Here is a 458,613-nt window from a genome sequence, read left to right on the forward strand (position 1 = left end):
TGATCCGGAAGAACGTCTTGACCCGGGAGGCGCCGTCCAGGAGGGCCGCCTCGTAGATCTCCGCCGGAATGGAGGCCATGCCGGCGGAGAACAGGACCACGTAGAAGCCGACGTTCGCCCAGACCATCACGACCATGATGCAGATCAGCGCGATACTGGAATCGCCGAGCCAGGACTGCTGGAGCGAACTCAGACCGACGTCCGCCAAAAGGGAGTTGAGCATCCCGTTCTGGGGGTCGGGGTTGTAGATCTGCTGCCACAGGATCGCGATGATCGTGATCGAGAGGACCTGCGGGAAGAAGAAGATCACCTTGTAGAGGCCGGAGCCCCGCACGCCGGCGACCCCCGCAGAACCCCTGCGGCGACCGCCGACATTCAGCATGAAGGCGAAGAAGAGACCGAGAGCCAACGTGACGACCGGCACGCACAGGAGCAGAAGGACGTTGTGCCACAACGCCTTCCAGAAGAGGTCGTTGTGGATCAGCTTCTGATAGTTGTCAAGACCGATGAAGTTCTTCTCGGGGGTCAGTCCGCTCCAGCTCGTCATCGAAATCTGGAAGTCCTGGAGGAACGGCGAGATCACGAGGACCCCGTACAGCGCCAGGGGAATTGCCAGGAATCCGATGATGAACCGGTACTTGCCGTGTCGCATGTCGCCGGTCGCTCTCGTCTCAGCCAGTAGTGGTAAGCGGCCTCGTCAGAGGTGCTTGAACTTCGGGACGGAGGAGTCCTTCTTGGTGTCGTCCGACGCCTTCTGGGCCTTGTCGATCCACTCGGCCGCCTTGATCTTGCCGGTGAGCAGGTCGAGGGTCAGGTTGCCGAGGGTCTCGTTGTTGAGCTTCTTGTACCAGTCCTGCAGCCGGGAGTTGAGGACATTCGACCCGGCCGTCTTCAGGGCGGCGTTGGCCGAGGTCAGGCCCGGAGTGAGGGACAGCCCGTCGGCGGCGCCCTGGACGCAGGTCAGCGACTTGATGGCGTTGGTGAAGTTGGTGGTCTGCTTCTTGCTGAGCATGATGCGAAGGAGTTCCATGCCGCCGACCGGGTTCTTGCCGTCCTTGGCGACGATGAAGGGCTCGCCGGCCGCCGCGTACAGGGCGCCGAAGGGCAGCTTGTCGCTGGGGCCCGAGCCGATGAGGGAGCCGACCGCGAGGTCGAAGTCCTTCGGCATGGTGGGCGCCGCCTCGTTCTCCACCCAGGAACCGTCGGCCACCATCGCGGCGCGGCCCTGCGTCCAGGCGGTCTGCATCTGGATGTGCGTCATGCCCTCGGAGCCCTGCAGGAAGTAGCCCTGCCCGGCCAGCTCCTCGTAGTACGTGATGACTTCCTTGACCGCGTCGGTCTTGAAGGCGCCGTCGTCGAGGTTGTCGATCGCGTTGAGGGCTTCCTTGCCGCCGACCTTGCCGATCTGGTGCAGCAGGTCGAAGTGCACGTAGTAGGGGTACTTGCCCGGGTAGGTGAAGGGGGCGATGCCCGCGGCCTTGATCTTCTTGCAGAGCGCCAGCATGTCCGAGAAGGTCTGCGGGTACGTCCAGCCCTTCTCCTTGAACAGCTTGTTGGAGTAGAAGGTGCCGTAGACGGTGAACGCGTAGTTGAACGCGTACACCTCCTTGGTGCCGAACTGGCCCTGCTCGACGGTGCCGGCGATCAGGACGTCGCGGACCTTCTTCGACGGGTCGTCGATGGTCGGCGCATCCAGGAGCGGGGTGAGGTCCTGGAGCTTGCCGGTCTTGGCGAGGGCGGCGGTGTCGAGGCTGTCGGCGCCGGAGTTGTCCATGAAGTCCGGCGGGGTGCTGCTCGCGAAACGCGGCTGGAGCTTGGGGCCGATGGCCTGCGTTCCGGTGTGCTTGATGGTGATGCCGTATTTGGCGTTGTAGTCGGCCTCGGCGGACTTGATGTAGTCGTCGCCGAATCCGCCCTTGAAAACGAACGCCTCAAGGGCGGTGCCCTTGTTGACGCCGAGCGGATTGTCCGCCGACTTGGTGCCCTGGGAACTCGGCTTCTTGGTGCTGTCTCCGCCGTCGGAACTGGCACACGCGCTCAGCAGTGACGTCGCCGGCACCGCCAGCAGGCCGATTGCCATGGCCCGCTTGAGTGCGTCACGGCGGTTGATCTCGGATCCCATGCTCAAGTCCTCGCCTTCTCCAGGACTCATGCGGTGCAGCGGAATCCGCCGACGCCCGCGAACAGTTGAAGCGTGAGTGATGCCGTACATCCGTCGCGGAGGCTGCCCGGTCCCGGGCCGACCGGCCCGCACGCGGTTCCCCCGCCCGCGTTCAGCGGGTTGCCCGGACGCCGACAGGTATAGTCCACTTCCCGTCAACTGAGCAAGATCGAAAGCAGGGTTGGCCGACAGTCTTTCCCGAGTTGAGACCTCGCGGATATATCCATTGGTACGTACCAATGTGGATGAGGCTGCTCCTTTTGACGCGCATTACACACCTTGACGTCCGCATTGCTCCTGATGATTCAGGCCATCCATTCCTTCCCAACGCCCTTGACACCAACCGGCGCTTGCCGCGCTACTGGATCCTGCGTTCCCACTCTGACAACGTTGTCCACCTCGCACATGCCGGACGAAACCGGCTTGCACCGAAGGAAAGGGCCCGCATGCTGCCCAGATCCCGGTACCGACGAGGACCGGCGGCCGCCCTGGTGGCGGCCTCGTTCCTGCTCGTCGTCACGGCGCAGTCCGCCGTCGGAGCGCCGCCCGCCACCGCCCAACCGCCGCAGAACGGGGGCCGGTTCAGCACCTCGTTCGAAACGGGACAGCCCCAGCCGGACTGGACCGATACCGTCGATACGGACCGCGCGGGGCACCGGCGGGCCTCGGGCGTCGACGGCGGCTTCACCAGCGGCATACCGGGCAATGTGACGGACAAGGTCACCGACGTCCGGGCCAGCGCCGAGAACACCGACGGCGGCGAGGTGAAGGAGAATCTCGTCGACGGACAGCCCAGCACGAAATGGCTGGCCTTCCAGCCGACGGCTTGGCTCGAATTCGATCTGTCCGAACCGGTGAAGACGGTCACCTACGCGTTGACGTCAGCCAACGACGCCCCCGAGCGGGACCCCAAGGACTGGACCCTGAAGGGCTCGGCGGACGGCAAGGACTGGAAGACCCTGGACAGCCGCACCGGCGAGAGCTTCAAGGACCGCTTCCAGACCAAGACGTACGACTTCGCGAACACCACGGCGTACGCGCACTACCGCCTGGAGATCACCGCGAACGGCGGCGCCCCCATCACCCAGCTCGCCGATGTCCAGTTCTCCAACGGCGACACCAGCACCCCGATCCCGCCGGACATGCGGACCGCGGCGGACCGCGGCCCCGGCGGCTCCCCCACCGCCAAGGCCAACGCGGGCTTCACCGGGAAGCGGGCGCTGCGCTACGCGGGCACCCACAAGGCGGACGGCCGGGCCTACTCGTACAACAAGGTCTTCGACGTCGATCTCCCCGTCGGCCGGGACACCGAACTCGACTACAAGATCTTTCCGTCGATGACGGAGACCGACCTCACCTACCCGGCCACCAACGTGTCCGTGGACCTGGCCTTCACCGACGGCACCTATCTGAGTGACCTGAAGGCACTCGACTCGCACGGCGGGCTGCTCAGTCCGCAGGGCCAGGGCGCCGCCAAGACGCTCTACGTCAACCAGTGGAACCACGTGTCCTCGGTGATCGGCACGGTCGCCGCCGGCAGGACGGTGGACCGGATCCTGGTGGCGTACGACTCCCCCAAGGGGCCGGCCAAGTTCCAGGGCTGGATCGACGACCTCTCGATCGCGCCGAAGCAGCCCGAGAAGCCGCTAGCGCACCTCTCGGACTACGCGCTGACCACCCGCGGCACCAATTCGAGCGGCTCGTTCTCGCGCGGCAACAACTTCCCCGCGACCGCGGTCCCGGGCGGCTTCAACTTCTGGACCCCGGTCACCAACGCCGGTTCGCAGGACTGGCTGTACGACTACGCGCGGCGCAACAACGCCGACAACCTGCCCACCCTCCAGGCCTTCAGCGCCAGTCACGAGCCGAGCCCGTGGATGGGCGACCGGCAGACGTTCCAGGTGATGCCCTCGGCAGCGGCCGGCACCCCCGACGCCTCCCGGACGGCCCGCGCGCTGCCCTTCAAGCACGAGAACGAGACCGCGAAGCCGTACTACTACGGCGTCACCTTCGAGAACGGCCTCAGGACCGAGATCACGCCGACCGACCACGCCGCGATGATGCGGTTCACCTATCCCGGTGACGACGCGAGCCTGATCCTGGACAACGTCACCAACCAGGGCGGGCTCACCCTCGACCCGGCGACGCGTTCCTTCACCGGCTACTCGGACGTCAAGAGTGGCCTGTCCACGGGCGCCGGACGGCTCTTCGTGTACGGCGTCTTCGACACGCCCGTGACCGCGAGCGGCAAGCTGCCGGGCGGCGGGGGCGCCGACGTCACCGGCTACGCGCGCTTCAAACCCGGCAAGAACCGCACGGTGACCCTGCGCCTGGCGACCTCACTCATCAGTGTGGACCAGGCGAAGGCCAATCTGGCTGCCGAGATCCCCGCGACGGCCGGCTTCGACCAGATCAAGGACCGGGCGCGGCAGGCCTGGGACGACATTCTGGGCCGCATCGAGGTCGAGGGCGCCTCGCACGACCAGCTGACCACCCTGTACTCCTCGCTCTACCGCCTCTACCTGTACCCCAACTCCGGCTTCGAGAAGGTCGGTTCGAAGAACCGGTACGCCAGCCCCTTCTCGCCGAAGACCGGCGCGGACACCCCCACGCACACCGGCTCGAAGGTCGTCGACGGCACGGTGTACGTCAACAACGGGTTCTGGGACACCTACCGGACGACCTGGCCCGCCTACTCCCTCTTCACCCCGAAGAAGGCCGGCGCGATGGTCGACGGCTTCGTGCAGCAGTACAAGGACGGCGGCTGGATCTCCCGCTGGTCCTCGCCCGGCTACGCGGACCTGATGACCGGCACCAGTTCGGACGTGGCCTTCGCGGACGCCTATGTGAAGGGCGTGAAGTTCGACGCCGAGGCGGCGTACGAGGCCGCCCTGAAGAACGCCACCGTCGTACCGCCCTCCTCCGGGGTGGGCCGCAAGGGCATGGACACCGCCCCCTTCCTCGGCTACGCCCCGACCTCCACGCCCGAGGGCCTGTCCTGGTCGATGGAGGGCTATGTCAACGACTACGGCCTCGCGAAGATGGGCCAGGCGCTGTACGAGAAGACGAAGAAGCCCCGCTACCAGGAGGAGTCGGCGTACTTCATGGGCCGCGCCCAGAACTACGTGAAGCTCTTCGACGCCAAGGCGGGCTTCTTCCAGGGCAAGGACGCGAACGGGCAGTGGCGCGTGGACAGCGCGAAGTTCGACCCGCGCGTGTGGGGCTACGACTACACCGAGACCAACGGCTGGGGCTACGCCTTCACCGCGCCGCAGGACTCGCGCGGCCTCGCCAACCTGTACGGCGGCCAGGCGGGACTCGCCAAGAAGCTGGACGCCTACTTCTCGACGCCGGAGACCGCATCGCCCGAGTTCGCCGGTTCGTACGGCAGCGTCATCCATGAGATGACCGAGGCGCGGGATGTACGGATGGGCCAGTACGGCCACTCCAACCAGGTCGCGCACCACGTCACGTACATGTACGACGCGGCGGGCCGGCCCTACAAGGCGCAGGAGAAGATCCGCGAGGTGCTGCGGCGCCTGTACAACGGCAGCGAGATCGGGCAGGGCTACCACGGCGACGAGGACAACGGCGAGCAGTCGGCCTGGTACGTGTTCTCGGCGCTCGGCTTCTACCCGCTGGTGATGGGCAGCGGTGAGTACGCGATCGGCTCGCCCCTGTTCACCAAGGCGACCGTCCATCTGGAGAACGGCCGCGACCTGGTCGTGAAGGCGCCGGAGAACAGCGAGCGGAACGTGTATGTGCAGTCCCTGAAGGTCGACGGCAAGCCGTGGAACTCGACGGCGCTCCCGCACGCCCTGCTCGCGCGCGGCGGCACGCTCGACTTCGCCATGGGCGCGCACCCCTCGTCGTGGGGCACCGGCAAGAACGCGGCGCCGGTGTCCATCACCAAGGGCGCCTTGGTGCCCGCCCCGGCGAGCGACGCGATCACCGGCTCCGGCCCGCTGTTCGACAACTCCTCGGCGACATCGGCCGAATTCGGGCCGACGGACCTCCCGGTGACCAAGGCCACGAAGGCCACGCAGTACACGCTGACCTCGGCAACAGCCGGAAAGGCACCGTCCGGTTGGGTCCTCGAAGGATCACAAGACGGAACGAAATGGACAGAGTTGGACAGGCGATCCGGAGAATCCTTCACCTGGGACCGACAGACCCGGGTGTTCTCCATCCATTCGCCCGGTTCCTATTCCCATTACCGACTTGTCCCCACAACGACCGCTTCGCTAGCTGAAATAGAGCTACTCACGCCGTCCACAAACTAGTTGACACGCAAAGATCGCGTGAAAGGATCCAGAAGATCTCGCGTTGAGCCTCGATCAGGCGCAGCGCGTCTCTTCCTCGACATGGAGAAATACGTGGCCATACTTTCCGGCCGTAAGGGCGGTCGCGCCCTGTCCCGCATCGCCGTCGCGGCGATCGCCGCCGCCCTGGTGGGCACGACCGCGGGTGCGGCTTCCGCCGACAGCGCGCCGTCCGCCAACGCGGCGAGGGCTGCGCAGCAGTTCGCCCAGACCCAGGCCAAGCTGAAGGCCAAGCAGTCCGGCTCCGACTCGAAGCGCGCCTTCGCCGCAGGCGACGAGGTTCCGGCTGCCGAAACGTTCCCGCTGTTCGCGGTGGACGGCTCGGGCAAGGGCTACTTCTACCCGCCGAACGGCACGGGCGGGTTCGTTGACCGCGTCGCCGTGGAAAACTCCGACTTCAGCGCGGTCAGCCAGGGCACCCAGGTGGACAACAACAAGGACGGCGTCGCCGAAGCCGTGTACCTCCTGGGCACCAACGGCCACCTGTACTACTCCGCGGACGCCGTCAAGGACCTGGGTGCGGGCTGGAACGCCTACGACCGTGTCTTCTCGCCGGGCAACCTCGGCGGGGCTCCGGCCGACGACCTGATCGCGCGCGACAAGGCCGGCGTGCTGTGGCTCTACACCGCCAAGGGCGACGGCTCGTTCACCCCGCCCGTCAAGCTCGGCGGCGGCTGGGGCGCCATGACGAAGATCGCCGGTCGTGGCGACCTGAACGGTGACGGCAAGGCCGACATCGTCGCCGTCGACAACGCGGGCACCGGCTGGCTGTACCCGGGCACCGGCAACTGGGCCGCCCCGTTCGGCAACCGCGTCAAGCTCGGCGGTGGCTGGAACACGTACAACACGCTCGTCGGCATCGGCGACCTGGACTTCGACGGCAAGGCCGACCTCTACGGCCGCGACGCCTCCGGCGGTCTGTGGTTCTACGCGGGCACCGGCACCACCGCCGGCGCCCCCTTCAAGGACCGCGTCAAGGTCGGCACCGGCTGGAACGGCATGCGCCTGATGTTCTGATCCGTCTGATACGGAACACGGCGCACAAGTAAGGCCCGCACCCCCAACCGGGGTGCGGGCCTTGCTCGTTGGGGTGCTTAGTTGCGGATCAGGTTCCGCAGCACGTACTGCATGATGCCGCCGTTGCGGTAGTAGTCCGCCTCACCGGGGGTGTCGATGCGGACGACCGCGTCGAACTCGACGCCCGTGTCGGTGGTGACCTTGACCGTGCGCGGGGTGCTGCCGTCGTTCAGGACGGTCACGCCGGTGAAGGAGAAGGTCTCCTCGCCGGTGAGGCCGAGCGAGGCGGCGGTCGCGCCCTCCGGGAACTGGAGCGGCAGGACGCCCATGCCGATGAGGTTCGAGCGGTGGATGCGCTCGTACGACTCGGCGATGACGGCCTTGACGCCGAGCAGCGCGGTGCCCTTGGCGGCCCAGTCGCGGGACGAGCCCGAGCCGTACTCCTTGCCCGCCAGGATGACCAGCGGGATGCCGGCGGCCTGGTAGTTCTGCGAGGCGTCGTAGATAAAGGAGACCGGGGCGCCGTCGACGGTGAAGTCACGGGTGAAGCCGCCCTCGGTGCCCGGCGCGATCTGGTTGCGCAGGCGGATGTTCGCGAAGGTGCCGCGAATCATGACCTCGTGGTTGCCACGGCGCGAGCCGTAGGAGTTGAAGTCGCGGCGCTCGACGCCGTGCTCCGTGAGGTACTTGCCGGCCGGGGTGTCGGCCTTGATCGCACCGGCCGGGGAGATGTGGTCGGTGGTGACCGAGTCGCCCAGCTTCGCCAGGACGCGGGCGCCGGCGATGTCGGAGACCGGGGTGGTCTCCATCGTCATGCCCTCGAAGTAGGGGGGCTTGCGGACGTAGGTCGACTCGGCGTCCCACTCGAAGGTGTTGCCGGTCGGGATCGGCAGCGACTGCCACTGCGCGTCACCCGCGAAGACGTCCTGGTAGGACTTGTTGAACATGTCCTCGCCGATGGCGTTGGCCACGACGTCGTTGACCTCGGCCTCGGTGGGCCAGATGTCCTTGAGGAAGACCGGGTTGCCCTCGGTGTCGGTGCCGATCGCCTCGGTGGTGATGTCGACCTTCATCGAACCGGCGATGGCGTACGCGACGACCAGCGGCGGAGACGCCAGGTAGTTCATCTTGACGTCGGGGTTGATCCGGCCCTCGAAGTTGCGGTTGCCGGAGAGCACCGAGGTGACCGCGAGGTCGTGCTCGTTGATCGCCTTCGAGATCTCCTCGTCCAGCGGACCGGAGTTGCCGATGCAGGTGGTGCAGCCGTACCCGACGAGGTTGAAGCCCATCTTGTCGAGGTACGGGGTGAGGCCGGCCTTGTCGAAGTAGTCGGTGACGACCTTCGAGCCCGGGGCCAGCGTGGTCTTGACCCACGGCTTGCGGGTCAGGCCCTTGTCCACGGCCTTCTTCGCGACGAGGGCCGCGGCGACCATGACGTACGGGTTCGAGGTGTTGGTGCACGAGGTGATCGCGGCGACGGTGACGGCGCCGTGGTCGATCTCGAACGAGGAGCCGTCGGCCAGGGTGACCAGCGTCGGGCGGGTCGGCACGCCGTTGGCGGAGGCCGGGGAGTCGGAGGCCGGGAAGGACTCCTTGCCCGCCTCGTCGTCCTCGTCGACGTAGTTGCGCACGTCGAGCGCGAACTGCTGGGCGGCGTTCGCGAGCACGATGCGGTCCTGCGGACGCTTCGGGCCGGCGATGGAGGGGACGACCGTGGAGAGGTCGAGCTCCAGCTTCTCGGAGAAGTCGGGCTCGGCGGCCGGGTCCAGCCAGAGGCCCTGCTCCTTGGCGTACGCCTCGACGAGCGCGACCTGCTGGGCATCGCGGCCGGTCAGGCGCAGGTACTTCAGTGTCTCGTCGTCGATCGGGAAGATCGCGGCGGTGGAGCCGAACTCCGGCGACATGTTGCCGATGGTGGCGCGGTTGGCCAGCGACGTGGCGGCCACACCCTCGCCGTAGAACTCGACGAACTTGCCGACGACGCCGTGCTTGCGCAGCATCTCGGTGATCGTGAGGACCAGGTCGGTGGCGGTGGTGCCCGGGTTCAGCTCGCCGGTCAGCTTGAAGCCGACGACGCGCGGGATGAGCATCGAGACCGGCTGGCCCAGCATCGCGGCCTCGGCCTCGATGCCGCCGACGCCCCAGCCGAGCACACCGAGGCCGTTGACCATGGTGGTGTGCGAGTCGGTGCCGACCAGGGTGTCCGGGTAGGCCTGGCCGCCGCGGACCATGACCGTACGGGCAAGGTGCTCGATGTTGACCTGGTGGACGATGCCGGTGCCCGGCGGGACGACCTTGAAGTCGTCGAAGGCGGTCTGGCCCCAGCGCAGGAACTGGTAGCGCTCCTTGTTGCGGCCGTACTCCAGCTCCACGTTCTGCGAGAACGCGTCCTTGGTGCCGAACTTGTCGGCGATGACGGAGTGGTCGATGACCAGCTCGGCCGGGGAGAGCGGGTTGACCTTCGCCGGGTCGCCGCCGAGCTCCTTGACGGCCTCACGCATGGTGGCGAGGTCCACGACACAGGGCACACCGGTGAAGTCCTGCATGATCACGCGGGCCGGCGTGAACTGGATCTCCTGGCTCGGCTGAGCCTGCGAGTCCCAGCCGCCGAGCGCACGGATGTGGTCGGCGGTGATGTTCGCGCCGTCCTCGGTGCGGAGCAGGTTCTCCAGGAGAACCTTCAGGCTGTAAGGGAGGCGCGCGGAGCCCTCGACCTTGTCCAGCTTGAAGATCTCGTACGACTCGTCGCCCACACGCAGCGTGCTGCGGGCGTCGAAGCTGTTCGCCGACACGACAGTCTCCTTCATATATGTGCGCGTTCCACCACAATCCTGCCGCCACGACGTGTTGTCGATCCGCTAAGGTAAGGCTAAGTTAGGTAATCCTTACCGAGCGTCGGCTGCGGTGCGCCTCGGTAGATATCTCGATGTCGAGATAACTCTAGTACATGGCCGCCAGTAGGTCATGCGCGGGCGAGGCCATTCGGCCGCCGAGGTGTCGACGTCGGGTCCCGCCACACCCTCGACCTCGGGTTACGCGGCTACACGACTCCGGGTTCCACGCGCATGGCGTACGACACGGCCGACATTTACACAAACGCCCCACCCCCGGACGGATCCATTCCGCTTGCCGCCCCCGCACGGGGACCGCAGTATCGGAATTGACGGTTCCTCACCCCGTTGGCCCACCCCAGCGCGAGCGGCATCTCATATCTGAGATAACCTGCCCCTATGGCAGACGACTACCTCGTACGCATCGGCAAGCTCATCCGCGACGCCCGGCAGCACCGGGGCTGGACGCAGACGCAGTTGGCCGAGGCTCTGGGCACCAGCCAGAGCGCCGTGAACCGCATTGAGCGCGGGAACCAGAACATCAGCCTTGAGATGATCGCGCGCATTGGTGAAGCGCTCGACAGTGAAATCGTCTCCCTTGGGTACGCGGGCCCCATGCACCTCCGTGTCGTGGGCGGCCGCCGCCTCTCGGGCTCGATCGACGTCAAGACGAGCAAGAACGCCTGTGTCGCGCTGCTCTGCGGCTCGCTGCTCAACAAGGGCCGCACCGTGCTGCGCCGGGTGGCCCGCATCGAAGAGGTCTACCGGCTCCTCGAAGTCCTCAACTCCATTGGCGTGCGCACCCGTTGGATCAACGACGGGACCGACCTGGAGATCGTGCCGCCGGCCACGCTCGACCTCGACGCGATGGACGCGGACGCCGCCCGCCGGACCCGCTCCATCATCATGTTCCTCGGCCCGCTCCTGCACCGCATGGACCAGTTCCGCCTGCCGTACGCCGGCGGCTGCGACCTCGGCACCCGCACCATCGAGCCGCACATGATCGCGCTGCGCCGGTTCGGCCTGGACATCACGGCCACCGAGGGCATCTACCACGCCGTGGTGGAACGCACCGCGCCCGACCGCCCGATCGTGCTGACCGAACGCGGCGACACCGTCACCGAGAACGCGCTGCTCGCGGCCGCCCGCAACGACGGCGTCACCGTCATCCGCAACGCCTCCTCCAACTACATGGTCCAGGACCTGTGCTTCTTCCTGGAGGCGCTCGGCGTCCGGGTCGACGGCATCGGCACCACCACGCTGACCGTGCACGGCATGGCCGACATCGACGTCGACGTCGACTACTCGCCCTCCGAGGACCCGGTCGAGGCGATGAGCCTGCTGGCCGCGGCCGTCGTCACCGAGTCCGAGCTGACGATCCGTCGGGTCCCGGTGGAGTTCCTGGAGATCGAGCTCGCCGTCCTCGAAGAGATGGGCCTCGACCACGACCGCACCGCCGAGTACGCCGCCGACAACGGGCGCACCCGGCTGATCGACCTCACCGTGCGCCCCTCCAAACTGGAGGCGCCCATCGACAAGATCCACCCGATGCCGTTCCCCGGCCTCAACATCGACAACGTGCCGTTCTTCGCGGCGATCGCGGCGGTGGCCCAGGGCAAGACGCTGATCCACGACTGGGTCTACGACAACCGCGCGATCTACCTCACGGACCTCAACCGCCTCGGCGGCCGCCTCCAGCTCCTCGACCCGCACCGGGTCCTGGTGGAGGGCCCGACCCGCTGGCGCGCCGCCGAAATGATGTGCCCCCCGGCGCTGCGCCCGGCCGTGGTCGTGCTGCTCGCCATGATGGCGGCGGAAGGCACGTCCGTGCTGCGCAACGTGTACGTCATCAACCGCGGCTACGAGGACCTGGCCGAGCGGCTCAACTCGGTGGGCGCGCAGATCGAGATCTTCCGGGACATCTAGGGAGCCGGGGACCGGGGCGGGCTTGTTTCCGGGGCCCGCCCCTCCACCCCGCCTCTAGCCGTTCCCCTCCCGGGCCCACAACGACCGTACGTGGCCCAGGTGGCGGGCCATGCAGGCCTCGGCGGCCGGGCGGTCGCCGGACCGCATGAGGTCCAGGAGCTCGACGTGTTCCTGGGCGGAGGAGATGAGTTCGCCGCGCTCGTCGAGCCGGGTGAGCCCGTACAGTCGGGAGCGTTTGCGCAGGTCGCCGACCGTTTCGACGAGGCGCTCGTTTCCCGCAAGGCCGAGCAGCCGGAGATGGAAGCGCCGGTCGGCGTCGAGGTAGCCGATCAGGTCGTGGGCGCGGGCCCGGTCCACTATCTCCTCGGCCACCGGCCGCAGCGCCTCCAGCTGCTCCGCGCTCGCGGTGTCGGTGACGCTGCCGACGGTCGGCACCTCGATGAGCGCGCGCAGTTCGGTGTACTGGTCCAGGTCGCGCTCGCTGACCTCGGTGATCCGGAAGCCCTTGTTGCGTACCGGCTCGACCAGGCCTTCGCGGGCCAGGTCGAGCATGGCCTCGCGCACTGGCGTCGCGGAGATCCCGAAGTCGGCGGCGAGGCCGGGGGCGGAGTAGACGGCGCCGGGACGCAGCTCGCCCGCGACCAGGGCCGCGCGCAGTGCGTGGGCGACCTGGTCGCGCAGGCGTTCCTGGGCGACGATGAGATGACGCTGTTTCAGGTCGCCCATGGCGCTTCCTCCGTGTTCCGCGGAGGCCCAGCGTACAATCTCACCTTCCGCCGTCGGGCGGTTCGGGGCCGCGCACTTCTGCCCCAACCGGCACTGCCCGCAGGGGACTTGACGCCCGGTGCACTGCGGCCGCCACCGCGAGGTCCTCCCAGGCCATGCCCACGCTCTTGAAGAACCGCGGCCGGTCCGACGGCGCCTCGGCTTCGCCCCGCACCAGATCGGCCAGGGTCCCCGCGATGTGGTCCTCGCCGATCACCCCCTCGGCCAGCGGGATCAGCAGATCACCGGCCTCGCGCAGGGCGGCCGTCCGCGCCTCCACCCACACCGAGGACCGCCGCACGAGCTCCGAGCCGGTCTCGCGCACGGCCGGCCGGTGCGAGCCGACCGCGACGACGGTGGCGTGTTCGGGAATCCGCCGCCCGTCGAAGAGCGGCTCGTGCGCGGTGGTGCAGCAGATGACGAGGTCGGCACAGGACACGTCGGACGGCTCCCCGGCGCGCGCCTCCAGGCCGAGTTCGCGGGCGTACGTCACCAGCCGTTCGGCCGCCCCGCCCGTCCGCGACACGACGGTCACATGGGTCAACTCCCTTGTGTTCAGGGCCGATTCGAGATGGGCGTGGGCCTGAGGGCCCGCGCCGAACAGGACCAGGCGGGCCGCGTCCGGTTCGGCGAGCGCGTCGAGGGCGAGGGCCGAGACGGCGGCAGTGCGGACCGTGGTCAGCGCGGCGGCGTCGAGCAGAGCGAGGGGCAGCAGTGTCGGCCCGTCCAGGAGGAGGAAGCTGCCGGTGATGCGGGGCAGCCCGCGGCCCGGGTTGGCGGGCACGACCCCCGCGATCTTCACGCCGGCGTATGTGGCGGAAGCGGCCGGCATGACGAGCAACTCCCCCGCCGGAACAGGAACGTTGGAGCGTTCCGGGCACTGCTCCGGGTCGAGTCCCTCCTCCAGGACCGCGGCCAGCGCGTCGGCCGCCGCTGCGGGGGTGAGCAGCGCCGCGAGGTCGTCCGCGCCGAGGTGGATCACAGCAGGAAGCCTTCCGGGAACGGGTCGGAGGGATCCAGGAAGTACTGGGCGGTTCCGGTGATCCAGGCCCGGCCGGTGACGGTGGGCACGACCGCGGGGAGCGGGCCGACCGTGGTCTCGCCGACCAGGCGGCCGGTGAACTCCGTTCCGATGAACGACTCGTTGGTGAAGTCGCGGTGCAGCGGCAGCTCGCCGCGGGCGTGCAGCTGGGCCATCCGTGCGGACGTCCCGGTGCCGCACGGCGAGCGGTCGAACCAGCCGGGGTGGATCGCCATGGCGTGCCGCGAGCGGGTCGCGTCGGAGCCCGGGGCCGCAAGGTAGACGTGCTTCACCCCGGCGATTTCCGGGTTCTCCGGGTGCACGGGCCGGTCCGTCGCGTTGATGGCGGCCATGATGTCGAGACCGGCGGCGAGCAGCGCGTCCTTGTGGTCCCGCGCGAAGGGCAGGCCGAGCGCGTCGAGTTCGACGAAGGCGTAGAAGTTGCCGCCGTAGGCAAGGTCGTAGGTGACCGTGCCGAGGCCCGGGACCTGCACCTTTCGGTCGAGCGCGAGGCAGAACGCGGGGACGTTGGTCAGTGTGACGGAGCGCGCCTCGCCGTCCTCGACCCGTACGTCCACGCTCACCAGTCCGGCCGGGGTGTCGAGCCGGACGGTGGTGACGGGCTCGGTGACCGGGACCATTCCGGTCTCCACCAGCACGGTGGCCACGCCGATCGTGCCGTGTCCGCACATCGGCAGCAGGCCGGAGACCTCGATGTAGAGGACGCCGTAGTCCGCGTCGGGCCGGGTCGGCGGCTGGAGGATCGCTCCGCTCATCGAGGCGTGGCCGCGCGGCTCGTACATCAGGAGCGTACGGATGTGGTCGAGGTGCTCCATGAAGTACAGGCGCCGCTCGGCCATGGTGGCGCCGGGGATGACGCCGAGCCCGCCGGTGACGACGCGGGTCGGCATGCCTTCGGTGTGCGAGTCGACGGCGTGGTAGACGTGTCGGGTCCGCATGGATTCGCCTCCCTGTAGGGCTACTTGTGGCCTTCGGCGAGCGCCTTCTCGGTGGCGGCGCGCACCAGGGCGTCCTGTTCCGCGGTGAGCGGCTGGCGGGGCGGCCGGACGGGTCCGCCGGGGCGGCCGGCCAGGTCCATGGAGAGCTTGATGGCCTGGATGAACTCGGTCTTGGAGTCCCAGCGCAGCAGGGGGTGCAGCGCCCGGTAGAGGGGACGGGCGGTGGCGAGGTCGCCCGCGACGGCCGCGTGGTAGAGCTCGGCGCAGGCGGCGGGCAGCGCGTTGGGGTAGCCGGCGATCCAGCCGACCGCTCCGGCCAGGGCGAGTTCGAGCAGTACGTCGTCGGCGCCCGCCAACAGGTCCAGTTCCGGGGCGAGTTCGGCGATCTCGTAGGCCCTGCGCACATCGCCGCTGAACTCCTTGACGGCGACGATGCTGCCGTCGGCGTACAGCTGGGCGAGCAGCGCGGGCGTCAGGTCGACCTTGGTGTCGTACGGGTTGTTGTAGGCGACGACGGGCAGGCCCGCCTTGGCGACCTCGGCGTAGTGGGCCCGTACCGAGCGCTCGTCGGCGCGGTAGGCGTTGGGCGGGAGCAGCAGCACGGAGCCCGCGCCGGCCTCCGCGGCCTGCTCCGCCCAGCGGCGGGATTCGGTGCTGCCGTACGCGGCGACGCCGACCATGACGCGGTCGCCGTCGCCCGCCGCCTCGACGGCGGTGTGCACGACGCGGGCCCGCTCCTCGTCGGTCAGGGTCTGGTATTCGCCGAGCGAGCCGTTCGGCACGACGCCGTCGCTGCCGCTGTCGATGAGCCAGCGCACGTGCTGGGCATAGGAGGTGAAGTCGACGGAAAGGTCGGAGCGCAGGGGAAGCGCGGTCGCGACGAGGATTCCGTGCCAGGGCCGGATGCGCTGGGGTGCTGCAGACGTCATGGTCGAACTCCCTAGTGTGGTGTGTGACATTTTACTGATGGATGACAGGCGCCCACAAGGGTCCGGACCAAGTCCCGATCCGGCCCGGACCTCAAGCGGCCTTGCCCGGGCGCGCACTTGGGAAGCCCATGGGTGGCCCATGCCCTGTGACATAGTAATGTGAAATTGCACTGCGCGCCCAGTGCCCCCCGTTCGTCCGCGCACCCCGGCGCGCCCACCCCTGCCCGTCCCCTCACCCCGGGAGACCCGATGGCCGAGCGCCCCGCACACCTCAACACCGGCAGCCACGACCTTCCCGTCGGCCCTGAACTCGCCGCGTTCATGAGCGGCGGCTGGGCCCCGACTCCGCTGCCCCGGGACGCCCGGGTGCCCGGATTCGACGTCATGCCGGGCCGCCGGGCGCGGCTCTCGGCCCGCTTCCCCGGCGAGCGGCTGATCGTGCCCGCCGGGGAGTTGAAGGTCCGCACCAACGACTGCGACCACCGCTTCCGCCCGCACAGCGCGTACGCCTGGCTGACCGGTCTCACCGGCGAGGACCAGCCGGGCCACGTCCTGGTCCTGGAGCCGTCCGGGTCCCGGCACGAGGCCGTGCTCTATCTGCGGCCCCGCTCGCCGCGCGCCGAGGGCGACGACGAGTTCTACCGCGACCGCAGGTACGGCGAGTTCTGGGTGGGCCGCCGCCCCGACCTCGCCGAGACCGAGCGCCTGACCGGCATCCGCTGCGCCCACGTGGACGAGCTGGACGCGGCGGCGCCCGGCCGCAACGCCGCCACTGACCCGGAACTCGCCGCAGCGCTCTCCGAGTTGAGGCTGATCAAGGACGCCTGGGAGGTGGCCCAGCTCCAGCTCGCCGTCGACCACACCACCACCGGATTCGAGGACGTCGTACGCTCCCTGCCGCGCGCGCTGGCCCACCCGCGCGGCGAGCGGCTGCTCGAAGGAGTCTTCGGGACGCGGGCTCGTGCCGAGGGCAACGGCACGGGGTACGAGACGATCGCCGCGTCCGGGGCGCACGCCTGTGTACTGCACTGGATCCGCAACGACGGACGCCTCGACGCCCAGGATCTGCTGCTGCTCGACGCGGGCGTGGAGACAGACACCCTGTACACCGCCGACATCACCCGCACCCTGCCGCTCTCCGGCCGCTTCTCCCCCGTCCAGCGCCAGGTGTACGAACTCGTCCTGGCCGCGCAGGACGCGGGCATCGCGGCGCTGCGGCCCGGCGCCGCCTTCCGCGACTTCCACCGGGCCGCGATGGGAGTCATTGCGGAGGGCCTCGCGGAGTGGGGCGTCCTGAAGAGCGCCTCGGGCGAGCTGCACCGCCGCTACACGCTGTGCGGCAGCGGGCACATGCTGGGCCTGGACGTCCACGACTGCGCGAAGGCCCGCGGCGAGACCTACCTGGACGGCGTCCTGGAACCCGGCCAGGTCCTCACGGTGGAGCCCGGCCTCTACCTCCAGCCGGACGACGAAACCCTGCCGCCCGAACTGCGCGGCATTGGCGTCCGCATCGAGGACGACCTGGTCGTCACCGAGCATGGCGCCCACTTGATGTCGAACGCCCTGCCGAGGTCGGTGGCGGGGGTGGAGGAGTGGATGGGGGCGTTCCTGGAGGGGTGAGCCGGTTGCGCGAGTCGTTTACTCCAGGACAGCGAACCCGTCCAGCTCGACCAGGGCCTCGCTGTCCCACAGCCGGACCACCCCGATCACCGCCATCGCCGGATAGTCCCGCCCCGCCAACTCCCGCCAGATGGAACCCAGTTCACGCGCCTGCTCCCGGTAGGCCGCGACATCCGTCGCGTACACGGTGACCCGCGCGAGGTCCCCCGGCGAACCCCCCGCCGCGGCCAGCGCCGCGAGCAGGTTGGTCAGCGCGGTACGGAACTGCTCGGGCAGCGTCGCGCCCACCACCTTGCCGTCGGCATCCAGCGCGGTCTGCCCCGCGAGGAAGACCACCCGGGACCCGGTGGCGACGACGGCGTGGCTGAACCCCGTCGCCGGGGACAGCGCGGCGGGGTTCACCCGATCGAGGCTCACCGGTACAGCTCCTTCGCGATGATCGTGCGCTGCACTTCGCTCGCCCCCTCGTAGATGCGGGGCGCGCGGACCTCACGGTAGAGGTGTTCGAGCAGGTGCCCGCGTTGCAGCGCGCGGGCGCCGTGGAGCTGGACCGCCGCGTCGACGACGTACTGCGCGGTCTCGGTGGCGAACAGCTTCGCCATGGCGGAGCCGCGCGCGATGCCCGCATCGCCCCGGTCGTAGGCGGCGGCCGCCGCGTACACCAAGAGCCTGGCGGCCTCGGTCCGCGTCGCCATGTCGGCGACCCGGTGCGCGACGGCCTGGAGATCCTTGAGCGGGCCTCCGAACGCGGTGCGCCGGGCGGTGTGCGCGAGCGTCGCATCGAGCGCCGCCTGCGCCATGCCGACGGCGAACGCCCCGACGCTCGGCCGGAACAGGTTGAGCGTGTTCATCGCGACCCGGAAGCCCCGGTCCGGCTCGCCCAGGATGTCGTCGGCGCTCACGGGCACGCCGTCGAAGCCGAGGCTGCCGATGGCGTGCGGGGAGAGCATGTCGAGCGCGGCGCCGGTCAGCCCGGGCCGGTCGGCGGGCACCAGGAAGGCCGTCACTCCGCGCGCGCCGGCGTCGGCGGTCGTACGGGCGAAGACGGTGTAGAAGTCGGCCTCGGGGGCGTTGGAGATCCAGCACTTCTCACCCGTGAGGCGCCAACCCCCTTTGTCCTCAACGGCGTTGAGGCTGAGCGCGCCCGCGTCCGAGCCCGCGTCCGGCTCGCTCAGCGCGAAGGCGGCGACCGCGCGGCCCGCCGTCACCTCGGGCAGCCAGCGCCCGCGCTGCGCGGCCGTCCCGTACGCGGCGACCGGGTGCGCGCCGAGGCCCTGGAGGGCGAGCGCGGTCTCCGCCTCGGTGCACGCGTACGCCAGCGATTCCCGCATCAGGCACAGATCGAGCGCGCCGGAGCCGAAGAGCCGGGCGAGCAGCCCGTGCTCGCCGAGCGCCTCGACGAGTGGCCGGTTGACCCGGCCTGGCTCACCCTTGTCGGCAAGGGGGCGCAGCCGCGCCCCGGCGAGCACCCGCAGTTCCCCGCACCATTCCAGCTGGTCCGGCTCCAGCGCGAATCCGGGCATGGCCGCCCCTTTCCCACTCGGGTTCCGACTGTCCCACTCGGCTCCGACAACGACAGGGAACGCCCTATCGCGAACTGTTGACTGTCGTCATCCAAACGATACGCTCCAGAGGCGACAAGGGGGCGATCCCGTATGGAGCTGAAGAACTCAGCGCACGCCGACACCTTTCCCCGCGACCATCTGCCGCCCGCCGACCAGTGGCCGGACCTGGTCCTCGGCCCGCCGGGGCCGTACTACCCCGAGCGGCTCAACTGCGGCGCCGAACTCCTCGACGCCACCATCGAGCGCTTCGGACCGGACCGCCCCGTCTTCCGCACCGGCCAGGGCGAGGTCTGGACGTACCGGGAACTGCGCGACCGCGTCGACCGGATCGCCCACGTCCTGACCGGCGAACTCGGCGTGGTGCCCGGGAACCGGGTGCTGCTTCGCGGGCCGACCACGCCGTGGCTGGCCGCGTGCTGGCTGGCGGTGATGAAGGCGGGCGCGGTCGCCGTCACCGTACTGGCCCAGCAGCGCGCCCACGAGCTGGGCGTGATGTGCTCCATCGCGCGGATCAGCCACGCCCTGTGCGACGCCCGCGCCCTGGCCGATCTGGAGCGGGCCGAGGCGCCGGGCCTGCGCATCACTGCGTACGGGGGCGACGGGCCCGGCGATCTCCTGAACCTGGTCAAGCGGGCGCCGGCCGGGCGGTTCACCGCCGTGGACACCTCGGCGGACGACGTCGCCCTGATCGCCTTCACCTCGGGCACGACCGGACGTCCCAAGGGCTGTATGCACTTCCACCGCGATGTGCTTGCCATAGCCGACACGTTCGCCCGGCACGTCCTGAAGCCGACCCCCGACGACGTGTTCGCGGGCAGCCCGCCGCTCGGCTTCACCTTCGGGCTCGGCGGGCTGGTGATCTTCCCGATGCGGGCCGGCGCCTCGGCCCTGCTGCTCGAACAGGCAGGCCCCCGCCAGCTGTTGCCCGCCCTCGCCGAGCACCGCGTATCGGTCCTGTTCACCGCGCCGACCGCGTACCGGACCATGCTCGACGAACTCGACGCGCACGACCTCGGCGCACTGCGGCGCTGCGTCTCGGCCGGCGAGAACCTTCCGGCGGCGACCTGGCGCGCCTGGGAGCAGCGCACCGGGCTGCGCATCATCAACGGCATCGGCGCCACCGAACTCCTCCACATCTTCATCTCCGCGGCGGACGAGGACATCCGGCCCGGCACCACCGGCCTGCCCGTCCCCGGCTGGCAGGCCCGCATCGTCGACGGGCAGGGGCAGCCCGTCCCCGACGGCGAGCCCGGGCTGCTCGCCGTGCGCGGCCCGGTCGGCTGCCGCTACCTCGCGGACGAGAGGCAGCGCGCGTACGTACGGGACGGCTGGAACGTCACCGGCGACACCTATGTGCGCGGGAGCGACGGCTGGTTCCGGTATGTGGCCCGCGCCGACGACATGATCATCTCGGCGGGGTTCAACATCGCGGGCCCCGAGGTCGAGGACGCGCTCCTGCGCCACCCCGACGTCACGGAGGCCGCGGTGGTGGGACGGCCCGACGAACGGCGCGGCCATGTCGTCGTCGCGTACTGCGTGCTGCGGCCGGGGGTGGCGCGCGGCGAGGACACGGTGGCCCTGCTGCGCGACTTCGTGAAGGCCGAGCTCGTCCCGTACAAGTGCCCGCGCGAGATCGTCTTCCTGGACGCGCTCCCCCGTACACCCACCGGCAAGCTCCAGCGCTTCCGGCTGCGGGAACTAGAGTGATCACGTGGCCGAGCTGCACACTCCCCGATCCCTGATCGTGACTCTCTACGGCGCCTACGGGCGCGAAACCTCCGGCTCCCTCGCGGTCGCCGAACTGATCCGGCTGCTCGCGGCGGTCGGTGTCGACGCGCCCTCCGTGCGCTCGTCGGTGTCCCGGCTCAAACGGCGCGGGCTGCTCGTGGCGCAGCCCACCACCGCGGGCGCGGCCGGCTACGCCCTGTCGCCCGACGCACGCCAGCTCCTGGACGACGGCGACCGGCGCATCTACGCCCACCCCTCGCCGCAGGCCTCGGACGGCTGGGTGCTCGCGGTGTTCTCCGTCCCCGAGTCGGAGCGCAGCAAGCGGCACGTACTGCGCTCGCGCCTGGCAGGCCTCGGCTTCGGCACGGCCGCGCCGGGCGTGTGGCTCGCTCCGGCCCGGCTGTACGACGAGACCCGGCACACCCTGGAACGCCTCCAACTCGCCCCGTACGTCGACCTGTTCAGGGGCGAGCATCTCGGTTTCGCCCCCACCGCGGAGGCCGTCGCCCGCTGGTGGGACCTGCCGGCCATCGCCAAGCAGCACGAGGACTTCCTCGACCGGCACGAGCCGGTCCTTCGCGCCTGGGAGTCGCGGGCCCACGCCCGGACCGACGCCGCCGCCGATACCGACGCCGAGGCCGCCTACCGCGACTACCTCCTCGCGCTCGACTCCTGGCGGCGGCTGCCGTACGCCGACCCGGGGCTGCCCGCCGAACTCCTGCCCGACGGCTGGCCGGGCGGGCGCTCCGCCGAGGTGTTCGGCCGGCTTCATGAGCTGCTGCGGGAGTCGGGCGCCGCGTTCGTACGGGGTGCGCTGCCGGGCCGGGGGCCGCGGCGGCCTCGTACGATGACGACGTGACGGAGCAGATGAGGCGCCCCCGCCGGGGGCAGGGGGAACTGGAGGCGCGGGTGCTCGCGGCGCTGCGGGAGGCGCCGGGCCCGGTGACCGCGGGCTGGGTGCAGGAGTGGCTCGGCGAACCGCTCGCCTATACGACCGTCGTGACGATCCTGACCCGGCTGCACACCAAGCAGGCGGTGGCCCGCGAGCGCGCGGGCCGCTCCTTCGTGTGGATTCCGGCCGACGAGGCGGGGCTCGCGGCCCGCCGGATGCGCAAGGTGCTCGACGCCGAGCGGGACCGGGGCGCGGTGCTCGCCAGCTTCGTCACGGACCTCTCGCCGGACGACGAACAGTTGCTGCGCGAACTGCTCGGCGGGGCCGGGGACTGATCCGGTGGGTGTGTTCGTCGTCCTGCCGCTCGTGCTGCCGCTGACCGCCTGGCCGATCGCCCGGCTCGCCGGCCCGAGGCTGCATCCGCGCACGGCGACGCGGGTCCTGTCCCTGGTGGGCGGGGTGCTCGCGGTGTGCAGCACGCTGTGTCTCCTCCTTCTCATGGTGGCCGGAACCGCGCAGTTGCCCGGCAATCCGCTGCCGGACGCCTGGGCCGATCCCGAGGTCCGGGCGGTGGTGCCGTACGACGAGGCGGTCGGGCAGGCCGCACTCCTGGTCCTGGCCGCCGTCGCCCTGGCCTGCGGTCAACTCCTGTGGCGCCATGGGCGGGTGCGGGCCGGGGCCGCCCGGGCGCTGGCCGGGCTTGCGCCGTCGCGGCGGGCGGTGCTGCCGGACGAGCGCCCTTATGCGTACGCGCTGCCCGGCGGACTTCGCGGGCGCGGGCGCGTCGTGATGTCCAGCGGGATGCTGGACCTCCTCGACGCCCGCGAGCGCGAAGCCCTGATCGCGCACGAGGAAGCTCACCTGACGGGCCGTCATCATCGGTTCCTCCTGGTGGCCGGTCTTGCCGCGCGCGCCAATCCGTTCCTGCGCCCGCTGCGCTCCGCCGTGGCCTTCACGGCGGAACGCTGGGCGGACGAGGACGCGGCGCGCACGGTGGGCGACCGCACGGTGGTGGCGCGCGCCATTGGCAAGGCGGCGCTGGCCTCGGGCCCCGGCCGCGACCTGCGCGGGGTGCCGCCGCTGCCCGCCTTCGCGGCGGCCGGGCCGGCGCCGGGGCCCGTGCCGCGCAGGGTGGCGGCGCTGCTGCGGCCGGTGCCGCCGGCTCGCGCCTGGCCGCCCGCGGGCACGGCGGCGGGGCTCGCCCTGTGGACCGCCACGGCGGGCGCGGCGGCCTCGGCCCTGTCCTCGGCGAACGCGACGCTGGTCCTGGTCACGGTTCTGCGGGGCGCGACTTCGGCGTTGTAGCCGGGCCGTCCGGAGAAGGCGCGGGCACGGCACCCTCTCGCGGGCCCGCGACCGGCTCCCTGCCTGCGGCGGCGACTACAGGTCGAACTCCGCCGGTGACAGGCCGAGCGCGTAGCAGGCCTCGCGGACGACGGCCTGCTCGGTCTTGTCGAAGTCGCCGTCCGCGCCGCCGATGACGATGCCTATCTGGATGACGGCGCGCGCCTCGGCGGGCTTCTTCTTCGCCTTGGCGACCTCCTGCAACAGGCCCACCTTGCCGAAGTCGAAGTCGGCGGCCAGCTTGTCGAGCCCCTCGTCGAAGCGGCGCTGCAGATCGGCGGCCGAGAAATTCTGCAACACCTCGTTGGATGCGATGAGTTGGGCCACCCGACGCCGCTCGGCCGCGTCGATGGTGCCGTCGGCGGCGGCGACCAGGGCACACATCGCCATGCTCGCGTCGCGGAAGGCGCCGCTCTTCAGGTCGTTCTTCTTGGCCACGAGCTGCGTCTGCATCGTCGTGGCGGATTCCTTGAGGCGGTCCCAGAGGGCCATGGTGCTTCTCCATGCATGTCGTCAAACTTCTACAGCAATGTAGAAACTGACGAGCCTCGCGAATGGTTCCCGGGGGTCCTGAGTGATTTCGGCGCGGGCGTGCGGCGGCCGGGCCGGGCGTTTCGGCACGGGCCCGCCCGGCCTGTACCTGCGGGTGCGTCAGTTCAGGCTGAGCCGTGGCCTCGGGGCGTCCGTACGGCCGGTCGGCGGCTTGCGGCTGCCCGCGCGATAGGGCCGCGGCCAGCTCGCGCCCGGGCCCGCATAGCCCTGCTCGGCCGCGGCGTGCAGCGTCCAGTGGGGGTCGTACAGATGCGGCCGGGCCAGTGCGCACAGGTCGGCGCGGCCCGCCAGGAGCAGGGAGTTGACGTCGTCCCAGGACGAGATGGCGCCGACCGCGACGACCGGGATGCCGAGCGCGTTGCGGATCCGGTCGGCGTACGGGGTCTGGTAGGAGCGCCCGTATTCGGGGCGTTCGTCGGGGACGACCTGCCCGGTGGAGACGTCGATGGCGTCGGCGCCGTGCGCGGCGAAGGCCCGCGCGATCTCGACGGCGCCCTCGGCGGTGGTGCCGCCCTCGGCCCAGTCGGTGGCGGAGATACGGACCGTCATGGGCTTGTCGGCGGGCCACATCGCGCGCACCGCGTCGAAGACTTCGAGGGGGAAGCGGAGCCGGCCCGCGAGGGAACCGCCGTAGCGGTCCGTCCGTTGGTTGGTGAGAGGGGAGAGGAATCCGGAGAGCAGGTAGCCGTGTGCGCAGTGCAGTTCGAGGAGGTCGAATCCGCAGGTGGCGGCCAGCCGGGCCGCAGCCGAGAACTGTTCGCGGATCGCGGTGAGCCCCGCTCGGTCCAACGCGTGCGGGACCTGGTTGACGCCCGCCCGGTACGGGAGCGGGGAAGCGGCGGCGACGGGCCAGTTGCCGGTGTCCAGCGGCTCGTCCATGCCGTCCCACATCAGCTTGGTCGAGCCCTTGCGCCCGGAGTGGCCGAGCTGGATGCCGAAGGCGGCGCCCGGCGCCTGCTGGTGGACGAAGTCGGCGATCCGCCGCCAGGCCGCGGCCTGTTCGGGGGTGTAGAGGCCGGCGCAGCCGGGGGTGATGCGGCCTTCGGGGCTGACGCACACCATCTCGGTCATGACCAGTCCCGCGCCGCCCAGCGCGCGGGCGCCGAGGTGGACGAGGTGGAAGTCGCCGGGCACGCCGTCCACGGCGGAGTACACGTCCATGGGCGAGACGACCACGCGGTTCTTCAGTTCCAGGCCGCGCAGCCGGAAGGGGGTGAACATGGGCGGGGTGCCCGGCGGGCAGCCGAATTCCCGCTCGACGGTGTCGGTGAAGCCGGGGTCGCGCAGCCGCAGGTTGTCGTGGGTGACGCGGCGGCTGCGGGTGAGGAGGTTGAAGGCGAACTGCCGGGCGGGCTGATCGAGACAGCGCTCAAGATCCTCGAACCAGCGCAGGCTGGCGGCGGCCGCGCGCTGCGTCGACTCGACGACGGGCCGGCGCTCGCTCTCGTACGCCCCGAGGGCCGCGGGCAGATCGGGCTGCTCCTCGATGCACGCGGCAAGCGCCAGGGCGTCCTCGACGGCGAGCTTGGTGCCGGAGCCGATGGAGAAGTGCGCGGTGTGCGCCGCATCGCCGAGCAGCACCGTATTGCCGTACGACCAGCGCTTGTTGACGACGGTCCGGAAGGCGGTCCATGAGGAGTTGTTGCCACGCAGCGGCCGTCCGCCGAGGGCGTCGGTGAAGATCTTGGCGCAGTAGTCGGCGGAGGCACCCTCGTCGAGCGCGTCGAACCCGGCGGCCGCCCACACCTCTTCGCGCATCTCGACGATCACGGTGGAGGAGCCTGCGGAGTAGGGGTAGCCGTGCAGCTGCATCACGCCGTGTTCGGTCTCGGCGATCTCGAAGCGGAAGGCGTCGAAGGCGAAGTCGGCGGCGAGCCAGATGTAGCGGCAGCGGTGTGTGGTGACGCGCGGCGCGAAGTGATCGGCGTGCGCCTCGCGGGTGAGGCTGTGCACCCCGTCCGCGGCAACCACCAGGTCGTAGGCGGTGGCGAGTTCGGCGGCGGGCGGCGCCTCGGCGCGGAAGCGCAGCTCGACGCCAAGGGCTTTGCAGCGCTCGTGCAGGATCTCCAGAAGCCTGCGCCGTCCGAGCGCGGCGAAGCCGTGCCCGCCCGAGGTGAGTGTGCGCCCCCGGTGCACGATGTCGATGTCGTCCCACCGGACGAACTCGGCGCGCAGCGCCCGGTAGACGGCCGGGTCGGCGTGCTCGATCCCGCCGAGGGTCTCGTCCGAGAGCACGACACCGAAGCCGAAGGTGTCGTCCGGGGCGTTGCGCTCCCACAGGGTGATCTCGCGGTCGGGGCCGAGGCGCTTGAGCAGGGCCGCGGCGTAGAGCCCGCCGGGGCCGCCGCCGATGACGGCGATCCGCAGCGGGGCGCCCTCGGTGTGCGGGGCCGGCATCGCTAGCGTCCCTGCCACTTCGGAGGCCGCTTCTCGCTGAAGGCCGCATGGAATTCGGCGTAGTCCTCGCCATTCATCAGCAGAGCCTGGGTCGCCGCGTCCATTTCCACCGAGGCGGCGAGCGGCATGTCGAGCTCCGCGGTGAGCAGCGCCTTGGTCTGGGCGTACGCGAGGGCGGGTCCGTCGGCGAGGCGGCGGGCGAGCTCGGCGGCGCGTTCGTCCGCGCGGCCCTCGTCGGTCAACTCGCTGAGCAGGCCGATCCGTTCGGCCTCCTGGGCACGTACAGGATCGCCCAGCATGAGCAGCCGGGTGGCGTGGCCGAGGCCGACGACGCGGGGCAGCAGATAGGCCGCGCCCATGTCGCCGCCCGACAGGCCCACCTTGGTGAAGAGGAAGGCGAACCGCGCCGAGGGGTCGGCGATGCGGAAGTCGGCGGCAAGCGCGAGCACCGCGCCCGCGCCGGCCGCGACGCCGTGCAGCGCCGCGATCACCGGGAAGGGGCATTCGCGGATCGCCCGGACGACCTGGCCGGTCATGCGGTTGAAGTCGAGGAGCTCGGCGGTGTTCATCGACAGGGTGGCGCCGATGATGTCGTCGACGTCGCCGCCCGAGCAGAAGCCGCGCCCTTCGCCGGACAGGACCAGGGCACGCACGGACCGCTCCCGGGACAGTTCGGCGAGCAGGTCGCGCAGGTCCGCGTAGGCGCCGAAGGTCAGCGCGTTGAGTTTCTCCGGCCGGGCCAGGGTGACGGTCGCGACCCCGTCGGCCACCGTGAGCCGCAGATGGCGCCAGTCCTCGGTGGGCGATGCGGAGCTGGGAAAGGGGCTCATCCGGACGGCCTCCTTCGGCGGGACGGCAGCTGCCGCCACCTCTTCTGCCTGCCCGACGAAGGTATCACTCATACGTGACTGTCGTCACGAGTGCGCGATACGTCCCCGAGCAGGACCAGAGGCCAAGGTCCTTCGCCCCGATGCCGCAGGACCCCGGCCGCCCCGGCCGGGGTCCTCTACTGGACCGCACCCCGGCTTCGTAAGGTTGAAAGCAGGACGACCCCTCACTACCGGACGCCCCTTCACAACCCGACGTCGCTCGGAATGCCGCCCCACCCCCACGGCGGCACGCCACTCGACGTCCCCACACGAACCCCACGCCCCCGCGCACCCCGAACGGAACATTCCGCCTTGCCCGAGCCCTCCGGCCCCGACCGCGACGCCACGCCGTCCGCGTGGCGCATAGCGCTCCCCCACTCCACGGCCGCCGTGCCGATCGCCCGCGCCCTGGTGCGTACTGCGCTCGCGGACATCGACGCGCCCGCCGACAGCGACACGGCCGAGCTGCTCACCGCGGAGCTCGTCGCCAACGCCGTCGAGCACACCGTGGGCGAGGCGCCGATCGAGCTGGTGGTGGAGCTGCTCGCGTCCGGCTGTCAGGTCGAGGTGCACGACGGCTCACCGCTGCCGCCGGGCGATCTCTCCGCGCCGGGGGCGGGCGATCACCCGGACCCATGGCAGGAGCACGGCCGCGGCCTGCTGCTCATCCGGACGCTGAGTTCGGCCTGCGGCCACCGCCCCACCGCGCACGGCAAGGCGGTCTGGTTCACGCTGCCGAGTCGCCCGAGCTGACCAGGCGCGAGCGGCTGCGCCCGTAGAAGGCGTACACCAGCGCGCCGGCCAGCAGGAACACGGCGAACTGCACCCACGTGGCCCAGCCGGTCCCGTACATCAGATAGAGGCAGAAGCCGACGCCCAGGATCGGGCTGACCGGGTAGAGCGGCACCCGGAACGAGCGCTTCAGGTCAGGCTCGCTGCGGCGCAGCGCTATGACGGCGATGTTCACGACGGCCATGACGGCGAGGGTGCCGATCGTGGTCAGGTTGACCACCGCGTCCAGGGACGCGAACGCCGCCGGGACCGCGAAGACCAGCGCGACGATCCACGTGTTGGCCACCGGCGTCGCGGTCTTCGCCGAGACCCGCTCGAAGACCCGCGGGACGAGGCCGTCGCGGGACATCGACATCAGGATGCGGGTCTGCCCGTACATCACGGCGAGCACGACGGACGCGATGGCGACGACCGCGCCGAACGCGATGACGCCGCCGCCGAACGTCGAGTCGGTGACGTGGTTGACGATCAGCGAGAGCGCGGCGGGCTTGTCGCCGACCGCGTCCGCGCCGAGCCCGCCGATCGCGGCCAAAGCGACCGCGCAGTAGAGCAGCGTGACCAGGCCGATGCAGATCATGATCGCTATCGGCACGTTCTTGCGCGGATTCTTCACTTCCTCACCGGCGGTGGTGATCGCGTCGAATCCGATGTACGAGAAAAAGGCCAGCGAGGCGCCCGCGGTGACCCCGCCGGGGCCGTGCGTCGCGAACGGCGAGAGGTTGCCCGCCTTGAACGCGGTGAACGCGATCGCCAGGAACAGCAGCAGGATCCCGATCTTGAGCACGGCCATCGCGGCGGTGGCCCGCGCGCTCTCCCTGACGCCGCGCACCAGGAGCGTCGCGGCGAGCACGATGACCACGACGGCCGGAAGGTTGATCACCCCGCCGTCGCCGGGCCCCGCAGAGAGCGCAGCCGGCAGCTGCCACCCGACGAGGCTGTTCAGGAGCTCGTTGAGGTACTGACTCCAGCCGACGGCGACCGCGGACACCGAGACGCCGTACTCGAGCAGCAGACACCAGCCGACCAGGAACGCGGTGCGCTCGCCGAGCGTCGCGTACGCGAAGGAGTACGAGGAGCCGGAGACCGGGATCGCACCGCCGAGTTCGGCGAAGGAGAACGCGGTGAAGACGCAGGTCACCGCCGCGAGCACGAAGGAGAGGACCACGGCGGGGCCCGCCTTGGCGACGCTGTCGGAGAGCCCGACGAAGATACCGGTGCCCACGATGGCGCCGACGCCGAAGCACACGAGCTGGAAGAGCCCCATGGTGCGGCGCAGGCCGTGTCCTTCGAGGTCGGCGCCGGATTCGGCGATCAGCCGGCGCGGCGGTTTGATGCGCCGTGCGGGGGCGGGGGGAGCGAGGTGGGGGCGCCGCATGGGGTGGTTCTCATTCCTGGTCTACACAACGGCCTGGCAGGGGCCGTACACAAAGAAAGCGGGGCCCGAGCGTGCGAGCTCGGACCCCACCAAGAAGCGACATAGTAGCCACCCCGGCGCATGTTCACCCAATCGGGCGCATTCCTATTCGGCGCCCTTGATTTACTGCCGGTCCCCCAGCGTGGCGACCATGACCGCCTTGATGGTGTGCATCCGGTTCTCGGCCTCGTCGAAGACGACCGAATGGGGCGATTCGAAGACCTCGTCGGTGACTTCGAGTTCGGTCAGCCCGTACTGCTCGTGGATGTCGCGGCCGACCTGGGTGCCGAGGTCGTGGAAGGCGGGCAGGCAGTGCAGGAACTTGACGCGCGGATTGCCGGTGGCGCGCAGCACGTCCATGGTCACGGCATACGGCGCGAGGGCCTTGATCCGCTCGGCCCAGATCTCCTTGGGCTCGCCCATCGACACCCACACGTCGGTGGCCACGAAGTCCGCACCGGCGACGCCCTCCTCGACGGACTCGGTGAGGGTGATCCGGGCGCCGCTCGCCGCGGCCGCCTCGCGCGCCTGCGCGACGATCTCCTCGGCCGGCCAGTACGCCTTGGGCGCCACGATGCGGACGTCCATGCCGAGCAGCGCGCCGGTGACCAGATAGGAATTGCCCATGTTGAAGCGGGCGTCACCCAGATAGGCGAAAGCGACCTCGCCCAGCGGCTTGTCGGTGTGCTCGGTGACGGTGAGGACGTCGGCGAGCATCTGGGTCGGGTGCCAGTCGTCGGTCAGACCGTTGTAGACGGGCACGCCTGCGTTCGCGGCGAGGGTCTCGACGGTCTCCTGCGCATCGCCCCGGAACTCGATCGCGTCGAACATCCGGCCAAGGACGCGGGCGGTGTCCCGCGCGGACTCCTTCTTGCCGATGTGCGAACCGGCCGGGTCGATGTATGTCGTCGACGCACCCTGGTCGGCGGCGGCGACCTCGAAGGAGCAGCGGGTGCGCGTCGAGGACTTCTCGAAGATCAGCGCGACATTGCGGCCGCGCAGCCGCTGGACCTCGGTGCCCGCCTTCTTGGCGGCCTTGAGTTCGGCGGCGAGCGCGACGAGCCCGAGGAACTCCTCGGCCGTGAAGTCCAGCTCCTTGAGGAAGTGGCGGCCTGCGAGATCTGTCGCCATGGTGGCTGCTCCTGGGGCGGGTAGGGGGACGGCTGGGCTACGAACGGGATGCAACACTGAAAGTATATACGTAAGAGCGCATCACTATACGGCATCGCGTTCGACGGGACAGCTCATACAGCGCGGGCCTCCCCTCCCCCGCCCCAGCTCACTGCCGCGGATCTCGATCACCTCGATGCCCTCCTTGCGCAGATGCGTGTTGGTCGTGACATTGCGCTCGTACGCGACGACCACGCCCGGCTCGACCGCGAGCACATTGCAGCCGTCGTCCCACTGCTCGCGCTCCGCGGAGTGCACGTCCTGGGTGGCGGTGAGCACCCGGATCCGGTCGAGGCCGAGCGCCGCAGCGATCGCGCGGTGCATGTGCTCCGGCGGATGGTCGGTGACCTTGAGCTCCTGCTCGCCCGCACCCGGCTCGATCGTGTACGAGCGGAGCATGCCCAGGCCCGCGTACTGGGTGAAGGTTTCTCCGTCGACCATCGTCATCACCGTGTCGAGGTGCATGAACGCCCGCCGCTTCGGCATGTCGAGCGCCACGATGGTCTGCGCCGAGCCCGCCGCGAACAGGCCGCGAGCCAGCATCTCCACGGCCTGCGGGGTGGTCCGCTCGCTCATCCCGATCAGCACGGCGCCGTTCCCGATCACCAGGACGTCACCACCCTCGATGGTGGAGGGATAGTCGCTCTGGCCCCGCGACCAGATGTTGAACGGGCCCGCCTCGGGGCCCTTGAACAGCGGGTGGTGGCGGTAGATCACCTCGAAGTGGACGGTCTCGCGCTGCCGGGCCGGCCAGCGCATCGCGTTGATCGAGACACCGTCGTAGATCCAGGCCGAGGTGTCGCGCGTGAAGAGGTGGTTCGGCAGCGGGCCGAGCAGGAAGTCGTCCAGCTCCATCGCGTGGAAACGCACCGACGTCGGCTCCGGATGCCCCTCCAGGAACTCCCGCTTCGTCATCCCGCCGACCAGCGCCTCCGCGAGATCGGCGGCGGGCAGTTCGTCGAAGGCCGCCCGCAGATGCCCGGTCGCGAGCGGCCCGTACTCCTTCTCGTCGAAGACCCGGTCGAGGACGAGCGCGCGGGCCGCCGGGATCTCCAGCGACTCGCGCAGCAGATCACCGAAGAGATGCACCTGGACGCCCCGGTCGCGGAGCACGTCCGCGAAACCGTCGTGCTCCTGTCTGGCCCGGCGCACCCACAGCACGTCGTCGAAGAGCAGCGCGTCCTTGTTGCTGGGCGTGAGCCGCTTCAGCTCAAGATCTGGCCGGTGGAGTATGACGCGGCGCAGCCGCCCGGTCTCGGAATCGACATGAAATCCCATGCCCCCATCCTGTCCCGCGGCGGGGCCACTCACCCGGCGAAGCTCCAGGCACCGGGTCGGCGTCGGCAAGGACGGCCCGGTCGGCCCGGTCGGCCCGGTCGGCCCGCGGAAGGCTTGACGACGATGTCTGCTCGTCATCAACTCACACAGTGCATGCCGCCGAACCGAGGACGTGCCGACACTGCACGGCCGACGGATCCTGCTCGTGCGCCGCTGCACCTGCGCCCACCATGCCTACGGCGGCGAGACCCGGGCCCAAGCCGTCGTGAATCTCCGTCGCTCCTCCCGGGCGTGAGGCCGCCCCGCCCGGCGCGTACCGGCGGGGGCTCCGTGCGCTCTGCCAGCCGGCCATGGGCTCTACGCCGGGACCACCCCGCTCCGGGAGCCGCCCGTCCGGCGCGGTGCGAGTTCCTTACCCTGACCGCCCCCTCACCCGGGCCGCCAACCGCGCGATCTCCGCCGGCCCGACCCGGCAGCATCCGCCGACGAGCCGTGCCCCGGACGCCACCCAGTCCCCCACCCGCCCGGCGTCGAACGTAGTGCCGCCCGCCCAGCCGCGCCGCTCCGCGTCCCAGCGCTCGCCGCTGTTCGGATAGACCACCACCGGCTTGCCCGTGACCGACGCCGCGAGCGGCACCGCCCGGTCGGCGTCGGCCGGGGTACAGCAGTTCACCCCGACCGCGATCACCTGGTCATGGCCCGCCACAAGACCGAACGCCGCGGCCAGATCCTGACCGGCCCGGGTGCGCCCGCCCGCGATGCTGTACGAGAGCCACACCGGCACCCCGCAACCCTCGACCGCCCGCAGCAGCGCCTCCGCCTCGTCGGCGTCCGGCACCGTCTCCAGCGCGAGGACATCGGGCCCGGCCGCCACCAGCGCCTCGATCCGCGGCCGGTGGAACCGCTCCAGCTCGCGCACGCTCAGCCCGTAACGCCCTCGGTACTCACTGCCGTCGGCGAGGAACGCGCCGTAGGGGCCGATGGAGGCGGCTACCCAGAATTCGAGGGGCTGGGCGGGGCTTCGGGGGGCCTCCCCCACCCCCCTCCCCCTCCCCCACCCCTCCCCGCCCCCGCTCAATTCCCCAGCCTCGCGCGCCAGTTGCACGCTCCCCGCCAGCAGTCGCTCCGCCTCGCTTCGGCTCAGGCCTCGGCGGGCGAAGCCTTCGAAAGTGGCCTGGTAGCTGGCGGTGGTCACGACCTGGGCGCCCGCCCGTACGTATGCCGTGTGCGCGGCCTGGATCTGCCGCGGGTCGTCGGCGAGCAGCCGGGCCGACCACAGCTCGTCGCTCAAGTCGCAGCCCTGTGCCTCCAGTTGGTTGGAGAGGCCGCCGTCGAGGACGACTGGTCCCTGCGCGAGGGCCGCGGCGAGTGTCCGGGCGGGCCGCACGGTCAGGCTCCGGCCAGCTGCGGCAGCACCTGCGAGGAGATCAGTTCGAGGTGGTCGAGGTCGTCGAGGTCGAGCAGCTGGAGGTAGCTGCGGGACGAGCCGGTCGCTTCGTACTTGCCGATCTTCTCGACGACTTCGGCGGGCGAGCCCGCGAGTCCGTTGGCCTTGAGTTCCTCCACCTCCCGTCCGATCGCGGCGGCCCGGCGGGCCACCTCTGCGTCGTCCTTGCCCACGCAGACGACCAGCGCGTTGGAGTACACGAGGTCGTCCGCCCTGCGTCCGGCGGCCTCGGCGGCCGCCTTCACCCTGGTGAACTGCCGCTCACTGTCCTCGATGGAGGCGAACGGGATGTTGAATTCATCGGCGTACTGGGCGGCGAGCCGCGGTGTGCGGGTCGCCCCGTGCCCGCCGATCAGGACGGGCACCTTGGCCTGCGCGGGCTTGGGCAGCGCAGGCGAGTCGCTGAGCTGGTAGTAGGTGCCGTGGTAGTCGAAGGTGTGGCCCACTTCGGTGGACCAGAGTCCGGTGACGATGGCCAGCTGTTCCTCCAGCCTGGCGAATTTCTCCTTCGGGAACGGAATGCCGTAAGCCTTGTGCTCGTCCTCGAACCACCCGGCGCCCAGGCCCAGTTCGACCCGGCCGCCCGACATCTGGTCGACCTGGGCGACCTGGATGGCGAGGACGCCCGGCAGCCGGAAGGTGCCGGCCGTCATCAGGGTGCCGAGCCGGATCCTCTTGGTCTCGCGGGCGAGTCCGGCCAGGGTGATCCAGGCGTCGGTCGGGCCCGGGAGTCCGTCGGCGGACCCCATCCGGAGGTAGTGGTCGGAGCGGAAGAAGGCGTCGAAGCCGAGGTCTTCGGTGGCCTTGGCCACGGTCAGGAGAGTGTCATAGCCGGCGCCCTGCTGGGGCTCGGTGAAGATGCGAAGATCCATGCCTCCATCCTGCACCGTCGGGCCGCCGTCAACCTCGCCTCCACCACTCGCCCCATGGCAGCTCGGTCGGGTGAATATTCGTCGATCCGGCAGGTCGCGCCCCCTCTGATCAGTGACGTTGACGTCAAGCAGTCGTTGGCTCGGCGGGAGCCGGACCGCCCGGCCCGCGTGTCGGCGGCCCTGTCCGGTGCGTCGACCGATTCTCCGCCCTGTCCGCCCCGCGGGAGGGCTTGGGCCGAGGAGGCCGCCATGTCCCAGGAAGCCGTGCCCGAAGAGGCCGTGCCGCAGCAGTCGGCGCCGCAGGCCGCCGCCGGGCGGAAGGGTGCACCGAAGGGGCTGCTCCAGCAGATGGAAGAGCTGATGGCGGCGCTGAATGCCGATCTGACGCAGCTCGACGCGGACCTTCAGTCCACCACCGATCGCACCCCGCCCGTCGATGGCTCGGGCGAAGCACAGCAGGCGTAGTCCCCCGCCGCCCCCTCACGGCGGCCCCGTAGCCGTGTCCCGCAGTACTTCACCCGATCTCTCCTGCTCTCGCAGGGTGAGTCGGCGCAGCATTCCGCGGATGCGGTCGCTGGATTCGTCGGCGGCGTCGATGGCCTCTATGCACTGCCAGTACAGGCCCTCCTCGTCGGTGGCGCAGGCCACGGAGACGAGGGCCATCGAGACGTCGCCGAGCAGTGCGCCCAGGGACGTCAACGCACGCGCAGGGTCGGCCACTTCGGTCAGTTGGGCGGCCCGGATGCCGCCGCGGCGCATGCCGGGGTGGTCGAGGACGGCGCAGCCCCGGCCGCCGGCTTCGCTGAGGCCGCGGGCTTCGCTCCTCAGTTCCGGCGGGCCGGTGGCCGCGAGGTGGCCGCCGATCGCCTGGGCGAGGGCTTGTGCCTGCCAGGCCTCGCCGGCGATGTCGAGCACTGCCCGGCTCTGGGCCAGGGTGTGTTGGCTGAGTTTGACGAGCCGTACCGCATCCATCCGATTTCCCCGTTCGTGCGACGGACCCGAGCTTCGCGTCCACTACCTAGCGTGAGCGTGAGTGGCTCGGAAAGCCAGAGGAAATCGGAAATCTGTGCACAGCAAGCCGATTGTGAGTATCTCGGTCACTCAGATGAGTGACTCTCCGTGTCCGTCGGCGAGTTGTTCGGGGGCTTCGGCGATTCCGGGACGGGGAAGCGGAGTTCATTGCGGTCGATCTTGGCATCGAGGGCCGCGAGGGCGTCGATGCCGAGTACTTCGCAGAGCTGGAGGAGATAGGCGAGGACGTCGGCGACCTCGTCGGTGACACAGTGGGCCTTGTCCGGGTCGGCCATCACCCGGTCCGACTGCTCGGGGGTGAGCCACTGGAAGATTTCGAGCAGTTCGGAGGCCTCGACGCTGAGGGCTGCGGCGAGGTTTTTCGGGGTGTGGTACGGCTGCCAGTCGCGGGCGGCGGCGAAGGCGGCGAGCCTGCGCTGCAGGGCCGGTACGTCGAGTTGGTTCACGGTTCCAGGTCTACCACCGTCGCCCCGTGGGCCTCGCGGGCGCCCGCTCCGTCCCCGACGGCGGCGAGCAGCCGGATGTGGCCGCGGGCGCACATCTCGGCGGCCAGCGCGATGAGTTCGCGGCTCTGGCGGGGGTCGAGTGCGCGGTCGAGTCCGTCGGCGAGGACGGCGAGGGTCTGCATGGCCGGGGGTACTTCGGCGACGGTGTCGACGGCGAGGACGCCGGGTCCGGTGAGCAGGACGAGGGCGAGGGCCAGGTAGCGGAGTTCGCCTTCGCCGAGCCGGCCGACGGGGGTGGCGTGCCGGGTCGCGCCGCGGGCGAGGACGGCTCGTAACGTGCCGTCGGCGAGCTGCTCGGTGGTGAGGCCGGTGACGGGGCCTGCGCAGCCCGCGCGGGCTGCGGTGACGAGGCGTCCGTGGCGGATGCCGCATTCGGTGCGGGTGCGGAAGAGGACTTCGGCGAGGTTGTCGCAGCCGCGCCTCAGCCGTCCTGCGCCGCTTCCCTGGGCGGGGGCGACGGGTTCGCGCATGCGCTGGGGCTGGGGGTCGCAGGCGAATACGGAGCGCAGGGCGACGACGACTTGTTCTGCGGCGGCCAGGACGCGCAGTTGTCCCTCTGTCTTGCCCGCGACGCGCAGCGGCAGCAGCGCGGTGCCGAGCCGGTCGTCGGGGAGCGGTGCGCGCGTGACGGGGACCGCGCCCGCGGTGTGCCAGGCCGCCTGGACGGTGGAGCGGCTCGGGTCGCGCAGGGCGGTGCTGAGGAGGGTCTGTCCTTCGCTGGTCAAACGCTCGCCGACGACGCGGAGTTCCGGTTCGGCCTGGATCGCGAGGTCGAGGCGGACGGGTCCGGCGGGTCCGTCCACGGTGCAGCCGATGCGGAAGCCGCGGCGGCCCTGGGCGTCGGCGTCGGCGCGTTCGGGCACGCAGCCCGCGGGGTCGCGGAACACGGATCCCAGCGATGCGCCCGAGCCGAGTCTGGCGAGGGCTTCGAATGCTTCGAGGACGCTGGTCTTGCCGCTGCCGCTCGGCCCGGTGACCAGGGTGAGCGGGCCGAGTGGGATGGCCGCGCCGCGGTGTGCCCGGAAGGAGGACAGCCTGAGTTCGGTGACGGTGGGTCGATCGGGACGGGCGGTCCGGTCACTGTTGGTGGTCGTCGTGGTCATGGCTGGGACCGTACGCAGCCGTAAAACTGACGAACCGTTCCGCCTCGGTGACCTTCCTACTAATGAGGGACGGCACAGCGCTGCGGGACGGTCCTGGGCGGGGCGGTGGGGCTATGGGGGGCGGGTCAGGGGTGCGGGACGGCTGCCGCGGCGATGCCTTCCACTTCGGTGCCGGCCGGGGCGAGCAGGAAGACGTTGCGGTCGACGCGGTGCATTCCGCTGCCCAGGCCGAAGACGACGCCGGTGCTGAAGTCGAGGATGCGCTTGGCGACTTCGGGGTCGGCGCCGGTCAGGTCGAGGAGGACGGGGATCTGCGCGATGAGGTACTCGGCGACTTCGCGGGCGTCCGCGAAGATCTGCACCCTGAGGACGACGAAGCGCCGCTGTTCGACGGTCGCGTAGTCGCCGGGGATGGTCTGGTGGTCGACCCTGGACGGCCATTCGTTGCGGCCGCGCAGCGGAACGACCTGGGCGAGCCCCTCCCACTGTTCGTCGGTGACGTCGTACCTGCTCACCGGACCACCTCGCCCACGTGCTGTATCTGCATCCGGCCATGATGACGCCGCTCACCCGTTCAGCCCAACTTCGACACGGCCCAAGAGGTGTCGGCTATGACTCATCTCATGGGCTACGACTCGCCTCTTGGGGCGGTGCGCGTACTCGCGTCCCTATAGGACGCCGAGCGGGGTCGCGTCTAGGAGCAGGACGGGCACAGTCCGCGGTAGGTGACCTCGGCGCGGGACAGGGTGAAGCCGAAGCGTTCGTCGGCCGGGAGGTCGGCCAGTGGGTCGCCGGTGGGGTGGACGTCGCGGATGGTGCCGCAGTTGGAGCACACCAGGTGCTGGTGGGGGTGGTGGGCGTTGGGGTCGTAGCGCTTGGCGCGGCCGTCGGTGGAGACCTCCAGGACCTCGCCGAGGGAGACGAGTTCGCCCAGGGTGTTGTAGACGGTCGCGCGGGAGATCTCGGGCAGCCTCTCGGCCGCCTTCACGTGCACTTCGTCGGCCGTCAGATGGACGTGGTCGCCACCGTCCAGGACCTCCGCGACGACGCGCCGCTGGGACGTCATCCGCCAGCCGCGCCCTCGCAGCCGTTCGAGCAGGTCACTCATACCGGTTCACCTGTCCACGCTTCAGGGGTCGGGGGTCGGGATTTCGGCGGAACACGCGCAGTGTGCCAGGGCGCGGTCGCGTTCCGAAGGGATACGGTTTTGGTGTACTTCTTGACTTGGATTTGGTCCATCGTAGGATCGATGCCGCCGATAGCCTAGGGACAGGAAGACTTCCGTCCCACCCGCAACGGCCGTGTCCCCCAGACCCTCGCGGCGACGGCTCCGACCCGGCCCCCGTCCGCAGGCCCCGGCTTCAGAACGCAACAAGGCCGAGGCCGTCGGCCGGTGCCCGTGCCCCGGTCGTTTCACCGCCCGCAGTTCCTGAGCACTGTGATCCACCGAGTGAAGAAGGATTGCCATGTCCGAGAACCCCGATGCAATCGTCACCGACGCCAAGACGGAGGGCACAGGCGGCTGCCCGGTCGCGCACGAGCGCGCCCCGCACCCGACGCAGGGCGGCGGAAACCGCCAGTGGTGGCCGGAACGGCTGAACCTGAAGATCCTCGCGAAGAACCCGGCCGTGGCGAACCCGCTCGGCGAGGAGTTCGACTACGCGGAGGCGTTCAACGCCCTCGACCTCCCGGCCGTGAAGCGGGACATCGCGGAGCTGCTCACGACCTCGCAGGACTGGTGGCCGGCCGACTTCGGCAACTACGGCCCGCTCATGATCCGTATGGCGTGGCACAGCGCGGGCACGTACCGCATCAGCGACGGCCGCGGCGGCGCAGGGGCCGGCCAGCAGCGGTTCGCTCCGCTCAACAGCTGGCCGGACAACGCGAGCCTCGACAAGGCCCGCCGCCTGCTGTGGCCGGTGAAGAAGAAGTACGGCAAGAGCCTTTCGTGGGCCGACCTCCTGATCCTCACCGGCAATGTGGCCCTGGAGACGATGGGCTTCAAGACCTTCGGCTTCGGCGGCGGCCGCGCCGACGTCTGGGAGCCCGACGAGGACGTGTACTGGGGCCCGGAGACCAACTGGCTCGACGACGAGCGCTACACCGGCGACCGCGAGCTGGAGAACCCGCTCGGAGCGGTCCAGATGGGCCTCATCTACGTCAACCCGGAGGGCCCCAACGGCAACCCGGACCCCCTCTCCGCCGCACGGGACATCCGCGAGACGTTCCGCCGGATGGCGATGAACGACGAGGAGACCGTCGCCCTGATCGCGGGCGGCCACACCTTCGGCAAGACCCACGGCGCGGGCCCGGCGGATGCCGTGGGCAACGACCCCGAGGCCGCTCCCCTGGAGCAGCAGGGCCTCGGCTGGAAGAGCAGCCACGGCACCGGTGTGGGCGCCGACGCGATCACCAGCGGTCTCGAAGGCATCTGGACGAACACGCCGACCGCCTGGGACAACAGCTTCTTCGAGATCCTCTTCGGCTACGAGTGGGAGCTGTTCAAGAGCCCCGCGGGCGCCCATCAGTGGCGGCCGAAGGACGGCGCCGGTGCGGACACCGTGCCGGACGCCTTCGACGCGTCGAAGAAGCACGCCCCGACGATGCTGACGACCGACCTGTCGCTCCGCTTCGACCCGGCCTACGAGCAGATCTCGCGGCGCTTCCTGGCGGACCCGGAGGCGTTCGCGGACGCCTTCGCCCGCGCCTGGTTCAAGCTGACCCACCGCGACATGGGCCCCGTCGTGCGCTACCTCGGCCCGGAGGTCCCCTCCGAGGAGCTGCTGTGGCAGGACCCGCTGCCGGCGCGTTCGTACGAGCTCGTCGACGCGGGGGACATCGCCTCGCTCAAGGAGCAGGTCCTCGCCTCGGGCCTCTCGGTGTCGCAGCTCGTGTCGACGGCGTGGGCGGCTGCCTCGTCGTTCCGCGGCAGTGACAAGCGCGGAGGCGCCAACGGCGCGCGCATCCGTCTGCAGCCGCAGAGTGGCTGGGAGGTGAACGAGCCCGACGAGCTGGCGACGGTTCTGCGCACCCTCGAAGGCGTCCGTACGTCCTTCAACGCGGCGCAGTCCGGTGGCAAGCAGATCTCGCTCGCGGACCTGATCGTGCTGGCCGGCGCGGCGGGTGTGGAGAAGGCCGCCAAGGACGGCGGCGTCGCCGTCGAGGTGCCGTTCGCGGCGGGCCGGGTGGACGCCTTGCAGGAGCAGACGGACGTGGAGTCGTTCTCCGCTCTGGAGCCGACGGCGGACGGGTTCCGCAACTACCTGGGCAAGGGCAACCGCCTCCCGGCCGAGTACCTGCTGCTCGACAGGGCGAACCTGCTGACCCTGAGCGCCCCCGAGCTCACCGTCCTGGTGGGCGGCCTGCGCGTGCTCGGCGCCAACCACCAGCAGTCCTCGCACGGCGTGTTCACGGACAGGCCGGGGACGCTCACCAACGACTTCTTCGTCAACCTGCTCGACCTGGGGACGACGTGGAAGGCGACGTCCGCGGACCAGAACACCTTCGAGGGCAGTGACGGCGCCACGGGCCACGTCAAGTGGACCGGCACCCGCGCCGACCTGGTCTTCGGCTCCAACTCGGAGCTGCGCGCGGTCGCGGAGGTGTACGCGAGCGACGACGCGAAGGAGAAGTTCGTGAAGGACTTCGTCGCGGCGTGGACCAAGGTCATGAACCTGGACCGGTTCGACCTCGTCTGATCATAGGGGCCCAGGCCGGCACGGGCCGGCCTGGGCCTTCCGCGTGCGGGTCAGACCTCCCCGGGTTCCGCCGGGATGAGCCCCCGCGCGGTCAGCTCGGCGTGTACTTCGGCGAGGTGGGAGAGGGTGCCGGCAGCCGGGTTCGGCCCGGCGGAGGCAGGTACGACCACCCCGTCCAAGGGGTCGTCGGTACGCGGTCGGGTCCGCGTCAGTACGCCGCCGAAGTCGGGGGCCGCCGCGTCGCGCAGGGTCAGCGGGGGCAGGGCCCAGCGGCGCTGAACGGTCCGCAGGATCGAGGTGTGGTCCAGCGCGCCGGCCGGGGCGCGGAAGACCGTGCCGGGTTCGATCAGCGGTGACACGAGGACGGCGGGCACCCGCGGCCCGAGCCGCGTGAAGTCGAAGCCGAACTGGCCGGTGCTGCTGTCGGGCGCGACGGCGTCGATGGGCGGGGCCACATGGTCGTAGCAGCCGCCGTGCTCGTCGTAGGTGATGACCAGGAGCGTACGTTCCCAAGCGGCGCCGGTGCGGACGGCCCGGTAGGTGTCGTGGATGAGCTGCTCGCCCAACGCCACGTCGTAGTTGGGGTGCTGGCTGTTGCCGGTCGACGACCAGGACGGCTCCAGGAACGTGAACGCGGGCAGTGTCCCGGCAGCGGCGGCCGTCGTGAAGTCGGCGAACCGTCCGAAGTGGCCCGGATCGGCGGACGAGGTGTCGGGGAAGTTGCCGCGGGTGAGCGGCTGGGCGGTGTATCCGTGGATGCGCCAAGGGATCTGATGCTGCGTCAGCAGTCCGAAGACGCTGGTGACGGCGAACGTGTGGGTGCGGTCGTCCATGTGTCCCTGGCTGGTCGCGGCGCAGGCGAAGGCCCGGTTGGGGAGCGTCTCGGTGGGCGCCGAGCAGAACCAGCGGTCGCACACCGCGTACCCCCGGGCGAGTCCGGAAAGGACGGGCAGCGTGTCGGGGGCGTAGCACCCCATGATGTCGCCGGGGACGGTGCCGGGCACGACCGGCCGGCCCGGGCGGGGGTGGGCGAGCACGGTGGCGAAGTCCTTGACGAACCCCTCGTTGTGCGCGATCGGCGGCACGGGCGCGGAGGGCGAGCCGAACAGCTGGTCGTTGGTGGCCGCGTACCCCTCCGCCGGGTCGGCGCCCGGCATGAAGTAGGCGTGCGGATGGTCGGGGTGGATGGGGAAGACGGTGACGGGGGTGCCGTCCGGGCCCGGGTTGGACTCCTTGCCGGTGAGGCCGTCGTAGGGCTGGCCGGCGGGCGAGAGGTTGTCGTGGTCGGTGTACAGGAATCCCAGCATGTGGTCGAAGGACCGGTTCTCCAGCATGAGCACCACGAGGTGCTCGATGGACGGCAGTTGATCGGTCACGGCAGCCCCTCCCGGATCCGGGGCCGACGGCGCCCCGCCCCCCTGTGGCGTACCACCGTTCGCGGGTGATCGCCACAATCCGGGGGCGGGCGCGGGTGCTCCGGCCCCGGCGAACCGGCCTCACTGCGTGGCGGCGGCGGTGGTCCGGTACGGCGCCGCCGCGTGCTGGGCGGCGTACAGGAGGGCGGGTTTCATCTTGGGCCAGAAGTAGGTGTCCTGGCAGGAGTAGGGCGGGGTGAATCCGTCGCAGCCGCGGCCGTCGCTGTCGCCGACCTCGATGGTGAAGCTGGCGAGGCCGAGCTTGTCGAAGGCCCAGTCGTCGGTGCCGCCGGACGCGTCGTACAGGATCTCGCCGGCCTGCCCGGACTTGTAGCCGGTGAGCGAGCCCATCTCGGTGGCCAGGGCGCGCAGCGCGGAGTCGCTCCCGGTGTGCGCGGTGTGGTCGAAGCCCCAGGGCAGCAGCACCATGTTCGCGTCGCCGTGGAGGCTGATCATCAGGCCCCGGGCCTCGGCCGGCGCCGGGTCGTCGTTCTCGGTGCCGGTGCGCACGGCCGGGTACAGCTGCCGGAACAGGCCTTCCAGGGCGGCGTTCTCCGGCTCGGAGTCGGCGGCCGGGCCGAGGTACTCCTGGCCGCACGGCTTCCGCGAGGTGCCGAGGCCGCCCCAGTGGGTGCCGGCGTTGCGGTTGAGGTCGATGCCGATCTGGCCGCTGCGGCCGCAGGACGCGCCGTGGGAGTCGTTGGCGTTCTTGCGGTGGAGTACGGGGTTGTCGCCGCCGGAGGCGACGATGTCGACGCCGTCCGGGTTGGCGAGGGGCACGACCCACATCTCGGTGGTGTCCATCAGCTTGGTGATGTCGGCGTCCTTGCCGTACTGGGTCGTCAGCTCGTCGATCCACCGCAGGGCGACCTCGCCGGTGGTGATCTCGCGGGCGTGGATCTGCCCCATGAGGAAGAAGCGGGGCTTGCTGGAGTTCGGGACGAGCGCGCAGTCCCCCGGCTGCATCTTGGTGACGCAGACGGCCTTGAGATCCCGTCCACTGGCGCTGTCCCGCTTCTTCCGCCAGGACTGCCCGTACGTCACGACGGTGGCCAGGTCCGGGTGCTGGGTGGCCACGTGGTCGAGGTGGGCGTAGCTCCCGTCGACGGTGCGGTAGCCGCCGTGGTAGGTGTCGCCGACGGCGGGCCGGGCGGTGCCGGGGGCCGGCCGCGGCTGAGTCCTGACGGCGGTCGGGCTGAATCCGATGTGCTGCAGGGAGGCCGCGGTCGTCGGATCGCCGAGGACGAACAGGTCGTTGCCCTCCCGGCGCTCCAGGAGGTCGAACCCGGCGGCGGCGAGAGTCTGCGCGTCCTGGGGGTGCCGGATCGGTACGCGGTAGGTGACGAGGGTGTCGGCATGCGGGGCGGGGGTGTCGGCGGTGGCCGCCGGGGGAAGCACGGCGGCAGCCAGGACGAGGCCTCCGGCGGCCATGAGCGCGAGCCGTCTGTCGGACATGAGCGGGCCTTCCGTGGGGGTACGGGGGCGCGCGGGGCCGACGAAGAAGCCCGGCGGCGGGCCTCGTGGGCGCCCCGAGCCGTCGCCTTGAGCCTTGTGGCGCGAGGCTAACGGCTGCCGGCGGGCTCGCGCCTGGGCGGCGGGCGAGGCGGGTGACGTCGGGGGGCATTCGGGTGAGAACCTGTGGGGGATCGGCAGCGGGCACCCCCTGCGATCACGGCATACCGTGTTGCCCATGACGCAAGGTGACGGCGATCTCGACGGCCTCGTACGCAAGCGGATTCGTGCTCTGCGGCTGGCGCAGGGCTGGTCGTTGGAGGAGCTGGCCGGGCGGGCCAGGCTCAGTCAGTCCACGCTCAGCCGGATCGAGAACGGGCAGCGCCGGCTCGCCCTGGACGGTCTCGTCACGCTGGCCCGGGCTCTGGACACGACGCTCGATCAGCTCGTGGGGATCTTCGACCGCGACGCCCGCCGCAGCCACCGGCGTCCCGACAGCGGTGGCGACAAGGGGGGGCCGGGCCTGGGGGCTCCCGACGACCGGCCCCCGGTGGCATGTGCGCGTTCGGCAACCCGGCCGGGCATCGCCTTGCGCATCCCGAAAGGCGTCGTGCCGTACGCGCACGACCCACCTGGCGTCGGCGGCATGACCCACGCATCCCCGCACACAGCACACGACCACCGGCACGAGACCGACGGCGCCGGCCGGGCGGAGATTCTCGACCTGGACGCGGAGGTGCTCGCCGAGCACACCGCGTCCATCACCGCGTCGCTGCCCTGAAGTCCGGCCCGCGTCACATCGTGGACCTGGGCTGCGGCACAGGGGCAGGCACCTTCGCCCTCCTCGCCCGCTTCCCCGAGGCCGAGGTGACCGCCGTGGACTCCTCGGCCGACCACCTGCGGCGCCTGCGCGAGAAGGCCGAGGCGAGCGGCGCGGGCGGCAGAGTGCGTACGGTGCGAGCCGATCTCGACGCCGCGTGGCCCGGCCTCGGAGCGCCCGGACTCGTCTGGGCGTCGGCGTCGATGCACCACGTGGCCGACCCCGCCCGCACGTTGCGCAAGGTCCATGAACTGCTCATGCCCGGTGGCCTTTTCGCCGTCGTCGAGCTGGCCGGCTTCCCCCGCTTCCTGCCCGAGGGCGGTCCCGAGGAGCGGCCCGGCCTGGAGGAGCGCATCCACGCCGCGAGCGACCGTCACCACGCCGCGCTCATGCCGCACCGCGGCGCCGACTGGGACCCGAAGCTGACCGCCGCCGGGTTCTGCCTGGGCGGCGCGCCGCGGCTGATGCCCGTCTGAAAACCCCAGCCCGGACGTCCGGAATCGGCACGCGCTCCAGAGAGCGCTTTACGCGCTCGCGGAACTCCAACTGGCAGCAGATCTAAGGGAGTTCGGTGGCAGAGGCCCTCTGCCCGTTCCTCGATCCGGCCCGGTGCGCACCTGCTCGGCGCATCTGGGCAAGCAGACAGCCCGTGTTGGAGAACAAGCCGCCGACGGTGTCAACAGCCGCCCGTCCCGGCGGACTTGGCCGTTCGGCGCGGCATTCACGATGCACGGCACCCCAGGCGTTCAAGTAACCACGGGCAGGCCGTAACAAGGAATTCACCCTCAACGGTGTGACTGGCATCTCAAGGGCCGCCGCTCGCCGCGGTGACCTGCGGGCATGCAGAGGATGCATCAGAGATGCAGGCGGCCGGTTTGCGGGGAGAGTGCCCGCTGTATGTAATTCCCTCGTTTACAGATCGCGTGCGACCAACGGCGCATGCTGGTTACAGGGGGACGCTAAATGTACGAGCTTTTTCTGTCGGAAAAAATTAACAAGCTGAGACGCGACGGCCAGTACCGGTCTTTCGTGGAAATCAATCGTCACGCGAACGCGTATCCAAAGGCGACGCACCGCACGCCCGACGGGCGCGAGCAGCAGGTAACCGTATGGTGCAGCAACGACTATCTGGGGATGTCACAGCACCCCAAGGTGGTCGAGGCCATGCACCGGGCGATCGACGAGTACGGGGCCGGCTCCGGCGGTTCGCGGAACATCGGCGGAACGCACGCCCACTACGCCGCCCTTGAGGCCTCACTCGCCGAGTGGCACGGAAAAGAAGCCGCCCTGGTGTTTCCCACGGGATACGGCTCGAACGATGCGACCCTGCAGTGCCTGCTGCGCCTGCTGCCCGATCCCATCGTGCTGTCGGACGAGCTGAACCACGCCTCGATCATCAACGGCATCTGCAGCACCAAGGCGGAGCGCCGGGTGTTCCGCCACAACGACGTGGACCATCTGGAAGAGATACTCGCCGGCCAGCCTCTGGACCGTCCGAAGATTGTCGTTTTCGAGTCCGTCTACTCCATGGACGGCGACGTCGCCCCCATTGAACGGATCGTCAAGGTCGCGCACGAGTACAACGCGCTGACCTTCCTCGACGAAGTACATGCGATCGGAATGTACGGGCCGCGCGGCGCGGGGATCGCCGCGGAACTGAACGTCGACCATTTCGTCGACATCATCCAGGGCACGATGGCCAAGGGCATCGGTGTCATCGGTGGGTACATCGCCGGTTCGACCACTCTGGTCGACACGATTCGCAGCTTCGCCTCGGGCTTCATCTTCACCACCTCGCTGCCGCCCGCGATCGTGGCGGCCTGCCACGCCAGCGTGGAACACCTGAAGACCTCCACCGCCGAACGGGACGCGCTGCAGCGCAAGACCGCTCACCTGCGTGCGGCTCTGGAAGGAGCCGGTATCGAGGTGATGCCGCAGAGCACGACGCACGTCCTGCCGGTCCTGATCGGGAACTCCGAGCTGTGCAAGCAGTCGGCCGCACGCCTCCTCGACGTGCACGGCGTCTACCTCCAGCCGATCAACTCGCCCACGGTGCCGGTCGGCACCGAGCGCTTCCGCGTCAACGTCACGCCGAACCACTCCGACGAGGACATCGCCCACCTGGTCGGCGCCCTCGACGAGGTCTTCACCCACTTCGGCCTGCACGGGAGAACGGCGTGACGACAGCGGCCACCCCGGTGATCCGGCGCGCGGAGCCGGCGGACGTCGACGAACTCATCCGCCTGCGCGCCTACCTGCTGGAAAACGACGACAGCGACTCGGCGGCACTCCCCTACACCGCGTCGACCGACGAGGCGCGCACCGCTTGGCGGACCGGCTACCGGGCCTGGCTGGCCAAGACGCTGACCCATGACGCGGACGTGTGCGTCGCGGTGGCTCCGGGCCCCGGCCGGCTGAGTGCCTGCGCCATCGCCGTCATCGACCAGCGCCCCCCTTCGCCCGCCTACCCCAGCGGCCGGGTGGCCTGGATGCAGTCCCTCGTCACCGATCCGCGTGACCGGGGCCAGGGCCTCGGCACTGCGGTGATCGACGAGCTCTTCGACTGGGCGCTCACGCGCGGTGCGGACGTCGCCGTGATGCAAAGCGCCAGCGGGGCCGTGGACTTCCACCGCCGGGCCGGCTGGCTGCCCACCGGCGAGGGCCTCTACCACCAACCGGTCACCACGAGGCGGAAGGGATGATCCCCATGGACACCGTGAAAGTACTGATCGCCGGCATGGGCTACGCCGGTACGCGATTCCTGACCGCACTGCGCAGCCTCTCCGGCCCGCGGGAACTCGGTCTCGACATCGAGATCGCCTACCACGCCCGGCACCGCAGCATCGAAGACGTCCCGTACTTCGAAACGATCGAAGGCGCCCTCGACGCGTTCTCGCCCGATCTCGTCATCGTCGCGGTGACGGACTCGGCGCACGCAGAAATCCTGACGCGCCTGGGGGGCTACCGGGGCTTCGTCCTGGCCGAGAAGCCCCTCACCTCCGCGCATGACGACCTGGACGCCGTGGCCTCGGCCCTGAGCGATGTCTCCGGGTTCGCCATGGACCTGGTGGGGCGGTACTCGGAAGCGAGCATGGCCCTCCAGGAGTACGTGCACCGCAACCGGCTGAACCTGGTGCGGGCCCACGCCACTTGGGGCAAGAACCGCATCAACGACCACCGGCCCACGGTCGGAGTCACGAGCGAAGTGATCCATTCCCTGGACCTGGTTCAGCGGCTCGCCCTCGACGGCTCGCGGCTCCAGCTCCGCAACGCCGTCGGCGTCTGCTCCGACTACTCCATCTCCGGACCCGACGTCCTGGACAGCGTGGCCCTGACGGCCCAGCTGGGCGATGCCGTGGTGAGCGTCTACAGCAGCTTCGTCAACGTCACCCGCCAACGCACGATCGACTGCACCTTCCGGGACCCCGAGGGCGGCCTGGTCTACGCGGCCGCGGAGTACTCCAACCCCACCTGGGACGCGGACCAGTTGCGGATCTGGCGGGTCGTCGACGGCCGGGAGGAGACGCTCTGCGAGGTGGACACCCGCCACGACCCCGTTCCCGAAGGGTTCGACACCATCGTCGGGCTGCGGCGCATCGTCGCGGACGCCGTACGTTTCGCGCACGACCGGCAGCGGCCCGTCGTGCCGTTCGCCGGTATCGAGGAGTCCGTACGGCTGCAGCGCCTGCTCAACGAGATCGAAAGGACGGCCGAGTTGACCGGACCGGTCGGCTACTTCCCCGACGGCCGTCAGGTCAGCACCGAAACGGACTTGGAGCGCCTCGGATGAGCGCCACACAGACAACAGCCCCTCCCAAGACGCAGGACGGCCGCAGCAGGTTCATCCCGCTCCTCGCGCTGGGCACGTTCGCGCTCGGCGTGGACGCCTACGTGATGGCCGGACTGCTGCCCCACGTGTCGGAGGACCTGAGCATCTCGGCGTCGTCGGCCGGGCAGATGGTCACGGTCTTCACGCTCTGCTACGCGCTGGGCGGGCCGGTCTTCGCCACCCTGCTGGCCAAGCGGTCGGCGAAGGTGGTGCTCGGCGTGGCGTTGGTGGTCTTCACGATCGGCAACGCGCTGACCGCCGTCGCCCCCACGCTGCCGGTCCTCCTGATCGCGCGCGCGGTGGCGGGCATCGGCGCGGGCGTGTACTCGCCGATAGCCGCCGCCACGGCAGCCGGCCTCACCACTCCGGAACGGCGTGGCCGCGCACTCGCCACCGTCATGGGCGGGCTGAGCATCGGCACCGTCATCGGCGTCCCGGTCGGCATGCTCCTCGCCTCGCACATCGGGTGGCGCGGCACGCTGTGGCTGATCACCGCGCTGGGCGTGGTCGCGCTGATCGGCATCGTGCGGCTGCCGAAGATCGAGGTGAGCCCTCCGCCGCCGCTGGGCCGTCGAGTCCGTGCCCTGGCCAGCGGCCGGGTCGCCGGCATCGTGTCCGTCTCGCTGCTCGGCGGCATCGCCAGCCTCGGTCTGTACACCTACCTCGCCGAGTTCCTGCTCGACGCCGCCCACACTCACCAGACGGTCTGGGCCATGTGGGCCTGGGGCGCGGGCGGCATCATCGGCAGCCTCCTCATCGGCCGCATCGTGGACCGGACCAAGCGTCCCTTCGCCGCGGTCACCTGGATCCTGGTCCTCATCGTGGCCAGCCAGTTCGTGCTGCCCGCCGCCGCTCACGCCGCCGCGGCCCTGGCGGTCGTCCCGCTCGTGATCTGGGGCGCGGCCGGCTGGGCCGTGCAGGTGCCTCAGCAGCACCAGCTCATCGCGGCCCAGCCCGAACAGGCCACGGTCGCCGTCTCGCTGAACAGTTCCGCCGTCTATCTCGGCAGCGGCATCGGGTCGGCGCTCGGCGGCCTCGTCCTGGGCCTCGGCGCCGCCCCGGGCCAGCTTCCGTACTACACGGGCGCGCTCACCGTGGTCGCCCTCTTGCTGCACCTGACCGTGGTACGTGGTGCCATCCGGCGCGGGGAGAATGCGGCCACAACACCCTGACCTGGGGAAATGGCCAGGGTTGGCTAGCATGGCGCCCATGGATATCGGGCTCCGTCACTTGCAATGCTTTCTGACCCTGGCTGAGGAACAGCACTTCACCTGGGCCGCCGACCGTCTCGGTATCTCCCAGCCCACCCTCAGCCGGCACATCCAGCGTCTGGAGGGTGTGCTGGGCCGGACGCTGGTGGACCGCAGCACCCGCCACCCGCGCCTCACCCCGGAGGGGCACCGCCTGCGGGCCGATCTCCAAGTCCTGCTGCCCCAGCTGGAAACGGCGCTCCAGCCCCCCGAGCCGCAGTCCTCACTGCGGCTCGGCTACGCCTGGGGCTACCCCCTCCAGCGTGGCCGCCAGGCGCAGGCCGCGCTGGAGGAGCGTCATCTCGTCCTCGTCCAGACGGTGCGCCGGGACGACCGCACCGCCGGACTGCGCGAGGGCTCCGTGGATGCGGCCCTCCTCTGGGGGACCGTCCGCGATCCGCGTCTGATCACCACCGAAATCCTGCGGGAGCCGCACATCGCGGCGGTCGCCCGGACCTCCACCCTGGCCGTGCGCGAGCGGGTCACCTGGCGCGACCTCGGGCGCCGCTGCCTCATCGTCAACACCGTCAGCGGCACGCTCTCGGCACAGGACTGGCCGGCCGACGCCACCCCCGAGATCGGCGCGGAGACCTCCAACATCGAGGAGTACCTGCACGCCGTCGCCGGCCGGCGCGGCGTCGGCGTGCTCCCCGTGTCGGTGGCAGCGCAGTATCCGGATCCGGACATCCTGTACCTGCCCCTCACGGGCGCCCCACCCGCCGTCCTCACCTACGCCTACCCGCGCACCAACCCACACCCGTACGCGGCGACGTTCGGCCGCGCCCTGTGCCAGGGGCAGACCGGCGAGCGATCCTCCTTCGTACCGGACCAGAGCCGGAAGGCTTCGGCGGACACGTAGGGTGTCGGATGCCGCGTGCTGCCCGGGGCAGTGCGTTGGTACGCCGAAGATCAACGCTCGTCGCCGGTGCGGCGCCCACACTCCGAATCCCGGCCACCGTCCCCAACTCGCCCTGAATGCCCTGGACATGGGCCTGCGGCAGCGTGGCCGAGACGGACGTCCGCCCGCCTCTCGCGGGTCGGTGCATCCGCCGCGCCCGTCGGCCACCAGAACGAGCACCGAATGAGCGTCACGAGCGTCATCCCAGCGTCGAGATTTCGCCCTTAACGCCCGCACCGCGCATAACGCACAGGCACAAAGCCGCAGGTATCAGGCGTCCTTCGCGATCGGTTCGAGGATCGCCACGCACTCCACGTGATGCGTCATCGGGAAGATGTGAATCAGAAACATGTGGAAGAAAACCACAGGTCAGCAGCACACCAGGAACAATTCGGACCAGGGTTCAGTGTGCGTTACGGGCGCTACGTGCGATCTCTTGACGCACGCCGCACCCAGCGCGGACGCCCTCCGACTCGCCTCCACGGGGCTCGGGCAGATACCCGGGCCATTGCCTAGATCACCAAGGCCCGTGCACTGCACCGAGATACCCGCCGATTCTCGGGACAGCCCTGTACCGAATGGATAACCTGCCTGCACCACGCACAACTCAGCGAGGCCCCATGCAGGAGTCCTGGAACAGTGACCGTCGGCGTACAGCAATCGGTCGCGCCACGCTCTCCATCCCCGCCCGTCAGGCTCTGGCCGACCAGCAACTTGCCCCTGGCCGCACCATCCTCGATTACGGCTGCGGCCGCGGCGGTGACGTCCGGTCTCTGGAACGACTCGACTGCCGTATCACCGGCTGGGACCCGTACTACAGCCCCGACTCCCCCACTGCTCCGGCCGACGTCGTCCTACTCACCTACGTTCTCAACGTCATCGAGGACCCGGAAGAGCGCCGCCAGACGTTGCTACACGCCTGGGAGCTGGCGACCACCGTTCTGATCGTCTCCACTCGCCTCACCTGGGAGAAGTCCAAGGTTCGAGGTGAAGAGTTCGGGGACGGCTTGCTCACCAGCCGCCGGACCTTCCAGCACCTCTTCGGCTCAAGCGAGATCCGTAACTACGTCGAAGAGACCACAGGCACACGCTGTGTCTCTGCTGCCCCCGGCATCGTCTACGCGTTCAAGAATGACAGCGCTCGCCTGAGCTACCTGGCCCACCGCGTCGTGCCGGACGCGGAATGGCTCACCTCCGAGGACACCACCACGGCCATCGCGTCGCTCATCGATTACCACGAGCGGCGTGGCCGGCCACCCCACGTCGAGGAGATGCCGCGGCCGATGGCCGAGCTGCTGGCCCACCTCAAACCCGGCGAGCTCAAACGCCTCACCCGCGACACTGCTGACGCGGACAAGGTGGGCGAAGGCGGAAAACGCTCCACCCTCAACACCTTGCTGTTCCTGGCCGTTGAACTCTTCAACGGGCGCGGCCCCTTCAACGGCCTGCCTCTCAGCGTCCAGCTCGACGTCCGCGCGTTCTTCTCCTCCTACAAAGAGGCGTGTCAGCGGGCAGACCGCCTCCTACTGAAGCTCCGCGACGACGGCTACGTACGCAGTGCGATGCACGCATCCGCAGTCGGCAAGCTCACCCAGACCGCGCTCTACGTGCACCGCCGCGCGGTCGATCACATGCCTACCGTCCTGCGGCTGTACGAGCACTGCGCGTCGATCGCCGCTGGCCGCCCGCAGCAGTGGGCCGTTACCAAGCTCAAGCATCAAGGTCGCGCAGTGAGCTGGCTCGACTACCCGGAGTTCGATACCGATCCTCACCCGCGGATCACGTCGTCTTACCTCGTAGACCTGAAGACTCTTGAGACCTCACACATCTCGTACTCCGACTCCGCCAACCGCCCTCTGCTACACAGGAAGCACGAGTTCTTGGCGCCCGACGACCCGGACGCCCAGAAGTACCGCCGTCTCACCGACTCAGAAATCAAGGCTGGACTGTACGAGCACCCTCACCTCATCGGTACCGAGAGTGGTTGGGAAGCAGAGCTGATCCGCTGCAGACGCGAGCTGCGCGGCCACCGCCTGGTGCACCGCGCAGCCGACTGATCCCGGTGAGACATACGGGCTTCAGGGTGCGTCCGGCTGCATCCGTGCCACTGTCTCCGCAAGCTCCTCTGGATCGAAGTCGAGAACCTGGCTGGGGAACCAGGAGAAGCGCAGCCCGTTCGCAGCGACGTCCTCGGGAAGCCCCATCGCGGTTAGAACATGACTCGGCGTGTACGAGGCGCTAGTGCACGCCGACCCTGTAGCGACCGCGACCTGGTTTTTCAGCCGCACGATCAACGCTTCCGCGTTCAGACCGTCGAAGGTCACGTTCAGGATGTGTGGCACCGAATGATCCACATCGCCGTTGACCTTGAACCGAGTCTTACCGAGCGCCTTCAAGATGCGCTCGCGCATATCGCGTGCCTCCCGCTCCCAGTTCCCTCGCGACTCCTGGAAGATCTTGGCCGCCTCGTAGAACCCCATGATCAACGGTACGGGCAGCGTCCCCGGGCGAAGTTTCCGCTCCTGCCCGCCGCCAAACATGATCGGCTCCAGTGGCACCTTGTCCCAGCCACGCCGTCGCGTGATCAGCGCTCCCACGCCCTTCGGCGCCCCTACCTTGTGGCCGCTGATGCTGATCAAGTCGATGGGCGCCTTCAAATCCTCGGGAAGTTTTCCGTACCCCTGGGCGGCATCGACATGGAAGTACGTCGGTGTCGCCCTCAGCTTCTCCGCGAGCTCAGCCACGGGCTGGATCACGCCGGTCTCGTTGTTCACGTGCATCAGTGACACCAGGAGGGTGTCCGGGCGCAGCTTCTCCAACACGGCCTCCGTCGTGATCCGGCCTGAAGGTCCGGGCTCCAGAAAGTCGACTTCGAACCCCTTGCCCTGGAGGTGCAGCAGGGGCTCGACGACTGCTTTGTGCTCGATGGCGGACGTGATGATGTGGCGGCGCTGATACTTCTCCCCGTACGGGGCGATACCCAGGAGCGCAATGTTGTTGGACTCGGTGGCTCCGCTGGTGAAGATGACCTCTTCGACCTTGGCGCCGACCGTTCCCGCCAGGAATGTCCGCGCCTCCTTGACCGCCTTCTTTGCCCTGGTCCCGTACTCGTGGGTGCGGCTGCCAGCGTTCCCGAAGTCTTCGGTCATCCAGTGGAGCACCACGTTGGCGACCCGAGGGTCGACCCGCGTCGTTGCTGCCACATCCAGATACGCCACCAAAACAGCCACCCACTTCTTGGTCATTCACCTGTCGTCGCGTACGTCAATCCATTAACGTACACGCGTCACCCGCTAACGCACAGCAGGGCACGTCTAGGTACGTCAACAACAAAAGCAGCTCACGGCATCCTCTCAGGTGGCAGTACATCAAGACGGGCAACTCGCCCCTCACCGATCGCTCCCACTGCTCCGACTGCTCCCTGGGCACAGAAGGATGCCTTGGTACGTCAGGCGATGGACGCCGGTGACCGTCAGTACGTTAAAGTTGCCGAAGTGGAGAACGAAGCCGTGGCACCTACGACCCGAGTCGTCGCCCCGCGCACATCAACCGGGTTCGAGTACACTTTCCCGGCAATTCGGGGCATCCAGGCAGGTCGCGAGTTCTACGTCTCGATGTGCCCGCTACGCCTGATCCCCAAGATCTTCATCTTCGACGAGGAAGAGCTGTCTCCCGCGCTGCGCGCTCAGCGCATCCTCAACAAAGGACGCCTCCCCGCCCTGTCCAAGTACATCCTGGACAACCCGGACGACTACATCTTCAGCGCCCTCACTGCTTCCGTCGACGGTGACATGGATTTCGAGAGCCACAGCCCTGACGGCACTGGCTTCCGTACGGGGCAGCTCCGGATCCCCATGGACGCCCGGTTCCTGATCAACGATGGTCAGCACCGACGTGCCGCTATCGAGCTCGCCCTCAAGGAGAATCCCGACCTCGGCGAGGAGACCATCGCGGTCGTCTTCTTCCAGGACTCCGGGCTCGCCCGCTCCCAACAGATGTTCGCCGACCTCAACCGGCACGCGGTGCGACCGGCACGCTCCATCGGCGTCCTCTACGACCACCGGGACACGTCGTCCCAGGTGGTCCGCTCGATGATCAGCCAGTCGGGCATCTTCAAGGGCTATGTCGAGATGGAGAAGAGCAACCTCTCGGCCCGATCCCGGATGATGTTCACGCTCAGCGCCCTGTACTTCGGGACCCAGGCGCTGCTGCAGGGGCTGGAGATCGAAGCCGACAAGGCCACCGACCTCGCGCAGTCGTACTGGGAGGCGATCGATAAGTCGCTCCCCGAGTGGGCCCAGGTCCGCAACAAAGAACTCTCCGCGACCGAGATGCGCCGCGACTTCATCCACAGCCACGGCATCGCCCTCCACGCCCTGGGGCGGATCGGCAACTCCCTGTTCCGGGAGTCCACCGCACCCTCCAAGTGGAAGAAGCAACTGGGGCCGTTGAAGACGGTGAACTGGACCCGGGCGAACCCTCACTGGGAAGGACGCGCGATCGTGGGAGGCCGCGTCTCCAAGAGCCACCAGAACGTAACCCTGACCGTGAACTACCTGCGTACCCACCTTGGCCTGGACCTCAGCCCGGAGGAACAGCGTGTGGAAGACGCCTATCTGCGAGGCGAAGCATGAGCACTCCGCTACCTCTTGGTATCCCCGCCGTACGCCGGCTGCCGTTCGATGGGCGGTCGCTCGACGAGGTCACCACCGAACTGACCGAGGAGGTCCGTGAGCTCTACACCGCGGACGAGGTTCCCTGGGTAATCGGCTACAGCGGCGGCAAGGACTCCACTGCTGTCCTGCAACTGGTCTGGACTGCTCTCAAGGAACTCCCAGCTGAGAAGCGGACCAAGACTGTTCACGTCATCAGCACGGACACTCTGGTCGAGAATCCGGTCGTGGCGGCTTGGGTCACTACGTCGCTAGAGACCATGGAGAAGGCCGCTGCTGAACAGGGCCTCCCCATCGAGCCGCACAAGCTGACCCCGGAGATCAAGGACACCTTCTGGGTCAACCTCATCGGCCGCGGCTACCCGGCTCCGCGTCCGAAGTTCCGGTGGTGTACCGAGCGTCTCAAGATCAAGCCGTCGAACTCTTTCATCCGTAACGTCGTGGCGGCGCACGGCGAGGCCATCATGGTCCTCGGTATCCGCAAGACGGAGAGCCAGGCCCGCGCCCGCGCGATGGAGAAGCACGAGAAGCGGCGCGTCCGCGACCGCCTCTCCCCCAACGCGAACCTTCCCAATTCGCTCGTCTACAGCCCGGTCGAGGACTGGACCAACGACGATGTCTGGGAATACCTGATGCAGAAGCCCAATCCCTGGGGCTACAACAATCACGACCTGTTGACCATGTACCAGGGCGCTTCTGAAGACGGCGAGTGCCCGCTGGTCGTGGACTCGACCACGCCGTCCTGCGGCTCCAGCCGCTTCGGCTGCTGGACCTGCACTCTGGTCGAGCAGGACAAGTCCATGACGGCCATGATCAGCAACGACGAGGAGAAGGAGTGGATGCAGCCGCTCCTGGACCTCCGGGACAAGCTCGACTCCCCCTTCGGATTCGTCGAGGACAAGGACGACCCCGACTACAACCCGGTCAAGAAGCTGCCCCACGCCCGGCCCGACCGACTGGCCCGCGACTTCCGCCGAATGAACGGCCAGGTGAACCTCTTCACCCGTCGCAGCGACGGTGAAGACGTGGTCGTCCACGGCCCGTACCTCCAGAACTTCCGGGAGAAGTGGCTCAAGGACCTCCTCGACGCCCAGACTTGGATCAGGGCCCACGCGCCCGAGCACGTCCGCAACATCGAGCTGATCACTCCTGCCGAACTCCACGAGATCCGCCGCATCTGGGTCTTCGACAAGCACGAGGTCGAGGACAGCGTGCCGAGGATCTACAAGGAGGCAACGGGCGAGAACTTCCCCGGCGGCGCGCTCGACGAGCAGCTCGTGATGGGCGCCGACGAGATGGAACTCCTCAAGGAGGTCTGCGAGGGCGACGAGCTGCACTACGACATGGTGCGTGAGCTGCTCTCCGTGGAGCGCAAGTACCGAACCATGTCCCGGCGCTCCGGTCTCTTCCAAGCCCTCGAGTCGGCTGTCCAGAAGGGCTTTTACGAGGACCGCGACGACGCATTCGCCTTCGCTCAGCGCAAGAAGCAGTGGCGCAAGGACGCGGAGACCAACCCGACCTTCGACGAAGAAACCGGCATCGATGCTCCTGCGTAAGATCACCCTCGAAGAGTTCGGGGCGTACCGAGGTAAGCAGTCTCTTGACCTCACCGTGAAGAAGAACAAGCCGATCATCCTGATCGGCGGTCTCAACGGCTGCGGTAAGACGACGCTTCTCGACGCCATCCAACTCGTGCTCTACGGTCCCCGGGCCCGCTGCAGCAGCCGTGGCAGCAAGTCGTACGAGACCTTCCTCCGCGAGAGCATCAACCGGCAGCATGACCCGACCCGCGGCGCATCGATCACCTTGGAGTTCACCGTCACGGTGGACGCCACGGAGCACTACTACAAGGTCGATCGGAGCTGGCACACCAGCGGCAAGACGTTGAAGGAGTTCCTCAACGTCCAAGTGGACGAGAACTATGGCGACAAGGGCCAGGCCATGCACCGTGCGCAGCCCGAGCTCAAGTACAGCCGCCATCTCAGCCAGGGATGGGCCGATCACGTCGAGGACCTGCTTCCGTTGGAAGTTGCCTCGCTGTCCTTCTTCGACGGGGAGAAGATCGAGTCGCTCGCCGATCCCGAGCGCGCGGCAACAGTCATCGAGTCGGCCGTGCACTCACTGCTCGGCGTGAGCACGGTGGAGCAGCTCCGCACCGACCTTCTCGCACTCCAGCGCCGTCAGAAGCTCTCCGGCGAAGAGCAGCACCTGATGGACAACATTCAGGCCCAGGAGCAAGAGCTGGCCTCTGTACAGGAGGAGCTGGACGTAGCGGCACAAGAACGTGCCGACCGCGCGAAGACCCTTCGTAAGGCTGAGCGTGACCTCGGCTCCCTCGATGACGAGTTCAAGAAGGAGGGCGGCGGGCTCTTCGAGCGCCGCGTTGAGTTGGACACCGAGCGCAAGCGTGCAGGCAACCAACTGGCCGACCTTCGTGCTTCGCTCGTCCAGCTCGCAGCCGGCCCGCTCCCCTTCCTGCTCATGAGTAAGCAGCTCAAGGAACTGCGTAAGCAGGCCAAGCAAGAGCACTCTGCGGCAGAGGCCGAGCAGGTGCTCGATGTCCTCACCGAACGCGATGAGTGGTTGCTCCAGCTCCTGCCTGAGAGCGCCCGCAACGAAGTGATGGAGAAGCTGGACCAGGACAGAGAGAAACGCTCGAAGTCCACTGCTCTCAAGGTCAGCCTTGGTCTTCCGCACGACGCGCTGGCGCAGATCTCCGTACTGGACGAGGGACTGGTCCGAGACAAGGCCAGGGCAGCTGAACTTCTGGAACAGGCCGCCATCGCCTCCGAAGAAGTGGATCAGCTGGATCGTCAGTTGGCCGGTGTCCCTGAGCAGAGCAAGGTGGAGGCTCTCCAGGACGCCCGCGACGAGCAGGCTCAGAAAGTCGCACGGATCCAGGAAGGTATGGCCCGCGACGACCAGCGGATCCTTGAGCTGAAGCGGCGACGAGAGAATGTCAGGGCTGCTCTGGAGCGAGCCCACAAGAGCTTCGTTCAGACCAAGGTCAAGGCCGAAGAGGTCGAGCGAATCATCAAGTACTCGGAGAAGGCTCGCAGCACTCTGGAACGCTTCGGCGAGGCGCTGCTCCAGCGTCACATCAACCGCCTGGAAGTCGCAGTCCTGCAGAGCTTCAAGGAGCTCATGCGGAAGCAGGGCCTGGTCCATGACCTGAGGATCGACACCGTCAAGTTCACGCTCACCCTGTCCGACGCGGAGGGCGAGTCCCTCGACCCCGGGCGACTCAGTGCCGGCGAGCGGCAGCTCCTGGCGGTCTCCCTCCTGTGGGGGCTCATGAAGGTGGCCGGCAACCGCCTGCCCAGCGTCATCGACACGCCTCTCGGCCGCCTCGACAGCCGTCACCGGGAACACCTGGTCGACCGCTACTTCCCGTACGCCAGCGAACAGGTCCTCCTACTCTCCACGGACGAGGAGATCGATGAATATCTCCTGGGCCGCCTGAAGAAGTCCGTCGCCCACACGTACACCCTGGTCCACGACGACACGAACTTCACCACCAGCGTCGTCGAGGGCTACTGGTGGAACGTAGGAGCCCAGAATGTCGCTTGAGAACATCCGCCTCGCTACACCGAGCAAGGACCGCCTGGTGCGCCTCAAGCGCACCACCGGCATCACACATTGGAACGTCCTGTGCCGCTGGGCCCTCGCCCTCTCCCTGGCAGATGCCTCCACGCCGCTGGTCAAGGATGTCGTCACCGACTCCAACGTCGAGATGTCCTGGAAGACCTTTGCCGGCCAGCACGGAGACCTCTACTTGGCTCTCTTGAAGCAGCGCTGCGTCGCTGACGGCCTGGAGCCGACGGACGAGAATGTCTCCAAGACGCTCACGATCCACCTGGCTCGGGGTATCGGGTATCTCGGTGCCCACAAGGAGATGACCACGGTCGAAGGGCTCATCTCGTCGACGGCAAGGTAACAAAACCTCTACCAGATCACCGACTTCACGCCGGGCTGCGGCTCCCCCCTGCACGACACAAGCCAGACGCACGTGACGTGCGACACGTGTAAGATCGCGCGAGTTGAGCCGATTCGTGAGCAGGGGGAGCGGGCATGACCGAGGAGATCTTCGAGTACCCGGTGTATGTCTCAAGGGAGTCAGGCACCAGTAAGCCCCTCCTACTCTTCTCCGCCAAAGCCACGGACATCGACCGCTGGGTCGGAGTTCCCCAACGGCGCCGCCTCAGCGATAGCGAAACTGTGGGCTGGCAACGCGAAGAGAGCCGTGCACGACTTCGTGAGCTGGCCCATTTCTTCAGCGATGAACGCAATGTCGTTCAGAACCCGCTACTCGGCGCCCTCCAGGACCCGCTCGCAGTTACTTTCGTAGAAGATCCGCAGCATCCCAACTTCGGACATCTGACCATCCGAAGTCGATCCGTTGATGGCCTCACGCTTCTTGACGCCCTGGAGCGGGTGTGCCACCGGCTGGAAGAGCGTGTCCCTGCACTCCGAGAGCACCCCCTCGATCCAGATCGCCGCCGAGCTATCTTGGATCAAGCGCGCGACCAAAATGAAGGCTGGCATACCCAGTTTTCCGATGAGGAAGATACAGATCAAGAAGAGTTGGCGCCTGAAGACCTTTCATCAGACTCCGAAACAGTCGAGCAGTCAGTCGATCTGACTTCGGTTCTCTTGGTAGAAGAAACTCAGATCTTGGACTTCTATCAGGAGTTGAAGATCCGGGCATCGATCCTTCGAGAGATGATCCCGGAACAACGCCCAGATACTCTGGCAGGATTCAGTATCGATGCAATGCTGAGCTACTTGCGCCCCATCGTCTTGGTAGATGGACAGCATCGCCTCCACGGTGCGGTTTACGCCGCTCAGAATTTCACAGGAACTCAGGAGGGAATGGAACTCGCCGCCGAAGGGATCAATCGCGGGGAGGACCCGGATCTCACAAATAGGAAAGTCCTAGAGCTGAAGGCTCGCTCGCTCCCCATCTCACTCCTGCTCGATCCCAGCCCTTCGGAACATGTATTCCAGTTCGTGGTGGTTAACCAAAAAGCCACTCCGATGCAACCAGCACTCCTTGGCACTATCGTCTCCACTTCTCTCTCCAAAGAAGAAACAGAGCCGGTAGCGGATCGCCTGCGGCGCGCAGGGATTCCATTTGATGATTCCCAGGCCGTCGCATACATGACCAGGTCTAGCGACAGTCCGTTCAAGGGTCTCGTGCAGACAGGGATTGGTGGCGACGCAAGCGGACTGTTAAAGTGGACGGTGCTCAAATCCCTGACCGCTATATTTCGCGAACTCAAGGGAGGTAAACTTTTCGGCCAGAGTGTCGACTTTGCCGACCTTTGGCGCAGGAAGCTCCTCGAAGATTCAGAATTCGTTTCAGCCGGCCAAACACTTGAAAGTAAACAGATCATCTGGCAAGCCGCTGATGGGCCTTGGCGCGATGTGGCTATTAAATTCTTCTGGGAAATCAGAACTCGCTTCGGCGACGATGACCCAAACTCCCATAATGCATGGGGGAACACCAACTCGAACCTGTACAACAAGATTCACCTCACCATCCTAAGCGCCGACTATTTTCAGTTCCTGACAGATCGCGACCTCACCTTGAGCTCTGTCGCCGACGTGACCCAAACTATGGACTCATGGCTCCAAGGCGTAAATCTTCAGTACTTCAATCGAGATTGGCGCGTCGGTCTGAAGAAGGACCAAAAGGCTGTCCGGGAGAGGTGGGCCAAGGTGTGGGTCGAATATCGTAAGGACCCTGAACGTCTTCCTCGCGTAGAAAACTACAAGCCCTGACTGAGGCGCCACCATGGACACTAAGAGCTTGGCCTCCTGGGTAAAGGTGGCCCAAGATACCTTCAGCTCCCCGTGGGAGACGGATCCGATCCATGCACTTGCGCGAGAAGTGGTTCCGCCTTTCGCCCATGGCCCATTGGGGTGGCTACTCAAGTCCGATATCAATTCGACCTGGGCCATCTGGTACATAAGTGGAATCGTTGACACGGCTTCCTTCGAAAGAGATGCAAGTCTCAGCTACGCGCACTTCTATAACGAAGTCAGAGAATCGCTACGCAGAGACCATGCATCAACTCCGATAGACGAAGTATCTCACTTGGCCAGGGTCATCTCCATGACGGCTTGGAGCGAGATTGAATTTCGCCGCATAATTGCCCGTCAGCGCATTTCCAAGCGCGTACGGGAAGAGATTTGGTACAGCGAATCAAAACCTAGATGCTATCTTTGCGGCTATCTATTTTCCCCAACGGCCAGAGATCTTTTCCTCAAAGTCGACAACAGTCCGGCGATGCAGCCAGCTGTGGCGGTCGATTTCGTCCGCCCCCGCGGCCTAAAATCAGTCGACCTCCTCCCGCAAGTTGACCACGTTAGACCTGTCGCAATTGGCGGAGAAACTGCAGTCGAAAACTTGCGGCTGGCTTGCGGCTGGTGCAACCGTAAGAAGTCGTCACATATCGAGATCTATGGGGCGCCATCAGCCTACGCCGGAATATTCATTCATCCAACGCTGGGAACTATCAGCATCCCCCGTCCACTATGGGTAGTCCGGCTAACTAAAATGCGTGGCCGGTGCGAAGACCCGTCCGGCTGTAATGCACGACTCCAAAATTCGGAGCTTTTTGTGGCGCCTCGCCGTCTATCTGGGGCAATCAACCCGACGAACTGTGCCGTCTACTGCAGGGAGCATGACCCGTGGAAACGGGAGCGCTTCATAGGGGCTGGCACGTATGCGCAAAGGTTCCAAAAGAGCAACTTGTGATCACGGGGCGTTCCTCTACTGTAAAAAGAGAAACGCCCCGCCTCTACGGCTACCAGTCCAGGGAAGCGCTGGCCAAGATCTCGCCGACGTCGTCCTTCTTCTCCTCCGGAGGGTTCCGGAGCCCCTCGAGGACCAAGTTAGAGATGATGACCTCGAGTTCCTGGTGTGGCTGGCGATTTATCAGCGTCTGCAAGTGCGCAAGGCCACCGTTCGCGTACTCCTCGAAGATGAGGACTCGTTCATCCTGCCGGTCATTGCCGAGGATCTTCGGGTCGTCCTCATGCTCGACCGCTGCGAGCATATCGAGAAGGATGTCACCGTAGAGTCGGCCCTCCATCAGTGCCAGGCGAATCGGTTCGTCGGACTTCTCAAACGCGATGCGCTCGCCCTTGCGGTGCCCAAGTACGGCAGCGAACATCATCGCCTCGACCATGGTCGCGAATGGTCCGGTCTTCTTGTCTGCGAGCTTATCCAGCAGGGCCTCATGGGAGTGCGGGCGACGGAAGCGATCCGTAGTAGCCATCAGACGGTCACCTCCTCCAGGACGGTGTACTCGAAGGCGCCGTAGGAAACGTACGGCACTGCACGGTTGTTGATCTCAATGGTCTCTTCTTCAGCTGCCCTGTTCGGCGTGAAGGATCGCAGCACATACATGCGGTTGGCCGCATGCTGCAAATTCTCCATAACGTTGCCACGGGCCTGCGACTGCGACAGCAGGGTCACGATCTGCGACGTCAACGCCGGAAGTGCCTTCGAGATCTCTTCCTGATAGGTGAGATCAAGGCTACCGAAGGGCGCATCCATCACGACTGGGTAGACACCACTGCCACTGCTTTCAATCGTCGCCTCATCTGCGTGGCTCTTTCGTGCATTGATACTCCGGGCCACTTCAGAAACAGCGCCTACGAAACTCAGCCCGAGAATCTGGTTCTCGCCGGTGGAGCGGATGGCTACACCGCTCGGCGCACGCAATTCCAACTCGAAGGAATCATTGAGCTCGGGGATGTAGCTCTTGATGAAGATCCGGGAGAAGACTTCCTTGACCTTCTTGTCGAGCTGATCCCGGACTTCTTCCGTCTTGATCGCCAGAATCTCGATCAGCGCGTTTCGAACCGACTCGACCAAACCGACCTGAGTCTGAATCCTGCGAGACTCCTCGTTCTTGGCCGCCGCAGACTTGTACTGGCGAGCAACACTCACCAATTCCTGCTCGATCAAGGCGATCCGGTTCTCGGATTCCCTGTGCGCAACGCGGGACTCGGTCTCCTTATCGCCACACTCCTTGCGGCGCTCGACCAGACGTTTCACGTCCTGGATGTTTACACCTTCCAGCTGGCGGTCCACCTCGGACCGCTCCGCTTCCAGCCGGCTGATGGCAGCGTCTGCCTTCTGGATGTCAGAAGCGTTCAGAGTGAGCTGCTCCAGAAGTTCCTGCCGTTTGTCGCTCATGCTGCGCATCTCGCCGCTGACGTGCATCCAGCGGTGCTGGACATCCTCAAGGCCAGCGTTGTACTTCCGCTTGTTGAGCTCCTCGTACTCGGGAGTCCCCTCCTCGACAGAGCGGCCGCACATGCACAACTGTTCTTCGAGGATGTCCTCGATGAAGCTGCGCTGGATTCCGGCTGGCAGCTGCCTGCGCTCACGCATCCGATCCGCAAGTTCGACTACCTTGTCGTCGAGCCCGGCGGTGAGGGCCAGGAACCCATGTTTGGAGAGCAGCTCACGCTTGCGGCTCTTATGGTCCGCAAGACGTTCCTTCTCCTGGTTGATACGGCGGGTGAGTCGCTCGCGTTCTTTCTGCAATGGCTCGGCCTGCTCGTTTTGACGCAGAGCACGACCAATCGACTCGACTTCCTTCTGGAAGGTGCTGATTGCTGCAGAATGGCGGAGTTTTTCCTCTTCCTCCGCCTTTGCTCGCGCTGCCAGTTCCTCCTGGCGATCCGTGAGCTGCTTCAGCCGGGTATCGCCCTTGGAGTCGATCGCACGGGCAAGGAGACGAGAAGCCTTGGGGAGATCGGCGATGGCCCGCTCAATGGTCTCCAAGTTGAGAAGCGTCTTGATGGCCTTCTTCACTTCTTCGTTGTTGTCGTCGCCGGAGAACATCTTCTCCATACGCTCGCCGTTGAAGAAGAAGAACTGTCGCAGCCCCCTGGGAAGGATCTTCTCGATCCGGTCCTGGCCATTCGGTACAGACTTGGCTTCGCCGTCGGGCCCAACCTCGGTGACTGTCAGAGACGGGCTGACCGTCTGCTGTTCTTCCGTCTGCTTGTTCACCGTGACGCCCCGAGTCGCGGAGAAGCGGATGCCCTCGTGCTCGAAGTCGAGTCGGACCGAGGACGTCGCCTCCTCCCCGAAGGAGGTCTCTTCCCACTTCTTGTCGTGGATCACCCGGTGCTGCTGTTCGACGTCGTCCGAGAAGGTGCCGTAAAGCACCCATCCGAACGCGTTGAGCAGCGTGGTCTTGCCCGCGCCGTTGTTGCCGAAGATGAGAACGGCCGGTTTGTCCTCCCTGACGGAGAGGTCGAGGACCTGCTCACCGTAGAAGGCACGGAAGTCCTTGAGGGTCAGCTTGAGCAGCTTCACTTGGTCAACTCCCTCACGGCGTCCACAATGCTGGGGACCACCTTCGTCGATTCCCTGATGTGGATGTTCTCGTTCTCCAGGTCGATGACCTTTTGCACGAGGGTCCTAGCAGTCGGCGACAGCTCGCTCAGTACCTCGCGCACTGTCCGCGCGGAGGGTGAGCCGGCTGTTTCGTCGCTCACGGGATACTCCTGATTCGAGTCGAGGATGCGGGATAGATGAGGGGATCTTGGTGTGGGTCTCAGGTGTCGAACAGGCCGTAGCGCTCGCGCACGGGGCGCAGGACGTCCAAGGTGACTGCTTCGTTCTCGGCGAGGTAGGCGAACTCTTCGACCCGAGCGAACTCGCGGCGGAGCAAGTTGCGTTCGGTCTCGTACTGAATCGCTTCGCCTCCCACGGGCGGTACGACGACGAAGTCGACGATGTCTGCCCGGTCCTTTCCAGGGGCCTTCCGTAGTACACGACCGCGGCGCTGGATGAACTGGCGGGGGTTGGACGAACTCGCCATGAGGTAGGCAGTGCGCGACTCAGGAACGTCCACGCCCTCGTCAAGGCAGCGCATGGACGAGATGATCTGCAGCTCGTTTCTTTCGAAGCGGCGAAGGATGTCCTGCCGCGCGGGTCGTTTCGTTTCGGAGGTGTAGCGGGCGGCAGCCAACTGAAGTTCATTGCCCACCATATCCATCACCTGGTCGATCTGGCGTGGCCCTTCGGTGCCCTGCTCGTAGAGGAGCGGGTGCTTGCCCTCCGCGCAGTAGATCAGCTGGTGGCTGGTCTCCCGGCGCTTCTCGAGCTCCGTACGCAGGACCTCCAGCTTGCCCCGGGCGTGGCCGATGATGTCCGCGCGCTTCTTCAGGAGCCGGCCAAGCGGGCTGTCGCGATCGGCTGTCTCCCTCAAGTCCGTACCTGACGCGATGAGCCGGGCGATTTTCGCGCTGGTCTCGGCATAGAGCTCAGCTTCTTCGTCGTCCAGCTCCACAAGGACAGGCGTATAGGTGTAACGACACAGGGCTCCGCAACGGATGGCCTCGCCAATGCCCATCTCGAAGACGATCTCGCCGAAGTAGCCGGTGAGGGCGTCAGTTCCCTCATCGTCGAACCAGCGTTCCGGCGTCGCTGACAGGCCGAGTCGGTACTGAGCCTTCTCTGGGAGCTGAGTGCGAAGGTGCCGAGCGCCGAGATTGTGTGCCTCGTCCGCGATAACGAGAAGCTGGCCCCCGTAGGCAACGAGAAAGTTCTGGAAGGTGTCGCCGCCGAAGGTGGCGTTGGTGGTCACGATGACTCCGCCGCTCATGCCGCCCAGGGCGAGGTTCTGCAGGAGGGCATGGGCACGTGGAGACCACTTGCTGGACGACTCGTACGCACGAAGCGGGGTCACGCCGAACCATTCGATGTCCTTGGCCCACTGATCGACCAGGTGCTGGAACGGGGCCACGACAATGACGAGCAGCGAGGCGTTGTCATCGTTCTTCCGCAAGAACGATCCGAGTTGAGCTGCAGCAGAGAGCGCGGTCAGGGTCTTCCCCGTACCAGTGGCCATGCGCAGGATGCCGCGGCACTGGTTGCGGAACCAGTTCTGCACCGCCTCCTTCTGGTAGTCGCGCACCACCAGGCTCTGCGGGATCGTTAGCGCTCCGGCCGGCGGCTGCGGAGACATCACGATGGGCGCCCCGCCAGTCGGAAGATCGTCCAGCTCGTAGCGGCCAGTAGTCGCCAGTGCGCTGCGCTCGACAGCCGCCTTGGCTGCTTCAGTGAACGGCACGACGCGCAGCGTCGGAGTCCGGTCGTGCCACAGGTCTTCGAAGTCTTTGCTTATCCGTGCAGCACGATCGGTGTCCCGAGGGTCCCAGCTGCGGTAGACCTCGATCGCTTCGAAGTTGCCGACGAGACCCGAGCGGGTCTCGTTCGCGCTCCCCTTGAAGGCGACGATGTCGCGCCCGTCCCGGAAGACACCGATCTTCTCGTGGTACATCCCGACACGGCCGCGCTCTTCGACGTACGCCAGCTTGAAATCGATGCGTCCTTCGGCGACCAGACGCCCAAGTTTGCCAAGTCCTCGCGCAGCGCGCTGGTCTTCCACTGCCTGTTCAAGATCCCGTACGGCGGCTCGGTGAAGGACTTCGCGCAGCTCGTAGCCCTCTTCGATGTCCTTGATATCTGCTGGCTCAAGGTAAGGAGACGCGATGATCCGCATGGTGCCGCCGCGCTCGGTGAAGTCGTCGATGCCTTGTCCGAGCGTGGCAATCACTGAAGCCGCGAAGTAGCCCACGGCCCGGTCGTACGTGGTGGAGGCCGCCAGGGCGGGCAGATAGAAGTCTTCGACCAGGTGACTGCGATCGCTGCGGTAGTCAGACTCCAGGCTGCACCCACGCAGTCGAGGTTCCTCAGCCATCAGATCAGTCCCATCTTGCCCATGAGGTCGTCTACGTCAGGCGCTTCATCGTCCGGCCGTCCGGATTCCTCGGGCGACGCAGACCGGCCAGCCGGAATAGACACCTCGCTCTCACCAATGTCCTCCCCGAGACGACGGACCGTTCCACCGCGGGTAGCGAAGGGAGGTGAGGACATGGTCTGCCTCAGGCTCGACTCCTTGATCTCAAAGTCACGCCGGAGGAGCCGGATGACCTCGTCGGCAGCGATCGCACCGCCGTGGGCGTCGACCAGGTCCGAGACCAACTCCTTGATCGGCTTGTAGACAGGCATACCCCACTCGGTCAGAGCCCACATCGTCTTCTGGCTCCGACTGAAGCGCGGATCCGCCTCGATCTGCTGTCTCAGATAGGGGTTGCCAAGCGTGATGCCCGTCTGCGCCTTCAGCTCATCGATGCTCAGTGGACGGTCTACCTCACGAAGCGCCGCTTCGATCTTGTCGAGCCTGTCGTTTCCGTGCTGTGCGACACCGCCCGCGCTGGCCCCCCCAGCCGCAGCCCGGAACCCAACAGCTGTTCCACTGGCCGAGGGAGCGGCGTCGACAGGTTCTTCAGCGAAGGTGAAGAGGGGATGCTCAGGGGCATCAGCAGACGGGGAAGACATCCCGAATAAACTCTGCAGGTACCACGCTCCTTGATGCGTGATAGCGAAGCGGTCATCTCCAAAGAGCGCCTTTATCACCTGTTCCTGAGAAACTGCCCCGCCAAGAGCATGCCTGATGAGCGAGCTACTCAAGCCCTCAGGCTTGTCTTCGAGCAGGTTCGCGATGCGATCTGCGGGAGCCGCAGATCGATCAAAGTCGCTACGGAGCGGTTTCTGGCGCCGAGCGCCCTGGCCCACCGGCTCTTGCCCCTCTGGGACGTGCGAGCCGTCAGCAAGAGAAGGAATGTCACTCTCCGCAATGATCTCGCCGTGCTCACTCATGCTGGAACTTACAGTCCGACCACTCCCCTCGTCAGCGGACGGTCGCAGATCATCGGCCGACTCTCCCGCTCGTTCGACCCTCCGGACAGCTTTTTTCCCGGGAATGACCCACAATCCATCACCCAAGAACATCGCATCCCGAAGCTGGCATACAACCTCACCCAGCTCGCCATCAAGTGCGCCCGCCCTCTGCAATACTTCACCGAGAGTGAGATTGGCGACGGGATTTTCGTTTACTTGGAGGAGCTGAGTCAGCCGCTGCACGAGCTCGGGCAGGTCCTCGGGCTCCTCGACGACCGACTCAGCCAGAGCGTCGGGGTCGTCTGGGAGAGACTGCGAGATCTGATCTCCATCGCGCGCGAACCCGCAGTGGACCAGCCAAGCGTCCAGGTCATCAGGATCTTCGGGTACCGGGGCTCCACTCGCTTCGAAAAGACGGGTCGCTGTCGACAGGCTCATGACCTCGTCGGAGCAGAGATCGAGCACTCGCACCGTCTCAGCCGCGCATTCTCGCAGATCAGAACCGTAGATCCACTGCCCGCTCGCGTCAGTGCTTGCGCCCTGCCAGTACATACCGGTGAGAAAGCGCAGGGTCGTGAGCCCGCCCCCAACGTTCTCGCCAAGCCAGGGGTAGCGGTAGAGGAGTCCGCTGACTACACGCGGCTGCTGAAGCTCAAGTTCAACCTGGGCTATCCAGCCATTCGGGACCGAACTGTCCGACAAGCACTGCTTGAAGCTGTAACTGAGATAGCTACAGCGCTGCCCTATTACCTCCCGGGAGAGGACATGCTTTTGAGCCAGTTGCTCCAGCGGCACTGGAACATCTGCGCAGAGATGTTCCAAGACGATGTCCCGGCTGAGGCTGCTGAGCTCCTCGTACCAGCTGCGGAATGCGTTCATGGTCCTCAGAAAGATCGGTGTGAGTCCGGTGATCTCCATACCGGAGGCAACCGCCAACAGCATGCGACAGGGAATACCTGATGCCACACGCCGAAGACGTCACTACGTTCTGCCCCGCGCGCCCCCTGAAGCTGTGTTCCCTCCCAGTACCCCAGCGACAGCGCGGTCGCATCAACGGTACAGGGGGACGTCGACGGAGCACGGTCCTATCGGCGCCCGATCTCACGGTCTCCGACTCCTTGTGACCTGAGGCGGGCTGTCCCCGCAAGCGGGGCAGGATCGGCCGACGGCACGCCCCACGCTGCCGGTCACCAGGTACCAGCACCGGGAACGCACCCTCGAGACCGGCAGCCACCTCAATGCAACGGATGCGGACGGGCATTCTCTCTGCAGCACGAGCGGAGAACCACGGAGGGACTACATGCGCCCGGCTCTCAACGAGCGGCAGCAGGCGGTGCTCGACTGGGTGGGCCGGGGGTGCCCCAACGGATTCTGGACGGACAGCACTTACAAGACCAGCGCCCAGGCCCTACAGAGTCGAGGGCTCATCAAAATCACCAAGCGTCGCGGGCATTGGAACGCCCAGCTCACCGACAAAGGGCGGCAGCATCTCACCGCCCGGGACAACTGTCCGGTGGAGCAGAGCGCTGAACCACCTGAGAGGCCCGGCCGTAATCGGACACCAGCAGCACGTCCCAGAACTGTGCCGCAGGCTCGTACGAACTACGCGGACCAGCTCCTCTCAGAACTGGCCGCGAACGATGGCTGTCTCGTCAAGCCCCTCGAATCCGGCCCGCACGCAGTGAATTGGGCGTCACGGGTCAGCGCCGCCCGCAAGTCCGGCAAGATCCCTCACACGCAGGAGCTCTACGGATACCGCACGCACCGCGGCTACGAAATCAAGCTCGTAGACATCCCCGCCTGGCGCCTCGACGAACTCACCCCACTCCCCGTTCCGGCCAGACTCACCAAACCCCACTCCATCGTGGCTGCCCTTCAAAAGCTGCCACAGCCCATGGGTCTGACCAAACTCGTCCAAGGCCGAGCCCTGCGCATCATCCAGGCCCTCGTCACCGCGACCGAAACACATGGCCACAAGGCAGCACTCGGAACCACCCAGGGCGCTCCCCCACCCCATCGGCGCCGCAAAGCACCACCGCACTTCACCATCACCGCCCAAGGCGCAAGCGTCGGATTCCTCGTCCTGCAGGAACAGGACCGCAGCGAACACATCCCCACCGACAAGGAACTCGCCGACGCCAAGAAGTACTCATGGATGCGCATCGCCCGCTTCGACTACACCCCCTCAAACCGCCTGCGCTTCATCCTCAGCGGCGGCAACCCGCACCGCGCCAGCGAATGGGCCGACCTCCCCGACCGGCCGCTGGAAGACCAACTCGCCGAAATCGCGCAGGAAGTCGACCTCCGTGGCGAGGCCGCCGAACGCGAACGCCGCGCAGATCAGCAAGCCCGAGAGGAGCAGCAGCAGCGCTGGGAAGCCGCGATGCAGGAAGCCCGCGCCGCGTACGCCCACGCCTATCTCGTCAAACACCTCGGAGAACAGGCAGACGCCTGGCACCGGGCCAAGCGGCTGACCGAATACGTCACAGCAGTACGTGACCGCGCCACATCACTGCCACCTGGGCAAGAAAAGACCGAGATCGAGGCGTGGCTCGCCTTCGCGGATGCCCGCCTCCAACACCTCGCCGAGTCCGCCGCAGCGCCGAAGCTGCCCTCCCCACCGAAGCCCAGTGGCGACGACCTCAAGCCTTTCCTCGGCGACTGGAGCCCGTACGGACCCCGCTCCTACTGAGCCCCAAACCAGGCCATAACCGACGGCCCTTGGCCCAAGAGATAGCAAAGAAGGAACCCGACAGGCCCCACCCGACGCACAGCCACCCGCAAGAACGGCCGCCTGACGCCTCATCAGAACGTGCGTCAAACGTGCGTCAGGAGGGCCTCACGTGCGTCGAATATGCGTCAAGATATCGCACATAACGCACATAACGCACACTGAAAGAAACCGCAGGTCAGCTGGCCTTTTCGGCAGGCTCCAAAATCGCCACGCACTCCACATGATGCGTCATCGGAAACAGATCGAACGCCCGCAGCGTCCGCGGCTTGTAGCCCGCCGCCGCGAAGTACGCCAGGTCGCGGGCCAGGGCCGCCGGGTCGCAGGCCACGTAGGCGATGCGGCGGGCGCCCAGGGCTGCCAGGTGCTTGACCGTCTGCTTGCCGGCGCCCGCGCGGGGCGGGTCCAGGACGATCAGGTCCGCTTCGGTGATCTTCGTGCGGGGCAGGACCTGCTCGACCTTGCCCTGCTCGATGCGGACCCGGGGCAGGTCGGCCAGGTTGTGGCGGGCGTCCTCCACTGCTCGCTTGGAGGACTCGATGCCGAGGACGGCTCCGGTCTCGCCGACGCGCTCCGCGATCGCGCCCGCGAACAGTCCGACGCCGCAGTACAGGTCGAGCGCCATCTCGCCCTTGCGCGGCATCAGGCCCTGCATCACGGCCTTCACCAGGGTGTCCGGGGCCTGGGGGTGGACCTGCCAGAAACCGCCCATGCCGACGCGGTAGGTGCGGCCGTCCGCACGCTCGCGGACGAAGGCCCGGCCGTGGACGCGGTGGACTCCGCCGTCCTTCTCCTCGACCCGGAGGACGGAGACCGGCTTGTCGAGTTCCACCAGGGGGAGGCGGCCGCCGGGGTTCGGGGTGAGGACCACCTGGCGGTCGTGCGAGCCCGAGGACGCGATCGCCTCGACCGATGCCAGCTGCGGCCACTCCCGCTTCTCGATGCCGAGTTCCGAGACGCCCGGCGAGGCGATCATGCAGTGGTCGACCGGCTCCACGTCGTGCGAGCGGTGCTTGCGCAGGCCCGCGCGGCCCTCGTCGTCGATCGCGTACTGGACGCGGGTGCGCCACGCCGGGACCTGGCCCGCGGGCAGCTTGTCGCCCTCGGCGGGCACGACCGTGCCGTCCCAGCCGGCCTCCTCCGGGGTCAGGCCCGCGAGCCGGCGGAGCTGCTCGGCGATGACCTCGCCCTTGAGGCGGCGCTGGGCGCCGGGCTTGGCGTGCTGCCAGTCGCAGCCGCCGCACTTGCCGGGGCCGGCGAAGGGGCAGGGGGCTTCGACCCGGTCCTTGGAGGGCTCCAGGATCTGGACGGCGTCCGCGCGCAGGAAGCGCGAGTCCTCCTCACCCTCGGTGACCCGGGCGACGATCTTCTCGCCGGGCAGGGCGTGGCGTACGAACAGGACGCGGCCCTCGGCGGTGCGGGCGATGCAGTGGCCGCCGTGCGCGACGGGGCCGACCTCGACCTCGTACTCCTCCCCGACCAGCGACGACAGCGACGGCTCGGGTGCGTTCTGCTGCATGGGTGGGTGACTCCAGAAGGGAAGAGAAGGGAAGGGGGGAAAACGGCGGGCGGCCGGGGGACAGCCCACCAGTCTACGTGGGTGTCGCCCGGCCGCCCGCCACAGGCACGGCTCAGCTCTTGTTGCTCGGCTCCTTGGGCCGGGACACCGGGCCCCGTCGCACCGAGCCCGGCGCGTTCCAGTCCGCCCGCCTGCGGGCCCGCTTCTTGGCGGCCTCGGAGGACTCCAGCTGGTAGGGGACGGAGGTCACCATGACGCCGGGGGTGAAAAGGAGGCGGCCCTTGAGCCGCAGCGCGCTCTGGTTGTGCAGCAGGTGCTCGTACCAGTGGCCCACCACGTACTCGGGGATGTACACGCTGACCGCGTCGCGCGGACTGTCCCGGCGCAGGCCCTTGACGTACTCGATGACCGGCCGGGTCACCTCGCGGTACGGCGAGTCGATGATCTTCAGCGGTACGTCGATGCCGCGCCGCTCCCATTCGTCCTTGAGCGCCTTCGTCTCGGCCGCGTCCACGCTGACGCTGAGCGCCTCCAGCTGGCTGGAGTGCAGCAGCTTGGCGTAGGCGAGGGCTCGCAGGGTCGGCTTGTGGATCTTGGAAACCAGGACGACGGAGTGCACACGCGAGGGACGTACGTACTCGTCGGGGCGCTCCTCGGCGGCGGAGATCTCTTCCGCGACCTTGTCGTAGTGCTTGCGGATCGCGGTCATCGTTCCGTAGAAGATCACCATGCCGAGCAGCGCGACCCAGGCGCCGTGGGTGAACTTCGTGGCCAGGACGACCACGAGCACCAGGCCGGTGAAGAACGCACCGAACGCGTTGATCGCGCGCGAGCGGATCATGCGGCGGCGCTTGGCCGGGTCCCGCTCGGTGGCCAGGTGGCGGTTCCAGTGGCGGACCATGCCGGTCTGGCTGAGCGTGAAGGACACGAAGACGCCGACGATGTACAGCTGGATCAGCCGGGTCGAGTCCGCCCCGTAGATCACGACGAGCAGGACCGCCGCGCCGGCCAGCAGCACGATGCCGTTGGAGAACGCGAGGCGGTCGCCGCGGGTGTGCAGCTGGCGGGGCAGGTAGCGGTCCTGGGCGAGGATCGAGCCGAGCAGCGGGAAGCCGTTGTACGCGGTGTTCGCGGCAAGGAACAGGACGAGCGCGGTGGCCGCGGCGAGCACGATGAACAGGAAGCTGCCGTTGCCGAAGACCGCCTCGGCCACCTGGGAGATCACCGGGTTCTGGACGTATCCGGAGCCGAGCGGGGTCCCGTTGTGCAGCAGGTCCTCGCCGGGCTTCTCGGCCATCCGTACGTGGGTGCTCATGGCCAGCGCGATGATGCCGCAGAACATGGTGACGGCCAGCGCGCCCATCAGGGCCAGGGTGCTGGCGGCGTTCTTCGACTTGGGCTTGCGGAAGGCGGGGACGCCGTTGCTGATGGCCTCGACGCCGGTGAGCGCCGCGCAGCCGGAGGAGAAGGCGCGCAGGAGCAGGAAGACGAGGGCGAAGCCGGCCAGGCCCTGGTGCTCGGCCCTGATCGTGTAGTCGGCGGTGGGCGCCTTCATGGTGTCGCCCATGACCAGGCCCCGGTACGCACCCCAGGCGATCATGATGAAGACGCCGGCGACGAAGACGTACGTCGGGATCGCGAAGAGCTTGCCCGACTCCTTCACGCCGCGCAGGTTCATCAGCGTGAGCAGCACGATCACGGCGACGGCGCACAGCACCTTGTGCTCGACGACGAAGGGGATCGCGGAGCCGAGGTTCTCGATGCCGGAGGCGATCGAGACGGCGACGGTCAGCACGTAGTCGACGAGCAGGGCGGAGGCGACGGTGAGTCCGGCCTTGGGACCGAGGTTGGTGGTGGCGACCTCGTAGTCGCCGCCGCCGCTCGGGTAGGCGTGCACGTTCTGCCGGTAGGAGGCGGCCACGGTGAACATCAGCACCACGACCGCGACCGCGATCCAGGGGCTGAAGTGGTACGCCGACACACCCGCCACGGAGAGCACCAGGAGTACTTCTCCGGGAGCGTACGCAACGGACGAGAGCGGGTCGGAGGCAAAGACGGGGAGTGCGATGCGCTTGGGGAGGAGCGTTTCTCCCAGCTTGTCGCTGCGCAGCGCCCGGCCGATCAGGATCCGTTTGGGCACGTCGGTCAGTTTGGACACGCAGAGGATCGTAAGCGTTGCGTATGAATAAGGCCCACCCGGCTCCCGTCGACGGGTTTGCGTGATGGGGGCACTGAGTGAGTGCATCGCCGGGCGGGCCGCATAAGCTCATCAGGCGGCAACGTGGATTTCTGTTGCCACGCTGTTGCCCGGCTAGCCGAGAAGGAAGTAGTGAGCAGGGTGTTTGCGCAGGTCATCGGGGCGACCAGGAGTGCGGGGTAAGGGGACGTGCACATCGTCATCATGGGCTGCGGGCGAGTGGGAGCCGCTCTCGCGCAGACCCTGGAACAGCAGGGGCACACGGTCGCGGTGATCGACCAGGACCCCACGGCCTTCCGTCGGCTGGGTTCGGGCTTCGGCGGGCGCCGGGTCACCGGTGTCGGCTTCGACCAGGACACCCTGCGCGAGGCGGGCATCGAGGAGGCCGGGGCGTTCGCCGCGGTCTCCAGCGGCGACAACTCCAACATCATCGCGGCCCGGGTGGCGCGCGAGATGTTCGGCATCGAGAACGTGGCGGCGCGGATCTACGACCCGCGCCGTGCCGAGGTCTACCAGCGGCTCGGCATCCCGACGGTCGCCACGGTCAGCTGGACCGCCGACCAGATGCTGCGGCGGCTGCTGCCGTCCGGCGCGGAGCCCTTGTGGCGCGACCCGAGCGGTGGCGTGCAGCTGGCCGAGGTGCACACCTCGACGGCCTGGATCGGTCACAAGATCAGCAAGCTGCAGGAGGAGACCGGCGTCCGTGTCGCGTTCCTCACCCGGTTGGGCGAAGCGGTGCTTCCGACGTCCCAGACGGTGCTGCAGGAGGGCGACCTGGTGCACGTCATGATGCGTACCGACGAGGTCGAAAAGGTCGAGGCGGCCTTCGCCCAGGGTCCCGAGGAGGGCGGTCACTGATGCGGGTTGCGATTGCCGGGGCCGGCGCGGTGGGCCGTTCCATCGCGGGCGAGCTCCTGGAGAACGGGCACGAGGTGCTCCTCGTCGACAAGGCGCCCACCGCCATCTCGGTGGAGCGGGTGCCGCTGGCGGAGTGGCTGCTCGCGGACGCCTGCGAGATCACCTCGCTCGACGAGGCGGCGCTGCAGCGCTGCAACGTGGTCATCGCGGCCACCGGTGACGACAAGGTGAACCTGGTCGTCTCGCTGCTCGCGAAGACCGAGTACGGGGTGCCGCGGGTGGTGGCCCGGGTCAACAACCCGAAGAACGAGTGGCTGTTCAACGAGTCGTGGGGCGTGGACGTCGCCGTCTCGACGCCGCGTCTGATGTCGGCGCTGGTCGAGGAGGCGGTGAGCGTCGGCGATCTCGTACGCCTGCTGCGCTTCAGCCACGGCGACGCCAACCTGGTCGAGCTGACGCTGCCGCCGGAGTCGGCGATCGCGGGCACGCAGGTCGGGGACGTGGCCTGGCCGGAGGACACCTCGCTCGTCACGATCATCCGGGGTACGCGGGTGCTCACGCCGAGCCGGGAGGAGACCCTGGAGGCCGGCGACGAGCTGCTGTTCGTGGCCGCCCAGGCCCGCGAGGAGCAGCTGGAGGACCTGCTCTCGGTCCGCCGCGAGGACTGATCTCCGCACAGGGCGAAGGGCCCGGAACCGCATCGGTTCCGGGCCCTTCGTCCGCGCTGGGGGTTACGCCTGGCCGGCCGCGGCCTTGCGGGCCTTCTCGGCCGCCTCCTCCGCCTCCATCTCGGCGAAGACGTCGATCGGCGCCGGGGCCTTCGCGAGGAAGACCCAGGTGAGCCAGACCGCGAGCAGGAACGGCGGGATCTTCAGGGCGATCAGGACCCAGCCGAGCTGCGAGGTGTTGGCCCACCAGTACAGCGGGAAGAGGATCGCGCACTTGGCGAGCAGGATGAGCCCCCAGGCCCAGCTCGCCTTCGCGTAGGCCCTCTTGCGGCCCGGGTTGCGGGTGCGCCAGGACAGGTTCTCCTTGAAGACCGGGCCGAGGATCAGCCCGATCAGCGGCACCCCGCACACGGTGGTCACGATGTACGCGAGGGCCAGGCCGAGGGTGTAGAGCATGCCCGGCAGGTAGAAGTCCTTGGCGTTGCCCGTCATCATCGCGAAGACCACGCCGAAGGCCACGCCGAAGACGCCGCTGAAGGCGTGCTTCATGGTGTCCTTGCGGACCAGGCGGACCACGACGAGCAGCAGCGACACCGCGAGGGCGGCGATCGCCGAGGTGTGCAGGTCCTTGTTGACCGTGAAGATCGTGACGAAGAGCAGTCCCGGCAGGACCGTCTCCACCATGCCGCGCACCCCGCCGAAGGCCTCGAAGAGCGCGGCCTCGGTCACGGCTTTGGCGTCGTCGGCGGCCTTGGCGGGCGTGGGGGCGGTGGTCGGCTTGTCGACTGACGTCACCGGCTACTCCTGTCCGAGCGGTCGGAGTTCGTATTTGGGATTGAACAGGACCCGCCGGCCGTGGCTCATGGAGATCCGGCCCGAAGCGATGAGCTTGCGGCCCGGCTCGATGCCCACGATCGAGCGCCGTCCCAGCCACACCACGTCCAGCGGGGCGGTGCCGTCGAAGAGTTCTGCCTCAAGGGCCGGCACACCCGCCCGCGGTCGCAGGGTGACGGTCCGCAAGGTACCAGTCACTTTGACGATCTGGCGGTCACTGCACTCGGAGATGCGGGTGCACCCCGTGGCCTGCGTGTCCTCCTGCAGTTCCGCGGAGTGCAGGTCCTCCTGCGAGGTGGACAGCCGGTCGAGCATCCGGCGGAAGCGCCCCGCGGGCTTCTCGGTACGAAGGTCAGCACTCATACAGAAAGCGTACCGGGGGACACCCCCACGGGATCAAAGCGTGTGGTCAGCACCGATCTCGGCACCGCTCGGGCCGTCAGCGTTCGAAGCGGTAGCCCATGCCCGGCTCGGTGATGAAGTGGCGCGGGTGCGAGGGGTCGAGCTCCAGCTTGCGGCGCAGCTGCGCCATGTAGACCCGCAGATAGTTGGTCTCGGTGCCGTAGGAGGGCCCCCAGACCTCCTGCAGCAGTTGCTTCTGGCTGACCAGGCGGCCGGTGTTGCGCACGAGGACTTCGAGCAGATGCCACTCGGTCGGCGTCAGGCGTACGTCGCGGCCGTCGCGGTTGACCTTCTTGGCGGCCAGGTCGACGGTGAAGCCCTCGGTCTCGACGATCACCACGTCGTCGGCGCCGTCCGCGCCGCCGACCGGTTCGGCGCGGCGTACGGCGGCGCGAAGGCGGGCGAGCAGTTCGTCCATGCCGAAGGGCTTGGTGACGTAGTCGTCGGCGCCGGCGTCGAGCGCCTCGACCTTCTCGTCGGAGGTGTGGCGGGCGGAGAGCACCAGAATCGGGACCCGGGTCCAGCCGCGCAGCCCCCGGATGACCTCGACGCCGTCCATGTCGGGCAGGCCGAGGTCGAGCACGACCACGTCGGGGTGGCGGGCGGCGGCGAGCTGGAGGGCGGTCGCGCCGTCGGGGGCCGCGTCCACCTCGTACTTCCGTGCCTTGAGGTTGATCACGAGCGCGCGCACGATCTGCGGCTCGTCCTCGACCACGAGCACCCGGGTCATCTGGGATACCTGCCTTCTGCGTGTACTGGCTGAGCGGTTCGGTTCATGAGGTGACCTGGGCGGAGAGGTCGGCGGGGGCGCGGCCCGGGCCGGGGGCGGCGCGGACGGTGAGGACCATGGTGAGGCCGCCGCCGGGGGTGTCCTCGGCGGCGAGGGTGCCGCCCATGGCTTCGGCGAAGCCCCGGGCGACGGCGAGGCCGAGGCCGACCCCGGCGCCGCGCGGGGCGTCGCCGTAGCGCTGGAAGGGCGCGAAGATGCGGTCCTTGGCGGCGTCGGGGACGCCGGGGCCGCGGTCGGTGACCCGTATCTCGACGCGCTCGGCCATGCCGCTGGCGGCGACGGTGACGGGGCTCTCCAGCGGGCTGTACTTGACGGCGTTCTCGACGATGTTCGCCACCGCCCGCTCCAGGAGGCCGGGGTCGACCTCGACCATGGGCAGGGTTTCGGGGATGTCGAGGACGACGCTGTCCTCGGGGACGCCGCCGAGCGCCATGGGCACGACTTCGTCGAGGTCGATCTCGCGGATGAGCGGGGTGACGGTGCCGGTCTGGAGCCGGGACATGTCGAGGAGGTTGCCGACGAGGTGGTCGAGCCGGTCGGCGCCGCCCTCGATGCCTTCGAGGAGCTCGGCCCGGTCCTGTTCGGACCATTCGACGTCGTCGGAGCGCAGGGACGTCACTGCTGCCTTGATGGAGGCGAGCGGGGTGCGCAGGTCGTGGCTGACGGCGGCGAGCAGCGCGGTGCGGATGCGGTTGCCCTCGGCCAGCTTGCGGGCCTCCTCGGCCTCCCCCACCAGGCGCTGGCGGTCCAGGACCACGGCGGCCTGCGCGGCGAAGGCGCCGAGCACGCGGCGGTCCTCGGCGGGCAGCACCCGGCCGGACAGGGCGAGCGCCATGTGGTCGCCGACCGGCATGTCGACGTCGGCGTCCTCGGGCCGGGCGACCGGGTGCGGTCCGACGCTGCCCGCACGCGTCCAGGGCTCGACGTCGCTCACGCGCTCCAGGAGGGCGACCGACTCCATGGCGAAGGTCTCGCGGACCCGCTCAAGCAGGGCGTCCAGGCTGGTCTCGCCGCGCAGGACACTGCCCGCAAGGAACGAGAGGATCTCGGACTCGGCGCGCAGGCGGGCGGCCTGGTGGGTGCGGCGGGCCGCGACGTCGACGACGGAGGCCACCGACACGGCCACCAGGACGAAGATGACGATCGCGACGATGTTCTTGGGATCGGCGATCGTGATCTTGTGGATGGGCGGGGTGAAGTAGTAGTTCAGGAGGAACGAGCCGACCGCGGCCGAGGCGAGCGCCGGGACGAGCCCGCCGAGCAGGGCCGCGGCGACCGTCAGCGTCAGGAACATCAGCATGTCGTTGGCGAGCCCGAGGTCCGCGTCGACATTGGTGAGCAGGACGGTCAGCAGGGCCGGGCCGATCACGCCGGCCGCCCAGCCCCACACGATGCGGGCCCGCCCGAGCCGGGCGCCGCGCGCCACGGGCAGGCCGCGGCCCTTGGCGACCTCGTCGTGGGTGACGATGTGGACGTCGAGGTCGGGCCCCGAGTCGCGGGCCACGGTCTGCCCGACGCCGGGTCCGAGGATGTACTGCCAGGCCTTGCGGCGGCTGGAGCCGAGGACGATCTGGGTGGCGTTGACGCCGCGCGCGAAGGCGAGCAGCGAGGCCGGGATGTCGTCGCCTATGACGTGGTGGAAGCTGCCGCCGAGGTCCTCGACGAGGGTGCGCTGGACGGCGAGTTCCTTGGGCGAGGCGGAGGTGAGGCCGTCGCTCCTGGCCACGTACACCGCGAGGATCTCGCTGCCGGAGCCCTTGGCGGCCATCCGGGCGGCGCGGCGGATGAGGGTGCGGCCCTCGGGTCCGCCGGTGAGGCCGACGACGATGCGCTCGCGGGCCTGCCAGGTGGACTTGATGTCGTGCTCGCCGCGGTACTGCTGGAGGTATTCGTCGACCCGGTCGGCGACCCAGAGCAGCGCGAGTTCGCGCAGTGCGGTGAGGTTGCCGGGCCGGAAGTAGTTGGACAGGGCCGCGTCGACCTTGTCGGGCTTGTAGATGTTGCCGTGCGCCATGCGGCGGCGCAGCGCCTGGGGCGACATGTCGACGAGCTCGATCTGGTCGGCCCGCCGCACCACCTCGTCCGGCACGGTCTCGCGCTGGCGTACGCCGGTGATCGACTCGACGACGTCGCCGAGGGACTCCAGGTGCTGGATGTTGACGGTGGACACGACGTCGATCCCTGCCGCGAGCAGCTCCTCGACGTCCTGCCAGCGCTTGGTGTTGCGGGCGCCCGGCACATTGGTGTGGGCCAGTTCGTCCACCAGGGCGACGGCGGGCCTGCGCTCCAGGACGGCGTCGACGTCCATCTCGGTGAATACGGTGCCGCGGTACTCGATCTCGCGCCGCTGGATCTGCTCCAGGCCGTGGAGCATCACCTCGGTGCGCGGCCGGCCGTGGTGCTCGACGAACGCCACGACGCAGTCCGTGCCGCGCTCCACCCTGCGGTGGGCCTCGGACAGCATCGCGTAGGTCTTGCCGACGCCCGGTGCCGCGCCGAGGTAGATCCGAAGCTTGCCGCGTGCCATGGCCCCATTGTCTTTCAGAATTCAGCTGCGTACGCTGCGTCGACCTTACGGCCAATAATTCCGGCAAATGGGGTGGGGGTAGGACGGGGGTCGCGTATTGACGCGATTCTGATGCTCCGCCCCGCTGGTCACACGCGGTTCAGCTGTGGGCCGTGGTCGACGAGCTCCCCGTCGTTCAGTTCCAGCACCCGGTCGGCGAGGCCGAGGAGCTGGCTGTCGTGGGTGGCGACCAGGGCGGTGACGCCCTCGCTGCGGACCACGGCGCGAATCAGGTCCATCACCGCGAGGCCGGTGTCGGCGTCGAGCTGGCCGGTGGGCTCGTCGGCGATCAGCAGGGCCGGCCGGTTGGCGAGCGCGCGGGCGATGGCGACGCGCTGCTGCTGGCCGCCGGAGAGCTCGCCGGGGCGCTGCCCCGCGTGGTCGCCGAGGCCGACGAGGGAGAGCAGCAGGGCGACGCGCTCCTCGCGCTCGCGCGGGTCGGCCTTCTTGAGCCGCATCGGGACGCCCACGTTCTCGGCGGCGCTGAGGATGGGGATGAGGCCGAAGGACTGGAAGATGAAGCCGATCCGGTCGCGGCGCAGCTCCAGGAGGTCCTGTTCGCCCAGGCCCACGACATCGGTGCCGTCGACGGTGATGGTGCCCTCGTCGGGCTCGTCGAGTCCGCCGAGGAGGTTGAGCAGGGTGGTCTTGCCGGAGCCGGAGCGTCCCTTGAGGGCGACGAGCTCGCCGCGCGGCACCTCGAAGGAGATCCCGCGCAGCGCGTGCACGGCGGCGGCGCCGCTCCCGTACGAGCGGTGGAGGTTGTCGACGCGGACCATCGGCCCGGCCGGGCGCTCCCCCGCGACGGCCGTCCCGCCGCCCTGTGCGCTGGCGCTCTGCGTCATGCCCGACTCCCCCGTACGTACGTGTGCGCGGCCGGGCGCCAGTATGTGCAGGTTGCACCCGGCCGGGCAATGCATCGCGGGGATTCAGCCCGAATTGCCTGCGTGGGTAAGGGTTTCCCAGGCCACGAAGAGGTTGTTCGAGCCCGCCGGGCGGTTCCGCTCGGTCAGCGTCTGGGTGTCGGCCATCGGGTAACCGAGCCTGTTGTGCAGGGCGTTGAAGCCGACCTCGGTCACCGGGCCGAGCCCCAGCTTGAGTTTGCCGCCGCAGAGCCAGCCGGGCGGCACCGCACCGAGCTGGTAGGTGGACTGGAACCCGAGCGCCCGGCGCAGCCGTTCGCCGACCTGGGGGTAGAGGTCCTGGCCCTGGATGCGGCTGGTCTCGGCGACATGGGAGATCGCCGAGAGACCGTACCCGGTGTGCGTGAAGTCGCGGCAGGTCTCCTGGGTGAGCCCGTCGGTGAACGTGCTCTGCCCCTGCCAGTACTTGACGATCTGGTCGCGCGTGCTGAGCCCGCTGCCAGGCGCGGTCTTCGGCAGGGCGCCGTCGCTCGCGAGGTAGATGTAGGCGGGGACGCGGCCGAGGAATTTCGTGACGGCCTTGTCGTAGGAGGCCCTGTCGTCGAGGAAGACGGAGATGCCGACGGCCGCCTCCATCATCGTCAGCTCCCAATTCCCGTTGGAATTGGACCCGTTGATGACCTGGGGCAGATAGACGGTGCGCAGCATGGCGGCGAACCGGCCCGCGTTGGCCCAGCCGCCGTCGTACGTGTACTTGACGATCTCGGCGGCGCGCGGCCAGGAGGAGCCCGCCCAGCCGGTCTGGAGCGGGGCGTTGGAGTTGGTGTGCTTCTTGATCACGGCCGACCAGGCGTCCATGATCTCGATCGCCTTCCTGGCGTACCGGCTGTCCTCGGTGACGTACCAGGCCAGCGCGAGCGTGTACGCGGCGATCGCGTCCTCGCGCTCGTCCGTGCAGCCGCGGTCGGGGTCGGAGTAGGGCCCGCACTCGACGGTGGCGCGCGGCTTGGCCGTGCGGCTCAGCGAGGCGTACGGGCTCGCCGCCAGCTGTTCGTACGCGCCCTTCCAGGGCTGGGCGCCGGCCCGCACCTTCGCACGGGTGAAGTCGAGCTGGCCGCGCGAGACGAGCACGCCGGGATGCGTGAAGGCGGCGGGGGCAGCCTCGGCCCGGCCGGTCGGGGTGGCGAACTGGGCGAGGAGGGTGGCCAGCAGCGCGGCCACGGCCATCAGGGCGGTGCGTCTGGTATGGAGGGGCATGTGGGGGCCATCCGTTCTCATACCTGAATGAGAGGCGCTCTCGTGAACATCGAGTGATGGCCGCTGAACCTAGGGGGCGCCGGGGTGCCCGTCAAGTCCCGCGCATCGATGGGCAGTTGGGGCCGGGCAGGCCTTCAGGAGCCGATGGCCCCGCCCGATACCCCCGGACGATGCCCCCCGGACAAGCCGATGGGCCGCATCCCCTGTCCGGGAGTGCGGCCCATCGGGCACCTCTGTGTGCGGTACGGCGGTGAGGTCAGCGGATCTCGCTGATCTCGGGGCCGCGCTGGAGCTGGCCCATGCCGCCGGAGAAGCGCGAGCCCTCCTGGTCCTCCTGCTGCACGCCGTCGGGCACCATCTGCGCGTCGTTGGGGAGCTTCAGGACGATCGGGTCGCGGGGCGCCATCGGGCCCTCGCCGCGCACCACCACGGTGTCGCGGAAGATCGTCTCCAGCAGCCCGGCGGCCTGCGGCTGCACCGCGCCCTGGCCGGAGATGACACCGCGCAGGAACCAGCGCGGGCCGTCCACACCCACGAAGCGGACCAGCTGGACACCGTTGGTGCCGTCGGGCAGCTGCACCGGCACCTGCGCGCGCAGCTCCCAGCCCAGCGGGCCCTCGACCTCGTCGATAATGCCGCCCTGCTGGGTGATGCCGGAGGCGATCTCCTCGCGGACCTCACCCCAGATGCCTTCCTTCTTCGGGGCCGCGAAGGCCTGCAGCTGGACCGCGCTGTCGTTCAGCACGACCGTGGCCGCCACGATCGCGTCGCCCGCGACCTCGACCCGCAGCTCCATGCCCTCGACCCCGGGGACGAAGAGTCCGCCGAGGTCCACCCGGCCCTCGCCGGGCTCGGTGACCTCGGCGAGGTCCCACGGCCCGTCCGGACGGGGCGCGGGCGGCAGGTTCACCCTGCGCACCTCGCCGGCTCCGTCGGCGTCGGTTCCGTCGGACGCAGTGCCCTCGACAGCCTGCTCGGCCTCGCCCGCCGAGTCCTCGGCGTTACCGCTCTTCTTGCGACGTCCGAACACGTCACTGTCCTTCCCGGTCGGATACGACCGAAGCGTATCGATTCCCACCCGTAGTGCCGCCACTGGCGGCCGAACCGTCCACGGCGGAATGACCGCCGGTGGACCCGAAGCCCCCCTCGGCCCGCGCCGAGCCGGGAAGCTCCGCCACCTCGTGGAAGCGCACCTTCTCGACCTGCTGGACGACCAGTTGGGCAATGCGGTCGAAACGCTCGAACCGAACGCTCTCGCGAGGGTCGAGGTTGACCACGATCACCTTGATCTCCCCACGGTACCCGGCATCCACCGTCCCCGGGGCATTCACCAGGGCGACACCGCAGCGGGCGGCGAGACCCGAGCGGGGATGCACGAAGGCCGCGTACCCGTCGGGCAGGGCGATGGAGACGCCGGTCGCCAGGACCGCCCGCTCGCCGGGGGCGAGCTCGGCGGCCTCGGTGGTCACCAGATCGGCTCCGGCGTCGCCCGGGTGCCCGTACGCCGGGATCGGCACCTCCGGGTCGACACGGCGGATGAGGACATCTACGGGTTCACGGGTCACGGGTTCACCTCGAAGGCGCGGGCGCGCCTGACCTGGTCGGGGTCGGACATCGCGGCCTGGATCTCGGCCGGACGTCCGTTGTCGATGAAGTGGTCCACCTTCACCTCGATGAAGAGGGCCTGGGCACGGACCGCCACGGGTCCCTCGGGGCCGCCGATGCGGCCGGTGGCCCGGGAGTAGATCTTGCGGCCGGCCACGGCGGTGACCTCGGCCCGGAGATGCAGCACCGTGCCGACCGGCACCGGGCGGGCGAAGTCCGTCTCCAGACGGCCGGTCACCGCGATCACCCGCAGCAGCCAGTTCAGCGAGCCGAGCGTCTCGTCCAGCGCGGTGGCGAGCACCCCGCCGTGGGCGAGGCCCGGGGCGCCCTGGTGGGCTTCGCGCACGGTGAACTCGGCGGTGACCCGCACGCCCTCTTCGGCGCGGGCGGCCAGGTGCAGTCCGTGGGGCTGTCCGTCGCCGCAGCCGAAGCAGTGCCCGTAGTGCGCACCGAGCAGCTCGCCGGGTGCGGGCGCCTCGGGGTGCCGCACCGGCGCTATGGCGTCGGCCGGGGGCGTCAGGGACGCAGATGTAGCAGTCACAGCCGCAGACCTTACCCGCGGTCAAGGCGCAGGTCGCGCCGTGCCAAGCTAGCTTTCATGCAGCCCCATGCCCCGCAGTACGCAGAACGCCTCACCGCGCCCCGGTCCTGGTGGTTCATCTCCGTCCTCGTCGGCGTCGCGTGCGCGCTGATGCTGTTGCCGGTGGGCACCCTGCCGATGCTGGCCGGCTTCGTCGGCGGCACCGCGGCGTCCTGGGTGGTCGTGAGTTCGTACGGGTCGGTGCGGATCCGGGTGCTCCCGGACACCCTGGTCGCCGGCGAGGCCCGGATCCCGACGAAGGCGCTGGGCGAGCCCGAGATCCTGGACGCCGAGGAGGCGCGGGCCTGGCGGCTGCACAAGGCCGATCCGCGCGCGTTCATGCTGCTGAGGGCCTACATCCCGACGGCGGTGAAGGTGGAGATCACGGACCCGGCGGACCCGACCCCGTACGCCTACCTCTCGACCCGGGACCCCGAGGCGCTCAAGGCGGCGATCGACGCGGTCCGCACCGCCTGAGACCGGCCCTTCAGCGGCCGATCTCCCTGGGGGTCTTCCCCTGCGGCAGCGGGTTGTCCGGCTGTTCCAAGGCGGGCAGCTCCAGCAGCGCGTCCCAGGGCACCTGGCGCTCGCGCAGGTCCTTGCGGATGTGCCCGGCGAGCTTCTTGGTGTCCCGCCGGTTCATCACGGCGCCGACGGCCGCGCCGACCATGAACGGCGTCAGGTTCGGCAGATTGCGGACCATGCGCTTCATGATCTGCTGGCGCAGCTCGCGCTTCATCTGGCCGCCGAGCGCGAAGTTGAGCGACGTCGGCTTGGTGACATCGATGCCGCGCTCCTCGGTCCACGACGTCAGATAGGCCATGGAACGCTCCTTGAGCGTGCCGGGCGGCCGCATTCCGTAGACCTCGTGCAGCTCGGCGATGAGCTTCAGCTCGATGGCGGCGACGCCGGTGATCTCCGCGGCCAGCTCGGCGGGCATCGCGGGCGGTACGGGCAGCATCGCGGCCGCGCCGATTCCCGCGCCGACCGTGGAGGTGCCGTTGGCGGCGCCCGAGATCAGTTTGTCGGCGATCTCCTCCGGGCCGAGACCCGGGAAATGGGCGCGCAGGGTCGCCAGGTCCCGCACGGGAATGCGGGGGGCGACTTCGACAATCCGGTCGGCAAGGTGGCCGAGCGAGGCCTTCACGCCCTCGCCGCTCTTGCGTACGCCCTTCTTGAGCGCCGGAACGCTCTTCCTCAGGGCGGGAACGCCCTTGTCGAGAGCGCCCTTGCGCAGGGCGTCCAGGCGTCGGGCCCCGGCCGCGGGCCCCGCCTTGTGCTTGGTGTCCGGTGCCGTGACGGCTGCTTCGAGCGAGGCCTGGTGGCCCCGCTCGGCGTCACGTGCACCGTTGGCAGCGCTCGCCGCAGGGAGGCGGACCGGCTCGGCGGGGTCTTCCACGCCTTCAGCCGGGCCTGTGCCGCCCTGTGGCGCCTCGGTGGAACCCGGGGCACCCTTCCTCCGGAACGGTCGCTTCCGGGGCGGTTTCGCGCCTGCCACAGCCGGCCTGCTCAGTCGCAGTCGCGGCAGATCGGCTGACCGTTCTTCTCCCGGGCCAGCTGGCTGCGGTGGTGCACGAGGAAGCAGCTCATGCAGGTGAACTCGTCGGCCTGCTTGGGCAGGACGCGGACGGCGAGTTCTTCGTTGGACAGGTCCGCGCCGGGCAGTTCCATGCCTTCGGCGGCCTCGTACTCGTCGACGTCGACAGTCGAGGTGGACTTGTCGTTGCGCCGGGCCTTCAGCTCTTCAAGGCTGTCGGAATCGACGTCGTCGTCGGTCTTGCGTGGGGTGTCGTAGTCCGTTGCCATGTCGCTCTCCCCCTCTGGGTGGTTGCGGTGTCTCAGCGCACGTAACGCGTGAGAGGCCGGACTTGTGCCCGACCTGAGGCGGAGATTTTGCCTCACATCAAGGTCTGTTACTCAATCGACACCCAACCGCACTCCTCAAGAGTGATCGTCTTGGATGGCGATCGGGACCGTACACGGTCCTAATGTCGCACTTCACCAGCGCCACCCCGTGTACTTCCCGTGATCTCACCCCCTGGAAACCCGGACTTTTCCCGGGATTCCAGCGGATTCGACGATCACGGAGAGTAGGTGGCCGGATGTTTGCCTTTGTGACTGATCACACACGGAACTCACAGGAACAGGTCCCGAAAATTCCGCGCAAAGCGAACTGTCAAAACGGCTTCGAGCAGCGTCTCAGACCGGCAGGGTGACACGCATCACGAGGCCGCCGCCTTCGCGGGGCTCCGCGATGATACGGCCTCCGTGCGCCCTCGCGACCGACCGGGCGATGGACAGGCCGAGGCCGACGCCCTTGTCGCTGCCGGTGCGCTCGGTGCGCAGCCGCCGGAACGGCTCGAAGATGTTGTCGATCTCGTACGCCGGAACCACCGGCCCGGTGTTGGTCACCAGCAGCGTCGCGTGGCCGTCCCTGAGCTCGGTGATGACCTCGACCCAGCCGCCTTCGGGGATGTTGTACCGGACGGCGTTCTGGACCAGGTTCAGGGCGATGCGCTCCAGAAGGACGCCGTTTCCCTGGACGACCGCGAGGCCGCGTTCGCCGCGGACCTCCACGCCCTTGGCGTCGGCCTCGTTCCGGGCCTGGTCGATGGCGCGGGAGGCGACCTCGGCGAGGTCGACCGGCTTGCGGTCGACGATCTCGTTGTCGCTGCGGGCGAGCAGCAGCAGGCCCTCGACGAGCTGCTCGCTGCGCTCGTTGGTGGCGAGCAGCGTCTTGCCGAGCTGCTGGAGCTCCACCGGGGCGCCGGGGTCGGAGAGGTGCACTTCGAGCAGCGTGCGGTTGATCGCGAGCGGGGTGCGCAGCTCGTGCGAGGCGTTCGCGACGAACCGCTGCTGCGCGGTGAAGGCCCGCTCCAGGCGGTCCAGCATCTCGTCGAAGGTGTCGGAGAGCTCCTTGAGCTCGTCGTCGGGGCCGTCCAGCTCGATCCGCCGGCTCAGGTCCGTGCCGGCCACCCTGCGGGCGGTCCGGGTGATCCGGCCGAGCGGTGACAGGACGCGGCCGGCCATCGCGTACCCGAAGGCGAAGGCGATGACGCTGAGGCCGACGAGGGCGAGCAGGGAACGGCTCAGGAGGTTGTCGAGGGCGTGCTGGCGCTGCTGGGCCATGCAGGTGCTGATGGCGTCGTTGAAGGCCCCGGGGGTGCCTCGCTCCGGGAGCTGGCAGCTGCCGCTGGAGACCAGGATGTTCTGGCCGTCCACGATCTTGAACGGGGTACTGCCCGCGTGCAGGGCCTGGGCGGCCAGCAGATAGATGATCGAGAGGAGCAGTATCCCCGCGATCATGAACATGCCGCCGTAGAGCAGCGTGAGGCGTATGCGGATGGTGGGGCGGAGCCACGGGAAGGGCGGCTCTGCGGACTTCGGGGCCCAGGTGGGCTTCGGGGGCGCCGTCGGCGGCGCGGGACTGGCGGCCATCGCCGTCAGATCCGGTAACCCGAGCCCGGCACGGTGACGATCACCGGGGGCTCGCCGAGCTTGCGGCGCAGCGTCATGACGGTCACCCGCACGACGTTGGTGAACGGGTCGGTGTTCTCGTCCCAGGCCTTCTCCAGGAGCTGCTCGGCCGAGACGACCGCGCCTTCGCTGCGCATGAGGACCTCCAGGACCGCGAACTCCTTGGGCGCGAGCTGGATCTCCCGGCCCTCGCGGAAGACCTCGCGGCGGTTGGGGTCCAGCTTGATGCCGGCCCGCTCCAGGATGGGCGGCAGCGGCACGGTGGTGCGCCGGCCCAGCGCGCGCACGCGGGCGGTCAGCTCGGTGAAGGCGAAGGGCTTGGGCAGATAGTCGTCCGCGCCGATCTCCAGGCCCTCCACTCGGTCGCTGACGTCTCCGGCGGCCGTCAGCATCAGGACACGCGTGGGCATGCCCAGCTCGACGATCTTGCGGCAGACGTCGTCGCCGTGGACGAGCGGGAGGTCCCGGTCGAGCACGACCACGTCGTAGTCGTTCACACCGATGCGCTCCAGGGCCGCGGCGCCGTCGTACACGACGTCGACGGCCATGGCCTCCCGGCGCAGTCCGGTGGCCACCGCATCGGCGAGCAGTTGCTCGTCCTCGACGACGAGTACGCGCACGGCGCATTTCCTTCCCTAGGGACCCGCGTCGTTCGCGGGCAAATCTGTGCACTGAACCAGTGACTGTGCGCTTCCATCCTGCCCCTTACGCCCATAAACCGGCGGTAAGACGGTGCCGGACCGGAGCCCGCCCACCACCTGCGGCTTTCGGCCAGACGAGGTGGGTGCCGCGGGAATGGACAGGATTGGCGCGGCAGTTGAGGTTTCTTTGAGAGTGGGCTTGGGGAGGACGACTGCACACCCCGCGATCACGCCCTGTATGTGGCATGCCACATCCTCATGTCGTGGTCGCGACCCACCGTCGGCACACCCCCGTGCCACCGACCCACGACGAGGGGGCGCACCATGGACGCTTTCACCGCAGGACTTCTGCAGCGCATCAGGACCACGGAAACCGACCTCACACGGGCGCGCGAAACCGGCGACGACTTCCTCGCCGACGTCGAGCAGGCCGAGCTGGACGATCTGCGTCGTCTGGCCGCCGAGCACGGCGTCGAGGTAGCCGCAGCGCTCTGACCCCACCCACCAGGAAACCCCGGCGCCACGGGACGGCGCCGGGGTTTCGTCATGCCCGGGGGCCGCGGTGGGACGCTCAGTCGTGCCAGGCCCCGTACTCCTCCAGGAGCGACTGGAGCGGAGCGAAGAGCTCCGGGGATGCGGCGATCGCCAGCTCGCGGGAGGGGGGTGTGCCGGGGCGGCCGCCGGTGAGCGCGCCCGCCTCGCGGGCGATCAGGTCGCCGGCCGCCAGGTCCCAGGGGTTGAGGCCGCGCTCGTAGTACGCGTCGAGCCGGCCGGCCGCCACGTCGCAGAGGTCGATCGCCGCCGAGCCGCCGCGGCGGATGTCGCGGAACTGCGGGATCAGCCGATGGGCCACCTCGGCCTGGTGGGCACGTACGGACTGCACATAGGCGAAGCCCGTCCCCACCAGGGACTGGGACAGCGGGGCCGGCGCGCGGCAGCGCAGCGGGCGCTCGCCCTCGAAGGCCCCGCCGCCGAGCACGGCGTGGTAGGTCTCGCCGCGCATTGGGGCGGCGACCACGCCCGCGACCCGCTCGCCGTCCTGTTCGGCGGCGATGGAGACGGCCCAAGTGGGCAGCCCGTAAAGGTAGTTGACGGTTCCGTCGAGCGGGTCGATGACCCAGCGGACGCCGCTGGTGCCCTCGCTGGAGGCGCCCTCCTCCCCGAGGAAGCCGTCGTGGGGGCGGTGCTCGGAGAGGTAGCCGGTGATCAGCTTCTCGGCGGCGATGTCCATCTCGGTCACCACGTCGATGGGGCTGGACTTGGTGGCGGCGACGGCGAGGTCGGCCGGGCGGCCGTCGCGCAGCAGCTCGCCGGCCCGCCGGGCGGCCTCCAGGGCGAGGCCGAGCAGTTCGCGGTGCAGAGGGTCGGTCATCGGTGCTCCTTACGCGTACGGGCTGTCGGCGCCGGCGGCCGCGGGCTTGGCGCCACCGCGGGCGGCCGGGCAGCAGCCGACCGCGCAGAGGTCGTGCGAGGGGCCGAGCGCGCCCAGGGCGCAGCGCTCGGCGGGCAGCCCGCACTCGGTGGCGGCCCGCTCGACGACGAGCTCGCGCACGGCCGCGGCGAAGCGCGGATCGGCGCCGACGGTCGCGGAGCGGGCCACGGGCAGGCCGAGCTCGGCGGCCTTGGCGGTGGCCTCCGTGTCGAGGTCGTACAGGACCTCCATGTGGTCGGAGACGAAGCCGATGGGGACCATGACGACGGCCGGGGCGCCCTCCCCGTGCAGCGTCTCCAGGTGGTCGCAGATGTCGGGCTCCAGCCAGGGGATGTGCGGGGCGCCGGAGCGGGACTGGTAGACGAGCTGCCAGGGCCGCTCGACGCCGGTCGCGACCTGGACCGCGTCGGCGATGATCCCCGCCACGTCGAGGTGTTCGCGGACGTAGGCGCCGCCGTCGCCGTGCTCCTCGACGGGCCCCGAGGTGTCGGCCGCGGCCGTGGGGATGGAGTGCGTGGTGAAGGCGAGGTGGGCGCCGGCGCGGACGTCCTCGGGCAGCTCGGCGAGCGACGTCAGAACGCCGTCGATCATGGGGCGGACGAAGCCGGGGTGGTTGAAGTAGTGCCGCAGCTTGTCGACCCGCGGCACCGCGAGCCCCTCGGCCTCCAGCGTCGCGAGCGCTTCCGCGAGGTTCTCGCGGTACTGCCTGCAGCCCGAGTACGAGGCGTACGCGCTGGTGGTGAGGACCGCGATGCGGCGGCGGCCGTCGGCCACCATCTCGCGCAGGGTGTCGGTGAGATAGGGCGCCCAGTTCCGATTGCCCCAGTACACCGGCAGGTCCAGGCTGTTCTCGGCGAAGTCCTTGCGCAGCGCGTCGAGCAGCGCGCGGTTCTGCTCGTTGATGGGGCTCACCCCGCCGAACAGGAAGTAGTGCTGCCCCACCTCCTTGAGCCGCTCCTTGGGGATGCCGCGGCCGCGCGTCACGTTCTCCAGGAACGGGACCACGTCGTCGGGGCCTTCGGGGCCGCCGAAGGAGAGCAGCAGCAGGGCGTCGTACGGGGCGGCGGCCGCGGCCGCTCCGGGAGCTGGATCGCGCAGTTCGGACATGACTCGATCCTGCCATCCGCCTCTGACAGCGGCTGAACCGAGCCGGAGAATGCCGGGAGATGCCCGGGACCTTCGAGGAACGCGAGCCGGAAAAAGCGGTGCGCCGATCGAATTCAGCATCGTAAGCTTTAGGAATTAATTACACGCGTCACGCCGGATCCCGGAGCCCCCGTTGCCCAGTCCCTACCGCGCGATATTCGCCGCCCCCGGCACCAAGGGGTTCTCCGCCGCCGGCCTGCTCGGGCGGATGCCGCTGTCGATGATGGGCATCGGCGTCGTGACCATGGTGTCCCAGCTGACCGGCCGTTACGGCCTGGCCGGCGCGCTCTCGGCGACGCTCGCCATGTCGGCCGCCGTGGTCGGCCCCCAGATATCCCGGCTCGTGGACCGGCACGGCCAGCGGCGGGTGCTCCGCCCGGCCACCCTGGTCGCGGTCGCCGCCGTCGCCGGGCTGCTCCTCTGCGCCCAGCAGGGCGCGCCGGACTGGACCCTGTTCGTCTTCGCGGCGGGCGCCGGGTGCGTGCCGAGCGTCGGCTCGATGGTGCGGGCCCGCTGGGCCGCGATCTACCGCGGCGACGCCCAGAACCTGCACACGGCGTACTCGTGGGAGTCGATCGTCGACGAGCTGTGCTTCATCCTCGGGCCGATCCTGTCCATCGGGCTCTCCACCGCCTGGTTCGCCGAGGCGGGCCCGCTGATCGCCGCCTGCTTCCTGGTGGCCGGGGTCTTCGCGCTGACCGCCCAGCGTTCCACCGAACCCGTACCGCATCCGCACGAGCACCACAGCGGCCGTTCCGCGCTGAGCTCGCGCGGACTGAAGGTCCTGGTCGCCACGTTCGTCGCCACCGGCGCCGTCTTCGGCTCGGTCGACGTGGTCACCGTGGCCTTCGCGGACGAGCGCGGCCACAAGGCGATGGCGAGCCTGGTGCTCGCCGTGTACGCCCTCGGCTCGTGCCTCGCGGGAGCCGTGTTCGGGCTGCTGCGCCTCAAGGGTGCGGCGTCGAGCAGGTGGCTGGTGGGTGTCTGTGCGATGGCGGTGAGTATGATCCCGCTCCAACTGGCCAGGAACCTGCCGTTCCTTGCCGTGGCGCTCTTTGTCGCGGGCCTGTCCATCGCACCGACGATGGTGACGACGATGGCCCTCGTCGAACAGCACGTACCGCGCAGCAAGCTCACCGAGGGCATGACCTGGACCAGTACCGGGCTCGCGGTCGGTGTGGCCCTCGGCTCCTCCGCCGCAGGTTGGGTGGTGGACGCGGCGGGAGCGCAGGCGGGGTACCTGGTGTCCGGCGTGTCGGGAACGCTCGCGGTGGTGGTGGCGTTCCTGGGGTACCGCCGGCTTCGCAGGCCGGTGACGCATCGGGAGGGGCTCGAAGCAGATGAGCGGAGCGAACGGCAGCAGCACCTGGCGTAACTGGGCGGGGAACATCACCGCGCGGCCGGCGCGGGACGTGTCCCCGGCCTCCGCGGCCGAACTCGCCGAGGCCGTGCGCCGGGCCGCCGAGGACGGTCTGACGGTGAAGGCGGTCGGCACCGGCCACTCCTTCACCGCGGCCGCCGCCACCGACGGCGTGCTGATACGTCCCGACCTGCTGACCGGCATCCGCGAGATCGACCGCGCCGCGATGACCGTCACGGTGGAGGCCGGCACCCCCCTGAAGCGGCTGAACGCGGCGCTCGCCAGGGAGGGCCTGTCGCTCACGAACATGGGCGACATCATGGAGCAGACGGTGGCGGGTGCGACGAGCACCGGAACGCACGGCACCGGGCGGGACTCCGCCTCGATCGCCGCCCAGATCAAGGGACTTGAGCTGGTCACGGCCGACGGCTCGCTGCTCACCTGCTCCGAGAAGGAGAATCCGGACGTCTTCGCGGCGGCCCGGATCGGGCTCGGCGCGCTCGGCGTCGTCACCGCGATCACCTTCGCCGTGGAGCCGGTCTTCCTGCTCACGGCCCGCGAGGAGCCGATGGCCTTCGACAAGGTCACCGCCGAGTTCGACGCGCTCTTCGCGGAGAACGAGCACTTCGAGTTCTACTGGTTCCCGCACACCGGCAACTGCAACACCAAGCGCAACAACCGCAGCGCGGGTCCCGCCGCCCCGCCCGGCAGGCTGAGCGGCTGGATGGAGGACGAGTTCATGTCCAACGGGCTCTTCCAGGTGGTGTGTTCGCTCGGCCGGGCCGTGCCCGCCACGATCCCGTCGATCGCCAAGGTCTCCAGCCGGGCGCTGTCCGCCCGCACGTACACCGACATTCCGTACAAGGTCTTCACAAGCCCGCGCCGGGTGCGGTTCGTGGAGATGGAGTACGCACTGCCGCGCGAGGCCGTGGTCGGGGCGCTGCGTGAGGTGAAGGCCCTGGTGGAGCGCTCGCCGCTGCGGATCAGCTTCCCGGTGGAGGTCCGCACCGCACCCGCCGACGACATCGCGCTCTCCACGGCGTCGGGGCGCGAGACCGCCTACATAGCCGTGCACATGTACAAGGGCACGCCCTACCAGGCGTACTTCACCGCGGTCGAGCGGATCATGACCGCGCACGCGGGCCGGCCGCACTGGGGCAAGGTGCACACGCGTGACGCGGCCTACTTCGCGGAGGCCTACCCGCGCTTCGCCGAGTTCACCGCGCTGCGCGACCGGCTCGACCCGGAGCGCCGCTTCGCCAACGCCTATCTGCGGCGCGTGCTCGGCGAGTGAGCCTCCTACGGGGTGGGGCTGCCGCCGGTCCGCGCCTCCGGGGTGCTCTGCCCACCGGAACCGCTCCCGGATCCGGAGCTCTGGGACGTGGACGGCGTGGGTGTCGGGGCCGGCGTCGTACCGCCCGAGCCGGAACCGGATCCGGACCCCGAACCCGAGCCCGAATCCGTGGACTTGGAGGGGGAGGGCGTCGGCGAGGGGCCGGTCGTCGACGAGTCCCCTCCGGTCGTGCCACTGCCGCCGGTGCGCGGAGTCGACGAACCGCCGGTGCCGGGCGAGTGCTTGTGGTCGTCGCCGGTGTCCGAGGGCGCGGGCGGCTTCTCCTGCTTCTTGGAGCCGCCGGTGAGCACGGACGTGAGCGTGGTCCCGGTGCCGTTGCCGCCGACCTCACCGCCGGAGATCAGTTCGTACGCGGTGATGCCGCCCATCGACACCCCGAAGACGACGGCGGCCGCGAGCAGCGGCCGCTTCCATCCGCGCAGCCGGGTGCCGTGGACGGTCGCCTCGTTGAACTCCTTCGCGGGGCGGGCCGCGGACGACAGCAGCCGGGTCTCGTCGACGGACTTGAGCAGCTGGGTGCGGTCGGCGTCCGCCTGCGGCAGCATCGTCGTCCCGTCGAGCGACTTCAGCAGCTGGGTGCGGTCCGCGTCGGCCTGCGGCAGGACCGTGGTCTCGTCCTGCGCCCCCTTGCAGGGGGAGACCATGGGCACCTGGCGCGAGCCGGACTTGACCTGGACGGTGACCTCGCGCAGCTGCTCGCCGGTCCGCTTGAAGAAGTGCTGGAAGACGGTGCCGCCACAGGTGGCGACCACGCTCACGACACCGGCGCCGACGAACGTGCCGTACACGCCCAACTGGGAGGCGAGCACCGCGGCGGTGACCGCGGCGAGCGCGCTGCCCGCGACTTGAGGCACGCTCAGGTCGATGCGCTTCTTCTCTTCGGTTCCGGTGTCCGGCTTGTCGCCCATCGCCAGCCTCTGTTCGCCCTTCTGGTCCGTCTTGCACAGAGAAAGGACATTTGAGCGAAAGGAATAGTTCCGTTTCCGTGGATTGTGTGAAGCAGGACACGTACGGATCACTCGCCAAGGCTTTACAACGGGTCCAACTCCCGTAGCCCGCGAGAAGTTCGGCGGCGCGCCGGTCCACCCCGGTGGCCCGAATGGAGTACTGTGGCGAGCCCTGGGCCCCGGGTCCCACACGGGTATCCGGGACTTACGGGAGGGGGCCGAACGCGGCACTCGAACCGGCGGCGCCGCGGCACCGCACGGACGCCTGCTGCACAGAGTGACCATCCCGGTCACTCTGCGTTGCGAAAAGGTAACCGTGCCATAACGGCGTTCCAGGGCCCATGCCCGACACGCCGGGCAACTCGGCAATGTTGTGGCAGGCTGCACCCGGGCAGGCCACACTCGACTAGCGGAAGCAGCGACGCACGTGACGTCGGCAGGCACCACCCGGGAGGTCCCCATGCCCGAACTGCGTGTCGTGGCCGTCTCCAACGACGGCACACGACTGGTGCTCAAGGCTGCGGACAGCACGGAGTACACGCTTCCGATCGACGAGCGGCTCCGGGCCGCTGTGCGCAACGACCGAGCCCGCCTCGGACAGATCGAGATCGAGGTGGAGAGCCATCTCCGCCCGCGCGACATCCAGGCGCGTATACGAGCCGGTGCCTCCGCCGAGGAGGTCGCCCAGCTCGCCGGCATTCCGGTCGACCGCGTACGCCGTTTCGAGGGCCCCGTCCTCGCCGAGCGCGCCTTCATGGCGGAGCGGGCGCGGAAGACTCCTGTGCGGCGCCCGGGCGAGAACACCGGTCCCCAGCTCGGCGAGGCCGTCCAGGAGCGGCTGCTGCTGCGCGGCGCCGACAAGGACAGCGTCCAGTGGGACTCCTGGCGCAGGGACGACGGCACCTGGGAAGTCCTGCTCGTGTACCTGGTCGCGGGCGAGCCGCACTCAGCGAGCTGGACCTATGACCCGCCGCGTCGGCTCGTGCAGGCCGTCGACGACGAGGCCCGCTCGCTCATCGGCGAGTCCGACGACACCATCACGACGGTTCCCGAGCCGAGCTTCCCGTTCGTGCCCCGGATCGCCCGGCTGCCCCGGGACCGGCCTCTGGACCGAGCCCTGGACCGGCAGTTGGAGCGTCCGACGCCGCCGCCCGAGCCGGTGGCGGACGAGAGCGACTCGCTGACCAGTCTGCTCGAAGCCGTGCCGAGCTTCCGCGGCGACATGGTCGTGCCCGAGCGTCCGACGGCTCCGCCCGAGCCGCCCGAGACCGAACCGGCCGCCGAGCCGGAGGTCGAGGAGCCGCCCGCGCCGGCCGCTTCGGCGGGTGCGGGTTCCGCTTACGCGGATGTTCTGATGCCGCGCACTGTGGCCGGCCACCGGGACCGGCTCACCGGGACCACCGATCGGCAGGCCGAGGCGGACGGGGTTCGGCCGGGGCGGCGGGCGGCTGTCCCGAGCTGGGACGAGATCGTGTTCGGGACGCGGCGGAAGAAGCAGGACTAAACGTTCTGCTGGGTTCGGCTTGCACGGCTCGTTGTTCGACTGCGGGCCGTTCGCGGCTGGTCGCTCCCCCAAGTTCTCGGCTTCTCCCCCAAGGCCTAAAGGGCCAGGGGGGACCCCCATGAACAGGGGGGGACCCCCATCGCGGCGGAGCCGCACATGTCACAGCCCCGCGCCCGTGAAGGCATGAAGGGGGCCCGCGCCATGCGTGCGGCCCCCGTTGAGGAACGCTCGGGCCCGCACCATGCGTGCGGGCCCCTTCTCCTACCTCCTACTGCGGGTCCGGGCCCACGGCCACCGGCCTCGACTCGTCCGCCGACCACTCCGACCATGAACCCGCGTACAACGCTGCCGGGATGCCCGCCACTGCCAGGGCCAGGACCTCGTGGGCGCCCGAGACTCCGGAGCCGCAGTACACGCCCACCTCGGTACCCGAGGCGCCCAGGGACTTGAAGCGGGCGGCCAGTTCGTCGGCGGGCAGGAAGCGGCCGTCCGGGGCCACGTTCTCGGTGGTGGGCGCCGAGTGGGCGCCCGGGATGTGTCCGCCGACCCGGTCGATGGGCTCCACTTCGCCGCGGTACCGCTCCCCCGCACGCGCGTCGAGCAGCAGTCCGGTACGGGCAAGGGCCGCCGCCGCGTCCGCGTCGAGGAGCTTGACGGCGCCCGGCTCCGGCCGGAAGTCGCCCTCGGCGGGGGCCGGGATCTCGGTGGAGAGCTCGCCCGTCCAGGCGGCCAGGCCGCCGTCCAGGACGCGGACGTCCTGGTGGCCCGTCCAGCGCAGCAGCCACCAGGCGCGGGCGGAGGCCCAGCCCTGCCCGCCGTCGTACACGACGACCGGCGTCCCGGCCGACACGCCCGCACGCCGCATGACCCGACCGAATTCGGCCACGTCCGGCAGCGGGTGGCGGCCGCCGGACCCGGGCGGACCGGCCAGTTCCGCGTCGAGGTCGACGAACACGGCGCCGGGCAGGTGCCCCGACTCGTACTCGGCCCGGCCGTCGAACGCGGGTGCGCCGGCCGCCTTCGCCGTGCTCAGCTGCCAGCGGATGTCGAGCAGCACCGGCGGTCGCGGCCCGGCCGTCTCGGCCGCGAGTTCGGGTGCGGAGATGATGGCATTCATGGACTCATCCTTGCGCAGAGTCCACCGGGAACGTAACGCCCAGGAATACGGATGAGCGACCCCAAAACGGGCATCCTCCTGCGGGAACGCGCCAAAAGCGGCGCGGCCGGGGCGCGCTGCGGCGCTGGTGGTGGAAGCATCGGCCCGGGTGCGCGGGTTCCCGAACCGCACCACCGAGCAGCAGTTTGGCGAGGCCGAGGAGAGAGTGACGATGACGCAGTCCGAGACCCGGCGCACACCTGGCACGCCTTGCTGGGTGAGTCTCATGGTGCACGGTCTGGCCGAGACCCAGGAGTTCTACCGGGCACTGTTCGGCTGGGAGTTCCGGCCGGGACCGAACCAGCTCGGCCCGTACGTCCGCGCGCTGCTCGACGGCAAGGAGGTCGCAGGAATCGGCCAGCTGCCGCCCGACCGGCATCTGCCGATCGCCTGGACGACCTATCTGGCGACCGACGACGCGGACGCGACGGCCGAGACGATCCGGCACTGCGGCGGCACCGTCGGCGTCGGCCCGCTGGACGCGGGCGAGGCGGGCCGGATGGCGATCGCCTCGGACCCGGTGGGCGCGGTGTTCGGCATCTGGCAGGCCGGTGCGCACGTCGGCTCCGCCGTCGCGGGCGCGCCCGGCACCCCCGCCTGGAACGAGCTGGTCACGCGCGAGACCTCGACGGTCGGCAAGTTCTACCAGGTGCTGTTCGGCTACGACGTGGAAGCCGTCGTGTCGGCCGACTTCGACTATGTGACGCTCCATCTGGAGGGCCGCCCGGTCGCCTCGCTGCACGGCGTGGGCAACGCCCTGCCGCGCGACAAGGGCGCGCACTGGATGACGTACTTCGAGGTCGCCGATGTCGACGAGGCCTCCGTGCGGGTCGCCGACCTGGGCGGGCACGTCCTTCAGCAACCGCACGAGGGCGCGAGCGGACGCCTCGCCACGGTCGCCGATCCCGAGGGGGCGGTGTTCACCCTCGTACGATCGAACGGATGAGTCCGACTCCCTTGTCCCGTACGTGAGTTGTAGCTGACCGAGCCGGGGCACGCACGCGGTCCACCTCGGCGTACACCAGACGTACCCATCGCTTCCTCGCGCCCTGTTCCGGCCTGCTCGGCCGACGTGCGCCTGCGGGACACTGGCCGCCGGGGGTAACGCATGGGGGATGCAGGACACTCGGGAGCCCGCAGCGTGCTGGAAGGCACCTTCGCGCTCCTCGCCGCGATGGAACAGCTCGGCCAGGCCGGCGTGACCCGGCTTGCCGCGGAGAGCGGACTGCCGAAGGCCACCGCCCACCGGCTGCTCCAGCAGCTGGCGGATCTCGGCGCGGTGGAGCGTCAGCAGCAGGGCCAGTACCGGATGGGCCCAAGGATGTTCCGGCTCGGGCAGGCCTGGCAGCCGTACCCCGGGCTCGGGGCGGCGGCGCGCGCCCCGCTGCGGCGGCTCGCGTCGGCGACCGGGGCGACGGTGACGGTCGCGGTGCTCTCGGAGGGCAGAACCCTGATCGCGCACGCCTCGCCCGGCGAGCTCGACGAACGGATGCCGGTGCGGGCGGGCGCGGTCTTTCCGTGGGCCACGGCCGCGGGCAAGCTCCTGGTGGCCGAGGCCCGGCCCAACGGCCTTTTCGGGCCGCTGCCGTCGGGCTGGCGGTGGGAGGCGGCCGCGATCCAGGAGCGGGGCCTCGCCTTCGACCGGCAGGAGCTCATCGAGGGGGTGAGCTGTGTGGCCGCCCCCGTCTTCGGGCCGCGGGGGCACCCCGTGGCGGCGGTGTGCGCGCTGGTCGATCCCGACGGCCCGCTCGAACGGTTCTCGGACGCGGTGCGGCACGCGGGGTGCGCCATCAGCGCCGGATTGCGGGCGGCGCGTTCCGCTGAGCGGAACCGGGCGTGACAGCGACAGGGCCCCGGGGCCAGGCTTCCAATCCGGCGGACCAGCCGCGAGACGAAGAGAGCCGAAGGGGGAAAGTGATGAGCGGGGGAAGCAAGTCACGGCGGTGGAACTTCCATGTTCTGGCGACCGTGGTGGTGTGGGTCGTGGCGCCCGAGGTGTGGGGCGGCCGCGACCGGTCGGGCAGGGGCGGCGCATGACGGCCGCGTCCGGTCCGGGTGGTCCGGCGGCGGGCGAACTGGCCCGGCTGCTGCGCCGCAAAAGGATCGAGACCGGACAGTCGATGCGGGTCCTGGCCCGCCGGATCGGCCTGTCCGCGCACAGCCCGATCTCCGACTACGAGCAGGGCAGGCGGCTGCCGCCGCCGGATCTGGAGAGGGCGCTGGAGGCGGCTCTCGAAATTCCCGGCGGCACGCTCGCCCGGCTGCGCCGCGAGGCGCTCGCCGAGCGGGCGGCGGCGATGCTGGACGGCGACTCGGGCGAGTCGGCGGAGCCCGGTGAGACGTACGCTCCGGCCGGGCCGGGTGAGGCGTCTGTGCGGGGCCACCGGAGGCCGCGGGCGCTTCTGCCGGTGGCGCCGGATGCCGGGCCCGGCGGCGGCACGGCACCGGGGCTCGGCTTCGCGCTGGGCGTCCCGGCCGCGCTCGCCGTGGTCATCCTGTGGGGAGCGGCGCGCCGCGCGGCGCGCTGAGTGCCTCGTGCGCGGCTGCCGGGGCGAGGGACCGGTAGCCGCGCGCGTGGTACACCAACGGAGCGTCGGCGGGCTGACTCTCCGACAGCACCAACGAGCCCTTCCCTGACGGGAGTTGAGCCTCCAGCACGCGTCCGACCACCATGCTGTGGTCGCCCGCCGGAATGATGTGTTCGTTCGCGCACAGCAGCCGGGCGAGCGAGCCCCGCACCGCCGGAAGGCCGCCGAAGGCGTCGAGCCCGGGTCCGGCGAACCGGTTCTCGCCCTTGGCGGCGAACCGGCGCGCCACGTCCTCCTGCCCGGCCGCGAGGACGCTCACGCACCACCGGCGGGCCGTGCGGAGCACCGGGTGGCAGGAGGCGGTGGCCGCCACGCAGAACAGCACGAGCGGCGGACGCAGCGAGAGCGAGCAGAGCGAGCTCACCGTCATTCCGTACGGCGCACCGTCCGGGTCCCGTACGGTGACGACGGCGACCGGGCCCGCGATCCGCGCCATGGCCGCCCGGAACGTGTCAGCGTCCATCGCGCCCACCCCCCACGCCCGCCGCGGTGAGCTCCTCCAGCATCTCCAGCGCCTCGGCCGGTTCCGCGTCCGGCGGGAGCAGGCCCTGGTCATGCAGGTGGAGAAGGCCGTTGAGGTCGTCGACCGCCCGCCGGGTCTCGCCGAGCCGGGTCAAGCACTCCGCGCGGCGGCACAGCAGCCCCGCGAGGTCCGCGCCGGGGAGCGCGAGCGCCCGGGTGAAGTCGGCCAGGGCCTGCTCCGTCTCCCCCGCGGCCAGCAGGGCGAAACCCCGGTTGTAGAGCACGTCCGGGTGCTCGCCGCCCAGCGCGAGGGCCGCCGTCAGATCGGCCACCGCGCCGTGCGGGTCGCCCTGCTCGAAGGTGAGCACCGCGCGGTCGGTCAGCGCCGGGACGCTCGTCGGGTCCCCGGCAAGGGCTCGGTCGTAGGCGTCGCGGGCCGACTCCGGCCGCCCCAGGGCCTGTTCGGCGAGTCCGGCCAGGCACAGCAGCCGGGAGTCGTCGCCGTGCAGGCCAAGACCGGCGTGCACGTCGGCGAGCGCTTCGCCCGGCCGGTCCGCCTCGATCAGCAGGGCGACGCGCGCGAGCCGGGTTCCCAGCTCGTCCGGCTCCAGTTCGAGAGCGCGGGCGAAATCGGCGAGCGCCCCCTCGACGTCCCCCACTTCGGCCCGTACGTCGCCCCGGTTGTGGAAGAGCTCGGGCATCGGCGCCGACACCTCGACGGCCCGGTCGTATCCGGCGAGCGCCCCCGCCAGATCGCCGCGCCTGCGGCAGAGGTTGGCGCGGTCCACGTGGTACTCGACGTAGTACGGGTCCCATGCGATGAGCTCGGTGAAGTCCGCGTACGCCTCATCCAGTCGGCCGAGCGCGTACCGCACCCGGGCGCGGTTGTGCAGGAGCTGGGAGCGGTGCACGACGTAACGGTCGGGCGGCAGTTCGCGCTCCAGGCGCTCGATGCCGCGCGCGGTGAGTTCGTGCGAGCGCTCCAGATCGCCCCGGTGCATCTCGACGAGGGCCAGCCCGTTGTCCTGGAAGACCTGGTAATAGGCGCCGAGCACCGGGTCGGGCTCCAGGGCGGCCAACGCCCTCGCGTTGTTCATGTGCTCCAGGGCCAGGTCGTGGTCCCTCGGCTCCAGGAAGCGGGTGTGCAGGACGGCGAGCGCGTAGCTGGTCGACATCTGCACCCGGGGTGTGGCGTACCTGCGGCGCAGCTCCCGGTAGAGGGCGACGCACTCGTCGAGGCGGCCGAGCGGCACCAGGGCGCTCGCGGCCTTGGCCGTGAAGTGGCAGTAGTCCTGGGCGTCGGCGTCCGGGTCGCACAGGGCGCGGCCGCGCATGCCGAGGTCGGCGGTCGCCTCCGAGTAGCCGATCGCCACGCAGAGTTCGAGGGCGGTGCGCAGGGCCCGGCGGCCCGCGCCGTGCGGATCGGCGCCCCGCTCGCGGTGGTTGGGGATCGCGCCGAGCAGCAGGCCGCGGTCGGGGCGGGCCTCCAGTTCGGCGGCGCGCTCGTCGTGCAGCGCGGCCCGCGCCGCGTCGGGGAGCGCGCGATAGGCCGCGTACGCCGCCGGGTCGTCACTGGTGCAGTCCGTCCAGACGTAGCCGCGGGCGTCCAGGGGCGGGCCGCCGGGAGACTGCCGCACCGGGACACGATCGGTGAACTCCCCCACCATAGAAGCGAGTTCATCGGTCAGCGGCCCCTCGGCTCCCGCGACCGCGACCCTCAGAACGCTCGGGTCGGCGCGCCTCACGAGCAGCGCCAGGAACTCCTGCTCGGTGGCGGAGGCCGCGTGCACGTCGTCGAACGCGAGGGTGAGCGGCGGCCCCTGGCGGTGGCGGGCGTGGGCGAGCAGGAAGTCGATGATCCCGTGGTGGGTGGCCCGGATCATGCGCTCGGCGAAGTACCGGGTGCGCTCCTCGTGCGGGGTGTCGTCGACCAGCGAGGGCGGCGGCGGGCCGACGCGGCCGGCCAGTTCGGGGACGATGTAGAGCAGGGTGGCCCGGTGCTCCTCGACCAGTTCCGGCCCCGCCTCCCAGGCCTCGGGCACGTAGCGGTGCAACAGCGCGGTGAGCGCCGTGCACGGGCCGCGCAGCCACTGGTGGCAGGTGGTGGTGAACTCGAAGGGGCCGGCGGCTTCCAGCGCGGCCCGGCGGTCGGCACTGCGGGCGCCGGTGATCCAAAGGTGGCGAGTGGTCATGACGGGACTCCACGGGAGGTACGGCGACGACGGAGGTGGACCCGCACGGTCAGCCAGGCCCAGAAGGCGATCTGCACGATGTTGAGCGCGGCGAACACCAGGCTGTCCCAGAACGGCAGTCCGCTGCCCGCCGAGGAGATCCCGTCCGCGAGCAGCCGTACGGTCTGCACGAAGAGCGGCACGAACACCAGCGGCGCCATGGCAAGGAGCACGGCCACCCCGACGGTGAAGAACGGGGCGTACCAGCGGGCGACGGCGAGATCGCGCTCGGTCCACTGGGACAGGTCGATGCGCGCCGGGCGCCCGATGACACGGCGCAGCCGGTTCAGGACGAGGGCGCGGGTGGCGGCATGCAGGTCGTGGCAGCCGAGCGCGGTGGCGAAGACGTAGTAGACGTCCGTCTCCAGGAACAGGAAGAGCTGGTAGCCGCAGCGGATCAGGATCGGGAACGCCATCGCGAGCAGCAGCCGCCCCGCCACCGGCTCCGCACCGTCGGACGCGCGCAGCGCGAAGGCGACGAGGCCGAGGGCGCTCACCACCACCAGGTCGACCAGCATTCCGGCGAGGAAGGGCAGATACCGCTTGCGGCGCTCGACGGTGAGCAGGCCGTTCATCCGGGTCTCGAAGACCACGATGTAGAGCCGCGTGCCCATGCCGAGTTCGCTGGGCAGCCCGAGCCGGCGTCCGGCCAGGACGTGGAACGCCTCGTGCAGGCCGACGAACGGCAACTGGCCGAAGACCACGACGAGTTGGACCAGGAGCAGCGAGTCGGTGTAGAAGACCTGGCCGGGGTGGGGCGCGAGATCGGGCGTGGTGGCGATGACGGCGAGCCAGGCGGCGACGAGCAGGGCGTAGCAGCAGAGCGCGGGGCGCGAGAACAGGACCTGGGCCAGGCGCTGGAAGCGGACGGGCCCGCCGGGCGCGGCCTCCTGGGCGTCGCCCTCCCCCCGCAGGAATCCGAGTTCGCCGAGGGTGTCGAGGAAGTCGGCCATGTCCAGCTGTTCCCCGTAGTGCTCGGCGTACCAGGTGGCGGCTTGCGCGGGCGTCTGGCCCTCGGTCATCCGCCGCAGGGCGGCGGCCCCGTCGGGCGGCAGTACGGCGAACGCGTCGGTGTCGGGCCGCCCCACCAGGACGCCTTCGCCGTCGGGAACGAAACTCAGGCGGTGGAAGGAGACAGGACTGTCGAGGAGCACGGGACGCCTCCCGGTAGGTGTACGGGATGGGGACGGGGCCCGCGCCCCCTGGTGAAGGCGCGGGCCCCGCTGCGCACACGTCGCTGGAGCGTGCCGGTCAGAAGGCGAAGATGTTGTAGTGCGTCTGGCACGGCGCGGTCAGGCGGATGGAACCGGTCTTGCGCACGACGATCTTCTTCATGGTGTCCTCCTTGAAGGGAGCCGTCCGCTGTGGCGGCGACAACCCAAGGAGTACACGGGCTTCGGTGGTCGTGGTGTTCGGGCGAACCCATGCCGAACACTTCCGTGCCGGGCGCCGGACGCCTGCCGAACACGCCCTGCGGCCGAAGCCCACCCGCCCCCGGAGGGTTTCGGGAAGGGGCGGGGTCTCCCGGGGTGTTGAGGGGAGCACACGCTCACCGCGCACCCCGCACCCCGCCAGCGCGGAAGCCATCCGCCCGGAGCGCGGCCACAGTTCCCGGTAGGTGAGCGAGGCCCCGGCCGGATCCCGGACCGCGCAGGCCTCGGGGCACTGCGCCACCCGCTCGGCGACGACGAGGGCCGGTCCCCGCCAAGGACCCGCCCTTTGCGGTGAATCGACCTCAGACCAGATGCCGTCCGCCGTCCACCATCAGCACGGATCCGGTGGTGTACGCGGCGTGCGCGAGGCCGAAGACCGCCTCGGCGACGTCCTCGGGCGAACCGACCCTGCGCAGCGGGGTGTTGGCGGTGATCCAGTCCCGCGAGCCCTCCCACACCTCGGGGGCCTCGTCGTACCACGGCGTGTCCACGAGCCCGGGCGCGACCGCGTTCACCCGGATCTCGGGGCCGAACGTCGCCCCGCACAGCCGGGTGAGGTGGTCGACGGCCGCCTTGCTGACGGCGTACGGGATCGAGCTGCCCATGGCCCGACTGCCCGACACGGACGAGATGTTGACGATCGAGCCGGACCCGGTGGCCTTGAGGTGCGGCTGGGCCGCCTTCATCATGTGCCAGGTTCCGATGACGTTGACGTCGAAGATCTCCCGCCAGACCGACTCGTCGACCGCCTCGGTGTCGTCGAGCGGGATGAACCGGGTGAGCCCGGCGTTGTTCACCAGGACGTCGAGCCGGCCGAACTCCTCGACGGTCGCCTCGACCAGGCGCCGGGCGTCCGCCGGGGCGGAGACGTCGCCCTGCACATAGACGGCCCGGGGCAGTTCGGCGGCCAGCGCTTCGCCGGCCTTGACGGACGTCGTCGAGTTGATGACCACGGACATTCCGGCATCGGCCATACGGCGGGCGACCGCGGCACCGATGCCCGATGACGAGCCGGTGATCAGGGCGACACGGGCGTCGTTCACGCATACCTCCACAGGACGAAAGCGGGGACAAGCGGGATGTTCCAAGCCAACCCGTCCGCATACGAAAGGGCCTTGACGCCCCCGCGACGTGATCCACAGGGTACCATCAAGCGGAATTCACTTTCCGCATTATGGAATTCAAGGTGATGGCGTCATCATCCCGGTCCAGCGGCCGAGCCGGTCCGGCAGCCGCGGACTGCTCGACGACGACCAGCAGGCCCTGATAGAAGCGCTGCGCTCACTCACCGCGCGCCGGCGGCAGACGATCGTCCTGAAGTACTGGCTCGACCTCAAGGAGACCGAGGTCGCCGACACGATGAGGATTTCCGTCGGTGCGGTGAAATCACACACCGCCCGCGGAATTGCCAAGCTGACGGAAGCGATGACGGGGGGTCTCCGGTGCGTGCTCACATGGAGGAGTTGCTGCGGGACGCACTCGAAAACGTCGCCTCCGCCGGGCCCGACGGATCACGGCAGTCCTACCGCAAGGAGCAGGCTCGTTGGCGGCGGCGCGAATACCGCCGCAGATGCGTCGTCGCTCTGCTGGTGTTCCTGATCGTCGGCGCCGTCCGCACCATCGGCCTGCTGGAACTCTCCGGGGCCTCGCCGGACAACCACGTCATCTTCTACAACGGCGACACCGGCACCACGGGCGGCGGCTCGCGGCCGCTCGGCCGATAGGTCCCGCGACGGGGAGAGCCGCGCGGCGCCCGTTTCGATGCGTCCCGTTGCAAGGGGCGCGGGCCGTCAGGCCGCCGCCCCGACGGTCTCACCGACCGCCAGTGCGAAGGCTTGTGCCGGGGCGGAGGGCCGCAGGCGGTGGCGGACGAGGCCCAGCTCGGAGTCGGGCAGGCCCCGCACCGGGACGAAGGCGAGGGAGTCGCGGCGCCCGTGGTAGTCGGCCGTGGACCGGCACAGCAGCATGGCGCCGCGGTCGGCCGCGGCCAGACTCAGCCCTTCCTGGAGCGTGTTGACGCTGGGGCCGGCCGGTACGGGGAGGCCACCGGGGGTCAGGCCGGGAGCCTGGGCCCGGCGCCAGTACTCCGGGGCGCTGCCGGCGATGCCGATGAGCCGGCAGTCGGCGAGTTCCTCGGCGGACAGCGAGTCCCGGGCGGCGAAGGGGTGCCGGACGGACACGGCGAGGGTCTGCGGATGCCGGGAGAAGACCGGGCCGAGGACGAGGTCGTCCTCGGCCACCGGCAGCAGCACCACCGCGCAGTCCACCTCCCGGCGGCGCAGCGGCCCGAAGGGGTCGCAGAGCGGGACCTCGACGAGGTGGATCGCGCAGTCCGGACACCGGTCCCCGAACCGTGCGATCGCCCGGTTGAGGCCGTCGTCGACGGTGCCCTGGAAGCCGATGCGCAACTCCCCTCCCATGCCTCGCGCGGCGGCCCGGGCCTCGTCGACCGCGGCGCGCAGGGCGTTGTACGCGGGGCGCAGGTCCGCGAGGAACTTCTCGCCCAGCGGGGTCAGGCGCACCCGGCGGCTGGTGCGTTCGACGAGCGGGGCGCCGATACGGCTCTCCAGGGAGCGCAGCAGCTGGCTGACCCGGCTCTGGGAGACGTACAGCCGCTCACCCGCCCGTCCGAAGTGCAACTCCTGGGCGAGCGCGAGGAACGACTCCAGCTCACGTATCTCGACACCGCTCATGGTTCCCTTTCCGCGCCGCCGCTCCGCGCGGCCGATCGAGTAGTCCCGCTTGTCGAAGGATGAGGGATCGGCCGTTGTTCCCGCAGGCCGGGACGGATTGGCTGATCACATGGCACAGACTGAGGAAACTGCGGGCACCACCGGGGTGCCGAAGCAGTCAACAACCCGCGGCCGGCTGGGCGTCGCGGCGGTCGCGAGCGCGACCTTCACGGTGGTGACGTCCGAGATGCTGCCCGTCGGCCTGCTGACGCCCATCGGGGACACGCTGAAGGTGACCGAGGGCACTGCCGGACTGACCCTGACCGTCACAGGCCTGGTCGGCGCGGTGTCGGCGCCGCTGCTGACACCGCTGTTGGGGCGGTTCGACCGGCGGACGGTGCTGTGTGCGCTGATGGCGGTCCTGACGGCAGGCAACCTGTGCGCCGCGTGGTCGCCGCACTTCGCGGTGATGGTGGCCGCCCGCGTGCTGGTCGGCGTCGGCATGGGCGGCGTCTGGACGATCGCGGCGGGCCTGGCGATACGTCTGGTGCCGCCGAAGTCGGTCGGCCCCGCAACGTCGTTGATCTTCAGCGGGATCGCGGTGGCCTCGGTGCTGGGCGTCCCGGCCGGTACCTACATCGGCGAACTGGCCGACTGGCGTACGGCGTTCGTGACCGTGGGCGCGCTGGCACTGGTCGTAATGATCGCCCTGGCAGTCCTGCTGCCGCGGCTGCCGGCCGAGCAGGATGTGCGGCTCGGCGGCGTGATGCGGCTCTTCGGCGAGGCGCGGGTGCGGACCGGACTGGCCGTGGTGGCACTGCTGGTCACCGGACACTTCGCCGCCTACACCTACGTACGCCCCGTGTTGGAGGAGGTCTCGGGGGCGGGCGCCGGGACGATCGGAACGCTGCTCCTTGTGTACGGAGTCGCGGGCGTGGCGGGCAACTTCGCGGCCGGTGCGGGCGCCGGGCGGGCGCCGCGCTCCACCTTGCTGGTGATCAGCGCGGTGCTCGCGGCCACGGTCGCGCTGGTGCCGATGCTCGGCGGCTCCGCCCTGACCGCCGGGGTGCTGCTCGCCGTCTGGGGACTGTCCTACGGCGGCGTGTCGGTCAGCACCCAGACCTGGCTGCTGGCTTCGGCTCCCCAGACGCGCGAGGCCGTCTCCGCGTTGTTCGTCGGCGTCTTCAACGGGGCGATCGCCCTGGGCGCGCTGACGGGAGGGCTGGCCTCGGACGGCGCCGGGGTCACCGCGGTGATGTGGCTGGGCGGCGGGCTCGCTGTCGCGGCCCTCGCGGTGACGGCGCTCGGCCAGGCCCCCTCGTCGGGGCGCCTCTGAGACCGGGCCGGCGTCGACGTCCGTTCAGGGCGCCGCGACGGGCAGCACGTCCGGGGACAGGGCCGCCGCGCGCGCCGAGGCGCTGGTCATCCGGCGGCGGTGGTGGCGCCGGCACAGGACCTCGTAGCCGATCTCGTCCTGCGACTGGTTGACGTCGCCGACGACGACCTGGGCACCCTCGACGACCATCTGGCCGCCTATCGTGCGGGCGTTGTGGGTGGCGCGGGCGCCGCACCAGCACAGCGCCTCGACCTGAAGCACCTCGACCCGGTCGGCGAGTTCGACGAGGCGCTGCGAGCCGGGGAACAGCTTGGAGCGGAAGTCGGTGGTGATGCCGAAGGCGAAGACGTCGAGTTCGAGGTCGTCGACGACCCGGGCGAGCTGGTCGATCTGCTCGGGCGCCAGGAACTGGGCTTCGTCCGCGATGACGTAGTCGCAGCGGCCGCCCTTGGAGAGGTGGGCGACGAGGTAGGCGTAGAAGTCGAAGCCGTCGGCGGCCTCGACCGCGTCGGTCACCAGGCCGAGCCGGGACGACAGCTTGCCCGAGCCGGCCCGGTCGTCGCGGGTGAAGATCATGCCCTGGAGGCCGCGCGCGGAGCGGTTGTGCTCGATCTGAAGAGCGAGGGTGCTCTTTCCGCAGTCCATCGTTCCGGAGAAGAACACCAGCTCGGGCATGGGAAGGTGACGGCCTTTCAGATCTGTGGAGGGAGGGTGGTTACGAGCGTACTTCGAGGAGCGGTACGAGCTGTTCCACCGGGGTCATCGAGCCGTGGTTGCCGACCATGAGGGACTCGTGGGGCTCGCGCTGCGAGGCGGTGATGACGACGTCGTCGTGGGCCGCGGCGACCACGTCGCCGATCCGCCCGTAGACCCGCTCGTCGATGCCCGGGCCGAACCAGCCCGCCTCGATCGCCTCGTCGCGGCTCGCGACCCAGAACTGCTCGCCGAGCACCTCGCGCCAGCAGGTCAGCACGTCCGAGGCGGCGCCCGGCACGGCGTACACATGGCGGGCCCGGCCCTCGCCGCCGAGCAGGGCGACGCCCGCGCGCAGCTCCCAGTCCTCGTCGAAGTCGATACGGGACTGCTCGTCGAAGGGGATGTCGATCATGCCGTGGTCGGCGGTGATGTACAGGGCCGCGCGCGGCGGGAGCTGTTCGGCCAGGCGCTGGGCGAGCCGGTCGACGTACATCAGCTGGCCGCGCCAGGCGTCCGAGTCGACACCGAAGCGGTGGCCCTTGCCGTCGACCTCGGAGTAGTACGTGTAGACCAACGACCGGTCCCCTGCGGCGAGTTGGGCCGCCGCGAGGTCCATGCGCTCCTCGCCGGAGAGCCGGCCGCGGAAGGTGCCGCCGCTGAGCGCGATCTTGGTGAGCGGAGTGTGCTCGAAGTCCGGCGAGGACACCTGCGCGGTGTGCACGCCGTCCTGGTCGGCGAGCTGGAAGACGGTGGGGTACGGCTGCCAGACGTGCGGGTCGGTCCACGGCTTCCAGCGGAGCTGGTTCATCAGCTCGCCGCTGTCGGGGTTGCGTGCGGTGTAGCCGGGCAGGCCGTGCTCGCCTGGGGCCAGGCCCGTGCCGACCGAGGCGAGCGAGGTCGCGGTGGTGGCGGGGAACCCTGCGGTCATGGGCCGGCCGGTGCCACCGCGCGAGGTGCCGAGCAGGGAGTGCAGATACGGGGCCTCGTCCGGGTGGGCCTTGATCTGCTCCCAGCCGAGGCCGTCGATCAGGAAGACGCAGTTGCGGTCGGCGGGGGTGAGCTCCGCGATCCGCTGCTCGAATCCGGGTACGCCCTGCCCGGCCACGAGGGTGGGCAGCAGATCGGCGAGCGATCCGGTGCCGTACTCGGGCACGGGGGCACTGGAGAGCGGCAGGATCTCGGGGTCGTCCGGCCAGGCGGGCAGCGCCATCAGCGGCCGGTCGCCGCGGTCGCCTCGGACAGCGCCTGGGCGAAGGCCAGCGTCTGGCGCACCGTGTCCGGGCCGTCACCGGCTTCGCTGACCCTGAGGCTCAGGTCGTCGGCGGTGGAGTTGCCGGTGTAGCCGTGGTCGGCGTCACAGTTGGGGTCGCCGCAGGCGGCGGGCTCCAGGTCGATCCGGGCGACCGCGCCCCAGCCGATGGTCAGGACGACCTCGCGGGGCAGGGTGCCGGGCGTGTACGACTCGGGGTTGGCCACGACGCGGCTCACCACGACCGACGAGATCCGGCCGAGCTTCACGGACTCCGTGGAGGTCGTCGCGTACGGCGTCGGGGAGCTGGTGTCGGCGTTCTGCTCGTCGGTGTGGCTGACGATGAAACGGTTGTCCGTGAGCACGAGGACCGTCACATGGCGGCGTACCTCATTGGCGTCGAACGTGGTCTCCTGGTGCACCAGGTACGACGCGATCGGCTCCCCGCCGACCGCGGCCTCCACCGCCTCGGCCACAAGGGCCGGGTAGTAGCCGCTGCGCTCGATCGCCGCGCGGAGCCCCTGGGTCGTCGTACCGGTCTTCGCCATGGGGTCCATCTTAAGCTGCCGCACGGGGCGGACGGCCCTCAGTAGCTGGGCAGGCGTCTGGGGCCGAGGTCCGTGCGGGGCGGGGCGGGCGCGAGACGGACCGTCGCGCCGAGCACCGACAGGCCGTGCTGGGCGACGATGACGGGCTCCAGGCCCACCGCGACCACCTCGGGATGGTCGTCGACCAGCCGCGACACCCGCAGCAGCAGCTCTTCGAGCGCCGCGGTGTCGACGGGCGCGGAACCCCGCCAGCCGAACAGGAGCGGCGCCGTCCGGATGGATCGCAGCAGCTCGGCGGCGTCGCGGTCGGTGGCCGGAATCAGCCGGTGCGAGGTGTCGGCGAGCAGTTCGGAGGCGGCGCCCGCGAGTCCGAAGGAGAGCACCGCGCCGACCGCCGAGTCGATCGAGGCGCGTACGACGGTGTCCACGCCGCGCGGGACCATGGCCTGCACGACGGGCGCCAGCTCCTCCGGTTTGCCGAGCGTGGCCGTCAATTCGGCATATGCGCGGGCGAGTTGGCGCTCGTCCGCCAGATCCAGGCGTACGCCGCCGAGGTCGGGGCGGTGGCGCAGATGCGGGGCGGTGGTCTTCAGGGCCACGGGGTAGCCGAGGCGGCGGGCGGCCTCGACGGCACGGTCCGGGTCGGGCGCGGGCAGCGTCGGGCGCACGGGGATGCCGTAGCGGCCGAGCAGTTCCCCGGCGTCCGGCGCGGTCAGGGTCAGGCCGCGGGGGTCCGGCGCGGGGCCGAGCAGCCGCTCGATCAGGGCGGCGGCGCCCGCCTCGTCGATGTCGTCGTACTCCCCCACCTTGCCGGGGTCGGCCGCCTCCCGCCGCCAGCGGGCGTAGCGGACGGCTTCGGCCAGCGCCCGTACGGCCCGCTCCGCGGCGGGGTAGGCGGGGATCCGGGTTGCCTCGCGGGGTTCGGGGAGGTCGCTCTTCGGCTGCCCGCCGGTGGGGGTGCTGGGGCTCTGCCCCAGACCCCGCTCCTCACGCTCCCCCAAGGACTTCGTCCAGGGGGGACCCCCAGAGACTGGATTTGTGCCGGGCGGGACCGGATCGATGCTGGCCGGCACCGGATTCGGCAGGGTTTGGGGTACCCCTCTGTTCACCGTTCGGGCTGCCGCCGACAGCGCCTCCGCCAGGCCGCCGATCTCCACATGGACCACCGCCACCGGCTTCGCCGGTGCCGCGGCGGCCGCCTCGCGCAGGGCGTCGGCGAGGACCTGCCCATCGCCGGATTCCATCGCTCCGTTCTCGCCGACCCACGGGATGGCCGTCACCACGACCGCGTCGCAGGCATCGTCGGCGAGGGCCGCCGCAAGGGCCGTGCGGAAGTCGGCCGGGGTCGCCCCCGTCGTCAGGTCGAGGGGCCTGAGCGGCCGCAGCCCCTCGGTCAGGCAGGCGTCGTACGTCAGGAGGCCGAGCGATTCGGAGTTGCCGAGGATCGCCACGCGCGGGCCCGCGGGCAGCGGCTGGCCCGCGAGCAGCAGGCCCGCGTCGACGAGTTCGGTGACCGTGCCGACCAGGATGACGCCCGCCTGGCGCAGCAGCGCCGAGACCGTGGCGTCCGGCACCCGGGTCACCGGAACGGCGTGGCCCGGCGGGGTCGCACCGCTGTGCCGGGCGCCCTTGACCACGACGACGGGCTTCGCGGCGGCCGTGCGGCGGGCGAGCCGGGTGAACTTCCGCGGGTTCCCGATGGACTCCAGGTAGAGCAGGACCACATCGGTGGCGGGGTCCTCGTACCAGTACTGGAGGAAGTCGTTGCCGGAGAGGTCCGCGCGGTTGCCGGAGGAGATGAAGGTCGACAGGCCCGCGCCGCGCCGGTAGAGGCCCGACAGGAGGGCGATGCCGATCGCGCCGGACTGGGTGAACAGGCCGATCCGGCCCGGGGCGGGCGGCTCGGGGGCCAGCGAGGCATTCAGCCGCACCCCGGCCGCGGTGTTGATGATCCCGAACGCGTTGGGGCCGATCAGCCGCATCCCGTACGAGCGGGCCTGACGGACCAGGGCGCGCTGGCGCTCCCTGCCGTCCGGGCCGCTCTCCGCGTAGTCGGCGGCGAGGACGACGAGGCTCTGGACGCCGTGCTCCCCGCAGTCGGCAACCGCTTCCGGCACTCGTTCGGCAGGCACCGCGACGATCGCCAGGTCGACCGGTTCGCCGATCGCGGCCACGGAGGGGAAGGCGGGGACCCCGTCGAGTTCGCGCTGCTCCGGGCCGAGCGCCTTGTTCACGGCGTACGTACGTCCGGTGAATCCGGCGCCCAGGAGGTTGCGCAGGACCGTGCGGCCGACGCCGCCGGGCGCGCGGCCGGTGCCGATGACCGCGACCGAGCCGGGCGTAAGGAGGCGCTGCACGGATCTCGCCTCGGCTCGGTGTTCGCGGGCGCGCTGCACGGCGAGGGACTCGGCGGTGGGCTCCAGGTCGAGGGTGAGGTGGACCGAGCCGTCCTCGAAGGACCGCTTCTGCTGGTAGCCGGCGTCCGTGAACACCTTGATCATCTTGCTGTTGGCCGGCAGAACCTCGGCCGCGAACCGCCGGATGCCCCGCTCGCGGGCGACCGCCGCGATGTGTTCGAGCAGCGTGGAGGCGACGCCCCGGCCCTGGTGCGCGTCCTGGACGAGGAAGGCGACCTCGGCCTCGTCGGCGGGGGCCGCAGGAGGGGCGGGCGCGAAGCGCCCTCCCGCAAGGGCGGTGGTGGGAGACGGGCGGGCGGGGCGGCCCTGGGCGTTGATGCGGTCGTAGCGGACGGTCGCGATGAACTCGCCGCCGACGGTGGCGGCCAGGCCGACCCGGTCGACGTAGTCGTGATGGGTGAAGCGGTGGACGTCCTTCGCGGAGAGCCGGGGGTAGGGGGCGAAGAAGCGGTAGTACTTCGACTCGTCCGAGACCAGCTCGTAGAAGGAGACGAGCCGCTCGGCGTCCTCGGTGGTGATGGGCCTGATGCGCGCGGTGCCGCCGTCGCGGAGCACCACGTCGGCCTCCCAGTGAGCCGGGTACGCGGGGTCGGACGCCGTCGTCATACCGAAAGCGTACGGGTCGCGGGGCCGTACGGGGCGGGGCAAGGTGGACAGGGCCGATCGGCGGCGCGCCCGGGCCCAAGGTCGGTACGAGCACCGCGCACCACATGAGAGACTGGTCTAGACAACCGTCAGAGATTTCGAAGGGCAACACCATGGCTGAGCGCCGCGTCAACGTCGGCTGGGCCGAGGGCCTGCACGCCCGCCCCGCGTCCATCTTCGTCCGTGCCGCCACGGCTGCCGGAGTCCCCATGACGATCGCCAAGGCCGACGGCAACCCGGTCAACGCCGCGTCCATGCTCGCGGTGCTCGGTCTGGGTGCGCAGGGCGGCGAGGAGATCGTGCTGGCCTCCGACGCCGAGGGCGCGGACGTCGCACTCGACCGGCTGGCCAAGCTGGTCGCCGAGGGTCTTGAGGAGCTCCCCGAGACCGTCTGATCCGGTCGGCGCGACACCGCGTCACACCGAAGGACCGCTGATCCCGAATTCGGGCCCGGCGGTCCTTTCGCTTTCCCCCGGCATGGGGCGTGCGCGATGCATTGAGTTCTCGCGGGCATGGGGTGCGCGGAAAATCCTGATTCCGGGCAGCACAATGCGGTGCGCTTTATTTCCTTTCTTTGTATACGGCCGTGCTGTTAAGTGCGGGCGCTCGCGGTGTTTACGGCATGTTGCGAAGTTCTCACGGGTGCGGGCCCGCGCAGCCGATGGGCGGAAAATGATCGCTCGGCGTGCAGGGCGGTGAGCGAGCGGGCGCGTTCGGTATCCCCGCGGGCCACCGCGTCGGTGATCGCGCCGAGTTCGGCCCAGGCCTCGGCCGGGCGGGCCGGCACCTCGACCGCGTACATCCAGGCGACCTTGTGCCTCAACTGCGTGAGCAGCGCGATCAGTCCGGGGCTCGCGGAGGCCTGGGCGAGCGTCTCGTGGAACCAGCCGCCGAGCGGGCGCAGATCCTCGCCCTGGCCGCGCCTGGCCCGGTCCTGACCCAGCCTCACCAGGCCGCGCAGCACCTTGAGATGGGCCTCGCTGCGGCGGCCCGCAGCACGGGCGGCGGCCAACGGCTCAAGGACCAGGCGCAGTTCGAGGAGGTCGGCGGCCTCCAGCTCGGTGGGCTCGGCCACGCAGGCGCCGGCGTGTCTGCGGGTGGTGACGAACCCCTCGGACTCCAGGGTGCGCAGGGCCTCGCGGACCGGGACGCGCGATACCCCGTAACGGCGTGCGAGGACTTCCTCGGTGAGCCGGCTGCCCCGCTCGAAGACACCCGAGACGATGTCGTCGCGGATTGCCGTGCATACCGAATGCGCCGGAATACGCATGGCCGAACCTCCGCCTCAATCCCCGCGAAACGCGATCGCGCAACGCCTGTTCAGCGACTCTATGGCAGGCCTTGTTAATTCCCGGTGACGAGCCGGAATCAATGGATTTCTTTTGGCCAATGCCGAAGGCCCCCGGCGGCGTGCCGGGGGCCTTCGGTGTGCGCGGGGGCGCTTCGGACGTCCTGGACGTCTCGTACGCCTCGGATGTCTCAGACGGAGACGCCGTGCGAGCGCAGGTAGGCGATGGGGTCGATGTCCGAGCCGTACTCCGGGCCGGTGCGGGCCTCGAAGTGGAGGTGCGGGCCGGTGGTGTTGCCGGTGTTGCCCGACAGGGCGATCTGCTGGCCCGGCTCGACGGTCTGGCCGACGGAGACCTGGATGACCGAGAGGTGGCCGTACTGGGTGTACGTGCCGTCGTGCATCTTGACCACGACGTTGTTGCCGTACGCGCCGCCGTTGCCGGCCTCGACGACGGTGCCCAGACCCACGGCGTGCACCGAAGTGCCGATCCCCGCATGGAAGTCGATGCCGGTGTGGCTGCCGGAGGACCACAGGGATCCGCCGGTCTTGTAGCCGGTGGACACATAACTGTCGGATATGGGGGCCACGAAGGTGTTGAGGCGCTTGCGCTCGGCCTCGCGCGCGGCACGCTCCTTGGCCTCGCGTGCCTCCTTGGCCCGCTGCTCGGCCTTCGCCTTGGCGGCGGCCTCGGCCTCGGCCTTCGCCTTGGCCTTCGCGGCGGCCTGCTTCTGCGCGTCGGCCTGGGCGCCCACCTGGTCGGCGATGCTGTCACCGATGACGATGGCCTGGGTCAGGCCCGTGTCGGCGGTGGTGGTGCTCGGGGCCGCCATGGCCGGGGAGGCGAGGGTGCCTACGACTCCGGCGGTGGCGAGGGTGGCGATGCCCGCGATGTTCGCGCTGCGGCGCGTCATACGGCTGGGCGCGCGATGCTTCCCGGTGGCACGGGTGAACGCCATGGAGTGGCGGTGTCCTTTCCTTCCATCTCGCCTACCGGGTTAGCTGACGGGTTCGGAGCAGGAAGGTCTCCTACGGGCTCCTCCGCGGGCGGAGGCGTCCGATTCACCCCAGGGACTGAGTGGGTCCCCGGCTCCCCAGGCTCGCGCCTTCGGGGACTCGGCGATCGCTGTCCGGTGCCGCGGCTGCGACGGGTGGTGACGGACAGCGGGACCGACGCTAGACGGCTGATCTTTCAATCACCAAACAGACACCGGTTTTTGTAGCGCACGCCACATGACAGACAGGCAACCTCCCCTACAAAACGGACATTAAGGAGGACCCCGGCGGCGCATCCGCCACCGGGGTCCCGCAACCCTCCGTCGTCCGCGTGCCTCGGTCGGCCCGGACGATGCCTCAATCAGCCTGCTACGACGGTCACTTCGCCGATTCCGAGCGCCCTGACCGGCTCCTCGATCTGTGCCGCGTCCCCCACGAGGACCGTGACGAGCCGGTCGGCGGGGAAGGCGTTGACGACGGCCGCCGTCGCCTCCACGGTGCCGGTCTCCGCGAGCAGCGCGTACAACTGCGCCTGGTAGTCGTCCGGGAGGTGCTGCTCGACCTGGTCGGCCAGCGTCCCCGCGACGGCCGCCGCGGTCTCGTACTTGAGCGGCGCGACGCCCACCAGGTTCTGCACGGCCGTCTCGCGCTCGGCGTCCGTGAGGCCTTCGGCGGCCAGCGTGCGCAGCACCTTCCACAGGTCGTCGAGGGCCGGGCCGGTGTGCGGGGTGTCGACCGAGCCGCTGATGGCGAGCATGGCCGCGCCGCCGTCCGGCCCCGAGCGCAGCACCTGGCCGAACGCGCGGACACCGTAGGTGTAGCCCTTCTCCTCGCGCAGCACGCGGTCCAGGCGCGAGGTGAGGGTGCCGCCCAGGCAGTACGTGCCGAGGACCTGGGCCGGCCAGACCCGGTCGTGCCGGTCGGCGCCGACGCGGCCGATGAGCAGCTGGGTCTGGACGGCGCCGGGGCGGTCCACGATGACGACCCGGCCGGTGTCGTCGGCGGTGATCGGCGGCATGGGGCGCGGCTCGGCCGTATTGCCGGTCCAGTCGCCCAGGGTGTCCGCGAGGATCGCGTCGAGGTCGGTGCCCGACAGGTCGCCGACGACGACGGTGACGGTCGTCGCGGGGCGCACATACGCCTCGTAGAAGGCGCGCACCGCGGCCGCGTCGATGGCGGCGACGGTCTCCTCGGTGCCCTGGCGGGGCCGGGACATGCGCGCGGAGGCCGGGAACAGCTCCTTGGAGAGCTGCTTGGCGGCCCGCCGGGACGGGTTGGCCTGCTCGTGCGGGATCTCGTCGAGCCGGTTGCGTACGAGCCGCTCGACCTCGGAGTCGGCGAACGCGGGGGCCCGCAGCGCCTCGGCGAGCAGCGAGAGCGCCTTGGGCAGCCGGGAGACCGGCACTTCGAGGGAGACCCGGACGCCGGGGTGGTCGGCGTGCGCGTCGATGGTGGCGCCGCACCGCTCCAGCTCGGCGGCGAACTCCTCGGCCGAGTGCTTGTCGGTGCCCTCGGTCAGGGCGCGCGCCATGATCGTGGCGACGCCGTCGAGGCCCTCGGGCTCGGCGTCCAGCGGGGCCGCGAGGAAGATCTCCACGGCGACGACCTGCTGGCCGGGGCGGTGGCAGCGCAGCACGGTCAGGCCGTTGGCGAGCGTGCCGCGCTCGGGGGCCGGGAAGGCCCACGGCGTGGCGGTGCCGGCGACCGGCTGCGGGTGGAATTCCATGGTCACGACAGCGTCCGTCACTGGCCCGCCTCTTCCTCTTCGTTGCCTGCCTCGGGTGCCGCGGTGGGCTCGTACACCAGGACGGCCCGGTTGTCGGGGCGCAGGGTCGCGGCGGCGACCGCCTTGACCTCTTCCGCGGTGATGTCCAGAACGCGGTCGACGGCCGTCAGGGCGAGCTGCGGGTCGCCGAACAGCACGGCGTACCGGCACAGTTCGTCGGCGCGGCCGGCCACGGTGCCGAGCCGGTCGAGCCACTCGCGCTCCAACTGGGCCTGGGCGCGCTCCATCTCCTCCTCGGTCGGGCCCTCCTCGGCGAACCGGGCGAGCTCCTCGTCGACCGCGGCCTCGATGTCGGGGACCTCGACGCCGGCCGACGTCTTGACGTCCAGCCAGCCGAGCGAGGGGGCGCCGGCGAGCCGCAGCAGACCGAACCCGGCCGCCACGGCGCTCTGGTCGCGGCGGACCAGGCGGTTGTGCAGCCGGGAGGACTCGCCGCCGCCGAGGACGGTCAGCGCCAGGTCGGCGGCGTCCGCCTCGCGGGTGCCGTCGTGGGGCAGCCGGTAGGCGGCCATCAGGGCGCGCGCCGGGACGTCCTCCTCGACGACCTCGCGCAGCTGCCCGCCCATGGTGTCGGGCAGCGCGCCGTCGCGCGGCGGCTGCTTGCCGTCGTGGGTGGGGATGGAGCCGAAGTACTTCTCGACCCAGGCCAGCGTCTGCTCGGGGTCGATGTCGCCGACCACCGCGAGCACCGCGTTGTTGGGCGCGTAGTACGTACGGAAGAAGTTCCGGGCGTCTTCGAGGGTCGCCGCGTCCAGGTCGGCCATCGAGCCGATCGGCGTGTGGTGGTAGGGGTGGCCCTCCGGGTAGGCGAGGGCGGTCAGCTTCTCGAAGGCGGTGCCGTAGGGCACGTTGTCGTAGCGCTGGCGGCGCTCGTTCTTGACGACGTCGCGCTGGTTCTCCATCGACTGCTCGTCGAGGGCTGCGAGCAGCGAGCCCATGCGGTCGGCCTCCAGCCAGAGCGCGAGCTCGACCTGGTGGGCGGGCATGGTCTCGAAATAGTTGGTGCGCTCGAAGCTGGTGGTGCCGTTCAGCGAGCCGCCGGCCCCCTGCACCAGCTCGAAGTGGCCGTTGCCGTGCACCTGGTGGGAGCCCTGGAACATGAGGTGCTCGAAGAGGTGGGCGAGGCCGGTGCGGCCCTTGACCTCGTGGCGCGAGCCCACGTCGTACCAGAGGCACACCGCGGCGACCGGGGTCAGGTGGTCCTCGGAGAGCACCACGCGCAGGCCGTTGGCCAGTCGGTGCTCAGTGGCTGTCAGACCGCCGGAGCCGGCCTGCGCTGTGGCCGTGTGACCCATGGGCATGTACGTCCCTTCGTTCGCGATGTGCAGTACTGCGAGGTGAAGTACTGGCGGGGGAAGTCCTCAAGTGGAGAAGTCCTGCCACTGTATGCAAGCGCGCGGGCACCTGGCGAAGTTCCCGGGTCGCGGTCGGCGTTGTCAGTGGGACGGTCCACAATGGTCGGCATCAGATCCGTTCCGGTACGTGAAGGAGCAGCAGCCGCGATGGCCCGCCGCAGCACGAAGACCCCGCCGCCGCCCGACGACTTCGAGGAGCGGATCCTCGACATCGACGTCGTCGACGAGATGCAGGGCTCCTTCCTCGAGTACGCGTACTCCGTGATCTACTCGCGGGCCCTGCCGGACGCCCGGGACGGCATGAAGCCCGTCCAGCGCCGCATCGTCTACCAGATGAACGAGATGGGCCTGCGCCCCGACCGGGGCTATGTGAAGTGCGCCCGCGTCGTCGGCGAGGTGATGGGCAAGCTGCACCCGCACGGCGACGCCTCGATCTACGACGCCCTGGTGCGCATGGCGCAGCCGTTCTCGATGCGGCTGCCGCTGGTGAACGGCCACGGCAACTTCGGCTCGCTCGGCAACGACGACCCGCCGGCCGCCATGCGGTACACCGAGTGCAAGATGGCGGACGCCACGTCGCTGATGACGGAGTCGATCGACGAGGACACCGTCGACTTCGCGTCGAACTACGACGGCCAGGAGCAGGAGCCGGTCGCCCTTCCGGCCGCCTATCCGAACCTGCTGGTCAACGGCTCGTCCGGAATCGCGGTCGGCATGGCGACCAACATGCCGCCGCACAACCTGGGCGAGGTCATCGCGGCCGCCCGCCATCTGATCCGGCACCCGGACGCGGACCTGGAGGCGCTGATGCGCTTCGTACCGGGTCCCGACCTGCCGACCGGCGGGCGGATCGTGGGCCTGGGCGGCATCAAGGACGCGTACGAGTCGGGCCGCGGCACCTTCAAGATCCGCGCGACGGCGTCGGTGGAGAACGTCACGGCGCGCCGCAAGGGCCTGGTCGTCACCGAGCTGCCGTTCACGGTCGGCCCGGAGAAGGTGATCTCCAAGATCAAGGACCTGGTCGGCTCGAAGAAGCTCCAGGGCATCGCCGATGTGAAGGACCTCACCGACCGTTCGCACGGCCTGCGCCTGGTCATCGAGATCAAGAACGGCTTCGTCCCGGAGGCCGTCCTGGAGCAGCTCTACAAGCTGACGCCGATGGAGGAGTCCTTCGGCATCAACAACGTGGCGCTGGTCGACGGCCAGCCGCTCACCCTGGGGCTCAAGGAGCTTCTGGAGGTCTACCTCGACCACCGCTTCGACGTGGTGCGGCGCCGCAGCGAGTTCCGCCGCACCAAGCGCCGCGACCGGCTGCACCTGGTCGAGGGTCTGCTGGTGGCCCTGGTCGACATCGACGAGGTCATCAGGATCATCCGGTCGAGTGACAACTCGGCGCAGGCGAAGGAGCGGCTCATCGAACGCTTCTCGCTGAGCGAGATCCAGACGCAGTACATCCTGGACACGCCGCTGCGCCGGCTCACCAGGTTCGACCGGATCGAGCTGGAGAGCGAGCGCGACCGGCTGACCGGCGAGATCGACGAGCTGACCGGGATCCTGGACTCGGACAACGAGCTGCGCAAGCTGGTATCGGCCGAACTGGCCGCGGTGGCCAAGAAGTTCAGCACCGACCGGCGCACCGTGCTCCTGGAGTCGGCGGGCGCCCCGGTCGCGGCCGTCGCCCTCGAAGTCGCGGACGACCCGTGCCGGGTGCTGCTCTCCTCGACGGGCCTGCTGGCCCGCACCGCCACCGGCGAGCAGTTCGTGGCCGGCGAGGACGACAAGCGCGTCAAGCACGACGTGATCGTCTCGGCGGTGCCCGCCACCCAGCGCGGCGACGTGGGCGTGGTGACGTCCAGCGGGCGCCTGTTGCGGCTCGCGGTGATCGACCTGCCGCAGCTCCCGGACACGGCGTCCGCGCCGAACCTGTCGGGCGGCGCCCCGATCTCGGAGTTCCTGTCCTCCCTGGAGCCGGACGAGACGGTGGTGTGTCTCACCACGCTCGACGAGTCCTCGCCCGGTCTCGCGATCGGCACCGAGCAGGGCGTCGTCAAGCGCGTGGTGCCCGACTACCCGGCGAACAAGGACGAGTTGGAGGTCATCACCCTCAAGGACGGTGACCGGATCGTGGGCGCGGCCGAGCTGCGCACCGGCGAGGAGGACCTGGTCTTCATCACCGACGACGCCCAGCTCCTGCGCTACCAGGCGAGTCAGGTGCGCCCGCAGGGGCGGCCCGCGGGCGGCATGGCCGGCATCAAGCTGACCGACGGCGCCAAGGTCATCTCGTTCACGGCGGTCGACCCGGCCGGGGACTCGGTGGTGTTCTCGGTGGCGGGCTCGGGGGCCACCCTGCTCGGCGACACGGCGGTGTCCGCGAAGCTGACGCCGTTCGACCAGTACCCGCGCAAGGGCCGGGCCACCGGCGGGGTGCGCTGTCAGCGGTTCCTGAAGGGCGAGGACAAGCTGGTGCTCGCCTGGGCGGGCCCGGCCCCGGCCCGCGCGGCCCAGGCGGGCGGCGCCCCGGCGCAGCTCCCGGAGCTCGACCCGCGCCGCGACGGCTCGGGCACACCGCTGCCCTCCCCGGTAACGGTCCTGGCGGGCCCGGCCTCGTAACGAGGGGGAGGCGACGTGCCCCGAAAGGGGCGCGGGGCTGTTACATGGTGCGGCTCCGCCGCGATGGGGGTCCCCCCTGTTCGAGCGAAGCCGAGAACTTGGGGGAGCGACCGGCCCCCACCAGCCCGCAGGCGAAGCACTCCACCTCCTGCTTCCTGCCGAGCGCTCAGCCGAAGGGGCTGGGGAGTCAGTCGAACTCCCCGGCCCCTTCCGGCTCCCGGGGCTCCGGCTCCGGCTCCGGTACGTACCGCAGGACGCCCCACATCGCGTGCTCGGGCGGGGTCTCCCCCGGGTCCGCCACGCATTCGGCCAGCTGCTTGTCCAGCGCGGGCGCGTCGATGCCGGCGCCGATGAGGACGAGCTCGGTACGGCGCTCCTGCCCGCGCTCCCACGGCTCGGGGTAGAAGCGCAGGAACCGGCCCACCGAGTGCAGGCTGTACCGGTTGCGGGTGTCGGCGGCGCCGAAGTCGACGAATCCCTTGATCCGGTAGAGGCCCTCGGGCCGGGTGTCGAGGAAGGCCATCAGACGGCGCGGGTCCATGGGCACGTCCGAGGTGAAGGCCACGGATTCGTACCCGGCGTGCAGATGGGGGTGGCCGTGCCCGGCGCAGGCGCTGTGGTCGTGACCGGCCTCGCCGCAGCTTCCCGCTTCGGCGACGTCGTCGAGGAGGTCGTCGAAGGCGAGCTGGCCGACGCGTTCGGTCGGGGGCCTGCGGTCGAAGAAGAGCTCCGGGTCGACCCGGCCGTACGCGGACTCGACCACCGCGGCCGCTCCTGCGAGCGTGCCGCGCAGCCGGGCCAGGTCCGCCGCGTCGACCCGGTCCGTCTTGTTGAGCACCACCAGGTCGGCGACGCCCAGGTGCCGCTCGATCTCGGGGTGCTTCTCACGCGTGGCGTCGTACTCGGCCGCGTCCACGACCTCGACCAGGCCCCCGTACACGATCCGCGGGTTCTCGCTGGCGAGCAGCATCTTCACGAGTTCCTGGGGTTCGGCGAGACCGCTCGCCTCGATGACGATGACGTCGAGACGGGCGGCGGGCCGGGTCAGCCTGTCCAGGTAGAGGTCGAGCTCGCTCGCGTCCACGGCGCAGCACAGGCAGCCGTTGCCGAGCGAGACGGTGGAGTCACCGAGCTGGCCCGCCACCGTCATGGCGTCGATCTCGATGGAGCCGAAGTCGTTGACGACGGCTCCGATGCGGGTGCCGCGGCAGGCCCTGAGCAGATGGTTGAGCAGGGTGGTCTTGCCCGAGCCGAGGAAGCCCGCGAGGACGATGACGGGGATCTGTTTGCTCGGGCTGTTCACCTGGGGCCTTTCAGACTGCGGGTACGGGCTGCGGCGGGGGCGGGCCCACATAGCGGGCCGCCGGGCGAATGATCTTCGAGTCCGCCGACTGCTCCAGGATATTGGCGCTCCAGCCGACCACCCGGGCCGCGCAGAAGGTGGGCGTGAACATCTCGCGCGGCAGCCCGCACAGCTCCATGACCACCCCGGCGTAGAACTCCACGTTGGTGTGCAGCTCGCGGCCCGGCTTGAGCTCGGCCAGTATCGCCTCGACCCGGCGCTCCACCTCGACGGCGAACTCGACGAGCTCTCCGCCGAAGCCCTCCGCGATCCCGCGCAGCATGCGCGAGCGGGGGTCCTCGGTGCGGTAGACGGGGTGCCCGAAGCCCATGATCCGGTCGCCGGCCAGGACGCGTTCGCGGATCCATCCGTCGATGCGGTCGGGGGTGCCGATCGCGTCGAGGGTGTCGAGGGCGCGGCTGGGGGCGCCGCCGTGCAGCGGCCCGGAGAGCGCGCCGACCGCGGCCACCAGGCTCGCCGCGACGTCGGCCCCGGTGGAGGCGACGACGCGGCCGGTGAATGTGGAGGCGTTGAAGCCGTGGTCGATGGTGGAGATGAGGTACTGCTCGACGGCGCGGACCCGCTCGGGCCCGGCCTCCGAACCGGTCAGCATGTAGAGGTAGTTGGCGGCGTACGGCAGGTCGTCGCGGGGCTCGACCGGTTGGAGCCCCCGGCCGAGCCGGTGCAGCGCGGTCAGCAGGGTGGGCACGGCGGCGCAGGCGGCGAGCGCGTCCTCGGCGCGCTGCGCCGCGTCCAGGTCGTACACCGGCCGGAAGCCCTTGGCCGCGCCGAGCAGGGAGAGCGCGGTGCGCAGTCCGGCGAGCGGTCCCGACAGGGCGCCGGTGCGGGCGATGCCGGGCAGCGCCTCGCGTACGCCGTCGGGCAGGTGGCGGAGTTCCGCGGTGCGGGCGGTGAAGGCGGCGCGGGCCGCGGCATCGGGCAGCTCGCCGTGGAACATCAGGTGCCAGACGTCCTCGAAGGTGCGGCTCCGGGCGAGCTCGACGGCCGAGTACTGGCGGTAGTGGTAGAAGCCCTCGCGGCCGCGGACGTCCCCGAGTTCGGTGTCCGTGACGACGACGCCCGCGAGCCCGCGGGGTACCGCGGCGGGGGCGGTGATGGTGCTGGCCATGTGGCTGCCTCCTTCAGTTCTTCATGTTGACTTGACTGTCTATGATTGACTCTGAAGCTGTCAACATTGATTGAATCAATATGGATACGGTGACCCCATGAGTGATCAGGCACGGCTCACCACCCGCGAGGCGGCCGAGCGGCTCGGCGTGAAGCCCGAGACGGTCTACGCGTACGTCAGCCGCGGGCAGCTGAGCAGTGAGCGCGCCCCGGGCGAGCGGGGCTCGACCTTCGACGCGAAGGAGGTCGACGCGCTGGCCCGGCGCAGCGGCCGCCGCGAGCCGGGCACGGGGGCTCCGAGCGGAGAGTTCACGTTCCGCACCGGCATCACCCTGATCGACAAGGACCGCTACTACTTCCGCGGCGTCGACGCCGTCGAGCTCGCCACCGCGTACGGCTTCGAGGAGGTCGCGGAGTGGGTGTGGACCGGGGAGCCGGCGCACGGCCCCCGGTTCACCGCGCCACAGCCGTTCCTGGACGCGGCCCGGCTCGCCGTCGACGCACTGCCCGTGCACAGCAGCACCATGGACCGGCTGCGCGTCGCGGCGGTCGCGGTCTCGGCGGCCGACCCGCTGCGCTTCGACCTCGACCCCTCGGCGGTACTCGGCTGCGGCCGCATGCTCATCCCCACCCTGGTCGGCGCGCTGCCGACGGCGGGCAAGCGGCACCGCGGCGAGGGCCGGATGGCCTGGCAGCTGTGGCAGCGCCTCACCCCCCGGCTCCCCGACGAGCAGTCGATTCGCCTCCTCGACACGGCGCTTGCGCTGCTCATCGACCACGACCTGGCCGCCTCCACGCTCGCCGCCCGGGTCGCGGCCTCGGCCCGCGCGCATCCGTACGCCGTGGTCTCGGCGGGGCTCGGCGCCCTGGAGGGGCCGCTGCACGGCGCCGCGAGCGGGCTCGCGCACCGCACCCTGGCCGAGGTGCTCGAACGCGGGAGCGCGGCCCCGGTCGTCGCCGACCATCTGCGCTCGGGGCGGCGCGTGCCCGGGCTCGGCCACCGGCTCTATCCGGGTGAGGACCCGCGCGCCCGGGCCCTGTTCGCGCTCCTCGAAGCGATCCCGCAGGCCTCGGACGCGCTGGCCGCGGCGCGCGACGTGGTCGACACGACGGCCCGGCACACCGCGCTGCACGCCAATGTCGATCTGGCCCTGGCCGTCATGAGCGTGGCGTTCGGCATGCCCGCCGAGGCCGGCGAGACGGTGTTCGCGGTGGCCCGCACGGCCGGCTGGATCGCGCACGCCCTGGAGGAGTACGCGGAACGCCCGCTCCGGATGCGCCCGAGCGGCCACTACACCGGGCCCCGGCCGCCGCGCCCGCTGCCCGCCTGAACGGATTCGGGCGCGTCCTGAACTCGCCTGTCTTCAGGCCCACTTGGCCCGACCGGGGGCGGACCGCCAGACTTGCCCCATGGAACTCACAGTGCCGGTCAAGGACGGCGAGGTCTGGGCCGAGGACACGGGCGGGGAAGGCCTGCCCCTGGTTCTGCTGCACCCGGGGGTCGGCGACTCCCGGATCTGGGACACGATCATGCCGAGGCTCACCGAGCGGCACCGGGTGATCCGCTACGACACGCGCGGCTTCGGACGGTCCGCCCCGCCCACCGCGCAGTTCTCTCAGGCCGCCGACCTGCTCGCGGTCCTCGACCACTTCGACGTGGACCGGGCGGTGCTCGTCGCCTCCAGCATGGGCGGCGCCACCGCGCTGAACCTCGCGGTCGACGTGCCCGCACGCGTGGCCGGGCTCGCCCTGTTCTGCCCCGGCGTCACCGGCGCCCGCGAGCTGGAGTCCCCCGAACTGATCGCCCAGGTCGGTGAGTTGGGCCAGGCCGGCGACCTCGAAGGGCTCGTCGCGCTGGGCCTGCGGACCTGGGGCGCGGCCGGTACCGGCGACGACGCCGAGGCCGCCGCCCAGCTGCGCGCGGCGGTCCCCGGTTGGCTCACCACCTTCGGCAAGCAGGTCCCGGACGCGGACGCCTACGACCGCCTGGGCCAGGTCGCGGCGCCCTGCCTGCTGGCGCTCGGCGAACTCGACCAGGCCGAGGTGGTCCGGGTCAACGAGGCGATGGCCGAGCGCATCCCGGGCTGCCGGCTCGTCCGGCTGCCCGGCGTCGACCACTTCCCCTCTCTGCGGGCCCCGGACCGGGTGGCGGAGCTGACGCTTGAGCTGTACGACAGCGTCCGCTGAGCACCCGGCTGCGCGGCTGCGCCGTCAGGAGCCGTACGCCTCGAACCCGCCGAACCGGGCCACCGGCCGGCCGGTGACGGCGGTGACGGGCAGGCGCAGCCCGCGGGCGCCGGTGCCCGCGGGCGGGGTGACGGTGGCGCGCACGATGTCCGCAAGCAACGCAGGCGACATTCGTCGATGCCAGCAGCATTCAGGGTGATCGCACCGTGACCACACGGGGATTTCGGGATGCGCCCCGGGCCGTCTAACGTGCCTGTCCATGACCGCCCCGCCCACCAGGACCACCCCGCGCCGGCGACGGCTCGGCTGGCCGCGGCGCGTCTTCTCCCAGGTGCTGCTCATGCAGCTGACCATCGCCGCCGGGGTCGCCGTGCTCGCGACCGGGCTCTTCCTGGCCCCGCTCAGCGCCCAACTCGACGACCAGGCCATGCGGCGCGCGCTCGCCATCGCCGCGACCACCGCCGCCGAGCCCCGGGTCGCCGACGACCTCCTCGCCTCGCGGCCGTCCGCCCAGGGACCGGTGCAGGCGGACGCGGAGCGGATCAGGCGGGCGACCGGCGCCGAATACGTGGTGATCATGGACACCCGCGGGGTGCGCTGGTCGCACACCGACCCCGCCGAGATCGGCCGGGTCGTCTCCACCGACCCGACCGACGTCCTCTCGGGCCGTGACGTCATGGAGATCGACAGCGGCACCCTGGGCCGCTCGGCCCGGGGCAAGGTGCCGCTGCGGGACGCCGGCGGCCGGATCGTCGGCGCCGTCTCGGTCGGCATCGAGTACGACAGCGTCCGGGCCCGGCTCCTGAACGCGATCCCCGGCCTGCTCGCCTACGCTGGCGGCGCGCTCGCGGTGGGCGCGCTCGCCGCGTATCTGATCGCCCGACGCATCCACAAGCAGACCCGTGACCTGGCCTTCTCTGATATTTCGGGGCTGCTCGCCGAGCGCGAGGCCATGCTGCACTCCATCCGCGAAGGCGTGGTCGCGCTCGATGGCGACGGCCGGATCCGGCTGCTCAACGACGAGGCGCAGCGCCTCCTCGGCGTCGGTCCCGAGGCCGGGGGCCGGGCGCTGGACGAGGTGCTCGGTGCGGGGCGTACGACCGATGTGCTCGCCGGCCGGGTCGAGGGCACCGACCTGTTGACCGTGCGCGGTCACCGCGTTCTCGTCGCCAACCGGATGCCGACCGACGACGGGGGCGCCGTCGCCACCCTCCGCGACCGCACCGAGCTGGAGCGCCTGGGCCGTGAGCTCGACTCGACGCGCGGCCTGATCGACGCCCTGCGCGCCCAGGACCACGAGCACGCCAACCGGCTGCACACCCTGCTCGGCCTGCTCGAACTGGAGCTGTACGAGGAGGCCGTCGAGTTCATCACCGAGGTCGTCGGGGTGCACCGGGCCACCGCGGAGCAGGTCACCGAGAAGGTCAGGGACCCGCTGCTCGCCGCGGTCCTGGTCGGCAAGGCGACGGTCGCCGCCGAGCGCGCGGTCGCCCTGAGCCTGTCCCCCGCCACCTCGCTGCCGGACCGGCTCGTCGATCCGCGCGGCCTGGTCACGGTCACCGGCAACCTCCTCGACAACGCCCTGGACGCGACGGCCGGGGCGCCCGGCGCCGCGGTCGAGGTGGAGCTGCGCGCCGAGGGCCGCACCGTCGTCCTACGGGTCCGCGACAACGGGCCCGGCATCCCCGCCGAGCACCGTGAGCTGGTCTTCACCGAGGGCTGGACGACCAAGGAGCCGCCCGCCCACGGCAAGCGGGGGCTCGGCCTCGCGCTGGTCGGCCGGTTCGCGGAACGCATGGGCGGCAGTGCCCGGGTCGGCGCGGGCCCGGACGGCGGGGCGGAGTTCACCGTCGTCCTGCCGGACGCGCTGAGCGAGGCCCTGGAGCAGGAGCTCACCGACGACGGGCATCGGCGCGAGGCCGTGGAGGAGGCGCGATGATCGACGTACTGGTCGTGGACGACGATCCCCGGGTCGCCGACATCAATGCCGCGTACACCGCGAAAGTTCCCGGATTCCGGGTGGTCGCCCAGGCGCATTCGGCCGCCGAGGCGCTCGCCCGGATCGTCGAGCAACCGGTCGACCTGGTGCTGCTCGACCACTATCTGCCGGACGAGAACGGGCTCGCGTTCGTACGGGAGCTGCGCCGGCTCGGCCACCACACCGACGTGATCATGGTGACGGCGGCCCGCGACGTCGCCACCGTGCAGGCGGCGATGCGCCAGGGCGCCCTCCAGTACCTGGTCAAGCCGTTCAACTTCGCGGGGCTCCGCACCAAGCTGGAGGCGTACGCCGTGCTGCGCCGTACCCTGGACGGCGGCGGCGAGGCCGAACAGGCGGAGGTGGACCGGATCTTCGGCGCGCTGTCCGTCCCCGCCGAGCCCGACCTCCCCAAGGGCCACTCCCCCACCACCGCCGACCTGCTGCGCAGGGTGCTGAAGGAGGCCGAGGGCCCGCTCTCGGCGCAGGAGATCGCGGAGCGGGCCGGAGTGAGCCGCCAGACGGCCCAGCGTTATCTGAAACTCCTGGAGCGGGCGGGCCGGGTGCGGCTCGGCCTGCGCTACGGCGAGACCGGCCGCCCCGAGCACCGCTACGCGTGGGCGGCGTCGCTGTAAGCGCCCCGGACAGGGGGTTTCAGCTCTGCGGTGCCTTCTTCACGAACTCCGTCGTGAAGGTCTGGGACAGATCGACCTTGGCGGACTTGAGATTGGGGTTGAACGCCTTCAGCACCTTCTCGACCGTTTCCGGCCCGTTCTCGGGCATGACACCGTCCTTGGTGAACATCGGCAGCGTGCTCTTGATCGACTGCGCGTAGAGGGCCTTGCCGCCCTGCGCGTAGTCCGCGGGCATCTTCGCCGCGATCTCGTCGGCGCTGTGCGTGGACATCCAACGCAGCGTCTTCACCAGGGCGTTGACCAGTTTCTGCACCGTCTGCTTGTGACCGTTCACCCACTGCGTGTTCATGTACAGACTGGACGAGGGGTAGGGCCCGCCGAGCGCCTGCTGGGAGCCTTCGGGCGTGCGCATGTCGATCAGGACCCTGCCCAGCTTCTGGTCGACGAGGGTGGCGACCGTCGGGTCGGTGGTCATGCCGCCCTGGATGGAGCCCTGCTTCAGGGCGGCGATGAAGGTCTGCCCCGCGCCCACCGCGACGGGCGTGAACTCGCTCGTCTTCACCCCGTCGCGCACGGCGAGGTACTTGGTGAGGAAGTCCGTCGAGGAACCGAGGCCGGTGACGCCGAGCTTCTTGCCCTTGAAGTCCTTGGGCGAACCGATGCTCCCAGCCGCCTGGTTGGAGACCACCTCCACCTCGCCGGGCGCGTGCGAGAACTGCACCACGGACTCCACCTTCTTGCCCTTGACCTGGAGATCCAGCGTGTGGTCGTAGAAGCCGACGGCGCCCTGGACGTCACCGGATATCAGCGCGGTCTCGGCCTGCACACCGGCGGGCTCGGTCAGCAGCTCCACGTTCAGGCCCTCGGCCTTGAAGTAGCCGAGCTGCTGGGTCAGCATCGCCGGCAGATAGATGACCTTGTCGAGACCGCCGACCATCACCTTGACCTTGGCCTGGCCGGACGCGCTCCTGGCATCCGAGGCGGAGTCGCCACCGCATCCGGAGAGCGCCATCAGCAGAGCGACACACAGCCCTCCGGCCAGGACGGCCGAGGTCGCCCTGCGCGGGTCGTGGGTGGCGGGTCGCCGGAAAGCAGGGGTGTTTGAACTGGCGGCGTCCATAAAGGCGTTGGGATTGCTCGGCATGATCATCACGTCCCTGTGATCAATGTTCTGGTACGTACGGGAATGGGGGCACTGAGGCCCGTCGGCGCCCGGTGCCGGCCGGCTCTCGGGCCGGTCAGCGCTCGGTGCCGGCCTCGGCCGGGCGCCACCGGAACAGCCGTCGTTCGGCGAAGGTGAGCAGTCCCTCGGTGAGCAGCGCGACGACCGCGAGGATGGCCATCGCCGCGTACACCCCGGCGGCGTTGAAGGTCCCCTGCGAGGCGGCCACGAGGAGGCCGAGCCCCTTGGTCGCGCCGATGTACTCGCCGACGATCGCGCCGATCAGCGCGAAGCCGAAGCTGACATGGAGGCTGGTGAAGATCCAGGAAGTGGCGGAGGGGATGACCACCTGGAGGGTGACCCGGCGGTTGCTCGCGCCCAGGATGCGGGCGTTGTTCACCAGGTTCCGGTCGACCTCGCGCGCCCCCTGGAAGGCGTTGAAGAACACCGGGAAGAAGACGAGCACGACGGCGGAGGCGACCTTCGAGGCCGGTCCGAGGCCGAACCAGATCAGGAAGATCGGCGCGAGCACGATGCGCGGGATGGCGTTGAGCACCTTGATGTACGGGCCGAGGACATCGGCGAGGAAACGGATCCGGCCCAGCGTGATGCCGCATACGACACCCGCCGTGACCCCGAGGACCCAGCCGAGCAGCGCCTCGTAGAGGGTGTACCAGATCTGTTCCCAGAGCGATCCCTGCGCGGTGCCGTGCACGGCCCACTCCCGGATCTGGTCCCAGATCGCCGACGGCATCGAGAAGTTGAACGGGTCGATGATCTCGGCGCGGGCCAGGATCTCCCAGAGCGCGACGACCGCCGCCAGGAGCAGGACGCGGCTGCCGTGCACGAGGAGCCGGCGGTTGCGGGCGGCCCGGGCGCGGGCCTGGGTGCGGGTGCCGGGCTCGACCCCGGGGGCGGCGACGGTGTCAGGCGACATCGGCGGCACCCCGCTCGCGGGTGATGCGGACCTCTTCACCGAGCGATTCCCAGATCTCCCGGTAGATCTCGATGAACCGGGGTTCCAGGCGTACCGACTCGACCTTGCGGGGGCGCGGCAGGTCGATGTCGAAGATCCGCTTCACGGTGGCGGGGCCCGCCGTCATCACGACGACCCGGTCGGCGAGCGCGATGGACTCCTCCAGGTCGTGCGTGACGAACACGACGGAGGCTCCGGTGCCGGACCACAGGTCGAGGAGTTCGTCCGACATCAGGGCCCTGGTCTGCACGTCGAGGGCCGAGAACGGCTCGTCCATCAGCAGGATCCGGGGGTCGTTGACGAAGGTCGCGGCCAGCGCGACGCGCTTGCGCTGGCCGCCCGAGAGCTGGTGCGGATAGCGGTCCTCGAACGCCGAGAGGCCGACCCTGGCCAGCCAGGCCCGCGCCATCTCCTTCGCCTCGGCCTTCGGTACGCCGCGGAAGCGCGGGCCCGCCATGACGTTGGAGAGCACGGTGCGCCAGGGGAAGACGGCGTCCTGCTGGAAGACGAAGCCGACCTTGTCGCCGATGCCCCGGACCGGCTCCCCGGCCACCAGGACCTCGCCCTCGGTGGGCTCCTCCAGGCCGCTGACCAGGGTCAGCGTGGTCGACTTCCCGCAGCCGGTGGGGCCGACGACGGCCACGAACTCGCCCTGCCCCACGGTCAGATCGAGCTCCCGCACGGCGGTGTGCAGCGTCCCCGACGGCGTACGGAACGCTTTGCCGGCGCCCCTCAGCTCGATGGCGGGGCTGGTGTCTGTGTTCATGGAGCGGGACCGTAGATGCGGCCCGCGCGACGGCGTCAGCCTTGTGGTCTCAAGACACACTTCTGCTCGCAAACCCCTGTTGTGCTCGTTTTGCGCGCGATACAACTGCGGGGTTCGAGGAGCGGGCATGGAGGAGGAGAGCGTCTTGATCGACGTCCTGGTCGTGGACGACGACTTCCGTGTCGCAGAGATCAACGCGGCGTACGTCGGGAAGGTTCCCGGGTTCCAAGTCGCGGCGCGTGCGCACAGCGCCGCCCAGGCCCTCGCCACGCTGGAGCGCCGCCGGATCGATCTTGTGCTGCTCGACCACTTCCTGCCCGACGAGACCGGGCTCAGCCTGGTCCGCCGGATGCGTCAGCAGGGCCACCACACCGACGTGATCATGGTGACGTCGGCGAGCGACGTGGCCACCGTCCAGGCCGCGATGCGCCACGGCGCGCTGCACTACCTGGTCAAACCGTTCACCTTCGCCGGGCTCCGGGCCAAACTCGACTCGTACGCGACCTTGCGGCGCACGGTGGACCGGGCGGCGGGGACGGCCGGCGACGGGCCCGCCGCCCAGGACCAGGAGCAGGTCGACCGGATCTTCGCGGCCCTGCGCACCGGGCTGCCCACCCGCCATTCGGTACCGACCGCGGAGCTCATCCGCGACGTCCTGCACACCGCGGACCACCCGCTCTCCGCCCACGAGGTCGCCGACCGGACCGGCCTGAGCCGTTCCACGGCCCAGCGCTACCTCCGCCTCCTGGAACAGTCCGGCCGCCTCCGCCTGACCCTGCGGTACGGAGAGACGGGCCGCCCGGAACATCGGTACGCGTGGGCCGTGTGAGTCACAACTGTCAGCTCCCTGAGGAGAGTTGGCTCGATTCGGACCCGCCCGGGGGGCGAGGGCTACACCGCACCCGCCCCCGTCAGGGCCCGTACCTCCGCCTCCGCGTTCTTCGCCTCGTCCGGCATTTCGCCGGAGGTCACCGTGCCGAGCCAGCCCGCGAGGAATCCCAGCGGGATGGAGACGAGCCCCGGGTTCTGCAGCGGGAAGAACTGGAGGTCCACGCCGGGGAAGAGGGATTCGGGGCTGCCCGAGACCACGGGCGAGACCAGCACCAGGACCAGCGCCGGTACCAGGCCCCCGTACACCGACCACACGGCGCCCCGCGTCGTGAAGTTCCGCCAGAACAGGGAGTAGAGCAGCACCGGAAGGTTCGCGGAGGCGGCCACCGCGAAGGCCAGGCCGACCAGGAAGGCCACGTTGAGGTCCCGGGCGAGGAGGCCGAGGGCGATGGCCACCGCCCCGATCCCCACCGCCGCGACCCGCGCGACCGCCACCTCGCTGCGCTGCCTGGCATGCCGGCGCCGGAGCGAGGCGTACAGGTCGTGGGCGACGGACGCCGAGGAGGCGAGGGTGATGCCCGCGACCACCGCGAGGATCGTGGCGAAGGCGACGGCGGCGACCACGGCGAAGAGAACCGTTCCGCCTGTGGAACCGGCACCACCGCCCAGGTTGTAGGCGAGCAGCGCAACGGCCGTGTTCCCGGCGGGATTCGACGCCTTGACCTCGGCCGAGCCGACCAGCGCGGCCGCGCCGAAGCCGAGCACGATCGTCATCAGGTAGAAGCCGCCGATGAGGCCGATGGACCAGACGACCGAGCGGCGTGCGGCCCGCGCGGTCGGCACGGTGTAGAAGCGCGAGAGGATGTGCGGCAGTCCGGCCGTGCCGAGGACCAGGGCGAGCCCCAGGCTGATGAAGTCGCACCGCGCCGTCCAGTCCCCGCCGTACTTGAGGCCGGGTGAGAGGAACTCCTTTCCGTGGCCGCTGTGTTCGGCCGCCGAGTTCAGCAGCAGATTGATGTCGCCGTGGAAGCGCAGCAGCACCAGCACGGTGAGGGTGATCGTGCCGGCCATGAGCAGCATGGCCTTCACGATCTGGATCCAGGTGGTGGCCCGCATCCCGCCGAGCGACACATAGACCACCATCAGGGCGCCGACCCCGATGACCGTCCAGCTCCGCGCGGCATCGCTGGTGCCGCCGAGCAGCAGGGCGACCAGGCTCCCCGCGCCGACCATCTGCGCCACCAGATAGAGAACGGACACGGTGACCGAAGAAGTTCCCGCCGCGATCCTCACCGGACGCTCGCTCATCCGGGCCGCGACCACGTCGGCCAGGGTGAACCTGCCGCAGTTGCGGACCAGTTCGGCGACCAGGAGCAGCACCACGAGCCAGGCGACGAGGAAGCCCACGGAGTAGAGCATTCCGTCGTAGCCGAAGAGCGCGATCAGTCCGGAGATGCCGAGGAAGGAGGCAGCCGACATGTAGTCGCCCGCGATGGCAAAACCATTCTCCATGGGCGAGAAGAGACGCCCGCCGGTGTAGAACTCCTCGGCCGAGCCACGCCGGTTGCGGCTCACCCACGTGGTGATGGCGAGCGTCGCCGCCACGAACGCGCTGAAGAGCAGCAGCGCCAGAGTCTGATGGTCCCCGCCGACGATCACCTGTCGGTCCCCCGTGTCGTTCCCTGTCCGCCGGTCCACCGTGCCCCGCGGCCCTGTTCTGCCCGCTGGTTCGGTCCGTCGTGCGGTGGGCTGTTCTGCTGGTTCTGCTCGAACACGACCCAGCGCAGCTCCAGCGCGGCCCGGTCCCGGCGCAGCCGCGCATGGCGCGCGTACGCCCAGGTCAGCAGGAAGGTGGTGAGGAACTGGGCCAGCCCGGCGACCATCGCCACGTTCACCGCGCCGGCCACCGGGCGGGCCATGAGACCGGGGGCGCCGACCGCGGTGATCACATAGGCGAGGTACCAGGCGAAGAAGGCGAGGGCGGCCGGGACCACGAAGCGGCGGTAGCGGCGGCGCACCTCCTGGAAGGCGGCGCTGCGGTGCACTTCGAGATAGATCTCGGCCGGGCTGAGCCGTTCGTCGCCGCTGCTGTCATGCTCTGCGGGCACGGTCGCGGCCACCGTCTCACCGTCCAGTTCGCCCCACCCGGAGGCGAGGGCGTCATACCAGGGGTCGTCGATCCGCGCCGCCGCGGGATCACGCCCTTCCTGCTCGTCCACCGCACAACTCTCCTTGCCCACAGCCCCGTTCGGCCGCGTGGCCCAAGGATGGGCAGAGGGGGCGAGCCCTGAGCTCTCCTATGCCCCCGCTTCACCCCATTAGGTGATGGAGCCGCCTCGGGACAACCCGCTAGCCGCGCGGTGGCTGGGCGAGGCCGTGCAGGTAGGCGTACCGCATGGCCTGCGCCCGGTCGCGCACCCCGGTCTTGCCGAAGATGTTGTTGATGTGCGTCTTCACGGTGGCCGTCGAGATGTGCAGGGCCCGCGAGATCTCGGGGTTGGACAACCCCTCGGCAACCAGCCCCAGCACTTCGCCCTCGCGCACGGTGAGCCCGTCGGGCAGCTCGGCCGGTGCGGCGGGGACAGGCGGCGGCGCGGTCACCCGTTCCAGGAGACGGCGCTGCACGGCGGGGGCGAGCCCGGCCTGCCCGGCCAGCACGTCCTCTATCGACTTGACGATCTCCTCACCCCCGGCGTCCTTGGTGAGATAGCCCCGCGCGCCGGCCTGCAGGGCAGGGAAGAGCGAGTCGTCGTCCGCGTACGTCGTCAGGATCACCACCTCGGTGCCGGGGTGCCCGGCCCGGATGCGGCGGGTCGCCTCGACCCCGTCGCAGCGCGGCATGCGCAGGTCCATCAGGACGATGTCCGGAGCCAGTTCGCCCGTGAGGGCGACCGCCTCCTCGCCGTCCCGCGCCGATCCGACGACCTCGATGCCGGGCAGCAGACCGAGCAGCATCACGATTCCCTCGCGCACCACGGACTGGTCGTCGGCCACGACCACCCTGATCGTCCCCCGTGCCCCGGGCCCGCTCCCGGTCATGCGGGCACCCTCAGTCTCACCACGAAGCCCTCCTCGTCCGGCCCGGCCTCCAAGGTCCCGCCGAGCAGTTCGGCGCGTTCCCTCATCCCCAGCAGACCGTATCCGGAACCACTGACAGCCAGCTCCCCCGCCCGCTTGCGCCCGCCCGAGTCCCGTACTTCCAGGGCCACTTCGTCCGGCAGATATTCCAGCCGTACGGCGACGACCGCGCCCGGCGCGTGCTTGCGCACATTCGTCAGAGCCTCCTGGGCCACTCTGCGCACGGCCTGCGAGGCCTCCGCGGGCAGCGCCCGGCGCTCCCCCTTCACCTGCACCCCGGCGCCCGGAGCGAGTCCGGTCCCGGCTCCCGATCCCTCGATCAGGGTCTGCAGAAAGTCCTCCACGGGGGTCATCTCGCCGCGCAGCGCGGAGAGCGCCTGGCGGGTCTCGGCCAGGCCCTCTCTCGCCATGCCCCGGGCGGCCACCACCCGTTCGAGGATCTTCTCCCGGAACTCTCCGGGCGGCTCCCGCTCGATCAGCAGCCGCGCCGCCTCCAGGTGCACCAGCTGCGCGGAGAGGCTGTGCGCCAGTACGTCGTGGATCTCGCGGGCGATCCTGGCCCGCTCGCCCAGCGCGGCGGACTGCGCCTCGGCGGCCCGCGCGGCCCGTTCCTGGGCGAGCAGCCGCTGGGCGTTGCCCCGGGCCTCGGCATCGAGGCGCAGCACATATCCGGCGAGCCCGAGCCCGGCCGCGGTCACCACCGTGGTCAGCCAGTTGTCGTTGTTGACCAGGCTGTACGCGGCCAGTGCCACCACCGTGCACGGCACGGCGGCGCCCAGCGGCAGCCGTTCCAGGGCGGTCACCGCGCAGCCGCACCACAGAACCAGCGCGAGCACCGGCCAGCCCGCCGCCCCGGCACCGGCGGCGGCGCCCATCACCAGCAGGAGGGTGGCCAGCGAGGGCCAGAGCCGATGGTCCAGGGTGAATCGGAAGAACAGGCGGGCCAGCAGGACGCAGCCCAGCACGAGGGCCACGCCCGCCACCCAGGCCCACGCCCGGTTCCCCGGGCCCTGCCTGCTGCTGAACGTGGACCAGAGCAGCCCGCCGAACACCACGGCCCTGATGCCCCGGGCGAGATTGCGTCTGGCCCGGGTCAGGCCCTCGCGGGAGAGTGCTTCCCGCGAAGGCCAGCTGCACCAGGTCTCCAGGGTCACACGCGTTCCTTCCACACCTGCTGGGCGGGGCTTGCGGCAGCAACACCGTACGACGGGAGGGCCGGGCGGGCCCGCCACATCAGGATGGCGCCGCGGACGAGCAGGGAGGCGGCCAGCGCGACCAGGATGGCGCCGGTGCCCAGGTGGATCCCGGCCAGCGCGCCGAGCCCCGCGAGCCCCACGCGCAGGGCGATGCCCAGGACCCAGATTCCGGCGGTGGCCTTGGTACCGCGTGACCACACCGTGCCGTCCGGCTCGGTCCATATCTTCGAGGTCCACGCCCAGCCGACGCCCATGAGCACTCCGGTCACGAGCTCGGCGCCGAGCAGGGCGATCGAGCCGGCCTGGTGGTGCTGGTCGACGAGCCCGCCGTCCTTCACCGCGAAGAACACCAGGACGGCGGGAATGACCCACCACTTCCTCCCGTCGCCGCCCAGCTGCTGCGGCTTGAACTGGCGGACGAGGATCAGCGCCACCACCGCGACTGCCACGAGCACGTTGAAGAGCGCGGACATCGGAGCCTCCGGACTACGAGAAGACGAAGAAGACGAGACGCCGGGAAACGGAATCTCTGTACGTCTACGAAGTTACGGAAACGACCTGGTCAGAGGCATCGGAGCAGGGGTGGACCGCGGGTGGAGGTTTCGTCTCCACCCGCGGGTGGAGACGGCGAACGCCGGCCCGGGGAATCCCCTGGACCGGCGTTCGCCGGGCCCGGATCACGCGTCGATGCGCGAGCGGTCCAGCGTGGCCGCGGAGCTGGTGATGAACTCCTTGCGCGGCGCCACCTCGTTGCCCATCAGCAGGTCGAAGACCTGCTCGGAGGCCTCCAGGTCGCCGATGTTGATCCGGCGCAGGGTGCGGAACCGCGGGTCCATCGTGGTCTCGGCCAGCTGGTCGGCGTCCATCTCACCGAGGCCCTTGTAGCGCTGGATGGTGTCCTTGTAGCGGACGCCCTTGCGCTGGAACTCGAGCAGCGTGGTGCGCAGCTCGTTGTCCGAGTACGTGTAGACGTACTTGTCCTGGCCCTTCTTGGGCTGGACCAGCTCGATCCGGTGCAGCGGCGGCACCGCGGCGAAGACCCGGCCCGCCTCGACCATCGGGCGCATGTAGCGCTGGAAGAGTGTCAGCAGCAGGATCCGGATGTGCGCGCCGTCGACATCGGCGTCGACGAGCAGCACGATCTTGCCGTACCGCGCCGCGTCGATGTCGAAGGTCCGGCCCGAGCCCGCCCCTATGACCTGGATGATCGCGCCGCACTCCGCGTTCTTCAGCATGTCGGAGACCGACGCCTTCTGAACGTTGAGGATCTTGCCGCGGATCGGCAGCAGCGCCTGGAACTCGGAGTTCCGGGCGAGCTTGGCGGTGCCCAGCGCCGAGTCTCCCTCGACGATGAACAGCTCGCTGCGCTCCACGTCGTCGCTGCGGCAGTCGGCCAGCTTGGCCGGCAGCGAGGACGACTCCAGCGCCGTCTTGCGGCGCTGCGCCTCCTTGTGCTGGCGGGCCGCGATGCGGGTGCGGGCGGCCGCGACGATCTTTTCGAGGACGGCCCTGGCCTGCGCCTTCGCGTCACGCTTGGTGGAGGTCAGGAACTCCTTGAGCTCCTTGGCGACCACATTGGCGACGATCCGGTTGGCCGCGGACGTACCCAGGACCTCCTTGGTCTGGCCCTCGAACTGCGGCTCGGCGAGCCGGACGGTGACGACCGCGGTGAGCCCCTCCAGAGCGTCGTCCTTGACGACGTCGTCCTCGGCGACCCGCAGCATCTTGGCGGAGCGGAGCACTTCGTTGACGGTCTTGGTGACCGAGCGCTCGAAGCCGGTGACGTGGGTGCCGCCCTTGGGGGTGGCGATGATGTTCACGAACGACTTGAGGTTGGTGTCGTACCCGGTGCCCCAGCGCAGCGCGATGTCCACGCCCAGCTCCCGGGTGACCTCGGTGGGCGTCATGTGGCCGCGGTCGTCGAGGACCGGGACGGTCTCCTTGAAGGTGCCCGAGCCGGACAGGCGCAGCACGTCGTTGACGGCCTTGTCCTGGGCCAGGTACTCGCAGAACTCACTGATCCCGCCGTCGAAGCGGAACGTCTCCTCGGTCTTGCCCTCGCCGTCCAGACCCCGCTCGTCGCGCACCACGATGGTCAGGCCCGGCACCAGGAACGCCGTCTGGCGGGCCCGCTGGTAGAGCGTGTCCAGGGAGAGCTTGGCGTCCTTGAGGAAGATCTGGCGGTCGGCCCAGTAGCGGACGCGGGTGCCGGTGCGGTTCTTGGGCACGCGCTTGCCCTTGAGCAGCCCGTTGCCCGGGTCGAAGGGGGAGTCGGGGCCCTGCTCGGTGAAGATGCCGGGCACTCCGCGCCGGAAGCTGATCGCATGCGTGGCGCTGTTGCGGTCGACCTCGACGTCGAGGCGGGCCGAGAGCGCGTTCACCACGGAGGCGCCCACGCCGTGCAGGCCGCCGGAGGCGGCGTAGGAGCCACCGCCGAACTTGCCGCCGGCGTGCAGCTTGGTCATGACGACCTCGACGCCCGAGAGCCCGGTCTTGGGCTCGACGTCGACAGGGATGCCCCGGCCGTTGTCACGCACCTCTACGGAGGCGTCGTCGTGCAGGATCACTTCGATGTGGTCGCAGTAGCCGCCCAGGGCCTCGTCGACGGAGTTGTCGATGATTTCCCAGAGGCAGTGCATCAGACCGCGGCTGTCCGTGGACCCGATGTACATGCCGGGTCGCTTACGGACCGCTTCGAGGCCTTCGAGTACGAGCAGATGCCGAGCGGTGTAGTTGGAGCCGTCGCGGTCTGCCCCGCTCAGCAGCGCAGTGGACGGAACGGACGTCTCGGCGGTCACGCAGTTCGCTCCTCGCTGAATTTCAATTGCGCCCCTGGTGGGTAAGGGGTCGGCGTCGGTCGCCGGTCAGAGGGTACCGAGGCCTGGTAGAGCCGTTGTAACGCCACCCTCGCGAATCCTCATGCTAGTCCAGCGTCGCAAACATGTTCGATCCCTCGTGGGGGTGATGCGGATATCACGTTCCCATTCAGGCATGAACCATTTAGGCTCCGGGCACGTCCTCATGAACAACCGGCAACCCCGCCGGGAGGGCCAAACGAGACAAGCAACGCGAAACCCGTAAAGCTCCGCAATACGGCTCATTCGCCGCCAACCGGCAGCAGACAGCCACCTTGACCAAGAACTTTCGAGGAAAAGCCACGAGCGGGAACGTTTTCGGCCTGGTTGGATGTTGACCCTGGTACGACAGCTCGTCGAGCTAGAGAAGAGGCGACGTGACTACTGTTCTGACCCCCGCGAGCCCCCTGACGGCCGCCGACCGTTGCGACCGCTGCGGCGCACAGGCCTACCTTCGCGTAGTCCTGACCAGCGGCGGCGAGCTGCTCTTCTGCGCTCATCACGGACGTAAGTTCGAGCCGGAACTGAAGAAGATCGCCGCTGACATACAGGACGAGACGGACCGCCTCACGGCGGTGCCCGAGTCCGCAGGCGACGAGGATCGCTGAGACCTCGCATCACGACGAGCCAGGGCCGGTCCAGGACCGGCGACGGGCGGTCGCTCCCCGTGCAGGGGGAGCGACCGCCCGTTCTCATGTCCGGACGGCTCTCCCGTCCGCTCAACCGGCCGCGCCGGGCCTCGCCACGGCCGACACCCGCGTGTACACCCCGGGGCTGTCGGCCCGCCCGCAGCCGTTGCCCCAGGAGACCAGGCCGATGAGCCGCCCCTGGGCCACCAGCGGGCCACCGCTGTCGCCCTGGCAAGCGTCGTGGCCGCCCCTGGGATCGCCTGCGCACAGCATGGTGGACGCCTCGTACGTCCCGTCCGAGTTCGGCGGGTAGGCGCGCTCACAGGCCGCGTCCGACAGCACCGTGACGGCAGCCGCGCGCAGCGCCGTCGGGTACCTGCCGCCGCCCGTCGTGTCCCCCCAGCCGTAGACCGTGGCCCGCGTGCCCGCCGTGTACCCCGCGTCTCCCGCCGGGGCCGTGGCGATCACGTACGAGGCGGGCAGCGGGGTGGCCAGGGTCAGCACCGCCATGTCGCCCGCGTTGGTCCCCGCGTCGTACCCGGGGTTGACCCACGTGGCGCTCACCGGGATCTCCTGGCCGGCGCTGGAACGCAGCTCGGTGCGGCCGACGATCACCTTCAGGTCCTGCACCTGGGACACGTCCACGCCCAGCACGTCGTGGCGCAGGCAGTGCGCGGCCGTCAGGACCGTGGTGGGCGAGATCACCGCTCCCCCGCAGAACTGGCCCGCCCGCGTACCTCCGAACCGGTCACGGCTGGACAGCGCCACCACCCAGGGGCTGTCCGAGATCTCGACCTTCTGCCCGCCGATGACGACCTCGTCGGCCGCAGCGGGCGGCGGTGCCCCCAGTGCGGTGACCGCAAGGGCGGCCGCCCCTGTCACGGCTCGGGCGATGCAGCGGCGCATAGGGTCTCCTGACTCTCGGTGACACAGGCACACTCAGCGTCATTCAGTGAGCCGTGCACCGCACCCGCGGATACGCCCGAGGGCCCGGCCTCCCCAAGGAGACCGGGCCCTCGACGACGTGCTACCGCGACCTAGTCGAGGTAGTCGCGCAGGACCTGCGAACGCGACGGGTGGCGCAGCTTCGACATGGTCTTGGACTCGATCTGGCGGATCCGCTCACGGGTCACGCCGTAGACCTTGCCGATCTCGTCCAGCGTCTTCGGCTGGCCGTCGGTGAGGCCGAAGCGCATGGAGACCACGCCCGCCTCACGCTCGGAGAGGGTGTCGAGCACCGAGTGCAGCTGCTCCTGGAGGAGCGTGAAGCTGACGGCGTCGGCCGGGACGACCGCCTCGGAGTCCTCGATGAGGTCACCGAATTCGCTGTCACCGTCCTCACCGAGGGGGGTGTGCAGCGAGATGGGCTCACGGCCGTACTTCTGGACCTCGATGACCTTCTCAGGGGTCATGTCGAGCTCCTTGGCCAGCTCCTCCGGGGTGGGCTCGCGGCCCAGGTCCTGGAGCATCTGGCGCTGGACGCGCGCGAGCTTGTTGATGACCTCGACCATGTGCACCGGGATACGGATGGTGCGGGCCTGGTCGGCCATGGCGCGGGTGATCGCCTGACGGATCCACCAGGTGGCGTACGTGGAGAACTTGTAGCCCTTGGTGTAGTCGAACTTCTCGACCGCGCGGATCAGACCGAGGTTGCCCTCCTGGATGAGGTCCAGGAAGAGCATGCCGCGGCCGGTGTAGCGCTTGGCCAGCGAGACCACCAGACGGAGGTTGGCCTCCAGGAGGTGGTTCTTGGCGCGGCGGCCGTCCTCGGCGATGATCTCCAGCTCGCGCTTGAGCTTCGGCGCCAGCTTGTCGGCGTTCGCCAGCTTGTCCTCGGCGAACAGGCCGGCCTCGATGCGCTTGGCGAGCTCGACCTCCTGCTCGGCGTTGAGGAGCGGGACCTTGCCGATCTGCTTCAGGTAGTCCTTGACCGGGTCGGCGGTGGCTCCGGCGACCGCGACCTGCTGGGCGGGAGCGTCGTCCTCGTCCTCGTCGGACAGGACGAAGCCCTTGCTCTCGCCCTCGGGCTCCTCGTCGTCACCCTTGCCGGGCGCCGCGTCCTCAAGGAGCTCGTCGCCCTCGACGACCTCTTCGTCGTCGCCCTTCTTGGCCGCGGTCTTCTTCGCCGCGGTCTTCTTGGCCACCGTCTTCTTGGCGGCGGTCTTCTTGACGGCCGCCTTCTTGGCGACAGCCCTCTTGGGGGCGTCCTCGGCCTCGTCGGCCGACACGTCCACGGTCTCGGCCGGGGCCGCGGAGGCGGCGACGGTCCTGGTGGTGGTCACGGTCGTCTTGGCCGCGACCGTCTTGGTGGCGGTGCGCTTCGCCGGGCTCTTCGCTGCGACGCTCTTGCGTGTGCGCTTCGGTGATTCCGCGGCACTGACCATCAGCGTCACACCCTCTTCCTCGAGGATCTGGTTGAGGCTGCGCAGAACATTCTTCCACTGGGTCGGCGGAATCTGGTCGGCTTCGAAGGCCCGACGCACGTCATCGCCGGCGATCTGTCCATCAGCCTTTCCCCGCTCGATGAGCGCCATCACAGACTCGGACTCGGCGATCTCCGGCGGGAGCGTACGGGATGTGCTGGCCGACACGAACAACCTCTCGAAACGATGGAAAACGGCTTCCGGCCCCGCCCAGGATCGGGCCGGAGCCGACGACCACCGGCTGGGAATGTGCCGGGGGCGCGGGCTGAACCTCGGAGCTGCACAGCGCCACGCATGGCCGCTGTATTCCCTCCTCGGCTGTTACCTCTTAAGTCATCGCATGGTTCCGAGGAGTGTTACGCGCAATCTTCGTGGCCCGAGTCACACTCCAAAGGCGACCAAGGGGTCACAAGGGGCATATACCCCGTAATTGAGTGCGCCGGACCCCCTCCAGGATCCGGCGGCACAGTATGTCCGGCGGGGTTCCGGTCAGTGCTCGCGCGGCGCGGGGACGACCCGCTCCACCTCCGGGTGGACGGTGAGCAGTTGACGTACGGCCGTCTCGGCCGCCAGGGCGTCGCCGTTGGCGAGGGCGTCCACGATCCGCCCGTGGTGCGCGAGGGAGCCGTCGGAGGGGCGGTCACAACCGGTGACCGGGGAGCCGGAGACCTGGAGCGCGGCCGAGACGATGCCGGAGAGATGCTCCAGCATCCGGTTGCCGGCGAGCTGGATCAGTAGGGAATGGAACTCGGCGTCGGCCCGCGAGAAGGTGATCGCGTCCCCTTGGGTGAGCGCGTGGCCCATGATCTCCACCATGTCGCCGAGGCGCTGCTGGATGTCCTCGCGGCCGTGGCCCGCGGCCAGGCGGGCGGCGAGCGGCTCGATGGTCCAGCGCAGCTCGGCGAGCTCGCGGCGCTGGTCGTCGCGCTGGGGGCCGAAGGCGCGCCACTCGATGATGTCGGGGTCCAGCAGGTTCCAGTCGCTGACGGGCCGGACCCGGGTGCCGACGTTGGGCCGGGCGCTGACCAGGCCCTTGGCCTCGAGCACGCGCAGGGACTCGCGGACGACCGTGCGGGAGACCTCGAACCGCTGGCCGATCTCCTCGGGGACGAGCGGGCGGTCCGCGCCGAGGTCGCCGGAGACGATCATCTGGCCGAGCTGCTGGACGAGTTGACCGTGCAGGCCGCGGCCGCGGCTGCCCGCCGCGCGTCGGCCCACCCGGCCGAGTTCCGCGTCGCCGCTGTCCCAGGAGGGGGTGCCGATCCGGTCGGAGGGGCGCGCCTCCCCGTAGGGGTAGCGGTCGAGTTCGCCCGGGGCCGAGAGGCCGGCGTCGGCGGTGCGGGCGGTCATCATGGTGTGCGCAAGGGTGCTCATGCACCCTTTGTCGGCGGGACCGCGGTGGCCCTTGAGGTCTTTGGTGAAAAGCACACGAAAGGGTGATCACCGCCCGCCCCGCAATTGACGCTTTATCGGAAAGAAGCGGGCATTCCCAAGGGAGTTCTGGGCAGATGGTCGCTCTCTGGTCCCCGGCGGCTCACCAACGGGCCCTGGCACGCAGGCCAGTGACCAGATATGCGCAGACCAGAACGGTGAGCGACAGCGCGAGTGCGGCTCCGACCGGTTCGGCGACCAGGTGCAGAACGACGATGAGCCAGTGGTCGAGGGCATGCGGCCACCGCACCCACGCCAGGTCGCGCAGCCGGTCGGGGAGCCCGGCGACGGAACGCGCCGAGTGCCCGTCGACAGCCTTCTTGAGGAGCGGTACGACGACGACGGGCACGGCAAGGACCGCGGCGAGACCCGCGACGGTGGCCCGGAAGATCCCGGCGGCGAGCAGCCCGGCCCAGGCACAGCCGACGGTGAGACCGGCCCAACTGGCGCCCGGTGCAAGCCATTCGTGCCATGCGTGCGGCGGCCCTGCCATGGTGCCGCCGTACACCAGGCGCAGCATCTGGTAGTCGACCGCGGCCACGAGTGCGGCGAGCAGGAGAGCCACCGCGGCGGTCACGGCGAGTTTGGCGCCGAGCAGGCCGAGTCGGCGCGGGACGGTGCCCCGGTCGGCGGCGAGCGCCGGGTAGCGGTACTCGTCGCCGAAGGCGAGCGCGCCGAGCAGGCCCGCGCCGAGCGCGGCGGGCGGCAGCGGGAGCAGGCCGGGCCAGGCCGCGAGGAGCCGCGGCAACGGGGCGTGCCCGGCCCTGGCGAGCAGTACGGAGAGGACGGCCGAGAGCGCCAGAACGCCCGCCGCCAGCAGGAACGTTGTCCGTACGCCGAGGAGCCTGCGCAGTTCGTAGCGCAGGGGGCGCAGTGGGGTACGGGCGGGTCTGCGGGTGATGGGCAGGGGGTGGGAACCCCGGGGCGGTCCGGTCCGTTCCTGGGGTGGGACGGTGACGCTCGGGCCGGCGTCGCCGACCTCGTCGGCAAGTCGGTGAAGCAGCACGCCGTTGCGGAAGGCCGTCTCCCCGACCTCCGCGCAACTGCTGCCGTACACGGACAGGTGGTTGCCGTCCTCGGCGACCACCTCGACGGAGCGCTGGGCGGCTCGCGCCTCTCGGCTGACCAGGGCGCCGAGGCGGGCGGCGTGCGGGGTGGCGACGGCGACGCGGGGCCGCAGCCGGGTGCGGGCGAACTCGGTGGCGTACTGGTCGGCGACGAGGCGGCCGCCGTCGATGGTGACGACCCGGTCGGCGACCCGGGCCGCCTCCTTGGGGTCGGCGAAGGTGCACAGGACGGTGCCGCCGTGGTCGGCGTGGCCGCGCAGGAGCCCGTAGAGCCAGGCGTTCTCGCGGGGGGAGAGCCCCTCCGCGGGCTCGTCGAGAAGGAGGGTGTGCGGGTCGCCGAGGAGGGCGGCGGCGAGGCCGAGACGGCGGTCCATGCCGAGCGAGAGGGCGCCCAGGCGCTGGTCGGCGAGACCGGAGAGGCCGACGACTTCGAGCATCTCGTCGGCGCGCGAGACCGGAACCCCGGCTACGGTGCACATCAGCTTGAGCTGCCCCCTGGTGGTGCGTACGGGGTGGCCGGGGACATCGCCGAGGAGGGTGCCCACTTCGCGAGCGGGGTGGGCGATTTCGTGCAAGGGGCGGCCGCGGAAGTAGGTGACGCCCCGGCCCGGTTCGAGTTCGAGCATCAGGCGCAGGGCCGTCGTCCGCCCCGAGCCCGGGGCGCCGAGGAGGGCCGTGAGCTGCCCGGGTCTCGCCTCGAAGGTGAGGTCGTCCACGGCGGGCGGAAGGTCTCGGCGGGGGGCACTGGTGAGTCCGATTGCCTGGAGCATCGCTTCTCCCGCGGTAGATGAGACCGCTCGGCGGCAGGCCGGGGTACCGCAGCAAGATAACGCGACATTTCGGACTTTTGGCGCAGGGTTGGGGCGATGTGGCCCCGGATGTCAGGCCTTTGGAGGCCACGGCGGGGCGAGCGGACGCCCACCGGCCCGGCCCGGATGCCGGGGACGGGATCGGGAGGCCTCTGCTGCCGGGAGCCGGGTCGGCACCGGGGCCGCCGCGGACCCTGCCGGATCCCTCGGCCCTCATGTCCCCCCCCGGCCCTCGTGTCCCTTCGGGCCGGACCTCAGACCTCGGGGCGCAGCATCGGCGGGTTGAGCAGCGTCGCGCCGCCGGCCCGGAACAGCTGGGCGGGGCGGCCGCCCTGCCGGGTCGTGGTGCCGCCGGCCGGGACCAGGAAGCCCGGGGTGCCGGTCACCTTGCGGTGGAAGTTGCGCGGGTCCAGAGCCACGCCCCACACCGCCTCGTACACCCGGCGCAGCTCGCCGACGGTGAACTCGGCCGGGCAGAAGGCGGTGGCCAGCGAGGAGTACTCGATCTTCGACCGGGCGCGCTCCACCCCGTCCGCCAGGATCCGGGCGTGGTCGAAGGCGAGCGGCGCGGGCTGCTCGCCGTCACGGCCGAAGCCGCCTTCCTGACCGAGCAGGTCCTCGACGGGGGCCCAGCGCGCACTGTGGGCGTCGCCGCCCGCGCGCGGTGCGGGCAGGTCGGGTGCGAGGGCGAGATGGGCCACGCTGACCACCCGCATCCGGGGGTCGCGCCGGGGGTCGCCGTAGGTGGCGAGCTGTTCGAGGTGGGCGCCGTTGGCGAGGGCCGGGGCCGACGGGTCCGAGGCACACAGGCCCGTTTCCTCGCCGAGTTCCCTGGCCGCCGCGGTGGACAGATCCTCGTCGTCGCGGACGAATCCGCCGGGCAGCGCCCAGCGCCCCTGGAACGGTGGCTCCCCGCGGCGCACCACGAGCGCGCAGAGCGCGTGGCGGCGCACGGTCAGCACGACCAGGTCGACGGTCACGGCGAAGGGCGGAAAGGCCGACGGGTCGTAGGGCGACATGCCGCGATCATAGTCGTCTGCCTGACGATAAACACTCCCCTCGACACCCTCCGGCACTTCTTCTCCCCTGGCACCTTCCGCGGCGCCCATCCCGCTCATCCTCCCAACTGGAGCCATTCGGCGGCCTGCTCGACCATGCCGACCCCGAGCCTGCTGATCCGTACGGTGAACGGCTCCCCCGCGACGCTCAGGCCGGCGAGCCGGACCGCCCCCAGCGGGGCCGACCGCATCGGGTCCAGCGCGACCGATCCGGCCGGGGCGTCCGGGCGGATCCCGGCCAGCGCGGTGAGCAGCTGGATGCCTGCCGCGGCCGCCACCGCCGCCGGACGACAGGCCGCCGGATGCGGCACGGGCACGCTGCCGGCGGCGCGCTGCTCCCCCGCGTACATCTCGGGCAGCCGGTGGCCGAAGGCTTCCGAGGCGGCCAGGACGCCCCGCAGCAGGGCGGCGGCTTCCTTCTCGTAGCCGGCTGCCGCCAGGCCCGCGACGGCGACAGCGCTCTCGTGGACGCGCACCGCCCCGGCCCGGTGCCCGAACGGGTTGTACCCGGGCTCCTTGACGGCGAGCCCGCGCAGCCCCCACCCCGAGTCCATCACGGGGCCGCCGAGCAGCCGGGCCAGCTGCTCGGTCTGCACCTTGTCGAGCAGCCCGGGCGCGAGGCGGCCGCCGCCCAGCAGCCCCGTGTCCAACAGGTGGGCGGCGCCCGCGCCGAGCAGCGGGACCGGGCTCCCGTCGGCGGTGCGGGCGGCGGCGGGACGGCCGCCGCCGAGGTCGTCCAGCCAGAACTCCGCCCGGAACCGCTCCCTGAGCGCCCCGGCCCGCGCGAGCCAGGCGTCGGCGCCGGGACGGCCGCACTCCCGGAGCAGTTCCGCGCCGAGCAGCGCGGCCCGGTGGACGTGGGCCTGGGTCTCGGCGCGTACGAGTCCGGCGGCCCCGGGGCCGGTCTCGGCGAGGTAGCCGTTGTCGTCCAGGGCGGCGGCCAGCCAGTGCAGGCAGCGCTCGGCGGCGGGCAGCAGCTCGGTCACCTCGGGCTCGGGCAGTCCCCAGCGCCGCGCCTCCGCGAGCACCACCGGAAAAGCGAGGGTGGCTTCCACTCCCGTACAGCCAGGCGGAAGGTAGGGGCCCCCGTCCCTGAACGGGCCTGGAATGCGCCCCAACTCCAGCCCGGGCCCGGCGAGTTGAGTCCTGGCGAGAGCGCGGAGGGTGGCCGCCGCGAGCCGGGTGGACAGCGGCAGCACCATCCGGGCCGCCCAGAGCGCCTCCGCCGGTGCGGCCCCGCACCGCCAGGGGACTCCGGCCGCCGCGTACAGGTCGGCCGGGCGGGCCGGGTCGCGGATCAGGAGCGCCCGCAGATCGTCGATGCTGTGGTGGAGCAGCGCCGCGACGCGCGGGTCGTCGCCCTCGGCCCTGGCTTCCTGGGGCGAGGGCAGCGGGCTCGCGGTGTGACCGGGCGGCCGCACCGGTCGGCCGGTCCTGATGTTCAGCCGGATCGTGCACGAGCCGCCCGGAGGCAGTTCCACGGCCCAGCGGAGCACCCCGGCGGAGGCGAGCGCGTCGGTCGGCGGAGGCTGGGCTGTCACCGCCGAGTGGGCGCTGCCGGAGGTCCAGCGCATGCCCGAGTCGTGGACGCTGGCGGGCAGTTCGGGTCCGGCGCGGCCCGCGGCGACCGCGCCCAGCTCCGCCAGGTCGGTGCCGAGCGCGATCTCCACCGGCAGCCGCAGCGGCCGGGCCGCCGAGCTGCTCAGGGTGATGCGTTCGATTCCGTCTGCCTGGCGGAGGCGCTCGACGGTGATCTCGGGGTCGGGCCCGCCGTCCGCGGCGGTGCGGACCACCGCGAGGAATCGGGCGCGGTCGGCCGATATCGCCCTGCCCTGTACGGCGATCGGGTCCCGGCCCGCCACCCTCAACTGGCAGCGGGAGAGCAGCCGTCGGCCGTGCTGGTAGAAACCTTCGAGGCCCTGCCCGGTCAGCTGTCCGTGCTCCGGCGACACCGCGAGGCCGGGCAGGGCCACGCAGATCACGGCCGCGTGCACGGCAGGCAGCTCGCCGAGCGGCCCGGCGGCTCTCGGCAGGACCGGCCCCGGCGTGCCCCCGGTGCCGGTACGGGGAGGGGCGGTGAACACCATACGTACCCTTTTCTGAGCGTTCCGGGCACCGACGACCAAGGGAGCGGAGCCTGCCGCCCGTGCGACGCGGTGCCCGGTGCCGCGCCGCCACACGGGTGAACGCCGCGAGCCTCGACCGGGTCACGGACGGATCGCCGTGCGGTCCGGATGTCCCGAGCCTCCCCTTCCCCCGCCTCCTTCCACCGCCCCTGGCCCGCACCTCCGGAACGAGCGGCCGAGGCCTCTGCTCACCCCTCCCGATTCACCCGCTCCCCGCCCCGGCGGCGCACCCGGCCACGTGCCTTCTCCGGCTTGGGGCGGGCAGGCTCCGGGCGTCCCGAACTGTCCCGCCGGTAGGTGGAGTTGGCGCTCTTCCGCGAGGCCGGCGTGGACTTGCGGCGCGGCTTGGGGCGGGACGTTCGGCGCGCGGGCGGGTCCGCGGACTCCTCGGCATCTCCGGGGACGGGAGCAACCGAGTCCTCCAGCGCGGTCGGCTCCGCAGCGACCTCGGCCGAGCCGGCAGCGTCCATCTCGACAGCGGCATCCGGCTTCGCCAGCCTCGCGGCGCGTTCCTCGCGCAGGCAGACGCGCAGCTCTTCCGGGTCGAGGCCCCCGTTGCAGGCCCGGTGAAGCAGTTGGGCGAAGCGGTAGTCGGGGTCGGCCCGCAGGGCGAGGCCGAACGCCACCCGGGCATTCGGGTCGTCGCCGGTTGACCAGGAGACCCAGCCCGCCAGAGCGAGCAGCGCGGCGGCATGGTCGCCGTACGGGCCTACGCAGCGACGGGCCAGCGCCCGCCACAGGCGCAAGGCGGGCCCGGCTTCCGCCCCCTCCATCCACTCCGCGGCCCAGTCCCGCGTCGTGCGGTCCTGGAGGCCGAGGATCACCGCCGCCGCCTCGTCGTGGGCGATGAGCCCGTCGTCCAGGTCGTCCGACGCGTTCCCGCCGAGGAGCAGGGTGCCGGATCCCAGGCCGCCTGCCGGGAGGACGTCCGTGCCGCGGGCCGGGGCGGGCGCCTCCGCGATCCGGCGCATGAGCCGGGCCGCCAGGTCGAGCGTCTCGTCGGCCACGGTGCGCCGGTCGCCCTCGCTCAGGATGCGGGGGAACATCTCGGCGGCCGCGGCATCCAGCGCCCGTTCCTGGTCGGCCGCCGCCCCGGTCCGCCACGGCGCGAGCCGTTCCTCCATCTCCCGTAGCGATCCCCGCACTTGGATGCCCGCATAGGTGGCCGCGGCCGCCATGACGGAGGTGCCCGGCAGGGCGAGCACAGTGCCCTCCGGCGGACAGCAGCGGGCGTCCGGGCAGCAGTACGACCAGTAGCGGCCGTCGGAAATGCAGAGCGCTTCGAGTACGGGGACGTCGAGGCCGCCGCACGCGATGCGCAGCCGTTGGGCCAACGGCCGCAGCCGCTCCATCACTTCGCGCCCACTGCCACCCGACGACGGGTCCTGGCAGAGGAAGACGACGATTCCGTCGGGCCGGGGCCCGCGCCGCTCGCTTCCCGTGATCAGGCAGTCGGCGAGCTGGTCGGCGATGTCGGGCCACTCCTGCGGAGAGGCGGGCAGCCCCACCCTGACCCGGCCGCCGAACCGGCCGCTCTCGCCGTGCAGCGCGACCAGCACGGCCGAGTCGGTCGGGTGGAAGCCCATCAAGTACGGCAGCGCATCGGCCAGTTCGGCCGGGCCGCGCAGGGTGATCCTCGGCTCGCCCGCCGAGGCGCGGGATTCGGATTCGCGGAAGTCAGGCTCATGGGATTCGGATTCGTGGGATTCGCTCGTGTCTCGCATGACGTGAGGGTTTCGCGATCGCCGATCTCCTACCACCCCTGTGGATAACCTTGTCCACAGGGCGAAGGCGCTGGTCATACAAATGGCACGGACGGAAGACCGCAGCCCAACGGCCGCCGCAGCAGGCCTAGTTCAGCCCTGCCAGGAGTGAGGCGCGCGGTGTCCCGGGGTGCGCCATCCCGCCCCGGAGCGGCCGCGCCTGGCGGCCGGGATGTTGGCCTGGGCGGTGGCGCGGGCCAGGAGCACAGCACTGATCGCGGCGAGCTCCTCGGGGCCGGCCTCGCCCCGTTCGATGCGTACGACCGTGTTGCGCAGGACTTCATCGTGGACGCCCTCATCGCGTACGACGCCGCCCGGTGCGCCAGCATTGGCGCTCACAGCTGGAACTCCCTTGCCGCTGAGGGGGGTTACCGTGTTTACGGGACGTCAGGTCGGCGTGCTTGGTCTTGAGCATCGCCGACGAGGCGATCAGAACGGCCAGGGTCTCGGTCGGGTCGATGACGACTCGGCGAAGAGCTGGGGCAGCCGGGCCCCGGCCGGGCCCGCCGCCGCCATCAGCGCCTCGCCCTCGCGGGCGGCTGAGAAGTCGTAGGCGGACCGGGCGAGGCTGCCGTCCCGGCGCCGCGCGTTCAGCGGAATCAGCTCTTCCGCGCTCTCTCGCAGCAGCCGCGGCACCAGGTGTACGCAGACGGGGGACAGGGCCCGGGGCTCGGTTCCGGCGCGCAGTGCGTCGGCGAAGGCCCCGGTGAGCGCCCCGACCGCGGACAGGTCGTCACGGGTGCGTAGTGCTCCTGGTAGGCCCGCACCGCGGTGCGCAGCCGGGTGTCGGCGGCGGCCACGAGCCAGCCGGGGAGCACGATGCGCGGGAACGCCACCGTCAGCTCCGGGTCGCAGCGGCAGTCCGTTGCGTGGTCGGCTGCGGCGCAGCTCGGGACGGTGAGCCAGACCCGGTGTCCGCACCTGCGTCCACCGCGTGGGACTGCCCTGCACTGATCATGGTGTCGAGATCCGCGCCGTCCGCGTACGGCCGGCGTGTGCCGATCCGGGTGTCCATCGGATCCCTACCGACTTCGTATTCGTACGGCTGCCGATCGCTGTCCGGGCCGGGAACGACCAGGACCAGTCGTCCGTTCTCCTTGAAGGAGGCGGCCAGTTGGGCGGCCGTCGGCGGATGCGGCGCCGGGGACGGCGGCCAGCAGCGCTCCATGGTGGGTACCCCGTGGGAGCGGATGACCGCCCGCACCCTGTGGATGGTCTCGTCGCTGCGGTCTGGATCGCCCCGCAGGACGGGCGGGGAGCCCGCGCCGTTGCTGCCCCGGGGCAGCCCGGCGCCATTGAACCGGCTCGCCCGCCGCTCGCTCACTGGGCGGTGCGCCGGCCGATGTACCCGACGGCGAGCAGGGCGCCCACCGCGAGGGCCGCCGCGGCGACCGACAGGGCGACCTTGGTGCCGCTGTCGCCGGGAGATGCCTGGAGTACGGAGCCGAGTACGGCGACGCCGACCACGGCCCCGGTCTGGCGGGCCGAGTTGAGGGCGCCGGACGCGATGCCCGCCTGCTCCTTGGGCACCGACGAGACCAGTGTGGTGACCAGGGACGGGATGGCGAAGGAGACACCGAACCCGAAGATCAGCAGGCCGACCGCGGTCAGTGCGTACTGGCCCGCGCCGTCGCCGCCCACGAAGAGCAGCTGGATGAGCGCGCCCACCGTCATCAGCGAGAAGCCGAGGATCGAGGGGATGCGCGGGCCCTTCCTGGCGACCAGGCGCCCGGTGTAGATCGGGTTGAACGCGGTGGGCAGGGTCAGCGGCAGGAAGGCGAGGCCGGCGGCCATGGCGGTGTAGCCGAGGCCCTGCTGGAAGTGGAGCGACATGACGAACAGGACGCCGGAGAGGCCGAAGTTGACGAGCAGACCGTTGATCAGGCCGACCGAGAAGGTGGCCTTGCGGAAGAGCTGGAGCGGCAGCATCGGGCCGCGCACGCCGGGCTCGCGGCGCTCCACCATGATGAAGCCGATCGCGGCAGCGACGCCGACGGCCAGCGCGATGAGCACCGGCGCGGACGTCCAGCCTTCGGGCTCGCTCTGGATGACGCCGAACGTCAGGCCCGCCAGGGCGAGTACGGCGAACAGCTGGCCGGGCAGGTCGACGGCGCGGTCCGGGTTGCGGGGCACCTGCGGCGCGAAGGCGCGGGTGATCAGCACGCTGAGCAGGGCGACGGGCACGTTGATGACGAAGATGAAGCGCCAGCCCAGCGTGTCCGTGAGGACGCCGCCGACGACCGGGCCCGCGGCGAGCGCGACACCCGTGATGGCCGCCCACGAACCGAGGGCGCGGGCCCGCTGGGCGGGGTCGGTGTAGGCGGTCGCGATGACGGCCATCGAGGCCGGAAGGAGGGCGGCGCCCGCGATGCCGAGGACACCGCGAATGCCGATCAGAACGCCCAGGTTCGGGGACGCGGCGGTGAGTCCGGAGGCGATGAGGAAGGCCCAGGTGCCGGTGAGGAAGACCTTGCGGGCGCCGAAGCGGTCCGCGAGCGCACCCATGGTGAGCAGCAGCGCGGCGAAGGTGAGGGTGTATCCGTTGACCACCCACTGGAGCCCGGAGAGGCCGCCGCCAATATCATCGCGGATGGCGGGCAGTGCCACGTTCACCACGCTGGTGTCGAGCAGCACCATGAAATAGCCGAGCGAAAGCCCCAGAAGCAGCAGCCCCTTGCGCCGGACTCCGGCCTCGGGCTTGACGCCCGCCGTAGTGCTCCCTCCTTGTGCGGCCGTCACCGTCGATGACTGCGAGGACATAGTTGTTCCCTTCTCCATTACTGATGCGGAAAGGTGAATTCGAGGCGGCCGGGGTCGAGAACCTGCGGCTGTTACAGCCTGGCGGGGACCCGGGCGAAAAAGAAACGGGAAATTCCGATTGCACCATCGGAAGCGCCGATGGATCGGGGGAGGCCGAGAGATGCAGCTCCGTCAGCTGAACACGTTCCGAACCGTTGCCGAAACCCTCAACATCACACGGGCGGCGGAGCGCCTGAATTATGCCCAGTCGAGTGTCACCGAGCAGATACAGTCGCTCGAAGCGGATCTGGGGGTGGCGCTCTTCGACCGTTCGGGCCGCCGGATACGGCTCACCGACGCGGGCAACCGCCTGGTCGAATACGCCGAGCGAATGCTCCAGCTCGCCGAGGAGGCGAGGGCCGCGGTGTCCAAAAGGGCGGACCCGGCCGGCGAACTCACCATCGGCGCACCGGAAACACTCTGCGTCTACCGATTGCCTTCTTTGCTGACCCGGTTCCGGGAAACCCATCCGAAGGTCCGGGTCGTACTGCGCCCGGGCAACCGGTCGGAGTCCCGCGGCGGGGTGCGCGAGGGAACCCTGGATCTGTGCTTCACGTTCGGACCGCCGCCCACGGAGCCGGAGTTCGAGAGCATGGCGCTGGCTCCCGAGACCGTCGTCGTGGTGGCGCCCCCCGGGCACCCGCTGACAAAGATGAACGAAGTGACCACGGCCGAACTCGCCGGTGTGGACTTCCTGGTGACCGAGCCCGGTTGCAGCTACCGCCGGATGTACGACGAGATGCTGGGCTCCGTGCGGGGCCCCCGGCCGAACGTGGTGGCCGAGCTGACGAGCATCGGAGCCCTGCGCAGCTGCGTCGCCGAGGGGATGGGCTGCGCGCTGCTCCCGGGGATCGCGGTGGCGGCCGACCTGGCGCGGGGCGCCCTGGAGACGGTGCCGTGGACCAACGCACGCCGGGAGACGGAGGTGCAGGTCTCCTGGCGTGCGCAGGGCACCGCGTCGCCGGGCCTTCGCCCGTTCCTGGACACCGCGCGCGAACTGCTCGGCAGCCCGGCCGTGTAGCTGCCCTCCCCGGTGCGGCGACGCCTGCCGCACCGGGGACCCCTCAGCCCTGGTCCAGGCAGAGTTCGTCCTCGTCGAGGCGGACGAGCCGGCCGCCGTAGCCGCCGGTCAGCGCGGCGAACCAGATCGCGGGGCGGGCGCCGACCGCGCCCCGGGCGAGCACCAGGGGCGTCCGGGGACCGGCCGCGGCCGGGTCCCGGCGATCTCGGCGATCTCGGCGGCGAGCGTCTCGTGGTCGAAGTCCCGGCAGGTGTCGGGGACGGCGACCGCCGCGACGTCGGCGAGTTCGGCGAGGTACTCCAGCTCGTGCTCGCGGTGCGGCATGAGGGCGAGGAGCGGTGCCACGCCGATGCGCTGGCAGGCCAGGAACAGCGCCACGAACTCCCAGCGCTTGGGAAGCTGGACCAGCAGGTTGTCCCCGTCGCCGAGGGCCGGCGACACGAGCCGCTCCGCCAACGCGTCGGCGCGGACGGCCGGTTCGCGATAGCCGATCCTTCTCGCTCCGTCCACCAGTGCCGTACGCGATCCGTAGCTGTCGCTCCGGCTCAAGGCGGCTCCAAGCCTGCCGCGCCCGGCTGTGGCGGGCTGCCGCGCACCTTGAGGACCAGCGGGAATGGCCGATCAGGAACGGTTCATTCCGCGAATGTCAGAGGTGTCCTGTTGTATGGGGGCATGGAGCACACGAGCAACGCGGAACTGCGCACCGAGGCCGACACGGTCCTCGCCCGTCTCGTCGGGGACGCCTCCGGCACCGCGCGGCTGCGCGAGGACCAGTGGCGCGCGATCGAGGCACTGGTCGCCGACAAGCGGCGGGCGCTCGTCGTGCAGCGCACGGGCTGGGGCAAGTCCGCGGTGTACTTCGTGGCGACTGCGCTGCTGCGGGCCCAGGGCGCGGGCCCCACAGTGATCGTCTCCCCGCTGCTCGCCCTCATGCGCAACCAGGTGGAGGCCGCGGCCCGGGCGGGCATCACCGCCCGGACGATCAACTCGGCCAATCCCGAGGAGTGGGACACCATCCAGGAGGAGGTCGCAGCGGGCGCGGTGGACGTGTTGCTCGTATCGCCCGAGCGCCTGAACAATCCCGACTTCCGGGACAATGTACTGCCGAAGCTGTCCGCGGCCACGGGCCTGCTCGTGGTGGACGAGGCACACTGCATCTCCGACTGGGGCCACGACTTCCGGCCCGACTACCGCCGGCTGCGCACCATGCTGGCCGAACTGCCGCCCGGCGTCCCGGTGTTGGCCACCACCGCCACTGCGAACGCCCGGGTGACGGCGGACGTGGCCGAGCAGCTCGGCACCGGCGGCGGCTCGGACGCTCTGGTGCTGCGCGGCCCCCTGGACCGCGAGAGCCTCAGCCTCAACGTGCTGGCGCTGCCGGACGCGGCCCACCGGCTCGGCTGGCTCGCCGACCACCTCGACGAGCTGCCGGGCTCGGGGATCATCTACACGCTGACCGTCGCGGCGGCCGAGGAGATCACCACATATCTGCGCCGGCGCGGGCACACGGTCGCCTCCTACACCGGCAAGACGGAGAACGCGGACCGCCAGCAGGCCGAGGACGACCTCCTCGCCAACCGGGTCAAGGCCCTGGTGGCCACCTCGGCGCTCGGCATGGGCTTCGACAAGCCGGACCTGGGATTCGTGGTCCACCTGGGCTCACCCTCCTCCCCCATCGCCTACTACCAGCAGGTCGGCCGCGCGGGCCGCGGCGTGGCCCACGCGGAGGTGTTGCTGCTCCCGGGCCGCGAGGACGAGGCGATCTGGAAGTACTTCGCGTCGGTGGCCTTCCCGCCCGAGGAGCAGGTCAGGCGCACCCTCGACGTCCTCGCGCAGGCCGGCCGCCCGCTGTCGCTGCCCGCCCTGGAACCCCTGGTGGAGCTGCGCCGCACACGCCTGGAGACGATGCTCAAGGTGCTCGACGTGGACGGCGCGGTGCACCGGGTCAAGGGCGGCTGGACGAGCACGGGCGAGCCCTGGGCGTACGACACCGAGCGCTACGCATGGGTTGCCCGGCAGCGCTCCGCCGAGCAGCAGGCTATGCGCGACTACGCCTCGACGACGGGCTGCCGCATGGAGTTCCTGCGCCGCCAGCTCGACGACGAGCAGGCGGCGCCGTGCGGGCGCTGCGACAACTGCGCGGGCGCCCGCTTCACCGCGGACGTGTCGGGCACGGCCCTGGACGAGGCGCGCGGCGAGCTGACCAGGCCCGGTGTGGAGGTGGAGCCCCGCAAGATGTGGCCCACGGGTCTCGCCGCGATCGGCATCGACCTGAAGGGACGCATCCCGGCGGGCGAACTTGCCTTCCCCGGAAGGGCGTTGGGGCGACTTTCGGACATCGGCTGGGGCAACCGGCTGCGCCCGATGCTCGCGCCGGGCACCCCGGACGGGCCGGTGCCGGACGATGTGGTGCAGGCGGTGGTGAGCGTGCTCGCCGACTGGGCGAAGGGCCCGGGCGGCTGGGCCTCGGGCCGTCCGGACGCACCGCAGCGGCCGGCCGGCGTGGTGACGGTGCCCTCGCGCACCCGGCCCGCGCTCGTCGGGTCGCTGGGCGCACGGATCTCCGAGATCGGCCGGATGCCCCTGCTCGGCTCGCTGGAGTACGCCGAGGGCCCGGCGGGCGAGCGGATCGCCCAGTCCAACAGCGCCCAGCGGGTGCGCGCGCTGCACCACGCGTTCGTGGTTCCGGACGCGCTGGCGGCCGCGCTCGCCGAGGCCCGGGGCCCGGTGCTGCTGATCGACGACGCGTCCGACACGGGCTGGACGCTGGCGGTGGCGGCCCGGCTGCTGCGCCGCTCCGGAGCCAAGGGGGTGTTCCCGCTGGTCCTCGCGGTCCAGTCGTGACGGCAGGGGTGACCGGGGGTGCCGCTGGGCAGGGATATGAGTGCCATACCCGTCGATTCAGGTCAGCGGCATCAATTGCTCGTTGCCGCCCGACCTCGCGACGGCAAGAATTGGAGCCGCCCCCGCACGGTCCCCCTGTGGTCCGGAAGGGCTGTGCCGTGGTGCGCCCTCACCCGACCCTGCCCGCACTGTGGGCGCGTATCCGGAAGGGAGGACCGTGACCTTCGGATTCGCTCCGTCCGCAGCCTCGGCAACAGCGTCCGCCCCGATGTCGGCCGACTCCGCGAACCGCTTCGGCCGGATCCTGGAGCCCGCCGAGTGGGCCGCCGCCGGAATTCCTCTGCTGCGCAATCCCCGTGAGGTCGTCAGCGGGCTGCACGCCCGGCACCGGCCGACGCCCACGACCGCCGTCGTCGCGGTCCTCGACCATGAGGAACGTCTCGCGGCCAGCGCGTCGTTCACCCGCCGCGCGGCTCCGGCCGACGGCTGGGAGTTCCGCAACGCGCTGCTCGCGCACCTGCGCAGAGTGATCCCGCACGACCTGCGCCGTCGGGTCCCGGTGCGCACCGCCGTGCTGCTCTACTGCCGCGACGGCGACGAGCGCTGGACGGAGGAGGACGGCGCCTGGATGTGGGGCCTGCGCGACGCCTGCACCCTGCACGGGCTGCGCTGCGGCGCGTACATCACGCTGACGCGCGGCGGCTGGCAGGTGCTCGGCGAGGGCCGCGGCGGCCGCCGCCCGAGCTCCAAATCCGGGCCGGGTTCGCTGGCCGACGCCGAGAGCGAGCTGGCAGCGCCGATGCCACTGCGTTCCGGCACCGGCGCGGTGGAGATGCTGCGGCGCACCGCCGCACGCTGAACGGCCCCGGCACGGCCGGAGGCACAGGCGTGGCCCAGTGGCGGTCCGGCCGCCGCCCCGCCGGAGGGATCCGGCCAGGGGCATGGCGGCACGGCCTCTGGGCCTCGGGCTCCGGAGCGCTCGCCCCGGATTCCCGACTCGGGCCCGCGGCGCCCGAACGATCGCGCGCGAGGGCCGGAGCGCCTGAGCTGGAGCTCAGACTCCGGCGCCCAGCGCAGCATTGATCCGCTGCGGGTCGCCGCACACGATGAGCAGCGCCTCGGCACGGGCCAGGGCGAGCGGCAGCGCGCGGGCGGCGGTGTCGTCGGCCGCGTTGACGGCGACCACGACCACGGGCCGGGCCGAGGCCCGTTCCACGGCGGCCGCACCGGCGTAGAAGACGTCGTCGCGGGCGTCGTGCTGGGCCCAGTAGGCGTCCTCGCCGAAGGACAGCTCGTGCGCCGCCCACGGGTGCGCCTCACCGGTGGTGAGGACCAGGATGTCGCCCGGCGCGCGGCCGGTGTCGAGCAGCAAGTCCACCGCTTCGCCCGCGGCGTCGAGCGCGCCGTCGGCCGGAGCCGGGATCAGCTGGATCTGCGGGCCGGCAGGGCTCGGTGGCCGGGTCGGCGGGGTCTGCGCGACGGCGCTGTGCGACCGCTGCGCGGGAGGCGTGGGCCGGGCCGGTCCGGGGCCCGGACGTCCGGGACGCGGTGCGGCCGCGGGACGCGGACCGGGTACGGGGCGAGGGGTCTGCGCGGTGCGGCCGGCGGCCGGGGTGACGCGGGGACCCTGGGCACTCTCGTGAATCTGAGGCTCCTCGGGGCTGAGAGGCATGAGTTGATGTCTATCAAATGCCGGTGAAGGCGTCACCGGCGGGTGGGCACAAAGGTGCGATCGGGGCGGAGTCTCCCCGCAACTGGGCGGGAAAGTCCAGGGATTTCGGGATGCGGACCCGGACTGTCCCATGTCCGCGAAGCGGACCGGAAGACTCCGGGAACGGGGTCGCACCGTACGGAATACGGACCGAAAACCTCCGAAAATCGTCCGGAATCCGGGGCACTCCGGGTCAGAAGTCGAAGCCGAGCTGTCCCCCGCTTTCGAGTGCGGCCGCCTCCGGGGACAGCCGCGTCTTCTTGAGGTGCCGCCACTGGGGCAGCGCGTCCAGGTACGACCAGGACAGCCGGTGGTAGGGCGTCGGCCCGAGTTCCTCAAGGGCCGCCTTGTGCACGGGCGAGGGGTAGCCGGCGTTCTCGGCGAAGCCGAATCCGGCGTACTGGCCCTGGGCGCCCGCGAGTTGGGCCATCATCGCGTCCCTGCGCACCTTGGCGATCACCGAGGCGGCCGAGACCGCGATGCAGGACTGGTCGCCCTTGATCACCGTACGGACCCGCCAGGGCAGGCCGAGGTAGTCGTGCTTCCCGTCCAGGATCACCGCGTCCGGCCGCACCGGCAGCGCCTCCAGGGCGCGCACCGCGGCAAGCCGCAGAGCGGCGGTCATGCCCAGCTCGTCGATCTCCTCGGGCGAGGCGTCGCCGAGCGCGTACGCGGTGACCCAGCCTTCGAGGACCGCGGCGAGCTCGGTGCGGCGCTTGGGGGTGATCAGCTTGGAGTCGGTGAGCCCGGCGGGCGGGCGGCGCAGCCCGGTGACGGCGGCGCACACCGTGACGGGACCGGCCCACGCCCCGCGTCCGACTTCGTCGACACCGGCGACGATCTTGGCCCCTGTCGTGGCGCGAATCGAGCGCTCGACGGTGTGGGTGGGTGGTTCGTACGGCATGTCGCTTGCAAGGTTACGCCGCCGGGGACCGCCCGCGACACCCAGGTCCGCGCCGATCGCCCGAAGGCTTCGGTCAGCCCCTGTGGGGACGCAGCAGCGGCACCATGACCTGGTCGATCATCGCGGCGATGTCCTCGTCGCTCCATTCGCTTCCGCACACCTTCTGCCGGTACATCATCAGCCCCGGGATCACATCGAAGACGAGCTCACCGGTGGCGTCGGGGCGCACGTCCCCTCGCTCGATTCCGCGGCGCACCACCTCGCGGAAGAGCCGGTTGGCGGGCTCGATCACCCGGTGCAGGATCAGCTCGTGGAACCGGTCGGCCGAGGCACTGTCGCATTCGTAAAGGACCGAACGCAGCGCGTAGCCGGACCGCGAATACATCGTCCCGCGGACCCTTCGGCACAGCTGGTAGAGGTCCTCGCGTACGGAACCGTGGTCCGGCGCGTCGTCGAGGCCGGGGAAGCCGGACCGCAGCGCGTCCGCGACCAGCTCCGCCTTGGAGGGCCAGCGGCGGTAGACCGCGGCCTTCCCGGTCTGCGCCCCGGCGGCCACCCCCTCCATGGTGAGCCCGCTCCAGCCGACCGTGCTGAGCTGTTCAAGCGCGGCATCCAGGATCGCCCGCTCCAGGACGGGGCCCCGGCGGCGCAGCGAGACGGGCTGCGCCCCGGCGTCGGTCCAGCGCGAAGTAGCCATCTTCTTCTCTCCGTTGGGGATGCTCCGCGGGGACGGATATCCCCTGTTGGGGACGGGTGTTCCACCGATGGGGACGGGGTGTTGAAGCGTACGCGGGCGGCGGCGCCCCGCCCTCCATGGTGACCCCGCGTCACCGGATGTTCCAGACGCCGCCCGGCCCCGTAGGCACCCAGACCGGTCCCGCCCCCGGCCGATTCGGGCCCAACTCCCAAGGAGGGGGCTTGCGTTCGTTCCCGGCCACTCACTATCGTCAGCCAATAGTGAACGGAAGCGTTCACTACAGTGTTCAGGGGGACCCCAGTGACGCCCGATCGAATAAGCACTGCCCAGCCCACAGAAGCCCGCCCCGGCCCCAAGGACCGGCCGGCCCGGCCCGGCATAGCCCTGACCGTCATCGCGGCGTGCCAGCTGATGGTGGTGCTCGACGCCACCATCGTGAACATCGCTCTGCCCCACATCCAGACCGCTCTCGGCTTCTCCACCAACGACCTCACCTGGGTCATCAACGCCTACGCGCTCACCTTCGGCGGGCTGCTGCTGCTCGGCGGCCGGGCCGGTGACCTGCTCGGCCGGCGCCGGATGTTCATCACCGGGATCCTGGCCTTCACGCTCGCCTCGCTGCTCGGCGGATTCGCCCAGGAGCCCTGGCAGTTGCTCGCGGCGCGCGCCCTTCAGGGCATCGGCGGCGCCATCGCCTCACCGACCTCGCTGGCACTGATCGCGACGACGTTCCCCGAAGGCCCCGAACGCAACCGCGCGTTCGGCGTGTTCGCCGCCGTCTCGGCCGGTGGCGGCGCCATCGGTCTGCTCGCCGGCGGCATGCTCACCGACTGGCTGAACTGGCGCTGGGTGCTGTTCGTCAACGTACCCATCGGTGTCTTCATCGCCTTCCTCGCGCCCCGCTTCATCAAGGAGTCGGAGCGCCATCCGGGCCGCTTCGACCTCACGGGCGCGCTCACGTCCACGCTGGGCATGGCGGCGCTGGTCTACGGATTCATCCGGGCGTCCACGGACGGCTGGAGCGACTCGCTCGCGCTGGGCTCGTTCGCCGCGGCCGCGCTGCTGCTCTTCGCGTTCATCGCGGTGGAGCGCCGCTCGGCCCAGCCCATCACGCCCCTGCGGATGTTCGCCGACCGCAACCGTTCCGGTACGTACGTGATGATGCTCAGCCTGGCCGCCGCGATGTTCGGCATGTTCTTCTTCATCGTGCTCTTCGTGCAGAACGTGCTGCACTACAGCCCGATCAAGGCGGGTCTGGCCTTCCTTCCGGTGACGGTCGCGATCGTCACGGGCGCCGGGATCTCCTCCAACCTTCTGCCGAAGCTCGGCCCCAAACCCTTCATGGTGACCGGAACCACGCTGACCGGCCTCGGCATGGCCTGGCTGACCCAGATCGACCCGGACAGCTCGTACGCGGGCGGGATCCTCGGCCCGATGCTGATGTTCGGCTTCGGCATGGGGCTCAACTTCGTCACGCTGACCCTGACCGCCGTCTCCGGTGTCGCGGACAAGGAATCGGGCGCCGCCTCGGGCCTGTTGAACACCACCCAGCAGGTCGGCGGCGCGCTCGGCCTGTCCATCCTGACCACCGTGTTCGGCACCGCGAGCCGCCACGAGGCCACCGCCCAGGTCAAGGACTTCCTGGCGAACGGCTCGCCCGAGCAGAAGGCCGCGTTCCTCAAGTCCCGTCAGCTGCCCGCCCCTTGGAGCGACGCGGTCCTCGCGCACGGCATCGGCATCGCGTTCATCGCGGCCGTCGCGCTGGTCGCCCTGGCGATCCTGACCGCCGTCTTCGTCATCCAGGTCCGCAAGAGCGACCTGGAGGCCCTGAGCGGCAAGAGTGCCGGCGCCGCGCTCTGACCTTGAAGGAGCCGCCCCGTCCGCAGCGAGCGGGCGGGGCGGCTCCTGTACGAGATGGGCTCGTCAGCCGGCCGTGGCGGCCGGGACCCAGTCCGGCAGCTGCTCGGTGTGCTCCAGCCACTCGGCCGGCGGCGCCCCGGCCGGGGCAGCCGCGACCAGCCCGCCCACGATCGCGCAGGTCGTGTCGACGTCGCCGCCCACCTGCGCGGTCGTCCAGAACGCCGACGCGTAGTCGCCGAGCCCGCGCGCCGCCGACCAGAGGGCGAACGGCACGGTGTCGTGCGCGCTGGTGCGCCGCCCGGAGCCGAGCACCGCGGCCACGGTCGCCGCGTCGCCGTAGTCGAGCATGTCCCGCGCCCGCCGCAGCCCGGCGCCGACCGCGCTGCGCGGCACGAGCGCGATCACCGCATCGAGCAGCTCACCCGGCCCGGGGGGACCTGCGGGCGCGGCGACCAGGGCCGCGGCCGCCGCGACGGCCATGGCGCCGACGACGGCCTCGCGGTGCTGGTGGGTGGTGTACGAGGAGATCTCTGCCTGGTGGGTGGCCTGCTCGGGATCGTCGGCGTACCAGGCGCCGAGCGGCGCGATCCGCATGGCGGAGCCGTTGCCCCAGGAGCCCTGGCCCTTGAACAGCGCGGAGGCCAGCTCGCGCCAGTCCCCGCCCTCCCGGACCAGGCGGAGCATCCGGTTGACGGCGGGGCCGTAGCCCCGGTCGAAGTCGTGGTGGCGCGCGAAGGAGTGCGCGAGCGCGTCCTGGTCGATGCGGCCGTGCGAGGCGAGCACGGCGAGGACCGAGCAGGCCATCTCGGTGTCGTCGGTCCACTGCCAGGGGCCATCGGGCAGTTCCCGGCGCTTGAGGCGGGGAAGGTTGGCGGGGACGAAGAACTGGGAGCCCAGTGCGTCGCCGACGGACAGCCCGCGCAGGCTGCCCAGCGCGCGTACGAAACGCGGGTCGAGTGATTCGGTGGAGGAGTCAGCGGTCATCTCAGGCCCACTCTATCCGGTGATCCCGTACGGTTCCGGGGCACGCCACCGCTGAAATGGCCGGTCCAGCGAGTACCGCCCGTCGGCGCCCAGCAGCAGCGTCCTGGTCTCGGCGTTCCCCGGATTGGACAGCGACTCGAAGTCGGCCACGCTCCAGTGGAACCAGCGCATGCAGAACAGCCTCATGGTGAGCCCGTGCGTCACGAGCAGCACGTTGGGCGGATGGTCGGGCGCCTCGAAGCTCCGGTAGAGGCTCTCCAGGAACGCCCCCACCCGGTCGTAGACGTCGGCCCCGGACTCGCCCTGCGCGAACCGGTAGAAGAAGTGCCCGTACGCGTCCCGGTACGCCTTCTGCAGCTTGACGTCGTCCCGGTCCTGCCAGTTCCCCCAGTCCTGCTCGCGCAGCCGGGGCTCCTCCCGGATCCGCACCTGCTCCGGGTCGAGGCCGAACGCCCGGAACGTCTCGTGGGTCCGCCGGTAGGGCGAGACGTAGACGCTGACCTTCTCGTGCCCGAACATCGCACGCAGCCGCTCCCCCGTCGCCTCGGCCTGGCGCAGGCCGGCCTCGGTGAGCCTCAGCGCATGGTCGGGCTCGCGCTCGTACACGGTGTCGTCGGCGTTGCCCTCCGACTCGCCGTGCCGGACGAGGACGATGCGTCGCGGTCTTGCCATGCCCAAACCCTAGATCGCCAGCGCGGCGATCGAGCACTTGTCCGGCCTCCATCCGGCGTAGGCGCTCCGGGAGCCGCCTCAAACCGTCCAGTCCGCGTCGAGCTGGACCACATCGCCGGTCAGGGCTGCGACATCGGTCTCGGTCTGCGCGCGCAGCGAGAGCCGCTCCACCCGGTCGGCCCGGTACTTGCCGTGCTCGGCGGCCGACTGCCACATGGAAAGGACCAGGAACTCGTGGCCGGGCGCCTCGGCGAACACCCCGCGCAGCATGCCCGGGGACCCTGCCATCGCCGGGTTCCAGACCTTCTCCTGCATCAGCGCGAAGTGCTCGACCCGGTCCTCGTGCACCCGGCAGTGCGCGACGCGGACCACGTCCGCGTCGGTGAAGCGCGGCTCGAAGCCGGTCTTCACATCGAAGCGGTGATCGAAGAGCTTCACCTCGATGTCCTTGTACGTGCCGGACTGCGCGACGGCGAGCCGGTCGTGCGCCCGCGCCATGAAGGAGTCGTAGAACGCGCGGCTCTCCCAGAAGCCGAAGACATGGGCCACTTCCGGCCGCCTCCGGCTCCAGCCGCCGCCCTGCCCCCGGAAACCGGGCTCACCCAGCAACCCCACCCATTTCCGCTGCCCCCGCTCGAAACCGCGGCGGTCCACCACGGTGCAGCGAATCCACTTGACCAGCACCGCGCCATCGTACGGCGCACCACCATGCCCCGGTCAGGCTCCGGCGGAGTACTTCCGCGGGAATATGACGCGCGCCCCGAATCCCAGTTCACCACCGAACATCGGGCCGAAATCACCGGCCATTCAACCCACCCCCCAATGCACCCAGTTGTGCGAGTTCTTCACGCTCCATCACGATATCGAAGACCTCTGACAACACCACTCCGAGCTCGTCGGCGGGCACCCTGATCCGCTCCTCGGTGCCATCCGTACGAACGGTGGTGAGCTCGTCCCGGACCAGCGCCCGGCGGACTCCGGGCGCCGTGCGCTGCGCCACGACCTGGCCCACGAAGCGGGATTGGGGGTGCGAGGAGCTGTAGTGGTTCATGACCGTGAAGTCGGCCGGGTAGAGCGTCTGCGGCGCGAAGGCGTAGAGGTCCAGCCATCCCCCGGGGCGCAGCGACCGCAGTACGTGGGTGCCGTCGTCCTCGATGCCGATGCCGAAGGTCCACCCGCCCTGCTCCACGACCGCGCCGTCCCTCAACGGCACCGGTTCCAGCGGCCCTTGCCCCCCGAACCCCGTGTCGCACAGCCAGAGTTGGCCTTCGGCGCTGACCGCGAGCAGCGCGTGGGTGACCGGCGGAAGCCACGTCCCCCGGGTCCGGTTGCGGGCCCCGCGCCCGCCGAACTCGAAGCCCAGGCGCTCAAGGACGGCGGCGAACAGCGAGTTCTGCTCGTAGCAGTAGCCTCCGCGCGCCTGCCCGACGAGCTTGCCGACGAGGCTCTTCACATCCAGCGGGACGGGCCGCCCGAGGGCCACGTCCAGGTTCTCGAAGGGGATCGCCGCCACGTGTGCCCGGTGCAGTTCCCGCAAGGTCCTGAGCGTGGGCGACGCATCACCGTCGTAGCCGATCCGCGCGAAGTAGGCGTCCAGATCGACGTCTTGGCCGTTCCACATCATGATCCCCCCGAAAAACCCGAGGACCCCCGCGGCCCCCGCCGCACACAATGATCACCGCCCGGGCGCCGCGCACCAAACCATTCGTCGCACCACTTCGCAAGGACGGGCGTGACAGCATGAGAAGCACGCGGGGGCGGCAGGTCAGGCACGGGGAGGGGTTTGAATGAGCGGCATCGGCAAAGGGCTCGGCACGGTCGAGGTGGCACTGCGGTGGGACCCCGCCCCGCTCGGCTCGCCCGCCCACGACCTGGATGTGGTCGCGGGGGTCTATCCGGCGGCCGCCCCGTACGGACCACCCACCTACTGGGTGCACTTCGACAGCCGCTCCCCCGACGGCACGATCAACCTGAACCGCGACAGCCGCACCGGCCAGGGCCTCGGCTACGACGAGGTCATGACCCTGGAACTCGGCCGCCTGCCCCCGGAACACGCCCGCGTAGTGGTCGGCGTGGTCATCCAACAGCGGGCGGGGCGCCTCGTCTTCGGCGATGTGGCGAACGCCGGCATCCGTATCCGGGACGGCTACACCGAGCTGTCGAACCACGGCTTCGCGCAGGTGGCGGGCTCCAGGGCGGCTACGGTCGCGGAGTTCACCCGCGCCGAGTCCGGCGCGTGGGCCTTCCGCGAGGACATCCGCGGCTTCGCCCTTGACCCGGACGCGTTCATCGCCGCCATGGGGACGGCCTGACTCCCGCGCACGACTGAGGGGACCGGCGATTGCCGGTCCCCTCAGTGCACTTCTTCTCAGCTAAACCTGCGAGCTACGTCGGACGATCGCCCCACGTAGTGCGCCCGTTGTCAGCTGCAACCGCTGGTCGAGCCGCAGCCCTCGCAGATGTAGCAGGAGCCGGCTCGCTGCATCTTCGTACCGCAGGAGAAGCAGAGCGGGGCGTCCGCGCTGACGCCGAGCTGCATCTCGACGAGCTCGGCCGAGTTGTGCGCGACCTTGGGGGCCTCGACCGCGACCGGCTTCGGTGCGGCGACGGCCTTCAGGGTCTCGGTCTGGCGCGGGGCCGACTGGGCCAGGCTCTCGACGTCCAGCTCCTCGTCCTCCAGGGTCGGCTCGTACGAGCCGGTGTCCAGGTGACGCTGACGCTCCTCGGCGGAGTGGATGCCGAGGGCGGAGCGGGTCTCGAACGGCAGGAAGTCGAGCGCCAGGCGGCGGAAGATGTAGTCGACGATCGACTGCGCCATCCGCACGTCCGGGTCGTCCGTCATGCCGGCCGGCTCGAAGCGCATGTTGGTGAACTTCGAGACGTAGGTCTCCAGCGGCACGCCGTACTGGAGGCCGACCGAGACGGCGATGGAGAAGGCGTCCATCATGCCCGCGAGGGTCGAGCCCTGCTTGGACATCTTCAGGAAGACCTCGCCGAGACCGTCGTCCGGGTAGGAGTTGGCGGTCATGTAGCCCTCGGCGCCACCGACCGTGAAGGAGGTGGTGATGCCCGGGCGGCCCTTCGGGAGGCGCTTGCGGACCGGGCGGTACTCGACGACCTTCTCGACCGCGGTGCGGATGGTCTCCTCGGCCTTGGCGGTGACCGCCTCCTTCTCCTTCTCCTTGGTCTTGGCGGAGAGGGGCTGGCCGACCTTGCAGTTGTCGCGGTAGATGGCGAGCGCCTTGACGCCCATCTTCCACGCCTCGAAGTAGACCTCTTCGACGTCCTCGACGGTGGCGGTCTCCGGCAGGTTGACCGTCTTGGAGAGGGCGCCCGAGATCCACGGCTGGATGGCCGCCATCATGCGGACGTGGCCCATCGCGGAGATGGAACGCTCGCCCATGGCGCAGTCGAAGACCTCGTAGTGCTCGGTCTTCAGGCCCGGGGCGTCGATGACGTTCCCGTGCTCGGCGATGTGGGCGACGATCGCCTCGATCGCCTCCTCCTGGTAGCCGAGGCGGCGCAGCGCCTGCGGCACCGTGCCGTTGACGATCTGCATCGAGCCGCCGCCGACCAGCTTCTTGAACTTGACCAGGGCGAGGTCGGGCTCCAGGCCGGTGGTGTCGCACGACATGGCGAGACCGATGGTGCCGGTCGGCGCGATGACCGAGGCCTGCGCGTTGCGGAAACCGTTCTTCGCGCCGAGCCGGACCACGTCCTGCCAGGCCTCCGTGGCGGCGGCCCAGATCGGGTTGTCCAGGTCGTCCACGTGGACGGCCGCGGCGTTGGCGTCGGCGTGCTGCTTCATGACGCGCTGGTGCGGCTCGGCGTTGCGGGCGTAGCCGTCGTACGCGCCGACGACCGCGGCGAGCTCGGCGGAGCGCTTGTACGAGGTGCCGGTCATCAGGGAAGTGATGGCGCCGGCGAGCGCGCGGCCGCCGTCGGAGTCGTACGCGTGGCCCGTGGCCATCAGCAGGGCGCCGAGGTTGGCGTAGCCGATGCCCAGCTGGCGGTAGGCGCGGGTGTTCTCGCCGATCTTCTGGGTCGGGAAGTCCGCGAAGCAGATGGAGATGTCCATCGCGGTGATGACGAGCTCGACGACCTTGGCGAAGCGCTCGACCTCGAAGGACTGGTTGCCCTTGCCGTCGTCCTTGAGGAACTTCATCAGGTTCAGGGACGCGAGGTTGCAGGACGTGTTGTCCAGGTGCATGTACTCGCTGCACGGGTTCGAGCCGTTGATGCGGCCGGACTCGGGGCAGGTGTGCCAGTGGTTGATGGTGTCGTCGTACTGGATGCCCGGGTCGGCGCAGGCCCAGGCGGCCTCGGCCATCTTGCGGAAGAGCGACTTGGCGTCGACCTCTTCGATGACGTCACCGGTCATGCGGGCCCTCAGGCCGAACTTGCCGCCGGTCTCGACGGCCTTCATGAACTCGTCGTTCACGCGGACCGAGTTGTTGGCGTTCTGGTACTGGACGGACGTGATGTCGTCGCCGCCCAGGTCCATGTCGAAGCCCGCGTCGCGCAGCGCGCGGATCTTCTCCTCTTCCTTCACCTTGGTCTCGATGAAGTTCTCGATGTCGGGGTGGTCGACGTCGAGGATGACCATCTTGGCCGCGCGGCGGGTCGCGCCGCCGGACTTGATGGTTCCGGCCGAGGCGTCGGCACCGCGCATGAAGGAGACCGGGCCGGACGCGTTGCCGCCGGAGGAAAGGAGCTCCTTGGAGGAGCGGATGCGGGAGAGGTTCAGGCCGGCGCCGGAGCCGCCCTTGAAGATCATGCCCTCTTCCTTGTACCAGTCGAGGATCGACTCCATGGAGTCGTCGACGGCCAGGATGAAGCAGGCCGAGACCTGCTGCGGCTGAGGCGTGCCGACGTTGAACCACACCGGCGAGTTGAAGCTGAAGATCTGGTGCAGGAGTGCGTACGCCAGCTCGTGCTCGAAGATCTCGGCGTCGGCGGGAGAGGCGAAGTAGCCGTAGTCCTCGCCGGCCTTCGTGTAGGTCTTCACGATCCGGTCGATGAGCTGCTTGAGACCGGTCTCGCGCTGCGGGGTGCCGACGGCCCCGCGGAAGTACTTGCTGGTGACGATGTTGACCGCGTTCACCGACCAGAAGTCGGGGAACTCGACGCCACGCTGCTCGAAGTTGACCGAGCCGTCGCGCCAGTTGGTCATGACGACGTCACGGCGCTCCCAGGCCACCTCGTCGTACGGATGCACGCCGGGGGTGGTGTGGATGCGCTCGATGCGCAGCCCCTTGGTGGCCTTGGATCCCTTGGCTCGGGAGCCTCGTGCCGGGCCGCTCGCCGTCTCTGTCATTGCCGCCTCCCATACGCGGGCAAAAACGCCCAAAAGTGCCTGAATGTTCCCAAGGCACGGTGTTTGTCTGTTGCCACGGGCGCAGCGGAAGCTCACCCCTGGCAGGTTCTGGATGCCGCCGATCGGCGACCGCGGGCCCGTCCGGGCCCCCTCGGTCAGTCGGCAGCGGTGGCGGGCACGGGGACCTGGGAGGTCACGCCGGCCACGCACTCGTCTGATTGGTCTGCGGGAGGCCGCCGCTCGCGGAGTTCCACGATGGCGGCCTCGAAGTCTTCGAGCGTGTCGAAAGCCCGGTAGACGGACGCGAAGCGCAGGTACGCGACGAGGTCGAGCTCCTGCAGCGGGCCGAGTATGGCAAGCCCCACGTCGTGGGTGGTCAGCTCGGCGCTGCCGGTGGCGCGCACCGCCTCTTCGACCCGCTGGCCGAGCTTGGCGAGGGCGTCCTCGGTGACGGGCCGCCCCTGGCATGCCTTGCGGACGCCGGAGATGACCTTGGTGCGGCTGAAGGGCTCGGTCACGCCGGAACGCTTGATGACCATCAGTGAGGCCGTCTCCACCGTCGTGAAGCGACGGGAGCAGTCGGGGCACTGGCGGCGCCGGCGGATCGACGTGCCGTCGTCGGTCGTACGACTGTCGACGACACGGCTGTCGGGGTGCCTGCAGAAGGGGCAGTGCATGGTTCCCAACCCTCCTTCACAGCACGACTGAATAGCCTCGGCGGGCTCGGAAACCTCCCGCGAAGCGACCACAAGCATAGGCGATGGCCAGGGTCTTGAAGGACCACGGACCACAACTTCTGGGTGGCTGCACCAATCCAACCACTAGATCTAGGGTTTCTTCGGTTACCCAGCCCTACCGCGTGTCGCGAAACCCCGACTGCGGCCCGGCGTTTTCCGGCCGCCCAAGAGATTACGGGAAGCGCGTCGCAGCGCCGGATTGCGGGGTGCCGGATGACAGACTGTGCGCCGGTACGCCGTCGTCGTGAGCGACACGCGGCGGCCGCCGGAACGGTCCCCGAGGGGGTGGTCGCCAAGCGTCCGTCCCCGGCGGTGAAGGGTACCGTAATGGACCGAATTGCCGTTCGACGGGCCCTCAATCGGGACTCGCACATACACCCACCCGCAGGACCGTGCAGCGCGTTCTGCGATTTTTCACTCGAACGTGTGTTTGGCGCAACCTTTCGAAAGCAACTACCGTTGTCCAGCTAGGGAGACCATTTCGAGAGGGGCCGACGTGACCACCACCGCAGACAGTGCCACCATCACTGCCCAGGACCGCTCCCAGACCCGACTTGAGCCGGTGCATGCCATGAATGACGCAGTCACGAACCAGGGGGCGGACGCCGGGCGTGCCCGCTCGCTGCCCGGCCGACCTCCAGGGATCAGGGCGGACAGCTCGGGGCTGACCGACCGGCAGCGGCGAGTCATCGAAGTGATCCGGGACTCCGTGCAGCGGCGTGGCTACCCGCCGTCGATGCGGGAGATCGGCCAAGCCGTCGGCCTCTCCAGCACCTCGTCCGTCGCCCACCAGCTGATGGCCCTGGAGCGCAAGGGCTTCCTGCGCCGCGACCCGCACCGGCCCCGCGCATACGAGGTCCGCGGCTCCGACCAGCCGAGCAGCCAGCCCACCGACACCGCGGGCAAGCCCGCCGCCTCCTATGTGCCGCTGGTGGGCCGGATCGCCGCCGGTGGCCCGATCCTCGCCGAGGAATCGGTCGAGGACGTCTTCCCTCTCCCCCGCCAGCTCGTCGGCGACGGCGAACTGTTCGTCCTGAAGGTCGTCGGCGACTCGATGATCGAAGCCGCGATCTGTGACGGCGACTGGGTCACGGTGCGCCGCCAGCCCGTCGCCGAGAACGGCGACATCGTCGCCGCGATGCTGGACGGCGAGGCCACCGTCAAGCGCTTCAAGCGCGAGGACAACCACATCTGGCTGCTCCCGCACAACGCCGCCTACCAGCCGATTCCCGGCGACGACGCGACCATTCTGGGCAAGGTCGTGGCGGTGCTCCGGCGGGTCTGACCCCTCCGCCGGCTCTGACCGGGCCCCGGGACCCCCTGCGCCGGTCCCGGGGCCCTGCTGTGTCCGCAGCGCCCCGCCCCGCGCGGTGTGGGCGGGGCAGCACCGCCCTACTTGCCGTCGGCCTTGGCCGCCGCGTCGATGGCTGCGAGCGAGCGACGCGCCTGGTTACGGTCCGTGGTGTACCAGAAGTCGGGCAGCGAGGCCCGCAGATAACTGCCGTAGCGGGCGTTGGCCAGCCGCGGATCGAGCACCGCCACCACGCCCCGGTCACCCGTCGCCCGTACGAGACGGCCCGCGCCCTGGGCCATCAGAAGCGCGGCGTGCGTCGCCGCCACGGCCATGAAGCCGTTGCCGCCGCCCTCCTCCACCGCCTTCTGGCGGGCGCTCATCAGCGGGTCGTCGGGACGCGGGAACGGGATCCGGTCCATGACCACCAGCTGGCAGCTCGGGCCGGGCACGTCCACGCCCTGCCACAGAGACAGCGTGCCGAACAGACAGGTCTTCGGGTCGGCCGCGAACGACTTGATCAGCTCGCCCAGCGTCTCCTCACCCTGGAGCAGGATCGGATTCTCCAGGCGGCCGCGCAGCTCCTCGGCGGCGGCCTGGGCGGCCCGCATCGAGGAGAACAGGCCGAGGGTGCGGCCGCCGGCCGCCTCCACCAGCTCGGCCAGCTCGTCCATCATGTCGCCGCGCGAACCCTCCCTGCCCGGGGTGGCCAGGTGTTTCGCGACGTAGAGGATGCCCTGCTTGGGGTAGTCGAAGGGCGAGCCGACATCGAGGCCCTTCCACTGCGGGACGTCCTCGCCGCCGGTGCCCTCCGGGGAGAGGCCGAGCGAGGCGCCCACCCCGTTGAAGTCCCCGCCCAGCTTGAGCGTCGCGGAGGTCAGTACCACCGAGCGGTCCGTGAAGAGCTTCTCCCTGAGCAGGCCCGACACCGAGAGCGGGGCGACCCGCAGCGAGGCGCCGAAGCGGTCGTGGCGCTCGTACCAGACGACGTCCCACTCGGAGCCGTTGGTGATGCGCTCCGCCACGCCGTGCACCGTCTCCAGCATGGCGACGGCCTGCTTGCGCACGGCGTCCTCGTCCTGGACGGACTTGTCACGGGTGGAGCCGAGCGCCGAGATCACCTCGCGGGCGGCGTCGCGCAGCGCCATCAGCGCATAGCCGAGGTCCTCCGGGACCTCCTCCAGGCGGCCCGGCAGCGCCAGCTCCATCACCCGCTCGAAACCCTCGGCAGCGGTCTGGAGGCTGTCGGCCACCTTCTCGTTGACCAGCTTGGCGCTGCGCCGCACGGCCCGGTTGACCTGGCCGGGGGTGAGCTCGCCGGTCGCGACGCCGGTGACCCGGGAGACCAGCTCATGGGCCTCGTCGACGATCAGCACCTCGTGCTGCGGGAGCACCGGGGCGCCTTCGATCGCGTCGATGGCGAGCAGGGCGTGGTTGGTGACGACGACATCGGAGAGCTTGGCGCGCTCCCGCGCCATCTCCGCGAAGCACTCCGCCCCATAGGCGCACTTCGTGGCGCCCAAACACTCGCGGGAGGAAACGGAGACCTGCCCCCACGCCTTGTCCGAGACACCCGGCGTCAGGTCGTCACGGTCGCCGGTCTCGGTCTCGTCCGCCCAGTCCCGCATCCTGAGCAGGTCCTGACCCAGCTTGCTGGTGGGCGCGGCCGACTCGAACTGGTCGAAGAGCCCCTCGTCCTCGTCCTGCGGCGCGCCCTCATGGAGGCGGTGCAGACACAGGTAATTGGAGCGGCCCTTCAGCATCGCGAACTGCGGACGGCGCCGCAGCAGCGGGTGCAGCGCGTCCACGGTGCGCGGCAGGTCGCGCTCCACGAGCTGGCGCTGGAGCGCCAGGGTGGCCGTGGCGATCACGACGCGCTCCCCGTGCGCGAGGGCCGGCACCAGGTAGCCGAGGGACTTTCCGGTGCCCGTCCCGGCCTGGACCAGCAGGTGGGAGCTGTCGTCGACGGCATCGGCGACAGCCGTGGCCATGGTGACCTGGCCAGGCCGCTCCACGCCGCCGACGGCGGTGACGGCGGCGTGCAGGAGCTCGGGGAGTGAAGGCTTTGTCATAGCCAGACCACCCTACGGCTCGCCACTGACAATCCGATCACTCAGCCGCTGCGAGAGGGTTCGCCACGGTGCCGTGCACGGTGGCGTGCGGCCGCTCGGGGCGGTCCCGGTAGCCGTCCGTGTGCAGCCGGTTCCGGTTGAGGCAGAGCCGGTCGATCCGGGGCGTGAGCAGGTCGAACGTTTCGTGGCGGTCCTTCTCGTGGGGGAAACGCGCCTGGTGGCGCAGGATCTCGTCGCGCACCAGGGCCCAGAAGTCGGCCTCGGGGACGCCCAGTTGGGCCTCGCAGAGCGGGGCCAGGAACCGGAAGACGCCGACGAAGAGCCCCGAATGAATGAATTGCGTGAGGAAGGAGGGCACCTCCGTAAGGAGGATGTTCCGCACGTCCTCGGGCATCGAGTCGTGCTCGGGAAGGTGCTCGGCGCTCACATTGATGTCATCGACGAAGTCCTTGATCGCCAGGCGTACGGGCACGTCCTGGTCGTCGAAGACGACGATGGCGTTCTCCCCGTGCGGCGAGAAGACGGTTCCATAGCGGTAGAGGAAGTGCAGCAGCGGCGGCAGCAGGGCACTGAACAGCCGGCGCAGCCACACCTGGGGCGCGAGCCCCGAACGGGCGACGAGCTCGGCCGTGAAGGCGCGCCCTTCGGGGTCGGTGTGGAGCAGCGCGGCGAGGGTGCGGGCCCGTTCGCCCGCCGCGAGCCGCTGCGGCAGGGGCTCGCGCCAGATCGCCCCGAGCAACTCCTTGTACTGGTAGGGGACTTCGGCGATGCGGTCGTACAGCGGGTGCTCCACGGCCACCGAGGCCACCTCGCCGAGCAGGATCACCCGGCATTCGTCCCGCAGGAAGGCGTCCCGCTCGCACAGGCCCTGCACCCAGGCAGTGACGGCGGGCGCGGCCACGGTGCGCTCGGTCGGCAGGCCCCGCCAGACCAGGGTGTTGAGGATGGACAGCGGCAGTTTCACCGTGTGGCGCTCGGGCCGCGACAGGTTCAGGAAGGTGCGGATGGACTGCTGCGGCAGCCGTACGTCGCCGTCGGTGGGCAGCGGCACGATGGCGTTGTCGGCGACGGCCGGGCCGAACAGCGGAAGGATCATCTCCGTCCACTGCCAGGGGTGGACGGGCAGGTAGAGATAGGCCGCCGGGTCGAGGCCCCGGGCCCGGAGCGCGGCGGCGAACGCCTCGCGGACAGGGGCGTCGAGCTCGCGGTCGTAGAGCCGGTCCGGCGTAGCCAGCGGCTCGACGCCCCGGTAGCTCGCGAGGTCCGTGCGGACCGCGATCCAGGGCAGCCTGGCCGGAGTGCGGGCTTCCGGGCTCCAACGCGCGGCGTCGTCGGCGGAGAACCCGAGCCGGCCCTTGTTGAGCACGAGCCAGGGATGGCCGGTCTGGTGGCCCTCCAGCTCGGCGTAGCCCAGGTCGGCGAGCTCGGCCGCGGGCAGCGCGGTGGAGTACAGGCGGGCGTCCGCGGCCAGGGTGGCGGTGAGCTCCCGCACGAGGTGTCCGAAGGTGGCCCCGTCGACGCCGAGGGTCCGACGGGCGAGCCCGAGGAAGCGGATGGGATCGCCGAAGGCCTCGGCGGACGGGAGCGGGTGTCCTGGGGTGCTCCGGCCGCCCGGCCCCCCCGCACTCGGGGCGCCCCGCTCGGTGCGGCGGACGGAGTCGGGGTCCACCTGCCAGCCGCCGTACGCGCCGCGCCGCGCCACGAAGGTCAAAGTGCTGCCGTCGTCCAGCGAGAACCCGTACTGACCTGTGCTTTTTCCGTCGGGCCCGGCATTGTCAGTGGTGGGTTCTACCGTTGGTTGCACGATTTCCTCGTAGGCGAAGGCACCGATCATCTTCGCCAGGAGGAGGCGTCCCGCACGGTCCCAGGCCTCGCGGTTCAGCTCGGGAGGGGCCAGCAGCCCGGGCGGGGCTTCGGGGTCGAGGAGGCCGCGGGATTCATCGGGGGAAGGAGGGTTCGGCATGGGGACTCCTCGGGGTCGAACCGATTCGGGGCCAGAGGTGTATGCGGAGCGGCGGGGCGTTCACAGCAGGTTCCTGAGCGCGCGGTCGCGGACCATCAGGGCGGCTCGCTTGTCGGGCAGGTCGACCTCCGCGTGGAAACGGAAGCCGGCGCTGAGGAACGCGGAGACGGAGGGGGTGTTGCGCAGATCGGGTTCGGCGATCACACGGGGGCAGTGCGGACGGTTGTCGATGACCAGGTCGGCGACGGCCCTGAGCAGGGTGGTCCCGACGCCCCGGCCTCGGTCGGCGACGCCGCCGATGAGCAGATGGAGACCGGTGTCGTGCGGGCGGGCCGGATAGTGGCGGGCCAGCGGGTCCAGGTCCGCGCGGTAGATCTCCCAGTAGCTCATGGGAGTTCCGTCGAGGACGCCCACGCAGGGCACGCTGCGGCCGTCGCCGTCGAGCTGGTTGCGCAGATGGGCGGCGGTGACGTACGCGGGTCCCGCCAGGTCCCAGAAGGCCGCGACGGCGGGGTCGTTCATCCACTGGGCGAGGAGGGCGAGGTCGCGTTCGAGACGTACGGGTACGAGCTGGAGCACGCCGAGCGGGGTGCTGGCCGGCGCCCAGTGGCCGGGGGAATCGAGCAGGTCCTCGACGACGGGGTACGCAAGCCGGGCAGCACTGTCTGACGGCGGCAGCAGGTCGCTGCCAGGCCACTGCTGGGCCACGTCGCCGGTGAGAGGTTGCGCGCTCGCGGTCCCCGTGCCCGGGGGAGCGGAAGCGACGCCCGGCCCGCAGAGCTCGGACCCGACGGGCCCACCGGCCCCGGGCCTGTCCGGGCCCGAACCGTCCGGCCCGGCAGCGCTGTCGCCGAACAGGGCGATCAGTTCGCCGGGCAGCTCCAGGTCCAGGGTGTCGTCGGCCGCCGCCCCCTGATGGGGGGCCGGGTCGGCGTCGGCGTCGGTGCTCGCATCGGTGGGAGGCACGGCGACGTTCCTCTCGCAGTTCGTACGGGTCAAGTTCCGTTGGTGTGAAGGGGGTTGGTGATGGTGACGTAGACGGACTGGGTGTCGACCGGGCCGACGAGTTCGTCGAGGCCGTGCAGCCGGGTCAGCAGGTTGGCCTTGCAGCGCAGCGTCGCGCTGTCCAGCAACTGGGCGGGCAGGGGCGAGCCGAGGCCGGTGGCCTTGGCGAGGAACTGGCGCAGGGCGGCGAGCAGGACGCGTTCGTCGGCGAGGTGCTGGGCGCCGAAGGCCCCGATGAGGCCGAGGACGTTGTTGATGCCGAGGTAGTAGGCGAAGCGCTCGTCGGTCACGGCGTCGGGGACGAAGGTGTCGCTGGTGGCGCCGATGCCGGGCAGCCGCCGCTCCAGGGCGGCGCGGTGCGACTCGCGGAAGTAGTAGCCCTGGTTGTCGCGGTAACGGCCGCCCACGGGCCAGCCGTCGAGGTCGAGCAGGACCAGCGTGTTCTGCTGGTGGGCCTCCAGGGCGATGCCTGCCGTGCCGTCCAGCCAGAGCAGCGGGCGCACGACCTGGTCGAGGTAGCGCAGGAACCACTCGGCGGAGACGGCCGCGGTGGGCCGGCCGGTGCGGGCGGCGAGCCGGCCCACCAGGTCGGCGAGGCGCGAGTGCATCCCGGCACGGCCCGGCATGGGGCGCGGGGCGGTGAGTGCGGCGATGCAGACGGCGTCGTCCCCGGGCGCGAACGGGTTGTGGCGGACCATGACGTCGAGGCCCGGCAGAGGTTCGCCGTCCGGGGCGTCGACGGCGAGCCAGGCGGGGTCGCGGACGATGTCGAAGCAGGGGTGGGCCGACTGCCACTCCTCGCCGAGGCCCGCCCGCAGCAGGCGGTGGACCTCCACGCCCCGGTGGAGTTCCTTGCGGAGGTTCTCACGGCGGGAGTTGGTGATGCGTACGCCGAGCGACAGCTTGAGCATGGCGTCGGCGCCGGGGCGGTGGACGGTGCGGACGGAGGACGTGGGGTGCCAGTGGTCGCCGTGCGGGCCGAGATCGTGCAGGAGTCCGGCGTCGAGCAGCGCGGCGACGGCGGGGCGCTGGGCGACGTCGCGCGCCTGCCAGGGGTGCAGGGGCAACGGGACGGCGCCGGGCGGGAGTGGGAGGTCGCCCGCGAGCCGGTGCGCCAGCTGGGGGGCGTCGATGGTGCGGCCGCCCTCGGTCCATGCCGAGTCGGCGGCGAGGACGGAGGGGTCGACGGCCATCCAGTGCAGGGGGAAGGAGCCGTACAACTCGGGTGAATAGCGGCGTACTTCCGTCTCGGAGAGGCCCTCGCGGCTCTTCGGGGTGGGGTGCAGCGGGTGGCCCAGGAGGAGGGACTGTTCGGCGGTGAGGAAGAGATCGGCTGTTTCGCGGGGGCCGGGGCTGGTGCGCCGGTCGGCGATGAAGTCCGCGGTGCGGCGCACGGAGTCGGCGACGCGGCCCACCAGGTCGGCGCCTTCGCTCTGGCCCGCCTCGCGGCCGAGCAGGGCGGCGACCGTGACGGCGTCGGCGGGCGGGGCGCCGGCGGAGCCGCCTTCCAGGGTGGGCCTGGCGAACCGGTGCCAGCCGGTGGCCGACCAGTACGGCACGGGCACGAGCAGGGCGGTGCCGCTGGCCGGGAGCGGGATGCGCAGGGCCGGACCGTCGGGCGCGGCCAGGTCGTTCTCGCGTACCCAGCAGCGCAGCAGGTTCTCGACGGCGGCCGCTTCTGCGGCGGCCTCGGGGTCGGCGGCGTCGAGCGGGTCCGGTTCACTGCGGGCGGTCAGTCGTTCGCCGTGGATCCCGGCCTTCTGGCGCGGCACCGTCGTCGGCTCGGCCACCAGCGGGCCGCGGTGGGCGGTGACAGGGCCTTCGGCCTCAGGCGCGTCAGGTGCGGGAGTGGGATTCACGGAGGTCTTCCTTGGGAGCTCGTGGGGTGGTCCGGGATCAGTGGGACGGTCCGGTCTCGGCCCGGTGGTGCACGCCGGCCCCCGAGTCGGTGCGCGGGTGCGGGGAGCGTGCGGCGGCGGCCAGGGCGTCGGCGAGCCGGTCGAGGACGGCGACGGCCTGTTCGTCGGTGAGGGTGAGCGGGGGCAGCAGCCGTACGACGCTGGAGTGGCGGCCGCCGAGCTCGACGATGAGCCCGCGCCGCAGGCACTCCTGCTGCACGGCGGCGGCCAGCGCGGGCGCGGGCGGCGGCGGGTTGCCGGAGCTGAGGTCCTCGCGCTCCGGGTCGACGAGTTCGACGCCGATCATCAGGCCCCGGCCGCGCACGTCGCCGATGCAGGGGTGGTCGGCGGCGAGGCCCTGCAGCTGGCCGAGCATGCGGGCGCCGAGGACGGCCGCCCGGTCGGCGAGCCGGTTCTCGCGGACGTACGCGAGGGTGGCCGCGCCGGCCGCCATGGCGAGCTGGTTGCCGCGGAAGGTACCGGCGTGCGCGCCCGGCTCCCAGGCGTCGAGGCCGTCCCGGTACACGATCACGGCCAGCGGCAGCGAGCCGCCGATGGCCTTGGAGAGCACCATCACGTCGGGCACCACCCCGCTGTGCTCGACGGCCCAGAACGTGCCGGTGCGGCCGACCCCCGTCTGCACCTCGTCGGCGATCAGCGGGATGGAGCGGCTCGCGGTGATGTCGCGCATCCGGCGCATCCAGGCGTCGGGCGCCGGGATCACGCCGCCTTCTCCCTGGACGGGTTCGAGGATCATCCCGGCCGGGGCGGGGATGCCGCCCTTGGGGTCGTCGAGGAGGTTCTCGGTCCAGCGGGCAGCGGTCTCGGCCCCGCGTTCGCCGCCGATTCCGTACGGGCAGCGGTAGTTCTGCGGGTAGGGCAGCCTGATCACCCCGGCGTCCCGGGCGCCGCCGGAGACGGCGAGGGCGCCCGCGGTCATGCCGTGGTAGGCGCCGGTGAAGGCGAGCATTCCGGTGCGTCCGGTGGCGGTGCGGACCAGCTTCAGCGCGGCCTCGACCGCGTCCGTGCCGGCCGGCCCGCAGAACTGGATCCGCCCGTGCTCGGCGAGTTGGCGCGGCAGGGTGGCGAACAGCTCCGTGGTGAAGGCGTCCTTGACCGGCGTCGCGAGGTCCAGGATGTGCAGCGGCGCCCCCGAGTCGAGGACCTTGCGGATCGCTTCGAGCACGACGGGGTGGTTGTGCCCGAGCGCCAGTGTCCCCGCCCCCGAGAGGCAGTCCAGATAGCGCCGCCCGTCCGCGCCCTCGATCGTCAGCCCGCGTGCCCGCACGGGCACGATGGGCAGCGAACGGGCGTAGGTGCGGGCAGCCGACTCCCTCAGGGACTGCCGTCGCAGGATGCCCTCATGAGTGCTGAGCAGCGCCGTAGGAGCTGGTTCGGTCACGGCCACGACTGCTGGTCCTCCCGCTGTGACGGTTCCGTATCGCGTCCGTTGCGCGGCGCGTACTCCCACGCTGAACGCTGTCCTGATGTCCCCCGTACGTACCAACGACGCCGGCACCGCGGGAGCACGGCCTGACCGGAACTTCCTTGCCTCCAGGAAAGGTTCGCCTTACCGGCGTGGCCGTACGGTCCTGGCGGGCGGGAACCGTGGCCCTGCCGCGTGCCGTCCCCATCGGCACCGGCATAGTGGGGGCCGCACTCGGGCACCGGCTCGCGGTGCCGCTGTTCACGCGTTTGTTCACGAGTTCAGAAGACGAAGAAGACGAAGACGCTTTGATGACGAAGTTCCAGGGGGAATCCGACATGCGACCCATACGCCCGTCCAGCGCCGAGCGCACGGGGAGGAGAGCTCGTCGCGGGGTCTCCCCCGTGCTGGCAGCCCTCGGCCTCACGGCCGCACTGGCGCTGACCGCCACCGCCTGTGGGCCCGGCGATTCCAAGGCCGACAGCAAGCCGACGGCGTCGGCGGCCGCGGGCGACGCCGACAAGCTCCAGATCCCGGACGACGTCAAGAACCAGCTCAAGAAGCACGGCATCGACCTGGACAAGTGGAAGAACGGCGAGTGGAAGAACTGGGACAAGGCCACGTGGCTGCGTGAGGCCAAGGACTACGTCAACCCGATCATCCAGGACCTGTGGGACCCGGACCGGATGCGCAAGGCGGACAAGCCCCCGGAGAAGGCCGTTCCCAACGACATCTCCGGCGACAAGGGCGTCACGGACCCGACGCCGGCACCCGTGAAGGCCGCCGCGGTGAAGGCTCCGTACCACCAGAGCCTGCCGGAGCTGGGCAAGCTGTTCTTCGACAGCCCCGAGGGTTCGATGGTGTGCTCCGCGACGGTCGTGAAGGACCCGGCGCACCCCGGCAAGTCCAACATGGTGTGGACCGCGGGCCACTGTGTGCACGCGGGCGCCAAGGGCGGCTGGTACCGCAACGTCGCCTTCGTCCCCTCGTACAACAACTCCAACCTGCCGACGGCCCAGCTGCAGAAGGCCACCAAGGCGCAGATCGCTCCGTACGGCGTCTACTGGGCCGACTGGGCGCAGACGTCGCAGCAGTGGATCGAGGGCGGCGGCCCGACCGGCGGCACCGGCGCCCCGTACGACTTCGCGGTGCTGCATGTGACGCCGGAGAAGGGCTCGAACGGCAAGTCCCTGGAGGAGACCGTCGGCGGAGCGCTTCCGGTGGACTTCAACGCGCCGGCCGTGCCGAAGATCAGTGCCATGACGGCCAACGGCTACCCGGCCGCGCCTCCTTACGACGGCCAGAAGCTGTACCAGTGCAAGGACAAGCCGGGCCGGCTGTCCCTCGAAGCGAACCTGCCGACGATGTACCGCATCGGCTGCACCATGACCGGTGGTTCCTCCGGCGGCGGCTGGATCGCCACGGGCTCGGACGGCAAGCCGTCGCTCGTGTCCAACACCTCCATCGGCCCGGTCACGGCGGGCTGGCTGGCCGGTCCGCGGCTCGGCAAGGAGGCCAAGGGTGTTTACGACTCGGTGAGCACCAAGTACGCGGGCCAGTAAGCGCTTTGCGGGGGTCCTGTGAACGCCGGGGCCCCCGTTCGTACCCCCCGTGCCGAGCAGGCATAGTAGGGGGCTGCACGGTGGGCGGAGGTGCATACGTCCGCCCACCACACTGACAAGTACATGGCAACACCTGCTCTCGACGGGCAGGCTCATCAGGGGGAATCGTTTTCATGCGATCCATACGTCCGTTGCTGGCCGCTTCCGGCCTCGCCGCGGCTCTCGCGCTGACCGCCACCGCGTGCGGCCCGGGCGGCAGTGACGCGGACAGCAAGCCGTCGGCCTCCGGCTCCGCCCAGGCCAAGGGCGACTCCGCCGGTCCCGCCGACCTGGCCGACACCCTCAAGAAGCACGGGGTCGACCTCGACAAGTGGAAGAACGGCGGATGGAAGAACTGGGACAAGGACAAGTGGCTGCGTGACGCCAAGGACTTCGTCAACCCGGTGATCGACGGCTTGTGGAAGCCGGACCGGATGAAGTCCGCCAAGGACCCGCAGAAGACCATGGCGGCCGGTGACGTCAACGGCGGTACGGGCATCTCGGACCCCGAGCCCGCGCCGGTCAAGGCCGTCCAGGAGAAGCTGCCGTACCACAACTTCGCGGCCCCGGTCGGCAAGGTGTTCTTCGACTCCCCCGAGGGCGCCATGGTCTGCTCGGGCACCGTCGTGAAGGACCCGGCCCACCCCGGCAAGTCCAACATGGTGTGGACCGCGGGCCACTGCGTCCACCAGGGCGGCTCCGGCGGCTGGTACCGCAACATCGCCTTCGTCCCGTCGTACAACGACAAGGGCAAGTCGGAGGCGGCGCTGAACAACGCGCAGCCGCAGGAGATCGCGCCCTACGGCGTGTACTGGGCCGACTGGGCCTCGACCTCCGGCGAGTGGATCAAGGACGGCGGCCCGACCGGCGGCACCGGCGCCCCGTACGACTACGCGGTGCTCCACGTGAAGCCGGAGAACGGCGGCAAGTCCCTGGAAGAGACGGTCGGCAACGCGCTGACGGTCAACTTCTCAGCCCCGCAGGCCAAGTCCGTCGCCACGATGGGCGCCTGGGGCTACCCGGCGGCGCCGCCGTACGACGGTCTGCAGATGTTCAAGTGCCTCGACCGTCCCGGCCAGCTCTCCATCAGCCCCGGCACGCCTCCGATGTACCGCATCGGCTGCACCATGACGGGCGGCTCCTCCGGCGGCGGCTGGTTCATGAACGGCCCCGACGGCAAGGCGCAGCTGGTCTCCAACACCTCGATCGGCCCGGTCACTTCGGGCTGGCTGGCCGGCCCGCAGCTCGGCGCCGGCGCGAAGGCCCTCTTCGACTCGATGAGCGCGAAGTACGGCGGCCAGTAACCCCGGAACACCGGAACGCCTGAGCACCGGATACGACGCAGGGCCCGCCCCCTCGCAGGAGGGGGCGGGCCCTGCGTCTTTCAGCCTCCCGAACTACCGCCTGCCGAGTGGCAGTTCGGCGTCCGTACGCTCAGTGCGCGGCCGGCACATACGGAGCCAGCTCGGCGGCGAGCACCTCGTGCACCCGCGCCTTGAGCACGGTGCCCTCCGCCACGTGCTCCTCGGAGATCACCTCGCCCTCGGCATGCGCCCGGGCGACCAGCTGCCCGTGCGTGTAGGGCACCAGCGCCTCGATCTCGATCGAGGGGCGCGGCAGTTCGGTGTCGATGAGCGCGAGCAGCTCCTCGATGCCCTCGCCGGTGCGGGCCGAGACCGCGATGGAGTGCCGCTCGATCCGCAGCAGCCGCTGCAGCACGAGCGGGTCCGCCGCGTCCGCCTTGTTGATCACCACGATCTCGGGCACGTCGACCGCGCCCACATCACGGATGACCTCGCGCACAGCGGCGAGCTGCTCCTCCGGCGCGGGGTGCGACCCGTCCACCACGTGCAGGATGAGGTCGGAGTCGCCGACCTCCTCCATGGTGGAGCGGAACGCCTCGACGAGGTGGTGCGGCAGATGCCGTACGAAACCGACGGTGTCGGCCAGCGTGTACAGCCGCCCGGTGGGCGTCTCGGCCCGGCGCACGGTCGGGTCGAGGGTGGCGAACAGCGAGTTCTCCACCAGCACGCCCGCGCCCGTGAGGCGGTTGAGCAGCGAGGACTTTCCGGCGTTGGTGTAACCCGCGATGGCGACCGAAGGCACCTTGTTGCGGCGCCGCTCCTGGCGCTTGATCTCGCGGCCGGTCTTCATCTCCGCGATCTCACGGCGCATCTTCGCCATCTTCTCGCGGATCCGCCGCCGGTCCGTCTCGATCTTGGTCTCACCAGGACCACGGGTGGCCATGCCGCCGCCACCGCTGGACCCGCCGCCGCCCATCTGACGCGACAGCGACTGACCCCAGCCGCGCAGGCGCGGCAGCATGTACTGCATCTGCGCCAGCGAGACCTGGGCCTTGCCCTCACGGGACTTGGCGTGCTGGGCGAAGATGTCGAGGATCAGCGCGGTCCGGTCGACCACCTTGACCTTCACGACGTCTTCGAGATGGATCAGCTGGCCCGGGCTGAGCTCACCGTCGCAGACCACCGTGTCCGCGCCGGTTTCAAGAACGATGTCCCGCAGCTCCTGCGCCTTGCCGGAGCCGATGTAGGTGGCCGGGTCGGGCTTGTCACGGCGCTGGTAGACGCCGTCGAGCACCAGGGCGCCCGCCGTCTCGGCGAGGGCCGCGAGCTCCGCAAGCGAGTTCTCCGCGTCCAGAAGCGTTCCCGTGGTCCATACGCCGACCAGCACCACGCGCTCCAGGCGCAGCTGCCGGTACTCGACCTCGGTGACGTCCTCGAGCTCGGTGGAGAGGCCCGCCACGCGCCGCAGCGCGGCACGCTCGGAGCGGTCCAGCTGGTCGCCGTCCCGCGCTCCGTCGATCTCGTGGCTCCAGGCGACGTCCTCTTCCATCAGGGCATCGGCCCGAAGGCTCTCGGTGCGGTGCGTGTCCGCGAAGCTCTGCTCGTCCTGGGAAGGGGATGAAGAGGAGGTCATTGGATCCTTTACGTCGTTGGAATTCCGGACCGGAGTCCCCGAGGGAATTCCGGCTGTGTCGGTCACAACGCGTAATGGGTCCGAATGATTCCCGGACGGAATCCGGCCCCGGCAGCGCCGCCGACGTGAACGATGGTCGCACGGTGCCTCCACGGCCGTCACCCCGGTTTTCCGGCCCTGGGCCGGCCCTGCCCCGATGGCCCGGGCCGGAGCCGGGGCCCGGGTCGCCGGTCAGGCGTGCTTCGGCTTCTGGGTGTGCCAGTCCGGGTGGCCGGGCATCGGCGGCGTCTTCTCCCCGTACAGCCACGCCTTGAAGAAGCCGGACAGGTCACGCCTCGCGATCCGGGAGGCCAGTGCGGAGAAGTCGGCGGTCGTGGCGGTGGAGTCCCGGTGGTCCCGCACCCAGCGTCGCTCCAGGCGGTCGAAGGCCCGCGGGCCGATCTCCTCGCGGAGGGCGTACAGGACGAGGGCACTGCCGTCGTAGACGATCGGCCGGAAGATCCCGATCTTCTGTCCGGGAGCGGACGCCCTGGGCGCGGCGGGCGGCCCGCCGGCTGCGCGCCAGCCGTCGGACAGGGCGTAGGCGGCCTTCATCCGCTGCTCCATGGACCGCTTCTTGCCCACTTCGTCGGCGTACTTCGCCTCGTACCAGGTGGCGTGCCCCTCGTTCAGCCAGAGGTCCGCCCAGCCTCGGGGCGAGACGCTGTCGCCGAACCAGTGGTGCGCCAGCTCGTGCACCATGACCGAGTCCACGTACCACTCGGTGAACTCCGGCCGCACGAACAGCTGCCGCTCGAACAGGGTCAGGGTCTGCGTCTCCAGCTCGAAGCCGGTGTCGGCGCTCGCGATCAGCACCCCGTACGTCTCGAACGGATACCGCCCGACCTGCCGCTCCATCCACGCGATGTGCTCGGGCGTCTTCTTCAGCCAGGGCTCCAGCTTGGCCTTGTCGGCGGCCGGGACCACATCACGGATCGGCAACCCGTGCGGCCCCTCCCGGTGCAGCACCGCGGAGTGCCCGATGGACACCTGGGCCAGCTCGGTCGCCATGGGGTGCCTGCTGCGGTACGTGGAGACGATGCTGCCGCCGTGGCGCTCCCGCGCGGTCGGCAGCCCGTTGGCGACCACCGTCACATCCGCCGGGGCGTCCACATGGAAGGTGAAGAACGCCTTGTCGGAGGGGTGGTCGTTGCAGGGGAACACCCGGTGGGCGGCGTCGGCCTGGTTGGCCATCACCAGGCCGTCGGCGGTGCGCACCCAGCCGCCGTCGAGCGCCGCCTTCGGGTCGCTGGTGTGCCGCACGGTGATCCGCACGGGCTCACCGGCGTGGACGGGGCTCTGCGGAGTGATCACCAGGTCCTCGTCGGCGGTGGCGAACTCCGCCGGCCGCCCGTTGACCTCGACCGCGTGCACCGTGCCCCGGGCGAAGTCGAGATTGATCCGGTCCAGACCGTCGGTGGCCATGGCGTCGATGGTGGTGACGGCCTCCATCGGCTTGCTGTTGTCACCCAGATAGGTAAACCCGATGTCGTACGAGAGCACGTCGTACCCGGGATTCCCCAGATGCGGGAACAGCGGATCCCCGATCCCCAGCGGTACCGGGGCGGGCAGGGCCGCGGCGACCACGGATGCCGCGGCCGCGGCAAGCAGCACGGCACGCAGCCGGCGGGAACGGGGGCGGGGGGTGAGCGGCATGCCCTACGGCTACCAGCGCGATGGGCTCCGGGTCAGCCGACTCGCATGGGCGCCACTCGAACGAGGGTGTGTTGCTCACCCCGCGGCGGCCGGATGCTGCGCCCGGCTCACGTCGTACACCCCCGCCACGTCGCGCATGGCCCGCATGAGGGCGGGCAGCCCGGCGGCGTCCGGGAGTTGGAGGGTGTAGGTGTGGCGGACACGTTGTTCGCTGGGGGGTTCCACCGTGGCCGAGACGATGGCCGCGTCGGCGGTGGCGATGGCTTCCGTGAGGTCGGCGAGCAGGCGGGGCCGGCCGAAGGCCTCGGCGACCAGGGTGACCCTGCACTCCGCCGCGTCCCCCCAGCGCACCTCCACCGGTGCGCGCCCCACGGCCTTCATGCGGGCGACGGCCGGACACTCCTGGCGGTGCACGGTCACCGCCGCCCCCCGCACCGAGAACCCGGTGACCACATCGGGCGGCACGGGCGTGCAGCAGCCGGCGAGACGTACCGTCACGTCGGGCAGGTCGGTCACCGCGTTGGCGGCGGCCCGCCGGTCGGCCGGGACGTTGACCTGCGGCCGGGGCGCCGCGGCCGGCACCTTGACGCCCTCCGGGTTGACCGCGAGCCAGCCGCTGATCGCGATCCGTGCGGCCGGGGTCCTGGCGTGGTCGAGCCAGTCGGAGGCGGGGCCGGAGGTGGCGTCCTGGGCCAGCAGGGGCTGCACAGTGTCGCCGTCGTTCAGCACCGTACTGAGCGTCGCCAGGCGGCCGTTGACGCGTGCGCCGATGCAGCTGTGGGCGTCGTCGCCGTACTGCGCGTACGCGGCGTCCACACAGCTCGCACCGGCCGGCAGGACCAGGGTGTGGCCGTCGGCGCAGAAGACCGTGATCTCGCTGTCCCCCGCCAGTTCCTCGCGCAGGGAGGACCAGAAGGTGTCGGGGTCGGGGGCGTTCTGCTGCCAGTCGAGGAGCCGGGAGAGCCAGCCGGGCCTCGTGGGGTCCTCGCGTTCGTCGCCCGCCTGCTGCGCCCCTTCGCCGGGGCCGCCTGCATAGGGGTTGCCCAGAGCGACGACCCCGGCCTCGGCGACCTTGTGCATCTGGTGCGTACGGATGAGGACTTCGGCGACCTCGCCGCCCGGGCCGACGACCGCCGTGTGGAGCGACTGGTACAGATTGAACTTGGGCGAGGCGATGAAGTCCTTGAACTCGGAGACGACCGGCGTGAAACAGGTGTGCAGTTCCCCCAGGACCGCATAGCAGTCGGCGTCCTCGGCGACCAGGACGAGCAGCCGGCCGAAGTCGCTTCCGCGCAGTTCGCCGCGCTTGAGCTGCACCCGGTGCACGGAGACGAAGTGGCGCGGCCGGATGAGGACTTCGGCGCTGATCCCGGCCTCGCGCAGCACCCCGCGCACGCCGTCGGCGATGCCGGTGAGCGGGTCGACGGTGCCGGAGTTGGCCGCGATGAGGATCCGGGTGCACTCGTACTCCTCGGGGTGCAGGATCGCGAAGACCAGGTCCTCCAGTTCGGACTTGAGGGCCTGCACGCCGAGGCGTTCGGCGAGGGGGATCAGAACGTCCCTGGTGACCTTGGCGATCCGGGCCTGTTTCTCGGGCCGCATCACGCCGAGGGTGCGCATGTTGTGCAGCCGGTCGGCCAGTTTGATCGACATCACGCGTACGTCGTCGCCGGTGGCGACCAGCATCTTGCGGAAGGTCTCCGGCTCGGCCGCGGCTCCGTAGTCGACCTTCTCCAATTTGGTGACGCCGTCCACCAGATAGGTGACTTCCTCGCCGAACTCGGCCCGCACCTGATCGAGCGTCACTTCGGTGTCCTCGACGGTGTCGTGGAGGAGGGACGCGGTCAAGGTGGTGGTCTCGGCGCCCAGTTCGGCGAGGATCAGCGTCACGGCGAGCGGATGCGTGATGTAGGGCTCACCGCTCTTGCGGAACTGGCCGCGGTGGGACGTTTCGGCGAGGACGTACGCCCGGTGCAGCACGGCCAGATCGGCGTCGGGATGGTGGGCCCGGTGCGCGTCGGCCACATGGCCGATGGCGTCGGGCAGCCGGTCCCGGGAGACCGGGCCGAGCAGTGCCGCGCGGCCGAGCCGACGGAGGTCGATCCGGGGGCGGCCGCGTCGGCGGCTCTGAGCACCAGGATTTGTGGCCTCTGCACTCATGGGGCACCTCCGGCAGCATCGACCGGTGGTGGAGGGACCGGCGTGCCCCTCCGGACCGGTGCTTGATGCTACCGACCCCACCACGTGGCGCAGTCCCGCTCTCGCTCAGCGTGAAACGGATCACCCATTCGAGCGAAGGTTCAGGACACAGCTGTTTCGAGCCCCACCGGGCCGATCATGGTCGGCGGACCGCTTCGGAGAGCGGGTCAGACGGTCAGCAGCGCGGGGTCGATGACGCCTTCGGCGACGATCACCGCGGACCCGGTCATCTCGATCTCACCGTCCGGGTACTCGGTGATGACCAGGGTGCCGCCGGGAAGGTCGACGGTGTACGTCGCCGGGGTGCCGGTGACCGCCGGATCCACCCCGTCCCTGCGTGCGGCGGCGACGGCGACCGCGCAGGCGCCGGTGCCACAGGACCGGGTCTCGCCCGCGCCCCGCTCGTGGACCCGCATCGCGACATGCGCGGGGCCGCGGTCCACGACGAACTCGATGTTCACACCGTCCGGGTAGACCTCTGCCGGGCTGAACGGGGGCACCGAGCGCAGCTCGCCCGCGTGCTCCAGATCGGCCACGAAGGCGACCGCGTGCGGGTTGCCCATGTTCACGTTGCGCGCGGGCCAGCTGCGGCCGTCCACGCTGACCGTGACTCCGGCCTCGGGGAGCAGGGCGCGCCCCATGGAGACGGTGATCTCACCGCCCTTGGCGATGTGCACCTTCTTGATCCCGCCGCGGGTGGCGACGGCCAGGTCGCCCTCGTCGACGAGCCCGGCGCGCTCCAGGTAGCCGGCGAAGACGCGCACTCCGTTGCCGCACATCTCGGCGATCGAGCCATCGCCGTTGCGGTAGTCCATGAACCATTCGGCTTCGCCGGCCATCGCCCTGGCCTCCGGGTGGGCCGCGCTGCGCACCACGTGGAGCAGGCCGTCGCCGCCGATTCCGGCCCGGCGGTCGCAGAGCCTGGCGACGGCGGACGCGGACAGGTCGAGGGCGTTGTCCGGGTCGGGGACGATCACGAAGTCGTTCTCGGTCCCGTGGCCCTTGAGGAATGCGATCGGCGAAGTGTTCACGCGTCAATCGTACGGGGACGCGCTGACAGCGGCCCGGGGCGGCGGTCCTGAACTGCGGTTCCTGATCTGAGGCGGGCTCAGCGGAGCCGGGCCACGCGCCAGACCGCGAGCGCGACGAGTATCCCGGCGGCACCGACGTACAGGGCGACGACTCGCCAGTCCGGGCGCTCCTTGGAGCCCCTGGCGGGAAGCCCCGGCCAGGTGTGGCCGACGCGGCGCGCGGCCATCATGCCCCAGCCCGCGGCACAGCAGCTGATGAGGAGTCCGAGCATGGCCACGACCGGGCCGCCGTCGCCGAACTCGAAGGCCAGGGGAAAGGCGAACATGAGCGAGCCGAGCGCCGCGAGCATCACGATGGGGGCGAGCTGCCAGATCCTCAACCGGCGCTGGGGGCGCAGCTCGACCTCGACCTCACCGCCGTCGGAGACCGCTCCTACGGAACCGTCCTCCGGCCCGTCGGGGCTCAGTCCCGAGGCGCCGAGCACCGCGGAACCCAGCGCGGACGGTGTCGCTTCAGCGGCGCGCGCGGTGTCGTCCGCGCCTTCGGCGGATTCCGCTTGCGCGCTGTTCGGTGCCGCTGAACCGTGATCCGTCGGGCCCTGGCTCGCGGTGTCCTCCCGCGATCCCTGCTCTCTGTCTCGAGGGCCGGCCTCCATCGCCACGCGCCCTCCCAACTCGGACTCCACTGGTCGATCGACGATTGATGATGGCACGCGCAAGAGTCCCGCAATGACCGGCGGAGCGTCCCGATGCCATCACGTGATCAGGCTGTAACCGCTCGTTCGACCAACGCCAGCGCCTGGTGCGGGAGTTCCGCACGGTGCTCCATGGCGCCGCTCAGCCAGTGGACGCGCGGGTCGCGTCGAAACCAGGAGTCCTGGCGGCGCGCGAAGCGCTTGGTGGCGCGCACGGTTTCGGCACGCGCCTCGTCCTCGGTGCACTCGCCGGCGAACGCCGCGAGAACCTGCTGGTAGCCGAGCGCCCGTGAGGCCGTACGCCCCTCACGCAGTCCGCTTTCCTCCAGGGCCCGCACTTCATCGATCAGCCCCGCTTCCCACATCCGGTCGACGCGCAGGGTGATCCGCTCGTCGAGCTCGGGGCGGCCGACGTCGACGCCGATCTGGACGGTGTCGTACACCGACTCATGGGTGGGGAGATTGGCCGTGAACGGCCGGCCGGTGATCTCGATCACTTCGAGGGCGCGGACGATCCGGCGGCCGTTGCTGGGCAGGATCACGCGGGCCGCCTCGGGGTCGGCGGCCGCGAGGCGGACGTGCAGGGCGCCGGGGCCCTGCGCCTCCAGCTCGCTCTCCAGCCGGGCCCGCACCTCGGGGTCGGTGCCCGGGAAGTCGAGCACGTCGATCGCTCCGCGCACATAGAGTCCGGATCCGCCGACGAGGACGGGGGTGCGTCCTTCGGCGAGCAGCCGGTCGATCTCGGCCCTGGCGAGCTTCTGGTACGTGGCGACGTTGGCCGGTTCTGTCACGTCCCAGATGTCCAGGAGGTGGTGCGGGATGCCGCCGCGCTCGTCGAGCGTCAGCTTGGCGGTACCGATGTCCATCCCCCGGTAGAGCTGCATGGAGTCGGCGTTGACGACCTCGCCGCCCAGTTGCTGGGCGAGAAAGACGCCCAGATCGGACTTTCCGGCCGCTGTCGGGCCGACGACGGCGATGACCCGCGGTGCGGGAGCTGCACTTCTCACGGTCACAGTCTCGCAAACCTCCTCGGCCCTCCTCGAACGAGCTACGTGACGGGGCGGGGCTGGGTTCGTTGCCTGTTGCGAGGTTCCGAGCGCCGGTTTGTTGACCGGCGCCGCCGGGCGACGCAATGAGGCGCTCCGCTTGGCGCGGGATTTCGCCCACACGAGTACGCTATGGAGTAGATATGGGCGTTTTTTCAAGGTTTCGCCGTAAGGCCGATGTGGCTGTCGCGGAGTCGACCGAGGAAGTGAAGGCGGCCACGCCGACGGCGGAGCCGGAGGCCGAGGGTGACACCGGTACCTCGGCGGACTGCCCCGCCGCCGAGGCTTCCGAGGTATCCGAGGCCGCCGAGGAGACGGACGCGGCGGAGTCCGCCGAGTCCGCTGCCGCCGATGGGGTCGAGATCCCCAAGCAGCAGTCGGCGGAGGAAGCGGCGGACAGCGAAGCCGGCGAAAGCGCCCGCAAGTAGTCCCCCGAGGGAAGGTGCCCCATGGGTTTCCTGGACACTTTGAAAGCCAAGCTGGCCCCGGCCAAGGACAAGGTCTCGGACCTCGCGCAGCAGCACGGGGACAAGATCGACCACGGCCTGGACAAGGCCGCCAAGCTGGTCGACGAAAAGACCAAGGGCAAGTACAGCGACAAGATCGAGTCGGGTACGGGAAAGGCCAAGGAAGCCCTCGACCGCATCTCCCACAAGGACGGTGGCGGCACGCCGCCCGCGTCCACTTCCTGAACCACGCGCGGCGGAGGGCCGTGGAGCTGCCTGCTCCACGGCCCTCCGCCGTGCCTCCTTCGCATTTGGGTTTTTTGAACTCCGGGTTTCAGGACCAGACGCCGACGAAGTAGCCGACTCCGTAAGGCGCGTCCTCATAGAGGAGCCGCCCTGCCAGACCGGCGTCGCTGCCAGCGCCCGCGAGCACCTGCCAGGGCGCGCGTCCCGCCACTTTCAGCTCGTATGCCAGCCGGTCGTCGAGGCCCATCAGGGTGGCGGTGTCGGCGGCGCCCAGGGCTGCGGACGCGACCTCGTCGAAGCTCGCGGCGCGCTCGTCCAGGTAGCCGGGAGCCTTGAGGGTGCGACACGCGCTGCCGTCGCCCATGACGAGCAGGGCGACCCGGGCGGCCCTGGCCGCGAGGTCCTCTCCGGTGCCGACGCAGGCCCCCGGTTCCAGCTGCTCGGCGACGGCGAGCCCCTCGACGGCGGCGTCCGCCCAGCCGGCCCGCTCCAGGAGCCAGGCGCCGACGGTGAGGGACAACGGGAGCTGTTGTCCCCCGGGTTCGCCCGGCCCGAGGCGTACGGAGACATCCACGCCGTACCCGGCGAACGAGCCGACTGCCCCTTGCTGGAAGGTGCCCCCGTGCTCCGCCGGGCCGACCACGACGAGGAGGTCGGGCCGGGACGCGGCGAGGACACCGACGGCGTCGGCACAGGCGTCGCGTGCCGCGTCCAGTTCCGGCGCGGCACCGGCGGCGACCTCGGGTACCAGGAGGGGCGGGCAGGGGCAGACAGCGGCGGCTACGAGCATGATCCGCAGCCTAGTCCGGTTCCGGCGGCCCGGCCCTGCCGCCGGGACTCGGCGGCAGGGACCGTGCGGGCTCAGAGGACCGAGCAGCCGCCCGTGGGCTCCGGGAGCGGTGCCGGGGCGCCGATCGACGGCAGGCCGAGCATCACGCCGGCCGGCTTCTCGGCGGGCGCCGCGTGGCGCTTCTCCCAGGCGTCACCCGCGCGGGTGCGGCGTACCGAGGTCGTCGGGCCCTCGGCGAGCAGGTGGTGCGGGGCCGCGTAGGTGATCTCGACGGTCACCACGTCGCCCGGGCGCACGTCCTCGTCCGGCTTGGTGAAGTGGACCAGGCGGTTGTCGGGGGCGCGGCCGGACAGGCGCTGGGTGGAGCCGTCCTTGCGGCCCTCGCCCTCGGCGACCATGACCTCCAGAACACGGCCGACCTGCTTCTTGTTCTCCTCCCAGGAGATTTCCTCCTGAAGGGCGGACAGGCGCATGTAGCGATCCTGAACGACGTCCTTGGGAATCTGTCCGTCCATGGTCGCCGCCGGAGTTCCGGGGCGCTTGGAGTACTGGAAGGTGAACGCGTTCGCGAAGCGGGCCTCGCGGACCGTGTGCATGGTCTGCTCGAAGTCCTCCTCGGTCTCGCCGGGGAAGCCCACGATGATGTCGGTGGAGATGGCGGCGTGCGGAATGGCGGCGCGCACCTTCTCGATGATCCCGAGGAAACGCTCCTGCCGGTACGAGCGGCGCATCGCCTTGAGCACCGTGTCCGAGCCGGACTGGAGCGGCATGTGGAGCTGCGGCATCACGTTCGGGGTCTCGGCCATGGCGGCGATCACGTCGTCCGTGAAGTCACGCGGGTGCGGCGAGGTGAAGCGGACCCGCTCCAGGCCCTCGATGTTCCCGCAGGCCCGCAGCAGCTTGCTGAAGGCCTCGCGGTCGCCGATGTCCGAGCCGTAGGCGTTGACGTTCTGCCCGAGCAGCGTGATCTCGGAGACGCCCTCGCCGACCAGCGCCTCGATCTCGGCCAGGATGTCGCCGGGACGGCGGTCCTTCTCTTTGCCGCGCAGCGCCGGGACGATGCAGAAGGTGCACGTGTTGTTGCAGCCCACCGAGATGGACACCCAGGCCGCGTACGCGGACTCGCGGCGGGTCGGCAGCGTGGACGGGAACGCCTCCAGGGATTCGGCGATCTCGACCTGCGCCTCCTCCTGGATGCGGGCGCGCTCCAGGAGCACCGGCAGCTTGCCGATGTTGTGCGTGCCGAAGACGACATCGACCCAGGGGGCGCGCTGCACGATGGTGTCGCGGTCCTTCTGGGCGAGGCAGCCACCCACGGCGATCTGCATGCCGGGCCGCTTCGTCTTCATCGGGGCGAGCCTGCCGAGATTGCCGTACAGCTTGTTGTCGGCGTTCTCCCGCACCGCGCAGGTGTTGAAGACGACGACATCGGCATCACCGTCGGCGCCCTCGGGCGCGCGGACATAACCGGCCCCCTCAAGGAGGCCGGACAGCCGCTCGGAGTCGTGGACGTTCATCTGGCACCCGTAGGTGCGCACCTCGTAGGTCTTCGCACTCATCTCGTACACCAGGGTACGGGGCCCGCCGCCCCCTGGTCCTCGCGGGCGATGAACTGGCAGGATCCAGCCATGCTCCCCGCACTGTCCCGGCCCGGCCGCCGCCGTGTCCTGCAAGGGTCCGCGGCCTCCGTCGTGGCCGTCGGGCTGCTCCTGTGGTGGCTGGTGCCGTTCGGCAGCCGGTCACCCGCGGGAAACATCGACTTCAGTACGGGCGTACGCACCGGGGTCTACCAGCGCTACGGCGAGCTGCTCCAGCAGGCGCTGACCAGTGATCTGCCGGACGTCCATGTCAATCTCCGCACCAGCCAGGGGTCGCAGCAGAACCTCCAGCGCCTGGCCGACGGGATCTCCGACTTCACCATCGCCACGGCGGACTCCGTCGACAAGTTCCGCAAGGACAACAGGCCCGGCGCGGACCGGCTGCGCGGCTGCGCGCGGCTGTACGACGACTACGTGCAGCTGGTGGTGCCCCAGGACTCGCCCGTGCGCTCGGTCGCGGATCTGCGCGGCAAGCGGGTCGCCGTCGGGCAGGACGGTTCCGGGGTACGGCTGCTCGCCGACCGGCTCCTGCCGGCCGCCGGACTGGACCCGCAGAAGGACATCACACCCATCCCCGCGGGCATCGACACCATGCCCGACCTGCTGCGGAACAAGCAGATCGACGCGTTCTTCTGGTCCGGAGGGCTGCCGACCAACGCCGTCCTCAAGCTGTCCGAGGCGTACCCGATCCGTCTGGTCCCGCTCGCCGACCTGGCGTCGGCCCTGCACAGGGCGGACGGCAGCACCGGCTACTACCGGGCGGCGACCATGCCGGCCGACGCCTACCCCAAGGCGCAGCGGGGCGTCCCGGTGCCGACGATCGCCGTGGCGAACCTGCTGGTCACCACGGACCGCACGAACGCGGCACTGACCGAGGGCTTCACCCGCACGGTGATAAACAGCCGCGACCGCATCGGCCGTGAGGTGCACGCGGCGCAGCTGGTGGATCTGCGGACGGCGATCTATACGGATCCGCTGCCGTTGCACGACGGGGCGCGGAACTACTACCGGTCGGTCAAGCCCTGACGGCCGGCCGCGGTCAGAATCTGACTGCTGACCTTTGAAAGCCGAAAACCAAAAGCTGAAATCTGTCAGCCGTCAGCCGCCCGTCCCCCGCCCTCATGCCCCAGGTTGCGTACGCGGCACCGTCACCGTCACGCGCAGGCCGTGCGGGTCGTGGTGGGCGTAGGCGATGGTTCCGCCGCCTGCCGCGAGCAGGGCGCGGGAGATCGAGAGGCCGAGGCCGGAGCCCTTGATGTTCTGGTGGCGGCCAGCGCGCCAGAAGCGGTCGCCGATGCGGCCGAGTTCCTCGTCGGTGAGGCCCGGGCCCCGGTCGGTCACCGTCACGGTGGCCCGGGGGCCGTCGACGGCGACGGTGACCCGCACGTCCTCGCCCTCGGGGGTGAACTTCAGCGCGTTGTCGATCACGGCATCCAGCGCGCTGGACAGCGCCACCGGGTCCGCCCAGCCGGTCGCGGCGGCCGAGCCGTCCGCGATCAGCCGTACGCCCTTGTCCTCGGCGAGCGGCCGCCACGCGGCGACCCGCTCCCCCACGAGCGCCCCCACGTCGGTGAGCTGGAGGTCGGCCGCGGCATGCTCGGCCAGTGCCAGGCCCAGCAGGTCGTCGAGCACTTGGGCGAGGCGCTTGCCCTCGGTGCGTACCGAGGCGATCTCCTCATTCCCTTCGGGGAGTTCGAGCGCGAGGAGCTCGATGCGCAGCAGCAGGGCGGACAGCGGGTTGCGCAGTTGGTGCGAGGCGTCGGCGACGAAGGCGCGCTGCTGCTCGAGCACCTCTTCGACGTTGTCGGCCATCTCGTTGAACGAGTGGGCCAGCCTTCTGAGTTCCGGGGGCCCGCCGGCGGCCGCGACGCGTGACTTCATGCGGCCGGTCGCGATGTCGTGGGTGACGGCGTCCAGGACGCGTACGGGCCTGAGCACCCAGCCGGTCAGCCGGAACGCGGCGCCGACCGCGAGCAGCATGGCCGCCAGTTCGCCGGCCGCGATGAGGAGCCATCCGTGCAGGGTGTCCGAACGCATGCTCCCGGTGGGCGAGTCGGTGACCACGACCGCGATCACGTCGCCCTCGCGTACGACCGGTGAGGCCACCACCAGGCGGCCGCGCTGCCACGGCCACACCTGGGCCGGGTCGTGGCTGCGGCGCCCGGCGAGGGCCTCGTGGAAGGCCATGTGCCCCTCGCCCTTGGCGGGCACGGTCCAGCCCGTGGGGGCGCTGGCCATGGCGGTGCCGTTGCGGAAGAAGACGCCCGCCCTGATCCCGTACAGAGTGGAATAGCGGGTGAGTTCCTCCTCCAGGGTGGTCAGCCGTTCCGCGCTGTTGGTGTCGTTGCCGTCGGTGGCCGTGACGAACTGGGCCAGCGCCGCGAAGCGCGCGGTGTCGTCGATGCGGTCGACGACCACCCGCTGCTGCTGGGCGTGGGCCACGCTCAGCGCGAGCGGGAAGCCGAACGCGACCAGGACGAGCGCGAGCAGGAAGATGAGCAGCGGGAGAAGTCGGGTGCGCACCGGGCTTCTCGGGTCTCAGAGGGCGGCCGGCGCGACGAGCCGGTAGCCGACGCCGCGCACGGTCTCGATCAGTGCCGGCATGCGCAGTTTGGAGCGCAGGGAGGCGACGTGCACTTCGAGAGTGCGGCCGGTCCCTTCCCAACTGGTGCGCCACACCTCGCTGATGATCTGTTCCCGGCGGAAGACGACGCCCGGACGCTGGGCCAGGAGCGCGAGCAGGTCGAACTCCTTGCGGGTCAGCTGCACGCTCTCGCCGTCGACGCTGACCCGGCGGGTGGGAAGTTCGATCTGCACGCGGCCCAGGCACAGTTCGGGCTCGGCCGACTCGGGCCGCGCGCCCGGCGGCGGGCGGCGGATGACCGCGTGGATACGGGCGATGAGTTCGCCGGTGTCGTACGGCTTGACCACGTAGTCGTCGGCGCCCAGGTTCAGCCCGTGGATGCGCGAACGCACGTCGGCGCGCGCCGTCACCATGATCACCGGGATGGAGGTGCGCTTGCGGATCTTGCCGCAGACCTCGTAGCCGTCCTGGTCGGGCAGTCCGAGGTCGAGCAGGACCACACCGAAGGGTGGTTTGGCACAGCGGTCGTCAGGAAGAAGCGCCTGCAGCGCCTCTTCACCATTGCGCGCGTGCTTCACCTCGAAACCGTGCTTGGACAGCACGGCGGACAGGGCGGCGGCGACATGGTCGTCGTCCTCGACGAGCAGCAGTCTCATGGCCCCCCTCCCTGGATTTTCCCGGGCCTTTCGGGCCCATGGGGCCTTTCGGCCCGAACGTTCATCGGCCGCTTCACGGCATGTACCCCCGAATCCACGCCCATGGTCGCCACTCCGGTCAAGGGGGCGCCCGCCCGTGCGCACCATCCGTTACGGAGCCGGTATTCCGCCGGGGTGCGCGCTCACCCAGAGTGCTTCCACGCAACCGGATCGTTATGCTCAAGTTCCGCTCAGATGTAATGACGCTGGTCACGACTCACCACTACGGTCCTCCCCAACCGAGGAGGACGGAGCAAGAAGCCGATGAGCGGAGTATCAGTGGCCAAGGGGACCGAGGACGCCGTACCCGCGTCGGGTGACCTGGTCGTGCTGAACAACGTCAACAAGCACTTCGGCGCGCTGCATGTGCTCCAGGACATCGACCTGACCATCGCCCGTGGCGAGGTCGTCGTCGTCATCGGGCCCTCAGGGTCCGGGAAGTCCACGCTGTGCCGCACCATCAACCGCCTGGAGACGATCGATTCCGGGGCGATCTCGATCGACGGCAGGCCGCTGCCCCAGGAGGGCAGGGAGCTGGCGCGGCTGCGTGCCGATGTCGGCATGGTCTTCCAGTCGTTCAACCTCTTCGCGCACAAGACGGTGCTCGAGAACGTCATGCTGGGCCAGGTGAAGGTCCGCAAGACCGACAAGCAGGCCGCCGAGCAGAAGGCCCGCGCCCTGCTCGACCGGGTCGGCGTGGGCACCCAGGCCGACAAGTACCCGGCGCAGCTCTCGGGCGGGCAGCAGCAACGCGTCGCGATCGCACGGGCGTTGGCGATGGACCCGAAGGTGATGCTCTTCGACGAGCCCACTTCGGCGCTCGACCCGGAGATGATCAACGAGGTTCTCGAAGTCATGCAGCAGCTGGCGCGGGACGGGATGACGATGGTCGTCGTCACCCATGAGATGGGCTTCGCCCGCTCCGCCGCGAACCGGGTCGTCTTCATGGCCGACGGCAGGATCGTCGAGGAGGCCACGCCGGACCAGTTCTTCAGCAACCCGCGCAGCGACCGGGCCAAGGACTTCCTGTCGAAGATCCTGCACCACTGACGAGAGCCGCCGCCCGGCACTCAACTGGCCTGTCCCGCACGATGGTTGGCATCGGGCGGTGGCACGGGTCGGCCGACCGATGACGACCAACGACCAACGACGCAAGGAATGTTCGCCATGATGCTCCGCAAGTCCGCCGCCGTCGCGGCGATCGCCGCGCTCGCCCTGACCGCGACCGCCTGTGGCGGCAAGTCCGGCTCCGCCGGTGACAAGCAGTCCGCCCAGCCGGGCTCCAGCGGCGCGCCGCAGCTGCCGACGTACACCGTCGCCTCGAACGTCACCCTTGACTCGCCGACCTTCAAGGCGGCCAAGGAGCGCGGCAAGCTGGTCATCGGTTCCAAGGCCGACCAGCCCTACCTCGGCTTCGAGGACCAGTCGACCAAGGAGCGCTCCGGCTTCGACGTCGAGATCGCCAAGATGGTCGCCGCCGACCTGGGCTTCAAGCCCGACCAGATCGAGTGGAAGACCGTCGACTCCGGTGTCCGCGAGACCGCGATCTCCAAGGGCCAGGTCGACTACTACGTCGGCACCTACACGATCAACGACAAGCGCAAGAAGCAGGTCGGCTTCGCGGGCCCGTACTACAAGGCCGGCGCCGACCTGCTCGTCCGCAAGGACGACACCTCGATCAACGGCAAGGACTCCGTCAAGGGCAAGAAGGTCTGCTCGATCGTCGGCTCCACGCCGCTCCAGGAGATCAAGAAGCCCGAGTACGGCGCGTCCGTCGTCGAGCTGGCCAAGTACTCGGACTGCGTGCAGCAGCTCCTGTCCAAGCAGGTCGACGCCGTCACCACCGACGACGCGATCCTCAAGGGCTACGCCGCCAAGAACTCCGGCAAGCTCCGCGTCGTCGGCAAGCCGTTCACCGAGGAGCCGTACGGCATCGGCATGAACAAGGACGACAAGACGCTGCGCGAGTTCATCGACGCCTCGCTCGAGAAGCACGAGCAGGACGGCACCTACAAGAAGATCTACGACGCCACGCTCGGCCTGTCCGGCTCCAACTACCAGGCTCCGCCGGCCGTCGTCCGCTACTGATCGACACCGCTCGAAGCGCCCCGTACGCAGTACGGGGCGCCACGGCCCGCCCCGCCCGATCCCCCAGCCGCTGCCCGCCGACGCGGAGACCTCATGAACGTACTGCTCGACCATTTCGCGGAGTTCCGCGACGGCTTCATAGGCACTGTGGAGATCACCGCCGTCAGTTCGGTCATCGCCCTGGTCCTCGGACTGCTGCTCGCCGGTTTCCGGGTCTCCCCCGTGCCGCCGCTGCGCTTCTTCGGCACCGCCTGGGTGACGCTGCTGCGCAACACCCCGCTGACGCTGCTCTTCCTGGTCTTCTTCTTCGTCGTGCCGGAGATCCTCTACCCCGGCATGAGCCCGTTCCTGCTCGGTTCGCTCGCGCTCGGCTTCTACACCGCGTCGTTCGTCTGCGAGGCCGTGCGGTCCGGCATCAGCACGGTGCCGCTGGGGCAGGCCGAGGCGGCCCGCTCGATCGGCATGAGCTTCACACAGACGCTGCGCATGATCGTGCTGCCGCAGGCCACCCGGACAGTCATCCCGCCGCTCAGCTCGATCTTCATCGCGCTCACCAAGAACTCGGCGATCGCCGGCGCCTTCAGCGTCACCGAGCTGTTCGGCTGGCAGAAGCTGATGAGTGACCAGGGGTACGACATCGTTCCCGTCTTCCTCTGGGTCGCCCTCGGCTATCTGATCGTCACCTTCGCGATGAGCGGTCTCTTCCGCCTTCTTGAGCGCCGCATGGAGGTCGCCCGATGAGTGCCAGCGTTCTCTACGACGCCCCCGGCCCCAAGGCCGTCGTACGCAACCGGATCTACGCCGTCGTCGGTTCCCTCGCGCTGATCGCTCTGATCGCCCTCGCGATCGTCCGCCTCGCGGACAAGGGCCACCTCGACTACGCGATGTGGGACATCTTCAACTACGCGGGCATCCGGCAGAACATCGCCGACGCGGTGCTCGCCACCCTCAAGGCGTTCGGCCTCGCCGCCGTCGGCTCGCTGGTGCTCGGTGTGGTGCTCGCCGTGGCCCGGCTCTCCGACCACAAGCCGGTGCGCTGGGCGGCCACCGCTTTCATCGAGCTGTTCCGTTCCATCCCGCTGCTCATCACGATCTACGCGGTCTGGGTCGGCTTCCTCACCGACTACTCGATGTGGGCGCTGGCCCTCGGCCTGTCGATCTACAACGGCTGTGTGCAGGCGGAGGTGCTCCGCGCGGGCGTCAACTCCGTGCCCAGGGGGCAGCGCGAGGCGGCGTACGCGCTGGGCATGAGCAAGTCGCAGGTCATGCTGAGCGTGCTCATGCCGCAGGCCGTCCGGGCGATGCTGCCGACGATCATCAGCCAGCTCGTCGTCACCCTCAAGGACACGTCGCTCGGCTTCATCATCCTGTACCCGGAGCTGCTCCAGACGGCGCGTCTGATCGCGAGCAACACCCAGGTCAACGGCCAGTACCCGTACGTCTCGACCATTGTTGTCATCGGCTCCATCTATGTGGCGATGTGTCTGGTGCTCTCGGCGCTCGCGACGTGGATCGAGAAGCGTGGGCGCCGGGCGAAGACCGGCATCACCATGGGGGCGGCTGCCGCTCCGATCACGGCCGGCGGCCCGGGCGCCGTCCTCGGTGTCGAAGGGACCGATGGTTCCGACGTGGCGCCTGCTACGACGAACTGACGGCACAGGAGGCGGTGACGTTCGCGTCGCTGCCTCCGTCACTTGACGCAAGCACGCGCAGTGGGTTGCATACGTTCTGTGATCGTGCACCGGGTTCCCCGCGCCACCTGCAAGCCGTCCCGACCCGCCTCGGGAGCCGCGCCGTGGACCCGGTGATCGTCGTCGGCGCCGGTCCGGTGGGACTGGCGCTGGCCCTCTCGCTCGCCGCCCAGGGCGTACCGTCCGTCGTCCTCGACGAGGGCTCGGGCAAGGACGAGCCCCGCCCGGTCCGCACGGTCGTACTGCGCCCGGACATCGCCTCGTTCGTGACGGGCCTGGGCTGTACGACGGTGCGCGACGAGGGCGCCCGCTGGGTGGCCTGGCGGTCCATGAGGCGCGGTCAGCTGGTGCGCCGTGTCGGGTTCGGCGAGTCCCTGGCCGACGTCCCCTCGCCGGTGCACATCCCGCAGCACGCCCTGGCCCGAGGGCTGCGCGACGCCCTTGCCGCGTCCGGTCTCGTGCGGGTGGTACCGGACAGCCGCCTGGACGCGCTGGAACAGGACGCGGAGGGGGTCTCCGTCCACACCTCGGGGCCCGGCGGGACCTGGTGGCGCGGCAGCTATGTGGTGGGCTGCGACGGCGCCCGCTCCACCGTCCGCAAGCTCCTCGACATCCGTTTCGCCGGCCGTACGGCGGTGGAGCGCCAGGCGGTTGTGGCCCTGCGTACCGAACTCCCGTGGCCGGGCGAGGCGTTGCTGCACCGGCTGCCGCCCTGGCGGGCCAGCGGCGACGAGGCGACGGCCCGCCCCCTCCAGGACGGCGTCTGGCGGCTCGACTGGCTGCTTCCGCCGCGCGCCGAACTGGTCACCCCCGACGCCCTGTTGGGCCGCGTCCGGGACACGCTCGCGGGCTGGTGCGGGTCGACACCGCCGTACGAACTCCTCGACACCGGCGTCCACACCGTGCATCACCGCCTCGCCCGGCGCTGGCGGGTGCGCCGCGCGTTCCTCGCGGGGGACGCCGCGCATCTGCTCGGCGTGCTCGGCACACAGGCCCTGGACGAGGGCCTGCGGGACGCCCAGAACCTCGCCTGGAAGCTGGCCCAGGCCTGGCACCACGGGGCCTCAGAGGTACTCCTGGACAGCTACCAGACGGAACGCCGGTCGGCGGTCGCGGCCCGGCTGCGCACGGCCGACCAGTCGTTGCCCATCCTTCGCGGCGGTGCGGGGCTGCGCGGCTGGATCCCGGGGACCGCCCGCGGCCACGACGCCCTGGTGACCGACGGCCACGTGGGGCGGGGCCCGCTCGGCGCGCCCCCCTCCTACCCGCACTCCCCCCTCACACCCCCGTACACCGAGTCGCACATCCCGGTGGGCACGGGGCTGGGCGCACCGGCCGCCGACATCTGCGTCACGGCCCCGGACGGCGCGACCGTGTCCCTGCGGGACCGGCTCGGCAGGGGCAGGCTCCTGGTCGTGCTTGTCGCCCCGGGCACCGGGGTCTGGGACCGCCGCCACTGGCTCACGGCCGGGGTCATGCCCCGCCTGGCCGCCGCGGTGTCGGCGCTGCCGCTGGACGCGGAACTCCTGGTCGCCGAGGACTATCCCGGTGCGCCGGCCCACGCCGTCCTCCTCGTACGCCCCGACGGGCACCTGGCCGCCGCGTTCAACGGGGTGCAGCCCGCGCAGTTGTACGCCGCGGCCGAGGCGGTGCGGGGAGAGGCCGGCGGGGGCGAACCGGGTGTGGGGGCTGCTGGGGCGGGTGCCGGGGGCTCGGGTGCAAGGGTCGCGGGGGCGGGTGCTGCGGCGAGGGTTGCGGGGGCGGAGGGGCGGACGGCTGACATCAAGTGATGTCTGTCAGCTGTTGCCCGGCGTTGGCCATCCGGAATCCGTCAGCTGACATCTGACGTCTGACAGCCGTGATCCGTCGACCGACGGCTGACGGCTGACGGCTGACGGCTGACGGCTGACGTCGAATGTCCAGCGTCGCCGGTGACCTACCGGCCGCCATCCGTTATCCGTTATCTGCCATCTGCCATCTGCCATCCGAACAGCGATTGACCGACGCAGGCGCACATGGTCTACTCCGGAACGTGACCGACACCGATGTGCGCCTGTGGCGGAGGGTCCATATGGACCTCGTCCGCTATGCGGGCTGCGTGTGTCGTCCGTCCTGCTGATTCGCCTTCCCTTCGCGCCGTACCGCCGCGCCCTTGAGGCGCCGTCTGCCGTACGCGCGCATCCGCGAACTTTCTCAGGACGGTCCCCCGTGTCGCTCTCTGTCAGCACATCTGTCCCTACATCCGTGCCCGCTCCCGCCTCCACACCCGGATCCGGCTCCGCGCCGACCGAGGCGGACCTGCTCGACTTCGCCCTCCGCACCGCTGCGGACGCCGCGCTGGTGGCCTCGCTGCCCCTCGACGACGAGGGGCGCACCTGGATTCGGCTCGACGGCCCGGGCGGCAGCGAGGCCTGGCTGATCGGCTGGCCGCCCGGCACTGGTACGGGCTGGCACGATCACGGCGGTTCCCACGGCGCCTTCGCCACCGCGGCCGGCGCGCTGCGTGAGGACTCGCTGGCAGCCCGCCTGCCCACCGAGGGCTGGCGCACCCTGGAACTCGCCGAAGGCATCGACCGTTCAAGGCAGTTGGGTTCGGGAAGCGGCCGGGCCTTCGGGCCGCACCATGTGCACGAGGTGCGGAACGAGTCCGGGGCCGAGCACGCGATCTCGGTGCATGCCTACTATCCGCCGCTGCCTCTGATCCGGCGCTACAGCCGGACGGGCGCGGTGCTCCGTATCGAGCAGGTCGAGCGTCCGGAGGACTGGCAGTGAGTGCGGAACGTACGCGACCGGTGGGGATCGACGACCTCCTCGACCGGGTCAGGGCCGGTCTGGACCGGGTCACCGCCGAGGAGGCCTTCGCCGAGGCCACCGAGGGGGCGCTCCTGGTGGACATCCGGTATGCGGCGCTGCGCGAGAGGGACGGGCTGATTCCTGGCGCCCTGGTCGTCGAGCGCAACGAACTGGAGTGGCGGCTGGATCCGCAGGGCAGCCATCGCGCCGCCGAGGCGACCGGCCACGATCTGCGGGTGGTGGTGATCTGCAATGAGGGGTACGCCTCGTCGCTCGCGGCAGTGTCACTGCGGCAGTTGGGGCTGCACCGGGCGACCGACCTGATCGGCGGCTTCCAGGCGTGGCGCACGGCGGGGCTGCCGGTCACGGCCCCCGCCGGCTGACCGGCGGCTCACATCTCGTACAGGTCGTCCGCGTTTTCGCCCTCCTGCTCCAGTGCCTGGCGGACCACTCTGAGGGCCATGCCCTCCGGGTAGCCCTTGCGGGCGAGCATGCCGGCGAGGCGGCGGATCCGGCGGTCGCGGTCGAGGCCGCGGGTTGAGCGGAGTTTGCGCGCCACCAGGTCGCGCGCGGTCTCCTCCTCCTGGTCGGAGTCGAGCTGGCCGACGGCCTCATCGATGACCGTGGAGTCCACGCCCTTGGTGCGCAGTTCGCGTGCCAGCGCGCGGCGGGCAAGCCCGCGCCCGTGGTGGCGGGACTCCACCCATGCGTCGGCGAACGCCGCGTCGTTGATCAGTCCGACTTCCTCGAAGCGGGAGAGGACCTCTTCGGAGACCTCGTCGGGGATCTCCCGCTTCTTGAGGGCGTCGGCGAGCTGTTTGCGGGTCCGGGGGGTCCCGGTGAGCAGGCGCAGGCAGATGGCCCGCGCCCGCTCAGCCGGGTCCTGCGGCGGCGGCTCCTTCTCGGCCCTCGACAAGTCGGTGCCGTCGCCCGCTCCATTCGGGCCGCCCCGCCGGGAGCGGGCCCGCTCGGGGCCCGGCTCCTCGGGGTCGGCCCATTCGGTCCTGCGGGTCACCGCTAGCTCTTGGCAGCGGCGGCCTTGGCCGTCTTGGCCTTGGTGGCCGGGGCCGGAACCGCGGCCGCGTCAGCCGCCGGGGCGGTCTCGGCGGCGTCCTTGCCGGGCTCGGCCGTCGGCTCCTCCGGACGGACACCGACGCCCAGCTTCTCCTTGATCTTCTTCTCGATCTCGTTGGCGAGGTCGGGGTTGTCCTTCAGGAAGTTACGGGCGTTCTCCTTGCCCTGGCCCAGCTGGTCGCCCTCGTACGTGTACCAGGCGCCCGCCTTGCGGACGAAGCCGTGCTCGACGCCCATGTCGATCAGGCCGCCCTCGCGGCTGATGCCCTGGCCGTACAGGATGTCGAACTCGGCCTGCTTGAAGGGCGGCGCGACCTTGTTCTTGACGACCTTGACGCGGGTGCGGTTGCCGACCGCGTCCGTGCCGTCCTTGAGCGTCTCGATCCGGCGGATGTCGAGACGTACCGAGGCGTAGAACTTCAGCGCCCGGCCACCGGTCGTGGTCTCCGGCGAGCCGAACATCACGCCGATCTTCTCGCGGAGCTGGTTGATGAAGATCGCGGTGGTCTTCGACTGGTTGAGGGCGCTGGTGATCTTCCGGAGCGCCTGGCTCATCAGGCGGGCCTGCAGACCCACGTGCGAGTCACCCATCTCGCCCTCGATTTCCGCGCGCGGCACCAGGGCCGCCACGGAGTCGATGACGATCAGGTCGAGCGCGCCGGAGCGGACCAGCATGTCGACGATCTCCAGCGCCTGCTCGCCGTTGTCCGGCTGCGACAGGATCAGGTTGTCGATGTCGACGCCGAGCTTCTTCGCGTACTCGGGGTCGAGGGCGTGCTCGGCGTCCACGAAGGCCACCGCGCCGCCGGCCTTCTGGGCGTTGGCCACCGCGTGCAGCGTCAGGGTCGTCTTGCCGGAGGACTCCGGGCCGTACACCTCCACCACGCGGCCGCGCGGCAGGCCGCCGACGCCGAGCGCCACGTCGAGCGCGGTCGACCCGGTGGGGATGACCTCGATGGGCTCATTCGGCCGCTCGCCCAGGCGCATCACCGCGCCCTTGCCGAATTGCCGTTCAATCTGTGCGAGCGCGGCGTCGAGCGCCTTCTCGCGGTCAGTTCCTGCCATGGGTTCCACCCGATTTGCTTGAGTCGATCGCTTCACGTCAAAGACGCTAACCCCTGCCACTGACAATGGGCCCCGACGTCCTTCCAGCCTGTGGATAACTCCACCGGAAACGCGATGGAACCCGTGCAAACACAGGGCCGGACTCCCATGAGAATGGATGTTCGATTTTGCTGTCAAGCACACCACGCACGGCGGAGCACTGCACCCACACCCGCCCATCAATCCCGACAAATAGGAAATTCCAGCCTACGGCGTCGCCTCGGGCGCCGCCGCGGAGCCCTGGCCGCGCGGCCGGTGCCTGCCGTGCACGCGCGGGTCGTCCGTCACGTCGTACCGCTTCACATAGGCGCCGAGGAACGCCTGCAGGGTCGCGACCGCCGGGATGGCGATGAGGGCGCCGACCGCGCCCATGAGGGCGGTGCCCGCGATCACCGAGCCGAAGGCGACGGCGGGATGGATGTCCACGGTCCTCGCGGTGAGCTTGGGCTGCAGCATGTAGTTCTCGAACTGCTGGTAGATCACCACGAATCCGAGCACCCACACCGCGTACCAGGGGTCCACGGTGAAGGCGATCAGCATGGGGAGAGCGCCCGCCAGATAGGTGCCGATGGTGGGGATGAACTGGGAGACCAGCCCCACCCAGACCGCCAGCGCCGGGGCGTACGGAACGCCGAGGATCTGCAGCAGGATGTAGTGCGCGATGCCGGAGATGAGCGCCATGAGGCCGCGCGAGTAGAGGTAGCCGCCGGTCTTGTCGACCGCGATCTCCCAGGCCCGCAGCACCTCCGCCTGCCGGGCCGGCGGCAGCACGGAGCAGATCGCCCGGCGCAGCCTGGGCCCGTCGGCGGCGAAGTAGAACGAGAACAGGAAGATCGTCAGCAGCCGGAAGAGGCCGCCGAGAACGGTCGCGGAGACATCGAGCACGCCGGTCGCGCTGTTCTGGACGTACTTCTGCAGCCAGTCGGAGTGCAGCAGGCTGTCGCGCACCTCGACCCGCGAGAGCTCCGTGTGGAACGTGTGGTTGACCCAGTTGATCAACGAGTCGAGGTACTTGGGGAACTGCTCGACCATGTCGACGATCTGCCCCGCCAGCATCGAGCCGAGCAGCACGACGAAGCCGATCGTCGCGATCGTCAGGGCGAGGAAGACCAGGAACGTGGCCATGCCCCGGCGCATTCCGCGGGCCGCCATCCGGCCGACTGCAGGCTCCATGGCGAGCGCGATGAAGAACGCGATCAGGATGTTGATCAGCAGACCGATGAGCTGGTGGAAGGCCCAGCTGCCCAGCTGGAAACAGGCGTACAGGGCGAGCACGAGCACCACGGCGCGCGGCAGCCAGCGGGGCATGCGTGCGGCGGCGGCGAGCCCCAGGGTGCTCGCCGGGGGTCCGCCGGAGGCGGGCGATTCGCCGCGCGGGCCGCCCGCGGGGCCGGCTTCGCGGTCGCCCGCCCGGTCGGCTGCGCGGGGGTCGGTGTTGATCTCATCAGTCGGTGCCACGGAGCAAGTGTCGCCCACATGTCCGACAGCGAGCCGCCAAAGCTGTTCCGGCTGCCTGGCGGGGCCGCCCCGTCATCCGGAACCTCGCCCTTCACTCGAAGGCGGCCACCCGTGCGCCCCCTGAGGGGCCTCCGTCACCGTCTGTCCGCGGGCACGTCCATGGCGGCGCAGACCGCCCGCCAGACGTCCTTCGCCTCCCAGCCCGCGTCGAGGGCCTCGTGCACGGTGCGCCCGCCCAGTTCCGTCATCACATGGTCACGCGCGAAGGAGTCCGCGTACCCGGCGCCGAAGTGGTCGGCCATCCGCTCCCAGAAAATCGTCAACCGCATGACTCGAGTATCCCGCCCCTGAGAGTGCAGCCCCGGCGGTCGGGCCTACCCACGGCTCTGCGGGCCCTACCGTCTGAAACATGGCTGGTTCCGGAGCATCCCCCCACTCCCCCGACTCACCACTGGCGCGCGCCGCGCACTTCATCTGGCTGACAGCCAGGGTGCTCGAACAGCGCCGGTTCGCCTACCACTTCCTCGGCAAGGACGCCGACGCCGTCGAGGCGGCACTCTCCGCCTATCAGGGTGACGACGGCGGCTACGGCCACGCCCTCGAACCCGATCTGCGCGGCCCCGTCAGCCAGCCCCTGCACACCGCGCACGCGCTGCGGGTCCTGGACTCGGTCGGCCGGCTCGGCGGTCAGCGCGTGGAGCGGATGTGCCGCTACCTCACGGACATCTCCACCAAGGACGGCGCGCTGCCCGCACTGCACCCCTCGCAGCGCGGCTATCCGGCGGCGCCGTTCGTCCCGATCGTCGACGACCCGCCCAGCGCCCTGCTGACCACCGGCCCCGTGGTCGGGCTGCTGCACCGCAACCAGGTGTGGCACGCGTGGCTCTTCCGGGCGACCGACTTCTGCTGGGCCACGGTCGACTCGCTGGAGACGTCGCATCCGTACGAGGTCGAGGCGGCGGTCGCCTTCCTGGACGGCGCCCCCGACCGTTCCCGGGCCGAGGCGGCCGCCGACCGGCTGGGCCGGCTCGTCAGGGAACAGGGCCTCGCGGTGCTCGATCCGGCGCGGATCGCCGACTACCCGGTCTCCGAGGGATACGCCCCCGGCGAGCGCCACTTTCCGCACCACTACGCGGCCGTGCCGGAGTCGCTGGCCCGCCGGTGGTTCACCGACGAGGAGATGAAGCGCTCGCTCGATCATCTGGAGGCGGAGCAGCAGGAGGACGGCGGCTGGCCGATCCACTGGCGTGCGTGGGCGCCGGGCACGGCCCTGGAGTGCCGCCCCATGGTGACGATCGAGGCGCTGCGCACATTGCGCGCCCACGGCCGCACCATCGGGTAACCCTGGCGACTTCCTGCCGGACGAGCCTGGCGGCGTCTCCGGGTCGACCGGGCAGACGAGGCGGTCGCGCTGGGGTACCGGTCCGGCGGGCCGCCCCGGCGCCTGTGCTCAGCCGCCCAGGGCCCGTACGCCCGCCGTGACGAGTACGGCGGCGCCGACGATCACGAGGAACGGGGCGCGCAGCACCAGCGCGACGGCTGCCGCCGCGAGTCCGGCCGCCCGGGCGTCGAGCAGCACCTGGTGGCCGGTGCTGAAGGTCTGCTGGGCGGTGAGCGCGGCGAGCAGTGCCACCGGCAGCAGTGCGGCAAGGCGCTTGACCAGCGGTCGCTCCAGGGCGCCTGCCGGGACCAGCAGGCCGAGGAGCTTGACGAGGTAGCAGCCGACGGCGGTGGCTGCGATGGCGATCCAGACGTTCAACGCGCTTGTCCCTTCGCGGAGTTCCCCGTTCCTTCGGACGGCCTCGGGGTGGCGTCCTGGGTGCGGGATCCCTCGCCCGCCCCTGTATCCCCCGGCGCACTCCGCCCCTTCAGGAAGAGCACGACGGGCGCGGCGAGTGCCGCGACCAGGACGGGCGCGCCCGCGGGCAGCACCGGCAGCATGGCCAGGACGAGTACGACCGCGAGGGCGGCCGTGATGCGCTCGGTGGAGGTCTTGAGCATCGGCGCGAGGAGCGCGAGGAAGACGGCGGGGCTCGCGGCGTCGAGCCCCCAGGCGTCGGTGTCGCCCAGGGCCTGCGCGCCAAGGGCTCCGGCGAGCGTGGTCAGGTTCCACAGCACGTAGAGGGTGAGGCCGGTGACGGTGAAGCCGATCCGCGCGGCCCGCCGGGTGGGCTGGGCGAGGGTGACCGCGGTGGTCTCGTCGATCACCCACTGGGCGGCCAGCGGGCGCAACGCCCTGGGCAGCGCGAGCAGTTGGGACAGGCGCAGCCCATAGAAGGCGTTACGAGTACCGAGGAAGAAGGCGCCGGCCGCCGCGGTGAACGGGTTGCCGCCGGCCGCGAGCGCGCCGACGAGCGCGAACTGCGAGGCTCCGGTGAAGACGAGCAGGCTGAGCGCGCACGTCTGCAGGAGGTCGAGTCCCGATCCGGCCGAGGTCACTCCGAAGGCGAAGCCGGAGAGGCCGACGGCGACGCCGACGCCCAGGGCGTCGCGGACGACGGCCGCATCGGGTTTGCCCCCGGCCTCGGGGCGTATCTCTGGGGGTGCTGTCTGTTCTGCTGCCACACAGTGGACGTTAGAAGAAGGCGGCGCTTCGGTTCTTGTACGTTCTTGCACGCCCGGCGTTCTTGCACGCCCGGCGTTCTTGCACGCCCGGCGTTCTTGCACGCCGAGGGTCTCGCCGCACGTCTGCCTTCACATACGCTCACGCCTGCCTTGACGTACGCCCGCGCCTACGTCCTGGCGCGCTCGCGGCGATATGCGCCCGGCGTGACGCCGACGATCCGGGTGAAGTGGCGGTTGAGGTGCGGCTGGTCGGTGAAGCCGACGGCAACGGCGGCCTCGGCGGGCGGGGTTCCGCCGTCCAGGAGGCGGGCGGCCCGGCGTACGCGCTCGCCCGTCAGCCAGGAGTGCGGCGGCAGGCCGTATTCCGCCTTGAAGGCGCGCAGCAGCGCGAACGGGCTGGTGTCGAGCTCCTTGGCCAGCTGTTCCAGAGACGGCGGGGCGGCGAGCCGCTCCACCAGGAGGAACTTGGCCGCGGCTGCGGCGCGCGCTCCCGCCGAGCGGGCCGTCCGCTCGGGCAGGGCGTGGCCGTGCCGGCGCAGCAGCCGGGCGACGGCGATACGGAACACGCTGTCGGCGGCGAGCGCGTTGGCCTGCTCCGCCGCCCGGTGCACGTCCTGGATGAGCAGTGCGGTGTCCGGGTCCTCGACGATGGTCTCGGCGAATCCGGCGGTGCCGCGCAGCGTGGTGGTTTCCGCCGCGATATCGGCGACCAGCTGGGCCGAGGGGTAGAGCGTGGCGTACGTCCAGCCCTCGGGGACTCCGGCGTGGGCGGCGTGCGGCACCTCCGGGTTGATCATGACGACGGTGCCGGGGTGGGCCGGGATCGTCCCGCCGGGCATGATCACGTTCTCGATGCCGCTGCGTACCGCTCCGAAGACGAACCCCTCATGTGCATGGCGCGGAAAGGAGTGGCTCACATAGCGGGCCCGGAGCAGATCGAGGCCGGGCAGCTCGGAGTACTGCCAGTGCCGCGCCCATTCCTCGACCCCGTCCACATCTTCATTCTCGCAGGTCCGGGCCGTTGTCAGTGGGTGGGTGCACGATGGGGACCATGGCAAGGACAGCGCTGGACTCCTTCTCCCCCGCGACGCGCGGCTGGTTCACAGGGGCCTTCACCGCGCCCACCGCGGCGCAGGAGGGCGCCTGGCGGGCGATCGCGGAGGGTTCGGACGTCCTGGTCGTCGCCCCGACCGGGTCCGGCAAGACCCTTGCCGCGTTCCTCGCCGCGCTCGACCGGCTGGCGGCCACGCCCGCTCCCGCCGAGCCGAAGAAGCGCTGCCGGGTGCTGTACGTGTCTCCCCTCAAGGCCCTCGCGGTCGACGTGGAGCGCAATCTGCGCTCGCCGCTGACCGGGATCCGCCAGGAGTCGGTGCGGCTCGGGCTGCCGGAGCCGGAGGTGCGGGTCGGCATCCGGTCCGGGGACACCCCGCCCGCCGAGCGCCGGGCCCTGACCACCCGGCCGCCGGACATCCTGATCACCACGCCCGAGTCGCTGTTCCTGATGCTCACGTCCGCCGCGCGCGAGGCGCTCGCAGGCATCGAGACGGTGATCCTGGACGAGGTGCACGCGGTCGCGGGCACCAAACGGGGTGCCCATCTGGCGCTGTCCCTGGAGCGGTTGGACGAGCTGCTCCCGAAGCCGGCCCGCCGGATCGGCCTGTCGGCGACGGTGCGCCCGGTGGACGAGGTGGCGCGCTATCTGTCCCCGCAGCGCAAGGTCGAGATCGTTCAGCCGCCCTCCGCCAAGGAGTTCGACCTGTCGGTGGTCGTGCCGGTGGAGGACCTGGGCGAGCTGGCCGGCTCCCCGGCGGCCGATGCCCAGGAGGGTGCCGAGAAGCCGTCCATCTGGCCCCATGTCGAGGAGCGCATCGTCGATCTGGTGCAGGCGCACCGCTCGACCATCGTGTTCGCCAACTCCCGCCGCCTGGCGGAGCGGTTGTGCAACCGGCTCAACGAGATCGCCTACGAGCGCGCCATGGGCGCACCGCTTCCCGAGGCGCACTCCCCGGCGGATCTGATGGGCGGTTCGGGCGCCGCCGCGGGCGCCCCCGCACTGCTCGCCAAGGCGCACCACGGCTCGGTCTCCAAGGAGCAGCGGGCGCTCGTGGAGGAGGACCTGAAGGCGGGCCGCCTTCCGGCGGTGGTGGCCACGTCCAGTCTTGAACTGGGCATCGACATGGGCGCGGTGGACCTGGTGGTCCAGGTCGAGTCGCCGCCGTCGGTGGCCTCCGGGCTGCAGCGCGTGGGCCGGGCGGGCCACCAGGTGGGCGCGGTCTCCACGGGGGTGGTCTTCCCCAAGTACCGCGGCGATCTGGTCCAGTCGGCGGTGGTCACCGAGCGGATGCGCGCAGGGGCGATCGAGTCGCTGCGCATTCCCTCCAACCCGCTGGACGTGCTGGCCCAGCAGCTGGTCGCGATGACCGCGCTCGACACCTGGCAGGTGGACGACCTGATGGCGCTGGTGCGCCGGGCCGCGCCCTTCGCCGCGCTTCCCGAGTCGGCGTTCACGGCGGTCCTGGACATGCTGGCGGGCCGCTATCCGTCCGACGCCTTCGCGGAGCTGCGGCCGCGCGTGGTGTGGGACCGGGTGGCGGGCACGGTCACCGGCCGCCCCGGCGCCCAACGGCTCGCGGTCACTTCGGGTGGCACCATCCCCGACCGCGGCCTGTTCGGCGTCTTCCTGGCCGGGGCCGACCCCAAGAAGGGCGGCGGCCGGGTCGGCGAGCTCGACGAGGAGATGGTGTACGAGTCACGGGTGGGCGATGTGTTCACCCTGGGCACCACCTCCTGGCGGATCGAGGACATCACGCGCGACCGGGTCCTGGTCTCGCCCGCGCCCGGGGTGCCCGGCCGGCTGCCGTTCTGGAAGGGCGACCAGCTGGGCCGTCCGCTCGAACTGGGCCGCGCGCTCGGCGCGTTCCTGCGCGAGGTCGGCTCGCTCACGCCCGACGACGCCCGGCTGCGCCTGCTGAGCGCGGGTCTCGACGCCTGGGCCGCGGACAGTGTGATCGGCTATCTCGACGAGCAGCGCCGCGCCTGCGGCCACATCCCGGACGACCGGACGATCCTGGTCGAGCGTTTCCGGGACGAGCTCGGCGACTGGCGCGTGGTCATCCACTCCCCCTTCGGCGCCCAGGTGCACGCCCCCTGGGCACTCGCGCTCGGCGCTCGCCTGGCCGAGCGGTACGGTATGGACGCCCAGGTCATGCATGCCGATGACGGCATCGTGCTGCGGCTGCCCGACGCCGACCTGATGGGCCTCGACCTCCTCGACCAGGACCCGGGGCACCTCGACTCGACGTACGACAGCGAACGGGCCCCCGTGGGGGCCGCGGACACGGTGTTCGACAAGGGCGAGATCGAGCAGATCGTCACCGACCAGGTCGGCAGTTCCGCGCTGTTCGCCTCCCGCTTCCGCGAGTGCGCCGCCCGCGCCCTGCTGCTGCCCCGGCGCAACCCCGGCAAGCGCACCCCGCTGTGGCAGCAGCGCCAGAGGGCTGCTCAACTGCTGCAGGTGGCAAGCGAGTTCGGATCGTTCCCGATCGTCCTCGAAGCTGTCCGCGAATGCCTCCAGGACGTCTTCGACGTCCCCGGCCTGACCGAGCTGATGGGAGATCTCGAAGCCCGCAGGGTGCGTCTGGTCGAGGTCACCACACCGGAGCCGTCCCCGTTCGCCCGCTCCCTCCTGTTCGGCTATGTCGCGCAGTTCCTGTACGAGGGCGACTCCCCGCTCGCCGAGCGGCGGGCGGCCGCGCTCTCCCTCGACTCGCGCCTGCTCGCCGAGCTCCTCGGCCAGGCGGAGCTGCGTGAGCTGCTCGACGCCGAGGTCCTGACCGAGCTGGAGCAGGAGCTCCAGTGGCTCACCGAGGACCGCCGCATCAAGGATGCCGAGGGCGTCGCCGACCTGTTGCGGGTCCTCGGGCCGCTCACCGACGCCGAGTTGGCGGCCCGGGGCGCCGCGCCCGGCTGGGCCCGGGAGCTGGGCGGCGCACGCCGCGCCATCCGGGTCCGTATCGCCGGCACCGACCACTGGGCGGCGATCGAGGACGCGGGACGGCTGCGGGACGCGCTCGGTACAGCGCTGCCGGTCGGCGTTCCCGAAGCCTTCACCGAGCCGGTGAAGGACCCCCTCGGCGACCTGCTGTCCCGGTACGCGCGCACGCACGGCCCGTTCACCTCGGCCACCGCAGCGGCCCGGTTCGGCCTCGGTGCCGCGGTCACGGACGGCGCGCTGCAACGCCTCGTGGCCTCGGGCCGGGTCGTCCAGGGCGAGTTCCATCCGGCGGGCATCGGCCAGGAGTGGTGCGACGCGACGATCCTGCGCAGGCTGCGCCGCCGCTCCCTGGCCGCCCTGCGCCAGGAGTTGGAGCCGGTGCCGCCCGCCGCACTCGCCGCCTTCCTCCCCCAGTGGCAGCATCTGGGCAGCAACGGCCTGCGCGGCATCGACGGACTGGCGCGCGCCGTGGAGCAGTTGCAGGGCGCCGCCGTCCCGGCGTCCGCCCTGGAGAAGCTGATCCTGCCGTCCCGGGTCGCCGACTACAGCACGGGCCTCCTCGACGAGCTCACCACGACCGGCGAGGTCGTCTGGGCCGGGGCGGGCGCACTGCCCGGCAAGGACGGCTGGATCTCCCTGTACGTGGCCGACGCGGCCCCGCTGCTCCTGCCGCCCCCGCACCCGCTCGAACTGACCGCGCTCCACGAGTCGGTGCTCACCGCGCTGGCCCCCGGCTACGGCCTGTTCTTCCGCCAGCTCGCCGACCAGGTCCGCGCCACCACCCACCCGGAGGCGACCGACCCCCAACTCGCCGACGCGGTATGGGACTTGACCTGGTCCGGGCGGCTCACCAACGACACCCTGGCGCCGCTGCGTTCCCTGCTCGGCTCCGGGCGCACCGCGGGTTCCACCGCCCACCGCGCCAAGCGGCCCGTCCCGCGCGGCCGCTACGGCACCCTGACCGCCGCGGCCCGCCCGGCCTCGCGCACCGGGCCGCCGACCGTCTCGGGCCGCTGGTCCCTGCTCCCGCCCCGCGAGCCCGACTCGACCCACCGCGCCCACGCCCTGGCCCGCACCCTCCTGGACCGGCACGGCGTGGTCACCCGGGGGGCGGTGCAGGCCGAGGGCGTCGAGGGCGGCTTCTCGGCGACGTACCGGATCCTGGCGGCGTTCGAGGACAGCGGGCAGGCCCGGCGCGGCTATGTGGTCGAGGGGCTCGGCGCGGCCCAGTTCGCGATGGACGGCGCGGTGGACCGGCTGCGGGCGGCCGCCACCGCCCGGGACCGGGGCGCCGACGCGCACACCGCCCCGCAGGCGGTCGTCCTGGCGGCCGCCGACCCGGCGAATGCGTACGGTGCGGCGCTGCCGTGGCCCGAGGCGCCGGGCGGAGCCGGCCACAAGCCGGGCCGCAAAGCGGGCTCCATGGTCGTCCTGGTCGACGGCGAGCTCGTGCTGTATCTGGAGCGCGGCGGCAAGTCCCTGCTCGCCTGGGCGACCGAGCCGGACGATCCGGCGCTGACCGCGGCCTCCGGGGCCCTGGCGGGTGCGGCGCGGGCGGGCCGGCTCGGCACGATCACCGTGGAGCGGGCCAACGGCGACCCCGCCCTGACGTCCCCGCTGGCCCGCCCCCTGGAGGCAGCCGGCTTCGTGCCGACCCCGAGGGGGCTGCGCCTGAGACCCTGACGCGGCACCTCCGGGCGAAGGCAGGGCAGCCGTCATGCCCGCGCCGCCCGGGCGAGGCCAACCGTCCCCACCCCCGGCAGAATGGACTCATGCCCGAAGGTGACACCGTCTACCAGGCCGCGCGGCGGCTGCACGCGGCGCTGGCCGGGCAGGTCCTGACCCGGTCCGATCTGCGGGTGCCGCGGTTCGCCACGGCGGATCTCACCGGGCGGTCCGTCCTCGATGTGACCCCGCGCGGCAAGCATCTGCTGACCCGGATCGAGGGTGGGCTCACCCTGCACTCCCACCTCCGGATGGACGGGTCCTGGCGGGTCTACGGGTCCGGCGAGCGCTGGGGCGGCGGGCCCGCCCACCAGATCCGGGCGATCCTCGGGAACGCCGGGCACACGGCCGTCGGCTACCGGCTGCCCGTGCTCGAACTGCTCCGCACCCAGGACGAGTCCAAGGCGGTCGGCCACCTGGGCCCCGATCTCCTCGGCCCCGGCTGGGACGCCGATTCAGCCCTGCGCAACCTCCTCCAGGACCCGGCTCGCACCATCGGCGACGCCCTGCTCGACCAGCGCAACCTCGCCGGGGTGGGCAACGTGTACAAGTCGGAGATCTGCTTCGCGATCCGGGCCGTCCCCTGGCTGCCGATCGGCGAACTCCCCTCCCCCGAGCGCCTCGTGGCCGTCGCGAAGCAACTCCTGGAAGCCAACAAGGACCGCCCGGTCCGCCAGGCATACGTCTACGGCCGGGCCGGCCGGCCGTGCCCGCGCTGCCGGACACCCATCCGTACCGCCACCCAGTGCGACCCCTCGGGCCGTGAGCGCCCCACCTACTGGTGCCCCAAGTGCCAGCCCGCGCCCGCCATTTGACGCATCACCAAACACCTCCCAAACTTATTGACGACCCGTCAGATCCAGTCGTACCGTCCCGGCATGCCCCTCACGGCGTACGACCTCAGCGAGCGCACGGCCTTCGTCACCGGCGCGGCGAGCGGCATCGGCCGCGCCAGTGCCGTGATGCTCGCGGAGGCCGGTGCCGTGGTGCACTGCGCGGACCGCGACGAGGTGGGCCTGGCCGAGACCCGGGCGCTGATCACCAAGGCGGGCGGCACCGCTCATGTCCACCCGCTGGACGTGACGGACCGCGCGCAGGTCAAGGCAGCTCTGGAGGCCGCCGGACCGGTCCACATCGTGGCGGCGATCGCGGGCATCATGCACACCAGCTCGGTCCTGGACACCGAGGACGCCGACCTCGACCGGGTGCTCTCCGTCAACTTCCGGGGCGTTCTCCACGCCTGCCAGGAGGCCGCCCGCACGATGATCGCGCACGGCATCCGGGGCTCCATCGTCACCATGGCCTCGGGCGCCGTGGACTCCTCGCGGCCCGGCCTGTTCTGCTACAGCGTCTCGAAGGTCGCGGTCGTCCAGCTCACCAGGACGCTCGCCGCCGAGCTGGGCCCGCACGGGATCCGTGTGAACGCCATCGCCCCCGGCTGGGTCCGCACCCCCATGACCGACCAGCACGCCGCCGAGCAGCAGGAGCAGATCGAGTCGATGATGCTGCGGCTCTCCCCGCTCGCCCGGCTCGGCGAACCCGAGGACGTCGCGCACGCCGTACTGCATCTCGCCTCGGACGCCTCGGCGTTCACGACGGGCCAGATCCTCCGTCCGAACGGCGGCGTCTCGATGCCCTGGTAGAGCCGGACCGCGCACCCGGCCCGGATGCCACATGGACCGGCAGCAGGCTCAGCCCCCAGCCGCCGGCGACCATCGCGCCCTCGACGAACCCCGTCTGACCGGGCACCAGCACCATGCGCAGCACGGACCACCACCACAGCGCCCCAACGACCAGCGCGGGCACCCAACGCACCGCCACCGCCATGGGCCGCCTCCTCGGGCCGACGCTAGACCGTCGGAAATCCCCTCGGGAGGGCGCACGGGCGCAGGCCGGGCGCGCTCCGGGCCCCCCGCGGTTCACCGCGTACGACCCGGTCCGTTCATGGTGTATCCGTGCGCGGCGGCGCATGGTCGCGTACGGCGGTTCAGACGGTCTCCGCCTGGAACATCCACGCGTGCTTCTCGAGGTCGGCCGTGAGCCCGATGAGGATGTCCTGGCTGATCGGGTCCGGGTCGGCGGTCGCCTCGATGCGTTCGCGCATCCGGCCGATCACGATGCCGAGCGCTGCGACCAGGACCTTCACGGCCTCGGTGTCCTTGATCCAGCCGTCCGGAACGGTGTCGATCGCGCTCGACTTCGCCACCGTGGCGGAGCGCCCGTCCGGGCTGACGCCGATGGCGGAGGCCCGCTCGGCCACTGTGTCCGAGTGCAGCCGTGCGGTGTCGACGACCTCGTCGAGCTGGAGGTGCACGGACCGGAACCGCGGCCCGACGACGTTCCAGTGCACCTGCTTGGACACCAGCGAGAGGTCCACGAGATCCACCAGCGCACCCTGCAGCGCGTCGCCGACCACCTTGAGGTCGGCGTCGGACAGCGGGCTCTTGATGTAGGACATGCGTTTCCTCCACTCCGGACGGAACGTCCGCGCAAGCACGAGGGAACGCTCGTACGGACCATGCGGACGTTTGCGCGATCTCCTACCACCCTGCCACAGAAGCCCCAAAACGGTCGCGGCGGAAAAGGGCTGAGCCCCGGCCGGTCACCTAATGACCAACCGGGGCTCAGTACAAGCCTGGGCGCGAGCCTGACAATCAGGCCGCGACGACGTCCACCGCTTCCGCGGGCGCCTTGATCGTCACCCGCTCCGTCGGCACACCAGTCACCGACGTCACGGAGATCGAATTGAGCATCGGACGTACCGGCGCACGCACCGGCACCGGGTCACTCGCTGCCGCAGAGGCAGCGAGCTCGGCGAGTGCCAGCTCGTCGCTCACTTCCCGCATGAGCTCGGACATCCGTACGTCAAGCGCGTCGCAGATCGCGGAAAGCAGCTCGGAGGAAGCCTCCTTCTGCCCCCGCTCCACCTCGGAGAGATAGCCGAGTGAGACTCGGGCGGACGAGGAGACTTCGCGCAGAGTACGGCCCTGGCGCTGGCGCTGCCGACGCAGCACGTCACCCAGCAGGCGACGGAGCAGAATCATCGGTGGCTCCCTCCTCGGACCGCGTAGCCGCATCCTTCACGCCCCACCGTACCGCCTCGCGCCGCGGCCGTGCGGGGAGCGATGTCGTGTTCACTCAGGGCTGCAAACATCAAATCCCCCCGTTCTGTTCCGTATCCTGTGCCCGCCCATCCTTGCGGAGTTCACTGGAGAGCAGTTCGAGCACGCTGCGTACACTCTCCATACGAATTTCCGCCCGGTCGCCGTTCAACCGCAATGCGACGGTTTTCTTGGCTCCCGCCGGACCAACGGCCGAAACGTATACCGTCCCGACCGGTTGACCGTCCTGCGGTTCGGGTCCCGCGACGCCCGTGGTCGCGATCCCCCAGCTCGACCCGAGCACCTCGCGCACCCCTGCCGCCATCTGCAGCGCGACGTCGGGATCGACCGCCCCGCGCTCGGCCAGAAGGGTCCCGTCCACACCCAGGACGTCCCGCTTCAGCTCGGTCGCGTACGCCGTTACCGAACCGCGGAAAACGTGCGAGGCACCGGGCACCGACGTCAGCTCGGCGGCCACCAGGCCGCCCGTCAGCGACTCCGCCACCGCAAGCGTCTGGTCACGCTCCGTGAGCAGACGCAGAACCCGGGCCGCTTCGCTCACAACGCGGATCCCCCGGCGACGCGCTGGGCGGCAAGTCCCTTGCGCCTCAGCACAATCGCCTGACGCACATAGTCGAGCCCCGTGACGACCGTGAGCACCACCGCGACGGCCATCACCCAGAAGCGCAGGGTGGCCAGCGGACCCGTCAGCGCCAGGACGTACATTCCGGTCGCGGTGCCCTGGGCGAGGGTCTTGAGCTTTCCACCGCGGCTGGCCGGAATCACTCCGTGCCTGATGACCCAGAAACGCATGAGCGTGATCCCGAGTTCCCGGAACAGGATGACTCCGGTGACCCACCACGGCAGATCACCGAGCAGCGAGAGGCAGATCAGCGCGGCACCCATGATCGCCTTGTCGGCGATCGGGTCGGCGATCTTCCCGAAGTCGGTGACCAGGTTGTACGTGCGCGCCAGGTGCCCGTCGAAGATGTCGGTGATCATGGCGACAGCGAAGGCCGCCCAGGCCCACGCCCGCATCGCCGGGTCGTACCCGCCGTCCGCGAGCAGCAGCATGACGAAGCCCGGCACGAGCACGAGCCGGATCATCGTGAGGATGTTGGCGATGTTCCAGAGGCTGGCCTGGTTGACGGCCGCAGCACCCAGCTTGCCGCCGGGCGCCGGCGCCCGGCCGGTACCGCCCGCCGCCGATGCCGGGACTCCGGTCATCTGCCCGCCTCCTCAACCCCGTCAAGCAGCTCGACCACCAGGTCGACACCTTCGGTACCGACCACCTTGGCCTCGACGATACGGCCGGGCGCAAGACCGGCGCTCTCCGTGAAGATCACCTGGCCGTCGGTCTCGGGCGCCTGGTGCTCGGCGCGGCCGACGGCGCCGTCCTCCTCGTCGACGGTCTCGACCAGAACGCGCACGGTGTCGCCGATACGCTCCTCGGCGCGCTGCGCGGTGAGCTCCTCGGCGAGCCTTGACAGGTGCGCGAGCCGCTCGGCGATGGTGTCGGCGTCCAGCTTGCCCTCGTAACCGACCGCTTCGGTGCCCTCCTCGTCGGAGTAGCCGAAGACGCCGATGGCGTCGAGGCGGGCGGCCGTGAGGAAGCGTTCCAGCTCCTTGAAGTCCTCCTCGGTCTCGCCGGGGAAGCCGACGATGAAGTTGGACCGCACACCGGCAGCCGGCGCCTTGGCGCGGATCGTGTCGAGCAGTTCGAGGAACCGCTCGGTGTCACCGAAGCGCCGCATCGCGCGCAGCACGCCGGGCGCCGAGTGCTGGAAGGAGAGGTCGAAATACGGCACGACGTTCTCGGTCGACGTCAGGACGTCGATGAGGCCCGGCCGCATCTCGGCGGGCTGCAGGTAGCTGACCCGCACCCGCTCGATGCCGTCGACCGCGGCGAGCTCCGGGAGCAGCGTCTCGAGCAGCCGGATGTCGCCGAGGTCCTTGCCGTACGAGGTGTTGTTCTCGGAGACCAGCATGACCTCCTTGACGCCCTGCTCGGCCAGCCAGCGGGTCTCGCCGAGCACGTCGCTGGGGCGGCGGGAGATGAACGAGCCGCGGAAGGACGGGATGGCGCAGAACGAGCAGCGCCGGTCGCAGCCGGAGGCCAGCTTCACGGAGGCGACCGGGCTGGTGTCGAGCCGGCGGCGCAGCGGGGCGCGCGGTCCGGAGGCGGGCGCGAGACCGTCGGGAAGGTCCTCGGGGGCGGTGTCCTGCGCGTGCCCGGGCAGCGCCACGTCGGGGGCCGCCTGCCGCTCGGCCGGGCTGATCGGCAGCAGCTTGCGCCGGTCGCGCGGGGTGTGCGAGGCGTGGATGCCGCCGTTGAGGATGGTCTGGAGGCGGTCGGAGATGTCGGCGTAGTCGTCGAATCCGAGCACTCCGTCGGCCTCGGGCAGCGCCTCGGCGAGGTCCTTGCCGTACCGCTCGGCCATGCAGCCGACCGCGACCACGGCCTGGGTCTTGCCGTGATCCTTGAGATCGTTGGCTTCGAGGAGGGCGTCGACGGAGTCCTTCTTGGCGGCTTCGACGAATCCGCAGGTGTTGACGACGGCGACGTCCGCGTCCGATGCGTCCTCGACGAGCTCCCAGCCGTCCGCTGCCAAGCGGCCTGCGAGCTCCTCCGAGTCCACCTCGTTACGGGCGCAGCCAAGAGTGACAAGGGCGACGGTGCGGCGTTCGGGCATGGACTCAAGACTACTTTGTCCTGGCCCACGCCCCCGCCGCGAGGGTCGTGGGCCCGGCCGTCAGCCGGCCTGAGGGTCGCCCTTGGTGTAGCTCAGGCGCTCGACCTGGCCGTCCTCGAACTTGCTGTCGATCTTCTTGCCGTTGACGTAGAGCTCGATCGCCCCGGCGTTGCCGAGGACCAGGTCGACCTGCTGGCCGTCCTGGAACGTCTGGGCCTCGCCCTTCTGGAGCAGGCCGTCGAAGAGCATCTTGCCGTTGTGGTCCTTGGCCGAGATCCAGCTCTTGTCGTTGGTCGCGGTGACCTTGACGGTGACCTTGTCGGCCGGGACCGCGGCGATGGCGCTGTCGGAGGGGGTCGGGGTCGGCTTGGGGGCGGGAGGCTTGGGCGGGAGTGCGCTGGCCGACGGCGGCTTCTGCTGTGCGGGGCCCTCGGCGACGGAGGTGCCGCCCTTGCCCTTGTCGCCGCCGCTGAACATCGTGAATCCGACGAAGCCGACGACCACGACGATCGCGGCGACCATGGCGGCGGTCCAGTTGGGCCGGCGCGGCTCGGGCCGGATCCGCTCCGCCTCGAACAGGGGGGCCGCGGGGGTGGGCGCGGGACGGCCGCCGTGAGCGGCGTCGTACCGCGCGACCAGCGGAGTGGGGTCGAGGTGGACGGCCTGGGCCAACGTGCGGATGTGGCCGCGCGCGTACACATCACCGCCGCACCGGGAGAAGTCGTCCTGCTCGATCGCGTGCACGATGGGGATGCGCACCCGCGTGGTGGAACTGACCTCGTCGACCGTCAGTCCGGCGGCGATACGGGCCTGCTGAAGTGCGCGGCCGATCGAAGGCCCGTCGTCTTCGATCGGAGGCCGGTCGTCTTCGGGAGAGTTGCCGATGGACACGGGGGCGCCTTTCGAGCGTGAGCCACCTGCTGGGTGTTCAAGTCTAGGGGGGGTACGAAAGAGTGGGGCAACCGGGAGAGCGGAGTTTGTACGCCATCGGTATGGCCACGCCCCTGACTGCGGAACACTGACCACACTTGCTTCCCCGTCCCCCTCAACTTGACGTACGGCCAAGGGAAACGGTTGCTCGGCCATCCCGTACGAGTGCTGTTTGGGCCGGTCGGCTGTCAGCCGACCGGTTGCATCCGCTGATAGCCCACCTATCTACCCCAATTCGCCCCTCGGCAAACTCAGGGAGCCTCTCCCCGGATCACCGCCAGCACACCGTCGAGTTCGTCCGGCTTGACCAGAACGTCCCGCGCCTTGGAGCCCTCACTGGGCCCGACGATGTTGCGCGACTCCATCAGGTCCATCAGCCGGCCCGCCTTGGCGAAGCCGACGCGCAGCTTGCGCTGGAGCATCGACGTCGAGCCGAACTGGGTGGAGACCACGAGTTCGGCCGCCTGGCAGAGCAGGTCCAGGTCGTCGCCGATCTCCTCGTCGATCTCCTTCTTCTGCTTGGTGCCGACGGTGACGTCGTCCCGGAAGACCGGGGCCATCTGGTCCTTGCAGTGCTGGACGACGGCCGCGATCTCGTCCTCGGTGACGAAGGCGCCCTGGAGCCGGGTCGGCTTGTTCGCGCCCATCGGCAGGAACAGGCCGTCGCCCTTGCCGATCAGCTTCTCGGCGCCCGGCTGATCGAGGATGACCCGGCTGTCGGCGAGCGAGGAGGTCGCGAACGCGAGCCGCGAGGGCACGTTCGCCTTGATCAGGCCGGTGACGACGTCGACCGAGGGCCGCTGGGTGGCGAGCACGAGGTGGATGCCGGCGGCGCGGGCCAGCTGCGTGATGCGGACGATCGCGTCCTCCACGTCCCGCGGCGCGACCATCATCAGGTCGGCGAGCTCGTCGACGATCACCAGGAGGTACGGATACGGCGTCAGCTCGCGCTCGCTGCCCTCGGGCAGCTTGACCTTGCCGTTGCGGATCGCCTCGTTGAAGTCGTCGATGTGGCGGAAACCGAACGCCGCGAGGTCGTCGTAGCGCAGGTCCATCTCGCGCACGACCCACTGGAGCGCCTCGGCGGCCCGCTTCGGGTTGGTGATGATCGGCGTGATCAGGTGCGGAATGCCTTCGTACGCCGTCAGCTCCACGCGCTTGGGGTCGACGAGCACCATGCGGACGTCCTCGGGCGTGGCCCGCACCATCACCGAGGTGATGAGGCAGTTGATGCAGGAGGACTTTCCGGAACCGGTGGCTCCGGCGACCAGGACGTGCGGCATCTTGGCGAGGTTGGCCATGACATAGCCGCCCTCGACGTCCTTGCCGAGCGCCACCAGCATCGGATGGTCGTCCTCGGCCGCGTCAGCCAGGCGCAGCACATCGCCGAGGTTGACCATCTCGCGGTCGGTATTGGGAATTTCGATACCGACGGCCGACTTGCCCGGAATCGGCGAGATGATCCGCACGTCCGGGCTGGCGACGGCGTACGCGATGTTCTTGGCGAGGGCGGTGATCCGCTCGACCTTCACGGCCGGCCCGAGCTCGACCTCGTACCGCGTGACCGTCGGGCCGCGTGTGAACCCGGTGACGGTGGCGTCGACCTTGAACTCCATGAAGACGTTCTGCAGCGAGGCGACGACCGCGTCGTTGGCGGCGCTGCGGGTCTTGCCGGGCCCGCCCTTCTCCAGGAGGTCCAGGGAGGGCAGCGCGTAGGTGATGTCCCCGGCGAGCTGGAGCTGCTCGGCGCGCGGCGGCAGCGGCTCGGTGGCCGAGGGAGCGGACTTCGTGAGATCCGGTACGACGGGCAGCGCGCCCGGCGTGGCCTTCGGCGCCGTGGGCTCGGCCGGGGCGTCGGGCTCGGCGGGCCGGGCGGTCGGCAGCGGGGTGGCCTGCTCGCGCTCCCGCTCGACGGAGACGCCCTGCGTGAGGTCGGCGACGACGGGCGAGGGGGGAAGGCCGTTCAGCACGGCGCCGTCCAGCGCCGCGGCCGCGGCGGCGGCCACGTCGACCGGGTCGAGGCCGTTCTCGAACGCCGGTTGCACCGAGGCGCGCCGGGGCTTGCGGCGCCGCGAGAGCGCCTCCTCCTCGGCCCGCTCCGGGGCCTTCTCGACGGGGGCGGCGGAGCGGCGCCGGGTGCGCGGCGCGGGCTCGGCCTCGCGCCACTCGTCGTCGTACAGCTCCTCGTCGCCCTCCTCGTCCGGGAGCGGCTCGACGACGCCCAGCTTGACGCCGAGGAGCCGCAGCCGCTGCGGGATGGCGTTGACCGGGGTCGCGGTGACCACGAGCAGTCCGAAGACGGTGAGCAGCACGAGCATCGGCACGGCGAGCACGTCGCCCAGCGTGAATTCGAGCGGTTTGGACGAGGCCCAGCCGATCAGGCCGCCCGCGTCCTGCATGGCGTCGGTGCCGTCGTTGCGGCCGGGTGAGCCGCACGCGATGTGGACCTGGCCGAGGACGCCGAGGACGAGCGCGGACAGGCCGATGACGATCCGCCCGTTGGCCTCGGGCTTCTCGGGGTAGAGGATGAGTCGGATCGCGATGGCGCCGAGCAGCAGCGGCACCACGACGTCGAGCCGGCCGAACGCGCCGGTCACCAGCATCTGTACGAGGTCGCCGACCGGGCCGCGCAGGTTCGACCAGGTGCCGGCGGCGACGATCAGCGCGAGGCCGAGGAGCAGCAGGGCGACGCCGTCCTTGCGGTGGGCCGGGTCGAGTCCCTTGGCGCCGCGTCCTATTCCGCGGAACATCGCGCCGACGGCGTGGGCGGCGCCGAGCCAGACGGCGCGCACGAGCTTGTACACGCCGCCCGTCGGGGAGGGCGCCGCTTTGGGGGCGAGCTTGGGTGCCGCCGCTTTCTTCGCGGGTGCCTTCTTGGGTGCGGTCTTCTTCACCGGCGCTTTGGGGGCCGCGGCTTTCTTCGCGGGCGCAGCCTTCTTCGCCGGGGTACGGCCGGTGCGCTTCGCGGTGCCCGCCGTGCCCTGGGAACCCTTGCCGGACGTACGTGAGGCCATGGGCTTGAGGTTACCTGGGTCGGCGGCGGTGGACACGTGTGCCTACGGCTTCACCCGTCCGTGTCGTACGCCCCAAGGAATCTGACGCCATGTCAGCCAGACGCGGCGTCAGATCGCCGGCCGTCAGTTCTGCGAAGGGAGCGTGGGCGTGCCGCCGGTGCCGGGCTCCAGCGCGTCCAACGCCCGCCGCAGACCAGTGAGCTTGCGTTCCAGGTGGGCGGCCGTGGCGACCGCCGCGGCGTCGGCGGAGTCGTCGTCGAGCTGCTTGGAGAGCGCCTCGGCCTGCTCCTCAACTGCCGCGAGCCGCGCGGACAGTTCGGCGAGCAGGCCCGCCGACTCCTTGGCCGCGCCGCCATGGGCGCCACCCTCCAACTGGAGCCGCAGCAGGGCCGCCTGCTCGCGCAGCTGGCAGTTCTTCATGTACAGCTCGACGAACACCGACACCTTGGCGCGCAGCACCCAGGGGTCGAACGGCTTCGAGATGTAGTCCACGGCGCCCGCCGCGTACCCGCGGAAGGTGTGGTGGGGGCCGTGGTTGATGGCTGTGAGGAAGATGATCGGGATGTCCCGTGTCCGCTCACGCCTCTTGATGTGCGCGGCGGTTTCGAACCCGTCCATTCCGGGCATTTGGACGTCCAGCAGAATGACCGCGAAATCGTCCGTAAGCAGCGCTTTGAGCGCTTCCTCCCCTGACGATGCCCGCACCAGTGTCTGATCGAGCGCAGAGAGGATGGCCTCCAGCGCCAGCAGATTCTCCGGCCGGTCATCGACCAGGAGGATCTTGGCCTTCTGCACCATGGCCCGTCCTCCTCGCCCCGGCAGTGCACCGGGCGCCGCCCCAGGGGACGACTCCCTTGCGTCGCCCGTCCTTGTGCCGGTCATGGTAGCCGCACCCCGCCTGTCGCCACACCCTGTCACCGCGATGTCACTGTGCACGTAGCAGAAACGCAGTGGGAGACCAGAAGGTTCCCCGAATACCGCCGCCTCACACGCCTTCGGCCACAGTCAGTCAGCAACGCCCGGTCATTCGTACAGCGGACGATCACTTCCCTCGCATCCACTGCTCCATGACGGAGAGCAGATGGTCCGGATCGACCGGCTTCGTCACATAGTCGGAGGCGCCGGACTCGATGGCCTTCTCGCGGTCGCCCTTCATCGCCTTCGCGGTGAGCGCGACGATCGGCAGACCGGCGAACTGCGGCATCCGGCGAATCGCCGAGGTCGTCGCATAGCCGTCCATCTCGGGCATCATGATGTCCATCAGGACGACCGCGGTGTCCTCGTGCTGTTCGAGGACCTCGATGCCCTCCCGCCCGTTCTCCGCGTACAGCACCGAAAGTCCGTGCTGCTCAAGGACGCTGGTCAGCGCGAAGACGTTGCGTACGTCGTCGTCGACGATCAGGACCTTCTCGCCGGCGAACTGGAACGTCCGCGCGGGCGCCCGCTCCGGCTCGGCCGCCTCCCAGCTCTCGCCGGTGGCGACGGACTGCCCGGGCATCGCGGCCTTCTGCCCCTCCGCGCCGAGCACCTTGCGGCGCCGCCGGAAGAGACCGGCCGTGCCCGGCTGGGAGACTCCCTGCCCGGGCTGCGCCCCGCCGTTGTGCTGCGCGAGCTCGGGGCGGGCTGCCTCGATGGCGAGGCCGGCCGCGCCCTCCATGCCGCCGGGGGCAAGCTGCGGGTAGCCCTGCGGGGGCAACTCGCTCAGATGCAGCGGGAGATAGAGCGTGAAGGTGGAGCCGCGGCCCGGCTCGCTCGCCGCGTGGATCTCGCCGCCGAGCAGCCGCGCGATCTCGCGGCTGATGGAGAGACCGAGGCCGGTGCCGCCGTACTTGCGGCTGGTCGTGCCGTCCGCCTGCTTGAACGCCTCGAAGATGACCCGCATCTTGCTGGCCGCGATCCCGATGCCGGTGTCGGTGACCGAGAACGCGATCAGGTCGGCGTCGGCGTCGCGCAGCGAACCCGCCTCCAGGAGCTGCTCCCGGATGGCGTGCGGCACATCGGAGCCGGCCGGGCGGATGACGAGCTCGACGGCGCCGCTGTCGGTGAACTTCACCGCATTGGACAGCAGGTTGCGCAGCACCTGCAGCAGCCGCTGCTCGTCGGTGTGGAGCGTCGCGGGCAGCTCGGGCGAGACCCGTACCGAGAAGTCGAGACCCTTCTCCGCGGTGAGCGGGCGGAACGTCGCCTCCACGTAGTCGACCAGCTGGACCAGCGCGATCCGGGTCGGCGAGACGTCCATCTTGCCCGCCTCGACCTTGGAGAGGTCGAGGATGTCGTTGATCAGCTGGAGCAGGTCGGAGCCTGCCCCGTGGATCGTCTCGGCGAACTCGACCTGCTTCGGCGAGAGGTTGCCCTCCGCGTTGTCCGCGAGCAACTTGGCGAGGATGAGCAGCGAGTTGAGCGGCGTACGCAGCTCGTGCGACATGTTCGCGAGGAACTCGGACTTGTAGCGCATGGAGACGGCGAGCTGTTCGGCGCGCTCCTCCAGGACCTGCCGGGCCTCCTCGATCTCGGTGTTCTTCACCTCGATGTCGCGGTTCTGCTGGGCGAGCAGCTCGGCCTTCTCCTCCAGTTCGGCATTGGAGGCCTGAAGGGCCCGCTGCCGGTTCTCCAACTCGGCCGACCGCTCCCGGAGTTGCTCGGTGAGCTCCTGCGACTGCTTGAGCAGCACCTCGGTCTTGGAGTTGACCGAGATGGTGTTGACGCTGGTCGCGATCATCTCGGCGATCTGATTGAGGAAGTCCTTCTGGATGTGCGTGAACGGCTGGAACGAGGCCAGCTCGATCACCCCGAGGACCTTCCCCTCGAAGAGCACCGGCAGCACGATCACATGCGCGGGCGGTGCCTCGCCGAGCCCGGAGGAGATCTTGAGATAGCCCGGCGGCACGTTCTCCACCAGGATCGTCCGCTTCTCCTCGGCGGCCGTGCCGATCAGCGTCTCACCGGGCCGGAAGGAGGTCGGCATGGAGCCGGCCGAGTACCCGTAACTCCCGCGCATCCGCAGCTCGTACGAGCCGTCGCCCTCCGCACTGACCTCCGGGGCGCCTCCCGTGGGCATCGCCAGGAAGAACGCGCCGTGCTGCGCGGAGACGACCGGCGTCAGCTCGGTCATGATCAGCGAGGCCACGTCGTCGAGGTCGCGGCGGCCCTGCATCAGACCGGAGATGCGGGCCAGGTTGCCCTTGAGCCAGTCCTGCTCCTTGTTGGCGACGGTGGTGTCGCGCAGGTTGGCGATCATGGTGTTGATGTTGTCCTGGAGGGCCTGGATCTCGCCCGCCGCGTCCACATCGATCTTCAGGTTGAGGTCGCCGCGGGTCACCGCGGTCGCCACGGCCGCGATCGCGCGGACCTGCCGGGTCAGGTTCCCGGCCATCTCGTTCACCGATTCGGTCAGATCGCGCCAGGTCCCGTCGACGTCGCGCACCCGGGCGTGACCGCCCAACTGGCCCTCGGTGCCCACCTCGCGGGCGACCCGGGTGACCTCCTGGCCGAACGAGGACAGCTGGTCGACCATCGTGTTGATGGTGTTCTTGAGCTCCTGGATCTCGCCGCGCGCATCGATGTCGATCTTCTTGGTGAGATCGCCCTGGGCGATGGCGGTGGTGACGGTGGCGATCTGCCGCACCTGTCCGGTGAGGTTGTCGGCCATGGAGTTCACCGACTCGGTGAGGTCCTTCCACGTACCGGAGACACCGGGCACCCGGGCCTGGCCGCCCAGGATGCCGTCCGTGCCCACCTCACGGGCCACCTTGGTGACCTGCTCGGCGAACGAGGAAAGGGTCGTCACCATCGTGTTGACGGTGTCGGCGAGTTCGGCGACCTCGCCGCGCGCCTCGACCGTCACCTTCTTGGTGAGGTCTCCGTTGGCGACCGCCGCCGAGACCCGGGAGATGTTGCGCACCTGGGTCGTCAGGTTCGCGGCCATCAGGTTGACGTTCTCGCTGAGGTCCTTCCAGATGCCGGTGACCCCGCGCACCCGGGCCTGACCTCCCAGGATGCCCTCCGTGCCCACCTCGCGGGCCACTCGCGTGACCTCGTCGGCGAAGTTGGACAGCTGGTCGACCATCGTGTTGACGGTCGTCACCAGCTCCAGGATCTCGCCCTTGGAGTCGACGGTGATCTTCTTGGAGAGGTCGCCCTCGGCGACCGCCGTCGTCACCTCGGCGATGTTGCGCACCTGTGAAGTCAGGTTGTTGGCCATGAAGTTGACGGACTGGGTGAGGTCCTTCCAGGTGCCGGACACGCCCTGCACCTCGGCCTGACCGCCCAGGATGCCCTCGGTGCCCACCTCGCGAGCCACCCTGGTGACCTGCTCGGCGAAGTTGGACAGCTGGTCGACCATCGTGTTGAGGGTGTTCTTCAGCTCCAGGATCTCGCCGCGGGCATCCACGTCGATCTTCTGCGACAGGTCACCCCGGGCGACCGCCGTGGCGACCTGGGCGATGTTGCGCACCTGGGCCGTGAGGTTGCCGGCCATGCCGTTCACGGAGTCGGTCAGGTCGCGCCACACCCCGGCGACACCGGGCACCTGGGCCTGGCCGCCGAGGCGGCCGTCGGTGCCGACCTCGCGGGCGACGCGGGTGACCTGCTCGGCGAAGGCGGAGAGCTGGTCGACCATCGTGTTGATGGTGTTCTTCAGCTCCAGCATCTCGCCGCGGGCATCCACGTCGATCTTCTGCGACAGGTCACCCCGGGCGACCGCCGTCGTCACCTGGGCGATCTGACGCACCTGTGAAGTCAGGTTTCCCGCCATGAAGTTGACGGAGTCGGTGAGCTCCTTCCAGGTGCCCGAGACACCGTCGACGCGCGCCTGGCCGCCGAGCCGGCCCTCGGTGCCCACGTCCCGCGCCATCCGCGTGACCTGGTCGGCGAACGACGACAGCTGCGCCACCATCGTGTTGACGGTGTTCTTCAACTCCAGCATCTCGCCCGCGACATCGACGGTGACCTTCTGCGACAGGTCACCGTTGGCGACCGCCGTCGTCACCTGCGCGATGTCCCGCACCTGCCCGGTGAGGTTGCGGAACGCCGTGTTGACGGAGTCCGTCAGGTCCTTCCACGTCCCCGCGGCACCGGGCACTTCCGCCTGCCCGCCGAGCCGGCCCTCGATGCCGACCTCGCGCGCGACCCGGGTCACCTCGGAACCGAACGACTGGAGCTGGTCGACCATCGTGTTGACGGTGTTCTTCAACTCCAGCATCTCGCCGGCCACGTCGACGGTGACCTTCTGGGTCATGTCACCACTGGCGACCGCCGTCGTCACCTGCGCGATGTCCCGCACCTGGGTCGTCAGGTTGCGGAACACGGTGTTGACGGAGTCCGTCAGGTCCTTCCAGGTTCCAGCGGCCCCCGGCACCTGAGCCTGCCCGCCGAGGAGTCCTTCGGCACCGACCTCGTTGGCGACGCGGGTGACCTCGTCCGCGAACGTACGCAGCGTCTCGGTCATCTGGTTGATGGTCTCGGCGAGCTGCGCGACCTCGCCGCGTGCGTTGACCGTGACCTTCTGCGACAGGTCGCCGCTCGCCACGGCCGTGGTCACCTGGGCGATGCCGCGCACCTGGGCGGTCAGGTTCGTCGCCATCACGTTGACGGAGTCGGTGAGGTCCTTCCACACCCCGGCCACGCCCGGCACCTGCGCCTGCCCGCCGAGCTCGCCCTCGGTACCCACCTCGCGCGCGACGCGGGTCACCTCCGAAGAGAAGGAGGACAGCTGGTCGACCATCGTGTTGACGGTGTTCTTCAGCTGGAGCATCTCGCCGGCCACATGCACGGTGACCTTGCGCGACAGATCGCCCTTGGCGACAGCGGTGGTGACGAGAGCAATGTCACGCACCTGTGCCGTCAGCCGGTACGCCATCGTATTGACGGAATCCGTCAGATCCTTCCAGGAACCGGACATACCACGCACCTGGGCCTGGCCGCCGAGCTTGCCCTCCGTGCCGACCTCAAGGGCGACGCGCGTCACCTCATCGGTAAAGGCGGACAGCTGGTCGACCAGGTTGTTGACGGTCCGCCCGACCTTGAGGAACTCCCCGCGCAGCGGCCGCTCCGCACCGTCACTGCCGTGCGACCGCAGATCCATCCGCTGTTCCAGATCGCCCTCGGCCACCGCCGAGAGCACCCGCCCGACCTCCGAGACCGGTCGCGCGAGATCGTCCACCAGCGCGTTGGAAGCATCGATCGCGGCCGCCCAGGAGCCCTCACAGGCCCCGTTCTCCAGCCGCTCGGTCAGCTTTCCCTCGCGCCCGACCATCCTGCGCACCCGGGCGATCTCGCCCGTCAGATGCAGATTGCGGTCCGCGACCTCGTTGAAGACGGCCGCGATCTCCGTCATCACCCCCTCGCCGGACACCGTCAGGCGCTTGCGGAAATTCCCGTCCCGCATCGACGCGAGGGCCGCGAGCAGCCGCTGCAGCGCCGCCGTGTCCACCTCGGTCGTACCGTTGCTCCCACGCTTATGACTCCGGGCCTGTTGAGTCCGGGACTGATCGTCTTTCGCGCGCGTGCTTACGCCCCGCGCTGCTGCGCCAGACTCCACCGTGTCCCTCCCGCAAGGGTTGACCGCACTGCCCGGGCTGTCTCCGGAAGCATGCCCAGTGTTTCACCATGGCCGAACCAGGCCATAACAGTTCGGCAGCTTCGCATATCCGTCCCCGCCCACGGAGGGCGGAAACACTGGTGACCGGCATCCGCTCGGACAGCGAAGGTAAGTAACCTGGCTTCCGGCTGTCCAACCGCCCCGGTCCGCCCGGCATGGGGGCGGTTCGTACCCTTCTGCTCGGTAAAGCTTGGGGGAGGGCGGCACAAAGGACGACCACGGGACACCGGAGGGGGCGGGCCGACATGGGACTGTTGATTCCCGGAGAGCACGTTCCGGAGCCCCGGCAAGGAAATCCGGGCGACGAGACGCGTACGAGGAGTTCTGTGATCACCGCGCGGGCGGCAGCCAGCTTCGACCCTGTCGGGCGGTCGGTCGCGACCGCCCGCGCCTTCGTCCGGGACACCCTCCAGGGGTGGGGCTACGCGGATGTCGTGGACGACGCCGTTGTCCTGACCAGCGAGCTCGTCACCAACGCGGTCGTCCACGCCGGCACCAAGGCGGACGTCCTGTGCCTGCGCTCCGACGACGGCGTACGCGTCGAAGTCGCCGACCGCTACCCCGAACGTGAGGTTCCGCTCCTCGGCTCCCCCGCCGACATCGCCGGACCCGACCGCGAGAACGGCCGCGGCCTGCTGCTCTGCGCCGCCCTCGCCTCCCGCTGGGGCGTCGAGTACACGCCAACGAGAAAAAACGTCTGGTTCCAACTCGACCTCCCCAACCGCCCCGTGGGCACCCGCTCCGCCGGCCCGGCCGTGCCGACCGCGCTGCTCCCCGTCACCGACGGCAGAGTCCGCGTCGCGGTCGTCCAGATCGACCGCGCCGGCGCCGTCCGCGCCTGGAACGAGGACGCCGAGGAACTCTTCGGCTACCCCGCCGAGCAGGTCACCGGAAAGGCGCTCACCGACTTCGCGGCCTGGCCGCACACCCCCGGCACCTCCACCGGCATCGTCGAGGCCCTCCAACTCTCGCGCTGGGAAGGCACATACGGGATAAGGGGCGCCGACGGCCGCGTCGTCCCGGTGTACGCCTCGCACCTCAGGGTCCGCGACACCGAGGGCGAGCCGTCCACGGTCTGCCTGCTCGTACGCGACGACGAGCGCGCGGTCCTGCAGACCCCGGTCCGCCAGCCCGCGACCGACCCGGCCACGCTGGGCGAGAGCCGCAACGTCGACCCGTTCGAGGTCTTCATCGGCTCCCCCGCCCCCGACGACCTCGACGGCCTGCTCCAGCGCACCGTGGAGCGCGCCCGCGACATGCTGGACGGCGACTCCGCCTTCCTGCTGCTCGCCACCGACGACGAGACCGAGCTGGAGGTACGGGCCACCACCGGCCTCCCCTCGGCCCGCCAGCGCTTCGCCCGGGTCCCCGTCGAGGCCGGCACCGGACGGTACGGCTCGGCCCGGATGCCCGCCGTCCACGAGGACCTCGCGGCCGTGCCCGGCGCCGTACCGCTGCTCGAAAGCACCGGCATGCGCTCGGTCGTCACCGTCCCGCTCAAGGTCGAGGGCCGCCTCACCGGCTCGCTCGGCGTCGCCGCCGAATCCCCCGGCCGCTACTCCAACGAGGAGGCCCTGCGCCTCCAGTTCGCCGCCGACCGCATCGCGCTCGCCGTCGAATCGGCCCGCCTCGGCGAGCTGGAACGGCTGCGCAGAGGCTCGCTGAGCTTCCTCGTCGAGGCCTCCGACCTCCTGGCCGGCACTCTGGACCGCGACCAGACGCTGGCCCTCATGGCCCAGATGACCGTCCCCACCCTGGCCACCTGGTGCGCCGTCTACACGATCGCCGACCAGGCCTCGGACCCGTACCTCTCCTACGTGCTCCACGAGGACGAGGAGCGCATCGACGGCCTCAAGGCCCTCCTCTCCAAGATCAACCCGCCGGAGCCGGTGCCCACGCCCGGCGCCCGCGTCTGGACCGCCCCCGGCGAAGCCGCCCACCAGGCCGCGCTGCGCGTCTCCATGCGCGACCTCGGCCGCTCCGGCAGCCCCCACACAGGCGGCGGCCTCGGCACCACCCTGTCGACGGCGGCCGCGGTCGGCGGCGAGACCGTCGTGCTGCCGCTCGTCGCCCGCAACCGCGTCATCGGCATGCTGACACTCGGCAAACCGTCGGACGACCACTTCCGTCAGGAGATTCTCGAACTTGCCGAGGACCTCTCCCGCCGGGCCGCGCTCGCCCTCGACAACGCGCGCCTGTACTCCGAGCGCATGGCCATCAGCCGCTCCCTCCAGCGCTCCCTGCTGCCGCCCGGCCTGCCGCAGATCCCGGGCGTCGAAGTCGAGGTGATCTACCGCGCGGCCGGCGAGGGCAACGAGGTCGGCGGCGACTTCTACGACCTCTTCCCCATCCGGGACGGCGCGTACGGCTTCGCCATCGGCGACGTCTGCGGTACGGGCCCGGAGGCCGCCGCGGTCACCGGCCTCGCCCGGCACGCCCTGCGTCTGCTCGCCCGCGAGGGCTTCGGCGGCCCGGCGGTCCTGGAGCGCCTCAACGCGGCGATCCTGGACGAGGGCGCCCGCAGCCGCTTCCTGACGCTCCTCTATGGGGAGTTGTGGCCCCAGGAGGACGGCAGCGCCATCCTGAAGATCGTCTGCGCCGGCCACCCGCTCCCGCTGCGCCTGCGCCAGGACGGCTCGGTCGAACCAGCCGCGGACCCGCAGCCCCTGCTCGGCGTGATGGAGGACCTGGAGCTGTACGAGCAGACGATCACCCTCGACCCGGGAGACGTCCTGCTCTGCGTGACGGACGGCATCACCGAGCGCCGCGAGGGCACCCGCATGCTCGGCGACGACGGCCTCACCGACGTCCTCGCCTCGTGCACGGGCCTGACGGCGGGCGCGGTCGCTGCCCGTGTGCTGCGTGCGGTCGAGCGCTTCGCCGCCGAACCGGCCTCCGACGACATGGCGATCCTGTCCATGCGCATCCCGGAGCAGGCCAAGCGATAACCGCGAGAGGGTACGCGAAAGGCCCCGCCCATTGGGCGGGGCCTTTCGGATTACTGAGCCCCCATGCGGAATCGAACCGCAGACCTTCTCCTTACCATGGAGACGCTCTACCGACTGAGCTATAGGGGCCGGTTGTTGTTTCGGGGTTTCCCCCTCACCAACGAGATAAAGCATACCCCGAATCAGACGGTGTTCCGAACCACGGTCACCGGTTCCGGCTATGCGGGTTGCAGCAGCCCGCCGAGCGCGTTGCAGACGGACACCAACCGCCGCAATTCCGCCTCGGAAAGCCCGTCGAGCGCAGGCAGCGCGAGCGTCTCGTCGGCAGCCCGCTCGGTCTCGCCAAGCATCCCCCCGTCCCGCCGGAACTCCCGCATCCGGTGTACGGGAATGGGCACGGGCACCTCGCACTCGACCCCGCGCCGCCGCAGCAGCCGCGCGAAGGCATCCCGGTCGGGACGCCCGTTGCCGGGCACGCGCACGACGTACCGCTGATAGCGATGCCCCTCGGCGGGCGCGGGCGTCTCCACACCGGCGAGCCGCCGCCCCAAGTACCCAGCCCGCTCCCGCCGTTGGGCCACATCCCCGCCGAGCCCCTCGCGGTCCTCCTCCTCAAGGAGCAACACCCCGCGCCCAGCGGCCAGTTGAGCGAACCGCGGGACACCGGCCGGATGCCCGAAGCGGTGTACGAGTATGACAGCGGCGGTCCTGGGCGTGACAGCCTGGCCCACGGCGTCCGGGGCCAGGCAGTAGGTCAGCGGATCGATGTCGGCGAACACCGGCACGGCCCCGGCAGCGACGACGGCCCGGGCCAGCTCGCCGGTGTCGTAGGCCGGCACGATCACCTCGTCGCCGGTCGCAACACCGGCAGACTTGAGCGCTCCTGTGATCCTCATGACAGCGGATCGTCCTCTTGCCACATGAACGGCAGGTGAGCGGGCACAAAAAAACGCTGGCCCCCGAACCGAAGTTCAGAGACCAGCGTTGAAGATTTGTTCGGCGGCGTCCTACTCTCCCACAGGGTCCCCCCTGCAGTACCATCGGCGCTGAAAGGCTTAGCTTCCGGGTTCGGAATGTAACCGGGCGTTTCCCTAACGCTATGACCACCGAAACACTATGAAGTTGAACACCGGAACCCACCGAAACCAGGGGTTCTCACGGCTGTTCATTGCTTCAGAACAAACACAGTGGACGCGAGCAACTGAGGACAAGCCCTCGGCCTATTAGTACCAGTCAGCTCCACCCGTTACCGGGCTTCCACATCTGGCCTATCAACCCAGTCGTCTACTGGGAGCCTTACCCCATCAAGTGGGTGGGAACACTCATCTCGAAGCAGGCTTCCCGCTTAGATGCTTTCAGCGGTTATCCTTTCCGAACGTAGCCAACCAGCCATGCCCTTGGCAGGACAACTGGCACACCAGAGGTTCGTCCGTCCCGGTCCTCTCGTACTAGGGACAGCCCTTCTCAATATTCCTGCGCGCGCAGCGGATAGGGACCGAACTGTCTCACGACGTTCTAAACCCAGCTCGCGTACCGCTTTAATGGGCGAACAGCCCAACCCTTGGGACCGACTCCAGCCCCAGGATGCGACGAGCCGACATCGAGGTGCCAAACCATCCCGTCGATATGGACTCTTGGGGAAGATCAGCCTGTTATCCCCGGGGTACCTTTTATCCGTTGAGCGACGGCGCTTCCACAAGCCACCGCCGGATCACTAGTCCCGACTTTCGTCCCTGCTCGACCCGTCGGTCTCACAGTCAAGCTCCCTTGTGCACTTACACTCAACACCTGATTGCCAACCAGGCTGAGGGAACCTTTGGGCGCCTCCGTTACTCTTTAGGAGGCAACCGCCCCAGTTAAACTACCCATCAGACACTGTCCCTGATCCGGATCACGGACCGAGGTTAGACATCCAGCACGACCAGAGTGGTATTTCAACGACGACTCCACCATGACTGGCGTCACGGCTTCACAGTCTCCCACCTATCCTACACAAGCCGAACCGAACACCAATATCAAACTGTAGTAAAGGTCCCGGGGTCTTTCCGTCCTGCTGCGCGAAACGAGCATCTTTACTCGTAGTGCAATTTCACCGGGCCTATGGTTGAGACAGTCGAGAAGTCGTTACGCCATTCGTGCAGGTCGGAACTTACCCGACAAGGAATTTCGCTACCTTAGGATGGTTATAGTTACCACCGCCGTTTACTGGCGCTTAAGTTCTCAGCTTCGCCACACCGAAATGTGACTAACCGGTCCCCTTAACGTTCCAGCACCGGGCAGGCGTCAGTCCGTATACATCGCCTTACGGCTTCGCACGGACCTGTGTTTTTAGTAAACAGTCGCTTCTCGCTGGTCTCTGCGGCCACCCCCAGCTCAGAGTGCAAGACTCATCACCAGTTGTGGCCCCCCTTCTCCCGAAGTTACGGGGGCATTTTGCCGAGTTCCTTAACCATAGTTCACCCGAACGCCTCGGTATTCTCTACCTGACCACCTGAGTCGGTTTAGGGTACGGGCCGCCATGAAACTCGCTAGAGGCTTTTCTCGACAGCATAGGATCATCCACTTCACCACAATCGGCTCGGCATCAGGTCTCAGCCTCAACGTGCGACGGATTTGCCTACCGCACGGCCTACACCCTTACCCCGGGACAACCACCGCCCGGGCTGGACTACCTTCCTGCGTCACCCCATCGCTTACCTACTACCACCTTGGGTCGACGGCTCCACCACTTTCCATTCCCCGAAGGGTCCGGAACGGCTTCACGGCCTTAGCATTAATGGGCTCGATACTGGGCGTTTCAAAGCGGGTACCGGAATATCAACCGGTTGTCCATCGACTACGCCTGTCGGCCTCGCCTTAGGTCCCGACTTACCCTGGGCAGATCAGCTTGACCCAGGAACCCTTAGTCAATCGGCGCACACGTTTCTCACGTGTGTATCGCTACTCATGCCTGCATTCTCACTCGTGAACCGTCCACCACTAGCTTCCGCTGCAGCTTCACCCGGCACACGACGCTCCCCTACCCAACCCAACAGGCGTTGGCCCTATTGCTGGATTGACACGACTTCGGCGGTACGCTTGAGCCCCGCTACATTGTCGGCGCGGAATCACTTGACCAGTGAGCTATTACGCACTCTTTCAAGGGTGGCTGCTTCTAAGCCAACCTCCTGGTTGTCTCTGCGACTCCACATCCTTTCCCACTTAGCGTACGCTTAGGGGCCTTAGTCGATGCTCTGGGCTGTTTCCCTCTCGACCATGGAGCTTATCCCCCACAGTCTCACTGCCGCGCTCTCACTTACCGGCATTCGGAGTTTGGCTAAGGTCAGTAACCCGGTAGGGCCCATCGCCTATCCAGTGCTCTACCTCCGGCAAGAAACACACGACGCTGCACCTAAATGCATTTCGGGGAGAACCAGCTATCACGGAGTTTGATTGGCCTTTCACCCCTAACCACAGGTCATCCCCCAGGTTTTCAACCCTGGTGGGTTCGGTCCTCCACGACCTCTTACAGCCGCTTCAACCTGCCCATGGCTAGATCACTCCGCTTCGGGTCTAGAGCGTGCAACTCAAACGCCCTGTTCGGACTCGCTTTCGCTACGGCTTCCCCACACGGGTTAACCTCGCTACACACCGCTAACTCGCAGGCTCATTCTTCAAAAGGCACGCAGTCACGACGTTGAGTACAAGTACTCAACGCGACGCTCCCACGGCTTGTAGGCACACGGTTTCAGGTACTATTTCACTCCGCTCCCGCGGTACTTTTCACCATTCCCTCACGGTACTATCCGCTATCGGTCACCAGGGAATATTTAGGCTTAGCGGGTGGTCCCGCCAGATTCACACGGGATTTCTCGGGCCCCGTGCTACTTGGGTGTCTCTCAAACGAGCCGCATGAATTTCAGCTACGGGGGTCTTACCCTCTACGCCGGACCTTTCGCATGTCCTTCGCCTATCCATACGGTTTCTGACTCGCCCTGTCGCCGGCAGACGACAGAAGAGAGATCCCACAACCCCGCATGCGCAACCCCTGCCGGGTATCACACGCATACGGTTTGGCCTCATCCGGTTTCGCTCGCCACTACTCCCGGAATCACGGTTGTTTTCTCTTCCTGAGGGTACTGAGATGTTTCACTTCCCCTCGTTCCCTCCACATACCCTATGTGTTCAGGTACGGGTGACAGCCCATGACGACTGCCGGGTTTCCCCATTCGGAAACCCCCGGATCAAAGCCTGGTTGACGGCTCCCCGGGGACTATCGTGGCCTCCCACGTCCTTCATCGGTTCCTGGTGCCAAGGCATCCACCGTGCGCCCTTAAAAACTTGGCCACAGATGCTCGCGTCCACTGTGCAGTTCTCAAACAACGACCAGCCACCCATCACCCCCACCTTGCAGTGGAGTGCACTGGGGCCGGCAACCGAAGACACAACCTTCACGGCCGCACCTTCAGACACCCAACAGCGTGCCCGGCCCTCCCGTCCGTACCCGACCCGCGTTCCACGCTCCGAAGAGCAGTACTTGCGGCCCGAACCGGCCGAGAGCGCCGAATAGTCAACGTTCCACCCATGAGCTGACCGTGCAGGACACTTGCCTGCAGACGGTGCTGTGCTCCTTAGAAAGGAGGTGATCCAGCCGCACCTTCCGGTACGGCTACCTTGTTACGACTTCGTCCCAATCGCCAGTCCCACCTTCGACAGCTCCCTCCCACAAGGGGTTGGGCCACCGGCTTCGGGTGTTACCGACTTTCGTGACGTGACGGGCGGTGTGTACAAGGCCCGGGAACGTATTCACCGCAGCAATGCTGATCTGCGATTACTAGCAACTCCGACTTCATGGGGTCGAGTTGCAGACCCCAATCCGAACTGAGACCGGCTTTTTGAGATTCGCTCCGCCTCACGGCATCGCAGCTCTTTGTACCGGCCATTGTAGCACGTGTGCAGCCCAAGACATAAGGGGCATGATGACTTGACGTCGTCCCCACCTTCCTCCGAGTTGACCCCGGCAGTCTCCTGTGAGTCCCCATCACCCCGAAGGGCATGCTGGCAACACAGAACAAGGGTTGCGCTCGTTGCGGGACTTAACCCAACATCTCACGACACGAGCTGACGACAGCCATGCACCACCTGTATACCGACCACAAGGGGGACACCATCTCTGATGTTTTCCGGTATATGTCAAGCCTTGGTAAGGTTCTTCGCGTTGCGTCGAATTAAGCCACATGCTCCGCTGCTTGTGCGGGCCCCCGTCAATTCCTTTGAGTTTTAGCCTTGCGGCCGTACTCCCCAGGCGGGGAACTTAATGCGTTAGCTGCGGCACCGACGACGTGGAATGTCGCCAACACCTAGTTCCCAACGTTTACGGCGTGGACTACCAGGGTATCTAATCCTGTTCGCTCCCCACGCTTTCGCTCCTCAGCGTCAGTAATGGCCCAGAGATCCGCCTTCGCCACCGGTGTTCCTCCTGATATCTGCGCATTTCACCGCTACACCAGGAATTCCGATCTCCCCTACCACACTCTAGCCAGCCCGTATCGAATGCAGACCCGGGGTTAAGCCCCGGGCTTTCACATCCGACGCGACTGGCCGCCTACGAGCTCTTTACGCCCAATAATTCCGGACAACGCTTGCGCCCTACGTATTACCGCGGCTGCTGGCACGTAGTTAGCCGGCGCTTCTTCTGCAGGTACCGTCACTTGCGCTTCTTCCCTGCTGAAAGAGGTTTACAACCCGAAGGCCGTCATCCCTCACGCGGCGTCGCTGCATCAGGCTTTCGCCCATTGTGCAATATTCCCCACTGCTGCCTCCCGTAGGAGTCTGGGCCGTGTCTCAGTCCCAGTGTGGCCGGTCGCCCTCTCAGGCCGGCTACCCGTCGTCGCCTTGGTAGGCCATCACCCCACCAACAAGCTGATAGGCCGCGGGCTCATCCTTCACCGCCGGAGCTTTCAACCCCCCACCATGCGGTGGAAGGTATTATCCGGTATTAGACCCCGTTTCCAGGGCTTGTCCCAGAGTGAAGGGCAGATTGCCCACGTGTTACTCACCCGTTCGCCACTAATCCACCCCGAAGGGCTTCATCGTTCGACTTGCATGTGTTAAGCACGCCGCCAGCGTTCGTCCTGAGCCAGGATCAAACTCTCCATGAATGTTTACCCGTCATCGGGTGCACACATCACGTAAGAGCGGGACGGAACCACCGGAATAAGGCGGCCCGTCCACAGCGTCCTCGCTGTGTTTGTCGCCACCCACACCCCAAAAGGGGGCGGGTGGACTTTTCAAAGGAACCTCGATCCGCCGGAGCGGATACGGGGTTGTCAATCTGGCGTTGACTTTTGGCACGCTGTTGAGTTCTCAAGGAACGGACGCTTCCTTCGTACTCACCCTCTCGGGCTTTCCTCCGGGCGCTTCCCTTCGGTATTTCGTGTTCCCGACTCTATCAGACTCTTTCGTGTCCGATTCCCCGTCGGAATTGGGGTTGCTTTCAGGTTTTCGCTTTCGCGTTTCCCTTTCGGCGTGATCCGACTTTATCAGAGATTCTGAAGCCGGATTCCCGCCCCGATCGGGTCTCCCGTGCGACACGGCGAGTGTGCCGGGTTCCCCTCAGGCGGAGACGTAAACCTACTGGAGCGGGGCGCCTCGATGCAAATCGAGGCGCCCCGCTCCGGGTGTACGACCTGTGGGCGTCAGACCTCGACGACCACGGGAAGGATCATCGGACGCCTGCGGTAGGTGTCCGAGACCCACTTGCCGACCGAGCGGCGGATCAGCTGCTGGAGCTGGTGGGGCTCGACGACGCCGTCCTGGGCGGACCGGTTCAGCGCTTCCTCGATCTTCGAGACCACCGGAGTGAACGCCGAGTCGTCAATGCCGGAACCGCGCGCCTGGATGTGCGGGCCGCTGGTGATCTTGCCGCTGCTGGAGTCCACCACCACGTACACCGAGATGATGCCCTCGTCGCCGAGGATGCGGCGGTCCTTCAGGGAGGACTCCGTCACGTCTCCGACCGAGAGGCCGTCCACGTAGACGTAGCCCGCCTGGACCTTGCCGACAATGCGCGCCGTGCCGTCGACCAGATCGACGACCACGCCGTCCTCGGCGATGACGATGTGGTTCTTCGGGACGCCCGTGAGGGCTCCGAGCTCCGCGTTCGCCCGCAGGTGGCGCCATTCGCCGTGGACCGGCATCAGGTTCTTCGGCTTGCAGATGTTGTAGAAGTACAACAGCTCGCCGGCCGAGGCATGGCCCGAGACGTGCACCTTGGCGTTGCCCTTGTGGACGACGTTGGCACCCCAGCGGGTCAGGCCGTTGATGACGCGGTAGACCGCGTTCTCGTTGCCGGGGATGAGCGACGACGCGAGGATCACGGTGTCGCCCTGGACGATCCGGATCTGGTGGTCGCGGTTGGCCATGCGGGACAGCGCGGCCATCGGCTCGCCCTGCGAGCCCGTGCAGACCAGCACGACCTCGTCGTCCGGCAGGTCGTCCAGCGTCTTGACGTCGACGACGAGGCCGGCCGGGACCTTCAGGTAGCCGAGGTCGCGCGCGATGCCCATGTTGCGGACCATGGAGCGCCCGACGAAGGCGACCCGGCGGCCGTACTCGTGGGCCGCGTCCAGGATCTGCTGGATGCGGTGCACATGGCTGGCGAAGCTGGCCACGATGATGCGCTTGTCGGCGTTGGCGAAGACGGTGCGCAGGACGTTGGAGATGTCCCGCTCCGGCGGCACGAACCCGGGGACCTCGGCGTTCGTCGAGTCGGAGAGGAGGAGGTCGATGCCTTCCTCGCTCAGCCGGGCGAAGGCGTGCAGGTCGGTGAGGCGGCCGTCCAGCGGGAGCTGGTCCATCTTGAAGTCGCCGGTGGCGACGGCCATGCCCGCGGGGGTGCGGATGGCGACCGCGAGGGCGTCCGGGATGGAGTGGTTGACCGCGACGAACTCGCAGTCGAAGGGGCCCAGGCGCTCGCGGTCGCCCTCGGCGACCTCCAGCGTGTACGGGCGGATGCGGTGCTCCTGGAGCTTGGCCTCGATCAGGGCGAGGGTCAGCTTGGAGCCGATCAGCGGGATGTCCGGCTTCTCGCGAAGCAGGTACGGCACACCGCCGATGTGGTCCTCGTGGCCGTGCGTCAGGACGATGCCCTCGATGTCGTCGAGGCGGTCCCGGATCGAGCTGAAGTCCGGCAGGATCAGGTCGATGCCGGGCTGCTCCTCCTCCGGGAACAGGACGCCGCAGTCGACGATGAGCAGGCGGCCGCCGAACTCGAAGACGGTCATGTTCCGGCCGATTTCGCCGAGACCGCCGAGCGGTGTGACGCGCAGGCCGTTCTTGGGAAGCTTCGGCGGGGTGCCGAGTTCAGGATGCGGATGACTCAAAAGACTCTCCTCACCACACGCGCCACGTACCTGTAGGGCACGTGGCGCGTATGTCATTCGTGCACTTGCTGTTGTGTATGGGTTTTCGCGCGTTTGTCCGGCGCGTATTCAGTTGTGAAGTCTGTGGTTAGAGCTGTACCCCACCGGCTGCCAGATCGAGCGCCAGCTGGCTGGATTCTTCCGCCGTGAGCTCGACCAGGGGCAGGCGCAGCGGGCCTGCGGGGAGGCCCTTGAGGGCCAGGGCCGCCTTGGTGGTGATGACGCCCTGGGTGCGGAACATGCCCGTGTAGACGGGCAGCAGCTGCTGGTGGATCTCGGTGGCCTTGCGTACCTCACCGGCGAGGTAGGCGTCCAGGAGGGCGCGCAGCTCGGGAGTGACGAGGTGGCCGACCACGGAGACGAAGCCGCAGGCGCCGACGGAGAGCAGCGGCAGGTTGAGCATGTCGTCGCCGGAGTACCAGGCGAGGCCGGAGCGGGCGATGGCCCAGCTGGCGCGGCCGAGGTCGCCCTTGGCGTCCTTGTTGGCGACGATCCGGGGGTGCTCGGCGAGCCGGACGAGGGTCTCGGTGTCGATCGGAACGCCGCTGCGGCCGGGGATGTCGTACAGCATCACCGGGAGTTCGGTGGCATCGGCGATGGCCGAGAAGTGCCGGTACAGGCCCTCTTGTGGGGGCTTGTTGTAGTAGGGCGTCACGGCGAGCAGGCCGTGTGCGCCGGAGCGTTCGGCCGTACGGGCGAGTTCGAGGGTGTGGCGCGTGTCGTTGGTGCCGATTCCGGCCACGACGTGGGCCCGGTCTCCGACGGCCTCCAGTACGGCCCGTACGAGCTGGTCTTTCTCCGCGTCGCTGGTGGTCGGGGACTCGCCGGTGGTGCCGTTGACGATCAGTCCGTCGTTGCCTGCGTCGACCAGATGGGCCGCCAGTCGCTGGGCGCCGTCGAGGTCGAGTGCGCCGTCCGCCGTGAAGGGCGTGATCATGGCGGTGAGGACCCGCCCGAAGGGGGTCTGCGGAGTGGAGATCGGAGCCATGGGTAACACGCTACTCGCTGCTCAGCGCCGGGTGCCCCCTCGGGGGCCGGTGGCTGAGGGAGCCCGGCACTGCCTGCTCGGGGGTTCAGGCAGTGCCGGGTCCGTTTGATCAGCCTAGATGAACTTCACGAAACGCCGCAATACGGACACTTTGCGCGGCCTATCCGCACATCTGTGCCGGTATGGACGAGGAGCTCGGCCGGTCGATGCGGTTACGGGGCCACCCTGCCGTTGGCGTTGAAGGCCGCGTAGGTGAGCGGCATCAGGCGGGCCCACTCCTCTTCCATCTTCTCGCCGACCATCTCGATCTCCCGCTGCGGGAAGGACGGGACCTTCGCCAGCTCGTGCTGGGTGCGCAGGCCGAGGAAGTGCATCAGCGAACGTGCGTTGCACGTCGCGTACATCGAGGAGAACAGGCCGACCGGGAGCGTGGCGCGGGCGACTTCGCGGGCGACGCCGGCCGCCAGCATCTCCTGGTACGCCTCGTAGGAGCGGCGGTAGGAGTCCTCCATGACGCGGGAGGTCAGCTCCTGCTGCTCGGCCGAGCCGTCGACGAACTCGTACTTGCCGGGGCGGCCCTGCTGAACCAGCTTGCGCTCGGCGCCCGGGACGTAGAAGACCGGCTGGAGCTCCCTGTACCGGCCCGACTCCTCGTTGTACGACCAGCCCACGCGGTGCCGCATGAACTCGCGGAAGACGAAGATCGGGGCGCTGATGAAGAAGGTCATCGAGTTGTGCTCGAAGGGGCTGCCGTGCCGGTCCCGCATCAGGTAGTTGATCAGGCCCTTGGAGCGCTCGGGGTCCTTCTGGAGCTCCTCGAGGGACTGCTCGCCCGCCGTGGAGACGCGGGCTGCCCACAGCACGTCCGAGTCGGACGCCGAGTGCTTCACGAGCTCGACAGTGACGTCGCTGCGGAAGCTGGGCTTGAGGTCTGGGGCGGGGGTGTCGGTCACCGGCGGGTCCTTCCAAATTGCGTCGCTCGGGCGGCGCCCACTCTACGGCCCGGCACTGACAACTCCATCTCTGACGGGTCGTCACCATATTCTTGGGCCAATTCGGGGAATTCGGGCACCAATCGGCACGGCTGTGCGTCTGTACCAGTAAGCAGCCATCAGTTCGACAGCCCCTCGAGTTCCCAGGAGATGTGCCCCCATGTTCCGCCGGCGTGAGCCCGTTCCGTTCGCATTCGTCGCCGAGGCCGACCGCTACCGCAGCAATGTCGAGCCGCCGCCTCGCGAGCGAGCGAGCGCAGGTCAGCTCGTCGGGCGGACACTGGTCGGGCTCACCGTCATAGCCGGGCTCACCGGTGCGCTGCTCTTCGGGCTGCCCGCCATGGAGAGCCCCCAGTCCCCCGCGCACAGCCAGCAGTCCGAGGCCTCCAACGGCCGCTGACCCGCGCCGAACGCGGCGACGCGCGCCCGGACCCCCGGATGTGGCCGCGCGGTGACCTCCTGGGTAGCCTCACCCCGCACAGCCCAATCGAGCGTGCATGTGAGTGAGGATCAGTCGTGCCCCTGCCCTTCCTGACGGCCGACCGTGCCATCGACGCATCCGGTGAGTTCTCCGACGAGGTCGCGCTGCCCTTCGACGACCACGACCGCTGGCGGCGGCCCTACCGGCCGGGCCCGTGGCGGGTCGGGGCCGCGGCCGTGCTGCTGCTCCTCGCCTCGTTCGTGCTGCTGGCAGCCTTGATCATCGCCGCTGCCGGGGAACCCACGGGCGCGCTCGTCGTCCTGTTCATCGCCGTACTCGTGATCTCCTCGTCGCTGCGGCTGCTGCGGGTCGGCGTCTGGGTCAGCCGGGACGGGCTGCGCCGGGTCGCGTTCTTCACCACCACCACCGTGGCGTGGCCGCGGATCCGCGGCGTACGGACGGTTCAGCAGCCGGTGCGCTGGCTCGGGCTGCCGCGGACCGTCCAGGGACAGGCTCTGATCGCCGAACCGCAGGGCGGCCAGGCGCTGCCCGCGCTGCTCACCGACCACAACGCGGACTTCCTGGGGCGCGGCGAGGCCTTCGACCGGGCCGCCGACCTGGTGGAGGCCTGGGGCAACGAGTACCGCCGCGGCTGACCCGCATCACCCCCGTCGCGCTGGACGCCGTTGCGCTAGACCCCGGCGGGCTTGTTCCCGTGCAGGGCGATCGCGCGCTGCATCGCCTTGCGGGCCCGCGGGGTGTCGCGGGCGTCCTGGTAGGCGATGGCGAGGCGGAACCAGCAGCGCCAGTCGTCCGGCGCGTCCTCCGTCTCCTCCTTGCGGCGGGCGAAGACGGCGTCGGCCGAGGCGCGGTCGATGCGGCCGCCCGCACCGCGGACCAACTCGTCGACGGGCAGGCCGCCTTCGGCGTCCAGCTCGGCCGCCAGCTTGTTGGCCTTGGTCACGAAGCGGGTGTTCGCCCACAGGAACCAGATGCCGATCAACGGCAGGATCAGCACGGCCACGCCCATCGTGACGGTGATCCAGGTGCCCTGTTCGAGCAGGAGCACGCCGCGGCTGCCGGCCAGGACGAAGTAGAAGACCAGGACGGCGGCCGTGACGAGATAGGTGATTTTTGCGCGCATGAGGCCGACGGTGCCGCTCAGTTGAGGTCGAGGAAGTGTTCCAGGCCGAAGGTGAGGCCCGGAGTGGTCACCACGCGGCGGGCGCCGAGCAGGATGCCCGGCATGAAGCTGCTGTGGTGCAGGGAGTCGTGGCGCACGGTCAGGGTCTCGCCCTCCGCGCCGAGCAGCACTTCCTGGTGGGCCAGGAGGCCGCGCAGCCGGACGGCGTGCACCGGGATGCCGTCCACGTCGGCGCCGCGGGCACCGTCGAGGGCCGTGGTCGTGGCGTCCGGCGCGGGCCCGACGCCCGCCTCGGCGCGGGCGGCCGCGATCAGCTGGGCAGTGCGGGTCGCGGTGCCCGAAGGGGCGTCGACCTTGTTGGGGTGGTGCAGCTCGACGACCTCGACCGACTCGAAGTACGGGGCCGCGAGCTGCGCGAACTTCATGGTCAGGACGGCGCCGATGGAGAAGTTCGGGGCGATGAGCACGCCGGTCTCCGGTGATGCGGAAAGCCAGCCGTTCAGCTGCGCGAGGCGGTCCTCGGTCCAGCCCGTGGTGCCGACGACGGCGTGGATTCCGTGCCGTACACAGAACTCCAGGTTGTCCATCACCGAGGCGGGGGTGGTCAGTTCGACCGCGACCTGGGCGCCCGTCTCGGCGAGCGTCTCCAGTTTGTCGCCGCGGCCCAGGGCCGCGACCAGCTCCATGTCCTCGGCCGCTTCCACGGCTCGTACCGCTTCGGAGCCGATCCGGCCCTTGGCACCGAGGACCGCCACGCGCAGCTTGCTCATTCGCTTGATTCCTTAGGGTTACGAGACCGCTTCGTGGAGGCGGTCGGCCTGCTTGTCCTTCAGCGGGCCGATGACGGACAGCGAGGGACGCTGCCCCAGGACATCACGTGCCACCTCGCGGACGTCGTCCGGGGTGACCTCGGCTATCCGGGTCAGCATGTCGTCGACCGACATCTGCTCGCCCCAGCACAGCTCGCTCTTGCCGATGCGGTTCATCAGCGCGCCGGTGTCCTCCAGGCCCAGGACCGTGGAGCCGGAGAGCTGGCCCACCGCGCGGCCGATCTCGTCGTCCGAGAGGCCCTCGTTCGCGACCCGGTCCAGTTCGTCCCGGCAGATCTTGAGGACGTCGTGGACCTGGCTCGGGCGGCAGCCCGCGTACACGCCGAACAGACCGCAGTCGGCGAAGCCCGAGGTGTACGAGTACACGCTGTAGGCCAGGCCGCGCTTCTCGCGGACCTCCTGGAACAGCCGGGACGACATGCCGCCGCCCAGTGCCGTGTTCAGGACGCCCAGCGCCCAGCGGCGCTCGTCGGTGCGGGCCAGGCCCGGCATGCCGAGGACCACATGGGCCTGTTCCGTGCGGCGGCCCAGCAATTCCATCCGGCCGGCAGCCTTCAGGGTGCGGGTTCCGCGGCGCGGGGTGAGAGGGACGGCGTCCGTGCGGGACAGCGCGCCGGCCTTCTCGAAGGCCTTGCGGACCTGGCGTACGACGGTGGCGTGATCCACGTTTCCGGCGGCCGCGACGACCAGGTGGCGCGGGTCGTAGTGCTTCTTGTAGAAGCGCGAGATCTGTGCCTGGGTCAGGGAGTTGATCGTGTCCACGGTGCCCAGGACCGGGCGGCCGAGGGGGGTGTCGCCGAGCATGGTGTGCGCGAACAGGTCGTGCACGCAGTCGCCCGGGTCGTCCTCGGTCATCGCGATCTCTTCGAGGATCACGCCGCGCTCGGCGTCGACGTCCTCGGCGAGGATCAGCGAGTCCGTCAGCATGTCGCACACGACGTCGATCGCCAGCGGCAGATCGGTGTCGAGCACCCGCGCGTAGTAGCAGGTGTACTCCTTCGCCGTGAAGGCGTTCATCTCCCCGCCGACCGCGTCGAGCGCGGAGGAGATGTCGAGGGCACTGCGCTTCTTGGTGCCCTTGAAGAGGAGGTGCTCCAGGTAGTGCGTCGCGCCGTTCAGCGTCGGCGTCTCGTCGCGCGAACCCACCTGGACCCAGATGCCGAAGGTCGCGGACCGTACGGAGGGAAGGGTTTCGGTGACGACCCTGAGGCCGCCGGGGAGGGTCGTACGGCGGACGGTGCCGATGCCGTTCTGACCCTTCAGAAGCGTTTGGGTACGGGCGACGGCCCGCCCCTCCGAAGAGGGGCGGGCCGTCGTCGCGGAACTACGGGACGTCACTTGGCAGCGTCGTCCTTGTCACCCTCGGCGGCCTCTTCGCCCTCGATCACGGGGATCAGGGAGAGCTTGCCGCGGGAGTCGATCTCGGCGATCTCGACCTGGACCTTGGAGCCCACGGCCAGGACGTCCTCGACGTTCTCCACCCGCTTGCCACCGGCGAGCTTGCGGATCTGCGAGATGTGCAGCAGACCGTCCTTGCCCGGGAGCAGCGACACGAACGCACCGAAGGTGGTGGTCTTGACGACCGTACCCAGGTAGCGCTCACCGACCTCCGGCATGGTCGGGTTGGCGATGCCGTTGATCGTGGCGCGGGCGGCCTCGGCGGCCGGGCCGTCGGCGGCACCGATGTAGATGGTGCCGTCGTCCTCGATCGTGATCTCGGCGCCGGTGTCCTCCTGGATCTGGTTGATCATCTTGCCCTTGGGGCCGATGACCTCGCCGATCTTGTCCACGGGGATCTTGACGGTGATGATCCGCGGGGCGTTGGGGGACATCTCGTCCGGCGTGTCGATCGCTTCCATCATCACGTCGAGGATGTGGAGGCGGGCGTCGCGGGCCTGCTTGAGGGCGGCGGCCAGGACGGAGGCCGGGATGCCGTCGAGCTTGGTGTCGAGCTGGAGCGCGGTGACAAACTCCTTCGTACCGGCGACCTTGAAGTCCATGTCGCCGAACGCGTCCTCGGCACCGAGGATGTCGGTGAGGGCGACGTAGTGCGTCTTGCCGTCGATCTCCTGGGAGATCAGACCCATGGCGATACCGGCGACGGGGGCCTTGAGCGGCACACCGGCGTTCAGGAGCGACATGGTCGAGGCGCAGACCGAGCCCATGGACGTCGAGCCGTTGGAGCCGAGGGCCTCGGACACCTGACGGATCGCGTAGGGGAACTCCTCGCGCGTCGGCAGGACCGGCACGATGGCGCGCTCGGCGAGCGCGCCGTGGCCGATCTCGCGGCGCTTGGGCGAGCCCACGCGGCCGGTCTCGCCGACCGAGTACGGCGGGAAGTTGTAGTTGTGCATGTAGCGCTTGCGGGTCACCGGGGAAAGGGTGTCCAGCTGCTGCTCCATGCGGAGCATGTTGAGGGTGGTGACGCCCAGGATCTGGGTCTCGCCACGCTCGAACAGCGCCGAGCCGTGTACGCGCGGGATGGCCTCGACCTCGGCGGCCAGCGTACGGATGTCCGTGATGCCACGGCCGTCGATGCGGACCTTGTCCGTGATGACGCGCTCGCGGACCAGCTTCTTGGTCAGCGCGCGGTACGCGGCGGAGATCTCCTTCTCGCGGCCCTCGAACTGCGGGAGCAGCTTCTCGGCGGCCAGACCCTTGACGCGGTCCAGCTCGGCCTCGCGGTCCTGCTTGCCGGCGATCGTCAGCGCCTGGGCGAGCTCGCCCTTGACGGCGGCGGTGAGCGCCTCCAGGACGTCGTCCTGGTAGTCGAGGAAGATCGGGAACTCGCCGGTCGGCTTGGCAGCCTTGGCGGCCAGGTCGGACTGGGCCTTGCAGAGCACCTTGATGAAGGGCTTCGCGGCGTCCAGACCGGCGGCGACGACCTCCTCGGTCGGCGCCTCGGCGCCGCCCTTGACCAGCTGGATGGTCTTCTCGGTGGCCTCGGCCTCGACCATCATGATCGCGACGTCGCCGTCCTCCAGGACGCGGCCGGCGACGACCATGTCGAAGACGGCGTCCTCAAGCTCGGTGTGCGTCGGGAACGCGACCCACTGGTTGTTGATCAGCGCGACGCGGACGCCGCCGATCGGGCCGGAGAAGGGCAGGCCTGCCAGCTGGGTGGACGCGGACGCGGCGTTGATCGCGACGACGTCGTACAGGTGGTCGGGGTTGAGCGCCATGATCGTCGCGACGACCTGGATCTCGTTGCGCAGGCCCTTCTTGAAGGACGGGCGCAGCGGGCGGTCGATGAGGCGGCAGGTGAGGATCGCGTCCTCGGAGGGCCGGCCCTCGCGGCGGAAGAAGGAGCCGGGGATCTTGCCGGCCGCGTACATCCGCTCCTCGACGTCCACCGTGAGGGGGAAGAAGTCGAGCTGGTCCTTGGGGTTCTTGGACGCGGACGTGGCCGAGAGGACCATCGTGTCGTCGTCCAGGTACGCCACGGCGGAGCCGGCGGCCTGCTTGGCGAGGCGGCCCGTCTCGAAGCGGATGGTGCGGGTGCCGAAGGAGCCGTTGTCGATGACGGCCTCGGCGTAGTGGGTCTCGTTCTCCACTAGCGTTTTCTCCATTTGCTTGTCGTCTTTTCGCCTCCGGGCCCGTGTGGCGCGGGGGCGGTGGGGTGCGGCGGAGAAGCGCTCCTGAGGGCGGGCCGGTCTTCGATCGAAGCACCCGGTCTTCCTTGCGTTCCGGGGGCCACTACCGAGGACCGGCGGCGGGGAGGAGGGCTTCTGCTCGCTCGTCGCGGTGAAGCGTCTTCGGTGAAGCTTGTTCTGTTGTGCGTACCAGACTACTGAGCGTTCGGTACGTCTCGCATGTACAGCAAAGGGAGCGGCCCCCTAATAGGTGGGAACCGCTCCCTCGACAGCATGCTTACTTGGCGCCGCCGGCCGCACCGCGGCGGATGCCCAGGCGGTCGACCAGCGTACGGAAGCGCTGGATGTCCTTCTTGGCCAGGTACTGCAGAAGGCGGCGGCGCTGGCCGACGAGGATCAGCAGACCACGGCGGGAGTGGTGGTCGTGCTTGTGCGTCTTGAGGTGCTCGGTCAGGTCCGAGATGCGGCGGGAGAGCATGGCGACCTGAACCTCGGGGGAGCCGGTGTCGCCCTCCTTGGTGCCGAACTCGGCCATGATCTGCTTCTTCGTAGCGGCGTCGAGAGACACTCGGTACTCCTCAGTGGTGTTCGTGCGCCCACGAGTGCCCCTGGTCTTGATCTCAGGGGAGCTTCCGTGACTCGGAGGCGAAGGTCCGATGAGCGCAGCTTCCAGATGATCCGGAAACGCGTACACAAACGGCCGTCACACAGCGTACCAGTACCCCGGGTGGCGGTTGACCCGCGGTGAGCGGGCGCGGGCTCAGCTGGTCAGGGCGCGGGCCCGGGCGTACACGTCGAAGACGGCCAGGGTCAGCGGCAGCAGCGTGAGCAGGACGAATCCCTCGGCGATCTCCAGGAAGCGGCCCCAGAACGGGGTGACGCCCCGGTTCGGCACGATCAGCGCGATCGCGGTGACCAGCGCGCCGGCGGCGGCGATCGCGGCGACCAGCCACAGGGTGCGGATGTCCAGGGCCGCGGTGTCGCCCTTGAGGGCGTCGGTCATCAGGCCGCGCGGCGCGTTGATGCACAGGCCGAGGCCGAGCAGGACGAGTGAGCCGAGGCCGGCGCTCAGGGTGGCGGCGACCTGGGCGGTGTAGCGGAAGAGGTGGGCGCGCATCAGCATGGCGACGCCGGTGGCCAGCGCGAGCAGGCGGCCCCAGTGGTTGTCGCTGAAGCCGAGCACCGCGGAGCCCGCGACGGCGAGCAGGGCGCAGCCGCCGACGAGGCCGACGAGCAGTTCGTGGCCGCGCCGGGCCTGGGCGGCGATGCGCTCGGCGTCGACGGGCTGCGGGGCCACGTCCTCGCCGAGGTCGCGCTGGGAGGAGTGCGGCGCGTCGAAGCCGATGGGCAGCCGGGCGAAGCGCATGGACAGACCGGGCAGGAAGGCGAGCGCGCCCACGGCGAGCTGGGTGCAGACCGCGGCGGTCTCGGTGGGCGTCATGCCGGTCAGGATCGAGACGAACACGACGAGCGCGCCCACCGCGGAGGCGAGCACGAACGCGACGAAGGCCCCGTCGCCGCGGGGCGAGAGCAGGGTGAGCACCAGCGAGGCGATCAGGACGGCGGCGCAGGCGAGCAGCATCTGGAGCCGGCCGATGCCGTGGTGGGCGGCGAGCGGCAACAGCCCGGAGCCGGCCACCGCGATGTTGGGCAGCGAGCCGAGGCCGAGGGCGACGGCGGAGAGCTGGTCGTCGTAGATCCGGGCGCGTACGGCCGCGAGGGTGAGCAGGAGCACACCCGCGACGGCGGCGAGGATGCCGGGCAGGCCGTGCATGTCGTGGCGCGGGTCGCCGGTCCAGGCCGCGAAGGCGAGCAGTGCGGGCAGCGCGCCCCCGCCGATGAGGCCGGCGGCGCGGGTCAGCCCGGTGTTCCACAGGGTGCGGTCCTGGGTGACCGCGGAGGCGACGGCCTCGGACACGTCGTCGAAGACGGCGGGGGGCAGCGACTCGGAGAAGGGGCGCAGGGTGAGCAGCTCGCCGTCGAGGATCGACTGGGCGGCGAACGAGCGGGCGCTGTCGAGGACGGTGCCGTCGCGGCGCACCAGCGAGTAGCCGACCGGGGCGCCCTCTTCCGGGCTCTGCTGAGAGAGCCGCAGGATCTCGGGGTAGATGTCGGCGACCGGGATGTCGTCGGGCAGCGCCACGTCGATGCGGCCGTCCGGCGCGACGATCGTCACCCGGCAGAAGCCGAGGCCCGCCCCGCTCGTCAGGCCGGGCCGGTTCGGCTCGGCGGCCGTCGTCGCGGTGGTCGTCGTGCTCACCCTCGGCTCCCCTTCGCTGGCTTCACTGGTTGCGCTCGCGGTGCCCGGTCGCCCGGTGCCGGGCCGTACGCCTGTCGCGTCAATTGCCCGGCTTTCTTCGCTCTGTTCGCGGGTGCTTACGCGAACAGACGGCACCCTATCGCCAGCCGATCACATCGGATGTCAGTAGGATCCCACCGCGGTCGGCGTTCGCCGGACACGGGGCGGCGGGCTGAACTTCTTCGACTGCCAAGAGAATTGGTGCGTTGTGAGCCAAATCATCGTCAAGCGCCCACCACGGGCTCTGCCGTCCGAGGTGCCCACGGAGGAGGTCGTTCTCCAGCCCCCGCCGGAGCTGCCGCGCGGACAGCAGGAGGGTGCGCTGATGCAACTCCTGCCCATGCTGGGCATGGGCGGCTCCGTGGTGTTCTTCTTCATGCCGAATTCGCAGCCGTTCATGAAGGTCATGGGCATGGTGATGGTCGCCTCGACGGTGGCCATGTCGGTGGCGATGATCGTGCGTTACCGCAAGGGGTCCCAGGGTCAGTTGGCGGACATGCGCCGTGACTACCTGCGCTATCTCGGCCAGACCCGGCGCTCGGCCGCCGAGGCCGCGCGCAAGCAGCGCGACGCGCAGTACTACCTGCACCCCTCCCCCGAGCAGCTGTGGGCGCTGGTCGCCGAGGGCAGCCGGGTGTGGGAACGCCGGGCGGGCGACGAGGACTTCGGGCAGGTGCGCATCGGGCTCGGCCCACAGGCGCTGGCCACCCCGCTGGTTCCTCCGCAGACCGCGCCGGTCGACCAGCTGGAGCCGCTGACCGCGGGCGCCATGCAGCGTTTTCTGGCCACCCACCAGACGGTGGAGGACCTGCCGATGGCGGTCTCGCTGCGCGCCTTCTACCACATGACGGTCAGCGGGGAGCCGCAGACGGTACGCGCCTCGGCCCGCGCCCTGACCGCCTCGCTCGCCTCCCTGCACTCCCCCGAGGACCTGGTGATCGCGATCGCCGCCTCCCCGTCCGCCTCGGCGCACTGGGAGTGGACGAAGTGGCTGCCGCACACCCAGGCCCCCGGCCTCAGTGACGGCGCGGGCAGCCGAAGGCTGATCAGCCGCAGCGCGGCCGAACTCGAAGAGCTGCTCGCCGCCCGGCTCACCGGCCGCCCCCGCTTCCACCCGGAGGGCGCGCCGCTGCCGGAGGAGCCGCACATCGTCATCGTCCTCGACGGCGTTTCACCGCCCCCGATGTCGGTCCTCGCCTCCGCCGAGGGCCTCCAGGGCGTCACCGTCGTCGAGGTCGTCCCCGGTGAACTGACCGGCGCCCGGGGCGACTTGGCCGTAGTTGTGCACCCGCGCACGCTGCGCCTGGAGTCGGGTCACGGCCTCGTGTACGAGGGCACGCCCGACCTCCTCTCGTACGAGTCCGCCGACGCGCTGGCCCGTCAGCTCGCCCCGCTGCGCATGGCCTCCGGGGGCGACGACGACGAACCGCTGCTCGCCAACCTGGAGTTCACCGACCTGCTGAGCCTCGGCGACGCGGACTCGGTGGACACCGCCCGCACCTGGCGGCCCCGTTCCCCCTCCGAGCGGCTGCGGGTGCCGATCGGTGTGGGCGAGGACGGCCGGCCGGTCATGCTCGACCTGAAGGAGGCCGCGCAGGACGGCATGGGCCCGCACGGCCTGTGCGTCGGCGCGACCGGCTCCGGCAAGTCGGAGCTCCTTCGCACCCTGGTCCTCGGCCTCGCCGTGACCCACTCCTCCGAGACCCTGAACTTCGTCCTCGCCGACTTCAAGGGTGGCGCGACCTTCGCCGGCATGGCGCAGATGCCGCACGTCGCGGCCGTCATCACCAACCTGGCCGACGACCTCACCCTGGTCGACCGCATGGGCGACTCGATCCGCGGCGAGCTCAACCGCCGCCAGGAGATGCTGCGCGACGCGGGCAACTACGCCAACATCCACGACTACGAGCGGGCCCGGCTCGCCGGCGCCCCGCTGCAGCCCGTGCCCTCGCTCGTCCTGGTCATCGACGAGTTCAGCGAACTGCTCACCGCCAAGCCGGACTTCATCGAGATGTTCGTGCAGATCGGCCGCATCGGCCGGTCCCTCGGCGTGCATCTGCTGCTCGCCTCGCAGCGCCTGGAGGAGGGCCGACTGCGCGGTCTGGAGACCTACCTCTCCTACCGGATCGGTCTGCGCACCTTCTCCGCCGCCGAGTCGCGCGCCGCCCTCGGCGTCCCCGACGCCTACCACCTGCCGAGCATCCCGGGCTCCGGCTACCTCAAGTTCGGCACCGACGAGATGACCCGATTCAAGGCGGCGTACGTCTCCGGCGTGTACCGCACGGGTGCCGACCGGTCGGCCGCGCTCGGCGGGCCGGTGCCCGTCGACCGCCGACCGGTGCTGTTCACCGCGGCCGAAGTGCCGGTGACGTACGCCCCGCAGACCGTGCCGGGCCCGCGCGCCGAGACCGGCCCGCGCACCGACGACGCGCTCGCCGACACGGTGCTCGACGTCATCGTGCGCCGCCTCGAAGCGCGCGGCCCGGCCGCCCACCAGGTGTGGCTGCCGCCGCTCGACAGCCCGCCGGCGCTGGACTCGCTGCTGCCCGGCCTCGCTCCGGTGCAGGGCCGCGGGCTCACGCAACCCGGCTACGAGGGCGCGGGGCGGCTTGTGGTGCCGCTCGGTCTCGTCGACAAGCCGTACGAGCAGCGCCGCGATCCGCTGTGGTGCGACTTCTCCGGCGCGGGCGGCCATCTGCAGATCCTGGGCGGCCCGCAGTCCGGCAAGTCGACGCTGGTGCGCACCCTGGTCACGTCGTTCGCGCTCACGCACACCCCGCAGGAAGTCCAGTTCTACGGGCTCGACTTCGGCGGTGGCGGCATGGCCGCGGTCGCCGGTCTGCCGCACGTCGGCGGGGTCGCCTCGCGTCTGGATCCGGAGCGGGTGCGCCGTACGGTCGCCGAGGTGTACGGCGTGCTGACCCGCCGCGAGGAGTACTTCCGCTCGGCGGGCATCGCCTCGATCGCCGACTTCCGGGCCCGCCGGGCGCGCGGCAGCATCTCGGCCGCCGACCAGCCGTGGGGTGACGTGTTCCTCGTCATCGACGGCTGGGGCAACTTCCGTACCGAGTACGAGGGTCTGGAGCCGGCCGTCCTGGACATCGCGGCGCGCGGCCTCGGCTACGGCATCCACCTGGTGCTGACCGCGTCACGCTCGATGGAGGTCCGGGCGAACCTCAAGGACCACCTCATGAACCGCCTGGAGCTCCGGCTCGGCGACACCATGGACTCGGAGTTCGACCGCAAGGTCGCCGCCAACGTCCCCGCCGGCGTGCCCGGCCGCGGCCAGTCGCCGCAGAAGATGCACTTCATGGCGGCCGTGCCGCGCATAGACGGCCTCCAGTCCGACACCGACCTCGCCGAGGCGACGGCCGCCCTGGCCACCGAGGTCTCCCGCCACTGGACGGCGCCGGGCGCACCGGAGGTCCGCCTGTTGCCGCGCGAACTCCCGGCGGCCCAGCTCCCGCCCGGCTACGCCTCGCCCGACCGCGGCATCGCCTTCGCGCTCGACGAGAACAACCTGGAGCCGGTGTTCGTCGACTTCGAGCAGGACCCGTTCTTCCTCATCTTCGGCGAGGGCGAGTCCGGCAAGTCGAACCTGCTGCGCCTCCTGATCACCCAGCTCACGCAGCGGTACGAGGGTGACGCCTGCAAGCTGTTCGTGGTGGACAACAGGCGCGCCCTGCTGGATGTGACGCCACCGTCCCACCTGGCCGAGTACATCCCCATGTCCAACGCCATGGACCATCACATGGACGCCCTGGCCGACCTGATGCAGCGCCGCGCACCCAGCGCGGACGTGACCGCGCAGCAGCTGCGCGACCGCAGCTGGTGGCGCGGCCCCACGGTGTACGTGGTGGTCGACGACTACGACCTGGTGTCGACGTCGAGCGGCAACCCGCTGGGCAAGCTCACCGAGCTCCTGCCGTTCGCCCGCGACGTCGGCGTCCGCTTCATCATCGCCCGCTCCACAGCGGGCGCGAGCCGCGCCTCGTACGAGCCCTTCATCCAGCGCATGAAGGAACTGGGCGCCCAGGGCGTGGTCCTGGCCGGCGACCCCGGCGAGGGCGACATCCTGGCCGGCGTCCGCCCCCGCCCGATGCCGACGGGCCGCGGCACGTTCGTCTCCCGCAAGCGGGGGAAGCCGCTGGTGCAGACGGGGTTGATGGAGTAGGGGTGGCGCCCGATGAGTTGAACCAACTCCCCCGTAGCGGTAGGGGAGTTGGTAGGTTGACAGCGCTTCGCCTTGATCAGCAAGGAGAGGCCACACAGCCGGGGAAGGGCGACGCCGATGGCCTGGGACGAGTGGGAACAACTCAAAGCGGAGGCTGCCGCCAGGCAAGGCTCTGCGGCGATGCAGCTGAACCACGTGCCGCCAGAGCCGAGCGCCCCGTCGGGAGGCCAGGGCAATCTCCAGGTCGATCAGAAGGATCTGGCCGCCATCGGCGACGCGGCTTACCGGCTGCGTGAGGATATGCAGCGATTCGGCGACCACGCGCGCCTCTCCTCGCTGAAGGCAGCCGGCGGCCTCACCACCCAGGGTCTTGCCCTGGGTAAGGCGCTGAACCATGTCGCGACGCATTGGGTCGACCAAACGCAGAATCTGCTCGACGCGTGTGCTCACATATCGAATCACCTCGATTACACCAAGGGCGCCCACTCGGGCAACGAGATACATATTTACGGGATCATTAGCAGCATCGCCGAGCTCGACAAGGGCTTCAAGGAGCCTGAAGGGGGCGGCAGCAAGGGGCCGGCCCAGTCATGAACCTCGATACGCTTCGGTACGCGAACTTCTCCGCCCTCGGCGAGGCCATCACCGACTGGGAAGTGATGGTCAGGAATCTCCAGGAGCTGAAGGACAAGGCCGAGAAAGACCTCAAGGTCAAGGCCGACAAGGCCAACTGGGCAGGTGTCAACGCCACGGTGAGCCGTGAATTCATAGACAAGACGTCTGGCGAATTCAGCGACGCACACACCCAGGCAAACATCATCGCGAAGGTTCTCGCCGACACCAAGGGCGAACTCGAGGACTGTCACCGCCAGCTCACCGCGGCCATCGAGAACGGCCTCACGAAGAATCTAACAGTGCTGGACACCGGCAACGGAACGTTCACGGTCACCATGAACATCCATCCCGATCGCGCGGCCAAGGGCACCAATGTCCCAGAACACAGCCAGCAGGACGTCGATGGCCTGCTGGACGAGGTGCGGAACATACTCGGCAAGGCGACGGAGAGCGACAACGCCGCCGCCGAAGCACTCCAACTCATCACGGACCAGGCGAAGCTCGGCTTCTCCAGCGCCGATTACGGCGACGGCCGCTCGGCCGCAAAGGCAGTCAAGGACGCCCGAGATCTGGCCAATCTGATGAAGACGAAGGGAGACGGAATGTCTCCCGAGGAGTTTGACCGCCTCAATCGCGGCCTCGCCGATCACCAGAATGATCCGCTCTTCCAGGAAGAGTTCGCGAAGATACTTGGCCCAAAGGGCACGCTCGACTTCTGGGCCGACTTGTCGGACCCCTCCGACGGCGGAAACCTCCAGCGTGTCCGACACGATCAACTGGGCGACTTCCAGAAGAACTTGAGCATGGTCCTCGCGGGCGCAACCCACTCCGGCTCCCCGGGCATGCGTCAATGGGAAGACGACATGATCAAGATAGGTGATCAGCGCATCTCGACCAGGGGTACTCAGGTATACGGTTTCCAGCTGATGAGCAACCTGATGCGGGCGGGAAGCTACGACGGCGACTTCCTCAACCGATACGGCAACGCTTTGGTGTCCACCGAAGAGAGGATGAAGCTTCCGGACAAATTCTGGAGTGGCGCCAATGGTGGGCTCGTGATGCCGAAGATGAACTTCATGGGTTCGGAATTCGGCCGCGACCCGATGACCGGCTTCATGACGGCCCTGTCCGAAAGGCCTGATACAGCTACCCAGTTCTTCAACGAGACCAAGCCGCAGGACAATGCGGCCTGGGTCCTCAAAGACCGCCCAGTATTCGACGACACCCCGCTGGACCACGGCGACGGAAACCAGTCCCGCGACGCCACAGGCAAGGCGTTGCTGGCTGCCACCACCGGAATGAACCCCAACGATCCCGACGCGCGCTACGTGGAACACACCGCCGCCCAGCGGAACGCACTCGACCATTCACTCAAGGTCATTGCTGACGCGGGCGACAACTTCGCTCCCGAAATGCGCGACGACATGGCCAAAGCGCTGGTGAACCACAGCGACGAGGTGCATAACACCATGAGTGCGCTGGCCGACGACGCGAAGGACCCTCGTCAGCTCGACCGGCACAACCTTCTGGAAGTGTCGAAGCAGGTGTCCCGCGATCAGCAGGCCTACGGCATCCTCAATGACGGGCTCAACCGGGAAATAGTCAAGGACATCTACAACGACCATCCCGGCGATCCGAAGGAGACCCTCCTGCGCGCAGGTCACACTGTCGGATTCCTTGAAGAGGCCCGATACCAAGCGCTTGCCACGGACAAGCGGGACCCTTCGTGGGATGCCAAATGGCTGTACCACGGCTTCGGAGCCGCCGCTAACTTCATCCCGCATGTCGGTGACATCGTGCAGCGAGGTGTGGACGCCGTGACCTACCAATGGCAGCTGGATGAGCAGAAGCACATCAACCACGACTTCGCCGCCGAGAACAGCAAGACATTCACCGCCCGAGAGAATCAGCTCCAGAGCCTCGCCAATGTCTGGATGAACGCCAACCCGAGCCATCAAGGGGCCAACCTCTACACGATCACGTCGGACATCGACGGGGCAGCGTTCGACGGCAATGCTCGGGCGAAGGGGCTCGCCGGCCAGCAGTAACCGAGGTCTGTTCGCTTCCGCTCTGCATCTCGCCCGGCGGGCAGGACCGCCTGTCTCCATCCTTCGTAAAGGAACGCCACCATGAAAACACGCAAGCCGGTCGGCAGAGCGGCGATCGCTGCTGCGGCTCTCGCGCTGCCCCTGACCGCTTGCGGTGGCAGCCGTGATTATGCGGTACCCAAGCAGGTGTGTGGAGTGCCTCTGGACTCCGGCCTCCTGTCCCCTCTCTTGTCGTCAGGAGAGAGACTCTCCCAGGACAAATACGACACAGGTAGGGAGAGCCCCCGATGCCGCTTGGACGTCGACAAGCAGACTGTCGTCTACCTGAAGGGGGATGTCATCGACACCAAGACCGACCCTATCGAGGTCAACAACCAATTGCTCCAAAGGCTGGGCAACCCCACGCCGGTCGCTGTCGGCGAGGGCGGACGCGTCGCCGACAGCGGAGCCATCGCCTTCGCCAACTGCACATACCAGGGAAAGCCGCAACGCTTCGTCGCCTATGTAGAGCTGAGCAAGCCGGTCCCTGAGAAGACCTCCGAACGCAGGGACGCCCTCGTCGCCTTCCTGCGTGCCTACCTCCCCGCGGCAATGAAGGCACAGGGCTGCACACGCCCATAAGGGGGGGCCACCGTCGCCGGCACCCCTGGTTCCCACCCATTCCCCCAACCGCGCCACACGCTGCCAAGCAGGCTGAGCCAGGTGGTTGGTTGGCAGGCCCCCATCAGTAGGTCTGGTCGGAGCCGCCGCTGGCTTCATCCCGCGACTCGGAGACATGGTGCAGCGAGGTGTGCCGACGCCGTGACCCATGGGAGCTGGATGAGCAGAAGCCCATCAACCGTCAACCGCGACTTCGCGACCAACGATGCGAACGTCTTCAGGGGTCGGGAGAACCAGCTCACAACAACTGGGCTCATCACACGGCCGGCGCCCTCAGAAAGGAAGGTCCGGCGTGGCCGTGCCGCGCGTGATGGTCAAGATCTGTTCGTGGAAGTCGCGCGAGGCGGTCTCGCGGGGGTAGCGGGAGCGAAGTTCCTTGTCCAGCTCGTTGGCGACCAAAAGCAGCGACGGAAGCGACTTGCGGTCGGCTGCAAGGGCCGTGGTCCCCATGCCTACGGCCTCGTCGATGTCCCCGGAGCGGGCGGCGGCGACTCCCAGTGTGAGACGGGCCTCTGCGGCGCGCATGGGAGAGATTTCGGTTCCGTCGGGGCCCGTGCTGATGCGAATCACGGACCGGGCGTGGGCAGCGGCGCGTTCGTCGTCTCCGAGTAGTCGGTACGCGTCCATCTCGTAGAAGTCCCACTTGTCTGGGTCGATGATGAAATGGTGCTCGGGGTGGTCCGGTCGAGGCAGCCGGTCCAGCCTCGCGCGGCCGGCGTCGAGCGAGTCACGGACCAGGCGGGCGTCCCCCATGCGTGCGGCGGCGCGAGCCTTGTGGGCGTACAACTGCACGCCGACGGAGTGCGTCTGGTCGGCGACGTGCCCGGCTTCCACAGCGTCCAGCATGTCCTGCCATCGGCACTGGGTGAGAGCGAACCACCCCTCGATCTCCCACGCCCAAGCCTTGATCTCGCCGTGTCCGGCCTCGTCACCGATGCGGAGTGCGGCGGCCTTACTGAGGTTGGCGGCCTCGCGCTGGCCCCGGTCGTACTGGACGCATGCATTCAGCAGGAACAGCCATCCGGCGTCCACGAGGAGCTCTCGGTGCTGGCGCAGCGTCATGCGGCCTTCGAGCTGCTTGGTGACGTACTGCAAGCCGTTCCGGGTGCGCTGGTGAAGGTAGTCGGCGTCCGCGTACGGATAGGCGCGGGCCAACTGGTCGATGCCCTGCTCGATCGACTCCAGGGCCGCGCTGTTGATGCTGGACATTTCGGTCCGCCGCAGCAGCTCGGCTACGTCCCACAGTCCCGCACCGCCCTGGGCCAGAAGGGTGCTCGGGTCCTCCGGTACGGAAATGGTCGCTGTTCGCTCCAGCTCCCACGGCCGTGGCGCCAGTCCCGCGAGGTGGCCCGGGATGCGCAGCCCATCCACCACTTCAAGGATCTTGCGGTGCTGCGTGATCCGGGGGCGAACGCCCTTGCCGCCGGTCTCCGGCCTGGCCATCTTGCCGATGTGCTCGCGCTTGTAGCCGACCGCCTCGGCGATCTTGGCGTAACTGACCTTCCCGTGCAGCCGGGCGAGTCTGAAGACCTCACCGAAGTCATGATTGGCGATCGCTGAGCGCACGTCCGCGCGCTCCAGCACGTTCGGCGGCAATGCTGCCGGTGTCGGAGCAGCTTCGGTCATTTCACTTCCCCAATGTGACTGACCTGACCTGATGTTCCTTCTGCGTCTGTCTCGCGAGTGTACCCACGAGGGGGGTCCCCACCAGGGGGAGCGACGGCCGGTACAAGGGGTGCACCCTCGGTCCACCCTGCCGGGAACGCCCCGGCAGACGTGACCAGAGATGGTGGCTTGTGGCATGGATACGAGAAGAGCGGAGCGGCACGAGCACGTGATGAGCGAACTGGATGCGTTCGCCCACTGGTACGTCGAGCCCGACCCGTCCTCAGCCGGGAACTTCTTGAAGCTGACTCTCTTCGCGGAGTTCCCCGACACGCTCCGTGTGGCGCGTGACATGGCAACCACGTTTCTTCAGGGCTCGGTTGCGGATGAGGCCGTGGACGATGTCCGGCTGATCGTCTCCGAACTGGTCGGCAATGTGGTGAACCATGCGGTGCCGGACTGCTGCCTGGCTCGTCCTGGTGGGAGTCGCCGCATCGATGTGACCTTCAAGTTGTGGCCGAAGTGGTTGTTCGTCGGGGTCGCGGATGAGGACTCGACGCCTCCTCTGCTTCCTCTGGGAGACGCCTTCTCCTTCTCCCTGGGCCTGCTGGGGGAGCTACCGGAAGCAGTGCTACCGGACAGCGGCCGGGGGCTGCTGCTCGTTCAGCGTGTGGCAGCGGCGGTCTGGTGGACGCCGGAGGAGCCAGGCGGCAAGACCGTGTGGTGCCGGTTCGACCTCGACCGCGAAACCGCAGACAGACAGCCTTGACGATCTCCGGGCCACCACTCCCAACCACTCCCGTGATCGGGAGCGGGCAACTGGCTCGGGGCCAGAGCCAGCCCTCCGGCCAACGGGGCGCTACCTCTCGGGCTTGATCCGCCGGACTCTCCACCCGGCTCCCAGGGGGCACGCTTCACAACCAAAAACCAAGACCGGACCACGCCCGCGCCTGGCAGCAACCGGGGCGGACCGAAGAGGGAGGCAGCGGGCCCCGGCGCCTGATGCTACCGGGGCCGCCGGTTTGCGTATCTTCCCTGGAATAAAGGGAATTGACGTTCACTTACCTCGATCAAGGCAGAGGTAGGCGATGTGGCTGACTCGGCTGAGGACTGGGGCTTGGCGACGGTATCGACGTCGCGGGCGCCAACTGCGGTCTGGGGGTGTCCAGTGCGCCAGCCGCGGGCACTCTTGCTGTCGATAGCCGGAGGGCGTCGTGTACCGGCCGAGTCGGCAAGCTGCCAGGGCAGATGGCGCTCACGACTACACCGCCTGTGCGGGAATTTCGCCTCCGCCCCCTATGCACTCGATTCCCGTCCGCCCACCCACACGCACCCACGCGCACCCACGCCGCCAAGTAGGCTGAGCGGAGAGCTGGTTGATACGTCTCGGCTGCGCTCGGCAGATCCGGGTCGGCACGTCTGGAAGGAATCGCTCCGTCATGGCTGAGGAACAGGACAGGGAACTCCAGGAGCGCAAGGAGCGCGAGAAGAACGAGCTGTACGCCCTCGACATCTCGGGGGTCGAGTGGCACAGCGCCCCGGGGACGTCCGAGGACGAGGAGCGCGTCGAGATCGCCTATCTGCCGGCCGGCGCGGTGGCCATGCGGTCCTCCGTGGACCCCGGCACGGTGCTGCGCTACACCGAGGCGGAGTGGCAGGCGTTCGTACTGGGCGCGCGGGACGGGGAGTTCGACCTGGAGCCGTCGGTGCGCAACGGCGGCATCGAGGCGCCGTAGTCACCGCTCGCAGACGCAGAACGGGGTGGGCACCTCCCGCGCGTGCCCACCCCGTTCGCCGTGTCCGGTCACTCCTACTGGAAGTAGCCGGCCGCCTTGCGGTCCCCGGCCCGGTAGGTCGGGCCCGCCTCGGCTACGGCGTCGCCGATCTGCTTCAGCGAGTTGTGGACGCTCAGGGCCCTCTTGTCCCAGTCCTGCTGGCTCGTCGCGTAGACCTGCTTGGCCTCGCCGTGCCAGTTTTGGGCGGCCGTCTTGACCAGGTTCTTGATCTCTTCGAGGTCCGCGTCCAGCTTGGCGGCCTGGCTCCTGATGGCGATAACCGCCTCGTCGAGACTGCCGTACGTTACTCCGAGGACATCACCGCTGTAGTCGGGCATGGCTTCCCCTGTCTCCTTGCTGAATGAGCGTGTGGTGGACTTCGCTGCGCTGCGGGCCCCTGCGGAGCCCGTTCGACCTGCTAGTACGTGCTGAGGTTCGAGGTCATCGCGGCCGTGGCTGCCGCGTCGCCGCTGTAGCCATCCACGACGTCGACGCCCATGAGGGCCTTGCGGACTTCTTCGTCGATGTCGCCCTTGCCCGTGCGCGTCGCCTTCATCGCCTCCAGGAACGTCAGCAGTCGGTTGCCCATGGCGACCATATTCTCGTTGATGCTTTTCTGCTTACGGTTGAACGCACCGGCACCGATGCCGTCCCAGTGGCCTTCGAGTCCGTCGATCACAGCCTGCAGGCTCTTGACCTGGCCCTTCACCGACTCGAATTTGTGGAGGATCTGGGTCTCGAGATGAGCCATCTCGCTGTCTGATACCCGCTGGTCCTTCGACATGTCGGGGGTTCCCTTCGTGGTGGTGATGGTGGTGGTGCGAATGGTTGTGGCTGGATGCGGGCCGGGCTAGGTCGCGCGGCGCCGCGTTCTGATCAAGGCGAACACGCCGCCTCCGATCACGACGAGCCCGGCGACGACTCCGCCGACGGCCCACAACTGGGTGTTCCCGCCCCCGCCGTTCCCCTTGTCCTCGCCCTTGGCGACGGCCTCGCCCTTCGGGACCGGCGAGGAACTGGGCGCAGCCGGGGTGGCCGGCGGCGCGCTGCTCCCCCCGTTTTCCTTCGAAAGGGGGTCGACGTCGGCGGGGCCGGGGTTGATGTCGGCCTTTTCCAGAACGAGCCGGGGCCGGATCAGGCCGTAGCCGAGGTATTTGCTGGGCGTGTTCTTGTCCCAGGACCGGCCTGCTGTGTCGATCATCGTGCGGAGGACTTGGTCGGCGGTCCAGGTGGGGTGGGCGGACCAGATCAGGGCGGCTGAGGCGGAGGCGATTGCGGAGGCTTGGCTGGTGCCCCGGCTGTCGCAGTACTTCTGGAAGCTGGTGTCGCACCATGTGGGCACATTCAGACCGGGTGATGCCAGGTCGACATAGTCGCCCGACTGGGAGAAGTGGGTGACGGTGCCCTTCTCATCCGCCGCGCTAACGCCGACGACGCCAGGGTAGGCAGCAGGAAAATCACGGTAGAAATCGTTGGTTGCCCCGTCATTTCCCACACTGGCGAACAACAACTTTCCTTTGGAAATTGCGTACTTGACTGCGTCCGCTTCCTCAGGCTTCGAGCCGGCACCGCCGTACGAGAGGTTGATGATCTTTGCATCTGAATCCGCAGCAGCGCGAATGCCCGCTGCCGATGATTGCGTGAGCTTCTTCTCTGCTGGATCCTTGAGAGTGTCAAGATAAATACGCAAGGGAATGATCTTGGCATCGGGAGCCAGGCCCTTGAGTCCACCGCCATTGCCGGTGCCGGCGATCAACTCGGCCATGGTTGTCCCATGCCCCAGGTAGTCCTTGGTCGCACCGTATGCGGCGGACTTCGGAACATCCTGAGTGAGCACCTGACCTTTCAGCGAAGGGGTGTCGGGATTAACTCCCGTGTCCACAACGGCAACCTTGATGCCCCTGCCCGAGCTTACCTTCCACATCTCCGGTGCCTGCATTGCTGCCAGATACCACTGATTCGGCGCCGCAGCGCCATCGGCGAGCGCATGAGGAGCCAGCCCGCCAGCCACGACAACCCATGCGCCTAGCGCTGCGCAGGCAGTGGCGACACGTCTCCGACTGGTGGCCCTCGCCATCGTGTTGTTCTTGCCGGGTCGGCTGATTCCTGACCTCATGCGTTCCTACGTCCTCGCCTGCGCTAGTCGATCACTGGTGGTACGAATCCCTACCGGCTGGGCAGGCCCTTTTCCCCGTCTTCGCCCGAGTGGCTGGGGAGCAGCGTGGTCTCGTCTTCCTCGCCCTCCAAGGCCTCCTGCTCATCCCGTGATCCTCTGGCCAGACCAGAACCGCCGCTCGTGAACCCACTGTCGTTACCGCGCTTACCGGTCGAGCGTCCTTGGGGCACACCGACCACACCGTCTGCATTGCCCTTGACGCGCCCGCCCGTCCGCGCCTTGCCAGTCTCGGAGGGCTCGGCAGCTCCAACTACCCCCCTCTGACTGAGGCGGTTGGTCGAACTGGCGTGGCCAGGTGCTCCCTTGGCACCGACAACCGTGGGATTCGACGTCCGCGATCCAGCGGAGCCCGTCGATTGAGCACTCGGCCGTCCACCGACAATTCCGTTGCGCCCATTACCGCTAGCCCCTGCAGTGCCCGCGCGGGGAGAAGCTGCTCCCCCAACACGTGGAGTCCCTCCCGAGACGCCCCGTCCCATCGGCGACTGGCCGACAGCGGAAGAGCTTCCGCCTCTTGCGGCCTCCGAGGCTGAAGTTCCCACGCGCCCCGCGGGGTTGGTGGTTCCTCGCCCTGTGGCACTGGCAGGTCCTCCTGCGGGCTCGGCCATACCGAGCCCGCGTCCGCCACCGAAAGCTCGCGCAGATCCGCTCCCGGTCGGGTTGAAGAATCCGCCACTGGGAGGAAATGCTGTAGTCACCCCAGGGGCCGCCTGCGTTACTGGCGGCGTCGGCGCCACGACAGCCTGGCTCTGTACCGGAGCGGGCGAGGGCATAACGCTGTTGATCTCCGTTCCCACCGGATTGCTGGGCGGGAGGCTCACCGCGGAAGTGGAATGCCCTGTCGTTCCCGCAAGGGTCCCGGTGATCTCTGTGCGTGCGTGGCCCGCCGGGGTGTCAGCGGTGTGACGCACCGCTGACACCCCTTCTGGCGAACGGTGGCTCGCTCCTCCAGGCATCGACCGCTCCGACGGATCCTCACCCTTAGGCAGCCGGTTCTCAGGCTGAGGCACCCCCACATTGGGCATGGGCTCAAATACAGGCGGCTGCTGCGCGGCCAAGGTCTGTTCCGAGACCGAGTAGAAGGACGACAGGCGGTTCATCTGGTTGATCGCCTCTTGGCGGTCCTTCTCCACCGTCACCGCGGCTTCGTACTCCGCGTTCCCCGCAATCCTCTTCGTCGGCGGGATGTCAGCGACCTTCACAGGCTCGGCGCGGTGGTCACGCGGAGGCATGGCATGGCGCACGAACGCGAGGCCCTCGCCTGCCGCGCTGATCTGAACAGCGGCCGTATCGGCGAACTTGGCCAGTTCCTGGGCATGGCCTACGAGTTTCTTCCCCCACGTGCGGAAGGCCTCGCCGGACTCGCCCTCCCACTCGACATTGCCGATGTGCCCGTCGAGTTCGGACGCCGCGTCATTGATCGCCTTGTGCGCAGCGAAGAGCGCGTCTCCGGCGCTTGTCAGATGCTCCGGGTTCGCGTTCTGGACGAGGTCGATCATTTGGTTGAGCTGGTGGCCCTCGAAGTCGGTCTTCCCGAACAAGCGGATGGTTCCCCCGAAGGGGGACATCGCCGACAGCGCCTCCGACACGGTAAACGTCATGTCTGTAACGTCCACCTGCTGGCCGACGCGCTGCTTGTCCGTCAACTGCGCGGGCTGCGGCTGAGGCTTCTTGTCGGTCATCGCTACCACCCCGTCCCGGAGGACTTGTCGTCGGTGCGCTGCGGCTTCTGCTTGCCATCCTTCTCGCGCTGCGCCTGCTCGGCGTCGTAGTCGGTCGCGTCCTGGATTTGTTTGAAACGCAGCCGCGTCTCCTCATCCAGATTGTCGAACCCGATGTCCGCCCCGTGCACGGCGATCCCCATCGCCTCGATCTGATGGGCGAGCGACTTCGACAGCGACGTCAGGCGTTCGTGTACGCGGTGGTACTGGGTGAACAGGCCGTCCGCCTCGGGGAACGCGACGCTCCCGGCACTGAAGGACGTGCGGGAGATCTGCTGGGCCGCCAGCTTCGTGGGACTCGCGTGCGAGCCCTCAAGGTCGGTCAGCAACGTGTCCACCCGCTTCTTGAAGGTAGTCAGCGCCTCCAGACCCTTCCTGAGGTCATCGCCCATAACCGCCGCCTTTGCCCATGGAGACAGGACGCCCCATGACACCCCTCCCCGTAAACCAATTGCCGTTCACCCGCGTTGCGATCCGGCGTGCCGAATTGTTCGCTTGCCGCCCTCTTGACACCGCTTATCGCACCGCAGTCACTCTAGCCAACACCGGTCTCCTGCCCAACGGACTATCGCCGGGGCCAAGTTGCCCGCAGCCCCGACACTACGAGGGCTCACCTCACGACACATGAGTACGTCTACTCAGTTCTACTCAACTCTCATCAGCATCTGTCACCTTCTGGCACACGGAGAACAGACCTGGAACGCTCTTGACCCGTTCTGCACGAACCCCTCGCATTCATCCCGCCCCGGCCACCCTCCGGCGTCGCCGCCGCGCGTCCCGGATCGCCACCGCCACCCCGCTCAGCACCGCCGCAAGGACGGCCGCCCCGACCGCCACGTACGTGGCCAGGCGTTCCGTGCGTTGCTCGTCCGTCTCGCCGAGGTGGAGCGCCGCGGGGGTCGGAGCCTTCGCCGGAGTGACGCCCTCGTGGGCCGCCGGGGTCTCGATCGGGTGGTCGTCCTCCGTGAGGGCGCGGACCGGGTCGATCACGCCCCAGCCGACCAGGCGGTCGTGGCCGGACACCGAGCGTTCCGCGGTCTGTTCGATCTGGGCGACGACCTCGCGCTGGGTCCACTTGGGGTGCTTGGCCTTGATGAGGGCCGCCACCCCCGCGACGTACGGGGCCGAGAAGCTCGTACCGCTGTCGGCGCAGTGGCCGCCGCCGGGCACCGTGGAGACCATGTCGACGCCGGGCGCGGCCACGCCCACGAATTCGCCGGACTGCGAGAACGCCGCCCGCTCGTTGTTGCGGTCCGAGGCCGCGACCGCGAGGACGCCGGGGTACGAAGCCGGGTACGTCTGCTTGACGTTGCCGCCCAGGCCGTCGTTGCCGGCCGAGGCGACCACCACGATGTCCTGCGCGAGAGCCGTGTCGACCGCCTGCTTCAGGGTGGCCGCGGGTTCGACCGCGTTCGCCGTGTCCTGGGAGATGTTGATGACGTCGGCGCCCGCGCCGATCGCGTAGCGGATGGCGTCGGCCAGGGTCTGCGCGGTGCCGTGGCCGTCCGCGTCGTTCTGCTCGACGGGGATGATCGTGGCGTCGGGGGCGAGGCCCACGAAGCCCGTTCCCTTGGTGGGGCGGGCCGCGATGATGCCGGCGACCTTCGTGCCGTGGCCGACGGTGTCCGTCGTGCCGTTCTCCGCGCCGCGCGGGAGCGGCTGGCCGCCCCGGTCCTTGAGGTCCCTGGGCAGCAGGTTCTTGCCCTTGGACGCGTCCACCGCGCCCTTGAGCTGGGGATTCTTGATGTCGACACCCGTGTCGATCACGGCGACCTTCATGCCCTTGCCGGTCGACTGGCGCCACAGTTCGTCCAGGAGCACGCGCTGGAGCGCCCAGGGGCGGCCCGCGTACGGCTTGGACGGGAAGGTGCACTGGCCGCTGCCCCCGTCGTCGGCCGGGGCCGCGGCCGCCGGGGTCGCGAGCACTGTGAGGGTCGCCGCGGCCGACAGGGCCAGCGCCTTGAGTGCGTACGCCATGGTGGTGCCGCCTCTCAGGAGCCCTGGGGCTGGCGGGCCGCCCCGGTGGACAGGCGGGGGCCGGTCGGCAGGAACGTGGACCAGCTGATCGGAATCGGGGCCGGCTCGGACTTGGCGTAGCCGAGCCGGGTCTGGGCCTGCTGGGCCTCCTGGTCGGCCTGCTTGCGCTGATCGGCGGTCAGGCCCGTGGCCGCGTCCCCGTCGGCGCTGTCGCTGTTGGACTGCATCGCGTAGCGCAGCCCGGTGTCGGTCACCAGGAAAACTCCGCCCGCCTTGGTTTCGGAGCCCTGGATCTGGCGGAAGAGCTGGCCGGAGCCGGGCGTCACGTACGCGCTGCTCGAACCGGTGGGCAGCGGCGCCGGGAAGTCGGTGCCGGCCCATGTGCTCATGGTGGTCTCGCCGTTGTCCTTGTTGACGTCGCGCAGCACGTTGCACACCGTATTGCGGTTGCCGTTCGCGGTGCCCGCGTCGTTGACGGCCACCGGCATCTGGCGCGGCCAGTTCTTCTTGGCCTCGAATTCGGTGGCCTCGGGCGTGAACTGTGAGGCGTTGGTGTCCGTCGCCCGGCCGGTCTTCATCAGCCCGCCGAGCTCCCGGCTGCTGAGGAGCAGCTTCGCGACGAAATCGGAGACCGGCGCGACCTTGCCCTGCTGGACCAGGTAGTACTGGGTGCCCGCGCCGTTGGGTGCCTTGAGGACCATGCCGATCCGGTTGGCCTCGGGGGCCAGGGTGCCGGGCACCGAGGCGGGGCTGCCGATCTTCCCGCCCACCTTGGGGAAGGCGACCGGATCACCCGAACGAAGGGTCTCCAGCCACTCCTTGGACACCCGCTCGGGCTCGCGTCCCGCGCCGACCAGGGCGCGCAGCAGCAGTTCGTCGGAGCCGACCTGGTACTTGGTGCCCTGCGCGTCCACGACGTAGCGGGTCTTGTCGTCGGGCCCCACGACGTACATCAGCTCGCCGCCGGTCAGCCGCTCCGAGCCGTCCGTGCGCTTCTTGTCCCGGTCGGCGAAGACGAACGCGGCCTTCTGGATGGCGCGGCCGCCGTCGCCCGGACGCTCGCACACCGCCCAGCGCTTGGCGGACCCGGCCTCCTCGGGAGAGGGCAACCGGTCGGGTGCGTACGGGATGCCGAGGGTGGCGCCGTGCGGCAGGGAGCCCTTGTCCAGGACGGACTCGTCCACGTTGACGACCTGGCCCTTGTCCGGGTCGAGCAGGAGCTTGGCGGACGCCATGTTGAGGACCGGGTGCAGTTCCTTCTTGCCATCGGTGGTCAGCACGACGTAGCGGGTCGTGGACTTGCTGGCGATGATCACCTTCTCGCCCGAGGTGTCCCAGCCGGGCGGCGCGGTGGGTTTGAACATCCCCCACGCCCCGAACGCGGCGAGCAGCACCACCGCCATGATGCCGCCCGGCAGCACGGCCCTCAGCGGGCGCGGAGCCCCCTCTTCCGAGCCCGTCGGAGAGGGCTGGATGAACGACGCGAGCGTGCGACGCTTCGCGAAGGTGTACGCGTTGAGCTCGTCCCGGCGTGATGCCATGAGTGTCCGTGTTTCTCCGTTGTCCCCGTGCGGAGCCCCAGGAAGCCCGTCCCCCGCCCGCCGTTGTCAGACCGGCCCCCTACTATGCCTGTTACGTGATCGTACGGCTGGGGCGGGTAGGGTGGACGGGTCCTCAAGGGCCCTACTGGCCAGGGGTTTTCGAGGAGTTCGGGGGGTTCAGGGATGGTTTCGTCGACTGGGACGCGGTCGCGCTCCCGTGAACGATCCGGCGCGCCGAGCGGCGCGGGCTCCCGTCCCGGAGTGCGTGCGGAGCCGTCCCCTCCGGTCCGCCGGGCGGCGGCGCCCGCGGCCGTCGGGCCGGTGACGCCCCACCTCAAGTCCCGTTCCGGACGCTTTGGTTCGTTTCGTCTGCAACAGCTAATCCTGATCGAATCGGCCGCCGCCCTGCTGCTCGCCGCGTGGGTCGTCGACACGATGGCGCTGGTGCCCGCCGGCGTCGTCGCGGTGGCCCTCGTGCTGCTCGCGGTGGTACGCCGCCGGGGGCGCTCGCTGCCCGAATGGCTGGGCACCGCCTGGGCTCTGCGGGCGCGGCTGAAGCGCGCGAGCAACGCCGTTGTGCCGCCGGGCACGCTGCCGGGCCTGGCCCCGGCCGTGGAGTGCGATCCCACGCTGCGCACATACAGCCACGGCGACCGGGACCAGCGGCCGATCGGGATGATCGGCGACGGCGGCTTCCTCACGGTCGTCCTCCAGGTGGAGTCGGACGCGACGGCGCTGCGGGCCGAGCGGGGTCAACGCCCGCTCCCCATAAGGCTGGTGCGCGAGGCCCTTGAGGTTGACGACATCCGGCTCGAATCGGCGCAGATCCTGCTGCACACCCAGCCGGCGCCCGCGCTGCGGCTGCCCCAGCAGTCGGTGGCCGTCACCAACTACACGCCGCTGCACGCCCAGACCACCTCGCCCGCGGTCCGCATCACCTGGATCGCGCTGAAGCTGAACCCGGAGCTGTGCCCGGAGGCGGTGGCCGCGCGCGGCGGCGGCCTGGAGGGCGCCCAGAAGTGCGCGGCGCGCACCGCGCTCCACCTGGCGAGCCGGCTGACCGGGGCGGGCCTGAACACCACGGTCCTGACCGAGGAGGAGCTGGCGGACGCCGTGGCCACCTCGGCCTGCGCCAACCCCCTGGTGACCGCGCAGGCAGGCCGCACGGAGACGCCCCAGCGGCGCACCGAGGAGTCGACCCGTTCCTGGCGCTGCGACAACCGCCGCCACACCACGTACTGGGTGCGGCGCTGGCCGAGGATCGACGCGGGCTCCGGGACCGGCGGGCTGCCGCAGCTCGTGGCGCTGCTGACCGCCGTTCCCGCGCTCGCGACCACCTTCAGCCTCACCATCGCGCGCGCCGGCGCCCAGGAGAGCAGCATCAGCGGCCATCTCCGGGTGACGGGCCGCAGCGAGGCCGAACTGACCACGGCCCGCCAGGCGTTGGAGCGCTCGGCGCGCGAGGCGAAGGCCCAGATCGTGCCGCTGGACCACGAGCAGCTGCCCGGCATGCTCGCCACCCTGCCGTTCGGAGGCGCCCGTTGATGGCCACGACGACTTCGGGCCCGCGCCGCGAGCCGCGCACGGGCTTCGGCCTCATCGGCCCCCGGCACCGCCGCCACACTCTGTCCGCCGATCAGTTGGACACCCTGGCGCTGCCCATCGGGGACGACGGTGTGGTCGTCGGGGTGGACGCCGGGGGCCGGCCCGCGGTGCTCGGGGTGAGCAGGCCGACCGCGTACGACATCGTGCTCATCGGCGGGCTGTGGACGGCTCAGGTGCTCGCGCTGCGGGCGGCCGCGACGGGCATACGGGTCGCGGTGGAGACCGGCCGGCCGCAGGCCTGGGCGCAGCTGGTGCACGCGATCGCCAGCCAGAGCGGCATGACCGTGCACGACGTGGGCCGGGTGCCCCCGCTCGGCGCCTCGGCCGGCGAACCGGTGCTCGTGGTGCGGGACTGCGGGATGCGTCCGCCGCGCGGCCGTGTCGTCTCGGCACCCTGGCAGGCGGTGCTCACGCTGCTCCCCTATGTCAGCCCGGTCGCACCGCGGCTGATCCGGCAGGCACGACTCGTCGGTGTGCAGCGCGTCTCGCCGGACGAGGCCGCGCAGATAGGCCGCATCATGAACCTGCCGCGGACGGAGCAGGAAGGCCTCTCGACGCTCGCCGACGGAGTCACGCTCTGGTGCAACGAGCGCGACCGCTCCTTCGCGATGACGCAGGCGACGGACACCGAGACCGGATTGTTGGGGAGCGCCCGACGCGTCGACTGAACAACGGGGCAGTGGCGAAAGTTGACCTGATCTGACCGATTCGCCCTGCACGCTCCGCCCCCGACCGGTCACTTCGGCGTCACTCGTGAGGCGAGGGTGACGAAAGGGACAGGCGATCGGGGCGACCGGGCCTGCCCCGGCGGTATTGACGACGATTAGGGTGGGACGGACCGGGGGCAGGGAGTCCACGGCGAGGTTGCGTCGTCCGTACGTTCCGGATGCCGCGGCGCTCGCGGCGGACAGGGGCGGGCGACCGCGCACGACTGCGCGCCCACCGCACAGGGGCTGCCCCACCCCGGCCCGTACATGCCAATGAACCCCACGGCCTACACCCGGTCACAGGCGAACGAAAGGAAACCGGTGAACAGCGACCAGGACCAGTTCCGCACCGGCGGGAACGCGCGCGACGAGAATCGGTCCGACGCCGATCCCGAGACCACGGGTGAGTTCACCATCGACTACACCCCGCCCGCCTGGTACACCCAGGGCGCGCAGGACACCCCGGCCGCCCCGGCGCCGGCCCCGCCCGCGCCCGCGCCCGCGCCCGCGCCCGCGCCCGCGCCCGCGCCCGCGCCCCGTGAGCAGAGCGGCGGCACCGGGGTTCCGCTGCCGCCGCCCCCTCCGCCGCACGGCCGGCCCGTCGATGTGCCCGGGCTGCCGCAGTCCGGCGGCTTCCAGCCGAACTGGAGCCCCACGCCGCCGCCCCCGGGCCCGGCGCCGACCCCGGCACCCAGCGCGTCGGCTGCTCCTCCGCCCGCGTTCCCCGCGCCGGTACCGCCGGCGCCCGCACCCGAGGCCGGCCGCCCCACCGACGAGGGCCAGGCCTTCGGCGGTGGCGACATCGAGAGCGGCGCGACGATGCGGTTCTCGCCCTCCGCGCTGAAGCGGGAGTTCGAGCAGCTCGAAGCGGCGGCGGCCGCGGCGCGCGGCGAGTCCGCGGCGCCGCCGGTACCGGATGCGGCGCCGGGTGCGGTTTCTGACACACCGTCAGCATCAACCCCGGGTGCCGATGCGGCCGCGTCGCCCTCGACCGCGTCCTCGGCAACGGAGGGTGCCGAGAGCGAGGCGGTCGGCGCGCCGGCCGGCCGGCGCGCCGACGAGGCAGCCCCCGAGGCCGCCGCCACCCCTGACACCTCGGAATCTTTGGACTCCACGGACCCGGCGGGCTCGGCGGGCTCGCCCGGCTCGGGCGAATCCAGCGACTCCGCCGATGCCTTCGACGCCAACTCCGACTCCGACTCCGACAAGCGCTTCGGCGGTACGTCCGTGACGTCGGCCAGTGCCGAGGAAGCTCCCGAGGCCACTGAGGCACCCGAGGCACCCGAGACCTCGCCCGACGAGGAGGCCGCCTCCCCGCCCCAGGACGCCGAGTCGACCGGCACCGCGTCGGCATCCGCTCCCGCACCCGCGCCGTTCGATGCCGCACCCGCCGACGCCGCCCCCGACACCGACCCGGCTCCCGGCACCGTGACCCCCGAGCCCGCCCAGCCCGGACCGGCTCCGGTCGCGCACCCCTCGCCCTTCGCGGACGCCGCACCGATCGCGGACGCCGTACCCGTCGCGGATGCCGAGCCGATCGCGGACGCCGTGCCGTCGGACGCCTCCGCCCCGGAGCCCCAGGACGCGCCCCCCGCCGACCAGCCCTGGGCAGCCTCCGCCGGTGCGCAGCCCGGGCTGCCTCCACTGCCGCCCGCGTTCCAGCCCGCCGCGCCCACCGCGGCACCCCAGTGGCCCGTCCAGGCGCAGCCGATGCCGGGCCCGCTCCCGGATCCGGCCGCCCAGGCCGCACAGGCCGCCCCGGCACCCGCGTGGCCGCAGCAGCCGCAGCCGCCCCAGCCGCAGAACGGCTACGGCTTCCCCCACCAGGGCCAGCAGCCCCCGCAGGGCGCCACCCCGCCCGCCCCCAACTCCCCCGCGCCGCAAGGCGGTTACGGCTTCCCGCACCAGGGCGCCGCACCGAGCGAGGCTCCTGCCCAGCAGGGTGGCTATGGCTTCCCGCATCAGGCAGTCGCACCGAGCGACACCCCGAACGCCCCCGCGCAGCAGGGTGGCTATGGCTTCCCGCATCAGGCAGTCGCACCGAGCGACACCCCGAACGCCCCCGCACAGCAGGGCGGCTACGGCTTCCCCCACCAGGGAGCCAACCCGCCGGCCGCGCCGAACCCGTCGGCCCCGCAGGCTCCCGCGCCCTTCAGTACCCCCAACTCCCCCGGCCAGCAAGGCGGTTACGGGTTCCCGCACCCCGCCGCCAACCCCCCGGCCGCACCGCAGGCCCAGCCCCTGCCGCAGCCGCTGCCGAACCCCGCCCAAGGCGGCTTCCCTCAGCAGGGCCTGCCCGGCCCGCAGGCGCAGCCCTTCGCGCAGGACCCGGCCAACCCTCAGGCCCAGCCCGCACCTCCCGCCGACCCGCGGGCCGGCGCCGCCTGGCCCTCGCCCGTGACGCACGACCAGCGGGAGCGGTCCATGCCCGGGGCTCCCCTCGGGTACACCGCCGCCGTCGAGCTGTCCTCCGACCGGCTGCTTCGCAACAACAAGCCGAAGGCGAAGAGCAGCCGGGGCCCGGCCGGCGGGGCCTCGCGCTTCAAGCCCGGCGCCAAGAAGGAAGAGGCTGCGCGGCAGCACAAGCTCAACCTCATCCGCACGCCGGTCCTGTCCTGCTACCGGATCGCGGTCATCTCCCTCAAGGGCGGCGTCGGCAAGACGACCACGACGACCGCGCTCGGCGCGACCCTGGCCACCGAGCGCCAGGACAAGATCCTGGCGATCGACGCCAACCCGGACGCTGGCACGCTCGGCCGCCGGGTGCGCCGCGAGACCGGGGCCACCATCCGCGACCTGGTCCAGGCGATCCCGTACCTCAACTCGTACATGGACATCCGCCGGTTCACCTCGCAGGCGCCGTCCGGGCTCGAAATCATCGCGAACGACGTCGACCCGGCCGTGTCCACGACGTTCAACGACGAGGACTACCGGCGCGCGATCGACGTCCTCGGCAAGCAGTACCCGATCATCCTGACCGACTCGGGTACGGGTCTGCTGTACTCCGCGATGCGCGGCGTGCTCGACCTCGCCGATCAGTTGATCATCATCTCGACGCCGTCCGTGGACGGTGCGTCCAGCGCCTCGACCACGCTCGACTGGCTCTCGGCGCACGGCTACGCCGAGCTCGTGCAGCGTTCGATCACCGTCATCTCCGGCGTCCGCGAGACCGGCAAGATGATCAAGGTGGACGACATCGTGCAGCACTTCCAGACCCGCTGCCGCGGGGTGGTCGTGGTGCCGTTCGACGAGCACCTGTCGGCGGGCGCCGAGGTGGACCTCGACATGATGCGGCCCAAGACCCGGGAGGCGTACTTCAACCTCTCGGCGCTGGTGGCCGAGGACTTCGTACGGGCGCAGCAGCAGCAAGGGCTGTGGACGGGTGACGGTCTCAACCCTCCGCCGCACATGGCCCCGCCGATGCCGGGCCAGCAGGGCGCCCCCGGCCAGCCGTTCCCCGGCCAGGCCCAGCCGCAGCCCAATCAGCCCTACCCCGGCCAGCCGCAGCCCGGAGCGCCCCAGCCGCACCCGGGGCAGCCCTACCCGAACCAGTCGCAGCCGCAAGCCGGTCAGCCCTTCCCGGGTCAGCCGTACGGAGCCCAGCCGGGCCGGCCCGGACAGCTCCCGCCGGCCCAGTCCGGCCCGCACGGGCAGCTCCCTCCGGCCCAGCCCGGTCAGCCCTACCCCGGCACCCCGCAGCCGCCCACCTCGTGGCAGCTCCAGCCGCCGCAGCCGTCGGCAGCCGAAGGCGCCCCCGCCCAGCCGGATCCGCCCGCCGGCTGGCCCGGCCAGGAGGGTGGCGGACACGCTCCGCAGCCGCCGTCAGCCCCTCAGCAGTAGGGCGTCAGAGGACTGGACCAATGAGGGCCCGCACCGTTCGAACGGTGCGGGCCCTTAGGCGTTTTCGCAGACCAAATGGCCTGCGATGCGCCGTTGACACGTCTAGACCACCGCTGGTAAACCTGCGCCCACACCGGCCGCCACCTCCTGTTCAACCGGCGCTCTCCCTGCGATCAGCCCTGCTTTTCCGTGCGAGTGATGACGCGAGGTCACCGTCCCATGGCAAGAACAGTTCCATCGCGCAAGACCCTGCGACCGTCCGGACCCCGCCGCCCGCTGGCCATAGGGGCCGCCGCTCTGGCGCTGACGGCCTCGGCCGCACTCCCCGCCCAGGGCGCGGCGGCCGACGACGCCAAGGGCGGCGAGAAGGTGCTCACCGTCGCCGTCTCCCAGAGCGTCGACTCCCTGAGCCCCTTCCTCGCCCAGCGGCTGATCAGCACCAGCGTGCACCGCCTGATGTACGAGTACCTGACGAACTACGACGCCAAGGACGGCCACGCGATCCCGGGCCTGGCCACCGCCTGGAAGACGTCGCCGGACAAGCTGACGTGGACGTACACGATCCGCAAGGACTCGAAGTGGTCGGACGGGCAGCAGGTCACCGCGGGCGACGCGGCCTGGACGTTCAACAAGATCATGACCGACAAGGGCGCGGCGACCGCCAACGGCAGCTACGTCTCGAACTTCAAGAAGGTCACCGCCCCCGACCCGGCGACGCTCGTCGTCGAACTGAAGCAGCCCCAGGCGACGATGACGGCCCTGGACGTCCCGATCGTGCCCCAGCACGTGTGGGAGAAGGTCGGCGACTTCACCAAGTTCAACAACGACCAGCAGTTCCCCGTCGTCGGCAACGGGCCGTTCGTCCTGACCGACTACAAGGTCGACCAGTACATCAAGCTGACGCCGAACAAGAGCTTCTGGCGGGGTGCGCCCAAGTTCGACGAGCTGGTCTTCAAGTACTACAAGGACAATGACGCGGCGGTCGCGGCGCTCCGCAAGGGCGAGGTGTCCTTCGTCTCCAACTTGACGCCCGCACAAGCGAGTTCACTGAGCTCGACACCGGACGTCAAGGTCAACGACGCCCCCGGGCGGCGCTTCTTCGCGCTCGCCACCAACCCGGGCGCGCAGTCCAAGGACGGCCAGAAGTTCGGCAACGGCAACCCCGCGGTGCTCGACCCGAAGGTGCGCCACGCGCTGTTCGCGGCCGTCGACCGCAAGACACTCGTCGACAAGGTCTTCCAGGGCCACGCCGTCGAGGGCGAGGGCTACATCCCGCCCCGCTTCGCCGACTACTTCTGGAAGCCGGCCCCGGGCCAGAAGATCGCGTACGACCCGGTGAAGGCGGCCTCGCTGCTCGACGAGGCGGGCTACCGGACGGGCGCGGACGGGAAGCGGCTCGGCAAGGACGGCAAGCCGCTCGCCCTGCGGCTGCTCTGCCACGCCATCGACCCCAACGACAAGGCGGTCAGCAAGTACCTCCAGGAGTGGTGGGGCAAGCTCGGCATCGGCCTGACGGTGGACTGCGTCGACAACGTCACCGACCCGTGGCAGGCCGGCGAGTACGACCTGGCCCTGGACGGCTACTCGGTCAGCCCCGACCCGGACTACGTCCTGTCCATCCACACCTGCGCCGCGCTGCCCGCGACCCCCAAGGCGACCGGCCAGACCGACAACTTCGTCTGCGACAAGCAGTTCGACGAGCTGTACGCGAGGCAGTTGGCCGAGTACGACACCGCCAAGCGGGCGGACCTGATCAAGCAGATGGAGTCGCGGCTGTACGACACCGGGTACATCAACGTCATGGCGTACCCCAACGCGGTCGAGGCGTACCGCACCGACCAGATCAAGTCGATCACGACGATGCCCGAGGCCGCGGGCAACATCTACGGCCAGGACGGCTACTGGAGCTGGTGGTCGGCGGTCCCCGCGGCCGGCTCGTCCGCGAAGTCGGGCGGCGGCTCCTCGGCGGTCGTCGTCCTCGGCATCGTCGCGGGCGTGATCGTGCTCGCCGGGATCGGCTCCTTCCTCGTCCTTCGCCGCCGTGCCGGCGCCGACGACCGCGAGTAGGCCATGACGACGGCGAGTTCGGCCGACACCCCCGCGGTGGTCGCCGAGGCGCGCACCGAGCCGCGCGGCAGCCGCTTCGCGGCCGCGGGCCCGGTGCTCACCTATCTGCGCTATGTGGGCGGCAAGCTGGCGGGGGCGGTGGTCTCGCTGTTCGCCGTCCTCGTCACCAGCTTCTTCCTGTTCCGGATCATCCCCGGCGACCCGGTCCGCACCATGACCCACGGCCGCCAGGTCTCCGCCGAGCAACTGGCCGCGCTGCGCAGCCAGTTCGGGCTCGACCTGCCGATGTGGCAGCAGTTCACGGACTACTGCGGCAAGGCGCTGACCGGGGACCTGGGCACCTCCTACCAGTTCCACGCGCCGGTCGGCTCGCTCATCGCCGAGAAGCTCCCGGCGACGCTGCTCCTGACCGGTACGGCCGTCGTGATCTACTCGGCGCTCGGCATCTGGCTGGGCACCCGCTCGGCCTGGCGCCGCGGCGGGCTCGGCGACCGGTTCAACACGGGTCTCGCCCTGACCCTGTGGTCGGTGCCCTCGTTCTGGCTGGGGCTGCTGCTCATCATCACGTTCTCGGTGGGCGCGGGCCCGGTCCCGGGCCTGTTCCCGACCGGCGGCATGGAGTCGGGCGACACGACGGGCTTCGCGTACGTCCTGGACGTGGCACACCACATGGTGCTGCCGGTGCTGACCCTGGTCGCGGTGCAGTACGCGCAGACCCTGCTCGTCATGCGGTCCTCGCTGATCGACGAGATGGGCGGCGACTATCTGACGACGGCCCGCGCCAAGGGCCTGCGCGACGACGCGGTGCGCCGCCACCACGCGGTGCCGAACGCGCTGCTGCCGACGGTCACGATGCTGTTCATCAACCTGGGGCATGTGGCGGCCGGTTCGATCCTGGTCGAGACGGTGTTCTCGTGGCCGGGCCTGGGCGGGCTCTTCTACCAGGCGCTGAGCGTGCCCGACCTCCCGCTGGTGCAGGGCCTGTTCGTGGTCTTCGCCGGCGCGATGATCCTGATGAACCTGCTTGCCGACCTGCTCTATCCGCTTCTCGATCCCAGGGTGGGGCGATGACGACGACCACGAACGAGCCGACCGGGCCGGCGGGGCGCCCGACGGCGACCTCGTACGCGAACGGGGCGGCCCGATGACCACGACCACCGCGCCCGACAAGGCGGGCTCGCTCGCCTGGGCCCGTCGGCGCGACTCCCTGGCCCGCTTCTGGCGCTCGTATCGCACGCACCGGGCCGGCCTGTACGGGCTCGCGGGCCTCGCCGTCATCGCGCTGATCGCGCTCACCGCGCCGCTCACCGTTGGCGAGGACGTCCAGAGCGTGACCGGCGCGCCGGGCACCGCCCTGGAGTCGCCGAGCGGTCAATTCCCGCTCGGCACCGATCAGTTCGGCCGCTCGTTGCTCGGCCTGCTGATCTGGGGCGCCCGGATCTCGCTCGCGGTCGGACTGCTCGCCGCCGCGCTGAGCGTGGCGATCGGCACGCTGGTCGGCATCCTCGCCGGGCACTACGGCGGCTGGCTCTCCACGGCCTTGATGCGGGTCACCGACTGGTTCCTGGTGATGCCGACGCTGGTGCTCGCGATCGTCCTCGCCACGGTCATGTCGCACAGCCTCTGGACGGTGATCCTGGCCATCGGCGTGACGTCCTGGCCGACGACGGCGCGGCTCGTGCGGGCGCAGACCATCGCGGTCGAGTCGCGCCCGTACATCGAACGGGCCCGCGCACTCGGCGGCGGCCACGGCCACATCATGTCCCGGCACGTGCTGCCGAACGTGATGCCGCTGGTCCTCGCGCAGACCACCCTGGGCATCTCCAACGCCATCCTCACCGAGGCCACCCTCGCGTTCCTCGGCCTCGGTGATCCGACGGTGGTGTCCTGGGGCGGCATGCTCCAGGACGCCCGCGAGGCGGGCGCGGTCTCCTCCGGCCACTGGTGGTACCTGGCCCCGCCCGGCATCGCGATCGCGCTGGTCGCCCTCTCCTTCACGCTCTGCGGCCGCGCCGTCGAGGCCGTCCTCAACCCGAAGCTGGGGGCCCGATGAGCCTGCTGGAAATCAGGGACCTGTACGTCACCTACGGGACCGGCGCGGCGGCCGTGCGCGGGGTCGACCTCACCATCGCGCCCGGCCAGAAGCTGGGCGTCGCGGGCGAGTCGGGGTGTGGGAAGTCGACCCTGGCGATGGCGCTGCTGAGGCTGCTTCCCTCGTCGGCCAGGCTGACGGGGTCGGTGCTGCTCGACGGCGAGGACGTCCTCACCATGAAGTGGGGGCGGCTGCGGGCGGTGCGCTGGGCGGGCGCGTCCATCGTGTTCCAGGGGGCGATGCACTCGCTGAACGCCGTGCACCGCATCGGCGACCAGATCGCCGAGCCGATCCTGCTGCACGGCCTCGCCACCCCGGCCGGGGCCCGCACCCGCGTCGGTGAACTCCTCGAACAGGTCGGCCTGCCCGCCTCCCGCGCGGACGCCCACCCGCACGAACTGTCCGGCGGCCAGCGCCAGCGCGTCATGATCGCGATGGCCCTGGCCTGCGCCCCGGACCTGATCGTCGCGGACGAGCCGACGACCGCCCTCGACGTGATGATCCAGGCCCAGATCCTGCGCCTGATCGAGCGGCTCGTCGCCGACCAGGACATCAGCCTGCTGATGATCAGTCACGACCTGGCGGTCCTCGCTGACACCTGCGACCGGCTCGCGGTGATGTACGCGGGCCGCATCGTCGAGGAGGGCCCGGCCCGCGAGGTCTACGCGGCGGCCCGGCACCCGTACGGACAGGCGCTGTCTACCGCCTTCCCCCGCATCGGCGACCCCGCATCGCGCCGGGCGCCCCGGGGCCTGCCGGGCGATCCGCCCGACCCGTCCGCGCTGCCGGCGGGCTGCACCTTCCATCCACGCTGCCCGGTCGCGATCGACGTCTGTGCGTCGGACGACCAGCCGCTGCGCGACGCGGGCCCGGACCACCGGGCGGCCTGTGTGCACGCCGGGACCCTGTCGAGGAGCACCGCATGACCACCACCACGGCCCCCCTCCTCAGCGCCGTCGGCCTGCGCGTCACCTTCCCCGGGCGGCGCGGCGCCCCGCCCGCCCGCGCGGTCGACGGCGTCGAACTCACCGTCGGCGCGGGCGAGATCGTCGCCCTGGTCGGCGAGTCGGGCTGCGGCAAGACGACGCTCGCCCGCACCCTGCTCGGCCTGGTCACCCCGACCGCCGGCACGGTCGCCTTCGACGGCAGCCCGCTCGACCACCACGCCCGCGCCCTGAAGGCGTACCGCAAACGGGTGCAGCTGGTCCTCCAGGACCCGAGCGGCTCGCTCAACCCCCGGCACACGGTGTACGACGCGGTCGCCGAGGGCCTGCGCATCCACGGATCCCCGGACGACGAACGGGAGTTGGTGGCCCGGGCGCTTTCGCGGGCCGGTCTGCGCCCGCCCGAGCGCTTCTTCCTGCGCTACCCGCACGAGCTGTCGGGCGGCCAGCGCCAGCGCGTGGTGATCGCGGGCGCGCTCGTCCTGGACCCCGAACTCATCGTCGCGGACGAGCCGGTGGCCTCCCTGGACGCCTCGGTGCGCGGCGAGATCCTGGCACTGCTCCTTCGCCTGCGGGACGAGCTGGGCCTGTCCGCCCTCGTCGTGACCCACGACCTGGGCCTCGCCTGGAACATCGCGGACCGGGTGGCGGTGATGTACCTGGGCCGCATCGTGGAGACCGGCCCCGTCGAGGACGTCCTGACGAACCCTCAACACCCTTACACCCAGGCTCTGTTGTCGGTCCTTCCCGAATCCCCCGGCGACCCGGTGGTCCTCACCGGCGAGCCTCCGGACCCGTCCCGCATCCCGCCCGGCTGCCGCTTCCACGCCCGCTGCCAGGTGCTCGCCTCGGGCGAGGCGGACCGGGCGGGCGTGGCGGACCGCTGCCGCACCGAGGACCTCCCGGTCCTGGCGGGCGGCACGGCGGCGCAGGTCGCCTGCCACTGGGCGGCGGCGGTCAGGCCTGGTTGAGGGCCTTGCGGGCGCCTGCCTCGGAGGGGAGCTCGCGGACGAACTGGGTCGCGCACGTCATGCCGATCCACCAGGCGACGCACGGCGGGAAGAAGGGCGCGAAGAACAGCAGTGGCCCACCGCGCTTGCCGACGTCCGGGTTCGCGCTACCTCGGCCCGTCCGCGCTTGGCGGTGCCGGATCCAGGCCTGCTCGGGCGTGGGCGGCTCGGCAAGCCTGGACCGGATGGTCCGCCGCCCCCAGATCCAGCCCCGGACCAGGAAGGCCAGGCTCACTGCGCCCATGGCCACGTCGACGGCGCGGTGCCAGCCGGTCGGCAGCCCCGATTCGATGCCCTGCCACACCGCCACCGAGAGCAGCAGGAACAGACCGCCGAAGACGAGCTGGAACACCGCCAGTCGGACGCGGCGAAGCCAATAGCCCACGCTGCGCCGGTGCCAGGAGGTCCCGAGCAGAGGGAGTCTCGCGGGGTTCGCGCTGTCAGAAGAGGCTCGTGAATCCATGCCACGCTTTCTTTGCTCCGCCGCTGACATCGTCGCCGAGTCGCGTGATATCGCCCCAGGTGTTGGCGCCGACGTTCTTCGTGCCCTGCCAGACCCCACCGACCACCCCATGGTCATGGATGTCCTCGCTCCAGTGCTCGTGGAAGCTCTCGTCGAGCAGGTCGGTAGCACCGATGACGACGAAGCCGCCGACCCCGGCGACCACGGCCACCGGCACGGTGACCTCCGAGGTCGCGACGAGCGCCACGCCGGCCGCCGTGGCCCCCGCGCCCGCGGCGAGCCCGCCGAGGGCCGCCCCTCCGTCCACCACCACGGAGTGCGTCCACGACCACCCCTTGTCGTGGTCGTCCTTGGCTTCGAGAAGCCCGCAGACGCTCGCGGCGGCGACGTCCACCACCGGGACCTCTCTCAGGAACTCCGGAACACTCTCCAAGCTCTTGCCCACCCGCAGCGTGTCCGCCACGTCCGCGATCTTGGTGTTGAGGACGTGGTCGTAGGGAAACTTCGAACTGCCGACCTCGCCACGGGCGATGTCCGTCTCCAGGCTGTCGAGTTTGCTCAGCGCGTCCTTGTACGCGACGCGGGCCTCGGCGTCCTTGGGGAGCGTCTTGCCCTCCTTCTGCCACGCCTTGCGTTCGGCGCGCAGATCCGTCCTCGCGTTGTCGGCTTCCTTCTTCGCGTCGTCCAGCGCCTTGGCCGCGTCATGGCCCTTGACCCGGGTCCGCTCCGAGTCGTAGGCGTACAGCCCGCGCAGATAGTCCGCGACGGTGATCTTGTCGCCGGGCGAGACCGCCGCGCTCGTGTCGTCCGCGTACAGCTTCTGCAGGGCCTCCGCCGCGTCCAGGCGGGCCTGCTGGGCGGTGTGCAGGATCTCGTTGCGTACGGTGACGTAGTCGCTGAGGGCCTTGAGGGCCTTCTTCTCGGCGTCGCTCTGGTTTTCGGGGGTGTTGGTCATCAACTCGCCCGGTACGCCCATGGGTTTCATCGGCACCCCGGCCCGCACGGCGACGTCCTCCGCGTTCTGCAGTGCGGTCTCCGCCTTGCCCAGGTGGTCCGCGAGGTCGGTGAGGATCCGCCCCGCCGCGAAAACCAGCTCGGCGAAGGCGCCCGCCGTCATGGAGTCCTCGGTCCACTTGGCCCGGAACGACTCCGCCGACTCGCCCTGCCAGCCGGTGTCCTTCGCGAGCGCGTCGACGCTCGTGCTCAGCGGCTTCACGATGGATTCGAGGTCGGACTTGGCCTTCTTGTAGGCCTCCCCCATGGTGCGAAGGCCGCCGATGTCGCCGCCGACCCAGCTGTCCGTCATGTGCGGTCCTTCATCAGGTCGTCGAACAGGCCGTGTACGTCGATGTCGTGGCGGGCCATCGAGTCGTGCGCGTACTTCAGCTTGTCGCTGCGGTCGTCCAGGCGGTCCGACAGCTTGTCGTGCAGGCCCGCGATCAGGTCGGCCACCGCCTTGATCGCCGCGTCGCACCCGGCGTCCCCGGAGCCGACGATCGCCGGCTTCACGTTCTGGTGCATCTTGCGGTAGTTGTCGGCCTCCTTGTGGAAGGTGCCCGCCATCGCGTTCAGGTCCGCCAGGACCAGCTTCAGGTCCACGCTCATCGGGTGCCCTCCTCGCCGCCGTACGCCCGCTCCAGATCCTCGGCCCGCCATCTGCGGCCGCCGGGGTCGACCACCGGGTCGAGCCGCACCTTGGGCAGCCTGGCCCGCTGCATCGCCTCGGCGAACGGGCCGAGCGAGACCGCGACCCAGGGCTGGGCCGGGCCGAGCGCCTCGACGAGTCCGCGCAGGCTGGTGAACGCGACCGGGACGGGCGGACCCGAGGGGCCCTTGAAGAGCTCGTAGTCGACATGGGGCGCGGCTCCGCCGCCGGGATAGCGCGGATGGGCCGGAATGAACACCGGGGTGTGGTATGGCGGTACGCCTTGCTGCGCGCCCTGCACCGGCACGTCGCCGACCAGGCCGAGGAGGCGGGACACGGGCTGCTCGCCCACGCGTTTCCCCCTTGCGGGATGTGGCTGAATCACCGTTCAACCTACGCGCAGCGCAACGGCCCCCGTACGCCAAAAACCGCCCATAACCCGTCCTCGATACGCAGTCGATGCGAGGACTTGGACGATTTCAGGCCACTGCTTGACCGGTACTTGACCGGATCAAGTGACGTCGGCCAAAAGGGGGTTAGCCCCGCCGGGACTCGTACGCCTCGATCAGCTCGGTGGACCGCTTCACGTCGTTGCCGATCGCTTCGAGCAGGTCCTCGATGGAGTCGAACTTGGCCATGCCGCGCACATAGGCGAGGAAGTCGACGGCGACGTGCAGCCCGTACAGGTCGAGGCCGACGCGGTCGATGGCGTACGCCTCCACCGTGCGCTCGGTGCCGTCGAACTGCGGGTTGGTGCCGACCGAGATCGCCGCGGGCATCCGCTCGCCGTCGGCTGTGAGCCAGCCCGCGTACACGCCGTCCGCGGGGATCGCGGTGTGCGGCAGCGTCTCGACGTTCGCGGTCGGGTAGCCGAGCTCGCGGCCGCGCTGGGCGCCGCGCACGACGACGCCCTCGACGCGGTGCGGGCGGCCGAGGATCTCGGCGGCGCCCTCGATGTCGCCCTCGGTGACCAGCCTGCGGGTCAGGGTGGAGGAGAACGGCTCGCCGCCGCCCGCCTCGCCGCGCACCCGCAGGTCGATGACCTCGACCTCGTAGTCGTAGGTGCGGCCGAGCTCTGCCAGGACCTCGACGTTGCCCGCGGCCTTGTGGCCGAAGCGGAAGTTCGGGCCTTCGACGACGAGCTTGGCGTGCAGCTTGTCGACCAGGACCTTCACCACGAAGTCGGCGGCCGAGAGCTTCGAGAACTCGCTGGTGAAGGGGAGGATGAGGACCGCGTCCACACCCAGGTCCGCCATCAGTTCGGCGCGCCGGTGGTGCGGGGCGAGCAGCGGCGGGTGGCTGCCGGGGCGCACGACCTCGCTGGGGTGCGGGTCGAAGGTGACGACGACGGACGGCACGCCGAGCTCGCGGGCGCGCTCCACGGCCCGCCCGATGATCAGCTGGTGTCCGCGGTGCACCCCGTCGTAGGAGCCGATGGTGACGACGCTGCGTCCCCAGTCCTGGGGGATGTCCTCCAAGCCACGCCAGCGCTGCACTGTGACCGCTCCTCGAACCCGTGTACGTCGTTGACCCTTACGCGTTATGCAGGTCTAAGACTGCCATGCCCGGCCGCCCGGGATCGCATCGGCATGGGAGAGCCCAGCGTCTCCACCGCCCGGCGGGCGCTCGGACCGACCACCGCGGCCCACTCGTGCGGCGCCTGGAGGAGCCATCCGGCGACCTGCGCGGCGAAGCCCGGGACCTCCTGGCACAGCTCGACCAGGCGCCGGTCGAAACAGGCCGCGCCGTCGGGCGTACGGACGAGAAGGAGCCCGGTGCGGTGCACGAGGTCGCGGGTGCGCGCCTCGGCCCGCTCCGCCGAACCCGTCGCCGCGGCGCCGAGCAGTGCGTCAAGGACGGTCAGATCCCGGGATTCGTACCGCTCGAATTCGAGGAGCGCGTCGAGGAGCTCTGAGCGCAGCGGGCGCGAGGACCGGGTGCCGGGGGCCGCGAGGACGGGGGCGAGCGCGCGCCGGACGGGGTGGGCGCAGCCGCGCAGCAGGCTGGTGACCATGGGGAAGAGCACCGCGCGGGCGGCGGGGCCGTATTCGAGCCGCCGGTCCACGAAGTCCGCGGCGTGCTCGGCCGCCTCGGGGTGACGCTCGACGTGGTCCTGGACCAGGGCCGCGGCGCGGCGGGCGAGGGCCGGGGTGTTGATCTCCGCGAGCGCGTCCAGGACGTCGGCCGCCCCGGCTCCGGGCTCGTGCAGCCGCGTCTGGAAGGCGGCGAGGACGGGTTCGGGGTGGGTGGTGAGGGCGGAGGCGAGCGCGGAGGCGGGGAACCTGGGGTCGCCTGCGGTGTACACGGCGAGCGCCTCGTCGAGATAGCGCCCGCGGGTCAGCGGATCGCGGACCAGGAGGGCGAGGGCGGCGCCGTGCAGCGCGGTGTCCGCCGGGCGCGCGAGCAGGGCGAGGGCCGCGTAGCGGAGCAGCTCGCGGTCGGCGGCGGTACGGATGCCGAGGGCGACGCGCGGCCCGTAGGTGGCGGCCGCGGCACGCCGGTCCGGCCGATCGTCGTGGGCCCAGCGGTCCACGGCCCGGCAGAGCGCGGACGGCTCGTCCTCGGCGAGCTGGGTGAGGAGTTCACCGGCGCGGACATGGACGGTCGCCACGAGCGCCTCGGTGAGGTCGTCGACGGCCAGCGCCCGCCTCGCGTACAGCAGGGCCTGGGCTGCCCGCGCGACGGTGGGCCGCACATCGGTCCCGGGCGCCACCGGCAGCGGCCGATCGTCGGTGAACCAGCGGCAGAGCAGCGGCTGTACGGTCCTGGGTTCGACGGCGAGCCTTCGGTCGACCGCGTCCAGGTAGCGCTCCCAGCCGGGCGAGGCCCCCGGCACCCCGTCGGCGGGCACCAGGCGGCGCAGCAGTTCCAGCCGCCGGTCGTCGCTGAGCCGCAGCCGCATCCAGAACCAGGGCCCGAACTCCCCGAGCGCGCCGAGGTTCGCGGGTCCCCCTTCCCGTACGGAGCGGCGGCTGATCCGGTCCGCGAGCAGGCGCAGCACCTCCTGGTAGGGGCGTACGTCGGGAACCCTCAGCAGCGTCTCGGTGAGGAGGCGGACCGCCCACCACTGGGCGTCGGCGAACCGGGCGTGTCCTGCACCGGCCGCCGGGGTGCGGTCCAGGGCGTCCACCAACCCCTTGAGCTTCAGGGCGAGTTGTGTGGAACCCTGCTGGCTGCCGAGCAGCAGCATGGCCTCCAGGACGGGCCCGATGCGGTGCCGGGGCACCGGCAGGGGGCGCCCGGCGGGGGTGGGTCCCGAGCCCGGCGGGGGTGGCACGTGGCCGCCCGGCACGGCGCTGACGGCGGGGCGCGAGGGGAGCCGTACGACGGTCTGCGGGTCGCTCTCGTCGTACCAGCGGTGCACCAGCGCGTAGAGGGCCGCGTCGAGGTCGAGGTGGGCCGCCTGCACCCAGTCCGCGAGCTCCTCGTGCGCGAAGCGGTAGCCGGCCCCGGCCGGCACGAGCAGGCCCTCGGTGAGCACCGCGGAGGCCGATCCCGTACGCCACGGGAAGATCTCCTCGAACGACTCCCGGTCCAGCTCGCCCTGGCCGGGGCCGAGACAGCGCCGGGCCGCCTCGTGCACCTGCCCGGCGACGCGGGCCGCGAGCCTGCGCACCTCGCTGCCACGCACCGGCGGCCGGGCCGAGGCCGCGACGCGTACCGCGATCCGCAGGCACATCAGGTCCAGGTGCGCGGAGAAGACCTCCTCGCGGTCCGGCCTTCCCCCGACCTCGCCGGGCAGGGCCGCCCGCACCTCGGCGAGCAGCCGCAGCGTGAGCGGATGGCGGGCGTCGCGCTCGGCGAGCGCGCCCTCGGGGATGCCGTAGTGCTCGCGGGCCCGCGCCGCCTCCTTGCGCCCGAGGTCGCCGATGCGCACGGCGTCCGGAAGGCGGGGCAGCCGGGCCGGGTGCAGGACGCCCTCGGGGTAGTGCGCCCCGGCCTGCTCCCAGTGCTCGGGCCGGCAGGCGACGACCATGCGCGCCCCGGCCGCCCCGAGCCAGTCCACGGTGCCGGCGGTCCATTCGGCCAGCCGGTGGGCGAGCACGGGCGGCATCTCCTCCGGCCCGTCGAGCAGGACGAGCAGGGGCCTTTGGGCCTCGCGGGCGAGCCGTGCCACGCGGTCGGGGGTGGCCGCCTCCTGGCCCGCGTACGGGGAGGCGGCGACGATCCGGGCCGCCTGGGCCAGCGCGCGGGCGACCGCGTCGGCGACCGAGGCGTCGTCGGCCCGCAGGTCGGCGCCGCGCAGCCAGAGCGTGGGCGCGGGCTCGTCGCCGCGGGCCCGGCGGCCGGCGACCGAGGCGAGCTCGGTGGTGCGCCCGGTGCCGGGGTCGCCGACGAGCCCGAGCACGAGGGCGCCGCCGGAGGCGAAGGCCGCGAACTCCTTGAGCGTGGACCGCCGTTCGACGGGCTCCGGCCCCGTGCCGGGGCCGCCGACGGAGCCCACGGAGATCGCGGTGAGCTGGAGCGCCCCGGCCAGGTTCAGATCGCGGCCGTAGGCGGGCACGGTGGCGGCGTTGCGCCGCAGCAGCTCGGCGAGCGGCCCGTGCGCGGCGTGCAGCGGCACCGCGAACCCGGAGGCCCGGTGCGCGGCGTGCAGCGCGGTCCCGACCACGCCGAGCACGGCCCCGGTGACGGTGTCCACCACGGGCCCGCCGCTGGCCTCACCACCGAGCCGCATGGCCTCGCTGCCGGCCGTCCCGATCGCCAACTCCAGTACGCCGCCCAGGAGATGGAAGCGGTCGGTGGCGGTGTAGGTGACGGGAGAGGTGCCAAGAACGCGTGCTTCGCGCCAACCGTGGGCGGCGACCCGCACATAGGTGCCCGTACGGATGTCGGTGCGCGCGGAGATGGGCAGCGGGCGCGCCCCGAGCCCGTCGGTGCGCACCAGGGCGAGGCCGGCCTCGGGCAGGAAGGTGAGGTCGTCGGCCTCGGCGAGCCAGGTGCGCTCGCCGGGTGCGTGCAGCACCACTCTGGTCAGCCCGTCGACGGCTTCGTGACTGGTGACGACGGTCCCCCGGTCGTCCGCGACGAACCCCGTCCCCCGGGTCCGCCCGGCCAGATCACAGATCCGTACGAGCGTCTCCCCGGCCTCTCCCCCAGTCCCGCGTCCCATGTCCGAAACGGTAGTTCTGGGGTGATCCGCCCGAGAAGAATGTCGAGGGAAAGCGCCCCCCTGCGCTCCCGTGGTTCACTCCGAGCGCCTGCTCGTAGGGGTGAATCCCCCAGGCGCGACGGATAGACCCCTTGCGAGGGGGATCGTGGAGCGGGCCGCCCCGCCCGCTCCACGGTGGGCGTCAGAGCCGGTGTCTCAGCCGAACACGGCGAGGCTCTTGGCCTTGCCCTTCTGGCTCTCGACCAGCGCGAGGAACGTCCCGTCGGGCCCGAACACCCCGACCGCCTTCCCGGCCTCGTACTCGTCCGGCATGTCCAGGCGTACGCCGTTGAGCAGCAGCGAGCCGCGCCGGGCATCGACGTCCCAGCGGGGGAACGCGGCGGCCGCGGCCTCGGCCACCGGCATCACGGTGAGCGACTCCTGGAGCTGGTCCAGGGTGCGGGCCGCGTCCAGGCCGTACGGGCCGACACGGGTGCGGCGCAGCGCGGTGAGATGGCCGCCGACGCCGAGCCCGGCCCCGAGGTCACGGGCGAGCGCCCGGATGTAGGTGCCCGACGAGCAGACGACGGAGACGACCAGGTCGATGACCGGGGTGCCGTCCTCGGCGACGGCCTCGCGGACGTCGTAGACCCGGAAGGAGGAGACGGTCACCGGCCGGGCCGGGATGTCGAACTCCTCGCCTCCGCGCACCCGCGCGTACGACCGCTTGCCGTCGATCTTGATGGCGGAGACCTTGGACGGCACCTGCATGATGGCGCCGGTCAGCTCCGCGACCCCCGCGTCGATGCCCTCGCGGGTCACCTTGGACGCGTCGGTCGACGAGATGATCTCGCCCTCGGCGTCGTCCGTGACGGTGTCCTGGCCGAGCCGGATCGTACCGAGGTACTCCTTCTCGGTCAGGGCGAGGTGCCCGAGCAGCTTGGTGGCCCGCTCCACACCGAGGACGAGCACGCCGGTCGCCATCGGGTCGAGGGTTCCGGCGTGGCCGACCCGGCGGGTCTTGGCGATGCCGCGCATCTTGGCCACGACGTCGTGCGAAGTGAAGCCCGACGGCTTGTCGACAATGACCAGGCCGTCGGGCGTCTTTGCTGCGGTGCTCATGCGGAGGCGTCGTCCTCGTCGCCGGGCTTCTTGTACGGGTCGGCGTCACCGGCGAACTGGGCGCCCGAGGACACCTCGCGCACCGCGGCGTCCGAGGCCCGCGCCTTGTCGAGGAGGTCCTCGATGGTCTTGGCGTTCTCGGGGAGCGCGTCCGCGATGAACGTCAGGGTGGGCGTGAACTTGGTGCCGGCGGCGGAGCCGACCGCGGAGCGCAGGATGCCCTTGGCGCTCTCCAGTCCTGCCGCGGCGGCGGCCCGCTCCTCGTCGTCCCCGTACACCGTGTAGAAGACCGTGGCCTCCCGCAGGTCGCCGGTGACCCGGGTGTCCGTGATGGTGACGTGCGTTCCGAGGCGCGGGTCCTTGACGCCACGCAGCAGCTTCTCGGCCACCACCTCCCGGATGAGGTCCGCCAGCTTCTTCGCCCGCGCGTTGTCGGCCACTGGTCCTTCTCCTTCTCAAGCCTTGCTCAGTGTTCAGTCTTCGTCGCTGTGGAGCCTGCGTCTCACCGAGAGCAGTTCCACCTCGGGCCGGCCGGCGACGAGCCGCTCGCACCGGTCGAGTACGTCTGTGAGGTGCCCCGTGTCCCCGGACACCACCGCCAGGCCGATCTCGGCCCTGCGGTGCAGATCCTGGTCGCCGACTTCGGCCGCACTCACCGCGTACTTGCGCTGGAGTTCGGCGACTATCGGCCGGACGACGGAGCGTTTCTCCTTCAGCGACCGTACGTCGCCGAGAAGCAGGTCGAAGGACAGCGTCCCCACATACATGTATGTCCGGATGTCCCGCCGGTACGGGTTAGAGGACCCCGCCAAAGTCTTGGCAGGGACATCAAGAACCGTACCGGAACGGCCGGGGCCGATCGACGGAAATATCTTCCCGCCGATCGGCCCCGACTGCTGAGGTACGGGTTCAGCTGCGCGGACTAGCCGCGCGGCTTCTCGCGCATCTCGTACGTCGCGATGACGTCGTCGATCTTGATGTCGTTGAAGTTTCCGAGGTTGATACCGCCCTCGAAGCCTTCGCGGATCTCGGTGACGTCGTCCTTGAAGCGGCGCAGACCCGAGATGGTGAGGTTCTCCGCGATGACCTTGCCATCGCGCAGCAGGCGCGCCTTGGTGTTGCGCTTGACCTCGCCCGACCGGACCAGGACACCGGCGATGTTGCCCAGCTTGGACGAGCGGAAGATCTCGCGGATCTCCGCCGTGCCGAGCTCGACCTCTTCGTACTCCGGCTTGAGCATGCCCTTGAGGGCCGCTTCGATCTCTTCGATCGCCTGGTAGATGACCGAGTAGTACCGGACGTCGACGCCTTCGCGCTCCGCCATCTGCTGGGCACGCCCGGCAGCGCGGACGTTGAAGCCGATGACGATCGCGTCGGAGCCGGTCGCCAGGTCGATGTCCGACTCGGTGACCGCACCCACGCCGCGGTGCAGGACGCGGATGTCGACCTCTTCGCCGACGTCGAGCTGGAGCAGCGAGGACTCGAGAGCCTCCACCGAACCGGACGCGTCGCCCTTGATGATGAGGTTGAGTTCCTGCACCAGACCGGCCTTGAGGGCCTCGTCCAGGTTCTCCAGGGAGAACCGCACACCCTTGCGGGCGAAGCGGACGTTGCGCTCGCGGGCGGCACGCTTCTCGGCGATCTGACGGGCCGTACGGTCCTCGTCGACGACCAGGAAGTTGTCGCCGGCGCCCGGGACGTTGGTGAGACCGAGGACGAGGACCGGAGTCGAGGGACCCGCCTCTTCCACGTTCTCGCCCTTGTCGTCGAGCATGGCGCGGACTCGGCCGTACGCGTCGCCGACCACCATCGTGTCGCCGACCCGCAGGGTGCCCCGCTGGACCAGGACGGTCGCGACGGCGCCGCGGCCGCGGTCGAGGTGCGACTCGATCGCGATGCCCTGCGCGTCCTGCTCCGGGTTGGCCCGCAGGTCGAGCGAGGCGTCGGCGGTGAGGACGACGGCCTCCAGGAGGGACTCGATGTTGAGGCCCTGCTTGGCGGAGATGTCGACGAACATCGTGTCGCCGCCGTACTCCTCGGCCACCAGACCGAACTCGGTGAGCTGACCGCGCACCTTGGTCGGGTCCGCGCCCTCGACGTCGATCTTGTTGACCGCGACCACGATCGGCACGTCGGCCGCCTTGGCGTGGTTCAGCGCCTCGATCGTCTGGGGCATCACACCGTCGTTCGCCGCCACCACGAGGATCGCGATGTCGGTCGACTTCGCACCACGGGCACGCATGGCGGTGAACGCCTCGTGACCCGGGGTGTCGATGAAGGTGATCTTGCGCTCTTCCTCGTTGACCTCGGTCGTGACCTGGTACGCACCGATGTGCTGCGTGATGCCACCGGCCTCGCCCGCAACGACGTTCGTCTTGCGGATCGCGTCCAGAAGGCGGGTCTTACCGTGGTCGACGTGACCCATGACGGTCACGACCGGCGGACGCGCGACGAGGAACTCCTCGCCACCCTCGTCCTCGCCGAACTCGATGTCGAAGGACTCGAGCAGCTCGCGGTCCTCCTCCTCGGGGCTGACGATCTCGAGGATGTAGTTCATCTCGTCCGCGAGCAGCTTCAGCGTCTCGTCGGAGACCGACTGCGTGGCGGTGACCATCTCGCCGAGGTTCATCATCACGGCGACGAGCGACGCCGGGTTGGCGTTGATCTTCTCCGCGAAGTCGGTCAGCGAAGCACCGCGCGACAGGCGGACGGACTGTCCGTTGCCGCGGGGCAGCATGACGCCGCCCACCGACGGGGCCTGCATGGCCTCGTACTCCTGGCGCCTCTGACGCTTCGACTTGCGACCACGACGGGCGGGCCCGCCGGGACGGCCGAAGGCACCCTGCGTGCCACCGCGGCCACCCGGGCCACCGGGACGGCCCTGGAAGCCGGGACGACCGCCGAAGCCGCCGCCACCACCGGGAGCGCCGCCACCCGGACGGGGGCCGCCGAAGCCGCCGCCGCCACCGGGACGACCGCCGCCACCGGGACCCGCCGGACGGCCGGCGAAGCCGCCGCCGCCACCGGGACGACCGGCACCGCCGCCGCCACCCGGACGACCGCCGGGGCCACCGGGACCACGGCCACCGGGGCCGCCGCCGGGACGCGGGCTCGCGGCCGGACGCTGCGGCATCATGCCGGGGTTCGGACGGTTACCACCGGGAGCGCCACCCGGGCGCGGAGCGCCGCCCTGCGGACGCGGCATGCCGCCCGGGGTCGGACGGGCGCCGCCCTGACCCTGCGGACGCGGAGCGCCGCCGGGGCCGCCCTGCGGACGCGGGGCACCACCAGGGGCACCGGCACCGCCGTGGCCCCCGGCCGGTCGGGGAGCGCCGCCACCGGGACGGGGCGCCTGCGGGCGCGCCATGCCGGTGGAGCCACCCGAGGTGAAGGGGTTGTTGCCGGGGCGCGGACCGGCCGGACGGGCACCGCCCGGACGGGGGGCACCCTGACCCGCGGGGCGGGCCGGACGGTCGCCGCCGCGCTGGCCGCCGTCGCGCTGGCCACCGTCACGCTGCTGACCGGCCGGGGCCGGACGGGCGGGACGCGGGCCGGGGGTGGCACCGGCGGGACGCGGGGCCTGGGGCGCCGCGGGCTGGGCCGGAGCCGGAGCCGAGAACTCGGCGGCGGGCACGGGAGTGACCGGGGCCGGCTTGGCGGGGGCGGGCTTCGGACCCGGGCGCGGGCCCGGGGCGGCCGGAGCCTGAGAGGGGGTGCTGCTCACCGGGGCGGCCGGGGTGACCGGGGCCGCAGGCGCGGCGGGGGCCGGCTTGGGGGCCGGGGCGCCGGGCTTCGGGGCAGCGGGACGTGCCGCAGCGGCCGGGGAGGGCGCCGCGGGCTTGGCCGGCGTCGCCTTGCGGGGCGCGCCGGGCTTGGCAGCGGACTTGCCGGCGTTGCCGCCGGGCCCCTGCAGTGCGTCAGTCAACTTGCGTACAACCGGCGCCTCGATCGTCGAGGACGCCGAACGGACGAATTCACCGAGTTCTTGGAGCTTGGCCATGACGACCTTGCTCTCAACCCCGAACTCCTTGGCGAGTTCGTATACCCGGACCTTAGCCACTTCGCTCCTTTTAGGTCCGGGTTACCGCCGGACCGTCGCTACTTCATGGGCGTACTCATCGCGTACTCATCGAGTGCTCATCGCAATCTCGACCTACTTCCAACTCGCGAGGTACCTGACCGCACGGGATTCCGTGCCGTACTTCTTCTTACGTTGCTGCCTGCTCGACGTAATCCCGCAGTGCCGCGGTGTCGAGCGCTTCCCTGGCCCTGAAGGCCCTGGAGAACGCCCGGCGGCGGACCGCCTGGTCGAGACAGACCGAGGCGGGGTGTACATATGCACCCCGGCCGGGCAGCGTACCGCGAGGATCAGGGGCGCAAGCACCCTCGATCGCCACGATGCGCAGCAGATCGTTCTTGGCCGCTCGCTCCCGGCATCCCACGCAGGTTCGCTCAGGGCAGGCGCGGGCGTGCGTCCGGCCAGACACGTTTAAGTCTACCTCCCCGCACCGACCTCACCCCTTTGGGGCAAAAATCGAACGGTTGTTGTCCAGAAAGCTCACCCTGCCCCCAGAACAGGGGCAGGGCCACTTCTTATTCCCGTCGGGCCGGTCAGCCCGGTCAGTCCTCGGTCGGCTGCTCGGTGTCCGGGCGGATGTCGATGCGCCAGCCGGTGAGGCGGGCGGCGAGGCGGGCGTTCTGCCCTTCCTTGCCGATGGCGAGGGAGAGCTGGTAGTCGGGCACGGTCACCCGGGCGGAGCGGGCCGCGAGGTCCACGACCTCGACCTTGGAGACCCGGGCCGGGGACAGTGCGTTGGCCACCATCTCGGCCGGGTCGTCCGACCAGTCGACGATGTCGATCTTCTCGCCGTGCAGCTCGGCCATGACGTTGCGCACCCGGCCGCCCATCGGGCCGATGCAGGCGCCCTTGGCGTTGAGGCCGCTGCGCGTCGAGCGCACCGCGATCTTCGTACGGTGGCCGGCCTCGCGGGCGATCGCCGAGATCTCCACCGAACCGTCGGCGATCTCGGGGACCTCAAGCGCGAACAGCTTCTTGACGAGGTTCGGATGGGTGCGCGACAGGGTCACCGAGGGACCGCGCACACCCTTCGCCACCCGTACGACGTACGTGCGAAGGCGCAGTCCGTGCGTGTACTCCTCGCCCGGCACCTGCTCCTGCACCGGCAGCATGGCCTCCATCTTGCCGATGTCGACCAGCACGTTCTTCGGGTCCTTGCCCTGCTGGACGACGCCGGTGATGACGTCGCCCTCGCGGCCGGCGAACTCGCCGAAGGTGATGTCGTCCTCCGCGTCGCGCAGCCGCTGCAGGATGACCTGCTTGGCGGTGCTCGCCGCGATGCGGCCGAAGTCCGACGGGGTGTCGTCGAACTCCTTGGCCTCCTGGCCCTCTTCGAGATCGGCCGGGTCTTCCTTCGCCCACACCGTGACATGACCGTTCTCACGGTCGAGCTTCACGCGCGCACGCCGGAAGCTGCCCTCGGTGCGGTGGTAGGCGATGAGGAGCGCCGACTCGATCGCCTCGACCAGCAGGTCGAAGGAGATCTCCTTCTCCCGGACCAGACCCCGCAGGGCACTCATGTCGATGTCCACGGCTACGCCTCCTCTTCGTTCTGAATGTCGTTCAGGATGTCGTTCTTGCTGTCTTCGGCGATCTCGTTCTTTCCGTCCTTGCGGCTGAACTCGATCTCGACCCGCGCCTTGGCGATCTCGGCGAAGGCGATCCGGCGGGCGGTGGGCCTGCGCCCCTTCACACCCGGGATCTCGGTGTCGATGCCTTCTTCATCGGCCTTGAGGATCCGCGCGACCAGCTCGCCGCCGTCGTGCAGCTGGAGCCGGGCGAGCCGGCCGGTGGCGCGCAGGTAGTGGCGGAGCTCGGTGAGCGGGCGTTCGGCGCCCGGAGACGTCACTTCGAGGACGTACTCCTCCTCGCCCATCGCATCGCTCTCGTCGAGCAGCTCGGAGACGGCCCGGCTCAGCTCGGCACAGGCGTCCAGCTCCACACCCTCGTCGGAGTCGACCACGATCCGCAGCACGCGCCGACGGCCCGCCCGGGACACCTCGATCTCCTCGAGGTCCAGATCCTTCGCGCTGACGAGCGGTTCAAGGAGACCGCGCAGCCTGTCGCTCTGGGTCGTGCTCATCCGGGTGACTCCTCGGCCGCGTCTGCTGTTGTGGGGATCGTCGTCTCGTACGGCGGCCGTCATCGGACCGCCGCCGTCAGATCAAAGGGTATCCGGTCCCGGAGGGTGTTGCCGTCCACGGCCCGGGGCCCGCGGGTACGCTCGCCTGCGGTGATCACTCGGTCACCGGCGGACCTGGCACGCAGGGGAGAGACACGTGGGGCACCCGGGGACCACGCGAAGGCGTGTGCTGGCCGTGACGGGAGCGGCGGCCGCAGGCCTGCTGGCCGGCTGCTCGGGCGACGGCTCCGGAGCCGGCACGCGCAGCTCCGCGAACGAGGCGCGCGAGGCGGCCGCCCGCGCGGAGGCGGCGCTGCGCGCCCGGACCTCGGCCACGAGCCGGGCGCTCGTCACCCAGTACGACGCGGTCCTCGCGATGCATCCGACGCTGCGGACCCGGCTCGCGCCGCTGCGCGACCAGGCGGCCCAGCACACGACGGCCCTCGCACCGGCTTCGGCCACCACCCCTTCCCCCAGCCCCTCTGCCACGGCCTCCCCCGCCGCACCGGCCGGGGTCTCGACGGTGGCATCCGACGCGGACGAGGCCCTGAAGGCTCTCGCGGAGGCCGAACGGCGCACCTCCGACGCCCAGTTGGCCGCCCTCGCGACCGCGCCGCCCGAGCTCGCTCGGCTGCTCGCCTCGGTCGCGGCGTCCAACGCGGGACACGCCTTCCTGCTCGGCGGGGGTGCGTGATGGCCAAGGCCCTGGATGCGGCGCAGGCCGCGCTGGCCGCCGAACACGCGGCGGTGTACGGGTACGGGGTGCTCGGCGGCCGGCTCTCCGATGCCCGCGCCGCCGAAGCCCGCGAGGCCTACACCGCGCACCGCTCCCGCCGCGACTCGCTGGCCCGTACGGTGCGTGACCTGGGCGGATCGCCGGTGGCGGCGGCCGCGGCGTACGCCCTGCCGTTCACCGTGCCGGACGCCGCCTCCGCGCTCCGGCTCGCGGCGGACCTGGAGGACCGGGTCGCCGGTGTCTACTCGGACCTCGTCCGGGCCGCCGCGGGCCCGCTGCGCCAGGAGGCGGCCGGCGCCCTGCGGGAAGCGGCGGTGCGGGCCGTTCGCTGGCGGGGCAGCAGCGTAGCCTTTCCTGGGCTCGCGGAACGCCCGAGCGCACCGGTTCCACCGGCCAGTACCTGAGTTCCACCGGCTAGTACCTGAGCAAGGGGCAATACACGCATGGCTTTCGAACCGCCTGAGCGGCTGGTACGCGCGCTCGGCGAGACGTACGGGGACACGCTGGCCGAGCCCTGGCTCGACCGGCTGCCGGAGCTGGCCGAGGAGTCGGCGGCCCGGCGCGGGCTCGCCGTCGACCGGGTGCAGGCACCGGGCGGCCGCTCCAGTCTGGTCGCCCTCGTACGCCGTCCGGACGGCACCCCCGCCGCCCTCAAGGTCGCCCCGGCATTCGCCCGCCCGGACCTGGAGCGCGCGGCGCTCGCGCACTGGAACGGCTGGGGTGCGGCCCAGTTGCTGGAGGCCGAGGGCCGCGACGACGCCCTGCTCCTGGAGCGGCTGCACCCCGAGGTGTCGCTGCGCTCGCTGCCCGAGGCGAAGGCGCTGCTCGAAGCGGCCGGGACGGTGCGGCGCCTCTGGGTCGAGCCGCCGGCCGGCCACGCCTTCGAGACGGTGGCCGAACGCACCGAGCGCCAGAGCGTGCCGATGCGGGCCCAGCGGGACGCCGAACTGGCCGCGCTCGTCTCGGCCGCACTTGCCGCCCGAGACGAACTCACCTCTTCCTCAAGGGAGTTGATGCTCCTGCACGGCAACTTCCGTCAGAGCAAGGTGCTTTCGGGCGAGCGGGCGCCATGGCTGACGGTGGGGCCCGAGCCGCTGGTGGGTGAACGGGCCTACGACCTGGCCCGGTTGGTGCGCGACCGCGTCGAGGACCTGATCGCGGCGCCGAGCGGGGCGTCCTCGGCCCGCCGCCGCGTCAACAGGCTCGCCGACTCGCTGGACGTCGACCCTGCGCGGCTGCACGGCTGGACGCTGTTCCGGGCGGTGGAATCGGGCTTGCGCGCCCGTGCGGCGGGCCGCGACCGGGACGCGGAACTACTCCTGGAATTCGCGGGCTGGCTGTAACTCCCCCACCCCGCCCCTTCCCGAGACCCTCCGGGGGGGTGAAGGGCCCCTGGGGCTCCGCCCCAGACCCGTTCGCGCCTTGAGGGCGCTCGTCCTCAATCGCCGGACAGGCTAAAGATGCCAATGCGGGCCAGCGCTGATCCCGCTAGGGGCGCGGGGAACTGCGCGACCAGCCACCCACGACCCGCACCCGACCCATCCCCATCGCCGGCCATAGCTGCCCCACCCACCCCCGGAGGCCACGCGGCGGAGCCGCAGAGTGTCACAGCGGGAAGGGGCGGGGTGGGGGAAGACCGGGCCGTCAGACCGTCAGGCGGGCGATCGCCTCGGCCAGCGGGAGCTCCTCGCGCTCGCCCGTGCGGCGGTCCTTCAGCTCGAAGACGCCCTCGGCCACGCGGCGCCCGGCCACCAGGATCTTCGGGACGCCGATCAGCTCGGCGTCGGTGAACTTCACGCCGGGCGAGACTCCGGCACGGTCGTCCACCAGGACGCGCAGCCCGGCGGCACGCAGCTGCTCGGCCGCATCGAGGGCGGCCTCGGTCTGCACCGCCTTGCCCGCGGCGACGACGTGCACGTCCGCCGGGGCGATCTCGGCCGGCCAGCACAGCCCCTTGTCGTCCGCGCTCTGCTCGGCGAGCGCGGCGACGGCGCGCGAGACACCGATGCCGTACGACCCCATGGTGACCCGGACCGGCTTGCCCTCCTTGCCGAGGACGTCGAGCTGGAAGGTGTCGGCGTACTTGCGGCCGAGCTGGAAGATGTGGCCGATCTCGATCGCGCGGTCGAGCTTCAGGCCGGCGCCGCAGGACGGGCAGGGGTCGCCCTCCTCGACCACGACGACGTCGAGGTAGTCGTCGACCTCGAAGTCGCGGCCGCAGACCACGTTGCGGGCGTGGGTGTCGGCCTTGTTGGCGCCGGTGATCCAGGCGGTGCCGTTCGCGACGCGCGGGTCGGCGATGTAGCGGACCTTCTCCAGGCCCTGCGGGCCGACGTAGCCGCGTACCAGGTCGGGGCGGTCCGCGAAGTCCTCGGCGGTCACGAGCTCCACGACGGCGGGCGCCAGGTGCTCGCCGAGCTTGCCGAGGTCCACCTCGCGGTCGCCGGGCACGCCGACGGCGACGATCTCGCCGTCCACCTTGACCAGGAGGTTCTTCAGGGTGGCCGAGGCCGGGACACCCAGGTGCGCGGCGAGGGTCTCGATGGTGGGGGTGTCGGGGGTGGCGAGCTCCTCGACGGGGCCGTGCGCGGAGCCGTCGACCGGGGCGGCGACGAACGTCACGGCCTCGGTGTTGGCCGCGTAGTCGCAGGCCGGGCAGTCCACGAAGGTGTCCTCGCCCGCGGCGGCCGGGGCCAGGAACTCCTCGGACGCGGAGCCGCCCATGGCGCCGGAGACGGCGGACACGATGCGGTAGTCCAGGCCCAGGCGCGCGAAGATCTTCTGGTAGGCGGCGCGGTGCAGCGCGTACGACTCGGCGAGACCCTCGTCGGTGGTGTCGAAGGAGTACGAGTCCTTCATCTGGAACTCGCGGCCGCGCAGCACGCCGGAGCGCGGGCGGGCCTCGTCGCGGTACTTGGTCTGGATCTGGTAGAGCATCACCGGCAGGTCCTTGTAGGACGTGCACTGGTCCTTGACCGTCTGCGTGAAGATCTCTTCGTGCGTCGGGCCGAGCAGGTACTCGCCGCCCTTGCGGTCCTTGAGGCGGAACAGCAGGTCGCCGTACTCCTCCCAGCGGCCGCTCGCCTCGTACGCGTCCTTGGGCAGCAGCGCGGGCAGCAGGACCTCCTGCGCGCCGATGGCGTCCATTTCCTCGCGTACGACGGTGGTGATGTTGTCCAGGACCTTCTTGCCGAGCGGCAGCCAGGTCCAGATGCCGGCGGCGTTGCGGCGCACGTATCCGGCGCGGACCAGGAGCTTGTGGCTGAGCGTCTCGGCGTCCGCCGGGTCGTCGCGCAATGTCTTGGCCATCAGACGGGACATGCGCTGAACCTGGGCGGCTGCCATGGATTTCTCTCCTGTACGTACACGGGGTGATGCCTGGAGGTTAGCCGGGCGGCCCGAGTGCGCGGAAATCCGTTTAGCGGAATTCCGTTTGGCCGTGCCTCAGCAAGGGCAGTGGCGCGCCCATCACGGCGTACGGCCGGGCCGCGCTCGGGAAGTGCACCTGGCCCGCCAGATCGACGTAACCCAGCCCTCGGTACAGGGCGCGGGCGGGGCTCTCCGTGTCGATCGCGGAGAGGATCGAGCGGGGCTCGGCGGCGGTGTCGGTGATGGTGGTGATGAGCGCGCGGCCCAGGCCCCGGCCCTGGAAGGCGGGGTGGACGTGCAGCTCGGTGATCACGAAGGAGTCGTCGAGCCACCACTCGGCGCCGTTGTTGCGCAGATACGGTTCGACGACGGTGGACCACCAGTGGGCCCGGTCGTTGGGCATCCCGTACACGAAGCCCGCGAGGCGCCCGTCGACAGTCGTGGCGCCGAGCGCCCTGGCTCCTGGGTAGGACAGGTGCCGGAGCACGATGTGGCGGCGCACCCCGACCTCTTCGGCGCCGAGTCCGAAGGCGACCGCCTGTACGGCGAGGGCCTCGTCCACGCGGGCCGCGAGGTCGAGCGGTCCGACCAGTACGTCAGAGTCAGCAGGCATGGGCGCACCCTAACCTCAGACCCGGGCTCTCAGAACAGGACGCTCATGAACGCCCCGGTCTCACGGAAGCCGACCCGTCGGTAGCAGGCGCGGGCGGGGGCGTTGAAGTCGTTCACGTACAGGCTCACGACGGGGGAGACGTCCGCGAGCGCGTAGCGCAGGACGGCGGCCATGCCGGTGGCCGAAAGGCCCTTGCCCCGGTGTTCGGGGGCGACCCAGACGCCCTGGATCTGGCAGGCCTGGTTGGTGGCGGCGCCGATCTCGGCCTTGAAGACGACCTTGCCGTCCTCGATACGGGCGAACGAGCGCCCGGAGCCGACGAGTTCGGCGACGCGGGCCTGGTAGAGCAGTCCGCCGTCGCCCGCCAGCGGGGAGACGCCGACCTCCTCGGTGAACATGGCGACGCAGGCCGGCATGATCACGTCCATCTCGTCCTTGCGGATCCGGCGGACGTACGGGTCCGGGGCGATGTCCTCGGGCATTTTCTCGGCGACCATCAGCGGCTGGTGCGGGCGTACGTCGCGGGCGGGGCCCCAGTGCGGTTCGAGGAGGCGCCAGAGCTGGGCCGTGGATTCGGCGGGGCCGACGATCGAGGAGCAGCGGCGGCCGGTGCGGCGGGCCCGGTCGGCGAAGGAACGTACCGCCTCGGGCGTCGCGCAGATCGGTACGAGGTTGGCGCCGGAGTAGCAGAGGGAGCGCAGGTGGCCGTCCGCGTACCAGCCCCACATCTCGCCGCCGAGGCGCCAGGGGTCGAGGCCGGCGATCTGCACGCGCGAGGTCACGAACGCGTTGGCGACCGGGTCGCTCTCCAGGATGGCGAGCGCCGCGCCGAGGTCGCCGGGTTCGAGGACCCGGGTGGTGGTCTGCATCAACACGAGGGGGCCTCACGGTACGGTCTGCTGATCTCCGCACTGTACCTGCCACCCTGCGCCCCGCGCCCGTACACCCTGGCTCCGCCTGGGGAGAGGGGGTTGGGGGGGCTGAGCTCCTGGGGCTCCGCCCCAGACCCCCACCGGGGGCTTCGCCCCTGGCCCCCCAGAGGCCCGGCCCCGCAGGATGCGAAACCCGGCCGCTCAGATCCGGCCTCGCGATATGCCGACCCCATGAGCCTGTAATAGGTCGCCTCCGCGCCCGAGCACTCGGCCCGACGGCCCTCCCCCAGCAGGGTTCGCGTTGGCAGGGTGCCCTTGCAGGCATCCCCAGCCCGTCCGGCAATTGAGGACGAGCGCCCTTGAGGCGCGATACGGGGTCTGGGGCAGAGCCCCAGGAGCCGACCCGCCGGACCTCAGCCGAACGAACTCCCCCGGCGGGTTTCGGGAAGGGGTGGGGCGGGGCGAACTCCCGGGGTCTGGGGCGGGGCCCCAGGGTCCTTCACCCCCGGAGGGTCTGGGGGAACGGGCGGGGCGGGGGAAAATCAGCCCGCCACCGATACCTGCGGCTCGCCCGACGCGATGCCGTCCTTCTCCATCTGCTCGGCGATCTTCATCGCCTCGTCGATCAGCGTCTCCACGATCTTCGACTCCGGGACCGTCTTGATGACCTCGCCCTTCACGAAGATCTGGCCCTTGCCGTTGCCGGAGGCGACACCCAGATCCGCCTCACGCGCCTCGCCCGGACCGTTCACCACACAGCCCATCACCGCGACGCGCAGCGGAACCTCCATGCCCTCCAGGCCCGCCGTGACCTCCTCGGCCAGCTTGTACACATCCACCTGCGCCCGCCCGCACGACGGGCACGACACGATCTCCAGACGGCGCTGACGCAGGTTCAACGACTCCAGGATCTGGATACCCACCTTGATCTCCTCGGCCGGCGGGGCCGACAGGGAGACACGGATCGTGTCACCAATGCCCTCGGCAAGCAGCGCGCCGAAGGCGACGGCCGACTTGATGGTGCCCTGGAAGGCCGGACCCGCCTCGGTCACCCCCAGGTGCAGCGGGTAGTCGCACTGGGCCGCCAGCTGCCGGTAGGCGTTCACCATCACGACCGGGTCGTTGTGCTTCACCGAGATCTTGATGTCCCTGAAGCCGTGCTCCTCGAAGAGCGAGGCCTCCCACAGGGCCGACTCGACCAGCGCCTCGGGCGTCGCCCTGCCGTACTTCTTCAAAAGACGCGCGTCCAGCGAGCCCGCGTTCACACCGATCCGGATCGGCGTGCCCGCGTCCTTCGCGGCCTGCGCGATCTCCTTGACCTTGTCGTCGAACTGCTTGATGTTGCCCGGATTCACCCGCACCGCAGCACACCCGGCGTCGATCGCGGCGAACACGTACTTCGGCTGGAAGTGGATGTCCGCGATCACCGGGATCTGCGACTTCCGCGCGATCACCGCCAGCGCATCGGCATCGTCCTGCGTCGGACAGGCCACCCGCACGATCTGGCAGCCGGACGCCGTCAGCTCGGCGATCTGCTGCAGCGTGGCGCCGATGTCCGACGTCCTCGTCGTGGTCATGGACTGCACCGAGACGGGTGCGTCCCCGCCGACCGCCACCGACCCGACCTGGATCTGACGGCTCTTGCGACGCTCGGCCAGCCTGGTCGGTACGGACGGCATTCCCAGTGAAATCGCAGTCATCTGCTGTGCAACCCCAAGGTGTGGATCAAGGTCCCGAGATCGGCGGGCTCCAGCCTTCGAGGTTACGTCACCCTGAGCGCCCCGAGCACACCGTGCCCCCGGAGTTCACGCGAAGGGGCGGCCCGGGCACGCTGTGCACCCGGGCCGCCCCTGTCTGCGTACGACAACCCGTACGTCATCGGCGTACGGCAGACCTCTCCCCCGCGACCGGTCAGGTGATCTTCACCGGGTTCACCACGTCCGCCACCAGCACGAGCAGCGTGAAGCAGATGAAGATTCCGGCCACCACATACGCGACCGGCATCAGCTTCGCCACGTCGAACGGGCCCGGGTCGGGGCGCTTGAGGACGCGGGCCACGTTGCGGCGCAGCGACTCCCACAGGGCGCCCGCGATGTGGCCGCCGTCCAGCGGAAGCAGCGGCAGCATGTTGAACAGGAACAGCGAGAGGTTGAAGCCCGCGAGCAGGAACAGGAACGTCGCGATGATGTTCTGCGTCGGGGCGTCCAGGTTGAGCACCTCGCCGCTGAGGCGGGCCGCGCCGACCACTCCGACCGGGGAGTCGGCCTTGCGCTCGCCGCCGTCGAAGGCCGCGTTCCACAGGTCCGGGATCTTGCCGGGCAGGGCGACGATCGAGTGGACGCCGTTCTCGACCATGTCGCCCATGCGGTTCACGGACGCACTGAAGCTGAGCGGCTGGATCTCGGTCTTGGCGGCGAAACCGAGGTAGCCGGCCGGGACGTACTGGTCGGGGACGACCTGGCCGTCGGAGTCCTTCTTGGCCACCATGTTCTTGGCGAGCGTGGCGTGCAGGACGACCTGCTGACCGCCGCGCTCCACGGTGATCGTGGCCGGGCCGATGGTCTCGCGGATGCGGTCCGAGAGGTCGGACCAGTCCTTCACGGGCTTGCCGTCGAAGGCGACGATCTTGTCGCCGGTCTTCATGCCGGCGGCCTCGGCGGGCGAGACCGCGTCGGTCGGCTTGCAGGTCTCGCGCTTCTCGCTCTGCGCGATCACGCACTTCTGGACGCCCGCGACCTGGGTGGTCTGGGTCGCCATGCCGAAGCCCATGAGCACGGTGAGGAAGATCGCCACCGCGAGGATCAGGTTCATGAACGGGCCCGCGAACATGACGATGACGCGCTTCCAGGGCTTGCGCGTGTAGAAGAGCCGGTCCTCGTCGCCGGGCTGGAGCTCTTCGAAGGCCGCGGCCCTGGCGTCCTCGATCATGCCGCGGAACGGCGAGGTCGAGCGTGCCTCTATGCGGCCGTCCGCACCGGGCGGGAACATGCCGATCATGCGGATGTAGCCGCCGGCCGGCACCGCCTTGATCCCGTACTCCGTGTCGCCCTTCTTGCGCGACCAGATCGTGGGGCCGAAGCCGACCATGTACTGGGGCACGCGGATGCCGAAGAGCTTGGCCGTGGAGAGGTGGCCGAGCTCGTGCCACGCGATGGAGATGAGCAGCCCCACGGCGAAGAGCGCTATGCCGAGGACCGTCAACAGGATCGTCATGCGCGTGCCTCCGCTGTTGCCTTCACCGCGAGTTCCCGGGCCCGGGCGCGTGCCCAGGTCTCCGCTTCCAGGACGTCCGAGACCGTGAGGGAAGTTCCCGCCCGCGGCGTTCCGTGTTCGGCGACGACCTCCGTCACCGTCTCCATGATCCCGCTGAAGGGGAGCCGCCCGGCCAGGAACGCGTCCACGCATTCCTCGTTCGCGGCATTGAACACCGCCGGAGCCGTCCCGCCCAGCTCCCCGACGTGCCGGGCGAGTCCCACCGACGGGAACGCGTCGTTGTCGAGCGGGAAGAACTCCCAGGCCGAGGCCTTGGACCAGTCGAACGCGGGCGCCGCGTCCGGTACCCGCTCGGGCCACCCGAGCCCGATCGCGATCGGCCCGCGCATGTCCGGCGGGGTCGCCTGCGCCAGCGTCGAGCCGTCGGTGAACTCGACCATGGAGTGGACGTAGGACTGGGGGTGGACGACGACCTCGATGCGCGAGAAGGGGATGTCGTAGAGCAGGTGGGCCTCGATCACCTCCAGGCCCTTGTTGACCAGGGTGGCCGAGTTGACGGTGATGACGGGGCCCATCGCCCAGGTGGGGTGGGCGAGCGCGTCGGCCGGGGTGACGTCGGCGAGTTCGCTCTTGGTACGTCCCCGGAAGGGCCCGCCGGACGCGGTCACGACGAGCTTGCGCACATCGGCGCGCTTGCCGGCGGCCAGCGCCTGGAAGAGCGCGGCGTGCTCGGAGTCGACGGGGATGATCTGGCCGGGCTCGGCGATCGCCTTGACGAGGGGGCCGCCGACGATCAGCGACTCCTTGTTGGCGAGGGCGAGGGTGCGTCCCGCTTGGAGCGCGGCCAGCGTGGGGGCGAGCCCGATGGAGCCGGTGATCCCGTTCAGGACGGTGTGGCAGGGGGAGGCCGCGAGCTCGGTGGCCGCGTCGGGGCCCGCCAGGATCTCGGGGAGCGGCTCGCCGCCGTACTGCGCCGCCAGCGCCTCGCGCAGCGCGGGCACGGCGTCCTCGCGCGCCACCGCGACGGCGGCGACCCGCAGCCGCCGGGCCTGCTCGGCGAGCAGCTCGACCCGGCCGCCGGCCGCGGAGAGCGCGGTCACGCGGAAGCGGTCGGGGTTGCGCAGGACCAGGTCGATGGCCTGGGTACCGATGGACCCGGTGGATCCGAGGACCACCACATCGCGGCGGCCAACGGCCGGATCGAAGGCGATGTGGGGGTCGGCGAGGGGGGCTGGGCTGTCGCTCATGCCCCCCATTGTTGCCGCATCGGCTGTGCGCCCGGACAGCGCTCCTGCCAATAGGACCGGGATGAGTGCGCGGGCGCCGTCCCGTACCCCGCTGTCGGGGCGGCGCCCGCGGTCCGGACGCCGGAGCGGAACGTGCCGCCCCGGCGCACCGATCCCCGTACCGGAGCGTCCCGTACGGGATCAGCGGATGGGGCGGTGGACGTTGTCGCGCTTGGCCGGGCCCGGGGTCGCGTCCGCGATCCAGGGGCCGTCGTCGGAGGGGTCGAGGACGCCCTCCTCCAGCCAGGTGTAGGAACCGGCGAGGACCCCGTCGACGATCTTGCGGTCGAGGTCGTCGGTGTTGCTCCACAGCCGGGTGAAGAGTTCCTCCACGCGGATGCGGGACTGGCGGCAGAACGTGTCGGCCAGCTGGACCGCCTCGCGGCCGTTCTCGCCGGTGGCCCGCAGGTGCTCGGCCCGTACGCAGGCCGCGCTCATCGCGAACAGCTCGGCTCCGATGTCGACGATCCGGCCGAGGAAGCCCTGTTTGGTCTCCATCCGGCCCTGCCAGCGCGACATCGCGTAGAACGTCGAGCGGGCGAGCTTGCGCGCGGAGCGCTCGGCGTAGCGAAGGTGCTGAGCGAGTGGCCCGAACTCGCCGTAGGAGCGCGGGAGTTGACCGGGGCCGGCGACCAGCTTGGGCAGCCACTTGGCGTAGAACCCGGCCGCGTTCGCGCCCGCCCTGGCCTTGTCCTGGAGGGACTTGTCGGGGTCGATCAGGTCGCCCGCGACGGACAGGTGGGCGTCGACCGCCTCGCGGGCGATCAGCAGGTGCATGATCTCCGTCGAGCCCTCGAAGATCCGGTTGATCCGCATGTCGCGGAGCATCTGCTCGGCGGGGACGGCCCGCTCGCCTCGGGCCGCGAGCGAGTCCGCGGTCTCGAAGCCGCGGCCGCCGCGGATCTGGACCAGCTCGTCCGTCATCAGCCAGCCCATCTCGGAGCCGTACAGCTTGGCGAGGGCGGCCTCGATGCGGATGTCGTTGCGGTCCTCGTCGGCCATCTGCGAGGAGAGGTCGGTCATGGCTTCGAGGGCGAACGTGGTGGCGGCGATGAAGGAGATCTTCGCGCCGACCGCCTCGTGCCGGGCGACCGGCCGGCCCCACTGCTCGCGTACGCCCGCCCATTCGCGGGCGATCTTCAGGCACCACTTGCCGCCGCCGACGCACATGGCGGGCAGCGAGAGGCGGCCAGTGTTGAGGGTGGTCAGGGCGATCTTGAGGCCGGAGCCCTCGGGGCCGATCCGGTTGGCGGCCGGGACGCGGACCTGGTGGAAGCGGGTGACGCCGTTCTCGATGCCGCGCAGGCCCATGAAGGCGTTGCGGTTCTCGACGGTGACGCCCGGCGAGTCCGCCTCGACGACGAAGGCCGTGATGCCGCCCTTGTGGCCCTCGGACTTGGGCACCCGGGCCATCACGACGAGGAGGTCCGCGACGACACCGTTGGTCGTCCACAGCTTCACGCCGTCCAGGACGTAGTCGTCGCCGTCCGGCACCGCGGAGGTCGCGAGGCGGGCCGGGTCGGAGCCCACGTCGGGCTCGGTGAGCAGGAAGGCGGAGATGTCGGTACGGGCGCAGCGGGGCAGGAAGGTGTCCTTCTGCTCCTGGGTGCCGAACAGCTTGAGCGGCTGGGGCACGCCGATCGACTGGTGCGCGGAGAGCAGTGCGCCTATGGCGGGGCTCGCCGAACCGGCCAGGGTGAGCGCCTTGTTGTAGTAGACCTGGGTCAGCCCCTGGCCGCCGTACTTCGTGTCGATCTTCATCCCGAAGGCGCCGAGCTCCTTGAGCCCGTTCACGACCTCGTCGGGGATCTGCGACTCGCGCTCGATGAGGCGGCCGTCGACGCGGGTCTCGCAGAAGTCGCGCATCTTGGCGAGGAAGGCCTCGCCGCGCTCCACGTCGTCGGGGGCGGGCAGCGGATGGGGGTGGATCAAATCGAGGCGCAGCCGGCCGAGGAAGAGTTCCTTCGCGAAGCTGGGCTTGCGCCAGTCCTGCTCGCGGGCGGCCTCGGCAACCTGGCGCGCCTCGCGCTCGGAGACCTTGGGCGTGTGCTGTGGTGCGGTCATGAGGGGTTCTCCTCGCCGCGGGCTGACGGGTGCGGGCGGCTGCCCGTTACCGGGTGGTGCTACTCGTCCGTATGTACCCGATTCCCGGCACTTGGACCACCCCTCGCGCCCGCCCGGACGTACGACGGCGGCCGGAACCCCCGCACAGTGGGTTCCGGCCGCCGGCCTTGATGGCGCCTCTTGTTGACGGCGCCGCGTCCTAGAGGGCGAGGCCCGTCAGGACGAGGACGCGCTCGTAGGTGTAGTCGTCCATCGCGTAGCGGACGCCCTCGCGGCCGACGCCGGAGGCCTTGGCGCCGCCGTACGGCATCTGGTCGGCGCGGTAGGACGGCACGTCGCCGATGATCACGCCGCCGACCTCCAGGGCGCGGTGGGCGCGGAAGGCGGTCTGCAGGTCGTGCGTGAACACGCCCGCCTGGAGGCCGTACTTGGAGGAGTTGACCGCGGCGAACGCCTCGGCCTCGCCGTCCACCTTCTGTACGGTCAGGACGGGTCCGAAGACCTCCTCGCAGGCCAGCGTGGTGCCGGCCGGGACCTCGGCGAGCACGGTCGGCGCGTAGGAGGCGCCGTCGCGCTTGCCGCCGGCGAGCAGCTCGGCACCGGCCGAGACGGCCTCGTCGACCCAGGACTCGACGCGCTTGGCGGCGTCCTCGCTGACCAGCGGGCCGACGTCGGTGGCCGAGTCGGACGGGTCGCCGGTGACCTGCGCCTCGACAGCGGCGACGATCTTCGGCAGCAGCCGGTCGTAGACCGTCGCGTCCGCGATGACCCGCTGCACCGAGATGCAGGACTGGCCGCCCTGGTAGTTGGAGAAGGTGGCGATACGGGTCGCCGCCCAGTCCAGGTCCGCCTCCGAGGCCCAGTCGGCGAGGACCACGGCCGCGCCGTTGCCGCCGAGCTCCAGGGTGCAGTGCTTGCGCGGCACCGAGTCCATGATCGCGTAGCCGACCTTGTCGGAGCCGGTGAAGGAGATGACCGGGAGGCGGTCGTCCTGCACCAGGGCCGGCATCTTGTCGTTGGCGACCGGCAGGATGCTCCACGAGCCGGCGGGCAGCTCGGTCTCGGCGAGCAGCTCGCCCAGGATGAGGCCCGAGAGGGGGGTCGCGGGGGCGGGCTTCAGGATGATCGGGGCGCCGACCGCGATGGCCGGGGCGACCTTGTGGGCGCACAGGTTCAGCGGGAAGTTGAACGGTGCGATGCCGAGGACGACGCCCTTGGGGAAGCGGCGGGTCAGGGCGAGGCGGCCCACGCCGCCGCCGTCGGTGTCCAGGCGCTGGGCCTCGCCGCCGTTGAAGCGGCGTGCCTCCTCGGCCGCGAAGCGGAACACGGAGACCGCGCGGCCGACCTCGCCGCGGGCCCACTTGATCGGCTTGCCGTTCTCGGCGGAGATCAGCTGGGCGATCTCCTCGGTGCGCTCGGTGAGCCGCTTCGACACGTGGTCGAGGGCGGCGGCCCGCACGTGCGCCGGGGTCGCCGCGAACTCCTCCACGACGGCGTGCGCCGCGGCCACGGCCTCCTCGACCTGGGCGTCGGTGGGCACGCTGACCGAGGCGACGTGACGGCCGTCCCAGGGCGAAGTGACATCGAAGCGGTCGTCGCCGGTGGCCTCGCGGCCGGCGAGCCAGAAGGCGGTGGTAGAAGTCATGCCCTCACGGTAGGCCGGGGGGCGGGGGTGTGCGTTTGTCCGGGGTGGAGTGGTCGGAGCGCGCGGTGCGCCGCTTTGTCATCCCGGCCGGGCTGGACACCCTGGGGCTCCGCCCCAGACCCCGTTGGCCCCACCCCACCCCTTCCCGAAACCCGCCGGGGGTTGTGGGAGGAGATGTGTGGTCGATCGGCTGCGGCCGTGGGCGTCGCTGGGGGCGCCGCCCCCAGGCCCCCGCTCCTCAAACGCCGGCGGGGCTGGATAGCCGGAGAGGCTGGGCGGGTGGATGGCTTTCGACTGCGGGCCGCACGTGGCTGGTCGCGCAGTTCCCCACGCCCCTAGCAGGGTCGGCGCTGGCCCGCACCGGGGCATTTCAGCCTGTCCGGCGATTGAGGACGAGCGCCCTTAAGGCGCGAACGGGGTCTGGGGCGGAGCCCCAGGAAAACCGGCTCACCCCTTCCAACCCCCGGAGGCCACGCGGCGGAGCCGCAGAGTGTCGCAGCGGGAAGGGGCGGGGTGGGGTGGGGAAAGCTCAGGCCTCCGGGGCCGACGTCGCCTTAAGGGCCAGCCACAGCTCCATGCGGACGTCCGGGTCGTCCAGGGAGCGGCCCAGGATCTCCTCCACCCGCCGCATCCGGTAGCGCAGGGTGTGCCGGTGCACACCGAGGTCCGCCGCCGCGGCGTCCCACTGCCCGTGCCGCGACAGCCACGCCCGCAGGGAGGCCACCAGATCGCCACGCCCCGTCGCGTCATGCTCGTACAGCGCACGGAGCATGCCGTCCGCGAACGCCCGCACCGCATCGTCCGCCAGGAGCGGCAGCACCGACCCCGCCACCAACTGCTCGTGCTCCACGAGCAGTTGGCCCCGGCGCCGCGCCACCGACAGCGCCTGCTCCGCCTGCTTGTACGCGGACGCCGCCGCGATCGGCCCGGCCGGCGCGGAGAGGCCTATGACGAGTTCCTCGCCCTCGGCGGCCTCGTGGGACTGGCAGGCCGTGACGGCCTCGCCGCCGTCCGCCGCCAGCACGACGAGCCGCTCCCCCTCCGGCACCACGAGCACCGCCTCGCCACAGCGCGCGGCAGCCGACTCCATCGTCTCGGCGAGCGCGCCGAGCCCGGCGGGGTCGCCCTCCCCCGCGGGTTCGGCGATGACCAGCCGGAACGGCGCGTCCAGGAGCCCGCCGTAGAGATCACCGGCCACCGCGCGGGCGTGGTCCTGCTGCCCGGAGAGCAGCATGCGCAGAACGGCCGCACCCAGGCGCTGCTCGGCTGACTGGAGCGAGCGGGAGCGCTCCGTCGTCAAGGTCAGCAGAGCGACCGCCGAGTGCACCGCGTAGCGCTCCGCGGTGCCGAGCGGCGCCCCCGTACCCACGGCCAGCGCGCCCCGCACCCGGCGCCCCGTGCCGAGCGACTGGAGCTCGACCCGGTCGCCGGAGGCGTCGTCGGCGCCGACGACCGCGCTGGCCGGAGCCGCGCGCTCGCGCAGCCGGGCGACGTCCGGGGCGAGCCGGGCGGCGCGCCGCGCGGCCCACTCGGGGGCGGCCGCCACGACCGCGCCGGAGGTGTCGTACAGCGCGGCCCAGCCGTCGACGTGCGCCGCGAGCTTGGCGATGAGGACGGCCGGGCCGTCGGACAGCGCCGCCTTCGTCAGCTCGCGCTGCGCCTCGAACCCGGCGGTGACCGCGCGGTACTGGTCGGCCGAGATGGCCGCCGAGACCGCCTTGGAGATGGCCAGGAACGGGGTGCGCCGGGGCACCTCCACGAGCGGGAGGTCCTCCTCGCGGGCCGCGGCGAGCAGCGCCTGGGGCACCGTGTCGTAGTTGACCCCGATCGCGAAGCCGAGCCCGACCACCCCGGCCCTGGCCAGCCTGCGCACGTACCGGCGCATGGCCTGGGGGTCGTCGGCGTCCAGCGTCATCGCGGTGGTGAGCAGCAGCTCGCCGCCCTCCATGTACGGGACGGGGTCGGCGAGTTCGCTGACGTGGGCCCAGCGCACCGGGCGGTCCAGGTGGTCCTCCCCCGCGCGCACGGTGAGCTTGAGCGCCGAGTGCTGGATGAGCGAGGCGAGCGTGGGCGGCATGGGACCGGGTTACCTTCGCGGCAGGAAGTCAGGGGTACGGGAAGCAGCGACAGCAAGTGATTGCTACGTCCCGTATGAACGGGCAACTCCATTTTGCCAGCTCGGCCAGGTTCCGCCGAGCCGTTCAACCGCTCAGTGCCGGCCTCACGCCCGTAGGTCCACCAGGAGCGGCGGCGCGTGCTCTCCCTTCACGGTGGTCAGCGAGAGCACCGCATGCCCCGCGGGCACCTGGTGGGCGAGCTCGGAGGCCGACCAGCGCTCCCGCTCGACCTTGCGCACGGTCACGGCGTCGGTGGTGACGGCCTTGCCGGTGACGAGTTTGCGCAGCGCGTGGACCGCCCGGGTGAGCGGCTGGTCGGCGAAGACGGTGTGCTTGGCGACCTCCGTGGTCTCCACCCACTCGGTGCCCCACGCCTGCGCGAAGAGCCGCCCGTCCCAGGTGGTGACCCCGGAGAACGTCATGTGGCAGCCGACCGAGCCGAGCAGCGAGGTGTGCAGCTGCTCCGGCACGTCGCCCAGCGCCCGCAGGGTGAGGAGCACTCCGGCGTTGCAGTTCCGCAGCCGCTGCAGGGACCGTACGGACTCGGCGGTGACGGCGCGCGTGGCGTCGTCGACGGCCAGGAAGGCGAAGAGCGAGCGGTCCCGTCGGCCGGCCGCCCCGGCGGTGAACTGGGCAAGGATCAGCCGGGTCAGCAGGCGCGCCGCCTCCGGGTGGCCGCGTTCGGGCACGTCGACGCGGACCCGCAGCGGGTGTTCGAGGGAGCGCAGCGAGAACGGCCGGGTCTCGCCGGTGGTGTCGAAGAAGCCCTCGAAGGCGGGGCGGTCGAGCACCGCGACGCGTGCGGCGAGCGCGAGCCCCGGGTCGCCCGGAGTGCCCAACTGCCGTTCCCTGGCGTCGAGTTCGCGGCGGTAGGAGCGGTGCACATCGGCGTCCAGGCTCGCCCGGAGCTCTTCCATGGCACCGGGCGATCCGTCGAGCAGCTCGCGCAGGACCGGGACGGCGGGGAAGCGCCCGTGGGCGGCGCGGTAGGGGCCGAGCAGTTGGGCGAGGGCGGTCGCGGCCCGCCGCGAGTCGACCTCGGGGATGTCCCCGGCGAAGGCCTCGGCGAGCAGGGCGGCGGCCTCGTCGGGGTCGGCGGTGCCGCCGTACAGGTCGAGGTCGTACGCCGAGGAAGCGTCGCCGGGCTTGATCACCACGTCGTAGCCGTCGTCGGGACCGAGCGGGGTGCCCGCCGCGCACACCGCGACGACGGCAGCCTTCCCGGCCAGCGCCTGGAGCGCCAGCGACTCCACCACGGGCCGCACCAGGTGCCGCGTCTTGCCCGAGCCGAACGGTCCGACCGCGAGCAGCGACGAGCCGAGCGCGGCCGGGTCGACCGCGGCCCCCGCGCCCCTGCGGGCGGCCGGGGTGCGCTCCGCGTCCGGGTAGCGGCCGAGCCGTACCTGCGAGGTGAGGAGGTCGTGGGTGGCCGCGCGGGCGGGCAGATCGCGATCGCCCGAGGGGTGCAGACAGGCTCGCGCGCCCTGGCCCGCGACCGCCTCGGCGAACGCGCCGAGCCGGGACGGGTCCGCCTTCACGGTCGCCCAGGCCCGCCGGATCCGTACGCAGTCGACGTCGTTCATCCGCCCGGCCCGCTCCTCGGCCACCAGCCGGTCGGCGGCGGCGTCCTGGCCCGCGGCCCGCAGCTGGGGCCAGTCGGCCGGGGAGACCACGGGGGATGCGGTGGGAGTCTGCGCCGGGGAGGCGGCCTTGCGCTTGCGGAAGTGGCCGAGCCAGTCGCCGGCCTTGGCGAAGGGCCAGAGGATCACCGCGCTGACCAGCGCATACAGGGAGTACACGACCACCGCCGCCACGATGTGATCACCGCCCCCGTTCAGCCATGCGACGGGCATCATCGTGAGTACGACCCCGAAGAACGGCACCAGGTTGGACCACATCAGGAACCAGACGGCCACGCCCCCCGCCAGTGCCGTGCGCAGGGCCCGCTCGGGCTGCGGATGATCCACCGCATACCGCTGGAAGACCTCTCTCCAGTTACCCATCCGGCCGAAGACGAACATCAGCAGCGCCGCGAACAAGCTGTTGTAGACCAGGATCGCCGTCCGCGCCTCCGGCGGCCGCGGATACCTCCACCACTCCGCCGGCGTGAACAGCTCAAGCAGCACCCGGCTGTGCGGAACGTACCCGTTGGTCCACAGCGACCAGACCAGGGTGGCCGCGAGCAGTGCCACAAGGGCGCCCACGAGGAGGGCCCGGTCGGGCACCCGGTCCGGGTCGGCGTCAGGGCGCGGCCTGTGGCCGAAGCGCCACAGGCCCGGTTCGGCCGGGGCGCGCGGCGTGCGCAGCCAGTCGCCGAGGGCGGGCCCGGCCGCGGGCGCCTCGACGGGCCGGGGCGGGAGCGCCGGGCGCGGGGGCGGCACTACGGGGCGCGGGGCCGCCCCCGAACGGGTGCCGCGTGCGTCGTGCGTGCCTTCGGTGTCCATCGACCCCTTGCCCCCTGACCAGCCAGGTCCGTTCCGAGCGGTGCGAACGCTCAATCTAGCGGCAGGGCACGACCGTTCACCGCTGCCGGGCACCGCGCACCCGCCCGGGGGAACTGTCCGCCGAGGACAAGGGACACACCCCCACCACTACCGAACGGCGCATGCCACGGCCTGTTCGTGCGCCTTAGCCTGCCAAGAAAGCCAAGGAAGCGTCCGAATCCCCACGAAAATCTCCAGGAGCCCCTCATGAGTGCGATCCCGCAGGAGCGCCGCGTCGTCACCGCCATCCCCGGCCCGAAGTCGCAGGAGCTTCAGGCCCGCCGTCTCGCGGCCGTCGCCGCCGGTGTGGGCTCCACGCTGCCCGTGTTCACCGCGCGCGCGGGCGGCGGCATCATCGAGGACGTCGACGGCAACCGCCTGATCGACTTCGGCTCCGGCATCGCGGTGACGTCGGTCGGCGCCTCCGCCGAGGCCGTGGTGCGCCGCGCGAGCGCCCAGCTGCAGGACTTCACGCACACCTGCTTCATGGTCACGCCGTACGAGGGCTACGTCGCCGTCGCCGAGCAGCTCGCCGAGCTGACCCCGGGCGACCACGCCAAGAAGTCGGCGCTGTTCAACTCGGGCGCCGAGGCCGTCGAGAACGCCGTCAAGATCGCCCGTGCGTACACCAAGCGCCAGGCCGTCGTCGTCTTCGACCACGGCTACCACGGCCGCACCAACCTGACGATGGCGCTGACAGCCAAGAACATGCCGTACAAGAACGGCTTCGGCCCGTTCGCACCCGAGGTCTACCGGGTTCCGGTCGCCTACGGCTACCGCTGGCTGACCGGCCCGGAGAACGCCGGCGCCGAGGCGTCCGCGCAGGCCATCGACATGATCAACAAGCAGATCGGGGCGGACAACGTCGCCGCGATCATCATCGAGCCGGTGCTCGGCGAGGGCGGCTTCATCGAGCCGGCCAAGGGCTTCCTGCCCGCGATCAGCCAGTTCGCCAAGGACAACGGGATCGTGTTCGTCGCGGACGAGATCCAGTCCGGCTTCTGCCGTACCGGCCAGTGGTTCGCCTGTGAGGACGAGGGCATCGTCCCGGACCTGATCACCACCGCCAAGGGCATCGCGGGCGGCATGCCGCTCGCCGCCGTGACGGGCCGCGCCGAGATCATGGACGCCGCGCACGCGGGCGGCCTCGGCGGCACCTACGGCGGCAACCCGGTGGCCTGCGCCGCCGCGCTGGGCGCGATCGAGACGATGAAGGAGCTCGACCTCAACGGCAGGGCCAAGCGCATCGAGGAGGTCATGAAGGCCCGCCTGGCGACCATGGCCGAGAAGTACGACATCATCGGCGACATCCGCGGCCGCGGCGCCATGATCGCCATCGAGCTGGTCAAGGACCGCGCCTCGAAGACCCCGAACCCGGAGGCCGCCGGCGCGCTCGCCAAGGCCTGCCACGCGGAGGGCCTCCTGGTCCTGACCTGCGGCACCTACGGCAACGTCCTGCGCTTCCTGCCCCCGCTGGTCATCGGCGAGGACCTGCTGAACGAGGGCCTCGACATCATCGAGCAGGCCTTCACCGGCGTGTGACGCCGAGCAGCCGACACCGCCTGTGAAGAACGTGTGGGGGGCCAATGGCGGGATGGAGTTCCCGCTGTCGGTCCCCCGCGGTCTGCCGTACGGTTTCTGCAGATGAGAGAAACACCTCGCCCGCAGGGGACTGCGGGCGATTCCAGGGCGGAGCATCCCCAGCCTTGCCCTGGTCGTGCCTTCGCGCACACCACTGGAGCCTCCGGCTCCGGAACTCCTCACCGATCGGATGGCCGTCCGCCCCACACCCCCCGGGGCGCGCGGTACGCCGGTCAAGGCGGCCGCCCCGGAACCTCCCCCCCTGTTCCGGGGCGGCCGGCTTTCCTCTTCGCCACGCTGCTCGGCGTGTTCGCGGTCATCACCTGGCAGGTTGCCTCCGGCGGCCCGTTGCGCCGTCTTGACGAGCGCCTCGACCGGGCGGTGACCGGCCACGGCCCGTCCGCCCTCACGGAGACCCTCGCCGACCTCGGCAGCATGCCGGTCGCGCTCCCCGTCCTCGCCGTCGCCATCGCCTGCGCCCTGTGGCGCGGCCTGCGCCGCCAGGCCCTGATCGCCGCCGTCACGATGGCCCTGGTGCCGCTGCTTGTCGTGCCGCTGAAGGACTGGATCGCCCGGCCGGGCCCGCTGGAGGCCGCCACCGGCTACTACCCCTCGGGCCATACGGCGACCGCGATGGTGGCGTACGGCGGGGCGGCGCTGCTCCTGTCCCCCTGCGTACGCCGCAGATGGCTGATGCCCGCCGCCGCGGGGGCGCTCACCGCGGCGACGGGCATCGGTCTGGTCCTGCACGGCTACCACTGGCCCCTGGACGTCCTTGCCAGCTGCTGCCTGTGCGGGGCCCTTCTGGTGGTCAGCTCCACGGGTATGCGTCGAGGTTCTTGGAGAACTCGCGGCCGTTGAAGCGGTCCCAGTTGACGGACCAGGTCATCAGGCCGCGAAGCCCGGGCCAGGTTCCGTGGGTCTGGTACGCGCCGCAGTTCGCCTTCTTCGTCAGGCAGTCCAGGGTCTTGGTGACCTCGGCGGGGCTGGTCCAGCCGTTGCCCGCCTGAGTGGAGGCGGGCAGGCCGATGGCGACCTGGTCGGGGCGCAGCGCGGGGAACGTCTTGGCGGTGTCGCCCGCGACCGGGAAGCCGGTGAGCAGCATGTCGGTCATGGCGATGTGGAAGTCCGAGCCGCCCATCGAGTGGTACTGGTTGTCCAGGCCCATGATCGAGCCCGAGTTGTAGTCCTGGACGTGCAGCAGCGTGAGCGAGTCGCGCAGCGCGTAGACGACCGGAAGGTAGGCGCCGCAGCGCGGATCCTGCCCGCCCCAGGGGCCGGAGCCGTAGTACTGGTACCCCATCTGCACGAAGAACGTCTCCGGGGCCATGGTCAGGACGAACTTCGAGCCGTACTTGGCTTTCAGGGCCTTCAGGGCGTCAATGAGGTTGACGACGACGGGAGTTGTGGGACTGCGGAAGTCCGTGTCGCCGGTGTTCAGCGACAGCGAGTGGCCCTCGAAGTCGATGTCGAGGCCGTCCAGACCGTAGTCGTCGATGATCTTCGATACGGACGAGACGAAGGTGTCGCGGGCGGCGGTCGTGGTGAGCTGGACCTGGCCGTTCTGGCCGCCGATCGAGATGAGCACCTTTTTGCCCGCGGCCTGCTTGGCCTTGATGGCGGCCTTGAAGTCGGCGAGCGACTCGACGGTCGGGCACTCGCTGGCCTGACACAGATTGAACCGGATGTCGCCCGAGGTCGCCGAGGTCGGTTCACCGAAGGCGAGGTCGATGAAGTTCCAGTCGTCGGGCACGTCCGCCATGCGCGTGTAGCCCGCGCCGTTGGCGAAGGACGCGTGCAGATACCCGACGAGCGCGTGGCCGGAGGGCGGCGGGGTGGTTCCACCCGTGGTGACCGCGGTGACGGTGGCCGACTTGGGGGACTCCCCCGCGGAGTTGGTCGCGGTGACCTGGAAGGCGTACGAGGTGCTGGGGGCCAGGCCCGTGACGGTGGCCGAAGTCCCGCTCGCCGAGGCCACCTTGGCGCCGTCGCGGTACACGTTGTAGCCGGTGGCGCCGGTGGCCGGGGACCAGCTCAGGCCGATGCTGGAGGAAGTGGCGCCGGAGGCGGTGAGCCCGGCGGGGGCGGCCGGTATCCGACGGGGGCGCCGCCGGGACCGGTCAGGGTCACGTCGTCGGCCTCGTAGGCGGCGGTGCCGTACCAGCCGTGCGTGTAGACGGTCACCGATGTGGTGCTCGCGCCGGTCTTGAAGGTGGTCGTCAGCTGCTGCCAGGAGGGCGCGGACTGGGTCCAGGCCGACACGTCGGTGGTTCCGGTGCCGGAGGCGCCGAGGTAGACGTAGCTGCCCTGCACCCAACTGCTCAGCGTGTACGTGGAGTTGGGCTGGACGGCGACCGTCTGGGAGCACTGGGCGTTGTCGCTGCCGGCCGGCGTTGCCTTCAGGGCGCCGGTGCCGCTGTGCACGGGCGAGGAGACGGCCGCGCCGCTGTTCGCGGTGCAGCTCCAGCCGTCGAGTCCGGATTCGAAGCCGCCGTTGCGCATGAGGTCGGTGTCGACGGCGTGCGCGGACGGCGCCACGGCGACGAGTCCGGCCGCGGCGAGGGTGGCCGCCATGAGGGCGGCGAAAAGGGATGACCGTAGGGCCGGATGTCTGGTGCGGTCCACAACTGCCTCCCGGCAAGGGGATATTGAGACACGAAGCCCGCACAACATGGTCCAGACCAATCAAGTTGTCAAGACCTCTGACACCGAGCCGTCCCGGTCAGTCCCGCTTGCCCCCACCCCGTGCGATGTGAGCCGCCGCCTCGTGCATCGCGAGTTCGAGCAGGGTCGGGTCGGTGAGGGTGCCCGAGCCGTCGGGCGGCACCAGCCAGCGCACCCCGCCGGTCGCCCGGCCCGGGTACGGCACCACGATCCAGGTGCCCGCGCCCGCCCCGCGCACCCCCGTACCGAGCCACCGCGCCACCGTGCCCGGCGGCACGAAGAAGCCGATGCGCTCGTCGCCGAAGTCGGCGAGCACGGGACCCGGCCGGCCCACGAGCCGGGTCAGCACATCGAGCGTGTGACCTCCGAGCTCGCCCGGCAGGATCAGTACGTCCCAGCGCCTGCCGGCCGGAAGGAGGGCGACCCCCAGGGGGTTCCGCTCCCATTCCCACCGGCAGGCGTCGGGATCCGGCGCCACCGACGCCAGCCATTCCACCGCGGTCTTCGACCCCGAGGCAGTCATTGCGTCCTCCGTCCGGTCCCACTCCACTGGGCAGAGCCAGTGCGTCCACGAGCGAGAGGGCCAACGGGCCGGGCCATGACGCGACTTCGGGCACCTCACGGTAGTGAACTGGGTCACACCACGAACGAAAGAAGTGCGCCCCCGGCGTGACCGGGGGCGCACGGAACGATCAAGCACGCACACCGTGTCAGCTGTCGAAGCCGAGGCCGACCCGGTCCATCGCCTTGAGCCACAGATTGCGCCGGCCGCCGTTCTCGTCGGCCCGCGCCAGCGACCACTTGGTGATGCCGATGCCCGCCCATGCCACCGGCTCCGGCGGGAAGGGCAGCGGCTTGGTGCGCACCATCTCCAGTTCGGTGCGCTCGGTGTGCTCGCCCGCCAGGAGGTCGAGCATCACATCGGCGCCGAACCGGGTCGCCCCGACCCCGAGCCCGGTGTACCCGGCGGCGTACGCGACCCGGCCGGCGTGGGCGGTGCCGAAGAACGCCGAGAAGCGCGAGCAGGTGTCGATCGCGCCGCCCCAGGCGTGGCTGAAGCGCAGCCCCTCCAGCTGCGGGAAGCAGTGGAAGAACTGCTCGGCGAGCTTGGCGTAGGTCTCGGGCCGGTCGTCGTACTCGGTGCGCACCTTCCCGCCGTACTGGTAGATCGCGTCGTAGCCGCCCCACAGGATGCGGTTGTCGGCGGACAGGCGGAAGTAGTGGAACTGGTTGGCCGAGTCCCCGAGCCCCTGGCGCCGGTGCCAGCCGATGGAGGCGAGCTGGGCGGCGTTCAGCGGCTCGGTCATCAGCGCGTAGTCATACACCGGCACCGTGTACGCCCGCAGCCGCTTGACCAGCGAGGGGAACACATTGGTGCCGAGCGCGACGTGCTCGGCGCGGATCTTGCCGTACGGGGTGCGCACGCCCATGCCGGTGCCGACCCGGGCCAGCGAGAGGCCCGGGGTGTGCTCGTAGATCCGTACGCCGAGATCGAGGCAGGCCCGCTTCAGGCCCCAGGCGAGCTTCGCCGGGTGGAGCATGGCGACGCCGTCGCGGTCCCAGAGCCCGCCGAGGAAGGTGGGCGAGTCGACCTCGGCCCGCAGCGCCTCCTCGTCGAGCAGTTCGAGCCCGCCGAAGCCGAGGCTCGTCGCCTCCTCGTACATCTCGTGCAGCTCTTCGAGCTGGTGGGGCTCGGTGGCGATGTCGATCTCGCCGGTCCGCTCGAAGTCACAGTCGATCTTGTAGCGGGCGACGGCGGCCTCGATGGCGTCGAGGTTCGCCGCGCCGAGCTCTTCGAGCCGGGCCAGCTCGTCCGGCCAGCGGGCGAGGCCATTGCCCAGGCCGTGGGTGAGGGAGGCGGCGCAGAAGCCGCCGTTGCGGCCGGAGGCGGCCCAGCCGATCTCCTTGCCCTCGATGAGGACGACATCGCGGCCGGGCTCGCGCTCCTTGGCGATGAGCGCGGTCCACAGCCCGCTGTAGCCGCCGCCGACGACGAGGAGCTCGCACTTCTCGTCGCCGGTGAGGGCGGGCAGCGCCTCGGGGCGGCCGGGGTCCTCCAGCCAGAAGGGGACGGGCTTGGCGCCCGCCAGGGACTGTCGTGCTGCACTGTTCATGGCTCGGGTCACGGCCATGATTTCCAACTCCCTCAGGAACTGCGTACGGTTACGCTTTCGCGCTGTTCTTGCGCCGGTTCGCAATGAATTGTCCGGCGGTGACCACCACGACGGCAATGATGAACATGGCCGTCCCGATGACGTTGATCTGCACGGGTGTGCCGCGCTGCGCCGAGCCCCAGACGAACATGGGGAAGGTCACGGTGGAGCCCGCGTTGAAGTTGGTGATGATGAAGTCGTCGAAGGACAGCGCGAAGGCGAGCAGGGCGCCCGCCGCGATGCCGGGCGACGCGATCGGCAGCGTCACCCGCAGGAACGTCTGGACCGGGCCGGCGTAGAGATCGCGCGCGGCCTCTTCGAGCCTCGGATCCATGGACATCACACGCGCCTTGACGGCGGTGACGACGAAGCTGAGACAGAACATGATGTGGGCGATGAGGATCGTCCAGAAGCCCAGCTGCGCGCCCATGTTGAGGAACAGCGTGAGCAGCGACGCGGCCATCACGACCTCGGGCATCGCCATCGGCAGGAAGATCAGCGAGTTGATCGCGCCGCGCGCCCGGAACCGGTAGCGGACCAGGGCGAACGCGATCATCGCGCCGAGCACGGTCGAGCCGATCGTCGCCCAGAGGGCGATCTGGAGCGAAAGCGAGAGCGAGCCGCACATGTCGGCGACCCCGCACGGGTCCTTCCAGGCGTCGGTCGAGAACCGCGTCCAGGAGTAGTTGAAGCGCCCGTTCGGCTTGTTGAACGAGAACACCATCACGACGACGTTCGGCAGGATCAGATACGCGAGCGTCGCGAGCCCCGCGAGGACCACGAGATTGCGGCGCAGCCACTTGAGAACGGGCATCAGACCAGGTCCTCCGTCCCGGCTCGGCGGATGTAGACGGTGACCATGACCAGGACGATCGCCATCAGGATGAAGGAGAGGGCGGCGGCCGTCGGATAGTCCAGGACCCGCAGGAACTGCGACTGGATGACGTTGCCGACCATCTTCTGGTCGGTGGAGCCGAGCAGTTCGGCGTTCACGTAATCACCGCTGGCCGGGATGAAGGTGAGCAGGGTGCCGGAGACGACGCCGGGCATCGACAGCGGGAAGGTCACCTTGCGGAAGGTGGTGGCGGGCGTCGCGTACAGGTCGCCGGCCGCTTCGTGCAGCCGGGAGTCGATGCGTTCGAGCGAGGTGTAGAGCGGCAGGATCATGAACGGCAGGAAGTTGTACGTGAGTCCGCAGACCACCGCCATGGGCGTGGCCAGGACCCGGTTGCCCTCGGTCCAGCCCAGCCAGTTGGTGACGTCCAGGACGTGCAGTGAGCCCAGCGCGTGCACCACCGGGCCGCCGTCGGCCAGGATCGTCTTCCAGGCCAGCGTGCGGATCAGGAAGCTGGTGAAGAACGGCGCGATGACCAGGACCAGGACGATGTTGCGCCAGCGGCCCGCCTTGAAGGCGATCAGATAGGCCAGCGGATAGCCGAGCAGCAGACACAGCAGGGTCGCGGTTCCCGCGTAGAGCAGGGAGCGGACGAACTGCGGGTAGTACTCCTTGAAGGCGTCCCAGTACGTCTGGAAGTGCCAGGTGACCTGGAATCCCTTCTCAAGTGACCCTGTCTGTACGGAAGTCGAGGCCTGGTACACCATCGGCAGCGCGAAGAACACGATCAGCCAGAGGATGCCGGGCAGCAGCAGCCAGTACGGGACGAGCCGCTTGCGGGTGGAGCCCTTGCGCACCGGGAGTTCGGTGGGCGCTTCGGCCAGGGCGGTCACGCGGCGTCCTCGACCTTCTCGACGCCCGCGTCGATGGCCTGGGCCGCGTCGAGGCCGAAGGTGTGCGCCGGGTTCCAGTGCAGGACGACCTCGGCGCCGGGGGTGAGCCGGGTGTCGCGTTCGATGTTCTGCTCGTACACGGAAAGGCCGTTGCCGGCCGGGGAGTCCACCAGGTACTGGGTGGAAACCCCGATGAAGGACGAGTCGACGATGCGGCCACTCACGCGGTTGCGGCCGTCGGCGATCGCGCCCTCGTCGTCGCGGTGGGCGAGCGAGATCTTCTCGGGGCGTACGCCGACGAGGAGCTTGCCGCCACTGCTCGTTGGAGCCGAACATCGCCCGCCGGGCAGCCGCAGCTTGGCACCGCCGGCGGTGACCACGAGGTCGTCGCCGCTCAGTTCCGCGACCTCGGCCTCGATGAGGTTGGAGGTGCCGAGGAAGTTCGCGACGAACGTGGTCTTCGGGTTCTCGTACAGGTCGGCCGGGGCGCCGAGCTGTTCGACGCGGCCGCCGTTCATCACCGCGACCGTGTCGGCCATCGTCATGGCCTCCTCCTGGTCGTGGGTGACGTGCACGAAGGTGATGCCGACCTCGGTCTGGATGCGCTTGAGCTCCAGCTGCATCTGGCGGCGCAGCTTGAGGTCGAGGGCGCCGAGCGGCTCGTCGAGGAGCAGCACCTGGGGGTGGTTGATCAGCGCGCGGGCGACGGCGACGCGCTGCTGCTGGCCGCCGGAGAGCTGGTGCGGCTTGCGGTGCGCGAAGTCGCCGAGCTGCACGAGCTCCAGCATGTCGTCGACCTGCTTCTTCACCGACTTGATGCCCCGGCGGCGCAGCCCGAAGGCGACGTTCTCCGAGACGTTCAGATGCGGGAAGAGGGCGTACGACTGGAAGACGGTGTTCACCGGCCGCTTGTACGGCGGCAGGCCGGTGACGTCCTTGTCGCCGAGGAAGACCGTGCCGGTGGTCGGCTCCTCAAGCCCGGCGATCATGCGGAGCGTGGTGGTCTTGCCGCAGCCGGACGCGCCGAGCAGGGCGAAGAACGAGCCCTGCGGGACGGTCAGTTCGAGCGGGTGGACGGCGGTGAAGGAGCCGTACGTCTTGCTGATCCCGGTGAGGCGGACGTCGCCGCCGGCGGTGCTGTCTGTCATGGGTGGGGTCCCAGGGTGTTGAGGGGAAGGGGGTCGGGCTCACGGGGAGGGGCTCAGCGCCCTGAAGGGGCGCGGGGAACTGCGCGACCAGCCACAGCGGACCCGCACCCGAAGAACACCGCACCCCCGCGGAGCGCTCACGCTCCGATGAGCTTGGAGAACTTCTGCTCGTACGCCGTCTCCTCGGCCTCGCTGAGCGAGCGGAAGGAGTGGGACTTCGCGGTCATCGCCCGGTCCGGCAGGATGAGTTCGTTCTGCGCGAGCGCCGGGTCGAGCTTGGCGAGTTCGTCGCGGACCCCGTCGACCGGGCACTGGTAGTTGATGAACGCGGCGAGCTTGGCGGCCACCGGGAGCTCGTAGTAGTAGTCGATCAGCTTCTCGGCGTTGCTCTGGTGCCGGGCCTTCGCCGGGACGAGCAGGTTGTCGCTGGAGGTCATGTAACCGGCCGCCGGGATGGCGTACTTGATGTCCGGGTTGTCGGAGCGCAGCTGGGTGACGTCACCGCCCCACGCGACACAGGCCGCGAGGTCGCCCTTCACCAGGTCGCCGGTGTAGTCGTTGCCGGTGAAGCGGCGGATCTGCTTGGTGTCGACGCCCTTCTGGAGCCGCCCGATCGCGGCGTCGAAGTCGGCGTCGGTGAACTTCGCCGGATCCTTGCCGAGGTCGAGCAGGGTCATGCCGATCGTGTCGCGCATCTCGGAGAGGAAGCCGACCCGGCCCTTGAGGCTTGGGTCGTCGAGCAGCTGGGTGACGGAGTCGACCTTCTTGCCGCCGGTCGCCTTGGCGTTGTAGGCGATGACGGTCGGGATGCCGGTCCACGGGTAGGAGTAGGCGCGGCCCGGGTCCCAGTCGGGCATCCGGAACTGGGGCGCCAGGTTGGCGTACGCGTGCGGCAGGTGGGAGGGGTCGAGCTGCTGCGCCCAGCCGAGCCGGATGAGCCGGGCGGCGAGCCAGTCGGTGAGGACGACGAGGTCACGGCCGGTGTCCTGGCCGGCCGCCAGCTGCGGCTTGATCTTGCCGAAGAACTCGACGTTGTCGTTGATGTCCTCGGTGTACTTGACCTGGATCCCGGTGCGGCGGGTGAACTCGTCCAGCGTCGGATGGTGCTTCTTGTCGTCACTGATGTCCATGTACTGCGTCCAGTTGGAGAAGTTGATCTCCTTCTCCCGGTCGGAGTGGTCCGCGTTGGACGGTCCGGCGCCGTTCTCCTTCTTGGCCGCCGGGATGCCGCACGCGCTCAGGCCGGCCAGACCGCCGACGGTGAGCGCGCCGACGCCCGAGGCGCGCAGCAGGGAACGGCGGGTCAGGGCGCCCCGGCCGTTGGTCATGCTGCGCCGGATGGCGGCCAGTTGGGCCGCGGACAAGGCGGGCTCGTACTGCTCCATGTGCTGTATGCCCTTTCGGGTGGGTACGGTGGCCTGGTCGGGCCGCCTCTGCTATCGGTCCCCGAAGATCGTGCGGTGCCAGTCCTTCGCGGCGACCGCCGTGTTGTCGTACATCACATGCTTGACCTGCGTGTACTCCTCGAAGGAATACGCGGACATGTCCTTTCCGTAGCCACTCGCCCGGTAGCCGCCGTGCGGCATCTCGCTGATGATCGGAATGTGGTCGTTGATCCACACGCAGCCCGCCTTGATCTCGCGGGTGGCGCGGCCCGTGCGGTACACGTCGCGGCTCCAGGCGGAGGCGGCGAGTCCGTAGGGGGTGTCGTTGGCGAGCGCGATGCCCTCGTCGTCGGTGTCGAAGGGCAGCACCACCAGGACCGGGCCGAAGATCTCGGCCTGGACGACCTCGCTGTCCTGGGGGGCGTCCGCGATGAGGGTGGGCCGGTAGTAGGCGCCGTCGTTCTTGGGCGCCTCGCCGCCGGTGACGATGCGGGCATACGCCCTGGCGCGCTCGACGAATCCGGCGACGCGGTCGCGGTGGGTGTGCGAGATCAGCGGGCCGAGATCGGTGTCCTCGCTGAACGGGTCGCCGATCCGGACGGTCTCCATGAGGGCCGCGGTCCGCTCGACGAAGGCCTCGTACAGCGGGCGCTGGACGTAGGCGCGGGTGGCGGCGGTGCAGTCCTGGCCCGAGTTGATGAGGGAGGCGGCGACCGCGCCGTGCACGGCGGCCTCCAGGTCGGCGTCGTCGAAGACCACGAAGGGGGCCTTGCCGCCGAGTTCGAGGTGGAGCCGCTTGACGGTCCTGGTGGCGATCTCGGCGACCCGCTTGCCGACCCCGGTCGAGCCGGTGAAGGAGGTCATCACGACGTCCGGGTGCCCGACGAGGTGCTCGCCCGCGTCCTTTCCGGCCCCGGTGACGATGTTGACGACACCGTCCGGAATGCCGGCCTCCTTGGCGGCCTCGGCGAACAGGAGCGAGGTCAGCGGGGTGGTCTCGGCGGGCTTGAGGACGATGGTGTTGCCCGCCGCGATCGCCGGGAGAATCTTCCAGGCGGCCATCTGGAGCGGGTAGTTCCAGGGCGCGATGGACCCGACGACCCCGATGGGCTCACGGCGTACGTAGGAGGTGTGGTCCCCCGAGTACTCCCCCGCGGACCTGCCCTCCAGGTGCCGGGCCGCGCCCGCGAAGAACGCGGTGTTGTCGACGGTGCCGGGCACGTCGAACTCGCGGCTGAGCTTGATCGGCTTGCCGCACTGGAGGGACTCGGCCTGCGCGAACTCCTCGGCGCGCTCGGTGAGGACCTCCGCGAGGCGGTGCAGCGCGGCCGAGCGCTCGCCGGGGGTGACGCCGGACCAGCCGGGGAAGGCGTCCTTGGCGGCAGCGACCGCCGCGTCGACATCGGCGGGACCCGCGAGCTCGTAGTCGTACACCGTCTCCCCCGTCGCCGGGTCGACGACCGCCTGGCGGCGTCCGGAGGTGCCGGGGCGCAGCCGTCCGCCGATGTACTGGGCACCGGCCGCGAAGCGGTCCTGCGCCGGGAAGCGGGGTGCTGCCGGGGTGCGATTGCCGTTGCCGTTGTCGGTGTCCATGTCGCCCACGTTCTTCGTAGCTTCAGCTCGATTTGAGTGACGATCCTGACAGAGGCACATCTGGCCAACAAGTGATTCCGTTGTTGCCTTTTGGTTACGCGACGGAATCTGTCGACCATGTGTCGCGTCGGGGCGGGAATGGCCCGACGTAGTGTCAGTGGCGCCTGCCAGACTCGCGTGCATGGAAGAAATCACGGGGGACCGCGCGCCGCTCGACGAGCTGATCGCGCAGGTCAAGAACGGTGACCGGATCAAGTTTCTGCATTTCTGGGGGCACCGGCCCCAGCGGGACGGCTCACTCGGCCCGAGCTGTTTCAGCCAGTGGTGGCCGTCACGCTTCGTGGTCGACGGTGTCGAGTATGCGACGGCCGAGCACTGGATGATGGCGTCGAAGGCCCGGCTGTTCGGCGACCCGGAGGCGGAGCGCGCGGCGCTCACGGCGGCCAACCCTGCGCTGGCGAAGAAGGCCGGCCGCCTGGTGCGCGGCTTCGACGACGCGGTGTGGCGGCGGGAGCGGTACGGGATAGTCCTGGTCGGCAGCCTGCACAAGTTCGGCCAGGACGAGGCGCTGCGGGCCTACTTGCTCGGCACCGGCGACCGGGTGCTCGTCGAGGCGAGCCCGCTGGACCGGATCTGGGGCATCGGCCTGGCGGCGGACGCGCCGGAGGCGGACGATCCCGCGCGGTGGCGTGGCCTGAACCTGCTGGGCTTCGCGCTGACGGAGGCGCGGGAGCGGCTGCGCTGACGCCGTTCGGGCGGTGCGTCGGAGACCCGGCGGGCGGGTGCCCGGCCCGGGCGAAGAGGGCCGTCCCGGGCGGCCCTCTCTGCCGGGGTCGGTTTCCTCAGCGAGCCGAGGCGGACAGCGACAGGGAGTTCGAGTAGTAGTCGTCGTTGTAGCGGGAGTGCTCCGTCGAGTTGACCACGATCACCAGGGTGAGGATCGCGGCGCCGAGCACGATGCCGACGATGCCCGTGATGATCCCTGCCAGGGCCTGGCCCCGGTTGTTGGCCTCACCGCGGCGGGCCTTGCCCTTGCCGAGCAGCCCGAAGATCAGCGCGAGGGTGCCGAGCACGATGCCGCCGATCCCGATGGTGCACAGCATGAGCACGCACGCGGCGATGCCGAGCACCATCGCGGCGATGCCGAACCCGTTCTGCGGGGCGGGCATCCCGGTCCAGCCGGGGTAGCCGTAGGCGGGCTGCTGGCCCGCGCCCGGGTATCCGGGGTAGCCCTGGGCGGGCTGCTGCGGGTAGCTGGGGTAGCCGTAGCTGCCGGGCACCGCCTGGCCGGGCGGCGCGGGCGGCGGCGTCGGGCCGCCGAAGCCGGGGGCGGGCGCCTGCTGTCCGGGCACCTGCTGTCCGGGCGCACCCGGGAAGACACCCTGGGCCGGGGCACCGCCGGGGGCTCCCTGGGCCGGGGCAGCGCTCTGGCCGTCGGCACCCGGCATCGAGATGACCGTCTGCTGGTCGTGCACCGGCGGCTTGTCCAGCGGGACCTTGTGCTCCGGCGGCGCCCAGGGGTCGCGGGGCTCCTGGCCTCCCGACGGCTGCTGGGTGTTGTCTGACATGGGCCTCCCCCATCGTGGTTCCGTCATGCTACGGCCCCGGGTCCAGGGCGGGACCGCCCGGCCTACCATGATCCCCGACGTCCGGAGGCCGTACGCCGCCGACCGCGCGAGGACCCTCGCGGCAGACCCATGGAGGACCCCATGACCGACCTGCACCCCTTCATCGCGGGGCTGCCCAAGGCCGAGCTCCACGTGCACCACGTCGGCTCCGCCTCGCCGCGCATCGTGGCCGAACTGGCCGCCCGCCACGCGGACTCGAAGGTTCCCACCGACCCCGAGGCGCTCGCCGACTACTTCACGTTCACGGACTTCGCCCACTTCATCGAGGTCTATCTCTCGGTCGTCGACCTGATCCGCACCCCGGAGGATGTGCGTCTTCTCACCTATGAGGTGGCCCGGGACATGGCCCGGCAGAACATCCGCTACGCCGAGCTGACCATCACGCCGTTCTCCTCCACCCGCCGCGGCATCGACGAGCACGCGTTCATGGACGCGATCGAGGACGCCCGCAGGGCCGCCGAGACCGAGTTCGGCACCGTGCTGCGCTGGTGCTTCGACATCCCCGGCGAGGCCGGCCTGGAGGCCGCCGCCGAGACGACCCGGCTCGCCACCGAGGACGGGGTGCGCCCCGAGGGCCTGGTCTCCTTCGGCCTGGGCGGCCCCGAGATCGGGGTGCCACGGCCGCAGTTCAAGCCGTACTTCGACCGCGCCATCGCCGCGGGCCTCCACTCCGTACCGCACTCGGGCGAGTCCACCGGGCCGCAGTCGATCTGGGACGCGCTGATCGAGCTGCGCGCCGAGCGCATCGGCCACGGCACGAGCGCCGCCCAGGACCCGGCTCTCCTCAAGCACCTCGCCGACCACCGGATCGCCCTGGAGGTCTGCCCGACGTCCAACCTGGCGACCCGGGTGGTGCCCGACCTGGACCGGCACCCCGTCAAGGAGATGGTGGCCGCGGGCGTGCTCGTCACGATCAACAGCGACGACCCGCCGATGTTCGGCAGCGACCTCAACAACGAGTACGCGGTCGCCGCCCGCCTGCTCGACCTGGACGAGCGGGGCCTCGCGGACCTCGCGAAGAACGCCGTCGAGGCTTCCTTCCTGGACCCGGCGGGCAAGACGCGGCTCGCCGGCGAGATCGACGACTACACGGCGAAGTGGCTCGCCCGCTGACCTCCTCGGACCCGGCGCCGGCTGGCTGACCACGGCGCCCCTCAGGACAATGGCCCCATGCGCACCGTGACAGCCGTGGGCCACCGCGGCGACCCGTACCGCGTCCGCGAGAACACGCTCCCCTCCATCGCCTCGGCCCTGGAGCGGGGCGCGGACGCGGTCGAGATCGACGTCCGCACGACCCGGGACGGCGTGCCCGTGCTGCTGCACGACGAGACGCTGAAGCGGCTGTGGGACTTCGACCGCCCGGTGGCCGAGCTGCCGTACGAGGAGGTGCGGGAGGTGACCGGCGGCGGGGTCCCCACCCTGCGCCAGGCGCTGATCGCGGTCGGCGCGCACCGGGCGATGCTCGATCTGCCGGGCGCCACCGAGGAGTCGGTGCGCAAGGTGGTGAACACGGTCCGCGAGTGCGGTGCGGGCGAGCGCGTCTACTACTGCGCGGGGCCGGTCACCATGCTGCGGGTGCGCGCCGCCGACCCGAACGCCGAGATCGCCCTGACCTGGACGAAGCCCGCCCCGCCCCGGCCGACGCTGGTCGACGCCATCAGGCCGCACTGGCTCAACTACCGCTTCGGGGTGGTGAGTTCGGATCTCGTGGCGCGGGTCCACCGGGACGGGATGCTCGTGTCGGCATGGACCGCGGACACCGCGCGCACGCAGCGCCGGCTCATCGAGTACGGGGTGGATTCGATCACCACCAACCGCGTGGACGCGCTGCACGGCATCCTGTCCGGGCGGTAGACGATTTTCGGTCGGTAGACGATTCCGGGCGGTGAACGGCCGCGTTTCAAGGGGGGACACAGGATGGGTGCGGAGCAGCGGTTGGCGGCACGACTGCGGGCGGCGAACGGCTGGGCGGTCGACATCGGGCTCGCCCTGCTGGTGCAGGCGGCGATGTCGATCCCGTTCGTCGTGGAGCGGCCCGACGGGCTGCGCCCGGCCACCTGGGCGGACTACGCCCTGACCTCGCTGGCCGTGCTGCCGCTGGTGTGGCGGCGTCGCGCCCCGGTCGCGGTGACGCTCGCGGTCCTGGCGGCGGGAGCGGCGTACAAGCTGACCCTGGACGGGCCCGGCCAGCCGCTGCCCTACCCGGGGCTCGTCGCCCTCTACTCGGTGGCCGCGCTGTCCCCGGTGCGCAAACGGATCTCCGTCGCCGCGCTGGTCGCGGTGCTCATCGCACCCTCGGTGGCGCTCAACACCCAGGACGCCAAGGAGTTGATGTTCTCCTTCTTCGTCTTCGGTGCCGCGTACGCGCTCGGGCGGCTGACCCACACCCGGCAGGCCTACACCGCGGCCGTCGAGGACCGCGCGGCGCAGCTGGAGCGGGCCAACCGCATCGAGGCAGAGCAGGCCACGGCGCGCGAACGGGCCCGGATCGCCCGGGAGATGCACGACATCCTCTCCCACGCCGTCAGCATCATGATCGTGCAGGCGGAGGCGGGCCCGGTCGCGGTGCGGGCGGCGCCCGCGCGGGCGGAGGCGGCGTTCGAGGCGATCTCCGAGACGGGCCGGGACGCGATGGCGCAGCTGCGCCGGATGCTGGGAGTGCTGCGCGAGGAGGACACCCCGGATGCCCCGCGGGAACCACAGCCGGGCATGGCGGCGCTGCCCGCGCTGGTCGAGCGGGTCTCCCTGGGCGGCGGCCCCTCGGTCGCGTACGAGACGAAGGGCGACGCCCGCCCGCTCCCCCTGGCCACCGGGACGACCGTGTACCGGATCGTGCAGGAGGCCCTGACGAACGCGGTGAAGCACGCGGGGGCCTCGGCGGTGTCCGTACAACTGACTTTCTCCACAAGGGAGTTGACGATCACGGTCCTGGACGACGGCAGTGGTCCCGGCACCGCGCCGGGCCCCGGTACCGGGCACGGCCTGATCGGCATCCGGGAACGGGCGGCGGCGCACGGCGGCACGGCATCGGCGGGCCCGGGCCCGGACGGCCGGGGCTTCGAGGTCAGGGCCGTCGTCCCGCTGCCCCTCACCGCCTCGGTAGCCTCCTCGGCGGAGGTGGGGAGATGACGATCCGTGTGGTGGTGGCCGACGACCAGGAGCTGGTGCGCAGCGGTTTCGCCCTGATCCTGGACGTGCAGCCGGACATCAAGGTGGTCGCGGAGGTGGGCGACGGCGCCCAGGCCGTCGACGCCGTGCGCCGGTTGGCGCCCGACGTGGCACTGCTCGACATCCGCATGCCGCACCTGGACGGCATCGAGGCCTGCCGCGCGATCAGCTCGGCGAGCGCCTGCCGCACGGTGATGCTGACCACCTTCGACGCGGACGAGTACGTGTACGAGGCGCTGCACGCCGGGGCGAGCGGCTTCCTCCTCAAGGACGTCCGGCGGGACGATCTGGTGCACGCGGTACGGGTGGTGGCGGCCGGGGAGGCGCTGCTCGCGCCGTCGGTGGCGCGGCGATTGATCGCCGAGTACACGTCGAGGCCCGCAGCCCCGGCCCCCTCCGCTCGCCTCGACACCCTGACCGCCCGTGAACGCGAAACGCTGCTGCTGCTCGGCCGGGGCCTGTCCAACGCCGAGATCGCGGCCGAACTGACGGTCTCCGAGCACACGGTGAAGACGCACGTGGGCCATGTGCTGGCGAAGCTGGGCCTGCGCGACCGCATCCAGGCGGTGATCTGCGCGTACGAGACGGGCCTGATCTCGGCGGGGGCTCCGTCCTGAGCACTTGAGCGGCGCCGCCCGGCGGGGGGCAGCTCCCTCGCCCGGGGGATGGGGTACGCACCCAACTCCCCGGCCCGGGCGAGGAGTCGCGGCCGCGAGAACCCCCCGCCGCGGCGATCCGCACCGACCCCGCGATCAGCAGGATGGGACCCATCAGCACAACACCCCACCCGATCACGGAGCCCCCACCATGAACACCCGCCCCCGCATTCGCACCACGCTCATGGCCGCCGCCCTGGTCCTGGGGATATCGGCCGGCCCGGCCCTCGCCGCCTCCCCGGCACCTGCCGCGGGCCGGACCGCCGCCCACCGCACCACGGGCACCCTTGACACCGCCGCCCTGGGCGCGGCCATCGCGGGCGCCGGGAAGCCGGGGGCGGACGCGACCGCCGCGCTGGTGAGAGTCGGCGGCACCGAAGGCAGCTGGCTCGGCAGCGCCGGGGTGCACGATCTGGCGAGCGGCACCCCGGCGGACCCGGACGCGCGGTTCCGGGCGGGTTCGGTCACCAAGGTCTTCACCGCGGCCATGGTGCTGCAACTCGCGGGCGAGGGCCGGGTCGACCTGAGCCGCCCGGCACGCGCCTACCTCCCCGACCTCATCCCCGCCTCGTACAGCACGGTGACGGTACGTCAGCTCCTCAACCACACCAGCGGCATCCCCTCCGTCGGCTCGCCCGACGACTCGCTGGAATACCTCTACGCGCACCGCTTCGAGAGCCGCGACCCGGCGGACGTCGTGCGCGGGGCGACCGCGCAGAAGCCGGACTTCGCGCCCGGCACCGAGCAGCACTACGACAACATCGGCTACACCGCGGCCGGCCTCCTGATCGAGCGGGTCACGGGCGACTCGTACGCTCATCAGCTCGCCACCCGCATCCTGCGGCCGCTGCACCTGGCCAACACCTACGTGCCCGGCGCCGATCCCGCCATCCGCGGCCCGCACAACCACGGCTACCAGGTGTTCCCGAAGCCGGACGGCTCGACCGAGCTGCGGGACGTGACGGCGTGGGGCGCCGGGGACACGTTCGCGGCGGGCGATCTCATCTCCACCACGGCCGACCTGGAGCACTTCACGCGTGCTCTGTTCACCGGCCGCGTGGTGCAGGGCCCGCAGTTGAAGGAGATGTTCACCCTGCCCGACGCGTCGGTGCGCGACATGAAGACGGGCAGGCCGGCCGCGTACAGCGCGGGCCTGTCGACGATGCGGCTCGGCGGCCACGACGTGTGGGGCAAGACGGGCGGGCGCTGGGGCTACAACACGGTGATTGCGGCGACGATGTCGCCCACCGGGGCGCTCTCGCGGACCCTGGTCTACAGCGTCAACTCCACGGACGCGAAGGGCTCAGACATGAACCCCACGGCCATGCACGTCATGATCGCCACCTTCGGCACCCCGGACCCCGCCTGACCGCCCGCCCTCACACCGGAGCCGGCACCGCCACCGGCTCCCCCGCCCCCATCGCCTCCAGCGCCTTGATCTTGCGCCGCACCACGTACAGCGGGATCACCCCGAACACCCCGAAGGACATGTCGATCACCGACCACCAGAAGGGAATCCCCCTGACGGGCCCGCAGATCAGCGCGAGCGGGATGATCCCGGCACAGGCGATCATCCCGAACTCGACGACCCAGATATTACGGACGGGGTCGCGCAGCGGCCCGTAGAAGGCGACCGCGATGACGAGATGGGCGAAAGCCAGCCAGTCCGTCCCGTACAGCAGGAACGGGTACTCGGCATCCGCCGAATCAAGCCCGTCCCGCACCCGGTCGATCCAGGCACCGAGCCCCGGCAGCCAGTCACCCAGGGGCGTGTTCCGCAACAGGGACTGCGTCCAGCGCAGTTCATGGACCAGGGGAAAGGCCGTCAGCCCGCTCAGCACGAGGCAGACGATGAACACGACCAACCACACGCGGGTACGCCGCAACAGGGCGTTTCGCTCGCTCATGATCGCAAGCGTACGCCTCTGTTGAACGCGTTCAAAACGTGAGTCGCCCCACTACAACCCCACGATCGCGTTCCACCGCTTCGCGAACTCCACCCGCTCCTCCGACGTGATGTCGCGGGCGATCGCGAGGCGCCTGCGCATCGCGTCGTCGGGGAAGATCAGTGGGTCCTCGGCGAGTTCGGCCTCGTCCTTGTCCTTGGAGGAGGCGAGGACGTCGCGGGCGGCGGGGACCGGGCAGACGTAGTTGACCGAGGCGGCCAGTTCGGCGGCGACCTGGGGGTCGTAGTAGTAGTCGACAAGAGCCTCGGCATTCGCCTTGTGGCGGGCCAGGTTGGGGATCATCATCGACTCGGCCCAGAGCTCCGCGCCCTCCTCGGGCACCACGAACTCGATGTCGGGGTTGTCCGCCTTCAGCTGGAACGCGTCGCCGCTGTAGGCCTGGCAGGCGAGCACGTCGCCCTTGTTGAGGTCGCTGGTGTAGTCGTTGCCGGTGAAGCGGCGGATCTGCTTCTTCGCGACCAGCTTCTCGACCTGGTCGCACATCCGGTGGAAGTCGGCCGCGGTCCACCGGGTGATGTCGACGCCGTTGCCCTGCATCAGGAGCGCGAAGGACTCGTCCAGGCCGGAGAACAGCGTCACCTTGCCGGCGAGCCGCGGGTCCCACAGGTCGCCGACGTGCTTGATCTCGCGGCCGAGCTTCTTCCTGTTGTACGCGATGCCGGTGATCCCGGACTGCCACGGGACGCTGTGCAGGCGCCCGTTGTCGAAGGCGGGGGTGCGCAGCTGGGGGTCGAGGTAGCGGGTGACGTTGGGCTGCTTGGCGCGGTCCATCTCCTGCACCCAGCCGAGCCGCACGAACCGGGCCGCCATCCAGTCGCTGATCACCATCAGGTCCCGGCCGGTCTCCTGATGGTTCATCAGGGCCGGGCTGATCTTCCCGAAGAACTCGTCGTTGTCGTTGATCTCCTCGGTGTACGTGACGGAGATCCCGGTGCTCTTGGCGAAGGCGTCCAGGGTGGGGCGCTTGGAGGCGTCGTGGTCGTCGACGTCTATGTAGAGCGGCCAGTTCGCGAAGGTGAGGGACTTGTCCGCCGCCGAGCGGTCGCGCCCGGCCCGGTCGCCCGGTTCGACGTACGCCGCGGGGACCCCGCAGCCGGCCAGCGCGGCCAGCGCGGCGCCGCCGCCGAGAGCGCGCAGGAGGCTGCGGCGGGAGAACGGGCTGGTGGCGGGGAACGCGGTCGGTCGCATTCCGGCAGGATGCCCGCCCCGCCGAGCGGGTTCAATGGACGCTGCGTACAGCCGTACGCCCGAGGCCAGACACCCTGTCGGGGGCGCGGGGCAACGGAAAGGGGCGGGGGATCAACTCCCCCGCCCCTTCCGCGTGTTCAGGCCGCGGCTCAGCCCTCGATGGACGTCATCACGTGCTTGATGCGGGTGTAGTCCTCGAAGCCGTACGCCGAGAGGTCCTTGCCGTAGCCGGACTTCTTGAAGCCGCCGTGCGGCATCTCGGCGACCAGCGGGATGTGGGTGTTGATCCACACGCAGCCGAAGTCGAGGTTCTTGGACATGCGCATGGCGCGGGCGTGGTCCTTGGTCCACACCGAGGAGGCGAGCGCGTACTCGACGCCGTTCGCGTACTCCAGGGCCTGGGCCTCGTCGGTGAAGGACTGGACGGTGATGACCGGCCCGAACACCTCGTTCTGGATGATCTCGTCGTCCTGCTTGAGGCCGGAGACGACGGTCGGGGCGTAGAAGTAGCCCTGCTCGCCGACCCGGTGGCCGCCCGCCTCGACCTTGGCGTGCGCCGGGAGGCGGTCGATGAAGCCCGAGACCTGCTTGAGCTGGTTGGCGTTGTTGAGCGGGCCGTACAGGACGTCCGCGTCGTCCGGCTGCCCGGTCTTGGTGTCGGCGGCGGCCTTGGCCAGCGCGGTCACGAAGTCGTCGTGGATCGACTCGTGGACGAGCACGCGGGTCGCGGCCGTGCAGTCCTGGCCGGCGTTGAAGTAGCCGGCGACCGCGATGTCCTCGACGGCCTTGGCGATGTCGGCGTCCTCGAAGACGACGACCGGGGCCTTGCCGCCGAGCTCCAGGTGGACGCGCTTGACGTCCTTGGAGGCGGATTCGGCGACCTGCATGCCGGCCCGTACGGAACCGGTGATGGAGGCCATCGCCGGGGTCTTGTGCTCGACCATGGCGCGGCCGGTGTCGCGGTCGCCGCAGATGACGTTGAAGACGCCCTTGGGGACGATCGCGCCGATGATCTCGGCAATCAGCACGGTCGAGGCCGGGGTGGTGTCCGACGGCTTGAGGACGACGGTGTTGCCCGCGGCGAGCGCCGGGGCGAACTTCCAGACGGCCATCATCATCGGGTAGTTCCACGGCGCGACCTGTGCGCAGACGCCGACCGGCTCACGGCGGATGATGGAGGTCATCCCCTCCATGTACTCGCCGGCGCTGCGGCCTTCGAGCAGCCGGGCCGCGCCCGCGAAGAAGCGGATCTGGTCCACCATCGGCGGCACTTCTTCGGTGCGGGTGAGCTCGATCGGCTTGCCGGTGTTCTCCGACTCGGCGGCGATCAGCTCCTCGGCCCGCTCCTCGAAGGCGTCCGCGATCTTGAGCAGGACCTTCTGGCGCTCGGCGGGAGTGGTGTCGCGCCAGGCCGGGAACGCGGCGGCGGCGGCCGCCATGGCGGCGTCCACGTCCTCCTGACCGGAGAGCGGCGAGGTCGCGTAGGCCTGGCCCGTGGCCGGGTTGACCACCTCGATGGTCCGCCCGTCGGCAGCATCGCGGAACTCTCCGTCGATGTAGTTGCGCAAACGACGCAGTTCGGTGGTCACTTCGCTGGCCTCCCGGTCCGATGTCCGATGGGTGAGACAGCCCACCCTAGTCGGTGAGGTGACGCTTTCGACAGACCCAACGCCCGTGAACTTCGGATTCAGTTCCCTGGAGGTCACAGAACAACGAATTTCATCGCTTCGGGGTTGCGGGACGGACGAGTCGGGGTGCACAGTGGCTCCGTGGCCAGCCGAAGCACAGAACCCAGGATCGGGAACGCACAGTCCCCGTCGATCGATGCCGTCTCCCTGGCGATCATCGAGCAGCTCCAGGAGGACGGGCGCCGCCCGTACGCCGCGATCGGCAAGGCCGTCGGCCTGTCCGAGGCGGCCGTGCGCCAGCGCGTCCAGAAACTCCTGGACCAGGGCGTGATGCAGATCGTCGCCGTCACCGACCCGCTCACCGTGGGGTTCCGGCGCCAGGCGATGGTCGGCATCCGCGTCGAGGGCGACCTCGACCCCGTGGCGGAGGCGCTGACGGCCATGGCCGAGTGCGAGTACGTGGTGATGACCGCGGGCTCCTTCGACCTGATGGTGGAGGTCGTCTGCGAGGACGACGACCACCTTCTCGAAGTGATCAACAAGAGGATCCGCGCCCTCCCCGGCGTGCGCTCCACCGAGAGCTTCGTCTATCTCAAGCTGAAGAAGCAGACCTATATGTGGGGAACCCGATAGCCGTGAGCAAGGACCTCAGCCAGACCGCCTACGACCACCTGTGGATGCACTTCACCCGCATGTCGTCGTACGAGAACGCGCCCGTCCCCACCATCGTCCGTGGCGAGGGCACCTACATCTACGACGACAAGGGCAAGAAGTACCTGGACGGCCTGTCGGGCCTGTTCGTCGTCAACGCCGGCCACGGCCGTCACGAGCTCGCCGAGACCGCCTACAAGCAGGCGCAGGAACTGGCCTTCTTCCCGGTCTGGTCCTACGCCCACCCCAAGGCCGTCGAGCTCGCCGAGCGCCTCGCGAACTACGCGCCGGGCGACCTCAACAAGGTCTTCTTCACCACCGGTGGCGGCGAGGCCGTCGAGACCGCGTGGAAGCTGGCGAAGCAGTACCACAAGCTCACCGGCAACCACACGAAGTACAAGGTCATCTCGCGTGCGGTCGCCTACCACGGCACCCCGCAGGGCGCCCTGTCCATCACCGGTCTGCCCGCCCTGAAGGCGCCCTTCGAGCCGCTGGTCCCCGGCGCGCACAAGGTGCCCAACACCAACATCTACCGCGCCCCGATCCACGGCGACGACCCCGAGGCCTTCGGCCGCTGGGCGGCCGACCAGATCGAGCAGGAGATCCTCTTCGAGGGCCCCGACACCGTGGCCGCCGTCTTCCTTGAGCCGGTGCAGAACGCGGGCGGCTGCTTCCCGCCGCCGCCCGGCTACTTCCAGCGCGTGCGCGAGATCTGCGACAAGTACGACGTGCTGCTCGTCTCGGACGAGGTCATCTGCGCCTTCGGCCGCCTCGGCACGATGTTCGCCTGCGACAAGTTCGGCTACGTCCCGGACATGATCACCTGCGCCAAGGGCATGACCTCGGGCTACTCCCCGATCGGCGCCTGCGTCGTCTCCGACAAGATCGCCGAGCCGTTCTACAAGGGCGACAACACCTTCCTGCACGGCTACACCTTCGGCGGCCACCCGGTCTCCGCGGCGGTGGGCCTGGCCAACCTCGACATCTTCGAGAGGGAGGGCCTCAACCAGCACGTGCTCGACAACGAGGGCGCCTTCTTCGACACCCTCAAGAAGCTGCACGACCTGCCGATCGTCGGCGACGTCCGCGGCAACGGCTTCTTCTACGGCATCGAGCTCGTGAAGGACAAGGCCACCAAGGAGACGTTCAACGACGAGGAGACCGAGCGCGTCCTGTACGGCTTCCTGTCCAAGGCGCTCTACGACAACGGCCTGTACTGCCGGGCCGACGACCGCGGCGACCCGGTCGTCCAGCTCGCCCCGCCGCTGATCTCCGACCAGTCCACCTTCGACGAGATCGAGGGCGTCCTGCGCGAGGTCCTGACGCAGGCCTGGACCAAGCTGTAGGTCCCTACGCCGTCCGCACCGGCCCGGTTGCGCCCATCGAGTGAGATGGGCGGGACCGGGCCGCGTGCTGTCCGGACAGCCACGCCCTACTCCCTAGCGTGCCCAGTGACCGATCGGCCCTGCCTTCGTTCCCCCGTACGGGGAGCAGGAATTCTGATCTGAACCGAGGTGTGCACCATGGTGGCTCCGCCGGACAACGACGTGTTGTGGGCGCGTTCCCTGCACCATTCCCACGGCGGCTCGCCCGCTCTGACCGGCGTCAGCGTCGGGGTCCGCGAGGGTGAGATCCTCGCCATCGGCGGCCCGCGGGGCAGCGGCAAGACCACCCTGCTGCGCTGTCTGTCGGGCTCCCTCGTGCCGAACGAGGGCGAGGTGTGGTTCAACGGCGGGCCGGTGCACACCATGGGCGCCATCGCCCGCGAGCAGCTGCGGCGCGACCGGTTCGGCTGGATCGACCCCGAGCCCGCCCTGGTGCCCGAGCTGAACGCGTGGGAGAACGCGGCCCTGCCCCTGTTGTTGCGCGGCATCGGGCACCGCGCCGCGAAGAAGGCCGCCCTGGAGTGGCTGGAGCGACTCGACATCGACACGTGCGCCAGGAAGCGCCCGCACGCCCTGCTCCAGGCGCAGCGCCAGCGCGTGGTGCTCGCCCGCGCCCTGGTCGCCGGGCCCGCCGTCCTGTTCGCCGACGAGCCGACCGCGACCCTGCACCGCGCCGACCGGGCGCAGGTGTTGCGCACCCTGCTCACCGCGGCCCGCTCGCACCGGATCACCACGGTCCTCGCCACCCACGACACCGACATCGCGGCGCTCGCCGACCGCACGGTGGTCCTCATCGACGGCTGCCGTGTCAACTCCCGCGGAAACAACGGCACTTCGGATGCGGAGGGTGTCACGGCGTGCTCGCTCTCCGTCTAGCCCGCGGCACCCATCCCCTGGTCCTGCTGCGCCGCCTGCTGGTGTCCGCCGCGTCCGCCGGGGTCGGCTTCCTCCTGCTGTGCACGCTCGGTTACGCCGTCGGCCATCCCGGCGCGTCGGGGCTGCGGCTGCTGTGGTGCGCGGTTCCGCTGGCGGCCGCGGCGCACTTCGCGGTCGCCGTGGCCCGCACCGACCCGAGCACCCGGCCGCGCGAGGGGCTCTCGGCGGTAGGGCTGGGCCCGGCCCGGCTCGCCGCGATCGCGGCGGTGTCCACGGCGGTGTCGTGCACGCTGGGCTCGGCGGTGGCGCTCCTGGTCTATCTCCATCTGCGCGGCGACATCACCGGGCTCCCCTTCGACGGGGAGGCAGCCGGGCTGCTCGCCGCCGACCAGCCGATGCCGCTGGCGGGCGCCCTGACCCTGCTCGCCGCCCTGCCGGTCACGGCGTCGGTGGCGGCGGGCCTCGCGCTGCGCCCGCGCACCCTGCGCCCCGGCGACGTGAGCGACCCGGTGCACCCCGAGGAGCCCACGCCGACGCCGAGCGGGCTGCCGTGGGGCTTCGCGCTGGTCGCGGCGGGCCTCGCGTTCCAGACGTACGTGAACCGGGGCAGGCAGGGTTCCGCGTTCCCGATGCCGGGTCACCCGGGGAGCAGCCCGGCCGGGGTGCTCGGCGGCTGGGCGCTGACCGCGATCGGCCTCGCGCTGGCGGGTCCGGCGCTGGCCCACTTCAGCGGGCGGCTGCTCCAGCTGGCCCGCCCGTGCGCGGCCCGCCTGCTCGCGGGCCGGGTCCTGATGTCGGAGGCCCGTCGCATCGGGCGGCCGCTGGGGGTGGTGTGCGCGGTGGCCTCGGGGGGGATCGCGGCGGCCACGCTGTACGGGTACCGGGCCGGGCCGCACCCCCTCGGCCCGCTGACCGGGCTCGGCGCGGCCCTGGTGATCAGCTGCCCGGTGGCCACGCTGCTGACCGCGGCCCTGGATTCCCGCCGTGCCCGCGCCGATACGACCCAGGCCCTCGTGGACCTGGGCACCCCGGCGGCGCTGCTCCGAACCGCCGCGTCCCTGCGGGCCCTGGCCCTGCTGGTGGTCTTCACCCCGCTGACGGTGGCCATCGCAGAACTGGCGGCGCTGCCGCTGCGGTAGCGGGAGGGCACGGCTGGGGCTCCGCCCCAGACCCCGTTCGCGCCTTAAGGGCGCTCGTCCTCAAACTCCCCCAAGGCCTTAAGGGCCAGGGGGGACCCCCATGACAGGCTGGGGATGCCTGCGTGGGCACCCTGCCAGGATCAACCCTGATAGGGGCGCGGGGCTGTGACATTGTGCGGCTCCGCCGCGTGGGCGCAACCAGCCGCCCACGGCCCGCGGGCGAAGGCCGGACCCGGGCAGCGCCTAGCATGGACGCCGTGCCGGACGAAGAAGCCAAGTTTCCCGCAGGCAGCGACACCGAGATCGAATCGCTGCCCGAGTTCGACGCGGCTGCGGCGCACGCGACGCTGGCCGGGTTCAGGGTGCAGTCCGTGGACCTGACAACCCGCACGCCCGTGCTGCTGCGCACCGACACGGCCGGCGCCGTATTCCTCGGCTGCGCCATGGAGCCGGACGCGGCCGCCAAGGTCAGGGCCGACGGCGCCCTCGTCTTCCCGCCCGTCCCGCACCTGCCCTTCGACCCGTACCGGGGCACGCTCTACTCCCCCGCCGAGCTCTTCGAAGGGCTCGCCGCGGGCTACGAGCGGACCCCGGACGCGCTCTCGTACGCCTGGTTCCAGCGGACCAAGGCGGACGGCGACATCTTCTCCTCGATGCTGCGCTCCATCCACGACGACGCGATCTCCGACGCCCTGGACGAACTGCTCGTCGGGGCAAGGGTGGTGGGCGTGATGGGCGGCCACGCGATGGGCCGCGGCACGGCCGAGTACGAGGGTGCGGCGGTGCTCGGGCGCACGCTGGCCCGCGCCGGGTTCACCGTGGCGACGGGCGGCGGCCCGGGCGCGATGGAGGCCGCGAACCTGGGTGCGTACGCGGCCCCCTTCGACGACGCGATGCTGGGATCGGCCCTCGAACTCCTCGCCCAGGAACCGTCGTTCAGGCCGTCCGTGTCGGCGTGGGCGCGCGCCGCCTTCGAGGTCCGTACGAAGTGGCCGCGCGGCGGCACCTCCGTGGGCATCCCGACCTGGTTCTACGGCCACGAGCCGCCGAACGCCTTCGCGGGCGCGATCGCCAAGTACTTCGCCAACGCCACCCGCGAGGACGGCCTGCTCGCCCGCTCCAACGCGGGAGTCGTCTTCCTGCCGGGCGCGGCCGGCACCGTACAGGAGATCTTCGACAACGCGACGCCGAACTACTACGAGTCGCGGGGCGGCCCGACGCCGATGGTCCTGGTCGACCGTGCGCACTGGACCGAGCGCCTGCCCACCTGGCCGCTGCTGGAAGCGCTGGCCGAGGACCGGCCGATGGCGGGCCGGATCGCCCTGGTCGACTCGGTGTCCGAGGCTCCTGAGGCGCTGGCCCGCATGTCCCGCTAGCGCTCGGCGAGGTGGCCGGCGAGCGTGTCGAAGAAGTGCGCCCAGCCGCCCTTGGCCTGCTCGTACTGCTCGGCCGTGAGGTTGCCGCCGCGCTGGGTGAAGACCATCTCGGTCTTGTCGCCGTGGTCGGCGAAGGTGACGGTGACGATCTCGCCCTCGATGCCGGCCGGCGCGGAGGCGTCCTTGAGCGTGAAGACCAGCCGCTCCGGCTCGACGACCTCCTTGTAGACGCCGCCGAACGGCATCTCGCCGTGGCCGGGGACGAGCATGACGAGGCTCCAGGCGCCGCCGGGGCGCACGTCCAGGGAGATCCGGTCGAGCGGGATCTCGGCCGCGCCGCCGTACCAGGCGGCGAAGTGCTCGGGGGTGGTCCAGGCCCGGTAGACCAGGGCGCGGGGTGCGTCGAAGACGCGGGTGATCTCGATGCCGTCGCTCACGTTCTCACTCATCGTTCGTGTCTCCTCTTTGGAGCTCTCGCAAGTGTTCCGCGAGAGCGTCGAAGCTGCCTTCCCAGAACCGCCGGTAGCGCTCAAGCCAGCCGGTGGCGTCCGCGAGGGGCGCCGCATCGAGGCGGCAGGGCCGCCACTGGGCGGAGCGGCCGCGGGTGATCAGTCCGGCCTTTTCCAGCACCTTCAGGTGCCGGGAAACGGCCGGGAGGCTCATCTCGAACGGCTCGGCCAGCTCGCCGACCGTGGCTTCCCCCTCCGCGAGCCGGGCGAGGATCGCGCGGCGCGTGGGGTCGGCCAGGGCGGCGAAGACGACGCTGAGCCGGTCGGTCGCGTCCGCCATGCTACTTAACCACCTCGTTAATTAACTAGTACGTTAAATATAGCATCCCGGACGGACGGCGCAAGAGGATCGCCTCCTCAGGCAACTCCCAAGGGGCAGTAAACGTCTGGTAAAGCGGAGTGGGGCGAACGGGTTGCCCCCGCCAGGAACGGAGTCACTTGTGCTGCTCGGTCTGCTGACCGCCATCGCCGCCTCGGTCTGTTACGGCACGGGCTCGGTCCTGCAAGCCGTCGGGTCCCGCAAGTCCGCCCGCCGCGACGCGGCCGCGAGCGACCGGACCCAGCACGGCGGGCCCAGCCTCTCCTCCACCGCGAAGGCGGCGACGACCTGGGAGTTCATAGTCGGGACCATCCTCGACTTCGTCGGGTTCGGCCTCGGCGCGCTGGCGGCCCGCCTGCTCCCCCTCTTCCTCTCCCAGACGGTGATCAGCGCGAACCTGGTCATCACGGCGGTCCTCAGCGTGAAGCTCCTCGGCATCCGGCTGAGCCGTGCGGAGTGGACGTCGATCGGCGTGGTCTGCTCGGCACTGGTCCTGCTCGCGACGGCGGCGGGCCACGAGGGCAGCGGGCACACGGCGATGTCGACGCACTGGTGGCTCCTGGCGGTCGCGCTGGTGCTGATGGCTGGCGGCACGGTGGTGGTACGCCTCCTGGGCGCCCGCGCCGCGATCCTGGCGGGCCTCCTGTCCGGCCTGGGCTTCGGCGCGCTCGGCGTCGGCGTCCGCGTCCTGAACGGCATCGACCCCTTCGACGCCGGTGCGCTGCTCACCGACCCGGCGCTGTACGCGATCCTCGTGGCCGGTGTCGGCGGCATGTACCTGCACACGGTGGCCCTGCAGATCGGCTCGGTGAACGGGGCGACGGCGGCGCTGGTGGTGGGCGAGACGGTACTGCCGGGTGCGATCGGGGTGCTGTGGCTGGGGGATGCGTCCCGGGCGGGCCTGGCGTGGATGGCCGTCCTGGGCTTCGTCCTGGCGGTGGCCGGGGCGGTGGCGGTGGCGTGGTTCGGCTCGCCGGACGCGCACGGCGCGGAGGACCCCGCCCCGGCGAAGGAGCTCACCCCGGTGGGGTGAGCGGGCGTTGGGGGTACGAGGCTCTGCGGTGCGGCGCGGCTCTGGGCGTGTGAGGCTCGGCGGAGTGCCCTGGGGCTCCGCCCCAGACCCCGATGCCCCCACCCCGCCCCTTCCCGAAACCCTCCGGGGGTGGCGATTCGGAGGGGGCCGCCCGACGGATGCCACCGGCGGCTGCGCCCCCAACGGCTGAATGAGTGAACGGCTTTCGACCGCGGACCGTGGGCGGCTGGTCGCGCAGTTCCCCGCGCCCCCTAGCAGCATCGACCCTGCCAGCACCGGCATCTTCAGCCCGTCCGGCAAACACGGACACCAGCCACTCCGGCCCCGTCCGGCGTACACAGACGCCAGCCCACTCCAGCCCGTCCGGCGTTTGAGGACGAGCGCCCTTCAGGCGCGATACGGGGTCTGGGGCGGAGCCCCAGGAGTGCCGACCTGCAGCCGAACGACACCCCCCGGAGGCCACGCGGCGGAGCCGCAGAGTGTCACAGCGGGAAGGGGCGGGGTGGGGAAGCCCCCCCTACCCCTCCCCCAGCACCACCACTCCCCCCACCCCAAAGGCAACGCCCACCGCCGCCCCCACCCCCGGCGCCCCCTCCAGCCCGCACTCCGCCTCCAGCAACGGCCCCCCGCCCGGCCGCAGTTGGAGCGCCACATGGTTGCCCCGGAACGTCCGCCCCACCACCTCGCACGGCAGCCCCTCCCGCTCCCCCACGAGCCGGACGCCCGACGGGCGGACCAGGACCCGTACCGGACCCTGGGGCGAGCCGGCCGGGACCGGGACCTTTCCCCAGGCCGTGTCCGCGGCCTCCCCCGACACCGTCGCCGGGACCACGTTCTCGAAGCCCAGAAAGCGGGCCACGAATTCGGAGGCCGGGTGCTGCCAGACCTCCAGCGGCGTGCCGGTCTGTGCGATGCGGCCGTCCCGCATCACCACGACCCGGTCGGCCAGCGCGAACGCCTCGCCCTGGTCGTGCGTGACGGCCAGGACGGTTGTGCCCAACTGCCCGAACAATGAACGGAGTTCGACCACCAGGCGCTCTCGCAGCGTGCGGTCCAGCTGGCCCAGCGGCTCGTCCAGCATCAGGAGGCGGGGGGAGGGCGCCAGCGCCCTCGCGAGCGCGACGCGCTGCTGTTCACCGCCGGACAGGGCCGCGACGGCCCGCTTGCCCGCGCCCGGCAGCCCGACCAGGTCGAGCAACTCGCCCACCCTGCTCGCCTGTTCGGCCCGCGAGGCCCCCCGCATACGCAGCCCGAACGCCACGTTCCCGGCGACGTCGCGCTGCGGGAAGAGCTGGTGGTCCTGGAACATCAGGCCGAGGCCGCGTTTGTGCACGGGCACACCGGACTGGTCCGCGCCGCCCAGCAACACCCGTCCGGAGTCCAAGGGTTGGAGCCCGGCCACCACCCGCAGCAGGGTCGACTTTCCGCTGCCGCTCGGGCCGAGGACGCAGACCGTCTCGTGGTCGGCGACCTCCAGGTCGACCGCGTCGAGCGCGGCCCGCTGTCCGAACCGTACGGTCACACCGTCGAGCTTCAGCATCAGAACTCCCCGCTCCGGTCGGTCCGGATGCGTTCCAGGACGAGCAGCGACACCGCGCACACCACCATCAGAATCGTGCTGAGGGCCATCGCCTGGCCGTAGTTGAGGTCGCCGGCCCGGCCGAGGAGGCGGGCCACGGCGACGGGCAGCGTCGGGTGGTCGGGCCGGGCGATGAACACGGTCGCCCCGAACTCGCCGAGCGACACCGCGAACGCGAAGCCCGCCGCGACCAGCAACGCCCGCCGCACCATCGGCAGATCCACCTCGCGCCAGGCCCGCAGCGGGGACGCCCCGAGCACGGCCGCCGCTTCGCGCAGCCGCCCGTCCACCGCGCGCAGCACCGGCAGCATGATCCGTACGACGAAGGGGGTGCCCACCAGCGCCTGGGCGAGCGGCACCAGGATCCAGGAGGTCCTCAGGTCGAGCGGCGGCTCGTCGAGGGTGATCAGGAACCCGAAGCCGACGGTCACGGCGGAGACTCCGAGCGGCAGCATGAGGAGTGCGTCGAAGCCCCGGATCAGGCGGCCGCTGCCGCGCCTGGTGAGGGCGGCGGCCGCGAGCCCGCCGATGAGGAGTGCGATCGCGGTGGCGGCGAGGGCGTACTGGAGCGAGTTCCAGATCGCCTCGATGGGCGGCACGAGGAAGCTGCCGTTGTCCCCGGCGGCCTGGAGCGCCCGGTAGTAGCCGAGGCCGTAGCCGTCGGGGGTGTCCAGGGAGCGCTCGATCAGTACGCCGACGGGGAGGAGGATCAGCAGTGCCACGACGACGAGAACCGAAGCGAGCAGCGTCCACTGGCCGGCGCCGCGCGGGCGCCGCGCGGTCTGGGCGGGGTCGACCAGTTTGAGCGCGGTCTCGCGGCGGCGCACCGTACGGGCGTGTACGGCGAGGATCGCGCCGACCGCCACGAACTGCACCATCGTCAGGACGGCCGCGGTCGGCAGGTCGAGGAGTTCGGCGGTCTGCCGGTAGATCTCCACTTCGAGGGTGGAGAAGGTGGGGCCGCCGAGGATCTGGACGACGCCGAACGAGGTGAAGGTGAAGAGGAAGACCATGAGGGCCGCGGCGGCGACCGCGGGGCCGAGCGCGGGCAGCGTCACCTTGCGCCAGGCCGCGAACCTGGAGGCGCCGAGGACCCGGGCGGCCTCTTCCTGGCGGGGGTCGAGCTGCGACCACAGGCCGCCGACGGTGCGTACGACCACCGCGTAGTTGAAGAAGACGTGCGCGAGCAGGATCGCCCACACCGTGGTGTCCAGGCGCACCCCCCACAGCTGGTCGAGCAGCCCGCCGCGGCCGAGCAGCGCCAGAAACGCGGTGCCCACGACGACGGTCGGCAGCACGAACGGCACGGTGACGACGGCCCGCAGGAGCTGCTTTCCGGGGAAGTCGAGGCGTGCGAAGACGTACGCGCCGGGCAGCGCGATCAGCAGGGTGAGCGCGGTGGAGGCGAGCGCCTGCCAGGTCGTGAACCACAGGACGTGCGCGATGTCCGGGTCGCTGAGGACCTCGCCGATCCGGCCGAACTGCCAGGCGCCGTCCGCCTTGAGCCCGCGGCCGACGATGGCGGCCACGGGCCAGGCGAAGAACACGGCGAAGAACGCGACGGGCAGGGCCATCAGGCCGAGCCGCACCGCGTTCCGCCGCAGTTTCGGGCCTACTTCAGGACGAGCGAGGACCACGTCTTGACCCACTGGTCACGGTTCTTGGCGATCTTGTCGGGGGCGACCGTCGCCGAGTTCGTGATCTTCGCGCCGAACTTGGTGAACTCCGGCGGGACCGTCGCGTCCTTGGCGACCGGGTCCACGAACATCTGGAGCGGCATGTCCTCCTGGAACTTCTTGGAGACCAGGAAGTCCAGGAGCGCCTTGCCGCCGGCCTCGTTCTTGGCGCCCTTGAGCAGGCCCGCGAACTCGGTCTGGCGGAAGCAGGTGCCGGTGGCGACGCCGGTGGGGGCCTCGGTGGGCTTCGGGTCGGCGTAGATCACCTCGGCGGGCGGGCTGGAGGCGTAGCTGACGACGAGCGGCCGGTCGCCCTTGGCCTTCTTGCCGCCGGCCGAGCCGGAGAAGTCCGTGTTGTAGGCCTGCTCCCAGCCGTCGACGACCTTGACGCCGTTGGCCTTCAGCTTCTTCCAGTAGTCCTGCCAGCCTGCGTCGCCGTACTTGGCGACCGAGCCGAGCATGAAGCCGAGCCCGGGCGAGGACGTCGCCACGTTCTCAGTGACGAGGAGGTCCTTGTACTCGGGCTTGATCAGGTCGTCGAAGCTCTGCGGCGGGGCGAGCTTCTTGTCCGCGAAGTACTTCTTGTCGTAGTTGACGCAGATGTCGCCGGTGTCGACGGGCGTGACCCGGTGCTTGTCCTTGTCGAGCTGGACCTCGGCGGGCACCCGGTCCAGGCCCTTGGCCTCGTACGGAGTGAAGATGCCGTTGTCGAGGGCGCGTGAGAGCAGCGTGTTGTCGACGCCGAAGAACACGTCGCCGCGCGGGGAGCCCTTGGTGAGGATCTCCTGGTTGAGCGCGGCCCCGGCGTCCCCGCTCTTGAGGACCTTGACGGTGTAGCCGGTCTGCGCGGTGAACGCCTTGAGCACCGGGTCGGAGGCGTTGAACGAGTCGTGGCTGACCAGCGTCACGGTCTTGCCGCCGGATCCGCTGGCCTCGCCGGACGTCTTCTTGCCGTCCGAGCCGCCGCAGGCCGCCAGCGTGGTGACCCCGAGGGCGGCGGCGATCGCGCCGGCCGCGAGCCTCTTGGTACTGCGCATTTCTTCATTCCTCCTGGAGATGACCAGGAAGAGACGCGGCCCTGCCCGCACGACGGCAGGTCGTGCGGGCAGGGCGCAACAGCTTGAGTAATCGCCGAACTTCCTACCCCGAATGACCGGGGCAAGGTTCAGAGGGTCTGCGGTCCGTGTCCCTTGCGGGTACCGCACTCTCAGCGCTGTGGCGCTCCCCTGTCGGAATATGCAGATGTTTCCAGCCAGGTTACACGGGGCCCTCTGACAGGCCCCCTGCCGTTTTGCCCTTCGGACTACCGCTCGGAGGCGGCGAGCTGGCCGCAGGCTCCGTCGATCTCCTGGCCGCGGGTGTCGCGGACGGTCACGGGCACGCCGTGGGCCGCGATGGCCTCGACGAACGCCTTCTCGTCCTCGGGCCGCGAGGCTGTCCACTTGGAGCCCGGCGTCGGGTTCAGCGGGATGAGGTTGACGTGCACCCGCTTGCCCTTGAGGAGCCGGCCGAGCAGGTCGCCGCGCCACGTCTGGTCGTTGATGTCGCGGATCAGGGCGTACTCGATGGAGATGCGGCGCCCGGACTTCTCGGCGTACTCCCACGCGGCGTCGAGCACCTCGCGGACCTTCCACCGGGTGTTGACCGGTACGAGGGTGTCGCGCAGCTCGTCGTCGGGGGCGTGCAGGCTCACCGCGAGGCGGCACTTGAAGCCCTCGTCGGCGAAGCGGTGCATGGCGGGCACCAGGCCCACGGTGGAGACGGTGATGCCGCGCTGGGACAGGCCCAGGCCGTCCGGCTCGGGGTCGGTGAGCCGGCGGATCGCGCCGACCACGCGCTTGTAGTTGGCAAGCGGCTCGCCCATGCCCATGAAGACGATGTTGGACAGCCGGGCAGGTCCCCCCGGGACCTCGCCGTCGCGCAGCGCCCGCATGCCGTCGACGATCTGGTGCACGATCTCGGCGGTCGAGAGGTTGCGGTCCAGGCCCGCCTGGCCGGTGGCGCAGAACGGGCAGTTCATGCCGCAGCCGGCCTGCGAGGAGATGCACATCGTCACCCGGTCCGGATAGCGCATCAGGACGGACTCGACGAGCGTCCCGTCGTGCAGCTTCCACAGCGTCTTGCGGGTGGTGTCGTCGTCGCAGGAGATGTGGCGCACGACCGACATCAGGTCGGGAAGCAGCTCCTCCTGGAGCCGGCCGCGCGCGGCGAGCGGGATGTCGGTCCACTCCGCCGGGTCGTGGGCGTACCGCGCGAAGTAGTGCTGCGAGAGCTGCTTGGCGCGGAACGGCTTCTCGCCGATGGCGGCGACGGCTTCCTTGCGCTCGGCGGGCGAGAGGTCGGCGAGGTGCCGCGGCGGCTTCTTGGCTCCGCGGGGGGCGACGAAAGTGAGTTCTCCGGGCTTGGGCATGGTTCCTCAAGTGTCTCAGACGTACGGAAAAGGGCTCGCCGTCCTGTGGACGACGAGCCCTCACCGTTCAAAGCGATACAAAAACGCAGGTCAGCTGGTTCCTACGAACACCGCGAGCAACAACCACACCACCGGAGCAGTCGGCAGCAGGGAATCCAGCCGGTCCATGATGCCGCCGTGGCCCGGGAGCAGTGTGCCCATGTCCTTGATGCCGAGGTCCCGCTTGATCATCGACTCGCCGAGGTCGCCGAGCGTGGCGCTGCACGCGACCGCGAGGCCGAGCAGCAGGCCCTGCCACCACGTGCCGTCGTCGATGAGGAACTGCATGCACAGCGCGCCCGCCACCATCGCGAACGACACCGCGCCGAACAGGCCCTCGCGGGTCTTTCCGGGGCTGATGCGCGGCGCCAGCTTGTGCTTGCCGAAGCGCCAGCCGACGGCGTACGCACCCGTGTCGCTGACCACGGTCAGCAGCAGGAAGACGAACACCCGCCACGGCCCGTCGTCCGCCGTGAGCAGCATCGCGACGAACGTGGCGAGGAACGGCACGTAGAACGCCGCGAAGACGCCCGCCGTGACGTCCCGCAGATAGCCCTCGGGCGGCTCCGTCATCCGCCACACGAGCACCGCGAGCGAGGTGAGGGCCATCGCGACCCAGGCGCCCTCGGCGCCGCTGACGTACCCGGCGACGACCATCGCCGCGCCGCCGACCGCGAGCGGCACCAGCGGTGCCTTGATCTGCTTGCGCTCTTCGAGGCGGCTGGTCAGCTCCCACAGCCCGACGACCACGGCGACCGCGATGACCCCCACGAAGACGGCCTTCACGATGAAGAGCGACGCGAGGATGACCACGCCGAGCCCCACGCCGACCCCTATCGCGGCCCGCAGGTCGCGGCCCGCCTTCTTCTTCTCCGGCTGGGCGGGCACGGGGGGCACGGGCGGAGGGCTTGCCATGGGCTCCTGCGGCGTCTCGTCGCGGAAGTCAGGGCCGCCCGGCAGAGCGGCCCCCAGATCACGTTCGCGGTCTTCGGCGCCTCTGCCCGCGTCGGGCAGGACGGGCATCTGCTGCGTCCTCGACACGGGCTGGGCGTCGTACGCATCGTATGCAGGCCCCGCCGGGAACGCCCCCTGGGAAGGCCCCTCGGGGGTTCCCCAGTATTCGGGGCTCGGCGGAGCCCCCCAGGAAGAGTCGTTCATCAGACCTCGAGGAGCTCGGCTTCCTTGTGCTTGAGCAGCTCGTCGACCTGCGCCACGTACTTGGCGGTGGTGTCGTCGAGCTCCTTCTCCGCGCGGCGGACCTCGTCCTCGCCGGACTCCTTGTCCTTGACGAGCTTGTCGAGGGCGTCCTTGGCCTTGCGGCGGACGGCGCGGATCGACACCTTGGAATCCTCGGCCTTGGTGCGCGCGACCTTGATGTAGTCCTTGCGGCGCTCCTCGGTCAGCTCCGGGAAGTTCACGCGGATGATGCTGCCGTCGTTGCTCGGGTTGACGCCGAGGTCCGAGTCGCGGATGGCCTGCTCGATGTTGCGCAGCGCGCTCTTGTCGAACGGGGTGACGACCGCCATGCGCGGCTCCGGCACGGAGAACGAGGCGAGCTGGTTGATCGGCGTCAACGCGCCGTAGTAGTCCGCCACGATCTTGTTGAACATCGCCGGGTGCGCACGCCCGGTGCGAATCGCGGCGAAGTCCTCCTTGGCGACCACGACGGCCTTCTCCATCTTCTCCTCGGCCTCGAGGAGGGTTTCTTCGATCACCACTTGCTCCTGCATGTCTTGGGTGGGCCGGGAGTTCTCAGTGCGACCTGAGCCCTTGAGCCCCGGATAACCAGCGTCTTTCCCTGCACGGTGTCCGACCGGCAGGGCATTGTCCATCCCCCGGTCAGGCCCGGGTGCCCTGGTCGCTCACGAGAGTGCCGATCTTCTCACCCTTGACGGCGCGCGCGATGTTGCCCGCTGTCAGGAGCTCGAAGACGAGGATCGGGAGGTTGTTGTCGCGGCACAGGGTGATCGCGGTCATGTCGGCGACCTTGAGGTCCCGGGTGATGACCTCGCCGTACTCCAGCGCGTCGAACTTCACCGCGTCGGGGTTGATCCGGGGGTCGGAGTCGTAGACGCCGTCCACCCCGTTCTTGCCCATCAGCATGGCCTCGGCGTCGATCTCCAGGGCGCGCTGGGCGGCGGTGGTGTCGGTGGAGAAGTACGGCATGCCCATGCCTGCGCCGAAGATGACGACGCGGCCCTTCTCCAGGTGGCGTACGGCTCGCAGCGGGATGTACGGCTCGGCGACCTGGCCCATCGTGATGGCGGTCTGGACGCGCGAGTCGATGCCCTCCTTCTCCAGGAAGTCCTGGAGGGCGAGGCAGTTCATGACCGTACCGAGCATGCCCATGTAGTCGGAGCGGGCCCGGTCCATGCCGCGCTGCTGGAGCTCTGCGCCCCGGAAGAAGTTGCCTCCGCCGATGACGACGGCGATCTGTGCGCCGTCCCTGACGACTGCGGCGATCTCGCGGGCGATGTTGTGCACGACGTCGGGGTCGACACCGAGCCCCCCACCGCCGGCGAACGCCTCACCGGAAAGCTTCAGCATGAAGCGCCCGGCCACCTTGCCGTCATCGCGCTTGTGGTCGGCCGAGTGATCGGCCTTGGCGGCGTCCGCGCCCTGATTCATGGGGATCTCCTCGTGCACATACGAAGAAGGCCATTGCCGGTGGGTACTCGTGGTCCCTAGCGGCAATGGCCTCCTCGTCAGATCTGCGGTCGTCCGTCGCGTGCGCGGCCGACGACTGCCTCAGACCCTAGCGGGGTCTAGTGTCGAACGCTGAACAGACTCAGATGCCGACCTTGATGCGCGAGAAGCGCTTCAGGGTGACACCGGCCTCCTTCAGAACCTGCTCGACGGACTTCTTGTTGTCCAGCGCGTACGGCTGGCCAAGCAGCGTGGCGTCCTTGAAGAAGCCGTTGACGCGACCCTCGACGATCTTCGGGAGCGCGGCCTCGGGCTTGCCCTCGGCGCGGGTGGTCTCCTCGGCGACACGACGCTCGGTCTCGACGACCTCGGCCGGAACGTCCTCACGGGTGAGGTACTTCGGCGCGAAGGCGGCGATGTGCTGAGCGACGCCCTTGGCGACCTCGGCGTTCTCCTGGTCGAACTCGACGAGGACACCGATCTGCGGCGGCAGGTCGGGCATCGTGCGGTGCATGTACGCGGCCACGTAGCCGCCCGTGAACTGCGCGAAGCGGTCCAGGACGATCTTCTCGCCGAGGTTGGCGTTGGCCTCGTCGACGAACGCCTGGACGGTCTTGCCGGCCTCGATCTCGGACGCGAGCAGCGCGGCGATGTCGGCCGGGGAGGTGGCGGCGACGTGCTCGGCCAGCTTGGCGGCGACGGCCTGGAACTTGTCACCCTTGGCGACGAAGTCCGTCTCGCACTTCAGCTCGACGAGGACGCCGGAGGTCTTGTCCTCGGAGATGAGGGAGACGACGGCGCCGTTCTCGGCGGAACGGCCCTCGCGCTTGGCGACGCCCTTCTGGCCCTTGATGCGCAGGGCCTCGACGGCCTTGTCGACGTTGCCGTCGGCCTCGTCGAGGGCCTTCTTGCAGTCCATCATGCCGGCGCCGGTGAGCTCACGGAGCTTCTTGACGTCAGCGGCGGTGTAGTTCGCCATGAGTCTGTGTTTCTCTCTCGGAGTCGATGAGATCTACGAAGATCTGCGGGGCTACGGGTCGACGGCGGGGGCTTGTGGCCCCCGCCGTCAACTACCGAACCTGTGGGTCCCTGTAAAGGGTCAGGCCTGCTCGGCGTCCGCGGCCGGAGCCTCGGGGGTCTCGGCAGCGGCCTCGGCCGGCTTCTCGGCCTCGGCCGCGGGGGCCTCGGCGTCGTCGGCCTTCTTCTCACCCTCGAGCAGGTCGCGCTCCCACTCGGCGAGCGGCTCGCCGGCCGCCTTCTCGCCCGGCTTCGAGTCGCCGGTCGCAGCGCCGGAGCGGGCGATGAGGCCCTCGGCGACGGCGTCGGCGATCACGCGGGTGAGCAGGGTGACGGAGCGGATCGCGTCGTCGTTGCCCGGGATCTTGTAGTCGACCTCGTCGGGGTCACAGTTCGTGTCGAGGATCGCGACGACCGGGATGTGGAGCTTGCGCGCCTCACCGACGGCGATGTGCTCCTTCTTGGTGTCGACGATCCAGACGGCGCTGGGAACCTTCGACATCTCGCGGATACCACCGAGGGTCTTCTCCAGCTTGGCCTTCTCGCGCGAGAGGACCAGGAGCTCCTTCTTGGTGAGACCCGAGGCCGCGACGTCCTCGAAGTCGATCTGCTCGAGCTCCTTGAGGCGCTGCAGACGCTTGTAGACGGTGGAGAAGTTGGTCAGCATGCCGCCGAGCCAGCGCTGGTTGACGTAGGGCATGCCCACGCGCGTCGCCTGCTCGGCGATCGCTTCCTGCGCCTGCTTCTTGGTGCCGACGAACATGATGGAGCCGCCGTGCGCGACGGTCTCCTTGACGAACTCGTAGGCGCGGTCGATGTACGACAGCGACTGGAGCAGGTCGATGATGTAGATGCCGTTGCGCTCCGTGAAGATGAAGCGCTTCATCTTCGGGTTCCAACGACGGGTCTGGTGACCGAAGTGGACGCCGCTCTCCAGCAGCTCCCGCATCGTGACGACGGCCATGGCCGTACTCCTTGAGGTACTCGGTTACCGCGGCTGCCGGTCGGCTGCCGCGCCTGACGCCCCGGTGCGCCGTGCCCTGAACCCTGCGCGGGTAAGGACCGAGAGGCGCGGCCGGCGATGGTGGTGAGACCGCCGGCGGGGCGTGCGAAGTCGATCCGGTCACCCGGATCGCCACAAGAAGTGTACGGGACCCGCACAGTGCCGGGTGACGGCGCTGTCCACAACCAGCGAGTACTCCACAGCCCCCGGTCAAGATCCCCCCGGATCGGCCACTCCCGGGACTCTGATCCCATGTACCGAGCACTCCTGCTGGCCCTGACCGCGGCCGCCACCTGGCCGGTGATCCCACCGGCCGTCGTCCACCCGTGGGCCCCACCAGCCACTCCCTACGGCCCCGGCCACCGGGGCGTCGACCTGGCCGCACCCCCGGGCACCCCGGTACGCGCGGCGGCCGCGGGCCGGGTCACCTTCGCCGGCCAGGTGGCAGGCCAGGGAGTCCTGACCATCACCCTGCCGGGCAGAGCGTCCCCGCCCCTGAGAACGACGTACGAGCCGGTAAGAGCTCTGGTGACGGAGGGCACGGAGGTCGCCGTCGGCCAAGTCGTCGCGACCACTGCCGACACCCCGTCCCACTGCGCGGACGGCTGCCTGCACTGGGGGCTGCTGAGGGGCGACGTCTATGTGAACCCGCTGCTGCTTCTACACCGGGCGGCACCTTCGAGGCTGCTGCCGGTAGCGGGGGTGGCTGAGCCAGGGTGAGGGGCGGTGGGGGTGGGGCCGGTGCGGGCGTGAGGGTGGCCTGCGCCTGAGGGCTTGCGTGGGGGGGGAGGGGGCGGGGGGCGGGGGGGCGGGGGGGGGAGGCCCCCCGAACGTTCAAGCCTTGACGCCCCGCAGGGCCATTGCCACCGCTGCGTCCGCGATCTCGGAGGGGGGTTCTGTCGCGCCCTGTTCGATGCGGCGGACCGCTGCGTCGACGATGCCCTGGAGGAGGACCGCGGCCAGGCGGGGCTGGTCGTGGTTCAGGTCGGCGAGGGCTTCGACGATCATGGCGATCAGGCCGCCGTGGGCGGCTCGGATCTTCTCGCGGGCACCGGCGTCGAGTTCGCTGGCGGAGATGGCGACGACCGCCCGGTGGCGCTGGTCGCCGACGAGGCCGAGCTGGTGGCGTACGTATGCCTCGACCTTGCCCTCGGGGGTGTCGGCCCGCTGCATCGCGCCTTCGATCTCGGCGGCCCAGAGCGGAAAGTCGACGGCGCAGAGCTCCTCGACGACCGCGGCGCGCGAGCGGAAGTACTCGTACACGGACGAGCGGGCGAGGCCGGTGCGCTCGGCCAGAGCGGGGAAGGTCAGCGCTTCCGTGCCGCCTTCGGACAGCAGGGAGCGTGCGGCGTCCAGCAGGGCGTCGCGCTGCATGGTGCGGTGCTCGGCCACGGAGGCCGCTCGGATCCTGGGCACTGTTCTACTTTACGGCCGGGCCGCCGGGGAGATCGGCAGGGACCGTTCGCCGAGGCTTCTCAACGCCCGACGTCGGCCAGCTTGGCTCTCAGCTGGAGCACCGACTTGGTGTGGATCTGGCTGACCCGGCTCTCGGTCACGCCGAGCACGTTGCCGATCTCGGCGAGGGTGAGGCCTTCGTAGTAGTAGAGCGTGACGACGGTCTTCTCGCGCTCGGGGAGCGTGTTGATGGCGCGGGCGAGCAGGCGGCGCAGTTCGCGGTCCTCGGCGACCTCGACGGGGTCGTCGGCGGAGGTGTCCTCAAGCGTGTCCATCAGGCTGAGCCGGTCGCCGCTCTCGCCGCCGACATGCAGCAGCTCTTCGAGGGCGACGACGTTGGCGAGCGACAACTGGCTGAAGACGGCGTGCAGTTCCTCGACGGCGATGCCCATCTCGGAGGCGACCTCGGCCTCCGAGGGGGTGCGTCTGAGCTGGGCTTCGAGGGTCGCGTAGGCGCGTTCGACGGCGCGCGCCTTCTGGCGCACGGAGCGCGGGATCCAGTCCAGCGCGCGCAGTTCGTCGATCATCGCGCCACGGATCCGGGTGATCGCGTACGTCTCGAACTTGATGGCCCGCTCGATGTCGAACTTCTCGATGGCGTCGATGAGCCCGAAGACCCCGGAGGAGACGAAGTCGGCCTGCTCGACGTTGGGCGGCAGGCCCACGCTCACGCGTCCCGCGACGTACTTGACCAGGGGCGAGTAGTGCAGGATCAACTGCTCGCGCAGCCGCTCGTCGCCGGTGGCCTTGTACGACCGCCACAGCTCGTCGAGGGACGAGGGCGCCGGTGGCCGCACGGTGCCGCTGCCGCGGGCAGCCGGGGGCGCTGCCGTGCGATCAGACCCGGAGGTGTGCTGGGGCATGCGTTGCCTTGAGCCGTTCTGCTGTGACGTGAGCGGGGGGCTGTTTCCGGTCGGGGATCCTCGTGAGCGTAGCGTGACTGAGCGGTCGCGGTGCGCGAAGGCCAGGTGATCGGACGGGGTCGCTCCGGTCTGTCGCGGCGCAGGCGCAGGTGGGGGCCGTCGCGCCGCGCGTCGGCCCCGAAAGCGCTGTTGTGCGGCCCGCGGTGGACATAGCCCCTCACCTTGTCACCCGAATGCCCCAGGTCAAGCACCGCCTCGCCGCGCGCTCGCCGGGTGGAGTGCGCCGGCCGTCAACTTCCAGGCGTCGCCGACGCGTTCGACGAAGCCGAGGGAATGCAGTTCGTAGAGCCGGCCGAGTGCTTCATCGGTGGTGGTCCCGGCTTCGCGCGCGAGGTCGCGGGCGGCGGCGGTGCCGCGGGACGGCAGGGCTTCCAGTACGCGGGCGGCGTCGGGAGCCAGGAGGTCCCGGGGCAGTACGGGCCCGCGCCGGGCGGGTGCGAGTTCACCCATGTCTCCGACGAGCTCGATGACTTCCGCGGCGTCGGTGACCAGGACTCCCTCGCCGCGCAGGAGTTCATGGACGCCGGCCGAGAGCCCGCTGGTGGCGGGGCCGGGGACGCCCATCGTGAAGCGGCCGAGCTTCTGTGCGGCGCGGGCCGTAACGAGCGAGCCGCTGCGGTACTCGGCTTCCACGACGACGGTTCCCCGGGTGAGGGCGGCGATGACGCGGTTGCGCAGGATGAACCTGCTGGGTGTCGGATGGTCGCCGGGTGGCAATTCGCCCACGAGGAGGCCTTGTTCGGCGATGCGTCCGATCAACTCGGCGTGCCCTCGCGGGTAGACGACGTCGACCCCGCACGCAAGGACGGCGATGGTCGCGCCTCCGGCGGCGAGGGCGCCGCGATGGACGGCTCCGTCGACGCCCGCGGCCGCGCCGGACACGACGACCCACCCCTTCTCGGCGAGGCCCGAGCCGAGCACCGCGCCCATGTGGGCCCCGTACGGTGTGCAGGCCCGGGCGCCGACCACCGCGACGGAGCGCAGTGCCCATATCCGCAGGTCGCTGTGGCCCCGCACCCACAGACCGACGGGCCGGGCATCGCCGAGGTCGTCGAGTTGGCGGGGCCACTCCTCGTCGCCGGGGGCGAGGAATCTGGCCCCCGCGGCCGCTGCGGTCGCCAGGTCCTGTTCGGGGTCGGCCAGGGCAGCCCGGCGCCGGTGGCTGTCGAGCCGGGCGGGGCTGGCGCCGGGCAGGTCGTCCTCGGGGCCCCGAGGGTCGGTGAGGCGTCGCATCAGGTCGACGGCGCCGTAGGTGCGCAGCCAGCGGCCGCCGCGTTCGTCGCCGGGTTCGATGACGCGGGTGAGGGCGGCTCTGGCGAGGCGTTCGGCGCCCGCACCCGCCGCGTTCACGGGGTGCTCCCGGCCGGCATGGGGGCGCCACGCGAGATGCCGGTGCGCAGCTCCAGGGCAAGGGCGACGTGGCCCGCGTCGGGGCGGTCGGCTCCGGCGAGGTCGGCGATGGTCCAGGCGACGCGCAGGACGCGGTCCAGTCCGCGTGCGGTGAGCAGGCCGCGTTCCATGTCGCGTTCGGCGCCGGTGAGGGCGCCGGGGGCGGTGAGCCAGCGGGTGCGCAGCTCGTGTCCGGGGACTTCGCTGTTGCTGTTCCAGGGAGTGCCGTCCAGACGGGCGGCGGTGCGTTCGCGGGCGGCGAGGACGCGCCCGGCGACAGCTGCGCTGGGTTCGCCGCGGCCGCCTCCGCCGAGGAGGTCTTCGCGGCGTACGGGTTCGACTTCGACGCGTAGGTCGACGCGGTCGAGGAGAGGGCCCGAGAGCCTCGCCTGGTAGCGACGGATCATGGAGGCGGGGCATTCGCATCCCGCTCCGTGCAGGGTGTGGCGGCCGCAGGGGCAGGGGTTGGCGGCGAGGATCATCTGGAACCGGGCGGGAAGCCGGATGACTCCGGCGCTTCGGGCGATGACGACGTACCCGGATTCGAGGGGCTGCCGCAGCGCGTCGAGCGCTTTGCCCGCGAATTCCGGGGCTTCGTCGAGGAAGAGCACTCCCCGGTGGGCGACGGAGACGGCGCCGGGGCGTGGGAGGCCGTTGCCGCCGCCGACGAGGGATTGCATGGTGGCGGAGTGGTGCGGGGCGCAGTAGGGGGCCCGTCGGACGAGGGGTTCGCCGGGCGGGAGGATTCCGGCGACCGAGTGGACGGCGGTCACTTCGAGGGATTCCTGGCGGGTGAGGGGCGGCAGGATGCCGGGCAGCCGTTCGGCGAGCATCGTTTTCCCGGCCCCGGGTGGGCCGGAGAGGAGAAGGTGGTGGCCGCCCGCGGCGGCGATTTCGAGGGCGGCCCGGGCGGCGTGCTGGCCCGCGACGTCGACGAGGTCGAGGTCGCCGTCACGCGGGCCGGCAGTCAGGCCGGTGCCGACTCCGGCGCCGGGCACGACGAGCCCGGCGAGCATCGCGTCCGGGCGGCCCTTCTCGGCGGGTTCCTCCTCGGGGACGGGCTCGTCGGTGAGGACGGCGACGAGCTGGCGCAGGCTGCGCACGCCCAGGACCGAGATGCCGGGCACGAGGGCGGCTTCAGCGGCGGTCTGTTCGGGGACGACGACCTGTTCGTAGCCCGCTTCGGCCGCGGCCAGTACGGCGGGCAGGATGCCGCGCACCGGCCGCACGCGTCCGTCCAGGCCGAGCTCGCCGATCATGACGAGGTCCGTGAGTTCGCGGGGGTCGATGCGTTCGGCGGCGCCCAGGATCGCGCAGGCGATGGCCAGGTCGAAACCGCTACCGCTCTTGGGGACTGATGCCGGGCTGAGCCCCACGGTGAGCTTTTTCTGCGGCCAGGTGTCGCCGGAATTGATGGCTTCCCTATTGAATGAGCTTGTTGAAGCTGATCAAGAGGGGTGCGTACGGGTGGGTTGGCGAGTGTTCTGGGTGCCGCGAGACGCGGAACGAGGCGGCGTACGGAAGAGGGTGCTTAAGGGGTGGGGTGACCTCTCGTCGCGGGAGGACGAGGTGGGTGTACGAGCCGGGGATCCGATCTTCCTCTCGCCTGATCACTGGGTGGATCCGGTTCTGAGTCTTTATGGGCAGTCCCGCGTCTTCCGTAAATACACAGCAGAAACGAAGCGGAACTACACGACGGATATCGCCCTGCTCCTGACCTCGCTGTCGAACCGCGGAAAGTCATGGACCGAAGCGACGCCGAAAGATCTGGAGGATTACGAAGACTGGCGGTGCAATGCGGCAGCGAACCCAAAGCAGATTGGGGGCCCCAAGTGGGATCGAGAGCTCGCGGCGTTCACGAGTTTGTACGGGTGGGCTAAGAAGGCGGGCTACCTGGCTCGAAACCCGGTCCTCATGAGGGAGGTGGTGGGCCCAAACGGCGAGGTCCGGACGGTCGCTGAGCAGAAGGCCGTGGACTCCCGGCCGAGCAATGTGCACTGGTTGACGCCCCGCACCTGGGATTTGTGGACCGACGTGGGCCTTCGTGGTCACACCCGGGACGGGGTTCCGCAGCCTGGCTGGGTGGGGCGGCTCGAGGACCGCAACGTCGCGTTCGTACGGACGGTGCGGTCGTCAGGTCTTCGGCGGCTGGAGGCGGGGTCGCTACTGACCTTCGAAGTGCCCGAACTGCGGCTGGACGGCGGGCGGTACTACCACGGGAAAGTCGCCGCCCAGGTGACCCGATCAAAATCGGCACGGACGTACTACGTCTCGGCCCGCGCGGTCGGCGACACGGAGACCTACAGGGAGTCCTCGCGGGCGTGGGCGGTTCGGCAGGCCCAGATAGCCGGCCGCTACGACCGTCTGCCAGAGATGTGGCTGGTCACTGAGGTCACCCGAGGCCTGAAGCCGAAGGTCCGCTGGTGCGACCAGAACGGCGTCATCGGCGAGCGTGAGCTCAACAAGCTGACCTGGGAGGAGCGGACGCTGCTGTTCGAGGAAGGGCCGCACGGGCCGGAGCCGTTGTGGCTGTGGCTCAACGAGCAGGGCCTGCCGTTCCAGCCGCACTCGTGGGACGGAGTGTTCCGCACGGCGAATCAGCGCTGCGAACAGGTACTGACCCCGCCGCGGCACCTAGGCATGGACCCGCACAAGGTCTACGCCCCCTACGCGACGGTGCATGCCGCCCGGCACTCCTTCGCCTTGTTCATGTTGGTCGTCCTGAACGATCTGATGGACCGGAAGTACGGGCTGACGCCTGAAGAGCGTCGGGACTTCCGGCTTCTCTACGGTGACCCGTGGTTTCTGGTCCAGAACCTGCTTGGCCACGCCAACCGGAAGACCACCGTCAAGCACTATCTCTCGCCGGTCGCGAACTTGCAGCTGGAGTCGATGCTCACCACAGCTGATGCACCGATCGACGCTCCGATGCCCGACCTGGACCGCGTGTTCGCCCGGGTCGCCCGGAACGCAGAGGGAATCCAGGACATCGACGCCCGCATGGCACCCCGCGCCGGTGACGCCGCATGAGCGGCCGTGGGCGCAAAGCCTCGTTGCCTCCCGCAGGCCACTCCCGCCCCGAGCCGTTGGGGCCCGACGGACTGGTCGTTCATCACTACAACAAGGCGGGCCGCGTCAAGGACTACGACTTCGCCACACTGCCGGTCGCGGAGCCGCTGCAACGTTCTCTCGCGGTGCTGTTCGCAGCCCGCTGCAGACCCAATCGCTGGACCTCTCACTTGTCTTCGAAGCAGCCGTGGAACTACCTGAAGGAGTTCACGAAGTACCTGTCCGAACAGCACCAGCCTCCTCGTGATCTCGACGAGCTGACCGGCACCGTGATCGACCGTTGGTGGGAGGACAAGGGCAAGACGGCCGGCGGCCGCGGCACCTTTCGGAGTGTCTGCGCAATGCTGCGGGATGACGCACGACTCCAGTCCGGGACCGTGGCTGATGCCTTGGCCCGGCGCATCCCGGCCTCCAAGAGCACGACCCAGTCCTACAGCACGAAGGAGTTCGACCAGATCAGAACGGCAGCACGGCGGATGTTCCGGGCTGCTTTGCTGCGGATCGAGGAGAACGCTCTGCACCTGGACCGCTGGCGGGCCGGAGAGCTCGAGGAGGGCAGCAGGGACTGGATCATCGGGGAGGCACTGGACATCCTGGCCCGCACCGGCGAGCTTCCCTACCTCGTCGGCCCCACTGGGGCGCCCACCCTGGTCAAGAAGTACCGCCGCGCGCTGGGCGGCCAGGCCACGGAACTGACGTGGCAGAGACTGTTCCTCTCGCGAACCGAGGCCACCGCGCTGGCAGTCCTGCTGCTGGCCGAGTACGGATGGAACCTGTCCGTGATCAACCGGGCCGTCGTCCCGAAAGCCACTCCGGACCCCGGTCTGGACGGCCGTCCGACCTACCGCATCCCGATCGAGAAGCGTCGCCGTGGTGGCGGGAGTTGGTACGCGACTGAGAACGTCACCGATCACGGCGCTGACTCTCCGGGGCGCCTGATCACCCAGGCACTCCAGGCCACCCGCTTCGCCCGCGCGATCGTCGAGGACATGGCTCCTGGCACCGATCTCCTCATCGTCTTCCGGGTCGGCAGCCGCGGGCGCGACACGATGGGCCAGAGGACGACGGACAAGGACTATCACCCGCACGTCGGCCCGTTCGCCTTCACCCTCGCCTCGAGAAATGGCTACGAATGGGCGAAGTTGGCAGGGCTCCGCGGTTCCCCGTTCCGGCGGGGACGCAGGACGGCGGTCGCGGTCAACCGTCGAGAGCCGACCCAGCACTCACAGGAATCCCACGACCGGGACTACGTCCTGCCCGACAAGCAGGTTCAGGATGCAGCTGTCCCCGTCATCGCGGCCGCCGCCGAGGCCGCGGCCCTGCGTGCTCGGGAAACGGTGCTGGTCGCCGAGATGCGGGACACCCGGAACCCTGACGATGTCGAGACCGCGACCGCGGACTGTTCGGACTTCGACAACGGCCCCTATCCCTCCCCTGGCGGGGGCTGCGGCGCCTCGTTCCTGATGTGTCTGGCCTGCACGAACGCACGTGTTCACGCCGACCATCACCCCCGTCTCGCCCACCTGCACGAGGCCCTGACGAACGTGCGCTCAGTGCTGCCGCCGCCACGCTGGGAGAGGGACTGGAGTGATTCACACGCACGCCTCGCAGACCTCAAGAAGAAGATCGGCCCTGGCGGCTGGCAGCGGGCCCTGGCACGGGTCACCAGCGCCGACCGCGAATTGATCCAACTGCTGCTGACCGGAGATCTCGACGCATGAGCACGGCCCTGGAACTGGACCCCTATCGCCTGCCTCTGCCCAATCCCACCACCGCTGTCGTCCCGGCCCACCTGGTCGTCGCCCAGCATGCGCACCTGAATGCCCGCTACGCGGACCAGGTCTGGCCCCTCGCCCCCTTGATCGAAAACCCCAGCGCACGGAGGTACTCGATCTACTGGCAAAATTGCCCGGCTTCCCTCCGGGAGGAAATACGCCTGGTGGCCTGGACGATGATCAACGGGCAGCTGCGGCCCACTTTCCTCAAGGAACGGTCCGGCCGCCTGCGGGCCCGCCTCGCCGGAGAAAGTACGGGCGACACGCTGGGACTCTGGATGGCTCTCGGAACATGGCTGGAGACCCGTGACATCCACACCCTCGCCGCCTGCGACAGCGGCGTCCTGCACGAGTACGGCCTGCGCCTGCGGGACAGCGGAAACAGCCGAGACCGCGTTCAGAAGATTCTGGGCGGCCTGACACGGTTGTGGGCATTCGACCAGCTCAGCGCCCGGCCGACAGGGATCGGACGCCCACCATGGGACGCGCTCGGCGCGGATGACTATCTGCCCCAAGCGTCGTCTGCCGCCGGCGAGAACAGCAGAGAGCCTCTGGCCGAGCAGACGATGGGCCCGCTGTTGGTCTGGGCCATGCGCATGATCGACGATCTGGCTGACGACATCCTCGCAGCGTGGGCCGAGACCAACCGCATCAGCGACATTGCCGAGCGAAACAGAAACACCGCGACGGCCTCGGGCAAGGCTGCCCTGGACGACTACCTCGCCGCAGTGATCACAGGTCAGGCTCCTGTTCCTGCATCCAGTACGCAGGGGAAGCCCGCCTTCGCGCGAACCTACGTGATGGGGCTGACGGGCGCCGCGGGAGGCCAAGTCGACAGGTTGAACAAGCGCCATCGTCTGACACAGGCCGCAGCTGAACGCCCTGGGCCATGCCCTCTGGACGTTCCGGTGACCGGACTGATAGCGGGAGCACCCTGGCGGGAAGCGCTCGACTTCAACGAGACCCCCACCCTCATGAGGCATCTCGGCACCGCCGCGTTCATCGTCTGCGCCTTTTTGACAGGTATGCGCCCAGAAGAATCGCTCGGTATGCGATCCGGCTGCTGCCCCGACCCTGAGCCCGACGACGAGGGCAAGATCGGGCGCCACCTGATCCGCAGCTACGAATACAAGTCCGCCACCGACTACGACGGCAATCACCTGTCGGCCGGCATCGAACGAGACGTGCCCTGGGTGGCCATCACGCCCGTCGTCAACGCGATTCGCGTGCTCGAACGGATAGTGCCCGCTGGCCGCCTTCTCTTCGACCAGCGCATCCACGACATTCGGGCCTCTCGCGCAGGCACCGGGTCGCTGAAGCTCAGTGCGATGCGGAAGCGGATCGAGGACTTCGTCAGCTGGGTGAACACCGAGGCCGCCGCTCAAGGGCTCCCCCACGAGGTGGTTCCCCCGGATCCGCACGGCAAGATCGGCACCTCACGATTCCGCAGATCCCTGGCCTGGCACATCGCTCGCCGCCCAGGCGGACTCGTCGCTCTCGCCATCCAGTACGGCCACATGCGCACCGCACTGGACACCGAGGTCTCCGGGGGATACGGCTCCCGCAGCCGCAACGGGATCCACGACCTGGTCAACATGGAAACTGTCCTGGCTACCGCCGAAACAGCCGCTGACCTCCGTGAACAGTTCGACTCCGGCGGCGGCATCTCCGGGCCCGCAGCCAGGCAGGCGCTGCACGCGGCCCTTCACACTCCGCTCTTCGAGGGACAAGAGGTGAAGGCCGACTACGCCCGCAAATACCTAGCGCGTGACGGATCCGTGCTCTATGACAACCCTCAAGCCCTCCTGATCTGCCGCTTCAAGCGCGATCGGGCACTCTGTCAGCGCGACGGCATCAAGGACACCCCCACCCTGGACGGTTGCGTCCGTGGGTGCGGAAACATCGTCCGCACCGACGCCCACGCAGCCGCACTCCGCATCCGTGCCGACATCCACGACAAGCGTGCCGTCCACACACCGGAGCCCGTCAGTGCCCGGCTCCGGGCCAAAGCCGATCAGGACCGCGCTGACGCCGACGCCCACGACCAGACTCGGATCACCCGACAGGAGGCTGCCGCGTGAGTCCCGCCCTTGACGAACGTGATCGCATCCGCGCAGCGATGGATCGCATCCTGACCGGGGCCCCTTTGGCCTCCACCGGGGCTCTCACGATCGTCGCCCTCGCTCAGGAAGCCGGCGTCCCGAGGAATGCCCTCACTCAGCGGCATCTCGATCTGAAAAATGAGTTCTACGACCGTGTCAAAGAGCGCGGGGCAACTCCAGACGTTGAATCCCGACTTCGCGAGAAGATCGTGAAGCTCAAGAAGACGATCGCCAACAAGAACGAAGAACTCGACCAGCTTCGTTCCGACGTCCCCGCGCTCGTTCGTGCCGTCAACCAACTGACGCTGGAAAACCAGCAACTCCGTGAGGCACTCGCCCAGCCCGCACCGAACGTCGTCCAGTTCCGCAGCAAGCGATCGGCCCACCTGGACGAGTGACAGCGCGCCTTACGGATCCCCGGGCAGGGGCGCCTCCGGCGCCCCTGCCACAAGCCGACAGACGGGCCCTCCGGGCCCTTGGAAAGTCTCGACACGCTGACTTGACAGGGAAGGCGACGGCCGCCCGAACCCGGTCACGGCTCTCGGCGAGGCTCTTGTCGGGGAGGCCGACGAGAGTGAAGGCGGCGACGCCGGGTTCGAGGTCGGCCTGGACCTCGACGACGACTCCTTCGACGCCGACGAGGGCGACCGAGCAGGTGCGTGCGAATCCCATGTCAGGCCACCCCTCGCACGTGTTCGGCCCGCGGGGCGCCCTTGCGGGGCAGTACGACACCGACGAGGTCGATGCGTACGCCGCCGGGCGGTGGTCCTCCGTGGTCGGCGAGCCAATGGCCGGCCAGGCGCTTGAGACGGTCGGCCTTGGCCGGGGTGACGGCGGCCATGGGGTGTTCGTAGGCACCGCTTCTGCGGGTCTTGACCTCGCAGATGACGAGCACGCTCCCGCTGGGGGACGTATCGCTGGCGACGATGTCGATCTCGCCGGTCCTGCCGCAGCGCCAGTTGCGTTCCAGGACTGTCATTCCGGCCGCTTCGAGCAGCCGTACCGCCAGGTCTTCGCCGTATTTTCCGAGTGCTCCGCGAGCGTTCATCCGGCACCACCTCCGGCACCGACTGTCACGCATCCGGCGCGGGCGAGTGGATCTTGGTGGACAGCCCTTCGGTTGTGGAAAACTCCGCCACCCGAAGGAGTCCTTCCACGCCCGGCAGAAGCCCCGGCGAGACCGGCGGGCGGCGGCTCAGCCGCCCGGCAGTTCGAGGTCGCTCTTGTTCAGCTCCTCGATGTTCACGTCCTTGAATGTGAGGACCCGGACCTGCTTGACGAATCGGGCCGGCCGGTACATGTCCCACACCCAGGCGTCCGCCATCGACACCTCGAAGAACACCTCGCCCTGGACCGAGTGCACCTGCATCTCGTAGTCGTTGGTGAGGTAGAAACGCCGCTCGGTCTCGATCACGTATTTGAACAGTCCGACGACGTCGCGGTACTCCCGGTAGAGCTTCAGCTCCATCTCGGTCTCGTACTTTTCGAGGTCCTCGGCGCTCATGGCATGTTCCCCTTCAGCCGTGCGTCCCCCTATTGTGCGTCAGCCCCCTGGGCCCCTAAACGATTTCCGGGGCCAGGACCACCGGCGCGTGCGGAGGACCCTCGTCGAGCAGCGTGCGCAGCAGCTCGGCGAGCCTGGTCGGGTACACCGTCTCACGCGCCGCTGACAGTTCGGCGGAGGTCCACCACCTCAGCCCCGCGGTACTGCGCTGCTCCAGCTCCGTCAGGCCCGTGGGAGCCGCCTCGGTCTGGGCGGTACGGGCCAGGTAGTACCACTCGTCCTGGTCCCAGCGGCGCCCGTCGAAGGGGAACGAGCACATCCGCTGCCACAGGACGGGGCCGAGCTCGACGTCTGTGATTCCGGTCTCCTCCGCGAGCTCGCGCAGGGCGGCCTCGGCCCGGGTCTCGTCGTCCTCCAGGCCGCCGCCGGGGGTGAACCACCAGGTGTCGGCGGGGTCTTCGGGCTCGTACCCGTGCATGAGCAGGATGCGGTTGTCCGGGTCGAGCAGGACGACCCTGGCGACCTTGCGGGGTTCGGTCACGGGTTCACCTCCCGGCGGGCGAGGCGGCGCGGGCCCTGCGGCGCCGGGCGAGACCGGCGACCGGGCCGTAGGCGGCCCCGGCCAGAATCAGCACGGCGCCGGTCACGACGGCGCCCAGGACCAGTTTCAGCGGGCCGGGCTGCGAGATGCCACCCGGCATCGCCTCGAAGCCCGAGGGGCGCCCCAGCATGCCGTCCATGGGCCAGGCGATGGCGTCCACGCGGGCGGAGACCGCGGACAGCGGGACCGAGCCGTTGGCGGCGTCGTCCAGGTGGACGCGGGAGTCCATCGAGACGTAGCGGTCGTCGCCGAGCAGGAAGACCTGTCCCTGCGGGACCTTGGCGTCGAAGGGCGAGCCGGAGGCGGGGGTCTTGCCGTGCAGATACGGTTCGTCAACCGGTTGGCCGTTGACGGTGAGCTTCCCGTCGGTGCCGCAGCACTTCACGGTGTCGCCGCCGATGCCGACCACGCGCTTGACCATGGGCATGTCGCCCCAGGTCTTGTCGGTGAACACCACGACGTCGCCGCGCCGGACGTCACCGCCGGATATGCGCTGGGCCAGCACCCGGTCGCCGGCCTTGACGGTCGGCGACATGGACTGGGTGGGCACGGTGTACGGCTTGTACTGCACGGCGCCCCAGGCGAACCCGCCGAGGAAGAGGACACAGCCGACGGCCACGGCCAGCCCCGACAGCACGCTGCCGAGACCGCGGCCGTGGCCGTCGTGGTCCAGTCCGTTACCGCTCATCGCAGCGCTCCCTTTCCGGCAGCGCCCCGGGGTGCGCGCGGCATCCCGGGACCCCGGAGATCGACATTCCGGGACCGCACCCTACCCGGCGGTACACCGCCGGGTCAGCCCTTGGCGACCGGGCTTTCCGCCTTGACCTGCGCTTGAAGGAGCCTGCGGCGCCGCCACAGGACCATCGGGACCGCGCCGGCCAGGCCGACGGCGGCGGGCGCTGCCGTGCCCATCGCGCTCAGGCCGGGCTGGTCGAAGGTGTCCGGGACGCCGAGCCAGTCGATGCGGTTCAGCGGCCAGGCGATGGTGAAGGCGCGGCCGACGACCTCGTCGGTGGACACCGTGCCGCCGCCGGTCAGTTCCTGGTGGTAGCGGGAGTCCAGCGAGTTCTGGCGGTGGTCGCCCATCACCCAGATCCGGCCCTGGGGCACCGTGATCGGCCCGAACGGCATGTCGTCGCAGGCGCTGTCGCCCGGGTAGATGTACGGCTCCTTCAGGGCCTTGCCGTTGACCGTGACGGGGCCGCCCTTCTTGCACTCGACCTTGTCGCCGCCGACCGCGATGACCCGCTTGATCAGGTCCTTCTCCTCGGCGGACGGCATCAGGCCGATGAAGCTGAGGAACTTCTGCGCGGCGTTCGGGTTGGGCGTGGGCTCGCCGTCGAGCCAGCCGCCCGGGTCGTGGAAGACGACGACCTCGCCGCGCTGCGGTTCGGCGCCGAACCACGGGGTCAACTTGTCGACGAGCACCCGGTCCCCGCGCTGCAGGGTGTCCTGCATCGAGTCCGAGGGGATGGAGAAGGCCTGCACCAGGAACGTCTTGATCAACAGGGCCAGGACCAGCGCGATGCCGACGAGGAGCGGCAGTTCCTTCCAGAAGGAGCGCGGCTTCCTGGGGGCGCGGCCCTCGCCGTCACCGGGTCCTTCGCCGCCGGTACCGCCGCCCTGCCCGCTGTCCTGCGCCGGCACGGTGTGCTCGGTCGCGGGGCTGTCCGCAGGTCCCGCGGATGCGTGCTCCGCGACGGGTCCCGGGGAGGAATCGGCGAGCTCGCTCTCCGGCCGCTCCTCCGGCTCTTCGCGTCCGGATCGTGCGCCGACCGCCAAATCCCCCACATCCACTCCTCACTCTGTGCCACCGCCTGGCCCGTACAAGGCTCAGGCCCGCCACTCCCATAACGAGCGGGAGTTCCGCAGGGGTCGGGGGCTGGGTCGCTTGGTCCGGCTCCGCCGCCGGATCCCGGGACGACACCCTATGCGACATACCCAGGGCCGAGCCGCCGGGCGCGGCGGGCACCGAGCCGAATGTGGGCGGCACTTCGAGCCTGCTCCAGTGCGAGAAAGGCCAGGCCACGACCACCGCGCGGCCCACCACTCCGCTCACCGGGACGGTGCCCTGGTGGCCGTCGTCGAGGTGGTAGCGGGAGTCCGCCGAGTTGGACCGGTGGTCACCCATGACGAAGATCCGGCCCTGGGGAACCTTTACCTCGAATTGGATGAGCGAGGGCGGATTCCCGGGGTGGACGTACGGCTCGTCGAGGGGCTGGCCGTTGACGGTGACCTTGCCGTCCTTGTCGCAGCACTTCACGGTGTCGCCGCCGACCGCGATGACGCGCTTGATCAGGTCCTGCTCGTTGTCGGACGGCAGCAGACCGATGAAGGTCAGGCCCTGCTTGATCTGTTTGACGACGACGGGGTCCTCGCCGGTGGCCGTCTTCTGCTCGCCCTTGAGCCAGCCGCCGGGGTCCTTGAACACGACGACGTCGCCCCGCTCCGGCTTCGAGCCGAACCAGGGCGTGAGTTTGTCGACCAGGACGCGGTCGCCGATCGTGATGGTCTGCTGCATCGAGCCGGACGGGATCACGAAGGCCTGCACGAGGAAGGTCTTCAGTACGAGGGCGATGAGCAGCGCCACGACGATCAGGACGGGTATCTCGCGCACCGCCGACCTGCGTCTGCGCCGCTTGACCTTGCGGGCGAGCCTGCGCCGCTCGGCCCGGCCGCTCTGGCCGCGCCTGCCGGGGGCCGGTGCGGCGGACGTGGGCCGGGTGCCGGTGGGCAGCGGCTGGTCCTGGGCGGGGGCACTGGAGCGCGGCCGCCCGCGGCTACCCATGTCCCCCGCCCGGCGCCCGTACGCCCGCGAAGGCGCCGGAGCCGCCCACCGAGGTCCACCGGCCGAAGGGCCAGCCGATCCAGTCGGCCCGCCCGATCACCCGGTCCACGGGGACCATGCCGCCGCCGGGGTCGCCGAGGTGGTCGCGGGAGTCGCTGGAGCGGGAGCGGTGGTCGCCGAGGACCCACAGGGTGCCGTCGGGCACGACGATGTCGAAGGGCACCTGGGAGGGGCTGTCTCCGGGATGCAGATAGGGCTCGTCGACGGCCGCGCCGTTCACCTGGATCCTCCCCCGCCGGTCGCAGCAGACCACGTGGTCTCCGCCGACGCCGACGACGCGCTTGACGTAGTCCGTCTCGGCAGGCTCGGTCAGGCCGAGGGCCGCACCTGCTGAACGCACCGCACGCCCCAGCGGGTTCCCCTCGTCTCCTTCTCGTACGAAGGAGCCCCGCCCGTCGAAGACGACGACGTCGCCGCGCTCGGGGGTGCCGCCGAAGCGGTAGGCGAGCTTGTTGACCAGGACCCGGTCACCGACCTTGAGCGCCGGCTCCATGGAGCCGCTGGGGATGAGGAAGGGCTGCACCACGAAGTGGCTGAGCAGCAGCAGGAAGACGACGCAGAGCGCGAACAGCGCCGCGGTCTTGCGCCAGGGCCCTTCGAGATGGCCGGACAGGGCGGTGAAACGCGCGGAGCGCGACTCTTCCGCGGGCCCCGGATCGGGGGTGGCGGAAGAGTCGCGCTCCGTGTGCTGTGCTTCGGTGTCCATCGGGGCCAGAGCTTATCCGGCCGCCGTCAGACCCGTACGCGCATGTGAGCCGGGGCTCAGCGGTCGCGCTTCTCCTTGATCTTCGCGGCCTTGCCGCGCAGCTCACGGAGGTAGTAGAGCTTGGCGCGACGGACGTCACCGCGGGTCACGACCTCGATCTTCTCGAAGATCGGGGAGTTCACCGGGAAGGTGCGCTCGACGCCGACGGAGAAGGAGACCTTGCGGACCGTGAAGGTCTCGGAGACACCGGCGCCCTGGCGGCGGATGACTACGCCCTTGAACTGCTGGATACGGGAGCGGTTGCCCTCGATGACGCGGACGTGGACGTTGACGGTGTCACCCGGGCGGAAGGCCGGGACGTCGCTGCGCAGCGCGGCGGCATTGACGGAGTCGAGCAGGCTTGCCATGACTGACTACTTCCTCGCTGATGCCACAGGTCATCAGCGGAATTCGAGATGAATTGGGGGTGCTGTGCGCGGAGGGCGGGCGTCGTTCCCCCTGTGGCAGGGGCGCCGGCTGGGCGTACGGCAGCGGCCTATTCTTCCACGGCCTGGGGCCTGCGCCAAAATCGGCCGCCGGGCTCGGGGGCCCAGCCGAGGATGGAGAGGGTTTCGCGGTCCTTCTTGTCGAAGGCGGAGGCCTCGCAGCGCTCGATCAGGTCGGGCCGGTTCTGGGCGGTGCGCTTGAACGCCTCGTCGCGGCGCCAGCGGGCGATCTTGCCGTGGTGGCCGCTGAGCAGGACGTCCGGGATGCCGTGGCCGCGCCACTCGGGGGGCTTGGTGTAGACGGGGCCTTCGAGGAGGTTGGCCATGGCGCCGGGTGCGAACGAGTCGTCGCGGTGCGATTCGGCGTTGCCGAGGACGCCGGGCAGGAGCCGGGCCACCGCCTCGGTGATCACCAGGACCGCGGCTTCGCCGCCGGCGAGCACGTAGTCGCCGATGGACACCTCGTACACCGGGAGCCGGGTCGCGTACTCGTCCATGACACGGCGGTCGATGCCCTCGTAGCGGGCCGGCGTGAAGATCAGCCAGGGCCGCTCGGAGAGCTCGACGGCGAGTTCCTGGGTGAAGGGGCGGCCGCTGGGCGTGGGCACGACCAGGACCGGGCTGTGCGCCCCCGACTCGTACCCGCTCGCCAGCGCGTCGTCGAGGCAGTCGCCCCAGGGCTCGGTCTTCATGACCATGCCGGGGCCGCCGCCGTAGGGGGTGTCGTCGACCGTGTTGTGCCGGTCGTACGTCCAGTCCCGCAGGTCGTGGACGTGGACGTCGAGCCGGCCGCGGGCCCGGGCCTTGCCGACCAGGGAGACGTTCAGCGGTTCGAGGTACTCGGGGAAGATCGTGACGACGTCGAGCCGCATCAGTTGTCGTCCCCGGCGTTCTCGGTGTCGTCGCCGGACTCGTCGTCCCTGGCCGAGGCGATCTCGGCACGGTCGTCGATGAGGCCGGGCGGCGGGTCGATGACCGCGCGCTGCGCTTCGAGGTCGATCTCGGTGACGATCTGCTCGACGAACGGGATCATGACCTCGGTCCCGTCGGGCCGCTCCACGATGAAGAGGTCCTGCGAGGGCAGGTGGGTGATCTCGGTGATGCGGCCGACCTCGGTGCCGTCGGCGAGCACCACGTCCAGGTCCATGAGCTGGTGGTCGTAGTACTCGTCGGGCTCTTCCGGCAGTTCGGCCGGGTCGACGTCGGCGATGAGGAGGGTGTTGCGCAGGGCCTCGGCGGCGTTGCGGTCGCGTACGCCCTCGAAGCGCAGCAGCAGCCGGCCGCTGTGCACCCGGCCGGTCTCGATGGTCAGCGGGCCCGCCGACGCCGGGTCGGTGGTGAGTACGGCGCCGGGGCCGAGCCTCAGCTCCGGCTCGTCGGTGCGCACCTCGACGGTGACCTCGCCCTTGATGCCGTGGGCGCGGCCGATCCGCGCGACTACCAACTGCACGCTTGCTTCTCCTTCGGACAACTTCCGACAACGAACTGCAGACCGTCGCGGCCTCGGTGCGGCCGCGGCCTTCGTACCACTATGGCCCGGAATACGACTGCGGGCCGGGGAAGGCCAGAAGCCCTCCCCGGCCCGAGCCGGCGTATCTAGGTAAAGCGACCCAACTGGTCAGCGAACCTGGTCCACGTCGACGAGGTCGACACGGATGCCACGTCCGCCGATTGCGCCCACGACGGTGCGCAGGGCGCGGGCGGTACGGCCGTTGCGGCCGATCACCTTGCCGAGGTCGTCGGGGTGGACCCGGACCTCCAGCACGCGCCCCCGGCGCAGGTTGCGCGAGGCGACCTGCACGTCGTCGGGGTTGTCGACGATGCCCTTCACGAGGTGCTCGAGAGCCTCCTCGAGCATGCTCAGGCCTCGGTCGACTCGGCGGCGGCCTCGGCCTCGTCCGCCTTCTTCTCGGTCTTCTTCGCCTTCTGGGTGATGGCCTCACCCTTGGCGTCGTCGCCCTCGAGGGTCTTGGCGAAGGCCTCGAAGGAAGCGCGCTTGTCTTCCTTCGTCTCCGGCTGGAGCAGCGGCGCGGGGGCCGGGAGGCCCTTGTGCGCCTGCCAGTCGCCGGTGAGCTTCAGGATGGCGAGGACGGCCTCGGTCGGCTGGGCGCCGACGGACAGCCAGTACTGCGCACGCTCGGCGTTGACCTCGATGCGCGACGGGTTGTACGTCGGGTGGTAGAGACCGATTTCCTCGATCGCGCGACCGTCACGGCGAGTGCGGGCGTCGGCGACGACGATGCGGTAGTGCGGCTGGCGAATCTTGCCGAGGCGCTTGAGCTTGATCTTGACTGCCACTGGAGTGGTGTCTCCTGGTCTTGACGTGGTTGGGCACATGAGATGCCACGTGGGGTTGCGGTACTCGGGTGCCCGATGGACGCGTCAGCCGGAGGCGAGAGGGTTCCTGTGCGGCTGTCGAGTACAGCTAGCCATTGTGCCACACGCCTGGAGTGCGCACGCCGGGGGTCCGTGGGGCACCCCCGGTGGCTCGCTCCCCCGGACCTGCCGCCCCTGCCGGCGGCGGGGCCCGGGGTCAGCCGACCGCGGCGACCACTTCGGCCCCTTCCGGGATGCGGAACGGCTTTCCGCAGCCGCCGCAGACGATCGGCGCCTGGGCGAGCACAGAGGGGACCACGCGCACGTTGCGCCCGCAGTCGCAGACGGCCTTGACCCGCACGCCGCCTCCGGAGGAGCCGTGCCGGGCGGCAGGTCCGCGGAAGGAGCGCTTGGTGTCGGCGGCCGTGGCGACGGTGTGGGCCTTGAGCGCGCGCTGCAGCCGTTCGATGGTGGGCCGGTAGCGACGCCTTGCCTCGGCGTTCAGCGTGACCAGGGAGAAGCCGCTGCTGGGGTGCGGTTCCTCCGTGTGGTCGAGGCCGAGCTCCTCGGCGATCGCCAGGAATCTCCGGTTGTGATAGCGGCCGGCGCGGGAGGTGTCGCGGACCCCGCGGGCGGCGGCAATGCCGTGGACTGCCTCATGGAGCAGTCGCTCGAAGGAGAGCTCGGCGCCGCAGGCGGACGACGACTCTCCGATCAGGGACTCGGGCGCGGCTAGGTCCGGCAGCTCGGGGTGGTACCGCTGAATGTCGGCCCACGCCTGTGCCAGCTCTGCGGCGAGAACAGGTGGTGTCGTGCTCACGTCGTGACAACGAGCCGCAGGGCCGCTGTGTTCCTATTCCGGGGCATCCCAAATAATTTGCTCGTACCCGTCAGTTGGCATTGATGCGTGCGGACGAGGGCGGGTGCGCTGATCTGCGGAGAAGGCTCACAGCTCACACCAAGGTATGACGTAGCGGCGCGTACGCCCCAGCGCGTAGGTGAAGTCTGCGCGCCGGGGCGGCCGTTGTCAGGTGGTGCGCAAGGGCCGTTTCGGCCGACTCCTGGCGGCTTGTGCGCCAGGTGTGCCGGGCCCGGTTCCCCTCAGTAGGCGCGGGCCACGATCGCGACCGTACCGGGCGCGTCGTCGGCCTCGGGCACCGACCCGTCCTCGGCGACCAGACAGCGTACGGACACGGCCTGTTCGGCGAGCTTGGCCTCGCCCTCGGGGCCGAGGTCCGCCCACGGGATGCGCGCCCAGCCGCCGGCGACCGCGGCCTCGGCCGCCTCGTCGAGGGTGGCGACCTCGCTCGTACGGGACTCTCGGCGCTCGCGGGACTGCTTCAGGAGCAGCGCCTGGTCCTCTTCGAGGACGGTGGGCAGCAGCGTGGCGAGCGCGTCGATCGAGACGGGCTCCTTGCCTCCGGGGATGCGGCGGGCCAGCATCGCGGTGCCGCTCGTAAGGTCGCGGGGGCCGATCTCGATGCGTACGGGGACGCCCTTGAGCTCCCAGTCGACGGCGCGGCGGCCGAACGGGGTGTCCACACGGTCGTCGACCTGGACGCGCAGGCCCGCGGTCTTGAGGTGATCGCCGAGTTCGCGGACCTTGGTGACGGCCTCGTCGCCCTTGATCGCCATGACGACGACCTGGACGGCGGCGAGCCGCGGCGGCACCCGCAGCCCGTTGTCGTCGCCGTGCGACATGATCAGCCCGCCGACCATGCGGGTGGAGACGCCCCAGGAGGTCTGCCAGACGAGTTCCTGCTTGCCGTCCCTCGACAGGTACTGGGTGTTGAAGGCCTTGGCGAAGTTGGTGCCGAGCTCGTGGCTGGTACCCATCTGCAGCGCCTTGCCGTCGCCCATCATCCCTTCGAGGGTGAGGGTGTTGATGGCTCCGGCGAAGCGCTCCTTGGCGGTCTTGCGGCCGAGGACCACGTCGATGCCGAGGACGTTGATCATGAAGTCGGCGTAGACGTCGCGGTGGATGCGTGCGGCGTAGTCGCGGGCGTCCTCGTAGGTGGCGTGGGCGGTGTGCCCCTCCTGCCACAGGAATTCGCTCGTACGGAGGAAGACGCGCGGGCGCATCTCCCAACGGACCACGTTCGCCCACTGGTTGATGAGCAGCGGCAGGTCGCGGTAGCTCTGGACCCACTTCGAGAAGTAGTCGTTGATGATCGTCTCGGAGGTGGGGCGCACCACGACGGGCTCTTCGAGCTCCTTGCCGCCACCGTGCGTGACCACCGCGAGCTCGGGCGCGAAGCCCTCGACGTGCTCAGCCTCGCGAGTCAGGTAAGACTGGGGGATGAAGAGCGGGAAGTAGGCGTTCTGGGCGCCCGCGTCCTTGATGCGTGCGTCCATCTCCTGCTGCATCCGTTCCCACAGGCCGTAGCCGTAAGGTCGGATCACCATGGTGCCGCGCACGGGCCCGTTGTCCGCGAGCTCGGCCTTGTTGATCAGATCCTGGTACCAGCGGGGAAAGTCTTCCGCCTGGGGCGTGAGAACGGGTGCCTTTGCCATGGCGCGAATGGTACGGCGCACGGGTCGGTGAGCGTGAATCGCCTTCCGGCCGCACCTGGTCCTCGCTTCCTGGCTCCGCCCTCTGGACGCGGGGCGGGATGCGGAGTTCCCTGGCATACGGGGGAAGTGCGTACGGACATTCACGGGGGGCTGTCAATCAGGGCACAGCTGACCTCTCGGCGGATTGGGGCGCTTTCCATGACACCAACGCTCGTCCGGCATCAGTCCCGCACGGCCTCCGCCCCCTCGGCGGGCACGACCGGGCGCGCGCGGGACTGGGCGGAGATCCAGGAACGGATGCTCGTCCCCCTCATCGAGGCGGTGTACGAACGGCTCGACGTGGGGCCGGGCACCCGGCTGCTCGGGCTCGGCTGCGGCTCGGGGCTGGCGCTGCTTATCGCGGCCTCGCGCGGGGCGGCGGTGACCGGCGTCGACCGCCCCGAGCGTGCCGCGCGCCTCGCGCTGGCGCGCGAGCGCCTGGTGCCCGGGGCCGGGCGGGACGGCGCGCCGGGGATGGGCGCGAGCCGCCTCGTGGCGGGCTCCCCCGCCGACACCAGGGAGCCGGGCCGCCCCCCGTACAACTTGATCACCGCTTTTGAGCCCATCGGCTGTGCGGCCGGCGATACGGAAGGCCTGGTGTCGACGCTGGAGGCGGCCGTCGCGCTCGCGGAGCGCGGGAGCGCCGTGGTCCTGGCCGGCTGGGGGCCGCCGGAGCGGTGCGCCACCTCGGCGGTGCTGCGGGTGGCGACCCGGCTGACCACCCGCCTGAGCGACGCCCCGCGCTGGCGGCCGAGCGCGCGCGACGACCTGGAGGACGTGGCCGCGCGCGCCGGGCTCAAGCCGGACGGCTCGGGCCGGGTGGCGTGCCCGTTCGGCTATGCGGATCTGGACAGTGCGGTACGGGGCCTGATGTCGACGGGGGCCTTCGACGCGGCGGCCCGGGCCACCGACCAGGCCCAGGTGGAGAAGGAGCTCACTGAGGCGCTGCACGGCCATGTCCGGCGCGACGGCACGGTGTGGATGCCCAATGTCTTCCGTTATCTGATCGCCCGCACCCCGTGAAAGTCCGTAACAGCGGCCTCTTATAAGGCAGTTGAGAGGGGCTAGGCTCCCGCCTTGGACAGGCGGGGGATGCCGGCCGCCTGGTAGGCGGCCTCCTCCTCCAGGGTCTCGTTGGCGAGCAGGGCCTCGGCGAGGGAGTCCAGCTTGTCGCGGTTCTCGCGCAGCAGCCGGACCGCCGTCTCGTAGCACTCGTCCACGATGCGGCGCATCTCGACGGCGATGGCGTCCAGGGTGCCGGGCGCGGCCGAGAGCCCGTAGGCCTGCTGGGCGTCGCTCGGCAGCGCGGACAGCGGGCCGATCTTCTCGCTCATGCCCCAGCGCCCGACCATGCCGCGCACGATGTTGGTGACCTGCTCCAGGTCGTTCTCGGCGCCGGTGGTGATCACGTCGAAGACGAGTTGCTCGGCCGCCATGCCGCCGAGCGCCCCGATGATCCGGCCGCGCAGATACTCCTCGGTGTACGCGTACTTGTCGGAGTCGGGGGTGGACAGGGTGACGCCGAGCGCCCGGCCGCGCGGCACGATGGTGACCTTGCGGACCGGGTCGGCGCCGGGCTGGAGCATGCCGAGCAGCGCGTGCCCGCTCTCGTGGTACGCGGTGCGGCGGCGCTCCTCGTACGGCATCACCAGGGGCCGCTCTGCGCCGAGTTGGACCTTTTCCAGGGCGTCGGAGAGGTCGGACTGGGTGACCTCGCGCTGCTGGCGTTTGACGGCGAGCAGGGCCGCCTCGTTGGCGAGGTTGGCGAGTTCGGCGCCGGTCATGCCCGGGGTGGTGCGGGCGACCTGCTCCAGGTCGACGTCCCGGTCCATCGGGATCTCGCGGGTGTGGATCTTCAGGATGGCCTCGCGGCCGCCCCGGTCGGGCGGGCTGACGTGGACGATGCGGTCGAAGCGGCCGGGCCGGGTGAGCGCCGGGTCCAGGACGTCGGACCGGTTGGTGGCGGCGAGCACGATGACGCCCTCGGAGCCGGAGAAGCCGTCCATCTCGGTGAGGATCTGGTTCAGGGTCTGTTCGCGCTCGTCGTGCCCGCCCATGCCGGAGCCGCCGCCGCGGGCCCGGCCGATGGTGTCGATCTCGTCGATGAAGACGATCGCGGGGGCCACCTTGCGGGCCTCGGCGAAGAGTTCGCGTACCCGCGAGGCGCCCACGCCCACGATCATCTCGATGAACTCGGAGGCCGACGCGGAGAAGAACGGCACCCCGGCCTCCCCCGCGACCGCCCGGGCGAGCAGCGTCTTGCCGGTGCCGGGCGGGCCCGCGAGCAGGACGCCGCCGGGCATCTTCGCGCCCATCGCGCGATAGGCGTCCGGGTTCTTGAGGAAGTCGACGACGTCGTTGAGCTCGCCCTCGACCTCGTCGATGCCGGCCACGTCCTCGAAGGTGGTGCGCTTGCCGTCGGGCCCCATCTCGACCGGTTTGGGCGGCGTCTTGCGGCCGAGCATGCCGCCCGCGCCGCCGCCGAGCCCCGCGCTCATGCGGCGGGCGATGAACACCCACAGGACGACGAGCAGGAGCATCGGGGCGAGCGAGATGAGCAGGTTGGCGAGGAAGCTGCGGTGCTCGACGACGGGCTCGGCGGTGACCGTGACGTTCTGCTTGGTCAGCTGGGCCCACAGGTCGTCGTCGGCGAAGGTCGGCCGCTGGGTGGTGAATTTGGTGTAGTCGCCGCTGCCCTCGCCGGAGGGGACCGGCGCCTTGTTCTTGAGCTGGCCCTGGATGGCGTCGCCCTTGGCGTAGATCTTCGAGACGTTGCCGGCCGTGACCTGCTTGCTGAATTCGGTGTACGAGACGGTCGGCTCGTCGCCGTCGTTGAAGAACGACAGGATCAGGTTGGTGATCAGGTACACGATCAGCGCGGTGAGGATCAGCCGGCCCCAGCCGCCGGGCATCTTCTTCTTCGGCGCGGGCGGCGGTGGCGCTCCTTCCGAGCGCCACGGCTGATCGGGGCGGTCGCGCGGGGGTACGGAACTGGGCACGGGCTCTCCTCATGGCCGGTACGCGCCATTATTGGAGACTCGTATAAATAAGGCATTCCGGGCGGTCCCGACGGGTCGCCCGGATACGCGTGGGGCGCTCCCCGGACCGGCCGGGAAGCGCCCCACTCGCACGACTGCGGGCGGTCAGCCCATGAACTTCTTGAACTCGTCGGGCAGCTCGAAGTTCTTCTGCTCCTCGGCGGCCGGCAGGCCGAGCGCGCCGCCCTGCGCCTTGCGCTCGGCGGCCGCGGCCTCCTCCGCCTTGCGCTTCATCGGGTTGCCGCTCTTGCGCTTGCCCTTGGCCTGCTTGATCTGCTTCTTCTGCCGGCCGGGGCCGCCGCCCATGCCCGGCATCCCCGGCATGCCCGGCATTCCGCCGCCCTGGGCCATGCGGGACATCATCTTGCGGGCGTCGAAGAACCGCTCGACCAGGTTCTTGACGGCGCTGACCTCGACGCCGGAGCCCTTGGCGATACGGGCCCGGCGCGAGCCGTTGATGATCGTCGGGTCGTGGCGCTCGCCGGGGGTCATCGACTTGATGATGGCCGCGGTGCGGTCCACGTCCCGCTCGTCGATGTTGTTGATCTGGTCCTTGATCTGCCCCATGCCGGGCAGCATGCCGAGCAGCTTGGAGATGGAGCCCATCTTGCGGACCTGCTCCATCTGGGCCAGGAAGTCGTCGAGCGTGAAGTCCTTGCCCTTGCTCGACGCCAGCTTGGAGGCCATCTTCTCGGCCTCTTCTTGGCTGAACGTCTTCTCCGCCTGCTCGATCAGGGTGAGCAGGTCACCCATGTCGAGGATGCGGGAGGCCATCCGGTCCGGATGGAAGGCGTCGAAGTCCTCCAGCTTCTCGCCGTTGGAGGCGAACATGATCTGCTTGCCCGTGACGTGGGCGATCGAGAGCGCCGCGCCACCACGGGCGTCGCCGTCGAGCTTGGAGAGCACCACGCCGTCGAAGCCCACGCCGTCGCGGAAGGCCTCGGCGGTGTTGACCGCGTCCTGGCCGATCATCGCGTCGACGACGAAGAGGACCTCGTCGGGGCTGACGGCGTCGCGGATGTCCGCGGCCTGCTGCATCAGCTCCTGGTCGATGCCGAGGCGTCCGGCGGTGTCGACGACGACCACGTCGTACTGCTTGGACCGGGCGAACTCGATCGAGTCCTGGGCGACCTTGACCGGGTTGCCGACGCCGTTGCCCGGCTCCGGCGCGTAGACCGCGACACCGGCGCGCTCGGCGACGACGCTCAGCTGGTTGACGGCGTTGGGGCGCTGGAGGTCACAGGCGACCAGGAGCGGAGAGTGCCCCTGCCCCTTGAGCCACTTGCCGAGCTTTCCGGCGAGGGTGGTCTTACCCGCACCCTGGAGGCCCGCGAGCATGATCACGGTCGGCGGGTTCTTGGCGAACCGCAGGCGCCGGGTCTCACCGCCGAGGATGCCGATGAGCTCCTCGTTGACGATCTTGACGACCTGCTGGGCGGGGTTGAGGGCCTGGGAGACCTCGATGCCGGACGCGCGCTCCTTGACCTGCTTGATGAAGGCGCGGACTACGGGCAGCGCGACGTCGGCTTCCAGGAGCGCGATGCGGATCTCGCGCGCCGTGGCGTCGATGTCCGCCTCGCTCAAGCGTCCTTTGCCCCGGAGGTTCTTGAACGTCGCACTCAGGCGGTCGGAAAGGGTATCGAACACGGTGGTCGCGGGTCCTCGGCTCGTGGGGCGGTCGGGTGAACGTCCCCCAGGGTATCCCGGCGGATGGGGGTGCGCGGGGGTGCCTGCGGAGGGCCTCCCTCATGGGGTGGCTCTACCCGGGGCCGGGTGCGGCTCCCAGCGCCGACTCCAGCTGCCCCGCCACCTCGGCCGCCTCCTGTGGCGCCAGCGCCGCGCCCTCCGCGTCCGTCACGTAGAAGGCGTCCACGGCGTTCGACCCCAGCGTCGAGACATGCGCGGAGCGCACCCGTACGCCCGCCGTCTCCAGGGCGTGGCCGATGCGGTGCAGGAGCCCGGGCACGTCCTGGGCGCGCACCTCGATGACGGTGGCGTGCCGGGAGGCGGAGGGGGCCACCGTCACCCGGGGCGGCGGTGCCTGCGCCCCCCGGCGGCGCGGGTAGGCGGCCTCGCGTTCGGCCAGGCGGCTCTCGATGTCGAGGGAGCCCTCCAGCGCCCGCACCAGATCGGCCCGCAGCCGGGCCGCCTGCGGCAGCGAGCCGTACTCGGCGGCGACCCGCCAGTTCAGCAGGAGTACGCAGCCGCCGACCGGGTCGGGGAGTTCGAGGGCGCGCAGTTCCGCGGCGCGCACGGTGAGGCGGTGCAGGGCGAGGACCCCGGCCGTCACGGGCAGCACGGCCGGCTGGTCGGGGACGGCGACGAGGAGCTCCACGCCGAGGGGTTCCTGCTCGTCCGGTCCCTCCGCCCGGGCCCGCAGGGCGAGGACGGGCCCTCCGGTGCGGTGGGCCTCGACGGCGAGGCGTTCCTGTTCGGCGGTGATCGCCGCGGGCTCGGGGTCGGCGGTCTTTCCGGCGAGGACCGCCGAGGCCCGCTCGACCAGGTCCGCGACGAGCGAGCCGCGCCAGGAGGACCAGGCGGCGGGCCCGGTGGCCAGCGCGTCGGCCTCGGTGAGGGCGTGCAGCAGCTCAAGGGTTCCGGTCGAGCCGACGGCCTCCGCGACCGAGCGCACGGTCGCCGGGTCGTCCAGGTCGCGCCGGGTCGCGGTCTCGATGAGGAGGAGGTGATGGCGTACGAGGGTGGCGATCACGGCCCCGTCGGCGGCGTCGAAGCCGATCCGCGCGGCGACGTCGCGGGCGATGGTCTCGCCCACCACCGAGTGGTCGCCGGGCCAGCCCTTGCCGATGTCGTGCAGGAGGGCGGCGACCAGGAGCAGGTCGGGGCGGTGCACCCGGCGGGTCAGGTGCGAGGCGCGCACGGCGGTCTCGACGAGGTGGCGGTCGACGGTCCAGGTGTGCACGGCGTTGCGCTGGGGCCGGCAGCGTACGCGCTCCCAGTCGGGCAGCAGCCGCGTGACGAGGCCTTCCGCTTCGAGGGCCTCCCAGACGGGGACGGTGGACTCCCCCGCGCCGAGCAGCGTGACGAGCTGTTCGCGGGCCTCTGCGGGCCAGGGCGTGGGCAGCGGCTTGGCGGTGGCCGCCAGGCGGCGTACCGCGTGCAGGGAGATGGGCAGCCCCGCCTGGGCGGCCGCGGCGGCGGCGCGCAGTGCGAGGGCCGGGTCCTTCTCGGGGCGGGCGGTCAGCGCGAGCACGACCTCGCCGTCCTGTTCCACGACGCCCTCGGCGAGCGGGGTGCGCTCGGGGGCGCCGGTGCGGCCGCCGCCGAACAGCCGGGTCAGCCGCGGCCGGGCGGAGCGGGCGCGCAGCACCCGGCCGACCTCGCGCCAGGTGACGTCGCCGGCGTAGGAGATGACGCGGGCCGCCTCCGAGACCTGACGGAGCATCACATCGGCGTCCAGGAGCTCCAGTTCGGCCGCGACGGCGTCCTGTTCCTGGAGGGCGAGGCGGTCGGTGGCGCGGCCGGTGCACAGGTGCAGCGCGTCACGGACGTCCAGGAGGCGGCGCCTGGCCTCGGCGAGGCCTTCCCTCGGGGCGTCCGCGAGCCAGGACGCGGCGACCGCGCGCAGGGCGGTGGCGTCCCGCAGACCGCCCCTGGCCTCCTTGAGGTCGCCTTCGAGGAGGTACTGCAACTCGCCCTGGCGCTGGGCCCGTTCGCGGCACAGCTCGTCGAGTTCGGGCAGCCGCTTGGGGGCGAGGTTGCGCCAGTCGGCGAGGACCGCGGTGCGCAGCGCGGACGTCATGGCGAGGTCGCCCGCGAGATGGCGGGCGTCAAGGAGGCCGAGCTGCACCTTGAGGTCCTCGCCCGCCGTCTTGCGGGCCTGGGCGGGAGTGCGTACGGAGTGGTCGAGGGCGAGGCCGAGGTCCCACACCGGGTACCAGATCCGGTCGGCGAGCAGGGCGAGGGCCCCGGCGTCGGCCCGCCCGTCGTGCAGGAGCAGCAGGTCCAGATCGCTGCGTGGGGAGAGTTCACCGCGCCCGTAGCCGCCGACCGCCACGAGGGACGCGCCCGCCACCCCGGCCTCCTCGGCGGCGCCGGCGAACAGCGCGGCGAGCCAGTCGTCGGTCAGCTCGGCCAGCGCCGCACGGCGCGGCGGCCCGGACCGCCCCTTCTCGGTGAGAAGGCGCAGCCGGGCCGCCGCGTAACCGCCGGGCTCCGAGTCGTCGTCACAGGATTCGGTACTCACTTCAACGCTCGTCACCCAGCAGCTCCTTGCCTACAGTGCGTCAGGTCCGCGTTCGCCGGTGCGCACCCGGACCGCGGTCTCGACCGGCACGCTCCACACCTTGCCGTCGCCGATCTTTCCGGTGCGGGCCGCCTTGACCACGACGTCGATCAGTTCCTCGGCGTCGTCGTCCTCGGCCAGGACCTCTATGCGGATCTTGGGTACGAGGTCGACGGTGTACTCGGCGCCGCGGTAGACCTCGGTGTGGCCGCGCTGGCGCCCGTATCCGCTGGCCTCGGTGACGGTCAGGCCGTGGACGCCGAAGGCCTGGAGGGCCTGCTTGATCTCGTCGAGCCGGTGCGGCTTGACGACCGCGGTGATGAGCTTCATGCGTCCACCTTCTTGTTCGCTGCCGCTTCGCCCGGGACCGACACGGTCTTGCGGGGGGCGGTTCCGCCGCCCGCGCCGCTGAAGTCGTACGCCGTCTCGGCGTGCTCGACCTGGTCGATGCCGGAGATCTCGTCGTCCTCGGGGACCCGCATCCCGATCGTCTTGTCGAGCAGGAGGGCGAGGACCGCCGAGACCACCAGCGAGTAGCCGAGGACCGCGCCGACGCCGATGGCCTGCTTGCCGAGCTGGTCCAGGCCGCCTCCGTAGAAGAGGCCCTTGGCGGGGGACTGTACGCCGCCGGTGGCGAAGAGGCCGACGAGCAGCGAGCCGGTGATGCCGCCGACCATGTGGACGCCGACGACGTCGAGCGAGTCGTCGAATCCGAAGCGGTACTTGAGGCCGACGGCCATGGCGCACAGGACACCCGCGATGGCGCCCACCGCGATCGCGCCGAGCGGGCTGACGCAGCCGCCGGACGGGGTGATGGCGACGAGGCCCGCGACCGCTCCGGAGGCGGCGCCGAGTGTGGTGAAGGAGCCGTGGCGGAGCTTCTCGTACAGCAGCCAGGCGAGCATGGCGGCGGCCGTGGCGACCTGGGTGTTCACGAACATCACGGCGCCCACGCCGTCGTCGTTGCCGAGCCAGGAGCCCGCGTTGAAGCCGAACCAGCCGAACCACAGCAGGCCCGCGCCGAGCATGACGAGCGGCAGGCTGTGCGGCCGCATCGGGTCCTTCTTGAAGCCGACGCGCTTGCCGATGACCAGGATCACGCCGAGGGCGGCCGCACCCGCGTTGATGTGCACCGCCGTACCGCCGGCGAAGTCGATGACGCCCTTCTTGAAGAGCCAGCCGTCCGAGGCCCACACCCAGTGCGCCACGGGGAAGTAGACGACGGTGACCCACAGAGCGGTGAACAGCGACCAGGCGGTGAACTTGACACGGTCGGCGAGGGCGCCGCTTATGAGCGCGGGCGTGATGACCGCGAACATCAGCTGGAAGACGGCGAAGACGTAGATCGGGATGGAGTATCCGGGCCAGAGCTGGACCAGGCCGATGCCGCTGAGCCCGAAGTAGTCCTTGGACCAGCCGATGAAGCCGTTGCTCTCGCCGAAGGCCAGGCTGAATCCGTAGAGCACCCACAGGATCGTGACGATGCCGAGGCTGATGAAGCTCATCATCAGCATGTTCAGGGTGCTCTTGACGCGGACCATGCCTCCGTAGAAGAAGGCGAGTCCGGGCGTCATGATCATCACCAGCGCTGAGCAGATCAGCATGAATCCGGTGTTGGCGCTGGACAGCTGCGGAGCGTCAGCTGCGAGCGTGATGCCTGGAGGCATCGGCGTCTCCTCGTCGTCGGTACGGCCCGTGCGGGGGCGTTACTCGGGCGGGAACTGGCTGGAGGCCGGTTATGCGCCATGAGGTTGTCCCAGCGCGGTTTCCGGCGGTGCCGCTCGATGTTTCGCCACAGTGACGAAGGGGGCGGGCGTGTTACACGCCAGTGAACTGCCGGATCAGAAGGGAGCCGGCGACTACCATCCGCGTACGTCCGGGCACAGCGGACCGGCCGCGACGTCACCCGCTTGACCTGGCGTGGGGGAGCCGAGTCGGGCTGAACGGGGCGAGTGTCGCGGCCGGGGTCTTGTATGCCGTCGCACGGCCAAGCAGAGGGCCCTTGGGTGGAACGGGCTCAGACGGCTTCGGCCGTCTCGGGCAGTTCCCTGCTGAGCAGGTCCGTCATCTGGACCACCTCGGCGACGTCCGAGAAGTCGCGCGCGGCGGTGTCGACGGTCTTGCGCAGCCGGGTGTTGACCCGCTCGGAGCGGACCCGCTTGGCGACCCGCAGGGCCTGCTCGGCAAGCACGGTCGACTGCTCGGGCTCCCGCTTGAGCAGGTGCACGGTGGCCATGCCGATCAGGTTCAGGGCATAGCTGCGCTGATGCTCTTCGTCCTTGCCGAACAGGGCCACGGCCTGCTCCATCACGGGCTCGGCGAGCGAGGCGTAGGTGGGGCTGCGGCCGGCCACGTAGGCGAGGTCGCGGTAGGAGTGGGCGTTCTCCCCGTTGAGCTCCGCCTCGGAGAAGAAGCGGATCCAGTCGGGCTCCGGCTCGCCGTCGAACCCGGCGTCGCCGAAGGTGTCCTCGGCCATCCTCACGGCCCGCTTGGTCTTGCTGGGCTGGCCCATGTTGGCGTACGCGCGGGCCTCCATCGCATACAGCATGGCCTGGGTGCGGGCGGTGGCGCAGTCGCGGCTGCCGTACTGGGCGAGGTGGATGAGTTCCAGGGCGTCGTCGGGCCGGCCGAGGTGGATCATCTGGCGGCTCATCGAGGACAGGATGTACGAGCCGAGCGGCTTGTCGCCGGCCTCCTTGGAGGCGTGCAGGGCGAGCACGAAGTACTTCTGGGCGGTGGGCTGGAGCCCGACGTCGTAGCTCATCCAGCCGGCCAGCTCCGCGAGTTCGGCCGCGCACCGGAAGAGGCGTTTGGAGGTGGCCGCGGGCTGGGGCTCCTGGAGCAGGTCGGTGACCTCGTGGAGCTGGCCGACCACGGCCTTGCGGCGCAGCCCGCCGCCGCACTGGGCATCCCACTGGCGGAACATCGCGGTGGTGGATTCGAGCAGTTCCAGCTCGGGCTTCGAAAGCCGCGAGGGGCGCCGGGCGCTCGCCGCGGTCTCCTTGGGGCCGGACTCGCCGGAGAGCGAGGGCACCAGCCAGCGCTGCATGGGCTCGATCAGGGAGGGGCCCGCGGCCAGCATCAGCGAGGTGCCGAGGAAGCCGCGCCGGGCGAGCATGAGGTCGCTGCGGGAGAACTCGCTGAGCAGGGACACCGTTTGAGGCCCGGCCCAGGGCAGGTCGACACCGGACACGGACGGCGACTGGTGGGCCTGGCGCAGGCCGAGGTCCTCGATGGCGACGACGCTGCCGAAGCGCTCGGAGAACAGCTCCGAGAGGATCCGGGGAATGGGCTCGCGGGGCATCTCGCCGTCGAGCCAGCGCCGCACCCGGGAGGTGTCGGTGCTGATGTGGTGCGCGCCCATCTGGCGCGCCCGGCGGTTCACCTGGCGGGCCAGTTCGCCCTTCGACCAGCCGCTGCGGACGAACCACGAACTCAGCTGCTCGTTGGGGCGCTTGCCGGCGCTCGTTTCGCTAGCCCCACTGCCGCCCACTGGAACGCCCCCAATCCGCCGAAGCCTCGGTTGTGCATCGATTGCGCGAACCTCTATCAGAATGCCGCTAGTTGGGCCTCCTGTCCTGCGGTTGCACCCGGTCGGACCGGAAACCGGCTTGCCTCCGGCATACCCGCGGGTGCGTATACCCCCAAGGTCCGTGTACCGACGGTAATCCTACGATCACGCGTCCGGCCATGGCGATTCCAGAAACGCCACCATTCGCCACCCCTTCGAATGAACTCCCCTGCCGCCAGGCGCGATTCACTTGACACATGACGATCAGCGTCGGGTGGAGCGAAGCAAGCCGGGGCGCACGGCGCGTTTCGCACCACCCCCTTCGCGACCGTGTCCGACCTGGCGGAGACGGATTGTGACGGGAAAACTCCGGATCGTCACGACTATGTCACTGGCGTCGTAACCACCGACGCGGCAGACCCGTTGGAGGGGGCATGGGCTTCACGATCGGCGGCAGCCGGGGGATCAAGGAGACCCGGCCCGGCTCTTGGCGCCGCGGCCGCTCCGCGCGCACCACCCGAACGAGCGAGGTCACTGCGGTGGCCGAGTACACCGGGCTGTGGGGCTGGGACGTCGCACCGGGCGCCCGCGCCCTGAACGGCGAGTGTTCCTGCGGCAGTTCGTCCTGTACGGCGCCGGGCGCGCACCCGCTCGGCTTCGCATCCGAGGTCCCGGCGGGCGCCACGCTGGACGAGGTGACCAAGGCGTGGTCGCAGTGCCCGGGCGCGGCGGTGCTGCTGCCGGTCGGGCGGACCTTCGACGTCCTGGACGTCGCGGCCCCGGCCGGGCGGCGGGCCCTGGTGCGGCTCGAGCGGATGGGCCTTCCGCTGGGCCCGGTCTCCACGACGCCGACCGGCCGCACCCACTTCTACGTGGCCCCGGGCGCCTCGGCCGAACTCCCGGGGCTGCTCTACCGGATGGGCTGGGACGACGCCGTCCTGGACCTGCGCTGCCCGCCGCGGGGCAGCTACGTACCGGCGCCACCGTCGGGCGAGGTGCGCTGGCTGCGCCCGCCGTCCCTGGACACGGCGACCCGCCCGCCCGAGGCCCGCCTGCTCCTGGGCACGCTCGCCTACATCTGCCACCGCTCGGCGGCGTAAACCACCCGTACGAGGGAACGCCCCGCCGCATCCTTGTCGATGCGGCGGGGCGTTCGTGCGCAACCGGTGCGGCTAGTCCCCGATGAGGGCGTCCACGAACGCCTCCGGCTCGAACGGGGCCAGGTCGTCCGCGCCCTCGCCGAGGCCGACGAGCTTGACGGGCACGCCCAGTTCGCGCTGGACGGCGATGACGATGCCGCCCTTGGCGGTGCCGTCGAGCTTGGTCAGGACGATGCCGGTGATGTCGACGACCTCGGCGAACACCCGGGCCTGGACCAGGCCGTTCTGGCCGGTCGTGGCGTCGAGGACGAGCAGGATCTCGTCCAGCGGGCCGTGCTTCTCGACGACGCGCTTGACCTTGCCGAGCTCGTCCATGAGCCCGGTCTTGGTGTGCAGGCGGCCGGCCGTGTCGATCAGGACGACGTCGGCGCCCTCGGCGATGCCTTCCTTGACGGCGTCGAACGCGATCGAGGCGGGGTCGCCGCCCTCGGGACCGCGCACGGTGCGGGCGCCGACGCGCTCGCCCCACGTCTGCAGCTGGTCGGCGGCGGCGGCACGGAAGGTGTCGGCCGCGCCGAGGACGACGGACTTGCCGTCGGCGACCAGGACGCGGGCGAGCTTGCCGGTGGTGGTGGTCTTGCCGGTGCCGTTGACGCCGACGACCATCACGACGCCGGGGGCGGTCTCGCCGCCCTCGGTCTTGACCTGGCGGTCGAAGTCGGTGCCGAGCAGGGTGAGGAGCTCCTCGCGCAGCAGCGTGCGCAGGTCCTCGGGGGTCCGGGTGCCGAGCACCTTGACGCGCTCGCGGAGCCGGTCGACCAGCTCCTGGGTCGGCGCGACGCCGACGTCGGCGGTCAGCAGGGTGTCCTCGATCTCCTCCCAGGTGTCCTCGTCGAGGTGCTCGCGCGAGAGCAGGGTGAGCAGCCCCTTGCCGAGCGAGTTCTGCGAGCGGGCGAGGCGGGCCCGCAGCCGGACCAGCCGGCCGGCGGTGGGCTCGGGGACCTCGATGGCCGGGGCCTCGGGGGCGACCGGCTCCTCGACGACGACCGGCGCGGCGGGCGCCTCGGGAAGGCCGACCTCCTCGATGGTGCGGCGCGGTTCCTGCGCCGTCTCCGCGGCGTCCTCACCGACCTGAGGTTCGGCGGGCGGGGCTGTGATGGTCGGCGTGCTCGGCGGGGCGGTGGGCGGCAGCTGCTTCTTCTTGCGGCTGCTGACCACGAGCCCGCTGATCGCGCCGACCGCGACCAGGGCGATGACTACAGCAAGGATCACGAATTCCATAACTCTCCCAGTATCGGGTACGGGCCCACGAGCACCTAGTTTGTGGCTTCCTCCGAGAACGGAAGGGAATTATGGGACGGGTGTCAGATTAAAGTACGATAGAGGTGGGCGCATCAACGCGCGTAGAGTCCCCTTCGACTACCCCCACCGGCTCAGCGTCGAGCCGAGCGAGAGGCATGGAACTCCACCCCCATGAACACTGGCACCACCGACGAACCGCAGAGCGCCCTGGAAACACGCGGCCTTGAGCCCGTGCCGGACGCGGAGCGCACCGCGAGAACCCGCGAGCTCTTCCCCACCTGGGTCGCCGCGAACATCAGCGTGCTGCTGCTCACGATGGGCGCCAGCCTCGTCGTCGCGTACAAGCTCAACTTCTGGCAGGCGATCGTGGTCGCCGTGGCCGCGCCCGTCCTCTCGTACGGCCTGGTCGGGCTCATCGGGATCGCGGGCAAGCGCGGCGGCGCTCCCGGCATGGCGCTGTCGCGTGCGGTGTTCGGCCAGCGGGGCAACCTGCTGCCCGGTTCACTGATCTGGGTGGCGCGCTGGGGCTGGGAGACCATCAACGCGGTGACCGGCGCCTATGCGGTGCTCACCGTGCTCGACATCCTCTTCGGGATCAAGAGCAACACGTTCCTGATCATCGTCACGCTCGCCGTCTTCGTGGTCATCACGTTCGCGATATCGGGCCTCGGCATCCACGTCGTGCAGAAGTGCAACAAGTACGCGACGTTCCTGTTCGGCGCGTTCTCGATCCTGGTGCTCGTCTACCTCGTCATGAACACCGACTGGTCGGCCGTCTTCCACCAGCCGGCCGGCAAGACCTCGCTGATGGTCGCGGGTACCGGCATGATCGCCGCCGGCGGTGTCAGCTGGATCCCGTCCGCCCCCGACTTCGCGCGCTACCTGCCGCGCAACGCCTCCGCCAAGGCGATCGTGGGCAACTCCATCGGCGGCGCCGGCATCGTGGTGCTTCCGATGGTCCTGATGGGTGCCGTCATGGCGGTCTCCACGCCGGACCTGGCCTCGGCCGCCGACCCGGTGTCCTTCCTCGGCGAGATCCTGCCGATGTGGATCGCGGTGCCGTACCTGCTGATCGCCCTGGTCGGCATGCTGCTGATCAACTCGATGTCGATGTACTCGGCGGGCTTCACCGCGCAGACCCTCGGCTTCAAGATCCCGCGGCACTGGGCGGTCTCCGTCAACGCGCTGATCTCGCTGATCTTCGGCGGCATCCTGATGCTGGTCGCCACCAGCTTCATGGGCTCGTTCATCGCCTTCCTCTCGCTGCTCGCCGTCGCCTTCTCGGCCTGGGTCGGCGTGTTCGGCGCGGACATGCTGCGCCGCACCGAGTACGACGCGAAGGCGCTGCTCGACACGACGCGCACCAGCGCCTACTGGTACAAGGGCGGCTTCTCCCCCGCCGCCGTCATCGCCTGGGCGATCGGCCTGGTCGGCGGCCTCATGTTCACCAAGTCCGACTGGTTCACCGGCCCGCTGGCCACGAACAACCCGGTCGGCGAGTACGGCCTGGGCTGGGTCGCCACCATCGTGATCTCCGGCCTCCTCTACGTCGCGCTGCCCAAGCCGCCCGTGGCCGCCGCAGAGTCCTCTGAGGCCAATGAGGCGTCTGATCCGGCCAAGTCCCCCGAGACTCTGGCTGTCTGACGCAGCGTCAGCTACCGTCCCCCTTTGCCCGGGGTTCTCCGGAACCCGCACGGTGGAGGGGGACTTTTCCATGCCGTTCACGGTCGTACGCATGAACCTGGTGGACCCGGACGCCACCGCGCAGTCGCTGTCCGCGCGCTACCGGGCGGCCCTGGAGATGGCGGCGTACGCCGACGACCGGGGCATCGACACCGTCCAGACCGAGGAGCACCACGGCACGGACAACAACTGGCTGCCCTCCCCCTTCGCCTTCGCGGGCGCGGTCTTCGGCGCCACCCGCCGCATCGCGGTGACGGTCTCCGCGATCATCGGACCGCTGTACGACCCGCTGCGGCTCGCCGAGGACATAGCCGTGCTCGACCTGGTGAGCGGCGGCCGGCTCGTGACCGTCTCGGGGATCGGGTACCGGCCCGCCGAGTACGAGCAGCAGGGCGTCGAGTGGGGCCGGCGCGGCAAGCTCCAGGACGAGCTGCTCGAAACGCTTCTGAAGGCGTGGACGGGTGAGGAGTTCACCTTCCGCGGGCGTCGGGTACGGGTCACCCCGCGTCCGTTCACCGAGCCGCACCCGATGCTGCTCGTCGGCGGCTCCTCACGCGCGGCCGCCAACCGCGCGGCCCGCCTCGGCCTGCCGTTCTTCCCGAGCGCGCACCTGCCCGAACTCGAGGCGCACTACAACGAGAAGCTCGCCGAGTACGGCACCGAGGGCTTCTGCATGATGCCCGCGGCGCAGACGCCCCTGCTGCACATCAGCGAGGACCCGGACCGGACCTGGGCCGAGTACGGCGAGCACTTCCTGCACGAGGCGCGGATGTACGCGTCCTGGCAGTCCAAGGACATCCGCTCGGCGGTGAAGTCCGGAGCCACATCGGTGGAGGAACTGCGCGCGGAGGGCGTCTACCGCATCGTGACCCCGGAGCAGTGCGCGGCCCTGGAAGCCGACAGCCTGGTCCTGCACCCGCTGTGCGGCGGAATGCCGGTGGACGAGGCGTGGCGCAGCCTGCACCTGTTCTGCGAGAGGGTGCTGCCGGCGCTCTGACAGCAAACCGCCCCGGCTCGATGGCGAGCCGGGGCGGTTGAGTGAGAGGAGAGGGGCAGCGGGGATTAGCCCATCTCCTCCAACGCCTTGCCCTTGGTCTCCTTGACGTACTTGAGCACGAAGGGGATCGAGAGCACGGCGAAGACCGAGTAGATGACGTAGGTGCCCGACAGGTTCCAGTCCGACAGGCTCGGGAAGCTCGCCGTGATGGCCCAGTTGGCGATCCACTGGGCGGCCGCGGCGACACCCAGGGCCGCGGCGCGGATCCGGTTCGGGAACATCTCGCCGAGGAAGACCCACACCACCACGCCCCAGGACAGGGCGAAGAAGAGCACGAAGACGTGGGCGGCGATCAGGGCCACGACGCCCTGGGTGTTGGGGAGCTTGCCGTCGACGAGGTTGGCCGAGAAGGCCCAGGCCTCGACGGCGAGCGCGGCCGCCATGCCGATGGAGCCGACCAGCGCGAGCGGCTTGCGTCCGACCCGGTCGACCAGGACCATCGCGATCACGGTGCCGATGATGTTGATGATCGACGTGGTGAACGAGTAGAAGAACGAGCTCGACGGGTCGATGCCCACCGACTGCCAGAGCGTCGAGGAGTAGTAGAACGCGACGTTGATGCCGACGAGCTGCTGGAAGACCGAGAGGCCGATGCCGACCCAGACGATGGGCAGGAAGCCCCACTTGGAGCCGAGCAGGTCCTTGAAGGTCGACTTGTGCTCGGACTTCATGGCGTGCTCGATCTCGGCGACGCGGGCGTCGAGGTCGACGTTCTTGCCCTCGACGTCGGCGAGCACCTTCTTGGCGTCGGCGTCGCGGCCGACCGAGATGAGGAAGCGCGGCGACTCGGGGATGGCGAAGGAGAGCAGCCCGTACAGGATGGCCGGGATCACCATCACTCCGAGCATGACCTGCCAGGCCTCAAGCCCGATGAGCTTGCCGCGCTGCTCGCCGCCGGCGGCGTTGAGGATGCCCCAGTTGACGAGCTGGGAGATCGCGATGCCGATGACGATCGCGGCCTGCTGGAAGGAGCCGAGCCGGCCGCGGTAGGCGGGCGGGGCGACCTCGGCGATGTAGGCCGGGCCGATGACCGAGGCCATACCGATGGCGAAGCCGCCGATGATCCGCCAGAACGCGAGGTCCCACAGCGCGAACGGCAGCGCCGAGCCGATGGCGCTGATGGTGAACAGCGTCGCCGCGATCTGCATGCAGCGGATGCGTCCGATGCGGTCGGCGATCCGGCCCGCGGTGGCGGCGCCGATCGCGCAGCCGATCAGGGCGATGGCGATCACCTGGGCCAGCGTCCCGGACCCGATGGAGTACCGGTCACGGATCGCCTCTACGGCGCCGTTGATCACGGAACTGTCGTAGCCGAAGAGGAAGCCGCCCATCGCGGCCGCCGCCGTGATGAAGATGACATGGCCGAGGTGGTCCGGCGCGGTCTGGCCGCCTCCGGACGCCTGCGCCTGCGCGGTACTGGTCACGTGTACTCCTGGGGCCGCCCGGCAGCGTCGCCGGGCGTGAGGGGACTCCTCCAAGTGGCGCACAACTTCCCGTCACCCACCACTTGAAGGTAAAAGCAACGTTGCAGAGACTATGCCTTCAAGTTTCGAAGTCAATACCTGTTCGGTTGTGAATTTACAGGCACGACTCGCCGCCGAATGTTCAAGACTTGAAGAAGTGGAGATCAGCCCAGGGATCGGCCACCGCGGTGCGGGGCCGAAGCGGCCGCCGGCCTCAGCGCAGCCGCTGGCTGATCACCTTCGACACGCCGTCGCCCTGCATCGAGACGCCGTACAGCGCGTCGGCGACCTCCATGGTCCGCTTCTGGTGCGTGATCACGATCAGCTGCGAGGACTCCTGGAGCTCCTGCATGATCCGGATCAGCCGCTGGAGGTTGGTGTCGTCCAGAGCCGCCTCGACCTCGTCCATCACATAGAACGGGCTCGGCCTGGCCTTGAAGATGGACACGAGCAGCGCGACGGCCGTCAGCGAGCGCTCACCGCCGGAGAGCAGCGAGAGCCGCTTGACCTTCTTGCCCGGCGGCCGCGCCTCGACGTCGACGCCGGTGGCGAGCATGTTGCCGGGGTCGGTCAGGATCAGCCGGCCCTCGCCGCCCGGGAAGAGCCGCGCGAACACGCCCTCGAACTCCCTGGCCGTGTCGCGGTAGGCCTCGGTGAAGACCTGCTCCACCCGCTCGTCCACCTCCTTCACCACTTGAAGGAGGTCGGTCCGGGTCTTCTTGAGGTCCTCCAGCTGCTCGGAGAGGAACTTGTGGCGCTCCTCAAGGGCGGCGAATTCCTCCAGGGCGAGCGGGTTGACCTTCCCGAGCTGGTGATACGCCCGTTCGGCTGCCCGGAGCCGCTTCTCCTGCTCGGCGCGCACGTAGCGGACCGGCTGGTTGCGGGGGTGCTCGCCCGCGGCGGGGCCGCTGACTGATGCAGTATCCGGCAGCTCCTCTCCCTCGGCGGGCGGCGAGGGGGCCACCGGCTGGTCGGGCCCGTACTCCGCGACGAGCCCGGCCGGCTCGACCCCCAGCTCCTCCAGCGCCTTGGTCTCCAGCTGCTCGATCCGCAGCCGCTTCTCGGCACCGAGTACCTCGCCGCGGTGAACCGAATCGGTGAGTTTGTCGAGTTCCGCCTTGAGGTCCCGGCCGGCGCCGCGGGCCCCGGTCAGCTCCTGCTCGCGCTCGGCCTTGGCCGCCTCGGCCCCGGCCCGCTCCCGCTCGGCCCGCACCAGCGACACCTCGACATGGGCGAGCAGGGTGCGGGCACCTGATGCGACGGCCTCGGCGACGGCCGCCTCGTGCCGCAGCCGGGCGCGGCGCTGCTCGGCGCGAGCCCGCGCCTCGCGCTCGGCCCGGGCTGCGCGGTCGAGCCCGTCGGCCCGCCCGGCGAGCGCCTTGACCCGCTCTTCGTGGGTACGGGCCTGGAGCCGGGCTTCCATCTCGGTCTGGCGGGCGTTGGCGCCATCGGCCGCGAGCCGGTCCCGCACCGACGTGTCGGGCTCCTCCTCGACCGGCATCTCCTCGGCGACCAGCAGCCGTTCGGCCAGCTCCTCGGCCTCCTCGGTGGCCTTCTCCAGGGCCTCCTGGGCGCGGGCGGCGGCTGCCGCGGTCCGCTCGGCCTCGCCGGCCGCGCCGCGCGCCTGCCCGGCGAGCCGGCCGAGCTGCTGGGCGACGGAGGACCGCGCCCTTTCAGCGGCCCGCCGACGCTCCCCCAACTCCTCGACGCGCAGGGCGAGTTCACTGCGCCGTTCGGTGGCCCGCTGTTGCGCGCCGGCCAGCTCCTCGCACCGCACGGCCAGGTCGGCGAGCTCGGCGGCGGCCTCGTCGACGGAGGCCTGCACCTCCAGGAGGCTGGGCGCGCCGGCCGATCCGCCGTGCGCGAAGTGGGCGGCGAGTACGTCGCCTTCGGCGGTGACGGCGGTCAGCGCGGGCCGCGCGTAGACCAGGTCCTCGGCATCCTCCAGGGTGTCGACCACGGCGACGTCGCGCAGCAGGCGCCGTACGGCGGGCATCAGTTCGGCGGGGCCGCGGACCAGGTCGGCGGCGCGAGGCGGGCCTTCACCGCGGGCCGGCAGCTCGTCCTCCGGAGCGCCGTTCAGGAGCAGGGCGGCGCGGCCGGCGTCCTGCTTGCGCAGCATGCGGATGGCCTCGGCGGCCGCCGATGGTCCGCTCACCGCGATCGCGTCGGCCGCGGCGCCCAAGGCGGCCGCGACCGGCACCTCGTACCCGGGTGCCACGGTGAGCAGTCCGGCGGCGGGGCCGAGCAGCCCGGTCAGCGCGTCGCGGGCGCCGAGCAGCGCGCCCGTGCCGTCCTTGCGGCGCAGCCCCAGCGCGAGCGCGTCGTGCCGGGCGGCGGTGGCGGCACGTTTCCGCTCGGCGGCGGTGGCCTCCTCGCGGGCTGCGCCGAGCGCGGCCTCGGCCTCGGCGAGCTCGCGCTTGGCCGCGTCATGGGCCTCGGCGAGCTCGGTGTCGTCGGCTTCGAGGCCGTCCACCTCGGCCTTGAGCTGCTCGTACTCCTCCTGCGCGAGCGCGGCCCGCTCCCCCGCCTCGTCGCGCGCGGCGGCGAGCCGGTCGATCTCGGCCTGCGCGGAACCCGCCCTGCTCCGCGCCGCGTTGACCTGCCCGTGCAGCCGCGCGAGGCCCTCGCGCCGGTCCGCGATGGCCCGGGCCACATCCTTCAAACGCCGTTCCTCGACGGCGAGTTCCCGCTCAAGGTCGGCGCGGTGGGCGGAGGTGTCCTCCAGGGCGTGCTCGGCCGCTTCGAGGGCGGCCTCCAGCTCGGCCTCCTGTTCGCGGATCCGGGCGGCCTCGCGCTCCATGTCCTCCGGGTCGCGGCCGCGCCGCTCCTCCGGCGGCTGCGCGCTCGCGCTCTTGACCCGGGCATCGGCGAGCGAGATCGTGCCGCGCACCCGCTCGGCCAGCTGGGACAGCTCGTACCAGGTCTGCTGGGCGCGCTGGAGCCGGGGCGACAGCTGCCGTACCTGGTCCTCCAGTTGGGCCTCGCGGGCCAGGGCCGCCTTGAGGTCGGCCTCCGCGCTCTCCTTGCGGCGCAGCAGCTCGGCCTCGTCGGCGATCTCGGCGCTGAGCGCCTCCCGCATCCGTACGAGGTCGTCGGCGAGGAGGCGAAGACGGGCGTCGCGCAGGTCGGCCTGGATGACGGCGGCGCGGCGCGCGACGGCGGCCTGGCGGCCGAGCGGCTTGAGCTGGCGGCGCAGCTCGTCGGTGAGGTCCTGGACGCGGGCGAGGTTGGCCTTCATCGCGTCCAGCTTCCGCAGCGCCTTCTCCTTGCGCTTGCGGTGCTTGAGGACGCCCGCCGCCTCCTCGATGAAGGCGCGCCGCCCCATCGGGTCGGCGTGCAGGACCGAGTCGAGCTGGCCCTGCCCGACGATGACGTGCATCTCGCGGCCGATGCCGGAGTCGGAGAGCAGTTCCTGGATGTCGAGCAGCCGGCAGGTGTCGCCGTTGATCTGGTATTCGCTGCCGCCGTTGCGGAACATGATCCGCGTGATGGTGACTTCGGCGTATTCGATGGGCAGCGCGCCGTCGGAATTGTCGATGGTGAGGGAGACTTCGGCGCGGCCGAGCGGCGGGCGGCCGGTCGTCCCGGCGAAGATGACGTCCTCCATCTTTCCGCCGCGCAGCGACTTGGCGCCCTGCTCACCCATGACCCAGCTCAGCGCGTCCACGACGTTGGACTTGCCGGATCCGTTGGGGCCCACCACACAGGTGATGCCCGGCTCGAACTTCAGCGTGGTCGCGGACGCGAAGGATTTGAATCCGCGCAGAGTGAGGGCCTTGAGGTGCACGCCGCCGGACTCTACCTTTCACTCTCGGTTTCGCCCAGGAAGGTGCAGGGCACATCAGACCGTAAGGGAAAGGCAGACCGGCCCGTCGTGCGCCGGAAGAAAGAAAGAAGGGACGCCGGAGCGTCCCTTGCAATACATTGCAGGTCTTGCGGATCTCTCGATCTCGACGAGAGGGACGGAAGCCTCTCTCACCCCGGGGTCAGGTGAGTGCGGGCTCCGCCTGCGGGACGTCGATGTCGATGCCTTCGAGCAGCGAATCTCCGCGGTGCGAAGCGGCGGCAGCGGACAGCACGTCGTTCTCGGACTGAATCCGGTTGAGCTCGGACTCAAGGTCCTGGACGCGCTGCTGGAGCCGTCGCATCTCGGCGAGGAGTCGCGGGTCGGAACCGCCGACGTAACCGAGAAGCGCCTTTGCCATGATGGATGGTCCTCCACACTGAGTGACCGACCGAAGCGGTGTGGGTCGTGAGGGAATCGCACCCGCGGTGCTTGGACTTGACTGCGGTTCTTCATGCCAAACAGCTAAGGTGCGCGGGGCTTCCAGGGTCTCACCAAAAAGTTTGACGGTCAACACGATCACGCCCCGTATCCACCGGCAATCCGGGGGCCCGCAACCGCTGAACGAGCGGTGCTGCCACTTCTCGGAGCCCTGGGGGCGTGGAGATCATCCGTACTGTTGGCAGCTTTGCACGCCGGGCGCGAGATGGCAACAGGCAGATCGTTCGAGGTCAGCGCGTGGTTGCGAGCCGGACGCGGGGTGTCACCGCGACCGGCTGCCGCTCGGTTGCGTGAGGTGCTCAGCGGATGGCGAAGGTGTCGTAGCCGCCCCGCGCTGTGTCCCAGATCTCCGTCACTCCGTCGACCCGGCCCGGCGTGTCGTCGGAGCGAAGCCACTCCAGCAAACGGTGGCAATTCTCACGCGGCCCCTCGGCGACGACCTGGACGCGTCCGTCGTCCAGATTCAGGGCGAACCCGCTGAGGCCGCCGATCTCCAGAGCATTTGCCCTGGTGAACCAGCGGAAGCCGACTTGTTGCACTCGCCCGCGCACCCAGGCCGTGAGTCGAACATCTCCGTGCGCATCTTCGTTCATACCTGCACGCTAACCGGCCAATTGCTCACGCAGCACTTCGCCCCCATGCGTCATGGCGTACAGTCGCGACGAAATGAGCCTCACCCGTATGGGTTAGTTCCCATTTGATCATCTACGGCCGATCGCGGCCACCGCGGCAATGCGACCAGGCGTTGCCCATGGCACTGAGGAAGGCACAGCAGATGGGACGCCATCGTCGCTCCGCCGCCGAACCCGCGCCCGCAGATCCCGCGGTGGGCCAGGACGGCCGGCCCCGGGGTGGAACACGCCGGAAGAAGCGGGTGATCGTGCCCGTGCGCACCGGGCTGCTCGGCGTCTCCGCCGCCGTGGCCGTGGGTGCGGTGGCCGTCGCCTCGGGCCTGCTGCCGGGCGGCGGTACGTACAAGGTGAGCGGCGACACCATGGCCGGCGGCCAGGTCCACGCGAACCAGACGCCTGACGTACAGCCGCAGGGCGGCGAGTCGGAGAAGCCGAGCAGCGCGGCACCCACGCCCTCCGAGTCGGCCAAGGCCGCGCACGCGCCGTCGACCGCCCCCTCCCCCAGTGCCTCGGCCACGCCGTCGGCGCCCGCATCCGCGCCCACCCCTCAGAAGAAGTCCGCGCCTCCGGCACCGGCCCCGTCGAAGCCGGCCTCCCCGTCGAGCGCCCCGCCCAAGCTCGTCCCCTCGCAGCGTGCCCAGGTGCCGACCCCCGAGGCCTCGGCCGCCGCCACCGTGATGTCGCTGGTCAACATGGAGCGCGCGCAGGCCGGTTGCAGCCCGGTGTCGGCGAGCCCGGCGCTGGCCTCGCTCGCCACCGCCTTCAGCGACGACATGGCCGCCCGCGGCTTCTTCGACCACACCGACCCGGACGGCAGGACGCCGTGGGACCGGGCCGCGAAGGCGGGCGTCCAGGGTCTCGGCGGCGAGAACATCGCCCGCGGCCAGGCGGATGCCAAGGCCGTGATGGACGCCTGGATGAACAGCCCGGGCCACCGCGCGAACATCCTGAACTGCGAGTACAAGACCCTGGGCGTCGGCGTGCACTTCGGCCCCGGCGGCCCCTGGTGGACCCAGGACTTCGGCTTTTGATCACCAGTTTTTGATCACCGGGTTGTGATCGCCCGGTTTTTGATCATTGCCCCGGACGCACATCCGCTCCGAACCATCGGCCATCCGTAATCGCATGTACATAATTCGCTTCGTACGCGCACGAAAGGGCCCCCTCCGTTGCGAACGGCGGGGGCCCTTTCGTATGCGCGCATTCCGATCCTGATGCGAAGAAATTGGAGCGCGCGCCGTTCTGTATTGATCAAGCGGTCGGGAAGCGATCAGGCGCTCACGGCCGCCTTGCCCGTGATGAAGACGCGGGTGGTCTCGGTGATGCGGCGGCCCAGGTGTTCGGCGGTGGCTATGTCGGCCTTGTGGACGCCTTCGGGGCCCTCGTCGGAGTTGGTCTGGGCACCGGCGCCGGAGGAGAAGCCGAGCCGGTTGAGGTCGTGCTCGGAGCCCGCGGTGGAGTTCCAGCCGGGCTTCAGGCCGAGGTTCACCCAGTGCATGCCGTGCTGGGCGGCCAGCGTCTGGAAGTACTGCAGGGTATGGCTCTTGTCGCCGCTCTTGGAGCCGGAGTTGGTGAAGCCGGCGGCGAGCTTGTCCAGCCAGGCGTCGGCGAACCAGCGCTTGGAGGTGGCCTCGGCGAACTGGTGGAAGGCGCCCGACGCGGTGCCCATGTAGGTGGGCGAGCCGAAGACGATGGCGTCGGAGGCGTCGAGGAGCGCCCAGTCGGCCTCGGTGATGGCGTCGACCTTGATGAAGTGCACGGTGGCCCCGGCCTCGGCGGCACCGGCGCGGACGGCCTCGGCGAGGACGGCGGTGTGGCCGTAGCCGGAGTGGTAGGCGATCGAGACAACAGGAGTGGTCACGGCAGGAATCCCCTCGGGAAGGTCAGAAAAGTGGCGGAGCGGGTGCGACGGCGGTGGGCCGGTTCCGCGGCGGCTGCCCGCTGCGGCGCTGCCCATAGGTAAGCACTAACCTCAAGTTAGCGCAACCCAGACGTGTGCGCTGCATGGGAGTACCCTGGGGTCATGGAAGAGACAGCTACGAGCACCAAGTGCACCGCCGAAGCCGCCGCCGACGCGGATCTGGCGTTCAACGTGTTCTCCAAGGCCTGCCCGTCCCGGCGCACGCTGGAGGACGTCACGGGGCGCTGGGGCAGCCTGACGCTCGGCGGGCTGTACGAGGGGAGCCTGCGCTTCAACGAGCTGCGGCGGCGGGTCGACGGCGTGAGCGAGAAGATGCTCTCCCAGACGCTGCACTCACTGGAGCGCGACGGCCTCGTACACCGCGAGGCACAGCCGACGAACCCGCCGCGGGTCGACTACGAACTGACTCCGCTGGGCCGCGAGGTGACCGAACGGCTGCTCTCGCTCATCCACTTCGTGGAGGGCCGGATGCCTGCGGTCCTTGAGGCGCAGCAGAGCTACGACGCGGAGCGCGGGGCCCTCTGACACTTCGGGCAGAAGTAGCTGGACCGGTTCATCCAGGCGCGTCGGCGCATGGCTGTCCCGCAGCGCCGGCACGGCTCGCCCTCGCGGCCGTATGCGTCGAGGGAGCGCTCGAAGTAGCCGGACTCGCCGTTCACATTGACGTAGAGGCTGTCGAAGCTGGTGCCGCCGACGGCGAGCGCCTCGTTCATCACTTCCCGTGCGTGGCCCAGGAGTTCGGACGCCTTGGGCCGGTTCAGGGTCGCGGTCGGGCGGTCGTAGTGCAGCCGGGCGCGCCAGAGCGCCTCGTCGGCGTAGATGTTGCCGACCCCGCTGATGAGCGATTGATCGAGCAGCGCTCGTTTGACCGTGGTGCGCCGCAGCCGCAGCGCCGCGAAGAAGGCCTCGTCGTCGAATGCGGGGTCCAGCGGGTCCCGGGCGATGTGCGCGATGACGTCGGGCAGCCCGTCGGGCGTGTTGTCGTGCAGCGAGAGCCCGCCGAAGGTCCGCTGGTCGACGAAGCGCAGCTCGGTGCCGGCATCGTCCTGGAACCTGACCCGGATCCGCAGATGCTTCTCGTCCGGGGCGTCCTGCGGCTGCACGAGCAACTGCCCGCTCATGCCGAGGTGCCCGAGCACGGAGGCGTCCGTGTCCGCGAGCGGCAGCCACAGATACTTCCCGCGCCGCTGGGCGACGCCGATCCGGTGCCCCTTGAGCCGTGCCGCGAAGTCGGCGCCCCCGGCGAGGTGGCGGCGTACGGCGCGCGGATGCAGCACCTCGACGTCCGCCACCGTGCGCCCGGCCACCCAGCGCTCAAGTCCGCGCCGGACCACTTCGACTTCAGGCAGCTCAGGCATGCGCGCAGATTACCGCGCGCCCGGGGGGCCTTCGCAGCGGGCCCGGACATAGGGCTCGGCTTCTGCGCGGGCGAGCGAAAACCCCCGCCCCGCACCGGAGTGCGCTGGACGGGGGCTCGAAGGAAGGAGGCTGATCAGGCCGATGCGCCGGCGGCGGGGGTCGGCGACCCGCCATCGGCCGCGGCGACGACGGGAGCTTCCGCCGCGGCCTTGGCCCGCTCGTCGGCGGCGGCGCGAATGGCCCGCCATGCCGACTCCGCGGCCTGCTGTTCCGCTTCCTTCTTGCTGCGGCCGGTGCCGGTGCCGTACGAGACACCACCGACGCGGGCGGCAGCAGTAAAGGTCTTCTCGTGGTCGGGTCCGGTTTCGGAGACCAGGTACTCGGGAACGCCGAGCCCTTCGGCCGCCGTGAGCTCCTGGAGACTGGTCTTCCAGTCCAGGCCGGCCCCAAGGTTCGAGGACTTCTCGATCAGGGGGTCGAACAGCTTGTGGACGAGCGCGGACGCCGCCTCAAGACCCTGGTCGAGATAGACAGCGCCGATCACCGCTTCAAGGGTGTCGGCGAGGATGGATGCCTTGTCCCGGCCGCCCGTGCCCTCTTCGCCCCGGCCGAGCCGGATGAAGGAGCCGAGTTCGAGCCCTCGGCCCACCTCCGCGAGCGCACGAGAATTGACCACCGCGGCCCGGAGCTTGGCCAGTTGGCCTTCCGGGAGATCGGGGTGGGTGCGGTACAGCGTGTCGGTGACGACCAGACCGAGCACCGAGTCCCCGAGGAACTCAAGCCGCTCATTGGTCGGCAGACCGCCGTTCTCGTACGCGTACGAACGGTGGGTGAGCGCACGCACCAGAAGGGCGGACTCGAGCTGATACCCGAGCCGCCCTTCCAGAAGCGTGTGGGACGAGGCCGTGTTGTTGTCCGCCTTTTTGGCGTTGGACTCAGACATCGGGCCTCTCACCAGCCGCTCAGACCTCGAGGACCTGGCGCTTGTTGTAGGTGCCGCAGCTCGGGCACGCGATGTGCTGGAGCTTCGGCTCATGGCAGCGCTCGCACGCAACCAGGGTGGGGACCGCAGCCTTCCACTGCGACCGGCGGTGGCGCGTGTTGCTGCGCGACATCTTCCGCTTCGGAACAGCCACGGCTACTTCTCCTGCTTCTCGGCGGCATCGTGCACGTCAGACGCAGTGCCGCTCATGTTGTCCTTCTCGCCGTCCTGGATGGTCCCGGCGAGTCCCTGCAGTGCCGCCCAACGGATGTCGACGGCGTCGTGGTGGTGGTCCGGGTCGTCCGCCAGGCTCGCTCCGCATTCGGAACAGAGCCCGGGGCAGTCCTCCCGGCACACCGGCTGCATCGGCAGTGCGAGCACCACCGCATCGCGCAGCAAAGGCTCGAGGTCGAACATGCCGTCCTCAAGCGGGATCATGTCCTCGTCGTCCTCGGCATCGTCGTCCGCGGCTGCCTTGCGGCGGCCCCGGTCGTCGGTGTCGGGGTACGAGAACATTTCCTGGAAGTCCACTTCAACGTCCTGCTGAAGCGGCTCCAGACACCTTACGCACTCACCCTCGGCCGATGCACGGGCGGTGCCTGTGACAAGCACCCCTTCCATGACCGACTCCAGGCGGAGCTCGATTTCCACGGGCCTGCCCTCGGGCACGTGGATGACCTCGGGGATCCCGAGATCCTTCGGGGCCTCCACGGTGCGGGAGAGCCGCTGGAGCGCACCGGGACGCCGCCCCAGCTCGTGTGTGTCGAACACGAGGGGATTGCGGTGGTCGAGGCGCGTGCTCAGGGCTCTTCCTGCTTTCGAGGTCGTGGAGTGGCTGCCACCGGCTTCGCAGAGCGAATCGGGCAGCGTGGATCGCGGACGTACGCGCGACCGAAGAGCCAGGATAACGGACCGGCCGCGATAGGCCCAATCCGGCCCGGTCCCCCCACCTTCGGGTGGCGTACGGCCGCGTGGGGTCACGGGCGGTTCTGCCCGTGACCCTGCTCGTAGGCGCGCAGCTGATCCAGGTTGATCATGCTGGTGTCGAAGAGGCTGGTCTCGTCGAGCGCGGCCTGCTGCGGCTGGTGCTGGGGCTGCGGCGGCGCGCCGTACTGCCCGGCGTCGGGGGCCGTGTACTGCTGCTGGTTCGGGTCGTAGGCGTACGGGTCCTGCTGGGCGTACCCGTACTGCGCGTACTGCTCCTGCTGCTGGGGCTGGTGCTGCTGGTAGGCGTACGGGTCCTGCTGCGGCTGCTGGTAGCCGTACGGGTCGTACGCCTGGGGCTGCTGTGCCGGGATGTGCGGCTCGGCGGCGGCGTGGGCGGCGGCCGGGTCCGGCTCGGCGAGCTCGGCGAGGCCCGCCAGGTAGTCGGCGTCGCTGGTGTGCTGGTGCAGGTCGCCCGCCGCGTCCTGGGCGGCCATGTGGGCGCCCAGCTCGTCGGAGGCGGTGCGGCCGTGCAGCTTCTGGCGGCCGCGGCCGACCGCTTCGAGGGTCTTGGCGAGCACCGCCTCGAAGGCGCCCAGCTTGGCGTCGACGTACTCGTCGGCCCGGTGGATCAGCGTGCCCGGGTCCGCGCTGTACTCGGGGGCGTCCTCGTCCGTGCGGCCCTGGTCGTCCAGGCCCGGGCCGCGGCCGAGCAGCTTCTCGCGGCCGCGGTCGACCGAGCCGATGGTCTTGGTGAGGACGACCTCGAAGTTGGCCAGCTTGGAGTCGACGTAGTCGTCGGCCTCGGCGCGGATCTCCTCGGCGTCCCGGCGGGCCTCGCTGAGGATGCGGTCGGCCTCGTCCTGGGACTGGCGGGCGACGGCGGTGTCGGAGATCAGCGTGCCGCGCTGGGCGTGCGCGGACTCGATGATCCGCTCGGCCTCCTGGCGGGCCTGCTCGACCATCTGCTCACGGCCGCCGATCAGCTCCTGGGCCTGGGCGAGCGAGCCGGGCAGGGCCTGGCGCACCTCTTCCAGCATCGCGAGGAGTTCGGCGCGGTTGACCACGCACGAGGCCGACATGGGCATGGACCGGGCGCTGCCGACCACCTCGACGATCTCGTCGAGCTTCTTCTGCACGTCCACCGGTGATCGCCACTCTTCTAACGGATTGGAGACGGACGGGACGACTGTAAGGCCAGTCGGCGCCCGCCCGACACCGGGTGACGGACCGTCAGCGGACGGCCCCGTGGCTCACTTCTCGGCGAGCCGGGCGACCAGGGCCTCGTGGACGGTGGCCGGCAGCAGGTGGGAGACGTCTCCGCCCCAGGTCGCGACCTCCTTGACCAGCGAGGACGACAGGAAGCTGTACGTCGGATTGGTGGGCACGAACAGGGTCTCGACGCCCGAGAGCCCGTTGTTCATCTGGGCCATCTGCAGCTCGTAGTCGAAGTCGCTGACGGCACGGAGGCCCTTGACGATCGCGGGGATGTCCCGCTGCTTGCAGAAGTCGACGAGCAGGCCGTGGAAGGACTCGACCTCCACGTTGCCGAGGTCGGCCGTCACCTCGCGGATCAACTCGATCCGCTCCTCGATGGTGAACAGGCCCTGCTTCGACTGGTTGATCATCACCGCGACATGTACGACGTCGTACAGGCGGGAGGCGCGGGCGATGATGTCGAGGTGTCCGTTGGTGATGGGGTCAAAGGACCCCGGACAGACGGCGCGGCGCAACTGATGTCCCTCGCTCTCCGGTCCGGTCATGGGATGTCTCGCGGTGCGTCTTCGCACGTGGAGGCGGCGCGACCGTACCAAAGCGTGCCCTCGCCGTAGCGACGGGCCCGCAGTGCTTCGAATCCTTCGGGCCAGCCGAATTCCCCGCCTCTGGTGCTGCGCTCCACGGTGACGAGACAGTCCTCCGCGAGCCAGCCCCCACGACGGAGTGTGAGCAGGATCTCCCGAAGATCGTCATCGGTGACGGCGTACGGAGGGTCCAGGAAAATCACGTCGTACGGGTCGGCGGGCGCCGGGCCTGTCACGATCTGCTCCGCTTTGCCGGTACGCACTTCGGCGCCGGGCAGCTTGAGCGCGGCCACGTTGTCGCGGACGGTGCGGGCGGCGCGGCCGTCGGCCTCGACGAGCAGGGCGTGGACCGCGCCCCGCGAGAGCGCCTCCAGTCCCACGGCTCCGGAGCCCGCGTACAGATCGGCGATCCGGATGCCGTCGAGCGTGCCGAGCAGCGCCTCCCAAGTGGAGAAGAGGCCCTCGCGCGCCCGGTCGGAGGTGGGGCGGGTGCCGGTGCCCGGAGGTACGGCGAGGCGGCGTCCACCGGCCCGGCCGGCGATCACGCGGGTCATCTCAGTCCTTGTCCGTGTACATGCGTCGGATGTGCCTCCCCAGTCTCTCAGCCCTTGTCGAGGTACTGCTCGCGGTCCTTGTCCAGGAGGGCGTCCAGGGCCGTGCGCAGCCCCGGGAGGTGTTCGAGATCCGGGTCCTCGGCGACCACCGTGGCGGCCTCCTCGCGGGCGGCGGCGATGACCTCCTCGTCGTCGATGACGGTGAGCATCCGCAGCGAGGAGCGCACCCCGGACTGGGCCTGGCCCAGCACATCGCCCTCGCGGCGCTGTTCGAGGTCGATGCGGGAGAGCTCGAAGCCGTCGAGGGTGGAGGCCACGGCGTTGAGACGGGCCCGGGCCGCGCTCGCCTCCGGCATGTCGGTGACCAGCAGGCACAGGCCCGGCGCGGAGCCACGGCCGACGCGGCCGCGCAGCTGGTGGAGCTGGGACACGCCGAACCGGTCGGCGTCCATGATCACCATCGCGGTGGCGTTCGGCACGTTCACGCCGACCTCGATGACGGTGGTGGCGACCAGGACGTCCACCTCGCCCGCGCCGAACCGGCGCATCACGTCGTCCTTGTCGTCCGGCTGCATCCGGCCGTGCAGGATCTCGGTGCGCAGCCCCTGGAGGGGGCCCTTGGACAGCTGGTCGGCGATCTCGATCACGGCGAGCGGGGGCCGCTTGTCGGCGGTCTCGGCCTCCTCGGCCTTCTTCTTCCCCTTGGCGGACTTGGCCTCGTCCTCGTCGTCCCCGATGCGCGGGCACACCACGTACGCCTGGTGCCCCTTGTCGACCTCCTCGCGGACCCGCTCCCAGGCGCGGGCCAGGAAGTGCGGCTTGTCCTGGGCGGGGACGACATGGCTGGCGATGGGCGAGCGCCCGGCGGGCAGCTGGTCCAGGACCGAGGTCTCCAGGTCGCCGAAGACCGTCATGGCGACCGTGCGCGGGATGGGCGTGGCTGTCATGACGAGCAGGTGCGGGGGCTGCTTGCCCTTGCCGCGCAGGGCGTCGCGCTGCTCGACGCCGAAACGGTGCTGCTCATCGACGACGACCAGGCCGAGGTCGTGGAACTGCACCTTGTCCTCGATCAGGGCGTGCGTGCCGATGACGACACCCGCCTCGCCGGTGACCAGGTCGAGGAGGGCCTGGCGCCGGGCAGGCATCCCCATGGAGCCGGTGAGCAGCACGACCTTGGTCCCGAGGTCGGAGCCTCCCAGCATCCCGCCCTCGGCGAGCTCGCCCATCATCTCGGTGATGGAGCGGTGGTGCTGCTGGGCGAGGACCTCGGTGGGCGCGAGCATCGCGGCCTGCCCGCCGGAGTCGACGACGGCGAGCATGGCGCGCAGCGCGACCATCGTCTTTCCCGAACCCACCTCCCCCTGAAGCAGCCGGTGCATCGGGTGCTCGGTGGCCAGGTCGTCGAAGATCTCCTTCGAGACCTTCTGCTGGCCCTCGGTGAGGGTGAAGGGCAGCTTGGCGTCGAAGGCGTCGAGCAGGCCTCCCGGGGCCGGTCGCCTTGCCACCGCCGGGAGTTGGCCGTCCGCGTGGCGGCGGCGGGCGAGGGCCACCTGGAGGACGAACGCCTCGTCCCACTTCAGGCGCTGGCGGGCGTCCTCGATGTCGGCCTTGCTGTGCGGCCGGTGGACCTTGAGGAGGGCCTCGGGCAGGGAGACGAAGCCGCGGCCGTCGCGCAGGGCCACGGGGAGCGGGTCCACGGCCTCCTGCGCGCTGGGCAGCACCGCGTCGACCGCCTTGGCGATCTTCCAGGACTCCAGGCCCTTGCAGGCCGGGTAGATCGGGATCAGGGCGCCCGCCCACGAGTCGATGTCGACCGCGTCATCGCCCTCGGCCGCGTCCGCGCCCAGCTTCGCGTAGGTGGGGTGGGCCAGCTGCATGCGCCGGTTGAACATCGACACCTTGCCGGCGAACATCGCCCGGCTGCCGGGCAGCAGCTCCTTGTGCGGCTTGTGGATGCCGCGCCCGAAGAACACCAGCTGGAGGCGGCCGCTGCCGTCGGTGATGGTGATCTCCAGGCGCTGGCCGCGCCCTCCGTTGAAGGTGTGCACCCGGGCGTCGGCGACCTGGGCGACGACCGTGACGTCCTCGTCCAGGGGCAGCTCGGCCAGCTTGGTGAGCTGGCCGCGCTCCTCGTACCGCCGCGGGTAGTGGTGCAGGAGGTCGCCGACCGTGTGCAGGTCGAGGTGCTCGGCCATCACCTTCGCGGTGGGTCCGCCGAGCAGCTTCTTCAGTGGTTCTTCGAGCGCAGGCACGCGATCCATTGCACACCACCGGACTGACAGCCCGCCAAAGGCTGTGGATAACCGCTGGTCACACCGGCGCCGCGGCCCCCTGGGCCGGCGCCTCCCCACTCCAGCCGCCGCGTCACGCCGGGAGGAGGCGGAGGCGGTCCTGGAACACCTGCGGGGCCGAGGCGGGCGCGCACCTCGTCCGGCCGAGGAGGAGCATCCCGTACGGCGTCAACAGCCGTGTTCCGTACGGGAGTTGCTGCTCCCGGCCGGACCACCGCACCCTCGGGGTCACTCCACGCCGATGAACAGCGGAACCCCTTGGTGGCCGCCCTCGTACACCACGGTGTCGACCGCCAAGTGGGCCTTGCCGACATGGGATTCGAGCTGGGCGGCCAGCTCCGGCGGGGCGTCGGCGGCCAGGACCAGGGTGACCAGTTCGCCGCCCGCCGCCAGCATCCGGTCGAGGACGGTGCGGGCGGTGTCGGCCAGGTCGTTGCCGATGACCACCACGTCGCCGTCGATGAGGCCGAGGACGTCCCCGGCCTGGCAGACGCCGGCCATCGTCCACGACTGCCGCTCGGCGACGGCGAGTTCGGCGTGCCGGGTGGCGCCGGCCGCGGAGGTCATCGCGACGACGTCCTCGTCGAAGCGCCGCTCGGGGGCGTGCACGGCGAGCGCCGCGATGCCCTGGACGGCGGCCCGGGTCGGGATGAGCGCGACCCGGATGCCCTCGGACCGCGCCTGCTCGACGGCGGCCGCGGCCGTGTGGCGCAGCTCGGCGTCGTTCGGCAGCAGCACGACCTCGCGGGCGTGCGCGCGCCGGATCGCCTCGACGAGCTCCCCGCTGGCCGGGGCCTCACCGGGCCGGGCGAGCACGGTCGTCGCCCCCGCCTCGGCGCAGAGCCCGGCCAGGCCCTCGCCGGGCACGACGGCGACCACGGCCCGCTGGACCTGCTCCCTGGGCGGCTCGACGACGGCCGGCTGCTCGAAGTGCGTGATCCGGATCCGGTAGGGCCGGCCCGCCTCGACCCCGGCCTCGACGGCGGCGCCCGCGTCGTCGACGTGCACATGGACGTTCCAGAGCCCGTCGCCGCCGACGACCACCAGGGAGTCGCCGAGCCCGTCGAGCCTGGTGCGCAGCCGGTCCACGGCGGCGTCGTCGGCCTCCAGGAGGTAGATGACCTCGAAGGCGGGCCCGGCGCCGACCGCCTCGGCCGGGCAGTCCTCCACGGGCACGGGGACCCGCGCCTCGTGGCGTACGACGGGGGCCTCGCCGGAGAGGGCCTGGACGAGGGCGCCGAGCACGGTCACCAGACCCCGGCCGCCCGCGTCCACGACGCCCGCGCGTCCGAGGGCGGCGAGCTGGGAGGGCGTCCGGTCCAGGGCGTCCCGGGCGCCCGCATAGGCCGCCTGGGCCACCGCCGCCGGGGTGCCGCTCGCGTTCTCGGCGGACTTGGCGGCGGCGGTCGCCACCGACAGGACGGTGCCCTCGACGGGGTGGGCGACCGCGAGGTAGGCGGCGGAGGCGGCCCTGCGCAGCGCCGCCGCCAGGTTCCCCTCGCCCTCCGCGACGACCTCCGCCATGCCCCGCAGGAGCTGGGCGAGGATCGTGCCGGAGTTCCCGCGGGCGCCGATCAGCGCGCCGTGCGCCATGGCCCGTACAACATCGGCGGTGGGCGGGATGCCGTCGTACACGGGCGGCTCGGGGTAGGCGGCGAAGACCGCCTCGACGGCCTGGGCCGCGGACTCCATCGTCAGATACAGGTTGGTGCCGGTGTCCCCGTCCGCAACCGGGTACACGTTGATGGCGTCGATCGCCTCGCGGTCCCGGCCCAGCGCGTCCAGCGCCAGCGCGCACCAGCCGCGTACCGCGACGGCATCGAGGGTCTGCGGCACCTGGTGGTCCTCCTTGCGGGAAGCGGATGAGCGGCTGAAGCGCAGGGTAGACCCGGTGCGGGCCGGGGTCCGGGGCGGGGGCGGCCGGGGTCGTGGTAGTTTCGTATCTCGGGAGCAGCCGTTGTATGCTGCTTCGGTTGCCCGGCGAGAGTCGGGCCAATTCCCCCGGCAAGCCACTTCAGATCTCTGATTCCGGTGCGCCGGATTTCACTGTAAGTGCATTTAATGCATCTGAAGTCTTTGGAGTGACCCGTGGCTGCCAACTGCGACGTCTGCGGCAAGGGGCCGGGCTTCGGCAACAACATTTCGCACTCGCACCGCCGTACGTCTCGTCGCTGGAACCCGAACATCCAGCGTGTGCGTGCCGTGGTCGGTCGGACGCCGAAGCGGCTCAACGTCTGCACCTCGTGCATCAAGGCCGGCAAGGTCTCGCGCTAATTGCGACGTCTGTCGTAGCGCAGCCCCTGCGGTTGCCTTGAAAAGCCGGTCCACCTCGGTGGACCGGCTTTTTGCCGTACCCGTATCCGCTAGCGGAAGCGCCAGCCGTGGTCGACGGGCCCAATGCCCGCGCCCAGCGCGAATCCCGCGGCGATGGCGCCCGTGACGTACTCCTTGGCCGCCCGGACCGCCTCGGGGACCGTCATCCCCTTGGCGAGGCCCGAGGCGATGGCGGAGGCGAGCGTGCAGCCCGTGCCGTGGGTGTGCCGGTTGTCCAGGCGCGGGGCCCGCAGCCAGTGCTCCTCGGCCCCGTCGGTGAGCAGGTCCACGGCATCGCCGGGGTAGTGTCCACCCTTGATCAGCGCCCACCGCGGCCCGTACTCCAGGATCGCGGCGGCCGCCCGCCGCATCCCGTCCTCGTCCTCGACCTGGACGCCGGTGAGCTGGGCCACCTCGTCCAGGTTGGGGGTGGCGACGGTCGCGGCGGGCAGCAGCCGGGTGCGTACGGAGTCGAGGGCCTCGGCGGCGAGCAGCGGGTCGCCGTGCTTGGAGACGCCCACCGGGTCCACGACGACGGGGGCGTCAGTGCCGGCGAGCAGCTCGGCCACCGCCTCCACCAGGGGCGCCGAGGACAGCATGCCGGTCTTCACGGCCTGGACGCCGATGTCGTCGACGACGGCCCGGTACTGGGCCCGTACCGCCTCCACCGGCAGTTCCCAGGCGCCCTGCACGCCCAGCGAGTTCTGCGCGGTGACGGCGGTGATCACGCTCATGCCGTGGACGCCGAGCGCCAGCATCGTCTTGAGGTCGGCCTGGATGCCGGCGCCGCCGCCGGAGTCGGATCCGGCGACGGTCAGCACGTTGGGGATCATGCGGGGTCGTCCCCGAAGTGGTCCCAGCCGCCCTTGCTGGTCCAGGGCGCGCCGTCCACGGTGACGGTGGGCAGCGCGGACGGGTTGAGGACCTCGCCGATGACCTTCCAGCGGGCCGGCAGCTTCACGTCCGGCGGGAACGTCGCCACGATCGCGTGGTCCTCGCCGCCGGTGAGCACCCACTGGAGCGGGTCGACGCCGACGGCCTGGCCGATGTCGCTCATCTGCGTCGGGATGTCGATGAGGCCCGAACGCAGGTCGATGCGGACCTTGCTGGCCTCGGCGATGTGGCCGAGGTCGGCGACCAGGCCGTCGCTGACGTCGGTCATGGCGGTGGCGCCGAGCCCGGCCGCCGCGGGGCCGGCGTGGTACGGGGGCTCCGGGCGGCGGTGTGCCTCGACGAAGGCGCGCGGCGAGCGGAAGCCGCGCGAGAGCACCGCGTAGCCCGCCGCCGACCAGCCGAGCCAGCCCGTCACCGCGACGACGTCGCCGGGCTGCGCGCCGGCCCGGGTCACCGGCTCGTGGTTGCGCAGATCGCCGAGCGCGGTGATCGCGACGGTGATGGTGTCCCCGCGTACGACGTCTCCGCCGACCACGGCCGCACCCGCGACCTGGCACTCGTCGCGGATGCCGTCCATCAGCTCGGTGGGCCAGGTGACCGGCAGTTCGGCCGGCACGACGAGGCCGAGAAGCACCGCGGTCGGCACCGCGCCCATGGCGGCGATGTCGGCCAAGTTCTGCGCGGCGGCCTTGCGGCCCACGTCGTACGCCGTCGACCAGTCGCGCCTGAAGTGCCGTCCCTCAAGGAGGATGTCCGTGCTGGCGACCACCCTGCGGTCGGGTGCGGTCACGACCGCCGCGTCGTCGCCCGGGCCCAGCCGGACCGCGGGGGTGGAGGTGAGCCGGGAGGTCAGCTCCCTGATGAGCCCGAACTCCCCCAACTCGCCCACAGTGCCTTTCACCGTGTCCCACCTCTCATCTTCGTACCCCATCTGCCCCCGTGCGCCTGCGGTCGCGAGCGGTCACGGGCGTGGGTACCGTCAACACATACGTCAACTTCATGGCCGCTCTCGCCCCTCGGCGCGAGCGGCCGGTCGCGCGGGTCTCCCCGTCGCGCGTGGCGACGCGGTACCGTGGCGTCTCTTTCTCTCCCCCACATGATCCTCGTGGCCGCCCTGGAGGTTCCGTGGTACAGGCGTACATCCTCATTCAGACCGAGGTGGGCAAGGCGTCGACAGTCGCCGAGGCCATCGGAAAGCTCGCTGGGGTGATCCAGGCCGAAGACGTGACCGGACCCTACGACGTGATCGTCCGCGCCCAGGCCGAGACGGTCGACGAACTCGGTCGCATGGTGGTCGCCAAGGTCCAGCAGGTGGACGGCATCACAAGAACCCTGACCTGCCCGGTCGTCCATCTGTAGCCCCCGCATACCCTGGGCCGGTGACTCTCTCTCGCCGCCGGCCGCTTCTCGTCCTGTCCGCGGTCGCCGTCCTGGCGGCCGCGGGCTGTTCTTCGTCCGACGCCACCGCGAAGGTGGCGGTTCCCTCGCCACCTGGACAGGAGCGGGCCGCGTGCGAGGCCCTGGACAAACTCCTGCCCGACACCGTGGCCGGGCAGAAGCGGCACGACCCCACCCCGGACTCGCCACTGACGGCCCGCTGGGGGGACGGGGACGCGGAGATCGTACTGCGCTGCGGGATTCCGCGGGGTGACGAGATGAACGACCCCAAGTCCAACGGTGTTCAGGTGAACGGCGTCTGGTGGGTCGTGTTCCCACGCTCCGAGGGCCCCCGGTTCGTCAGCGCCTACCGGGACCCCTACATCGAGCTGCTGACGGGGACCCGGTACGCGCACGACGCGTCCGTGCTCCAGGCGTTCGGCGCCCCCGTCCTCAAGGCCACCAAGAACTCCCTCTAGCGCAGGCCCGTGGAGCGTCGCAGGGCCGCCTGGATCAGCTTGTCGACCAGGTCCGCGTATTCGACGCCGCTCTCCTGCCACATCCGCGGATACATCGAGATCGGCGTGAAGCCCGGCATCGTGTTGATCTCGTTGATGACGAACTCGCCGTTGTCCTGGAGGAAGAAGTCCGCGCGGACCAGGCCCTCGCAGGAGGCGGCCTCGAAGGCCTCGACGGCCAGGCGCTGCACCTCGGCGGTGGCCTCCTCACCGATCGGCGCGGGCACGATGCCGGCCGCCGAGTCGATGTACTTGGCCTCGAAGTCGTAGAACTCGTGGGCCGTCACCGGCGGGATCTCGGCAGGCACGCTCGCCCGCGGCCCGTCCTCGAATTCGAGCACCCCGCACTCGATCTCGCGGCCGCGCAGCAGCGACTCGACGAGGAACTTGGGGTCGTGGCGGCGGGCCTCGGCGATGGCCTCGTCCAGGCCCTCGAAGGAGTCGACCTTGGTGATGCCGAACGAGGAGCCGGCCCGGGACGGCTTGATGAACAGCGGCCAGCCGTGCTCACCGGCGAAGTCCGCGATGCGCTGGCGGGCGCCCTTCTCGTCCTGCTCCCACTCGCGCGGGCGCACCACGAGGTAGGGCCCGACGGGCAGCCCGAAGGAGGTGAAGACGCGCTTCATGTACTCCTTGTCCTGGCCGACGGCGGAGGCGAGGACGCCCGCGCCGACGTACGGGATGCCGGAGAGCTCCAGGAGGCCCTGGAGGGTGCCGTCCTCGCCGTACGGGCCGTGCAGCATCGGGAAGACGACGTCGACCTCGCCCAGGGCCTTGGGCACCATTCCGGGCTCGCTGTAGACGACTTCACGGCTGCCCGGGTCCACGGGCAGGACCACGCCGCCGTCGGGCGACTCGGCGAGCTCGTCGACGCTGGGCGTGCGCCGGTCACTGATCGCCATCCGCTCCGGTTCGTCGGCGGTGAGCGCCCAGCGGCCGTCCGTCGTGATGCCGATGGGCAGCACGTCGTACTTCGTACGGTCGATGGCGCGCAGCACCGCGCCGGCGGTCACGACCGAGATGCCGTGTTCCGAACTGCGGCCGCCGAACACTACGGCCACCCGCGGCTTGCGGAGCTGCTTCTCAGGGCTCTGGGGGAGGTTCTCGCTGCTCATATCGCGTTGAGGGTACCCGTTCGAGGCTCCGCGTCCACGGCCGCGGGCGCCCGGCGCGGTCAGCGCCGCTCGGCCTTGGCGCTGCGGGACATGAGCTCCTTGAGGGCGACGACCGGCGGCTTGCCCTCGTGGACGATGCCGACGACGGTCTCCGTGATGGGCATGTCCACGCCGTGCCGACGGGCCAGATCCAGCACGGATTCGCAGGACTTGACGCCCTCGGCGGTCTGCTTGGTGACCGCGATGGTCTCCTGCAGCGTCATGCCCTTGCCGAGGTTGGTGCCGAAGGTGTGGTTGCGCGAGAGCGGCGAGGAGCAGGTGGCGACCAGGTCGCCGAGGCCCGCGAGGCCGGAGAACGTCAGCGGGTCAGCGCCCATCGCGAGGCCGAGCCGGGTCGTTTCGGCGAGGCCGCGGGTGATGAGCGAGCCCTTGGCGTTGTCGCCGAGCCCCATGCCGTCGGCGATGCCGACGGCGAGCCCGATGACGTTCTTGACGGCGCCGCCGAGTTCGCAGCCCACCACGTCGGTGTTGGTGTACGGGCGGAAGTACGGGGTGTGGCAGGCGGCCTGGAGGCGCTGGGCGACGGCTTCGTCGCGGCAGGCCACGACGGCCGCGGCCGGCATCCGCTTGGCGATCTCCTTGGCCAGGTTGGGCCCCGTGACGACCGCGACGCGGTCCTCGGAGACCTTGGCGACCTCGGCGATGACCTCGCTCATCCGCTTGGCGGTGCCGAGTTCGACGCCCTTCATCAGGGAGACGAGCACGGTGTCGGGGGCCAGCAGGGGCGCCCAGGCGGCGAGGTTGTCGCGGAGCGTCTGCGAGGGGACGGCGAGGACGGTGAAGTCGGCGCCCGCCGCGGCCTCGGCGGGGTCGGTGGTGGCCCGTACGGACGCGGGCAGTTCGATGCCAGGCAGGTAGTCCGGGTTCGTCCGCGTGGAGTTGACCGCTTCGGCGAGTTCGGGGCGGCGGGCCCAGAGGGTCACCTCACAGCCCGCGTCGGCGAGGACCATGGCGAACGCCGTGCCCCACGAACCCGTCCCGAACACTGCTGCCTTGGTGGTGCCGTGTGTCACTTGGTGCCCTCCCCGGCGGCCTTGCGGCGCTGCCGCGCGCGGACTTCGCGCAGATCGTACGGCTTCTCGGGGGCCTTCTCGCCCCTCAACTCCTCAAGCAGCGTGGTGATCGCGGCCATGATGACCTCGGTCACCTCCTTGAGGACCTCGGGCGTCGGCTCCTTGTCGTAGAACCGGTCGAGGTCGACCGGCGGACCGGCCTTCACCTGCAGAGTCTTGCGCGGGAAGAAGTTGACCTTCTTCTCCTTGGCGTACGGAGGCATCGCCAAGTTGGCGCCCCACTGGGCGATCGGGACGACGGGCGCCTTCGTCATCAGGGCGGCCCGTGCGACACCGGTCTTCGCGGTCATCGGCCACTGGCCCGGGTCGCGGGTGAGGGTGCCCTCGGGGTAGAAGGCGACGCATTCGCCGCGCTCGACGGCGTCCACGGCGGCCCGGAAGGCGCCGACGGCGTTGGTCGACTCGCGGTAGACGGGAATCTGGCCCGTGCCGCGCAGCAGGATCCCGACGCCGGGGGCCTTGAAAAGCGCGGCCTTCGCCAGGAATCGGGGCACGCGGCCCGTGTTGTATTGGAAATGCCCGTACGAGAACATGTCCAGATACGAGTTGTGATTGATGGCGGTGATGAATCCGCCGTCGGCCGGAATGTTCTCCATTCCCCGCCAGTCCCGCTTGAACAGAACGACCAGCGGCGGTTTTGCGATGACCGCTGCCAGGCGGTACCAGAAGCCGATTCTGCGGCGGGACACTCGGACACCTTCCTCTGTGGACCCCGGCCAGGCCTCTGCGAGACCGGGGGAACTGACTCTGCGTGGCTGCTGGGGGCAAGTGTCGCCCCAGGCCCCTGGTCTGTCGAGAACACCGTACGCCCCGGCCCGCACGGCGGCCCTCCGGGCGGGTGACAATGAAGCCCGCCGCCGCCCGGCCCGATCGGGGCGGCGCCCGGACGGAGGGGACGCCACGAACACCGCCACAGCTGCCCGCTGGTCCCTCGTCATCCCGCTGAAGCCCTTGGCGCGGGCCAAGAGCAGGCTGGCGGCCGCCGTCGGCGACGAGTTCCGCCCGCGGCTCGCCCTCGCGTTCGCCCTGGACACCGTGGCCGCCGCGCTGGAATGTCCCGCGGTACGCAATGTGGCGGTCGTCACGGACGATCCACTGGCGGGCGCGGAGCTGGCCGCGCTGGGTGCGCGCATCGTGTCCGACTCCCCCGGCGCGGGTCTCAACGCCGCGCTGGCTCACGGGGCGTACCGGATGCGCTCGCGGCACCCGGCGCTCCCGGTGGCCGCCCTCAACGCGGATCTGCCCGCGCTGCGCCCCGCGGAACTGGGCCGGGTCCTCGCCGCGGCCGCCGCATTTCCGCGGGCTTTTCTCGCGGATTCGGCGGGAATCGGGACGACTTTCCTTTCGGCGGTTCCGGGCACGGATTTGAACCCGGTATTCGGCGGTCCTTCACGGGCCGCCCATTCGGCGTCGGGGGCCGCCGAAATCCTGCTCGACGGCGTGGATTCGGTGCGCCGGGACGTCGACACGGGCGCGGACCTGCGGGCCGCGCTGTCGCTGGGCGTGGGCCCGGCCACCGCGGCCCTGCGGGGCGCCCTGGACCCCGTGGACCCCGTACGGGGGCACTAGGCTGGCGGGTATGCAGGCGACCGCGTACACGTACGACTCCGAGACCCGCAGCGGCAGTGTGCTGCTCGACGACGGCACCCCGGTGGACTTCGGGGCCCCGGCCTTCGAGGCGGGCGGGCTGCGGCTGCTGAGGGCCGGCCAGCGGGTCCGCATCGAGACCGAGGGGTCGGGGGCCGACCTGCGCATCACGCTGGTGACGCTGCAGACGTTCTGAGCCCGGAGCGCGCGGGGCGACTTGGCCGAAAACGGCCGCGGGCCGGGTCTCCCCGAGGGGAGCCCGGCCCGGCGCTTGAGCCTCGCCGCTGATGACTACTTCTTGCGAGCGGTCGCCTTCTTGGCGGTGGTCTTGCGCGCCGTGGCCTTCTTCGCGGGGGCCTTCTTCGCGACGGCCTTCTTGGCCGGCGCGGTCTTCTTCGCGGTGGCCTTCTTGGCGGTCGCGGCCTTCTTCGCCGGCGCGGCCTTCTTGGCGGTGGCCGTCGTCTTCTTGGCGGTGGCCTTCTTCGTGGTGGCCTTCTTGGCCGCCGTGGTCTTCGCCGCGGTGGTCTTCTTCACCGCGGTGGTCTTCTTGGCGACCGTCTTCTTGGCGGTGGCCTTCTTGGCCGCGGCCTTCTTGACGGTGCTGCGGGTCGAAGTACCGCCGGAGAGGCTGCCCTTGGGGGCCTTCTTGACGGCCACGTCGTTCTTCGGGAGCTTCTTCGAGCCCGCGACGAGATCCTTGAAGCCCTGGCCCGCGCGGAACCGCGGAACCGAGGTCTTCTTGACCCGTACGCGCTCACCCGTCTGCGGGTTGCGGGCGTACCGGGCCGGGCGGTCGACCTTCTCGAACGAGCCGAAACCGGTGACCGAGACGCGGTCGCCGGCGACGACCGCACGGACGATCGCGTCCAACACCGCGTCCACCGCGTCCGCGGCCTGCTGACGGCCGCCGACCTTGTCGGCAATCGCTTCTACGAGCTGCGCCTTGTTCACGTCTTCCCCTTCGGAGACATTGCCTGAGCGAAAGTGTCCAGGCCTTTTCGCACGTTAGGCAGATATATACCGCAAATCAAACACGAAACGGGCTAATCACCCTAGTGCCGCAACGAAGTCGGCTCTCGCCGAGTTCCTTACGGCTCAGTCGCCTTCGGGGAATCGGCCCTCGTCGAGGTCCTTCATCAACCGCTCCAGACGCGTTGCCGCATCGGCGAGATCGTGTTTGGCCGCCGCTGTTATGACCAGCAGCTTCCGGGACAGCGCCATCCGTACGCCCTCCGGGACTTGCAGTTCGCGCACCCTTGTGTGCGCTTCTTTCAGTTGGTCCGCCACCAGCCCGTAGAGCTTGAGTTGGCTGTCGCGTTCCATGCGTCGATTGTGCCATCTGAGGCGAGTTGTCACCTCCGGCGGGGGCAACTGAGCGAATCCAGCGACTCCTGGACGTCCGTACGGTGCCTCGATCGCGCAAGCGACTATCCGGCCATCTGCCCTGCGTGCAAGGCTAGTTGACGTCACCCCCGGAGCCCAAAACGCGACGCGCCCCCCGCCCGGAAATCAATCCGGAAAACGGGGGGCGCGATGCAGCCGAAGGGGGGTCAATACGCGCTTCAGGCCTGGATCGTGCTCGGCTTGAAGGCGGGTCGGCGGGCCTCGTAGGAGGCGATGTCGGGCTCGTTCTGGAGCGTGATCGAGATGTCGTCCAGGCCGTTCAGGAGCCGCCAGCGGGCGTTCTCGTCGAGTTCGAAGTCGGCGGTGACGCCTTCCGCGCGAACCTGGCGATCCTGCAGGTCAACGGTGATTTCGGCGTCAGGGTCGCGCTCGGTCAGCTCCCACAGCGCGTCCACGACTTTCTGGTCGAGAACGACGGTGAGCAGGCCGTTCTTCAGCGAGTTGCCGCGGAAGATGTCGGCGAAGCGGGACGAGATCACCGCTTTGAAGCCGTAGTTCTGCAGCGCCCACACCGCGTGCTCGCGGGAGGAGCCGGTGCCGAAGTCGGGGCCCGCCACCAAAACCGTGGCGCCCTTGCGCTCGGGCTTGTTCAGGACGAACTCGGAGTCCTTGCGCCAGGCCTCGAACAGCCCGTCCTCGAAGCCGTCGCGGGTGACCTTCTTCAGCCAGTGGGCCGGGATGATCTGGTCGGTGTCGACGTTGGAGCGGCGCAGCGGTACGGCCCGGCCGGTGTGCGTGGTGAAAGCTTCCATGGTTCTCAGGCCTCCACGGGGGTACGGACGTCTGACAGGTCGGCGGGCGAGGCCAGGTGGCCGAGAACCGCCGTTGCGGCGGCGACCTGGGGCGAAACCAGGTGGGTGCGGCCGCCCTTGCCCTGCCTGCCCTCGAAGTTGCGGTTGGAGGTGGACGCGGAGCGCTCGCCGGGGGCCAGCTGGTCCGGGTTCATGCCCAGGCACATCGAGCAGCCCGCGTGCCGCCATTCGGCGCCGGCGGCCGTGAACACCTTGTCCAGGCCCTCGTCCATGGCCTGCAGCGCGACCCGGACCGAGCCCGGGACGACCAGCATTCGTACGCCGTCGGCGACTTTGCGGCCCTCGATGACGGCGGCCGCGTTGCGCAGGTCCTCGATGCGGCCGTTGGTGCACGAACCTACGAAGACGGTGTCGACGTTGATGTCGCGCAGCGGCTGCCCGGCGCTCAACCCCATGTATTCCAGGGCCTTTTCGGCGGCCAGGCGCTCCGAAGCGTCCTCGTACGAAGCCGGGTCGGGGACCTCTCCCGACAGGGGCGCGCCCTGTCCGGGGTTGGTGCCCCAGGTGACGAACGGCGAGAGCTCGTCGGCCTTGATGACGACCTCGGCGTCGAAGACCGCGTCCTCGTCCGTCTTCAGCGTCTTCCAGTACGCGACCGCCGCGTCCCAGTCCTCGCCCTGCGGGGCGTGGACGCGCCCTTCCAGGTAGTCGAACGTGGTCCGGTCGGGGGCGATCATGCCCGCGCGGGCGCCGGCCTCGATCGACATGTTGCAGATGGTCATGCGGGCTTCCATCGACAGCTTCTCGATGGCGGAGCCGCGGTACTCCAGGACGTAGCCCTGGCCGCCGCCGGTGCCGATCTTCGCGATGATGGCGAGGATCAGGTCCTTGGCGGTGACACCGTCGGGCAGTTCGCCGTCCACGGTGATGGCCATCGTCTTGAACGGGGCCAGCGGCAGCGTCTGGGTGGCCAGGACGTGCTCGACCTGGCTGGTGCCGATGCCGAACGCCAGCGCGCCGAAGGCGCCGTGGGTGGAGGTGTGCGAGTCGCCGCAGACCACGGTGGTGCCGGGCTGGGTCAGTCCCAGCTGCGGTCCCACCACGTGGACAACACCCTGCTCGACGTCACCCAGCGGGTGCAGGCGCACACCGAACTCGGCGCAGTTCTTGCGCAGCGTCTCCAGCTGGACCCGCGAGACCGGGTCCGCGATCGGCTTGTCGATGTCGATGGTGGGGGTGTTGTGGTCCTCGGTGGCGATGGTGAGGTCGAGGCGCCGCACCTGGCGACCGTTCTTGCGCAGTCCGTCGAAGGCCTGCGGGCTGGTCACCTCGTGCAGCAGGTGCAGATCGATGAAGAGCAGGTCCGGCTCGCCCTCGGCTCGCCTGACGACATGGTCGTCCCAGACCTTCTCCGCGAGTGTCCTACCCATCGCCTTCCCTCCGGCCGGCGTCGTCGCCGGCACTACTAGAGATCGATTGCCCATGCCCGTACGCACGCCCCGGGCGGGCTGCGCTCCGTTGTACGGATCGCCAGTACAGCTTGACGACTTCCGGAGAAAATTGAACTTGCGTTTCACAGAGTGAGACGCGAATATCGTTGCATGGACAACTCTAGCGGCGTAGGCGTTCTGGACAAGGCTGCCCTTGTCTTGAACGCTCTGGAGTCCGGTCCGGCCACCCTCGCAGGTCTGGTCGCGGCCACTGGGCTCGCACGACCCACGGCACACCGCCTCGCCGTGGCACTGGAACACCACCGGATGGTGGCTCGGGACATGCAGGGCCGCTTCATTCTCGGCCCGCGCCTGGCCGAGCTCGCGGCGGCAGCCGGCGAGGACCGCCTGCTGGCCACGGCCGGCCCGGTCCTGACGCATCTGCGCGACGTCACGGGCGAGAGCGCTCAGCTCTACCGCCGCCAGGGCGACATGCGGATCTGCGTGGCGGCCGCCGAGCGCCTCTCCGGCCTTCGCGACACCGTCCCGGTCGGCTCCACGCTGACCATGAAGGCCGGCTCGTCCGCCCAGATCCTGATGGCCTGGGAGGAGCCGGAGCGCCTGCACCGCGGCCTCCAGGGCGCCCGCTTCACGGCGACGGCCCTTTCCGGGGTACGGCGCAGGGGCTGGGCCCAGTCGATCGGCGAGCGCGAGCCGGGCGTGGCCTCGGTGTCGGCGCCGGTGCGCGGCCCGTCGAACCGGGTGGTGGCGGCCGTCTCGGTCTCCGGTCCGATCGAGCGCCTGACCCGGCACCCGGGCCGGATGCACGCCCAGGCGGTCATCGACGCCGCCGCCCGTCTGTCCGAGGCCCTGCGCCGCAACGGCTGACGTCTTTCCTTCTGCCACATTCCGGCCCACCGCTTCAACGCCGCAGCGGTGGGCCGGAGGTGTGTCCGGGGCCGTTCAACCGGCGGTGCGGGAAGGGTGGTTCGGGTCGGGTGTACCGAACACCCCTGTGCAGTACGGGAGTTGAGCCCGCCGGGATGGGTGCGAGGTGCGTCCGGATCCGTGTCGGGATGCCTGTGCGGGCAAACGAAAAGGCCCTCCGCAAGATGCGAAGGGCCCATTCTCTGTGCGTACCCCCGACCGGATTCGAACCGGCGCTACCGCCTTGAGAGGGCGGCGTGCTAGGCCGCTACACAACGGGGGCCTGCCTGCGTTTTCGGACCTTCGAAGAAGATCCAGGATCTTGAGATGACCCGCTGGGCTACCAGGACTCGAACCTAGAATGACGGTACCAGAAACCGTAGTGTTGCCAATTACACCATAGCCCATGGTGGTTTAGACCAGTACCCCCGACCGGATTCGAACCGGCGCTACCGCCTTGAGAGGGCGGCGTGCTAGGCCGCTACACAACGGGGGCCCTAGCGATCCTGCATCGAGTTCACCGGGTGCGACCCTGGTGATCCCGCGGGAAGGATCTGTACCCCCGACCGGATTCGAACCGGCGCTACCGCCTTGAGAGGGCGGCGTGCTAGGCCGCTACACAACGGGGGCCTTGCAGATAAAGCTCTGCGAGCTGGGCTACCAGGACTCGAACCTAGACTAACGGAACCAGAAACCGTCGTGCTGCCAATTACACCATAGCCCACCAAAACGCAACTCCCATGGGGAGTTTTGCTTGGCTTGCGCTTTCGGTTCGGGGCTTTTCTTCCCGCTCCCCTCGGCGCAGGAAGAACATTACCCGAAGGTGTCCGGCGCTCCAAAACGGGTATCGAGGCGCAGGAGGTCAGGGAGCTGATCGAGTCCTGTGATGCGGATGAGCTCGGGTCGTCCGCCGGTCCCCGAGCGATCCAGCCAGACTCCCCTGAGCCCCGCCTCGTCCGCCCCGCGTGCGTCGATGTCCGGCTGGTCGCCGACATAGACGACTTCCTCCGGCGGCAGTCCGAGCGCCTCGCAGCCGGCGTGGAAGGCGGCCGCCTCCGGCTTGGCGATGCCCAGTTCGGCGGCGCAGAGGAGCGCCTCGAACCGGTCCCGTACGCCGAGGATCCGGAGCTTCCGCTCCTGATTGGGGAGGGAGGAGTTGGACAGGATGGCGTGCCGGTAGCCCTCGGCGAGTACGTCGAGGACGGGCAGGGCGTCGGGGAAGAGGCTCCAGGCGGCTTCGTAGTGCGTGACGTGCCGGTCGTACCAGGCATCGGCTTCCTCGTCGCTCATGGCATCGCCGACGAAGGCCCGCACCCGGTCGCGGCACTGCCCGTGCCAGTCGGTCTCCCCCGCCGCGAACCGCGCCCAGTGGTAGGCCGTCACCTCGGCCCAGTAGTCAAGAGCCCGCTCGACGGATTCGTACGCGTCGGGCAGTCCCTCCAGGCCGAGGTGCGTACGCATGCCGGAACGGGAGGCCGCGGAGTAGTCGAAGATCGTGTCGTCGATGTCCCACAGGACCGCGCGGATGGCCATGCTTCGAGCGTAGGCCCTGCGTCCGGACCACGGACGGCGTTCTGGCATATGCGGCGGGGACGGGCCTCAGGGCACGAGCGCTTCGACCGGAACGACGAAGAAGTCCGTGACGAAGCAGGTGATCGCGCCCGCTTCGTCACGGCCTATCCAGGTCGGGTAGGCGCCGTCGCCCCAGCCCGACGTGAAGGCGATCAGGTTGTGGCCGGTCGCGGGGTCGGTGACGGTGTGCGGGCCCGGCGAGGGCGGGACGGTGTCGAAGGCGTCCCACAGCGGGCCCTCGTCGCCCTCGCAGTCGGGGAAGGAGCCGTCGGACCCGGCGTCGTAGAAGCAGCCTGTGCCCGCGTCGACCCCGTACCCGAAGAACTCCTCCTCATCGAGCTCGGCGAGGTCCTGTCCGGGCTGGAGCGCGAGCTCCCACGAGACGGTCGGGGCCTCTTTTATGACGAGGCGCGCGGCGGCCACCCGCAGGTGCGGGGTGTCCGCCTCCGGCTCTCCCTTGCGCACCAGCGTCGCCACGGCCGCGTCCACCCGGTACCGCCCCGGCTCCACCTGCGCCGTGAACGGCTCGGCCTCGCCGGCCCCGAGCGAGACGAACGGGTCACAGGCGATGACCCGCCCGGTGTGCAGCCACAGCTCCCCACCGGCCACGACACTCAGCGTGCCGCTGGTGCCCGACTCCTCGGTAAAGGTGTTGCCGGGAGTGAAGTGCCAGGAGAAGTCGGGGGCGGGCATGGGCATGGGGGTCTCCCGGTGAGGCGTGGCGGCAGCGGTTCGCAGCGGTTGTTGCACTGCCAGAAACATAACTCGGGGCACTGACAACGGGGTCTGGGGCGGCGACCTCCGCGCCGCCACTCATGTCCCGGAAGCAACTTCCGTGTCTCTAGGGCACGTTGTTAGGCTCTTCGGAGAAGGCCGAACGCACAGGGGTACGAGCTATCGGGGGCGGGATGCGAGGCAATCCGGACCTCAAAGAGCCGGACGACGACGGCCTGACGAAGCTGGCCGGTGACCTCGAAGAGATGCGGCGGCACCTGGACAACCAGGTCCGCCGGATGGACGGGATCGTCGACCGGATCCAGGCCGGCTGGCAGGGCTCGACGGGCTCCGCCTACCGCGCGTTGCACAGAGGTGCCGCCAAGGACGCCGTACGCATCCGCGAAACGCTCCGGGTCGTGCAGGAAGCGGTCCTCATGAGCCGGGATGGCTTCACAGAGCGGGAGCTGGATGTCCTCGCGGCCATGCGCAACGTCCAGTCGCACGTCGACGTGGAGCACGAGGCCGACGCCCTCCAGGCGCCGCCGGCCACGCGCAGCAGCCTCGACGACTTGTAGAGCCTTACCCCGGGGGGGGGACCGAAGACCATGCCCGACGACCACATAGCCGTCGACTTCGCGGCTCTGCGCCGTCTGGCCGGCGAACTTGAGGACATTCTCAAGCAGCTCAACGTGAATCTGGGCACGCTGTACGACCGCACCGAGAAGGTCGTCCTCACCTGGCACGGCGAGGCCCGCGAGGCGTTCATCGACGAACTCGACCGCTGGGACCGGGACATGAGGGACCTCCAGGCCCGCCAGGCCTGGCTGCACGAGGTGGTGACCACGGGCCACGCGAACTACGCGGCAGCCCACCGAGCCGTACTGCGGGGCTGGGGCGCGCTCTGATGTCCACTCCTTCCCCCTCCCCATCGGGTTCCGCTTCCCCCTCGCCCTCTCCCTCCCCTTCAACCACTCCCTTGCCCGCCCCCACCAGCGGAGGAACGGCTCACCCCAACGGCTCGGGGCCGACCCCCTCGCCCTCCCCGGGTTCGCTCAAGGACCCGCAGGGCAACGACATCTCCCGCGACGACACGGCGTCGGCACGCCGACGACGGAACGAGGAGGTGGCGGCCCTCAAGCCGCCCGCTCCACCGGATCCGGGCAGCGGTTTCGACGTCAGTCCGCCGCACCTCTACTACACGTCCTACATCCTGCGGAACCAGCAGTACGACTTCTCCGACGGCGCCGTACGGCTCTTGGCCGCGCTGGACACCCACGCCCACGCGGGCGGTCGCGGCAGCGGCCCCGAGGCCTTCGCGGCGGCCTATGCGAAGGTCGCGAAACGCTTCATGGAGGTGTGGGCCAAAGCGGTCGTCGGAGTCGGCGGCGCGGCGGTCGGGCTGACGGTCACCGCCAACAACTACGTACGAGCCGAGTACCTGTCCGACCCCAAACAGGCACCGGCACTCCGACTCAAGCCGGAACCCGACGTGATCCAGACCGCGGCCTCCTACTGGCCCGCCGCCGAACTCGGGTGGGGCCACGGCTCCGGGGACGCGTTCGGCGACCGCATCATCAGCGATGTGCTGGAAGTCGCGGGCTCGTTCGGGGAATCCGTCCTGCTGCCCGCCCTGAGGGACGTACTGCGGCACGGCAAAGTCGCGGACATCACGCCCGGTGGCGACGATCTCGTACTCCCGGAGATCGCGGCGGCATGGACGGCCGCCGCCAAGGACGCCAAGGCGGCCGGCGACGGTTTCGACGGCGCCATCGCCTACATCACCAACCCCGCGTCCGGCCACAGCGAGTGGCAGAACGCCATGAAACAGTTCTGCATCAGCATCTGGGGGACGACGGCCTGGGGCCAGGACCGGGTGGGCCAGAAATGGAACCACTCCGGGGGCCAGAAGCCCGCGCTGGGGGTCCTGGAAGACACCGCGCGCTCACTGGCCGACGCGTGTACTCATTTCGGGACGGCGGTGGCGAAGGTGCGCTCGGAGATCACCGACGTCTATCGCGAGTCCGCCTACAAGACTCTGAAGGTCAAGGACTTCGGGGACGTGCTCGAAACACTGCTGGGCGGCGCGTTCGAGCTCGCTGTCGAATTCATCAACAACCTGGACACGGGGCGGCTGGACTCGGCGGTCGACACGTACAACGGGACGGTCAAGACGCTGGCGGACGCGCTGCCGAAGCTCATGGATCCGCTGGACGAGGCCTATGTCAGCATTCCCGCCTACGCTGCTGAGGAGGCACGAGCCGAAGCCGTCGGTGCCAGATCGCTGAACGATTTCAGTGAAAATTCTGACTACACCGTGCCCGGCGAGCACAAGGACAACCACTTCTATCCGATCGACCTCGCGAACCAAGAGGGAATTCACAACAGCCATGTGATCGACAAGCACATAGGGCAAACAGATGACCAGCTCCTGCAGCGGCTGCGGGATCAGCCGTCCATTAGAGCGGCTTCTACTTTCACGGATCTTGCCACAGCCCAAAGGACGACTCAGGACGCCCTGGACTGCATAGGCCCGGACGCGAACAATCCAGCGAACGCCGGAAAGTCGAATGTGGGCGTCAACAATCCCCAGAAGATAGAGAACTGGCTGTCCCGGCCTCGCAACGACGGGTCGATTCTCAGCCTGGATCCGGTGGAATTCGACCGTGCGGCCGGCAGGTCAATACCATCGGGATCCACAACAGCCGTCGACGTCCATGCCGTGAAAGTGGTTCTGAAATACAAGAACGGCATCGATCCGCCATTCGTCGTCTACACTTCCATGCCGACGCAGCCGTAGAAACCGGAAGGGTATGCAGATGACAGCCGATCTCCCCCCCTACATCTCGACCCGTGCGGCTTCCGGCGAGTACTTCATTCAGGTGTCTCGCCGCAACGCTCCGGACTGGCGGCGTGACGTCACTGATGCCATCCGGAATCCGCAAGGAGTCGGCATCGACCCGACTGGAATGTTTGAAGGCATGTCCGTCGAACGCCTTCAGGAAAGTCTCGCTCCTGTAACGCGCCGCGGCGCCGAAGACCTCCTGAAGCTGATCGTGGCAGGGTCATTGTTCGACGGGCCGGATACACGGCTCATCGAATCGGACCACATGCTGAGCCGATCAATTCAAGAGGTTTTGGACCCCTTCGGACCAGGGGCCGAATATTTCACCAACCACGGCCACGCCGAAGACGGTGCCGATGCGCAGTTCCTTGTTTCCGCGTTCCACTACAATTCCATGGCCGTGACTCTGTACGACATCTGCCTCATCGCCGTTAGTTCGGATCTGATCCTTGTCGCCTGGAGATTCGAGGATGCCTGATCAGAGGCTCGTGCGGCGGAGGCGCCGATGACCATGAACAGCACGGAGAACAGCATGCCGACGCGGAACCGCGCCGCCACCTACCCCGACCGCGAGACCGCTCAATGGGCGACCCAGCAGGTCGTGACGCGCAATGAGCAGGTCATTCATCGGTGGCTCGCGCAGTCGACGCGGGCTCGGCTCACTATTGAGGCGGCTTGGCCCTCGCGGGACGAGCCCGTCGGGCGGGTGTTGATCCAGGGGATGATGCTGGCCGGGCGGGGCGCGGTCGAGGTGCGGGCGGCGCGGGTGGTGCTGCGGCGCAGCGAGTCGAGTCCGCACGGATTCACCGTGCACGCCACCTTCCCGATCTACCTCTGAGGCCGCCCGATGTCCCTGAAGCCCCTGCAACACGACGCGCGTTACGGCGAGTTGGACCAAGTCATGCGGGCCTACCTCGGGCAGGCCGCAGATGACACCCCCGAACAGCGCAGCACCGCCCTCGACGCGTACGTCCGGCACACCTGGCACACCCGGCCCTGGGCGCTGGCCGTCGCCGAGAGTCAGTTGCGGGAGTACGCCCGGCACCCTCCAGGGCGGCTGCGGCAGCGGCTCGGCGAGTTCTATCCGGTTCCGGACGTGGGACTCGGCGATGCCGAGATCCAGGGCTGGCTCACCGTCCTCGCCGACCACCTCAGGCGCAGCATCGAGGAAGGGGAAGCGCCACGTCCTTCCACTCCCGTGACCCACTGGGAGTGGCATGCCCGCTTCCCCGAGCTCAGGCAACTGCTCGGTGGCTGGTTCTCCCAGGACATGCCGGACGAGTTCGACGATCACGATGCCGCGATCGAGGACTATCGCCGGACGACGGACCTCTCGCTCATTGCCAAGGTTGTCGGGGAACTGCACGAGCTGGTCACCCTTGACCTCGACGAGTCCGAATACGCCCTCGCCGTCGCCGAGTTGGGCATGGAGGTCGACCCGCCCTCCCCGTACTCCCCCGGCGCCTGGCTCGCTCTGCTCGCCCAGCGGTTGGGATAGGAACGCCCGAGGGGCGGCAGCCTGTCGGCTGCCGCCCCTCATTCACGTATCGCCTACGACTACGCCGCCAGCTTCGCCAGTGCCGCGTCGATCCGGTTCAGCGTCTTCTCCTTGCCCAGGATCTCCAGGGACTCGAAGAGGGGGAGACCCACCGTGCGGCCCGTTACGGCTACGCGGACCGGGGCCTGGGCCTTGCCCAGCTTCAGGCCGTGCTCCTCGCCGGCTGCCAGGACCGCGTTCTTGAGGGACTCGGGGGACGTCCAGTCCGCCGAATCCAGCTTCTCGCGGGCCGTGCGCAGCAGCGCGTCCGAGCCCTCCTTCATCGCCTTCGCCCAGGACGCCTCGTCCTCGACGGGCTCGGCGCGGAAGAGGAAGTCCACGTTCGCCGTGATGTCCGAGAGGACAGTTACGCGGGTCTGCGCGTGGGGGGCGATGGCCTCCCACGCCGCACGGTCGAAGTCCTCGGGGGCCCAGTTGGCGTGCGGGGCCGTCAGCCACGGCTCGCAGGCCGCGGCGAACGCCTGCTCGTCCAGCATGCGGATGTGGTCCGCGTTGATGGACTCGGCCTTCTTCAGGTCGAAGCGGGCCGGGTTCGCGTTCACGTCCGCGATGTCGAACTTCGCCACCATGTCTTCGATCGAGAAGACGTCCTGGTCTGCCGAGAAGGACCAGCCGAGCAACGACAAGTAGTTGAGGAGGCCTTCCGGGAGGAAGCCTCGTTCCCGGTAGATGTTCAGGGACGCCTGCGGGTCTCGCTTCGAGAGCTTCTTGTTGCCCTCGCCCATCACGTACGGCAGGTGGCCGAAGGACGGGATCTCCTTGGCCACGCCCAGCTCGATCAGCGCCTTGTACAGGGCGATCTGGCGCGGGGTCGAGGACAGCAGGTCCTCGCCGCGCAGGACGTGGGTGATCTCCATCAGGGCGTCGTCGACCGGGTTCACCAGCGTGTACAGCGGCGCCCCGTTCGCGCGGACGATGCCGTAGTCCGGCACGTTGTCCGGGGTGAAGGTCAGCTCGCCGCGGACCAGGTCCGTGAAGGTGATCGGCTCGTCGGGCATGCGGAAGCGGACGATCGCGGAGCGGCCCTCCGTCTTGTACGCCTCGACCTGCTCGGCGCTCAGCTCGCGGCAGTGGCCGTCGTAGCCGGACGGCTTGCCTGCCGCGCGGGCGGCGTCGCGGCGGGCGTCCAGCTCCTCCGTGGTGCAGTAGCAGTGGTACGCCTTGCCGACGGCGAGCAGCCTCTCGGCGACGTCCTTGTAGAGGTCCATCCGCTGCGACTGGCGGTACGGCTCGTGCGGGCCGCCCACCTGCGGGCCCTCGTCCCAGTCGAAGCCCAGCCAGCGCAGGGAGTCCAGGAGCTGGTTGTAGGAGTCCTCGCTGTCGCGGGCCGCGTCGGTGTCCTCGATGCGGAAGACGAACGTGCCGCCGTGGTGCCGGGCGAACGCCCAGTTGAACAGGGCGGTGCGGACCAGGCCCACGTGGGGGTTGCCGGTCGGGGAGGGACAGAAACGGACGCGCACAGAAGCGTCCGGGGTCGCGTTAGCCACGCTTGATCACCCTGTTGGTGAGAGTGCCGATGCCTTCGATGGTGACGGCGACTTCGTCGCCGACGTTGAGGGGGCCGACCCCGGCCGGAGTGCCGGTGAGGATGACGTCGCCCGGGAGCAGCGTCATGGCCTCGGTGATGTGGACGACCAGGTCCTCAATGGAGCGGATCATGTCCGCCGTGCGGCCGAGCTGGCGCTGTTCACCGTTGACCGTGGCCTGGATGGTGAGATCCGTGGGGTCGAGGTCGGTCTCCACCCAGGGGCCCAGCGGGCACGAGGTGTCGAAGCCCTTGGCGCGGGCCCACTGCTTCTCGCGCTGCTGGGCGTCGCGGGCGGTCACGTCGTTGGCACAGGTGTAGCCGAAGATGACGTCCTTGACGCGCTCGCGCGGGACCTCGCGGCACATGCGGCCGATGACGACGGCGAGCTCGGCCTCGTGGTGCAGCTCGTTGGAGAAGGAGGGGTACTCGATGTTGTCGCCGGGCCCGATCACCGAGGTGGTCGGCTTGAAGAAGGCGACCGGCACCTCCGGGACCTCGTTGCCGAGCTCCTTCGCGTGCTCCGCGTAGTTGCGGCCGATGGCCACGACCTTGTTGGGGAGCACGGGCGGCAGGAGGCGGACCTTGCTCAGCGGCACCTTGGTGCCGCTGAGTTCGAAGTCGCCGTACGGGATGCCCTTGATGATGTCGAGTACGAGACCGTCGGGGCCTTCGCCCTCGACGGCTCCGAAGGCGACATTGCCGTCGATGGAGAACCTGGCGATGCGCACGAGTGCTGTCGCCCCTCACTTCGCTTAACTGGTACTGGCTGGAGTCTGACGCTCCAGGCTAACCGGGCAGGGGCACCGGCCGTACGCATTACTCCGTGGCGCCACCGGCGGCGGAGCGTCTCGCCGGGGGCCGGGCCGAGTCGGCGGGGAGGGGCGCCGAGGGCGCCGGGATCAGACGGCGGCGGCCTCGGCGGCGGCCTGGGCGGGGGCCTTCATCAGAATGGTGCGGCGCGGGTTGGCCGTCTGGGTGGGCAGCTCGACGGTGTGCTCCGGCTGGGCCGGCCGCTGGAGCTCCTCGGCGTCCGCGAGGTGCGCGAGGGTGGTGCGGCGCGGGTTGGCTATGTTCCGGATGATCATCGTCGTCTTCATCTCTGCTACGAACCCTGTCGGTACGGGCGCCGCGGGGGCGCCGGTTGTCGGATTGGCCATCCCTGTAAAGCGTCAGGCTAAACATTCGAATTCCCGGCAAAGGGTCGTAGAGACGACGATCAACATGTGAGTTTGCTCACGAATCAAGCCGCAAAAGGGATATAAGGGTCCATCAATTGACCATCCAGGAACGGACATTCCGGCATTGAACCCTTCATTCCGCTCCTGATCATCGCGACTGGGACACCCCCCACCCCTAAGCGACTCGTACGCATTAGTCCGGTTTCTCCGTGATCACTTTCTACATTTCGTGACGCGATACTCACAATGTGTCACTCAGGTCACGGCCCGGTACGCGGGCCTTGTTGGAGATCCGGCACTGTGCTGGAATTCCACGCACCGCCGCGGGTCACTAGACCGGCGCGCAGGGGCGCAACGCAGCGCCGGGTGTGCGGCGGGAGGGGGAGCAGGACAAGCGCCGGTCACTCAGACCACACAGGGGGCGCGCAGTGCCCCCCATGACGCCGACACCGTCCCATCCGTTTTTACGGAGGGACGCCTGGTCCAGAGGTTGCGACGCTAGTGCAGGGACGTTTCAAGAGGGATGGCAGCGCTGCGGCGGAGCAGGAGCCGCAGGGCGGGACTGGCCCCAAGACGGCCAGTTCCTCGCCCCAGCACGCCCAGAACCCCCGGGGCCCCGAAAACCCCTCCGCCTCGCCGGCCGGCGAGGCGGGCGGACAGACGGCGCGCACCAGCGGGCCCTCGGGTCCCTCCGGCGGCGACCAGAACGGCGCCGAACGGAAGCCGACGGGGCCCGTGGACACGGGCTCTCGAATAGCCCTGCGCAACTGGCGCATCTCGACCCGACTGGTCGCCCTGCTCGCCCTCCCCGTGGTCGCCGCGACCACCCTGGGCGGGCTGCGCATCAACCAGTCGATGAACGACATGCAGCAGCTCGACCACATGCAGCTGCTCACCGACATGACCAAGCAGGCGACCGAGCTCGCCGCCGCGCTCCAGACCGAGCGCGACGACTCGGCGGGCCCGCTCTCCACCGGAACCTCCGACGCCCGCGTCCAGACCGACCGCGGGGCCACCGACCTGGTCAGGAAGTCGTTCATCCAGGCGACGCAGGACGTCAGCGGCACGGAGAACGACGAGGCGCTGGAGTCGATCCGCCGTAACGTCACCAACATCGCGATCCAGCTCCAGGACCTGGAGAGCATCCGCAAGACCGCGTACAAGGGCGACCGCGCGAGCACCGCCCACTCCCAGACGGTCGAGTCCTACAGCCGTCTCATCCGCGGTCTGCTCAGCCTCTCCCAGGACATGGCGCAGGCCACCTCCAACCCGGAGATGATCAAGCGGACCCGTGCGCTCGCGGCCTTCTCCTCCGCCAAGGAGTACGCCTCGGTCCAGCGCGCGATCATCGCCGCGGCGCTGCCGGCCACCAAGAGCGACTCCGGCAACCTCCTGGAGCCCGACCGCCTCTACGCCAAGGCCGCCCAGGACGGCGAGCGCCAGGCTCTCGCCTCGTTCCAGAACGTGTACGAGGCCAACGGCGGCAACTCCACCGAGCTGATGGCCCCGCTCGACAAGGGCAACTCGGAGATCACCGCCGCCAACGCGTACTCGCAGCGCGTGCTGAAGAACCCGGGCGGTATCAACCAGGAGCAGAAGCGCTCGTACCTCGACTGGTACGACCAGGACTCCAACAAGATCAACCAGATGAAGACCATCGAGCAGACCCTGCTCGGTGAGATGGAGCAGAAGGCCCGCGAGCTGCGCGACACCTCGCAGCGCGACGCGATCCTCAACGGTGTGCTGATCCTCGTCGTCCTCGGCGTCTCACTGGTCGGCGCGTTCGTCGTGGCCCGCTCCATGATCCGCTCGCTGCGGCGGCTGCAGGACACCGCGACCCGAGTCGCCCAGGACCGTCTGCCCGAGCTCGTCAAGCAGCTCTCGGAGTCGGACCCGCAGGACGTCGACACCTCCGTGGAGTCGGTCGGCGTGCACTCCCGGGACGAGATCGGCCAGGTGGCCGCGGCCTTCGACGACGTGCACCGCGAGGCCGTACGACTCGCCGCCGAGCAGGCCCTTCTGCGGGGCAACGTCAACGCGATGTTCACCAACCTCTCGCGCCGCTCCCAGGGTCTGATCCAGCGTCAGCTCTCACTCATCTCCGAGCTGGAGTCCCGCGAGGCCGACCCGGACCAGCTGTCCTCGCTGTTCAAGCTGGACCACCTCGCGACCCGTATGCGCCGTAACGGCGAAAACCTCCTCGTCCTCGCCGGTGAGGAGCCCGGCCGCCGCTGGACCCGCCCGGTCCCGCTGGTCGACGTGCTCCGCGCCGCCGCCTCCGAGGTGGAGCAGTACGAGCGCATCGAACTGGCCGCCGTGCCCGCGACCGAGGTCGCCGGACGCGTGGTCAACGACCTCGTGCACCTGCTCGCCGAGCTCCTGGAGAACGCGACCTCGTTCTCCTCGCCGCAGACCAAGGTCCGCGTCACCGGTCACGCGCTGCCCGACGGCCGCGTCCTGGTCGAGATCCACGACACCGGCATCGGCCTCTCCCCCGAGGACCTCGCCGCGATCAACGAGCGGCTGGCGTCGCCGCCCACCGTGGACGTCTCGGTCTCGCGCCGCATGGGTCTGTTCGTGGTCGGCCGCCTGTCCCTGCGACACGGCATCCGCATCCAGCTGCGCCCGTCCGACTCCGGCGGTACGACCGCGCTCGTCATGCTGCCCGTCGATGTCGCCCAGGGCGGCAAGAAGGTGCCCGGCAAGCCGGGTGCCGGTCAGCCGCAGGCTCCGGCCGGCCAGGGTGGCCGTCCCGGTCTCGCGGGCGGTCCGCCCTCGCGTGCCGGGCTCGCGGCAGGACCGCTCAGCGGCGGCCCGGGTGCTCCCGGCGGCCGGCTCGCCGCGGGCGCCCCGCGCGGCCAGGTCACCGGCGGTCCGGGGCCGCGCGCCGCGCTGCCGCCTCGCAACGGCGGCCCGCAGCAGGGCCAGCCCCAGCAGCAGGGCCAGCAGTCCGCGTTCGGCAGCGGCCCGGCTTCCCCGGCCGCCCCGCGCCGCGGCGACCGTCCGATCACCCCGCCGCCCGGCGCGCCGCGCGCCGAGCTGCCCGGCGGCAACCCGCAGGGGCAGCAGCCGGCCCGGCCGCAGGCCGCGAGCTGGGGCACCGACCAGTCCTCCGCCCTGGACGCGCCGCGCGGCCACGAGGAGCCGGAGCAGCACACCGGCCAGTACCCGCGTCCCGCCGCCGACGACCGCCAGGGCCCCGGCGCGACCGCCGAGTTCGCCCGCCCCGACTTCGACGGCCCCCCGCCGGGCACCCAGCAGGACCAGAACTCGGGCACCGGCCAGTTCGTACGCCCCGACGTGTTCGGCGCGCCGACCGCGCAGGACCCGTCGGCGACCGGGCAGTTCGAGCGACCGGGCTCCTACAACGGGTACGGCGACCAGTCGTCCAGCACCGGCTCGTTCGCGCGTCCGGACCAGGATCCGTCCAACACCGGCCAGGACACCGGCTCGTACCAGCGCCCCGTGGCCGACGACCGGCAGAACCCGGCGGCGACCTCCGAGTTCGCCCGCCCGGACTTCAACGCGCCGCGTCCCCCCGCGCCGCAGCCGGTCCAGCCGCAGCAGTACCAGCAGGCGCCCCAGCAGGGCCAGGACTTCGGTCAGGGCGCTCCGCGTCAGCGCCGGGACGGCAACGAGTTCGGCGGCCCGCGCCAGCCGGCCGGCAGCCTGCCCGCGCAGCCGCAGCACGAGGCCCTGCCGCCGGCCGGTGCCGGTGACGGGCGGACCCCGCTGTTCGACACGCTGGAGACCAACTGGTTCCAGCAGCAGGGCCAGCAGAGCGGCCAGCCGCAGCAGCCCGCGCCGCAGGCGCCCCAGGCTCCGCAGCCGCAGGCCCCGCAGGGCCGGAGCGCCGCTCCGCAGCGGCCGGCCCCCGAGCGCCGCCCGGTCCGCGAGAGCGGCAGCGGGAACGGCAGCGGGAACAGCGGCGCCAACGGCTCGGAGGCCTCCAACGGCTCCGGCGCCTGGCGCAGTTCGCCCAACGACGACCTGGTCCGCCAGGCCGAGCGGGCCCGCAAGCCCGCCGCCGGCGGTGTGACCACGTCCGGTCTTCCCAAGCGGGTCCCGCGCGCCAACCTGGTGCCGGGCACCGCACAGCAGCAGAACCACCAGGCAGGACCCCAGGTCTCCCGGGCGCCCGACGACGTGCGCGGCCGGCTGACCAATCTCCGCCGGGGCATCCAGCAGGGCCGGCAGGCCGGCAACGGCTCCACCGGCAGCTTCCACGTGGACCCCACTCACCAGCAGGAGCGTTAGTTGAGTCCGATGAGCCAGGCGGCACAGAACCTGAACTGGTTGATCACCAACTTTGTGGACAACACCCCCGGGGTGTCCCACACAGTGGTGGTCTCCGCCGACGGCCTGCTCCTCGCCATGTCCGAAGGCTTCCCGCGCGACCGCGCCGACCAGCTGGCCGCCGTGGCGTCCGGGCTGACCTCGCTGACCGCCGGGGCCTCCCGGATCTTCGAGGGGGGCAGCGTCGCCCAGACCGTGGTGGAGATGGAGCGCGGCTTCCTCTTCCTGATGTCCGTGTCCGACGGTTCCTCGCTGGCCGTTCTCGCGCACCCGGAGTGCGACATCGGCCTGGTGGGCTACGAGATGGCCCTCCTGGTCGACCGCGCGGGCACCGTCCTCACGCCGGACCTGCGCGCCGAGCTCCAGGGCAGCCTGCTCCACTGACCGCAAACCCCCCGGCCGAGCCGCTCGCGAGGCCGGGGGTCGGGAGCCACCGGCGCCGCCCCCTCCGGCCCGGACCTCTCCCGCACGATGCAGATATCCGTCCCGGCCGCACCTCGCCCCCCACCGGCCCTGTCAGACGGCTCGCAGATGCCTTGCTGTCGCTCCGCCCGGAGGAACCAATGACCCCGCCACCCGCCTCACACGACTCGTACGGCGCGCTGCACGACGCGGCGTACGACGGTGAAGGCGACCAGCCGCTGGTCCGTCCGTACGCCATGACCGGCGGCCGGACCAGGCCGCGCTACCAGCTCGCCATCGAGGCGCTGGTCAGCACCACAGCAGACCCGGCGCACCTTGCCACGCTTCTTCCCGAGCACCAGCGGATCTGCCACCTCTGCCGTGAGGTCAAGTCGGTGGCCGAGGTCTCCGCGCTGCTCCAGATGCCCCTCGGTGTCGCCCGGATCCTCGTAGCCGACCTGGCCGAGGCCGGCATGGTGGCGATCCACCAGCCGGGCAATGGAGAGACCGGCGGCACGCCGGACGTGACACTGCTCGAAAGGGTGCTCAGTGGACTTCGCAAGCTCTAGCGGCGGTGCCGCCCGTTCCACCACGTCGGCGAAGATCGTGGTGGCGGGCGGTTTCGGCGTGGGCAAGACCACGTTCGTCGGCGCGGTCTCGGAGATCAACCCACTGCGCACCGAAGCCGTGATGACGTCCGCCAGCGCGGGCATCGACGACCTGACCCACACCGGCGACAAAACCACCACCACCGTCGCCATGGACTTCGGCCGCATCACCCTGGACCAGGACCTGATCCTGTACCTCTTCGGCACCCCCGGACAGGACCGCTTCTGGTTCATGTGGGACGACCTCGTCCGCGGCGCCATCGGCGCCGTCGTCCTCGTCGACACCCGCCGCCTCGCCGACTGCTTCCCCGCAGTCGACTACTTCGAAAACTCGGGCCTCCCCTTCGTCATCGCCCTCAACGGCTTCGACGGACACCAGCCCTACACCCCCGACGAAGTACGCGAAGCCCTCCAGATCGGCCCCGACACCCCCATCATCGTCACCGACGCCCGCCACCGAGCAGACGCCAAAAGCGCCCTCATCACCCTCGTCGAACACGCCCTCATGGCACGACTCAAGTAGGCAGTCGCATACGGCAGTTGTCGTAGGCGAAACGGGGGCGGGCTGTGTCCTTTGACACGATCCGCCCCTGTGTTCATAACGTTTCGACAGAGAATTCCCGTGTCACCGCAACCCGCCGCGTTCATCTGGTGTCGCTGCGCTCACAACAGCCCCGCCATTTGGCGGGGCTCGCTCTTTATGCCCGTTTTATCTGAGGCTTTGGCCACTCGGAACCGGAGATTCCAGACGTTTGGATGGCGGCCGTCCCACGTGCTGGAATTCGACGAACTCCCGAGTAGTACGGCCCCGAGAAGTACGGCTCTGAAACACACTGCGGCACGCCCCACGGGTGCCGGCTCCGAGAGGTTGTTGGTCGAGTGAAGCGAAGCAGGACGAGCTCCGCGACGCAGCAGGCGCGGGGCAACTTCACCCCGCCGCAGCGCACGGCGGTGCCACAGCCCGCGCCCGAGACCTCTGCCCCGGACCCCGGCAAGGACGCCGCGGGCAGCAGCAGCCGCTTCTCGCCGCGCAACTGGCGCGTGGCGACCAGGCTGAACGCGATCCTCCTCATCCCCGTCCTGGTCGGCCTCGTCATGGGCGGCTTCGAGGTGAAGGGGTCCATAGCCACCTGGCGCGACGCCCGCAACGCCGAGAAGGTCGCGAACATCGTGCGCGCCGCCTCCGACTACGGCCAGGCGCTGCTCAACGAGCGTGACCTCACCGCTCAGCCGCTGCTTGAGAACAAGCGCGACAGCGACAGCGTCAGCAAGGCGTACGCGACCTCTGACGCTGCCCGCGCCAAGTTCGACGAGGCCGTCAAGGGCATGCCGGACACGCCGAGCCTCAAGCGCCGCCTGGCCAAGGTCCGCGACGCCGAGAAGACTCTCGACGACCTCCGCAAGACCGCGTACGCCAAGGGCGTCGAGACCAAGAACCCGGTGCTGACCGAAGAGGGCTACACCGCGATCCCCCACTACCTGAGCACGTTCTCCAACGAGCTCGGTCTGGGCACCGGCAACATCACCAGCTACGGCCGCATGGTGTACGCGGTCGACCTCGCCAAGTCGGCGGAGTCGCTCCAGCGCTCCATCGGCCTGCACCTGCTGCTGCGGCCGAGCGACGACCCCAAGACCTTCCAGATGCAGGTCAAGGCGTTCAACTCGTACAACTACCTGGAGTTCATCGCCCTCGGCGAGTTCGACGCCGGTGGTACGGACGCCGACAGCCAGCACCTCAAGGAGGTCCTGGCGACCAAGTCGGCCAAGGTCGCCCAGGAGTTCCCCGGGGCGAAGCAGCAGGCCGACAACGGCCCGCACATCGGCGCGGCCCCGGCGGCCGACGGCTCGATCTACAACGGGATGGCCGCCGCGATCGGCACGGGCGAGACCGTCAAGCAGCTCAAGGCGCAGGGCATCACGCCCGAGTCCTGGATGGCCGCTTCCACCGCCAAGTTCGACGGCTACAGCGAGGTCGAGGACGACCTGGTCGGCCGGGCCGTGACCGAGGCCGGTCAGATCGCCGACGACGCCAAGACCACCGCCTACGTCAACGGCGCGATCGTCGTGGTCGCCCTGCTCGCCGCGTTCATCCTGGCCGGCATGGTGGCCCGCCAGATGAGCCGCTCGATGCGCCGGCTGCGCAACGCCGCCTTCGACGTGGCCGAGCAGCGCCTGCCGATGCTCGTCGACCAGCTCTCGCGCACCGAACCCGGCCGGGTCGACACCCGGGTCGAGGCGATCCCGATCGACTCCACGGACGAGATCGGCGAGGTCGCCCGCGCCTTCGACCAGGTGCACCGCGAGGCCGTCCGGCTCGCCGCCGAGCAGGCCCTGCTGCGGGGCAACGTCAACGCGATCTTCACCAACCTCTCACGCCGCAACCAGTCCCTGATCGAGGGCCAGCTGACCCTCATCACCGACCTGGAGAACAACGAGGCCGACCCGGACCAGCTGGAGAGCCTGTTCAAGCTGGACCACCTGGCGACCCGTATGCGCCGCAACGGCGAGAACCTCCTGGTCCTCGCCGGCGAGGAGCCGGGCCGCCGCTGGGACCAGCCGGTCCCGCTGGTCGACGTGCTGCGCGCCGCCTCCTCCGAGGTGGAGTCGTACGAGCGCATCGAGCTGTCCGGCGTGCCGGAGGCCGAGATCCACGGCCGGGCCGTGACCGACCTCGTGCACCTGCTCGCCGAGCTCCTGGAGAACGCGACCACGTTCTCCTCGCCGCAGACCAAGGTCCGCGTCACCGCGACCCGCCTTCCCGACGGCCGCGTGATGGTCGAGATCCACGACAAGGGCATCGGCCTGACCGCCGAGGACTTCGCGGACATCAACCACCGCCTGGCCAACCCGCCGACCGTGGACGCGGCCGTCTCGCAGCGCATGGGCCTGTTCGTGGTCGGCCGGCTTTCCGACCGGCACGGCATCCGCGTCCAGCTGCGCCCCTCGGGCGAGCAGGCCGGCACCACGTCCCTGGTCATGCTCCCGGACCCGATCACCCATGGTGGCGGCGGCGAGAGCAACCCTCTGGGCGACGACTTCACGGTCTCCTCGATCATTCCCGAGCGGCAGCAGGAGCAGTCGTTCGAGTCGGCCCCCGCGCCGATGCGTACGGCGGCCGAGCTCGGCTTCGACGACTCGCGGTACGAGAGCGCCGAGCAGTCCGACCCCCGCGAACTCGACCCGGTCAACCGGTCGCTGATGCGCGAGGAGCGCCGTGCGGCCCTGGAGGCCCAGGCGCAGGGCGGCGAACGCCCGCTGTTCCGGGACGAGTTGGAGACGCCGGGGACCCCGGCGTACGACGGCTCGTACGAGAGCCGGCAGCAGTACGCCACGCAGGACCAGTCCTACGAAAGCCCCTACGAGCCTCAGCAGGCCGGTGGCTACGACGGCTCGTACCAGGGCCAGCAGTACGCCCCCGAGCACACCGGTGCCTACGCACAGGACTCCTACGCGCCCCGGAACGGCTACCCGGAGTCCGGCTATGCGGAAGTCTCCTACGGGGACTCCACGGCCGACCAGGGCCCTTACGAGGCTCCGTACGCCGCCCAGGCGCCGCAAGGCGATTGGCAGCAGGAGAATGCCTACCAGGAACCGTACGCGGCCCCCTTCCAGCCGGAAGCGGAATCCGCCGAGGAGTCCCGGGGCGTTTCCGAGGGCCCCGCGGACCGCGTAGGCTTCGACCGTCCGGGCCCCACCCCGACCACAGCCCACGCGATGACCGACGCCGGTCTGCCGCGGCGCGGCAGCCAGCAGAGCTGGCCGGCCGAGCCCGAGCAGGAGCAGACCGCGACGCCGGAACCGGCAGGCGACTGGCGCTCGACCAACGACGAGCGCTGGACGCGGGCCGAGAAGCTCCGTGAGCCCAAGGCCGGCGGGGTCACCCCCTCCGGTCTCCCCCGGCGGGTGCCCAAGGCCAATCTGGTCGAGGGCGCGGCCGAGCAGACCCCGCAGGGCGGCCCTCAGGTCTCCCGCGCTCCGGAGGACGTGCGCGGCAGGTTGAGCAACCTGCGCCGCGGCGTCCAGCAGGGCCGTAACGCGGGGTCGGACACAAGTAACACCTACAACCAGGAGCGTTAGTGTGAGCCCGATGAGCCAGGCGGCGCAGAATCTGAACTGGTTGATCACCAACTTCGTGGACAACACCCCCGGGGTGTCCCACACGGTGGTGGTCTCCGCCGACGGACTCCTGCTGGCGATGTCCGAAGGCTTCCCCCGGGACCGGGCCGATCAGCTGGCGGCCGTGGCCTCCGGTCTGACGTCCCTCACCGCGGGCGCCTCCCGGATCTTCGAAGGCGGTGCCGTCAACCAGACGGTGGTGGAGATGGAGCGCGGCTTCCTCTTCATCATGTCGGTCTCCGACGGTTCCTCCCTCGCCGTCCTCGCACACCCGGAGGCCGACATCGGTCTGGTGGGTTACGAGATGGCCCTGCTCGTGGACCGTGCCGGGAGCGTGCTGACTCCCGACCTGCGCGCGGAACTTCAGGGAAGCCTTCTTAACTAGTTACCGATCAGTTCTCAATCAGCAGACAGGCCGTGCGTTTCTCGCCACCGCCCCATAAGGTGCGGTGGCGCGGCCCCAATGGGACGGGCACCGGTAGTCGGAGGAGGAAACGTGACAACACCCCCAGGCGGGCACCCCTACAGCGGTGGACAGCAGTCTCCGGGTGAGCACGGCCAGAACCGCTTCAACTTCCCCTCCACGCCCAGCAGACAAGGTCAGGGACAGGGCGGCCAGTACCAGGGGCCCTACCAGCAGCCGAACCGTCAGCCGAGCCCGTACGACCAGCCGCCGCAGCCCCGGATCGAACCGGTGCAGCCGAGGCAGACCCCCCAGCCAGCACCTGCGGGCGGCGCGCACAATCCCCTTGTGCGCCCGTACGCCATGACCGGCGGCCGCACCCGGCCGCGCTACCAGCTCGCCATCGAGGCGCTGGTGCACACCACGGCGGAACCGGCAAGGCTGCAAGGGCAGTTGCCCGAGCACCAGCGGATCTGCCACCTGTGCCGCGAGATCAAGTCGGTCGCCGAGATCTCGGCACTCCTCACCATCCCCCTCGGCGTTGCCCGGATCCTCGTAGCCGACCTGGCCGAGGCCGGACTTGTCGCCATCCACCAGCCCGGCGGCGACGAGTCCGCCGGCGGACAGCCAGACGTGACACTGCTCGAAAGGGTGCTCAGTGGACTTCGCAAGCTCTAGCGGCGGTGCCGCCCGTTCCACCACGTCGGCGAAGATCGTGGTGGCGGGCGGTTTCGGCGTGGGCAAGACCACGTTCGTCGGCGCGGTCTCGGAGATCAACCCACTGCGCACCGAAGCCGTGATGACGTCCGCCAGCGCGGGCATCGACGACCTGACCCACACCGGCGACAAAACCACCACCACCGTCGCCATGGACTTCGGCCGCATCACCCTGGACCAGGACCTGATCCTGTACCTCTTCGGCACCCCCGGACAGGACCGCTTCTGGTTCATGTGGGACGACCTCGTCCGCGGCGCCATCGGCGCCGTCGTCCTCGTCGACACCCGCCGCCTCGCCGACTGCTTCCCCGCAGTCGACTACTTCGAAAACTCGGGCCTCCCCTTCGTCATCGCCCTCAACGGCTTCGACGGACACCAGCCCTACACCCCCGACGAAGTACGCGAAGCCCTCCAGATCGGCCCCGACACCCCCATCATCGTCACCGACGCCCGCCACCGAGCAGACGCCAAAAGCGCCCTCATCACCCTCGTCGAACACGCCCTCATGGCACGACTGCGGTAGTGAGACATACGCACTGCGAAGGCCCCGCATTCCGAGTCACGGAGTGCGGGGCCTTCGCGTTGCGACTCGGTGAACCAGCGGCCCTGCCAGGGGCGCGGGGCTGTGACATGTGCGGCTCCGCCGCGTGGGCGCGACCAGCCACCGACGACCCGCACATGACCGCACACCTGCGGAAGCGCTCCCGGCTCAGCTCATCAACTCGCCCAGTTTCAGGGCAAATTGACCAGGGTGAGTAACAACCCCCACATGCCCGCCAGGGAACTCCGCAAGCTCAACCCCATACCGCCCCGCGAGCCACGCGGCGGGCCGATACAGCCGCAGCCCGCATGAAGCCCAGCCCGCAGCGGGCACCAACTGATCGGCACGCAGGTCGAGTTGGGTCAGATCGGGCACATGCCCGCTGAACGGCCCCAGGATCCGCCCCAGAAAGAACCCCGAGTTCCCCTGAGCCCGCTGAAGCGCGGAGCGCACCCCCGGCGAGAGCCCGGAGAGGTCCGGCGCCTCCCCCCTCTCCTCACCGCACCCCGCACTCATTTCGGCCATGGCCGCAGCCACCCCCGAGCGGTGGAAGGCCGTGACGACCGAGTCGAAGAACGCGTGCTGCTCAGCGGCGTCGGGCAGGAGCGAGACCAGCACGGGCTCGTGCGCGACCACCCGCACAACCCGCTCAGGGTGCCGGATGAGCAGCTCCACCGCGACGATCGCCCCCGAGCTCGTGCCGAAGACGTACGCGGGCGCCCCGTCCGGCGCCACCCGGGCAAGCAGCCGGTACGCGTCGTCGGCCTGCACCTCGACGCGCTGGTCCGCGTCCGGCCCGTTGAGCGGGCTGCGGGAGTGGCCGCGCGGATCGTAGGTCACCACGGTGAAGCGGTCGGCGAGCGCGTCGGCGACCGGTTCGAAGATCCCGGCGTCCCCGCCACCGCCCGCGATGAGCAGCAGTACGGGCCCAGCGCCGCGCACCTCGTAGCGCAGGGTTGCGCCCGGTACCTTCAACGTGCCGATGGCCGGTTCAGTCATCGCGTTTCTCCCCGTTCGCGGGCCAGTGCTCCAGCAGGACGTGCAGCGCCTCGACCCCCCGCTCCCAAGACTTCTGCACATCGCGGGGGTGGCCGAATCCGCCCTCCGCTTCGAGCGTGATGTAGCCGTGGAAGGTGCTGCGCAGGAGGCGTACGGCATCGGTGAGGTCGGGCTCGGTGAGGCCGTAGGCGCGGAGCATCCCGTACGTCGTGTCCGCCGTGCGCGCCATGACGGTCGACCCGGCGAGCAGCTCCGGGTCGACGCGGTGCTGGGTGGCGGCATACCGGCCGGGGTGGGCCAGCGCGTAGGCGCGGTAGGCGTCGGCGAAGGCGACCAGGGCGTCCTTGCCGGCCCGGCCCGCGACGGCCGCCGCGATGGAGTCGATGAACTCGCCCGCCGCGTACAGTGCGACCCGCTGGCGCAGCTCGCGGAGGTTCTTGACGTGCGAGTACAGGCTCGCGTCCTTGACGCCGAAGCGCCGCGCGAGCGCGGACACCGTGATGCCGTCGAACCCGGCCTCGTCGGCCAGCTCGGCGGCCGCCACGGTGAGCCGCTCGGCCGTCAGCCCCGCTCGGGCCATCCGTACACCTCCAGATCCCAGAACCTAGTACCTCTAGGTTCTGGCCTAATATACATAGCCCATACGTGTCCGAACAGCGAAAAAGCCCCCGTCGGCGAAGGCGGGGGCTTTTTACGAGGGGGTCCTGGGCGGGGTCAGCCCTGCCAGGAGTGCGGGGCGCGGAAGCCGGGGGTGCGCTCCAGGCGGCGCCAGCCCGCGGTGGAGCGGCCGCGCTTGGGGGCGACGGCGGGCTGGGCGGCAGCCCGGGCCAGGAGCACCGCGGTGATGGCGGCGAGCTCCTCGGGAGCGGCGTCGCCCTTCTCCACGCGGAGCAGGGACTCGGACTCGGACGAGTTGGACTTCGAGGTGTTCAAGTTCATCTCCTCTTACTGAGGGGGGTTGCCGTGTTTGCGGGACGGCAGGTCGGCGTGCTTGGTCTTGAGCATCGCCAGCGAGGCGATCAGAACGGCCCGGGTCTCGGTCGGGTCGATGACGTCATCGACCAGCCCCCGCTCGGCCGCGTAATACGGATGCATCAGCTCGGCCTTGTACTCCTTGACCATCCGCGCCCGCATCGCCTCCGAATCATCGGCATCCGCGATCTGACGACGGAAGATCACATTCGCCGCACCCTCCGCACCCATCACCGCGATCTCATTCGTCGGCCACGCATACGTCAGATCCGCACCGATCGACTGCGAATCCATCACGATGTACGCCCCGCCGTACGCCTTGCGCAGGATCAACGAGATCCGCGGCACCGTCGCGTTGCAGTACGCGTACAGGAGCTTCGCGCCGTGCCGGATGATCCCGCCGTGCTCCTGCGAGACACCGGGAAGGAACCCGGGGACGTCAAGCAGCGTCACGATCGGGATGTTGAACGCGTCGCACATCTGGACGAAACGGGCGGCCTTCTCGGACGCCTCGATGTCCAGCACCCCGGCCAGCGACTGCGGCTGGTTCGCCACGATGCCCACGACCTGGCCGTCCAGACGGGCCAGCGCACAGATGATGTTCCGGGCCCACCGCTCGTGGATCTCCAGGAAGTCCCCGTCGTCGACAAGCTCCTCGATCACCTTGTGCATGTCATACGGCCGGTTCCCGTCCGCCGGAACCAGATCCAGGAGGGCCTCGGAGCGGCGGTCGGCCGGATCGTCGCTCGGGTGGACCGGCGGGTTCTCCCGGTTGTTCGACGGCAGCATCGAGATCAGATACCGCACCTCGGCCAGGCACGTCTCCTCGTCGTCGTACGCGAAATGCGCGACGCCGGAGGTTTCGGCGTGGACGTCGGCGCCGCCGAGGCCGTTCTGGGTGATCTCCTCACCCGTCACCGCCCGCACCACGTCCGGGCCCGTGATGAACATCTGCGACGTCTCCCGCACCATGAACACAAAGTCCGTGAGCGCGGGGCTGTAGGCGGCACCGCCGGCGCACGGGCCCAGCATCACACTGATCTGCGGGATCACCCCCGACGCCCGCGTGTTCCGCTGGAAGATCCCGCCATACCCCGCCAGCGCCGAGACACCCTCCTGGATCCGGGCGCCCGCACCGTCGTTCAGCGACACCAGCGGAGCACCCGCCGCGATCGCCATGTCCATGATCTTGTGGATCTTCGTCGCGTGGGCTTCGCCAAGGGCGCCGCCGAAGATGCGGAAGTCATGGGCATAGACGAAGACCGTCCGGCCCTCCACCGTGCCCCAACCCGTGATCACACCATCGGTGTACGGCTTCTTCGCCTCCAGACCGAAACCCACCGCACGATGCCGACGCAACTGCTCCACCTCGTGAAACGAGTCCGGGTCAAGCAGCAGATCGATACGCTCACGCGCGGTCAGCTTGCCCTTCGCGTGCTGCGCTTCGGTCGCACGCTCACTCGGCCCACGACGGGCTTCCTCACGCAGGGCATGAAGTTCCGCCACGCGTCCACGCGTGTCGCTCGGCTCGCCCGGGGTCTCGTCCACAACGGTCATGTATCGACCCTACGAAAGCGACCAAGGATTTCCTCCGTCGACTCCGCACAGTCTCCGGACCGCTTTCCTAGTGGAGGCTGACAGTAGACCTGCACCAAACGCCCGACTCAACAGCTCAGGGGCCCTGTCCTCTGGAGGGTCCCGACAACGACCCCTGATACGGGCATTGCGTCGTGTCAGCGCGCCGTCAGTCCCGTGTCAGCGGTGTCAGCGCCGTGTCAGCCAAGAACGACGTCCGTACGGACCGTGCCGCAGGCGGTGTCCGGGGTGATGCGGAGCCGCAGCGACCGGCCGGTGGCGAGCACCTCCACCCTCGGGTCCCGCGAGGTCACCGAGCGTACCGGCCGGTCCCAGATCAGCTCGACCGGGGCTCCGGTGCGCTCGGGCGCGGCGAGCGACAGCGTCGCCGTGCGGCTGGCGGTGCGGATCAGGACGCTCGCCGGGCCGTCCACGGTCAGGCCGCCGGCCGCGCCCGCCGTCCAGAAGTTCGCGGCGAGCAGGCCGAGCCGACGGGACGAAATGGCTTGTGTGGATGGGGAGTTGGCGAGGACGCGCACCTTGTCACGGTCGGCGGCTCGGACCGCCGTCTCCAGTTGACGGGCCCCGGGCAGCAGAACGTAGGCGTATGTGGCGTCGGCGGGGTCGGTGCCGTGGTCGAACCAGAGGGTGAGGTAGCGGCGGGTGACCGGGTCGGCGGTGCCGCCGGTGTTGATGGCCTTCCAGGTGCCGGTGCGCTCCTCGCGCAGGGTCTGTACGGCGGCTCCCCCGGGGAAGACGTAGCCGCCGTGGCCGGCGAGGTGCGCCCAGCGGGCCCGGGGGAAGGTGTCGCGCCGGCCGAGGGCGCTGGGCAGGCGGCGGCCGTCGACGGTGAGGGCGTTGGTGCCGGTGGCCCCGAGGTTGCGGTGATCGACGACCGACTCGACGGGCACGCCGTCGGCAGCGGTGATTCCGGCGCCGAGGCACACGATCTCGTCGCCCACGAAAAACCACGACTTGCGGGCGGTGAGGGTGGAGGAGAGCCCCTTGAGATGCTGGCCGACGGCCGCGTACGTACCGTCGCTCGCGCCGCCGACCCAGGTCACGGCGGGTCTTGCCGCGCCCCACGCGCCGCCCTCGCCGTCGGCGAGCGGCTTGCGCGAGACGGTGGTGCCGGGCATGCGGTACGGGTCGGCGGTGGGCCAGAAGCCGTCGCTGTACTGGTCGCCCGCGAAGCCGTCGCCCCACCAGGCGAGCATGCCGGAGCCGGTGTGCCAGCCGCGCAGGTTCTCGCCGTTGCCGTTCTCGTAGTACGCGATCCGGTTGGAGGACATGCTCAGCGAGGCGGCGAAGCGGGGGCCGCGGTGGACGGCCCGGTCCATGGCGGGGAACAGGTGCGGGCCGGCCGGGGCGGGCGCCGCGGTGGGTGCGGCGTCGACGGCGGCCCCCAGCAGGGCGAGGTTGGCGACCGAGAGCCGCTGGTCTGCGAGGACGGGGGTGGTCTGGGCACGGTCGGTCCAGCCCTTGATCAGCGCGCGCCAGCGGTCGCGTTCGGCGGGTGACGCGCCGAGGGCCAGCATGGCGATGTGGGCCATGATCGTGCGCCCCATGAGCTGGTCGTCGGTGGTCTGGCGGGAGATGGCGCGGCCGTTGACGCAGTCCATCATCAGGCCGTCGTGGATGAGGGGTGCGTAGCTGCGCTCTACGGAGTCGAGGATGATCTGCCGGTTCGGGTCGGTGACCGCCCAGGTGGAGCCGGCGAGCAGCGCGAAGAGCCGGGACAGGCCGTCGATCTGGACCTCGCCGTACGAGCCGGTGTAGGCGATCCAGGTGTGCTGGATGAACGATCCGTCGGCGTACAGACCGTCTCCCGTGGTGACGTACGGGAAGACGGGCGAGAGGGCGTCGCGGGCGAGCGCGATTTTCGCGGCGTTCCTGCCGAGCACCCCGCGGGTGGCGAGCACCCGGCACAGGTCGGTGCGGTTGGCGCCGGTGGAGGTGCCGCTGTAGACAGCGACCGCGCTGTCCGGCACGAAGTGGTCGATGGCGGCGGTGTAGTGGCCGAGCCGGTCTGCCGTGAGGGTGTCGTACGCGATGACGGCGGTGTCCATGAGCAGCCGGGAGCTGCCGATCTGCCAGTCCCACCAGTTGCCGAACGGCTTGGTGTTCTCGTTGTAGATCTGGGTGTAGAGGTGGTCGAGGCCCTTGCCGACGGCGGCGATCAGCGTGGCGTCGCCGGTGGATCCGGTGCCGGGCTGGGCCCAGGCCTGCGCCATGGTGTTGAGGCGGCCGTAGCTGGTGCTCATGTTGGCGGAGCCGGTGGCGGGGTCGGTCAGCGGCTGGTCGGGCCAGAGCGAGCCGGGCGCGGGGGCCATGGTGGCGAGTGCGGTACGGGCCGAGGTGCCCAGCACGGCGAGTTTGGTGGCGTACGGCTCGGCGCTCGCGTCGAATCCGGAGCCGAGCGCGAGCTCGCGCCACCTCAGGCGCAGGGTGTCGAACTCGTCGGCGGACGAGGCGAGTTGGGCTGCCGCGGCCTGCTGGGCGGGCAGCGTCAGGCCGAGCGCGACGGCGGCGGCGCCGGTGCCGGAAGCGGCGAGGAAGGTGCGGCGTGAACTGCCCTGGGCGGATGGCATGGTGGCGGGACCTCCGGAGCGTGGGCGAACGAGGAGGAGCACGGGGTGGGCGCGGGACCCGGGACGAGCGAGGCGCGATTGAGCGGTTTCTCTCATGACATCGAAAGAACGCGCAATACTTCGCACATTCATCAAGGAAATTGATCGTTCGCACAGAATCGTGCACGAACGATCTAACGGGGGTTACGCTCCTGGTCAGCGGTTGACGACGGCCGGTGGGAGCCGGCGGGGAGGGGCGGAACCACGTGCACGCCGAGGACAGGCACCGGGCGATACTGCGGCGGCTGCGCGAGCGCGGCTCGCTCCGAGTGACGGACTTCGCCGAGGAGTTGAAGGTCTCCGCGGTCACCGTGCGGCGGGACGTGGAGGCGCTCGCCGAGCGCGGTCTGGTGGCCCGGGTGCACGGCGGGGCGCTGCTTCCCGAGGCGGCGTCGGCCCCCTCGTCTCCGCCACCCGCCGCGCCCGGCCCCGCTCCGGTCTTCGGCCTCGTCGTGCCCGCGGCCGACTACTACTACCCCGAGGTCATCAAGGGGGCCAGGGAGGCGGCCGCGGCGCGGGGCATCCGCCTCGTGCTGGGCATCTCGCAGTACCGGCCCGACGAAGAGCGGGCGCAGGTACGGCAGTTGATCGGGCACGGGATCGACGGGCTGCTCATCGCCCCGTGCGGCCCGGTCGGCGACCAGGACTGGCTGGCCGCGCTCGGCGTGCCGTTCGCCCTGGTCGAGCGGCGCTCCGGGGACGACGTGCCGGGCGCGGAACGGGTGGTGACCGACCACGCGTACGGGGCCCGGCTCGCCGTACGCCATCTCGCCCGGTCCGGCCGCGAGCGGATCGGGCTGCTCCTGCGCGCGGACAGCCCGCACAGCACGCTGGTGGAGGAGGGCTACGAGGCCGGGCTCGCGTCGCAGGGCCTCCCGGCGCCGGATTCGCTGCGTTTCACGATCACGGCCCCCGAGACCGACCCATTGCGCCGCGACTCCCAACTCGACGGTTTCGTAAGGGCAGTTGAGGACGGACTCCTCGACGCGGTCCTGGTCCACAACGACCACGACGCGATCGTGCTGCTCCCCCGGCTGCGGGCCCGCGGCCTGTCCGTGCCGGGCGACCTCGCGATCGTGGCGTACGACGACGAGGTCGCCGCGCTGGCCGACATCCCGCTGACGGCGGTGGCTCCGCCCAAGCGGGCGGTGGGAGTGGCGGCGGTGGATCTTCTGGCCCTCCGCGTCGGTGACCCTGCGCGGGCCAGGCACCACCTGTCGATCCTGCCGGAGCTGAAGGTACGGTCATCGAGCGGCTGACCGGCCCCTCGGGGGCCCCGCCCCCGAACCCCGGCTGCTCAAACGCCGCAGGGGCTGGAGGGGTTGTCGATCGACTGCGGGCCGTGTGTGGCTGGTCGCGCAGTTCCCCGCGCCCCTGTAGGGCAACCGGTACCCCCGTGCTCACGCCCACGCAGCGGAGCCGCACAATGTCACAGCCCCGCGCCCCTGGCAGGGTCGCCCTTGGTGCGCCGCCCCAGCAGGCATCCCAGCCCGTCATGGGGGTCCCCCCTGGCCCTTAAGGCCTTGGGGGAGATTGAGGACGAGCGCCCTTAAGGCGCGAACGGGGTCTGGGGCGGAGCCCCAGGAGTACCGACCCGCAGCCGAACGAACTCCCCCGGAGGGTCTCGGGAAGGGGTGGGGTGGGGCCTCCCGAGGTCTGGGGCGGAGCCCCAGCGGCGCCGGGATGCCCCACCCCGCGTCACGGGCAAGCCCGCCCCGGGGGCTCAGCCGCGGACCCCCCACGTCGCCGCGCCCCGCAGCCCCGCCGCGATCCCGGGGTCACGGACCGAGGGGGTCCGGTCAAGCACCCGTACCGTCAGGTCGTGCGCGCCCCGCCCGAGGTCGAGCCCCCGCACCGGCACAGCCGTACGGCCCTCGTACCGCCGCAGCTCCCGCCCGTCCAGGTACCAGCGGACCGTCAGCTGCCGGGCGCCCGCGAGGCGCGGCACGACCACCCGGGCCGTGTCGGACGGCCGCAACGTGCGCGCCGTCGACGTCACCGGCGTCGCGATCGACGCATGGCGGTAGAAGCCCGCGATCATCGCCTCCACCCCCGGCAGGTTGAACGGCTTGCCCAGGATGCGCATGATCGAGCCGTCGGTGGGTCGGTTCAGGCCGGTGACGTAGTAGCCGCCGCCCTCGTACGCGCCGACCGTGCCCCCGTCCGGCGATGTCTCGCCGAGCCAGCGGTACCACTTGGTGCGGTCAGCGGCCATCTGATCGGCCGTCAGGATCGAGATGTTGGACTGGTCGGCCTCGGGGCCCGAGTAGTGCTCGTAGCCCGGAGTGTCCGGGTAGAAGTACTCGTCGGCCAGCTTGCCGAGCGAGTGCCCGGTCTCGTGGATGGCGACCTGGCCGGATTTGGCGTTCCCGGCGGACGCGGTGGATATGCCCTCGTAACCGAGCGTCTTGGACGGCTCGTTGTAGCCGGCCCCGCCGTACTTGGCGCTGTTGGCGAGGACGATGACGAGGTCGGCCTGGGGCGCCTTCGCCACGTACGAGTCGACCTTGTTCTGGTCGATGCAGAGCAGCCGCTCGATGCCGTCGCACCAGAAGTAGGAGCCGAGCGCCGTGTCCTTCACGTCCCCCTGCGCCGGGTCGCCGGAGACGCCGCTCTGGGCGGAGACCGCGTCCACCGTCCAGACGTTGAAGAGGTTCTGGTACGTCGTGTACGGCTCGACGCCGGTGATCTCGCCCCACTTCTCCTTGGCGTCGGCGTGGAACTGGTCCAGTTGGTCGGCCGTGTAGCCGTCGCCCACCATGACGATGTCGAGCCGGTCCGCGGTCGAGCCGTTGTCGATCACCTTGCGGACCTCGCCGTCGGCGGCGGCCGCGGGCGACGAGAGGTGCGGCGCGGGTCTGCCCTGCCCGTTGACCGGTACGAGGGTGTGGCCGGAGCCCGCGAGGGTCTGCCCCGTTGCGGCCTCCGGGCCGGGTATCTCGACCTGGACCTTCGGGTGCGGCGGCGGTGGGTCGGCGGCGGCCGCGGTGCCGGGTCCGGCGGCGAGCGCGGCCATGACGGCGGTGGCGGCGAGCGCGGCCGTCACGATGCCTCTGCGCAGGGGTGGGCGCATGAAGTCCTCCCTCTGTAACGGAAGTTAAGCAGTCGGGTAAATGCGTTGAACGGCCTGCTTAAATTAGGGGGCGCACGGGGCGTGCGCAATGCCCTGGGGCCAAGGGGACGCCATGGATGAACCTGCCGTGATCGGCCGCCGAGTTCAGCGACTGCGCACTCAACTGGGCCTGACTCAGCGGCAGTTGGCGGAACCCGCCTATACGCCCGCTTATGTCTCGACCCTGGAGTCCGGAAAGGTCCGTCCCTCCGAGGCGGCCCTGCGCCATCTCGCCGGCCGGCTCGGCACGACGTACGAGGAACTCGCCACGGGTCGCCCGGCCCGGCTCGTCACCGAGCTGCGGCTCGGCCTCACCGACGCCCAGCGGGCACTGGCGACCGGCGAGGCCGACGAGGCTGCCGTCCGCTACCGCCGGCTGCTCACCGAGGCCGAGCTGCACGGCCTCGACGAGGAGCGCGCCGAGGCGCTGCTCGGGCTCGGCGACTGCGCCCTCGAAACCGGTGAACTAGAGGACGCCGTACGCCACTTCGAGGCGTGCGAGCAGATCCTGGCCGCCGAGCCGCTGCCGCGCCGGGCGCGGGCGGTGCGGGGCCGGGCGGTCGCCCACATCCTGGCGGGCGAGCTGCGCTACGCCTGCTACCTCCTGGAGTCGACCATCGACGAGCTCGGCACCAGCGGGCTCGCCGACCCCGAGGCGCTGGTCCTCCTGTACGCGGCGGTCATCGGCCCGTATCTGGACATGGGCGCCCAGGCCCGCGCGGCGCGCGCCGCCGAGCTGGCGCTCGCGCTCGCGCCGCAGGTCTCGGACCCGGCTCTGGTCGCCGGCATGCACCGACAGGTCGCGCGGACGTTCCTCGCGGAGGGACGCCTGGCCGACGCGGACGCCTCGCTCGCCAAGGCCCAGTCGATCTACCGCCAGCTGCGGCTGCGTACGGATCTGGCGCACTGCCACTGGATGCGCGGCTACGTGTACGCCCAGGAGGGCGAACTCGCTTCCGCGGAGCGGGAGTTGCGTACCGCGCGGGACATGCTCGCGGCCAAGCGGGCCGCGCTGTTCACCGCGCAGGTCGAGGTGGAGCTGGCGGACGTGCTGCGGCGCCTCGGGCAGCACGCGGAGGCGATGGAGCTCCTCACCCCGCTCACCGAGCTCGGCGACCAGCACGGCGCGGTGCACGCGGGCGGCGCGCACCGGCTGCTCGGCCTGATCTGCGAGGAGCGGGGCGAGACGGAGTCGGCACAGGAGCACTACGTCACCGCGCTCGGGCTCCTTGAGCGCAGTGGCGCGAGCGGCGACATGGCCGACCTGTGCCGGCTCCTCGGCGACCTGCTGCGCCGCACCGGCCGCGTCGAAGCGGCCCTGGACGCCTACCGCACCGGCCTCGGCCACCGCGCCACCCCGGGCACGACCACCCTGGGCCCGGCCCCACTGCCGCCCCGCGTCTAGAGCCGCCCCGGCTCGCCACTGCCACCCCTCGTCCGAGGCCTCCGGCCCTCCACGGCCGGCCCCGCCGAGGCGCCGCTCCCCCGAACGAGTGAAGTAGTTGAAAACCGAACGGAATAGTCCTACAGTGAATCTCGTTGAAAGTTAAACCGCTTCGGCGCAAGGCCGCGGCGCGTCCCCAAGGAGCAGGTCATGGGTCTCTTCGGCCGTAAGAACAGCAGCACCGCCACCCTCGACACCGCGGCCCCCGTCAAGGTCGACCCGGCGCTGGCCGCGCTGAGCGGTACGTACACGATCGACCCGGCGCACAGCAGCATCGGCTTCACCGTGCGGCACGCCATGGTCACCAACGTCCGCGGCTCCTTCACCGAGCACGAGGGCACCCTGACCCTCGACGGCGAGAACCCGGGCGCCTCCTCCGCCTCCATCGACGTCAAGATCGCCAGCATCGACACCGGCATCGCCGACCGCGACGGCCATCTGCGCAGCGGCGACTTCTTCGACGCCGAGCAGTTCCCGGTGATGAGCTTCCGCTCGACCGAGGCCAAGGAGCTCGGCGGCGACAAGTACCGGATCGTCGGCGACCTGACGATCAAGGACGTCACCCGGCCGCTCTCCATCGACCTGGAGTTCAACGGCTCGGCCACCGACCCCTACGGCAACCAGCGCATCGGCTTCGAGGGCAGCGCCGAGATCCTGCGCTCCGACTGGGGCCTGACCTGGAACGCGGCCCTGGAGACCGGCGGCGTCATGGTCAGCGACAAGGTGAAGCTGACCTTCGACATCTCCGCGATCAAGTCCGCCTGACACCCGCCGGAGCCCTCGCCGCAAAATGCGTTGCCCGCGAAGGCCCTGGTGGGCGAGGCTGCCCCGCATGTCCGAGAACGCGGCCACCGGCCCCCGAGCAGTCACCGCCCTCTTCCCGGGGGGCCGCCTGACCGCGATCCCCCGCAAGACCGCCCGCCGCGAGCAGGTGCTCGTCCACCTCTCCGAGACGCTGTTCGAGCGCGACCGGGACTACAGCGAGCGCGAGGTGAACGACGCGCTGCTCACCGTGCACGACGACTTCTCGGCACTGCGCCGCTACCTGGTGATCGGCGGCCACCTCGGCCGCACCCGGGACGGCAGCAGCTACCGGCGCGGCAAGTAGGCCACGAACGACACGAGCGCGAGGGCGACCAGGCCGAGGACCACGGCCGCGGTCGCCTTTTCGCGGGTCGTGTACGGCGGGACCTGCGGCAGCGTGGGAAACGCGTCGTAGGGGGACGGCACCGCGCGCGCGGCCCGAGTGCGGCCGAGCGCCCGGCGGCGGGCCGCGCGCAGCACCCCGTACAGGAGTGGGAACAGCACAGGGCCGGCCAACGCGGCCGCCGCCGCCCCCACGGGCAGGTGCAGGGCCGCCACGGCGAGCAGACAGCCCGCGAACCACACCCAGCACGCGGACCCGGCCGTCAGCGGCGCCCGTACCAGGAGCCGCAGCGGGGCCCGGCCGGGCCGGGCGAGCGCGGTGAGGGTCTCGGCGAGGACGGCGACCCGGTCGTCGGCGGGGTGCGCCTGGGTCTGGGCCCACGCCTGCTGAGCGGCGCCGGCCGGGTGCCCCACGACGGCGAGCACGAGGCGCGCGTCGTGCCGCTGCACCCTCGCCGACGGCGCCGACTCGCCTGGATTCGCGGCGAGTTGAGGGCCGCACGAGGCAGCGTACGCCGCGAGCAGAACCGGGTCACCGGGGAACGTGTCGAGGCCCTCGCGGAAGACGGCTTCGGCGCGGTCGGCGTGCTCGGGACCCCCCTCGGCGGCGTGCGCGCGGCCGAGCACCGCGTACAGGCAGGGGTCGGGCCCGTCCGTGTACAGCGCGGCCCGCGCGGCCTTGCGGGCCTCGCTGGTGCGGCCCGCCCGCAGCAGCGCCTCCGCGTCGGCGCAGGCCGCCATGACGTCTTTGTGCCCGGCTTGCAATGTGTCCCCAACCCTGGATGTGCGGCTCGCAACTATCACCCGCTGGAACGGGGCGGGTCAACAGCTGAGCGGCAGGTCAGGCCGGGTTACCAGTCCCCGCCGCCGAAACCTCCGCCGTCGCCGCCGCCTCCATCGCCCCAGCCGCCGCTGAAGTCGGAGGAGTTGAAGTCGGCGCCCGACACATCGCCGCCGTCGAAGCCGGAGCCCGCGTCGTAGGACCCGGCGCCGTAGTCGGCCGCGTACGCCGGGCTCGACAGCATCGAGCCGAGCATGGTGCCCATCAGGAGGCCGGGCAGCATGCCGCCGCCGAAGTAGCCGCCCGCCCAGGGTCCATAAGCCGGGCCCGCGTCGTAGTACGGTCGGCGGCCCTGGTCGGTGTCGACCTCGCGGACCATCGGGTCCTGGCCGTCGCGCAGCCGGGTCGCGTC

387 protein-coding genes, 6 tRNA genes, 3 rRNA genes, 5 pseudogenes and 1 riboswitch (2 of these 402 running past the window's edge) are annotated in these 458,613 nt (G+C 70.2%); of the genes and pseudogenes, 139 read left to right on the plus strand and 262 right to left on the minus strand.

The features are described 5' to 3' along the window. Together ACSHXC_RS09555 and ngcE are read right to left on the minus strand one after the other, a co-directional pair. On the minus strand, positions 1–652 hold the 5' portion of the coding sequence (locus tag ACSHXC_RS09555) for a carbohydrate ABC transporter permease (protein WP_438291166.1). Its footprint begins 275 nt before the window's first position; only the first 652 of its 927 coding nucleotides appear in the window; the start codon lies at positions 650–652; the stop codon falls past the left edge of the window. Positions 653–697: 45 nt separating this feature from the next. Next, positions 698–2,122 (minus strand): N-acetylglucosamine/diacetylchitobiose ABC transporter substrate-binding protein, encoded by a 1,425-nt coding sequence (gene ngcE, locus ACSHXC_RS09560; protein ID WP_438291168.1) that lies wholly within the window; start codon positions 2,120–2,122, stop codon positions 698–700. A gap of 485 nt (positions 2,123–2,607) precedes the next feature. Between ngcE and ACSHXC_RS09565 the strand changes: the two genes are divergently transcribed. Further along, positions 2,608–6,444 carry a GH92 family glycosyl hydrolase gene (locus tag ACSHXC_RS09565; RefSeq protein WP_438291169.1) on the plus strand — a complete coding sequence of 1,279 codons (3,837 nt, stop codon included), beginning with the start codon at positions 2,608–2,610 and terminating at the stop codon, positions 6,442–6,444. A 93-nt stretch (positions 6,445–6,537) separates the two neighbouring features. Beyond that, the gene (locus ACSHXC_RS09570) at positions 6,538–7,500 is read left to right on the plus strand and encodes an FG-GAP repeat domain-containing protein (protein WP_438291170.1); all 963 of its coding nucleotides are present in this window, start codon (positions 6,538–6,540) and stop codon (positions 7,498–7,500) included. 77 nt (positions 7,501–7,577) lie between these two features. Here ACSHXC_RS09570 and acnA read toward each other — a convergent pair whose 3' ends face one another. After that, on the minus strand, positions 7,578–10,292 hold the full coding sequence (acnA, locus tag ACSHXC_RS09575; protein WP_438291171.1) for an aconitate hydratase AcnA: 2,715 nt from the start codon (positions 10,290–10,292) through the stop codon (positions 7,578–7,580). Positions 10,293–10,730: 438 nt separating this feature from the next. On the opposite strand from acnA, the gene ACSHXC_RS09580 reads away from it, so the two are divergent. Next, positions 10,731–12,257: a helix-turn-helix domain-containing protein gene (locus tag ACSHXC_RS09580; RefSeq protein WP_438291172.1), complete on the plus strand. Its 1,527-nt coding sequence runs from the start codon at positions 10,731–10,733 to the stop codon at positions 12,255–12,257. A gap of 54 nt (positions 12,258–12,311) precedes the next feature. Here the strand turns inward: ACSHXC_RS09580 and ACSHXC_RS09585 are convergent, their stop codons facing one another. The 4 genes from ACSHXC_RS09585 to ACSHXC_RS09600 are packed head-to-tail and all read right to left on the minus strand — an operon-like array spanning position 12,312 to position 15,931. Further along, complete coding sequence (locus ACSHXC_RS09585; protein ID WP_438291173.1) at positions 12,312–12,983, minus strand: GntR family transcriptional regulator; 672 nt, start codon at positions 12,981–12,983, stop codon at positions 12,312–12,314. 40 nt (positions 12,984–13,023) lie between these two features. Beyond that, a complete protein-coding gene (locus ACSHXC_RS09590) occupies positions 13,024–14,004 on the minus strand; it encodes an ornithine cyclodeaminase family protein (RefSeq protein WP_438291174.1) in 981 nt (326 codons plus the stop codon). Next, positions 14,001–15,002, minus strand: a complete 1,002-nt coding sequence (locus ACSHXC_RS09595) for a proline racemase family protein (RefSeq protein ID WP_438291175.1) — start codon at positions 15,000–15,002, stop codon at positions 14,001–14,003. Before ACSHXC_RS09595 ends, ACSHXC_RS09590 begins: the two co-directional genes overlap by 4 nt. Positions 15,003–15,022: 20 nt before the next feature. Next, complete coding sequence (locus ACSHXC_RS09600) at positions 15,023–15,931, minus strand: dihydrodipicolinate synthase family protein (RefSeq protein WP_438291176.1); 909 nt, start codon at positions 15,929–15,931, stop codon at positions 15,023–15,025. 249 nt (positions 15,932–16,180) lie between these two features. On the opposite strand from ACSHXC_RS09600, the gene ACSHXC_RS09605 reads away from it, so the two are divergent. After that, positions 16,181–17,551 carry an aminopeptidase P family protein gene (locus tag ACSHXC_RS09605; RefSeq protein WP_438291177.1) on the plus strand — a complete coding sequence of 457 codons (1,371 nt, stop codon included), beginning with the start codon at positions 16,181–16,183 and terminating at the stop codon, positions 17,549–17,551. A gap of 18 nt (positions 17,552–17,569) precedes the next feature. On the opposite strand, the gene ACSHXC_RS09610 is transcribed toward ACSHXC_RS09605, so the two are convergent. Then, the gene (locus ACSHXC_RS09610) at positions 17,570–17,968 is read right to left on the minus strand and encodes a RidA family protein (RefSeq protein ID WP_438291178.1); all 399 of its coding nucleotides are present in this window, start codon (positions 17,966–17,968) and stop codon (positions 17,570–17,572) included. Further along, a complete protein-coding gene (locus ACSHXC_RS09615; RefSeq protein ID WP_438291179.1) occupies positions 17,965–19,074 on the minus strand; it encodes an acyl-CoA dehydrogenase family protein in 1,110 nt (369 codons plus the stop codon). The genes ACSHXC_RS09610 and ACSHXC_RS09615 overlap by 4 nt, the downstream gene beginning before the upstream one ends. Positions 19,075–19,206: 132 nt before the next feature. Between ACSHXC_RS09615 and ACSHXC_RS09620 the strand changes: the two genes are divergently transcribed. The 4 genes from ACSHXC_RS09620 to ACSHXC_RS09635 are packed head-to-tail and all read left to right on the plus strand — an operon-like array spanning position 19,207 to position 23,041. Continuing rightward, positions 19,207–20,823 (plus strand): AMP-binding protein, encoded by a 1,617-nt coding sequence (locus ACSHXC_RS09620; protein WP_438291180.1) that lies wholly within the window; start codon positions 19,207–19,209, stop codon positions 20,821–20,823. A 4-nt stretch (positions 20,824–20,827) separates the two neighbouring features. Next, a complete protein-coding gene (locus tag ACSHXC_RS09625; protein WP_438291181.1) occupies positions 20,828–21,703 on the plus strand; it encodes a PaaX family transcriptional regulator in 876 nt (291 codons plus the stop codon). Between the two features lie 8 nt (positions 21,704–21,711). Continuing rightward, positions 21,712–22,071 (plus strand): BlaI/MecI/CopY family transcriptional regulator, encoded by a 360-nt coding sequence (locus ACSHXC_RS09630; RefSeq protein ID WP_373300978.1) that lies wholly within the window; start codon positions 21,712–21,714, stop codon positions 22,069–22,071. A gap of 4 nt (positions 22,072–22,075) precedes the next feature. Beyond that, entirely contained in the window at positions 22,076–23,041 is a 966-nt protein-coding gene (locus ACSHXC_RS09635; RefSeq protein ID WP_438291182.1) for a M56 family metallopeptidase, read from the plus strand. 75 nt (positions 23,042–23,116) lie between these two features. Here ACSHXC_RS09635 and ACSHXC_RS09640 read toward each other — a convergent pair whose 3' ends face one another. From ACSHXC_RS09640 to ACSHXC_RS09650, 3 genes are all read right to left on the minus strand, one after another. Further along, complete coding sequence (locus ACSHXC_RS09640; RefSeq protein ID WP_438291183.1) at positions 23,117–23,572, minus strand: tellurite resistance TerB family protein; 456 nt, start codon at positions 23,570–23,572, stop codon at positions 23,117–23,119. Positions 23,573–23,731: 159 nt separating this feature from the next. Next, positions 23,732–26,029, minus strand: coding sequence for a bifunctional salicylyl-CoA 5-hydroxylase/oxidoreductase (locus tag ACSHXC_RS09645; RefSeq protein WP_438291184.1), 2,298 nt, complete (start codon positions 26,027–26,029; stop codon positions 23,732–23,734). Between the two features lie 2 nt (positions 26,030–26,031). After that, positions 26,032–26,859 carry an enoyl-CoA hydratase family protein gene (locus ACSHXC_RS09650; RefSeq protein WP_438291185.1) on the minus strand — a complete coding sequence of 276 codons (828 nt, stop codon included), beginning with the start codon at positions 26,857–26,859 and terminating at the stop codon, positions 26,032–26,034. Positions 26,860–27,210: 351 nt separating this feature from the next. On the opposite strand from ACSHXC_RS09650, the gene ACSHXC_RS09655 reads away from it, so the two are divergent. After that, positions 27,211–27,651 (plus strand): ATP-binding protein, encoded by a 441-nt coding sequence (locus ACSHXC_RS09655; RefSeq protein ID WP_438291186.1) that lies wholly within the window; start codon positions 27,211–27,213, stop codon positions 27,649–27,651. On the opposite strand, the gene ACSHXC_RS09660 is transcribed toward ACSHXC_RS09655, so the two are convergent. The 5 genes from ACSHXC_RS09660 to ACSHXC_RS09680 all read right to left on the minus strand — a co-directional run bounded on the left by ACSHXC_RS09660 (position 27,626) and on the right by ACSHXC_RS09680 (position 33,871). Continuing rightward, positions 27,626–29,065: an amino acid permease gene (locus ACSHXC_RS09660; protein ID WP_438291187.1), complete on the minus strand. Its 1,440-nt coding sequence runs from the start codon at positions 29,063–29,065 to the stop codon at positions 27,626–27,628. The genes ACSHXC_RS09655 and ACSHXC_RS09660 overlap by 26 nt on opposite strands. Positions 29,066–29,227: 162 nt before the next feature. Further along, positions 29,228–30,235: an ornithine carbamoyltransferase gene (gene argF / locus ACSHXC_RS09665; RefSeq protein ID WP_438291188.1), complete on the minus strand. Its 1,008-nt coding sequence runs from the start codon at positions 30,233–30,235 to the stop codon at positions 29,228–29,230. 84 nt (positions 30,236–30,319) lie between these two features. Continuing rightward, entirely contained in the window at positions 30,320–31,552 is a 1,233-nt protein-coding gene (locus ACSHXC_RS09670; RefSeq protein WP_438291189.1) for an arginine deiminase, read from the minus strand. A gap of 412 nt (positions 31,553–31,964) precedes the next feature. Then, positions 31,965–32,939: a homocysteine S-methyltransferase gene (gene mmuM, locus ACSHXC_RS09675; protein WP_438291190.1), complete on the minus strand. Its 975-nt coding sequence runs from the start codon at positions 32,937–32,939 to the stop codon at positions 31,965–31,967. 2 nt (positions 32,940–32,941) lie between these two features. Continuing rightward, complete coding sequence (locus tag ACSHXC_RS09680) at positions 32,942–33,871, minus strand: LLM class F420-dependent oxidoreductase (RefSeq protein WP_438291191.1); 930 nt, start codon at positions 33,869–33,871, stop codon at positions 32,942–32,944. Between the two features lie 249 nt (positions 33,872–34,120). On the opposite strand from ACSHXC_RS09680, the gene ACSHXC_RS09685 reads away from it, so the two are divergent. Next, positions 34,121–34,336: a hypothetical protein gene (locus ACSHXC_RS09685; RefSeq protein WP_438291192.1), complete on the plus strand. Its 216-nt coding sequence runs from the start codon at positions 34,121–34,123 to the stop codon at positions 34,334–34,336. Positions 34,337–34,351: 15 nt separating this feature from the next. Here ACSHXC_RS09685 and ACSHXC_RS09690 read toward each other — a convergent pair whose 3' ends face one another. From ACSHXC_RS09690 to ACSHXC_RS09710, 5 genes are all read right to left on the minus strand, one after another. Next, positions 34,352–34,843, minus strand: coding sequence for a DUF6099 family protein (locus tag ACSHXC_RS09690; RefSeq protein WP_438291193.1), 492 nt, complete (start codon positions 34,841–34,843; stop codon positions 34,352–34,354). 125 nt (positions 34,844–34,968) lie between these two features. Then, positions 34,969–35,349 carry a nucleotide pyrophosphohydrolase gene (locus ACSHXC_RS09695; protein ID WP_438291194.1) on the minus strand — a complete coding sequence of 127 codons (381 nt, stop codon included), beginning with the start codon at positions 35,347–35,349 and terminating at the stop codon, positions 34,969–34,971. After that, the gene (locus ACSHXC_RS09700; protein ID WP_438291195.1) at positions 35,346–36,512 is read right to left on the minus strand and encodes an AAA family ATPase; all 1,167 of its coding nucleotides are present in this window, start codon (positions 36,510–36,512) and stop codon (positions 35,346–35,348) included. The genes ACSHXC_RS09695 and ACSHXC_RS09700 overlap by 4 nt, the downstream gene beginning before the upstream one ends. 125 nt (positions 36,513–36,637) lie before the next feature. Then, complete coding sequence (locus tag ACSHXC_RS09705) at positions 36,638–37,027, minus strand: cell division protein SepF (protein ID WP_053730371.1); 390 nt, start codon at positions 37,025–37,027, stop codon at positions 36,638–36,640. 179 nt (positions 37,028–37,206) lie between these two features. Further along, on the minus strand, positions 37,207–37,620 hold the full coding sequence (locus ACSHXC_RS09710; RefSeq protein ID WP_438291196.1) for a Fur family transcriptional regulator: 414 nt from the start codon (positions 37,618–37,620) through the stop codon (positions 37,207–37,209). 358 nt (positions 37,621–37,978) lie between these two features. On the opposite strand from ACSHXC_RS09710, the gene katG reads away from it, so the two are divergent. Next, positions 37,979–40,210 carry a catalase/peroxidase HPI gene (gene katG, locus ACSHXC_RS09715; protein WP_438291197.1) on the plus strand — a complete coding sequence of 744 codons (2,232 nt, stop codon included), beginning with the start codon at positions 37,979–37,981 and terminating at the stop codon, positions 40,208–40,210. A 50-nt stretch (positions 40,211–40,260) separates the two neighbouring features. Here katG and ACSHXC_RS09720 read toward each other — a convergent pair whose 3' ends face one another. After that, positions 40,261–41,586 (minus strand): alkaline phosphatase family protein, encoded by a 1,326-nt coding sequence (locus ACSHXC_RS09720; RefSeq protein ID WP_438291198.1) that lies wholly within the window; start codon positions 41,584–41,586, stop codon positions 40,261–40,263. A gap of 120 nt (positions 41,587–41,706) precedes the next feature. Beyond that, positions 41,707–43,080, minus strand: coding sequence for a M14 family zinc carboxypeptidase (locus ACSHXC_RS09725; protein WP_438291199.1), 1,374 nt, complete (start codon positions 43,078–43,080; stop codon positions 41,707–41,709). Positions 43,081–43,315: 235 nt separating this feature from the next. Between ACSHXC_RS09725 and ACSHXC_RS09730 the strand changes: the two genes are divergently transcribed. The 8 genes from ACSHXC_RS09730 (at position 43,316) to ACSHXC_RS09765 (ending at position 51,931) form a co-directional block, all read left to right on the plus strand. After that, the gene (locus ACSHXC_RS09730) at positions 43,316–43,858 is read left to right on the plus strand and encodes a helix-turn-helix domain-containing protein (protein WP_438291200.1); all 543 of its coding nucleotides are present in this window, start codon (positions 43,316–43,318) and stop codon (positions 43,856–43,858) included. 20 nt (positions 43,859–43,878) lie between these two features. After that, positions 43,879–44,373, plus strand: a complete 495-nt coding sequence (locus tag ACSHXC_RS09735; RefSeq protein WP_438291201.1) for a class I SAM-dependent methyltransferase — start codon at positions 43,879–43,881, stop codon at positions 44,371–44,373. Between the two features lie 487 nt (positions 44,374–44,860). After that, on the plus strand, positions 44,861–46,078 hold the full coding sequence (gene hemA / locus ACSHXC_RS09740; RefSeq protein WP_438291202.1) for a 5-aminolevulinate synthase: 1,218 nt from the start codon (positions 44,861–44,863) through the stop codon (positions 46,076–46,078). Further along, a complete protein-coding gene (locus ACSHXC_RS09745) occupies positions 46,075–46,599 on the plus strand; it encodes an N-acetyltransferase family protein (protein WP_438291203.1) in 525 nt (174 codons plus the stop codon). Before hemA ends, ACSHXC_RS09745 begins: the two co-directional genes overlap by 4 nt. Before the next feature lie 5 nt (positions 46,600–46,604). Further along, positions 46,605–47,687 (plus strand): Gfo/Idh/MocA family oxidoreductase, encoded by a 1,083-nt coding sequence (locus ACSHXC_RS09750; protein ID WP_438291204.1) that lies wholly within the window; start codon positions 46,605–46,607, stop codon positions 47,685–47,687. Beyond that, on the plus strand, positions 47,684–48,898 hold the full coding sequence (locus ACSHXC_RS09755) for an MFS transporter (protein WP_438291205.1): 1,215 nt from the start codon (positions 47,684–47,686) through the stop codon (positions 48,896–48,898). Before ACSHXC_RS09750 ends, ACSHXC_RS09755 begins: the two co-directional genes overlap by 4 nt. A gap of 37 nt (positions 48,899–48,935) precedes the next feature. Then, positions 48,936–49,835, plus strand: a complete 900-nt coding sequence (locus ACSHXC_RS09760) for a LysR family transcriptional regulator (protein WP_438291206.1) — start codon at positions 48,936–48,938, stop codon at positions 49,833–49,835. Positions 49,836–50,494: 659 nt separating this feature from the next. Further along, complete coding sequence (locus tag ACSHXC_RS09765) at positions 50,495–51,931, plus strand: DNA phosphorothioation-associated putative methyltransferase (protein WP_438291207.1); 1,437 nt, start codon at positions 50,495–50,497, stop codon at positions 51,929–51,931. A 21-nt stretch (positions 51,932–51,952) separates the two neighbouring features. Here the strand turns inward: ACSHXC_RS09765 and dndA are convergent, their stop codons facing one another. Further along, a complete protein-coding gene (dndA, locus tag ACSHXC_RS09770) occupies positions 51,953–53,119 on the minus strand; it encodes a cysteine desulfurase DndA (protein WP_438291208.1) in 1,167 nt (388 codons plus the stop codon). A 249-nt stretch (positions 53,120–53,368) separates the two neighbouring features. Here dndA and dndB point away from each other — a divergent pair, with 249 nt between their 5' ends. From dndB to ACSHXC_RS09800, 6 genes are all read left to right on the plus strand, one after another. Then, the gene (dndB, locus tag ACSHXC_RS09775; protein WP_438291209.1) at positions 53,369–54,508 is read left to right on the plus strand and encodes a DNA sulfur modification protein DndB; all 1,140 of its coding nucleotides are present in this window, start codon (positions 53,369–53,371) and stop codon (positions 54,506–54,508) included. After that, positions 54,505–56,103 carry a DNA phosphorothioation system sulfurtransferase DndC gene (gene dndC / locus ACSHXC_RS09780; protein WP_438291210.1) on the plus strand — a complete coding sequence of 533 codons (1,599 nt, stop codon included), beginning with the start codon at positions 54,505–54,507 and terminating at the stop codon, positions 56,101–56,103. Before dndB ends, dndC begins: the two co-directional genes overlap by 4 nt. Then, positions 56,090–58,117 carry a DNA sulfur modification protein DndD gene (gene dndD / locus ACSHXC_RS09785; RefSeq protein ID WP_438291211.1) on the plus strand — a complete coding sequence of 676 codons (2,028 nt, stop codon included), beginning with the start codon at positions 56,090–56,092 and terminating at the stop codon, positions 58,115–58,117. Before dndC ends, dndD begins: the two co-directional genes overlap by 14 nt. After that, positions 58,107–58,484, plus strand: a complete 378-nt coding sequence (gene dndE / locus ACSHXC_RS09790; RefSeq protein ID WP_438291212.1) for a DNA sulfur modification protein DndE — start codon at positions 58,107–58,109, stop codon at positions 58,482–58,484. The genes dndD and dndE overlap by 11 nt, the downstream gene beginning before the upstream one ends. A gap of 134 nt (positions 58,485–58,618) precedes the next feature. Beyond that, positions 58,619–60,331 carry a hypothetical protein gene (locus ACSHXC_RS09795; RefSeq protein WP_438291213.1) on the plus strand — a complete coding sequence of 571 codons (1,713 nt, stop codon included), beginning with the start codon at positions 58,619–58,621 and terminating at the stop codon, positions 60,329–60,331. Positions 60,332–60,839: 508 nt separating this feature from the next. Then, complete coding sequence (locus tag ACSHXC_RS09800; protein ID WP_438296502.1) at positions 60,840–61,310, plus strand: HNH endonuclease; 471 nt, start codon at positions 60,840–60,842, stop codon at positions 61,308–61,310. Between the two features lie 49 nt (positions 61,311–61,359). On the opposite strand, the gene ACSHXC_RS09805 is transcribed toward ACSHXC_RS09800, so the two are convergent. From ACSHXC_RS09805 to ACSHXC_RS09825, 5 genes are read right to left on the minus strand one after another with little or no spacing between them, the layout of a single operon-like run. After that, positions 61,360–61,833, minus strand: coding sequence for a DNA phosphorothioation-associated protein 4 (locus tag ACSHXC_RS09805; RefSeq protein WP_438291214.1), 474 nt, complete (start codon positions 61,831–61,833; stop codon positions 61,360–61,362). Beyond that, on the minus strand, positions 61,833–63,893 hold the full coding sequence (locus ACSHXC_RS09810) for an AAA family ATPase (RefSeq protein ID WP_438291215.1): 2,061 nt from the start codon (positions 63,891–63,893) through the stop codon (positions 61,833–61,835). The genes ACSHXC_RS09805 and ACSHXC_RS09810 overlap by 1 nt, the downstream gene beginning before the upstream one ends. Further along, complete coding sequence (locus ACSHXC_RS09815; protein ID WP_283141035.1) at positions 63,890–64,075, minus strand: hypothetical protein; 186 nt, start codon at positions 64,073–64,075, stop codon at positions 63,890–63,892. Before ACSHXC_RS09815 ends, ACSHXC_RS09810 begins: the two co-directional genes overlap by 4 nt. Before the next feature lie 59 nt (positions 64,076–64,134). Beyond that, positions 64,135–66,285 (minus strand): DEAD/DEAH box helicase family protein, encoded by a 2,151-nt coding sequence (locus tag ACSHXC_RS09820; RefSeq protein WP_438291216.1) that lies wholly within the window; start codon positions 66,283–66,285, stop codon positions 64,135–64,137. Then, on the minus strand, positions 66,285–68,210 hold the full coding sequence (locus ACSHXC_RS09825) for a hypothetical protein (protein ID WP_438291217.1): 1,926 nt from the start codon (positions 68,208–68,210) through the stop codon (positions 66,285–66,287). The genes ACSHXC_RS09820 and ACSHXC_RS09825 overlap by 1 nt, the downstream gene beginning before the upstream one ends. A 358-nt stretch (positions 68,211–68,568) precedes the next feature. Between ACSHXC_RS09825 and ACSHXC_RS09830 the strand changes: the two genes are divergently transcribed. Then, a complete protein-coding gene (locus ACSHXC_RS09830) occupies positions 68,569–69,960 on the plus strand; it encodes a hypothetical protein (protein WP_438291218.1) in 1,392 nt (463 codons plus the stop codon). A gap of 217 nt (positions 69,961–70,177) precedes the next feature. Here the strand turns inward: ACSHXC_RS09830 and ACSHXC_RS09835 are convergent, their stop codons facing one another. After that, on the minus strand, positions 70,178–71,518 hold the full coding sequence (locus tag ACSHXC_RS09835; protein WP_438291219.1) for a class I SAM-dependent RNA methyltransferase: 1,341 nt from the start codon (positions 71,516–71,518) through the stop codon (positions 70,178–70,180). Between the two features lie 112 nt (positions 71,519–71,630). Continuing rightward, positions 71,631–73,676 carry an APC family permease gene (locus tag ACSHXC_RS09840; RefSeq protein ID WP_438291220.1) on the minus strand — a complete coding sequence of 682 codons (2,046 nt, stop codon included), beginning with the start codon at positions 73,674–73,676 and terminating at the stop codon, positions 71,631–71,633. A gap of 228 nt (positions 73,677–73,904) precedes the next feature. Between ACSHXC_RS09840 and ACSHXC_RS09845 the strand changes: the two genes are divergently transcribed. After that, positions 73,905–74,573, plus strand: coding sequence for a potassium channel family protein (locus ACSHXC_RS09845; RefSeq protein WP_189965509.1), 669 nt, complete (start codon positions 73,905–73,907; stop codon positions 74,571–74,573). Then, on the plus strand, positions 74,573–75,241 hold the full coding sequence (locus ACSHXC_RS09850; protein ID WP_438291221.1) for a potassium channel family protein: 669 nt from the start codon (positions 74,573–74,575) through the stop codon (positions 75,239–75,241). The genes ACSHXC_RS09845 and ACSHXC_RS09850 overlap by 1 nt, the downstream gene beginning before the upstream one ends. A gap of 63 nt (positions 75,242–75,304) precedes the next feature. Here the strand turns inward: ACSHXC_RS09850 and ACSHXC_RS09855 are convergent, their stop codons facing one another. The 9 genes from ACSHXC_RS09855 to ACSHXC_RS09895 form a co-directional block, all read right to left on the minus strand. Then, positions 75,305–76,036: a DUF3159 domain-containing protein gene (locus tag ACSHXC_RS09855; RefSeq protein WP_438291222.1), complete on the minus strand. Its 732-nt coding sequence runs from the start codon at positions 76,034–76,036 to the stop codon at positions 75,305–75,307. A gap of 3 nt (positions 76,037–76,039) precedes the next feature. Further along, a complete protein-coding gene (locus tag ACSHXC_RS09860; RefSeq protein ID WP_078966308.1) occupies positions 76,040–76,438 on the minus strand; it encodes an OB-fold nucleic acid binding domain-containing protein in 399 nt (132 codons plus the stop codon). 76 nt (positions 76,439–76,514) lie between these two features. Beyond that, the gene (locus ACSHXC_RS09865) at positions 76,515–77,207 is read right to left on the minus strand and encodes a response regulator (RefSeq protein WP_438291223.1); all 693 of its coding nucleotides are present in this window, start codon (positions 77,205–77,207) and stop codon (positions 76,515–76,517) included. Between the two features lie 43 nt (positions 77,208–77,250). Beyond that, positions 77,251–79,794, minus strand: a complete 2,544-nt coding sequence (locus ACSHXC_RS09870; RefSeq protein ID WP_438291224.1) for an ATP-binding protein — start codon at positions 79,792–79,794, stop codon at positions 77,251–77,253. A gap of 128 nt (positions 79,795–79,922) precedes the next feature. Then, positions 79,923–80,678, minus strand: coding sequence for an ABC transporter ATP-binding protein (locus tag ACSHXC_RS09875; RefSeq protein WP_438291225.1), 756 nt, complete (start codon positions 80,676–80,678; stop codon positions 79,923–79,925). A gap of 84 nt (positions 80,679–80,762) precedes the next feature. Further along, entirely contained in the window at positions 80,763–81,953 is a 1,191-nt protein-coding gene (locus tag ACSHXC_RS09880; protein WP_438291226.1) for an alginate lyase family protein, read from the minus strand. A 256-nt stretch (positions 81,954–82,209) separates the two neighbouring features. Further along, positions 82,210–82,983, minus strand: a complete 774-nt coding sequence (locus ACSHXC_RS09885; RefSeq protein WP_344380068.1) for a DUF3710 domain-containing protein — start codon at positions 82,981–82,983, stop codon at positions 82,210–82,212. A 1-nt stretch (position 82,984) separates the two neighbouring features. Next, complete coding sequence (gene dut / locus ACSHXC_RS09890) at positions 82,985–83,518, minus strand: dUTP diphosphatase (RefSeq protein WP_189965494.1); 534 nt, start codon at positions 83,516–83,518, stop codon at positions 82,985–82,987. Continuing rightward, the gene (locus ACSHXC_RS09895; protein WP_438291227.1) at positions 83,515–84,099 is read right to left on the minus strand and encodes a PaaI family thioesterase; all 585 of its coding nucleotides are present in this window, start codon (positions 84,097–84,099) and stop codon (positions 83,515–83,517) included. The genes dut and ACSHXC_RS09895 overlap by 4 nt, the downstream gene beginning before the upstream one ends. 57 nt (positions 84,100–84,156) lie before the next feature. On the opposite strand from ACSHXC_RS09895, the gene ACSHXC_RS09900 reads away from it, so the two are divergent. Further along, positions 84,157–84,615: a DUF3093 domain-containing protein gene (locus tag ACSHXC_RS09900; RefSeq protein WP_438291228.1), complete on the plus strand. Its 459-nt coding sequence runs from the start codon at positions 84,157–84,159 to the stop codon at positions 84,613–84,615. 10 nt (positions 84,616–84,625) lie between these two features. Here ACSHXC_RS09900 and ACSHXC_RS09905 read toward each other — a convergent pair whose 3' ends face one another. From ACSHXC_RS09905 to ACSHXC_RS09920, 4 genes are all read right to left on the minus strand, one after another. Further along, positions 84,626–85,636, minus strand: coding sequence for a hypothetical protein (locus tag ACSHXC_RS09905; RefSeq protein WP_438291229.1), 1,011 nt, complete (start codon positions 85,634–85,636; stop codon positions 84,626–84,628). Positions 85,637–85,647: 11 nt separating this feature from the next. Next, complete coding sequence (locus ACSHXC_RS09910) at positions 85,648–85,944, minus strand: DUF4193 domain-containing protein (protein WP_053725482.1); 297 nt, start codon at positions 85,942–85,944, stop codon at positions 85,648–85,650. A gap of 393 nt (positions 85,945–86,337) precedes the next feature. Next, positions 86,338–87,576 (minus strand): sensor histidine kinase, encoded by a 1,239-nt coding sequence (locus ACSHXC_RS09915; RefSeq protein WP_438291230.1) that lies wholly within the window; start codon positions 87,574–87,576, stop codon positions 86,338–86,340. Between the two features lie 5 nt (positions 87,577–87,581). Next, on the minus strand, positions 87,582–88,235 hold the full coding sequence (locus ACSHXC_RS09920) for a response regulator transcription factor (RefSeq protein WP_053725484.1): 654 nt from the start codon (positions 88,233–88,235) through the stop codon (positions 87,582–87,584). A 345-nt stretch (positions 88,236–88,580) separates the two neighbouring features. Between ACSHXC_RS09920 and ACSHXC_RS09925 the strand changes: the two genes are divergently transcribed. After that, on the plus strand, positions 88,581–88,751 hold the full coding sequence (locus tag ACSHXC_RS09925; protein WP_189965484.1) for a hypothetical protein: 171 nt from the start codon (positions 88,581–88,583) through the stop codon (positions 88,749–88,751). Positions 88,752–88,827: 76 nt separating this feature from the next. Here the strand turns inward: ACSHXC_RS09925 and ACSHXC_RS09930 are convergent, their stop codons facing one another. Next, positions 88,828–89,628: an inositol monophosphatase family protein gene (locus ACSHXC_RS09930; RefSeq protein ID WP_438291231.1), complete on the minus strand. Its 801-nt coding sequence runs from the start codon at positions 89,626–89,628 to the stop codon at positions 88,828–88,830. Between the two features lie 9 nt (positions 89,629–89,637). After that, positions 89,638–90,795 carry a ferrochelatase gene (locus ACSHXC_RS09935; protein WP_438291232.1) on the minus strand — a complete coding sequence of 386 codons (1,158 nt, stop codon included), beginning with the start codon at positions 90,793–90,795 and terminating at the stop codon, positions 89,638–89,640. 172 nt (positions 90,796–90,967) lie between these two features. On the opposite strand from ACSHXC_RS09935, the gene ACSHXC_RS09940 reads away from it, so the two are divergent. Next, entirely contained in the window at positions 90,968–92,209 is a 1,242-nt protein-coding gene (locus ACSHXC_RS09940) for an MFS transporter (protein WP_438291233.1), read from the plus strand. Then, positions 92,175–93,488, plus strand: a complete 1,314-nt coding sequence (locus tag ACSHXC_RS09945) for a D-arabinono-1,4-lactone oxidase (RefSeq protein ID WP_438291234.1) — start codon at positions 92,175–92,177, stop codon at positions 93,486–93,488. Before ACSHXC_RS09940 ends, ACSHXC_RS09945 begins: the two co-directional genes overlap by 35 nt. 5 nt (positions 93,489–93,493) lie before the next feature. On the opposite strand, the gene ACSHXC_RS09950 is transcribed toward ACSHXC_RS09945, so the two are convergent. Next, on the minus strand, positions 93,494–94,456 hold the full coding sequence (locus ACSHXC_RS09950) for a hypothetical protein (RefSeq protein ID WP_438291235.1): 963 nt from the start codon (positions 94,454–94,456) through the stop codon (positions 93,494–93,496). 499 nt (positions 94,457–94,955) lie between these two features. Here ACSHXC_RS09950 and sepH point away from each other — a divergent pair, with 499 nt between their 5' ends. After that, positions 94,956–95,999 (plus strand): septation protein SepH, encoded by a 1,044-nt coding sequence (gene sepH, locus ACSHXC_RS09955; protein WP_398879972.1) that lies wholly within the window; start codon positions 94,956–94,958, stop codon positions 95,997–95,999. A 268-nt stretch (positions 96,000–96,267) separates the two neighbouring features. Here the strand turns inward: sepH and ACSHXC_RS09960 are convergent, their stop codons facing one another. Further along, the gene (locus ACSHXC_RS09960) at positions 96,268–97,116 is read right to left on the minus strand and encodes a sulfurtransferase (RefSeq protein WP_438291236.1); all 849 of its coding nucleotides are present in this window, start codon (positions 97,114–97,116) and stop codon (positions 96,268–96,270) included. Positions 97,117–97,327: 211 nt separating this feature from the next. On the opposite strand from ACSHXC_RS09960, the gene ACSHXC_RS09965 reads away from it, so the two are divergent. From ACSHXC_RS09965 to ACSHXC_RS09975, 3 genes are all read left to right on the plus strand, one after another. After that, a complete protein-coding gene (locus ACSHXC_RS09965) occupies positions 97,328–98,101 on the plus strand; it encodes a VOC family protein (protein ID WP_438291237.1) in 774 nt (257 codons plus the stop codon). 195 nt (positions 98,102–98,296) lie between these two features. Next, positions 98,297–98,995, plus strand: a complete 699-nt coding sequence (locus tag ACSHXC_RS09970) for an IclR family transcriptional regulator (RefSeq protein WP_438291238.1) — start codon at positions 98,297–98,299, stop codon at positions 98,993–98,995. A 193-nt stretch (positions 98,996–99,188) separates the two neighbouring features. Beyond that, complete coding sequence (locus ACSHXC_RS09975) at positions 99,189–99,683, plus strand: helix-turn-helix domain-containing protein (RefSeq protein WP_438291239.1); 495 nt, start codon at positions 99,189–99,191, stop codon at positions 99,681–99,683. Here the strand turns inward: ACSHXC_RS09975 and ACSHXC_RS09980 are convergent. The 5 genes from ACSHXC_RS09980 to ACSHXC_RS10000 all read right to left on the minus strand — a co-directional run bounded on the left by ACSHXC_RS09980 (position 99,646) and on the right by ACSHXC_RS10000 (position 104,912). Then, positions 99,646–100,206: a flavin reductase family protein gene (locus ACSHXC_RS09980; protein ID WP_438291240.1), complete on the minus strand. Its 561-nt coding sequence runs from the start codon at positions 100,204–100,206 to the stop codon at positions 99,646–99,648. The genes ACSHXC_RS09975 and ACSHXC_RS09980 overlap by 38 nt on opposite strands. Beyond that, the gene (locus ACSHXC_RS09985) at positions 100,196–102,397 is read right to left on the minus strand and encodes a tetratricopeptide repeat protein (RefSeq protein ID WP_438291241.1); all 2,202 of its coding nucleotides are present in this window, start codon (positions 102,395–102,397) and stop codon (positions 100,196–100,198) included. Before ACSHXC_RS09985 ends, ACSHXC_RS09980 begins: the two co-directional genes overlap by 11 nt. Next, positions 102,394–103,590, minus strand: a complete 1,197-nt coding sequence (locus ACSHXC_RS09990; protein WP_438291242.1) for a hypothetical protein — start codon at positions 103,588–103,590, stop codon at positions 102,394–102,396. The genes ACSHXC_RS09985 and ACSHXC_RS09990 overlap by 4 nt, the downstream gene beginning before the upstream one ends. A 97-nt stretch (positions 103,591–103,687) precedes the next feature. Next, positions 103,688–103,813: a hypothetical protein gene (locus ACSHXC_RS09995; protein WP_399493284.1), complete on the minus strand. Its 126-nt coding sequence runs from the start codon at positions 103,811–103,813 to the stop codon at positions 103,688–103,690. A 358-nt stretch (positions 103,814–104,171) separates the two neighbouring features. Continuing rightward, a complete protein-coding gene (locus tag ACSHXC_RS10000; protein ID WP_438291243.1) occupies positions 104,172–104,912 on the minus strand; it encodes an SDR family NAD(P)-dependent oxidoreductase in 741 nt (246 codons plus the stop codon). 88 nt (positions 104,913–105,000) lie between these two features. Between ACSHXC_RS10000 and ACSHXC_RS10005 the strand changes: the two are divergent. Beyond that, positions 105,001–105,273 (plus strand): annotated as a pseudogene (locus ACSHXC_RS10005) (sigma factor-like helix-turn-helix DNA-binding protein); the annotation flags it as partial. 38 nt (positions 105,274–105,311) lie between these two features. Further along, positions 105,312–105,593 (plus strand): hypothetical protein, encoded by a 282-nt coding sequence (locus tag ACSHXC_RS10010; protein WP_438297105.1) that lies wholly within the window; start codon positions 105,312–105,314, stop codon positions 105,591–105,593. A 66-nt stretch (positions 105,594–105,659) separates the two neighbouring features. Here ACSHXC_RS10010 and ACSHXC_RS10015 read toward each other — a convergent pair whose 3' ends face one another. Continuing rightward, complete coding sequence (locus ACSHXC_RS10015; protein ID WP_438291244.1) at positions 105,660–106,562, minus strand: LysR family transcriptional regulator; 903 nt, start codon at positions 106,560–106,562, stop codon at positions 105,660–105,662. A gap of 109 nt (positions 106,563–106,671) precedes the next feature. On the opposite strand from ACSHXC_RS10015, the gene ACSHXC_RS10020 reads away from it, so the two are divergent. Further along, entirely contained in the window at positions 106,672–107,877 is a 1,206-nt protein-coding gene (locus ACSHXC_RS10020) for an MFS transporter (protein WP_438291245.1), read from the plus strand. A gap of 24 nt (positions 107,878–107,901) precedes the next feature. Here the strand turns inward: ACSHXC_RS10020 and ACSHXC_RS10025 are convergent, their stop codons facing one another. The 4 genes from ACSHXC_RS10025 to ACSHXC_RS10040 are packed head-to-tail and all read right to left on the minus strand — an operon-like array spanning position 107,902 to position 113,393. After that, a complete protein-coding gene (locus tag ACSHXC_RS10025) occupies positions 107,902–108,552 on the minus strand; it encodes a thymidine kinase (protein WP_438291246.1) in 651 nt (216 codons plus the stop codon). A gap of 40 nt (positions 108,553–108,592) precedes the next feature. Then, positions 108,593–109,783 (minus strand): alkaline phosphatase family protein, encoded by a 1,191-nt coding sequence (locus ACSHXC_RS10030; RefSeq protein WP_438291248.1) that lies wholly within the window; start codon positions 109,781–109,783, stop codon positions 108,593–108,595. Next, complete coding sequence (locus ACSHXC_RS10035) at positions 109,783–110,370, minus strand: DUF5998 family protein (RefSeq protein ID WP_053725537.1); 588 nt, start codon at positions 110,368–110,370, stop codon at positions 109,783–109,785. Before ACSHXC_RS10035 ends, ACSHXC_RS10030 begins: the two co-directional genes overlap by 1 nt. 38 nt (positions 110,371–110,408) lie before the next feature. Further along, the gene (locus ACSHXC_RS10040) at positions 110,409–113,393 is read right to left on the minus strand and encodes a bifunctional acetate--CoA ligase family protein/GNAT family N-acetyltransferase (RefSeq protein ID WP_438291249.1); all 2,985 of its coding nucleotides are present in this window, start codon (positions 113,391–113,393) and stop codon (positions 110,409–110,411) included. A gap of 152 nt (positions 113,394–113,545) precedes the next feature. On the opposite strand from ACSHXC_RS10040, the gene ACSHXC_RS10045 reads away from it, so the two are divergent. Further along, entirely contained in the window at positions 113,546–113,827 is a 282-nt protein-coding gene (locus ACSHXC_RS10045) for an HPr family phosphocarrier protein (RefSeq protein ID WP_053725500.1), read from the plus strand. A gap of 197 nt (positions 113,828–114,024) precedes the next feature. On the opposite strand, the gene ACSHXC_RS10050 is transcribed toward ACSHXC_RS10045, so the two are convergent. The 4 genes from ACSHXC_RS10050 to ACSHXC_RS10065 form a co-directional block, all read right to left on the minus strand. Continuing rightward, positions 114,025–114,702, minus strand: coding sequence for a GntR family transcriptional regulator (locus tag ACSHXC_RS10050; RefSeq protein WP_438291251.1), 678 nt, complete (start codon positions 114,700–114,702; stop codon positions 114,025–114,027). A 209-nt stretch (positions 114,703–114,911) separates the two neighbouring features. Next, positions 114,912–115,679, minus strand: coding sequence for a M23 family metallopeptidase (locus tag ACSHXC_RS10055; RefSeq protein ID WP_438291252.1), 768 nt, complete (start codon positions 115,677–115,679; stop codon positions 114,912–114,914). 13 nt (positions 115,680–115,692) lie between these two features. After that, positions 115,693–115,852: riboswitch (cyclic di-AMP (ydaO/yuaA leader) on the minus strand. Between the two features lie 225 nt (positions 115,853–116,077). Continuing rightward, positions 116,078–117,442 carry a M16 family metallopeptidase gene (locus ACSHXC_RS10060; RefSeq protein WP_438296504.1) on the minus strand — a complete coding sequence of 455 codons (1,365 nt, stop codon included), beginning with the start codon at positions 117,440–117,442 and terminating at the stop codon, positions 116,078–116,080. Positions 117,443–117,459: 17 nt separating this feature from the next. Beyond that, entirely contained in the window at positions 117,460–118,797 is a 1,338-nt protein-coding gene (locus ACSHXC_RS10065) for a M16 family metallopeptidase (protein ID WP_438291253.1), read from the minus strand. A 207-nt stretch (positions 118,798–119,004) separates the two neighbouring features. Between ACSHXC_RS10065 and ACSHXC_RS10070 the strand changes: the two genes are divergently transcribed. Further along, positions 119,005–121,467: a DNA gyrase/topoisomerase IV subunit A gene (locus ACSHXC_RS10070; protein ID WP_438291254.1), complete on the plus strand. Its 2,463-nt coding sequence runs from the start codon at positions 119,005–119,007 to the stop codon at positions 121,465–121,467. A 187-nt stretch (positions 121,468–121,654) separates the two neighbouring features. Here the strand turns inward: ACSHXC_RS10070 and ACSHXC_RS10075 are convergent, their stop codons facing one another. Beyond that, the gene (locus ACSHXC_RS10075; protein ID WP_438291255.1) at positions 121,655–122,821 is read right to left on the minus strand and encodes a CobW family GTP-binding protein; all 1,167 of its coding nucleotides are present in this window, start codon (positions 122,819–122,821) and stop codon (positions 121,655–121,657) included. Further along, positions 122,781–123,938: a citrate synthase/methylcitrate synthase gene (locus tag ACSHXC_RS10080; protein ID WP_438291256.1), complete on the minus strand. Its 1,158-nt coding sequence runs from the start codon at positions 123,936–123,938 to the stop codon at positions 122,781–122,783. Before ACSHXC_RS10080 ends, ACSHXC_RS10075 begins: the two co-directional genes overlap by 41 nt. 97 nt (positions 123,939–124,035) lie before the next feature. Between ACSHXC_RS10080 and ACSHXC_RS10085 the strand changes: the two genes are divergently transcribed. Then, the gene (locus ACSHXC_RS10085) at positions 124,036–125,268 is read left to right on the plus strand and encodes a citrate synthase (protein ID WP_438291257.1); all 1,233 of its coding nucleotides are present in this window, start codon (positions 124,036–124,038) and stop codon (positions 125,266–125,268) included. A gap of 79 nt (positions 125,269–125,347) precedes the next feature. Continuing rightward, positions 125,348–126,124 (plus strand): alpha/beta fold hydrolase, encoded by a 777-nt coding sequence (locus ACSHXC_RS10090; RefSeq protein ID WP_438291258.1) that lies wholly within the window; start codon positions 125,348–125,350, stop codon positions 126,122–126,124. A gap of 24 nt (positions 126,125–126,148) precedes the next feature. On the opposite strand, the gene ACSHXC_RS10095 is transcribed toward ACSHXC_RS10090, so the two are convergent. Continuing rightward, positions 126,149–126,295 carry a hypothetical protein gene (locus tag ACSHXC_RS10095; protein WP_438291259.1) on the minus strand — a complete coding sequence of 49 codons (147 nt, stop codon included), beginning with the start codon at positions 126,293–126,295 and terminating at the stop codon, positions 126,149–126,151. Between the two features lie 88 nt (positions 126,296–126,383). On the opposite strand from ACSHXC_RS10095, the gene ACSHXC_RS10100 reads away from it, so the two are divergent. Then, positions 126,384–128,063, plus strand: coding sequence for a sensor histidine kinase (locus tag ACSHXC_RS10100; protein ID WP_438291260.1), 1,680 nt, complete (start codon positions 126,384–126,386; stop codon positions 128,061–128,063). Further along, positions 128,060–128,737 (plus strand): DUF7342 family protein, encoded by a 678-nt coding sequence (locus ACSHXC_RS10105; RefSeq protein WP_438291261.1) that lies wholly within the window; start codon positions 128,060–128,062, stop codon positions 128,735–128,737. Before ACSHXC_RS10100 ends, ACSHXC_RS10105 begins: the two co-directional genes overlap by 4 nt. A gap of 19 nt (positions 128,738–128,756) precedes the next feature. Here the strand turns inward: ACSHXC_RS10105 and ACSHXC_RS10110 are convergent, their stop codons facing one another. The 3 genes from ACSHXC_RS10110 to ACSHXC_RS10120 form a co-directional block, all read right to left on the minus strand. Continuing rightward, complete coding sequence (locus ACSHXC_RS10110) at positions 128,757–129,749, minus strand: ABC transporter substrate-binding protein (RefSeq protein ID WP_438296505.1); 993 nt, start codon at positions 129,747–129,749, stop codon at positions 128,757–128,759. 226 nt (positions 129,750–129,975) lie between these two features. Next, entirely contained in the window at positions 129,976–130,836 is an 861-nt protein-coding gene (locus tag ACSHXC_RS10115) for an ABC transporter permease (RefSeq protein WP_438291262.1), read from the minus strand. Next, positions 130,826–131,641, minus strand: coding sequence for an ABC transporter ATP-binding protein (locus ACSHXC_RS10120; RefSeq protein WP_438291263.1), 816 nt, complete (start codon positions 131,639–131,641; stop codon positions 130,826–130,828). The genes ACSHXC_RS10115 and ACSHXC_RS10120 overlap by 11 nt, the downstream gene beginning before the upstream one ends. 145 nt (positions 131,642–131,786) lie before the next feature. Between ACSHXC_RS10120 and ACSHXC_RS10125 the strand changes: the two genes are divergently transcribed. After that, complete coding sequence (locus ACSHXC_RS10125) at positions 131,787–132,470, plus strand: response regulator (RefSeq protein ID WP_438296507.1); 684 nt, start codon at positions 131,787–131,789, stop codon at positions 132,468–132,470. 62 nt (positions 132,471–132,532) lie between these two features. Here the strand turns inward: ACSHXC_RS10125 and ACSHXC_RS10130 are convergent, their stop codons facing one another. From ACSHXC_RS10130 to ACSHXC_RS10155, 6 genes are all read right to left on the minus strand, one after another. After that, on the minus strand, positions 132,533–134,128 hold the full coding sequence (locus tag ACSHXC_RS10130) for a solute symporter family protein (protein ID WP_438296508.1): 1,596 nt from the start codon (positions 134,126–134,128) through the stop codon (positions 132,533–132,535). Then, positions 134,128–134,691, minus strand: a complete 564-nt coding sequence (locus ACSHXC_RS10135) for a DUF485 domain-containing protein (RefSeq protein ID WP_438291264.1) — start codon at positions 134,689–134,691, stop codon at positions 134,128–134,130. The genes ACSHXC_RS10130 and ACSHXC_RS10135 overlap by 1 nt, the downstream gene beginning before the upstream one ends. Positions 134,692–134,821: 130 nt before the next feature. Then, entirely contained in the window at positions 134,822–135,511 is a 690-nt protein-coding gene (locus ACSHXC_RS10140; protein ID WP_438291265.1) for a response regulator transcription factor, read from the minus strand. After that, positions 135,508–136,704, minus strand: a complete 1,197-nt coding sequence (locus tag ACSHXC_RS10145; protein WP_438291266.1) for a sensor histidine kinase — start codon at positions 136,702–136,704, stop codon at positions 135,508–135,510. The genes ACSHXC_RS10140 and ACSHXC_RS10145 overlap by 4 nt, the downstream gene beginning before the upstream one ends. Continuing rightward, positions 136,701–137,219: a DUF1453 domain-containing protein gene (locus ACSHXC_RS10150; RefSeq protein ID WP_438291267.1), complete on the minus strand. Its 519-nt coding sequence runs from the start codon at positions 137,217–137,219 to the stop codon at positions 136,701–136,703. The genes ACSHXC_RS10145 and ACSHXC_RS10150 overlap by 4 nt, the downstream gene beginning before the upstream one ends. A gap of 204 nt (positions 137,220–137,423) precedes the next feature. Continuing rightward, a complete protein-coding gene (locus tag ACSHXC_RS10155) occupies positions 137,424–139,544 on the minus strand; it encodes a DNA gyrase/topoisomerase IV subunit B (RefSeq protein WP_438291268.1) in 2,121 nt (706 codons plus the stop codon). 434 nt (positions 139,545–139,978) lie between these two features. On the opposite strand from ACSHXC_RS10155, the gene ACSHXC_RS10160 reads away from it, so the two are divergent. Next, the gene (locus ACSHXC_RS10160; RefSeq protein WP_053725523.1) at positions 139,979–140,209 is read left to right on the plus strand and encodes a DUF7455 domain-containing protein; all 231 of its coding nucleotides are present in this window, start codon (positions 139,979–139,981) and stop codon (positions 140,207–140,209) included. 111 nt (positions 140,210–140,320) lie between these two features. On the opposite strand, the gene ACSHXC_RS10165 is transcribed toward ACSHXC_RS10160, so the two are convergent. The 11 genes from ACSHXC_RS10165 to ACSHXC_RS10215 form a co-directional block, all read right to left on the minus strand. After that, positions 140,321–141,136 (minus strand): serine protease, encoded by an 816-nt coding sequence (locus tag ACSHXC_RS10165; protein ID WP_438291269.1) that lies wholly within the window; start codon positions 141,134–141,136, stop codon positions 140,321–140,323. A 131-nt stretch (positions 141,137–141,267) separates the two neighbouring features. Continuing rightward, positions 141,268–142,821 (minus strand): RNA polymerase sigma factor, encoded by a 1,554-nt coding sequence (locus ACSHXC_RS10170; protein WP_438291270.1) that lies wholly within the window; start codon positions 142,819–142,821, stop codon positions 141,268–141,270. A gap of 321 nt (positions 142,822–143,142) precedes the next feature. Beyond that, the gene (locus ACSHXC_RS10175) at positions 143,143–144,027 is read right to left on the minus strand and encodes a FadR/GntR family transcriptional regulator (RefSeq protein WP_438291271.1); all 885 of its coding nucleotides are present in this window, start codon (positions 144,025–144,027) and stop codon (positions 143,143–143,145) included. 160 nt (positions 144,028–144,187) lie between these two features. Further along, on the minus strand, positions 144,188–145,921 hold the full coding sequence (locus tag ACSHXC_RS10180) for an ATP-binding cassette domain-containing protein (RefSeq protein ID WP_438291272.1): 1,734 nt from the start codon (positions 145,919–145,921) through the stop codon (positions 144,188–144,190). Between the two features lie 293 nt (positions 145,922–146,214). Continuing rightward, entirely contained in the window at positions 146,215–146,979 is a 765-nt protein-coding gene (locus ACSHXC_RS10185; RefSeq protein WP_438291273.1) for an NUDIX hydrolase, read from the minus strand. Positions 146,980–147,074: 95 nt separating this feature from the next. Further along, entirely contained in the window at positions 147,075–149,105 is a 2,031-nt protein-coding gene (locus ACSHXC_RS10190) for a glycogen debranching N-terminal domain-containing protein (RefSeq protein ID WP_438291274.1), read from the minus strand. A gap of 227 nt (positions 149,106–149,332) precedes the next feature. Further along, a complete protein-coding gene (locus ACSHXC_RS10195) occupies positions 149,333–150,868 on the minus strand; it encodes a DUF4192 domain-containing protein (protein WP_438291275.1) in 1,536 nt (511 codons plus the stop codon). A 132-nt stretch (positions 150,869–151,000) separates the two neighbouring features. Further along, on the minus strand, positions 151,001–151,183 hold the full coding sequence (locus ACSHXC_RS10200; protein WP_438296510.1) for an acyl-CoA carboxylase subunit epsilon: 183 nt from the start codon (positions 151,181–151,183) through the stop codon (positions 151,001–151,003). Positions 151,184–151,336: 153 nt separating this feature from the next. Then, positions 151,337–151,543, minus strand: coding sequence for a hypothetical protein (locus tag ACSHXC_RS10205; protein WP_438291276.1), 207 nt, complete (start codon positions 151,541–151,543; stop codon positions 151,337–151,339). Between the two features lie 202 nt (positions 151,544–151,745). After that, positions 151,746–152,231 carry a hypothetical protein gene (locus tag ACSHXC_RS10210; protein ID WP_438291277.1) on the minus strand — a complete coding sequence of 162 codons (486 nt, stop codon included), beginning with the start codon at positions 152,229–152,231 and terminating at the stop codon, positions 151,746–151,748. Beyond that, on the minus strand, positions 152,228–153,667 hold the full coding sequence (locus ACSHXC_RS10215; RefSeq protein WP_438291278.1) for an MFS transporter: 1,440 nt from the start codon (positions 153,665–153,667) through the stop codon (positions 152,228–152,230). Before ACSHXC_RS10215 ends, ACSHXC_RS10210 begins: the two co-directional genes overlap by 4 nt. Positions 153,668–153,827: 160 nt before the next feature. Here ACSHXC_RS10215 and ACSHXC_RS10220 point away from each other — a divergent pair, with 160 nt between their 5' ends. Further along, positions 153,828–154,727: a LysR family transcriptional regulator gene (locus tag ACSHXC_RS10220; RefSeq protein WP_438291279.1), complete on the plus strand. Its 900-nt coding sequence runs from the start codon at positions 153,828–153,830 to the stop codon at positions 154,725–154,727. Positions 154,728–154,835: 108 nt separating this feature from the next. Here ACSHXC_RS10220 and ACSHXC_RS10225 read toward each other — a convergent pair whose 3' ends face one another. Beyond that, positions 154,836–155,276, minus strand: a complete 441-nt coding sequence (locus ACSHXC_RS10225) for an AMP-binding protein (protein ID WP_438291280.1) — start codon at positions 155,274–155,276, stop codon at positions 154,836–154,838. 123 nt (positions 155,277–155,399) lie between these two features. On the opposite strand from ACSHXC_RS10225, the gene ACSHXC_RS10230 reads away from it, so the two are divergent. Further along, a complete protein-coding gene (locus ACSHXC_RS10230) occupies positions 155,400–157,571 on the plus strand; it encodes a RecQ family ATP-dependent DNA helicase (protein WP_438291281.1) in 2,172 nt (723 codons plus the stop codon). A 217-nt stretch (positions 157,572–157,788) separates the two neighbouring features. Then, positions 157,789–158,430 (plus strand): hypothetical protein, encoded by a 642-nt coding sequence (locus tag ACSHXC_RS10235; protein WP_438291282.1) that lies wholly within the window; start codon positions 157,789–157,791, stop codon positions 158,428–158,430. Positions 158,431–158,625: 195 nt separating this feature from the next. On the opposite strand, the gene ACSHXC_RS10240 is transcribed toward ACSHXC_RS10235, so the two are convergent. The 3 genes from ACSHXC_RS10240 to ACSHXC_RS10250 all read right to left on the minus strand — a co-directional run bounded on the left by ACSHXC_RS10240 (position 158,626) and on the right by ACSHXC_RS10250 (position 160,883). Further along, positions 158,626–159,243, minus strand: a complete 618-nt coding sequence (locus ACSHXC_RS10240; RefSeq protein ID WP_438291283.1) for a hypothetical protein — start codon at positions 159,241–159,243, stop codon at positions 158,626–158,628. Between the two features lie 232 nt (positions 159,244–159,475). After that, positions 159,476–160,186, minus strand: a complete 711-nt coding sequence (locus ACSHXC_RS10245) for a ribonuclease HII (RefSeq protein WP_438291284.1) — start codon at positions 160,184–160,186, stop codon at positions 159,476–159,478. Between the two features lie 73 nt (positions 160,187–160,259). After that, positions 160,260–160,883, minus strand: coding sequence for a TetR/AcrR family transcriptional regulator (locus ACSHXC_RS10250; protein ID WP_438291285.1), 624 nt, complete (start codon positions 160,881–160,883; stop codon positions 160,260–160,262). Between the two features lie 315 nt (positions 160,884–161,198). Here ACSHXC_RS10250 and ACSHXC_RS10255 point away from each other — a divergent pair, with 315 nt between their 5' ends. Continuing rightward, positions 161,199–162,743, plus strand: coding sequence for an MFS transporter (locus tag ACSHXC_RS10255; protein WP_438296512.1), 1,545 nt, complete (start codon positions 161,199–161,201; stop codon positions 162,741–162,743). Positions 162,744–162,806: 63 nt separating this feature from the next. Here the strand turns inward: ACSHXC_RS10255 and ACSHXC_RS10260 are convergent, their stop codons facing one another. From ACSHXC_RS10260 to ACSHXC_RS10275, 4 genes are all read right to left on the minus strand, one after another. Further along, positions 162,807–163,727: an ADP-ribosylglycohydrolase family protein gene (locus ACSHXC_RS10260; RefSeq protein ID WP_438291286.1), complete on the minus strand. Its 921-nt coding sequence runs from the start codon at positions 163,725–163,727 to the stop codon at positions 162,807–162,809. 12 nt (positions 163,728–163,739) lie between these two features. After that, on the minus strand, positions 163,740–164,399 hold the full coding sequence (locus ACSHXC_RS10265) for a histidine phosphatase family protein (RefSeq protein WP_438291287.1): 660 nt from the start codon (positions 164,397–164,399) through the stop codon (positions 163,740–163,742). Positions 164,400–164,477: 78 nt separating this feature from the next. Then, entirely contained in the window at positions 164,478–165,083 is a 606-nt protein-coding gene (locus tag ACSHXC_RS10270; RefSeq protein WP_438291288.1) for a YdbC family protein, read from the minus strand. 112 nt (positions 165,084–165,195) lie between these two features. Further along, the gene (locus ACSHXC_RS10275) at positions 165,196–166,023 is read right to left on the minus strand and encodes an arylamine N-acetyltransferase family protein (protein WP_438291289.1); all 828 of its coding nucleotides are present in this window, start codon (positions 166,021–166,023) and stop codon (positions 165,196–165,198) included. A 163-nt stretch (positions 166,024–166,186) separates the two neighbouring features. Here ACSHXC_RS10275 and ACSHXC_RS10280 point away from each other — a divergent pair, with 163 nt between their 5' ends. Then, positions 166,187–166,711 (plus strand): TerD family protein, encoded by a 525-nt coding sequence (locus ACSHXC_RS10280; protein WP_438291290.1) that lies wholly within the window; start codon positions 166,187–166,189, stop codon positions 166,709–166,711. Between the two features lie 110 nt (positions 166,712–166,821). Here the strand turns inward: ACSHXC_RS10280 and ACSHXC_RS10285 are convergent, their stop codons facing one another. After that, a complete protein-coding gene (locus ACSHXC_RS10285) occupies positions 166,822–169,716 on the minus strand; it encodes a vitamin B12-dependent ribonucleotide reductase (RefSeq protein ID WP_438291291.1) in 2,895 nt (964 codons plus the stop codon). Positions 169,717–169,871: 155 nt separating this feature from the next. Next, positions 169,872–170,393, minus strand: a complete 522-nt coding sequence (gene nrdR / locus ACSHXC_RS10290) for a transcriptional regulator NrdR (RefSeq protein WP_438291292.1) — start codon at positions 170,391–170,393, stop codon at positions 169,872–169,874. A 556-nt stretch (positions 170,394–170,949) separates the two neighbouring features. Here nrdR and lexA point away from each other — a divergent pair. Next, positions 170,950–171,738: a transcriptional repressor LexA gene (lexA, locus tag ACSHXC_RS10295; protein WP_053726378.1), complete on the plus strand. Its 789-nt coding sequence runs from the start codon at positions 170,950–170,952 to the stop codon at positions 171,736–171,738. A gap of 107 nt (positions 171,739–171,845) precedes the next feature. Here the strand turns inward: lexA and ACSHXC_RS10300 are convergent, their stop codons facing one another. Genes ACSHXC_RS10300 through ACSHXC_RS10320 form a run of 5 tightly spaced genes read right to left on the minus strand, consistent with a single transcriptional unit; the run spans position 171,846 to position 180,090 of the window. Further along, positions 171,846–173,816 (minus strand): ATP-dependent DNA helicase, encoded by a 1,971-nt coding sequence (locus ACSHXC_RS10300; RefSeq protein WP_438291293.1) that lies wholly within the window; start codon positions 173,814–173,816, stop codon positions 171,846–171,848. A 37-nt stretch (positions 173,817–173,853) separates the two neighbouring features. Continuing rightward, positions 173,854–175,779, minus strand: a complete 1,926-nt coding sequence (locus tag ACSHXC_RS10305) for an IucA/IucC family protein (protein WP_438291294.1) — start codon at positions 175,777–175,779, stop codon at positions 173,854–173,856. A 60-nt stretch (positions 175,780–175,839) separates the two neighbouring features. Beyond that, positions 175,840–176,745, minus strand: coding sequence for a GNAT family N-acetyltransferase (locus tag ACSHXC_RS10310; RefSeq protein WP_438291295.1), 906 nt, complete (start codon positions 176,743–176,745; stop codon positions 175,840–175,842). Positions 176,746–176,774: 29 nt separating this feature from the next. Then, positions 176,775–178,643, minus strand: coding sequence for an IucA/IucC family protein (locus ACSHXC_RS10315; RefSeq protein ID WP_438291296.1), 1,869 nt, complete (start codon positions 178,641–178,643; stop codon positions 176,775–176,777). A 37-nt stretch (positions 178,644–178,680) separates the two neighbouring features. Beyond that, positions 178,681–180,090 carry a diaminobutyrate--2-oxoglutarate transaminase family protein gene (locus tag ACSHXC_RS10320; protein WP_438291297.1) on the minus strand — a complete coding sequence of 470 codons (1,410 nt, stop codon included), beginning with the start codon at positions 180,088–180,090 and terminating at the stop codon, positions 178,681–178,683. 356 nt (positions 180,091–180,446) lie between these two features. Between ACSHXC_RS10320 and ACSHXC_RS10325 the strand changes: the two genes are divergently transcribed. Together ACSHXC_RS10325 and ACSHXC_RS10330 are read left to right on the plus strand one after the other, a co-directional pair. Then, entirely contained in the window at positions 180,447–181,670 is a 1,224-nt protein-coding gene (locus ACSHXC_RS10325; protein WP_438291298.1) for a trypsin-like serine peptidase, read from the plus strand. A 173-nt stretch (positions 181,671–181,843) separates the two neighbouring features. Then, positions 181,844–183,013, plus strand: coding sequence for a trypsin-like serine peptidase (locus tag ACSHXC_RS10330; RefSeq protein WP_386001006.1), 1,170 nt, complete (start codon positions 181,844–181,846; stop codon positions 183,011–183,013). Positions 183,014–183,143: 130 nt separating this feature from the next. Here ACSHXC_RS10330 and hflX read toward each other — a convergent pair whose 3' ends face one another. The 6 genes from hflX to miaA form a co-directional block, all read right to left on the minus strand. Next, a complete protein-coding gene (gene hflX, locus ACSHXC_RS10335; protein WP_438291299.1) occupies positions 183,144–184,646 on the minus strand; it encodes a GTPase HflX in 1,503 nt (500 codons plus the stop codon). A 231-nt stretch (positions 184,647–184,877) separates the two neighbouring features. After that, on the minus strand, positions 184,878–186,341 hold the full coding sequence (locus ACSHXC_RS10340; protein ID WP_438291300.1) for a M1 family metallopeptidase: 1,464 nt from the start codon (positions 186,339–186,341) through the stop codon (positions 184,878–184,880). A 75-nt stretch (positions 186,342–186,416) separates the two neighbouring features. Next, entirely contained in the window at positions 186,417–188,501 is a 2,085-nt protein-coding gene (locus tag ACSHXC_RS10345) for a RelA/SpoT family protein (RefSeq protein WP_438291301.1), read from the minus strand. A 206-nt stretch (positions 188,502–188,707) separates the two neighbouring features. Continuing rightward, on the minus strand, positions 188,708–189,571 hold the full coding sequence (gene dapF, locus ACSHXC_RS10350) for a diaminopimelate epimerase (RefSeq protein ID WP_438291302.1): 864 nt from the start codon (positions 189,569–189,571) through the stop codon (positions 188,708–188,710). A 77-nt stretch (positions 189,572–189,648) separates the two neighbouring features. Next, a complete protein-coding gene (locus ACSHXC_RS10355; protein WP_438296514.1) occupies positions 189,649–190,227 on the minus strand; it encodes a hypothetical protein in 579 nt (192 codons plus the stop codon). A 107-nt stretch (positions 190,228–190,334) separates the two neighbouring features. Next, positions 190,335–191,273 (minus strand): tRNA (adenosine(37)-N6)-dimethylallyltransferase MiaA, encoded by a 939-nt coding sequence (gene miaA, locus ACSHXC_RS10360; protein WP_438291303.1) that lies wholly within the window; start codon positions 191,271–191,273, stop codon positions 190,335–190,337. Between the two features lie 182 nt (positions 191,274–191,455). Between miaA and ACSHXC_RS10365 the strand changes: the two genes are divergently transcribed. Both ACSHXC_RS10365 and ACSHXC_RS10370 read left to right on the plus strand, forming a co-directional pair. Continuing rightward, a complete protein-coding gene (locus ACSHXC_RS10365; RefSeq protein ID WP_438291304.1) occupies positions 191,456–191,740 on the plus strand; it encodes a hypothetical protein in 285 nt (94 codons plus the stop codon). 21 nt (positions 191,741–191,761) lie between these two features. After that, complete coding sequence (locus tag ACSHXC_RS10370; protein ID WP_438291305.1) at positions 191,762–192,004, plus strand: antitoxin; 243 nt, start codon at positions 191,762–191,764, stop codon at positions 192,002–192,004. A gap of 88 nt (positions 192,005–192,092) precedes the next feature. On the opposite strand, the gene ACSHXC_RS10375 is transcribed toward ACSHXC_RS10370, so the two are convergent. Both ACSHXC_RS10375 and miaB read right to left on the minus strand, forming a co-directional pair. After that, positions 192,093–192,794 carry a class III extradiol dioxygenase subunit B-like domain-containing protein gene (locus tag ACSHXC_RS10375; protein ID WP_438291306.1) on the minus strand — a complete coding sequence of 234 codons (702 nt, stop codon included), beginning with the start codon at positions 192,792–192,794 and terminating at the stop codon, positions 192,093–192,095. A 71-nt stretch (positions 192,795–192,865) separates the two neighbouring features. Continuing rightward, positions 192,866–194,353: a tRNA (N6-isopentenyl adenosine(37)-C2)-methylthiotransferase MiaB gene (miaB, locus tag ACSHXC_RS10380; RefSeq protein ID WP_438291307.1), complete on the minus strand. Its 1,488-nt coding sequence runs from the start codon at positions 194,351–194,353 to the stop codon at positions 192,866–192,868. Positions 194,354–194,422: 69 nt separating this feature from the next. Here miaB and ACSHXC_RS10385 point away from each other — a divergent pair, with 69 nt between their 5' ends. After that, positions 194,423–195,418, plus strand: coding sequence for a TAXI family TRAP transporter solute-binding subunit (locus tag ACSHXC_RS10385; protein WP_438291308.1), 996 nt, complete (start codon positions 194,423–194,425; stop codon positions 195,416–195,418). A gap of 93 nt (positions 195,419–195,511) precedes the next feature. Here ACSHXC_RS10385 and ACSHXC_RS10390 read toward each other — a convergent pair whose 3' ends face one another. Continuing rightward, complete coding sequence (locus ACSHXC_RS10390; protein ID WP_438291309.1) at positions 195,512–196,915, minus strand: ATP-binding protein; 1,404 nt, start codon at positions 196,913–196,915, stop codon at positions 195,512–195,514. 15 nt (positions 196,916–196,930) lie between these two features. Then, positions 196,931–197,632 carry a response regulator transcription factor gene (locus ACSHXC_RS10395; RefSeq protein ID WP_438291310.1) on the minus strand — a complete coding sequence of 234 codons (702 nt, stop codon included), beginning with the start codon at positions 197,630–197,632 and terminating at the stop codon, positions 196,931–196,933. A 303-nt stretch (positions 197,633–197,935) separates the two neighbouring features. On the opposite strand from ACSHXC_RS10395, the gene ACSHXC_RS10400 reads away from it, so the two are divergent. The 8 genes from ACSHXC_RS10400 (at position 197,936) to ACSHXC_RS10435 (ending at position 204,626) form a co-directional block, all read left to right on the plus strand. Continuing rightward, entirely contained in the window at positions 197,936–198,721 is a 786-nt protein-coding gene (locus ACSHXC_RS10400; RefSeq protein WP_438291311.1) for an amino acid ABC transporter ATP-binding protein, read from the plus strand. 117 nt (positions 198,722–198,838) lie between these two features. Further along, the gene (locus ACSHXC_RS10405) at positions 198,839–199,759 is read left to right on the plus strand and encodes a glutamate ABC transporter substrate-binding protein (RefSeq protein WP_438291312.1); all 921 of its coding nucleotides are present in this window, start codon (positions 198,839–198,841) and stop codon (positions 199,757–199,759) included. Between the two features lie 93 nt (positions 199,760–199,852). Beyond that, entirely contained in the window at positions 199,853–200,500 is a 648-nt protein-coding gene (locus ACSHXC_RS10410; protein ID WP_438291313.1) for an amino acid ABC transporter permease, read from the plus strand. Continuing rightward, a complete protein-coding gene (locus tag ACSHXC_RS10415; RefSeq protein WP_438291314.1) occupies positions 200,497–201,411 on the plus strand; it encodes an amino acid ABC transporter permease in 915 nt (304 codons plus the stop codon). Before ACSHXC_RS10410 ends, ACSHXC_RS10415 begins: the two co-directional genes overlap by 4 nt. Before the next feature lie 143 nt (positions 201,412–201,554). Beyond that, entirely contained in the window at positions 201,555–203,240 is a 1,686-nt protein-coding gene (locus ACSHXC_RS10420) for an FAD-dependent monooxygenase (RefSeq protein WP_438291315.1), read from the plus strand. Between the two features lie 281 nt (positions 203,241–203,521). Beyond that, a complete protein-coding gene (locus ACSHXC_RS10425; protein WP_309506048.1) occupies positions 203,522–203,569 on the plus strand; it encodes a hypothetical protein in 48 nt (15 codons plus the stop codon). Positions 203,570–203,694: 125 nt separating this feature from the next. Next, positions 203,695–204,222, plus strand: coding sequence for a cysteine dioxygenase (locus ACSHXC_RS10430; protein WP_438291316.1), 528 nt, complete (start codon positions 203,695–203,697; stop codon positions 204,220–204,222). Further along, positions 204,219–204,626 carry a rhodanese-like domain-containing protein gene (locus ACSHXC_RS10435; RefSeq protein WP_438291317.1) on the plus strand — a complete coding sequence of 136 codons (408 nt, stop codon included), beginning with the start codon at positions 204,219–204,221 and terminating at the stop codon, positions 204,624–204,626. The genes ACSHXC_RS10430 and ACSHXC_RS10435 overlap by 4 nt, the downstream gene beginning before the upstream one ends. Positions 204,627–204,634: 8 nt before the next feature. Here ACSHXC_RS10435 and recX read toward each other — a convergent pair. From recX to ACSHXC_RS10455, 4 genes and pseudogenes are all read right to left on the minus strand, one after another. Beyond that, a pseudogene (gene recX, locus ACSHXC_RS10440) lies at positions 204,635–205,324 on the minus strand (recombination regulator RecX); the annotation flags it as partial. Next, positions 205,261–206,382 (minus strand): recombinase RecA, encoded by a 1,122-nt coding sequence (gene recA / locus ACSHXC_RS10445; RefSeq protein ID WP_189969370.1) that lies wholly within the window; start codon positions 206,380–206,382, stop codon positions 205,261–205,263. The gene recA and the pseudogene recX, both read right to left, overlap by 64 nt. 246 nt (positions 206,383–206,628) lie before the next feature. Then, entirely contained in the window at positions 206,629–207,729 is a 1,101-nt protein-coding gene (locus ACSHXC_RS10450) for an AI-2E family transporter (protein ID WP_438296516.1), read from the minus strand. Positions 207,730–208,013: 284 nt separating this feature from the next. Continuing rightward, positions 208,014–208,208: a DUF3046 domain-containing protein gene (locus tag ACSHXC_RS10455; RefSeq protein ID WP_053726402.1), complete on the minus strand. Its 195-nt coding sequence runs from the start codon at positions 208,206–208,208 to the stop codon at positions 208,014–208,016. Between the two features lie 80 nt (positions 208,209–208,288). Here ACSHXC_RS10455 and ACSHXC_RS10460 point away from each other — a divergent pair, with 80 nt between their 5' ends. Next, positions 208,289–209,221 carry a hypothetical protein gene (locus ACSHXC_RS10460; RefSeq protein ID WP_386041973.1) on the plus strand — a complete coding sequence of 311 codons (933 nt, stop codon included), beginning with the start codon at positions 208,289–208,291 and terminating at the stop codon, positions 209,219–209,221. Positions 209,222–209,329: 108 nt separating this feature from the next. Here the strand turns inward: ACSHXC_RS10460 and ACSHXC_RS10465 are convergent, their stop codons facing one another. The 3 genes from ACSHXC_RS10465 to ACSHXC_RS10475 form a co-directional block, all read right to left on the minus strand. Continuing rightward, a complete protein-coding gene (locus ACSHXC_RS10465) occupies positions 209,330–209,638 on the minus strand; it encodes an AzlD domain-containing protein (protein ID WP_189969366.1) in 309 nt (102 codons plus the stop codon). After that, on the minus strand, positions 209,635–210,444 hold the full coding sequence (locus ACSHXC_RS10470) for an AzlC family ABC transporter permease (protein WP_438291318.1): 810 nt from the start codon (positions 210,442–210,444) through the stop codon (positions 209,635–209,637). Before ACSHXC_RS10470 ends, ACSHXC_RS10465 begins: the two co-directional genes overlap by 4 nt. A gap of 167 nt (positions 210,445–210,611) precedes the next feature. Then, the gene (locus tag ACSHXC_RS10475; RefSeq protein ID WP_438291320.1) at positions 210,612–211,439 is read right to left on the minus strand and encodes an AraC family transcriptional regulator; all 828 of its coding nucleotides are present in this window, start codon (positions 211,437–211,439) and stop codon (positions 210,612–210,614) included. Between the two features lie 56 nt (positions 211,440–211,495). On the opposite strand from ACSHXC_RS10475, the gene ACSHXC_RS10480 reads away from it, so the two are divergent. From ACSHXC_RS10480 to ACSHXC_RS10490, 3 genes are all read left to right on the plus strand, one after another. Continuing rightward, positions 211,496–216,121, plus strand: coding sequence for an ATP-dependent helicase (locus ACSHXC_RS10480; protein WP_438291321.1), 4,626 nt, complete (start codon positions 211,496–211,498; stop codon positions 216,119–216,121). A gap of 89 nt (positions 216,122–216,210) precedes the next feature. After that, entirely contained in the window at positions 216,211–216,978 is a 768-nt protein-coding gene (locus ACSHXC_RS10485) for an Fpg/Nei family DNA glycosylase (protein WP_438291322.1), read from the plus strand. Positions 216,979–217,041: 63 nt separating this feature from the next. Further along, a complete protein-coding gene (locus ACSHXC_RS10490; RefSeq protein WP_438291323.1) occupies positions 217,042–217,806 on the plus strand; it encodes an SDR family NAD(P)-dependent oxidoreductase in 765 nt (254 codons plus the stop codon). Positions 217,807–218,150: 344 nt separating this feature from the next. Here the strand turns inward: ACSHXC_RS10490 and ACSHXC_RS10495 are convergent, their stop codons facing one another. The 9 genes from ACSHXC_RS10495 to ACSHXC_RS10535 form a co-directional block, all read right to left on the minus strand. After that, positions 218,151–218,621, minus strand: coding sequence for a Dps family protein (locus tag ACSHXC_RS10495; protein WP_399492564.1), 471 nt, complete (start codon positions 218,619–218,621; stop codon positions 218,151–218,153). Between the two features lie 196 nt (positions 218,622–218,817). Continuing rightward, entirely contained in the window at positions 218,818–219,207 is a 390-nt protein-coding gene (locus ACSHXC_RS10500) for a helix-turn-helix domain-containing protein (RefSeq protein ID WP_053726410.1), read from the minus strand. Between the two features lie 109 nt (positions 219,208–219,316). After that, a complete protein-coding gene (locus ACSHXC_RS10505; protein WP_438291324.1) occupies positions 219,317–219,826 on the minus strand; it encodes a CinA family protein in 510 nt (169 codons plus the stop codon). Further along, entirely contained in the window at positions 219,823–220,491 is a 669-nt protein-coding gene (gene pgsA / locus ACSHXC_RS10510; protein ID WP_438291325.1) for a CDP-diacylglycerol--glycerol-3-phosphate 3-phosphatidyltransferase, read from the minus strand. The genes ACSHXC_RS10505 and pgsA overlap by 4 nt, the downstream gene beginning before the upstream one ends. Next, positions 220,488–221,957: a 30S ribosomal protein S12 methylthiotransferase RimO gene (rimO, locus tag ACSHXC_RS10515; RefSeq protein WP_438291326.1), complete on the minus strand. Its 1,470-nt coding sequence runs from the start codon at positions 221,955–221,957 to the stop codon at positions 220,488–220,490. Before rimO ends, pgsA begins: the two co-directional genes overlap by 4 nt. Before the next feature lie 60 nt (positions 221,958–222,017). After that, complete coding sequence (locus ACSHXC_RS10520; protein WP_438291327.1) at positions 222,018–222,848, minus strand: helix-turn-helix domain-containing protein; 831 nt, start codon at positions 222,846–222,848, stop codon at positions 222,018–222,020. 290 nt (positions 222,849–223,138) lie between these two features. After that, positions 223,139–225,901 (minus strand): DNA translocase FtsK, encoded by a 2,763-nt coding sequence (locus ACSHXC_RS10525; RefSeq protein WP_438291328.1) that lies wholly within the window; start codon positions 225,899–225,901, stop codon positions 223,139–223,141. Positions 225,902–226,024: 123 nt separating this feature from the next. Further along, complete coding sequence (locus tag ACSHXC_RS10530) at positions 226,025–226,699, minus strand: response regulator (protein WP_438291329.1); 675 nt, start codon at positions 226,697–226,699, stop codon at positions 226,025–226,027. A 244-nt stretch (positions 226,700–226,943) separates the two neighbouring features. Next, positions 226,944–232,439 (minus strand): HAMP domain-containing protein, encoded by a 5,496-nt coding sequence (locus ACSHXC_RS10535; RefSeq protein ID WP_438291330.1) that lies wholly within the window; start codon positions 232,437–232,439, stop codon positions 226,944–226,946. A gap of 305 nt (positions 232,440–232,744) precedes the next feature. Between ACSHXC_RS10535 and ACSHXC_RS10540 the strand changes: the two genes are divergently transcribed. Then, the gene (locus ACSHXC_RS10540) at positions 232,745–235,447 is read left to right on the plus strand and encodes a SpoIIE family protein phosphatase (protein WP_438291331.1); all 2,703 of its coding nucleotides are present in this window, start codon (positions 232,745–232,747) and stop codon (positions 235,445–235,447) included. Between the two features lie 56 nt (positions 235,448–235,503). Here the strand turns inward: ACSHXC_RS10540 and ACSHXC_RS10545 are convergent. The 8 genes from ACSHXC_RS10545 to thyX form a co-directional block, all read right to left on the minus strand. Beyond that, positions 235,504–235,576, minus strand: a tRNA-Thr gene (locus ACSHXC_RS10545). Positions 235,577–235,665: 89 nt separating this feature from the next. Beyond that, positions 235,666–236,343: a DegT/DnrJ/EryC1/StrS family aminotransferase gene (locus ACSHXC_RS10550; RefSeq protein ID WP_438291332.1), complete on the minus strand. Its 678-nt coding sequence runs from the start codon at positions 236,341–236,343 to the stop codon at positions 235,666–235,668. Positions 236,344–236,441: 98 nt separating this feature from the next. Beyond that, a 5S ribosomal RNA gene (gene rrf / locus ACSHXC_RS10555) occupies positions 236,442–236,558 on the minus strand. A 92-nt stretch (positions 236,559–236,650) separates the two neighbouring features. Beyond that, a 23S ribosomal RNA gene (locus ACSHXC_RS10560) occupies positions 236,651–239,773 on the minus strand. Between the two features lie 288 nt (positions 239,774–240,061). Continuing rightward, positions 240,062–241,587, minus strand: a 16S ribosomal RNA gene (locus ACSHXC_RS10565). Together the 16S, 23S and 5S rRNA genes form the textbook arrangement of a ribosomal RNA operon. Positions 241,588–242,124: 537 nt before the next feature. Next, positions 242,125–243,810, minus strand: a complete 1,686-nt coding sequence (locus ACSHXC_RS10570) for a ribonuclease J (RefSeq protein WP_053728982.1) — start codon at positions 243,808–243,810, stop codon at positions 242,125–242,127. Positions 243,811–243,937: 127 nt separating this feature from the next. Next, positions 243,938–244,837: a 4-hydroxy-tetrahydrodipicolinate synthase gene (gene dapA, locus ACSHXC_RS10575; RefSeq protein ID WP_438291333.1), complete on the minus strand. Its 900-nt coding sequence runs from the start codon at positions 244,835–244,837 to the stop codon at positions 243,938–243,940. Between the two features lie 212 nt (positions 244,838–245,049). Next, positions 245,050–245,790 carry an FAD-dependent thymidylate synthase gene (gene thyX / locus ACSHXC_RS10580; protein ID WP_438291334.1) on the minus strand — a complete coding sequence of 247 codons (741 nt, stop codon included), beginning with the start codon at positions 245,788–245,790 and terminating at the stop codon, positions 245,050–245,052. Between the two features lie 199 nt (positions 245,791–245,989). Between thyX and ACSHXC_RS10585 the strand changes: the two genes are divergently transcribed. Together ACSHXC_RS10585 and ACSHXC_RS10590 are read left to right on the plus strand one after the other, a co-directional pair. Next, the gene (locus tag ACSHXC_RS10585) at positions 245,990–246,229 is read left to right on the plus strand and encodes a hypothetical protein (RefSeq protein ID WP_053728979.1); all 240 of its coding nucleotides are present in this window, start codon (positions 245,990–245,992) and stop codon (positions 246,227–246,229) included. 116 nt (positions 246,230–246,345) lie between these two features. Then, positions 246,346–246,906, plus strand: coding sequence for a hypothetical protein (locus ACSHXC_RS10590; RefSeq protein WP_438291335.1), 561 nt, complete (start codon positions 246,346–246,348; stop codon positions 246,904–246,906). Between the two features lie 35 nt (positions 246,907–246,941). Here ACSHXC_RS10590 and ACSHXC_RS10595 read toward each other — a convergent pair whose 3' ends face one another. The 6 genes from ACSHXC_RS10595 to eccD form a co-directional block, all read right to left on the minus strand. Beyond that, a complete protein-coding gene (locus tag ACSHXC_RS10595; protein ID WP_438291336.1) occupies positions 246,942–247,394 on the minus strand; it encodes a hypothetical protein in 453 nt (150 codons plus the stop codon). A 17-nt stretch (positions 247,395–247,411) separates the two neighbouring features. Beyond that, a complete protein-coding gene (dapB, locus tag ACSHXC_RS10600) occupies positions 247,412–248,164 on the minus strand; it encodes a 4-hydroxy-tetrahydrodipicolinate reductase (RefSeq protein WP_386159627.1) in 753 nt (250 codons plus the stop codon). A gap of 18 nt (positions 248,165–248,182) precedes the next feature. Next, positions 248,183–249,562, minus strand: a complete 1,380-nt coding sequence (locus ACSHXC_RS10605) for a M16 family metallopeptidase (protein WP_438291338.1) — start codon at positions 249,560–249,562, stop codon at positions 248,183–248,185. After that, positions 249,559–251,778 (minus strand): polyribonucleotide nucleotidyltransferase, encoded by a 2,220-nt coding sequence (locus tag ACSHXC_RS10610; RefSeq protein ID WP_438296518.1) that lies wholly within the window; start codon positions 251,776–251,778, stop codon positions 249,559–249,561. The genes ACSHXC_RS10605 and ACSHXC_RS10610 overlap by 4 nt, the downstream gene beginning before the upstream one ends. A gap of 316 nt (positions 251,779–252,094) precedes the next feature. Beyond that, complete coding sequence (rpsO, locus tag ACSHXC_RS10615; RefSeq protein WP_006346214.1) at positions 252,095–252,385, minus strand: 30S ribosomal protein S15; 291 nt, start codon at positions 252,383–252,385, stop codon at positions 252,095–252,097. A 192-nt stretch (positions 252,386–252,577) separates the two neighbouring features. Further along, complete coding sequence (eccD, locus tag ACSHXC_RS10620) at positions 252,578–254,077, minus strand: type VII secretion integral membrane protein EccD (protein ID WP_438291340.1); 1,500 nt, start codon at positions 254,075–254,077, stop codon at positions 252,578–252,580. Positions 254,078–254,324: 247 nt separating this feature from the next. Between eccD and eccCa the strand changes: the two genes are divergently transcribed. The 4 genes from eccCa to ACSHXC_RS10640 all read left to right on the plus strand — a co-directional run bounded on the left by eccCa (position 254,325) and on the right by ACSHXC_RS10640 (position 261,574). Further along, a complete protein-coding gene (gene eccCa / locus ACSHXC_RS10625; protein ID WP_438291341.1) occupies positions 254,325–258,290 on the plus strand; it encodes a type VII secretion protein EccCa in 3,966 nt (1,321 codons plus the stop codon). Between the two features lie 117 nt (positions 258,291–258,407). Next, the gene (locus tag ACSHXC_RS10630; RefSeq protein WP_438291342.1) at positions 258,408–258,884 is read left to right on the plus strand and encodes a hypothetical protein; all 477 of its coding nucleotides are present in this window, start codon (positions 258,408–258,410) and stop codon (positions 258,882–258,884) included. Next, positions 258,881–260,953 carry a hypothetical protein gene (locus ACSHXC_RS10635; protein ID WP_438291343.1) on the plus strand — a complete coding sequence of 691 codons (2,073 nt, stop codon included), beginning with the start codon at positions 258,881–258,883 and terminating at the stop codon, positions 260,951–260,953. Before ACSHXC_RS10630 ends, ACSHXC_RS10635 begins: the two co-directional genes overlap by 4 nt. Positions 260,954–261,034: 81 nt before the next feature. Next, the gene (locus ACSHXC_RS10640) at positions 261,035–261,574 is read left to right on the plus strand and encodes a hypothetical protein (RefSeq protein ID WP_386038791.1); all 540 of its coding nucleotides are present in this window, start codon (positions 261,035–261,037) and stop codon (positions 261,572–261,574) included. 312 nt (positions 261,575–261,886) lie between these two features. On the opposite strand, the gene ACSHXC_RS10645 is transcribed toward ACSHXC_RS10640, so the two are convergent. Next, complete coding sequence (locus ACSHXC_RS10645; protein ID WP_438291344.1) at positions 261,887–263,239, minus strand: tetratricopeptide repeat protein; 1,353 nt, start codon at positions 263,237–263,239, stop codon at positions 261,887–261,889. Between the two features lie 175 nt (positions 263,240–263,414). On the opposite strand from ACSHXC_RS10645, the gene ACSHXC_RS10650 reads away from it, so the two are divergent. Together ACSHXC_RS10650 and ACSHXC_RS10655 are read left to right on the plus strand one after the other, a co-directional pair. Continuing rightward, on the plus strand, positions 263,415–263,987 hold the full coding sequence (locus ACSHXC_RS10650) for an ATP-binding protein (RefSeq protein ID WP_438291345.1): 573 nt from the start codon (positions 263,415–263,417) through the stop codon (positions 263,985–263,987). A 670-nt stretch (positions 263,988–264,657) separates the two neighbouring features. Next, a complete protein-coding gene (locus ACSHXC_RS10655) occupies positions 264,658–264,954 on the plus strand; it encodes a DUF397 domain-containing protein (RefSeq protein WP_438291346.1) in 297 nt (98 codons plus the stop codon). A 74-nt stretch (positions 264,955–265,028) separates the two neighbouring features. Here the strand turns inward: ACSHXC_RS10655 and ACSHXC_RS10660 are convergent, their stop codons facing one another. From ACSHXC_RS10660 to eccB, 7 genes are all read right to left on the minus strand, one after another. Further along, positions 265,029–265,331, minus strand: coding sequence for a WXG100 family type VII secretion target (locus ACSHXC_RS10660; RefSeq protein ID WP_438291347.1), 303 nt, complete (start codon positions 265,329–265,331; stop codon positions 265,029–265,031). Between the two features lie 80 nt (positions 265,332–265,411). Next, entirely contained in the window at positions 265,412–265,777 is a 366-nt protein-coding gene (locus ACSHXC_RS10665; protein WP_438291348.1) for a WXG100 family type VII secretion target, read from the minus strand. A gap of 66 nt (positions 265,778–265,843) precedes the next feature. Continuing rightward, positions 265,844–267,070, minus strand: a complete 1,227-nt coding sequence (locus tag ACSHXC_RS10670) for a S8 family serine peptidase (protein ID WP_438296520.1) — start codon at positions 267,068–267,070, stop codon at positions 265,844–265,846. 89 nt (positions 267,071–267,159) lie between these two features. Next, positions 267,160–268,851: a hypothetical protein gene (locus ACSHXC_RS10675; RefSeq protein WP_438291349.1), complete on the minus strand. Its 1,692-nt coding sequence runs from the start codon at positions 268,849–268,851 to the stop codon at positions 267,160–267,162. Positions 268,852–268,853: 2 nt separating this feature from the next. Then, entirely contained in the window at positions 268,854–269,282 is a 429-nt protein-coding gene (locus tag ACSHXC_RS10680; RefSeq protein WP_438291350.1) for a hypothetical protein, read from the minus strand. A gap of 343 nt (positions 269,283–269,625) precedes the next feature. Then, positions 269,626–270,867: a type VII secretion-associated serine protease mycosin gene (gene mycP / locus ACSHXC_RS10685; protein WP_438291351.1), complete on the minus strand. Its 1,242-nt coding sequence runs from the start codon at positions 270,865–270,867 to the stop codon at positions 269,626–269,628. A gap of 14 nt (positions 270,868–270,881) precedes the next feature. Beyond that, positions 270,882–272,408 carry a type VII secretion protein EccB gene (eccB, locus tag ACSHXC_RS10690; RefSeq protein WP_438291353.1) on the minus strand — a complete coding sequence of 509 codons (1,527 nt, stop codon included), beginning with the start codon at positions 272,406–272,408 and terminating at the stop codon, positions 270,882–270,884. A gap of 183 nt (positions 272,409–272,591) precedes the next feature. Between eccB and eccE the strand changes: the two genes are divergently transcribed. The 8 genes from eccE (at position 272,592) to ACSHXC_RS10730 (ending at position 284,634) form a co-directional block, all read left to right on the plus strand. Next, positions 272,592–273,953, plus strand: coding sequence for a type VII secretion protein EccE (gene eccE, locus ACSHXC_RS10695; RefSeq protein ID WP_438291354.1), 1,362 nt, complete (start codon positions 272,592–272,594; stop codon positions 273,951–273,953). After that, on the plus strand, positions 273,953–274,681 hold the full coding sequence (locus ACSHXC_RS10700) for a hypothetical protein (RefSeq protein WP_438291355.1): 729 nt from the start codon (positions 273,953–273,955) through the stop codon (positions 274,679–274,681). Before eccE ends, ACSHXC_RS10700 begins: the two co-directional genes overlap by 1 nt. A gap of 360 nt (positions 274,682–275,041) precedes the next feature. Continuing rightward, positions 275,042–278,560, plus strand: a complete 3,519-nt coding sequence (locus ACSHXC_RS10705) for an SCO5717 family growth-regulating ATPase (RefSeq protein ID WP_438291356.1) — start codon at positions 275,042–275,044, stop codon at positions 278,558–278,560. Between the two features lie 219 nt (positions 278,561–278,779). Next, entirely contained in the window at positions 278,780–280,627 is a 1,848-nt protein-coding gene (locus ACSHXC_RS10710; protein WP_438291357.1) for an ABC transporter substrate-binding protein, read from the plus strand. Between the two features lie 3 nt (positions 280,628–280,630). After that, entirely contained in the window at positions 280,631–281,698 is a 1,068-nt protein-coding gene (locus ACSHXC_RS10715) for an ABC transporter permease (RefSeq protein WP_438291358.1), read from the plus strand. A gap of 73 nt (positions 281,699–281,771) precedes the next feature. Further along, positions 281,772–282,680, plus strand: a complete 909-nt coding sequence (locus ACSHXC_RS10720) for an ABC transporter permease (protein ID WP_438291359.1) — start codon at positions 281,772–281,774, stop codon at positions 282,678–282,680. Next, complete coding sequence (locus tag ACSHXC_RS10725; RefSeq protein ID WP_438291360.1) at positions 282,677–283,645, plus strand: ABC transporter ATP-binding protein; 969 nt, start codon at positions 282,677–282,679, stop codon at positions 283,643–283,645. Before ACSHXC_RS10720 ends, ACSHXC_RS10725 begins: the two co-directional genes overlap by 4 nt. Continuing rightward, the gene (locus ACSHXC_RS10730; protein WP_438291361.1) at positions 283,642–284,634 is read left to right on the plus strand and encodes an oligopeptide/dipeptide ABC transporter ATP-binding protein; all 993 of its coding nucleotides are present in this window, start codon (positions 283,642–283,644) and stop codon (positions 284,632–284,634) included. Before ACSHXC_RS10725 ends, ACSHXC_RS10730 begins: the two co-directional genes overlap by 4 nt. On the opposite strand, the gene ACSHXC_RS10735 is transcribed toward ACSHXC_RS10730, so the two are convergent. From ACSHXC_RS10735 to rimP, 13 genes are all read right to left on the minus strand, one after another. Next, positions 284,621–285,058 (minus strand): hypothetical protein, encoded by a 438-nt coding sequence (locus ACSHXC_RS10735; RefSeq protein ID WP_438291362.1) that lies wholly within the window; start codon positions 285,056–285,058, stop codon positions 284,621–284,623. The two genes, ACSHXC_RS10730 and ACSHXC_RS10735, sit on opposite strands and share 14 nt — an antisense overlap. Positions 285,059–285,113: 55 nt before the next feature. After that, a complete protein-coding gene (locus ACSHXC_RS10740; RefSeq protein ID WP_438291363.1) occupies positions 285,114–286,442 on the minus strand; it encodes a WXG100 family type VII secretion target in 1,329 nt (442 codons plus the stop codon). After that, positions 286,439–286,741: a DUF6317 family protein gene (locus tag ACSHXC_RS10745; protein WP_438291364.1), complete on the minus strand. Its 303-nt coding sequence runs from the start codon at positions 286,739–286,741 to the stop codon at positions 286,439–286,441. The genes ACSHXC_RS10740 and ACSHXC_RS10745 overlap by 4 nt, the downstream gene beginning before the upstream one ends. Continuing rightward, positions 286,738–287,133 carry an SAV_915 family protein gene (locus ACSHXC_RS10750; RefSeq protein WP_438291365.1) on the minus strand — a complete coding sequence of 132 codons (396 nt, stop codon included), beginning with the start codon at positions 287,131–287,133 and terminating at the stop codon, positions 286,738–286,740. The genes ACSHXC_RS10745 and ACSHXC_RS10750 overlap by 4 nt, the downstream gene beginning before the upstream one ends. A gap of 184 nt (positions 287,134–287,317) precedes the next feature. Next, positions 287,318–288,277, minus strand: coding sequence for a bifunctional riboflavin kinase/FAD synthetase (locus ACSHXC_RS10755; protein ID WP_438291366.1), 960 nt, complete (start codon positions 288,275–288,277; stop codon positions 287,318–287,320). Between the two features lie 44 nt (positions 288,278–288,321). Next, a complete protein-coding gene (locus ACSHXC_RS10760; protein ID WP_438291367.1) occupies positions 288,322–291,894 on the minus strand; it encodes a trypsin-like peptidase domain-containing protein in 3,573 nt (1,190 codons plus the stop codon). Between the two features lie 195 nt (positions 291,895–292,089). Beyond that, positions 292,090–292,995, minus strand: a complete 906-nt coding sequence (gene truB, locus ACSHXC_RS10765; protein ID WP_438291369.1) for a tRNA pseudouridine(55) synthase TruB — start codon at positions 292,993–292,995, stop codon at positions 292,090–292,092. After that, positions 292,992–293,435, minus strand: coding sequence for a 30S ribosome-binding factor RbfA (rbfA, locus tag ACSHXC_RS10770; protein WP_114041263.1), 444 nt, complete (start codon positions 293,433–293,435; stop codon positions 292,992–292,994). The genes truB and rbfA overlap by 4 nt, the downstream gene beginning before the upstream one ends. A 33-nt stretch (positions 293,436–293,468) precedes the next feature. Next, a complete protein-coding gene (locus tag ACSHXC_RS10775; protein ID WP_114041264.1) occupies positions 293,469–293,762 on the minus strand; it encodes a DUF503 domain-containing protein in 294 nt (97 codons plus the stop codon). Between the two features lie 155 nt (positions 293,763–293,917). Next, entirely contained in the window at positions 293,918–297,055 is a 3,138-nt protein-coding gene (gene infB, locus ACSHXC_RS10780; RefSeq protein WP_438291370.1) for a translation initiation factor IF-2, read from the minus strand. 148 nt (positions 297,056–297,203) lie between these two features. Next, on the minus strand, positions 297,204–297,482 hold the full coding sequence (locus ACSHXC_RS10785) for a YlxR family protein (RefSeq protein WP_438291371.1): 279 nt from the start codon (positions 297,480–297,482) through the stop codon (positions 297,204–297,206). 133 nt (positions 297,483–297,615) lie between these two features. After that, positions 297,616–298,605 (minus strand): transcription termination factor NusA, encoded by a 990-nt coding sequence (nusA, locus tag ACSHXC_RS10790; protein ID WP_053728946.1) that lies wholly within the window; start codon positions 298,603–298,605, stop codon positions 297,616–297,618. A gap of 2 nt (positions 298,606–298,607) precedes the next feature. Next, the gene (gene rimP / locus ACSHXC_RS10795; RefSeq protein WP_438291373.1) at positions 298,608–299,156 is read right to left on the minus strand and encodes a ribosome maturation factor RimP; all 549 of its coding nucleotides are present in this window, start codon (positions 299,154–299,156) and stop codon (positions 298,608–298,610) included. Positions 299,157–299,391: 235 nt separating this feature from the next. Here rimP and ACSHXC_RS10800 point away from each other — a divergent pair, with 235 nt between their 5' ends. The 3 genes from ACSHXC_RS10800 to ACSHXC_RS10810 are packed head-to-tail and all read left to right on the plus strand — an operon-like array spanning position 299,392 to position 301,274. Next, on the plus strand, positions 299,392–299,889 hold the full coding sequence (locus tag ACSHXC_RS10800) for a hypothetical protein (RefSeq protein ID WP_438291374.1): 498 nt from the start codon (positions 299,392–299,394) through the stop codon (positions 299,887–299,889). Next, positions 299,889–300,335 carry a ferritin-like domain-containing protein gene (locus ACSHXC_RS10805; protein WP_438291375.1) on the plus strand — a complete coding sequence of 149 codons (447 nt, stop codon included), beginning with the start codon at positions 299,889–299,891 and terminating at the stop codon, positions 300,333–300,335. The genes ACSHXC_RS10800 and ACSHXC_RS10805 overlap by 1 nt, the downstream gene beginning before the upstream one ends. 39 nt (positions 300,336–300,374) lie before the next feature. Then, the gene (locus tag ACSHXC_RS10810; RefSeq protein ID WP_438291376.1) at positions 300,375–301,274 is read left to right on the plus strand and encodes an aminoglycoside phosphotransferase family protein; all 900 of its coding nucleotides are present in this window, start codon (positions 300,375–300,377) and stop codon (positions 301,272–301,274) included. A 301-nt stretch (positions 301,275–301,575) separates the two neighbouring features. On the opposite strand, the gene ACSHXC_RS10815 is transcribed toward ACSHXC_RS10810, so the two are convergent. The 10 genes from ACSHXC_RS10815 to ACSHXC_RS10860 all read right to left on the minus strand — a co-directional run bounded on the left by ACSHXC_RS10815 (position 301,576) and on the right by ACSHXC_RS10860 (position 317,554). Further along, a complete protein-coding gene (locus ACSHXC_RS10815) occupies positions 301,576–303,276 on the minus strand; it encodes a proline--tRNA ligase (RefSeq protein WP_438291377.1) in 1,701 nt (566 codons plus the stop codon). Positions 303,277–303,349: 73 nt separating this feature from the next. After that, entirely contained in the window at positions 303,350–303,913 is a 564-nt protein-coding gene (locus ACSHXC_RS10820) for a GNAT family N-acetyltransferase (RefSeq protein WP_438291378.1), read from the minus strand. A gap of 29 nt (positions 303,914–303,942) precedes the next feature. Then, complete coding sequence (locus ACSHXC_RS10825) at positions 303,943–304,788, minus strand: GNAT family N-acetyltransferase (RefSeq protein WP_438291379.1); 846 nt, start codon at positions 304,786–304,788, stop codon at positions 303,943–303,945. A 539-nt stretch (positions 304,789–305,327) separates the two neighbouring features. Beyond that, positions 305,328–306,485 (minus strand): flavodoxin-dependent (E)-4-hydroxy-3-methylbut-2-enyl-diphosphate synthase, encoded by a 1,158-nt coding sequence (gene ispG, locus ACSHXC_RS10830; RefSeq protein WP_438291380.1) that lies wholly within the window; start codon positions 306,483–306,485, stop codon positions 305,328–305,330. A 211-nt stretch (positions 306,486–306,696) separates the two neighbouring features. Then, the gene (locus tag ACSHXC_RS10835; protein WP_438291381.1) at positions 306,697–307,998 is read right to left on the minus strand and encodes a M50 family metallopeptidase; all 1,302 of its coding nucleotides are present in this window, start codon (positions 307,996–307,998) and stop codon (positions 306,697–306,699) included. Then, positions 307,995–309,245, minus strand: a complete 1,251-nt coding sequence (gene dxr / locus ACSHXC_RS10840) for a 1-deoxy-D-xylulose-5-phosphate reductoisomerase (RefSeq protein WP_438291382.1) — start codon at positions 309,243–309,245, stop codon at positions 307,995–307,997. Before dxr ends, ACSHXC_RS10835 begins: the two co-directional genes overlap by 4 nt. Before the next feature lie 180 nt (positions 309,246–309,425). Continuing rightward, positions 309,426–311,348, minus strand: coding sequence for an acyl-CoA dehydrogenase family protein (locus ACSHXC_RS10845; protein ID WP_438291383.1), 1,923 nt, complete (start codon positions 311,346–311,348; stop codon positions 309,426–309,428). 199 nt (positions 311,349–311,547) lie between these two features. Beyond that, positions 311,548–312,993 (minus strand): aldehyde dehydrogenase family protein, encoded by a 1,446-nt coding sequence (locus ACSHXC_RS10850; protein ID WP_438291384.1) that lies wholly within the window; start codon positions 312,991–312,993, stop codon positions 311,548–311,550. 529 nt (positions 312,994–313,522) lie between these two features. Beyond that, positions 313,523–315,070 carry a PucR family transcriptional regulator gene (locus tag ACSHXC_RS10855; protein ID WP_438291385.1) on the minus strand — a complete coding sequence of 516 codons (1,548 nt, stop codon included), beginning with the start codon at positions 315,068–315,070 and terminating at the stop codon, positions 313,523–313,525. 144 nt (positions 315,071–315,214) lie between these two features. Further along, on the minus strand, positions 315,215–317,554 hold the full coding sequence (locus ACSHXC_RS10860) for an ATP/GTP-binding protein (protein WP_438291386.1): 2,340 nt from the start codon (positions 317,552–317,554) through the stop codon (positions 315,215–315,217). A gap of 246 nt (positions 317,555–317,800) precedes the next feature. Between ACSHXC_RS10860 and gabT the strand changes: the two genes are divergently transcribed. Further along, entirely contained in the window at positions 317,801–319,135 is a 1,335-nt protein-coding gene (gabT, locus tag ACSHXC_RS10865; RefSeq protein ID WP_438291387.1) for a 4-aminobutyrate--2-oxoglutarate transaminase, read from the plus strand. A gap of 102 nt (positions 319,136–319,237) precedes the next feature. Then, positions 319,238–320,035 (plus strand): phosphatase PAP2 family protein, encoded by a 798-nt coding sequence (locus tag ACSHXC_RS10870; RefSeq protein ID WP_438291388.1) that lies wholly within the window; start codon positions 319,238–319,240, stop codon positions 320,033–320,035. Here the strand turns inward: ACSHXC_RS10870 and ACSHXC_RS10875 are convergent. The 8 genes and pseudogenes from ACSHXC_RS10875 to ACSHXC_RS10910 form a co-directional block, all read right to left on the minus strand. After that, positions 319,986–321,799: pseudogene (locus ACSHXC_RS10875) on the minus strand (chitinase). The gene ACSHXC_RS10870 and the pseudogene ACSHXC_RS10875 overlap by 50 nt on opposite strands. 97 nt (positions 321,800–321,896) lie before the next feature. Next, on the minus strand, positions 321,897–322,361 hold the full coding sequence (locus ACSHXC_RS10880; RefSeq protein ID WP_438291389.1) for a hypothetical protein: 465 nt from the start codon (positions 322,359–322,361) through the stop codon (positions 321,897–321,899). Positions 322,362–322,548: 187 nt separating this feature from the next. Continuing rightward, the gene (locus ACSHXC_RS10885; RefSeq protein ID WP_438291390.1) at positions 322,549–323,970 is read right to left on the minus strand and encodes an NAD(P)/FAD-dependent oxidoreductase; all 1,422 of its coding nucleotides are present in this window, start codon (positions 323,968–323,970) and stop codon (positions 322,549–322,551) included. A 31-nt stretch (positions 323,971–324,001) separates the two neighbouring features. Then, a complete protein-coding gene (locus tag ACSHXC_RS10890; RefSeq protein ID WP_438291391.1) occupies positions 324,002–324,805 on the minus strand; it encodes an ABC transporter permease in 804 nt (267 codons plus the stop codon). Further along, complete coding sequence (locus ACSHXC_RS10895) at positions 324,805–325,719, minus strand: ABC transporter permease (RefSeq protein ID WP_438291392.1); 915 nt, start codon at positions 325,717–325,719, stop codon at positions 324,805–324,807. The genes ACSHXC_RS10890 and ACSHXC_RS10895 overlap by 1 nt, the downstream gene beginning before the upstream one ends. Then, on the minus strand, positions 325,716–326,867 hold the full coding sequence (locus ACSHXC_RS10900) for an ABC transporter ATP-binding protein (RefSeq protein ID WP_438291393.1): 1,152 nt from the start codon (positions 326,865–326,867) through the stop codon (positions 325,716–325,718). The genes ACSHXC_RS10895 and ACSHXC_RS10900 overlap by 4 nt, the downstream gene beginning before the upstream one ends. A gap of 137 nt (positions 326,868–327,004) precedes the next feature. Beyond that, on the minus strand, positions 327,005–328,252 hold the full coding sequence (locus ACSHXC_RS10905; RefSeq protein WP_438291394.1) for a polyamine ABC transporter substrate-binding protein: 1,248 nt from the start codon (positions 328,250–328,252) through the stop codon (positions 327,005–327,007). Between the two features lie 51 nt (positions 328,253–328,303). Beyond that, complete coding sequence (locus ACSHXC_RS10910) at positions 328,304–329,845, minus strand: gamma-aminobutyraldehyde dehydrogenase (protein ID WP_438291395.1); 1,542 nt, start codon at positions 329,843–329,845, stop codon at positions 328,304–328,306. A 151-nt stretch (positions 329,846–329,996) separates the two neighbouring features. On the opposite strand from ACSHXC_RS10910, the gene ACSHXC_RS10915 reads away from it, so the two are divergent. Beyond that, positions 329,997–330,590: an NADAR family protein gene (locus ACSHXC_RS10915; RefSeq protein ID WP_438291396.1), complete on the plus strand. Its 594-nt coding sequence runs from the start codon at positions 329,997–329,999 to the stop codon at positions 330,588–330,590. 97 nt (positions 330,591–330,687) lie between these two features. Here the strand turns inward: ACSHXC_RS10915 and ACSHXC_RS10920 are convergent, their stop codons facing one another. Beyond that, positions 330,688–331,413, minus strand: coding sequence for a DUF4190 domain-containing protein (locus ACSHXC_RS10920; protein ID WP_438291397.1), 726 nt, complete (start codon positions 331,411–331,413; stop codon positions 330,688–330,690). A 129-nt stretch (positions 331,414–331,542) separates the two neighbouring features. On the opposite strand from ACSHXC_RS10920, the gene ACSHXC_RS10925 reads away from it, so the two are divergent. The 5 genes from ACSHXC_RS10925 (at position 331,543) to ACSHXC_RS10945 (ending at position 336,666) form a co-directional block, all read left to right on the plus strand. Next, positions 331,543–332,586 carry an adenosine deaminase gene (locus ACSHXC_RS10925; RefSeq protein ID WP_438291398.1) on the plus strand — a complete coding sequence of 348 codons (1,044 nt, stop codon included), beginning with the start codon at positions 331,543–331,545 and terminating at the stop codon, positions 332,584–332,586. Between the two features lie 57 nt (positions 332,587–332,643). Beyond that, positions 332,644–333,327: a glycerophosphodiester phosphodiesterase gene (locus tag ACSHXC_RS10930; RefSeq protein WP_438291399.1), complete on the plus strand. Its 684-nt coding sequence runs from the start codon at positions 332,644–332,646 to the stop codon at positions 333,325–333,327. 63 nt (positions 333,328–333,390) lie between these two features. After that, on the plus strand, positions 333,391–334,602 hold the full coding sequence (locus ACSHXC_RS10935) for a sensor histidine kinase (RefSeq protein ID WP_438291401.1): 1,212 nt from the start codon (positions 333,391–333,393) through the stop codon (positions 334,600–334,602). Continuing rightward, positions 334,599–335,258, plus strand: coding sequence for a response regulator (locus ACSHXC_RS10940; RefSeq protein WP_438291402.1), 660 nt, complete (start codon positions 334,599–334,601; stop codon positions 335,256–335,258). The genes ACSHXC_RS10935 and ACSHXC_RS10940 overlap by 4 nt, the downstream gene beginning before the upstream one ends. A gap of 190 nt (positions 335,259–335,448) precedes the next feature. After that, on the plus strand, positions 335,449–336,666 hold the full coding sequence (locus ACSHXC_RS10945; protein WP_438291403.1) for a serine hydrolase domain-containing protein: 1,218 nt from the start codon (positions 335,449–335,451) through the stop codon (positions 336,664–336,666). 10 nt (positions 336,667–336,676) lie between these two features. On the opposite strand, the gene ACSHXC_RS10950 is transcribed toward ACSHXC_RS10945, so the two are convergent. From ACSHXC_RS10950 to ACSHXC_RS10960, 3 genes are all read right to left on the minus strand, one after another. Beyond that, a complete protein-coding gene (locus ACSHXC_RS10950) occupies positions 336,677–337,204 on the minus strand; it encodes a hypothetical protein (RefSeq protein WP_438291404.1) in 528 nt (175 codons plus the stop codon). Positions 337,205–337,255: 51 nt separating this feature from the next. Further along, the gene (locus tag ACSHXC_RS10955; protein WP_438291405.1) at positions 337,256–338,452 is read right to left on the minus strand and encodes a polyamine ABC transporter substrate-binding protein; all 1,197 of its coding nucleotides are present in this window, start codon (positions 338,450–338,452) and stop codon (positions 337,256–337,258) included. A 149-nt stretch (positions 338,453–338,601) separates the two neighbouring features. Beyond that, entirely contained in the window at positions 338,602–340,041 is a 1,440-nt protein-coding gene (locus ACSHXC_RS10960; RefSeq protein ID WP_438291406.1) for a gamma-aminobutyraldehyde dehydrogenase, read from the minus strand. A 180-nt stretch (positions 340,042–340,221) separates the two neighbouring features. On the opposite strand from ACSHXC_RS10960, the gene ACSHXC_RS10965 reads away from it, so the two are divergent. The 5 genes from ACSHXC_RS10965 (at position 340,222) to ACSHXC_RS10985 (ending at position 345,507) form a co-directional block, all read left to right on the plus strand. Beyond that, a complete protein-coding gene (locus tag ACSHXC_RS10965) occupies positions 340,222–340,713 on the plus strand; it encodes an Lrp/AsnC family transcriptional regulator (RefSeq protein ID WP_438291407.1) in 492 nt (163 codons plus the stop codon). Then, complete coding sequence (locus ACSHXC_RS10970; RefSeq protein WP_438291408.1) at positions 340,698–342,077, plus strand: aspartate aminotransferase family protein; 1,380 nt, start codon at positions 340,698–340,700, stop codon at positions 342,075–342,077. Before ACSHXC_RS10965 ends, ACSHXC_RS10970 begins: the two co-directional genes overlap by 16 nt. A gap of 177 nt (positions 342,078–342,254) precedes the next feature. Further along, a complete protein-coding gene (locus ACSHXC_RS10975) occupies positions 342,255–342,992 on the plus strand; it encodes an ABC transporter ATP-binding protein (protein ID WP_438291409.1) in 738 nt (245 codons plus the stop codon). Continuing rightward, the gene (locus ACSHXC_RS10980) at positions 342,974–344,131 is read left to right on the plus strand and encodes a hypothetical protein (RefSeq protein WP_438291410.1); all 1,158 of its coding nucleotides are present in this window, start codon (positions 342,974–342,976) and stop codon (positions 344,129–344,131) included. Before ACSHXC_RS10975 ends, ACSHXC_RS10980 begins: the two co-directional genes overlap by 19 nt. Before the next feature lie 257 nt (positions 344,132–344,388). Beyond that, positions 344,389–345,507, plus strand: coding sequence for an LOG family protein (locus tag ACSHXC_RS10985; protein WP_438291411.1), 1,119 nt, complete (start codon positions 344,389–344,391; stop codon positions 345,505–345,507). Here the strand turns inward: ACSHXC_RS10985 and ACSHXC_RS10990 are convergent. Both ACSHXC_RS10990 and ACSHXC_RS10995 read right to left on the minus strand, forming a co-directional pair. Then, positions 345,504–345,956 carry an SRPBCC family protein gene (locus ACSHXC_RS10990; protein ID WP_438291412.1) on the minus strand — a complete coding sequence of 151 codons (453 nt, stop codon included), beginning with the start codon at positions 345,954–345,956 and terminating at the stop codon, positions 345,504–345,506. The genes ACSHXC_RS10985 and ACSHXC_RS10990 overlap by 4 nt on opposite strands. Continuing rightward, positions 345,949–346,296, minus strand: coding sequence for an ArsR/SmtB family transcription factor (locus ACSHXC_RS10995; RefSeq protein WP_438291413.1), 348 nt, complete (start codon positions 346,294–346,296; stop codon positions 345,949–345,951). The genes ACSHXC_RS10990 and ACSHXC_RS10995 overlap by 8 nt, the downstream gene beginning before the upstream one ends. A gap of 160 nt (positions 346,297–346,456) precedes the next feature. Here ACSHXC_RS10995 and ACSHXC_RS11000 point away from each other — a divergent pair, with 160 nt between their 5' ends. Then, positions 346,457–347,368, plus strand: coding sequence for a hypothetical protein (locus ACSHXC_RS11000; protein WP_438291414.1), 912 nt, complete (start codon positions 346,457–346,459; stop codon positions 347,366–347,368). A gap of 517 nt (positions 347,369–347,885) precedes the next feature. On the opposite strand, the gene ACSHXC_RS11005 is transcribed toward ACSHXC_RS11000, so the two are convergent. From ACSHXC_RS11005 to rpsB, 9 genes are all read right to left on the minus strand, one after another. Next, on the minus strand, positions 347,886–348,908 hold the full coding sequence (locus tag ACSHXC_RS11005) for an ABC transporter ATP-binding protein (protein WP_438291415.1): 1,023 nt from the start codon (positions 348,906–348,908) through the stop codon (positions 347,886–347,888). Then, entirely contained in the window at positions 348,908–350,521 is a 1,614-nt protein-coding gene (locus ACSHXC_RS11010; protein WP_438296522.1) for an ABC transporter permease, read from the minus strand. The genes ACSHXC_RS11005 and ACSHXC_RS11010 overlap by 1 nt, the downstream gene beginning before the upstream one ends. Before the next feature lie 38 nt (positions 350,522–350,559). Further along, entirely contained in the window at positions 350,560–351,660 is a 1,101-nt protein-coding gene (locus ACSHXC_RS11015; protein WP_438291416.1) for a thiamine ABC transporter substrate-binding protein, read from the minus strand. Between the two features lie 266 nt (positions 351,661–351,926). Next, positions 351,927–353,033, minus strand: a complete 1,107-nt coding sequence (rlmN, locus tag ACSHXC_RS11020) for a 23S rRNA (adenine(2503)-C(2))-methyltransferase RlmN (RefSeq protein WP_438291417.1) — start codon at positions 353,031–353,033, stop codon at positions 351,927–351,929. A gap of 90 nt (positions 353,034–353,123) precedes the next feature. Beyond that, positions 353,124–354,230 (minus strand): phosphatidate cytidylyltransferase, encoded by a 1,107-nt coding sequence (locus ACSHXC_RS11025; protein WP_438291418.1) that lies wholly within the window; start codon positions 354,228–354,230, stop codon positions 353,124–353,126. Then, positions 354,230–354,787 carry a ribosome recycling factor gene (gene frr / locus ACSHXC_RS11030; RefSeq protein WP_120727660.1) on the minus strand — a complete coding sequence of 186 codons (558 nt, stop codon included), beginning with the start codon at positions 354,785–354,787 and terminating at the stop codon, positions 354,230–354,232. Before frr ends, ACSHXC_RS11025 begins: the two co-directional genes overlap by 1 nt. 124 nt (positions 354,788–354,911) lie before the next feature. Then, positions 354,912–355,700 (minus strand): UMP kinase, encoded by a 789-nt coding sequence (gene pyrH, locus ACSHXC_RS11035; RefSeq protein ID WP_189968195.1) that lies wholly within the window; start codon positions 355,698–355,700, stop codon positions 354,912–354,914. A 160-nt stretch (positions 355,701–355,860) separates the two neighbouring features. After that, positions 355,861–356,697 (minus strand): translation elongation factor Ts, encoded by an 837-nt coding sequence (tsf, locus tag ACSHXC_RS11040; RefSeq protein WP_344380778.1) that lies wholly within the window; start codon positions 356,695–356,697, stop codon positions 355,861–355,863. Between the two features lie 120 nt (positions 356,698–356,817). Further along, complete coding sequence (gene rpsB / locus ACSHXC_RS11045) at positions 356,818–357,699, minus strand: 30S ribosomal protein S2 (RefSeq protein ID WP_438291419.1); 882 nt, start codon at positions 357,697–357,699, stop codon at positions 356,818–356,820. Between the two features lie 291 nt (positions 357,700–357,990). Between rpsB and ACSHXC_RS11050 the strand changes: the two genes are divergently transcribed. After that, positions 357,991–358,458, plus strand: coding sequence for a M23 family metallopeptidase (locus tag ACSHXC_RS11050; RefSeq protein ID WP_438291420.1), 468 nt, complete (start codon positions 357,991–357,993; stop codon positions 358,456–358,458). 114 nt (positions 358,459–358,572) lie between these two features. On the opposite strand, the gene ACSHXC_RS11055 is transcribed toward ACSHXC_RS11050, so the two are convergent. The 4 genes and pseudogenes from ACSHXC_RS11055 to ACSHXC_RS11070 form a co-directional block, all read right to left on the minus strand. Beyond that, entirely contained in the window at positions 358,573–359,130 is a 558-nt protein-coding gene (locus ACSHXC_RS11055) for a TetR/AcrR family transcriptional regulator (RefSeq protein WP_438296524.1), read from the minus strand. An 83-nt stretch (positions 359,131–359,213) separates the two neighbouring features. Continuing rightward, positions 359,214–360,056: an RNA polymerase sigma factor WhiG gene (whiG, locus tag ACSHXC_RS11060; RefSeq protein ID WP_438291421.1), complete on the minus strand. Its 843-nt coding sequence runs from the start codon at positions 360,054–360,056 to the stop codon at positions 359,214–359,216. 243 nt (positions 360,057–360,299) lie between these two features. After that, positions 360,300–361,466, minus strand: a complete 1,167-nt coding sequence (dprA, locus tag ACSHXC_RS11065) for a DNA-processing protein DprA (RefSeq protein ID WP_438291422.1) — start codon at positions 361,464–361,466, stop codon at positions 360,300–360,302. Next, positions 361,463–362,920: pseudogene (locus tag ACSHXC_RS11070) on the minus strand (YifB family Mg chelatase-like AAA ATPase); the annotation flags it as partial. The pseudogene ACSHXC_RS11070 and the gene dprA, both read right to left, overlap by 4 nt. Before the next feature lie 64 nt (positions 362,921–362,984). Here ACSHXC_RS11070 and ACSHXC_RS11075 point away from each other — a divergent pair. From ACSHXC_RS11075 to ACSHXC_RS11090, 4 genes are read left to right on the plus strand one after another with little or no spacing between them, the layout of a single operon-like run. Continuing rightward, positions 362,985–364,535 (plus strand): integrase, encoded by a 1,551-nt coding sequence (locus tag ACSHXC_RS11075; RefSeq protein ID WP_438291423.1) that lies wholly within the window; start codon positions 362,985–362,987, stop codon positions 364,533–364,535. Beyond that, complete coding sequence (locus ACSHXC_RS11080) at positions 364,532–366,295, plus strand: hypothetical protein (RefSeq protein WP_438291424.1); 1,764 nt, start codon at positions 364,532–364,534, stop codon at positions 366,293–366,295. Before ACSHXC_RS11075 ends, ACSHXC_RS11080 begins: the two co-directional genes overlap by 4 nt. Next, positions 366,292–368,430: an integrase gene (locus ACSHXC_RS11085; RefSeq protein WP_438291425.1), complete on the plus strand. Its 2,139-nt coding sequence runs from the start codon at positions 366,292–366,294 to the stop codon at positions 368,428–368,430. The genes ACSHXC_RS11080 and ACSHXC_RS11085 overlap by 4 nt, the downstream gene beginning before the upstream one ends. Then, complete coding sequence (locus ACSHXC_RS11090; RefSeq protein WP_438291426.1) at positions 368,427–368,849, plus strand: hypothetical protein; 423 nt, start codon at positions 368,427–368,429, stop codon at positions 368,847–368,849. The genes ACSHXC_RS11085 and ACSHXC_RS11090 overlap by 4 nt, the downstream gene beginning before the upstream one ends. Positions 368,850–368,964: 115 nt before the next feature. On the opposite strand, the pseudogene ACSHXC_RS11095 reads toward ACSHXC_RS11090, so the two are convergent. The 15 genes and pseudogenes from ACSHXC_RS11095 to proS form a co-directional block, all read right to left on the minus strand. Further along, positions 368,965–369,123 (minus strand): annotated as a pseudogene (locus ACSHXC_RS11095) (magnesium chelatase domain-containing protein); the annotation flags it as partial. Between the two features lies 1 nt (position 369,124). Continuing rightward, positions 369,125–369,499 (minus strand): YraN family protein, encoded by a 375-nt coding sequence (locus ACSHXC_RS11100; RefSeq protein WP_438291427.1) that lies wholly within the window; start codon positions 369,497–369,499, stop codon positions 369,125–369,127. A gap of 147 nt (positions 369,500–369,646) precedes the next feature. Continuing rightward, entirely contained in the window at positions 369,647–369,955 is a 309-nt protein-coding gene (locus ACSHXC_RS11105; RefSeq protein WP_003965949.1) for a DUF2469 domain-containing protein, read from the minus strand. A gap of 55 nt (positions 369,956–370,010) precedes the next feature. Next, entirely contained in the window at positions 370,011–370,496 is a 486-nt protein-coding gene (locus tag ACSHXC_RS11110; protein ID WP_438291428.1) for an NUDIX hydrolase, read from the minus strand. Between the two features lie 4 nt (positions 370,497–370,500). Beyond that, positions 370,501–371,244: a signal peptidase I gene (lepB, locus tag ACSHXC_RS11115; protein WP_438291429.1), complete on the minus strand. Its 744-nt coding sequence runs from the start codon at positions 371,242–371,244 to the stop codon at positions 370,501–370,503. Positions 371,245–371,348: 104 nt separating this feature from the next. Next, positions 371,349–372,203, minus strand: a complete 855-nt coding sequence (gene lepB, locus ACSHXC_RS11120) for a signal peptidase I (RefSeq protein WP_438291430.1) — start codon at positions 372,201–372,203, stop codon at positions 371,349–371,351. Further along, positions 372,148–373,344 carry a signal peptidase I gene (lepB, locus tag ACSHXC_RS11125; RefSeq protein ID WP_438291431.1) on the minus strand — a complete coding sequence of 399 codons (1,197 nt, stop codon included), beginning with the start codon at positions 373,342–373,344 and terminating at the stop codon, positions 372,148–372,150. The genes lepB (ACSHXC_RS11120) and lepB (ACSHXC_RS11125) overlap by 56 nt, the downstream gene beginning before the upstream one ends. Continuing rightward, complete coding sequence (gene lepB, locus ACSHXC_RS11130; RefSeq protein ID WP_438291432.1) at positions 373,337–374,110, minus strand: signal peptidase I; 774 nt, start codon at positions 374,108–374,110, stop codon at positions 373,337–373,339. Before lepB (ACSHXC_RS11130) ends, lepB (ACSHXC_RS11125) begins: the two co-directional genes overlap by 8 nt. A 56-nt stretch (positions 374,111–374,166) precedes the next feature. Next, positions 374,167–374,517 carry a 50S ribosomal protein L19 gene (rplS, locus tag ACSHXC_RS11135; RefSeq protein ID WP_053727934.1) on the minus strand — a complete coding sequence of 117 codons (351 nt, stop codon included), beginning with the start codon at positions 374,515–374,517 and terminating at the stop codon, positions 374,167–374,169. A 128-nt stretch (positions 374,518–374,645) separates the two neighbouring features. Then, the gene (gene trmD / locus ACSHXC_RS11140; protein ID WP_399489136.1) at positions 374,646–375,467 is read right to left on the minus strand and encodes a tRNA (guanosine(37)-N1)-methyltransferase TrmD; all 822 of its coding nucleotides are present in this window, start codon (positions 375,465–375,467) and stop codon (positions 374,646–374,648) included. Then, positions 375,467–376,045, minus strand: coding sequence for a ribosome maturation factor RimM (gene rimM / locus ACSHXC_RS11145; RefSeq protein WP_438291434.1), 579 nt, complete (start codon positions 376,043–376,045; stop codon positions 375,467–375,469). The genes trmD and rimM overlap by 1 nt, the downstream gene beginning before the upstream one ends. Before the next feature lie 168 nt (positions 376,046–376,213). Further along, entirely contained in the window at positions 376,214–376,453 is a 240-nt protein-coding gene (locus tag ACSHXC_RS11150; RefSeq protein ID WP_005311361.1) for an RNA-binding protein, read from the minus strand. Positions 376,454–376,455: 2 nt separating this feature from the next. Further along, on the minus strand, positions 376,456–376,893 hold the full coding sequence (gene rpsP, locus ACSHXC_RS11155; protein WP_053727931.1) for a 30S ribosomal protein S16: 438 nt from the start codon (positions 376,891–376,893) through the stop codon (positions 376,456–376,458). 235 nt (positions 376,894–377,128) lie between these two features. Next, positions 377,129–377,731, minus strand: a complete 603-nt coding sequence (locus ACSHXC_RS11160; RefSeq protein ID WP_189968168.1) for a hypothetical protein — start codon at positions 377,729–377,731, stop codon at positions 377,129–377,131. 281 nt (positions 377,732–378,012) lie between these two features. Further along, entirely contained in the window at positions 378,013–379,425 is a 1,413-nt protein-coding gene (gene proS, locus ACSHXC_RS11165) for a proline--tRNA ligase (RefSeq protein ID WP_438291435.1), read from the minus strand. Positions 379,426–379,623: 198 nt separating this feature from the next. Between proS and ACSHXC_RS11170 the strand changes: the two genes are divergently transcribed. Beyond that, positions 379,624–380,487 carry an SAM-dependent methyltransferase gene (locus tag ACSHXC_RS11170; RefSeq protein ID WP_438291436.1) on the plus strand — a complete coding sequence of 288 codons (864 nt, stop codon included), beginning with the start codon at positions 379,624–379,626 and terminating at the stop codon, positions 380,485–380,487. A gap of 41 nt (positions 380,488–380,528) precedes the next feature. Here ACSHXC_RS11170 and ftsH read toward each other — a convergent pair whose 3' ends face one another. From ftsH to nsdA, 6 genes are all read right to left on the minus strand, one after another. Then, the gene (ftsH, locus tag ACSHXC_RS11175) at positions 380,529–382,376 is read right to left on the minus strand and encodes an ATP-dependent zinc metalloprotease FtsH (RefSeq protein ID WP_438296526.1); all 1,848 of its coding nucleotides are present in this window, start codon (positions 382,374–382,376) and stop codon (positions 380,529–380,531) included. A 231-nt stretch (positions 382,377–382,607) separates the two neighbouring features. Further along, positions 382,608–384,149 carry a signal recognition particle protein gene (ffh, locus tag ACSHXC_RS11180; RefSeq protein ID WP_438291437.1) on the minus strand — a complete coding sequence of 514 codons (1,542 nt, stop codon included), beginning with the start codon at positions 384,147–384,149 and terminating at the stop codon, positions 382,608–382,610. A gap of 112 nt (positions 384,150–384,261) precedes the next feature. Then, a complete protein-coding gene (locus ACSHXC_RS11185) occupies positions 384,262–386,721 on the minus strand; it encodes a [protein-PII] uridylyltransferase (protein WP_438291438.1) in 2,460 nt (819 codons plus the stop codon). 15 nt (positions 386,722–386,736) lie between these two features. Then, entirely contained in the window at positions 386,737–387,075 is a 339-nt protein-coding gene (locus ACSHXC_RS11190) for a P-II family nitrogen regulator (protein ID WP_438291439.1), read from the minus strand. Beyond that, positions 387,072–388,412, minus strand: a complete 1,341-nt coding sequence (locus tag ACSHXC_RS11195) for an ammonium transporter (RefSeq protein WP_438291440.1) — start codon at positions 388,410–388,412, stop codon at positions 387,072–387,074. The genes ACSHXC_RS11190 and ACSHXC_RS11195 overlap by 4 nt, the downstream gene beginning before the upstream one ends. A gap of 350 nt (positions 388,413–388,762) precedes the next feature. Next, a complete protein-coding gene (gene nsdA, locus ACSHXC_RS11200) occupies positions 388,763–390,238 on the minus strand; it encodes a transcriptional repressor NsdA (protein WP_438291441.1) in 1,476 nt (491 codons plus the stop codon). A gap of 452 nt (positions 390,239–390,690) precedes the next feature. On the opposite strand from nsdA, the gene ACSHXC_RS11205 reads away from it, so the two are divergent. Further along, positions 390,691–391,356, plus strand: a complete 666-nt coding sequence (locus ACSHXC_RS11205; protein WP_438291442.1) for a bifunctional DNA primase/polymerase — start codon at positions 390,691–390,693, stop codon at positions 391,354–391,356. A gap of 72 nt (positions 391,357–391,428) precedes the next feature. On the opposite strand, the gene ftsY is transcribed toward ACSHXC_RS11205, so the two are convergent. Continuing rightward, positions 391,429–392,637, minus strand: a complete 1,209-nt coding sequence (gene ftsY, locus ACSHXC_RS11210) for a signal recognition particle-docking protein FtsY (protein WP_438291444.1) — start codon at positions 392,635–392,637, stop codon at positions 391,429–391,431. Positions 392,638–392,829: 192 nt separating this feature from the next. Between ftsY and ACSHXC_RS11215 the strand changes: the two genes are divergently transcribed. Then, positions 392,830–394,302 carry a cytosine permease gene (locus ACSHXC_RS11215; RefSeq protein ID WP_438291445.1) on the plus strand — a complete coding sequence of 491 codons (1,473 nt, stop codon included), beginning with the start codon at positions 392,830–392,832 and terminating at the stop codon, positions 394,300–394,302. Between the two features lie 70 nt (positions 394,303–394,372). Further along, complete coding sequence (locus tag ACSHXC_RS11220) at positions 394,373–395,338, plus strand: LLM class flavin-dependent oxidoreductase (RefSeq protein WP_438291446.1); 966 nt, start codon at positions 394,373–394,375, stop codon at positions 395,336–395,338. Positions 395,339–395,403: 65 nt separating this feature from the next. Here the strand turns inward: ACSHXC_RS11220 and ACSHXC_RS11225 are convergent, their stop codons facing one another. The 4 genes from ACSHXC_RS11225 to ACSHXC_RS11240 all read right to left on the minus strand — a co-directional run bounded on the left by ACSHXC_RS11225 (position 395,404) and on the right by ACSHXC_RS11240 (position 401,742). Then, a complete protein-coding gene (locus ACSHXC_RS11225) occupies positions 395,404–396,822 on the minus strand; it encodes a sugar porter family MFS transporter (protein WP_438291447.1) in 1,419 nt (472 codons plus the stop codon). A 253-nt stretch (positions 396,823–397,075) separates the two neighbouring features. Then, entirely contained in the window at positions 397,076–400,651 is a 3,576-nt protein-coding gene (gene smc, locus ACSHXC_RS11230) for a chromosome segregation protein SMC (protein WP_438291448.1), read from the minus strand. Between the two features lie 199 nt (positions 400,652–400,850). Further along, positions 400,851–401,069 (minus strand): hypothetical protein, encoded by a 219-nt coding sequence (locus tag ACSHXC_RS11235; protein ID WP_053727915.1) that lies wholly within the window; start codon positions 401,067–401,069, stop codon positions 400,851–400,853. A gap of 379 nt (positions 401,070–401,448) precedes the next feature. Further along, on the minus strand, positions 401,449–401,742 hold the full coding sequence (locus ACSHXC_RS11240; protein WP_078966592.1) for an acylphosphatase: 294 nt from the start codon (positions 401,740–401,742) through the stop codon (positions 401,449–401,451). 182 nt (positions 401,743–401,924) lie between these two features. Between ACSHXC_RS11240 and ACSHXC_RS11245 the strand changes: the two genes are divergently transcribed. Then, positions 401,925–402,812: a CAP domain-containing protein gene (locus ACSHXC_RS11245; protein WP_438291449.1), complete on the plus strand. Its 888-nt coding sequence runs from the start codon at positions 401,925–401,927 to the stop codon at positions 402,810–402,812. A 239-nt stretch (positions 402,813–403,051) separates the two neighbouring features. Here the strand turns inward: ACSHXC_RS11245 and ACSHXC_RS11250 are convergent, their stop codons facing one another. Beyond that, positions 403,052–403,642, minus strand: a complete 591-nt coding sequence (locus tag ACSHXC_RS11250) for a flavodoxin family protein (RefSeq protein ID WP_438291450.1) — start codon at positions 403,640–403,642, stop codon at positions 403,052–403,054. A 162-nt stretch (positions 403,643–403,804) separates the two neighbouring features. Here ACSHXC_RS11250 and ACSHXC_RS11255 point away from each other — a divergent pair, with 162 nt between their 5' ends. Further along, entirely contained in the window at positions 403,805–404,227 is a 423-nt protein-coding gene (locus ACSHXC_RS11255; RefSeq protein WP_438291451.1) for a winged helix-turn-helix transcriptional regulator, read from the plus strand. Here ACSHXC_RS11255 and mutM read toward each other — a convergent pair. The 9 genes from mutM to ACSHXC_RS11300 all read right to left on the minus strand — a co-directional run bounded on the left by mutM (position 404,200) and on the right by ACSHXC_RS11300 (position 413,450). Further along, positions 404,200–405,060, minus strand: a complete 861-nt coding sequence (gene mutM, locus ACSHXC_RS11260; RefSeq protein WP_438291452.1) for a bifunctional DNA-formamidopyrimidine glycosylase/DNA-(apurinic or apyrimidinic site) lyase — start codon at positions 405,058–405,060, stop codon at positions 404,200–404,202. The two genes, ACSHXC_RS11255 and mutM, sit on opposite strands and share 28 nt — an antisense overlap. Positions 405,061–405,194: 134 nt before the next feature. Next, the gene (rnc, locus tag ACSHXC_RS11265; protein WP_189968133.1) at positions 405,195–406,004 is read right to left on the minus strand and encodes a ribonuclease III; all 810 of its coding nucleotides are present in this window, start codon (positions 406,002–406,004) and stop codon (positions 405,195–405,197) included. 19 nt (positions 406,005–406,023) lie between these two features. Beyond that, positions 406,024–406,197: a 50S ribosomal protein L32 gene (rpmF, locus tag ACSHXC_RS11270; RefSeq protein WP_007493396.1), complete on the minus strand. Its 174-nt coding sequence runs from the start codon at positions 406,195–406,197 to the stop codon at positions 406,024–406,026. A gap of 2 nt (positions 406,198–406,199) precedes the next feature. Then, complete coding sequence (locus ACSHXC_RS11275) at positions 406,200–406,847, minus strand: YceD family protein (protein ID WP_438296528.1); 648 nt, start codon at positions 406,845–406,847, stop codon at positions 406,200–406,202. A gap of 173 nt (positions 406,848–407,020) precedes the next feature. Beyond that, entirely contained in the window at positions 407,021–408,112 is a 1,092-nt protein-coding gene (locus tag ACSHXC_RS11280; protein WP_438291453.1) for an ATP synthase F0 subunit B, read from the minus strand. Positions 408,113–408,220: 108 nt separating this feature from the next. After that, positions 408,221–408,700, minus strand: coding sequence for a pantetheine-phosphate adenylyltransferase (coaD, locus tag ACSHXC_RS11285; RefSeq protein WP_399489326.1), 480 nt, complete (start codon positions 408,698–408,700; stop codon positions 408,221–408,223). 26 nt (positions 408,701–408,726) lie between these two features. After that, positions 408,727–409,323 carry a 16S rRNA (guanine(966)-N(2))-methyltransferase RsmD gene (gene rsmD, locus ACSHXC_RS11290; protein ID WP_438291454.1) on the minus strand — a complete coding sequence of 199 codons (597 nt, stop codon included), beginning with the start codon at positions 409,321–409,323 and terminating at the stop codon, positions 408,727–408,729. A 47-nt stretch (positions 409,324–409,370) separates the two neighbouring features. Further along, positions 409,371–411,584 (minus strand): ATP-dependent DNA helicase RecG, encoded by a 2,214-nt coding sequence (gene recG / locus ACSHXC_RS11295; RefSeq protein WP_438291455.1) that lies wholly within the window; start codon positions 411,582–411,584, stop codon positions 409,371–409,373. Between the two features lie 258 nt (positions 411,585–411,842). Beyond that, positions 411,843–413,450: a DAK2 domain-containing protein gene (locus ACSHXC_RS11300; RefSeq protein ID WP_438291456.1), complete on the minus strand. Its 1,608-nt coding sequence runs from the start codon at positions 413,448–413,450 to the stop codon at positions 411,843–411,845. Positions 413,451–413,702: 252 nt separating this feature from the next. On the opposite strand from ACSHXC_RS11300, the gene rpmB reads away from it, so the two are divergent. Further along, positions 413,703–413,888 (plus strand): 50S ribosomal protein L28, encoded by a 186-nt coding sequence (gene rpmB, locus ACSHXC_RS11305; RefSeq protein ID WP_003957616.1) that lies wholly within the window; start codon positions 413,703–413,705, stop codon positions 413,886–413,888. A gap of 89 nt (positions 413,889–413,977) precedes the next feature. Here rpmB and thiD read toward each other — a convergent pair whose 3' ends face one another. Both thiD and ACSHXC_RS11315 read right to left on the minus strand, forming a co-directional pair. Next, on the minus strand, positions 413,978–414,760 hold the full coding sequence (gene thiD / locus ACSHXC_RS11310) for a bifunctional hydroxymethylpyrimidine kinase/phosphomethylpyrimidine kinase (RefSeq protein ID WP_438291457.1): 783 nt from the start codon (positions 414,758–414,760) through the stop codon (positions 413,978–413,980). Next, positions 414,757–415,722, minus strand: a complete 966-nt coding sequence (locus ACSHXC_RS11315; protein WP_053727946.1) for a thiamine-phosphate kinase — start codon at positions 415,720–415,722, stop codon at positions 414,757–414,759. The genes thiD and ACSHXC_RS11315 overlap by 4 nt, the downstream gene beginning before the upstream one ends. Positions 415,723–415,946: 224 nt before the next feature. Between ACSHXC_RS11315 and ACSHXC_RS11320 the strand changes: the two genes are divergently transcribed. Beyond that, a complete protein-coding gene (locus tag ACSHXC_RS11320; protein ID WP_053727902.1) occupies positions 415,947–416,180 on the plus strand; it encodes an Lrp/AsnC family transcriptional regulator in 234 nt (77 codons plus the stop codon). A 20-nt stretch (positions 416,181–416,200) separates the two neighbouring features. After that, a complete protein-coding gene (locus ACSHXC_RS11325; protein ID WP_438291458.1) occupies positions 416,201–416,677 on the plus strand; it encodes a DUF3515 family protein in 477 nt (158 codons plus the stop codon). Here the strand turns inward: ACSHXC_RS11325 and ACSHXC_RS11330 are convergent. Genes ACSHXC_RS11330 through ACSHXC_RS11340 form a run of 3 tightly spaced genes read right to left on the minus strand, consistent with a single transcriptional unit; the run spans position 416,674 to position 419,653 of the window. Further along, on the minus strand, positions 416,674–417,831 hold the full coding sequence (locus ACSHXC_RS11330) for a D-alanine--D-alanine ligase family protein (protein ID WP_344378467.1): 1,158 nt from the start codon (positions 417,829–417,831) through the stop codon (positions 416,674–416,676). The genes ACSHXC_RS11325 and ACSHXC_RS11330 overlap by 4 nt on opposite strands. Before the next feature lie 59 nt (positions 417,832–417,890). Further along, positions 417,891–418,904: an NAD(P)H-dependent glycerol-3-phosphate dehydrogenase gene (locus ACSHXC_RS11335; RefSeq protein ID WP_438291459.1), complete on the minus strand. Its 1,014-nt coding sequence runs from the start codon at positions 418,902–418,904 to the stop codon at positions 417,891–417,893. Further along, entirely contained in the window at positions 418,901–419,653 is a 753-nt protein-coding gene (locus ACSHXC_RS11340; RefSeq protein ID WP_438291460.1) for a lysophospholipid acyltransferase family protein, read from the minus strand. The genes ACSHXC_RS11335 and ACSHXC_RS11340 overlap by 4 nt, the downstream gene beginning before the upstream one ends. A 247-nt stretch (positions 419,654–419,900) precedes the next feature. Between ACSHXC_RS11340 and cofC the strand changes: the two genes are divergently transcribed. Beyond that, the gene (cofC, locus tag ACSHXC_RS11345; RefSeq protein ID WP_438296530.1) at positions 419,901–420,533 is read left to right on the plus strand and encodes a 2-phospho-L-lactate guanylyltransferase; all 633 of its coding nucleotides are present in this window, start codon (positions 419,901–419,903) and stop codon (positions 420,531–420,533) included. Positions 420,534–420,543: 10 nt separating this feature from the next. Then, positions 420,544–420,747, plus strand: coding sequence for a hypothetical protein (locus ACSHXC_RS11350; protein WP_438291461.1), 204 nt, complete (start codon positions 420,544–420,546; stop codon positions 420,745–420,747). 95 nt (positions 420,748–420,842) lie between these two features. Here the strand turns inward: ACSHXC_RS11350 and ACSHXC_RS11355 are convergent, their stop codons facing one another. The 4 genes from ACSHXC_RS11355 to leuC all read right to left on the minus strand — a co-directional run bounded on the left by ACSHXC_RS11355 (position 420,843) and on the right by leuC (position 424,137). Next, positions 420,843–421,502 (minus strand): HU family DNA-binding protein, encoded by a 660-nt coding sequence (locus tag ACSHXC_RS11355; RefSeq protein WP_344378463.1) that lies wholly within the window; start codon positions 421,500–421,502, stop codon positions 420,843–420,845. Between the two features lie 144 nt (positions 421,503–421,646). Then, the gene (locus ACSHXC_RS11360) at positions 421,647–421,874 is read right to left on the minus strand and encodes a hypothetical protein (RefSeq protein ID WP_053727896.1); all 228 of its coding nucleotides are present in this window, start codon (positions 421,872–421,874) and stop codon (positions 421,647–421,649) included. Positions 421,875–422,113: 239 nt separating this feature from the next. Further along, positions 422,114–422,707 carry a 3-isopropylmalate dehydratase small subunit gene (gene leuD / locus ACSHXC_RS11365; protein ID WP_438291462.1) on the minus strand — a complete coding sequence of 198 codons (594 nt, stop codon included), beginning with the start codon at positions 422,705–422,707 and terminating at the stop codon, positions 422,114–422,116. Positions 422,708–422,712: 5 nt separating this feature from the next. Beyond that, a complete protein-coding gene (gene leuC / locus ACSHXC_RS11370) occupies positions 422,713–424,137 on the minus strand; it encodes a 3-isopropylmalate dehydratase large subunit (protein ID WP_438291463.1) in 1,425 nt (474 codons plus the stop codon). Positions 424,138–424,308: 171 nt separating this feature from the next. On the opposite strand from leuC, the gene ndgR reads away from it, so the two are divergent. Continuing rightward, positions 424,309–425,025 (plus strand): IclR family transcriptional regulator NdgR, encoded by a 717-nt coding sequence (gene ndgR, locus ACSHXC_RS11375; RefSeq protein ID WP_438291464.1) that lies wholly within the window; start codon positions 424,309–424,311, stop codon positions 425,023–425,025. A gap of 249 nt (positions 425,026–425,274) precedes the next feature. Here ndgR and ACSHXC_RS11380 read toward each other — a convergent pair. The 7 genes from ACSHXC_RS11380 to ACSHXC_RS11410 all read right to left on the minus strand — a co-directional run bounded on the left by ACSHXC_RS11380 (position 425,275) and on the right by ACSHXC_RS11410 (position 427,335). After that, a tRNA-Glu gene (locus ACSHXC_RS11380) sits at positions 425,275–425,347 on the minus strand. Positions 425,348–425,399: 52 nt separating this feature from the next. Further along, positions 425,400–425,471, minus strand: a tRNA-Gln gene (locus ACSHXC_RS11385). 16 nt (positions 425,472–425,487) lie between these two features. Then, positions 425,488–425,560: transfer RNA gene (locus tag ACSHXC_RS11390), tRNA-Glu, on the minus strand. Positions 425,561–425,621: 61 nt separating this feature from the next. Continuing rightward, positions 425,622–425,694: transfer RNA gene (locus ACSHXC_RS11395), tRNA-Glu, on the minus strand. A 22-nt stretch (positions 425,695–425,716) separates the two neighbouring features. Further along, positions 425,717–425,788, minus strand: a tRNA-Gln gene (locus tag ACSHXC_RS11400). 89 nt (positions 425,789–425,877) lie between these two features. Further along, a complete protein-coding gene (locus ACSHXC_RS11405) occupies positions 425,878–426,597 on the minus strand; it encodes an HAD family hydrolase (protein ID WP_438291466.1) in 720 nt (239 codons plus the stop codon). 66 nt (positions 426,598–426,663) lie between these two features. Continuing rightward, positions 426,664–427,335, minus strand: a complete 672-nt coding sequence (locus ACSHXC_RS11410; RefSeq protein WP_438291468.1) for a DUF4241 domain-containing protein — start codon at positions 427,333–427,335, stop codon at positions 426,664–426,666. A 209-nt stretch (positions 427,336–427,544) separates the two neighbouring features. Here ACSHXC_RS11410 and ACSHXC_RS11415 point away from each other — a divergent pair, with 209 nt between their 5' ends. From ACSHXC_RS11415 to ACSHXC_RS11440, 6 genes are all read left to right on the plus strand, one after another. Then, positions 427,545–427,928 carry a WXG100 family type VII secretion target gene (locus ACSHXC_RS11415; protein ID WP_438291469.1) on the plus strand — a complete coding sequence of 128 codons (384 nt, stop codon included), beginning with the start codon at positions 427,545–427,547 and terminating at the stop codon, positions 427,926–427,928. A 30-nt stretch (positions 427,929–427,958) separates the two neighbouring features. Continuing rightward, the gene (locus ACSHXC_RS11420) at positions 427,959–428,258 is read left to right on the plus strand and encodes a WXG100 family type VII secretion target (protein ID WP_438291470.1); all 300 of its coding nucleotides are present in this window, start codon (positions 427,959–427,961) and stop codon (positions 428,256–428,258) included. A 218-nt stretch (positions 428,259–428,476) separates the two neighbouring features. Continuing rightward, positions 428,477–430,150, plus strand: a complete 1,674-nt coding sequence (locus tag ACSHXC_RS11425) for an RNase A-like domain-containing protein (protein ID WP_438291471.1) — start codon at positions 428,477–428,479, stop codon at positions 430,148–430,150. A 19-nt stretch (positions 430,151–430,169) separates the two neighbouring features. Beyond that, positions 430,170–430,673: a hypothetical protein gene (locus tag ACSHXC_RS11430; RefSeq protein ID WP_438291472.1), complete on the plus strand. Its 504-nt coding sequence runs from the start codon at positions 430,170–430,172 to the stop codon at positions 430,671–430,673. A 54-nt stretch (positions 430,674–430,727) separates the two neighbouring features. Further along, the gene (locus ACSHXC_RS11435; protein WP_438296531.1) at positions 430,728–431,033 is read left to right on the plus strand and encodes an RNase A-like domain-containing protein; all 306 of its coding nucleotides are present in this window, start codon (positions 430,728–430,730) and stop codon (positions 431,031–431,033) included. Positions 431,034–431,042: 9 nt separating this feature from the next. Then, complete coding sequence (locus ACSHXC_RS11440) at positions 431,043–431,693, plus strand: contact-dependent growth inhibition system immunity protein (protein WP_438291473.1); 651 nt, start codon at positions 431,043–431,045, stop codon at positions 431,691–431,693. Between the two features lie 59 nt (positions 431,694–431,752). Here ACSHXC_RS11440 and gltX read toward each other — a convergent pair whose 3' ends face one another. The 3 genes from gltX to ACSHXC_RS11455 all read right to left on the minus strand — a co-directional run bounded on the left by gltX (position 431,753) and on the right by ACSHXC_RS11455 (position 434,378). After that, complete coding sequence (gene gltX / locus ACSHXC_RS11445) at positions 431,753–433,240, minus strand: glutamate--tRNA ligase (protein ID WP_438291474.1); 1,488 nt, start codon at positions 433,238–433,240, stop codon at positions 431,753–431,755. Then, positions 433,233–434,009, minus strand: coding sequence for a fumarylacetoacetate hydrolase family protein (locus tag ACSHXC_RS11450; protein WP_438291475.1), 777 nt, complete (start codon positions 434,007–434,009; stop codon positions 433,233–433,235). Before ACSHXC_RS11450 ends, gltX begins: the two co-directional genes overlap by 8 nt. Positions 434,010–434,180: 171 nt before the next feature. Then, complete coding sequence (locus ACSHXC_RS11455; protein WP_438296533.1) at positions 434,181–434,378, minus strand: hypothetical protein; 198 nt, start codon at positions 434,376–434,378, stop codon at positions 434,181–434,183. 582 nt (positions 434,379–434,960) lie between these two features. Here ACSHXC_RS11455 and ACSHXC_RS11460 point away from each other — a divergent pair. The 8 genes from ACSHXC_RS11460 to ACSHXC_RS11495 all read left to right on the plus strand — a co-directional run bounded on the left by ACSHXC_RS11460 (position 434,961) and on the right by ACSHXC_RS11495 (position 445,524). Continuing rightward, the gene (locus ACSHXC_RS11460) at positions 434,961–438,716 is read left to right on the plus strand and encodes a nitrate- and nitrite sensing domain-containing protein (protein WP_438291476.1); all 3,756 of its coding nucleotides are present in this window, start codon (positions 434,961–434,963) and stop codon (positions 438,714–438,716) included. A 9-nt stretch (positions 438,717–438,725) separates the two neighbouring features. Then, a complete protein-coding gene (locus tag ACSHXC_RS11465; RefSeq protein ID WP_053727886.1) occupies positions 438,726–439,139 on the plus strand; it encodes a roadblock/LC7 domain-containing protein in 414 nt (137 codons plus the stop codon). A 179-nt stretch (positions 439,140–439,318) separates the two neighbouring features. Then, complete coding sequence (locus ACSHXC_RS11470; protein ID WP_053727885.1) at positions 439,319–439,726, plus strand: DUF742 domain-containing protein; 408 nt, start codon at positions 439,319–439,321, stop codon at positions 439,724–439,726. Then, positions 439,707–440,288: a GTP-binding protein gene (locus ACSHXC_RS11475; protein ID WP_100577621.1), complete on the plus strand. Its 582-nt coding sequence runs from the start codon at positions 439,707–439,709 to the stop codon at positions 440,286–440,288. Before ACSHXC_RS11470 ends, ACSHXC_RS11475 begins: the two co-directional genes overlap by 20 nt. 356 nt (positions 440,289–440,644) lie before the next feature. Beyond that, a complete protein-coding gene (locus tag ACSHXC_RS11480) occupies positions 440,645–443,842 on the plus strand; it encodes a nitrate- and nitrite sensing domain-containing protein (protein WP_438291477.1) in 3,198 nt (1,065 codons plus the stop codon). 10 nt (positions 443,843–443,852) lie between these two features. Next, positions 443,853–444,266 carry a roadblock/LC7 domain-containing protein gene (locus ACSHXC_RS11485; RefSeq protein ID WP_053725133.1) on the plus strand — a complete coding sequence of 138 codons (414 nt, stop codon included), beginning with the start codon at positions 443,853–443,855 and terminating at the stop codon, positions 444,264–444,266. Between the two features lie 111 nt (positions 444,267–444,377). Further along, positions 444,378–444,962 carry a DUF742 domain-containing protein gene (locus ACSHXC_RS11490; RefSeq protein ID WP_438291478.1) on the plus strand — a complete coding sequence of 195 codons (585 nt, stop codon included), beginning with the start codon at positions 444,378–444,380 and terminating at the stop codon, positions 444,960–444,962. Continuing rightward, entirely contained in the window at positions 444,943–445,524 is a 582-nt protein-coding gene (locus ACSHXC_RS11495) for a GTP-binding protein (protein WP_100577617.1), read from the plus strand. Before ACSHXC_RS11490 ends, ACSHXC_RS11495 begins: the two co-directional genes overlap by 20 nt. Before the next feature lie 186 nt (positions 445,525–445,710). Here the strand turns inward: ACSHXC_RS11495 and ACSHXC_RS11500 are convergent, their stop codons facing one another. The 5 genes from ACSHXC_RS11500 to ACSHXC_RS11520 form a co-directional block, all read right to left on the minus strand. Further along, positions 445,711–446,541, minus strand: coding sequence for an alpha/beta fold hydrolase (locus ACSHXC_RS11500; protein WP_438291480.1), 831 nt, complete (start codon positions 446,539–446,541; stop codon positions 445,711–445,713). Continuing rightward, positions 446,534–447,121, minus strand: coding sequence for a TetR/AcrR family transcriptional regulator (locus ACSHXC_RS11505; RefSeq protein ID WP_438291481.1), 588 nt, complete (start codon positions 447,119–447,121; stop codon positions 446,534–446,536). Before ACSHXC_RS11505 ends, ACSHXC_RS11500 begins: the two co-directional genes overlap by 8 nt. Positions 447,122–447,255: 134 nt before the next feature. Further along, positions 447,256–447,474 (minus strand): acyl-CoA carboxylase subunit epsilon, encoded by a 219-nt coding sequence (locus ACSHXC_RS11510; RefSeq protein ID WP_226599816.1) that lies wholly within the window; start codon positions 447,472–447,474, stop codon positions 447,256–447,258. Between the two features lie 12 nt (positions 447,475–447,486). Next, positions 447,487–449,070, minus strand: a complete 1,584-nt coding sequence (locus tag ACSHXC_RS11515) for an acyl-CoA carboxylase subunit beta (protein WP_438291482.1) — start codon at positions 449,068–449,070, stop codon at positions 447,487–447,489. 218 nt (positions 449,071–449,288) lie between these two features. Beyond that, entirely contained in the window at positions 449,289–451,679 is a 2,391-nt protein-coding gene (locus ACSHXC_RS11520) for a polysaccharide lyase 8 family protein (protein WP_438291483.1), read from the minus strand. Positions 451,680–451,924: 245 nt separating this feature from the next. On the opposite strand from ACSHXC_RS11520, the gene ACSHXC_RS11525 reads away from it, so the two are divergent. Then, on the plus strand, positions 451,925–452,977 hold the full coding sequence (locus tag ACSHXC_RS11525; RefSeq protein ID WP_438291484.1) for a substrate-binding domain-containing protein: 1,053 nt from the start codon (positions 451,925–451,927) through the stop codon (positions 452,975–452,977). A 464-nt stretch (positions 452,978–453,441) separates the two neighbouring features. On the opposite strand, the gene ACSHXC_RS11530 is transcribed toward ACSHXC_RS11525, so the two are convergent. Next, positions 453,442–454,791, minus strand: coding sequence for a M64 family metallopeptidase (locus ACSHXC_RS11530; RefSeq protein WP_438291485.1), 1,350 nt, complete (start codon positions 454,789–454,791; stop codon positions 453,442–453,444). Between the two features lie 112 nt (positions 454,792–454,903). Here ACSHXC_RS11530 and ACSHXC_RS11535 point away from each other — a divergent pair, with 112 nt between their 5' ends. From ACSHXC_RS11535 to ACSHXC_RS11545, 3 genes are all read left to right on the plus strand, one after another. Continuing rightward, positions 454,904–456,235 (plus strand): tetratricopeptide repeat protein, encoded by a 1,332-nt coding sequence (locus tag ACSHXC_RS11535; protein ID WP_438291486.1) that lies wholly within the window; start codon positions 454,904–454,906, stop codon positions 456,233–456,235. 189 nt (positions 456,236–456,424) lie between these two features. After that, a complete protein-coding gene (locus tag ACSHXC_RS11540; RefSeq protein ID WP_438291487.1) occupies positions 456,425–457,039 on the plus strand; it encodes a YceI family protein in 615 nt (204 codons plus the stop codon). 67 nt (positions 457,040–457,106) lie between these two features. Further along, complete coding sequence (locus ACSHXC_RS11545; RefSeq protein WP_399488242.1) at positions 457,107–457,382, plus strand: DUF2087 domain-containing protein; 276 nt, start codon at positions 457,107–457,109, stop codon at positions 457,380–457,382. On the opposite strand, the gene ACSHXC_RS11550 is transcribed toward ACSHXC_RS11545, so the two are convergent. Then, on the minus strand, positions 457,364–458,161 hold the full coding sequence (locus ACSHXC_RS11550) for a tetratricopeptide repeat protein (RefSeq protein ID WP_438291488.1): 798 nt from the start codon (positions 458,159–458,161) through the stop codon (positions 457,364–457,366). The genes ACSHXC_RS11545 and ACSHXC_RS11550 overlap by 19 nt on opposite strands. A 110-nt stretch (positions 458,162–458,271) precedes the next feature. Then, on the minus strand, positions 458,272–458,613 hold the end of the coding sequence (locus ACSHXC_RS11555) for a hypothetical protein (RefSeq protein WP_438291489.1). Its footprint extends 999 nt past the window's final position; 342 of the gene's 1,341 nt are visible here — the last part of the coding sequence; its start codon lies beyond the right edge, outside the window; it ends in the stop codon at positions 458,272–458,274.

The organism is Streptomyces sp. HUAS TT7, from assembly GCF_051550175.1.
GTDB lineage: Bacteria > Actinomycetota > Actinomycetes > Streptomycetales > Streptomycetaceae > Streptomyces.

Bases quoted from the DNA above. Each gene is read 5' to 3' on its own strand.
- ACSHXC_RS10525 (WP_438291328.1), bottom strand. From the start codon at position 225,901: ATGGCCTCACGTACGTCCGGCAAGGGTTCCCAGGGCACGGCGGGCACC.
- ACSHXC_RS10400 (WP_438291311.1), top strand. From the start codon at position 197,936: ATGAGCGGAGTATCAGTGGCCAAGGGGACCGAGGACGCCGTACCCGCG.
- trmD (WP_399489136.1), bottom strand. From the start codon at position 375,467: ATGCGGCTCGACGTCGTCACGATCTTCCCCGAGTACCTCGAACCGCTG.
- ACSHXC_RS10920 (WP_438291397.1), bottom strand. From the start codon at position 331,413: ATGTCAGACAACACCCAGCAGCCGTCGGGAGGCCAGGAGCCCCGCGAC.
- leuD (WP_438291462.1), bottom strand. From the start codon at position 422,707: ATGGAAGCTTTCACCACGCACACCGGCCGGGCCGTACCGCTGCGCCGC.
- ACSHXC_RS10090 (WP_438291258.1), top strand. From the start codon at position 125,348: ATGGAACTCACAGTGCCGGTCAAGGACGGCGAGGTCTGGGCCGAGGAC.
- ACSHXC_RS10050 (WP_438291251.1), bottom strand. From the start codon at position 114,702: ATGCGTATTCCGGCGCATTCGGTATGCACGGCAATCCGCGACGACATC.
- ACSHXC_RS10140 (WP_438291265.1), bottom strand. From the start codon at position 135,511: ATGACCGGGAGCGGGCCCGGGGCACGGGGGACGATCAGGGTGGTCGTG.
- ACSHXC_RS09765 (WP_438291207.1), top strand. From the start codon at position 50,495: ATGCAGGAGTCCTGGAACAGTGACCGTCGGCGTACAGCAATCGGTCGC.
- ACSHXC_RS10530 (WP_438291329.1), bottom strand. From the start codon at position 226,699: ATGGTGCAGAAGGCCAAGATCCTCCTGGTCGATGACCGGCCGGAGAAT.
- mutM (WP_438291452.1), bottom strand. From the start codon at position 405,060: ATGCCTGAGCTGCCTGAAGTCGAAGTGGTCCGGCGCGGACTTGAGCGC.
- ACSHXC_RS09945 (WP_438291234.1), top strand. From the start codon at position 92,175: ATGAGCGGAGCGAACGGCAGCAGCACCTGGCGTAACTGGGCGGGGAAC.
- ACSHXC_RS10635 (WP_438291343.1), top strand. From the start codon at position 258,881: ATGAACCTCGATACGCTTCGGTACGCGAACTTCTCCGCCCTCGGCGAG.
- ACSHXC_RS10070 (WP_438291254.1), top strand. From the start codon at position 119,005: ATGGCCCGCCGCAGCACGAAGACCCCGCCGCCGCCCGACGACTTCGAG.
- ACSHXC_RS10055 (WP_438291252.1), bottom strand. From the start codon at position 115,679: ATGGCGTTCACCCGTGCCACCGGGAAGCATCGCGCGCCCAGCCGTATG.
- ACSHXC_RS11255 (WP_438291451.1), top strand. From the start codon at position 403,805: ATGGAAGAGACAGCTACGAGCACCAAGTGCACCGCCGAAGCCGCCGCC.
- rlmN (WP_438291417.1), bottom strand. From the start codon at position 353,033: ATGCCCAAGCCCGGAGAACTCACTTTCGTCGCCCCCCGCGGAGCCAAG.
- pgsA (WP_438291325.1), bottom strand. From the start codon at position 220,491: ATGACCGGAGTCCCGGCATCGGCGGCGGGCGGTACCGGCCGGGCGCCG.
- ACSHXC_RS09900 (WP_438291228.1), top strand. From the start codon at position 84,157: ATGCAGCCCCATGCCCCGCAGTACGCAGAACGCCTCACCGCGCCCCGG.
- ACSHXC_RS09565 (WP_438291169.1), top strand. From the start codon at position 2,608: ATGCTGCCCAGATCCCGGTACCGACGAGGACCGGCGGCCGCCCTGGTG.
- ACSHXC_RS11420 (WP_438291470.1), top strand. From the start codon at position 427,959: ATGCCCGACGACCACATAGCCGTCGACTTCGCGGCTCTGCGCCGTCTG.
- ACSHXC_RS11405 (WP_438291466.1), bottom strand. From the start codon at position 426,597: ATGGCCATCCGCGCGGTCCTGTGGGACATCGACGACACGATCTTCGAC.
- ACSHXC_RS10760 (WP_438291367.1), bottom strand. From the start codon at position 291,894: ATGGGACGCGGGACTGGGGGAGAGGCCGGGGAGACGCTCGTACGGATC.
- ACSHXC_RS10945 (WP_438291403.1), top strand. From the start codon at position 335,449: ATGAACACCCGCCCCCGCATTCGCACCACGCTCATGGCCGCCGCCCTG.
- ACSHXC_RS09985 (WP_438291241.1), bottom strand. From the start codon at position 102,397: ATGACCACTCGCCACCTTTGGATCACCGGCGCCCGCAGTGCCGACCGC.
- ACSHXC_RS09685 (WP_438291192.1), top strand. From the start codon at position 34,121: ATGTCCCAGGAAGCCGTGCCCGAAGAGGCCGTGCCGCAGCAGTCGGCG.
- ACSHXC_RS10540 (WP_438291331.1), top strand. From the start codon at position 232,745: ATGGGACTGTTGATTCCCGGAGAGCACGTTCCGGAGCCCCGGCAAGGA.
- ACSHXC_RS10640 (WP_386038791.1), top strand. From the start codon at position 261,035: ATGAAAACACGCAAGCCGGTCGGCAGAGCGGCGATCGCTGCTGCGGCT.
- ACSHXC_RS10645 (WP_438291344.1), bottom strand. From the start codon at position 263,239: ATGACCGAAGCTGCTCCGACACCGGCAGCATTGCCGCCGAACGTGCTG.
- recA (WP_189969370.1), bottom strand. From the start codon at position 206,382: ATGGCAGGAACTGACCGCGAGAAGGCGCTCGACGCCGCGCTCGCACAG.
- ACSHXC_RS10370 (WP_438291305.1), top strand. From the start codon at position 191,762: ATGGGTTTCCTGGACACTTTGAAAGCCAAGCTGGCCCCGGCCAAGGAC.
- ACSHXC_RS11235 (WP_053727915.1), bottom strand. From the start codon at position 401,069: ATGGCAAAGGCGCTTCTCGGTTACGTCGGCGGTTCCGACCCGCGACTC.
- ACSHXC_RS11015 (WP_438291416.1), bottom strand. From the start codon at position 351,660: ATGCGCAGTACCAAGAGGCTCGCGGCCGGCGCGATCGCCGCCGCCCTC.
- ACSHXC_RS10395 (WP_438291310.1), bottom strand. From the start codon at position 197,632: ATGAGACTGCTGCTCGTCGAGGACGACGACCATGTCGCCGCCGCCCTG.
- ACSHXC_RS10245 (WP_438291284.1), bottom strand. From the start codon at position 160,186: ATGCCGTACGAACCACCCACCCACACCGTCGAGCGCTCGATTCGCGCC.
- ACSHXC_RS11245 (WP_438291449.1), top strand. From the start codon at position 401,925: ATGGGACGCCATCGTCGCTCCGCCGCCGAACCCGCGCCCGCAGATCCC.
- rplS (WP_053727934.1), bottom strand. From the start codon at position 374,517: ATGGCAAGCCTGCTCGACTCCGTCAATGCCGCCGCGCTGCGCAGCGAC.
- ACSHXC_RS10670 (WP_438296520.1), bottom strand. From the start codon at position 267,070: ATGGCGAGGGCCACCAGTCGGAGACGTGTCGCCACTGCCTGCGCAGCG.
- ACSHXC_RS10375 (WP_438291306.1), bottom strand. From the start codon at position 192,794: ATGCTCGTAGCCGCCGCTGTCTGCCCCTGCCCGCCCCTCCTGGTACCC.
- ACSHXC_RS11505 (WP_438291481.1), bottom strand. From the start codon at position 447,121: ATGGCCCGAGCGGGGCTGACGGCCGAGCGGCTCACCGTGGCGGCCGCC.
- ACSHXC_RS09830 (WP_438291218.1), top strand. From the start codon at position 68,569: ATGCGCCCGGCTCTCAACGAGCGGCAGCAGGCGGTGCTCGACTGGGTG.
- ACSHXC_RS10650 (WP_438291345.1), top strand. From the start codon at position 263,415: ATGGATACGAGAAGAGCGGAGCGGCACGAGCACGTGATGAGCGAACTG.
- ACSHXC_RS10715 (WP_438291358.1), top strand. From the start codon at position 280,631: ATGACGACGGCGAGTTCGGCCGACACCCCCGCGGTGGTCGCCGAGGCG.
- ACSHXC_RS10710 (WP_438291357.1), top strand. From the start codon at position 278,780: ATGGCAAGAACAGTTCCATCGCGCAAGACCCTGCGACCGTCCGGACCC.
- ACSHXC_RS10925 (WP_438291398.1), top strand. From the start codon at position 331,543: ATGGAGGACCCCATGACCGACCTGCACCCCTTCATCGCGGGGCTGCCC.
- ACSHXC_RS10995 (WP_438291413.1), bottom strand. From the start codon at position 346,296: ATGGCGGACGCGACCGACCGGCTCAGCGTCGTCTTCGCCGCCCTGGCC.
- ACSHXC_RS09965 (WP_438291237.1), top strand. From the start codon at position 97,328: ATGACGCAGTCCGAGACCCGGCGCACACCTGGCACGCCTTGCTGGGTG.
- ACSHXC_RS09820 (WP_438291216.1), bottom strand. From the start codon at position 66,285: ATGGCTGAGGAACCTCGACTGCGTGGGTGCAGCCTGGAGTCTGACTAC.
- ACSHXC_RS10665 (WP_438291348.1), bottom strand. From the start codon at position 265,777: ATGTCGAAGGACCAGCGGGTATCAGACAGCGAGATGGCTCATCTCGAG.
- ACSHXC_RS10300 (WP_438291293.1), bottom strand. From the start codon at position 173,816: ATGACAAAGCCTTCACTCCCCGAGCTCCTGCACGCCGCCGTCACCGCC.
- dndC (WP_438291210.1), top strand. From the start codon at position 54,505: ATGAGCACTCCGCTACCTCTTGGTATCCCCGCCGTACGCCGGCTGCCG.
- ACSHXC_RS09725 (WP_438291199.1), bottom strand. From the start codon at position 43,080: ATGTCCGACAGACGGCTCGCGCTCATGGCCGCCGGAGGCCTCGTCCTG.
- sepH (WP_398879972.1), top strand. From the start codon at position 94,956: ATGCCCGAACTGCGTGTCGTGGCCGTCTCCAACGACGGCACACGACTG.
- ACSHXC_RS10900 (WP_438291393.1), bottom strand. From the start codon at position 326,867: ATGACAGACAGCACCGCCGGCGGCGACGTCCGCCTCACCGGGATCAGC.
- ACSHXC_RS10305 (WP_438291294.1), bottom strand. From the start codon at position 175,779: ATGCCGAACCCTCCTTCCCCCGATGAATCCCGCGGCCTCCTCGACCCC.
- ACSHXC_RS09750 (WP_438291204.1), top strand. From the start codon at position 46,605: ATGGACACCGTGAAAGTACTGATCGCCGGCATGGGCTACGCCGGTACG.
- ACSHXC_RS11530 (WP_438291485.1), bottom strand. From the start codon at position 454,791: ATGCGCCCACCCCTGCGCAGAGGCATCGTGACGGCCGCGCTCGCCGCC.
- ACSHXC_RS10280 (WP_438291290.1), top strand. From the start codon at position 166,187: ATGAGCGGCATCGGCAAAGGGCTCGGCACGGTCGAGGTGGCACTGCGG.
- thiD (WP_438291457.1), bottom strand. From the start codon at position 414,760: ATGATCCCCAACGTGCTGACCGTCGCCGGATCCGACTCCGGCGGCGGC.
- ACSHXC_RS10260 (WP_438291286.1), bottom strand. From the start codon at position 163,727: ATGACCGCTGACTCCTCCACCGAATCACTCGACCCGCGTTTCGTACGC.
- ACSHXC_RS09870 (WP_438291224.1), bottom strand. From the start codon at position 79,794: ATGGCACGCGGCAAGCTTCGGATCTACCTCGGCGCGGCACCGGGCGTC.
- ACSHXC_RS09980 (WP_438291240.1), bottom strand. From the start codon at position 100,206: ATGGACGCTGACACGTTCCGGGCGGCCATGGCGCGGATCGCGGGCCCG.
- ACSHXC_RS10325 (WP_438291298.1), top strand. From the start codon at position 180,447: ATGCGACCCATACGCCCGTCCAGCGCCGAGCGCACGGGGAGGAGAGCT.
- ACSHXC_RS10860 (WP_438291386.1), bottom strand. From the start codon at position 317,554: ATGGACACCGAAGGCACGCACGACGCACGCGGCACCCGTTCGGGGGCG.
- ACSHXC_RS09950 (WP_438291235.1), bottom strand. From the start codon at position 94,456: ATGGGCGACAAGCCGGACACCGGAACCGAAGAGAAGAAGCGCATCGAC.
- ACSHXC_RS11540 (WP_438291487.1), top strand. From the start codon at position 456,425: ATGGGTCTCTTCGGCCGTAAGAACAGCAGCACCGCCACCCTCGACACC.
- lepB (WP_438291429.1), bottom strand. From the start codon at position 371,244: ATGAGCGGTAACGGACTGGACCACGACGGCCACGGCCGCGGTCTCGGC.
- ACSHXC_RS10265 (WP_438291287.1), bottom strand. From the start codon at position 164,399: ATGGCAAGACCGCGACGCATCGTCCTCGTCCGGCACGGCGAGTCGGAG.
- ACSHXC_RS10820 (WP_438291378.1), bottom strand. From the start codon at position 303,913: ATGCCTGCTGACTCTGACGTACTGGTCGGACCGCTCGACCTCGCGGCC.
- ACSHXC_RS09875 (WP_438291225.1), bottom strand. From the start codon at position 80,678: ATGACGCAGAGCGCCAGCGCACAGGGCGGCGGGACGGCCGTCGCGGGG.
- ACSHXC_RS10095 (WP_438291259.1), bottom strand. From the start codon at position 126,295: ATGTCGCCTGCGTTGCTTGCGGACATCGTGCGCGCCACCGTCACCCCG.
- ACSHXC_RS10460 (WP_386041973.1), top strand. From the start codon at position 208,289: ATGGCTGGTTCCGGAGCATCCCCCCACTCCCCCGACTCACCACTGGCG.
- ACSHXC_RS10085 (WP_438291257.1), top strand. From the start codon at position 124,036: ATGAGTGATCAGGCACGGCTCACCACCCGCGAGGCGGCCGAGCGGCTC.
- ACSHXC_RS11455 (WP_438296533.1), bottom strand. From the start codon at position 434,378: ATGAAGACGACGATGATCATCCGGAACATAGCCAACCCGCGCCGCACC.
- rsmD (WP_438291454.1), bottom strand. From the start codon at position 409,323: ATGACCCGCGTGATCGCCGGCCGGGCCGGTGGACGCCGCCTCGCCGTA.
- ACSHXC_RS10675 (WP_438291349.1), bottom strand. From the start codon at position 268,851: ATGACCGACAAGAAGCCTCAGCCGCAGCCCGCGCAGTTGACGGACAAG.
- ACSHXC_RS10775 (WP_114041264.1), bottom strand. From the start codon at position 293,762: ATGTATGTGGGGACGCTGTCCTTCGACCTGCTTCTCGGCGACGTACGG.
- ACSHXC_RS11080 (WP_438291424.1), top strand. From the start codon at position 364,532: ATGAGCGGCCGTGGGCGCAAAGCCTCGTTGCCTCCCGCAGGCCACTCC.
- ACSHXC_RS09935 (WP_438291232.1), bottom strand. From the start codon at position 90,795: ATGTCCGAACTGCGCGATCCAGCTCCCGGAGCGGCCGCGGCCGCCGCC.
- eccB (WP_438291353.1), bottom strand. From the start codon at position 272,408: ATGGCATCACGCCGGGACGAGCTCAACGCGTACACCTTCGCGAAGCGT.
- ACSHXC_RS11205 (WP_438291442.1), top strand. From the start codon at position 390,691: ATGGGCTTCACGATCGGCGGCAGCCGGGGGATCAAGGAGACCCGGCCC.
- rimP (WP_438291373.1), bottom strand. From the start codon at position 299,156: ATGAGCACGACCCAGAGCGACAGGCTGCGCGGTCTCCTTGAACCGCTC.
- ACSHXC_RS10020 (WP_438291245.1), top strand. From the start codon at position 106,672: ATGGCACAGACTGAGGAAACTGCGGGCACCACCGGGGTGCCGAAGCAG.
- whiG (WP_438291421.1), bottom strand. From the start codon at position 360,056: ATGCCCCAGCACACCTCCGGGTCTGATCGCACGGCAGCGCCCCCGGCT.
- ACSHXC_RS09975 (WP_438291239.1), top strand. From the start codon at position 99,189: ATGACGGCCGCGTCCGGTCCGGGTGGTCCGGCGGCGGGCGAACTGGCC.
- dxr (WP_438291382.1), bottom strand. From the start codon at position 309,245: ATGAGCGACAGCCCAGCCCCCCTCGCCGACCCCCACATCGCCTTCGAT.
- ACSHXC_RS09680 (WP_438291191.1), bottom strand. From the start codon at position 33,871: ATGGATCTTCGCATCTTCACCGAGCCCCAGCAGGGCGCCGGCTATGAC.
- ACSHXC_RS09915 (WP_438291230.1), bottom strand. From the start codon at position 87,576: ATGGCCGCCAGTCCCGCGCCGCCGACGGCGCCCCCGAAGCCCACCTGG.
- ACSHXC_RS10185 (WP_438291273.1), bottom strand. From the start codon at position 146,979: ATGTCGCCCTACGACCCGTCGGCCTTTCCGCCCTTCGCCGTGACCGTC.
- pyrH (WP_189968195.1), bottom strand. From the start codon at position 355,700: ATGAATCAGGGCGCGGACGCCGCCAAGGCCGATCACTCGGCCGACCAC.
- ACSHXC_RS10365 (WP_438291304.1), top strand. From the start codon at position 191,456: ATGGGCGTTTTTTCAAGGTTTCGCCGTAAGGCCGATGTGGCTGTCGCG.
- ACSHXC_RS11515 (WP_438291482.1), bottom strand. From the start codon at position 449,070: ATGACCGTTGTGGACGAGACCCCGGGCGAGCCGAGCGACACGCGTGGA.
- ACSHXC_RS10345 (WP_438291301.1), bottom strand. From the start codon at position 188,501: ATGAGTGCAGAGGCCACAAATCCTGGTGCTCAGAGCCGCCGACGCGGC.
- ACSHXC_RS10680 (WP_438291350.1), bottom strand. From the start codon at position 269,282: ATGGGCGATGACCTCAGGAAGGGTCTGGAGGCGCTGACTACCTTCAAG.
- ACSHXC_RS11240 (WP_078966592.1), bottom strand. From the start codon at position 401,742: ATGAACGAAGATGCGCACGGAGATGTTCGACTCACGGCCTGGGTGCGC.
- mycP (WP_438291351.1), bottom strand. From the start codon at position 270,867: ATGGCGTACGCACTCAAGGCGCTGGCCCTGTCGGCCGCGGCGACCCTC.
- ACSHXC_RS10745 (WP_438291364.1), bottom strand. From the start codon at position 286,741: ATGAGCGTGGACCTGAAGCTGGTCCTGGCGGACCTGAACGCGATGGCG.
- lepB (WP_438291432.1), bottom strand. From the start codon at position 374,110: ATGGACACCGAAGCACAGCACACGGAGCGCGACTCTTCCGCCACCCCC.
- ACSHXC_RS09760 (WP_438291206.1), top strand. From the start codon at position 48,936: ATGGATATCGGGCTCCGTCACTTGCAATGCTTTCTGACCCTGGCTGAG.
- ACSHXC_RS11170 (WP_438291436.1), top strand. From the start codon at position 379,624: ATGACACCAACGCTCGTCCGGCATCAGTCCCGCACGGCCTCCGCCCCC.
- ACSHXC_RS10120 (WP_438291263.1), bottom strand. From the start codon at position 131,641: ATGAACACAGACACCAGCCCCGCCATCGAGCTGAGGGGCGCCGGCAAA.
- ACSHXC_RS10810 (WP_438291376.1), top strand. From the start codon at position 300,375: ATGGCTTTCGAACCGCCTGAGCGGCTGGTACGCGCGCTCGGCGAGACG.
- ACSHXC_RS11500 (WP_438291480.1), bottom strand. From the start codon at position 446,541: ATGACTGAACCGGCCATCGGCACGTTGAAGGTACCGGGCGCAACCCTG.
- ACSHXC_RS09960 (WP_438291236.1), bottom strand. From the start codon at position 97,116: ATGAATGCCATCATCTCCGCACCCGAACTCGCGGCCGAGACGGCCGGG.
- ACSHXC_RS10500 (WP_053726410.1), bottom strand. From the start codon at position 219,207: ATGATTCTGCTCCGTCGCCTGCTGGGTGACGTGCTGCGTCGGCAGCGC.
- ACSHXC_RS10490 (WP_438291323.1), top strand. From the start codon at position 217,042: ATGCCCCTCACGGCGTACGACCTCAGCGAGCGCACGGCCTTCGTCACC.
- ACSHXC_RS10040 (WP_438291249.1), bottom strand. From the start codon at position 113,393: ATGACGACGGCGTCCGACCCCGCGTACCCGGCTCACTGGGAGGCCGAC.
- ACSHXC_RS09835 (WP_438291219.1), bottom strand. From the start codon at position 71,518: ATGCAGCAGAACGCACCCGAGCCGTCGCTGTCGTCGCTGGTCGGGGAG.
- ACSHXC_RS09730 (WP_438291200.1), top strand. From the start codon at position 43,316: ATGACGCAAGGTGACGGCGATCTCGACGGCCTCGTACGCAAGCGGATT.
- ACSHXC_RS10805 (WP_438291375.1), top strand. From the start codon at position 299,889: ATGGCCAAGGCCCTGGATGCGGCGCAGGCCGCGCTGGCCGCCGAACAC.
- dndA (WP_438291208.1), bottom strand. From the start codon at position 53,119: ATGACCAAGAAGTGGGTGGCTGTTTTGGTGGCGTATCTGGATGTGGCA.
- ACSHXC_RS11005 (WP_438291415.1), bottom strand. From the start codon at position 348,908: ATGCTGAAGCTCGACGGTGTGACCGTACGGTTCGGACAGCGGGCCGCG.
- leuC (WP_438291463.1), bottom strand. From the start codon at position 424,137: ATGGGTAGGACACTCGCGGAGAAGGTCTGGGACGACCATGTCGTCAGG.
- ACSHXC_RS11195 (WP_438291440.1), bottom strand. From the start codon at position 388,412: ATGCCTCCAGGCATCACGCTCGCAGCTGACGCTCCGCAGCTGTCCAGC.
- ACSHXC_RS09690 (WP_438291193.1), bottom strand. From the start codon at position 34,843: ATGGATGCGGTACGGCTCGTCAAACTCAGCCAACACACCCTGGCCCAG.
- ACSHXC_RS09930 (WP_438291231.1), bottom strand. From the start codon at position 89,628: ATGACCGACCCTCTGCACCGCGAACTGCTCGGCCTCGCCCTGGAGGCC.
- dapA (WP_438291333.1), bottom strand. From the start codon at position 244,837: ATGGCTCCGATCTCCACTCCGCAGACCCCCTTCGGGCGGGTCCTCACC.
- ACSHXC_RS10115 (WP_438291262.1), bottom strand. From the start codon at position 130,836: ATGTCGCCTGACACCGTCGCCGCCCCCGGGGTCGAGCCCGGCACCCGC.
- ACSHXC_RS10410 (WP_438291313.1), top strand. From the start codon at position 199,853: ATGAACGTACTGCTCGACCATTTCGCGGAGTTCCGCGACGGCTTCATA.
- ACSHXC_RS09640 (WP_438291183.1), bottom strand. From the start codon at position 23,572: ATGGCCCTCTGGGACCGCCTCAAGGAATCCGCCACGACGATGCAGACG.
- ACSHXC_RS10850 (WP_438291384.1), bottom strand. From the start codon at position 312,993: ATGACTTCTACCACCGCCTTCTGGCTCGCCGGCCGCGAGGCCACCGGC.
- ACSHXC_RS10110 (WP_438296505.1), bottom strand. From the start codon at position 129,749: ATGGCGCTCTCCGGATGCGGTGGCGACTCCGCCTCGGATGCCAGGAGC.
- ACSHXC_RS09645 (WP_438291184.1), bottom strand. From the start codon at position 26,029: ATGCCGGCCCCGCACACCGAGGGCGCCCCGCTGCGGATCGCCGTCATC.
- ACSHXC_RS10990 (WP_438291412.1), bottom strand. From the start codon at position 345,956: ATGAGTGAGAACGTGAGCGACGGCATCGAGATCACCCGCGTCTTCGAC.
- ACSHXC_RS10035 (WP_053725537.1), bottom strand. From the start codon at position 110,370: ATGGCGAAGACCGGTACGACGACCCAGGGGCTCCGCGCGGCGATCGAG.
- ACSHXC_RS11025 (WP_438291418.1), bottom strand. From the start codon at position 354,230: ATGAACGACTCTTCCTGGGGGGCTCCGCCGAGCCCCGAATACTGGGGA.
- ACSHXC_RS10815 (WP_438291377.1), bottom strand. From the start codon at position 303,276: ATGGCAGCCGCCCAGGTTCAGCGCATGTCCCGTCTGATGGCCAAGACA.
- ACSHXC_RS10230 (WP_438291281.1), top strand. From the start codon at position 155,400: ATGGAGCACACGAGCAACGCGGAACTGCGCACCGAGGCCGACACGGTC.
- ACSHXC_RS10700 (WP_438291355.1), top strand. From the start codon at position 273,953: ATGGCCACGACGACTTCGGGCCCGCGCCGCGAGCCGCGCACGGGCTTC.
- ACSHXC_RS11215 (WP_438291445.1), top strand. From the start codon at position 392,830: ATGAACACTGGCACCACCGACGAACCGCAGAGCGCCCTGGAAACACGC.
- ACSHXC_RS11520 (WP_438291483.1), bottom strand. From the start codon at position 451,679: ATGCCATCCGCCCAGGGCAGTTCACGCCGCACCTTCCTCGCCGCTTCC.
- ngcE (WP_438291168.1), bottom strand. From the start codon at position 2,122: ATGGGATCCGAGATCAACCGCCGTGACGCACTCAAGCGGGCCATGGCA.
- ACSHXC_RS10845 (WP_438291383.1), bottom strand. From the start codon at position 311,348: ATGACCGCACCACAGCACACGCCCAAGGTCTCCGAGCGCGAGGCGCGC.
- ACSHXC_RS11105 (WP_003965949.1), bottom strand. From the start codon at position 369,955: ATGAGCGCCGAGGACCTCGAAAAGTACGAGACCGAGATGGAGCTGAAG.
- ACSHXC_RS09630 (WP_373300978.1), top strand. From the start codon at position 21,712: ATGAGGCGCCCCCGCCGGGGGCAGGGGGAACTGGAGGCGCGGGTGCTC.
- ACSHXC_RS10105 (WP_438291261.1), top strand. From the start codon at position 128,060: ATGATCGACGTACTGGTCGTGGACGACGATCCCCGGGTCGCCGACATC.
- ACSHXC_RS11150 (WP_005311361.1), bottom strand. From the start codon at position 376,453: ATGCTCGAGGAGGCTCTCGAGCACCTCGTGAAGGGCATCGTCGACAAC.
- ACSHXC_RS10585 (WP_053728979.1), top strand. From the start codon at position 245,990: ATGTTCCGCCGGCGTGAGCCCGTTCCGTTCGCATTCGTCGCCGAGGCC.
- ACSHXC_RS09880 (WP_438291226.1), bottom strand. From the start codon at position 81,953: ATGCCCCTCCATACCAGACGCACCGCCCTGATGGCCGTGGCCGCGCTG.
- ACSHXC_RS09860 (WP_078966308.1), bottom strand. From the start codon at position 76,438: ATGAGTGCTGACCTTCGTACCGAGAAGCCCGCGGGGCGCTTCCGCCGG.
- ACSHXC_RS10630 (WP_438291342.1), top strand. From the start codon at position 258,408: ATGGCCTGGGACGAGTGGGAACAACTCAAAGCGGAGGCTGCCGCCAGG.
- ACSHXC_RS09755 (WP_438291205.1), top strand. From the start codon at position 47,684: ATGAGCGCCACACAGACAACAGCCCCTCCCAAGACGCAGGACGGCCGC.
- ACSHXC_RS10940 (WP_438291402.1), top strand. From the start codon at position 334,599: ATGACGATCCGTGTGGTGGTGGCCGACGACCAGGAGCTGGTGCGCAGC.
- ACSHXC_RS11050 (WP_438291420.1), top strand. From the start codon at position 357,991: ATGTACCGAGCACTCCTGCTGGCCCTGACCGCGGCCGCCACCTGGCCG.
- ACSHXC_RS09805 (WP_438291214.1), bottom strand. From the start codon at position 61,833: ATGGCTACTACGGATCGCTTCCGTCGCCCGCACTCCCATGAGGCCCTG.
- ACSHXC_RS10660 (WP_438291347.1), bottom strand. From the start codon at position 265,331: ATGCCCGACTACAGCGGTGATGTCCTCGGAGTAACGTACGGCAGTCTC.
- ACSHXC_RS11535 (WP_438291486.1), top strand. From the start codon at position 454,904: ATGGATGAACCTGCCGTGATCGGCCGCCGAGTTCAGCGACTGCGCACT.
- ACSHXC_RS10955 (WP_438291405.1), bottom strand. From the start codon at position 338,452: ATGCGACCGACCGCGTTCCCCGCCACCAGCCCGTTCTCCCGCCGCAGC.
- rimO (WP_438291326.1), bottom strand. From the start codon at position 221,957: ATGCCCGAACGCCGCACCGTCGCCCTTGTCACTCTTGGCTGCGCCCGT.
- ACSHXC_RS10415 (WP_438291314.1), top strand. From the start codon at position 200,497: ATGAGTGCCAGCGTTCTCTACGACGCCCCCGGCCCCAAGGCCGTCGTA.
- truB (WP_438291369.1), bottom strand. From the start codon at position 292,995: ATGAGCACCGCAGCAAAGACGCCCGACGGCCTGGTCATTGTCGACAAG.
- ACSHXC_RS10455 (WP_053726402.1), bottom strand. From the start codon at position 208,208: ATGCGGTTGACGATTTTCTGGGAGCGGATGGCCGACCACTTCGGCGCC.
- ACSHXC_RS10950 (WP_438291404.1), bottom strand. From the start codon at position 337,204: ATGAGCGAGCGAAACGCCCTGTTGCGGCGTACCCGCGTGTGGTTGGTC.
- ACSHXC_RS10550 (WP_438291332.1), bottom strand. From the start codon at position 236,343: ATGAGGATCACAGGAGCGCTCAAGTCTGCCGGTGTTGCGACCGGCGAC.
- ACSHXC_RS10060 (WP_438296504.1), bottom strand. From the start codon at position 117,442: ATGGAATTCCACCCGCAGCCGGTCGCCGGCACCGCCACGCCGTGGGCC.
- hemA (WP_438291202.1), top strand. From the start codon at position 44,861: ATGTACGAGCTTTTTCTGTCGGAAAAAATTAACAAGCTGAGACGCGAC.
- ACSHXC_RS11465 (WP_053727886.1), top strand. From the start codon at position 438,726: ATGAGCCAGGCGGCACAGAACCTGAACTGGTTGATCACCAACTTTGTG.
- ACSHXC_RS10910 (WP_438291395.1), bottom strand. From the start codon at position 329,845: ATGGACACCGACAACGGCAACGGCAATCGCACCCCGGCAGCACCCCGC.
- ACSHXC_RS11485 (WP_053725133.1), top strand. From the start codon at position 443,853: ATGAGCCAGGCGGCGCAGAATCTGAACTGGTTGATCACCAACTTCGTG.
- ACSHXC_RS11410 (WP_438291468.1), bottom strand. From the start codon at position 427,335: ATGCCCATGCCCGCCCCCGACTTCTCCTGGCACTTCACTCCCGGCAAC.
- ACSHXC_RS10480 (WP_438291321.1), top strand. From the start codon at position 211,496: ATGGCAAGGACAGCGCTGGACTCCTTCTCCCCCGCGACGCGCGGCTGG.
- ACSHXC_RS10930 (WP_438291399.1), top strand. From the start codon at position 332,644: ATGCGCACCGTGACAGCCGTGGGCCACCGCGGCGACCCGTACCGCGTC.
- katG (WP_438291197.1), top strand. From the start codon at position 37,979: ATGTCCGAGAACCCCGATGCAATCGTCACCGACGCCAAGACGGAGGGC.
- ACSHXC_RS10065 (WP_438291253.1), bottom strand. From the start codon at position 118,797: ATGGGTCACACGGCCACAGCGCAGGCCGGCTCCGGCGGTCTGACAGCC.
- ACSHXC_RS10030 (WP_438291248.1), bottom strand. From the start codon at position 109,783: ATGGCGCTGCCCGCCTGGCCGGACGACCCCGAGATCCTGCCGCTCTCC.
- rpsB (WP_438291419.1), bottom strand. From the start codon at position 357,699: ATGGCCGTCGTCACGATGCGGGAGCTGCTGGAGAGCGGCGTCCACTTC.
- tsf (WP_344380778.1), bottom strand. From the start codon at position 356,697: ATGGCGAACTACACCGCCGCTGACGTCAAGAAGCTCCGTGAGCTCACC.
- ACSHXC_RS10075 (WP_438291255.1), bottom strand. From the start codon at position 122,821: ATGTGGGCCCGCCCCCGCCGCAGCCCGTACCCGCAGTCTGAAAGGCCC.
- dndD (WP_438291211.1), top strand. From the start codon at position 56,090: ATGCTCCTGCGTAAGATCACCCTCGAAGAGTTCGGGGCGTACCGAGGT.
- ACSHXC_RS09595 (WP_438291175.1), bottom strand. From the start codon at position 15,002: ATGCGGACCCGACACGTCTACCACGCCGTCGACTCGCACACCGAAGGC.
- ACSHXC_RS11440 (WP_438291473.1), top strand. From the start codon at position 431,043: ATGTCCCTGAAGCCCCTGCAACACGACGCGCGTTACGGCGAGTTGGAC.
- ACSHXC_RS11190 (WP_438291439.1), bottom strand. From the start codon at position 387,075: ATGAAGCTCATCACCGCGGTCGTCAAGCCGCACCGGCTCGACGAGATC.
- miaB (WP_438291307.1), bottom strand. From the start codon at position 194,353: ATGAGTGCGAAGACCTACGAGGTGCGCACCTACGGGTGCCAGATGAAC.
- eccE (WP_438291354.1), top strand. From the start codon at position 272,592: ATGGTTTCGTCGACTGGGACGCGGTCGCGCTCCCGTGAACGATCCGGC.
- hflX (WP_438291299.1), bottom strand. From the start codon at position 184,646: ATGACCTCCTCTTCATCCCCTTCCCAGGACGAGCAGAGCTTCGCGGAC.
- ACSHXC_RS11470 (WP_053727885.1), top strand. From the start codon at position 439,319: ATGACCCCGCCACCCGCCTCACACGACTCGTACGGCGCGCTGCACGAC.
- ndgR (WP_438291464.1), top strand. From the start codon at position 424,309: ATGGACAACTCTAGCGGCGTAGGCGTTCTGGACAAGGCTGCCCTTGTC.
- ACSHXC_RS09620 (WP_438291180.1), top strand. From the start codon at position 19,207: ATGGAGCTGAAGAACTCAGCGCACGCCGACACCTTTCCCCGCGACCAT.
- rnc (WP_189968133.1), bottom strand. From the start codon at position 406,004: ATGTCTGAGTCCAACGCCAAAAAGGCGGACAACAACACGGCCTCGTCC.
- ACSHXC_RS10905 (WP_438291394.1), bottom strand. From the start codon at position 328,252: ATGGAGCAGTACGAGCCCGCCTTGTCCGCGGCCCAACTGGCCGCCATC.
- ACSHXC_RS10215 (WP_438291278.1), bottom strand. From the start codon at position 153,667: ATGTCCTCGCAGTCATCGACGGTGACGGCCGCACAAGGAGGGAGCACT.
- ACSHXC_RS10730 (WP_438291361.1), top strand. From the start codon at position 283,642: ATGACCACCACCACGGCCCCCCTCCTCAGCGCCGTCGGCCTGCGCGTC.
- lepB (WP_438291431.1), bottom strand. From the start codon at position 373,344: ATGGGTAGCCGCGGGCGGCCGCGCTCCAGTGCCCCCGCCCAGGACCAG.
- ACSHXC_RS09800 (WP_438296502.1), top strand. From the start codon at position 60,840: ATGCAGCCAGCTGTGGCGGTCGATTTCGTCCGCCCCCGCGGCCTAAAA.
- ACSHXC_RS11100 (WP_438291427.1), bottom strand. From the start codon at position 369,499: ATGAACGCTCGCGGAGCACTCGGAAAATACGGCGAAGACCTGGCGGTA.
- ACSHXC_RS10285 (WP_438291291.1), bottom strand. From the start codon at position 169,716: ATGACAGAGACGGCGAGCGGCCCGGCACGAGGCTCCCGAGCCAAGGGA.
- ACSHXC_RS11550 (WP_438291488.1), bottom strand. From the start codon at position 458,161: ATGGCGGCCTGCGCCGACGCGGAGGCGCTGCTGCGGGCGGGCCGCACC.
- ACSHXC_RS11085 (WP_438291425.1), top strand. From the start codon at position 366,292: ATGAGCACGGCCCTGGAACTGGACCCCTATCGCCTGCCTCTGCCCAAT.
- ACSHXC_RS11430 (WP_438291472.1), top strand. From the start codon at position 430,170: ATGACAGCCGATCTCCCCCCCTACATCTCGACCCGTGCGGCTTCCGGC.
- ACSHXC_RS10485 (WP_438291322.1), top strand. From the start codon at position 216,211: ATGCCCGAAGGTGACACCGTCTACCAGGCCGCGCGGCGGCTGCACGCG.
- ACSHXC_RS10890 (WP_438291391.1), bottom strand. From the start codon at position 324,805: ATGCCCGTTCTCAAGTGGCTGCGCCGCAATCTCGTGGTCCTCGCGGGG.
- ACSHXC_RS10655 (WP_438291346.1), top strand. From the start codon at position 264,658: ATGGCTGAGGAACAGGACAGGGAACTCCAGGAGCGCAAGGAGCGCGAG.
- ACSHXC_RS11350 (WP_438291461.1), top strand. From the start codon at position 420,544: ATGCAGGCGACCGCGTACACGTACGACTCCGAGACCCGCAGCGGCAGT.
- ACSHXC_RS09585 (WP_438291173.1), bottom strand. From the start codon at position 12,983: ATGGGCGACCTGAAACAGCGTCATCTCATCGTCGCCCAGGAACGCCTG.
- ACSHXC_RS10330 (WP_386001006.1), top strand. From the start codon at position 181,844: ATGCGATCCATACGTCCGTTGCTGGCCGCTTCCGGCCTCGCCGCGGCT.
- ACSHXC_RS09700 (WP_438291195.1), bottom strand. From the start codon at position 36,512: ATGACCACGACGACCACCAACAGTGACCGGACCGCCCGTCCCGATCGA.
- ACSHXC_RS10150 (WP_438291267.1), bottom strand. From the start codon at position 137,219: ATGTCCGCGCTCTTCAACGTGCTCGTGGCAGTCGCGGTGGTGGCGCTG.
- ACSHXC_RS11360 (WP_053727896.1), bottom strand. From the start codon at position 421,874: ATGGAACGCGACAGCCAACTCAAGCTCTACGGGCTGGTGGCGGACCAA.
- ACSHXC_RS11220 (WP_438291446.1), top strand. From the start codon at position 394,373: ATGCCGTTCACGGTCGTACGCATGAACCTGGTGGACCCGGACGCCACC.
- ACSHXC_RS10045 (WP_053725500.1), top strand. From the start codon at position 113,546: ATGGCTGAGCGCCGCGTCAACGTCGGCTGGGCCGAGGGCCTGCACGCC.
- ACSHXC_RS11330 (WP_344378467.1), bottom strand. From the start codon at position 417,831: ATGAGCAGCGAGAACCTCCCCCAGAGCCCTGAGAAGCAGCTCCGCAAG.
- ACSHXC_RS11415 (WP_438291469.1), top strand. From the start codon at position 427,545: ATGCGAGGCAATCCGGACCTCAAAGAGCCGGACGACGACGGCCTGACG.
- ACSHXC_RS10025 (WP_438291246.1), bottom strand. From the start codon at position 108,552: ATGCCCGAGCTGGTGTTCTTCTCCGGAACGATGGACTGCGGAAAGAGC.
- ACSHXC_RS11010 (WP_438296522.1), bottom strand. From the start codon at position 350,521: ATGGCCCTGCCCGTCGCGTTCTTCGCCGTGTTCTTCGCCTGGCCCGTG.
- ACSHXC_RS10190 (WP_438291274.1), bottom strand. From the start codon at position 149,105: ATGGTGTTCACCGCCCCTCCCCGTACCGGCACCGGGGGCACGCCGGGG.
- ACSHXC_RS10595 (WP_438291336.1), bottom strand. From the start codon at position 247,394: ATGCGCGCAAAAATCACCTATCTCGTCACGGCCGCCGTCCTGGTCTTC.
- ACSHXC_RS10250 (WP_438291285.1), bottom strand. From the start codon at position 160,883: ATGGCTACTTCGCGCTGGACCGACGCCGGGGCGCAGCCCGTCTCGCTG.
- ACSHXC_RS09850 (WP_438291221.1), top strand. From the start codon at position 74,573: ATGCGGGTTGCGATTGCCGGGGCCGGCGCGGTGGGCCGTTCCATCGCG.
- ACSHXC_RS09670 (WP_438291189.1), bottom strand. From the start codon at position 31,552: ATGGGATTTCATGTCGATTCCGAGACCGGGCGGCTGCGCCGCGTCATA.
- nrdR (WP_438291292.1), bottom strand. From the start codon at position 170,393: ATGCACTGCCCCTTCTGCAGGCACCCCGACAGCCGTGTCGTCGACAGT.
- ACSHXC_RS10165 (WP_438291269.1), bottom strand. From the start codon at position 141,136: ATGCGCCGCTGCATCGCCCGAGCCGTGACAGGGGCGGCCGCCCTTGCG.
- ACSHXC_RS10720 (WP_438291359.1), top strand. From the start codon at position 281,772: ATGACCACGACCACCGCGCCCGACAAGGCGGGCTCGCTCGCCTGGGCC.
- ACSHXC_RS09615 (WP_438291179.1), bottom strand. From the start codon at position 19,074: ATGCCCGGATTCGCGCTGGAGCCGGACCAGCTGGAATGGTGCGGGGAA.
- ACSHXC_RS09825 (WP_438291217.1), bottom strand. From the start codon at position 68,210: ATGCTGTTGGCGGTTGCCTCCGGTATGGAGATCACCGGACTCACACCG.
- ACSHXC_RS09600 (WP_438291176.1), bottom strand. From the start codon at position 15,931: ATGACGTCTGCAGCACCCCAGCGCATCCGGCCCTGGCACGGAATCCTC.
- ACSHXC_RS09795 (WP_438291213.1), top strand. From the start codon at position 58,619: ATGACCGAGGAGATCTTCGAGTACCCGGTGTATGTCTCAAGGGAGTCA.
- ACSHXC_RS10935 (WP_438291401.1), top strand. From the start codon at position 333,391: ATGGGTGCGGAGCAGCGGTTGGCGGCACGACTGCGGGCGGCGAACGGC.
- ACSHXC_RS10015 (WP_438291244.1), bottom strand. From the start codon at position 106,562: ATGAGCGGTGTCGAGATACGTGAGCTGGAGTCGTTCCTCGCGCTCGCC.
- ACSHXC_RS09925 (WP_189965484.1), top strand. From the start codon at position 88,581: ATGGACGCTTTCACCGCAGGACTTCTGCAGCGCATCAGGACCACGGAA.
- ACSHXC_RS10355 (WP_438296514.1), bottom strand. From the start codon at position 190,227: ATGGAGGCCGGCCCTCGAGACAGAGAGCAGGGATCGCGGGAGGACACC.
- ACSHXC_RS10975 (WP_438291409.1), top strand. From the start codon at position 342,255: ATGGTGGCTCCGCCGGACAACGACGTGTTGTGGGCGCGTTCCCTGCAC.
- recG (WP_438291455.1), bottom strand. From the start codon at position 411,584: ATGGATCGCGTGCCTGCGCTCGAAGAACCACTGAAGAAGCTGCTCGGC.
- ACSHXC_RS10405 (WP_438291312.1), top strand. From the start codon at position 198,839: ATGATGCTCCGCAAGTCCGCCGCCGTCGCGGCGATCGCCGCGCTCGCC.
- ACSHXC_RS10870 (WP_438291388.1), top strand. From the start codon at position 319,238: ATGAGAGAAACACCTCGCCCGCAGGGGACTGCGGGCGATTCCAGGGCG.
- gabT (WP_438291387.1), top strand. From the start codon at position 317,801: ATGAGTGCGATCCCGCAGGAGCGCCGCGTCGTCACCGCCATCCCCGGC.
- ACSHXC_RS10240 (WP_438291283.1), bottom strand. From the start codon at position 159,243: ATGCCTCTCAGCCCCGAGGAGCCTCAGATTCACGAGAGTGCCCAGGGT.
- ftsY (WP_438291444.1), bottom strand. From the start codon at position 392,637: ATGGAATTCGTGATCCTTGCTGTAGTCATCGCCCTGGTCGCGGTCGGC.
- ACSHXC_RS09865 (WP_438291223.1), bottom strand. From the start codon at position 77,207: ATGACCCGGGTGCTCGTGGTCGAGGACGAGCCGCAGATCGTGCGCGCG.
- ftsH (WP_438296526.1), bottom strand. From the start codon at position 382,376: ATGCCCGGCGGCTGGGGCCGGCTGATCCTCACCGCGCTGATCGTGTAC.
- ACSHXC_RS10180 (WP_438291272.1), bottom strand. From the start codon at position 145,921: ATGCTCCAGGCAATCGGACTCACCAGTGCCCCCCGCCGAGACCTTCCG.
- ACSHXC_RS10100 (WP_438291260.1), top strand. From the start codon at position 126,384: ATGACCGCCCCGCCCACCAGGACCACCCCGCGCCGGCGACGGCTCGGC.
- ACSHXC_RS10835 (WP_438291381.1), bottom strand. From the start codon at position 307,998: ATGACGATCCTGTTGACGGTCCTCGGCATAGCGCTCTTCGCCGTGGGG.
- ACSHXC_RS10340 (WP_438291300.1), bottom strand. From the start codon at position 186,341: ATGCCGCTCACCCCCCGCCCCCGTTCCCGCCGGCTGCGTGCCGTGCTG.
- ACSHXC_RS10385 (WP_438291308.1), top strand. From the start codon at position 194,423: ATGCTCCCCGCACTGTCCCGGCCCGGCCGCCGCCGTGTCCTGCAAGGG.
- ACSHXC_RS10855 (WP_438291385.1), bottom strand. From the start codon at position 315,070: ATGCCGCCCACGCTCGCCTCGCTCATCCAGCACTCGGCGCTCAAGCTC.
- ACSHXC_RS09660 (WP_438291187.1), bottom strand. From the start codon at position 29,065: ATGCGGCGCCCCCACCTCGCTCCCCCCGCCCCCGCACGGCGCATCAAA.
- ACSHXC_RS10885 (WP_438291390.1), bottom strand. From the start codon at position 323,970: ATGGCCGTGACCCGAGCCATGAACAGTGCAGCACGACAGTCCCTGGCG.
- argF (WP_438291188.1), bottom strand. From the start codon at position 30,235: ATGGCGACAGATCTCGCAGGCCGCCACTTCCTCAAGGAGCTGGACTTC.
- ACSHXC_RS10275 (WP_438291289.1), bottom strand. From the start codon at position 166,023: ATGATGTGGAACGGCCAAGACGTCGATCTGGACGCCTACTTCGCGCGG.
- dndE (WP_438291212.1), top strand. From the start codon at position 58,107: ATGTCGCTTGAGAACATCCGCCTCGCTACACCGAGCAAGGACCGCCTG.
- ACSHXC_RS10740 (WP_438291363.1), bottom strand. From the start codon at position 286,442: ATGACGGACAGCTGGGTCGGCGGCGACATCGGCGGCCTTCGCACCATG.
- ACSHXC_RS09650 (WP_438291185.1), bottom strand. From the start codon at position 26,859: ATGAGCCCCTTTCCCAGCTCCGCATCGCCCACCGAGGACTGGCGCCAT.
- ACSHXC_RS09910 (WP_053725482.1), bottom strand. From the start codon at position 85,944: ATGGCAACGGACTACGACACCCCACGCAAGACCGACGACGACGTCGAT.
- dapB (WP_386159627.1), bottom strand. From the start codon at position 248,164: ATGAGCAAGCTGCGCGTGGCGGTCCTCGGTGCCAAGGGCCGGATCGGC.
- ACSHXC_RS10195 (WP_438291275.1), bottom strand. From the start codon at position 150,868: ATGCGAGACACGAGCGAATCCCACGAATCCGAATCCCATGAGCCTGAC.
- ACSHXC_RS10725 (WP_438291360.1), top strand. From the start codon at position 282,677: ATGAGCCTGCTGGAAATCAGGGACCTGTACGTCACCTACGGGACCGGC.
- ACSHXC_RS10880 (WP_438291389.1), bottom strand. From the start codon at position 322,361: ATGACTGCCTCGGGGTCGAAGACCGCGGTGGAATGGCTGGCGTCGGTG.
- ACSHXC_RS11545 (WP_399488242.1), top strand. From the start codon at position 457,107: ATGTCCGAGAACGCGGCCACCGGCCCCCGAGCAGTCACCGCCCTCTTC.
- ACSHXC_RS10080 (WP_438291256.1), bottom strand. From the start codon at position 123,938: ATGGCCAGCACCATCACCGCCCCCGCCGCGGTACCCCGCGGGCTCGCG.
- ACSHXC_RS10495 (WP_399492564.1), bottom strand. From the start codon at position 218,621: ATGTCCTACATCAAGAGCCCGCTGTCCGACGCCGACCTCAAGGTGGTC.
- ispG (WP_438291380.1), bottom strand. From the start codon at position 306,485: ATGACTGCGATTTCACTGGGAATGCCGTCCGTACCGACCAGGCTGGCC.
- ACSHXC_RS11435 (WP_438296531.1), top strand. From the start codon at position 430,728: ATGCCGACGCGGAACCGCGCCGCCACCTACCCCGACCGCGAGACCGCT.
- proS (WP_438291435.1), bottom strand. From the start codon at position 379,425: ATGGCAAAGGCACCCGTTCTCACGCCCCAGGCGGAAGACTTTCCCCGC.
- ACSHXC_RS09710 (WP_438291196.1), bottom strand. From the start codon at position 37,620: ATGAGTGACCTGCTCGAACGGCTGCGAGGGCGCGGCTGGCGGATGACG.
- ACSHXC_RS10450 (WP_438296516.1), bottom strand. From the start codon at position 207,729: ATGCCCCGCTGGCTGCCGCGCGCCGTGGTGCTCGTGCTCGCCCTGTAC.
- ACSHXC_RS10220 (WP_438291279.1), top strand. From the start codon at position 153,828: ATGCAGCTCCGTCAGCTGAACACGTTCCGAACCGTTGCCGAAACCCTC.
- ACSHXC_RS09605 (WP_438291177.1), top strand. From the start codon at position 16,181: ATGGCCGAGCGCCCCGCACACCTCAACACCGGCAGCCACGACCTTCCC.
- ACSHXC_RS09580 (WP_438291172.1), top strand. From the start codon at position 10,731: ATGGCAGACGACTACCTCGTACGCATCGGCAAGCTCATCCGCGACGCC.
- ACSHXC_RS10175 (WP_438291271.1), bottom strand. From the start codon at position 144,027: ATGAGCACCCTTGCGCACACCATGATGACCGCCCGCACCGCCGACGCC.